Genomic DNA, 461,373 nt, shown 5'->3' with positions numbered 1-461,373 from the left:
TAGTGATGGGCAAGGCCAGTTAACCACCTTACGGACCAAAAGTATGGCGTTAGATGATAGCGCAGACGAGGAAGTGTCTGGTCGAATTATCCAAAATAGTCAGCATCATAAGATGTCTTTTGATAATCACTTGCAAGCGCTTTGATAGTAGACCTTTATGAGCCTTTGTAGGGTGCGCCCAGCGCACCAATTTCTCATTACAACCTAATCAACCATGCGCATAGTACATCTATACTCACTTTAATTTTTGAATGATATAAGGTAGATATTTAAGGTAGACGTAATGGCTAGAGAGTCAGGTAAGTCCTTATTAAACTCAATCACTCAACGCTTAGCAGCGGCAGATATCGAGCTGCAAATTCAGCAAAAACGTGTCAAAAATATTAACTTCCGCTTAAGACCTAATTTGCTAAGCGTATCTGTACCTTTAACTATTAACGTAGAGCAGATAGCGCAAGCCATCGATAAACGCGTGGACTGGGCACTCACTCATCATGAGCAAGTGCTCAAGCATTACGAGCGCAAACAACAGCTTGCCTCAATATCCAAGATAGCCTCTCAGTCAATTATGCTGTGGGGCGTAGCGCAAACCCTTACCCTAAACAATCAGCAAATGCTTGACTATTATCGTCAGCAGTTAACGCTAGTGATGCCAGATTTATTTGAGAAGTGGCAACCTATTATCAAAGCTCAAGCTGTAGAGACCCGTATTAAAAAAATGCACACCCGTTGGGGCAGTTGCAATACTCGTGCTCGGCGAATTTGGCTCTCGGTATATTTGCCCGCATATCCTATTGAGTGCACTGAATATGTTATCGTCCATGAGCTATGTCATTTGCATCATGCCAATCATAGTCGCGCTTTTTGGCAAACAGTTGAAAAAGCAATGCCAGATTATAAAAAGTGGCATGATATGCTGGCAGGTAAGACTGGTAGATTAGATTGAGAATAAAAGGTAAATCTATTACAAAAAAGGCTAACTTATGAAAAACGTTAACCAAACCAAGTTTTGGCAACAGCGCTATGAGAACGATAGTATTCAATGGGATATGGGTGAGGTTTCACCACCGCTTAAAAGATATATCGATCAGTTACCCGAGTCCGCAAAAGATCAAGCTATTTTAGTAGCAGGTGCTGGCAATGCTTATGAAGTAGGTTACTTGCATGAGCAAGGCTTTAACAATGTCACGTTAGTTGATTTTGCTGCTGCGCCAATTGCTAATTTTGCTAAGCGCTATGCTAATTTTCCTAAAGATCAGCTCATTTGTGCCGATTTTTTTGAGCTTTCTGCTGAGCAATATAGGTTTGACTGGGCACTAGAGCAAACCTTTTTTTGTGCGATAAACCCTGAGCGCCGTGACGAGTATGTAGAGCAGATGGCGCGATTATTGAAGCCAAAGGGTAAGCTAGTAGGATTGCTGTTTGATAAAGACTTTGGTAATAACCATCCGCCGTTTGGTGGTAATAGTGAGACATATCAGCAGCGTTTTCAATCGCACTTTAACATTGAGATTATGCAGCCTTGCTATAATTCGCATCCAGCAAGGCTAGGTAGTGAGCTATTTATTAAACTGCAATTGCAGTAATCTCACATTCAATATTTCGCCGAGCTATATGCTCTAAGCGCTGATAATAATCATCGGTTAAGTACAGTCTATCATGGGCTAATAATCCTTCCAAAACTGCAGTGCGTCCATTACGATAATCATCGATAGCAACGTGCGCATACTCTTGACGTACTGCTTGGGCATAACGCTCATAATCTGCCCAATCCGCACCCAAGATACTTAAATCCATATCTAACAAAAAAGCGGCATCACTATCTGAAATGTTGTCATTATTATCACCCAGTTGATGAGTAGCCGTCATTATAATTAGCGCATAGATACGCTGGTGCTGCTCAGCTGTTAGATGATTTTGCAATTGCGCTACAGCATATTTTGCGCTGTTTAGCTCATTATCTGGCTGAGTTGGGTCGTAAATAATATCGTGATAAAACAGCGCTAGGGCGACGATGTGCGGTTGTTCTAATTTATCTCGTAGGTGCGCAAACTGCTCAAATAAATGCTGAAGATGAGTCAAGTTGTGATAAGCGCGCACATACTCGCTGTAATGATTGGCGACATCCTGCCACAACGCCTGACTAATAACAGGCGTAATAGTATTGTCGATAGCTAATAAGTGCTCAGTAAAGTGCTTACTGAGACTATCCATAATCAGTGGTGGTGAAGACAAGCTTTTATTTATCTTTTTAGTTGTCATTGATCACTCTTCAGTCTTGGCTAGCAGCGCTCTCAAGCGCTTGCTTAAACACATCGCCCAGTAGATTGACATCATCAACGCGCGCGTAGTTAAGGCGAGTGACAAAGGCAATATGTCGGTGCGGCCCTGCCTCGGCAAGTGGTACAGCGATGGCATCCTGATTTTGCAAATGCAACTGACTCAATGCCATTTGCGGTACTAAAGTGGTGCCCATTTTTGCTAAGGCCATTTGAATTAAGGTATTCAAACTGGCATCAGAAAAGCTAGATTTCATCTTTTCCCGATCAAAGTGACAAACTGACAAGGTTTGATCGGTCAGACAATGCCCTTCGCCAAGGAGCATCAGATTCGCCGTTGCTAGCTCATCAGCATTAATAGTTTCAAGCTCGGCATGGACATCATCTTTAGGGAATACTGCAAAGAAGTCCTCATTCCAAAACTCAAAGCTATGCAGCCCATCAACTGCGTAGGGCAGCGCGATAATAGCTGTATCGATGTGACCATAACGTACTTGCTCTAGCAAGCGCTCCGTCTGTTGCTCGATAATGGTCATACGAAATTCGGGATAATGCTGACGTAAGGCAGGCAATACTTTGGGTAGTAGATAAGGCGCGATAGTCGGGATAATGCCCACAGTCATAGGATAGGCTAATGGCGTCTGATGGCTTTGCGCGCGTGTAGTCAGGTCATTGACCTCAGAGAATACCCGCTGAGCACGAGTTAGGATATCCTCCCCGATTGGGGTGATAAGTACTTGTTTATTGTTACGCTCGAAAATCTGCGTATCCAGTTGCTTTTCAAGCTCAGCGATACCTAAGCTCAATGCAGATTGTGAGATATTACAGTCTTCAGCTGCCCGTTTGAAGTGACGGTGTTTGGCGACGGCTAAAGCAAATTCGAGTTGGCGTAGAGTAATCATAGAAATCCTTTAATAACTGGCTTTTATTAGAATAATAGATATTTAAATCGCTAAAAAATATCACAAATAAACATAAAACAGCTGCGTTTGAATATTACTTTTCTGGTAAGTATTTAATAGTGCCATTCTATAATGAATTGGGCCGTAGACATAGCTGGTTTACGTATGTTTAGACAATGAACAATACTCAGTAAACTAGTTTACCAAGATTAATAAAACAAAACATCAGGATAAAAACTTTTAATTAGATTAATTATAGAATTCGCGTATAGTTTATCAGGTAGTCAAGAGCAATAAGACTTAAACAACAACAAATTATTAACCATTAACTATAAAGGAGCCTCACATGGCGTCTATTATCAATCAAGAAATTCCAGAGTTTTCAGCAGATGCGTATGTAAGCGGTGAGTTTAAAACCATCACCTCTGAAGACGTAAAAGGCAGCTGGGCTATTTTCCTATTTTACCCAGCTGATTTTACCTTCGTTTGCCCAACTGAGTTAGAGGACATGGCATCTCATTACGAAGAGCTAAAAGGTCTAGGCGTAGAAGTCTATTCAGTATCAACCGATACTCATTTCACCCATAAAGCGTGGCATGACTCTTCAGACGCTATCGGTAAAGTGCAATATCCGATGATCGGCGATCCTACAGGCCGTATCACTCGTGGCTTTAACGTTATGATCGAAGAAGCTGGTTTGGCTGAACGTGGCACTTTCTTAGTCGATCCAGACGGACTGATTCAAGTCGCTGAGATTCATGCTGGCGGTATCGGTCGTAGCGCAAAAGACATGCTACGCAAAGTAAAAGCGGCACAGTATGTCCGTGATAACGATGGTGAAGTATGTCCAGCAGCATGGGAAGCAGGTCAAGCAACCCTAAAGCCAAGTCTAGATCTAGTCGGTAAAATCTAAGCTATTTGATAGTTGTTAGATAGTAAGATCTAAGTACAGAAAACCCCATTAGCTTCGGCTTATGGGGTTTTTTAGTCGTTGAATTTAAGCAGTTGTAGATATGTACAGTTATCGGATTTAGACAACTATTAAGTTTTGCAATATCTTATTTGAATATGCTAAGGATGAGACTGCACTTTGTTTTTATCTATTATTTTATAAATCTCATCTTTAAGCTGTAATTTGCGCCGCTTCATTTGCTCAATTTCATCGTCACGGCTGGCGTTTTGCACTCGGTCTTTATCGAGCTGATTGATCTGCTGGTCAAGCTGCGTATGCTCTTCAAAAATAACCGCAAAATGACTGTCTTTTAATTTGAGCTCACTAATAATGTCTTTATTATCTTGCCAAGTATCTGTTTTTCTCATGTGATCATCCTTGTTATTAAGTGTTTGTAGTCCTTCGATGTTTAAGCTCTCGTGTATCGCTACAAATAGTTGTTCTAGAACAGCTTGCTAAAACATTGGGTGAAGATGCATAAATGTAGAAAGGTTACTGACTGAACCGTAATGCACCAAAGATACGTTATTATTAAGAGTTGTTATGATTTTTACCCTTTTAATAATGCAATCTATTCTCGATTGTAGCGAAATTATGATGGCGATACCACTGTCATGTCTATATTTATTATTTATAATACTAAACGCATATCAATATACGATTGGTTTTACTAAACTTAGTATTTGAGTTTCTCAGCTTGCTCGAAGGTCACAAAGACACGATAATAGAATCATCAAAAGTCATACGCCAAGTGCCAATTGCGCTAGTTGTTATTGACTTTATAATATCTAAATAGTTATTTACTTTTATAAATAGGAATTATTATGATTGACCAAAGCTTACTAGATGCCGTTAAGAGCTATAGCGAAAAGATGACTCGTCCTATTACCTTTGTATTAGGTAGTGGTGAACATAGCAAACGCGCTGAGCTCATTGATTTTTTATCGAGCATTGCTAGCACGACAGACAAGATAAATTTTGACCCTAAAGCGAATGACAATAGCTTGCCAAGCCCAATCAGCTTTGCAGTACGCAGCCATAAAGACGATATGCTCGTTGATAATGGCATCGTATTTAGTGGTATTCCTGGCGGGCATGAATTTACCTCGCTCATTTTAGCCATTTTACAAACAGGTGGTCATACGTTAAAGCTAGATGAAGGTATTCAAAAGCTAGTTAAGCGCTTTAACGAGCCATTACAGTTTCAGACTTATGTGTCTTTATCGTGCCATAGCTGTCCTGAAGTGGTGCAAGCACTAAACCAGTTCTCGCTACTCAATGAAGGCATTAGCAACGAGATGATCGATGGTGCTTTGTTTCAGGAGCAGGTGGAGGCGAACAATATTCAAGGCGTGCCTGCAGTATTCTTAAACGGTAAGCCATTCGCTAATGGCCTAATCGATACGGCTAAGCTGATTACCAAGTTACAAGAGCAATTCCCTAACTTGGTGGGCGAGGGTAGCGATGAGCAAGCGGAGCAATTAGAGCAGCAAGACGTCACTATCATTGGGGCAGGTCCAGCTGGCGTTGCCGCTGCGATTTACACCGCTCGTAAGGGTCTAAAGGTGACTATGGTCGCTGATCGTATCGGTGGTCAGGTCAAAGACACCCAAGATATTGAGAACTTAATCTCAGTACCATTAACGACGGGTACGCATCTATCAGCAGATTTTGTTAAGCATTTGCAAGAGTACAATATTACCCTTAAGCAGCACGTTACTGTAAAAGAGATAGATGAGACTGTTGATGAAAACTATAGCATTCATCTGAGTACGGGCGAGAGCTTTGAGACGCGTAGTATTATCTTAGCGACTGGGGCGCAATGGCGTAAGCTGAATGTACCGGGGGAAGAAGAAAATATCGGTAAAGGCGTGGCGTATTGTGCGCATTGCGATGGGCCATTTTTCAAAGGTAAAGAGATCTCCGTCATCGGCGGTGGTAATTCAGGCGTTGAGGCCGCGCTAGATTTGGCGGGTATCGTCAAGCACGTCACGGTACTCGAATTCGCTGATGAGCTAAAAGCGGATCAAGTGCTTATTAATAAAGCAAAAGAGAAGTCGAATATTGAGTTCATCACAGGCGCTATGACTAAAGAGATTAAAGCAACTGATGGCAAGGTAAGCTCTATCGTCTTTGAAGATCGCAAAACGGGCGCTACTCATGAGCGCGACTTAGCTGGAGTATTTGTACAGATTGGCTTGATACCGAATACTGATTTTATCAAAGGCTTTGTCGATACGAATCGCTTTGGCGAGATTGAGATTGATGAGCGCTGCCGCACTGATCGCAAAGGTATTTTCGCTTGCGGTGATGTAACGACAGTACCTTTTAAGCAGATTAATATTGCTATGGGCGAAGGATCAAAGGCAGCGCTATCAGCTTTTGAGTACTTAGTTATGCAGTAAATTCAATATCATAAAACGTTTCTAAGTTAAACTATGACCACCTTAGCTAATAATAGCTGAGGTGGTTTTTTTGTGGAGTTTCACACTATCAATTCTCATATTAAAACAGCACTTATTAAAAAAATATTATCCTGTGCGTTACAGATGTGTGTCTTTAATGCGATAATACATCCAATGAAATCATTACCGCACTATAACCAGCTATTGAATAGTGGTTTGTCAAATATGACTAAAGAATGCAAGGAAGATAGCAATGGAGTATATTCAGGAGTTTTTCTCCCTGATTGGAGATTTAACGTGGGGCTGGGCACTGGTCCCGATGCTCATTATTTTTGGCCTATTATTTACTATTGTAGGTAGGTTTGCTCAGTTTAGATATTTTAAACGCATGTTTAGAGTATTTAAGACGGATGAGGTGGGCGACGAGGGAATTTCTGCCCGTCAGGCTTTGCTAGTGTCTATCGGCGGACGTGTTGGTGGTGGTAATATCGCTGGTGTCGCCGTTGCAATCTCTCTGGGTGGTCCAGGTGCGGTGTTCTGGATGTGGGTCGTGGCCTTAATTGGCATGATGACCAGTATCGTTGAGTGTAGTTTGGCTCAGCTATATAAGCGTAAAGATACCGATGGTAACTTTCGCGGTGGTCCTGCGACCTATATCTTGCACGGTTTAGGTAAAGACTATCGCTGGCTTGCCGTCATTTATGCTGTTTCTCTATTATTATCTTTTTCTATTGGGTTTGTAGCGTTCCAAGGCAATACGGTGGCAGGTTCTGCGCTTGAAAGCTTTGGTATCGATCGTTGGATATCAGGTGTGGTGCTGGTCATTGCGGGTGGATTTATCGTTTTTGGTGGCATCCAGCGCATTGCAAAAGTCGCTGACGTGGTCATCCCTGTGATGGCGCTGATCTATATCGGTATGGCGCTTATTGTGATAGGACTGAACTTTACAGAATTGCCTTCACTCATGGTGCTGATTGTCAAAAACGCCTTTGGTATTGAGTCTGTGGTAGGCGGTGGTATTGGGGTGGCGATTGAGCAGGGCATGAAGCGCGGCTTATTCTCTAACGAGGCAGGGTTGGGTTCTGCACCTAACATTGCTGCTACCGCTTATGCGACTCACCCTGTTAGCCAAGGTATATCGCAGTCATTATCAGTATTTATCGACACGATAGTCGTATGTAGTGCCACCGCATTTATGATTTTGCTTAGTGGGGTGTATCAACCAGGCGCTGAAGTCGATGGTATTGTACTGGCTCAGCAAGCGCTTAGTAACCAGCTCGGAGATTGGTCACAGTATGTATTAACCATAGCGTTATTGTTATTTGCCCTAAGCTCTATTATGTATAACTACTACATGGGTGAAAACTCCATTAACTTTTTGGTCAAAAAGAATATCAAACAAGCGACGTTTATTTTACGAATTGTGGTTATTGGAGTATTGTTCCTCGGGGCAGTAGCACCTACGGCAACCGCTGTGTTCTTCTTCGCTGATCCGTTAATGGGTGTGCTAGCTCTAGCAAACTTACTGGCGTTGATTATGCTATTCCCACGCGCCAAGCGTTTACTTGATGACTTTGCAAGACAATTAAAAGCTGGAATTAAAGAGCCTTTATTCGATGCGCAAGAGTATGAGAAGTTAGATATTGATCTAAGCGCATGGGGTAAAGAGGCGGTAAAAGAGGCGTTAGATCAGAAGCAGTAGTCTTCATTTGATCTACGCTTTATAAATAAAAACCACTTCAGCCTATTATCATAGTTGAGGTGGTTTTTTGTGCTTAATGCTACTATTAATTTATATTATTTAGTTTAAAAAGGATTTTATAGTAACGTAAAAAATGAATCGAAAATTGATAATAAACTTATTTAAGATATGAAAATGAGTTTAAAATTTCTACTAAGCCTAATAAAGGATTACTATTTATTTTACGTTCCATGTGTGTCATGTTATAAAAAGTGCAAAAATTTTCATCTGTATTTGCTTCTTTTTTATCTCTAAAACAATAACCTATATATAGTTTTAAATCATCTATATTACTTTGTAAATAGCCGCCTTCAATATTTTTAATGTCATTAATTTCAGTCAACTCACTATATGATACTTTGTTTGTATAAATGTTCTCAATAATGTTTGGTCTAACGGTTACTATGTAAGCAACAAAAGCTATTAGTAATAAATTGATATAGTGCAAGCTATTTACCCGAAAACTTGATACCAATATTTTTACATTCAACATAACTCTTTCAGATTGTCTATAAGATATTTTATTTTCGGATAAAAGACACGCTATAAGCTCGAATAAAATCATATGATGATCAACATATTTTAATTGTTCTATTATCTCGTATGATTTAAACAAATTTCTTTGATATTCGCTCATTGAGTCACTGTTCTCAGTAATATTGAAACGAGGTAATGTTGCCTTAATATCAATAAACTTCTGTAGGTAAGTATTTGAATCAATACCTATACCATATTCTGCTTTAATGGAATGTTCCAATTGCTCTTGATTAACGGAAAGCACAAAGACTACGTTTTCAACTGAAAAGAAATGTTTAATTTTTTCTAAAATTTGAACTGCGAATTTTGGTCTACAACGATCTAACTCATCAATTATAATAATTAGCGGTTTTTCAGATTGATTTACAGCTGCTGCTATTTTAGATAAAACAATTCTATAATTCTCAAACAAGCCCTTAGTATTGTGATGTGAGAGAAACTTTTCTTCTGCAAACCTATTAAATTGTTCTGAAATATCTTCAGAAATATCGTCTGTTACTCTAGATAAGGATTCAATTTCAGCTTCGCCTACTGCATTTAAAGTTAAAGCTTTAAGACCTACCTTTCCAGTCCAAATTAATAATCGTTTACTAACTTCAACAGTTTTTTCAAAAAACTCTTCACGTCTTTCATCTTTCGCTCCTAGCTTGTTTTTGATGAAATCATCAATTTCAAATGCAATAGGAACAAAGGCGTCATCAGTGTAATCAATTTTAAATGCATCAATATAGATACATGGAAAACCTTCTGATTCAAGTTTCGTCTGCCACATATTTATAAAAGTAGTCTTACCTTCTCCCCATTGACCGTCTAAAGCAACGACTAACTCATCTTTATTAGCCACTATAATATTAGTGAGGTTATCAGCAAAATCTTCGCGATTCAGCAAATCGTTAGCAAATGGATTATCTTTATCAATAATAAACTTTGGTGGTTTAACTCGCATTAATTATATCCCTTTATTGGTTTATTAAATTTAGTATTAATAGTAAAATTTTTTAATATACAGTTTTGAGACATTACCAATTGAAGATATTATATTGTCTAAGTTAAACTATACATTATTTCTATGTATTATTATTCAAAAGAAAGCCCATCCAAATTTTGGACGGGCGCAATTAGCAGAGGTTTGTAAAAGGTTTAGCTAGTTTTTATTCCGAATCAAAGCAATAACAGGAATAGCAACCACATACATCAGAACTCCATAGACCGCAGCAGGTAACGCGATAGCGGGCAGACTCGCAGTTGTGCCCATAATAATAGGTGCAAGCGTAATCGCCGTTGTGCTATTTTGAATGCTAGTTTCTATCGAGATAGTTTTAGTATCGGACCAATTTAGCTTGAACGCTTTTGCAATCATAATACTCAAAGCAAATAAAGTGGCGATAATAAATACTAGCTCAAGCCCAATAACGCTGACTTGTGATTTTAGTAATTCCCAATTAGAAGCCACCGCTGCGAAGACAATCAACACAAAAAAGACGCTGGCAAGCCCGTTTAAAATATTACTTCTACGCACCATAAAGTCGGTGAATTTATGACGAGCTAGCATACCTAAAGTGACTGGTAGAGTGGTCAGTAAAAACATCACTATACCGATCTTTACCGCACTAATAGAGCGGGCTTGATCCTGCAAAAAGTAATCAAAGGCAAAGGTAATCAAGATAGGTAGCGTAATGACTGAGAGCAGACTGACTGTGCCCGTAAGCGCAACTGATAGTGCGACATTGCCCTTGGCATAAAAGGTAAGCATATTACTGGTGACACCGCCTGGACAAAAACTGATTAGCATAATACCGAAAGCAATAATCGGTGGTGGTGACATGACCAGTACGACGACTAAAGCCACTACAGGTACTAGGATAACTTGATTAAATAGACCGATGAAAAAGGCCTTGGGATAGGCACTAATCACTTTAAAGTCGCTACCTTTGAGTCCAGTCCCCAAGGTAAACATAATATAGGCAAGAGCTAAAGGTAATAAGCTGAGAGCGATGTTACTCATGGAACTTTCCTTGTAAAAAACAATCATAATGATAAATGAGATTGACGGTTTATCTTCCTGATGCCGCCTGCAAAACAACTAATAAGTTATCCAATAGAGCAATATTCTAATAAATTAATGTTGAATCATACCAGACCTTAGCTTATTTATAATATAAAACAGTGCACTCGATAAAGAGTAATAAAAAAAGGCCTACAAATTTATGTAGGCCTAATGATTGTTTAATAATCGTTTAATGACTGCACAATGACTGTCCTGCAGATTATTTATACTCAGTCATCAAGCAAATCCATCTTTTTAGCTGCCTCATAAATACCGGTTGAGCGCGCGCCCGTACGACAAAATATTAGAACAGGCTGCTCAGCTTGATTAAAAAAGTCAGCAAAGTCCTCGACATGCTGCTGAGTCAGACCAGTACCTGCAAAAGAGATTTCTTTATACGCAATGCCTGCCTGCTCAGCAGCGGCAGCAATATCAGCACTTAGTGGCTGATTGCTCTCTTCACCATCAGGACGATTATTGATAATGGTTTTAAAACCTTGCTCGCCGAGTGTCGCAACTTGTTCAGGCGTGATTTGCCCTTGGATATTGATATTATGTGCCATAAAATTTCCTTAATGGGTATTATTGATTGAATAAAATAGGGTGTGCTGGCTTTTTATAACAGGCCTTGCATCAATGCACTTTGATACAGTAATTTTGCACGCGCACCTGTACCACAGAACATCAAGATCGGCTTAGGAAAGGCATGATAAAACTGGGCAAATTGCTCGACAGTAACCATGCTCAAACGCTCGTCATCAAAAGGTAGATGATGATAAGCCAAATTGGCTTGTTCAGTAGCCATCGCCAAATCTTGGCTGCTTGGCTGAGTAATATGCTCATCATCAGGACGAATATTAATGATCGAGCGATAGCCTAATTCTGCAAGTTTGGCGCATTGCACAGGATAGATTTGTTTATAGATAGTGATGTTTTCAGTCATAAGTAAAGTCGGTTGCTTGAATTAAGTGATGTTATTAAAAGCTAACAATAGGTTTAGTATTACAGTGACCCATCATAACGGTATTGTATGGGGGACGGCAACAACCATTATAAGTTTAAAATAATCTAAAGATCTTTTAGCGCAATCACAGCATCAATAGTACTCAGATAAACTTGTCCTGAGAGCTCGGTGATTAAAGGCGTATTGCCGATGATATCCATAACAGGGCCTTTAATAAAGCTAAAGTGCAAATGCTTATTATCAAGGATAAGCTCCTTATTGAGCGTCATGAGCATCTCTTGAGCAGTGAGATCAATATGATTGACCGCCGCCATAATTAAGATAATCTCACGGGCATCCTCGTATTGCTTGGTCGCTCTCAAGACATGCTGGTGTACCGATTCGCTATTACCAAAGAACAGACTCTCATCAATACGCAGCATCACTAAATTATGAAAAGTAATCACATCATGACGGTTAATATTACGAAAGTGCCCAGTACCTGCTAGCTGACCGACCACCGCTACATGCGGCTGACTAGATTGTAATATAAGGCTGGCAAAGGACACCATTAGACCAATCACCAAGCCAGTATTGAGTCCAAATACTAATACGCCAACGAAGGCAGCGATAAAGCTCGCCGCATCCAAGCGATCGCGTTGCCATGCTGATTTAAAGGTAGCAACATCGATCAGTCCAACAATAGAGGCCATAATCGTCGCACCCAATATCGCATAGGGTAGTGGCGCAAGCGCAGCGCCAAAAGCGATCAATGCGGCAATCATCACCAGTACCGTGACTAAGCTGGCAAGGGGCGTCCTAGCGCCTGAGTCAGCATTGATTGCGGTACGCGAGAAGCCACCAGCGATAGCAAAGCTCTGAAACAGGCCGCCTGCGATATTTGCCAGTCCGAGTCCTGTCAGCTCACGATTGGCATCAAAGCGCTCATCGCGCACGCGAGCATAGGTGCTCGCCACTGAGCTACTTGAGACAAATACGATCAGCGCCATAAGAGAAGCAGTAGGCAAGAGGTTTAGCGCTTCACGCACATTAGGCGTATGCGGCAGAGTGAAGCTTGGTAACCCCTGCGGAATCTTGCCGATAGTAGCAACCCCAGACGTTGACCAATGGAGAGTCAAGCTCATTAGTAGCGCTGCTATAAGTAACAGAAGTGGAAACAAGCGCTCAGCCCACTTAGCAAGGCTGGCTGGTAGCCATGAGCGCCAGATCCACTGACTGGCATAGCGATTGGCTACTAACAGTATAAGAGCGCTGACGCCAATGAGTAGCGTTAGTGGATGTAGCTGCTGCGCGTACTTGATCATGCTGGACACATAGCCAACTAAGCTATTGCCCGCTACAGGAATAGCGGTAAGATATTTAAGCTGGCTGACAAAGATTAGTACTGCCGCACCACTGATAAATCCTGCTGAGACGCCGCGACTTATAAATTGCATAATCCAGCCAAGCTTGAGCCGTCCTGCAATGGTCAATAATACACCGACCATCAGCGCCAGCAAGCTCGCCATCAGCACATATTGCTCAGCACCTTGATCTGCATAGGCATGCAGAGCACTAGCGGTCATGATTGCTGTGATAGCGACGGGACCCACTGCTTGCACATTACTTGAGCCGATCCATGCATAGACGATAACAGGCACGATTGCCGCATATAGACCATAGACAGGTGGTAATCCTGCTAGTACTGCGTACCCTAGACTTTGCGGAATGACCAGTATACCTACCACTAAGCCTGCGACCACATCAGTCGGTAAAGTCGTGAGCTGGTAGTGACGCAACCAAGCAGGTATCAGACGGGTAGTGATAGAGGGCATATTTAAATAGTATCGTTTCAATTAAATATTAGTTTATAAGATCATGAGCTTGAAAGATCAATAATCTTAGCATTATTGCATCACTTTGCTTGAGCACAAAAGCGCTGATAGAGTAGCTGTAATACCGCCAAAGCATCGTCGCTTGCGATGCTGTAATAGATTTGCTTACCATCACGCCGCGTTGCCACTAGATTATCTTTACGCAAGATACCCAGCTGCTGTGAAAGGCTAGGTTGCCCAACACCAACGAGGCTTTCAAGCTCACTTACGCAGTATTCACCCTGAGTGAGCTGACATAATAGTAGTAAGCGATCAGGATGCGATAAGGACTTTAGCAGCTGGCTGGCTTGTGCTGACGCCTCCTGCATTTGTTTGGCAAGATCAATCGAAGCAAAATCAGTAGCGTCTGCGGTTGATTGCACATGATCTGATTGCGTTGAGGTGGCAGGATGGTTAGCCACTGAGGTCGAATTCATCAAAGCACACTCCTTGTAAAGTTCATAGATTATAGAGGTCACGAATCATAGAGATTGTTATTGTAAGGGAAAGAGCTATATATAAGCTATAAATAGTGAACATCAATAAGATAGCCATCAATTATATAACAAATTTTTAAAAATTATAGTTATTTACATTATATAAATTGATAAAGTGTAGTAGTGTTGTTATATTGGTATAACTAATTAAAATCAATGACCAATAATAATTTGATCAACATCAACATAGATAATGTCAGCATTCGATGACACTTTCAGATAATAGCGAGGCCGCCATGCAAGTCCACTCTTTTTTACATCAAGATACTGAGACTTATACTCATGTATTAGCAGATGTCACCCAGCAATTATGTGCAGTGATCGATCCTGTATTAGATTTTGATCCTAAGTCAGGACACACTGGCACGGCAGATATCGACTCTGTTATTGATTTTGTACGCGAGCAAGGGTGGCAGCTGGTATATATCATTGAGACCCATGCTCATGCCGATCATTTGTCGTCAGCCATGTATCTACAAGAGACTCTAGGTGGCGAGCTAGTGATGGGCAAATATATTACTGAAGTACAAAAGATATTCAAACAAATATACAACTTTGATAGCAGCTTTCGCACCGATGCCAGTCAGTTCGATATTCTGATGGATGAAGGCGATACTCTAGCGCTGGGCGACATAACTATTACTGCGATGCACGTACCTGGACACACGCCAGCTGATATGGCTTATATTGCAGCGGATAGTGACAAGACAGCGGTGTTCGTTGGTGATACGCTTTTTGCCCCAGATGTAGGTACTGCGCGTTGTGATTTCCCAGGCGGCGATGCCAAAACTTTATATCATTCTATTCAAAAGCTACTTGCTCTCAGTGACGACACCGTCATGTATTTGTGTCATGACTATCCAAGTCAAGGGCGTAAGCACTGTCCAACGACTACTGTTGCGGCGCAAAAGCTGACTAACATTCATGTCAAAGACGGTATTAATGAAGCAGAGTTTATTGAGATGCGTGAGCGCCGTGATGCCACTCTTGAGATGCCACGGCTGATCATTCCCTCAGTACAAGTCAACATCGATGCTGGACACTTACCTGCGCCTGAATCAAATGGCACTCGTTATCTAAAAATACCGATTAATGTCTTAGGGCAGTAAATAGCATCATAGATTAGGGGAATAGCCCTTAATTTTAATAGCAGTAGACACATTTTATATCTCACTTATTGAATTAATTTGAGGAATCAATTATGAAAGCTAATGTAGGCAGCACCGAAAGAACACTAAGGATCGTCGCAGGTATAATCATTATTGCTATTGGTATCTACTATAGCAGCTGGTGGGGCGTGATTGGACTAGTGCCTTTGTTTACCGGCCTATTCCGTTTTTGTCCCCTTTATACGATATTAGGTATGAATACCTGCAAGCGCTAAGCTGAGACGATAATAAAGATAGTTGCAAATCAGAAAGGGTCGGTAATATATAATGTTATCGGCCTTTTTAATTTATTAAGGTGGCAATCCTTCAGCCGTTGCCTAGCTCTAGAATAAAGGGAGAAAGTTGTGAATCCATATCAGCGTTATGTATTACCCAAAATGATTGATATCGCCTGCGGTACGAGTGCAGTGATGGCGTTGCGCGCCAAGATTATCCCGCAAGCCACAGGTGAAGTGCTAGAGATCGGCATCGGTAGCGGACTTAATTTGCCGTTTTATAACCCAGATACCGTCTCTGCTATTGTCGGAGTCGATCCAGCAGCACAAATGCAGAAGCTGGCGCGTACTCGGGCGGATGATATCGCTATTCCCGTTGAGATAATAGCCGTTGATGTGCAAGGCATTCACGCGGCGACAGATCGCTTTGATACGATTGTTATGACCTTTACGCTATGTAGTATCGCTGATCCAATAGCGGCGCTACAGGAGATGGCACGAGTGCTAAAACCCACAGGCCAATTGTTATTCTGTGAGCACGGCTTAGCACCTGATCTTACCGTTGAGCGCTGGCAACACCGATTGACACCTTTATGGAAGCCGTTAACCGGTGGTTGTCACTTAGATCGTAATATTCCAGCACTGCTGGCGGCAGGTGGCTTTGAGGTTGTAGCGTTGAGCGAGGCATATCTATCAGGGCCGCGCGCGCTTACTTATATCTATAGTGGGCAGGCGCGTCCATCGACTTAGCGTTGGGGTTTGATATATATAATTTTAGATGATATAACTTTACTATTATTTTTGTAATAAAACAGGAGTCATTTTATGAGCGACCAAGCTATGCATATCGTGTGCACTCATTGCCAAGCGACCAACCGAGTCCCTAGCGCGCGTCTAAGCGCTGCTCCTAACTGCGGTAAATGTAGCAAGCCATTATTGACCGCAAGTGCCTATGAGCTAACCGCGCAAACGGCTCATAAAGTGATTGCAAAAAATGAGGTGTTAACCGTCGTCGATTTTTGGGCGAGCTGGTGTCAGCCCTGTCTAATAATGGCGCCACAGTTTAAAACAGCAGCGAGTCAATTACCGCAAGTGGTCTTCGCCAAGCTGCAAACCGATAAATACGAGCAAGCCGCTGCGCCTTATAATATCCGCAGTCTACCGACGATGATCGCGTTCAGAGGCGGCCGTGAGATAGCGCGACAGTCAGGTGCATTATCCAGTGGGCAAATCGTGCAGTGGGTGCAGAGCTTACCGTCATGATGAAGGTATGATTGTCTGTAATCTAAATACAAGAAAGCCAATACGTTAATAGCGTATTGGCTTTTTCATTATTGGTATAAAAACGTTTTAAAACTCACTCTCAGGAATGGAGTAAGTTTGCATATTACCGTCGGATACTTTGTACAAAGTCATTGTTATTTCACTAAACCTTAAACCATCATAATCTTGATATTCTTCTATAGGAACAGATTCAGACTTTGATATGGAATTATTTTCAAGATCTTTGTAGCGAACATCATAATTGCCAGCAGTAATATTACGAAGATTAAGTCCACCACCCCCTGGAATATAGAAGTGACGTACCGCTTGAGGTTCTATACTATCCAAATAATAAAGTTTACCAAAAATGGCCTCGGTATTTCGACTATTATCAATAGTCAGTATAGATGCTCCACTGTCATTAAATTGAGGATAACCTGCTACATATCCTGCTGAAGATGGGAAGAGTTGACCGTTAGGAGCATGAGTTGTGTAGCTTGGGAGCGATGTTTTCTGTACTTCACTAGTGTCGTTATATAAATTTTCTGATGAGTAATCTGTATATTCGTCTGAATATAATGCAGCCTCGTTTAATTCGTCCTGAGCATCTTGTACCTCTTGCTGCGCATCAGATAAGTCTTCTGCTGCGTTATATGAATTAGAGTCTTCAATGTATGTTAAAAATAAATTAACTAAAATTATTGCAATTACTATATAAAATGTAATTTTGAAAGCTCTTACAAGTAAAGGCTTTATTCTTGAAGACAAAGTACTTAAGTATGCTCTCACACCACTAAATGAAATTGAATCTGGAATATTAATTACAACAGTATTGTTTTTCCGTTCAGAATTACTTGTAGCAGATTCGTTTGAACTCTGACTATAGCTTTTCTCTCTGTATGTCTGGTTAATTTTTTGCTCATAATCTAATAGTTGCTTATCATATTTATTCCGTTCAACAGGATTTGATAAAATACTATATGCTTCATTAAATTGCTGAATCATACGCTCAGCATTTGGATGAGCATTTCTATCAGGATGATATTTTTGACATAAAGATTTAAAGGCAGCTCGTATAACTTCTTGAGAGGCATTTCTAGACACCATCAAAACATCATAATAGGTATTAATGCTATTCATAAATCATCTTATTTAGTAAGTATGAATTGGATGGGAGCTGTTCTTACTCACCATAAACCTTTAGACCGTTAGCAAAGCTACAACGCTGAATGCGAGCTGATTGCACGATAGCGTCACGCTCACCATACAGTCGTGATAATTTGGCATCGCGCGCTTTATTATCGTTACTTTGACCTACGCCAAAGCTAATATTAGGGGAGATACCCCAACGACCAGCGGAGATACCGACACCGACACCCGAAGTTGATAGGGTTGAGCGCTGCTTGCTAGTACCCTCAACGTAACGCTCTACACGATTGTACTCTTGAACGAGCGACTCACAGTTATAGCCTTGATAAGTGCTCGGTGGCACGTACTGTGGCGTAAGATTACCGCTAGTGGCACAGCCTGATAGGCCAAATATGCCAGCAGCTGCTAATAGCGAAGCTGTAGTAAGGTTTTTCATAATGGCTCCATAGGGTAAAATAGTGCTAAGGTGTTGACTTTATTTAAGATATATTGTTTGTTACCTATTTTAAAATAGCAAAAATAAGCGCTTTATGATACTAAAAACGTAGAATAGTAATCAAAGATTAATCTCTAAATCAAAAAAACTTTAACTGATAATTTAAAATAATAACTTAAAACCAAAACTTAAAATAAGTTCTCAGGTTTGACATAAGCTAAAGTCACAATGCCAGCATAAGCGATGGCAGCGATAAGAATACCAACTTTGCTTTGGCTAGGCGTGGCCTGTCCATCAAAGGCCTTTACACTGGAACTGATAGCAGCTACTAACAAAATAATCTTAGCAAACACCCATTGCACAGGTGCCTGAGCACTCATCAATTGCATTAGCATCCAAGCGCCTGTGACAATAGCTAGCGCATAGAGAATATGAGTGGCGATCTTGATCGGCCGCGCCGCTTGTTTATTGGCGCTTAGCACTAAGTAGCTTTGATAAACAAACACGCCAATCAATAAAAATACCAATAGCATATGCAAATGTTTCATGAAAAATAATTCCTATAATGGCTAACGGTCGTGACTGTATTTATAAAGTAAAACCACATCTAAGTAGATGAAGATAAGAGTCTAAATATAAGGGTTTCAAAGAGCTATTTATTTTGACCTGCACATAGGGGGCTATCAGGGCTTACGCCTTGCATTTGCCATTCATCAGGGGTGTATGCATGAATCGCTAGTGCGTGGACACTGCCACCCTTAGAGGTCAATAGCTCAGCTACAGCTTCATAAACCAATTGATGCCGCGCCACAAGACGCTTACCAGTAAAGTCTGAGCTTACGATAGTGAGCTTAAAGTGGCTCTCTTTTCCCTCAAAATAACCGGCATGATCCACAGATTCGTTAATCAGCTCAAGGTGCTCAGGGTGCAGGGCTTGTAGCGCTTGATTTAAGGCGGTTGCAGTAGGCGTTATCATAGTAGTCCTCAAGCTGTAAAATATAGATGATTATAAGCGTATTATTATAACAGATACCATAGCCGTAGCCTTCGCTACAAAATAAACCATCGAGCAGAAAAATAGAGCATAAACTCCCATTTATACTCTATTACATTCATATCACTGTTAGTAATGGCTACTTTTAGCTTGTTAGCCTTTCAGATTAGTAACTAGCGACGTGACTTTTGATACAAAGGCATCACTTTAGGCATCAAAGCTTGCAGCTGAGCAATACGATTGCTACTAGTAGGGTGAGTACTCAAAAACTGCGGTGGCTCGCCTTGGCTGGCGCGTTGCATTTTTTGCCATAAGGTTATCGCCGCTTGCGGGTTGTAACCTGCACGCGCCATCAGTTCAAGACCGAGCTGATCTGCCTCAGACTCTTGGGTGCGACTGTGAGGACGACTTAGGCCTAAATCACCAGCAACGCCTGCTAATTGGGCTTGGCCTTGTGATAGACCAAATATGCTAGCCGCGACACCGATACCCGTTTGCGTCGCGTACTCACGCGATAGACGCTCACGAGAGTGCTCACGCAAGGCATGTGATATCTCATGACCCATGATAGACGCGATTTCATCATCAGTCAGGTTTAGTCGATCAATAATGCCAGAATAGAACATGATTTTGCCACCAGGCATGACAAAGGCGTTTAGCTGCTCAGACTTAATGGTGTGCACTTCCCAATTCCACTTTGCCGCGTCAGGACGATAAGTGCCGACTTGTCCAACCAAACGATTAGCAATACCTTTAAGGCGATCTAGTTGTGCCTTATTAGTGTCAAGAACACCTTTTGCACGAGCTTCTTGAATACTTTGCGCGTAGCTTTGCGCTGACATCTGCAAAACTTCCTCGCTTGAGACCAACAACAACTGTTGGCGATCAATACCTGTTGCACCACCACTAGTAGTACTAGTACAACCTGATAAGCTCAATGCTGACAGCGAGGCTGCCATAATTGTCGTAGTCAGTAATTTTTTCATAATAAGTCCTCAAAGTTTAGATAAAATGAAACAGTACAAAATAATTATTAGAGATTAGACTATATAGGTATAGTGAGTAATAAGTATAGTGACAATAAGTATAATAGCTGTGTACCCATGAAACCAATAGAGTAAAAGTAACAATACAGTATAGCCTTGTAAATGAATATCGTTGAATATTAGTAATTTTAAAGCTGTGCAACGATAGGTAAGTCAACAATGGCTACTGCGCTAAAAGTAAAGTTTTTTGATAGTTGTTAATATTCCTTAAAAGATACGCTACAACGAAAATAATTTTAAAATAATTTTTATCGGTTCAACTATAAATATCTTGCTAAATAGAGTACGAAATCAATTGATTAGCCTGATCTGAACTTAATCTAATGAGAGTGTGAAACTGTCATTTTTATTTAAAAGCAAAAAAGGGGTTGACACATTCTAAATAATTGCTAAAATAGCCAGCCTATCAAGACGGTGTTACTAATAGCATTTATTGATATATGCGGGAATAGCTCAGTGGTAGAGCATAACCTTGCCAAGGTTGGGGTCGAGAGTTCGAATCTCTTTTCCCGCTCCAAATATGGCTACAGTGTTTCAGGTACTGGGTATTTTAAATACCTAATCTATAGACACTTAGCAAAAGCCTCACATTCTTATCGGGAATGTGAGGCTTTTTTTGGTCTAGATTTTATGGCTAATAAGCATTGTTAGTCTGTTGACTGACAATGCTTATTAATCTACCTCTTTATTAGTCTACTTTTTTGTTAATTACTCGACAATCTGCAAACGTTTCGCTAAGGGTAGCGTATTCTTTTCAAAGTCATCAACCATACGGTTCAACTCTTTGATATTGTCTTTTTCCTCTTGCAAAGTATTGCCATCTTTTAGTAGCAACTGATTGTTCTTTTTCAGTGCTTGCCAAGCATAATCGACCCATTCTTGTCTTGATTTTTTGCCTTGTATATACGCATATAAGAAGATCAGTGGGAATCTACCATAAGTCAACGCGCTACCTGTCAATGGACTGACTAATGCCGTTAGCTCAGGGCTCACTAGACTTTGTTGCATCAAATAAGTATTAAGCTTGCGACACTGTTCACGTACCGACTCAATGATATCGTTGTCTTGTACTAGTATTATCGCACCTTGACTATGCAAAATAGCCAGCGACTCAAATAACCAGTTTTGCTGAAAATCATCGGGTAGCTTATTTTGCAGATCAGCAACTTGATGTATCTTATGATCACTCAATAGATCGACGACTTTTTGATAAATATCATCACGCAGTGTCACTGTGCCAATACTGCCTTTGACTTCAAATTTTATATTTTCGGCGTTGGATAGCATCATAAAACGTAGCTGATGCCACGTCTGTTCAGACTTAGCGGTTGAGATATTACGTGCGCCTTTGACCCAATAATCACGGCGAAACTGCTTGTTGTGAATGTAGTCTTTGACGCTCTGAGTAAACATAGGGTCGTCTATGCTGTTGATAAACTCGCGCTGATCTGCGGTGTAGTTGCTAGGTGCATAATCCTCCAAAAAACTTGCCGAACACGCAAAATTGGTTTTAGTCGGTGATAACCAATCAGCCATCTCAGAAAAATACATCGGCTGCCAATCACGATTGAAGTACTCATGCGCCAGATAGTTAGGGTTTTGTTTACTGATAGCATCTAAGCGCTCAGGGATAGACGGTACTTGCTGTACTAACGGCTGACACAATTTGAGCAAATCTTGGGTAAACCCGATAGAGGCTTTGACTCGCTTACCAATGCCTTGGCTACGGCTACCATGCATATGATCATGCTCAGTGAGCATATGGCGAATAGGCGAGGCAGCTGACCAGCCAGGCAAGGTATTATAACTGATATAAAGTACACCGCCAACTTTTAGCTTACGACGTATAAAATCAGTGATGATAGCGCGGTTTTCATTAGAGACCCAAGACCAAATACCGTGCAATCCAATAAAGTCAAAGTCTGGTAAGTCGTCACGACTGCAAAACTCACTGAACGACTGATCATAAAGGTGAGCGTTACTGCCTGAGACATTAGACAACTCTTGCGCAAAGCTGGCTTGAGAGGGATTAAAGTCTGTGCCGTACCATTCAATGTCTGAAGCTGCTGCATGGGCGTTGATGGATACGCCTTGACCGAAGCCAAGCTCGCAAGCGGTAGTAAATTTTGGCGCCTCTAACCCTGCCATCAAAAAGGGAATTTTGACACTGTTGGGATTAAGTTCTGCATAATATCCATAAGTATAGCCAATATCGCTAACGTAGCCTTCTGACCAGTTTGCCATGCTTGTATCCTTGTGTGCATTGAGTTCATTATTTGAGCTGCTATGAAATACTAACAGTAATTCATAAAAATTGGGAAAGGGTTTATTATTTTTTATCCCAAAACACCTAGGACAAAGTGAAAGCTGTTTCAATAATAGGTGGTCTCAGCCGTTAAATAAATTGTTAATAGACAAACGGTTGAAATCAAGGGCTGAGCATGAGACTCGATTCCAATTCGGTTAGAGCAAACCTGTTGGTAAATTAATATTTTCGCAACCTTTATTACCTATGTTAATGGTGGCGGAGTGCAAACGCTGGATCAATAAGCAATCTAGTTTCTCTACTTAATAGATTAGTAGTCAATAAAAAAGCGCAATGCCTATTCTAAAAGGAGTTGCGCTTTTTTTGTCAAAATTAAATTTGTATGCAAATTTATGATTAAGCTGTTTGCTTGTCTCTATCACTCATTAAGCTATTGACTACCCAAGCAGGGCCAATCAATAAAAACTGTAAATCTTCAAAAAATGATGGCTTTTTACCTTCAATCTTATGACCGACGAACTGCCCAATCCAAGCAACAACAAAAACAGCTGCCCAGACTTTAAAGCCTATCGGTAGTATTGCCATCACACTTAAGCAAATGAGTATAAATATACCCATCGCTAAAAATAGTGATGTTGAAAGCTGCATATAGAATAATAAGACTAAAGAACTCAGCACTAGCGTAAACCAAACGGATAGCGACATGCCCATACCTAAGATGCTGACAAAGATAGTGGGCACAGCGAGCCAGTGAATCTTTTTATTGACGAGGTTTTGGTGGCTAACCGCGTATTCAGTGAGCCACTGCTCTAAGGAGCGTTTGGACATTCTGGGTTGACGGCTACGAGACATACTAACCTCCTTGTTAGTGAAAAATGAATTGAGCTATCGTTTAGTTGTAGCACTATTTCAGTCTGCATACCATTTTATCTCATAAACCGCGCAGTCATAAGGCTCTGTTATCACGCTGTTTTCAGGGCGTCCTGCTCGCTTCGATACCATTCATACAGCCCAACGAAAGAATTGACCTGATAGACCATCGTTTGAATAGCAAAGATATAATTACCTGACATTAAGTTCACGGTCAACCATACAAAGTTAGAGATAATCCACAGCCACCAGTTAAAGGAGTAGCGTAATATCATGGCCGCCTGCGCGGTAATCGATAATATAAAAGCGATAACGTTAATCCAAAAAAACGAGATAAAACCTAAAAATAAGCTATTGTCATCTTCAACGACGCCGTAGCCATAGCTGGCGAGTAAATCATTAATCGTAGGGAATAAAGCTAGGCCTATGACCATAAAGGTAAGCGTAATCAGCCAAACCCACTTATTGGCCGATTTAGGTATCATATCGCCATCAGCGTCAGTATTCTTAGTCCAATAAAATAGCCCATAAAGGTGAGTAAAAAAGTTAAATAATGGCGCTAGCATCAAGCCGACTGAACCCGCTGTCCCCTGTACGATCACCTCACCAGCGGTCGCACCCATACCAAAGCCGTTGCCCAGTATGTTTTTACGAAACGATAGCGATACAACGCAGACTAGCCCTACAAATGACACACCCAAATAGAACCAATCAAGTCCAGTATGCTCAGTGGTCAGCCAAAACCCTGACGATAACGCTAGTACGCCTGCAATAAACCAAGCCACTATCCATTGTAGCGCCCACTTCCCTGTAATATTATCCAATAGCTGAATGCGCATTTTTTTTATTATCCTTAAAATTTCAACGGTTATCTTTTAATTATAGTTTTATGGTTTATTTACTAATTGATTTGCCATAAACGTACTCATCAATAAAAGCTACTGCCTCGAAATAACGAGCATCATAATCTGGCTTATCTATCAGATGTGGCTCAATGTTATGACGATCAAAGATATCAATGAGTCGCTGCTCAAAGCGTCCACGCGATGCCACGTCTCCTAATGAGCGCATGCCATCAGCGACCCAAGGCATATTATTATCGAGCATAATCGTATAATCTAAGCGAAACTCATTAATACAAGCACTGACGAAAGGCTGATTGCGCCCTTCATATTCCTCACAAAATGCCTGCGTGGTGACAAAGTCCGTATCGATAATCGTTATAGGCGCAGTAGCACGGGCCTTGGCCTCCCGTATAGCTTGCGCATGATTAAGAGCGATCGGCGCATAATCGCTATATTGTAGCCCAACCTCGCTACCACCCAAATCCGTCCCAACATAGAGCCGTCCCATCTCTAAGGCAAAGCTGGCCCCGTAATAGTTAGCCAGTTTATGCACTAAGGTGGTCTTGCCTGAGCTTTCACCACCGACGATAGCTACAGTCTTAGTATAGTCACCACGCGCCTCTGGATGAATAGCTGACCAATGCGCTATTGGATTGCGAGCGATAGCATAAGAGTCAAACTCTGATTGCAATGGAGTAGTGATGATCTGCATTGATAGCTGCGCGCGTACACCATCTTGTGCTAAGGGATGATTCTCTGCCATAAACAGCACTGCGTCTGTAGGCAAGCTTAGCTGCTGAGTTATCTGCTGTAATTTTGCATTGCTTGCTGCTATATCGACAGCCACCTTATCAAAGCTTTCATGTAGTGGCAGCGCCATTGTCTTTGTCGTATAAATATGGATAAAAGGCAGATCAGCACAAGCCATCTGCAACCAGCGTGCTTTATCTTGCAAAGTAATATGAAAGTCTAGATGCGGGGAAGGGTGCTTAGTGATGATAATATGCAGCTCTTTAGCTTGTCCCGCTGCCGCTAGAATACTACGCATCTGTCCTAAATGTAGCGGTTCAAAATGTCCTATCATTATGCCAGTATCGTACATACGATTTCCTATGTTCTAAGTGCGTGTTTTAAGTGCAGGTTTTGACTATAGATTTGAAGTGCAAATTTTGGTTTAAGCTTGTCTATTGTGTACTAATAATAGTTAACAATCGGCAAGATTAATAATTTATGTGCATGGTATAAAGGTTTGCGTATTTATACAGGTAGGTTATTGTAAATAGGGCTACTTTGACTGTAGATATTCGTAAAAGTTAAAAAATATACAATCACGACCACTATAAAATGTTGATTTTCAACCCTTTGTACAATTTGCGGCAATTATACTGTGGCAATAAACAGGTAACAAAGCCATTCTTGAAACATTTTGAAATAACTATTTAAAATCAGCAGCTTACAAGCGATAATGACAGGGTAGAGCAACTTTAGTTAGCATAAATTCACAAAGCATGCCTACACTATCAACAGATAATTAAGCATAAGTTGCTATACTTAGTCGTAAGTTAAGCAGAACCGATAGGAGTATAAATTTGACCAACTCTTCAAACAAGTTAGCAAAGTTACATCGCTCAAGGAACAATCGTATTTTAGCGGGGGTTATGGGTGGTATTGCAGAATACGTGGGATGGTCACCGTTTTGGGTTCGAATTTTATTTGTGGTGATATCATCGTTAAGTGCGGCAGTTCCAGGTATCTTAATTTATATCATATTGTGGTTCGTCATGCCCAAAGCAACTAGTCAATCTTATCAATAGTCGTGTCTTATAAGCAAAGTTAACGTTTTAGAAAAAAGCTTCACCAAAAACAAAAAGCCTGTTCAAACAGGATACTGTATTACACTTTTCCTCCTACCCAAATGTTTATTCATTTGGGTATTTTTTTGCTGCCTTCGTAAAAATTAGTTAGGGTAAATATAGCTAAAATAGCCATTTTTTAGTAAGGTAGACAGTTAAACCAATACTTAGCCATACAGAGCTAAATAGTTTTTAATAATGTTGATTCAAGCTTTGTCTCACTCTATTCATTCCACAGCGATTTTCCTATGACTTCCCAAGCTATAAACTCTCAAACTTTAACTTTTCAAGACTTGATCTTAACGCTACAAAATTACTGGGCTTCCAAGGGCTGCGTAGTCTTGCAGCCTTATGACATGGAGGTCGGTGCAGGTACTTTTCATACCGCAACCTTCTTGCGCTCTTTAGGTCCTGAGCGCTGGAACGCCGCTTATGTACAGCCTTCACGCCGTCCAACAGATGGGCGCTATGGTGATAACCCGAATCGCTTGCAGCACTATTATCAGTTTCAAGTGGTACTCAAGCCTAATCCGCCTAATATTCAAGAGCTATATTTGGACTCGTTGAGGGCGATCGGCATTGATCCGCTGATACATGATATACGATTTGTAGAAGATAACTGGGAGTCGCCGACGCTTGGTGCGTGGGGACTGGGTTGGGAGATTTGGCTTAACGGTATGGAAGTCACCCAGTTTACGTATTTCCAGCAAGTCGGTGGTATTGAGTGCTTCCCAGTAACGGGTGAGATTACTTATGGTCTTGAGCGCTTGGCAATGTATGTGCAAGGCGTCGATAGCGTTTATGATCTAGTCTGGGCGGATGGTGAATTTGGGCGAGTCACTTATGGCGATGTGTTTCATCAAAATGAAGTTGAGCAGTCAACCTATAACTTTGAACACGCTGATGTACCGAAGATGAGCGAGTTTTTTGACTTTTATGAGGCGCAAGCTGATAAGTTAGTGGCTGAGGGTTTACCACTGCCTGCTTATGAGATGGTGCTAAAAGCCTCACATGCCTTTAATTTATTGGACGCGCGTGGCGCGATTTCAGTTACTGAACGTCAGCGTTTTATCCTGCGAGTACGTACGCTAGCGCGCAAAGTGGCACTAGGCTATGTCGAGGCGCGCGCTAAGCTTGGCTTCCCACTAGCCGATGATGAACATCGCCAAGCCGCTTTGGATAAGTACTTGCCAAAAGCTGATGAGCAAGCTGATAAACAAAATAATGATAACAAACCTGCCAAAAACAACAACGATAAATAGGAGCATCCCATGAGTACGATTTTGTTTGAGTTGGGGTGTGAAGAGCTGCCGCCAAAAAGTCTAAAACCCCTACGTGATGCGCTACAAACCAGCGTTACGGATCAGTTAAAAAATGCTGACATTAGCTTTGAGAGCATCAGAGCCTTTGCTGCGCCGCGCCGCTTGGCACTACAAATTCAAGGCATTAGTGAAAAGCAGCCTGATCGTAGCGAGCAAAAGCGTGGACCTGCGATAAAAGCGGCATTTGACGCGGAGGGTAATCCAAGCCGCGCCGCTATTGGTTTCGCCAAGGGTTTAGGTATTGATCCAAGTGAGCTTATCACTATCAACACGGATAAAGGCGATTACGTCGGCTACGAGCAAACCATTCACGGGCAAGCGGTCACTGAGCTACTACCACAGATATTGCAAACCGCGTTGGATAATCTGCCGATTGCCAAGCGTATGCGTTCGGGCAGCTCAAGAGAGGAGTTCGTGCGTCCCGTACAGTGGGCGGTCTTGATGCAAGATGACCAGCTCGTTGAAGCGACGATTCAAGGTCAGCAAACAGGCACTCAAACGCGCGGTCATCGTTTTCATAGTCCCGATTATCACGCTATTGACCATGCCGATAATTACGAGTCGCTGCTGCAAAGCTTAAAAGTTATTGCGAATTTTGATAAGCGTAGAACGCTGATTAATAATCAAGTAAAAACTTTAGCCGATCAGGTGAATGCAAAGGCAATCGTGCCACAAGAGTTGCTCGATGAAGTGACCGCGCTAGTTGATTTCCCTATTGCATTGCGCGCAAGTTTTGAGCCGCGGTTTTTGCAAGTGCCACAAGAGGCACTAATCTCAACTATGCAAGCCGATCAAAAGTATTTTTGCTTGACCGACAAACAAGGCAAGCTGCTACCGTACTTTATATTTATAACTAATATCGAATCCAAAGACCCCAACCAAATTGTTGAAGGTAATGAGAAAGTCGTCCGTCCTCGTTTAGCTGATGCAGAGTTTTTCTTCCTGCAAGATCAAAAACAGCCTTTATTTGCATTAACTGAGAGCCTCAAGACACGAGTATTTCAAGATAAGTTAGGCACTATCTGGCAAAAGTCCGAGCGTATTGCCAAGCTAGCTGCTTTTATCGCAACCCTCATGCTAGAGCAAGGTGTGCAGATCGATATCGATGAGACCGTACGCGCAGCTATACTGTCCAAGGCTGACTTAGCAAGCTCGCTAGTCGGCGAATATCCTGAGTTGCAAGGGATTGCAGGTACTTATTATGCCCGCTTAAATAATGAGCCTGAAGCCGTTGCTGCCAGCTTGCAAGAGCAGTATCTGCCCAAGTTCAGTGGTGATGTGCTACCACAAACGCCAATTGGTATCTGTCTGGCACTGGCAGACCGTTTGGACACGCTAGTAGGTATTTTTGCTATCGACCAAGCGCCAACAGGCTCAAAAGATCCGTTTAGTTTACGTCGCTCAGCCATTGGTATTCTACGTATTTTAATCGAGAAGCAGCTGCCCATTAACTTAGTAGCGCTCGTTGAGCAGGCGATTAAGAATTACTCTAGCGCTGATAATGATGCCACTATTAAGATGGGTGATACCTTTACTCAAGTCATCACCTTTTTGAATTCACGCTATCGGGCGATGTACACTGAGCAGGGTGTCAGTGTCGATACTATTCAGGCAGTACAAGCGATTAATCCGCACATGCCGCTAGATTTTGATCAGCGTATTCGCGCGGTGCAAGCCTTTAGTGAATTGCCGCAAGCCTCTAAGCTGGCCGACTCTAATAAGCGTGTGGCTAATATTTTGGCTAAGTCCGAGGCGCAAGTGGCTGATAATATCGATGAGTCGCTATTGTCTGAGCCTGCCGAGCAACAGCTGTATCGTGCAGTGGGCCAAGCACAGGCAGCATTAGCGCCTTTACTTAAAGAGGCTGATTACACCCAAATCTTGCAAAAGCTTGCGAGTCTAGATGAGCCACTGACGCAATTCTTTGATGATGTGATGGTGAATAGTGAAGATGCTGCACTCAAAGGCAATCGCTTAGCACTGCTCAAACAAGTACGAGCATTATTCTTAACTGTGGCTGATATTAGTGAACTACAATTATAAATAATACCAAAACCAAAGAGTACGATTGACATTGTTAAACTTGCTAAGTCTACTAGATGTATTACTTGCACAAGTTTGCCGCGCCACTCTAATTTTTGGGAATGGTATAAGCTAGCTACACTCACTGACTCTGATAGCTCACATTGCAGAGCATAAAAAATGGCGCTGCTACTTATCATCAAGGCCGCGCCGTTTTTTATAGCAAATGGTTTTATTTGAGCTAATAATTGTGCTGATAGGTCAATTTACAGTAAACTTTAAGCTATGGTCATAATCGTTAACAGGTATTCAAAGGAGCATTGCCGTGTTTGCTGTTGTTATTATAATTATCATAGTCTGGATCTGCATGTGGCTCTTTTATAAAGTCATGTACCCGCGTGCGCCTAGGAGTATGATGCCGCAAAAAGGCGATGTGACAGAGCCGCGTCATTGCGACTTTTGTGGTCACAGCTTAGCCGAATATCGCGGAGTACTAGAGACCAATGCTATAGTACCTGAGTCTACTATCATTGACGCGGATACTAATGATAGGGCAGATAATACGCTGTTTTTCTGCAATTATGAGCATCAAGCCGACTTTCATGCAGGTAGGAGCTATCAGCCCTAAGCGCATTATTCACTGGAGAGCACTTTAAGCTTAGCAAATACTATTTATAATATAGACTGAGCGTCCGCTATTACTTTATTCAATAAAGCTTCGGTTTGATCAGAATCTTGCTTACGTGTGACATCCATTTTATTATTGGCATGAATCTTTTCATATAAGTTTAAGCACGCTAATACCAATAGATTTTCTTGCTTTAGATTTGGCGATTCTCGCTTGATATTGACCGTAAAGTCGTTGATATAGTAGACAGCTTCTCGTAATTCGCTCTCCTCATTGACAGGGCAGAAGACGCTATAATTGACTCCAGCGATGGCGATATCGACCTTTTTCATTGCCGCTTCAGGCTTTGCTGCTGTTTTAGAAGTGGCACTGCTATTAGCTTTGTTAGCTGTGCTTTTACTGGCTGAAGCACTAGCATCAGTAGCCGAGCTTGTAGTGGACGCTGACTTATTAGCATTATCTGTTTTTGGCTCATTAGCCTTAGTTTGATCTGATGCCACAATTTTTGTCGGCGGCATTTTTTTATCGTCAAAAGTATTATCAGTCATAAAAAATCCTACAGTGTTTTAAAATATAATGAGAATAAAGTTAATTCAGTAGTTGTTAATCTAAGCTTAACTCTCCATCTGATCGATACGAGTTAGACGCTGGAGCACCACTTGAGTACGTTCAGCTGCTAGCTGGTTTTTTTCTTGCAAGTCATGATTTTGCTGCTGTAGCTCACCATTTTGTTGAGCAAGCGACTCATTTTTCTGTTGCAAATCTTTATTTTTTTGCTGCAAATCAGCTAATTGAGTGTGCAGCTTGTCTTGCTCTTCACCTATCATATGATGAGCTTCAGCTAGGCTTTGATAGCGATTATCCAGATCATTGAGTTGTTTTTTACTGGCATCACGTTCAGCAAAGCTAGTATCAAGCTTAGCCTTTAGCGCGGATAGCTCTTTTGGATCAGTATTAGGCTTTTGTTTGAGGGTATTTAGCTCATCACTGACCAGCTGATACTGCTTTTTGATATCGAGTACCATTTTTTCTAAGACTTTTAGGTGTTCATACATAGTCAGTTTCTATCCTTAACCAGTAGGGTGTGAATGAATTTATAGTTATCCGTTTAATAATGCCATAGGTGACCGCATAATAGCTATATCAACACCGTAATTCATCAACAAACTCACAGCCCTCTATATTGCCAATAATACTTTATATAACAGATAGCTTATTTGTTATAAGTGTTTTTTGGCGACTTTTAGTAGTCACTATTGGGTAATTAATAATAATTAGGATAATTTTATGAATGATAACATTTCAGGCTGGAACACTTGGTTAACAGTCTTTGAAGAGTGGACGGATGTGAGCATCAGTGAGTTGCATGGACTGATGACAGGCCTTATGACGGCTTGTGATGCGCCAGATAGTGAAGGCTGGGCGAGAGTACTTGAGGAGCTAAGCTTTGCGCCGCTGCCAGAGCCTGCCTTGACGCTATTGACGGAAGAGGCTGAGGACACCGTATTTCAACTTAAAGATAAAGACGATGCTTATGCCTTTACGCCCTTGGTTCCTGATGATGAACATGATTTATACGAGCGCGTAATGGCACTGAAACAGTGGGCGAATGGTTTTATGACCGGCTTTGGCATTACCGATTGTCGTTTGACGGCTGAAGAGAATGAAATGCTGACTGATTTGGCAAAGATTGGCGCTATTAGACTAGAAGATGAAGAAGACTTTGAAGGTGGCGAGGAGTCCTACCTGCATATTTATGAGTTCGCGCGTATGGTTCCTGTCAGCTTTGCTACCCGCACCCGCAAACCTGTAAAAGATATCGCGTTGATTGCAGGCCTAGCCATCGATGCCAAAACGGCTAAAGAGCAGCAAGCAGAAAGTCAAGTCGCTAATGGTAAGCCAAATAATAAGCCAAAATCTATACCGCCTGTGTTAGATGTTATGAATCAGCATAATCCGTCTTAATATTGGCTATTACAGTATGGACGTAGATAATCATAAGTGGGAGTATAAAATGCTAAACGATAAGGATAAAAAGCATTTGCAGCGCTGTATTGAGCTGGCAGCCGAAGCTTTAGCAGCAGGCGATGAGCCTTTTGGTAGCGTACTGGTGGACGCTGATGGCACAGTGATGAATGAGGATCGTAATCGTGCTAATACGGTCGATGCCACTTATCATCCAGAGACTGCGGTCGCGCGCTGGGCGGCGCAAAATATGACTGCCGATGCTCGTACGCAAGCGACGGTTTATACCTCAGGTGAGCACTGTGCGATGTGCTCGGCGGCGCATGCTTGGGCAGGTCTTGGACGTATCGTCTATATCAGCTCCTCTAAGCAGTTAGGCGAGTGGATGGCGGAGATTGGCGCAACATCGAGCTCACCAATTAGTAGTTTATCTATCCAAGAAGTTGCACCTAATATACCAGTTGAAGGGCCGATTGCAGGCTTAGATGAACAAGTTAAAGCGTTGCAAATACGCGCTCAAAAGCGAAATTAGTGAGTCTAAGCACTACTTATGTTTGTTAGATTTGATAAGTTAAAAGGGACGTCCAATGGCTGTAACAACTAGTAAAATTGAAGAAAACCTATGCAATGATATGAAAAATTATCCTCAAAACAGTATCGACTGGCTGACGCGTTTGATTGGCTTTGACACCGTGAGTCGTCATTCAAATATAGCTTTGATTAAAGATGTGCAGGCTTATTGTGAGCAGTTAGGCTTAGCAGTCGATTTAACTTTTAATGCAGCGCAAGATAAAGCCAATCTATTCGTCACCGTACCAGCAGGTAAAAATGCCGATGTGGTAAATGGCGGGCTGGTGCTATCGGGTCATACCGATGTCGTACCTGTCGATGGGCAAGATTGGAGCTCTGATCCGTTTACCGCTACTATTCGTGGTGACAAGCTTTATGGGCGCGGATCATGCGACATGAAAGGCTTTATCGCTTGTGCATTAATGCTATTACCTCAAGCTGTTGAGCTGTCTAAGGCTGGTAAGTTAAAACGTCCTATTCATTTGGCTTTATCATTTGATGAAGAGGTAGGCTGCCTGGGCGCGCCACTCATCTTGGCTGATTTGGCTGCGCGTGGTATCCAGCCTGATTACTGTATCGTGGGCGAGCCAACTTTGATGACAATGGTGGTGGCGCATAAAGGCATTGCGGTATATCGTTGTCGCGTCCATGGCAAGTCTGCTCATTCATCATTGACTACTCAAGGCGTCAATGCCATAAGTTATGCTAGCAAAATGATCGGCTTTGTCGATGATTTGGCTGAGCAATTAAGCCATCGTGATGATAGCGATGCGCTGTTTGATGTGCCGTACTCGACGCTATCAGTCGGTACAATACAAGGCGGCACGGCAACTAATATTGTCCCGAATCTATGCGAGTTTACCTTTGATTATCGTAATCTGCCGCATATGACGCAAGACGATATATTGACGCCTATTCAAAGTAGAATCGCTGAGCTGAACGCACAGATGCAAGCGCGCTCGGCCGATACAGGTATTGAGCTACAGCATCTAGAGAGCGTGCCTGCCATGACTGATAATACCAATGATGAGCTGCAAAAATTGATAGCTGCATTGGTTGACGATGACAAGCGTCATAAAGTCGCTTATGCCACTGAGGGCGGGCAGTTTACTGATGCAGGTATTCCAACGATCATCTGCGGTCCAGGTAGTATTGAGCAAGCCCATAAAGCCGATGAGTATGTTGCGCTTAGTGAGCTTGAGCGCTGCGATGTTTTCCTGCAACGTTTGCTAGAGAGTTGTATAGTTGATTGATTTGTACTTTGGAATCGGTGTGTTACGCTTGAGCTAACCCACCTTACGCCAAGTATTTTAGATAGAGTTATTGCTGTGAAATACACCGTCATTATGGCGGTGTTTACTTTTTTATATTTGTAGTATTTTTAATTAATAAACTAGGGGTTCGTCGATGTCTTGGCATCTATTTGCAGTATTCTTCGCTAGCACTTTTTTTATATCGGCAACGCCAGGCCCCAATATGCTGTTGGCGTTTCAATATGGCATGAATTATGGGGTAAAACGTACTATATGGACGCTAGCAGGTCTAAGCCTTGGGCTATTTATGCTGCTTCTATCTACGCTACTAGGACTGGATGTTATCAGTCGCCAACAGCCTTGGGCTTTAGAGGTTATCAAGACAATCGGTGCGATATACCTTATTTATTTAGGGATAAGCTCATGGCGTGATAGTGGTGATAGTAGCTTGATGGAGGATGCTCGCGAAATGAGTGCAGAGGTCGCTGCGGATTATTTGGACCAAGCAAAAGATAGTGCTGTCTACAGCTCTCAGTCGCACCCTAAACCCCGTAGTTTATCCAGCGCGGCGACTAAATCTAGTCCTAGCAATATGGTTTTGTTTCGTACGGGCATTTGGGTATCACTGTCTAATCCAAAGGCTATCTTGTTCTTTGCCGCTTTTTTTCCTAAATTTATTAATTTTAGCGCGCCGCTTTGGCCGCAATATATATTGCTCACTATCGGGCTATTTTTAAGCGAAACTATTTGGCAAATTATCTATACCCTTGGCGGTAAAAAGCTGGCGGGTTGGCTCGATGTTGGCAATCGTTTAGCTTGGCTCAATAGAATGTGTGGTGTTATTTTTATGTTAATTGCAGCGGCATTATTATTCGAAGTGATTAGTCATTTTATAAGTTAATAATAAATAGTTGAACATTGATTTTATGAACATGCATAAAATTTGAGGTAGTTTTAAGTGTATAATATGAATTTAAAAATATATTATATATTTATGAGATAGTTAAAAATAAATATTGACTTTAATTTTTAAAGCGTTATTATTATTCGACAAGGTTATAGTGCTTTGCTATAACACATCTTATCTAATCTGCTAGGGTCAACCTTTGACCATTAGCCATAACTGACGGAGGAATCACTATGTCCCATTCCAATAATACGATGTTTTTAAAGATTGAATGTACTAAGCAAATGACAGCAGTAATGACTTCCAGAGGTTTGGCTACTCTTAGCTATCTATTCTAAGCACTCTCTATAAAGTTAACTGCATAGTAGACTCGCTTTACTCAATAGTAGTAAGCGCTCTCTTAAATACGGTATTGAGTATTATCGACGGCATATTTTGTTGTATCGTAATTACTCAGTCATATGAAATAGCGTCATCTCTTTAGTTATTATATTCTTTAAAACTCATCAAAATAATTCATATTTTTGTTGATGTCATTTATTTGGCTTAAATAAAGATAATGGTATTTTATTATTTAAAATTTATAAAATTAAAATTCTTATTAAATTAGGATGACAGAGTTGTGTCTTAATTTTAATAAAATTTAATTAGACGTATGATAATAAAATTAAATAAGAATTAAAAATGGAATATTATTGAATGAGTATTCAATTAGTATTAAATAAAAGCGGTAAACACGGCGTCCCTGTCAAAATTTATACCACGGATGTCGAGCAAGGCGCTTTACAGCAATTGCGCAATTTAGCGCAGCTGGAGTTTGTGCATTCCCACATCGCAGTAATGCCTGATGTGCATGTCGGCAAAGGCGCGACGGTCGGTAGCGTGATTCCGACCAAATCTGCCATTATCCCAGCAGCCGTTGGCGTCGATATTGGCTGCGGTATGAATGCAGTGCGCTTGTCATTAACGGCAAGTGATTTGCCAGATAGCTTGAAATCAGTGCGCTTGGCGGTCGAGCAGCAAGTGCCTGTTGGTTTTAATATGCATAAGCAAATTCAAGCTAAGCACTCAACGCTTGACCCACTTGCGAAACGCCTCAAGCCTATCACTGATAAGCATCCAGGTTTGCTCAAAATGCTTAGAGGTTTTGAGCGCACGTTGGCCAAGCAAATCGGCACGCTGGGCGGTGGTAATCACTTTATCGAGCTGTGCTTAGATGAGAATCAAGACGTTTGGGTCATGCTACATTCTGGTAGTCGCGGCATCGGTAATTGCATAGGGCAGTACTTTATTAATCTTGCCAAAAAAGAGCGTCAATCGCGCTTTGGTCATGTGCCTGATCGTGATCTGTCTTACTTTGCTGCAGGCTCGAACAGTTTTGACGATTACCTCGAAGCGGTCGAGTGGGCGCAAGATTACGCACTAGAAAACCGCCGCGAGATGATGCGTTTGGTCATTAAGGCTTTGCAGTCACCACAAGTAGGTTTACCTAGGTTTCAATTAACCAAAGAGGCGATTAATTGCCATCATAACTATGTCAATGAAGAGGTGCATTTTGGTGAGCAAGTCTATGTCACGCGCAAAGGCGCAATCAGCGCTTATGCAGGCGAGTTAGGGATTATCCCCGGCTCAATGGGCGCCAAGTCGTTTATCGTGCGTGGACTTGGTGATAGTGAATCGTTCTGTTCTTGCTCCCATGGGGCAGGGCGCAAGATGAGCCGAGGCAAGGCGATGCGTGCCTTTACCATCGATGAATTAAAGGCGCAAACCGATGGCGTTGAATGTCGCAAAGACAAAGGTGTCATCGATGAAATACCTAGCGCGTACAAGGATATCGACGAGGTAATGGCTAATCAGACGGACTTGATTGAAGTGGTGCATACACTAAAGCAAGTGATGTGTATCAAAGGTTAATAGCATTTCAAATTGTGTTCTGAGTTTTGTTATTCAGTTAAAGCAAAGCTCTTCACATATAAAGACTTAGGAGAAATTTATGAATTATCCATACGTGAATAAAAATGGTAAGAGAACTGATTAAAAATAGAAAATTAGGATAAAAAAATGAGCTTAGAACAAACTCTAAAACAAGCTAAACAAATTGAGCGCCAGTTAGAACAGAAAAATGATGCCGATAATAATGCAAGTCAGCAAACGTTGGGCGCTGTCAAACCACGTAATTATTTGGCGCTAGATCCGTTGTTAAGAAAAGGCGGTATTCACGAAAAAGAGGATATCGATATCGTCCGCAAAAAACGCCGTCGCGAGACTAAGCAGCGATTGCGTCAAACGGATTGGTTATCAGAGTAATGATAACTAATTTTAATATTTACCGAAAAAGCCGTTCACTATCCAATAGCGAACGGCTTTCTTTATTACCTTAAATTTCTTCTAAAGTTTTAAGCCAAAACCTCAACTAACTCGCCCTTAACCATGTGCGGACTCACAAAATCAGTCACGCGTACGCTAACGATTTTGCCTAGTAGCTCAGCCATTTTATCTTCGTCATACGGGAACATCACCGTACGCGTGTTATCAGCAGTACCGATTAAGCAATCAGGATGGCGGTTGGCGACTTGCTCAACGAGTACGCGCGTGGTGGTTCCGACCATATCGTGCGATTTTTGCAAAGTAGAATCGATGATTACCTTTTGAAATTCAGCTAAGCGCGCTTTTTTGGTCTTAAAGCTGACATCATCAGGTAATTCTGCGGCTGGCGTGCCGGGACGCTTGGAGTAAATAAAGCTATAAGAGTGATCGAAGTTTAATGCTTTTGCTAAATCAAGCGTATCCTGAAAGTCTTGATCGGTCTCACCAGGGAAGCCAATAATAAAGTCGCTCGATAAATGAATATCAGGGCGCACCGCTTTGAGTTTTTCAATTTGAGTGGTGTAGACATCGATAGTATGGTTACGTTTCATCGCCGCAAGTATCGCGTTCGATCCACTTTGTACAGGTAGATGCAAGTGTGAAACTAGCTCAGGTAATTGTGCATAAGCATCAATAATATCGTCAGTAAATTCTAGCGGATGGCTAGTGGTATAACGGATGCGTTCAACGCCATCGACATGTGACACGTAGTGCAATAGCTCAGCAAAATGACAAATACTGCCATCGTCTTTTTCGCCGCGGTAGCCATTGACGTTTTGACCTAATAGATTAATCTCACGTACGCCCTGCATGGCAAGACTATCGATCTCAGCCAATACATCATCGAGTGGACGTGATAATTCTTCACCGCGCGTATAAGGAACAACGCAGAATGAGCAATACTTTGAGCAGCCTTCCATAATAGAGACAAAGGCTTTAAACCCATCAACTTTTGGCTCAGGCAAAAAATCAAACTTTTCAATACTAGGAAAGGAGATATCGATCGTACCAATGCGATTCTTGGGTGCGATATCTTTCTGCTGATTGGACTGATCGTACAACTCTGGCAGGCGATGCAAAGTTTGCGGGCCAAAGACCATATCGACATAAGGCGCACGCTTTTGAATGTTATCGCCTTCTTGCGATGCCACGCAGCCGCCTACACCAATCACTAGATCAGGACGTTTCTCTTTAAGCTTACGCCAGCGTCCAAGCTCAGAAAACACCTTTTCCTGAGCTTTTTCGCGGATTGAGCAGGTATTCATCAAGAGCACGTCAGCTTCATCGATATTATGAGTGACCTGCATACCGTGCGAATCGCCAAGCACGTCGAGCATTTTGTCAGAATCATAGACGTTCATCTGACAGCCTTGCGTGGCGATAAAAACTTTTTTGCTGGTTGGCGCTGTCGCTGAAGCTGGTTCTGATATTTCCATGAAAGAGGGCGCTACGACTGTAGAGACAGCAGGTTTGGTGGCTGCATTATCATTGGTGCGCGGATTAAATACAGTAACACTCATAAAGAAGATCCATGATTAATAAACAAATATAGCGGCAACAGGCCATTAATGGTGACGCATTTTATCATAATTGGCTGATAAAGTGAAAAAGAAGCTTAGACTGATAGCGACAATCATGATAAATTAATTACAATAGTATCAATTGCTTATCTAACTGTTAATCTCATTAAAAGTTAAAACAATCATAACGCTTCAAAACCATTGCTTTGTTTTGACTGTTAGTAATTGTCACAACACTATCGCTATGAATAGCACGATTTATCTAAGTGTTGTCAGTCCTATCACGGTTGTGTTGCTCGCCACTGTCCTCTTTATTGATGAAAGGTAAAGGGGATAGTGGTAAGTGAAATTAATATAGTATGATAAGCGCCTGAGCAGCTTATAAATTTTATAGCGCTATCTATATTAAGTTATCTATACCGAATCATTGATCATTATATATTATAAAGAGAGTCCGTATGCCAAAGCAGCACCAGCCTAATACTTTGCAAAAAAGTGACACGTTCACTAAGCGTTTTGATAAGCGTTTTAATGCCAGTACTTTAAGAGTGAGTGCGTTGAGCTTAGCTACGGCAATGAGTGCGCTTGGGTTATCGCAAGTGGCTTGTGCGGAGCTGACATGGGGCGATAATGAGAGCTATCAAGGAGAGACTGGCTATCAGTCAGGCAATAGCTATAACCAAGACAGTAGTGTCAGCGCCTTTAATGCCGCTGCCCAAGCGGAAAATCGCGGTGATACTAGTGCGCTTTATGGTTATGAGCAGCAGATGAGCGGTGGTTTGTTTGCGATGTATCCAACATATTGGCGCATGAATTTGGATATAGGCTCTCAAAGCGCTGCTAGCGTTTCACAGTTTGTCCGTCAATACCCTAATACCGTTATGGCAGAAAAGCTAGCCGCTGACTTTGCCGAGACCAAAGCGGCTTCAGGCGATTATGCAGCGGTACGTCAAGTGGCAAACCTGATTACCAATGCTGATGCTAGTGAGCGCTGTGCGATTGCCCTCGGGTTCAATAATGGTGGCGATACTATGCGTGCTATGGCGGCCAAATCTGACGTTTGGCTCAAAACGCTTAAGCAACCTGCATTATGCGAGCAGCTAGCGAGCGAGATGAATAATAATGCGCTTATTAGCAATCAAGATCGAGCGGCACGTCTCAAGCGTATGCTACGTAAAGGAAAAACGGGCGATATTATGTCGTTGTCTTCACGTCTAGGAGTCTCAATTCCCTATTCAGCACTTAGCGAAATTCAGCTAAGTCCGACCTCGTTTTTTAGTCGTTTTGGTATGCAGCCTAATAGCCAGATGAATCAATACTTGTATTTGTACGCGATGGGGCGTTTGGCAGATAAGTCTTATCGTGAGGCTGCTATACAGCTGGACTTTGATGTTAAACAAGACAATCAGCGCGCTACGCGTTTACTAGATGATGACACACGCCGCTATGCCTATCGTATTCTTGGTGTAGAGCGCATGGGTCATAATACTGATGATGGTTTCAATAGCGAGGCGGTAGACTGGTTCCGTAATAGCTTAGATGCTGACTTTAATTTTGAAGAAGCCGAAGATTATGCAATGGCAGCGATTCGCTTTAGCCGCTGGGATGATGTGGCTGAGGCGATCGCTAAGATGGATGCTGAGACCCAAAAGGATAATCAATGGCAGTATTGGCTAGCGCGCGCTTACGAGCAATCAGGTGATAATAATAAAAAGAGCACTGCGAAGAGAATGTATCAAAACTTAGCTAAGAGTAATGAATACTACGGCTTGATGGCAAAAGACAAAGTCGGTCAGCGTTTTGATATCAGTAGCTTGGGAGGTAGTAATCTACCGAATGTCAGCGGTGCTGATCGCAATCGCGCTATGCAAGACCCCAACTTTGCTCGCGCCTTTGCCTTGTATAATGGTGATGCCAGCCGTGCCTATGCCAATCGCGAATGGAACTGGGCAGTAAAAGTTGCGCGTGATAATCGTGATGACAATTTGATTATTGCCGCCGCCTTGCAAGCTCATGATATGGGCTGGCTAGATCGTGCGGTTTATGCCGCAGATAACACTGATAGAGCGAGCAGCTTGGCGCTATCGCATCCGATGCCGCACCAATCGCAAGTAGTGCGTTATAGCCAGTCAGCCGGTATTGATCCTGCGTGGGCCTACGGCATTATGCGCCAAGAGAGCCGTTTTGTGACTAATGCCCGCTCAGGTGTTGGGGCTAGTGGCTTGATGCAGATTATGCCCGATACGGCAAAATACATCGCTCGTAAGCTTGGTGAATCCTATAGCTCAAGTAATGCTAATAGCGGTGATACCAATATTCGTTACGGCACGTGGTATATGAGCGATATCCTAGCGAAGCTTAACTATCAGCCAGTACTAGCAACAGCAGGGTACAACGCAGGTCCTAATAAAGCCAAACGCTGGCAGCCCGTTTATGGCACGCTAGATGCTGATCAATATGTTGAGTCAATCGCCTATCCTGAGACTCGTAATTATGTCAAGCATGTGATGGAAAACGCCACTGTCTATAGTAGCTTATTAGGTCGTCCTCAGCCTATCACTCAGCGTATGGGTACTATTCCAGCCGCTTTTTAACTTAGTCAGTATGATATTAAGATCTAACAAAGCCATTAGCGATTATTTGCTAATGGCTTTGTTGTGATGGGCTAAGCTTATAAAGATATTTAGTCGTTATTTGTTAGTAAGCTTACGATTTTGCTATATATAAAAAAAAGCGTTTTGTTAACATGATAATAGTAACTATGCTTATTCCAAGTATTGCTACATAAGACTATTGCCATTGTTTAATAACCTTTGACCGTTTTATTACTTATGACAAATAAATATCCAAAATTGCCGACGTTGCCAAAGTGTAGAGCAGCGCTGAGATATATAGCCACTGATCGTCAGCTGGTTAGACAAGCGTGTCTGTGCTTTACTAAAAAACCTCGATGCTTACAGCAACAGTATTCAGCATTTCATACAGCAAGTCGGGTAGTCAGTCTATTATCTATATCTGCATTTATGGCGATGCCAGCACAGGCTGCTAGCGTGGCTAAGTCGGGTCAGCGCGTTCTGATGATTGAGATGACCCCTGCGCTATGTAAGCTGCAACCGACGCGTGCGCGTATGCGTCAATGTCTAGAGGGTTATTCACTGACAGTGTCAGGTCTGAATTTGGGTTATGGCACTCGCTGTGGGCGGGGTAGTGAACCTGATTTGACGCCATTACAATTAAAAGTGGTCAATCGTATCATGCCAGATAATGCCGTGCGCAGCCAAGCATGGCAACGCTATGGCGCTTGTAGCCCGTTTAGTGCTAACAGCTATTTCCGTCAAATTGTAAGCCTTGCAGGTGATTTAAAGCTCCCTAGTGAGCTCAATACTGGTAACAGTTATACAGTGTCTAAATCTCGTTTTATCGGACAGATGACTCGCCTTAATAGTGGAATGTCATCATCAAGTATCGATTTGATTTGCCAAGATGGCAATCGTCGCCAGCCTATATTGACTGATGTACATATTTGCTATGAGGGCAGCCAGTTTAGTAGTTGTAGTCAACCCGTAAATAATTGCGGTAGCAACTTTATAATCTCAGGTGGCAAGTAGCGCTCGGTAATATATTTCACTACTTTTAATAGTTAACAATTAAAATGTAACAATATCATCTGTATTAAGCCCCATGATGTCCCTAGACGATGCAGCATTTGAGGTGCTACACTAGCTGCGATTTGCAATTGATGTTATGTAAATTAGCCCATCAAAGGGTGGTCAAGAGTTGTCATCCAAAATCATTGTGAGAAATTTTGATTTAGAGAATGGCTATTTGAAAGCGTTGCTATTTAAAAAGATATCTAATAATCAATTAGGGAGTATTTTATGAAACAGCCTATACGTGTTGCCGTGACCGGTGCCGCTGGTAATATCAGTTATGCAATGTTATTCCGTATTGCCTCAGGTGAGATGCTAGGTAAAGATCAGCCAGTTATTTTAAATTTGCTTGAAATTACCCCAGCACTTGACGCCCTAAAGGGTGTGGTTATGGAGTTACAAGACTGTGCATTCCCTTTATTGACAGATATTGTTCAGACTGATGATGCTAAAGTTGCATTTAAAGATGTCGAATATGCTTTATTAGTAGGCTCACGTCCACGTGGCCCAGGTATGGAGCGTAAAGACTTATTAGAAGCCAACGCGGCGATTTTCTCAGCACAAGGCAAAGCCTTGAATGACGTTGCAAGCCGTGATGTAAAAGTGTTAGTTGTAGGTAATCCTGCAAACACAAATGCGGTTATTGCTCAGCGTAACGCACCAGATTTAGATCCACGTAACTTTACGGCAATGACTCGTTTAGATCATAACCGCGGTATAGCGCAGTTAGCTGAAAAGACTGAAAGCACCGTTAATGATGTGAAAAAGATGATCATCTGGGGCAACCATTCATCGACTCAGTATCCTGACCTAACCGCTTGTACAGTCAACGGTAAGCCTGCGTTAGATTTAGTAGATCGTGATTGGTACGAAAACACTTATATCCCAGAAGTACAAAAACGTGGTGCGGCAATCATTAAAGCACGTGGCGCCTCATCTGCAGCTTCTGCTGCTAACGCTGCTATTGCACATGTACGTACGTGGGTAATGGGTACTGAAGGCGATGATTGGGTATCTATGGGTGTCTACTCAAACGGCGAATATGGTATCGCTAAGGGCTTGATCTACTCATTCCCTTGTACTTGTAAAGACGGTGACTGGTCTATCGTTGAAGGCGTTGATGTAACTTCTGACTTCTCAAAAGAGAAGATGGCAGCTACAGAGCAAGAGCTTAGCGAAGAGCGTGATGCTGTATCGCATTTGCTGCCATAAGCTGATTATTGTATAGCGTATGAAAAAAGCCTTACTAGTTATAGTAGGGCTTTTTTTGTGCTATAAATTATTATTACCATTGCAGTATAAAACCTGTTGTTAACACAATTAATAACGATGGATAACAGCATTTAAAAGTCAGCTTGCTACACTGAGTAAGTATTTAAGCATTGAGGTTTATTTGTAAAGATTAAAATTTAAACGATAAAGTTAATAACAACATTAAGGAGAGACACTATGTTAGGTGAGCCGAATTATAGTATTAATGATTTATTTGCGCAGCTAGGATTAGATAGCTCAGATGAAGCTATTGATAATTTTATTGAAGCAAACAAATTATCTGCGGACGAAGAATTAGTCAATGCCAAGATTTGGAGTGACAAGCAGCGTATGTTCTTGCAAGAAGAGTGGAAAAGAGATGCAGTATGGGTTGAGATCATTGATGAATTGAATGTACGTATGCATCCGACAGCATAATTGGTTTTAGATTAATTTAACTATATTGAATGCAATAAACCCATGGCCGCAAATGTCATGGGTTTTTAAGTTTAATCAGTCTTAAGATGATAATCTCAAAATTTCTAATCAAGCTGTTGTTCTCGCCAAGCTAATAGATCCGCCACATCATTATGAATACCTGATTTTAGGGCTTGCAGACCATCATAATGACGTTCACCATGTAAAAAGTGCAAAAAGCGCACTTGTAGGGTTTTGCCATAAAGATCGGCTTGCAGCTGCGGGAAATGCACTTCTAGACGCCATTCATGGGGTTTATCTACCGAAGGTCTAGTGCCAATATTAGCCGTACCAAATAAGCTATGCGCACGCAAACCTGTAATTCCCTGTTTGCCATCAACCGCTAATGAATCAAACCCATTAGCTATCACTTGACCATCATCATCAAGTGCCACGACATCGACGGCAAAAATACCATGCAGCGCAGGCTTAATGCGTGCCAAATCAATATTAGCGGTCGGAAAGTCCATAGTACGACCGATCTGATCGCCATGTACTACGGCCCCTGTGATCATATAATCACGGCCTAATAGCTGATTGGCTGCCTCTATATCACCCGCTAATAGCAAATCACGGACACGGGTTGAGCTGATTCTCTCAGCACTATTATTCTGATTGTTACTGTGACTACTATTGTCTTCAGTAACGGTATCTAGAGTAGTCACTTGTAAGCCATAATCACGCAAAAACTGACTATCACCTGTGCGGTCGTGACCAAAGCGAAAGTCATCGCCTAACACTAACGCTTGCACGTTGAGCTGTAGCGCTAATTTATCAGCAAACTCTTTAGCACTTAAGGCACGAAACTCACTATCAAAGCTGGCTACTACTAAATTTTCAATGCCATATTCTGCTAGTAGTGCCTGTTTTTCTGCTAAATTGGTCAAGCGAGCAGGCGCTTTTTGTGGTGCAAAAAACTCCCTTGGCTGTGGCTCAAATATCATCACTGCTGAGTTTATCTTTAGCTCATCAGCTAAAGCATGCACTTGCGCTAGCATCGCTTGATGTCCTAAATGCACCCCATCAAAATTACCGATAGTCAGTACACAAGGCGGCAGAATTTGTATACTGCTGTCTGTTTGCGCCGCGTTCGAGGCGCTAATTAATGGCTCAAGAAAGTAGGTATTCATAAATTGGCAGCTATGCTAAGTGTTTATATAAAAAGTATCTGAATAAAAGCGAATAATAAAATATCGATAAATTGAGTTTTTACGGCTTAGCCATTATAGAGTAAAATAGCGCCAGTAACAGCATTCAGCCGTTTATCATTAGCGACGCTTTGTTAACAGCCAGTCGTTTTTTATACTTTAATTATAATAGCCTCATGACTTATGGTTACTCTCTAATAAAATACTTAAATTACCCAACTAAAAGGATAGTTATGTCCGACACCTTTATCGACGCGGTATCGCTTAATGATCAATTTATAGTTCAGCGTGCAGGCACGGGTGACTTAGCGTCTATCTTAGCAATTTATAATCAAAGCATTGCAGGTAAGCAAGCCACTGCCAATCTAGCAGAGGTCAGCTGTGATGAGCGTGCGACTTGGTTTAGCGAGCATATCAATAATCCTAAGCGTCCTATCTATGTGGTCAGAGTAGTCAAAGTACTCAAGACTAGTGCTCATCAGCAAAACGGTGATACAGATAACACAGCCCCTATTGTCGCTTGGGGTAGCTTTAGCGATTTATATGCTCGCAGCGCTTATCATATCAGTAGCGAGATCAGTATTTACCTGCACAGCGATTATCATAGCAAAGGACTAGGTAGCTTGCTGGCGCGTTGGATGATCATACAAGCACCCAGTTTAGGTATTCGTAATATTACCGCCCTGATTTTTGCTCATAACCAGCCAAGCTTAAGGCTATTTGGCAAGCTTGGGTTTACCCAATGGGGTTATCTACCGCAAGTTTGTGATATGGATGGGTTTATCGCTGATGTGGTGATACTTGGTATCGCTGTGAACGCTAATGCTGCAACAGCTTTAGCGACTTAGCTTATTTTTAGCGGCGATCGCTTAACCTAATATTTTCCATTCTTTGCCCACTTTGCGTAGTTGATACTTTAGAGGTGCTGGCTCACTTTGACCTTTTAGCTTCAGCTCACCAGTAATGGTGGCGCGTATCTTATCGACGCTATACTGAGTATGGGTAATAGTGACACTCTCGACCGTTTGCTGAAAGGCGCTTTGGGTATTAGCAAGCTCTTGTTCAAAATTATCGATATCAACTCTGTAGTAATTGACCGCGTCTTTTACCTCACCATAATACAAAGTATCGAGCGCTTGTTTGACGGTGTCTTCTGGCGTTCCAGCCTCAGTAGGATTGGTCACTAAGCTGGGCTGCTTGGCGTTGATAAAGGTCGAGTCGATAACATTACTATCAACGGCATTGCCATTGACATCTACCGCTTCCTCTTCTACAAGCTTAGCAGGCTCAAGAGTTTGATCCTCATCAGCTAGCGTAGCATTGGGCTCACTAGCCATAGTGTTATTAGTATCGATATCATCAGTATCTACCTTGTCAATAGTAGAGTCAGTATTTATCTCATTGACATCATTATTATTACAGGCGCTCAATAATAGACTACTACTCACTAGCACAGCAGTCAGTAATTTGGGCAAATATTGCACATTTAAAATATCAGTTCTCATAATAAATCCTAAGATCTTTAGGGCGTGTTGAACATTCACAAGAAGGCACTGCTGATAGCTAAAATGGTTCTAGTCTAGGTAAAAATCGCAGGTAATGCAGATGCCTTGGCTAGATTTTTACAACGAATAGAGCGATTTTAGCATCAGCCTGCAAGGACAGGACTCTTTTTTGCCGCTTCGTCATTAAAAAGATCCGCTTAGAATGACTAAACTAAATATTTTTAATCTAGAATCGCCTAAAAAATAGTCACTGTCAGTGCCACGGTCGAATGTTCAACACGCCCTAATGTAGTAAGCTGGTTTAGCCATGCTTGAGCTGGTGCGGGCGAAATCCACTGGCAAGTAGGACGACAGCATACACCAATGCACCTACCGCGCACATGATCAGTAGCGCAACTAAGCGTTGCCACTGGGCTGAATCCGTTGGAAAGTAAGGAATCATAAAGTACAGAGCCGCGATCATTGCCAGTGTTGAGCCTATAAACTGCGCAAATAGCTTTTTCCAGTGACTACCAAAACGAAAAATATCACGTTTATGTAAGAAATAATACAGTAATCCAGAGTTTACAAAAGCGGCGCCTGTGGTAGCTAGAGCCAGACCACCATGTAACGGTATCTCAAGCCAATGGAAAATACCGATGAATATCACACTAAAAATCATATTAGCAAATACTGAAATAATACCTATTTTGACGGGTGTTCTGATATCTTGGCGCGCAAAAAAAGCAGGCGCAAAGACTTTAATCAGCATAAATCCTAAGATGCCACCTGCCATACTACGCAGCGCCAGACCACTCATTTGCGCATCACGTAAGGTAAATTCGCCGCGCATAAACAGCGCTTGCATCAGCACATCCGCTAGCATAAATAATGCAGCTGCAGCAGGCAGTCCGACAATGACAATTAACCGCGCCGCCCAATCGATCGTCCTCTTAAAGTTAGCATCGTCTTTTTGTGCTTCACTTTTGGATAGACTAGGCAAAATAACCGTGCCGATAGCCACGCCAATAAGCCCTAATGGTAGCTCGCTCATACGCTCAGCGGCATATAGCCATGACACTGAGCCACCGATCATGAGCGAGGCAAATATGGTATTCAATAGTAAGTTAATTTGAGTAACTGACACCCCAAAGATAGCAGGTAGCATCAGCTTTAGAATACGACGGACGCCTTCATGCTGAAAGTCAATCTTAGGCATGACTAATAGCTTTTGCTGCGATAGCTGTGGCAGTTGAATGAGTAGTTGCAATAGGCCTGCGATAGCAACAGCGTAGCCGAGCGCCATAATAGGGGTCTCAAACATTGGCGCAAATACTAGTGCCGCCCCGATCATACATAGGTTTAATAGTACAGGCGCAAAGGCCGGTGCTGCAAAGCGACCATAGCTTTGCAGGATACCACTAGCAAAGGCGGTCATGGAAATAAATAAAAGATAGGGAAAGGTGAGACGCAGTAGCTCAGCGGTGATAGCGAATTTATCAGGCTGATCGGCAAACCCTGGCGCAAACAAAGTCACGACCCAAGGCGCAAGTAATATAACCACAACCGTTAGCATAGATAATATCAGTAGCAGCGCGCCTGAGGTACGACTCACCAAAACCTGTACTTGTTGCAGACTGTACTTTTCTTTGTATTCTGATAATACAGGCACAAAAGCTTGGCTAAAAGCGCCCTCTGCGAACAAGCGACGCAAAAAGTTAGGAATTTTAAAGGCGACTAAAAAGGCATCCATCAGCCCTCCTGCACCGAACACGCCTAGTAAGATGATATCGCGCACTAAGCCTAAAATACGCGAGAGCATGGTCATACTACTGACCACCATCGTTGAACGGAATAATCGACTTTTTGCCATGGTAACCTATTCACTAATTTGTCTGATAACTGACGGGTGTCAAAAACTGACGGATTATAGCATTTTCATAACCTATCCATAACATAGATAAATGAATGAGCTGTACAAGCAATATAAAAATAGAGTCTAACGATCTAAGTAGTTTGAGCTAATTGAGCAACCACTCCCCGCAACCGTGCCCAGTCAAAGTGCTCCCCTGGATCGGTCTTGCGATTTGGTGCAATATCACTATGTCCGGTTAAGTGCCGGCGAGTTTTAGTGTAGGCTTTATATAGCGCGCTAATCACTGTAGCTAGCGCGTCATATTGCTGATTGGTAAAAGCCGTAAAATCTGAACCTTCAAGCTCGATACCAATGCTATAATCATTACAGTTGGGTCGCCCAAGGTAGCTTGACTTACCAGCATGCCAAGCGCGCTCATTAAAGTTGACGAATTGGGTAATAGTGCCATCACGCTCGATCAATAAATGTGCAGAAACCTCTGCCCCTCGAATAGTCTGAAAGTAAGGATGCGCATCCCAGTCGAGCTGATTGGTAAATAGGGCTTTGACATAATGCAAGCCGTGACTATCTGTGGCACCAAAGTCATCAGGTGGCAAGCTGATATTATGGATAACAATAGTATCAATAGTGACGCCATCAGGGCGAGTATTGCAATTGGGTGAAGGCAACTTGTGAGCTGAAGATAATTGACCGTCGGTGATAGTCATTAAAGCCTTAGATATAGCATTAGACATAAAACTCTCTATTCATTGATTTTTAGAAGCTTAGTTTCTAAAAGCTTGGTTTTTAGAAATAGTATATAGTTTTTAGAAACAGTATATAAATGCTCATAGCATTATTGAAGGCAACAGCGGTATAAAAAGGTTTGCAGCACAATAAAATCTGATCTTATCAAAAACCTGACCTTATTAAAAAAGAGATATTAAGTCATGTCAATAACTCAGAACAGCCCATCGACAATCAAGCTACCAAAAGCTTTTAACGACTACGCACGTTTGCCATTGGCTATAGCGGCTTTATTACTCTCTGCGCAGGCGCAAGCGTTTTTGCCAACGCCAGAATCAGTGGTGACAACTGGCGCTCTGTCAGATAAAGCACAGCCGAAAGCTGAGTTAAATCCTACCATGGCTGCTGCTAGCGCTATTACGCCAAATTCGCAAGCCATGGATCAGACCAGCAGTAAGATTTTAACCGCTAATGCGGAGCAGCTATTAAACATTTGGCGTAAGCAAGCGCAAGCAGACAATCTAGCTCAGCATACAACATGGCGACGATTATTGTATTTTATTGATGATAAAAAGGGGCTGCTTGCCAAAGATACTAATAAAAGTCTAATCGATAGTAAAGCGTTCTATCTAACAGCTAATGGACAACAAGATTCAGCAGCTGAGCTGGACGCGACTTTGATTGCCTTAGCGCAAGAGTTGACGACGCCTACCATCAATAATAATCGAGTCGCGGCGGATGATTCAGTGCTTTGTCGCTTTCCTGCGCGAGTACAGTGGCTGACGAACCATTTAACTATAGACGATACTAATTTACAAATCGACTGTCCAAAGCTCGATGCTTGGATGACGGAGCTCGCACCCCAGCAGCTGTCGGTTATGTTTGCCGCAGAGTATTTGGACAATCCGATTTCCGCCTTTGGTCATACGCTATTACGTATTGACTCACCAGCAAGTAGCAAAGATTTCACCCAAATCCATCATGCTTATGCACTTAATTATACGGTCGATGGCGATACAGCCGATAACTTTGTGCTCTACGCCATAAAAGCGACCAGTGGTAGCTATGACAGTCGGATTGAGATTGACCCGTATCCCGAAAAGCTGGCTGAGTACCTAAAAGATGACGAGCGTGATACTTGGACTTATCAATTGGCGTTGAGCGTAGATGAGGTGCAACAAATCATGCTGCATGTTTGGGAAACTAAGGATTTAAAAATACCTTATTACTTTGCTACTGATAACTGCGCCTCTGAGATATTGCGTTTGATCGATGTGGTGCGTCCTAATCAGCATCTATTAAGCAAATTGCCTTATGCGGTGATTCCTTCAGATGTGATCAACTTGCTTGAAAAAGAAGAGCTGTTAGCGAGCAGTCGTTATACACCAGCGGATAGTAGCGTACGTCAAGCTCAGCTTAATCAAGCTAATCAGGCTATCGAGCTTGCCTCCAAGCAGTTTGGTTATCAAACGATAGATAAAGATAAAATTGAAACTATAAAATCAGCGGATCTTAATAAATCTTCTAGTATGTCAGCTGATGGCAAAACATTATCGCCATTGACTATTGCACCATCTGATAATAATCCGCTGGATCGCCATTCTTTACAGCGCGCGCATATAGGTATCGGTAATAGTGGTGATAATAGTTATATCGATGTCGGACTGCGGGCAGGCTTTCACGATACCTTAGATCGCACAGCAGGGTTCGATCAGTTCTTTGATTTAGAAGGTCTTGCGGCGACGTTACGATTTTATGATACTGATAGCGATAAAGACAATCAGCCAAAAAGCGTTGAATTGCAGAACTTTACCTTGCTTCGTGGGCGCTCTTATAATCCTGTTAACTCTGCCGAGAAGGGTCAGACATGGGGCGCAACTATAGAGGCGACTCGTATCAATGATGGCTCACAGCAAGGCGGCACTGGTCATTTGGTTGCTAGTACGACGTTTGAATATGGCAAATCATGGGCATTTGGCATGCCGCGTACAGACGCGTCAGGTCTGATGACAGGCGAGATGCCGCCGCAGCTGTGTTATACGCTAGCGACAGGTGCGCTGCAAGGTGGGCGCGGTATTAATAAAGGCTATCGTTCAGGCGTAGGAGTCAATGCAGGCTGTATCTATCAGATTAACAATCGCATGCGAGCGCAGGCTGAACTGCAGCTGCCGTATTGGTATCATGGCAGCAGCGATCAGGCGGATGTGCAAGGCAGCTACTGGCAACCGATTGCCACGCTTGGACTACAATATGACATAGATAAAAAGCAAGCGCTACGCATCAATGCCAGCTACGAGTGGCAAGATCGCGTTGATGCCAATGATGATCTAAGTTTAGCCTATATGCGTTATTTCTAAACGTTGATTTGCAATAGGTGTTTAAATAGTAGTAAGCGCTAAATAATAAGAATAAGGATAATTTATGAGCACTGATATGAGCACTAATATAAGTACTGAGCAGTTATTAATTATCGGTCAAGGTGACATAGGGTTGCCTGTGACTAATAAACTGGCCGATCAAGGAATCAATGTAACAGGACTGGCTCGTAGTGAGCGTAGCCATTATGCGCTTGATGATCGTGCTAAGTTTATCCAGCTTGACGCGCTTAAGCTTAGCACGGAGCAGCTACAAGACTTTACCGCTATTGCTATCATTGTCACCCCTGATGAGTATTCAACTAGTGGATATAATGCTAGTTATTTAAGTATTTGTCAGCACTTAGCTGATCTTGTTAAGCAATTACCTAAGCTTGAGCGAGTCGTATTTATCTCGTCCACGGGCGTTTATGGTCAAGATAATGGCGAGTGGATTGATGAGAATACTGTACCTATAACCCCTGAGCGCGATGCCTCAAAAGTTATCTTGCAAGCCGAGCAAGCCCTGAAGCAAGGTTTTGGTGATAAAGCTATCATCATTCGTCCCAGTGGCATTTATGGTCGCGAGCGTTTGATGCGCTTGCGTAAGGCTCGCGAGGTCAAAAAAGACCCTATCGCTCATAGTGCTTGGAGCAATCGGGTTATGGATAGCGATCTTGTCACTATTATCACTAAAGTACTGACGATTGATGCGCTCCAGTTGCTTAAGCCGCTGTATATTGCCACGGATTATCTGCCAGTGACCACGTTTGAATTGATGACTTGGCTAAGTGCGCAAGTAGGGAAGTCTGCACCTGACATTGATACTCAAAAGACCGCGACTACGGGTAAACGCTTACACAGTAATATTCCACTAGCTTGGCTCGAATTTCCTGATTGGCAAATAGGTTATCATGACATTTTGCAGCATCAGTAGTGCGCCCCAATTAATCAAGATTTATTACTTTATATTTTATGCTCTATGGAGACGCCATGACTCAGCCATCTACTTCTGACAAACGCCTAATTAATACTCATTTAAATAGGGTAGAAGGTCAGCAAGCAGAAGATAGCCTTGAGTCAGTAAAACCAACACACTCAAAGCCGCCTGCCATTGTGCATCCTAACTTTGACCCTAAGCAGTCACCGCTTGATCCTGCACGCTCATTGACTAATATTCCAGAGCCTGCGCGGCGAGTGAATAGCCAGTTGCGCCGATTGTATGGCAGTGCAGCACGGCTACAGCAGTCTGATCCGTTACGATTATCGAAATGGTCATTGATGGCGTCTCAACCGTTTGCTGAGCATTTATCCTTGTTGAGTGCCGCAAAGCTTATCGAGCTACCTGAGAGCTTTTATCACAATAATAGTACTCAGCCGCTATTGGCTGATATTGAGCAGATGATCTTGCTTGATTTGGCTGACATTCAACGAGCGATACAACGCTATCCTACTTTGACTCGTTTTGGCTTTGTAGACTATCAGCCTAAACCTAATTCCAAATCTAAAACTAAGCTTAATGCAGACGCTAAGCTTGCCGATAAAACCTTATCGTTTAAAAGCCTACTAAAAAACTATAATCCTGATGAGCTACTCAACAGTATTTACGCTGATGACTGGCAGGTGATATTACAGCCACAAGATTTTGAAACTGGGGTGGGCAGCTTAGCCACTGATATTATGGCTTGTAGCGTGGCGGTACATGCCTTGCAGCAATGCGATACGCGCAAGTCAATTAACAAAAGTTATAGTGCTGAGCAAATCTGCCAGTACGTACGTAGCTATTTGTTAAGTCAATTAGATCACGTGCCAGCCAGTAGTCATCACTATCGGCAAATCAGAATATTTAGCGGTCATATTATTGTCGCAGCCTATCATTTAGGGTGGGAGCTACAAATAAGTAGTGAGGATAATTGCTATTTTAATATCTCCTCACGTTGTCGTTTGCTATCGCGTTATGCCAATATGCAAGACTACGCTATCAATGGTTGGTCAAGCTAGTCGCCCTCGTCTATAATAGTTAAGTCGCTTACAATAGTTATGCCATTTATATTTTATTTATCGTCCACAGGAACACCAATGCCTACTACCCAAACCTCTCAAAATGATACAACCATACAAAACGCTTCATTTTCACCGCAGCACTTTATTGAGCTGGCCTTAAACAATAAAGTATTAAAGTTCGGTGAGTTCGTACTCAAATCTGGCCGCATTAGCCCATACTTTTTTAATGCAGGCCTGCTGGCATCAGGTGAGATGCTATCATTATTAGCGAGTGGTTATGCCGCAGCGTTAGCAGAGCAGCAAGTAGCTAACAATAAAGATGAGCATAAGGAGCTGGTGATTTTTGGTGCCGCTTATAAAGGTATTCCTTTTGTCGCTGCAACCGCGCAGGCGTTATGGCTACATCATGGCATCAATGCTCAGTGGGGCTATAATCGTAAAGAGGCCAAAACCCACGGCGAAGGGGGCAATCTAGTCGGCGCTGATGTAAGCGGTAAGTCGGTTTGGATATTGGATGATGTCATCACCGCAGGGACTGCCATGCGTGAAGTATTAGATATCTTACAGCAAGCAGGCGCGACAGTAGCAGGGATTATTGTTGCTTTAGATCGTAAAGAAAAAGGTCAAGGCGAGCAGTCAGCTATTCAAGAGCTAGCGTCAAGCTTACAGATTCCGGTATTAACCTTAGTCGATATGGATGATCTGATCGGCTATTTAGCGGATGACAGCAATAGCAATGCCACTCAACTAGCAAAAATGCAGCATTATCGTCAACAATATGGCGTGTAGTTGGCAATAAAGCCTTTCACCGTATTTTATTAAATCTTCTACTTATTTATTAGATCATTTATTCACTATTACTAATTTTAGCGAGTCCGTTATGTCACAATCTGCTGCCAAGTCTTCTAAAGCTTTGAATATACTAGTTATCATGGATCCTATCGAGCGTATCAATTATAAAAAAGATACTAGTCTGGCGATGATGTGGGCGGCGCAGGACCGTGGGCATACGCTAGGCTATTGTCAGATTCATGACTTATGGCTAGATCGCGGGCAATTAAAGATAGATGCGCAGCCAGTAACCGTACAGCGTGATCCTGATAACTTTTATACGTTAAGTGAAAAAACGACTTTGCCAGTCAGCGATTACGATGTGATCTTAATGCGCAAAGATCCGCCGTTCGATATGCGCTTTGTTTACGCCACTTACATGCTCGATCATGCCAAAGCCGCTGGCGTACTGGTGGTTAATGACCCACAAGCGATACGTGACTGTAATGAGAAGCTATTTGCTACTTGGTTTAGCGAGTATATGAGTCCTACGATTGTGACTAGCAAACAGGCGCATATCCGTCAGTTTATTGCTGAACAACAAGACGTTATTGTCAAACCTCTTGATGGTATGGGCGGCACGGGTATCTTCCGCTTGACGGCTGATAGCCCAAATATTGGTGTCACTATTGAGGTGCTCACAGAGCTTGAGACTTTACCGATTATGGCACAGCGCTATCTACCTGAGATTAGTGACGGCGATAAGCGCGTATTGATTGTTGATGGAGTAGTTGTAGACTATTGCTTAGCACGGATTCCAACTAAAGGCGAAACTCGTGGTAATCTAGCCGCAGGTGGTAGCGGCGTGGCAATGTCGCTAACTGATGTTGAGCGTAAAGTCGCGCAAGTGGTCGCGCCTATCGTCAAAGAAAAGGGTCTGATGTTCGTAGGCTTAGATCTCATCGGTGGTCGTATCACTGAGATCAATGTGACTAGTCCGACGTGCGTACGTGAGATTGACGATCAGTGCGGCACTGATATTGCTGCAGATTTTATCCTTGCAGTGGAAATGCGTCAGCAGCAGCTAGGATAATGATAAGACTTGTATTAACTTGCATTAAAAAATAGTTAGTAAGCTTTAAAAACGCTATATATTTTTTAGTATTTTACTCTATACTAAGCGAGTTTTGGTAGGCGCTAGCGCATGGGTAACCAGTAGCTATTTACCCTCTTGAAGAGTCCAAAGATAAGACAGGCATAGCTTTATGAAGACAGTAAATGTATTGATGATGGCAGCGGGTACTGGTGGTCATGTGTTTCCAGCATTAGCCGTGAGCGAAGAGCTAACTCGCCGCGGGGCGGTCATTCATTGGCTGGGGACTGAGGCGGGAATGGAGAATGATTTAGTCAAGCCTACTGGTTATGCTTTTCATCCTATTGCTATGCAAGGTTTACGCGGTAAAGGTATTGGACGCCTGTTGAAAATGCCCGTGACACTAGTGTCTGCGACCATGGCCGCTGTCAAAATTATACGCAGTAATAATATTGATATTGTTGTAGGCTTTGGCGGTTATGTTAGTGCGCCTGGCGGTATTGCCGCGCGAATGACAGGTACGCCGCTGATTATTCATGAGCAAAATGCTATCGCTGGCATGAGTAATCGCTATTTAGCCAAAATCGCTGCAAAGGTTCTACAAGCCTTTGAAGATACTTTTGGTAATAGCCAAAGTAATGCAAAGCTTGAGACCGTCGGTAATCCTGTGCGTAATACGATAACAGGCGTAGCCGCGCCAGCTTTGCGTTACGATGTTAGCGATCAGTCGCCACTGCGCTTATTAGTCGTCGGCGGCTCGCTTGGTGCACAAGTGCTCAATGAAACAGTGCCAAAAGCTTTAGCGCTGATAGATAAGAGCTTTGCAGTACGTCATCAGTGCGGACGAAATAATGAGGCCGCGACTCAAGCGGCTTATGATAGCCAAGATTTAGGAGTGCATGATATTAGCGTTCAGCCGTTTATTAGTGATATGGCAGACGCTTATAATTGGGCAGATATTATCGTGTGCCGTGCTGGAGCGTTGACCGTCACTGAGATTCAAAATGTCGGTATTGCAGCTATTTTTGTCCCACTGCCTCATGCTGTTGACGATCACCAAACGGCCAATGCTCGTACTTTGACTGAACATGAAGCGGCGATACTATTGCCACAAAATGAGCTAACCCCTGAGCGCCTAAAGGATGAGCTGCTAGCGCTTGATCGCGCAACTTGCCTTGCGATGGCGCAAAAAGGTCATGCTCTTGCTAATCGTAGTGCTAGTACACAAGTAGCCGAGATTATATGGCAAGCGTTATAATCCTAGCTTTTAGTTAATTATTTAGTCATATTTTATTAAATTGATAAAGAGATTTTTATGCCAAATACCACAAAAGCCTTACCCAAACGTCTGATTGAAATTCCAGAAATGCGTCGTATTCAGCATCTGCATTTTGTTGGTATTGGTGGCTCAGGGATGTGTGGTATCGCTGAAGTAATGAACAATCAAGGCTATAAAGTCAGTGGCTCTGATATTAATCAAAGTGTTGTTACACAACGTCTTGCGCGCATCGGCATTGAGATATTTATTGGACATGATTCTATAAACATCGCTAATGCCGATGTGATCGTAGTGTCATCAGCGATTGATCGTAGTAACCCTGAGATTGAAGCGGCGCTCAAAGCTCGACTGCCCGTGGTACGCCGCGCTGATATGCTCGGTGAGCTGATGCGCTATCGTCATGGGATTGCGGTCGCAGGGGCACATGGTAAGACCACAACGACTAGCTTACTAACCATGATGATGGCTGAGGGTAAGCTTGATCCGACTTATGTGATTGGAGGTAAGCTTAATGCTTCAGGCAAAAATGCGGCATTAGGCAGTAGTCGCTATCTCGTTGCTGAAGCTGATGAGTCCGACGCGTCTTTCTTATCCTTGCATCCGATGGCAGCGATTGTGACCAATATTGATCAAGATCATATGGAAACTTATGATAATAGCTTTGATAAATTGAAAGCCGCTTATATTCAGTTTTTACAAAATATGCCTTTTTATGGCTTAGCTGTTGTTTGTGGTGATGACCCAGAGTTATATGCGATGATTGATGATATCGGTCGCCCTGTACTAACTTTTGGCCTTGAGCCTTTTAACGATGTTCAGGCGACTGACGTCGTATTTGAAGGTACTAAGACTCATTTTACAGTCTTGCGCCGTGACAATGAGCCGCTACATTTGACGCTAAATATACCTGGTATTCACAATGTCTATAACGCGCTAGCTGCGATCACTATGGCGAGCGATGAAGGTGTTGATGATGAGGCAATCAAACGCGCCTTACAAAAATTTGCAGGCGTTGGCCGTCGTTTTGAGCAGCATGGGCCGATAGCTATTGATGGTGGCGATGTGCTACTCATTGATGATTATGGCCATCATCCAAAAGAAGTCGATGCTACCATCAAAGCGGCGCGTCAGAGCTTCCCTGACAAGCGTTTAGTCATGATGTTCCAGCCGCATCGTTATAGCCGAACTCGCGACTGTTTTGACGATTTTGTTGAAGTGCTCTCAAGTGTCGATGAGCTGCTATTACTAGAGGTTTATTCAGCAGGTGAAAGTCTGATCACAGGCGCTGATACTAAATCGCTTGCGCGTAGCATTCGCCTGCGAGGTGAGGTCGAGCCTACTATTGTGGATAAAGACAATATTGCCGCAACCATGCAGCGTTTATTAAAAGCTAATGACATGCTAATTACTCAAGGGGCAGGTAATGTGGGGCAGATCGCTATTGACTTAATCGATAATGACTTATACCTTAATTAATTTCGTTTACCAATAAAAAGTACGAAAAGCGTAGGGTTAAAATTAAGTAAGATTAAAATTAAATAGAAAGGCTATTTTATGAGCGATCAAAACAATAAAGACAAGTTAGGCACTAATAGTAGCGCTATCAATGAGCTCAAAAGTGATAACTATGCGAGTAATAACCACAGCACTGATAAGCTTACAGCAGCAATAGAGAACCCAGAGCCCACCTTAGCCACTGCTGCACAAACTGAGCAGAGTGAAAGTCATACTAACCAAGCAGATTCTAAACAGTTGATGTCTATCACTGATAGCAAAGTACAAGACGCTAGTGTCTTTGGCAAAGTCGCTGTGGTATATGGTGGTAGTAGTAATGAGCGCAGTGTATCGTTAGACAGTGGCGCAGCGGTATTGCAAGCGCTACAGAATAAAGGTGTCGATGCTACTCATTTTGATCCTAAGCACCAAGACATTACCGAGCTTCGCGATTATGATCGAGTGTTCAATGTATTACACGGTCGTGGCGGTGAGGATGGCGTCCTACAAGGGATGTTGCAATGGCTAGATATTCCACAAACGGGATCTGGTATATTGGCTTCAGCATTAGGCATGGATAAAGTACGTACCAAGCAGTTATGGCAAGGCTGCGGGCTCTCAACCGCGCCTTTTGCACTACTAAGCGCTGATACAGACTGGCAGCAAGTGGTCAATATGCTCGGATTGCCTTTAATTATAAAGCCTGTGCATGAAGGCTCTAGCATCGGCATGACTAAAGTAAATCATCTTGATGAATTGCCAGCCGCTTATGCAACGGCTATTGGCTGCGGCGATGCAGTTATGGCTGAGCGCTGGATTACGGGCCGCGAATTTACCATCGCTATTATTGACGATGAAGCCTATCCTGTTATTCGCCTAGAGCCTGCCGATATCACTAACTTTTATGACTTTGAAGCCAAGTACAATCGCAATGATACTAGCTACTACATACCTTGTGGCTTGAGCGTGAGTGAGGAGCAACACTTGCAGGCTTTGAGTCTTGCAGCCTTTCGGGCAGTAGATGCCAAAGGCTGGGGCCGAGTCGATGCCATGCAGGATCAGCAGGGTAATTTTTGGTTGCTTGAGATTAATACTGTACCTGGTATGACCAGTCATAGCTTAGTACCGATGGCAGCCAAAGCTCGCGGTATGGATTTTGAGCACTTATGCTGGCATATTTTAGCGCAAACGGTCTGATCTATAATGTCTCAGGGAAGCTGCTATAAAACAGCAACATGTAAACTTGTGTAAATTCAATAGTCTTAGCGCGGCTTGAGCTATTGTTTAGCGATAAAATACGTTAACATTAAGATTGAGATTAGAAATTTATTTCATAACGATTGACTTATTTTAATAGTTAAGCATATGATATGCCAATTTTTAATATTTACCATAAAATCAAAGCCTAGCAATAGTCATGACTGATTTAGTTTTTATATTTTACTAGCTTTAATGTCAGCTGATTTCAGAATGACAGGCCTTATATTTAGGTTGTTTTAGTTAGGAATTTATAGCATCAGTTATATGTTTTAATATTGAATAATCAGAAACAAATACACACTACAGTTAAAGCAATATAGGGACGACTACTATCATGACTCAAGCTGTCAATGAATTGGGTGACTTGATGAGTGATGATCGTCTTAGCCAAGAGTCTAGATTTTCTCTACCAACATCTGCTAAGTACTTTTTTACAGCATTGGTTATCGGCTTGTTACTATTGATATTACTGATGGGTGCCAAGGCTCTACGCGATGCACCGCCAGCAGCAGTTCAGGTAAGCACTAAAGGTCTGACAGTCAGTCAAAATCAGATTTTACAGCAAGCGATGGATCAGCAGATAGTCAGTAGCTTTTTTACGACTGACCTGCAAGCTCTACGGGACATTGTCTTAGGTATGGCTTGGGTCGATCAAGTGAGTGTCACTCGTGACTGGCAACAGGGCATAGTGATTACTGCGTTACCTAAACAAGCCGTTGCTAACTTTGGCACTGAGCGTTTGGTAGATGCTAAAGGCAAGGTATTTGTTCCAGTAAATAACAAAGATCTGACGCAGCAAAGTTTTGCAAATCTGCAAGGTGAAGTGAGTCAAGCACCAGTTATTATGCAGCAGATGCAGCAGATAAATGACTGGTATGCTCCTTTGGACATGTACGTAGAAGATATTATTTTGACGCCACGTATGACTTGGCTAATACGTTTTGATAATGGTTTGCGAGTGATTGTCGATAACGAAAATACGGCGCAAAAACTGCTCAATCTCAGTCAGCTGTTAGCAAGTCAATTGAGCAGTCGTCGTGAGAACATTCAGTCAGTAGATTTGCGTTATAAGAATGGTTTTACTATCGCTTGGCATAATGTTGAGCTTAATGCAGAACCAGTGCTAGAAGCTGTAGCACCTTTGCCTTAATATTTATGCCCTAAGTTCTGGGTTTTTATACTTTTGTTTTTATATAATATCTATAATAATAGTCGCTATATAACACCCAGTTAATGACTGAATTATTAGCTTTATGGTTTGTAAATAAGTTTGCTCTATTCTAAAGGCTTTAAACGTTCGTTTTAATGATTTAATGGAGACGTCATATGGTCTCCTGTTTTATGATAATTTGTCTGGTAACATGAAAAATACTGAAAATCTAGTCGTTGTTCATTTAAGTGCCACTGCGGTCTATGTGGTGATAGGTAGTGTTGTGTCCGAAAAAGACATTCGCATTATGGGTGTTGGACAAGTCAAAAGTAATGACTTTTATCAAGGTAAGATCATACATCGTGAACGTCTGCAAAGCGCCATCAAACAAGCCATTCAAGACGCGGAAGATACTGCTAATTGTCGGGTGCACAGCGTTTGGTTAACTTTATCAACACCTGAGCTATCCAGTAAAAACAGTATAGGACAAGTCGCTGTTGAAGACGGTACAGTCGCGGCAAAAGATATGGTACAAGCTTTGTCTAATGCCAAATCCAAGGACTTACCTCCTGACTATTATTTGATGCATTGCTGTCAACAAGGCATCTATGTCGATGAGCAGGACACTATCGTTGATGATGCTATGGAGATGTTGGCTAAAGACATCACCGTTATGTATCATATGATGATGCTACCAGTGGTCAGTCGCCAAAATATTCAAAAACTACTGCAAAGCTGTGATGTTGGTGTTGATCATGTGGTTTTTGATGCCATAACCAGTGCTGAATACAGCCTCATAAATGAAGAGCGTCAGCAAGGCGTCTGCTTAATCGATATTGGCGCCAGCACAACTAGTATTTGTGTCTATAAAGAAAACAAATTAATTTTTACTCATTGCGTGCCAAGCGGTAGTCATGCGGTGACCATGGATATATCAGCAGATTTTGGTATTTCTATGATAGAGGCTGAAAAGCTAAAAAAATTACATGGTACTGTTGATGTGCCTAGTATAGATCCTAGCGTGTTCTTTCTTTATAAGACGCAGGGAGCGGCAGATGCTCTGAATGTACATACTTATAGTTTAGCGCAGATTATTGAAGCGCGTTATGTGCAAATATTTACTGAAATAGTGCGTCAGCTTCATGATGCCGATCTGCTACATTATATTGATCGCGGTTTTGTATTGACAGGTGGTGGTAGTGCTATAAAAGGCATGGTTCCTTTCGCTAAAAAGCTATTAAAGATGCCAGTAGTAATGACGAATACTCATCCTGCTATCAGCGCTTATAACCACTTTGAAAATGAAGACTCTTTCAAACAGCTGAATACGCAAGTCAACGATCGTGCTTATCAGACCGCTTTTGGTACTTTGTTATATAGTCAAAGTGAGCAGTTTCGTCATAGTGAGCAAAGTGAGCCGGAAGCGGCTGAGCAAAAACGCGTGAAGAATGCATTTCGCGGTGTTGGTCAACGCTTTAATAGTATGCTCAAAAAAATCTTGTAGACAATTAGTCTTTATTTTATTTAATATATTTACATATAGTCAGTCGATAACACGTTTTTTAGGCGTCATTACCTATCGATCATTATGCTATCTGCAACTGGAGAAACCTATTTATGTCAAAATACACCATGCCAGATGACAATCATTCGCAATCTAATGGTCAAGCTCGTTTTATCGTATTCGGGGTCGGCGGTGGCGGCGGTAATGCCGTTGAGCACATGGTACAGCAAGGTATTCAAGGAGTGACGTTTGTCTGCGCTAATACAGATAAACAAGCACTTGATCGTCTGACTGCGCCGCATAAACTACAGCTCGGTGCCAAGAGCAACCGTGGCTTAGGTGCGGGTGCTAATCCTGAAGTAGGACGTGAAGCCGCTGAGAGTGAAGAGGATGCGATTCGCAGCTTACTCGAAAGTGCGGATATGGTATTCATTACGGCAGGTATGGGTGGTGGTACTGGTACAGGTGCAGCGCCTGTTATCGCTCGTATTGCTAAAGAGATGGAAGTACCTACTGTTGCTGTAGTGACCACACCCTTTAAGTTTGAAGGCGGTAAGCGCATCAAAGCAGCTAAAGCTGGAATCGAGCAACTTACCAATTTTGTTGACTCTATTATCACTATCCCTAATGATAAGCTAATGAGTATCTACGGTAACATCTCAATGCAAGACGCTTTTAAAAAGGCAGATGATGTGTTGTTGCATGCTGTGCAAGGTATTGCTGGGACTATCGCTAGCAAAGGCGTCATTAATATTGATTTTAACGATATCCGTACAGCGATGACTGCTAAAGGCCATGCTATGATGGGTATCGGTCGCGCTAGTGGCGATGATCGTGCCCGTCAAGCGACAGAAAAAGCGATCAGATCACCGTTACTTGATGATTTGCGTTTAGAGAATGCCAAAGGCTTGATCGTTAACGTTATGTCTTCTGAATCTTTATCACTAGAAGAGTTTAGTCAAATCAGTGAGATCGTTGAGGCTATTACTGATACAGATGAAGCTGATATTTTCTATGGTTCAGTGATAGACGAAGATATGGGTGATGATATTCATGTTACTGTTATAGCAACTGGACTGACTCTGAATGAGCAATCAGGGTCTGAGACTGTACAACCAGTCCCTTCTGCCACTAGTAATCAAGCGGTTGACCCTAACTTGCATACCAGTGCTTTAAATAGTCAAAAGCAATCAAAAGTGCAGTCCTATCAAAACAATGTTGCTCGCCCAAGCTCAGAGCAAGAGAAGCGACCTACTCAAACCAATAGTATTCAAGACTATTTGAGACGCCAACAGAACAGATAAGGGCTATATTTAGGGACATCCTCTAATAATTGTTATTGAAAATATTACTTATAACTACTATTTAGTAATTTAATGACTATGAAAACTTTTAATTAACGTTATTTATTTTGAAAAAAAGTCAGCGATACAAAGCTGGCTTTTTTTTATCTTAATTATTTGTATGATGTTGAATTTAAAGTATATAAGGAACGATTCGCCTGAATCTTACGTCAAAATATAGCTTCTAATACTACTTACATAAGCTTTTTTATTATTAAAAAAATTATAACAATGAAATAAGCTCATATGATAAGTAAACAAGTCAGTAATTTTTACCTATAGCGAATTGGTGTTGGCTAGTGGTACACTAGGGCAATTGTAACAAAATATGTGAGAGTAGCCATGAATCAACGAACTATAAAAACAGCGATATCAATTACTGGTACAGGTCTGCATAGTGGCGAGTCTGTTAATTTAGAGTTTTATCCTCAGCCTGTCGATACTGGTGTAGTATTTGAGCGCTCAGACATCGAAGATAGTGTTGCTATTCCAGCTAGTGCTTTTTTGGTTCAAGACACTATGATGTCATCCAATCTAGTCTTTGGCGGTACTCGAGTAGGAACGGTTGAACATCTGCTTAGCGCGGTTGCAGGTCTAGGCGTTGATAACTTGCTCATTCGAGTATCAGCAAGCGAGATACCTATCATGGATGGTAGTGCCTCACCCTTTGTAGGGTTGTTATTACAAGCTGGATTTGTAGAGCAAGACGCGCCAAAGAAATTTTTAAGAATTATTAAACCTGTGAAGGTGAGGGTAGATGACAAGTGGGCAGAGCTTCGTCCCTATGATGGTTTTGAATTAAATTTCGAAATTGACTTTGATCATCCAGCCTTTGACAAAGATCATCAACATGCACAATTGCAGTTTTCTACCCAAAACTTCATCGAAGAGTTAAGCTCCGCACGTACCTTTGGCTTTTTAAATGATATTGAAGCTTTACGTAAGAACAATCTAGCGCTAGGCGGTAGCATGGATAACGCCATAGTTATCGATGAATCAAAAGTGCTTAACGCTGAAGGACTGCGTTTTGCTGATGAGTTCGTTCGCCATAAAATTTTAGATGCTTTGGGCGACTTATATCTTATTGGTTATCCGATAGTGGGCCGTTTCAATGCTTATAAATCAGGTCATGCTTTGAATAATTTACTCGTTCGGGAAGTGCTGTCTGATGAAAGTTGCTACGAAATTGTAACTTTTTATGACAATGTAAGCTGTCCTATCGAATATTTACCTCTGACTAATACAATGGTTAAGGGATAAGTACACGAATATACAGGATGTATCGCAACAATTACGTAATATTACATAGTAGACGGCGATAATTGTCATTTTGCTATCATTATTTCAATAATTGCTAGATTATCATCCATTCCAACCCTTAGTAAAATAAGAGCTTGAAGAAGCAAAAAGTCTGAACACCTTTATATTCATATTATGCATATAAAGGTGTTCAGACTTTTTTTTGGATAAAAGCCGCTAAAAGTTGTATTTTCAGTCAGCTTTTTTATAGTTTATTTACATAACTTTACATTGTAAGGTAGTAAGTTTTAGTCATTAATGAGTCTTAAAAGAGCGTTTTTGAGGTTTTTATCAGTGGTGACATGCTCTATTGCCTGTGCTATAGTCCGTTTTGTGTTCGGGGTCAGGGCTTTATATTCATGAGCTTTAGACGATTCCGATAAGACTGAAGAGAGTGCTTGAGAAGTCATATTTGGTTGAGATGTCTTAGCTACTATCACCTGAATTCGATTAAGGTGTTGAAAGGTCAAAGACTGCTTTGTTAACACTTCTAGATATGACTTTTGTAAATAACGGATATGGTTGGCAGCAGTAGTAGAAATCACACTCAGTGTTAGTTTCTCAGAGGTTAGACCTACTACCCAGCAGCTTTCAAGTATTTCATCAGGCAAACAGTCTATTAACAGCTCTTTTAGCTCATTAGTCGCCTTTACATAAAGACGCATGTTATCAGCAAGGGTTTGAGGTAGTGCGCTACCAGCAAAAATTTGATGATCGATAAGTTTGGCGAGCTGATTAGGTTGTTTGTTAGACATGATGAAGACTCGTTTGCTAAGCATTGCATAATCATAGAGTTGATTATTCAAGGTTTTAAGATATATCGTAAGCTATTTGTGAGATGGATAAATATGATGGTAATAATGCCATGTTCCATTGAAGATTAAAGAGCTTACTGCTTGACCTAGGATTTTATCATGTTTGTTTGATGATTATATCCTCTAAATTAATTGATGTTCGTCATGGATGATGAGCAATCTTGCATTAACAATAGGTAGTAAATTTATGAAACAAGCTTTATTGATTTTGTCAGTATTGGGAATGGGCATAGCACAGGCTAACGGTGCTGTAGAAACAACCTTTCAACCGAACAATACCTTGAGTCATACCATCACCAATAGCTCTATCTCTCAAAATTACGGTTCTGTTAAAAACATATATAGCACTAATAGTGGTGCCTATGTGTCTAGCAATGACGAGATTAGTCAAGCTATCGATAACCTTAGTGCTCACGCCAAACAAAAAGAATATCAGTTAGCCTCATTGACCAGTCGCTTATCTTATGAGCGCCAGCAAAAAATCAGTAATAGCATCCCAGATAGCAATTCAGCTCCTGCTATCGCTGCTGCTCGTGCTTCACGCGTAGCGCTCTCTAGAAGCTCTGGTTACTGTGCACGTTATGTGCGTAAAGCGCTGCAATCTGCAGGTTATGAATTCACTCCTAATCCTTCAGCTTATCAGTATGCCACTCGCGGTACGCTTAGCAATGCAGGCTTTACTAAGATCAGTAATGATATGCAACCTCAAGTAGGTGATGTTGTTGTTTACAACCGTACCTCAAGCCGTCCACATGGTCATATCCAAATATTTGATGGTACGGACTGGGTATCAGATTTCCGTCAGAAGAGCATTAGCCCGTATAGTGGTACTTATAGCTATACTACATGGCGCGATTCTCAATACGTTGATGATGCCTCAGATCGTGGTATTTATCTAGCTATGGCTGAATAATGAGCTAAGATGGTAGCACTCTAAAAACTCAGTAATGCCTTAGAATGGTATTACTGAGTTTTTTATGCTTATGCTTTAGGTTTTATTTGCAATATGCACGGTAGTTTAGACCGTAATGATAATTTTACGGCTTAAAGTTTGTCCAATAGTGTTTTTGATGAAAATCAGGTGGGGAGGCGTGCTTTGCTGCAAAGTATAAAGCGACGCTATCAAAGTAAAGAATCACGCAAGGGTGCAGCTGCTCAATACCCTTAGCAAGTAAACTTCGGGGCAATTGATCCAAATCGATAGTAAAGCTACGTTTATAGTCATAGACAGCTGTGAACATCAGTGCAGACAAAGAGTTGGGCGTCGATGTCGCCCTATGAGCTACATTAAGCGAGCTTGTGTTAAGAAAACGATTCAAGGGTAAATGAGCTATCCAATTTATACTAGCCTGCTCGTCACTATTAGCTTTATATAAGGGCACAGGCGGCATACAGTCAGGCTGACGGTAATCTGCAAATTGATATAACGCGTAGCGTCCATTGGGACTCGCATTAATCTCGATATAATGGGTGGTTTGGTCGATATCACTTGATGGGTTAGCGCCCGTTATAAAACACTCTAGACAAGTTTGCTCCCATAAGTAATCGATAAACTTGACTTGATCAGGTTGCCATTGTGGCCAGTCAAATAAACTCGCCAGACGCCTATTGGGTAATCGAATTTGATAAGTTAGCGCCAGCGTTGACGGTTGAATAAGCGATATATCAACCATGACTTGGATAAGATGCAACTGCTCTACTGAGATGCTGAGCTGTCGCGCAGCTATTGACAAGCCATCCATAGCGAGCTGTAGTTTGAAGCGTTGGCTCATGATAATTTTTCTTTCATAGCTAATACGTAGGATGATAGTCGATAAAAAAGGCCACGATATTCATTCGCAGCCTTCTTTGCTTATCTACTTATATAGTCAAACTAAAGCTACTCGGCATGGCGAGCTAAGTTTGACAGTTTTGGGTTGGCATTCGGATTTTGACGTAGTAATAATGCCATACGTCCGATAGTGTGGATCAGTTGAGCCTTAGCAGCAACCGCTAGCTCAGTACAAACCAAGTCGCGTTCGTGCTTACTTCCTGCTGGTAGTTTTACCTTTATAAGCTCATGATCGCTCAAAGCACGATCAATCTCTTCAGTGATCGCTGGCGTAACACCATTATTACCGATCATGACTATTGGTTTTAGCTCGTGACCAATACCTTTTAGGCGTTTAATAGTTGCGTTATCGAGTTGCATAAAATTCCTAAGCGTTATCAAATTAAAAATTAACAATCAGTTTGTCTAAAACATATCTGGGATTAAATCGGCAGTATTGTGCACGATTTTAATCATGAAGATGTTAAAATGATTGTCTTGAATCTATTATAAACGCTCACGCCTAATAAAGCTGTTAAATGATGCTTTAATACGATCTTAATATAGGCTTTTAAAGCTATTAGCTATCAACGAGCAGCACACAGTAAATAGCACAGCTCGCAAAAAGCTGTAAAGCTATAGAAGTACAACAGGAGCAAATGTTTTGGCCACCCGCATTGACAATAAGAAACTGACAAAAAGTAGCCGTGCTTGGATAAAAGAGCATATCGATGACCATTACGTACAAAAAGCGCAAAAAGATGGCTATCGTGCGCGCGCCGCTTATAAACTGCTTGAGATCAATGAAAAAACCAATCTTATTACTAAAGGGGCGACCGTAGTCGATCTAGGTAGTGCGCCTGGTAGCTGGTCACAAGTTGCGAGCAAATTAGTTGGTGAGAAGGGTACACTTATCGCCTCTGACATCTTAGCCATGGACGCTTTAGCTGATGTTACTTTTATTCAGGGTGACTTTCGTGAAGCTGAGGTTTTCGACCGTATTATGCGCGAGGTCGGTAACAAGCAAGTGAATGTCGTATTGTCTGATATGGCGCCTAACACCGCAGGCAATAGCGCAGTGGATCAGCCGCGGATGATTTACTTGTGTGAGTTGGCAGTGGAGTTTGCTTTGGCCACGCTACCTAGTGGTGGCGCTTTGATTATGAAAGTATTTGAAGGCGTAGGCATGCAAGAGCTACGTCAACAGATGCAAAAAGATTTTAGTAAAGTACGCAGTATAAAGCCTGCCGCTTCACGTGCGCGCTCCAAAGAGATATTCTGGATAGCAACCAAATAATTTATATTTTTAATGTTTTCAATAGGTTATGATGGGTTTTTTGTCTTATGACATCAGCGTAGGCAAGTATTTACAGTCGTTTGAAACTGCTACAATAGTTAACTGAATAATATGAGTTTATGCTTGAATAATGCGGGTTAAAACCACATAACATGGTATATTAACTTTGTTTTTATTATCTATTTTAAGCAAAGTCGTCTGATGAAACCTAATAGGTTACAGACGTCACGTGTCAAACTGACACACCAATAAGTAAGGGATGGGGAAACTAGTGAGCGACATGGTAAAAAATACCTTATTGTGGCTGGTGGTAATCGGCGTTTTGGTGCTGGTATTCAGTGGCTTCGATAAGTCAACTGAGCCTGATAGCCTTAACTACTCTGAGTTTGTGACTGCAGTGTCAGAAAACCAAGTAGCTAGCATCGAAATTGACGGTGAGCAAATCACTGGCGAGAAGAAAAACGGATCAACATTTGAGACTATTCGCCCTGCGGTAGCAGATGAACAGCTATTACCGTTATTGCGTGAAAACCAAGTCAATATCGAAGGTACAGCGCCAAAACGTCAAAGTGTATTGATGCAGCTGTTAATTGCCAGCTTTCCTATTCTATTGATTATTGGCCTGTTTCTGTTCTTTATGCGCAATATGCAAGGTGGCGCTGGCGGTAAAGGTGGCGGCCCTATGAGCTTTGGTAAGTCAAAAGCCAAGATGCTCACCGAAGATCAGATCAAAGTTAACTTTGATGACGTGGCTGGCTGTGAAGAGGCTAAAGAAGAAGTTGTCGAAGTGGTTGAGTTCTTACGTGATCCTGACAAGTTTACTAAATTAGGCGCAACTATTCCACGTGGTATCTTGATGGTAGGCCCACCAGGTACTGGTAAAACACTACTAGCTCGTGCGATCGCTGGTGAAGCTAAAGTACCGTTTTTCTCAATATCAGGTTCAGATTTTGTTGAGATGTTCGTCGGTGTTGGTGCCTCGCGTGTTCGTGATATGTTTGAGCAAGCCAAAAAAAGTGCACCTTGTATCATCTTTATCGATGAGATTGATGCCGTAGGTCGCCATCGTGGCTCAGGTATGGGCGGCGGTAATGATGAGCGCGAACAGACTTTGAACCAGTTATTGGTTGAGATGGATGGCTTTGAAGGTAACGAAGGTGTTATCGTCATTGCAGCGACTAACCGTGCTGATGTTCTTGACAAAGCCTTGCTACGTCCAGGTCGTTTTGACCGTCAGGTGCAAGTAGGTTTACCAGATATCAAAGGTCGTGAGCAGATCTTAAAAGTGCATCTGCGTAAATTGCCAAATACCACTGGTGTTGATGCCAATTCGCTCGCGCGTGGTACGCCTGGATTCACTGGCGCACAGTTGGCAAACCTAGTGAACGAAGCTGCCCTGTTTGCCGCTCGTCGTAGTAAACGTAGCGTCGATATGAATGACTTTGAAGATGCTAAAGATAAGCTATACATGGGTCCTGAGCGTAAATCTATGGTCATCCGTGAAGAGGAGCGCCGTGCTACTGCTTATCATGAAGCGGGCCATGCGCTAGTTGCGGAACTACTACCAGGTACTGATCCTGTGCACAAAGTGACTATTATGCCGCGCGGCTTTGCGCTTGGTGTCACTTGGCAGCTACCTGAGCACGATCAAACCAGTATGTATAAGTCTAAAATGCTAAGCGATCTTGCTATTTTATTTGGTGGTCGTATCGCTGAAGAAGTCTTTATCAATCAGATGTCGACTGGTGCCTCTAATGACTTTGAACGTGCCACTAAAATGGCACGAGCCATGGTCACTAAGTACGGTATGTCTGATGCGCTTGGTATCATGGTGTATGAAGATGATGACAGCTCGCAAGGTTACTTTGGTGGCGGCGGACGCTCAATCTCAGAGGCTACTCAGCAAAAGGTCGATGATGAAGTTCGTCGCATGCTTGAGGAGCAGTATGATATCGCCCGTGAGCTGATCGAAGCCAACAAAGATAAGATGCATGCGATGGTTGACGCTTTGATGAAATGGGAAACCATTGATCGTGATCAGTTGCAAGACATCTTAGCAGGTGAAGCACCACGTCCACCAAGAGTGTATCAGCATAACGAGATTAACCTCTCAAAAGATGATACTAAGACGACTGCTATACCGCCGCCATTACCTGCGATGTAGAGTATAGTTTTAACATCAACTTATTTGTAGGAAAAGCCCTTTTCATAAAGGGCTTTTTTGTGGCTGATAGTTGAGTTTACGTTTAGTAATCAAGCCAAGTTGAGAGAGCCTTAGCGCTAGTATCGCTTTACTGATATCATAAGTTGGCTTCATATTTATATAAAACTACACAGGATTGATTATGCCCTTGTTTAACCCTTTACCTGCCTATACAGTCATGAGTCGTCAGAAGGTTTTAGACTTATCACAGCCACATATTATGGGTATCTTAAATGTGACACCAGATTCTTTTTCAGACGGTGCTCAGTTCAATGGCGTGGATGAAGCACTGGCTCATTGCCAAACGATGATGGAGGCAGGGGCTAGCATTATCGATATTGGTGGTGAATCAACTCGCCCTAATGCGCAAGCTGTGATGACTGATGAGGAAATAGATCGAGTAGTGCCTGTCGTTGAGGCTATCCGTAGCCATTTTGGCAATGAGATTTGGCTATCTATCGATACTAGTAACCCATCTGTTATGCAAAGTGCTTTTGCAGCAGGCGCAGACATCTGGAACGATGTGCGCGCGCTCAAACGTGACGGTGCAGCGCTCATGGCGGCAAACCTAGATATACCCGTTATGCTGATGCATATGCGTGGTGAGCCGACGACGATGAATGATTTGGCGCACTATAAAGATGTTATCTTTGAGGTCAGTACTGAACTGAATAATCGTATTGAAGAGGTGACGGCATTAGGGGTCAAACGTGATAAGATAATTATTGATCCAGGCTTTGGTTTTGCCAAGACTTACGAACATCATTGTATTTTATTGACTCAGCTTGATCGCTTAAAAGCGCTCGGTTTTCCTATAATGTTTGGCATTTCACGCAAGCGCTTTTTGGCAGAAGTACTACACAGAAGTGGTGTTGCAACAGTGGTCGATACGCAAGCCCAAGAGCGTGATGCTGCGGGTACTGCCGCAGGACTGCTAGCATTGCAACAAGGCGCTAGTATAATTCGCACCCATAATGTCGCTATGATGCAACAGTCAACATCATTATGGCAACAGTTGGCGACTTATAATAAAGATAACCATTGAGACTAATAAAATACAGCTGTTTGACTAGCTGACTTTAATTTTTACTATATTGAGAGCGTTATTTATGACTACAACTCACCTGAAAAATCAGCAACCAAGCCAGCCAGAGCCAACCATTGAGCAGCGGCGGATTATTTATCAAGCGCGTCGTGGTCTCAAAGAGTTAGATTTTTATATTGATCCTTATGTTAAGGAGATGTACTTACACGCGATACCAGCTGAGCAATTAGTGTTTGCCGAAATGCTGACTTATGAAGACCCAGACTTGCTTGATTATTTTACCAATCAGTCTCAGCCTGAGGACAAAGCCGTATGGGAGCTGGTCAATAAGATCAAGACATGGCGTCATAGTAAGGGTTTATAGTCGTATTAATAATGGCGCTATAGTGGCTAATATTTTATTATGATGGCTTGTCTAAAATGGACTCTTAATAAAGGTTCAATGGACTATAAGGATATAGCGCTTATGACCTCTCTACGTATTGATGCTGCCGTCAAAGCTGGGAGCTATTTACGCTTATTGATTTACATTACTTTGATTGGTACGTTAATACTATTAGCTTTGTTTGCTCAACTATCCTTATGGCAGTACTTATTTGTCTTTATAGTAACAACGCTTGTGGTCAGCTATCTCGCTTTATCACGGCCGATAGTACTGCATTTAAGCCAGCCTCCGCTTAGCCAGCGCTTAAATCAAGGCTGGCAGCTGCTAATGCGTACTAGTCGCGGTGATGCCTTATGGCAAGCGGAACTTATCAGCGTACAACGTTATCAGTTATTAATACATTTGCAATTCAAAGTCGTAGAACCTCGATCAAAATTACTCTCTATCACGATATTTCGCGATCAGATGACACCTACGCAATGGCAAGCAATAAACATACTAGCTACCGTCACTCATGTACAAAGCTCATAACAAAACGCCTATCTAGAAACCTCGCAATATCTGCTATCTTAACTATGAACAGCATTCTATATTATATGAATAACATAAGGATAAAGTTATGAGTTTACTAGGAAATTTGGTAGCACAAGTCGCTCGCAGCGCTATGGATCCCAATGATGCTCAGCGCAATCCAGTCAATCAAGGTGTGAATCCACGTCGTACAGGTGGGCTTGGTGACATATTAGGGAGTGTGCTTGGCGGTGGTGGTCAAACAGGGGGCTATAACCCGCAACAATACGAACGCCAACAGGACAAAGGTTTTGGGTTAGATGACATCGTCGGGGGATTGGGCGGTATGCTGAGTGGTAATCAACGCAGCGGTATGAACGCAGGCGCAGGTGGGCTCGGTGATATCTTAGGTAGCGTATTAGGTGGTGGGCAGAAAAGCCGAGGCGGCTTCGGTGGTAAAGGAATGCTAGTAGCAGCTTTAATGCCAATGGTGCTCAGCTGGGTACAACGCAATGGCGGTTTGGGTGGGGCTTTGTCCAAAATAACCGGTATGGGTCATGAGCAGCAAGCACGCTCTTGGATGAGTAACAGCGAGCAGAACGAGAACCTCGATCCTAATGAGATTAGTCGCTTATTTGATGAGCAAGAGATTCAGCAAGTGGCGGCTCATACGGGTGCAAATGACAGCGAGGTTCGTCAAGGACTGGCTGAGCTGTTACCTGAGGTGATGAATCAGCTCACTCCTAATGGCAACTTAGATAATGAAGCTGAGGCCAATCAAGAGATTGATCAAATTATGGGTCAGTTATCTAGTCGTTTAGGCGGCTTGAAATAAGTCAAATTGTTATAAGTATATTATTTTAAAGTTTTGTCATCGAAGAGTATGTTTGACAACATACTCTTTTTTTTATATTAAAAAATCATTAGTAACAAAGTGGTTTTATATTAAATATAAAGTTAGTTTATAATTACTTCAGTATACAACTAGGCTTCATTTCAAAAAACCTAATAGACTTTAAGGTTTTTTTATATTTAAAACTACGTCAAGTGAGTGCGCTATGCCTTTTAAACCTATACCTACGGTCATTGCTATTTTAGCAGGCTTGATCATCTGGTTTGTTATTCCTGTACCTGCTGGCGTGACCCCAGAAGCTTGGCACATGTTAGCGTTATTTATAGGTACTATTGTAGCTATCATCGGCAAAGCATTACCCATTGGCGCTATTGCTATTATTGCTGTGACATTAGTAGCGCTTACAGGTGTCACTAATGAGAGTCCAAAAGTATCTATTGCTGATGCATTATCAAGCTACTCAAGTCCATTAATTTGGTTGATCGGTATTGCAGTGATGATCTCACGCGGCTTGATAAAAACAGGTCTAGGTCGTCGTATTGCATATTATTTTATTTCGATCTTTGGTAAAAAAACTATCGGTGTCGCTTATTCATTAACGGCAGCGGAGCTTATGATCGCGCCTATAACACCCTCTAATACAGCACGAGGCGGCGGGATTATTCATCCAATTATGAAGTCTATCGCTCAAAGCTTTCACTCTACGCCAGAGGAGGGTAGTCAAAAAAAGATCGGTAGCTACTTAGCTATGGTCAATTACCATGCTAATCCGATTACCTCTGGAATGTTTATCACAGCGACTGCGCCTAATCCACTAGTCGTTGATTTAGTCAATAAAGCCACTGGCGGTGATATTCAATTGTCTTGGACGACATGGGCTGTGGCAATGTTTATACCGGGTATGCTATGTCTGATATTAATGCCGATCGTTATTTATTTGATTTATCCGCCAGAGGTTAAGCAAACCCCTGATGCTAAGATTTTTGCCAAAGATAATTTAACTGAGATGGGGCATGTCAGTACGCAGGAAAAAATTATGCTCGGTGTGTTTGCTCTGATGCTTATATTATGGGCCAACATTCCTGCGCTTATCTTTGGTGAGCAATTCAGCGTTGATGCCACAACCACAGCATTTATTGGGCTATCTACTTTGATAGTGACAGGCGTATTGACTTGGGATGATATCCTTAAGGAAAAGTCGGCTTGGGATACGATTATTTGGTTTGGCGCGCTGATTATGATGGCTTCGTACTTGAATAAATTAGGGCTTATCAGCTGGTTCTCAGAGAATATCGAATCTATGATAGGGATAACAGGAGTCGGCTGGGTCGGTGCAGTGGCGATTTTAACTTTAGTTTATCTCTATATTCATTACTTTTTTGCGAGTACTACTGCTCATATCACTGCGCTATTTGCCGCCTTTTATGCCGTTGGACTAAGCTTAGGCGCGCCACCAATGTTATACGCGCTTATTCTAGCAGCAGCAGGTAATATTATGATGACCTTGACCCACTATGCAACGGGTACAGCACCTGTTATCTTTAACTCAGGTTATATTACCCTTGGCGAATGGTGGGGTGTAGGAGCGGTGATGAGTGTGGTGAACTTAGTGGTTTGGATTGGTGCGGGACTGATATGGTGGAAGTTCTTGGGCTACTATTAAGTATTTAAAATTAAAGTTTTGAGACATTATAAATACTAAAAACGCTCATCTAAATTGTCTAAAGTATAGTTGAGCGCAGCAAAGCAAACATCAGCCTTAAAACCGCGATATTGCAAAAAGCGCAACTGCTTGGCTTTCTCTTTTTGCTCAGTAGGGATGCTATCACCGTATTTTTTTATGCGCGCGGTGACGGCAAGCTTTAGCCAATCAACACCATCGACTAAGCTGTCCTCGTCATCATCAACAAACTCACTAAATTCTTCAGATTCAGTATTTGCCATATCAATAAGCTCGTCTATGTTGCTTGGCATAGGGAGCTTTTTTTTGTAAAACTCTTGTTTAATACGTCCGCGACCGCGACCCTTACGAATATTTTCGCGAATGAGCATCAAAGTTGTACGATAGTCGCTTTGATAGCCTTTTTCCTCAAATTCATCCAGCAGCGTATTGATGCTATCAGGATCTTGCTCCTTGTCGATAAGCTTTTGCTTGAGCTCAGCTCTACCATGCTCGCGTCTCGATAGATAATAAAACGCCAACCAACGCAAACGACTTTCGGCCTTTATAGCGTCAAGCTCAGCTTGCTTTTGCTCTGGAGTGCGCAGATAAGCTTTTAGAGCAGAGGGTATGTTATCGGTATTCGTATTTGTACTGATATCTTTATTAGCATCAGGTTGCTCGCTATTTTCATTAAGCTCAACAGTACCCTTTACCTCTGCTAGCATCTGTTTGATACTCTGCGATTCAGGAGGTGTATAGACGGGAGCATCAGTCGATTCAGCAATAAAAGCAGCCGCAGGATGAAAACGCTTTTTTTTCTTAGTGCCTTGTTTTGATTTGGGTTTAGACTGAGGTTTAAAATGAGAGCTAGGTTGATATGACTCAGAAGCTGAATCTGCTAAATAACCATTATCAGCATCTGTATCGTCATTCGTTTTTTCTTGAGTATTAAAATAATCGTTAGAAGGCTTATCTAAACGCTTCACCTTTTTTGATTTTATACGTTCAAATAACTCAGTTTTGCTAGGCTTGTTCTGAGATTTATTGTAGGTTTTATTGCGGGGCTTTTTTTTTGCACCAACCGCATTAGCCGAGTCGGTGTCCGACTCGGCTAGTATTTCGGCTAAGGTTTTAATCTGCATAGAAGACCTCTATACGATCTATAAGCACTTTATTATTACAAAGGTGCTTCTGATTCAGCGTTTACATCCGCCTCAATTTCTTCAGCATCTGACTTAGCATTTTCGTTAACCGTACCTAATTTTTCAGCGCGAATTTTGGCTTCAATTTCTTCAGCAATAGCAGGATTCTCTTTTAGATAAATTACCGAATTGGCCTTACCTTGACCGATTTTTTCATCGCCATAACTATACCAAGAGCCCGCTTTGCCTACGGCACCGATATCAACGCCCAAGTCGATGACTTCTGCTAAGTGATTCGTACCTTCGCCATAGGTAATCTCAAATTCTGCTTGACGAAAGGGTGGTGCCATCTTGTTTTTGATAACTTTGACTCGCGTCTGATTACCAATGATTTCATCACCGTTTTTGACTGCACCAATACGGCGAATATCCATCCGTACCGAAGCATAGAATTTTAGCGCATTACCACCAGTAGTGGTCTCAGGACTACCGAACATGACGCCAATTTTCATACGAATTTGGTTAATAAAGACCACCATGCAGTTAGAGCGCTTAGCATTACCCGTAATCTTACGTAGGGCTTGACTCATCAGACGGGCTTGTAAACCCATGTGCGAATCACCCATCTCGCCTTCGATCTCAGCACGCGGTGTGAGCGCTGCCACAGAGTCAATAACGATCATATCGACAGCACCTGAGCGCACTAGCATATCAGTAATCTCTAGGGCTTGCTCACCGTTATCGGGCTGCGAAATAAGTAGATCATCAGTATTGATACCTAGCTTACGTGCATAGACAGGGTCGAGGGCGTGTTCAGCATCGATAAAGGCACAAGTACCACCTTGTTTTTGACACTGTGCAATAGCCTGCAAAGTCATCGTCGTTTTACCAGAGCTTTCAGGGCCATAAATCTCCACAATACGACCTTTAGGCAGACCGCCGATACCTAGTGCGATATCTAAGCCTAACGACCCTGTAGAGACCACGTCAACATTATTAAGCGCTGCTGAATCATCACCTAAATGCATGATAGTGTTTTTACCAAACTGCTTTTCGATCTGACCTAGTGCGGCTTTGAGTGCTTTGGCTTTATTCTCGTCCATAATGGACTCCTTATGGTTAATATAGGTTACTAAATTATCTTAGGAGTGTAAATTTCACACAGCGCATAATGAGCTTCTGTAATAAGTAACGCTTCTTCTTTAGCTCATGGTTAAAGCTTATATTTGATAATAGGATAAGGGGTGTAGAGGATTAGGAGTAAAACAACCGTTACAAGCTAATATGAGTGGTAAATCTTACTATACAGTAAATGTGAATAGGTATAGCAGTTAAAAAGCCAATAATAGTCAGGCTTTACAACGCTGACTAACAATGAAAAATACATTTTGCCGTTGTCGTTGCCTCTTTATTAGATAAGGTAATTATAGCAAAAACCAAGCCTTCTGATGAGTCTCAGCAGATACTAAGCGACAGTAATTGTCGTATGAGATAATTATGGTGTATAAATAGTATAATATTGTCGTAATCACCATAAATTCAAACCAGTGTGCTAATAGTTTGTCAAGTTGTCCACAGCAAATAGTATGATTTTATTCTGCTGCTGTGAAACATAATTCAGACTAGTAATTATTTTAAAATAAATTAAAAATAAATTATTTATATTTAATTTATATGTAAGTATTTGATTTTTATGGAATAATAAATTGTATAAAAAATGACCAATTTTACCTAAAGCGTTAGGCTATCAACGTAGGTCGTTGTCAAGTAGTGAGTTATCCACAGGGTTATCCACAGCTTCTGGGGAGAACTTAGCAAAGCCTTATACTATCAATGTTTGCGCAGTTTGCAAAACAGTAGCTTTACTACGACAGGAGCTTTTAGCATGGGTTATTCGCTAAAAAAGCTGACTAGATAGCCAAGGTTTCACGTCATATGAATAAAAAATATTATCTCAAGAACTTAGCTTTGTACAAAAATAAAAAAGCGACTATATAGATAGTCGCTTACTCACTGCACTTTAACATTCAATTCAAGCTCTGATAATATTAGATTAATCTTTAGTATAAATCAGATCCCAAACCCCATGACCACTGTTTATACCGCGACGCTCAAACTTAGTCATCGGACGAAAGTCGGGTCGAGCAGTAAATTGACCTGTACCTGCTTGATTGGTCAAGCCTACAAAATTATCTAATACCTCGACCATCCAAAAGGCATAATGCTCCCAATCGGTTGCGGTATGGAACCAGCCGCCAGATTTGAGCGCGCGCGTGACTATTGTCATACGCTCAGGACTGACAAAACGACGCTTATAGTGACGCTTTTTTTGCCAAGGGTCAGGAAAATATAGCTGAATACGGTCGATATGGTTTTCAGGTAATTGCTTGAGCAGTTGGATGGCATCACCGTTAATAATTCTGATATTAGTTAGGTTCTGCGTGCCTGCCATGTAAGCGCATTTGCCAATGCCTGGCTCATGGACTTCCACCCCAACAAAGTTACGTGTCGGCTCAGCTGCTGCCATTTCAATCAGTGAATCGCCAAGCCCAAAACCAATCTCTAATGTCAGCGGTGCCGCGCTACCATTCGGGGTGTCAGCAAACAATACACGCAAATCGGTAATACCATCAAGGTCACCATCACCGAAGCTATTATTAACTAAATACTGCGCAAACTCTGGATCCGTTAAGGCTTGCTCAGCGTTTTTGTTCATGTGGGTGCGACGTTTCATAAAGGTGTTAACGATACGTATATGCTTATCACTAACAGCAGTTGGGTCAGCTTGAGTAGCCACAGTATTATCAGTAGCCGTAACATTACTGCTCAAAGTACCAACATTAAGGCTATCAAGGTCAGTAGAGTTAGTGGGATCAGAGTTATCAAAGTTATCAGGAATAGAAGAGTTACTCATAGAATTAAGAACGCTTAGTTGCAATAAAAGATAGATCTATTATAGGCGAAATAGTTTCTAGTGTGAATGGTTATCACACTTTTGCTTATCGGCGAGGTAACGGACGCTGAGTTGTAATACAATAGAAGGCTGACTGAGAGAGAAATAAAACAGAGCTTATCGCCATGTTATTTATCGAGACTGATTCACCGCCCCCTTTTTATCAAGAAAAACTGACGCCCGCTCGGCGTAAACAGTTGGATCAATGGTTTATCGGTCATCGCACGCAAAGCTATTATATCAAGCGCTTTGAAGAGTTCGATAAACAAGGTTATTTATCACCAAAGTGGCACTGGGCGGCATTTTTTATCACCTTTCCTTGGTTGCTGTATCGTAAGCGTTATATGGACGCTATTGTTTATAGCGTCGCTGGCTGGTCATTTATTCAGCTAAATGTCGCCATCGTTTTAGTTACCTTTGAATTTGCCGCTATGTGGGTGATTCCAGATGCTTACCAGATGCTAGTACGCATGGGTATCGCTGGCGTTATTTGGGTGTTTTGGTCGTATATGGTAGCACGCTGGACGGATGCTTATTACTATCGTATGGCGCGTCGCGAAATCGCTGATGCTATTGAGGATCATCCACGTGATGAAGCGGCACAAAAGGCGCATCTCAAGAAAGAGGGTGGGGTGAGCTTATTTGGATTGGCTTTAGGGTTTGGCTTTTTTATATTTTCGCTAGTCGTTATCAATGTACAGTTCTTGCCTATCTATGCTAAACCCAAAGAGAATGCTGTCGTATTCGATGCTTATGATAGTGGCAAAACAGCGCAGAACAAAGTGGCGATACTTTATGAGCAGACGAATCGCTGTCCTACGCAGCTACCGATAACGACTGAAAATAGACAAGTGCAAGTACGCATGGCGACTCAAGTTGATGGTATCGTAGCTTCAGACTGTGCGGTTATCGCCACCATTCAAAATGTAAAGTTTCCAATACGTTATCTTGATCAGCAAAAGTTTATTTTTTATCATAACATGGATGATAATAGCTGGTACTGCACCACATCCCTCAATGATAAACAAGCGCCTGCTTACTGTGCGGATAATTAACGCGTATCAATGATAAAATTAAAACAGTAAACAGCACTTTGAATCTAAAAATAATCTAAATTTATAAATACCTTAAAGCTATAAATAATCTGAAACTATAGATTTAAAGTGATAGCTTTAAGGTTTAGGATCAGTTGCTGCGTTGTCATTGTCATCAACAGGGATGGCTTGACCCTTTAGCGCTTCATAAAACTCGCTGAGATCTAACTTGCGTGATTTATCAATATCCTCGTCAAATAAGCTCTCAAGCTCAGCCATAGCCGATTGTGCTGAGGCAATCATACTGGCCTCATCACCGTAGATAGCTTGCTGACGCTCAATCAGATCATCATCATAATCACGGAAAGTCTGAATAGTTTCGCGGGCTTTTTCAGGTGAAATACCTAATAATTGCAGCGACTCACGTGACATATCGAGTGAAGACAAATAAGTCTCACGCCAGATATGACGCACACCAACTTCACGTAGACGGTAATAATGCTGACGATCACGCGCCCGAGCTAGAACGATTAGATCAGGATAATTACGATTTAAATATTGCGCGGTAGTGATTGAGCGCTCCAAATCATCGACTGCAATGATAAAAATACGTGCCTTATTAATACCAGCGGCGCGCAAGATTTCAGGGTTTTTTGGATCGCCATAGTAGACTTGATTACCAAATTTACGCACAAAATCAACGCGATTGGCAGAGCGCTCAATAGCGGTAAATTCGATATTATGCATACGTAGTACGCGCCCGATGATCTGTCCAACTCGCCCGAACCCTGCAATAATGACGGGATGTTCATGGTCGGGGATAGTGTCGTATTCACGGCTAGGCTTGCGCTTGTCAAAAAATGGCTCGCCAAGTTTTTCTAATAATAAAAATGCTACTGGCGTCAGCGCCATAGAAATAGTCACGATGAGGTTGAGCATATTGGCCAGCTCAGGTCGCAAGACGTTTTGAGCGGATGCTACACTAAATAATACAAAGGCAAATTCACCACCTTGGGCTAAAGTGACCCCAAGACGAATACTAGTCGGCCAGCGATTGCCAGAGAGTTTGGCAATAGCAGCAATGACCCCAAATTTAATCAGCATAAGGGCAACCGCACAGCCAATGATAAACAGCGGCTGGGCGATAATGAGTTTGACATCAGTCAGCATACCAACGGACATAAAGAATAGCCCTAATAGCAGCCCCTTAAAGGGTTCAATACTTGCCTCTAACTCGTGACGATATTCTGAGTCCGCGAGTAATACCCCTGTCAAAAACGCGCCTAATGCCATCGATAGACCGATCTGCCCCATCAAGATAGACACGCCCATAACGATAAATAGTGCAACGGCAGTCAACAACTCGGTCGCACCGCTTGAGGCCACAAACTTAAAAAACGGTCGAACAATATAACGACTGGCAATAATAAGCCCTGCAAATACGGCAAAGACTTTAGCAAAATAAATCAGATCATAGCTTTGCTCGCGCACCCCTGATAAAAACGGAATAACCGCAAGTAGCGGAATAACGGCAATATCTTGGAACAGCAAAATAGTAAAGGCTTCGCGGCCGTGAGTGCTTGATAGTTGTTGTTTTTCAGTGAGAATTTGCAGGACAAATGCAGTAGAGGAGAGCGCTAAGCCAAAGCCGACGATAAAGGCGGTATCTAGATGTAGGGAGAAAGCTTTATACAAAATAGCCATTAAGATCGCGCCAGTAACCCCAACCTGTAAGCCGCCGAGTACAAAGATAGAGCGACGCAAGGCCCACAGCCGTGAAGGTTGCAACTCAAGACCAATGATGAACAGTAGCATCACCACGCCAAATTCAGAAAAATGCAATAAACTTTCCGCATCGCCTGCAACATCAAGGGCACTTGGTCCTAGAATAAGTCCCGTAATCAAATAACCTAGCACGGTGGCAATACCGAAGCGCTTACCCAGTGGGACGAACAGCAGCGCTGCACCCAAAAATATAGTCGCTTGTAGCATTAAGTTTGGTGAGCCGGCGGCAGCGGCAGCGAACATAGTCAATCCTTAGCAATCGATAAAGCAAACGCTAAAAGCGTAATGATGATTCGATAAAATTTTATTTAAGTGCTTTTGTTTAAAGGTTTCTATCTGAGCTATTTTTTTTGGTAAATTTTCCAAATATCATTATTTGCGATCGGATTGCTATAAGCATCATTACGGCGCTTGCGCGGCGTTTGGCGACTATCGACGATCTTAAAATCGGGTAGGGCATGAACAATTAATCCTGTGCGATAAAATCGTACGCGCTCAGGCTCTAGCATCTCGCCCTTAGCATCGCGGCAGAATATATAAGCTCGCAAATCGATAAACTCGCGATGGGCCACTAATCTGGCTTCATCATCATTCTCGAATACCGCTGCCATACGCTCTAGTTCTTGGACGCTATATTCACCGCATTTATCGGTTAAAGCTGTCACTGAGCCAAAGCTCTTGGACTCTTTGGCTAAAGTTTTAGTCAAATGCAAGCGTTGGACATTAAAGATAAACTGCGGAATCTCAAGGCTGGCGGGTAGGGGTAGATGATCGGGGGGCAAGTAGGCAGCTGGATAAAAAGCCATAGCGCGTTCAAGCAGGTTCTGCCAACGCGCTTGGTATGCCTGCACCTCAGCTAGATTGCCCTCATAGATAGGCATATCGCGAATCTGTCGTAGGATATCAGGCGGAAACTGCTGCTCACGAAAGCTAGCAATATCCTCTTGTAGGGTAGACAGCAATACCTTGGCGTGTTTTTTACTCTCTTTTGAATCAAGATCGAGCGGATCAGTTAGATCAGGCGCGACAAAAGGAGCTGAGCGTCTAGACATAAGGCTACATCGTCAAATAAAGGATTCTATCGAACAAGTATATATAATTTATAGGGGTAACGAGGAATAATTTACGTGGTTATTTCTGTTGATAGGCTCTCACAAGGGTATAAGTTAACGTTATTTTAATTTATTAGAGTGAGCCATTATCAGCACATAAAATATCAATAGACTCATTAATTTGTTTTGACCGGGCTATACGATGATGACCACCTGTAAAGTAGACTACCTCCCAGCTTGCAGGCAGGTCAACGAGTACTCTTTTTGCTGTCTCAACGCTCAAAATTTCATCACTTACTTCAACCATGACTTTGGTTAGCTGTTTATTGCTAGTCAGAAAAGGTAAGTCATTAGCGTCGGGCGCTCTGTTGAATAATACAACGTTAGGATTAATACAGGGTGCAATTAACAAAATTCGCAGATTATATTTATGAGCAAAATGATTGGCAAACCAGCCCCCAAGCGAATGCCCTGCTAGTACTATCCGTGGATACTCAAGCATCTTCTGCTGGATTAACTCATCATACACTTTTAGCGCCTTTTCGAAGCCTTGGCGGTAATTGACCGTTAAGCAGTATTTAAGCTGATGCTCAATACAAGTAAACTTATTGGTCTCAGCGCTTGAGTCGAGACCGTGGAAAAATAGGAGTAAAGTTTGTCCGCTGGCTACACTGTTATTACTATCTATAGAATGCGTCATCATTTTACTCTTCTTAAATAAAGCCCTAAATTTGCAGAGATATTATCTTCTGTTGTCTATTAAACTATTATCAATGCGAATGACCTATATGACCGCCTGTATCATTCATCGGGCGCTCTGAGATATTACAAATTAGGGCATCGCTATGGCTTTGAGTTTGTGGGTGCGATAGGCTTTCAATTTGAATGGTGGCATGATTGATCCCCAACTCCTGTAAGCCCTGCTCAAGCTCGCTAATCAGTAGACTAGCCTCATGAATGTTCATCTCCCCATCGACGACTACATGACTCGAGAGCGCATTTAGACCACTAGTAATGCTCCAAACATGCAAGTCATGAATCTTGATCACCTGTGGATGAGTCACCATTTGCGCCTCGACCATCTCAATCGAGATACCTTTTGGCGTACCTTCCATTAGAATATGCACCGAGTCGCGTACTACTCGATAACCGCTGACAATTATCAAAATAGCGACAATCACTGAAGCTGCTGCATCAGCCCAGACCCAGCCAAAACCCATCATTAATAAGGCGGCAACAATAGCGGCTACTGAACCCATCAAGTCACTTAATACATGCAAATACGCACTTTGCATATTGAGATTAGTCGGTTCTTTGGTTTTTGACTCATTTGCAGCCGAGCCATGACTATTATCATGATCATGACCGTCGCCAGCACTATTGCCACGATGCATCAGCCAAGCGACTAGTATATTCACTAACATACCAATAACGGCAATGATAAGCATACCTTGAGTGGCAATCTCTGGTGGCGAGTTAAAACGTTTGATAGCCTCATAAAATATCATGACTGCAATAATGACTAACGTGGCACCATTGACGCCCGCTACCAAAATCTCAAAACGCTTATAGCCAAAAGTCTTTTGCCGAGTGGCTACTTTTTCGCCTATTTTAAACGCCATGAGCGTAGCGCCAAGTGCGATAGAGTCGCTGAGCATGTGTCCTGCATCTGATAGTAAAGCCAAGCTACCCGTCAGCCAGCCGCCGATAGCTTCAATAAACATGTAGCCAGTAATAATAACAAAGCTAATGAGTAAAGTGCGCTGATAGCCTTTAGTGCTTTGTGCTGAAGTTGAAGCGGCTAGCGTTGAGTCGTTATGGTTGTGGCTATCATGGTTATGCTCCTCATTATGAGTATGCTCAGCATGGTTGTCACTTGCATGGTTTTCGTCTGCATGATTGTGGTTTGCATGGCTAGTATTTGCACGGCTGTCATTATCTTGAGGAGAATTCATTGGAATCATTACCACAGTTATTTTTATAAGCGTTAAATGAGCTGCTTAGGTGATTATCGACTTTAAAGAATTTAGCACAGTTAAAGGAGTGACGCTGTTATCAGGCCGTAACAATAGTGTAGATAGTTTAAGTAGAGTGCGCTTACCAGCCGACAGGGTCGATATCCAAAGTCAGCTTAAGGTATTTAACACTGGGCATAGCCAATACTGGCTGCCACCATATGCTCAATACGCGGTGTAACTGATGGCGCTCTTTGGCTAACAGCAATAATTGCACATGGTAACGACTGTTCTTTTTACTCATCGGGGCGTCAATAGGACCTAGTACTGCTAGTTTATGGCCAGCAGGTAGATTGGCGATAGCGTCTTTGAGTGCTTGAGTAGTGGCGGCTAAGGTTTTACCCTCGCAGCGAATCAAGGCAGCATGGCTATAAGGCGGCAACCCCATTATTTTACGCTCCGCTAGAAGCTGGCGGGCAAAGGATAAATAGCCATCTTTGACGAGTTTTAATAATAGCTCGTTCTCAGGTTGTAAGGTCTGAATCAGTACTCGTCCTGCTTTATCACCGCGACCTGCACGACCCGCCACTTGAATCATTAACTGCGCGGTATGTTCAGGTGAGCGGAAATCTGCTGATAAAAACCCTCTATCGGCGTTAGGCAAGCAAACCAGCGTCACATTAGGAAAATGATGTCCTTTGGCGACCATTTGCGTACCGACTAGAATAGCAGGACGGCCCTCATTGATCCGCTGATAAATATTTTCCCAGCTGTCTTTACGACGCGTTGTATCACGGTCAATTTGAATAATAGGATACAGCTCTTTACTGGTTTGTGGATTAGCAAAGATAGCGTGTAAGTTCTCACTAAGACGAGTAGTGCCCATACCGCGAGCGTCTAAGTTTTGACTAGCACAATCAGGGCAGCTCGTTGGAATATAAGCTTGCCAATCACAGTGATGACACTTTAGATAGTTGCTGTTATAAGCGCTACTGTGTGAGGCACTGTTTTGTGATGAATGTTGTTGTGATGAATTATTGTAATGCACGGTCAAATGCGCGTCACAGCGCGGACAGTCGGCTTGCCAACCACAAGCATCGCAAAGTAGGACGGGTGCATAACCACGACGATTGAGAAATATAAGTACTTGATCGCCAGCTTCTAAGGTTTGCTTGATTGCACCGATGAGCACGTCAGTCAGACCTGTGTCAAAACGCGCGCCATCATCTTGCGCTTGTTGATGTGTGCTTTGCAGTCGCGCGTCAATCAGCTGCATAGTAGCCAGTTCAGCATTGCCAGGACGTGTACGCAATTGACACTCAGTAAGCTTGCCATCATCGATGAGCTTTAGATGCTCAAGGGTAGGGGTTGCCGTACCTAATACCACGGGAATACTCTCTTGAAAGCCGCGATACAAAGCCACATCAGCAGCGTGATAACGCAAACTATCTTGCTGCTTATAGGAGACGTCATGCGCTTCATCGACCACTATCAGCCCCAAATTAGCAAAAGGATAAAGCACTGCTGAGCGCGTACCAATGATGATCTGTGCGTGTCCTGTTCGACAATCCTGCCAGCCCTGCATCCGATAAGTATTACTCATCCCTGAATGCAATAAGACAATCTGTGCGGCAAAACGACTGGCAAAACGCGCTCGCGTTTGCGGGGTAAGTCCAATCTCTGGCACCAGAATAAGCACTTGCTTGCCTGCTTCTAGTACCGCTTGCATCGCTTGCAGGTAGACTTCGGTTTTGCCACTACCCGTAATACCATTGAGCAAAAACCCAGTATATTCTTCGGCCTTGTGTACTGCAATAATGGCATCAACCGCTTGGGCTTGTTCAGCATTGAGATCCAGCGGCATCTTAGCAAGGCTCACCGCTTTTGGAGCCGCTTTTGGCTCGATATAACGCTCAATAAGACCTTTTTCTTCTAGTGTCTTTAAGAATGAACGTTGCATACCTTCTAATAATAATACCTCTTCACTAGCTCCGCGCTCGCCATGCAATTTGAGCATATCAAACTGCTGCTTTTGCTTAATGGCATTAGCACGGAAATCACCATCAGCGACATGGGGCAAAATGCGCCAGTGAGTAATCAGCAGGTCCAGTGGCTTGCCTTGGCGCACCAAGCTTGGCAACATAACAGCGATGACATCACCAAGTGGATAGTGATAATAACGCGCTAGCCAATAGGCCAAATTGAGCATCTGCGAGTTGAGGATAGGCTCATCGTCTAATTGGCGGATAATAGGCTTGAGCTTGTTGCTAGGGACATCGCTGTTAGCTTCGGCTATATGCGCAATCACAATACCTATTAAGGTTTGTCGCCCAAAAGGCACTTCTACACGGCTACCAACCGCAGGTAAAATGGCCTTATCTGCTAATGGGTGATAGTCAAATACCCGATAAAGAGGTACAGGTAGGGCAACTTGTAGCAACATAAAGTGCGCTCACAGCTCATAATTAAGAGGGTAATAAAAACGACTAAGACAAGTAAGCCCAAATATTGGTTCTTGTAGAACTATTTGGGCTTACTGTATTTTCTCAAAATTTAAGAGAGATGTTTTTATCTATCAATGGTTTAAAACTTACTCTATAAACATAATAGATTCAATTTCAACCACACCACCTTTTGGTAATGCCGCGACTTGCACCGCAGCACGAGCCGGATAAGGCTCAGTCAAATTTGCGATAAACACTTCGTTCAACGCTGCAAAGTCGTTTAAGTCTGTTAAAGAGACGTTAAATTTGACTACATCATTGATCGTACCGCCAGCTGCCGTGCAGATCGCTTTGATGTTTTCAAATACTTGCTTGGCTTGTGCCTCAAAACCTTCTCTTAGTTCCATAGTATCAGGATCAAAACCTAGCTGTCCTGAGATGTAGACTGTGTTACCCACTTTTACCGCTTGTGAGTAAGTGCCTACAGCGGCAGGGGCTTTGTCGGTTTGAATGGTTTGACGACTCATAATTTATCCTTGTTATCGTTATTAGTAAATGTAGAATTAATAAATGCAAAATTCTGCAAATAATAAGCTTTGGTTAATTAAAAATTATAACTGATAAAGACGCATGATATTAGGGAATCCTAACAGGGATCGTAGCTCACGAATACCCTGCGCTAGATGACTGCGACTGCGTACTACTACTTGTAATACCGTATCTGTGCTACGTACATCAACGGTTTCAACGCCGATATTAAGCTGGCGTAAATGGTAAACCACTTCACTAATTTGCTCATCGCTTAATATAATGGATAGCTTTAGATAAGCGGAAAAGCGAATCTTGCCGCCGTATTCTTCTGACTCGGTCTGCTTAACCGCTTTATCATCACGCCAGCGCAATTGAATAACTTGATAAGGGTTGTCTTTACGAATATCATCCAACGAGAAGCATTTGTGTCGATGGGCGACTAAACCGTGGCGTGATAAATGACCGACGATAGGATCACCATAAATAGGGTGACAGCAATTAGCGAAATCAAGCTCTACACCCGCCGCATTGGCAATCAGTTGCTGCGGCTGTACCATTTGTTCATTATCGTCTTGGGCGCACATGTTAGTAATATCGTCGTTGAATAGTCGCGATACGATCAGCTGAGGTAACAGCGTTCCTGAACTAATTTGCTCAAATAGATCTTGCTTCTGACTTATACCTCGCCATTCTAATAAATTATTCCAATCGCTGACGCTTAAGTCATCGAGGCTTTTTTGATAGGTTTTAAGGGCACGATCTAAAGCCTGCTGACCATGGCGCTGTTTATCTTCATGAGATAAATCTTTAAACCAGCGTAGTATCTGTTGTCGAGCTTTATTAGTTGCTACAAATCCAAGCCACTCCGCTTTGGGTTCAGAGCTTTTATCGACTTCAATTTCAACCGTTTGACCATTAGTGACCACTGTGCCAAGCTTGGCATGCTTATGATCGATGTTAGCGCCAACGGCCACATTACCAACCATAGGTCCAACGGCATAAGCAAAATCAAGCGCGGTTGAACCTTGTGGCAGCTCATAAGCGCGGCCTTGTGGACTATAGCAAATTATCTTACTTGAATGCAGATAATCCATCAGCTCATTGATAGTTGAGACTGCTGCTGAGAAGTCAGGACTATTATCATCTAGTGAATCCTCATCAATCAGCTCTTTCATATTACGCAGTGAAGCTTGAATCACCGACTGACTAATATCAGAGGCATGCTCTGCACCAATGACCCCAAGCAGGGCAGCGCGTTGCATCTTTTTGGTCATGATAGTGACTTTGATAGAATCATTATCACGATCATAGATCAAGGTGAGCGACTGATTACCACCTGGTAGTGGCCGACGAATGTTATCTGCAATATTGTCATCTGCAATTTGGTATTTTTTAATCAAGTAATAAGCCAGTTTGTCACAGGCTTCAATGGTATCTAGCACAATCTCAAACGAGTACTGACGGAGTAACGTGTTAATCTCACCACGATTACGAAAAAACTGGCGATACATAGTGACGCGATTGTCTAATATTTTGACATGTCCTGTCAGACCTAAACTGCTCAGTACAATAATTAAATAACGATGAATAGCTTCTTTTTGAAAGTTACGTCCTAGTCCATACTGTAAAAGCTTGTCAGATAATTTGTTATACATATCTGAATCAAGGTTGCGATAGCACAGCACCTCAATATAATCAGCAATATCATTGATACCCATCAGACGAGCAAAGGGCACGTAAAAATCTAAGGTTTCCTGAGCAGTAGCTCGCTGCTTTTCGGGTCTCACTGCATCGAGCGTTGACATGTTATGCAGACGATCCGCGAGTTTTATAATTAACACGCGCGGATCATTGAGTGTTGCGGTTAGTATTTTATGAAAAGTAGCTGCTTTATTTTGCTGTTTATTATGGCTGGAGGATTTAAGCTTAGTCACCCCATCAACCAAGCGTGCCACAACTTTGCCATAGCGTTGCTCAATCTGCTCGTCACTGACCTCTGTATCTTCAACAGTATCATGCAAGATAGCCGCTATAATCGTATCGCGATCTAAGCGAAATCCTGCCAATATCTCAGCCACAGCGATAGGATGAGTGATATAAGGCTCACCAGATTTACGCTTATCCTTTATATGTGCCACATCACCAAACGCGCAAGCATCAATAATGTCACGGCGCTCATCAACGGATAAATAACCAACAGAACGTAATAAATTATACTGAGCTTCATCAACCAGATAATGACTGAGTTTAGGTAAAGTTTGGCTCATAAAATGGCTATCCTATTATAATTTTACGCCAGCATAGTTGTATGGTGTCAAAGTAAGCCTTGAATAAAGGCACTAATACGCAACCGCTTATATTGTTTAAACCACCCTCTAATTAATCGTAAATTACAGTAAATGTCAACCGCTAAGCGTATAGACGACTTAAAAACTTAAGGATAGTAAGGATATAACTATAAAAAGTATGTCACTTATCGTCCTCAAATCAAAAATGATATAGCCGTCGCAATAAACTTAAGTCGTTAAAAGCAAAATTAACCACTATAAACAGCAAAAACCACAGCGCTACACTGTGGTCTATGATGGGTTCATAAGCTTGTTTTTTAAGTCACTTACATTAAGTCACTCAAGTTAAGTCACTTAAAACCTAAAAGCTATGATCGCCCGATAACGCTAAGTCTAATGAGCTAGTAGCAAAGTTATGCTCTGGCTGGTTCAAGATATCACGAGTGATTTTACCTGCCGCAATCTCACGTAAAGCTAATACAGTAGGCTTGTCATTATCGACCTCTACCATCGGCTCGGCAATACCTTTGGCCAATTGACGGGCGCGTTTGCTGGCGACCAATACCAATTCAAAGCGGTTATCTACATTATCTAAGCAATCTTCAATCGTGACTCGTGCCATAGCAAGCTACCTCTGTTGTTTCTGTCAAAAACGCGAATAATCCGCATAGTGATAACGGAAATATAAATATAGTATAAGAAGATAATTTGTAATTATAACATTAATTTTTGGCTAAAGTATCTCATCAATTAATAGATTGAGTTTAAGTCTATTACTGGACCATAAACTTAACTATTTCAGAATATTAAGATAATCGAATTTTGATGAAAAATATAGTTACCTTTATTACTGACTCATACATTATTAACTTACAGCACTACGAAATGTCTTTACTAAATATCAATTTTTATTGTTTTAATCATCATTTCATCGATTATAAGCCCGAAAAAATGGCTTTAATTTCAATTGAGTAGATTATTTGCTACAAATCCGTCTATTAATCCATATACCTGTATATATCTACAGGTACATTTTAGAGTGCGCCTTGCTATGATGAAGTTGTGATCGAAAAATTATTTAGAAATTTTTAATAATGATCAGTTTTGATCACGATTGCTAATCTTAGCAGCTTTATGGAAGAAGCTGAGCGAAGCAATTGCCTAATACATCACTTCTTGTAAAGGCTTTTAGAATAAATACATACCGTTGTTCTTATTTATTTGCTCTTACAATTGCTCCTATTGATTTCAAATATAAAGCAATAGTAAAACTACTACAGGATGTAATACTATGAATCGCACATATAAAGTTATCTGGAACGAGGCTTCAAACTGCTTTATGGCTGTCACGGAATATGCTAAAGGCAAAAATAAGTCATCTAGTACAGCAGTCAGTTCTAATAGAAACACTATAACCGTAGGCGCCCGTATTTTGCGCTTAAGCACATTATGTATAGGATTAGCTGCGGCTAGTCTTAGTATGCAAGCGGTAGCAGTAACTTTCACTATCCCTGGAGCTAATCCAATCACTGTGGATACGGATGCAGGTCCAACTGGAGGTACGATTACAGGATTAACTAATACAACTTTTAGTACAACTACAACATATACTGGTGGGCAAGCCGCCACGCAAGAGCAGGTCAGTCTTGCAGCTGCTGATGCTAAAACAGAAGTTGTGGCAGGTACTAATGTCAATAACGTTTCCAATACGCCAGGCGGTAGTGGTCAAAATGTTTATACCGTCAATGCTAATGGTACGACTGTCTCTGCAGGTTCTGGTGATGTCGCTGTTAGTAGTAACTTGAACAATATCACTAATGTCACTGACTTTGTTGTTGATCTTAGTCCTGCTACTAAAACTACTATAGCGAATAACACATCAGGCGTCGCTACTAACGTAACTAATATCGCAGCTAACACTTCAGGCGTTGCTACTAATGCTTCGGGTATTGCTACTAACGTAACCAATATCGCAGCTAACACTTCAGGCGTTGCTACTAATGCTTCGGGTATTGCTACTAACGTGACCAATATCTCAGCTAATACTTCAGGCGTTGCTACTAATGCTTCGGGTATTGCTACTAACGTGACCAATATCTCAGCTAACACTTCAGGCGTTGCTACTAATGCTTCGGGTATTGCTACTAACGTAACTAATATCGCAGCTAACACTTCAGGCGTTGCTACTAATGCTTCAGGTATTGCTACTAACGTGACCAATATCGCAGCTAACACTTCAGGCGTTGCTACTAATGCTTCAGGTATCGCTACTAACGTGACCAATATCGCAGCTAATACTTCAGGCGTTGCTACTAACGTGACCAATATCGCAGCTAACACTTCAGGCGTTGCTACTAATGCTTCGGGTATTGCTACTAACGTGACCAATATCGCAGCTAATACTTCAGGCGTTGCCACTAATGCTTCAGGTATCGCTACTAACGTGACTAATATTGCAGCTAATACTACTAATATTGCTAAGGGCTTAGACTTTGGTGGTGATAGTGGTGCTGATGTCAATCGTCAACTAGGTGACAAGCTTACTATCACAGGTGGCGAAACCAATAGCGCGAATCTAGCTGCTGGCAATAATGTCGGTGTGGTCGCTAACGGTACTGATAATCTAACTATTAAGCTGGCAAAAGATGTTAATTTAGGTGCAAATGGTAGCCTAAAAACAGGCAACACCACCATTAATAATAGTGGATTCGTAAATGGTAATACCACTATTAACACTAATGGCCTGACCAATGGTAGTACTACGATTAATGGTACTGGTGTTACTATTGCAGGTGGGCCTAGTATGACGACAGGCGGTATCAATGCTGGTAATCAAGTCATAACGGGTGTTGCCAATGGTACTGCGCCTAATCATGCTGTTAACTTCGGTCAGTTATCTGCTTTAGGATATAAAGTTGACGAGTTAGAAGATGAGCTAAGCGGCGGTATCGCCAGTGCGATTGCCATTGCTTCAATGCCCAGCGCGATGACACCAGGTGAAGGTCGTATCACAGGTGGTACAGGTTACTATAATGGCGAGGCTGCTATCGCTATAGGGTTATCTGGTGCTACTAGCTCAGGTAAGTTTAGCTACAAAGTTGGTGGCTCTTATACGGATACAGGAGGCACAGCTATTGGCGGTGGTCTTTCTTATAAGATTTGGTAATCAGATATAAGCCTCTAGCTTATAAAAATCTGTATTCAATAACTGAATTAACCCCGTAAGTTGTTTCTAACTTATGGGGTTAGTTGTTTTAATCGTTGTGTTTTTATTCGCTATGTTGAGGATATGCTCTAGCCATCCGCCTGATTATCGAGCAAAGCGGCGATAGTACGACGATAGCGCCGCTGTTGCCGGGCCAATGTCTGTCTATCCGCTACAATAATCGCTTTTAGCTCAGCCAGCGCCACTTCAAAATTATCATTCACCACCACATAATCAGCATGTACATATTGCGCCATCTCAGTGACTGCTCCGCTCAAGCGTTGTTCTATAACCTCAACACTATCAGTCGCGCGTGTTGAGAGGCGCTGTCGTAAAGTGGCAATATTAGGCGGTAAAATAAATACCATAGTCGCCTCAGGAAATATGGTTTTAATTTGCTGTGCGCCTTGCCAGTCAATCTCCAAGATAACATCGATACCTGCGGCCAGCTGCGCCCGCACGCTTTGCTCTGAGGTGCCATAATAATTACCAAAGACTTCGGCATGCTCCAAAAATTTATTTTCATCGATAGCCGCAGTAAAGGTGTCCTTTTCGATAAAATGATAATGATGGCCATCAATTTCACCAGGACGCGGCGGGCGAGTCGTGTGTGAGACGCTAACGCTCAACTCATTAGTCGTCGCCAGTAATTGCTTTACCAATGAGGTCTTGCCAGTGCCTGAGGCGGCGGTAATAATAAATAATGAACCTATCATACAAAATGTCCTAATGATAAAAGAGTAGTCGCAGGAGCTATCGTTTTCTATTATACAGTCTGTTTGCTTTAGTAATAAAATTAGGTTAAGAAAACTGAACCGATAGTATTTTAAGGGGCAATAAAAGCAAATTATGCTAAAGTAGAGCCATTATCTTTCACGCTAAGTTTTGAGTCTAGTTTTTAAGCAATAAATATTGATCCAATCAGACTTGATCTAACAATTTTTTATCCCAATTTAATTTTTAAACCAAATTATCTAACGATAGGCTGCCTTATGCAAATTTATCTTGCCAATCCACGTGGGTTTTGTGCTGGTGTTGATCGCGCGATTGCGATCGTCAACGAAGCTTTGATGCGTTTTGAGCCGCCCATTTATGTGCGTCATGAGGTCGTACACAATAAATTTGTAGTATCAGATTTAGCCAATCGCGGTGCGGTATTCGTCGAAGAGCTTAACGAAGTTCCTGATGGCTCAATCGTGATCTTTTCAGCGCATGGCGTATCAAAAGCGGTTGAAGATGAGGCTGAGCGCCGCGACCTTACCGTATTTGATGCCACTTGTCCGCTCGTCACTAAAGTCCATATCGAAGTGGCAAGATTTGCTCAAGATGGTATGGACGCTATACTGATCGGTCACGCAGGACATCCCGAGGTTGAGGGCACCATGGGGCGATTTAACCGCAAATTCGGTGGTCAAATCCATTTGGTTGAAAACGAAAATGACGTTGATAATTTGATAGTAAAAGACGCTGAGCGCTTATCCTTTGTGACTCAAACGACGTTATCTATGGATGATACAGCAAGAGTAATCGATGCCTTGCGGGATAAGTTCCCTGCTATACAAGGCCCGCGCAAAGACGATATCTGCTATGCTACCCAAAACCGTCAAGATGCGGTAAAAGATTTAGCCGCGCGCTGCGAGGTAGTACTGGTTGTCGGCTCACCCAACTCGTCAAATTCTAATCGTTTGCGCGAACTGGCCGAGCGCATGAATTGCCAAGCCTATCTGATCGATAATGCTAGTGAAATACAGCTCGAGTGGTTCGATGGCATCCAAAGCGTTGGCGTCACTGCTGGCGCTTCTGCGCCTGAGGTGCTGATCCAAGAAGTATTGCAGCAGCTGCAAGATTGGGGCGGGCAAGTGCCTGATGAGCTAGCAGGCATAGAAGAAAATGTGACGTTTAGTTTGCCCAAAGCGCTACGTATTCCAGTGACGCAAGTCGGTAAATAACGTTTATAACATACCATCTTTTAATTAAGGGCATGTCCTCATTCGACACAATAAATATCTCACTTTTATGCTCAGCATTCAATTGAGGTATGCCCAAGTTTCTAAGAGTTAAGCGCATGGAAAAGCAAAAAAAGAAATTTGTATTAGCTGACGCGAGTCTTAGTGAGGTCAGCAAACAATTAAAAATAAACTTATTGGTTATTATCGGCTTGGTGCTTTTGTTGGGGTTAAACACGGTATATTTTAGTCAAGAAAAAAGCTTCTTTTCAGTAGCACTGATAGTAGTAATCATTGCCTTAATATATTTAATCGCTAAGAGCCGTGAGATTCTTAAAATCAAAAAGCAAGAGCTTGAAGCCCAACGAAAGCAATAGATAAATCTAGGCAGCTAAAAGGACTGTTATGAGTGCGTATTACCAGTTTATCGAACGCAAGCAACAAGAAGATGGTAGCAGTATTGCTCGCTATCATCCCACCAAACATGCTCAAGGTGCTTGGAATGAGCACGAGCAACACATGGCACCAGCGACAGGACTACTCACCGCTGAGCTGATCGAATTTGCACCCCAAGATAATATGCGCGTTGCTCGTATTAGCCTTGATATTTTGGGGCTAATACCACTCGACGATTTTATCATTACTACTCGTTGCATTCGTCCTGGTAGAACTATCGAGCTAATAGAGTCGGTAATGAGTAGTCAGGGTCGTGATTGTATTATCGCTCGAGCATGGCGACTGATGACTCAAGATACTAGTGTCATTGCAGGTCTAGAAGATGCGTCCGCCAAATATAAGCCTGATGATTTGCAAAGCTGGGATGGGATGAAGGGCTGGCCAGGCGGTTTTATTGAAACGGTACACTTGGTCTCTGATGCTGATCGCCGCGCAGGTCGCGGTATGGTCTGGATCACTAATGATGTTGACATAGTAGAAGGCATGCCAACAAGTGATGTGGTACGCCTACTGGGTATGGTAGATACTGCCAACGGAGTAGTACCAAGGCTTGGACTTGGACTCTCAACACTTGAGTGGATGTTTCCTAACACTGACTTACAGATTCATATGCACCGAGAGCCAGTAGGAAAGTGGCTGGGTATCGAAGCAGTTCAACAGTATGGAGAGGACGGTATTGGCGTCACTAGTGCTGTACTTCATGATGTTCATGGGCCGTTTGGTCGTAGCGAGCAGATTCTGACTATTCGCCCGATGCCACATTAGCTATATACGGCTATCTATATACTTATTAATTGACTGAAAATCTATGTCATCTCAAACACCGTCTTAAAAATTAAGGCGGTGTTTTTTATTTAACCGCTATTTTTGGCTGGTTTGAGCTTGAAAAATTTTCTCATGACCCTATTAGTATAAGCAGTCTAGCGATATTTAAAACTGAGGTTGTGGCATGAGTGCTAACCCACGACTTGAATGAGTTATTCTATTCTGTGAGTTAGCGCCCGCGCTACCAAGTTTTATAGTCGTTATTTTATAATAAGTTATTCAATTAAAATTAATGGAGTTTTTTATGAGTGAACCAGTTGATAAGCAAAGCATTGATGAAAAAGACGTTGGCGTCACTAGCACCGATAACAATGCTACTAAGTCAAATGCTACTGATTCAAGCCCAGAACTAAAAAAACATACGTTTGAGGCGGAAGTGGCGCAACTGCTGCACTTAGTCACGCACTCGCTATACTCTAACGCTGATATTTTTGTGCGTGAGCTAGTTTCTAACGCCTCTGATGCTTGTGATAAGTTACGTTTTGAAGCCACTAATGATGACAGTCTTTATGAAGATGATGGCGAGCTAAAAATTCGTATTGCCGTTGATGAAGCGGCTAAGACTATTACCTTTATTGACAATGGCATTGGCATGGATGAAGCTGATGCCATTGAGAATTTAGGAACTATTGCCAAATCAGGCACCAAAGCATTCTTAGATAAGCTATCTGAATCACAAAAGCAAGACGGTCAGCTCATTGGCCAATTTGGCGTAGGCTTTTATTCAGGCTTTATCGTCGCGGACACCATCAGTGTTGAGTCACGCAAAGCGGGCGATGCTGCGGATCAAGGCGTGCGCTGGATCTCTGATGGCACAGGTAGCTTTACTGTTGAGCCTATCAATAAAGACACGCGCGGCACAGCGATTACTTTGCACCTAAAAGAGGAGTACAGCGTAGTTGAAGGCAGCGAGGGCGAAGATAGCTATCTTGATCGCGCCAGAATCAAACGCTTAGTCAATAAATACTCAGACCATATCAGTCTGCCGATTCAGATGCGTAAAGAAGTCTGGCAAGAAGACGAAGTCGAAGAAGGCACTGACTCTGATGACAAGGCTACATCGCCTAATGGCGAGATGGTACTCACCGATGAGTGGGAAACGATCAATAAAGCCAGCGCTTTATGGACGCGCTCAAGCTCTGAGATTGAAGATGATGAGTATGTTGATTTTTATAAAAACATCACTTATGACATGAATGACCCACTGACTTGGACGCATAATCGTGTTGAAGGCCGCGTACAATACACTCAGCTGCTATACATCCCTAAGACGGCACCTGTTGATCTATACACGCGTGAGCAGCAGCATGGTCTTAAGCTCTATGTGAAGCGCGTCTTTATCATGGATGACGCTGAGCAGCTATTACCGATGTATCTACGCTTTGTTAAAGGCGTTATCGATTCAGCTGATTTGCCACTTAATGTCAGCCGTGAGCTATTACAAGAGTCTCGCGATGTCAAATCCATCCGTGATGGTAACGCTCGTCGTATCTTAACGATGCTAGCAAGTCTTGCCAATAGTGAAGATAGTGATAAACAGGGCAAGTTCGCGCAGTTCTATAGCGAGTTTGGTGATGTGATTAAAGAAGGTCTTGGCGAGGACATGGGCAATCAAGAGCGTATTGCCAAACTGCTTCGTTATGCGACTAGTACTGATGATAAAGTCGAGACTAGCTTTGAAGATTATAAGTCGCGCATGCAGGAAGGCCAAAAAGCCATCTACTATCTGACTGCTGATAACTTGGGAGCTGCTAAGAACAGCCCGCAATTAGAGCTATTTAAGAAAAAAGGCATCGAAGTTATTCTGATGACCAGCCGCGTTGATGAATGGGCGATGAATTTCTTAACTTCATTCGATGAGACGCCTCTACAGAATATCGCCAAAGGAGCCGTTGATTTAGGCGACTTGCAAGACGAAGCTGAAAAAGCTGAGGCTGAAAAAGCTGAAGAAACTATGAAGCCAGTCGTTGATAAGCTCAAAACCGTTTTAGGTGAGCGCGCTAAAGATGTCAAAGTCTCGACGCGCTTGGTTGATAGTCCAGCCTGCTTAGTCGTAGGCGAGGGCGAGCTGTCACCGCAGATGATTCAGATGCTCAAGCAAATGGGCCAAGAGGTGCCTGAGAGCAAGCCTACGCTCGAGGTCAACCCTGATCATCCATTGATTAAGAAGCTTGAGACCAGTGAGCATTTTAATGACTTGGCGCAAGTGATATTTGATCAAGCTCTGCTCGCTGATGGCGGTCAGCTGGACGATCCAGCTGCTTATCTTAAACGAGTTAACGAGCTATTGATGCGTTAATTAATCTTCAAGTAAGCTTGATAGAGTAATCATAAAGGAGGTCTTAAAATTAAGGCCTCTTTTTTTGTGATTTTCCTACAGCTTTTACAAATCAGTCTTATCGTCTTAACTGACAATCCGTTACAATCGCGTGAGATTAATAAAATAGACTTATTATTTAGGCTATAATACCTGCTATTGCCGTGCTATTAATGGCTCGATTGGATAGAGGTCTAAGTCTTTGTCACTTGCATCATTAAAAACTATTTCCCTTCAGCGCTTCTCGCTTAATTTCGCTGCCAATATTATCGCTGCCTTGTGGATGCTGGTAGGGTCAACCCGTGCTTTTTCTTGGGTAAAACCAACCTTTATACAGTTTGCGCTATTCGCTTCTTTAGCTCTTGGTAGCAACGTACTGTTCTCTTGGCTTGCATCCGAGAGCGGTAGTGTCTTTAATGAGCAAGGATTAGTCAGTTACCTCATCTGGCCCGCCATTATTTTACTGGCGGGTATTATTCTTGCGCGTCGGGCAGGCAATCAGGGGCTATTATTTGTACCTGTTGTCCTATGGCTGGTTGCTGATACCTTGTCAGCGCTTTTACAAAGCATAGTACAGTTTTTTGGTCATCAAGGCTGGTTACCCGAATGGAGTTATTCATTCTTACCTATGCTGTTCTTGGTGCTATTTTTATGGCAGACGCTAGCCCTGCTATGGATATTTAGTCGCCGTCTACGTATCCCTTGGTGGGAACGTATCATCGTTTTGATTGGTGCTGTGGGATTATTGACGATTTGGCAAAACAACGTCGCGGATCAGCCTATATTTAAGCAGATACCAGTACAGCCTGTACTCGCGGAGGACGCTCTATATGAGCAACCACGCCTATTGCAACAAGCGCTAAATGGTATCGATGTCAGCAAGTCTGGCGCTAGTGATTGGTATTTTATGGGCGTGGCAGGCTTCTCAGAACAAGATGTTTTTCGTTCAGAGATTAACAAAGTGCGTGAATTATTCGATGTCCGTTTTGGTACGAGTGGGCGATCCTTGTCTTTAATTAATAACACTTATAGCTGGCTCGATGAGCCTATTGCGACTAAGACTAGTATCTTGCGAGGCCTGAAAAGAATCGGTCAACAGATGAATAGCGACGAGGATGTATTGTTTCTTACTTTGTCTTCGCATGGCGATCAAGATATCGTGCAATTATCAAATCCGCCCTTAGAGATGGATAACTTAGACGCTGCTTGGCTACGCGAGGCTCTAGATGTTTCAGGTATTCGCTGGCGCGTCATCGTCGTCTCTGCTTGTTATGCTGGCTCTTTTATCGATGATTTAGCTTCGCCAACTACAGTAGTTATTACTGCGTCAGCTGCGGACAAGATGTCGTTTGGCTGTACCAATAGCGCTGAGATGACTTATTTTGGTCAAGCGTTTTTTGCCGAGAGCCTGCGTGAAAACACTAGCTTTGAAGCCGCTTTTGAGGCCGCAAAATTGCGGGTAAGCGCGCGCGAAGGCTTCATGGGTTTCGAGCCATCTGAGCCGCAAATGATAGTAGGTAGCTTGATGAAAACCGCGTTGCCAGCTTTTGAGCAAGTGCTATTTGATAAGTCGCGTCCTGCTATAGAACTGATAAATAATGGCAGTGAACTTAATGGCACTGCACTTAATATCAGTGAATTTGATGATAATGCACTTGGGGATATGGCCGTTACTATTGCTCCTGCCAATTGATATTGATATTGATAGGATTGCTGAAACCAACAAGCCCTAACAAACTGTCATACAAAACCCATAGAGACTCTGTTTTAAGTTTGTATAATAGCAACAAGTCTTGCAAGCAGGGCGCTTAGCGACAGCTGTGGTGTAGAGCATTATGAGCTGAGCCGCTATAAGCGTTAAGCCAACACTTATTAATTAACAACATGAAGGGATCTTTGATGATAAATAACTATCATGCGCACAGTTTGCCTGCTAATACTCAGCTAACTAAAGTGAGTAGCAATCGCTGCTTTGAGGGTGAGCAGTATTATTATAGTCATCAATCAGATGCTACTAAAACACCGATGAGCTTTAGTATTTACTTGCCTGATGAGGCGCTTAGTGGTAAGCGCTGTCCTGCGATTATGTATCTATCAGGTCTAACCTGTAATGCGGATAATGTCACGCACAAAGCACACTTTCAAAAAAAGTGTAGCGAGCTTGGGATGATATTTATTGCACCTGATACCTCGCCGCGTAGTGATCCAGATTCGGATTTTGAAGTTCCTAATGATGAGCGTTACTTTGTAGGTCAAGGGGCAAGCTACTATGTGGACGCAACGCGTGCGCCTTGGTCGACTCACTTTAATATGCAAAGCTATATCGTCGATGAGCTCTATGACTTGCTGCGGGCAGAGTTTGCGATCAGCAGTATAGGGATTATGGGTCACTCTATGGGCGGTCATGGTGCACTGCTATTAGGCTTTAAATTCCCTAGTAAGTTTGTCAGCGTCTCAGCGTTATCACCCGTTTGCGCTGCCAGTGAATCAGCATGGGGACAAGCCGCTTTTACAGAATACTTCGGTGAAGATAAATCATTATGGCAGGACGCTGACGCCAGCTCTACTATTGAGCAAGTTGGTCAGCAATACTCTAGTATCTTAGTGGATCAAGGTGCTAGTGATGAGTTTTTAGCGGACGGCCAGCTACAAACGCCTAAACTACAGCAAGCCTGTCAAAAAGCCAAGCAGCCACTAACACTGCGCTATCAGGCTGGTCATGATCACAGCTATTACTTTATTCAAAGCATGATGGATGATCATATCAATCATCATTGTAAAGCGGCTGATTTGGCGAGTAGCCGTCGCCCAATGAATAAGCACTAATATAAAAATAAATAATTTTAGAATAGTAACTCATCAAAAGGTTATTGCTTATGACAGAATCTAAAAACCAACACGCCAAGTCATCGCTTGCTATTATGCAGGCTGATATGGATAAAGCGCTACAAGCAAAAGATAACTTAGATACTGAGGTTAGTACTGAGGTTAGTACTGAGGTTAGTACTGAGATTGATACTGAATCTAAAGGCTCAGCCGATATATCAGAACCTGCTGCCAAAGCGGATATAAACGATCTCGATGAGTCGCAGCTATCTCGAGTGATAGAGATGGCTTGGGAGGATAGAACGACCTTTGGGGCAATAGAGCACAGCTATGGTCTCGATGAGACTGCTGTTATTAAGCTGATGCGTCAACAGCTAAAGCCGTCATCATTTAGACTATGGCGTGAGCGGGTAACCGGCCGCGATACCAAGCACCAAGCCAAGCGCAGCTTTGAAGTCGGCCGTGCTTATTGCAAGACCCAATATAAGCCGCGCTAGACTTTATACGACTTAATACTTTATACGATTTAGTCTTTAACTAATTTTCAATACCAGCTAATTGGATAATATCTATTATGATTTCTCCCGATAAAAAATATCTGATCGCGCCCTCTATTCTTTCCGCTGATTTCGCACGCTTAGGCGCAGAAGTTGAGCAAGTGTTAGCCTCTGGCGCAGATGTGATTCACTTCGATGTCATGGACAATCATTATGTGCCTAATCTTACCTTTGGTAGCATGATATGCAGTGCTCTGCGCGATTATGGTATTGATGCACCGATTGATGTACATCTAATGGTGTCGCCTGTCGATGGTATGATTGAGCAGTTTTTAGAAGCTGGCGCGAGTGTGATTACTTTTCATCCTGAGGCCAGTGGGCATATTGATCGCTCCCTACAGCTAATCAAGGACGGCGGCGCTAAATGCGGCTTGGTACTCAATCCTGCGACCCCGCTACATTATCTAGATTACGTTATGGATAAAGTCGACCAAATCTTACTGATGAGCGTTAACCCAGGCTTCGGTGGTCAGTCGTTTATTGATAGCACTTTAGATAAAGTACGTGCGGTGCGTCAACTAATAGACGCTAGTGGTCGTGATATTCGCCTTGAGGTCGATGGTGGTATTAAGGCTAGTAATATTCGCGCTATCGCCGAGGCGGGCGCTGATATGTTTGTAGCAGGCTCGGCTATCTTTAATCAAGGCGACTATACAGTAGCAATCAGTGCTATGCGTGATGAGCTTGCTCTAGCCAATAGTAACTGATAAGCCTAATGATCGGCTTGCTTTATTAGTATTTGACTCCATTTAAAGCTAACCCCATTGTTTTTTATGAGTATAAAAAAGAGGTGATTCATGGATAGCCAAAACTTGAACATTACGTCAGCTACGTCAGTCAGCGCTGATGATAATAATAATCAAGCAAGTCCGCGTAGCTTGGTGCCCAAAGGAATTACTATCGGCTTGGCTATCTTTGCCTTGATATTGAGCGTAGCAGGCTATGTGGCTCGTATTATCGCCGGTCACGACACTGCAGAAGTGTTACGTCACGCCGCAGTATTAGTACCAGGATTCGTGGTCGGTATCCCCTTACTATTTTGGCTCGGCTCGCGCCTTTTTAATAAAGTAAAAGGCGCTGACGTTGCAGGCTGGAACGCGATCAGCTTGGGATATTTGACCTCTTGTATTTCTCTCCTATGGCTGATGGGTACTTATAGTTAAGCTGTTTTTTAATTTATTTATTAATGAAGTCGTCGCTTTAGAGCTGACTGGAATTTTGCATGCAAATTGTCCCCACCAAAATCGCTAATACTATCTATCCAAAAGATTTGCCAAACGTTCTATTTACTAGTCTGATTGTGGGTTGTCTATTGTTAGGACTAGCCTCATTACGTAATGGTACTGGCCTTCAGGGCTGGCTTAACGTTATCGAAAATTGGCTGCTGATGTTAATTATTTTACCAACAGCGATCACAGTAGTCGCTTTACCTGTCAAGTATCGTGACCCCAGCTTTGAGCTGAAACTGGCATATTTTATGGGGATGTTTGTCGCACTATTATTTACGATAGGCAAATTGCGTTATTGGCGTTAAGAACTACGCTACCGGCGCTAATTTAAAATCTAATAAAGCCAATCCAATTATCTAAACTTAGACATGCTTTAGATCTTGACCCTTGAAATTTGCTCGTAAAGCGTCCATTGTAGGAGTTACACCTATTTTGACTGTGTTATTAGCAGTTGATAAAAGACGGTATAATAATAAGGAAGATATTGAATGCCATACGACATTGATAATGAGATAGAAGTCGATCACGATAGCGGTGATCAGTTTGCAAGCTTTGCTAAAGAGACCACTCTTGAATTAGTTGAAGCTGAAAATGGTACTTTGCTACTACGCGATACCGAGAAAGATGATGAGCCACTGATGACCATAGACTTCTCTGATAAGCTAAAAGATCTGCTAGGTAGTGATACGCAGTCGATAGGGCAGCATATGATTCATGCAGCCATTCAAGTCATTATGCAAAAGCAGATGAGCCAATGGCATGCTCATGTGTATGATAAAGAGCCGTCTAACTATAGTTAATAGCTGATAGTTAATAGCCAGTGAGTAGTTAGAGGGTAAATATAGTTAGCGCATAAAAAAAGGGTTTATCAATTGATAAACCCTTTTTTTATTATTCAAAACATTATATCAAAAATAACGAATTATTTGATTTTTGCTTCTTTAAACATTACGTGCTGACGAATTTTTGGATCGAATTTCTTCATTTCCATTTTGCCAGGCATAGTACGTTTGTTCTTGGTGGTAGTGTAGTAATACCCAGTACCAGCAGTTGATACTAACTTGATTTTATCTCTCATGACAGCTTTCCTTTGAATAGTGAAGCGCTCGGCTTAAACTTTTTGACCTTGTGCGCGCAAATCTGCAAGCACTTTATCAATACCTAGTTTGTCGATGATACGCATACCTTTAGTAGAGATACGTAGACGCACAAAGCGATTCTCAGACTCTACCCAAAAACGATGGTTATGAAGGTTTGGTAGGAAGCGACGGCGGGTTTTGTTGTTTGCGTGCGAAACATTATTACCAACCATAGGGCGCTTTCCAGTCACTTGGCAAACTTTAGACATGGTGAACTCCTAATCTATACGGTATAAGCTATTATACCCGTTTAGGCAAGTTGCGCATTTACGGCATGGACGCAGCAAGCAACATCTTGCTAAACAAAACTATATGAAGGTTGAGCTGATAAAACTGTCATATAAAGGCAAATAACAGAGTGACCAATTCAGAAAATTTTAAAGCCGACATTTATACCACATAATCAATAAATATTCAAATTATTTTATAAATATAGGCTGTTTTATCGGTGCTTATTATACCCTGAATTTGCACAGCGATGTTGTTCAATATTTAGCTTTAAAACTAAATATTTGTTGTAAGCACGTGTAAAAGGCAGTAAAGTTACTGTTAGAAATTTTATACAAGCTGTAATATAAAAATTGTAGCCATGGAATTGTATTTTAATTAGGAAGTACAGTTTTTTGTATAGTCATTTCAACCTATATATTTAATAAAATCTTGTCGATTTGGAGCTCCACACATGTCTTATAGCCCACTTACTTCTAAGTTGTTCAAATTCACAGCGCTGACAGTAGCGTTAGCCTTAGCAGGTTGTGGCGGTGACGGCACAGATACGGTTGCGCCTCCCTTTGATGGTGGCAATAATGGCGGTCAGACAGGTGGTGATAATGGAAATGGGCAGCAGCCTGTTGAAGCGCTGAATATTACTAGTAGTAAGTTACTTAATGTAGACGGCGATACCGTCACTACCGTAAACCTAGATGGCGCTTATTATGAAGTGATAGTGACTGATGCGAATAATAAGCCAATAGCGAATACTAAAGTTAGCTTCTCAATCGATGCACAAGGTATCGTTTTATCACAAACGACATCAGGCTCTAGTTTGACGGATAGTGAAGGCAAGGCGCGTATCTTTCTGAAGCCTAGTGCGCCAGAGGTGTCAGGAGCTTACACTATTACCGCAACAGCTACGAATGAGAGTAATACAGCGGTTAATAATTTAACTTTTTCAGTGCAAGCAACAGATGTGACCTTTAGTGCATTAACAGTAGAGAAATCGCTATTGCCATCAGGTGGGCAAACAAAAGTGTCATTCAAGGTGAGTGATACAGCGGGTAATCCTTTGAGTGGCATACTCACTAACTTAAACAGCAGTTGTGGTCAGTTGCCGACGCAAATGAGCTCAGATTCTGATGGCATGATCGAAGTAGTGTATAAAGCGATTAATAGCGATAATACGCTATGTAGTGGTAATGTTCGTATTTCAGCAAGTACAGGAAATAAAGTTCAATCTGCTAATATAACGGTTGAAGCACCTGAGGCAAACTCTATCGTGTTTACCTCAGATTCCTTTAGATTAGGCGCTCAAAATAGCGGCTCATCAGCCACAGGAATAGTAGAGTTTACGGTCTATTCAAACAATATCCCACTAGCGAATCAAGCTGTCAAATTAACTTTAAATAAAGCGCCTTTTGATTTGACATTCGGCGTATTGGGCAATAGATCTGAAAGACTAGTTACGACTGATGAGAATGGACAGGTTTCTATACAGATATATCCTGGTGTAACGCCAGGGCCAGTAGAGATCAAAGCAACTTTAGTGAGTGATCCTAATATCAATGCTTTATCAAAAGGTATCTTTATTGATAGCTCACGAGTGACGCAAGATGGATTGAGCTTGTCATTTGGTGCAAATGTGTTGGACTGGGGGGCAGATGGTGATGTAACTTCTGTCGCTGCTCGCATGGTTGACCGTAATGGCAATAAAGTACCAGATGGTACTATAGTTAGCTTTACCGCTGAAGGTGGTAAAGTATTCCCCTCTAGCTGTGGGACTGTCAATGGTGAGTGTAGTGTTGAGTTCTCTACCCAAAATCCACGTCCAGGTGACGGTCGTGTAAGCTTACTAGCTGTAGCAGAGGGTGAAAAGACCTATATCGATCAGAATGAAAACAATGCATGGGATGAAGGTATTGATACCTTAGTTCACAACATTGGTGATACTTTCCGTGATGATAATGAAAATGGTACTTTCGAGATAGGTGAATTTACTTATCCGTTAACTACCCAAGCCACTGGGCAATGTGAAAATAATATTAAACAGTTTATAAACCTTAAGTTTCCTTCTTCTAGTGATGAAGTGAAAGAAGCTTTTGAGAAAAATTTCATCAGTACCTTTGTGTCACCTAATAAGCCAATGACTTGTAATACAGAGCTATCTACTGTAGTACGTCATGAGTCAATTCAATTATTATCAAATGGTAGTAATGCACGTTTTATGCTATTACAGCCTAGCTCACAAGTTATAACTGGCGCAGATAAGATGGTTAATGTACGCATTAATAGTGGTGGATTTTATGACCTAAACCCAATGCCATCAGGCACGACGATAACTGGTTCAGTTGTTGATAAAACAAAAAGTAATCCTGTAGCTACAATTATTCCAGCTACACCTATTACTAACGGTTTTGTCATCAGTATCACTGATGCAAACTCTAATGCTACCATAAAGGTTAAAAAAGGTGATACTGAGTTTACAGTCAATACCAATGCACAAGGGAATGGCAGAACATCAGCGTTCATTGCAATACCAGATGGCGATATTAGCATCGAACAAGAGAATTTGACTTGTACTGTAGAATTCGTCGCAGGCTTTGATAAAGTTCCTGGGCTAGTCAATCCAGGCAAACCTGGTGATAATACAGGTACCGTTAATACTTATGCTCTAGATAAGTGTCAAGCGGGTGACTTTTTCAAGATATCTGCAACCTCGCCTAAGAATAGCACCACTACTCAGACTTATGTTATTCAGTAATTTTTGATCATATATAAACCAAAGAACCCTCAATGATTGAGGGTTTTTTTGTATGAGGAATCTAAATAACAAAATATAAGCAACCTAATCAGCAAATTTTTGTAAAAAGGATTAGAATATTTGGTCTACTATGCTATCAGAACATATTTAACCGATGGCTGGCTGTATTTTACATCTATATTGGGCGCACTATGTCAGACAATACTAAAAACCAAAACTCTACCTTAAATAATAATTTAGATAAAGCGATAACTACCGATACCGCTACCTTGCTAATCAAGTGCCGCGACCAAGCCGGCATTGTGCAAGCTGTCTCCGAGTTTATTCATCGCTATGGCGGTAATATTATCACTTTAGATCAGTATTCAACCGCGCATGAAGGTGGGCAATACTTTATGCGTTTAGAGTTTGCTTTGACAGGCTTGAGCGAGATTATTGATAACTTTGAGGCCAGCTTCGCTCATACCGTGGCCAAGCGCTATGACATGACTTGGCGACTGCACGATAATGCGATTAAGACTACAGTAGGTATTTTGGTGTCGAAGTTTGATCATGCCTTGCTAGACTTACTGTGGCGACATCAGCGCGGCTTGCTTGATTGCACTATTACTATGGTGATCAGCAATCACAAAGATTTGCGGCAGGCGGTGGAAAACTTCGGTATCGCTTTTCACTACGTACCAGTGACTAAAGACAGTAAAGCTGAGGCAGAGGCGCAAATTGATAAGCTAATGGCGGATAATGACTTATTGGTATTAGCACGATATATGCAAATATTATCATCAGATTTCGTTATGCGTTGGCCGATGCAAATTATTAATATTCATCATTCATTTTTGCCAGCGTTTGTAGGCGCAGATCCTTATCGACAAGCCTATGACAAAGGCGTAAAACTGATTGGTGCTACTGCGCATTATGTGACAGCAGAGCTCGATCAAGGGCCTATCATTGAGCAAGATGTGCACCGAGTGACTCACAGGCAAGGGGTGGTAGAGCTGCGAGCTATAGGTCGCGATATTGAGCGTAATGTGCTAGCACGCGCGGTGAATTGGCATGTACAAAATCGGGTAATCGTCGCTGGTAATAAAACCGTTGTTTTTAATTAGCGAATAATCCTTACTCTAATAGCTTAAACCAAAAATTCCAACACAAACTTACTACCAATAAAGCCGATTGCTAACAGTATAAAAGCATAAAAAGTCATATTAGCTGCGCGTTTGCCGCGCAGGTCACCCCGCCAATTACCTAGCAATAGCAAGCCAAACAGCAACCATGATAAGACGCTAAATACGGTCTTGTGAACAATATGCTGAGCAAATAAATCTTCTACATAGATAAAACCTATCCCCAGCGCGATACTGAGTAGTACAAAGCCGACTAAAATCATATCAAATAATAAACTCTCCATAGTCTGTAGAGAGGGGAGTTTATTAACCCAAAAGCGGTGAAAGGTATTTTGTTTGAGCTCACGGATCTGCAGGCGTAAAAACAGCGCTTGAACCGCTGCCATGAGTAGCACGCAGTAAGCGGCGAATGAGAGAATAATATGTGCTTCAAGCCCTACACTGACATCAGTCAAAGGCTGATAAGGCGCACGACCTATGTAGCCAATAATCATACCTAAAAAGGCGGTAGGTGCAGCCAAAATTCCCAAACTGACAATAGGGCGATATAATGAGAACAGCACATAAAAGAATAAGAAAAATAAACTGATAAGGCTAAATACATTGAATAGATTAAAATTCAATCCATAAAGCGTAAAGATATAAGGATATAGCAGCGTGGCATGGGCAAGCATCCCCACTAGTAAAAGACCAAGACTAGTGCGTTTATGAATCGTCTTATTGTTTGTCAGTGCCCAACTGATATAAAGAGTGACCGCGATATAAGCGATACTGGCTATCACAAATGCAAGCAACACAGGCAAGCCTCATTGATTATTTGAGCACAGCTCAATATTAGTATTAGTAGCTAATATTACATAGCCGCGCTCAAGGTGGTGCTAAAATGTTATGATTAGAATAATCGTCCAATTTATCATAAAATAGAGCTTAATTGAGAATCATCTGCATTATTATTTGTGAGAGTTGCGACTAATACTAAAAAGGTAAAAACGCTATTAAAGTTGATTTGCTAAAAAATGATAATTAAAATCAATCGTATAAAGATGCTGTTATAGCATTCACTAAATACTGCTTAAAAGCCAGTGACCAAAACACTATTTGTAAAAATTTAAAAATTCATCACCCCATGAGAGCTATTTATGTTTGATACTTTAACCGAACGTCTATCCTCAAGCCTGCGCAATATCGCAGGTACAGGCCAGCTAACCGAAGATAATATTAAAGACACCTTGCGTGAAGTACGCATGGCGCTGTTAGAAGCGGATGTGGCACTGCCTGTGACTCGTGACTTTGTCAAGCGCGTCAAAGAACAAGCATTGGGTGCAGAAGTACTTAAAGAGCTAGCACCAGGCCAAGCCTTTGTCAAAATCGTCCATGACGAGCTGACCGAGATGATGGGCAGTGCCAATCAGCAGCTTGAGATGACCGGTAAGCCACCTGTAGTCTATCTATTAGCAGGCTTGCAAGGTGCAGGTAAAACCACCACCGCTGGTAAATTGGCTAAATATCTGCAAGAGCGTCATAAAAAGAAAGTCATGCTAGTCTCAGCTGACGTTTATCGTCCAGCAGCGATACAGCAGCTTGAACAAGTAGCAGGGCAGGTCAATGCCAAATTTGTCAATTCAAGCGCTGATGAAAACCCTATCGATATCGCTCGTCGTGCCATTGAAGAAGCCAAGATTCAATATCAAGATATCTTGATCATCGATACCGCAGGTCGCCTAGCTATCGATGAGGCGATGATGGCTGAGATCAAAGCTTTGACCGCCGCTGTCAATCCTTCTGAGACGCTATTCGTCGTCGATGCGATGACGGGGCAAGATGCGGCAAATACTGCAAAGGCTTTTGATGATGCGCTACCATTAACAGGTGTTATCTTAACTAAGACGGACGGTGATGCTCGTGGTGGAGCGGCACTATCCGTCCGTGCTATTACGGGCAAGCCAATCAAATTCTTAGGTCGCGGTGAGAAGTTAGATGCGCTAGAGCTGTTCCATCCTGATCGTATCGCTCAGCGTATTCTTGGTATGGGCGACGTACTCAGCTTAGTGGAAGAAGTCGAGCAAAAAATCGACCGTGATAAAGCCGAAAAAATGGCGAAAAAGATGCAAAAGGGCGGCGACTTCGACCTTGAGGATCTACTCACTCAGTTTCAACAAATGAAGAGTATGGGCGGTATGTCAGGGTTTTTAGATAAGATGCCAGGTATGGGCGGCTCTGATATGCAAAAGGCCGTTGAAGATGCTAAGCCTGAAGAGAAAGTTAAGGAGATGGAGGCGCTGATCAATTCGATGACCCCGTTTGAGCGTAAAAACCCTGACAAGATTAATCCTAGCCGTAAGCGCCGTATTGCCGCAGGTTCAGGTCGCGAGATACAAGATGTTAATCGTTTGCTTAAGCAACATAAGCAAATGGCGAAGATGATGAAAATGATCTCCAAGCCTGAAGGCATCGGAAAAATGATGAAGTCTATGCAAGGACTAATGGGTGGCGGCGGTGCAGGTGGCGGCGGTGGTGGACCATTATTCGGTGGCGGTGGCAATGCTAAAGGGCAAGGCGGGGGCATGAAAAATGTCAACCAAGCAGACATAGCGAAGCAAATGGGACTTGATCCAAATAATATGCCAAGCGCGGAAGACATGCAAAGAGAGATGCAAGAGCTGAAAAACCAAGCGCCAAAAGGTTTTAAGAAGCGGTTTTAAAGTGATTTAGTTTTTTAGAAAAAGCTTCAAGGCTAGTAATAGTTTTGGGGCTTTTTTTGATTTTACGGAGTGTGGTCAGTTTTTGTAGGGTGCGCCCAGCGCACCGATTGTGAGTCATTACCTTATTATCGGTGTGATACAGTCCACCTTACGCGCTAGCATTTGTTGTTTAAGGTATGTTGTTCGTAGGTTGGTGTCGAGGTACGAGACCCACCTAATGAGTCAAAATGTTGAGGGTCGCATGTTCCGTCCAACTTATATACTAGAAAGATATCTCAATTAATGAAGTACGTATATCTCCCTCCCAAATGGTTTTTGCAAACAATTCTGCTTCAGTAGTAGCTATATTCTTACATAGATAATTATCCACATTTTCTACTACTAGTTTAACTTCATCATTACTTAAACTATAAAACTCAAGATAAGGGAAAAATTCAACACATTCACCATCAATAATTTTATTAAAAATATTTGGATGTGAAACTAATACAGATTTTTCTAAAAGCTCAATAAACCCTCTACCAGCGAACTCGCTGTAATTAAAAGAGATGCACTTATTGCCTTCTTTAGGACTTGTTATATAGCTTGTAGAAAACACTGACATCTTAGATACCCTTTCATTATATTTACTACATGAATAAGCCATGAAAAATAGAGAAAATAAGAAAACTTTTAGTCCTAAATGCTATTATAGCCACTATTTTATGAATGCTACTTTTTATACTTTACGAGTACACCTGAGGTCAAGATGTTTTTAGCGATGGATACCGTATTTGATCAATGCTCGATTGCTATTTTAGATAGCAATGGCACTGTCATATCAAGTCAGACTGAAACGGGCAAGCGCATGCAAACCCAGCAGATACTGCCGATGATAGATGCTGCTCTAACTGAGACTCAGCTCAAACTTACTGATATTCGAGCGCTGATATTCAATCGTGGTCCTGGCGCTTTTAGTGGTATTCGTATTAATACCGCCGTTGTGCAAGCCTTATCGGTAGCACATGACATCCCTTGTGTTGGCATATCTAGCTTACAAGCGATAGCGCAGTCTGCCTATGAGCAGTATAGTGTAGAGCAAGTTTATAGCGCACTTGATGCGCGGATGCAGCAAGTCTATTTTGGGCAATACACTTTAGTTGAAGGTATCATGCAGCCAGTCTTTGATAAGCAAAATGCTGATACCGAGCAATTGCTAGATTATGAAAGTCAAACCTCTCTTAACTTAGCTATTGCAGGCAACGGTGCAGCACTATTAGCGTTGCAAGATGCACAAGCTATTTATGAAGATATCACTCCTGATGCCGCTATCATTGGTCAGTTAGGTATCGCTCAGTTTAATGTCATAGGCGGTACAGATGCCGCATTGGCCTTGCCAAAGTATCTGCGCAATCAAGCTTGGAAAACGCTTAAAGAGCAAGGCAAGGCTTAAACGCTTATTACAAACGTACTATAGCAACATAAGACAGGCGTCAAGTCTGTTTTAACGTTTTTGGAATATTATTTCTTAGGATGAGTATTTTGGATATTATTTTATTAATTCAAGCCGTCATCATGGGTATCGTCGAAGGTATCACTGAGTTTTTGCCGATCTCAAGTACGGGCTATCTGATCTTATCGGCTGATTTGATGGGCTTTTGGACTAAAGATAAAGTCGATCTATTCGTCGTCGTCGTGCAGCTTGGCGCAATCTTAGCGGTTATCTACGACTATTGGGGTCGCTTGTGGCAGGCCTTGATGGGTCTGATCACAGGTAAGTCTGATACGATGAGTAACCCGCGCCAACTAGGCTTAAGCCTGATTGTGGCGACTATTCCAGTGATGATACTCGGCTTTACCTTCGCTGATGAGATTAAGACCTATCTGTTTAATCCTATCACTGTGGCTATTATGCTTATTATCGGTGGTTTATTGATTTTTTATGTTGAAAATCGTCCCAAGACTATCATCGCTCATGAGGCCGAAGAGGTCAGTATAAAGACCGCTTTGATGATTGGACTGTTTCAATGTCTAGCGTTAATACCAGGTACATCACGCTCAGGCGCAACTATTATTGGCGCGCTATGGCTTGGGGTCTCACGTAAAGCGTCGGCTGAATTTTCCTTCTTTTTAGGTATTCCTGTGATCGTCGGTGCAGGTTTGCTCGATTTGCTTAAGCATCATGAGGTATTGGCGAGTAGTGAGGATTGGTTAGTGCTAGGTATAGGAACGCTAGTCTCATTTATCGTCGCGCTATTGGTTATTCGCTGGCTGGTCGCTTGGGTTAGCCAACGTGACTTTAAGGTTTTTGCTTGGTTACGTATTATCACAGGTATCGTGGTACTCGTTGCGGCTTGGATATTTGGCTATCAAATGGCAGGTTAGAGATGGCTATGAGTACTTTGCAATCAGTATTATCCACGTCACAGCACTATAGATTAATCTATGTTGATGAAGCACAGCAAGGGCAAGTTGCGCAGCTGCAAGATTTAGTTATTCAGCATAATTTATCTTTGATACTAGCGCCTGAGCTCATAACAGACAGGCTCAATCAAAAACGTTTGCAACAGCTGAGCGCAGATAGCGCGCAGGCAATAGTGCTATTAGATAATAAAAATCAGTTATCACTACTCGTTGATGGCTTAAGCGTTGCACCAGAATGGGATAAGTTGCAACGCCGTGTGGTAAGTGCAGGACGTAAGTCTGAGTTGCTATTACAAGCAGCAAAAATCACTACCGATAGCCAAGTTATTGATGCGACTGCAGGCTTCGGTCATGATAGCTTGATACTGGCGAGTACAGGCGCACAAGTGACTATGCTAGAGCAACAGCCTATAATGGCGCTGTTACTGTTGGCTGAGCAACAACGGATGAGCCGCGAGCCTAATTGGCAAAAGCTCATGGCACGCTTGCATATTATCAGTACCGATGCGCTAAGTTACTTTGCTTATCTGCAAGATGTGACTGTAGATGCTAGAGATACTGCTATCAATAAGTCTGCTGACGTTATTTATTTAGATCCAATGTTTCCGATGGACAGCTATCAAAATAGTAAAACGGGTAAAGGTGCAAAGGTTAATAAGCAAATGCAAGCTTTGCATCAGCTAGCCGCACCGCCAACGGTAGAACAAGAACAACAGTTATTACAAAGTGCACAAGCGGTTATTAAAAATGGCGAGCAGCAATCAGGGCGAGTTATTATCAAACGTCCACAACAGGCACCTTTATTTGCTAATCAAGCAGCTGATGAGAGCTGGCAGAATGCCGCATTACGCTTTGATGGGTACTTTATATTATGACTACTTTATATTATGACTACTAGCGCATTGAAAATGACAGTTAAAGACAAGCTGTACGCCTATATGCAGCTGACGCGCTTTGATAAGCCTGTCGGTATTGAGCTACTACTATGGCCGACGCTGTGGGGCGTGATGCTGGCGGCGATGGGTCAAGCACAAAGTACAGGTGATACGGCAGGTTTGCCACCTTTAAAAGTCTTTATAGTATTCGCGCTTGGGGCAATACTCATGCGAGCGGCCGGTTGCGCCATTAATGACTTTGCTGATCGTAAAGTCGATAGGCATGTGACGCGCACTAAAGGTCGTCCACTTGCCGATGGTCGCTTGACGGGCCGTGAGGCAATTGCTGCCTTTTTGATATTAGTCTTGTTGAGTGCTAGTTTACTATTTTTCTTACCTGTAGCTGTATTTTACTGGTCGATTGGTGCAGTGGTACTCGCCTTTATTTATCCGTTTATGAAGCGCTATACTCATTTGCCGCAAGTGTTTTTGGCCGCAGCTTTTGGCTGGGCGATACCGATGGCTTATGTTGCGATAGCAGGTGCTCCTGATATTTGGTGCTGGCTGATATTTGCCGCCTATATGTGCTGGACTATCGCTTATGATACTCAATATGCGATGGCGGATCGGGAAGATGATTTGAAGATAGGGGTCAAATCAACCGCTATTCTTTTTGGCCAATATGACTTAATAATTATTTCGTTATTACAAACGCTGTTTTTACTAATAATGGGCATAGTGCTCTGGCATTATTTTGCGCCAACTAGCTTAGGACTGTTTCCTATCTTTGGCTTAGCACTGGTGGCGATGATGTTTGCCAAACAAAATAGCGCTTGCGTGAGTCGTCAGGCAATGGCTTGCTTCCAGGCCTTCTTAGCCAATATTTGGGTCGGACGTTACGTATTTGTCTTAATCGCTATATCTTGTCTATGGACTACTTTTAATGGGTAAATTATCTGATTCACTAAAGCGTCACTCGGCTAAAAAACCAGCAGTCGGCGAGGTACAAACTGCTTATGAAATTAAGTTAGCCGAGCATGGGCTGACTCGCGCACAAGTCATTGAAACTGAGCGCAAGCTGGCAAAATTCGCTAACACTATGGATTCGCTAGTGCGCGTGCCCTTTACTAAGCAAGGGGTAGGCGCTGATGCAGCCCTATCGACGATACCGCTGGCAGGAGACTTAGCAGGATTGGCTTTAACGAGTTATGCTTTCATTTTAGGGCGTCAGTTGGGTGTGCCAGCCAATAAAATGACCCCAGCGGTACGTCTAGCACTGATTGATATGGTGGTCGGTATCGTGCCAGGTATTGGGACTTTGCTGGATATTTTTATTCGGCCTAGCCGTAAGACGCTCGGCATTGTTCATCAGCATATTCACGAAGAATATGGGATCACTGATACTATTCATATGGATCGACCGTTTTTACATCAGTCGCTAGAAGATAAGCAGCAAAATAGTCGCTTTTGGCGCAACCCTATCGTCGCTTGGGTCTATCTGCATATTCCTGACTTTTTAGGCATGATCGTGATGATTTCACTGGTCTGGGGTTTGTGGTCGATAATCGCTTGGCTAGTTAGATTATTTAGTTAATCGTTTGATATTGATTGGAAATAGAAGATCTTATAGTAGCTATAACTAAAAAGGCGACAGTGATAAGTTCACTGTCGCCTTTTTAGTTATAAAACCTCTAATTCACGAAATGCTCTATATCTGGGTAATCACTTCAGCTTCGACACTAACCGCCTCAAAACTAGTTAACTGACCATTTTGCATCAAGTCTATATTGCCACCGCCGCCATGACTGATCAGCTCGATAGTGCCATCCTTTGAGCGATAAGTTGGATTATTGCCTTGACCCTCAGGCGCACTCAAAGTTATATTTGGTTTGTTTGACAAGCTAATAATAGCATTGAGCACACCAGTCGCTGAGGTCTCAAACACCACTGACATCGTCGCTCCTGATTCGCTACGATACTGTACGTCAGTAATCTGCGTGCCTTTAATCGCCTGCTCTGGACTGGGCGTAGCGGTGTTGGCATCAGTATTAACATTAGGCGTCATGCCTGCTGCACCGATGTTATTCTCAAGCTCGGCAAGATCAATCTCTGTCTCTGCTTCTATACTGTCGTTTGTTATAGTTTCAGTGGTGCTTTCAACATCAGTTGTTACGGGTGCGGTTTGCACAGCGACCTCAGCTGATGGCTCAGGCTCTTTTTGACAAGCGCTTAGCAAAACAATACCGCTTAGACTTATAATAATGGCAAGCGATAAGCGGGAGTTGGATTTGAATAGTTGAGTATTATTAGTTGTCATAAAATATTCTTTATTAGAAGTGATTTATATATTTTAAATACAGATTTTAGATTATGAGTAAAAATATTCTCATGTTTTTAAGCTAACGGTGTCTGCAATCTCGTACGTTGTGGCAATAATCTGGCGAGCATAGCAGTAGATATAGGCGCAAAATTGCCCAGCATCATATCGGTTAAGACCTCTGCACAGATAGGGGCGTAGGCATAGCCCTTTGCACCCATAGCGGTTAGCGTCCAAACACGACTGTTTGTTGCCACTTGTCCTAATATAGGATGGTAATCAGGGGTTTGGGTACGGACACCGGCGCGCGCCTGCCAGCCACTAGTATCTTCTGAGATGACCGCTGCCAGTTCAGGAATAGCGGCAATCAACTTATTGCGGCTGACTTGGTGCTCATTATCTTTGATAGCAGTGCTGATGTCATTGCGCACAAAGCTTGCCCCTAATAATAATTGCGGCTGACCCTCATTAACATTATTAAGCTGAGCATCACCAGCTTGTGCGGTAAAAGGCGCACAGTAACCACTGTACTTAAGGGGTAGTTTTGGTAGTTTTTGCCATTGAGCTACGGTCGGCGTAAACCAAGATAATTGCCCGCGTATCTTACGGCAATCAAAAATACGCTCGTCTATATAATGACTCTCAAAAGCGGCACAAATCACTACGTTATCCGCCTCGATAGTTATGCTTTGCTCATTACCATTACTTAAACCCTCAACCCAGACTTTTGATGCAGTCTCGCGAATGGCAGAGACTGCTAATTGCTGAAAATTAATTAACGGATGCCTAAGTACGATCTCTTTTAATGCCTGTGGATTGACTAAGCCCGACTGCGGTAGATAGAGATTATCAGCTAAATCTTGCTCGGTAAGATTGGTAGCGTCTTGCGCTTGAGCAATGCTCAGCGTAGTTGCCAAATCATCAGGGTAGTCTGCAATTTGCTCGACGTTGACATTAGCTTTTATCAGCAAATCAAGTGCGCCTGTGGGTTTTAATATGGGTGCGATATTGGCGTAAGCGGCATCATCTTTTAATAGGCAGTCATTGAACTGACGATAAAGGCGGCAGCTATATAAATAGCCGATAGTATGCAGGTGCTCATCGACATGATGAATAGGGGTCATCTTTGGTGCGAGTAGGGCACGTGGATTGCCTGATGCACCTGCCAACGGTGCTGTTTTATCGAGTAAAGTGACTTTAATACCACGATTAGCAAGCGACCATGCCGTCATCAGCCCTGAAACGCCAGCGCCAATAACGATGCTGTGTTCGAGATTTTTTATTGCAGCAGATAAAGGGTTACTTAATGGCAAATTCTCTATCAACATAGCGTCTTGCACGACTGCTGTTAGCATCTCGTTTTTACGGCCAAAGCCTTTAATCTTTTTGATGGTAAAGCCCGCGCTTTGCAAACCACGTTTGACCACGCCTGCACAGCTATAAGTGGCTGCGCTTGAGCCTAGTCCTGATAAGCGCTGCATCTGTGCAAAGATAGACTGCGCCCACAGCGACTCATTGCAAGAAGGGGCAAAACCATCTAAAACCCATGCATCGATTTTTGCACTACTTTGATTAGTGCTGTTTTGACCAGCTATGTCAGTTGCTAATTTAGCTAAGCTCTCGCTTGCGTCGCCGAGCCAAATATCGACAGTAACATTATCTGTGATAAAGTTAATCCGATGCGCGCCTGCGATAAGAGTAGGATAGTTGGCTAGTAGCTGCTCAATTAAATCCCTAAGCTCAGGTGCGCGTGTCGCCCATAATCCTAAGATTTGAGTTAAGTCCGTAAGCGCTATCGGGTGCATTTCAGTAGTAATAAAATGCAAGCGAGCCGTTGCCAGATGCGGATTGGTATTACGCAGTTGTCGCCATAGCTGCCAAACAGCGAGCAAATTAAGCCCCGTACCAAAGCCCAGCTCGCTGATAGTAAAGCTCTGCTGCGCTTTTAGCTGTGCTAAGCGTTCAGGTAGATTATTGCCATCAATAAACACATAGCGTGACTCAGCTAAACCATCCGCATGAGAAAAATAGACATCGCCAAACTCACGCGATACGGGCACACTATTACCGCTATCATCGATTTGCCAGTCGATAATAGCGGGCATAATACGCTTATGATCGTCAGCTATATTGTTTTGATCTTGCCGCTCACGACGGTTAGGTTTAGACATAAAAACTCATAGCACTTAGCTTAGGTTTTGAGACGTTTAGGTTTTGAGGCGGACAGCTACCAACGCTCGCGGCGTACAAATACCAGCCACGAGACAAATATACCGACCAATAAGCTAATTAATACCGTAAAAGCGCCATATAAAAATAGCTGTCCTTGACTCTCATAAACTAAGACATTGACTTGAGTTTGCAAGTCATTGGCTTGGCGCTGCAACTGTGCATTTTGGGTCAGCAGTTTTTGATTGGCCGCTGATAGCGCTTCATTAGAGGGTTTTAATTGTGCCGCTAAAGTATTATCGATAGTATCTATCGCACCTGTAGCTTGAGCTGTATTGTCACGAATCACCACAGGTGATGTTGGAGTCAAGGACTCATCCACAGGTAGCAGTGGCAATGCCTGCGCTGAGATAGTCACCAGTAACAGTAGGCTGGATAAAATGCTTGTAGCAGTGATTGTAATAATACTTTTACAATTTTGGATAACAAGGAATAACAGCTGACTCACGATGATGCGCCTTCGTCTGTAGCTTTAGGTAGCACATGAATAAAGGGCTTGATATCAACATGGCTGTACACCCCATCGCGCAGGTACGGCTCATCTGCTGCCCATGCTTGCGCAGCCTCTAAAGAGTCAAAGTCAGCGATGACAATACTGCCTGACATCTCAGCTTCGCCGTGCGTAATAGGCGTTGGACCTGCAAGTAGTAAGCGCTGTTCACTATCAAGAGCTTGCAGGCGTGCGACATGCTCAGCACGAGTTAGCTTACGTTGCGCGCTACTATGAGCGACGTCATGACCAATAATGGCAAATGATGGCATTTTTATTCCTTAGTATTGAAGGTATAAGTAATAAAACTCTAAATGATAAGCGCGACTGTTTATTTAGCCGTTTTATCGGTTAACGCAGGATTAAGGTGTTTTTTTAGTACTATAAACTGAGCAACCACAAACACTAGCATAATCGGAATCCAGCCATAGGTTTTGAAGTTGATCCATGCCTCATCGGACATCGTAAATGCGGTAATATAATGCAGTATACCCATCATGGCAAAAAATAACGCCCATGCGACCGTCAGCTTTTTCCAGCCGCTCATGGTCAGATTAAAGACATCTTTCATCGCTAAGCGCATCAAAGGCTTATTGATCGCGGCGCTTATCAATAAAGTCAGCGCAAAAACACCATTGATAATAGGGGACTTCCAGCGCAAATAGATATCATCGCGCAACAGCAAGGTTCCGCCACAAAAAACAATAGTCAATAACAGTACCACCCACTGCTGTTTATCTAATTTGCCCTTTTGCCGAGCAAAGTGAATAGCATAAACAATAATTGTGGCAATGAGCAACGCACCAGCGGCAGCCAAAATACCGTTTTGACGCGCCACAATAAAGAATGCAATCAAGGGAATGAAGTCTAATAAGGCTTTCATATCAGCTAAAATATCCTACAAAAACGTATGCGGTAGTTTACACTGCAACGAGGCTAAAAAAAAGCAAACAGCGGCTATAATCATTATCTATTATAATAACGTAACGCATGTAAATACAGTAATACGAGCGCTGGTATGCACATAAGCATTCCTAGCGACACTATATACCTTGAAGAACCCTAATAAATCCTGAAATAACTATCACTACATAAGGCCAAACCCATGAAAATCGATCTGCATTGTCATAGTACGCGCTCTGATGGCACTTTTTCGCCGACAGAAGTCGTCAACCGCGCACATAGCGCTGGCGTGACGGTACTTGCTTTAACGGATCATGATACCTTGCTGGGCATCGATGAAGCAAGAATTGCGGCCAAATCTCATAATATGCAACTGATTAATGGCGTCGAAATCAGCTGTGAGCATACGTTGAGCGGCGGTTATGGCAAAAACAAATCCACTACTAAGATCATCCATGTGCTAGGACTTGATTTTACAGATCGGGCGCGTATGCATGAGACCTTACAGCACTTACAAGACAGCCGAGCGACGCGCGGTCAACGCATTGCCGAAAAGCTGAGTGAGCTGTTAGCTATCGACTATGATGAGCTTTGGCAACAGATACTCACTAAGGCTGGCAACAATCCGCAAGCAGTAGGGCGGGCACATATCGGTCAAGTACTGTTTGAGCGCGGAGAAGTCAAAACCGTACAAAAAGCCTTTGATAAGTATTTGGCAGATAACAAGGCGGCTTATGTCGCTATCGATGCCTTGAGTATGGCGGATGCCATTGAGCTTATCCATGCTTGCGGCGGTAGAGCAGTATTAGCACATGCCACCCGCTATCAGCTATCGGCAACTCGGGTACGTAAGCTCATTGAGGAGTTTGCTGCGCTCGGCGGTGATGGTTGCGAGCTGCCCGCAGATAGTGAGCCGACCAGCACACGTAGAATGGTTGATCGCAGTATCGCTGAGCATGGTTTAGCAGTATCAACGGGTAGTGACTTTCATGGTAGCACTATGCCGTGGCGTCGTATTGGTGACGTACCAACTATAAGCTCAGAGCAACAAGGTATTTGGCAGTCTTTTACGCCATAAACTATTGACTACTTCTTCGTTAGAATAAATGAACATTAAATATACTATTGCTAATTCCTATATAAATCGGCACACTTTATCTGTAAAGTACAGTAACACTTCCTTAAGAAAACAAATACAGTAGCGCTTATATGACCACCCCAACCTATCAGCTCGGCTATAAAAAGCTCTCAAAAATAATTTTTGAGTGGCACGCTGCGGATAAGGCGTCACTACTAGCTTTGTTTATCACTATAGAAGTGACGGCACACTGGCTATGGTGTCTGTTAGCTTGGATACGTCAGGATGCGATTGATGATTATGTCTATATACATCTTTTGTATCCCCTATGGATAGGAGTTACTGTCGCGGCTTTGTTTTTTTGGTGGATGATAGGGAAGTTAGCCCGTATCAAAGATAATAAGAAAGACTTGTATAAGTGGCAAATTATCTTAATTGTCCCTTATACGATCTACTTAACCGTCGTCATAGTAATGATGGGCTATAGTAGCTTGTTCGCAGGCGTGTCATTGGTCGGTGGTGCAGTGCTTAGCATGATGTTAATTAAACGCCAGTACGTTTGGTATATGTTTTTGACACAAATTGCACTGGTTTTGTTGGCTATTATTTCGCCTTATTCTGGTATTCTTTTGCCTAATCTGCGCCAACTGACTATTACCTATCCGATGCTCGATACTTTTAGCTATCTAAGCTATAACGAAATCATGGTTATCGAAAATGCTATTGCCGCCTCCTTGTACAAGAATGAAGCATTAGGTTGGGAGGGCTTTAATCAGATACAACGCTCCTCTACCTTTTTTTGGCGTTTGACCCACATATATTTGGCGCTTCCTAAAGCTATTTTTATTGTCTACGCCTTTCGCATGCTGCTCCTCATCTTAGACGATAGTAAAAGAGAAATCGTAAAGCATGCCACTCAAGATGAGCTGACTACTCTATATAATCGTCGATATAGTCTGACGCAAATGCAGCAAACACTAGATGCATTGCCTGATAATCAGGACTATAGTGTTATTTTGCTTGATTTAGATTTTTTTAAAGACATTAATGATAATTATGGTCATCAAGTAGGGGATCAAGTATTACGCGAAGTGGCGTCAATACTAAAGAATACATTAGATTTAGACAGCGTCAGCCGTTATGGTGGTGAAGAATTTTTGATTATACTGCCTGATACGACTCATAAAGAAGCGATGGCTATCGCTGAGACGCTACGAGGTAATATTAGTAGTCATGTGGTACAAACCTGTAATAAGCCAAGTTTTCAAGTCACCGCCAGTCTAGGGTTATATACGTTTAGCGCGGCAGAACGAGATCGTATTAAGCAAGAATTTGCAGAGGCGACAACGCAGGTAACCCCTCAAAATCGTCGTACAGTACCGTTATTTAGGTTGAGAAGTACCAAAACAGTGCAGGCGACAGAGGCACAACTTTTACCGGATCGCGTTTGTCAATGCCTCATCAACCTAGCTGATGAAGCTCTCTATGTAGCCAAAGCACGCAATCGCAATCAGGTCGTAAGCGCTAATGAGCTGATTGACGTACAGGCTATGACGCGGCCGAGTTATCAGGTTTAAGCGGTCTTTATAATCGTTTTAAGCGCTCTGTAAGTTCTGTACTAGACTTGCCAATACGCTAGTGGCAAAGCTCCCCGTGGTTAGGGTGAAATCTAACACCAAAGTCTGCTCATCCATCCAGCGCCATGTTAATGCTTCTATCGGCAAACGTAGCGCTCGCCTTTGCGCTTTAATTTCACGTTGCTCCAGACCTGTTGCCAGTTGTAATAATAAAACACTGTGCTGAACGGTATCGTTTTCGATGTCAGCCGCTGCGCTGGTCACCTTATCGTTACTTGTACCCCACATCACTGCGGTTGGATGGATATCGCCACTAGCAAGGCGCGCGCGTAATGTATCGTCCAGCTGCTCAGCGGCAAATATAGATCCTGATCCATCAAGATTGAACACTTCTCCTGCCAGTCCAGTATTCCAGCTACCATCACGCACTCGCGCTGCAAGTATCTCATTAAATATTAGGCTACGAGCAGCGGAGAGCTCCATTGAGTTTTGCTCGCGCGGTGCACGTTTGCGTTTGCTCTTCTTTGACTGCGGTCGGTTCTCTGGTACTGGACGTGCAAACAAAGACAATGCTTCTCTAATATTATTGCCATTCCATCCAAAACGCTGTGGGCCAAAATAATTGGGTACGCCCGTGGTACTTATATTGGTTAAATGCTGCTCTACAGATGACTTATCGTCACTTGCCAATTCAATATCACGCAAGGTGATGATAAATTGATTGGCCCTATGCGTACCACGATTGAGCTTTTTATTATGCCAGTGTTGGGCGAGGATAATGACCGACTCGTTGTCGCTAATATCTGTCGGCACAAACTCAGACTCTGGCAATTGCTTTTTTGGTATCCGCAGGCTAAACCACTGCGTCGTCAGCGCCTGACGATCTTTGAGCCCTGAGTAACCCACATCACGTAGCGGGATATCCGCCCATTCTGACAACAACTTGGCCAAATAAGCCGTATTGATGCCAGACTTTTGAATATGCAACCATAGATGCTCGCCTTCGCCCGTAAAGTCCAGCTCAAGTATTTCATTGACTACAAAGTCCTCAGGGACTGCTTTATAAGTCGCCTGTCTAAGAGGTGGCATAGTAGGCTGTGGCAACTTTGAGGTATCAGTGATAGCCGCAAAATCAATCTCGTTATTGTCAAAAGAGGGCGCGCTGGTCATAGTCATAAAGAAGTCATTTAATAGAGGGTAGGAGTTGGTATAAAGTCGATTTTAAATATTGCTGTTTTAAAAGATGTTGTGTTGAGGGCTCATTTATTAAAAGTTATTATTCAAAAAGTCATAATTTAAAGAGTAGTGCTTTTATAGTTACGATTATAGCCAAAAAACGAGGTGTTACGTTTTGCAACGCGCTAGATATACAATAAAACATCGCAAGCGCCTTGCTCTTGCTATTATCAATAAGACCATACTTTTAAAAATACTTATATGTGAATACAGCGTCAAAAGCGTAACTTAATAATCTGTGATTAAGTACGCCCTAAATAACCGCTAATATTTGACAAAAGCCAGCCTTGAATTCATCAGCTAGCAATCGCAACGTTAAGGATAACTCATGACTGATCAGACCATTCATACTATTACTATCGATAAAGTCGACATTATGGACGGCGGAATGAAGTCGTATAAACAAGACGACGATAGTATCATTTTAATTACCCGTGATGACAATACCTTTCATGCCTTTGATGGTAAATGTCCTCATGCAGGTGCAGATTTGGGTACAGGACTACGTTGTGGCAACCGCGTCGTCTGTCCTTGGCATCACGCCACTTTTGATAGTACAGATGGATCGCTTTTGGAGCCAATAGCGACCCACGGACTGACTCAGTATGAGCTGACGGATAACGGCGATAGCCTGACGGTCAATACCGCAGTGACTCTTAATAAAGCCGTTGAAAATAATAAACTCAGTGATACTCATACTCTGATCGTCGGCGGTGGCGGTGCAGGCTTTATGACGGCACATCAGTTGCGCAATAGCGGCTATGGTGGACAGATTACCTTGATTACTAAAGAGCGCAGTGCGCCTTATAATAGACCGCTGTTATCTAAGGCATTCTTAGCAGGGAATATGCCAGAAGAAAAACTCCTACTTGGCGGCGCAGATTGGGCACAGAAAAATAACATTGAGGTGCGCTTAAATCAAACCGTCAGCGCAGTGTTACCAAACGAGCGCACTGTCGTTATTAATGATACAAACGATACAAGCCAAAATATAAGCGCTGATTACTTAGTCGTGGCGACGGGCAGCGAGCCTATCGTGCCACCTATCAAAGGTGCTGAATCTGATGGCGTTTATACGTTACGCAGTATGGAGGATGCCAAAGCCATCAAAGCGGCCAGTCACGATAAGAATATAGTGATCGTCGGTACTGGTTTTATTGGTATGGAGGTCGCCTCAGCGCTGTCGCAAGCAGGCACGCCTACTTCTATTACTGTGATTGGTCAGACCAATCGGGTTATGGAAAACATCGTCTCAGAGACAGTCAGCAATGCCCTGATCAAGCTACATGAGGATAATGGCATTACTTTTATTTTAGGTGACACGGTCAATACTATTACTAATGATAATAAACAAGTCAGTGGTGTTACCTTAGCAGACGGCACGCAATTAGACGCTGATATGGTTGTTTTAGGCACAGGCGTATCACCACGGACTGAGCTTCTCGCTGAGGTCAACGATCCTGATGGCGTGCAAGTTGATAGTCACTTACAACTGCGTAATGGCGTCTATGCCTTAGGCGATATCGCCAAAGCTGACGGTCAATTGGGACGCCTGCGTATCGAGCACTGGCGTGTGGCCATGCAACACGGTTTAGTCACTGCCGCTGCAATACTGCAAGACGATAGCGTTGAGTCATTAGAGTCGCGCATACCTTTCTTTTGGACGATGCAATACGGCAAAAGCTTGCGTTATTCAGGTCATGCGACAACCCCTGATCATAATATATTGTTCGGTAAGCCTGATGCGCTCAACTATATCGAATATTATTTTGATGATGAAGGCGAAGACAGTCGTGCTACAGCAGCCAGCACTTTAGGCCGTGATCAAGAACTGGTTGCCTTTAGTGAGCTGCTACGTCGCGGGATTGCACCAACAAGGGCACAGATCAATGCAGGATTTGATATTATTGCTCAAGCTCAAGCGTTATCGCGCTAAACTAAATTTATTAGAATAATGTAGAAAGTTAAGATAGAGCAAGCTACTATAAAGGCTGCCAAAATTTTTGGTGGCCTTTTTATTGTTTTTATAATAAAGAAGATAATAATATGAATAATGATAATGTGTTTTTACGACAAGCCAAAGCGGATGATATTGACGCACTCGAACAGTTATTAAACCTCTGCTATCGGCAGACGGAAGGTTGGACCAATGAAGCAGATTTGGTCGGTGGCATTCGTATCACTCAAGCCGAGCTGGCAAGCGTCATCGATAATCCAAAACACTACCTATTCGTTTATCCAAAAACCACGAACGGTGCTCGCGATGGTATCGAGACTGGTAAGCTATTGGGTTGTATTGCGGTCGATATAAAAGTCGATGCCAACTTAAATAGAGATGATCAAACTAAAAGCGACTATTACAATAAAGCCTATATCGGCATGTTTGCAGTACATCCAGAGCTGCAGGGGCAGGGCGTTGGTAATATAATTTTAGAGGCCGCTGAGACTTTTGCAGCAAGGCACTTGCAATCAAGCACACAGTCGTACGATGAAAAACCTGCTCGTCTTACCATGTCTATTTTAAGCCATCGACCTGAGTTATTGGCTTACTATCAGCGCCGTGGCTATCAGTTGAATGGCAATAAAATGCCGTTTCCAGATGATGGTAATAATGGTGAGCCAAAGCGTCAAGATTTGCAGTTATTAGAGTTAGAGAAAGTATCAGCCAAATTAGAATAAATGTATCCTTTATTAACTAGCCATTATCTATTAACTAACGATTCCTACCCCAAAAATGCCCAAAGGTTAGGAAAAACCCTATACTTAATAATAAAAACGCTACCACCAGTAAGCGTTTAAACCACTTAAGCGCAGGCAAGCGCGTAGCATTTTCGTTGGCTGTTAGATAAGCGAATAGGCACATGAGGCTGGCGACCAAAGTCATAATACCTAGGCCAATGGGTAGAATGAATAAATATATTTGCCATATTGCCATTTTTTGTCTCTTAACCAACCGTATGACTAGCATCATAACAGTATCGCTATTCTACTGTCTGTAGCCGCTATTATTTTTCACGAAGCATTGTTTTTCATTACGCATAGTACTGGGCGCTTATAGTAATGAACAAATATTAATTAGTTGAGCTGACTTTTGCTAATCAATTAGGTATAGTTCGAACCATTGTTTATGAAATACACTTATTACTCGTTGAGGTTATTATGAGAAATTTGAAAAAGCTAGGGTTTTTGCTAGTGTTAACGCCGTTAGTTGCTGCTTGCTCTAATGGTCCATCTGAGAGTGACGTTGAAGGTCTTATTCAAGGCCAATACGATCAAGCTAATAGCATGATGGACGATGTAATGGCGCAAGCGGGAAATGCTGAGATGGTGAAGGCAATGAGCGGCATGATACCTAAACTGGACAAAGTGGAAAATGTCAGCTGTGACGTGGCTGAGGGCGATAATACGTATCTATGCAGCGCTGATGTGACTCAAACTATCGATGGCAATAGTCGCACTGATAAGGGTAATTTTAAAGTCAAAGATAGTGATGGTAAGTGGGTCTTGACGCTGTAATTCTTTAAAAACTTAGTATTTTTAACGAAAGAGCATAAGCACTTTATAGTGCTTTTTTTATAGGCAATAGTATTAGTTTATAAAATAATAAGATTTTGAATATAAAAGTTTGTATCTTTTGATTGATTAGATTATATTTCAGTCTTCACGTCAAGTATTAGCTTTGAGTAGACTGTTGTTTTTATTAATTCATCAGCACTTACCAAAAACTTTAACATTAAATGAATTATGGAAGAAATATATGCTAAAGAAGTTCGTTTTTTTAACTGCTATATCAGTTTTGTTTGCAGGTTGTGCTTCTGTTCCTACAGAACAAGCTCAGGTAACGAGCGCAATCAAACAGTATAATACGCCTTCTGCCAACAATGCAGGCTTATACATTTATCGAAAGGCTACTGTAGTAGGCGGCGCATTAAAAAAAGATGTATGGGTGGATGATAAATGTATTGGTGAAACCGCACGAGGAACTTTCTTTTATGAAGAAGTTATAGGCAACGCTGAACACAAAGTCTCAACTGAATCTGAATTCTCTCCTAATGACTTGATCGTGCAGACGCAAGCAGGGCAAAATTATTTTATCAAACAATATATTAAGCCAGGTGTATTTGTTGGTGGTGCGGGTTTAAAATTGGTTCCTGAAGCAGAAGGGAAGCAAGATATCAGTGACTTAAAATTAGGAGTTAAAGGTAAGTGTAGTAAATAGTTACTAGATGATTCTATTACTAGCTTCTAAACAATTAAAAAGACGTTAACTTTTGAGTTATCGCCTTTTTAATCGTTATCAAACTAATGGTTCAGCTTGTAGGTTAACTGTTGTAAGCTTTAATCAACATATAAGCTAGTGTTAACCACAGTCTATCCAGCGAGTAGCGCCAATAAGCTAGTGCCTAACGCATTGTCACAAACTCTTCTGAACCCGTCGGATGAATAGCAACCGTATTATCAAAGTCCGCCTTCGTCGCGCCCATCTTTATAGCCACGGCAAAGCCTTGAATCATCTCGTCAACGCCAAAGCCAATACCGTGCAAGCCAATCACCCTTTCATCTTCACCTAAACACACTAGCTTCATCGTGCATTTTTGTCGATGCTGAGTGACCGCACTAAACATATCAGTAAAGCTCGAGCTATAGCATTTGATAGCCTCTTTACCAAATTGACTGACAGCATCAATCTCAGATAAGCCAATCGTGCCAATAGGCGGATGAGTAAAGATAACCGTTGGGATCAACTCATAACTTAGATGCTCGTCAGTTTTGCCGTTAAATAAGCGCTCCGACAACCTGCGACCTGCCGCAATAGCTACTGGGGTCAAATCAACACTATTCTCAATAATATCACCGACCGCATAGATGCCATCGACATTAGTGTTTTGAAACTTATCGACTTTGATTTTATCGTCATCAGTCGTCGCAACGCCTGTCACTTGCAGATTGATATTATCGATAGAGGGCGCACGACCTATCGCCCAAATTAAGCAGTCTACGGTGTCGACATGATCTTCGTTATCATCGTTGATAGATAAGCTCAGGCTATCATCAGCGTTTTTATTGACCTCGCTTATTGAGCTATTGGTATGCAAATGAATACCCGCTTGCTCCATTTCTATCAATAAGGTTTCGACAATCGTATGGTCAAAGGTGCGTAGTGGCGAGTGTTTGCGCACATACAGATGCACTTCAGAGCCAAGACTATTGAGTACGCCTGCGATCTCAACCGCGATATAGCCTGCGCCTACGATAGCCACTCGTTTTGGCAGATGATTTAATTTAAAAAACCCATCCGAGTCAATACCGTGCTCCGCGCCTTTGATATTGGGCTTGATAGGATGACCACCCGTAGCGATTAAGATATGGTCAGCGGTAATATGTTCGCCATTGACCTCGACGGTATTGGTATCGACAAACTTGGCAAAGCCTTTTATAACTTCGACGCCGTTTTTGGCAAGATTATTATCGTAAGCGCGGTGAATATTCTCGATATATTGCTGGCGACTTTGTACTAGCTTTTGAAAGTCAAAACCTTTTAGCTCAATATCAAAACCGTAGTCTGGCGCGAACTTATGAATGGTTTCGGCGACATGAGCGCCATACCACATCACCTTTTTGGGTACGCAGCCCCAGTTGACGCAAGTCCCGCCTAGTTGCTCCGCTTCGATAATCGCGCATTTTTTTCCGAAGCTGGCCGCACGGTTAATCGAGCCAATACCGCCGCTACCGCCGCCAATGGCGATGTAATCATAATGTTTGGTCATTAAGAGATCCCTGTATTTAATTATTATTGCTGTGATGGTTGATGTGCTGTTGTAATGAATGTTGTGGCTAATCTGAGATGCTATTTATCGTTAAAGTAAGGTGAGGCGTTTCAGTGTGCTCAGTGTTAGGATAGAGGTAGCACACTTTTAAACAATGGCACGACGTCTATAAAATAACAGTCCAGGAATAGACAAGCCTAGCACCAGTCCTGAGGTGACAAATAACGCCTCAAATAAATAGACCATCATTTGGCTAAATAATTCGTCGGAAAAGCCAAAATAGCCAATCTGTACCATACTGACCATTGCCTTATAAGCGGCAATACCGGGCATCATACAAATGACACTTGGCGAGATGAGGGCTTTGGGCGGTAGGGTATATTTTTTAGAAAAATACACGCCCAAAAAGCTGGCAAGCATTGCACCAAAGAAGCTGGCAACCACCAGATGAACATGCTGGTACACTAGCGCTGTTTTTAATCCAAATCCAAAAGCAGTCATCAATAAACAAGGCAAAATATACCTTTTAGGGACGTTGAACATCAGTGTCCAACCGAGGGTAATGATGCAAGATAGAATAATAGTTTCAATGAACCACATCTCAAAATCCCCAGTGCTGTATTCTTAGTAGCACTAGCGCCATAACAATACCAACGCAAGCAGATAAGGTCAACATATAGGTGTAAACAGCGCGTCCAATGCCGATGTTGACATAGCCTTTTAAGATATCAGAAAAAGAATTAATCAAAGGAAAGCTGGGTACTAATAGTAAAACGCTAGAGGCGACTGCAATATCAGCATTATTACCCACATCGAAATAATAAGTGGTCGCGCCAATTAAAGAGGCGATAAATGCCGTCGCAATAACGGCGATAAAAGCATTAAAATGATGCCTAGATAAATAAATACGGGTTAGCATCGCTACCATACCAGCTGTAAAGGTCACAGCAGTAATCGACCAACTACCGCCATTGAGATACGCAAACGCAGCACAAGAAGCCCCAACAAATATACTAACTAGCCACGCTGGATATACGGTCTTGTCCAACTCATCAAAGGCTAGTGTCGTCAGTTCAGTTAATCTACCGTTGAGCGCATCGTTATCTATAGCGGCTTCCGTTTTATTGACTATTTGCTGAATCTGTACCAGTAGATTGACATGAATACTTTGATTGACCGTATCTCGCGTAGTGGTGATACAGCGCTCATTATAAATAGTCGTCAAGGTTAGCGCATTAAAGTTAAGCGAACACTCTACACTGTTCACACCTAGGGCGATCCCTAAGCGTTTGGACAAGTCAACTACCACCGCAGACTCAGCACCATATTGCATCAGTAGTAATCCGCAGCGCACGCATAGTCGAGTAATGCGCTGTTGCTGTATATAGCTAATAGAGTTCATTTTCACATTAGGCATGTTAGCTATCAAATTTATAGATAGTAAGAAGGGTTACAAGCTCAAGATAGCACAACTTAAGAGGCTTTTTTAAAGGATAAACCTATAAATGTCATAGGTAAAACAGAACGTCGCTCATTTGAATGGATAATAACTGAAAGATGAAAGTTTATCTTAGTCATCAATCACAGCTAAGAGGCTTAACGTTGTGCGTCATTGATATGAGGTAGGCGAGTGCCGAAGGTAGGAGTAGGGAGTTTTTAGGTTGGTGTCGAGATATGAGATTTGATCAATAGATGTAGGAGCTAATCCCGCTTTTCGCTCCTATCTGCTCATTGATACGAGGCGAAGGCTACGGTTTGTCCTGTCTCTTGCTCCGCGTAGCCAAGCCAAAACCTAGTCCTCGCAACTCGTCTAATTGAGCAGGATAACCGCTACAATCGAGGCTAAAATGCGTTTCAAGGCGACCTTTATAACTTAATCGCAAAATTATTAGTAAGTTGGTGTTGAGGAACGAGACTCAACAAGATGATTTTGCGTAATATAATTTGTTAGTTTTGCTTAGTCAACTTAACCTAATAGCTTGATTTTTTTACATTTGAAGAAGTATGATAAATTAAGTTATTTACATTACGATGAGGATTTTATGATGGCTAGAGATGCTATAAAAGAAATAATGGAGTTAAAATCAAGAAATGAGTTTGCGGACAGTCATCAGGTTTATTTAAGACTTTACTCATTACAAGAGTTACTGAAAAATAATTCTAATAAAGGTCATTTAAGTGAAGAAGTTTTCAAATATATACCTATAGCTCTGGTTGCCTGTATGGAAGGGCTTTTTCGCTCTCTATATGCAGAGATTATAGATTATGGAGAACCTTACTCGAATAATGTCGAAAAATTCAATAACTCAAATAAAAAATTTGACTATAATATAGTTAATGCTATTCAGAGTAGAAAATTAACAATTGGTGAGTTCATTTCGCACACACTATCTTGCAATAATATAAGTGATATTGATAATAATATCTCAATATTGTTAGGAATAAAATTCCTACATGAACTAAATAATTTTGAAACTCAAAGTGTTTTTGATGAACAGAGACTAATCAATAGTAGTTTTAAAAATAATGCTAATGAAATTCTAAAGAGTGTTGTTACTGTATTTGAATTAAGACATATATTTTGTCATGAGTTTGGGACAAAGGTAGAAATTAATGAAGATTTTATTCAGGAACTATTTTCGAACACTAAAATATTTTTGGAAAATACTACTGATTTCATTCAGTCTAAATTATATCCAGATGCCCCAGAAACACAAACTGACATGAACATTCATGCACACAATGAGTTCGATAAAATTGATATAAAGCTTGAAAGTTATATCAGTAAGTTAAGAAATAAAGATTTTACTGACATGCTAGATTTTGATAAAGGTTTATTTAAGGAGTCTATACTTAAATGGAAAAAATATCGCGAAAGCGAGGCGAATTATAAGTCTAGCGTAGTTGAAGGTGGTTCTATGCAACCTATGATTTACTCTATGAGTATGCATACTACTACACTACGGAAAATTAAAGAACTAGAAGAAGATTATCCAGAGTTATTATAGCAAAACCAAAATATCCTAGTCTTTAATTCAATGGAATGAAAAAATATATGATCGATATCAGATTGAGGCGTCTTCAATGAATTACGATTTTGGGTGTCGCAAGCTCCACGCCAACCTATGGATTGGGTATGAGTTGTAGAGTTGTTTTGTAGGTTGGTGTCGAAGTATGAGACCCAACGAGTTATTCCGCTTAATATTAGATTGTTGAATTCTCTGCATTAACACAACCTACGGGCTAGATCCATAAGTAAGGTTAATGGTAGAAAAGGAACTTACGTCTTGATGGTCATATTCTTGGTATTGCTAAGCATTCTACCATCAATGATTTATCTTAAGTTAAGATTTTAAAGGTTGCAAGCTCCACTCAACTTACGACTACAGGCTAAAATCCAGCATACTTAGCTATTAAAGTAGCTAAAATTGCCGCTGCTGTAGCTTTTGATATATCCCAAGAGTCAGTGCCAGCTCTCCTCAGCATATCTATATACCAGTTTTCCGTATTTTCACCCCAAGATTTTTCATTTATTTCGTCAACTGCTTTGTCTTTGTTTATTGCATTTACCAATGCTTGAACGTCTTCAGATGGTATTTTATCGATGTTGATTCTCATATCATTAGATACCTGTGACAGAGTATCACCGATATGAATATTTGCATTGTCTTGAACTATGATTTTGAACTGTTCATTACTAAACTCTTTAACCGATTTATCTATTGTGTCAGTTAAATCAATATCATCTGGAAATTCATTAGAAATAGTCAGGCAATATTCTAAAAGCTTCGAACGGATTTGCGTTAAGATGTCTTTACCATTACTAGCTTTAGCTTCAATTCTTTCAACATAATAACCATTAAGTGCATCAGAGAAAATAGCACAAGCTTCAGTAGGAATAGAAAATGAAAGATTATCCATGTTAGCCCAATCCTTAATTGAACTGACACTTTCATCAACCTTCCTTATAGTCAATCTATTAATTTGTTGATCAGATAAATTTGATAAGGGAAGACGATAGTCGAAATGGCGATGATAACCATTTGATATATCTCCGAAAAGGACTAAATTCATTATACGATAGGTGGGTAAATTAACATCAGATGGATAACCTCTTAGTTCGTAATTTACCCATTTTTTAAACTCTTCGTTTTTCAACTTATGAGCTAGAATTTGAGCTTTGATCAGGCACATGTCCAATTCAGCATTATGATCAGCTAATATCTCAATAAGTTCGTTTAATATTTTCAAATCCCATCCTATATCTTGGTATTCAAGATTGTAAGTTCTTGAGTCGATGATGTGTGTAATATTCTACTATTGACTATATTTAGTTTAATCCATTTTTAGGAAATTTATATAACCTATGATATTTTATTTGTAGTAAGGTTTCTAATAAATGTTTAATTATAACAATAGATATTTTTAAAAGAAAAATTTAAAATTAGCTACATAGACTTAGAATCCTTCAACAAAAAAAGGCTACCCCCAAAAGGATAGCCTCAATACAGCAATTAAATTAAGAATAAACCTAACTCGCCTCTGACATAGCCTGCTCAAGCATTGGCTTTAAGAACTCACCTGTAAACGAGCCTTTAACCTCAGCGACTTCCTCAGGCGTACCTTCCGCGATAATCATACCGCCCCCTTTACCGCCTTCAGGACCAAGATCAATCACCCAATCCGCCGTTTTGATAACGTCTAAATTATGCTCAATGACCACGATAGTATTACCTTTGTCACGTAGCGCATGCAGGATATTTAGCAATTTATTGATATCATGGAAATGCAAACCCGTCGTTGGCTCATCCAAGATATATAGCGTTTGTCCAGTATCACGCTTGGCAAGCTCACGCGCTAGTTTGACTCGTTGCGCCTCACCACCTGATAGCGTTGGCGCAGACTGACCAAGACGAATATAACTTAGACCGACATCCATTAGCGCTTGCAGGCGACGATAAATCGCGGGTATCGCTGAGAAGAACTCAACGGCATCTTCCACGGTCATATCTAACACATCAGCGATAGTTTTGCCTTTATAGTGAATCTCTAGGGTCTCGCGGTTGTAGCGCTTGCCCTCACAAGTATCACACGGCACATACATATCAGGTAAGAAATGCATTTCTACTTTGATCAGACCATCACCTTGGCAAGTCTCACAGCGACCGCCTTTAACGTTGAAGCTAAAGCGACCCGGCTTATAACCACGGGCACGGGCTTCTTGAGTTTGCGCGAACATCTCACGTACTGGCGTAAATACTCCGGTATAAGTCGCAGGGTTTGAGCGCGGTGTACGGCCAATCGGGCTTTGATCGATATCGACCATCTTATCCAAATGCTCAAGACCGCTGATGCTCTCGTGCTTATCTGCGATAAGCGTTGAGGCATTATTCAACTGGGTAGCGGCAAGTGGCATTAAGGTACGGTTAATCAAAGTCGATTTACCTGAACCTGATACTCCAGTGATACAAGTCATAATGCCAACAGGTAGCGTCAAATCAACATCTTTTAAGTTATTGCCCGTTGCGCCTTTGAGCTCGATAGTCATAGGTACTTTTTTAGGTTTGGCTTTGCCTTTACTTTCGACGTCTATCGTTTTGGCCTTATGACGAATTTTGGGTATCTCAATACGCTTTTTACCCGACATATATTGTCCAGTAAGCGATTCCTTATTGGCCATAATATCTTTGACCGTACCCTGCGCGATGATATGTCCACCATGCACACCGGCACCAATACCGATATCGATAACGTGATCGGCTTGACGAATGGCGTCTTCATCATGCTCAACGACGAGCACCGTATTACCTAAATCACGCAAGCGAGTCAAAGTTTTAAGCAAGCGATCATTATCGCGCTGATGCAGACCGATTGACGGCTCATCAAGCACGTACATCACGCCCATTAAACCGGCGCCAATTTGGCTGGCTAAGCGAATACGCTGGGCTTCACCACCTGATAAAGTCTCCGCAGAGCGGGCAAGTGATAGATAATCAAGACCGACGCTCACTAGGAAGTTTAAGCGCTCATTGATCTCTTTAAAGATTTTCTCCGCGACTTCGCCTTTATGACCGCCGATTTTAAGCGTTTTATAGTAGTCCGCTGCATCGCCAATAGATAACTTGACGATTTCAGCGATGGTCTGATCATCAACACGCACATTGCGCGATATCTCATTTAGACGTGCGCCATCACAGACGTTACAAGTGGTATCGGCTAGGTATTTGGCCAGCTCATCACGGACTAGATTGCTTTGGGTCTTAGCATAACGACGCTCAAGATAAGGCAAGACCCCTTCAAACGGTATGGTTTTATTGGTTTTGCGCCCGCGCTCATCGGTAAAGTTAAAAGTTAGTTTCTCTTTACCTGAGCCTTGCATAATCAGATCTTGCTGCTCTTTTGAAAGCGTTTGCCAAGGCGCGTCCATATCGATTTTGAAATGCTTGCAGACGGTAGAGAGCAGACCGAAGTAATAAGCATGACGCTTATCCCAACCGTTTATCGCACCTTGATTCAATGATTTTTCATGATGGGTAATCAGCTTTTCAGCGGCGAAGTATTGACGCTTACCAAGGCCATCACAGCTTGGACAGGCACCATACGGATTGTTAAAGCTAAACATGCGTGGCTCAAGCTCGGATACCGCCCGATCGCAGACGGGGCAGGAGTGCTTAGCTGACATCACTTGATTGTCGCTGCCATCTTCTTTTGGGTTACCATCCATAAAGTGTAGGGTCACTAGCCCTTGACCTAAACGTAGCGCAGTCTCAAGACTCTCCGCCACACGGTTGCCCAAGTCATCACGGACTTTAAAGCGATCGACTACGACCTCGATAGTATGCTTTTTCTTTTTATCAAGCGTCGGTAGCTCATCGGTATCATAGACATCACCATCGACACGCACGCGGACAAAGCCCTGACCAATCAGCTGCTCAAGCAATACGGTATGCTCACCTTTACGCTCACGTATCACAGGCGCTAGGATCATCAGCTTAGTATCAGCAGGTAGCGACATGACTTGATCGACCATTTCAGTCACTGACTGGGCGACCATAGGCTCATTATGCTCAGGGCAAAACGGCGTACCGATACGCGCATATAATAGACGCAGATAATCGTAGATTTCGGTAATCGTACCAACCGTTGAGCGTGGATTATGGTTGGTTGATTTTTGCTCGATGGCGATAGCAGGTGACAAACCCTCGATACTATCGACTTCAGGCTTTTCCATCTGCGATAAAAACTGACGCGCATAAGCCGACAAGCTCTCGACATAGCGACGTTGTCCTTCGGCATAAAGCGTATCAAATGCCAATGATGATTTACCAGAGCCTGATAGACCAGTAATGACCACGAATTTATCACGTGGAATGTCTAGATCAATATTTTTTAGGTTATGAGTACGAGCGCCGCGTATTGCGATATGATCATGTGCCATCGGTAATTGATTTCCTATTAGCTAAATATAAGTTAAAACCAACTTAGCCGTTGGTTAAAAATGCAGTTAAATTTTAAATACAATCATTTAAGTAAAACAGTAGGCAGTTCTTAATATGAATTAAACATCAGAATTTTTTTCAAAAAGATAAGTTTTTATTACGCTGCTTAGCAAAAACAGTTTACGAATAATAATGCTAAAAGGTTATTAGAATATTGGTTTAATAATTTAAGCACTATATGCACCGGAAATTTTAGAATTTATTAAATTCTTGTTTCAATAAATTCTTGCTCCGATAGAAAAAATAGAAACAGTAAGTCAATAAAAAATGTTAAAGCCATATAGCGGGTAACGACTTACTTTATTGTTATCATTGACAAATTATTCAAGGTATAAGCACAGATTGACTGCACTTAGTAACAAATTTGTTAAGTGCTCAAAACTAGCTTGGCATCAGTCGATAGAATAGAGTAAACCAATCAGCTTGAAACGGCGCGCCATAGCAAGCACATAGGTAGAGGGCGTATAGACAGCAAGCACAAACCTGCGAGCAGATAAAAGTGTCGGCAACGCTAAGGTGAATGTTTTATACTAAGGGTTTTATGCTAAGGAGCTTAATTGGTACGCTAAGTAATGCTGCGTGTCAGCCGTTAAGTAATAAGAGCTAGGCGATAAAGGTCAAATGATAAGTCAGTAGTAATAGAGCTGTGAGGCAAGTATGAATAGCGTAGAAAAACGGGCAATTGCAGGGGTTGGTGGTATCTTCGCGCTACGGATGATTGGCCTGTTTATGATTGTGCCAGTGTTTTCTGTCTATGGCGATAATTATGCGCATGCCACGCCTTTTTTGATTGGCTTAGCCGTCGGTATTTATGGACTTGGGCAGGCGATATTTCAGATTCCGATGAGCCTTGCCGCCGATAAATTCCCGCGTAAGCCTATTATTATGCTCGGGCTAGTATTGTTTGCACTCGGCGGTATTATTGCGGCCAACGCGACCGATATCTATGAAGTGATTATCGGTCGGGCGCTGGCAGGTGCTGGTGCTGTTTCTGCGGTATTGATGGCGCTACTAGCCGATGTCACCCGCGAGGAGATGCGCACCAAAGCCATGGCTACGATGGGCTTGACTATCGCCACCTCTATTATGCTAGCGTTTGCTTTTGGACCGTTATTAGTCGGCTCACTAGGCATATCAGGACTGTTTTGGTTGACGGCAGGTTTTGCTGTTTTGGCTATGGTGCTGTTATTGATCGTGCCATCACCGATGCGGGTGCTCAAACATAATTTGGATAATAAGTCTATCGGTGAGCAGCTCGCTACTGTCCTCAAAATCGGTGATCTCAATCGTTTGCATTTTGGTATTTTTGCCCTGCATCTGACCATGACGGCAATATTTGTTATTTTGCCGCATCAGCTTAGCGAGGTAATGGGCCTATCTGTACGTCAACAAGGCTTAGTTTATTTGCCGCTATTATTCATTGGCTTTGCGGTCGCGATACCTTTTATTATCATTGCCGAAAAGAAGCGCATGATGCGTCAAGTGTTCCTAGGAGCGATTGCTCTGATGACGGTAGCGCTAGTAGTATTAGCGTTAGGTAGCCAAGTCGGCGTTGGTATTATCTTAGGGTTACTGTTATATTTTATGGGCTTTAATTTGCTTGAGGCGACTATTCCGTCATGGATATCTAAGCGCGCACCAGTCGCGAATAAAGCGACGGCGATGGGACTCAATTCATCGAGTCAGTTCTTTGGCGCTTTTATTGGTGGGGCGATGGGCGGTTTGTTACTCACTCAATCCAACTTGCTAGCTTGGGGCATATTAGCGGCGGTTATGGCGATAGCTTTGCTACTGATTATTCCTATCGCTGATCCGCCGTATCTCTCTAGTACTACTGTGACTATCCCAAAAAACATTGACATTCAGGACTGGTCACAGCAGATGATGGCGGTCAACGGTGTTGATGAGTTAGTCGTCATGGCAAAAGAGCAAGTCGCTTATTTAAAGTTAGATAAAACTAAGCTTACGGATACTTCACGGCAGGCGCTATTGGACTTGGCGCAAAGCCCGTTAGATATTTAACCTTTATCAGGCATCTAAAAAGGAATCAAGATGAGTAAATTGATAACTAAGTTTGGGATTGGCGCTGGATTATCAATAACATTATTAATGACAGGCTGCGCCACGCAAAATATTCAGACTTATAAAGAGGTTAAGCCCGCCCTTGATATGCATGAGTTTTTCTCAGGGCAGATTGACGGCTATGGTATGTTTCAAGGTCGTAGCGGCGAGGTCAAAAGACGCTTTACCGTGGATATTGATGCCACACATGAAGGCGATGATGTGATCGTATTAGACGAGAAGTTTGCGTGGGCAGATGGCACTAAGTCGCAACGTATCTGGCGGCTGACCGAACAAGCCAATGGTCAATGGACAGGCACAGCGGGTGATGTGATCGGTGAAGCCAATGGCGAAGTGGTTGGCAATGCTTTTCACTGGCAATACGTACTAGATTTACCGGTTGACGACAAAACTTATCAAGTCAACTTTGATGACTGGATGTATCTCATTAGCGATGACGTTATGCTCAATCGCGCAGTAATGAGTAAGTTTGGGGTTGAGCTGGGTAGCGTAACGCTAAGCATGCAGCGTAAAAACGATAAAACTATCAACAATAAATAAAACTATTAATAAAAAGTTATCAGTAAAGAGATTTTACTTTTTTATTCCATTATAATCGGATAAAGATATATATAGGTTTTAAGCGTCATAGATTGTCGTGTATCGCCTGCCTTTACTGGATATTAGCGTAAAAACCCTATAATATAAAACTGTGGTTTTTACAGTAATTCTTAATGCCTTGGTCAATATTTTGACAAGTTATTGAACTTAAATAGAATTATCTGTCAAATCAAATTATTTATCATAAGAGGACAACATCATGCGTGGAGTTAATAAAGTTATCATCATTGGTAATCTCGGTGCAGATCCTGAGGTTCGTCAATTCAGTAATGGCGGTAGCGTCACCAATATCTCTGTCGCGACCTCCGAGCAGTGGACAGACAAGCAAAGCGGTGAGAAAAAAGAATCAACCGAATGGCATCGTATTGCACTCTATAATCGCTTAGGTGAAATCGCCGCTCAATATCTACGTAAAGGCAGTAAAGTATATATTGAAGGCAGTTTGCAAACGCGCAAGTATCAAGCTCCTGACGGTAGTGACCGTTATGCTACTGATATCAAAGCCTATCAGATGCAAATGTTAGACGGTGCTAGTGGTGGCCAAGGCGATGGTGGTCAAGGCGGCTATGGCAACAATCAAGGTGGCCAACAGAGTTACGGTAATCAGGGTAATAATAACAACAACCAAGGCGGTGGCTACAATAATCAAGGCGGCCAAGGTGGTCAGGGCGGTTTTAATAATCAAGGCGCTAACAATCAGGGCTCAGGTAACCAATTTAACCAGCCCAATCAGTCTAACAATGCGCCAAGTGTTGCCAACAAATCAGCGATGCCTGATGGCCCTGTTGATGATGACATTCCTTTTTAGGATGTAAAATAATAAGACGTAAGAAAGTAAGTGTAAAATAATAGTGTCGATTGAAGCTAAAAAAAGAGTCTGTATTTACAGGCTCTTTTTTACTTTATTAGTTAAATGAAATTATGTTAAATGATTATATTTAGAAAAACTATTCATACTCTAAATATAATATATTTAAGATTATTTTGTATTTCTCAATAAAAATAGGAATATTAATTAAGAGTTGTTATCGATTAAATTTTTGTTTATATTGTAATCGTTTTATATTTCAATTTTAATTATAGAGGTAACCATGTCCAATAATAATGCCATTAACTTAGATGGTCTCAATGTAGATGAACTACGTGCCATTACTGAGAATGCGCAGCAGCTAATCAGTCAAAAACAACATCAACGCTTGCACGATGCTTATGTACAATTCGAAAAAATTGCTAAAGACAGCGATAGTAGCATTGATGAAATCTTAAAGGCAGGTGAGAGTCTAGAGAAAAAACGTAGTATAAAATATCGTAATACTGACAACAGCCAAGAGACTTGGACAGGTCGTGGTCGCAAGCCGACGTGGTTAGTAGAGGCTTTGAGTGCTGGTAAAAACCTTGAAGACTTTGCTATATAGTTTTTCTGCTACCTACTGTTTATAGACCTTTGAGCTTGTTACCTTAAAGGGTTGGATAGCTATTTAAGCCAGTATCTTTTATCGCCTATCATGCGCCTAAAAGATACTGGCTTTTTTTGCTGTCATCTTTAGGTCATTGTTTGTTATGATAATGACGTTTCAACCTTTCCATGAGAGTGAGTGATCAGTGTCGCAAGCTTCTATATCGTCTAATAAGCGTCCGCGTAAGCTCTGGTGGCTCATAGGACTGCTGGTATTTGCACTATTTGCGCTGTTGCAGATGCCAGCATCGTGGGTGTTGCAAAAGGTAGCGCCACAGTCGCCTTATGTACAGCATGTCTCTGGTAACTTATGGCAAGGCGCGGCTATTTGGCAGGTGCCTGTGTCAAAAGTGTCAAAAGCGCCGCTGACAGGGGCTTTGAGTTGGCATTGGCAGCCTTGGCAATTATTGTTAGGTAAGCTTGGCGCTGATGTCGATATCAGTAGTGGTCAAACACAGCTTGACGGTCAGCTCAAAGTATCTCGCAGCTCATGGCAAGTGGCGGATATGACTGGCAAGATTGCACCCGATACCCTAAGACAAGTGGTTGACTGGCAGCTGCCTAGTACTCCTATTCAGGTCAATAGTGTCTCGCTACAACGCCAGTCGGCTAAGGGCGAGCGCGCTGCTGGCTTTAAAGCCGCCGAGGGGCAGCTCACTTGGGTTGGCGGGGAGGTCGGCTACCCTAGCGCAGGAAAAGTGTTTTATATCACTATGCCTGCACTACGTGCTGAGCTGAGCACTGAACAAAAAAACAGTAATAATCTGCTGCATATTAATTTGCTAGATAATCAAGACAAACGCTTGGGCGATCTCTATATCGATGGCGATAACATGCTCGATGTCAGCTTGACCCAGCGCTTACTTGAGAATATGCCAGAGTATAAAGGTCAAGCGCCACAAGATACACCTGTAGTTAGCGTACGTCAGCCCTTATTATCAGGGCTTGGGGGCGCTAATTGAGCCTAGTCATGAATCGCCTCAAGCCGCTATTAGATATCCTCAATCGATTTTCAGGCTGGCTACTGCTATTGGCGCTGGGCTGGCTATGCTGGAGTGCTGCACGCTTATTATGGCTAGTATTGGCGCCGCCACTTGCACCAGCCTTACCCGTACTACCTTTGCAGAATCTCACAGGATCGGTGACGGACAATAGCAGTCTGTTTGCGATCTTTGCTGAGCCTGATCCAGTAGCGCAGTCAGTGCAACCGCCGCCGAATGTGATCTTAAAGGGCGTATTATTAGCCGATCCTGAAAGCTCGTCTTCAGCGTTATTAGATGTCAACGGCATGGTCAAAAACTATCGTATCGGTGATAGCTTACAAGAGACAGGTTACACCTTGGTTGCCGTAGATTGGAATGCTGTGGTTATTGCTGACGGTGCAGCTAAGCAGTCTGTTATCAGTATGGCAGATGCTATGCCGCTTGATCAAAGAGGTATGGCTACCAACGCTATTGGCAATCAGCGCCTACCTGATAACAATAATAACGGGCTTGCCTCAGGACTGCCACAACCTTTAGATATTCCTAACCTTGGTAATATCGATGCCAACAATAATAGTGATGCCAATAACAGCGATGTCAATAATAGCAACGATACCAATTCGGCAATCGACAAGGCGGTAAATGAGCTGCAAGAGAATCCTGCAGGCTACTTGAGTCGTATGGGTGTGATGGCATCAGGTGAAGGCTATCAAGTGACCGCCGCGATGCCTTCAGGTCTGCGCAATCGCTTAGGGCTTGAGCCAGGAGATCGCGTGATGTCTGTTAATGGTCAAAGTGTCGGTAACAATCCAGGACAAGACGCTAATGTGCTACAGCAAGTGCAAAAGTCTGGTGAGGCGCAGATAGAAGTTAAGCGCGGTGAGCAAGTGATCACTATTCGCCAGCAGTTTTAAAATTAATAGTTCAAAAGTTTTTTAAAGATAATTGCTTATAAGTATTATTCTAAACTCTTTAGCCTATAACCCGCTCTAATATTAAAGTGAGTAACCATCAGCATGGTAAGTTTATCTAAATTTTTAGTAGCGCCTTTGTGTCGTTCTCTACAGAGTTTGCTGTATGTGTGCCGACCTTTGTGTCTAGCGCTGCCATTATGGGCGGCGATGTGTGGGCTGGCTACTGCTGAAAGCTGGAAAGTGAACTTGCAAGATGCGGACATAAAAGCCTTTATTAATGAAGTGGCGACTATCACCGAGCAGAATTTTGTACTTGATCCACGTATCAATGGCAATGTAACTGTGATATCCAACCGTGCACTTTCTCGCGATGAGATTTATCAGCTGTTCTTAAGTGTGATGCAAGTCAATGGTATTGCAGCGATTGATTCGGGGACGACTATTAAGCTAGTCCCTGATAACGTCGCCAAGCAGACTGGGGTAGCTGTGGATCTGCGCGGCACGACAGTTGGTGAGGCTTTAGCGACACGGGTGATTTATTTGACCAATACTCAGGCCGCAGAAGTGCTCGGAGTCATTAGACCTCTGATGCCGCAGTCAGCCCATGCCGCTGCTGTGCCTGGGGTTAATGCGCTGGTGTTATCTGATCGGGCGGATAGCCTGAACCAATTGACGGCTCTGATCCGCGATTTGGACAGTAATGTCAATGATAGCTTACGCGTGATACCGCTACGCCATGTCGATGCTGAGCGCATGATGGATCTGATCAGTGCGCTAGTTAGTAGTGCAGGTGGCGCTGGGGCAGGCAGCGATCAGCTCAAGGTTATCGCTGATACCTCAAGTGATAGACTGCTGGTCAAAGGCAGTCCTGAGATGATCGCCAAAGTGCAAGAGATGGTCAATCAGCTCGATACTACGCCCACACGGCGACTGAGTGGATTACGAGTGTTTCGTCTCAAGTACGCCAGCGCCAATCATATTGCAGATATGCTGCGTGGCTTATTGGCCAATCAGTCCATTAACAGCTCAGGCGCAACGTCTACATTAGAGTCCGCCTCACTGACAGACGCTAGCACCACTGGGGCAACGCTCAATACTGAGGCTGCACAAACCGTTAGCAATAACAATACTGCAGTTGGCACAGGCGCTGCTAATACCAGTACTGGTGGTCGCCCCTTTAGTATTATCGCTGATGAAACCCAAAATGCCGTTATTGTAAACGCTGCGCCTGAGCTGATGTTTGAGATTGAAGATGCAGTCAGTCAGCTTGATAATCGCCGCGCGCAAGTCCTGATCCAAGCGGCTATCGTCGAAGTATCAGGTGATGATGCGACGCAGTTAGGGGTGCAGTGGGCGTTAGGTAATGCCAATAGTGGCTATGGGGTCGTGAACTTCAATAATGTTGGCGCTAGTGCTACGACGCTTGCGGCAGCGGCCTTGTCGGGCGGTGCAGGTATTAGCGCCGCTGCAGGCTCTATTGCAGGAGCACTGCTAGGGATAGGCAGTAGCAGTAAAGACAGCAGTGGCAATACGCAGTTTTATGGTGCGATATTACAAGCCTTAGACTCCTCGACCAGTGCTAATCTGTTGTCTATGCCCTCGATTTTGACCTTAGATAATGAAAAAGCCAGCATCTTAGTGGGTCAAAACGTCCCTTTTGTGACGGGCTCTTTTACCACTAGCGGCAATAATTCTAATAATCCTTTTCAGACCATTGAGCGCCAAGATATCGGTATCAATCTCAATGTTATCCCGCATATCGGTGACAACGGTACGGTGCGCTTAGAGGTATCACAAGAGGTATCCTCAGTCGTGCCAGGCAGTGTCGGTAATTCAAGCGGTTTAATCACCAATAAGAGCTTAATTAATACTACTATCCTAGCTGATGACCAACAGACCATTGCGCTTGGTGGCTTGATGCGTGAAAACAGTACCACCAATCAACAAAAAGTACCTGGTCTGAGTAACGTCCCTATCATCGGACGTCTGTTTCGCTCTGATAGCGATAATACGCAAAAGAGCAATCTGATTATATTTTTACAGCCGACTATTTTACGCGATGGTGGGGCGGTGGCTAGTGTGACCGAACGCAAATTTAACCAAATGCGTGTATTGCAGTTGGTCATAGATAAAAACGGTACGATCAAGCAGCTACCTCTAAGCGGTACTGAGGGCTGGAATGGCGATATCAGTCAAGATTATGAGCTGATGAATCTGAATCCGCTGATACCCAAACGCGATCAAACGCCTAAACCTGCCACGACCAGTCAAGGCTTTACGAGAGTAGATAGTCCAAGTACGGGCATTACGACTTTCCCATTAAATCCTTAAGTATTGATTGAATGGCTTCTAGCAGTAGCCTTTAATATATAAAGCCATTCAACGAGTAATCAAAGATTTAATTAACTTCTCGTAGCGTAGGCTGCAACTTTAGCCCAGAAAGCAGATATATAGAGTCATAACATTTTTTGTATAAAAGGTCTTGAATTTAGCTGTGAGTAAAGTATAAATATAGTCAGCTTGTTTTAAAAAGGAAACAGCAAAACCATGGCTAACCAACATGAGAGTAGAAAAGATAGTAAAATGAATAGTAAAAAAAAGTGGCTAGCTTTGACGGCAGTTGGCGTTGCTTTATTGTTAATTCCAAGGCGCAGTAGTCGTAAAGCCAGTGGTGATCAAAGTAAGCAGGTTAACAGCAAAGTCGAAAATCCTAATCAGTAAATGTTTAAAAGTTGTCTTTATCAATGTATTTAGCTAGTCTAAAACTGCACAATATTCTATAATTGTAATACCTTACTATTGAAAACTTCGGTATTAAAACTTTTACGATAACTTTTATGGCAGCTCAAGATTATGAAAGCTCAAGCAAACGTGCCAAAACTCAAGGCAAATTGGTTAGCATTGAGTATACTAATAGCGGCTACGGGTGGCTTACTAAGTTGTGAGCAGCAGCCAAAGTCTATGTTTGAGCAACAAGCTGAGATCAAATCTAACAATGAGCTAGCTACTGATATCGATGACAAAATCACCGTTGCACCTGTAAATACACAAGGTACAGAACCTATCGCTGATAGCAGTTTGAATAATGATTTAGAGAATCAACAAGTCACCGCTATTAAAACTAATAAACAACAAGCTATCGCGCGCCAGCCTAATTGTGATGCTAACGAAAAGATCTGCCAGTATTTTGAGCTAAATGTACTGGAATTCATACCTAAGCAGCCGTGGCTTACAAGCATTATGTGGAAGACCATCGCGCAAGTACTAGCACCAGAAGCGCCGCTGGCAAGTCAAGATCAAATTGCTAAAAATACGATTTTGAGGTTACTTAAACAAGTCGAATATGGTGATAATGAGACCGATACGCTACCCATTTATGAGCGCATTGATACAGAATTAGTGCTACATCCATTCCATAGTAATACTAACGATCAGGGCGTTCTTGCAACGATCGCAACGGGCTATCTCTCAGTGCGTTCGACCGAAGAGCGTGATAGTAGTGCTCAGCGTCTAAGCTACGTGATGCTGGATGTCGAAAAAAAGCTACAGCTGACTATCGAAGATGTATTATTACCTGAGGTCAATAAAAATCAGCTCCTAACGAGCTTGCAAAAGGCAAAAAAGAATTGGCTAATTAGCCAAGGCGTCGCAAAAAATCAACTTGATGACAGGCCGCTGCAATTGTCCAAGCAGTGGTATTTAGATGATCAGGGTTTACATATGGTTTATCAGTCAGGAGAGCTGATCAACGCGCACACTACTGCCGTAGATCTCATAGTGCCTTATGATTTGTTAGAAGGGCTGATTAAGCCTTATTATATAGTACAAGAGGATTAGTAGTACAAGGAGCTTAGCATCGTGCAAAAAGAGCAGCTTAAGCCTGTACTCAACTTGTAAGCCCTCACGCTAAATGTCTATCAGTCGCCGCTTGTCATTTGATACAATAGCAACCAGATTAATAATAATCCTAATCAATACAAGAAACTATTAGTGTCTGTCATGCAATCTATTATGCCAAAATCTCCTTTAAAGGGTTTAACTCTATCGAATAGCTATCATTTAATTGATACGCATACTCATTTTGATGCGCCTGTATTTGATAGCGATAGAGGTATGCAAGCGGCGCAAGCTTATGCTAATGGCGTGCAGCATTTAGTATTAGTCGGATATTTATATCAGCACTTTGATCGACTGTATAGTACTTATAACTTCCTTAATCAACATGACCCTGAGTCTACTAAAACCTTTATTCATGAAGAGTCTAAAGCAATATGCTATCCACAAGCGCATATTGCTCTTGGGCTGCATCCGTTCTATATTGAGCAGCATACCGACGCACACTTGCAGAAAATGGCGCAGATGCTGGATCAATCGCGACCTCTAGCTATCGGTGAGATTGGCTTAGATACCTTTACGGACACCATGAAAACCCCTGAAAACGTTGCTAAGCAGCAGCGATTTTTTCGAGCGCAACTTGATATGTCAGTGACCCATCGACTGCCTGTGATGCTCCATATCCGTAAAGCTCATGCAGAGGCGCTGGCGATATTAAAAGCTCATGACTATGACGCACATAAACTCGGTGGTATCGCCCATAGTTTTAGTGGTGGCGAGCAAGAGGCCAAGGCCTTTGTAAAACTAGGCTTTAAGCTTGGGGTTACAGGACAAGTGAGTAACCCCAATGCCAAAAAGCTACGGCGAGCTATTCAAGCGGTGGTCAGTGAATATGGTATAGGCTGCCTGGTAGTTGAGACGGACTGTCCTGATATGACACCTATGCAATGCCAAGTTGGCGCTGATACTGTCGCTAATAGTGACACTCAGGACTCTATAACCGCGCCGTCTTCAGCTGCTTCTTTGTCACAGTTGCAAAGCTCAGATGACGAATGGCAAAGGCCGGATAATCATCATAGAAATGTACCTGCTAACCTGCCTTGGGTATTGAGTGCGTTGAGCGAATTATTAGCAGTAGATCCTGCCAAGTTAGCCGAGCAGTTATTGCAAAACAGTTGTGAGGCGCTACAAACCAATTGGGGCTACTAGCACTATATTTTATTAATCAACAAGACATGCATTTATTATGAGTCAAAATCAGTCTCCAAAAATAACGATCGATGAGGATACCCAGCAGTATCAGCGCCGCTTTAAAGGCACACAAACCTTATATGGTGATAGTGCTTTTGATGCTTTTGCCTCTGCTCATATCTATGTGATTGGCGTTGGCGGTGTTGGCTCTTGGGTAGCTGAAGCGCTCGCGCGTACCGCGGTAGGTCAGGTGACGCTGATGGATATGGATGTGCTAGTCGCCTCTAACGTCAATAGACAACTGCCCGCGCTTGATAGCAGTTTTGGTCAAAGCAAAATTTCGGCTATGGGTCAGCGAATGCATGAGATTAACCCAAAAATACAGCTCGAACTAATAGATGACTTTTTGACTCCTGAAAATGTGGCGGATCTACTACCCAGTCGCTATACTGCTAAACAAGCAGCGCTTGAGGGACAAGCTATTATCGTTTTGGACTGTGTTGACGATATGAGTGCTAAGCTGGCTATCGCATTGCACTGCCGCTTCAATAAGCTCAAGCTTATCTGTGCAGGCGGAGCGGGTGGCAAAACAGATCCACGACAGATTACAGTGAGTGATCTAAAAGAATGTTATCAGGATCCTTTGCTGGCAAGACTGCGCTATAAGCTGCGTTTTGAAAAAGGCATCAATAAAGCACTAAAAGAGAAGTTCGGTATTAAATGTGTTTACTCAACTCAGCCGCCAAAGGTCAATAAAGCGGGTCAAGCGGGTGGCTTACATTGTGGCGGTTACGGCTCAGCAGTTACAGTCACCTCAGTTGTGGCGATGATTATGGTTAGTGAAGCACTAGATATGTTAACTAAGTTTTCAAAAGACCATAACTCAATTTATTCATTAAATTGAGTTATGGTCTTTTGAACATTCGACCGTGGCACTGACAGGGTCGTTATTACACTAATTGAGGGAGATAGTTTTGTCTACTTTACAGTACCCATCAGCAGTAGATGAAAAATACCGCATTGCAAAATTGCACGAATATGAAGTGCTCAATAATGACCATGAGCCTGCTTTTGCAAGGCTCACTGATTTGGTAAAACTATTTTTTGACTTTCCAATAGTTACCATTACCTTTATGGATGAAGACACGCAATACTTAAGAGCTGTCCATGGCTTAGGGAGTGTCTGTACGACAACTCGTGAAGTGGCTATTTGCAACTATACGGTGTTATCTGACAAAGTGTTTATTGTCCCTGATCTAACCGCAGATGAGCGCTTTGCAAGCAACCCGTTAGTGACAGAGGCGCCTTTCTTTCGCTTTTATGCCGGCGCACCAATTATCATACGTGATGGTAATACCACGTATCGTTTAGGCTCGTTATGTGTCATTGACACTGAACCCAATTTCGATTTTGATGATAAAAAAGCCGAGCAATTAGCACAATTTGCAGAGATAGTAGCAGACACTTTACGTCTGCAAAAAAAGCAGCATCAAGCCAAACAAGACAATCAAATGAAGTCAGATTTTTTGTCTAATATGAGTCATGAGATTCGCACTCCTATGAATGGCATCATAGGCATGGTTGAGATGCTCAATGATACTAAACTCAATGATGAGCAAAAAAGCTACGTGGATAATATAGACATATCCACTGAGCACTTATTGTCGGTAATCAATGGTATTTTGGATTTATCAAAAGTCGAATCAGGCAAAATGACTATTGAAGCAGTACCTATAAATTTGGCGACAGTGTGTCATGATGTTATTAATTTATTCGCCATGAAAGCCCGTCAGTGTGGTTTAACGCTGGATTTCCATTATACCGAAGAGCTATCGCCTTACATGCTCGGAGACCCCGTACGTCTCAGGCAAATTTTGGCAAATTTGGTCAGTAATGCAGTCAAGTTCACACGCAGGGGCGGGCGCATTAGTATCAATGTCACGCATGCCAGACTAGCTCATGGTCAGATACCCGCTCATAGTACCCGTATTAACAAAGATAAAACGAGCACCCAGAATCCTGCAAAATTAATGACTCATTACAATTTTGGTGAGATGAAAACAGTTGAGCAAAGCGCTGATGCTGCTGGCGACTATAGCGTAGATTCCAAAGAGATGACATTATGTATTGAGGTGATTGATAATGGAGTCGGTATCAAGCCTAAGTCATTGGGTGTCATATTTGATGCTTATAATCAAGCGGATAAATCGACCCATCGGCTCTATGGTGGTACAGGTTTAGGCTTGTCAATATGCAAATCTTTAGTGAATCTGATGGGCGGTCATATCTCGGTCAGTAGTGAGTTTGGGATAGGGACTACCTTTCAGGTCTTACTGCCATTACCGACCCTTGAGCAGCAAGAGTACAACGCATGGCAGCAGTCAAATGGTGGTATGCTCAAGTCAGTCTCAGAGCTGGTTGGACATATTCTACTCGTTGAGGATGATAATGTTAATGCACTAATAGCCAAAAAGGCCCTTGTTGATAGCGGTCATACCGTTACCCATGTCACGGATGGTCAGCAAGCGCTTGAAACCTTTGCCGCTGACCCACAGCACTATGAAATTATATTGATGGATCACTTTATGCCGATTATGGATGGGGTACAAGCGACCCTCAGACTACGTGAGCTATATGATGCGGATACCTTGCCTCCAATTATCGCCCTCACTGCCAATGCAATGGACGGTGAGCGCAAAAAGTACTTACAAGTAGGTATGCAAGATTATTGTACCAAACCTTTTAAGAAGGATCAGCTCAACGCTTTGGTTCAGTATTGGCTGATGCATAGACAGGCATTGAGAAAAAGATCATAATTATTTTAATGGTATTAGCTGTCATTCAATATCAAATGGACGATACCTTAGATGAGCTATAGTTCGGTATTATAAGTAATGAAAAAGGCGCATCGATTAGAGAATCGATGCGCCTTTTTCATTACTGCTTAGAACACTGTAGTCATTTTAAATTTTGGTAACTAGGGTCTGTTGAAGCACTATTATATTAACTGACAGTCATATCAACTGACACGAGTTTGATAGTCGCTGGTACGCGTATCAACACGGACGACTTCGCCTTGCTGGACAAATAAAGGGACTCGTACTACCGCACCAGTCTCTAAGATAGCAGGCTTACCGCCGCCGCCTGAAGTATCACCGCGAACACCAGGATCTGTTTCGGTGATGGTCAATTCAACAAAGTTTGGCGGAGTGATAGATAAAGGGACGCCATTAAATAAGGTAATAGTGCACAGATCGTTACCGTTCTCTTTTAACCATTGTGTTGAGTCGCCCATCGCAGTCTTATCTGCTTGTAATTGCTCAAAGCTCTCAGGATGCATAAAGTGCCAAAATTCACCATCGTTATACAGATAGTTCATTTCAGTATCGATGACATCAGCGGCCTCCAAGCTATCACCTGACTTGAAGGTCTGCTCTAACATTTTACCACTACGTAAGTTACGTAGCTTAACGCGATTAAAGGCTTGGCCTTTACCAGGTTTGACAAACTCGTTTTCCGTAATGGCACAAGGGTTGCCATCGAGCATGACTTTTAGACCGGCTTTAAATTCATTGGTAGAAAAACTTGCCACAAAATACTCCTAATGATTGTTTTTAACAATTGTTTCTAATATAAGGCCTGAGCAGTTTGACAGGTATGTTTTGATAGTAAGCTGAGATTACGTATAATGTTGATTTTTAAGCAGACATACTAGAGTGTTATGATAAACCATTTAATCACACAAAAAAACTGGCAAACACAATTATCCGAGGCGGTAAGCTCAATTGATGAGCTATTGGCTATATTGCAGCTTGAGTCGCTGCGCGCGCAAGTATATGTGCCGACTCATTTCAAACTGCGTGTCCCTCGTGCATTTGTTGCCAAAATGAGCGTTGGCGATGCCAATGATCCCCTGCTTAAACAAGTACTACCAGACCAGCGTGAGCAACAAGCAGTGACGGGCTACGTTACTGATCCACTAGGTGAGAGTGATCATAACCCAAGCCGTGGGTTATTACACAAGTATCAGTCGCGCGTACTATTAACGATAACAGGTGCCTGCGCTATCCATTGTCGCTATTGTTTTCGTCAACATTTTGACTATAATGCAAATATGCCAAATTCTGGCACACAAGTTGCAACTAAAGCTTATATTAGCACTCATCCCGAGATTGATGAGGTTATCTTAAGTGGTGGCGATCCGCTAAGCGTCTCCAACAGGCGTCTATTTGCATGGCTTGATGCGCTTGAGGCTATCCCGCAGCTTACCACTATTAGGTTGCATACCCGATTGCCTATTGTGATACCTGAGCGTTTGGATAACGAATTATTAGATAGATTGGCGCAAAGTCGCTGTCGCATCGTTATGGTCGTGCACTGTAATCATGCCAATGAGATTGATACCTTGACGGCTCAAGCGCTGCAACGGGCTAATAATGCAGGTATCACCATGCTCAATCAGACGGTATTGTTAAAAGATATCAATGATAGTGTTGAGCTGCAAGTTGCGCTTAGTCAGCGTTTATTCAGTGCAGGCGTGCTGCCTTATTATCTGCATGTACTTGATAAAGTAGATGGCGGCGCACATTTTGATTTGAGCGAACAGTTGGCGATTGAGCTATATTGGGCATTGTTAAAGCAATTACCTGGCTATTTGGTCCCCAAGTTAGTCAGAGAGCTGACGAGTAGACCGTTTAAGGTGCCGATTGACATTTACAAAGTCTCTTAAATATCTCACTATAACCACCTAGATCCTCTATAACGATCTATTAATATCAAACACTAGTTGTGTTATATTGGCGCAAGCTTTTTTGAAGTAACGATAGCTAAGTCAATAACTGTTTACAGCCGTCATAATATATTTGCATTTAGGAGCCCTTGTGATAACTCTATCGACCTTCCAAAAGCACCTAGCTAATAAAGAGCCTTTACCACAAGATGGTTTTAGATATCTAGAGGGGCAACAGCAACAGCAGCAGCTATTACAATGGACTGCAAGCTTGCCTGCTCAGAGCGAAAAAGTACAAGCTCGGCAGATTGAGAGCATACTAACAGAGCTTACTTTACCAGGTTTGAATGACAAGCTGTGCTTAGAGCTTATGAGTATAATGAGCAGTGCTACCGATCGTCTGATTACCTCACTACGTAAGCACTATATATATGAGATGGGCGCACTTAATCACGAGCAGATAAGCTATTTTGAGCAAGTTAAGTCTCTATATTATTTGACGGTTTTGGTCTACGACGGCATTGTTGAACGCGAAGGCCAAGCGTTGGATTTTCAACACTTTAGTCAGATGGATGGTAGCTGGCGCAGGCTTTTGCCAACGAGTAAAGCGCCACCTTTACTATTAGCTCAAGCGGTTTATTCGTCATTAGTTGCTTATCAAAAGTTATTGTTTGAGACCGCCTATTTGTCGCAAGAGCCACCCCAGCATATTTGGTCACAGATGAATAAGCTTTTTGGTCAGTCGCATCATTACGAAATAGCCTATATTGACTTGAGCAACAAAGTGGTGACGCGGCAGGCCAAAAGTATCCATCAGCTTTATAAGCAGATGTGTCTGCACAGCCTACTAAATGCACGCGCTATGCGTCGATCCAGTATCTTATTGGTTCAGCGCCTGCTCCCTGATTGGGCAGAATATATTGACACCAGTATAGGACCAAAAACCAATACTCGCGTGTTCGTAGATCTCAATAGCGACAGGCCTCCTAATTATTTGACCGCCAGCTCTACTATTGATCCTTTTGATGGGCAGCATGCTTGCTTATTCCTTGATTTAGAGCCATTAGCGGATTATTTGAATCTACGTATAGCTGATCTGAAACACAGTGATAATGACGCTATTGAATACCGCCTAACTAATAATGTTTTATTGACTATTAATTACCGTTATATCGAGCGCAAAAATACGATGCCGTCCAAAATTAGTCCCAAGCAGCAAGCGACTATTCTCACAGGCTTTAATAATATTCACTATCACGTGGCAAAACAGCGAGATTTACTCGATATCATAGGTCAACAAGATCTACCTGCTAAGTATTTACCAAAAGCAGCTGCTAAAGCTAATAGCGTCACAGGCATTAGCGTTGAAACCTTTGATAGTACCGATGTCATGTCACAATATCGATTACTACAGCTATCCAAACAGATAGCAAATAACAAAGATGAGCGCTATTCATTACAAATTATGAGCTTGTTTTTGCTCTGCCGACCAAAGGTTGAAACTAAGCTTAAATGGTCTATCGGTGTTGCCCGTTGGTTAATAAGAGATGAGGTGATGACTGAGATGGAGTGGCAGGTGCTCGGGCACCAGCTCAATCCTTGTGGACTACGCTTGGCAAACCCTAAAAGTAAGAATTTAAGGTTTGTATCAGGCTTTATTGTAGCGGATGACAATGATTTGCAAACAGGCAACAGCTTATTAGTGCCTGCTTATCACTTTCAAGAGCAAGATCGAGTCATAGTTCGTATGAATGATGAACAGCAATCAGTGCGTCTGCAGCGCTGTCTGCTCAGTACCGAAGAGTTTAGCCAGTACGAATTTGTCATGTTATAGCTCAATTTTTAGTAGCATTTGGGTGTTAGTGTTTGAGTGTGATAAAAAAAGCTATCCGATACCTTGACTCTGATTGTGACAAAAGTAGCAGTTAGATAATTAAAACTAATGTAAAAAAGGCATATTATGCGCCCTGACACTACTCTAAACTTATTAGTAATAGACGATGACCAGCTCTACGCTGAACGTTTGGTAAAGCTGCTATCGGCTTACTACGATAAAGTCAATTTGGGTTTCTTGGATGATAAAGAAGAGTTGCTCAGAACCTTGCGTCAGCAGTGGGATGTATTGGTCTTTGGTAAGGCTTATGATTTAATATTCACCGATGTGGTCGGTATCGTACAAGAGCGTAGCATTGATCTGCCTATGATTTGCCTGATGAGTAATGATACCGCAGACACAGGTCGCAACGATGATGGTCTTCCAGCGGTTATCGATAGTACGATGATCAAGGCACTGATGCCAGATAAAGAGGGGCCTGTGATCATGGCTATTCTCTTGCAACATGATAACTTAAGGACCCGCCGACAGTTCAAAAAACTACGTGATGTGCTCTCTGAGGCCGAACAGCGTGCTAATATTTTGATCAAAAACTCAAAAAGCGCTGTCGCTTATATTGACCAAGGTATTCATATATTTGCTAATGACTCTTATCTAAGGCTCTTTGGCTTTAAGTCTATAGATGACATTATGGGGATGCCTGTTATTGATTTGATTAGCAGCGTAGACAACGTCAAAGCCTTTAAGCATTTCTTACGACAGTTCGATAAAGGAAACCGCAAACAAGTTGAGTTTAATTTTGAGAGTCGGCGTACTGATGACAGTACTTTTCAAGCTAAATTACAGCTGGCGACCGCAACCTTAAATGGAGATCCTGTTACTCAGATTATTATCCAGCAAAACGACAATAGTGCTAATGAGATTGCGCAGCGTTTAGCAGTAGCGCAGCGTCAAGATAGTCTGACAGGTCTCAGCAACCGTCGTGGGTTTGAAGAGCGTTTTGAGCTATTGTATCAACAAGCTTTGCAAGGCCAACATAACGCAGGGCTGTTATATATTCAGCTTGATAATATTGGTAAGATAAGCAGTAGCTTAGGGCTGCAAGGTATTGATACTACGATCGAAAAAGTGGCTAGAAATTTAGAGGATCTAGTGACTACCGATTGTGTCAGCCGCTTCAATGACACCTCATTTACGGTGCTAGTAGAGAGTACTGACTTACAACAGCTAACAGACTTGGCTGAAAAGATTCGCGTCAGCATTAGCGAGATGCTAATAGAAGTCGGTCAGAGAACGACGACGACCACAGCCAGCATCGGTGCAGTTATTATCGAACAAAACGCTCCTAATACGCAGGTGCTCCTTGAGCGCGCACTTGAGGCGATCAATCGGGTCAGAATTCAGACGGTGAACCAAGGCAACGCTTATCATCTGTATGACCCAAGAGAGCATGCTAGTAGTGATGATAATGCATTGGCTGAAACCTTAATCAACGCCATTGAACATGACCGCTTTAAGCTACTCTTCCAGCCTATATATGACATCAGTAATGATAGTAGTGACTTTTTTGAAGTATATTTACGACTACCATTGGCCGATGCTGACAATACTATATTGAGATTTAATCAGTTTGCAGGCGTTGCCAAAAATAATAATCTTCTTGAAAAAATAGATCGCTGGGTGTTGATTAATGCTTGTAAGCAAGTTAATGAGCTACGCAAAACTCACCCGCAAGCCCGTATATTAGTGCAGTTGACTAGTGCCTCTTTAGTCGATAAAAAACTGCCGAACGTTGCCAGTCAGTTAATCAAAGCAGTAGGCGGCGCACCTGGCGCACTCACCTTACAGTTCAATGAGCAAGACATATCCAACCATTTAACCGTAGCAAAGAGTCAGTTTACCGCATTGAGTGAAACGACTTGTCAATTAGGCATTCATAATTTTGGTACTTCTGCCAAATCTTTTGATATTGTTGAATTTGTGCGACCAAATATGACTCGGTTGGCACGCAATTATGTAGAAGGTATTGATAATAGTGATAATCTAGAAACTATCAAATCCTTTATTGCAAAAACGAATGAGCTGGATATTGATGTGCTGATGCCTTTTATTGAGGATGCTGCTACAATGTCAGTGGCTTGGAGTGTAGGCGCACGCTATCTACAAGGCTATTACTTAGAAGAGCCAAGCGATAGCATGAATGTGGTTTAAAGCATAAGCTGGTATAGCACAGTTTCTAAGTGTATTTTTTAAGTACAGCTAGCCTATTGATAAGCGATTTGATGCTGCTTAAGCCATACTTTTAAAAACTGTGCTTTTGAGAATTATACTTTCAAAACTCTATTTTTGAGTAGCTCTTGACGACAATTTTCTAATATTTAAGTTGATATAATTATTCCTAAAATCTCTGCTACTCTTACGAAGATAGTAACTATATTGAGTTTAAGCACTATTGCTTTCGTCTCTCTCAATGGTTGCTCGCGTAGTACGCCGCCTGATTATCGTCCAGAGGCTACATTGCCTGTCTATGAGGCGGGTGACGCTAAACGTGGTCAGTTAATTTATGAAGAAGCCTGCGCTCAGTGCCATCAGCTCACTCCAGGGCTCAATAAAAAAGGTCCACAGCTGATGAATATCTATGGTGCTAAATCGGCACAGTTGGCTGACTTTGACTATAGCGATGGCTTAAAAGCCGCAGGGTGGGAATGGACTGCCGAAAAGCTTGACCCTTATATCGAAGATAATGAAAAGGTGATAACCGACTCAAAAATGCTTGCCGACCCTATGCCCGATGCCAGCGAGCGTGCTGATGTCATCGCTTATCTATCTACCTTGCGCGCGCCTGTACCCGTTCTCGATGAAGAGGGGTTTCCTATTAATGATGCCGATGCATCTAAGCCATCAGTAGCAACGGATAAAGATGAGCAAAGTAAGCCGTTGCGTGATGAGGCGCTTGAAATACCAGCAGGCGCTGAAAATAAGCCGGCAGCAGATTTTCAATAGCGGTATTTTTTAGTAGTAATATTGATAGTAGCTATAGTTTTAGCAATTTTATTTTTGCTAATTGGACATATGAACACCAATAGTAGTATTCTATTTATCAAGATTGTCAATCTACGGCCTGTCCTCCATTGCATGAGGACAGGCCTTAGTCTTTTATCATAAATACTTTGGTAGTTACCTATGCGTCAAAGCTCGTCCTACGACTCGTCTACTAGACCTTTTAATACTTCTCAGCCACACTCAATGACTCAGCCCAACCAAAACCCTATCGATTATTCAACCAATCAGCGGCAAGTAGCTCAGCTACTAGCGCAGCTCAATCAAATAGTGCTCGATAAATCATCAGTGACCAAGCTGGCACTTAGCTGTATGTTAGCTGGTGGGCACTTATTGTTGCAAGATTTGCCAGGTATGGGTAAGACCACGCTAGCGCAAGGGCTGGCCCAGCTATTAGGGTTGAGCTTTAACAGAGTGCAGTTCACTAATGACATGCTGCCTGCTGATATTTTGGGTATGAGTATCTATAATCAAAGCACGCTCAGCTTTGAATTTCGGCGCGGGCCTATCTTTACTCAGCTATTACTCGCTGATGAGATCAATCGCTCTAGTCCTAAGACCCAAAGCGCCTTGCTGGAGGCGATGGAGGAGCGGCAAGTGACTCAAGATGGTCAAAGCTACCCGTTGCCGAAGCCGTTCTTTGTCATTGCGACCCAAAACCCCATGCAACAAGCAGGGGTCTATCCTTTGCCTGAATCGCAGCTGGATAGGTTTTTGATGTGTTTATCGCTAGGCTATCCATCGCCTGCCGCCGAACGTATGTTGCTACAAGGTCAAGATCGGCGAGCACTGATGGCGCAGTTAGATGCCATCTTGGATACCAAAGCGGTGCTATTGGCCCAGCAAGGCGTGCAGCAAGTGTATGTCGCCGAAGTCGTGCTTGATTATCTACAGCAGCTAGTGGCGCAAACCCGTATTAGTCAAGAGTATCATGGCCTGTCACCGCGTGGTGTGCTGTCATTGCAGCGTGCTGCTCAAGCTTATGCCTATGTGTCAGGACATACGGAGGTGACGCCTGAAGATATCCAAGCGGTCTTTGCGGCAGTAGTCGATCATAGACTAGGACAGCGTTTTGTAGCGGCAGCCAATAGTCAATCTCAAGGCCTTCAGACCCTTGCTCAGCGTATCTTGACAGAAGTAAAAGTGCTCGGTTAAAGTTTTGATACCGTAATAATAGGCCCGTTATGAGCATTCTACCAAAACCTTTGAATCAAGCGCTAACGACAACGATGTCGCGATGGTTCGCCAAGCGCGCGCCCAAAAGTGATAGTGCGACCCTTCATTTGCGTAACGTCTATATATTTTTTAGTCGTGAGGGCTTGTTGTTTGCCGTGCTATTAGCTATTACTTTTATTGCTGGTATCAATTATGGTAATAATCTGGTGCTGGGTCTGTGCTTTTACCTGATTAGTGTTTGGCTGATTAGCTTTCATGTGACTTTTGCTCATGTATCAGGTCTAAAGGTACAGCTGATCGATGTCACTATGGCAGAAGTTGGCAAGCCTGTATGGGTCACTCTAAAAGTGCTTAATACGAGTCGGCAGCCTAGGCGACAGCTTCTGTTCTGTTTTGATCAAGATAGTGAATTAGGTACTAAGCTAAGTACTGGGCAAAAGCATAAAAAAGCGACTACTAGTGATAGAAGTGAACACGCTGATTCTGGTAAAAACCCGCAACAATCAGTGCTGTTATCACGCCTGCAAGATGAGCAAATTATCCGTCTGCCTATCAAAACTCGAGTTCGTGGTCAGCTTGAGCTACCGCGTCTACAAGTCAAAACGGTCTATCCTTTAGGTATTATGCGCGCTTGGTCATACGTTTATTTTGCACGAATGGCTTGGGTTTATCCAAAACCGTTACCTTTTGACTGGCAAACTCAATACAGTCAAACTAATAGTGAGGATCTGCCATTAGGCGGGCAATACACTCAAGGGCAAGATGATTTTGATCGCCTTGATAGCTATATCGAAGGTGAGTCATTAGCCCGAGTGTCTTGGGCGCATGTGGCACGTGGGCAGGGTATGCTGACCAAGCACTTTGGCGATCCTATCGGCCACGAGCAGCTCTTAGCTTATAGTGATATGCCAGCGGCGACTCACGAGCAAAAGCTAGCTCAATTGGCTTATGGTGCATTAACGCTTGGACAGCTCAACGTGCCCTTTAAGATGCAACTGGCTGATGATCAGATCTTTAAAACCGCTACGCTAGGTCAAGGTGAAGTATTTGCACAGGCTTGCTTGTTGAGGTTGGCAAAAACGCCATGACTAACTCTAAACGCACTTCTAAAAGCCTCGCCAAAAATATTAAAGATCCAATAGCAAAATCTGACGCTATAGCAAATCCTACTTTTGAGCAATTAGCATCCGGCAAGCATACTAATGCTAATCTCGATGCTATCCATTCTACTGTGACTATTATCAAACCTGATAAGTCAAACAGCTATCTAAATACCGAGCTGAGCACCGACAAGCGCTGGTATAAAAAACTATTGGCTCTACCAGCGTATTATTGGGTGCTCATTACTCAAGTTGCGGTCATCTTGCCCCATGCCGCGCATCTGCCCCTATGGCTGATCGGCTTTGCGCTTATCAGTATTATCGCCCAGATGCCTGCTATAAAAGCCAAATTCAAGCGATCCGTGCAGCGTAAGCGCTTTTATCAAGGCATGCAAATGCTTGGCTTCCTATTAGGACTGCTAGGTCTATGGCTGACTTACAATACTGCTTTTGGCCTCGATATGGGTGTGGCTTTTTTGGTGCTATGTCTGGTCAGTAAGCTGTGGGAGCTGTATAAACGACGTGATGCTTATGTGGTACTTAATCTATCGTTATTTGTGCTGGCAGCACTGTTTTTGATGGATCAAGGTCTGCTAACGACCCTTGAAGTTATCATAGGCGTACTGGCGATCTTGCTGGCTTTTATTGCCCTCAATGATGATAGCAATAGGGTCGGTGATGGTCGCGTGCGTACTCTGGGCGTATTGGCTATTGGCGCTTTACCGCTACTAGTCGTGCTGTTCTTATTCTTTCCGCGTCTGCCGCCATTATGGTCGGTACAGCTGTCAGGGCAAAGCGCGATGACGGGCGTCTCCGATAGTATGTCACCTGGCGACTTTGCCAATTTGGGTCAATCCACTGAGCTGGCTTTTCGAGTTGAATTTGATAATGCGCGCCCCGCTCAAAGCGATCTTTATTGGCGCGGCTTAGTATTTAGTGATTTTGACGGAGTGACGTGGCGGCGCAATTCTCTTAAACAACAGCAGCAATGGCAATGGGAGACCAATCGTCAAAGCCCGCAGTGGCTGATAGATGCCCTAGCTACCGCTGAGGACAAAGACAAGCTTGCACCAAGCACTTATCAGGTGATTTTGGAACCAACACAGCAGCGCTGGTTATTCGGCCTTGATTATCCATTTGCGCAGCGTCAACAGATTAGTATTACTTCAGACTTTACCTTACTAAAAGATCAGCCCGTCACTCAGCAGCTGCGTTATAACGTTCTGCGTTACGCGCCTATGCGCATTGGTCCTACGCTTAACGATGCAGATAGAGCTATCAATTTGGCTATACCTGCGCAGGGCAATCCTAAAGCTCGCGCGCTGGCTCAGCAATTATTTGAGGATTCAGGTTCAGATCCGCAGCGTTACATGGCGGCTATTGAGCGCTGGATTAATCAAACAGAGTTTCGCTATACCTTATCCCCGCCAAAACTCAATCAAAACCGTATCGATGAGTTTTTATTCGATACCAAAGCAGGGTTTTGTGAGCACTATTCGTCAAGCTTTACTTTTATGCTACGAGCGGCTGGTATCCCTGCAAGAGTAGTCGCAGGCTATCAGGGCGGCGAGCTGAGCAATGGCGGTAATGTGTGGGAGGTGCGGCAAATGGACGCCCATGCATGGACTGAGGTGTGGCTTGAGGGTCAAGGCTGGGTACGTATCGATCCGACAGCCTTTGTTGCACCTGAACGCGTCGAGCAGGGTATGGATGCGATAACGCAAGACCAAGGTGCGGCTATGTTCGGGCAAGGCGCTGGCGCGCAGATCAGCTATCAGCAGTACCAGATGCTACAAACGCTGCGCCGTTTATCTGATCAGGCCAGCTACTACTGGCAAAAGGACATCGTCGGCTACGATCAGGACAAGCAAGCAGGATCACTGCTGAAATGGTTTAATATCAGCTCGATAAAGCAGCAATTGCTTTGGCTCGCTAGCACGGCAATTTTAGTAGTGTCACTGTTAGTCCTGATGATTTGGCAGCGTCGTCGCCAGCGCTGGCATCCTGTCGATTTAGTGCTTATCAAACTGTCTAAGCGCATAGCTCGACAGGATCAAGCACTAAGTCATCATGATAGCGAAGGGCAGCTGGCATGGCTTGAGCGACTGGCAATCGCCTCTAGAACAGCTGATAATAGCTCTGAGAGACAGCAAGAGGTCGAGCAGTCTATTGATAGTATCAAATACTATTATCGCCAGCTGCGTTATGGGCGCTTGAGTGCAGTTGATAAAAAAGATGTAGAGTATCAGCAGACCTTTAAAAGATTGAAAGACGAAGTAACGGGGTTCTCATTGCCCTCATAGTTCTCATTTTTTACCGGCTATTAATAGGTGTAATAGGATACCGCGACACTGATGATAAACATTACTAGTGCTTGGCCAGCACCATCCCCAGCTGCCGGACGTAGCATGATGCTAAATGACAGCTTTATGTTAGATGACAGCTTTACGCTGGCTGATGATAACGCTATTGAGCTGCATGATATATCATTAGCAACTTCAAGCGAAGGATTCAATATTCTAAGCTTTGAGGGTGCAGATCAAATCATTAGCCTAGCTGATCTTATCCAACCTGATATCATCGACATTAGCGGTATAGGTGCAAATACCTTGAATGTCGCTGCTAAAGATGTGGACTCTGCTATCTATGTCAGAGGGGATAATGATGATACGGTCAACCTAGAAGGTGACGATTGGTCTACTGTAGGACAAACTACCTCAGGCGCTGATGTATATGATGTATGGCAGTCCATCAATGATACCTCGACGCAGATCTATATTGATACTACTGTGAATGTTATCTAATATCGTCTAATACTGTTTCTAATCTAGTAAAAGCGCCTTCATTATTGGAGGCGTTTTTTTTGTGAGATTTATTAGAGGTGTTAAAAATATAGAAGCTGAGCAACTAAGTAGCCAAGTAGATAAGTAGCTAACTAACACTGGAAACTATAACTTTATAGTAAGTAACTTTGATATCTTGAATCGAGCACACATCCTAAAAAGCATTAAAAAGCATCATATAAAAATAGGCAACGTCGTTTTATCGATCACTTTTCTAACTGATAAATGGGTGTGTATGTCTTTGACGCTAGTCAGCTTATGTAGTTTACGAGTAAACTCTTCATAACCGTTAAGGTCTGGGCTTACCACTTCCAACAAATAATCGTAAGAGCCCGAAACAACATGTCCATTAATCACCTCATCCATCTCAGATAACGCTTGTTCGAACGCGGTAATCGATTCTTCCTGATGATTGCTCAGGCTGACTTCCACAAAAAAGCTCATCGTAATACCAGCTTTAGCTTTGTTTACGTTCGCTTGGTAGCCCTCTATATAAAACTCATCTTCTAAACGTTTCAAGCGTCTGGCACAAGGTGACGCTGACAATCCTATACGCTCGGCTAATTCAGCCGTTGATAAACGTCCTTCTTTCTGAAGTATTTCCAAAATATGACGGTCGATTTTATCCATAAATTACCTCTTTAGCACTTTCAGCTAAAATTTCACAGTTATTTGCTATTATCCATCAATTAACTGTGAAATTGCAATCAATAAATAGAGATAAAGGCGTGGCTTTTGATTGATAATTGGCTTTTAAATATAAGCATAAGCAATCAATATGAATACAGCATTTCAGCCCTCATCACGCAAAAAACCCTTGTTCATAATGTCGCCACTAATGAAAGGCTATGTGGCTATGATTATTGTGTTATTTATCTGGTCAGGCTTTGCCTTGACTGTGCGGGCTGTTGGGGCGTCGTCGTTAAGTATTGCTGATGTCATGCTCATTCGATTTAGCGTGCCCCTGCTTTTATTAACGCCGTGGGTATTGTCTAGCTTACATGAAATCAAAAATATTAAATGGTCTGATATCACGTTTATTATGCTTGGCGGTGTTCCTTTTCTCTTGTTAGCCACTTTTGGCGCGAGCACTGCTCCTGCAGCTTACGTTGGTACTATTTTGACAGGGACGCCAGTATTTTTTGCCGCAATCTTGTCTTTTGTTCTTTTTCGCCAACGGATCTCGCTAAGTAAATTTTTGGCATTTCTTCTTATTCTGTTTGGCATAGCCACTATGATTGTCGGGAATGCAAGGTCAATACCTGACAGTCTTCTATATGGTGCAGCCTTTTTACTGATAGCGAGTCTGGTTTGGGCGGGTTACACTTTAGGCTTAAAGAGTACGAAATTGAGTCCAATAGCTGTTGCTATCGTGCTTTCTTATACTTCATTTTTTGTGACATTGGTGATGGTACTATCTGGTGTTCTGAAGACAAATTTAGGGGTTGTTTCTTTTGACGAGGCTCTACCCTTTATCTTAGTACAAGGGGTTGGCGTTGGCGTTATCTCAACCATTGGATTTTCTTATGCGGTCAATAAACTTGGTTCTATTCGCTCTTTGTTGCTCGGCTCCCTGTCTCCCGGATTAACTGCCTTACTCGCAGCATTGATACTTCATGAAGCCTTATCAATCGCAATGATATGCGGCATAGCGTTGAGCACAATTGGCGTCATTTTATCTAATCGAGTGAAGTAAGTTAAAACCCGTTCTCTTTAAAAATGAGAATAAAATCGAGGTAAAAAGTCACCGAACCAAGCTCTACAAAATATACCTGTTAGTATGGCATTAGCCCACGCATTTACATTCCCAAATTCAATAGACAGAGCTGCGCCATGATTTTTGTGAACCTCTCATTCATACGTAGACGTATCTAAAGAGTTCATTAAAGCAGTCACCACTAAATTGTTTACATTTTTGAGTGAAAAAACCACCTCGTCATAATCTGAAGGTAGCTCCGCAATGGGCACCTTCACAAAACCATCCTTTCTTATTGTGCTTTCGCTCCATGCAAATCCTACTCCTAAGTTTTGGTAAACCGCATCGTAAACACTTTCTTGAGTATTAACGATATATGTAGGGGTTATCTCTAAATTAATTTTTGCTAGTACTTCATTTATGAGTTTTTGAGTGGTGGAGCCGTGCGTGCGGAATATAACGGTTTCCGATGCCAGTTCAGTTAAGCTTATAGACTCTCTTGATGCAAAAGGGTGGTTCGGTGAGCATAAGGCAACAAGCCTTTGGGTAGCACATTTCTTAAACTGTAACCTGTCATCTTTTGGCACATTTGCAAGAATGCCAACATCTACTTGACCGTTAACGACTCTACTGAACGTTTCATAGAAATTACCAAAATAGATTTCAGTCTGTAGCTTGGGATAGCGCTTACTAAACTGCCTGATAATTTCAGTTCCCGGTAATGGGCTGCATAGAGCTACCTTTAATATAGCTGATTCAAAAATCTTACTTCTGTGAATTAGCTGCTCTAGATCCTCTTCAACTGCTCGTATTTTACTCGTCAACGATCCAAGCTCTAAGCAGTAATCTGTTGGCACAAGATGCCTGCCACGCTGCATAAATAGCTTAAACCCAAGGTTGTTTTCAAGCGTAGATAGGGCTTGGCTAATGGCGGATTGAGACACCCCCAAACGTTTAGCTGCTTGCGTGTAATTACCTTCCTCAAGCACAGAGTTTAAGATGTTTAGCTGATTATAGGTATAGGGTTTTTTCATCATATGATCACCATCTTTCGTATCGGTTTCAGAGATTGTCAGGCTTATCCCTGGGGAGTACGAGAAGTTATACACGACAAATAAGACTGAATGATTAAATATATAAGCTAACCTTATATATGACACTAAACTGTCATATTCATCTCTTATAGTAGTCACATGTAAACGATTAAAGCATTGAGCAATTTACCTAAGTGTATTTGTTTGAGCTATAACTCACTGCTAATAGCAGAATATAAGTTTGGGCTGAAAATTATGTTAGAACTAAGAAATGTGACTAAAAAGTATGATGGCAAAGTTATTTTTGAGGACATCTCCTTAAAGGTAAATAAGGGTGAGATTGTTTCAATATTGGGCCCATCTGGCTGTGGGAAAACCACGTTACTGCATATTATTTTAGGTCTAACCGATATTAGTTCTGGTCGACTTGCCTATGATAATGAAGACATCACACGTGTGCCTATGAAGCACAGAGGTTTCAATATTGTATTCCAAGACTATGCTTTGTTTCCTAACTTGAATGTAAAGCAGAATATTGAATATGGGCTACGTAATAGACCTAACGTCAGCACACAAGCGGAGGTTGATGAGCTGGTGGACCTTTTGGAGATTAAGCCGCATTTGAACAAGCGAATCAGCCAGCTCTCTGGTGGGCAAAAGCAGCGTGTTGCATTAGCACGTACTTTAGTGATGAAGCCTAAGATTTTATTATTAGATGAGCCTTTATCTGCCTTAGACGGGGTTATTAAAGAGACCATTAAGGCACGTATTCGCGAGATTGCAGAGCGTTATGAGCTAACCACTTTGATTGTGACACATGACCCTGAAGAAGCGATGACACTCTCTGATCGCATTTTGTTGTTATCAGACGGCAAAGTAGCTCAATATGCTAAACCATCAGAAATCATCAAAAACCCTGCCAATGATTTTGTTAAGAGCTTTATCTTAAATCAGTTAAACATCAAACGTCGTAATATCTTGAGCCTATTTGAAGCGGACAATGCGCCAACTGACCCCTTAGAAAAATACACTCAAATGAGACCTGTGCTAGATGGTAGCTCAGTCACTGAAGATATCAATGCCATAATCCAGCGCACAGCTGCTAAGTCAATTAAAGACACCTCCAAGGGTTAACAAAGGTTAATCGCACTAGGCCAACGCTGGTCTCTCAAAACTTACTTATTTCGCGCGTAGGTCATTATGAAACTTAATAACTCACCGCTAATGAAAGCTTCGTGGCTTTTCATTGGTGCGCTATTTCTCGTCTTTATGTTTGTGCCTTTGGGCAAAATGTTGATGCTGTCATTTGATGTGGCTGATGGGTTAGGTCTAAGCCATTATGTCGATATCCTCAGCAGTAATGACTTTAGACAAGTGATGCTAAATAGTTTTTTTGTCGCCATTGTTAGTGCGATGAGTGCCACCTTTTTGGCATTTATCCTTGCCTATACGGTGCACTGGACTAACTTGCCAAAGGGTTTTAAACAAACCATTAAGCTTGCATCACTGTTCCCTATGCTATTGCCAACAGTGACTTATGGATTTGCCATTATTTACACCTTTGGTAAGCAAGGTCTACTCACTAAGCTGATTGGCTTTCAGTTGTTTGAAGACATATATGGTTTCTATGGCATGTGGCTTGGCTATACTATTTATACCTTGCCAATAGCCTTTTTACTGCTTAACAATACCTTCCAATATTTGGATAAGAAGTTCGTAATCGTATCAGAATTGATGGGCGATTCACGCTTACGCCAGATAGATATGACGGTCATTCGCCCCTTAATTGGTACGTTTGCAGCTGCTATTATTCAATGTTTCTTTTTAGCCTTTACTGATTTTGGTATTCCAGCCTCTATTGGTGGTCAGTACAAGGTTATCGCCACTGAGCTTTATACCCAAATACTGGGTGCATCTCCATCGTTTGAGAAGGGCTCTGTGGTTGCCTTATTTATGCTAATCCCCTCTGTCTTGAGCATTCTACTGCTTTGGTATGTGGCTCGATTTAATGTCAGGTATGACTCAGTAGAGCATTTTGACTTGCCCACCTCTAAAGTCAAAGACAGGATTCTGGGTGTGTTGTCCAGTGGCATTTTGATTTCACTGTTGTTCGTATTTGCTGTGATCTTCATCATTCCATGGATTAAGACATGGCCTTACGAGATGGCGTTTAGTACAGACACCTTCACTAAGGTGATTGAGTCCTCGAACCTAATGCGAGTGTATAAAAACTCACTTATTGTCGCGACACTAACAGCTATTTTTGGCACCATTATTACCTATGTTGCCGCGTTGATATACGAGCGCTCAGGATTATTCAAGATAGGAAAGCTGACGATCGAAAGCTCAGCCTTAGTGACCAACACAGTGCCAGGTATGGTTATTGGTATTGCTTATCTAATGGTTTTCTCAGGCTCATCTATATCTAACACCATCTTTATTATTGTGATTAGTAATATCATTCATTACTTCTCAACACCTTATCTCATGAGCAAAAATGCACTATCAAAAATGAACTTAGGCTGGGAGACTACTGCCTCTTTACTTGGAGACTCATGGCTACAGTCTTTACGCCGAATTGTTGTACCCAACTCAATATTTACACTTATCGAAGTGGCCTCGTACTTCTTTATCAGTGCGATGGTCAGCATCAGTGCAGTGATATTTATTTCAGGTGCAAAGACGATGGTGCTGACTACAAAAATTGTTGAATTACAGCACTTCGCCCGCTTTGATGAGATCTTTATCTTGTCGCTGATGGTGCTACTCACAAATATCACGGCATTAATGTTCTTCGCAGTGGCGCGATACCTTTATACCAGAAGCATCAACGGCACAACAAAAATAAAAGTGAAAAAAACCACAGTGACGACGGTCGCTTAGATATTTCAACACAGTTTAGGCGTTGATGTTACGAGAACTAATTTAACCTTTAATCACTCAAATAATCAGGGAAAACAATGAATTTATTTAAAACGATAATAACGGGATTAACTTGTGGAGTTTTAGTAGCAGGTTGTGGGTCGTCAAGCTCGGGAGATACGGCTGGCGAGGAGGTGATTATTTATAGTAATGCTGATGAAGAGGCAGTCGAGGTTATTCAAGAGGTGCTTGATGAGGCAGGCTTTGAAGGTCAATACATATTTCAATCATTCGGAACAGGTGAGCTGGGTGGACGACTATTAGCAGAAGGAAAAAATATTGAAGCTGATATGGTGACAATGAGCTCGTTTTATATCGAAAGTGCTCAAGCAAAGAACCCAATGTTTAAAGCGTTAGCATTTACGGCAAACCCGCAGATTGCGACGCCTAATTACTATGCACCGATCCTCAGCTTTACGGGTGCCCTCTTACTCAATACCAAAGAGATGGCAGCCAATAATCTCCCCATACCTACCAGTGCCAAAGACTTAGCAAATCCTATTTATAAAAATCAAATTTCTATGGTTGATCCCAATGGCTCATCAACCGGTTGGTTGTTTGTACAGGATATTGCTGCTGAATATGGCACCGATGCTGAAGGTCAACAAATCATGACTGCTATTCGTGAAAATGCAGGACCTAATTTAGAGCTATCTGGCTCTGGTCCTCTTAAAAAGGTAATGGCAGGTGAGGTGCCTATCGGTTTCGGACTACGTCATCAGGCAGTCGCTAATAAAGCAAAAGGTTTACCAATTGATTTTGTGGATCCCAGTGAAGGTAATTACACATTGACTGAATCGGTTGCTGTTATTGATAAAGGAGAGAAAACCAACCCTAAAGCAATGAAAATGGCTGAATTAATTGTCACTAAAGCTCGCCCAGGTTTATTAGAGGTTTATCCAAATATTGTGTATGACGGTGAGACAGTAGCTGCTGAGAATCAGATTGATAATTCTAAGACCTATCCAGAGCCATTAACTGCTGAGCTGTTAGATAAGCACCGTGCTTTTTTCCATGGTGAGTAATTTTAGTTCAATCAAAATAATGCTCATTCATGCTTAGCTATATTAGTTCATAGGTTAAGCAAGTAGAGGGCTAATTAATAAAAATGTATGGGAAGAGCAGATATGACAATGAGCAAAATACTTTCTGATAAAAAATACGATGTCGTCGTCGTAGGTGGGGGCATCGTTGGGCTGGCAAGCGCCTACGCCGCCGTTAAAAAGGGGCTGAGTGTTGCAGTTGTAGAACGCCAGTCTCAGAACAAAGATGCTTCTGTGCGTAATTTTGGATTTGTGACCGTTAGTGGTCAGCGTCGAGGTGAGCATTGGCAACGCGCCATGCACTCGCGTAATATTTGGGCCGAAATTGCGCCAAAAGCAGGTATTCAGGTAGAGCATACCGGTCTGCATATGTTAATGCAGCGACCTGAAGCGGTAGATGTTGCACAAGCTTTTTTAAAGACGGAAATGGGTGAGAAGTGCCGACTACTGACACAGTCTGAAATTGATAAATCCGCGCCTTATCTAAACAAGGGGGAAGGAGTCTTATATAGTCCACATGAGCTCAGAGTAGAATCTAATACTGCAATCGCTAAGCTGGCTCACTGGCTACAAGAGGCGCAGAGTGTGGATTTTTACAACCATACTACGGTGACTTCGGTGGAATTACCGAAAGTGCATACCAGCCGTGGTGTGCTTAACGCTGAGCACTGTGTGGTCTGCCCAGGAGCTGATTTTACTGGCTTATATCCAGAAGCGCTCGCTAAGACCAAAGCTAAAATATGCACGCTAAATATGATGCGAGTCATGCCCAAAAAAGCATTTAAATTAAATGCTGCTGTCATGTCAGATTTGAGCTTTGCCCGTTACGATGGATTTGCTCAGTTACCTGAAGCTAAGGTACTAAAGAGCTTACTTGACGATATTCAAAGTGTAGAGCGTCAAGCAGGCGTTCACCTAATTGTGGTTCAGTCTGAAGATGGTTCACTAATCCTTGGCGATAGTCATGATTATAGTGATAGAGAGCTGCCGTTTAGAGACACTCGAATTGATGAGTTAATCATTAATGAGTTTAAGCAGGTTATGGATATTGGTGAGATAGATATTACTCAGCACTGGTTGGGTGTATATCCAAGTGCAGATGACGTGGTATTTAAGACATCACCTGAAAAAGGTGTGGTGGTCGGTGCAGTCACCAGTGGTACAGGGGCATCAACAGGTTTCGCATTTGGCGAAGAGTTAATTGAATTGGTATTGGAATCAAAGTAATGAATACAGTAAAGAATAATGTAACAAGCAGCAGCTCACATAGTGATAGTTTAAATAGTATTGAAAATAAATTTTTTGATATTAGGCTCTGTGTGTTTGATATGGCTGGCACAACAGTAGATGAAGGTAACTTGGTCTATAAGACCGTATGTAATGCTATCAATGAAGCACTGATGCGCGCTGGCAAGTCAGATAAGCAAGTGAGTCTTGAGTTGTGTTTGGAATATGGTGCAGGGAAAGAAAAACGCAACGCCATCCGTGATATTTTGGACATGCTAGATTTATCTGATGCTGATATTGAATCGTTAACGGATACGGCATTTGCAGCCTTTAAAGTCAATCTTGCAACTGCTTATAGCAAGGAGACCTTATCTGAGTTTGAAGGCATGTCAGCGTTGTTCGAGCAGTTAAAGGCGAGCGGTCGTAATGTAGTATTAAATACAGGATATGATGCTAAGACTGCTAATAAAATTTTGACTATCTTAGGGTGGTCTGTGGGGGATCAAGTAGATGCCCTAATAACAGCAGATGATGTAAACAATGGGCGCCCAGCTCCTGATATGATTACTCTTGCGATGAAACAGTTCAATGTTGATAACGCACAGCAGGTGTTAAAAGCGGGAGATAGTGGTATCGATATTGAGGAAGGTAAGAATGCAGGATGTGGGCTGGTTTTAGGTGTGCTATCTGGTGCACAAAACGAGCAGCAGCTAGTGAAATATTCACCTGATGCGATTTTAGATAAGCTGACTGATTTAAAGGCGCTTATTTAACTCAAAGCTAGATCTAAGCTTCAATATACAAAACAGGATGGTAGAGCCATAAAAGTCATGACTTTTATGGCTTTTTTAACTTGGAGGGATTGTTCCAGATTCTGTGTAATTGTTGTTTAGATTAAAGGCTTACTATAGTTAATCTTATATAAAATCGATACAATCCTATTAACAACCACATTTAATGAAATAAACGATGACCTATTCAATCGACTTTCGCAAACAAGTGTTACGAAGCATTAAAGACGGGATGACGATTCGAGAAGCCGCTAACTTTTATCAGCTTAGTACAAGCTCTATTCACAGCTGGCAGCAGAGCTTAACTCCTAAAACAGCCAGAAATAAAGCACCGACTAAAATATCAAATGAAGCCTTATTGAAAGATGTTGAGCAGCATCCAGACGATTATATGTACGAGCGAGCACAGCGTTTAGGTTGTAGCAAGTCAGGTATAGAAGCCGCATTAAAACGCCTTAGCATCAGTCAAAAAAAAGACACTAGACCACCCGAAATCTTGTCCAATAAAAAGAGCTGAGTATCACAGTAGGCTTGATAGCTTTAAGCAGCAAGGCTATCCCATTATTTATATGGATGAAAGCGGCTTTGAGGCTGAAACCATCAGACCTTGCGGCTATGCACCGATAGGTAAACCTTGCATTGATCGCTACAACTGGCAAGCAAAAAAGCGTACGAATGTCATTGGTGCTCTGTATGAAAAGATGCTGTTTGCGCTTGATTACTTTGAGCAGAATATCAATGGGAATATATTTTACAACTGGTGCAAGTTCACGCTTATTCCAAGTCTTAAGAGCAAGTGCGTGATTGTCATGGATAACGCTAGGTTCCATAAAAATAAACGCATTCAAAAGTTACTCAATAGATAGGGTTATCGCATTATATGGCTGCCACCCTACAGTCCTGATTTAAACCCTATCGAGAAAAAGTGGGCACAGGCAAAATTTCTGCGTCAAGGCTGGATAGAGAATAATCTACCTAAACTACTTCATAATATGGGCTGTATCGATTTTATAAAGACTTAACTATATACGTGGTAACTTTAGAGATCGTCAAAACACCCGAGATCGAGGATGAGTTATTGAATAATGAACAAGTGCGTTCTTCAGTAGCGCGAAATTTAGGGGTAGAAAAGTGCGGTATGCCAATTGCTACTGGTCAGATTAATTGGCGATTACGACTAAGTGTTCTACAGACACCGCACTACGAGATATCAATTTCCGTAGAAATACAGTAGCTGTTATTCGATTTGTTATTTCATAGAGATTAACTAAACGTATAGCATGTAGGTTTTAGAAAAGCGATAATGTGGCTTGTAGAGGTTTTGTAGCTTCTGTTTGGCTAAATTACTAAGACTCAGTATAGCTGTTAAGTTTATTCAATAACTCCGATAGCCGTCACCTCGTCACGGTCTACCTAAACCTGATGAGTACTAACCACCACCTTGCTGTTCTCAAGCGCTACTTGATATGTATTGAGTTTGACACTCTCATCATCCAAGCAGTACCCAGTAACTAAATTAAAGCGCTGCTTGTAAATGGGCGAGGCGACATAAAGCACTTCTTCAGTGCCTCCGATATCATCTACGATAGTAGTGCCACCAATCAAACCGCGAGAGAGTACATTGGCTTGACTAAAGGGATCGAAATTATCAAGGGCAAATAGGTGATTATGCTTGGTGCGAAAAATAGCGATTTGCTTACCATCTATTAGCGCGCAAACGCCAGTTTCATGGAGAATGTCTTGCAGTTGGCAAACGGTGTGCTGAGTCATGGGGTGTCCTTAGTATTTAACGAGTAGCAAATAAAACTTCAAACACAGCTATCTATAAAAGGGGTTAGCGCTGTGTTTGAAGAAAGCAGTAAAGTATTTATGCCAACTCAGTCACTTGGATTTTGGCTTTTTCAGCGTCCGTCGCTGGGCGAATCTGATTGCGCTCGCTGACAAAGATGACGTTATCATCGCCTTGCTCACTGTTCACAAAATGACGGAAGCGTTTAAGCTTTTCGCTATCAGTAATAGTGGCTTTCCACTCACAGACATAGTTATCGACCAGCAGCTGCATTTGTGCCTCAAGCTCATCTGCGATACCTAAGGTGTCGTCAATAATGACCGCTTGTAGATACTCAAGTCCACCATCCAAGCTCTCACGCCACTTTGAGGTACGCTGTAGCTTATCGGCGGTTTTGATATAGAACATAATAATACGGTCGATATACTTGACCATCGTTTCAGTATCAAGGTCGGTTGCGAACAGCTCGCCATGGCGCGGAGTAATGCCGCCGTTACCACCGACGAATAAGTTCCAGCCATTCTCGGTTGCGATCATGCCAAAGTCCTTACTTTGCGCCTCAGCACACTCGCGCATGCATCCTGATACGCCCATCTTGATCTTATGCGGTGAGCGTACGCCTTTGTAGCGATCCTCTAATCTAATCGCCAGACCCATACTGTCATCCACTCCGTATCGACACCAGTCGTTACCCACACAAGACTTGACCGTACGCAGCGACTTGCCGTAGGCATGACCTGTCTCAAAACCAGCGTCTACCAGTTGCGTCCAGATATCGGGCAGTTGCTCCATACGCGCCCCAAATAAATCGACTCGTTGACCGCCAGTGATCTTGGTGTATAGATTGAATTCTTTAGCGACTTGTCCTAGTACGATGAGCTTGTCTGCGGTGATCTCGCCACCCGGTACACGAGGTACGACCGAATAAGTACCATCCTTTTGAATATTGCCTAGATAGTAATCATTACTGTCTTGTAGCGGTGTCAGCTCAGGTTTGAGCACGTAGTCATTCCAGCACGATGACAGGATAGAGGCGACGGTCGGTTTGCAAATCTCACAACCATGACCACTACCATGTTCGGTGAGTAGCGCATCAAAGGTTCTGATACCGTGCACGCGAATCAAGCTATAAAGTTCTTGACGAGAGTAGGCAAAATGCTCGCACAAATTGTTATTGACCTCAAAGCCCAATGTAGTCAGCTGATAGCTTAAGGTGTCCTTGACCATGGGCGCACAGCCGCCACAGCCAGTACCTGCGCTTGTCACCGCTTTTACATCAGCAATAGAGTAGGCGCCATTTTCGACTGCGGCGCAGATAGTGCCTTTGGTGACGTTATAGCAAGAGCAAATCATGGCGGTATCTGGTAGATTATCGATGCCCATGACGGGCTTTTCGACATTAGGTAAGATTAGACTCTCAGGATGCGCAGGCAAGTCAATATCATTGAGATACAGCTGTAATAAGTTATTGTAGTCTTCGGTATCGCCGACCAGTACCGCACCAAGCAAGCGCTTGTTATCAGATGTCGTTACTAACTTCTTGTAGATACCTTCGGCAGGATTCTGATACAGATAACTCAGTCCACCCTCAGTCGTACCGTGGGCATCACCGATACTACCGACGTCTACGCCCATGAGCTTGAGCTTGGTACTCATATCAGCACCAGCAAATATTTGCTCGCTATCACCTGCAATTTGCGCCGCGCAAATGCTCGCCATACTATAGCCTGGCGCAACCAAACCAAATACCTTGTTGTCCCATACCGCACACTCGCCAATGGCGTAGACGTGATCAGCGTTAGTACGGCAGTGCTCATCGATCAAAATCCCGCCACGACTGCCCATCTCAATACCGCACTCAGGATTGCTTTTGATAATGCCATCTTGCGGTCGAATACCGGCACTGAACACAATCATATCGGTGTCGAGCGACGTATTATCCGCAAACTGCATGGTCAAATAGCACTCCTCATCGCTCGCGCCATTTGGATTGGATATAATCTCTTTGGTGTTTTTACCTGTCAAGACAGTAACGCCCAGTGCCTCTATTTTGCGTTTTAAGATCTCACCGCCAGCCACATCAAGCTGAACACCCATGAGTTGCGGCGCAAATTCGACCACATAAGTCTCAAGCCCTAGGGTCACGAGTGCTTTTGCCGCCTCAAGTCCCAGCAGACCACCACCGACCACCACGCCTTTTTTTACCTTAGGTAATTCGGCAATACCCAAAATCTCATCCAAATCAGCAATGGTGCGATATACGTGACAGTGCGGATGCTCGCGACCAGGAATCGGCGGCACAAAGGGGTAGGAGCCTGTTGCCAAAACCAGCTCGCTATAGTGAATCTGCTCGCCTGCTTCTGTGGTGATGGATTGAGTCGTCGAATCGATATCTATAATGCGCTGATTAAGATGCAAGTTCACCTTTGAGGATTCGTAAACGTTGAGATCGACAAGGTTGAGCTTACTGGCATCTTTGTGCTCAAAATAGCTGGATAGATAAACGCGATCATAAGCAGGGCGATCCTCTTCAGCGAAAACATGAATCTCAAACTGCTCATGGAGCCCTTGCTCAATGGCGCGCTCAACGAAATGATGTCCGACCATACCATTGCCAATTACTACTAAGTTGCCTTTGCTACTTGTATTCATTGTAGTGCTACTCATGCGTCTGTCCTTTTAAAAGGGGGATTGACTGAATGCTCTGTATAAACACGGGATTTGCTTACACTCGATAATGACTATGCTCAATATGGCTCAACATAGCTCAAGATGTTTTAGGAGCTTTTATTGGCGACATCACCCAAAAAAGCATTCAGATACCTACTGTTAATAAGACTTCAATAATCGTGCCAAGCACAAATGTAAGTTGCCATATCTATAGGGTTTTTACTGACAGAAGTGCAGGGTTGCATCAGACCTTATAAAGGTATTGGACACACAGGAGCACAATTATCAAAGATGACTAATCGTAGAGCGATAAGCAGATGTTTTATTTTTAAGTCAAGTTTGATTGCACCAAATTAGATGCACCGCGCACCAAATTAGTGTTCATTGCAATTATTAATGCACAGTGAAAGCTCTAACAAGGTCGGGTCAGTACTATCAATATTTATATAGTATTAGCTATTCATCACAACGGTTGTGCCTTATAGAACAACGTGTAACTACTATATTAGTAGGCTAATATTCACTTTTTTATAGGTTTATATAAAGACAACTGGCATAGCCATTGCACCGCGTTTAGGGTCTAAACCGATAAGTTCTTTAAACTTAACTTGTTACCTTTATTTAAAAATAATCCCAAAGTTAGCCCTTTAAGGAAGCTACCTATGTCATCATCAAGCCCCGCTACCCCTACCAAAGATAAGCTGAATGTCTTATCGTTTGCGGGTAAAAATAAAATCCTTCACTTAGGTTGGATGGCATTTTTTCTCACCTTTTTTGTATGGTTCAACCATGCGCCGTTCCTATCAGCGATTGGCGAGACCCTTAATCTAACCAAAGATCAAGTCAAAACCTTACTCATTCTAAACGTCGCACTGACCATTCCGGCTCGCGTCATCATCGGGATGCTCACTGACCGCTTCGGTCCGCGCATTGTTTATACCGCAATCTTGTCGATTGGTGCGATTCCCTGTTTTACCTTTGCGTTCGCTCAAGATTACAACACTTTAGCCTTATCCCGTTTCTTATTAGGCTTTGTAGGTGCAGGCTTCGTGGTCGGTATTCGCTTGATGAGTGATTGGTTTCCGACCAATGAGCTAGGGACTGCCGAGGGTATTTATGGCGGCTGGGGCAACTTCGGTTCAGCAGCAGCGGCACTATTACTACCTACCGTCGCTATCATTGCAGCAGCTATATTCGGTGGTGATGAAGGCTGGCGTTATGCGACAGCGATGTCGGGTGTCGTAATGGCGCTTTATAGTATTATTTTTTATAGAATGGCACGTAACACCCCTAAAGGCGCAACTTACTTTAAGCCTAAGAAGTCTGGCGCGATGATGGTGACCTCATCAGGGGATTTTTGGCTGATGATGGCATTCAAATTGCCAATGTACTTGGCGTTGGCACTGTTAGCATGGAAATTATCGCCATCAGGTGTCAGCTTGATTAGCCAATCGAGTGTTACGTTGGTCTACATTGGCCTAGCGCTCTTGTATGTCTACGAGTTCGTTAGCAGCTACCGCTTTAATAAAGAGGTGTTTACCACGCCTGTGCCTGAAGCGCATCGTTATGATTTCAAGCAAGTCGGTATTTTGAATATTTTATACTTTGCTACTTTTGGCTCAGAGCTTGCGGTTGTCTCTATGTTGCCACTGTTTTATCAAGAGACCTTTAGTTTATCGATTGTCATGGCAGGTGTATTGGCATCTAGCTATGCCTTTATGAATCTAATGTCACGTCCTGGTGGCGGCTGGTTAAGTGATAAATTCGGTCGTAAAATTACTTTGTTAATTCTAACGGCAGGTCTAGCCGTCGGTTATGTATTAATGGGCTTTCTTGATTCAACATGGCCATTAGCTTTAGCATTATTAATTACTATGTTTTGCTCGTTTTTTGTCCAAGCAGGCGAAGGTGCGGTCTTTGCTGTGATTCCATTGATTAAGCGCAGTATGACGGGACAGTTTGCAGGTATGACAGGGGCATATGGTAACGTCGGTTCCGTCGTTTATCTTACGGTGCTGAGTCTCGTCTCTTATCAAGTGTTTTTCTTTGTCATTGCCGCAACAGCAGTTGTTGGGTTCTTTGCTTTATTTTTACTCAAAGAGCCAGAAGGCGTCATTATCGAAGAGATGCCAGATGGCACGTTTGCTGAGATTCAAGTGAGTCATAAATAACGCCAAAGAACTAAAAAACCAAATAGGAATGACTTTGAATACTACTCAAAAAGCCAGTCAAAAAGCCAGTCAAAGTGCTAATGAGCAAGACACTCATAATAATCAGCCAGACGATTGCACTGTGAGTGCTCAAATAAGCACTGATGCTGAATCTAGCACTGAGTCTGGCGGTCAGTCATTCTTACTTTCATCACCAAAATTGTCATCTACAACATCCAATCACTCTAAGGCAGATCATGCCTTGTGGTGGCTTGATTTTTGTACGATGAAAGGGCGTAAAGCACAAAACCAAGATAGTCTTTTGATAACCACTTGTTTGCCGTATCATTTTTTAGATAAAACATTAGATAGCACGAACGAGTCCAACTATTTTGAAGCGATAACAACACCTCCTGCGCCCTTGCTAGTGCTTATGGCAGATGGGGTAAGCGCTTGTCAGTTTCCAAAGCAAGCCAGTCAACTGGTTATTAATACCGTCGCTGACAAGATCACGTTAGCCTTGTCAAAATTGGCCCGAATACAATATGAGTCGCCAGAGCGCTCTGATACTGACAATCAAAAACAGAAACAGACCCAAATCAATAACAAGAATCATCAAGCTTTAATAACGGGCTTTGACGACGATCAAATCGCTAGTCTCATCAAGATCGCGGTCAATAAGGCTAATGATACCCTGTGCATCCCGCAAGCCTATCAGCGCGTACCGCCTCTGTTGTCCACGCTATCAGGGTTGCTATGTATTGGCGATCGTATTCATCTGTTTCATACGGGGGATTCACGTATTTACCGTATCGGGATAGATAGTTTGACGGTACTGAGTGAAGATCATCGTATCCATCGCGGTCAAGACAAAGGAGCGCTTTCTGCGGCGATTGGGGCAGATACGCAATTGGATCTGCAGCAGTCGGTGTTTACGCTACATCAAGACGAATCTTTAGCCATTATGACTGATGGCGTGTATGAGCATATCGATGCCACCGAGCTACAGTTTGAGCTGTGTGCCGCAGCTACCAGCATGTTTGAATCAGTCGCTGCCGAGCATAAGTTACCCATTGGGTTTAACGCCAGTCAGACTATCTGCGAACATGCTTTTGCTGAGGGTAGTCATGACAACTTGAGCATGATGATGCTTAGCATGGATGCAGCGCCACGCCAATCTAGTCAAGCACGTGCTTTGGGTAGCTCAGATCATTTGGATAGCCCAGACCAAAGTAATAGCGATAGCGATATGCCTCGTTATCGGCTACCGACAGGCTTAGAAGTCGGTGATAGTATCGACGGGTTTACGGTGATGACTATTATCGCGCGTACGGCTCGCAGTGATGTGTATTTGGTACAAGATGAGCACAAAAACGACTTTGTTTTAAAGTCGCCTAGCCTTGATACTATCGATGATGGTCATTATTTGCGTGATTTCTTGAAAGAGCGCAAGATTGGCCTTAGTCTCTCAAAACATCGACGCGCAGGCGAGTCCGCTTTTAATCAAGCCGATCCTAATCGGTTACACGCGGCAGCCCCAAACGGTAGCAGCCCCCAAAGTCAAAGTATAGGTTCTGGACTCAGTGCATCAGGACTGCTGCGTTACTATCCTGTACCTGCCAGCACCACCTATTTGTATCATCTAACGGAATATATTGAGGGCGAGAGCTTACGCGATTTTATTGAACGTAATGCGCCGTGTGATGTCTGGCAAACCTATGATCTACTCACCAAGATCGGTATGGCGGTGCGCGTGATGCACCGCCATTACCTGCTGCATCAAGACATCAAACCTGAAAACGTGCTCTTAACCCAAGCAGGCGCGGTCAAGCTGATTGACTTTGGCTCGGCAAGCTCATCCATTCTAAAAGACAGTACGCGCCCGCCTAATGGCGACTTGCACTACGCTGCACCAGAGTATTACACCGATGCACCAAAAGGTGTGCATTCAGATCTTTTTTCAATCGCGGTGATCGGCTATGAGCTGCTGACAGGACAGCTACCATTTGGCACGCAAGATCTGATGAATCCGCAGCACGCTCTAGTGATGCCCGCCCAGCCGCTACGCCAAAATAATATACCCGCTATCAGTCAGCAGGCACTTATGCGGGCGCTACACTCCAATACCAATGCGCGTTATCAAGCCATCGGTGAGTTCTTACAAGACTTCAACCCTGATAATAGGGCAAACAGTCGTGACCCTGAACCGCTTATTCAGCGCAATCCATTACTGGTATGGCATAGCATTTGCTTTATACAGTTTGTCGTCATTGTCTTATTGTTGTGGGCTTATCTGGCATAAGTGCCTACGCTCAAAACATACATTATCAATGACAGATCACTATTTATTTTACGCTGCACCACGCGGCTAAGGATACTCTCTATGTCGCTTCATAAATCAAACACAGGCGCACCATACGATAGTCATTTAACAGACACTTGTGTCTCTCAAACAGCTGATAATGACAGCCCTAATGATAACGCTGGTATTGTCATCATTGGGGCTGGTATGGCAGGCAGCCGTTTTGCTATTGAGCTGGCACGGGCGCAGCAGCTAAATGATGCTGACGCCCATCCAACAATTACCTTGATTAGTAAAGAGAGCCACGTGGGCTACAACCGCATTATGTTATCGCCTGTACTGGCAGGAGATACCGCGTTTGATGATACTTATTTATATGACCAATCAGACTACGAGCAGTTGGGTATTAGGGTGCTGGCTGGGGTTAGCGTGGATACGATAGATACCAATCAGCAGTGTATTGAGCTTGATAACGGGCAGACGCTACACTATACCAAAGTAGTGATCGCTACAGGATCAACGGCTCGCGTGATACCGTTTCCCAATCATAAGGCTAAAGGGGTACATGTCTTTCGAGATTCTATGGATGTCAGCACATTGACTGAATACGCTCGTCAAGGCAAAACGGGACTCGTGATTGGCGGCGGGGTATTAGGACTGGAGGCGGCGTGTGCTCTAGCAGGACAAGGGGCGAGCATGACGGTCATTCATGTGGACGCTTACGTACTCAACACCCAGCTGGATCTACCTGCCGCAGAGTTGCTACAAGCTGAGCTGAGTCGCCGCAACGTTGGGCTTGAGGTGTCTGCCAATACCGAAGCGATTGTCATCAATGAGACCGGCGAGGTGTGCGGATTATCTCTAAAAGACGGGCGCACCTTAGCTGCTGATTTTATTGTCATGGCAGTCGGCGTGATGCCTAATACGGCGCTAGCCAAAGACAGCGGTCTTGAGGTTAATCGCGGTATTATCGTTGACAACTGTATGCATACCAGTTGCCCGCATGTCTATGCAATCGGCGAGTGTGTGGAGCTTGATGGCGAGCTGTTTGGGATGGTCGCGCCCGTCAATCAGCAAGTCGATACACTCGTGACCGTGCTAAGAGATACCGTCATACCAGATCCTGCTATTGTATCGAATGCACCCTCACAAGAGCACTGGCAACCCTTCGTCAGCAAACCTTTATCATTAAAATTAAAAGTATCTGGCGTGGCAGCATTCTCAGCGGGTGAAATCGCCTTTGACGATAGCACGGCTGAGCACATCGATACTTTGGTTTATCGTCAGCCTGCCCTCAACCACTATCACTGTCTCTACCTAAGAGATAATAAGATCGTCGGCGCAGTGCTATACGGTGACGTCAATGAAGGTAGCTTCTATAGTCAGCTAATTATGGATAATGTCGATATCACTCCTATAAAAGATAACTTGCTTTTTGGCGCGGCTTATTGCGATTTGGAAAACTTAAATTTAAGCACTACGCAAAAGAGTACGACAAGTGATGATAAAAACAATAGCAAAGTATGTGATCTAGTAGAGGAAGCCTCATGAATGATACCCTCATCGAAAAACCCCTAGAAATCCTTAAAGATACTCAAAATATGACAAGCCAAGTTATTGCGACACAGGACATAAGCGCGACTCAGACGAATCCGCTAGAGGCTTTGAATGAAAATTTAGCAACGACTATTCGCACCACATGTCCTTATTGCGGTGTTGGTTGCGGAGTCTTAGCTCGTGTCGATACAACGGGTCATATCAGTGTAACAGGCGATCCTGAGCATCCTGCCAACTTTGGTAAACTGTGCTCAAAAGGTAGTGCGCTCGCGCAAACCTTGGGCGCCGCGCGCCGATTGACCCAGCCTTACTATCAAAACAAGCTAGCAGCTATAGAGCAGCAGCAGCCGATGCTAATAGAGCCATTAGAGATACCTTCTGACAATAGCGCTGTAGAGGTGTCAGCTACCAAACCGCGCATTACAAATACCGACTGGGATACTGTGTTAGGAGATATCGCTCATCGCCTGAACGACACCATCGACAAACACGGCCCAGATAGCATCATGCTGTATGTTTCAGGGCAGCTATTGACCGAAGACTACTATGTGGCCAATAAATTCGTTAAAGGCTTTATTGGGAATAATAATATCGATTCCAACTCTCGACTGTGTATGTCATCAGCGGTGGCAGGGCACAAACGGGCATTTGGCGCAGACTTAGTACCGGGCAATTATGAGGATTTGGAGGCTTGTGACTTATTGGTGCTCGTCGGCTCAAACATGGCGTGGTGTCATCCTATTTTGTTTGGACGCTTTTTAGCCGCCAAAAAAGCCGATCCTAATAAAAAGCTCATCGTCATTGACCCGCGCCGTACCGACTCCTGTGAATTTGCCGATTTGCACTTGCCGATTGCTGCTGGCACGGACACCCATTTATACAATGGTCTATTGCATTATCTAGCGCAGCAAGGGTGCCAAGATGACGAATACGTCGAACAAAGCTTAGGTATAGCTGACGCTTTGAGCGCGGCTAACCCATGGAGTATTGATAAGGTGGCGAGCGCTTGCCAAGTGCCTGCCGAGAGTATTCGCCAGTTTTATGATTCGGTTGCGACTACTGATAAAACAGTGACCGCCTTTAGTATGGGCGTGAATCAATCCAAAAGTGGCACTGATAAAGTCAACGCTATCATCAATACGCATCTATTCACTGGTCGCGTGGGTAAAGTCGGCGCCAGTCCGTTTTCGCTCACAGGTCAGCCTAATGCCATGGGCGGACGAGAAGTTGGGGCGCTTGCGAATTTATTGGCGGCGCACTTAGACTTGGATAATGCCGATCATCGGCAACTGGTCGCTGACTTTTGGCAGTCGCCTCAGGCTATCACTCCAAAAGTTGGTGTCAAAGCTTGTGATGCTGCGGATGCGATCTTGGATGGTCGTATCAAAGCCATTTGGATCATGGCGACCAATCCTGTGGTCAGCTTGCCAGAGGCGGATAAGTTCCGAAAAGCGCTCGCGCACTGCGATTTGGTCATAGTGTCTGACTGCTCAGTGGACAGTGATACGGTGCACTGCGCAGATATCGTCTTGCCCGCGCAAGGATGGGGCGAAAAATCTGGTACCGTCACCAACTCTGAGCGACGTATCTCTCGTCAGCGCCCTTTGATGCCTGCGACAGGGGTTGCAAAACCTGACTGGTGGATACTGTCACAAGTCGCCACACGCATGGGGTTTTCAGGGTTTAACTATCAAGATCCTAGCGAGATATTCAATGAGCATGTGGCATTGACAGCTTATCGCAATGACGGCTATCAAGAACAAGGTACAAGCGCTACTGTATCTACTAATAATCAACCTCGTTTTCTTAACCTTGCGAACGATTTGACCGCATTTACTACCGATATAAAAGAGAGTAATCAACCTAGTCATACAGCCCCGATGGGTGCGCTGAGCGTTAAGGACTATGATGAGTTGCTGCCCTTTCAATGGGGTGGCACGCGTATCTCGATGATTAATACCGCAGATGATTCAACCGATAATTCCTCTGAACAAACTAACTCTTGCACTAAAGCTCAACTGATAGCGATTACGCCCGCTGATGATGCCAGTCTACCTAATTTGCATCAGCTTAGAGAGCCGCGCAACCAGCGCTATAAAGAGGATTATAATAGTGTAAATCAGCAACCGCTCAATCAGCCTGCTATTGATTTACGCCTCATCACTGGCAGACTACGTGATCAGTGGCATACGATGACGCGTACTGGCCTTGCCCCGCAGCTCAATCAACACCAATCCGTACCAACCGTCACCATACATCCTGATGATGCACAGCGATTAAATTTATCGAATGATGATTTTGTACAGCTCTACCGCAAGTATGACAATAGCGTGCCAGCTACTAACAATGCCAATAACGATGCGACTGCTGCGACTGATAAGGCATCTTTTGCTAATGAGGCAGCAACCAGTCAAGTGCTGGTACAAGTGTCGATTAGTGATGCGATGCGCGCGGGCGATGCCTTTATGCCGATGCACTGGAGCAATGCTTTTGCCAGCTTTGCTCGTATGGGTACACTGGTACCAACCGTAGTGGACCCGCATTCAGGACAGCCTGAGCTCAAAAACTCCGCCATTAGTATCATCCCAGTGCCGATGCAAGCTTTTGGCAAGATTTTGGTGCATCCTGACTGGCAAGACGCCGTTATAGTGCAGCTACGTACTATTTTGGCTAGTTTTGATGCCCAATTTAATCAGCCTTTATCAAGTCAGCCTCCCGCACTCACTTGGAATCTAAGCCATCAAACCAACAGCGTGTTGTTTCATATTGCAAGCCCGATGGCTCAGAGTAGCGACATACTATGCGACCCCGAATTTTGGCAGCAGTTTGTAGCGTCTATGCAAATGCCTTCTAACTCATTATCAAAATCATCACTTAATCCATCATCAAACGCACTGCCACAAGCAGGGATCAACACCGCATTTACGATTGATAAATCGCACAATCAATTGCGCTTTATTGTGACTCAATCGGACTACAGTACAGCAGTAGATCAGTCTGCCACAGACAGCATGGCGACTGAGGTTGATCCGTCTGAGCAACTCATGATGGCTGTGTATCTAGCACCAATACCACAGTCATTGCCTAGCGTCCATTGGCTTGATAGCTGTTTTGCTGATACTACTCAGATACCGAAAGAGCAGCGCTATAAATGGCTATTAGCAGGGCGTCCTGCCAGCGGTTATATCGATCCCGGTAAGCTAGTCTGCTCGTGTATGGCGGTTGGAGAGAATATCATTATTAATGCGATTACCAAACATGATTGCACGAGTGCTGTAGCGGTTGGCAAACAGTGCCGAGCAGGTACCAATTGCGGCTCTTGTGTCGGTCAGATTAATGAATTGATTGCGCAACACGCGCCGCTTGCAGAGACTTAAACAAGTACATGGCACATCGCTTGCAGCTTATAGCGAGCTATCATTCAAAGGTAGTCACCGCTTAAACGACTTGTATCGAATCGTCTAACGGATAAATGTCTACTTTTCTATATTTATGCTGTTTTTAGGAGCTATCGCCATGACCCATTCCTCTGAATTTATGCCAAGCCATACCACTTATGATTTAACGAATCAAAGTTGTGCGCAAAATGCCAAGTCATCCGATAGACGCAGCCGCACAAGTACAGGCATAGTCTATTTGGTAGGTGCAGGCGCAGGTGATCCTGAGCTATTGACGCTCAAAGCATTGCGAGTGATGCAGCGTGCTGATGTCGTGCTCTATGACAGCTTAGTATCGCAAGATATCCTGGATATGTGCGCGATAACAGCCGAAAAAATATTCGTCGGTAAACGCCGTGCCAATCATGCGCTGCCGCAAGAGAACATCAATGAGCTCCTCGTAAAACATGCGCAGGCAGGCAAAACAGTGGTCAGACTAAAGGGCGGTGATCCTTTTATCTTTGGGCGCGGCGGCGAAGAGCTTCAAGAAGTCGTGCGTCATGGTATCTACTTTGAGTCAATCCCTGGGGTGACCGCAGCGAGTGCAGCGTCTAATCGAGCAGGTATTCCCTTGACGCATCGCGATCATGCGCAGTCCGTCAAGTTTGTGACCGCTTGCAAAAAGCTTGGCGCGCCCAACGATGACTATGCCGAACTGCTCGATACCACGCAGACAGTTGTGTTCTATATGGGATTACATCGATTGGAGGAGATGACACAAGGGCTTATAGAGGCAGGACGCGCTAGTGATACGCCATTTGCGGTTATCAGTCATGCCAGCTTACCCACACAGCAAGTGCTCATCGGCACACTTGATAGTATTGCTGATCAGCAAGCGACTGCGAACCTACCAACACCTGCATTACTGATTATGGGCGATGTGGTCAGCTTGCATAGCGAATTTGCAGATTATAACCTTGGGGGGTTGGGTAAAAAGGTGTTTTCTAATGTTGAAAAATCGATGACGACTAAAGGAGTGGTATCCGGTTTTGAAAGTGCTGTTTTATAGAATACCTATTATAAAACTTATGATGTATAGATAAACGGTGTTTCATTTTACGAAGTAAAATTGAGAGAAAAGCATGACATTAACATTAACTGTTGGTATTTTACTCTTTAACGAAGAGAGCATCACAAACTCTGTGTAACTGCCATTTAGATTAAATGCTTACTAATACGGTCATCAAACATAGCCATAAAACGATTAAGAGCAGCCGTCTAGTTACGAACCGGCTTTGACCACTTTCTGAAGGCCTATTGGGTTGATAGATAGACCACCTTGAATGCTGCTTGATCAAATGAGAATATTTTACGCTTTTCTGGCTTTTCATGCTTGGAGTAGCCTGACCCTTGCTGTCAATCCCGTAGAATCAAACTTGGGAGATTTTAGTTACGCAGCTTGACGATAATGATCAAACCACACCTGTCTTGGCGATTTATAGCCCAAGCCCTTTTGAATCCTAGTCTGGTTGTAATATAGCTCGATATATCTAATGATATCGGTAATGGCAGCAAATCTGGTCTCATAGTCTTAATGATATACCAGCTCATTCTTCAACACGCCCCAAAAGCTTTTTATTGGTGCATTGCCATAGCAATTACCTTTGCCACTCATTGAGCCTGTAAACAGATGCTGTTTAATGATCTTGTGGTAGGCATGGCTACATACTGACTGCCTCTATCAGAATGCACAATTAGCCCTTGGCTTGGACGTCTGTTCTTGATGGCCATGTTCAATGCCTTACAGACTAAATCTGCGGTCATGCGCTTATTTGTGGCGTAGCCAACCAGCTCTTTAGTATATAAGTCCTTGACCCCTGCTAAATACAGCCAGCCTTCATGGATCCAGATATAGGTGATGTCACTGACCCAAGACTCATTAGGACGCTTAGCATCAAACTGCTGATCCAACACGTTTGGATAAACCATTTTATTATGGTTTGAGTCCGTAGTGACTTTAAAGCGTTTGTGGCGACGACATTTGATATCATACTCTTCTTTGATGCGTCGAACCATGTACAAGCTAATGTCATGGCCTTGCTCAGTCAGCTTTGCATGCAGTCGCTCGTAACCGTAGTGCTCTTTAGTTTCACTGTGAGTAGCTCTGACAAGTAGTTCACAATAGTTACGATATATCTGCTGGTCGCTGATGTCACGACCCAGCCAGTCATAGTAGCTAGAACGCTCAATCCTTAATACACGGCACATAGAGACGATACTAAAGACCTGTCTATTAGTTTTTATAAAGGCGTACTTCGCTAACTGTTTTTCGCAAAGTACGCCGTCGCCTTTTTTAGGATCTCTCGTTCCTCTTCGGCTACTTTAAGCTGTCGTTTGAGCTGCTTTATTTCCTGAAGAGCCGTCATAAGATCAGGATCATATTGAGCTGTTCCTGCAAGTTTGCCTTGATTGGCTTTATTATTCCAATTAGATAAGGTCTGCATGGCGATGCCAAGCTGCTTTGCAGTCGCTGAAATATTGCCATTATTATCTGATATCTTTTTGACAGCTTCGGCTTTGAATTCTTCACTATAGGTTCTAATTTTCTTGACCATGATAAACTCCGATTAATACGCTTAGTTTAACAAGTTTATCTCTACGGTTTCTTCAGCATAGCTCAACCTTATCAAGCAAGGTTTAAATATAATTGATGGTTATAGCAAGAATCCTGATGGACAATGTCAAGAAGACAGCTTCTTTGCTTATCCAGTTGACAAAAATACTAGCTTAAGTTTGTATCATCTTTTAAAAAAGAATGCTGTGGTTTGTATTATCCCAGACGGTCTGCCTGAGCTTTTATTTAACCCAGACTTTGTTTAAAAAACATAAAGTTAGAGTAGATGTCGAAAGTGCTATTCTGAAAGAAAGGAAAAATAGTGAGAAGGCACAATTTAGGTACATACATTTTCTGATGACGTCTTCTGAGAATGCGAAAGTAGAAGGTTTTAATCGATATATAGTCTCTATTTCCGCTACAGCACATGTGTTACGGACAAAAAAGCCTCCTATTTTTCGAGAATTGTATTTAAGAATTTCAAAAAAACAAGTATTAAAATAAATTTAAGAGGCCGTCATTAAGGTGGTTGGGTTATGTGAGCCAATACAAGATTTTATCAAAGTATGTACGTAGCTGGCATTATATTTATATCAAATTTATAGAGGTTTAATACAAGATCAAAAATGGTGACAGCTAACATCACTTATTATAGATTTCTTAACTGCTCGATTAACCAACGATGTATACCACTGTCGCTGGTACGTGGATGCCATGCCGCGATGACTTTAAAAGTGGGCGGTAATGCTTCAACCTCAAGCTCTTTGACTTTGCTGTTCGGCAATAGCCGCGAAGGATAAAACGCAATCATATCGGTCGTGTGCAAAATATCTGGTACGGCTGAAAAGCTAGGCACCGACATCACAATATTGCGTTTAAGGCCTCTTGTAGCAAACCATTGATCATGAGAGCCGCGTAAATTAGCACGCGAGGGTGACACGACCAGCTGCGCGTGTGCGGCCACTTGCGCCAGTGTTAATGCCTCTGTTGCAAAGGTATTTTCACAGCCCGTAATGCATGAATGCTGCTCTTCAAACAGAGTGACATACGATAAGTTATCTGGGATGAATTCGGGAAAGGTAATCAATAAATCAAGCTCGCCTGCTGCAATCAGCTGATTGATATTGTCTGAGGCAAAATCACGGACGATCAGCTTCAGATCTGGCGCGTCGCGTCGCGTAATATTAAACAATTGCGGTAATAGTGCCTGCGTCGCATAGTCAGTCGCACTAATCGTAAAGATGCCCTTGTAGGTTTGCGGCATAAAGACCTCTGGCTCTAACAAATCCTCCAACTCTTTTAAGATATGGTCAAGAGGTTGCTGCATCGATAGCGCCTTTGGCGTTGCCACCATGCTATTCCCTTGACGAATAAACAAGCGATCATCAAACACCTCACGTAACTTACGCAGCTGCTCACTGATGGCTTGTTGGGTTAGTCCCATTTTGCGTGCGACTTGCGAGAGGTTTTTTAGATCAAGCAGGGCTTGTAATACTCTAAGTTGCTTAATATCGAGCCGATTCATTCCATTCATCATGCATACCATTAATAGTTGTATCTTAAACAATAAGTGGTTGTTTCTAATTGTACCCTCAAAACGCTATGCTGACTAATATTGCTTACCCAATCATTAGATTGGTCATTAAGCATCAAAACAGGCTCAATACATTCAATAATAAGCCATCAGCTGCTTTAAAAGAGACATTTATGACACAGACCATTCTCAACACAAATAAATTATTTTCTTCTGTCGAACTTGGGCCTTACACGCTAAAAAACCGTATCGTGATGCCACCGTTGACACGCTCTCGTAGCACGCAACCTGACAATATTCCTAATGACTTGATGGCAGGCTATTATGCACAGCGCGCGTCAGCTGGATTTATGGTGACTGAGGGCACACAAATTGAGCCAAGAGGCCAAGGTTACGCTTGGACACCTGGTATCCATTCACCAGCTCAAGTTGAAGGTTGGAAAAAAGTCACGCAAGCAGTACATGACAAAGGCGGTATTATTTTTGCTCAGCTTTGGCACGTGGGCCGTGTGTCGCACACCAGCTTGCAGCCTAACGGTGCTCAGCCGGTAGGGCCGTCTGATATTACTGCTGATAACGTCAAAGTATTTATTGAAACGGGTCCAGGCGAAGGTGCTTTGGCTGATCCAAGTGCGCCGCGTGCACTCAGTACCGATGAAGTTGGTGAGCTGGTAAACATGTATGCGGCAGCTGCGCGCAATGCATTGGAGGCGGGTTTTGATGGGGTAGAGCTGCATTGTGCCAATGGCTATTTAGTCAATCAGTTTATCTCTGAGCATACCAATCAGCGTGATGACCAATATGGTGGGTCATTGACCAATCGTCTGCGCTTCTTAAAAGAGATCGTCGCGGCTGTCAGTGATGTGGTCGGTGCTGATCGTTTGGGCGTGCGTTTTGCGCCACTATTTGCCAGTACCACTGAGACACGTGTGTATTTGGGCTTGGTAGAGTCAGATCCCCATCATACGTATGTCGAAGCAGTCAAATTGCTTGAACAAGCGGGCATTGCCTACTTGTCTATTGCTGAAGCCGATTGGGATAATGCGCCTGATTTACCAGACACTTTTTATCAAGCGGTCAGAGAAGAGTTTTCAGGCCGTATTATTTATGCTGGCAAGTATACGATACAAAAAGCCGTGAACATTTTAGAAAAAGGCTACGGTGATTTATTCGCGTTTGGTCGCCCATTTATTGCCAATCCCGATCTGCCAGAGCGTATTGCCAATAATTGGCCATTGAATGAGGCAGACCCTGCCACTATGTATGGTGGTACGGATATTGGCTACAGTGATTATCCTTACTATCAAGAATAGCGAAGCAGCTGAGCAGTAAACAAAAATAAGGCCGTTAATACTAATGGCCTTATTTTTGTTTATGAATTTGGGACTGGTTGGATATTCACACATAGTCAATCATCAAGCCGCGATTGTTGCTTTTGTCGCGTACAGATTTTTTTATCAATAGGTAGTAGGCAATGAATCAGAATACTAAAGAAAGACTGATACGTATATTGGTAGGGTATGTTGGACTTTACCCAACGCTCCTAATCGTATTGACATTATTGAAACCTATGACTCAGGGTTTGAGCCTGCCAGTGGTGGTATTAATCGAAACCATCATACTTGTGCCCTTGACACAGCTGGTGTCATTTCCGCTAGCAGGTAAGCTGATTGATATGCTAAGAAAAGACAAGTAAAGTGATCTATGCTGTCAAATCCGTAGAAACCCTATGAGCACCTTCAATTAGAGCAACATTATCAGATAAAGAAGCCAATATAGGCTTCTTCGAATATTCAGGAATTCACGATGAAAAATATTTTGATTATTGGGTTAGTGGCTACTGTCCTAGCAGGCTGTAGCTCATTTGAGCGCGACACTATGTCTGTGACGCAAGTAAAGCCCGTGACGAAAGTAAAAAGCGCTGCTGCGACAGTGGGACAGATAGAAAACGTTGTCGGTTTACCTATTCGTTCAGGTAACGTCATGGCTACTAGCGATGGTCGAGTATTTTCTACCGTACATCCGAACGACGGTGAGCAGGGCGTGCAGTTATTTAAAGTGACTGGCGCCAACAGTTATCAGCCTTGGCCTTCAAATAAATTTCAATCACCTAAAGGTCAATATAGCGAAGCGACCATTGATACGCCACTAGGTATCACCAAAGACAATCAAGGTGGGTTATGGATTGTCGATATGGGTCAGCACATCGGTAAAACTCGTGTTTGGGGCTTTGATATCAAAACCGGTGCATTGATTAGTAAAATCGAGATACCCACAGACATCGCACCAAAAAACAGCTTTGTACAAGACTTAGTGGTCGATAGAAAAAATGGATGGATTTATTTAGCCGATATCCCCAATCCAGCCATTATTGCTATTAATATGAACACCAATGAAATGCGTCGTTTTGGCAACCACGTCGCTTTACAACCGGAAGCTGACGCAAAAATGGTGATTAATGGCGTGGATATCATGCTAGGTGGTCAGCCGACAAACAATGGTATCAATCCAATTACGATGTCAGCTGATAATAATACGATTTATTTTGGCGCGATGAATGGTAAATCTTGGTACAGCTTAGATGCTACCTTGTTCAGAGCGAAAGCCAGTGATGAGCAGATTGGTAAGAGCATTATCCGTGTTGGTGACAAGCCTGTATCTGATGGTGCTACTACAGACAGTCACGGGAACCACTACTTTACCAACTTAAATGACAATGGCGTAGATGTGCTTGATAATAAAGGCCAGCTAACCTCGTTAGTGCGAGACAGTCGATTTGATTGGCCTGACAACGTGTCTTTAGATAGCAATGGCTGGTTATACGTTGTGGCAAACCAATTACATAAAACACCGCCGTTCACTGGCACTGTCGATCAAGGCCAACCACCTTATCATATCTATAGAGTGTGGGTAGGGAAGCACTAATCTAAAAAAAGTTACCTTGTTTAAAACAAATCATTTATTTTAATTTTACAATATAACTCAGAGCTGATTGAATAATGATGATAAATGGTTTATAACAGACAAAAAAAGCCCCAGTCGTTAGACTGGGGCTTTCTAAATATTTGGTAGGCATAAGCAGATTCGAACTGCTGACCTCTACCATGTCAAGGTAGCGCTCTAACCAACTGAGCTATACGCCTATTTAGGTTGAGCATTTTAGCAAGTTTTGACGACTTTGCAAGCGTTTATTTATGAAAAGCCAAATTATTATTATAAGGTTGTGATTTTGAAGTGAGATTTTATTGTTAATTAACAATTGGTGTTATTCTACTGTCCGTATCAAGTACATATTTTCATGGATTGTGCTTTTAGTACTGTACTGTGGTTTTGCAATTTTTATTTGTGTTAAAATGCCCGTCGAATGGCTCATTCAACCTAGGGTCTGTCATCATTTAAGACAATCAACACGCCCAACTGACGACAGTTTTTATCCTCATTTTTTAATGGCGATACACCCTAATAGCTATACGGTAAAAAGCAATATAAATACACTAGCAACACTGTGTCGCTTTCAAAGTGTTTTAGCTATGTATTCTAGCTATCTATAAAATTATTTCTACAAAACCAGCTATACAAGGTATTTTGAATATGGAACAAACACAAAACGCTATCGAACAAAGACCTGTATTCATGCCCAGAGTTAACAGTGATAATCTGGTAAAAACTGACATGGTTCGATTTGAGCGACATGTAGGATTTGCCAGTCGTCAGAAGAAAAAATCTATTAATGACTTGCATCAAGTGATTCGTAAGAAGTATGGCTTTAGTAATGTCTTAGAGCTCTCTAGCAAATCAGGTAATAAGTTGAGCTTTTCACTCAGTCCGTTGAGTTTACAGCTAACGAATGAGTACAATGAGCATAGTGGTCAGCACTGTAGTGTCGAAAACGCCTTTCAAAGCAGTATGGTTTTTGAATACGGTGGCCCTTTTACCGATCTTTTGACAGTAGCCCCAAGACAAGCCAAAAAAGATGAGCGCTTGACAACGTCAGGTGAATTAATCGGCTATAATTATTTCGGTATGGAGTGGAGCGTAGAGCCATTAACTACCTTTTACGACTGGCTATATGTCAATGCTCTAAAACAAAACCCTATGCTTGCTGAGCAGGTTATGCAGTATCAAGCCTTTACTAATATTGAGTTTAATCCCAAAAAGTCCATTCATTGCTCAGCCTATGCACTAGCTATGTTTGTAGCGCTGAGTAAACGCGAATTGCTCGATGGTGTCGAAGACCCCATGACGTTTTTTAACTTATATCATGAGTTTAAAGTCAGTAATACGGAGTCACTGTTAGAAGAAGGTTGGATCTAGTCGGTATAAAGTTTTTGATAGCAATAAAGTGCTTTTTGGCCGGGTAAAGATGAAATTATGCAAATTACACTTGTAAAAAAATGTGTTTGCCTGTATGTTAAATAACAACTTCAACGATGTTGCCTTTAATTGGTTACTAAATATCTAGGCTTCAGTATCTACGCTTCAGTACCTAAACTTTTTCAACCCAAACTCCTTCGTTGAACAGTCCCAAAACATTCGTATCATTCGTACAAACCGTTACCGCAAGACACACCATAAAAAGAAAGCAGTAAGCAGCCTAGTGATAAGTCACCTGCAACTTCTTTTTTTGACATGGTTAATTTTTAAAATCTATAAAATACTTAAATCTGCACAACACAAAAAATTGTATGAGTCAGGAAGACTCTTGCATTTATTTTGCCCTGATACTCTATATATGCAATTTTTGTGTACCTTCTATATACACTAACAAGGATGTGACTCATGTCGTTACAGAACCCTATTTTTATTCCTGGTCCTACCAACATACCAGAAAGACTTCGTCATGCGATGAACGTGCCAACTCAAGATCATCGCGCTCCTGATTTTTCCCAAACGTTTTTACCCGTGCTGGCTGATGCTAAAAAGGTATTTGAAACCGAAGATGGTGAAGTACTTTTATTTACCTCTAGTGGCACAGGTGGCTGGGAAGCAGCTATCAGCAATACTTTGTCACCAGGTGATAAAGTCCTTATCGCCCGTTATGGTATGTTCTCGCATCGCTGGATTGATATGTGCCAGCGTCATGGTCTAGATGTACAAGTTATCGAATGTGCTTGGGGCGAAGGTGCTCCTGCCGATCAGTTTCAAGCTATTTTAGCAGCCGATACCAATCACGAAATCAAAGCACTGATGGTCACTCATAATGAAACCGCGACTGGTGTTCTAAGTGATATTGGCGCGGTTCGCACCGCCATGAATAGTAGTGATCATCCAGCATTGTTATTCGTTGATGGTGTCAGCTCAATCGCGTCTGTACCTTTTAAAATGGATGAGTGGGGCGTTGATATTGCAGTAGCAGGCTCACAAAAGGGCTTTATGCTAGCCACAGGTATGGCCGTATTAGCGATTAGCCCAAAAGCACTAGCGGCTATGGATCAAGCAAAACTACCGCGTACTTATTTTGACTTCCGTGACATGCTAAAAGCCAATGCGAATGGTGGCTTTCCTTATACCCCACCACTGAATCTAATCTATGGCATGAGAGCCAGTCTTGATATGCTGTTTGAAGAAGGCCTTGAGAATGTCTACGCACGTCATTATCGTTTAGCCGAAGGTGTGCGCCAAGCAGTTAGCGCATGGGGCTTTAAGCTTGCGGCAAAATCACCTGAATTATATTCTCAAACGGTAAGCGCGATCTATGTTCCAGAAGGCTTTAACAGTAATGAGCTGACCGATCACGCCTTTAACAAGTACGGCATCTCTTTTGGAGTCGGCTTAGGTGAGATGGCAGGTAAAGCATTTAGAATAGGCCATTTAGGATCACTTACTGAGGTAATGGTGTTATCAGGACTTGCTACGCTTGAGATGGCAATGGCTGACTTGGATTATCCAATCACCCTAGGTCAAGGCGTTGCTGCTGCCCAAGAGTATTACCGCAATAACTAATTATCAAAATAACTAATTATCGCAATAACTAACTAGCGCAATAACCGAATGGCGAATAGATAGTAGAAAGACAAATAAAAAATAGACAAGGAGTTTTTTATGATTACTAATGAAGATGGTTTAACAATTCCAACCCTTGACGATATGCTTGAGGCGCATGAGCGCATTAAGCCATACATTCATCGTACTCCTGTTTTGACCTCATCGTTTTTGAACGAGCTGGCTGGCTGTGAGATGTTCTTTAAGTGCGAAAACTTTCAAAAAGCAGGCGCTTTTAAAGTTCGTGGTGCTTCAAACGCCGTATTTGGCTTGAGTGATGAAGAAGCCAAAAATGGTGTCTGTACGCATAGCTCAGGTAACCATGCACTGTCTTTATCTTATGCGGCAGGTCAGCGCGGTGTACCTTGTAATGTGGTCATGCCTTATAGCGCACCTGAAGCCAAAAAAGCGGCAGTCCGTGGTTACGGCGGTATTATCACTGAATGCCAGCCATCAACGACTTCACGTGAAGAAGTGTTTGCTAAGATTCAAGAAGAAACTGGCGGTGATTTTGTCCATCCGTACAATGACCCACGCGTTATCGCAGGACAAGCGACTTGCTCACGTGAGTTTTTGGAGCAAATGGAAGAGCGCGGCGTAACACCTGATATGGTTGTTGCCCCAATCGGTGGCGGCGGAATGATTTCAGGTACTTGCTTGACCTTGTCGAACTTAGCCCCTGATGTCAAAATCTATGCCGCTGAGCCTGTCAATGCTGATGATGCAGCGCGCTCATTTAAAGCCGGTCATATTATCGCTGATGATGCGCCAGACACTATCGCTGATGGTCTAAAAGTACCCTTAAAAGATTTAACTTGGCACTTTGTTAGCAACTATGTCACTGATATTCTGACCGCGACCGAAGAAGAAATCGTGGCAGCGATGAAACTGACTTGGACGCATATGAAAATTGTCATTGAGCCAAGTTGTGCTGTACCGCTTGCTGTTATCTTAAAGAACAAAGACGTGTTTGCAGGTAAAAAGGTTGGGGTCATTATCACAGGTGGTAACGTAGATCTTGATAAACTGCCTTGGAACTAATCTTAAGCCATTAAGTATTAGCAGCTAAGAAACAATAGCAACTGAGCAACAATTGCAACTTAGCAACAATAATTAGGTATTGATGCTAAGTATGATCTTTAAATACTTGGCGCAACAAAACTGGGCATTGATTAAGCGTAAGTTATGCGCAAGTTAATGACCCTTTTATAGTCAGATACAATTAATCAAAATAAATGGAGCATGAGAATGATTACTGAAGAATTAGAAGTTGGTTTTAACGTCCCTGCTGAAGTTGGTATGGATGAAGCTGATATTCAAACCCCTTGCTTGATCTTGGATCTTGACGCCCTTGAGCGTAACGTCAAAAAAATGGGCGACTATGCTAAAGACCATGGTATGCGTCATCGTAGCCACGGTAAAATGCATAAGTCAGTTGACGTACAAAAACTGCAAGAAGAAATGGGCGGCGCTATCGGCGTATGCTGTCAGAAAGTATCAGAGGCGGAAGTGTTTGCACGCGGTGGTATCAAAGATATCTTAGTATCAAACCAAGTACGTGAGCCTGCTAAGCTCAAGCGTTTAGCTAACTTACCTAAACTAGGTGCAAAAGTCACCGTTTGTGTCGATGATATCGATAGCGCTGCCGAGTTATCAGCTGCGGCAACCGAAGCGGGTACTGAGCTTAATTGCTATATCGAAATCGATTGTGGCGCGGGTCGTTGTGGTGTAACAACGACTGAAGCAGTTGTAGAGATTGCCAAAGCTATTGATGCTGCTGAAAACATCCATTTCACTGGTATTCAAGCCTACCAAGGTGCGATGCAGCACATGGACAGCTATAGTGATCGTAAAGCTAAAACTCAAATCGCTATCGATCAAGTACAAGAAGCTATCGATGCGCTAACTGAGATTGGTCTAAAGCCAGAATTCGTTTCAGGTGGTGGTACAGGTAGTTACTACTTCGAAAGTAATTCAGGTGTTTTCAACGAATTACAGTGTGGTTCTTACGCGTTTATGGATGCTGACTATGGTCGTATCTTAGATGAAGACGGCAATCGTATTGATGCTGGTGAGTGGGAAAACGCTTTGTTCATCCTGACTTCTGTGATGAGCCATGCAAAACCTGACAAAGCTATCGTTGATGCAGGTCTAAAAGCACAATCAGTAGATAGTGGCCTACCATTCATCTACGGTCGTGATGACGTTGAATATGTTAAGTGCTCAGATGAGCATGGCGTAGTAAGCGATCCTGATGCTGTGCTAAAAATTAACGAAAAACTAAAACTAGTACCAGGTCATTGTGATCCTACTTGTAACATCCATGACTTCTACATTGGCGTACGTAACGGCAAAGTTGAGTCTGTATGGCCAGTATCTGCACGTGGTCGCGCATACTAATTAGTGCAAAGCTAGAACTACTAGCCATTCGTTTAATTTTATCCGTTTAGTTTAACAGGGGCTGTTGTAGCTTTAGCCTACAGCGGCCCCTAATTTTATAAAAAATATTTAAAATTTTTTAAGAATTTGATAAACATCAATAATAAAAGGAATTTATGATGAGTACAGCTAATAACGATGTTAATAACAACGATGCCAATAACGAAGGCTTAATCATTGTCTCAGAAGAGGCCTGTAAATCAGTCATTGATCGCCCTTCAGCATTTATTGCGGTTGAAAACGTATTTGCTTCAATGGCAAGCGGAGATGCTTATAACTTCCCTGTTATTCGTGAAGCTATCGGCTATGCTGATGCGCTTTATGGCTTCAAGTCAGGCTTTGATAAAAAAGGTAAGTCATTAGGTCTAAAGTCAGGTGGCTACTGGCCAGGCAATGCAGCCAAAGGCTTAACGAACCATCAATCCACTATTTTTCTATTCAATCCTGATAATGGTAAATTACGTGCGCTCGTCGGCGGCAACTATCTAACTGCGGTTCGTACTGCCGCGGCATCATCGGTATCAATCGCCCACCTAGCGCGCAAAGACAGCAAAGTATTAGGTATGGTTGGTGCAGGTCATCAGTCTACTTTTCAATTACGTGCGGCTCTTGAGCAACGCAGTTTTGAAAAGGTAGTCGCTTGGAATAAAGATGCTGATCAACTTGGCAACTTAAAAGCCGTTGCTGATGAGGCTGGTATCCCGTTTGAGTCAGTTGATCGTGAGCAGTTGTGTGCCGAGGCTGATGTCATCATCACGATTACCTCAGCGTTTGAGCCATTATTGATGAAAGATTGGATCAAACCAGGTACGCATATCGCTTGCATGGGTACGGATACGGTCGGTAAGCAAGAAGTAGATGCTGATCTGATGGCAGTTGCGACCGTATTTACTGATGAAATTGCACAGTCTATTAGCTTAGGTGAAACCCAGCACGCGATCAAAGCGGGCACGATCAAAGAGTCTGACATCACGCCAATCGGTGCGGTCATCAATGGCGACCATGCGGGTCGTAGCAATGATGATGAGATTACCTTATTTGATGGTACGGGCGTTGGCTTGCAAGATTTAGCCGTTGCCTCTGCTGCTGCCAAACTTGCGGTTGAAAAAGGCGAAGCTCAGCACATCTCGCTATAGTTGTTAGTTTAATTATTAAAAATTTGAAGCAGCCAAATAATTCGTTATTTGGCTGCTTTTTTATATTTATTAATCAATACGCTCTCTAAATGCTAAATAAGCCTTAGTAATAGCAGCGGCATTTTCTATTTGCGGATAATGCCCTAGCATTGGCATTGTCGTAATATTGGCATTAGGAATCAGCTTGCGATAACGGTCAATCATGTGCTGACCTGAGATCGGGTCTTTCGCGCCAGCGATTAGCTTGATCGGTATCAAGCTATCAGTAATAGCACCTACCCAGCGCTCGCGATGCTCTTTACGCTGTGGAATATAATTGATTAATTTGTGCATTACCCTCAAGCCATTATTGTAGCTAAGCAGCTGCCATAACGTATCGATAGTCTCAGGTGTTGGCTGAGTATTAGGACCGAATATTTTTTGCAAATTAGTGGCAAATTTCTGCTTGGTGATGAGCTTTGAGATCAAAAAACCTAATGGCGAGAGTAATAGTTTTTGAACGAGTATCGGCTTATGAGTTTCAGGAAATAGACCACCATTTAAAAAGCAGACACTGGCGATGTGCTTCTTATTAATATCGCTATCATAAACTTGCCTTGCTAGTAGCTCTTGCGCGACGGTATCGCCATAATCATGCGCCAAAATATGATAGCTATCGATATTAAGTCCATCTAGTACAGTCTCAAAAAGATCGGCTTGCTCGCTGAGCAGATAGTTTGCATTTTTAGGTTTATCCGACAAGCCAAAACCTAGCATATCAAGTGTGATCACATAGTAGTGCTGTGTCAGCTCATCCCACATGCCCTCCCAATCCCAACTAGCACTAGGATAACCGTGAATCAATACTAAGGCTGGCGCGTTTTTGTCTCCTCCATACCGAGTAAAAATCTGCTGTCCATTAATAAACTGATATTGTCCCTGATTCTGCCAATCACTTAAAGGTATCATCACTGAATTCCCATCATCTACTTATTCTTTTATTCTTCAAACGAAGAGTCAGTTCGGCGTAGTTTTCTTAACAGAGCAGGCCAAGCAATATCACCGCCAGCGCCTTTGGTTACCTGTGCCGATGCCGCTTGAATACCTGCTAATATCTGCGCGGGTATTTGGGTTAAAGTAGCGCCGCCACTTTGCGCTTTAATTTGCACCTCGCAAGCTTTTTGCATGATGTACATAAACAAAAAGGCATCGGCGACGCTGCTAGCACAAGTCAACAAGCCGTGATTGCGTAGTATCATAAAGTTAGCATCGCCAAGATCCGCCACCAATCGCACTTTTTCCTCAGGGTTTAAGGCGATGCCTTCATAGTCATGATAAGCCAAATTAGATAGTGGAAATAACGACTGCTGCGAGATAGGTAGCAAACCTTGCTCTTGCGCTGATACCGCGACGCCATCGCCAGTGTGCAAATGTAGTACGCAGTGGGCATCGTGACGTGCGCCATGTACAGCGCTATGGATGGTAAATCCTGCTGGATTGATATCGTAATCAGATGGCGATATTTTTTCGCCCGCTTGATTGACTTTGACGAGATTTGAGGCGGTGATTTCTTCAAATAATAAGCCGTAAGGATTAATCAAAAATGCATCTTCGGTGTCTGGCACACGGGCGGATATATGAGTGAAAACTAGATCATCCCAGCCATACATCGCAATCAGTCGATAACAAGCGGCGAGATCGACGCGCATTTTCCATTCAGCCTCAGTGACGTTTTCTCTAACATTTGATACTGACTCATTTTGCATAATGTCATCCTTGACGGTTTTAGCTGCTGTGTATAAAGTTTTATAGATGCTTATATGGATCATTATAAGCGATTAATTTTACTAAACTTTATAAAAATTAAGCACTGCTGTCAATGCTACAAGCATCAGCTACATAATTCTCAATAAAGCAAACTTAACAAAGTGTTTCAACATGCCTTAGTCAGTTCGAAATAAAATCGATACGTCATTATCGCCGTGCTACTGGTATAAGTTTTTTGGCGTGCTGTGTCTACGCGGCGTCGAGCCTGCGTAAATTATATATCAGTAGCACTATATCGGTTTCAAAGTGAAGAGGCTATAACCATTATAAAAACAACTCTATTAACAAGTTTTTACTGGTTATCTGCACCGTGCTTTTAGTATGATTTAGATGTAGCTACTTTGCAAACTCAGAGTCCATAGCAATTCATTAATGAGGTCTATTATGCGCAAGATTCCTATTTATTCCCACCCAGCCGCTGGTTGGCCCGCGCTAATTGCCTCAACTCGTAAGCTGATGGATTATAAAGCTTTTACTCGTGGTAGTTTAAGTGTATTCAGTAGTAACCAGCCTAATGGTGGCTTTGATTGTCCAGGCTGTGCTTGGCCTGATCATAAGACTCATAAGACGCTAGATGTCTGTGAGACGGGAATAAAAGTGCTGGCAAGCGAGACAATGTCGACCAAAGCCGATGCGGAGTTTTTCGCTAGACATACCGTGACTGAGCTACAAGGTTGGAATGGTTATGAGCTTGAGCATAGCGGGCGTTTATCGGAGCCGATGCGTTATGACGCTGCGCAAGATAAATATTTACCAATCGCTTGGTTGGATGCTTATAAAATTATCGCTGAACAGTTAAATGCGCTTAATTCTCCTGATGAGGCGCTATTTTATACCTCAGGTCGCGTGACCAATGAACCCGCCTTTTTATATCAATTATTTGTGCGCTGCTTTGGTACTAATAACCTGCCAGATTGCTCAAATATGTGTCATGAGCCAACCTCAGTGATGTTAGGTCGTCAATTAGGCGTTGGTAAAGCGACGGTAATGCTAGAGGATTTTGAGCAAGCCAAACTGATTATGATGTTTGGGCAAAATCCTGCGACGAATCATCCGCGTATGCTGGAGATGCTCGCTCATGCACACAAGCAAGGCTGCAAAATTATCTCGATCAATCCGATGCGTGAGCAAGGGCTAAGCGCTTTTAGAAACCCCCAAAAGCCTACGCATATGGCAATGGGTCAGAGCGATGATCTAGTCGATAATGTGATTCAAATTCAAATCGGTGGTGATACAGCGCTATTGACAGGTATTGCCAAATGGCTGACTAAGAATAATAAAATCGATAACGACTTTATAGAGCAGCATACTTCTGGTTATACAGAGCTTGATTATTGGTTACGCCAACAATCTTGGAGCGACGTTGAGCGTGGCTCTGGAATTAGCAAAGATGAGATTGTCAGCATTGCGAAGTTAGTTGCCAACAGTCCAAAGACCATTTGCACTTGGGGTATGGGAATCACTCAACACGTGCAAGGCGATGACAATGTGGCGATGATTACCAATTTATTACTGCTAATGGGCATGGTCGGCGTTGATGGTGGCGGCGCATCACCAATACGCGGACACTCTAATGTGCAAGGTGATCGGACGATGGGTGTGCATGAGCGGCCTGGGCAAAAGCTGCTCGATAGCTTAGAGAAAGTATTCAAGCGTCCTATGCCACAAGAGGACGGTTTCGATGTGGTAGCTGGCGCGAAAGCATTGATAGACGGTGAGCTAAAAGCCTTTGTCAGTATGGGTGGCAATTATGCCGTAGCCGCGCCTAATATGAGCGCTATCCAACAAGCGTTGACGACTACTCAGCTTAACGTATTTGTTGGCACTAAGCTCAACGGTACTATGCTATATCCTGGGGCGAACAATTTGATTCTACCTTGTATTAGCCGTACTGAGAGCATTATGACCAAAAAGGGTGAGCAGTTTGCAACGACCGAGGATTCAATGTGTCAAGTATCGCGCTCGCAGGGCAGTCTTAAACCGATTAGCGACATGATAAAATCCGAGGTGCAAATCATCGCTGATATGGCAACTCATGTATTAGGCGCGGATGACCCAATTGATTGGCAGGCCATGAGTGAGGATTTTGATATTATTCGTGATTACGTCGCTGAAGCTATTGAAGGCTTTGAAAGCTTTAATAAGCGTGTCCGCGAGGCTGATCGAGGTTTTCATCTATATCATCCCGCGCGCCATCGGGTTTGGAATACAGATAGTGGCAAGGCGCAGTTTGAAGTACCACAATATCCGATCACTTTTGTAGCGGCACAAATGACCGAGGCAAATGCCGATCTACAATTGGGCAATGTCGATTACGATGATAACAATAGTGCTATTGAAGCTCATCAACAAGTATGGCAATTGACTAGTGTACGTAGTCACGATCAGTTTAATACTATGATTTTTGGCTACAAGGATCGCTACCGTCAAACAGATCGCCGTGATGTGCTATTTATGCATCCTGATGAGATCCAGCGTATAGGTTGGAGAAAAGGCGATAGAGTTACGGTATCGCGTCAAGACAGTCATGGTCAGATACGTACCCTTGGGCCTTTAGTGTTAACAGAGATGGATATCGCGGCTAACGCGGTGGCGACCTACTATCCTGAGTGCAATGATTTATTCGACTTAGATACCCATGCGCCAGACTCGCATATCCCTGCCTATAAGTCATCAACGGTTATTTTGGAGCGCGCCAAGCCCGTTAAAGTAAAAGATAAGAGCGCTAAAGAAGTCGATAGTGAGGTCAGCCCGCAAGCTGCTTTTGCTTAGTACAAAGTGATTTTTTTATAATGATTTCAGGGTGGGTTGGCTTAAGGTTAACCCACCTATTTTATTTAATATCGATTGCGACACTCAAATAATATCTAAAAGTATAAAGGTTGATAAAGTGACTAAACCAATTGAATCGACTCCACTTGCACGCATTCATCCTACTCTAAGACACTATTGTCCAACAGCTACTTTATTAAATGATGAAAACTCAATTATTAAAGATTCAAATCTTGAAAACTTTAACGTCGAAAATTCAAACGTAGAAAATTTGATTATTGAAGATAAGCCCGCCAGTCTAGCGGTAGAAGCTGCGGTTGCTATCGTGATTAATGGCATTCACTACGCAGTATTGATGGCAAGTCCACATCAGCTAGAGTATTTAGCTATCGGCTTTTTATATAGTGAAGGGCTTATCGAGCACAGCTTTGAGCTATTGGATTGGGAGGTGATGCAGTTAAGCGATGAAGCAAAACTGAACGCTTTTACTCAAGATAACGCTATAAATAGTAAAAATGATAATGACGATCATTCTGAACTTAATAGTTTTGAGCATCTACTAGATTACGACACTTATGTTATTGAGCTGACCTTGAGCCAACGCTGTCATCAACGTATTCAAGCACAAAAGCGTATGCTGGCAGGGCGTACAGGTTGTGGAATGTGTGGTATTACAGGAATCACCCAAGCATTACCTGATTTAAGTTTTTATTTACAACATAATCAAAAGAATATCGATATAAGTCAACCTAGTCTTGATGAGCTACTAGCTATACGCGCACAAATCGATGCAACTCAACATACCCATAAATTAACAGGCGCGGTTCATGCTGCAGCGACCATGCAGGGTAATACGTTGCATTTATTTGAGGACGTTGGGCGTCATAATGCGCTGGATAAGCTTATTGGCTGGCAGTTACGTCACAAGGCAGAAGTTCACTGCGTAGTTATGACTTCACGATTATCTATTGAGCTAGTACAGAAATCTATTCGTATGCGCCTGCCATGGCTAGTGGGCATGTCAGCCCCGACAAGTACTGCGGTAAGAGTAGCTGAACGCTATGGTTTAGGGCTGGGTGGATTTTTACGGGATAATAGAGTGACTTTTTATACGGAGTATTAAATAATTATCATTCATATTCTAGTCAAAAAACTCCACTCTAAGCACTACAAAGCTAAAACAAAACCTATTTGCCTAATAAGTCATAATAAATTGCATTATTACTGACGCAGTTAATCATGTCTGATAATTTTAATTAATGACCAAGCTTAATAGCTATGCTTAGTAATAACAGAACTAAAAACTATTAACTTTTATGGATAGCCCTTATCACCTGCCAGCGAGAAGCCAGCATGCTTACTTTGAATATTAATAAACAAGAGCATCACTTTGATGACCTTGATCCTCGAACGACGATCCTTGATCTATGTCGTCAACACTTACAGATTACCGGTCCCAAAAAGGGCTGCGACCATGGTCAATGCGGCGCTTGTACTATTTTGATCAATGGTGAGCGTGTGAATTCATGTCTGACGCTAGCGATTATGCACGATGGTGACGAGATTACGACGATTGAGGGCATCGGTATGCCTGAGTCGTTATCTGAGTTGCAACAAGCCTTTATTGATCATGATGCCTTTCAATGCGGCTATTGTACGCCAGGACAGATCTGCTCAGCGACGGCTTTAATAGATGAGATTCAGCAAAATTGGCCAAGCTATGTGAGCACTGATCTGCAAAATCCAGATGGACTGCTAGTACAAGAAATCGCTGAGCGTATGAGTGGTAATATCTGCCGCTGTTCTGCTTATCCTAATATCATAAAAGCTATTCATCAAGTACTGTCAAATCAAGCTTCAGATAAGTCTGTAGCTGCAAAGAACGGCACTTCTATCACAGGTATTTGGTCACCGCCACCCAGTGAAACTCAGTTAAGCAAATCATCAACTTCTCAGTCAATAGATAAGCAAACCAATGCTAGCCTGCAAGGAGAACGCTCATGAAACGCTTTGAATATATTCGCGCCCTTGAGCCGCAGCAAGCGGTTATGTTTGCAACTCCTAAAGAGGCCTCATTTATCGCAGGCGGTACCAACCTCTTAGATTTAATGAAGCTTGAGATTGAAACGCCAACCAAATTAGTTGACGTGACCCGTTTAGAGCTTGCGCAAGTAGAGATGACGGACGATGGCGGATTGCGAATCGGTACGCTCGTTACCAATAGTGATCTGGCCGCTCATCCTGAGATCATCGCCAATTATCCTGTGTTATCGCGTACTATTTTGGCAGGGGCGACCGGTCAGCTGCGTAATAAAGCCACGACAGGCGGTAACTTCTTACAGCGTACGCGTTGCTACTATTTTTATCAGACTGATAGCGCTTGTAATAAGCGTAATCCAGGTTCTGGTTGTCCCGCTATCAGTGGTGAGAATCGCACTTTGGCAATATTAGGCACGAGCGACGCGTGTATCGCTCAGCACCCCTCTGATATGGCAGTAGCGATGCGCCTGTTAGACGCTACTATTGAAACTATAAAAGCAGATGGCTCAACTCGTAAAATTAATGTCAAAGATTTTTATCGCTTGCCAAAAGACACCCCACATATCGAAACGGTACTAGAGTCAGGTGAGCTAATCACCCATGTGGTACTGCCAGCACCGATCAGAGGCATGCATACTTATGACAAAGTACGTGATCGCGCCTCATACGCTTTTGCCTTGTTATCTTGTGCAGCTATCATAGATGTTGATGATAGCGGTAATTTGGACACGGTTCGCTTAGCATTTGGCGGCATTGGTACTCAGCCGTGGCGCAACGAAGCAGTCGAAGCGTTATTAATAGGTACTGACGGTAATGATGGGGTCATCAAACAGGCGGCAGATTTATTATTAAAAGAGGCTAAAGGTAGTGGTCAAAATGACTTCAAGATACCGCTAACACGCCGTTTATTTAAACAAGTTATTCAGCGCGCACTAGCAAGCCGTTTACTATCGAATGAGGGAGCATAATCATGTCATTATTGGACTCAGTACTTCCAGCAGAATCGACCAAAAAAATGACCATGGATAAGCCTGTCGAAACCCTATTTGACAAAACGGCAAGCAAATTGGTTGGCAAGCCTATTAATCGCGTTGATGGCTCATTGAAAGTCAGCGGTCAAGCCCCTTATTCAGCAGAGATTCACCTAGAGAACCAAGTCTATGGCGTCTTGGTTGGAGCAACTATTACTAAGGGTAAAGTAGATAATATCGACAATAGCTCTGTAGATAATATTCCTGGCATTATCAAAGTTATAACCGATCCAGAGCATTTCTTACGCAATCCGCAGCAAGGCGGCGCAACCAAAGCACCCGCTCAAGGTGTAAGTGAAGTGTTCTATCATGGTCAGCCTATAGCTGTCGTGATTGCCGAAACTTTTGAGGCCGCAACAGAAGGCGCAAAAGCACTTAAAGTCACTTACCAAGATCAGACTGATAAAGCCGCTGTCGATTTTACCAAAGAGCTATCTAATGCTCATGAGGTTGATGAAAAAAAAGGCTCAGACAAAAATTCTGTACTGGGTGATCCTGAGCAAGGACTTATTGATTCTGCGGTGACTGTTGATCGCTTTTATCATACGCCTAGCCAAAATAGTGCCGCTATGGAGCCTCATACGACATTGGCGCATTGGGAGGGCGATAAGCTGGTTTTGTATACGGCTAATCAGATGCTTGCCTCTTGCAAGCAGCAAGTTATGGATGCCTTGGATTTAAAGAAAGATCAGGTACAGCTCATTGCCTATTACGTGGGTGGCGGTTTTGGTAGTAAGCTTGGTATTGCGCCAGAGTCTATTGCCGCAGCAATTGCCGCAAAAGAGCTGGGTCGCCCAGTGCTAATTACGATGACGCGTCCGCAAGTGATGGAGGCGACAATCAGACGCTCGAATACCCGTCAGCGCATCGCTATTGGCGCTGACCAAAGTGGTGTTATCAATACCATGATTCACGATACGGTGACTAGTAATTTGCCAGAAGAGGCATTTTTTGAGCCAACTGCCTTATCTACCCAGTATTTATATCGTGGTGAAAACCGCCGTGTAAATTACAAACAAGTAGATATGAACCAAGTATTGTCAGGCTCTATGCGCGCCCCAGGCGAAGCCGTTGGTATGATTGCGGTTGAATGTGCGATGGACGAGCTGGCCTCGCAGTTGGATATTGATCCCATTGAGCTGCGCCGCCGTAACGAACCTGAAAAAGATCCTAGCCAAGATATTCCGTTCTCATCGCGCAAGCTCATTGCTTGTATGGAACAGGGCGCTGAGCAGTTCGGTTGGGAGCAACGTAATAGCAAACCTGCCAGCCAGTTAGAGGGCGATTGGTGGATAGGTACAGGCATGGCGGCATCTGCTCGTGGCAACCAGTTACAGCCTTCTGAAGCTCGCGCCACACTAGAGATAGATAGCTCAAAAACGCTTGGTGTAAAAGCTATTATCGAAACCGATATGACTGACATCGGCACTGGCTCTTATACGGTATTCTCTCAAGTTGCCGCGGATCTGTTAGGGCTACCTATTGACCATATTGAAATGAAGTTGGGCGATAGTGATCTACCAGCGGCGTCAGGTTCAGGCGGTAGTTGGGGTGCTGCTAGTGCCGGCAGTGGTGTCTATCTAGCCTGTCAGCAATTGCGAGAGATTATTGCAGGTAAGGTTGGTCTTCATCCTGATACCATTCAGTTAGACGATGGGCAAATCAAGCAAGTAGGTGAGCATGATCCTAGCATAACAGAAGTTGCTCTTGATGCGGCGCTTGAAATGGGTAAAGAAAAAGCTGCAGAATTAGTTGAAAAAGTATCTGGTTTGGCAGATAAGGTCTCTGGTTTGACAGAAAAAGCAACGGGACTAGCAGATCAAATCGCTGAAAAAACAGGTCTACCGATTTCCAAAGCTGAAACGGAAGCATATGATTTTAGTAATTCTCAGTCTTATGCGTTAGCAGATATTATCGCTAAGTACGACGATCAAAAGCTCAGTGCTAAAGGTCAGATCAAACCAGGTAAAAATGGTAAAAAATATCGTCAGTCGTCATATGGTGCTAACTTCGCTGAAGTTGCCGTACATAAAGTTACTGGGGAGATTCGTCTTAAACGTATGACGGGAGCCTTTGCAGCAGGGCGTATCTTAAACCATAAAACAGCTACCTCGCAGTGCTATGGCGGTATGATATTTGGTATTGGTTCTGCCTTGATGGAAGAGATCATTCATGACAAGCGCGATGGTCGCCTGTGTAATCATGACCTTGCTGAATATCATGTTCCTGTCAATGCAGATGTCCCGCAGCTCGATGTTATTCTGGTAGAAGAAGATGATCCGTATACTAACCCGATGCACATTAAAGGTATTGGTGAAACGGCGATCTCTGGTGCTGCTGCGGCAATTGCTAATGCTGTCTATAATGCGGTTGGGGTACGGGTTTATGACTTCCCGATTACGCTTGATAAATTGCTAGCTGAGATGCCAGAGTAATTTTCCATAGAAGTTATTATATTAAAGAAACCCGCTTAAGTAGCGGGTTTTCACAACTTGAGTATTTATAATACAAATAAAGTAAGAGGCGTTATGAATCAAATCGCTGACATTCTTAAGCTGGCAGGCGAGGCCGCTCAACAAAACGTTGATGCTGTATTGGCGACAGTGGTGCGTACTGAAGGTTCAGCGTATCGGCGTGCTGGCGCGATGATGCTGATTTGCGCGGATGGACGTTCGGTTGGTATGATTAGTGGGGGCTGCCTTGAGCCGCACATCATCAAACGCGCCTTTTGGCTCACTCGCAATGGCGCTAATGTCCAAGTTTATCAAACGGGCGATGAGCAAAGAGATGATGACAGTGATAGTAATACTGCTGATGGGTTAGAAATTGAATCAGAAGATGAGCTAAATTTTGGCTTGGGTTGCAATGGCAAAGTACATGTTTTATTTGAACGTTTAACGTCAGCAAATCCTTTGCTAAATTTAATTACTCAAGTCCGTCAAAACGGGCAACCTACCACTATAGCGACTTTGATCAAATCTGAACCTTTAGGTTTGCAAAATATATTTTCAGTCGGCGCAAGAATTAGTTTAGGAACTTATAATAAAGCTGGACAAGTTAGGTTTATTGGCTCAGAGCAATATATTTCAAATTCTCCTATACTTATAAATACAGTCAAAGAGCTATCTAAACATAAACTTAAGAAACGAAATACCGATTACGTTATTTTGAATAGCGATTTAGAAAGCCGCTATTTAGAAGGCAGTCATTTAGAAAGTAACCATGAAAATATCGATAGCCAAGAAAAAGTACCAAGCGAATGGTTATTACAATGCATTGAACCGCAAAAGCGTCTGCTAATCTGTGGGGCTGGTAATGACGTGATGCCATTAGTGGTTATGGCAAAATTGCAAGACTGGCAGGTGACCGTGATAGACAGTCGTGCGCAATATGCGACGAGTATGCGTTTTCCACAGGCAGATGTTGTGCAATGCGTGTCTTTAGAAGATAGCAAAACTTTGCTTGAGCTTAGTGATAATGCTGCGATAGCGCTAATGTCACATAGCTTAAGCCAAGACCGTGCACGACTTAACGTACTATTAGAGCATGCAGACCATTATCAATACCTTGGACAACTAGGGCCACGCTATCGTACTGAGCGTTTAATTAATGAGGTTAGCAATAGTAAGTCTAATCCTGATTGTTTAACAGCAGGTATTAAAAAGTTGCACTATCCTATTGGTTTAAAATTAGGCGGTGATGGTCCAGAAGCTTTAGCATTAAGTATTATGGCGCAAGTAAGCGCGGTGATGAATGAGCAAGTACAGCCAGTACCTTCTATTAATAATAAATCCAATTTGCAATTATTAGCTAAAGAAAATTTTACTCACCATTATACAAATGACTATGCTCATGACTAACACTCATGCGGTTATTATCTTAGCCAGTGGACTTAGTCAGCGTTTAGGACACTCCAAGCAGCTGCTTAGTAAAGACAATAAGCCCTTAATTCATTATATGCTTAAATTGGGTTTAGACACGCAACCACAAACTGTCGTTGTCGTTATTCCTGAACATAATCAAGCGATTGCGGATGCAGTAAGTCAGTTGGTTGCTGCGAATTCGAACGTGACTATTGTATTTAATCAAACCCCTGAGATGGGTATGGCGCATAGTTTATCTTTAGCTATTGACGCTTTAAATAGTTCTAATATTGATTCGTCTGTTAAACGAGTGGTAATTATGGGTATTGACCAGTTTCTTTTAGACGAGCGTCACTTAAATGAGTTATTGATAGAGCAGCATTTCGTTGTTGCTAGCCGCTATGCGCAATTAAATAGAGATTTTACTATTGATAATTCCAAACTGAATATCGTCGGTTTGCCTATCACTATTGACTACGAATTATTAAAACAATGGCAGTCAGCGCTCACAGGTGATAAAGGGTTACGGCATTTAATCAGAGGATTAAAAACTGAGCAAATCAGTACTGTTATTAACCAGCAACTCAGTTATGATATTGATACACCTGAACAGCTCACCTATGCCAAACAGCAGGAGTGGTTGGATAGTTAGTCTAAGTCAAACAAAGTATCAAGCTATAAGAAAAATATATCCATAACGAGAGTTTAAATTTATGATTACGATGGAAGCGCTACAGTTAGCAATTAGAGAACGGATTAATACTTATAATGAAAGTGATGCGCCGCTCGTGAGTCGAGAACTGAGCACTATCTCATTGTTAAACAGTCTCAATCAGATATTAGCGGTAGAGGTTACTTCACCTTTTAATGTGCCTAGACAAAATATCTCGGCGATGGATGGTTATAGTATTGCTACAGGTAGTAAGCTTGATAAAGATAGCATTATCGAAATAGTAGGGGAGTCGCAAGCAGGTAATCCTTATGATCAAGAATTAGCAAAAAATCTGCAAGCAGGGCAAGGGGTGCGTATCTTTACGGGCGCAGTCGTGCCTAGTAGCTGTGATACCGTTATCATGCAAGAAAATACTGATTTCGCCGAAATACGTGACAGCATTGATAAGTCTCAGCCTTATGATATTACCTTAACCCAAGCTTGTAGGTCTGATGATAATATTCGTGAGCAAGGCGAAGAGGTTGAGTCAGGAGAAATCGTACTGCAACGAGGCAAGCGCTTAAATCCTAGTGATATCAGCTTATTAGCAAATTTAGGAGTGGATAAGGTCAGCGTATTTAAGCCGTTGATCGTAGGTATATTGGCGACTGGAGATGAATTGGTCGCGCTTGGGCGTGAGCTTGAGCATTTAGCACAAATATATAACTCTAATACCCCAACGCTAAAGACTTTGCTCGCCAATCTACCTATTACTATTCAAGATTACGGCATTATTGCCGATAATTTAGAGGACACGACTACAGCGGTAACTAAGGCTATGCAGGAGTGCGATGTGCTTATCTCGACTGCTGGCGTATCTGTTGGGGATTATGACTTTTTGACTACGGTCATTGAGCAGCTAGGGCAAATCAGTCACTATAAAGTGGCGATGAAACCTGGCAAGCCATTTGTCTTTGGTGAGTTGTTTGGCGAATCGAGTAAAGATATTGATAAGCCCGTATTATATTTTGGTCTGCCAGGTAATCCTTTATCTACCATTGTCGGAGCATTACAGTTCGTGATACCAGCGCTATGGCAGATGTCAGGAGCGCTTTTATCAGAGCAACCAATCACCCTAAATCTAAAAGCTACTTTAACCAATGACGTCAAAAAGTCAGTCGGTCGTAAAGACTTTCAGCGTGGGTTTTTGACGCAGACGTCTGAAGGCTATCAGGTTGAATGCTTTACCAGCCAGCAATCACATAGAATCAAGCAGCTTAGCCGCGCTAATTGCTTTGTCGTAATAGATAAGGACAACGGTAATGTAGCCTCTGGCAGCATCGTTGATGTTCAACCTTTTTCTTGGCTGTATATTTAGCAAATCTAGGGTTGAGGCGTGCTATAGTTTGTTATACTCAATATGCATTAGATGATGAGTAGACTATACTTTTAGACAATTAGCAAAATACTAATAAGCAAAGTATGACAGGAAGTAATGAGTAGCTGAAGACAATGATGTAATATCAGCTAAAAGATAGTGGCGGTAACCCTATATGATTTATCATAATTCAATAGCAGCAGGTGTTCAGCTGCATTCTCCAACGACAACGCCAGATCGTAGCGATCCTACCCTAAGCGCATTAAGCTCAACAGCACCTACGATGTCATCTACGGACCATGTGCGGCCGCTTACTGATGGCTTCGCTCGGCAGTTGACTTATCTACGCTTATCTATCACCGATTTCTGTAATTTTCGCTGTGAGTATTGCCTGCCCAATGGCTACCAAGGCAAGCGCCCTGACGATGAATTAAGCGTACCTGAGATTACTACTTTGATACGAGGTTTTGCACAAGTCGGTACCGAAAAGGTACGTATCACAGGTGGTGAGCCTTCTATCCGCCGTGATGTGGTCGATATTATCGATACGATTAAAAGCACAACGGGTATCAAGACAGTTGCGATGACTAGTAACGGTTACAAGCTAGGTAAACATCTAGCCAATTGGCAAGCGGCAGGGCTGAACCAGCTTAATATCAGTATGGATAGCTTTGATGCCGCGACTTTTCATAAAATGACAGGTTTTAATACTTTGCCCGCGCTCATTACTGATATGGATAAGCTGTTAGAAACCACCGATATCAAGCTAAAAATAAACAGTATCTTAATGGCAGAAACGGCTTTTGAGAATTTAGTCACAGCGATGGACTATGTCAAACAGCGTCCAGTGACTTATCGATTTATAGAGTTTATGCAGACTAGTGATAATAGCGATTTGTTTTTTGCCCAGCATGCACAATCTGAATTAATTACTGATTACCTGCTTGAGCATGGCTGGCAGCCGCATGCGCGAGGTAGCGCTGATGGCCCTGCGATTGAATACAGCCATCCCGATTATCTAGGACGCATCGGCATGATTGCGCCTTATGCTGCGCATTTTTGTGACAATTGTAATCGCTTGCGAGTTAGTAGTCAGGGCAAAGTTCATCTCTGCCTATTCGATGAGGGCAACTACGATATTCGTCCATTTCTACAAAATAATGATGTACCAGGTCTAGTCAATACGCTACACAGCTTTATGCCAATTAAACCTGAACACCATCATTTGCACGAGTCCAACAGCGGCATTATGCATAACTTATCGATTATCGGTGGTTAGTAAACGTCTCATTTTGAATTACAACTAGTTATAAATTATAGAGAATTATTAGGAAAAATTATGTCTAAGCCTGCTGCCCAATTTACTCCGCTTAATATTGCAATTTTAACAGTTTCTGATAGTCGTACTTTGGAGCAAGATACTTCAGGGCAATATTTAGTGGATAGCTTAACTGAAGCGGGTCATAACTTAGCTGATCGCCAACTCATTACCGATGATATTTATCAGATTCGCGCGGTTATCAGTGGCTGGATTGCTAACCCTGACGTCCATGCGGTTATTACCACGGGCGGCACGGGCTTCTTTATTCGCGATAGTATGCCTGAGGCGGTTAGCGTATTATTTGATAAGTCTATCGATGGCTTTGGTGAGATGTTCCGTTTGATCTCAAAAGATGATATCGGTATGTCAACGGTTCAGTCGCGGGCGATTGCTGGTATGGCAAATGGCACGGGTATTTTCTGTCTTCCTGGCTCTACAGGCGCGTGTCGTACAGGGTGGAACGATATTTTAAAAGAGCAGTTCGATAGCCGTACGCGTCCTTGTAATTTTGTAGCGCACTTTATGCGTGCTAATCCTAGCCATAATTAATACCAAGTTCAAAAAACACGATTAACGGTGTCAAACTCTTTTAGCCTACAGTGAGTAGTAATTATGCTCGTTTTCCTTGTTATTCGAGTTTTCATGAAAGGTATAATCGGTGAGCAATAATTTAGATAGTTCAGACAGCTTAAGTAAATTGGCAGGCGTAGTCATATTAGCGGGTGGGGCGTCTCAGCGTATGGGGTCGCCGAAAGCTTTACTAACTTTGCCTACCGGTGAGCGATTGCTGGATTACCATGTGCGCCAAGCGGCTCAGCTTAACGTACCTATTATGATTGCGGATAATGGTCGTGAGTTTGCAGTCGATGTTAAGTTATTAGCAAGTAATCCAGAGTTGTCGATTACTCAGATTGATGATTATCAATCTATATCTATTGTAGATAACGATAAAGCTGAGGCGACGCAAGGGCCACTTGTAGCGATTGAATCTGCATTACAAAATTTGAATAATGCACGCGATGCTAATTTAGAGCATAAGCAGTTATGGCTGATGGTCATTAGTTGCGATAGTTTAATCAACGCGAATGAGCTTTGGCAGCAATTAAGTCCCTATATTGATAATAACAATATAGATAAGTCGATAGTCTGTTTAACAGATCAAGACCATTTATATCCGCTACTAGGACTTTATCGCTTAAGTATTGAGCCTGCTCTGCGTGCTTATATTGATAGTGGCGAGCGCAAGGTAATGAGCTTTATTAAGCCCATTGCTCAAACCGTTCCAGTGTTAGAAAACCAGCAGTTATTGACTAATTTTAATACGCCTACAGACTTTAAGCGTGCCTGTAGCGCTTTATACGATTTATAAATTTTATCGCTAATAAGAAAGTGAGAGCTCTTTTTGAAACATAATAATGAAACCAGCTTAGCTGATTCCAAGCTACCGCATAAGCTATCGCATTTAGACAGCGATGGCGATATTCATATGGTCGATGTCAGTAGTAAGACCGCCAGCACTCGTGAGGCTAATGCGCAAGGGCAAGTCAGCTTTCCCAGTGGTATTTATCAGCAGATTAAAGCCGCTGATGGTATGACGAAAAAGGGCAGTATCACCCAAACGGCACATATCGCTGGGATTATGGCAGCCAAGCGTACTCATGATTTGATCCCGCTTTGTCATCCACTGCCGTTAGATAAGATTGGTTTAAGCTTTGACTATGATGATAATTTGCACGCTATTACGGTCAATGCCAGTGTTAAAGTGACTCATAAAACGGGCGTCGAAATGGAAGCGCTAACCGCAGTAAGCGTCGCTTGTTTGACTATCTATGATATGACTAAAGCGATCTCTCACGATATTACTATAGATAATATCCGCCTGATTACTAAGACGGGTGGTAAGTCTGATTATCAACATGGTTAAGATTTATAAAGTATCTGGTTTAAAGGTTGTACAGAAGGGAAAATAAAATGAGCGTTATAGAAAAAGACCAAACAGCAGATAGTACCAAAACGATTAACGTCCTCTACTTTGCCAGCTTAGCAGATGAAGCCAACTGTCATGAAGAAAAAGTCAATGTGCAGCAGTCAACATCGTTAACGGAGCTATACGCGCAACTAAATCAAAAATATAATTTTAGTCGTGAGCAGTCGGAGCTAAAAGTCGCGGTAAATGACTATTTTGCTAAGTGGTCAGATACTATTGATGATGGCGACAGCGTGGTTTTTATTACGCCAGTAGCAGGGGGTTAAATGACAGATTCTATAAAAGACGATAAGCAAAATGTTCATAGTCAGTCAATGACTACTAAGCGGAGCGTTGATGATATCTATGAACTAGCTGAGCGCGATGGTTTTGCGCTATTAGATATCGCCATTGATGAAGATAGACTCAAAGCCATGCTAGACAGTGATAGCTGCGGCGCGTTTGTCAGCTTTGAAGGTCGGGTGCGCAATCATAATAATGCCACGAGCGTTGAGCGTCTGACTTATTACGGCTATGAAGATTTAGCGATTAATCAGGGTCGACTGATAATAGAAGAAGCCAAGCGTAAGTTTGAGATTACTCATGCTATTGCTCTTCATCGTATTGGCGAGCTAGAGATTGGCGATATAGCGGTATGGATTGGCGTGGTATCAGCCCATCGATATCCAGCCTTTGATGCCTGTCGCTGGATACTTGATACCATTAAGGCGGATATACCTGTATGGAAGCAAGAGTATTACGACAATGAGCCTTCGAAATGGCTGAGTAACAATGGCTGAGTAACAACGGTTAATGATTGAGTTATAACTCGTGAGTTGCCACCCACGCTACAGGTTTACTATCGTTACTTATATTTAACTTGATGAATAATCTGAAACAGCTTAGCAAGAATAGCTGTAGGGTGCGCCCAGCGCACCGATTGTTATAGCTAAATTTTGAACTTTAAATAAATGTAGAGATAGATTATCACGGCTAAGCATGAATAGTTTTGAGACTATTTTTGCTTAGTCGTTTTAGCATTGATTTTCAAAAAGTGCGGTTTTTGAGAAAAAAATTATAAAAATAACCAATGATAGTAAAATTTAGGAGCAAGGCTTTGAGTATTAAAATAGCATCAATCTTTGCTGCATCTACTTGCTTAGTCTTTACGTTAGCATCGTGTAGCACCCAAGATACTTCTAAAGATGAAGCTGCTGCTAATGAAACGACCAGCCAGCCTGAGAAAATACGCATCGCTGCTGCTGCGAATCTATCTGATGTATTACCTAAAATAGTAGAAGCTTATAACGCTGAGAATAACTTAACAGCACAAGATATTGAGCTGACCTTTGCTTCATCGGGTAAGCTATATGCACATATGATCGCAGGTGCGCCTTATGATATTTATCTTTCGGCGAATCAAGATTTCCCCGCTAGATGGGTTAGCGAGAGAGTAGAAGATGCTGCTCAAACTAAACCTTTTACTTATACGCAAGGGCAGCTGGCTTTTTACAGCACTACTAATAATGTTCATAAGTCTGTTGACACTCTAAATGAGACTACACTCACCGCGTTATTAGCAGAGCAGTCAGAGGCGAAGATAACGATTGCCAACCCTGATCTTGCGCCTTATGGTGCTTCTGCAAGAGCCTATCTACAAACGCAAAATATTTATGACTTGCTAAACACTCAAAAGCGAATTATCCAGGCAGAAAACATCGGTCAAGCTTTTCAATACGCTAATACAGGCAGCGTCGATTATGGCTTTGTCGCGCAGTCTCAAGTTACAGCTATTAAAGCCACGCCCGAGCAATTTTATACCCTACCAGTAGAGTCTTATCCTGCTATTTTGCAAGATGGTATCGTACTTAGTGATGCGGCACTGGCAACTGACTTTACCCGTTATTTATTATCACCTGCTGGACAACAGTACTTTGCGGATGCAGGATATTTGGCAGTTAAGTAAAGGCTAGCTTTTAAGATATAATCATCTTGAAGTTAAATAGAACCTAAAATGTCGCTAGGATAATTTTTTGATTGGTTGTCTGTAAGTGGGATAGAAACTGTGCAAAATCTATACTAGAAGCGCCATATCTTTGCATAAATATATTACCTTATATACCGTATTGGTTTTATAGCGCCAAAATCCAGTATGATAAAGTAGCCCTGAATAATTAGTAGTGACCCTATGATAGATCAAACTCTTATCTCAGCGATGTTGACGCCATTTTGGGTCAGTCTTAAGCTTGCTGGCGTCACCACTTTGTTACTATTATTATTCGCCACGCCGTTAGCTTATTGGCTAGCCAAGCCGAGCCGAGGATGGCTAGTAGGACGCCTTAAGATTATATTGATGGGCATTATCGCAATGCCTTTAGTGTTACCGCCAACGGTTATCGGTTTTTATTTATTGCTATTATTAAGTCCAAATTTCGGTATGGGCAAATGGCTAAGCGAGCATAATATTAGCGCGCTAGTCTTTACCTTTGAGGGTTTGGTGGTCGGCTCTATTATTTATTCCCTACCGTTTTATATTCAGCCAGTCTATGCGCAGTTCTTACGTATTCCCAAAAGCGTGATGGAGGTTGCCAGCCTATTAGAACCCAATCGTTTACGCCGCTTTATGACTATAGCGCTACCACAAGCTCGCGTTGGTATTGTGCTTGGCAGCTTGATTAGCTTTGCCCATACTATTGGCGAGTTTGGCGTGGTACTGATGATCGGTGGCAGTATCGCTGGCGAGACCAAAGTGGTATCCATCGCTATCTATGAGCAAGTAGAAGCGCTCAATTATGAAGCTGCGCATACGATGTCCCTGATTTTAATTATCATGGGCATGGTTATGGTGAGTTTGATCGCCAGTAGCGTTAACAAGCTCAATCAGCGCTCTTAAAGCGTTTAAGTAAGGATAAGGATAATGGATTTCGTTGCCATTGATGTCGAGACCGCTAATAATAATGTTGGCTCTATCTGCCAGATAGGGCTAGCTAAATATGCTAATGGCAAGCTTATCGATAGTTACTGCACGCTTGTTAATCCACAAGCTGACTTTGACGCGCTTAATATCGGTATCCATGGCATCACTGCTGAGCAAGTAGCGGATGCGCCCTTTATTATTGAAGTATTCGATGAGATATTGGCCTTCGTGGCTGACACTATAGTAGTGAGCTATACCTTGTTTGATCAACGGGCGCTAAAAGAATGTCTTACTCGTTATCATTTGCCGAATCCTAATTGGCCTTGGGTCGATGCTACAGTACTGGTGCGTCGAACATTTAGCCAGTTTGCCTATAAAGGCTATAATCTGGCTAATGTCTGTAATCTACTCAACTATCAGTTCGAGCATCATGATGCGCTAGCGGATGCTAAAGCTTGCGGATATGTCGTCATCACTATTTTGCGCGAGAATAGCGACTCTATAAAAGACTATGTCAATGTTAGCCAATCTAAACGCAGTTACAACAGGCGTGGGCGCTCTAGAGCGAATATCAAGCAAAGTTCAGCCAATACTGCTAGTCAAGTTAACTATGTCAATAACAGCTATCCTACAGTCAATGCGATGCAAGGCAATACCTCTGGACGCTATGCAGGTCTTAATATTTGTTTTACAGGCAGCTTAGGTATCAGTCGCGAGGAAATCATAGAGTTGGCTGCCAAACAAGGCTTTACGGTAAAAGCAGGCGCTTCTAAAAAGCTTAATTATCTAGTGGTCGGTAGCCAAGATGAATCGTCCAATGATTCAGTAGAGCTAAAGGATAGTGAGAAAAGTAGTAAACAGCGCAAAGTAGAGGCGCTAATTAATGAGGGTATCGAAATTCAAATCCTTGCAGAGCGAGAATTTCTACAGTTAATTGAGAAGGATTGATATGGATTGGGTCAGTATCTTTATTCATGACACCACATGGGCGTTTGCTCTTGAGATATTTATCCGTGTAGTTGTCATGTTTAGCATGATTATTATATTTCTGCGTTTTACGGGTAAACGCGGTGTCCGTCAACTCTCCATCTTTGAATTGACCATCATTTTATCGCTTGGCTCTATTGCAGGCGATCCGATGTTTACCGAAGACTTACCGATTATTCAAGCGGTTATTATCATGAGCACGGTGATTGCACTTTATCGATTGTGCACTTGGATCATGATGAAGTATCAGCCCTTTGAAGATCTATTAGAGGGCAGATCAATATATATCGTCGAGGACGGGCAGCTGGTACTCGATAAAATCAAAAAAGGTAAAATGTCGCACGATGAGTTCTTTGCAGAGATGCGCCAGCAAGGGGTAGAGCATTTAGGACAAGTGCGTACAGGATTGCTAGAGACCGATGGCAAGCTAAGCATTTTGCTTTATACCGATGAGCAAGTGCGCTACGGTCTACCGCTATTTCCTAAGCGGTATCAGCCAGTCGAGCAAGTAGAGACAACCGTTTGTTATGCCTGTATGGATTGTGGTTACGTGACTCATTTATCAGAGGCCGACTACTTGTGCCCACGCTGTGAGGATAACGGTAGAGACTGGGCGCTAGCTATGAATGTTACGGTAGTGAATTAATTTTTTTATTTAAATAAGATAGCCAAAGCGACTATGATCATAATTTACGGTATCAAAGAGCAACTAAATCCTATCAAACGCCAGTTATCTAAGGTGATTCATGGTTGTATGCAGTCTATATTAGGTCTGCCTGAAGATAAGCGCGCGCAGCGTTTTATACCCTTAGATACTGAGGACTTCTATTATCCTGCCGATAGAAGCGCGGCCTATACTGTGATTGAGATAAATATGATGGAGGGGCGCACTATTGAGACCAAAAAGGTATTGATTAAAGCGCTCTTTGCACAAATCGAAGCGCAGCTGAATATTGCGTCGATAGATATTGAAATTACTATAAAAGAGCAGCCTGCGCACTGTTGGGGTTTTCGAGGTATGACGGGCGATGAAGTCCAAGATTTAAAGTATAAAGTGAATGTGTAAGTTAAATTTGATTGAGTGATTATGAAAATACATACAATACAAACCCCACGCCTTTATCTGCGTCAATGGCAGGCCAGCGACTTTGCGATATTCGCTCAGATTAATGCCGATCCTGAGGTGATGCGCTATTTTCCTAAAGTATTATCACCTAAATTAAGCGATACGATCGCGAATAAATGCCAACAGCTCATAAAAGATAAAGGTTGGGGCTTTTGGGCAGTAAGTCTTAAAGAGTGCGCAAGCGAAGCTGACCGCTTTATAGGTTTTGTTGGTCTTAATCACACTCACGCTGACCTACCATTCGCACCCAGTATTGAGATTGCTTGGCGATTGCATAAAGACTATTGGGGTCAAGGCTATGCTACTGAGGCGGCACAAACCGCGTTACAGTTTGCTTTTGAGACGCTACAACTAAACGAAGTCGTAGCTTTTACCTCAGTGATTAATGAGCCCTCACAAAAGGTTATGCAGCGCCTAGGTATGATAGATACGCAAGACAACTTTTGTCATCCCATGCTTGAGGCCAATCATAGGCTCGCTGAGCATGTTTTATATAAAATAACGCGGGAGCAGTGGCAGTTTGCTTAAGTAGCTAATCAAGGATGCCCAATCTTGATACTTATACCACTACTTATGCCGCTTAAGCTCTAGCTATTCTAATTAGTTGTCATGCCGAAAAATAACTTTATTAACATAAGCTATTGACTTTTTTGAGCGGCAAGGTAGATTAAATACCATAAGTTAAGCATTTAGCCGTTCTTGCGTAAAATTATGCACATTAGACATTATTGGTGTAATATTGTTCGCGGCTCCTATTTCTAGCAGACCCTAATATCTAACTGAACATGACCTATCGGTTGTTTAGAGTATTAGTATTCAATCCCGCCAGTTTTTATGTACCTATTATATTGCATCACTAAAAAACTAATTTTGCCTCAATATTATTGTATATTGTGATGGTCCGTTGCGTGGACGTATGCGAATAAAATCCCACGCTCTTTTAATCCCACGTTTTATAGTTAAGGAAAATATATGAGTATAAGTCAAGCCATCGAAAAGCTCGAAGCCCATTATTCCCATCAGTATGAATTTATTCAAGCGGTAAAAGAAGTTGCCCTTACTATCCAACCCTTATACGACGCTCATCCTGAATACGAAGAGTTCAAAGTATTTGAGCGTTTGGTTGAACCTGATCGTATTTTTAACTTCCGTATTAACTGGGAAAATGATAAAGGCGAAGTGCAGGTTAACCGTGGCTGGCGCGTACAGTTTTGTAATGCATTAGGGCCTTATAAAGGCGGTCTGAGATTTCACCCCACTGTCAACCAATCGGTCTTAAAATTCTTAGGCTTTGAGCAAATATTCAAAAACGCTTTAACGGGTTTGCCAATTGGTGGCGGTAAAGGTGGCTCTGATTTTGACCCTAAAGGTAAGTCAGATTCTGAGGTTCGCCGCTTTTGTTACGCCTTTATGCGTGAACTCTATCATTACATCAATAAAGACATGGATGTACCCGCGGGCGATATTGGGGTTGGCGGTCGCGAAGTCAGCTATATGTTTGCCATGTATAAGAATCTAACTCGCGAGTCCACTGGTGTTATCACAGGTAAAGGCGTTGGGTTTGGTGGTAGTTTGATGCGTACCGAAGCCACAGGTTACGGCGCGGTTTACTTTTTAGAGAACATGCTAAAAGCGCAAGACGAAGCTATTGAAGGCAAAACCGTGCTAGTCTCAGGCGCTGGTAATGTCTCACTACATGCTGCTGAAAAGTGCATTGCATTAGGTGCTAAAGTAATTACCGTATCTGACTCGCAAGGTACTTTGCATGATAAAAACGGCTTTGATAAACCGAAACTCGACTGGCTAAAAACACAAAAAGCTGCGAATAAGCCCTTGGCCGATTATGTGACTAAGTTTGGCAGCGGTAAATGGCTAGCGGGTCAAAAGCCTTGGCAGTTTAAAGCGGATATCGCTATTCCTTCAGCGACTCAGAACGAAGTGAACGAAGAGGAAGCTAAGCAGTTAGTCGATAACGGCGTCAAATATATCGTTGAAGGGGCTAATATGCCTTTAACTGCTGATGCTGTCGATTATGTGCGTGATTATCGCGTACATTATGCGCCAGGTAAGGCGGCTAATGCAGGCGGCGTTGCCGTATCAGCGCTTGAGATGTCACAGAACTCAGTGCGTCAATATAAGACTTTTGAGCAAGTAGACGAGCGTCTAAAAGTCATTATGAAAGATATTCATGATAGTGCCGCGGGTGCTTCAGAGCAGTATGGTCAAACAGATAATGGCTATATCGATTATATGGCTGGGGCTAATATGGTGGGCTTTAAGCGCGTCGCTGACGCTCTAGTGGCGTTTGGTATCCTAAACTAATCGCTTTATTTGAAAGCTAAGTCACTAAAACCGCGTTTATCATTATTGATAAGCGCGGTTTTTTTGTGTCAAAAAATGACTGTATTAAGGCTAAGTTTTTTTTCATGGATTTTTTTATAAAAATTTAGGACGTGCTATTATTTAAAGCAATTAACGTTATAAGAAATAATTAAGGAGGTTTTATGCGTATCACTGCTAATTTCGATTCAGGTAATATTGACGTTATCAGTTTGAATGATAAAAAGAGTATTGAATTGGCTATTCGTCCCGATGTTGGTGGCGAGTTTTTTCAGTGGTTTAACTTTCGACTGACAGGTCAAGTTGGTGAGCAATGCGTGCTTAATATTGTTAATGCAGGGGAGGCAGCGTACGCCAAAGGGTGGGACGATTACCAAGCGGTTGCGTCATTCGATCGTCAGCATTGGTTTCGACTGCCAACCTCTTATAAAAATGGCATATTAACCATAGTGGCGAATATGGAATGTGAGACTATTCAAATTGCTTATTTTGCTCCTTACAGCTATGAGCGCCATCAAGATCTGTTGGCAGCAGTACAAACGCATCCTTTAGTGAGCTTAGAGCATTTAGGTGAAACCCTTGATAAGCGCGATTTAAATTTGGTCAAAATTGGCGATGGTGATGTCAGTAAACGCAACATTTGGATCACAGCGCGTCAGCACCCAGGGGAGACGATGGCTGAATGGTTAGTCGAGGGTTTGATGCATAGCTTGCTCGATAGTGATAACGCCACTGGCAAGCTACTACTAGAGAAAGCTAACTTTTATATCGTACCTAATATGAACCCTGACGGTAGTGTGCGCGGTCACTTGCGGACTAACGCGGCTGGCACTAATCTTAATCGTGAATGGTCAAATCCAAGCTTAGAAAAAAGCCCCGAGGTGTTCCACGTAATTGATAAAATGCAGAAAACTGGGGTAGACTTGTTTTATGATGTGCATGGTGATGAAACACTACCTTTCGTCTTCCTTGCTGGCTCTGAAGGTACACCAAGTTATAACGACCGCCTCGAACATCTACGTAATAGGTTCTCAGAAGTATTAAAGTTAGCCAGTGCCGATTTTCAGTCTGAGGTTGGTTATAAGGTTAATGCGCAAGGCAAAGCAAATATGACTCTCGCCACCAACTGGGTTGCCGAACGTTTTGATTGCCTCGCCAATACTCTAGAAATGCCTTTTAAAGATAATGATAACTTGCCCGATTTGGAAATGGGTTGGTCTCCAGAGCGCTGTATTCAGTTAGGTGAGGCATCGTTAATTGCTATGTTAGCAGTTGTTGATGACTTGCGTTAGTTATTCGTTTAGCGTTCATAGCGGTTTATAGAAATGTTATCTGCGCCATTGACCCTTAATCATAGTACCAATAATAGGGTTTAAGCCGATCAGGTAGCTCAAGTCGGCAGGGCGAGTGATATCCCATAATGCCAAATCAGCATCACAGCCGACTTCTATACGGCCTTTATTGGATAACGCCAGTGCTTTTGCAGCGTGAGTAGTCGTGCCAGCAAGTACCTCTTCTGGCGTCATAAAAAATAGCGTACTACCCATATTCATTGCTAACAATAATGAGGTGAGTGGTGAGGTACCCGGATTACAGTCGGTAGAAATTGCCATAGCTACTTTATGCTTACGTAAGCTATCAATGGGTGGCAGCTTGGTATCACGCAAAGTATAAAACGCCCCTGGCAATAGTACCGCTACGGTGTCGCTGGCGGCCATTTTTTCGATATCGACTTCTGCTAAGTGCTCCAAGTGATCGCTTGATAGTCCTTGATATTCAGCGACTAAAGCACTGCCACCTATATCAGATAATTGCTCAGAGTGCAGCTTGACAGGTAAATCTAATGAGCGTGCAACCTCAAACACACGCTTAATCTGCTCAGTACTGAAAGCAATATTTTCACAGAAACCATCTACTGCATCGACCAAACCTTCACTATGTAAAATCGGCAGCCATTGGCAAACTTGCTCAATATAGTCATCCATCCGACCTTTATACTCAGGCGGCAGGGCATGCGCAGCTAGGTAAGTCTTACGTACTTCGATGTTATACTTTTCGCCGAGCTGGCGTGCAACCGTTAGCATTTTGCGCTCAGTATCCAAATCTAAGCCATAACCAGATTTAATTTCGACACTGGTTATACCTTCTTTAAGTAGTGCCAAAAGTCGCTTTTCACTTTGCGCAAATAGCTCATCGATACTAGCTTCGCGGGTGGCGCTAACGGTCGAGACAATACCGCCGCCTTGTGCTGCGATATCTTGATAACTGGCACCATGCAAACGCGCTTCAAACTCATTACTGCGATTACCAGCATAAACCAGATGCGTATGACAATCGATGAGTCCAGGCGTTACCCAGTTGCCATCGACATCTTTGATTTGATCGTTTTTATAATGAGCAAGGTGTGTCTTTATTTCTTCATGAGTGCCAATCCATGCAATTTTGCCATCTTGAATACCAATAGCCGCATTTTCTAGCTGTCCATAAGGTGTACTTTTAGTTTGATTATTGCTTTGGTTGTCGTTTTGATTGTCGCTATAGATATCAAAGCCGTATTGTTTGGAGAATGTGGCGAGATTAGCATTGATAATCACGTTATCAAACGAGGTCATAGTGGCGCTATCGATAGGTGTCTGTACGGTAGAGGTAGTCATAATAGGCTCCTGCTAGGCGCTGGGTATTTGTAAACCAGCTATAAGGTGAATAAATGCTGCTCAATGATGGTTGCTAATAGTCGAGCGGCGACTTTGCAGCTGCGTTGGTCAGTATCATAAGTGGGGTTGATTTCGGCGATGTCGGCCATTTTTACTTTGCCTGATGCCATGATAATCTTGACCGCACGCTCAACGAATGCCAAGTTAATACCATAGGCGGCTGGCGCACTGACACCAGGCACCACGCTTGAGGGCAAGCAATCCATATCAATAGTTAAGTAGACCACATCAACTTGGTCGATAAAGGTCTCAATTTGATCTGCAATTTTTTTCCATTTTTTATTGGTGCAGTCTTCATCACTAATAATATGTACGCCTAACTGCTCAGCGCGGTCGAAGAGAGCAGCAGTGTTGGAAAACCGACTAACGCCGATACAGCAGTAATGAAACGCTTGCTCATGATCCGTGAGATGTTCTGCGATTTGACGAAATGGTGTACCAGATGTTGCGACATCAGACTGACGAATATCAAGATGAGCATCAAAGTTAATAATACCAATGCTAGGTGTAGATTTGCTAGGTGTGGATGTCTCATGGGTTGTGGCGTCTATCTGCTGTAACGCTTGCCACAGTCCCAAAAAACTACCAAAGGCAATCGCATGACCGCCGCCTAAACCGATAGGCAGACCGCCTCGCTTAATAATATCACTGACGACATCCGCGTAGGTTTTCTGGGCTTGCTCAAGAACTTGCGCGGCAAAACTATCGCTATCGTGACAATGAATATCACCTGCATCACCAAGCAAGGTTGGCATCTCACTATCAAAGCGCTGTTGCAGCTCAGCGATAATGGGCAATGCCGCAAATGCGCTACGAATCAAAGGCGGCGCTGCTCTGGCACCCACGCGTCCTTGATTGCGACGCACACCTTGATCACAGGCGAAACCAACCAGCCCAATGCGCTGCCCTTTATTATCAAGAGTAGCAAACGCATAAGGTTGTGCTAGTTGATACCAATAGCGGGCACGAGCAGTCTCAAACGGCTCTGCGCGTCCTGTCCATCGGGTCATATCAGCATGGCTGTGGTTTACGGAAGTCGTTATCATCGTTTATCTCTCTACTCTTCATCAACGAGCTATTTAGACAGATACCAATCGCTACGCAATGACTGCCAATGCTCAGTAAGGATGCCATTTAATACCAGCTGTTTGGCGGCTTCAATATCAGGTGCTAGGTAGCGATCTTTATCATAAAAAGTCACGTGCTCGCGTAGCTTCTGATGCGCTGTTTGTAACGGCTCTGAGGTATCTAGTCCGCGATGGAAGTCGATACCTTGACCTGCAGATAATAGCTCAATACCGATAATCGTTGCGGTATTATGCGCCATCTCATAGAGACGTCGTGCGCAATAAGTCGCCATTGACACATGATCTTCTTGATTGGCAGAAGTCGGGATACTATCGACACTACCAGGATGGGCGATAGATTTATTCTCGGAGGCGAGTGCGGCTGCCGTCACATGGGCAATCATAAAGCCTGAGTTTAACCCAGCATTGTCAACTAAAAATGGCGGCAAGCCACCTGACAAGGTTGCATCAATGAGTAAAGCCACACGGCGCTCAGACATAGAGCCAATCTCAGCAATCGCCAAGGCTAAAATGTCTGCGGCAAAGGCGACTGGCTCAGCATGGAAGTTACCGCCTGATATAGCAACAGGACCATCTTCATTGTTAAAAATCAGCGGGTTATCAGTGACCGCATTGGCTTCTATTAATAAAGTTTGACCGGCTTGATTGATGATATCAAGACACGCGCCCATCACTTGCGGCTGGCAACGTAAGCAATAAGGATCTTGTACTCTATCGTCTTGCTCACCATCATGCGAGGCGCGAATGGCACTGCCTTTGATCAGCTGACGATGTGCTTTGGCGATTTCGATTTGACCATGATGACCACGAACGTCATGAATACGCGCATCAAATGGCGAGTCTGAGCCTTTAGCGGCATCAATAGACATGGAGCCGACGATAGTTGCCGTCTCAAGCAAATCGCGCGCTAGGAAATATCCGCGTAGTGCCAGTGCCGTTGACACCTGAGTACCGTTAATGAGTGCAAGGCCTTCTTTAGCCGCAAGGGTAATTGGCTCAAGACCATGCTGAGCTAGCGCGTCAGCCGCAGGTACACTTTGACCATTAACATAGACATCGCCTTCACCCATTATAGCGAGTGTCATATGTGATAGCGGTGCTAAATCGCCTGATGCGCCGACAGAGCCTTTCACTGGAATGTGTGGCGTAATTTGATTATTAATCAAGGCCAATAGGCTATCGACTACCTCGCGACGTACACCAGACACACCTTGCGATAAGCTAGCCACTTTCATGACCATGATTAATCGTACCACGCCGTCTGGTAGCGCCTCACCAGTACCAACAGAATGCGACACAATCAAATTGCGCTGAAGTAGCTCAAGCTGATCATCGCTGATACGAGTTTTTGCTAACAAGCCAAAGCCGGTATTGATACCATACGCACTTTTGTCGCGACGAATAATCGTTTGTACATCTTCGTGTGAGGCATCTATTGCTTCATAAGCACTATCGGGTAGCGTCAATATGACAGGTCGCTCATAAATATCGCGCAGCATCTCGAAGCTAAGTTGGCGAGGGTTTAGAACAAGTTTCTTAATAGTAGTCATGATGGTATTCCTAATGTCATATGTTATAGAGTTATTTATTCTTATAAAATAGAAATCGCTTAAGCTATTTAATCATTGGTAAGTTTAAGCCGTATTCTTTCGCTGTTTTAATCGCCAGCTCATAGCCTGCATCCGCATGACGCATCACGCCTGAGCCACAATCATTGACTAGTACTCGCGCTAAACGTTTGGCTGCGCTATCTGTGCCATCAGCGACAATGACCATGCCAGAGTGCTGCGAGTAACCCATGCCCACGCCGCCGCCATGATGCAATGAGACCCAAGTCGCGCCGCCTGCGACATTGAGCATGCCGTTTAATAGTGCCCAGTCAGAGACAGCGTCTGTGCCATCTTTCATGCTTTCAGTTTCGCGATTAGGGCTGGCAACAGAGCCTGTATCTAAATGGTCACGGCCGATAACGATTGGGCCTTTGAGTTCGCCGTTCTTAACCATCTCATTAAAGGCAAGTCCTGCTTTGTCGCGCTCGCCTAAACCTAACCAGCAGATACGCGCTGGCAAGCCTTGAAACTGAATGCGTTCTTTCGCCATGTCTAGCCAGCGATGAATATGCTGATTTTCTGGGAACAGCTCTTTGATCTTTTGATCGGTCTTATAGATATCTTCTGGATCACCAGACAACGCTACCCAGCGGAAAGGCCCTTTACCTTGGCAAAATAGCGGACGAATATAAGCAGGCACAAAGCCTGGGAAATTAAAGGCGTCTTTAACTCCTTCATCAAAGGCAACTTGACGAATATTATTACCATAATCGGTCGTTGGAATCCCCATTTCTTGTAGGTCTAGCATTGCTTGTACATGTACGGCACAAGACGCCGCCGCATCTTTGGTTAAGGCAGCGTGTTGATCTGGATTTTCTTGTGCTGCTTTCCACTCGTCAACGGTCCAGCCACTTGGTAGATAGCCATTGATTAAGTCGTGAGCGGAGGTTTGGTCAGTGACTAAGTCAGGCTTTATCTCTCCTGCATTGGCGCGCTTGACCATCTCAGGCAAGATATCTGCCGCATTACCAAGTAGCGCGATTGAGACGGCTTCGCCTGCATCGGTATGCTTTTTAATCAGCTCATAAGCATGATCAAGGTCGTCTGCTTGCACATCGACGTAACCCGTACGCAAACGGAAATCAATACTGGATTGTTGGCATTCGATATTTAGAGACGTCGCACCAGCAAAGGTCGCGGCTAATGGTTGCGCGCCGCCCATACCACCAAGACCAGCGGTCAAAATCCAACGTCCTGCCCAGCTGCCATCATAATGCTGACGACCTGCTTCGACAAAGGTCTCGTAAGTGCCTTGGACGATGCCTTGGGTGCCGATATAGATCCAGCTCCCCGCAGTCATCTGCCCATACATCATTAAGTCTTTGCGATCTAGCTCATTGAAGTGCTCCCACGTGGCCCAGCGCGGCACAAGGTTGGAGTTGGCAATCAATACGCGCGGGGCATTTTCGTGAGTCTGAAAGACGCCAACCGGCTTGCCTGATTGCACTAATAATGTCTCGTCATCTTCTAATTCTTTAAGCGATTCTAAAATTTGATCGTAGCTTTCCCAGTTGCGGGCAGCGCGTCCGATACCACCATACACAACTAAGCTTTTTGGGTTTTCAGCGACATCAGGATGTAGATTGTTTTGCAGCATACGATAAGGCGCTTCGGTCAGCCAGCTTTTGCAATTTAAGGTGCTGCCAGTAGGGGCGGCTATATCGCGACTTTCATCACGGCGAGTCATTTTACTAATCGGGGTTGTTTTAGAATCAGTCATCATCATTCCTTATGATTGTATCGATACCATTATTTATTTGAGCCAATTTTTAAATAATAATTAATTTGTATATACAAATTATCAAAGATAGTTTTTTCATGCAAGGTTTTTTTGAATTATTTGTTGTGTTGTGACATCAACAAAACTGTTTTGTGAATACGCATGATATTATGGCGATACTTTTATGATTGACGCTGACGGTTAAAAGATAAGCATGACAAAGATGAAGAGCGCTATGAAAAAGAAAACGCCTGCATATCAACGTATTAAAAATGCGATATTGGATAATATACATAGCGGTAAATGGCAAGCTGGTAATGCGATTTCTACAGAAATGGCATTGGCTGAAGAGTTTGGGGTGTCAAGGATGACGGTGAACCGCGCTTTAAAAGAGTTGAGCGAGGAGCGTGTATTAGAGCGTCGGCAAGGGTCGGGAACCTTTGTGGCACAGCAGCAGTTCAATCATACTTTTGTCGAAGTACGCAATATCGCTCAAGACTTAAAGTCAGCCAATCGTGACTACCAAGCACAAGTCGTGAGTAAGCGCAGTATTACTGCTAGCATGCTGGACGGTGAGCTACGCCGTAAGTTTGATATCGATGTGTCTGATGCTAATGCGCTTGATGCCAATGCACTTGACATCAATATAGTTGATGCCAAGGCGTCAACCATGCCACTAGCTACGGATAACGGTGAGGATAGCGATGAAGCGCCAATATTATATGAAGTAAAGATTATTCACTTTGCTGATGGTCAGCCGATGCAATTCGAAGAGCGTTGGGTCGATGCGGTAAAAGTACCAGAGTTTATTGAGCAAGACTTTAGTGTGGTAAATACCAGTGACTATTTGATTGCAAAGAGCCCACTAGAGCGCGGTAGCTATACTATCCGAGCTTTAGCCGCTTCAGAAGAGGTTGCTCAGGCATTACAAATCTCACTACACGCCCCGACACTCGTACTATGCCGTCAGACCTATTCAGCAGGTCAAGTCGTGACTTTTGTCAAAATGTGGCATGCAGGGGATCGCTATCAGTTCTCTGGCGAATTATAACGCCCTGCTACGTAATCACTATTTTTGTACGTTTATTCTTTTTAATGTGCGATAGTATATGAGTTATTTGCTATTAGAGCTGCCAGCTAATAAGTTCAAAATTTACTGTAAAGAATCTTGTAGAATAAAGTGTTATATAAAAACAGCATTGAAAAATACGCTCGCTATCCTCAAATCGAGCACCCAGACTCAAACATTATGACATTATGACATTATGACATTATGACATTATGACATTGTGACATTATGACATTGTGATGAGGTTACTCATATCGTTTATGGGCAGCATCCGTCTATAGGCAACACTATATGCAGGCAGAACTGCCCTCTACAATTTGCAATTTTTAGAATTATAAAAGTTACAAAAATTATAAGTTATAATTATCACACCATTTACTTACTTGTATAAGGACATCCTATGAAACGTCGTGCTTTGTTAACTTTCGCTGTCAGTGCGCTATTATTAAGTGCTTGTGGTCAGTCTAATACTACTGATTCAACAGCTGCTGACACGGCTAATGGTGAATCAGATCTACTACAACGTATTAATAATGGCGGTACTATCAATGTCGGTACTGAAGGTACTTACCCGCCGTTCACTTATCATGATGTCAGCGGTAAGCTTACTGGCTATGATGTTGAGGTCACGCGTGCCGTCGCTGACAAGTTGGGCGTTACGGTTGAGTTTAAAGAAACTCAGTGGGATGCGATGCTGGCGGGACTCGACTCCGAGCGTTTTGATATGGTGGCCAATCAAGTCAGTCTGACCACACCTGAGCGTAAAGCTAAATATGATAAAGCTAGTGCTTACAGCTGGTCAGGTGCAGTCGTGCTAGCGCCAACCGACGATAACCGTTATAGCTCGTGGGAAGGTTTAAAAGGTCTGCGCACTGCTCAATCACTATCGAGTAACTATGGCGAGCTTGCTGAGCGCTATGAGGCTGAAATCGTACCAGTCGATGGTATGGCACAAGCGGTGCAGCTGGTTAAGCAAGATCGAGCTGACTTTACGATGAATGACAATCTAGCGGTACTCGATTATCTCAAAAACTTTCCAGATAGTGGTCTTGAGATCAAATTAGTAGCGCCAGCCAGTGAAAAGCGTGGTTCAGGATTGGTGTTATTGAAGGGCGATGATGCGGTGGTGGCAAAATTAGATGAAGCAATGGCAGCTTTACAAGCGGATGGCACTTTAACCAAAATCAGCCAAGAGTTCTTCGGCGCTGATATAAGTAAGCAAGAGTAATGCTAGCATCTATCCTCTCAATGCTCGCTGATTTACTGTCATTACTGCCCTTTATGACACCAGATCGGGCGCAGATTGTCATTAGCTCATTTTGGCCCATGCTTAAAGGCGGTATCTACTATTCGATACCGCTGGCGCTGATATCGTTTGCGATAGGCATGGCTATTGCGCTAAGTGTGGCACTTATTCGTATTGTGCCGCGCGCAGGCTGGCTGCATAGGATTGCTTATCGTCTAGCGCGTATTTATGTGTCTGCTATTCGCGGTACACCAATGCTGGTACAGCTATTTATTATCTTTTATGGTCTGCCAAGTGTCGGGGTCAAGCTTGATCCTTTCCCTTCGGCGATTATTGCTTTTTCGCTTAACATTGGGGCTTACGCTTCAGAGACGGTACGTGCCTCTATTTTATCCATCCCAAAAGGGCAATGGGAAGCTGGTTCGACGGTTGGCTTAACGTACTTACAGACCTTTCGTCATGTAATCTTGCCGCAAGCACTGCGCGTATCTGTACCGCCGTTATCGAATACTTTCATTAGTTTGGTTAAAGATACTTCATTAGCGTCGTTAGTGCTGGTCACCGAGCTGTTTAAACAAGCGCAAATCATTACCGCGCGTAACTATGAATTTATGCTGGTGTATACCGAGGCGGCCTTTATATATTGGGGTATTTGTTTAGTATTGACCTCTATCCAAGGTCGACTCGAAACACGCCTTGATCGTTACGTCGCTAAGTAATCGTTAATACGAAACTTTATATTTTTGAAGTAATAGCACAGCCAGCATAGTAGGAGCGGTCATGATTCAAGTCACTAATATTCACAAAGCCTTTGGTAATAATCAAGTGCTCAAAGGCATCGATTTGACCATTCATAAAGGTAAGGTGGTGGTGATATTAGGGCCATCAGGATCGGGCAAAACCACCTTTTTGCGTTGTATCAATGCCCTTGAGATTCCCGATCAAGGGGTAATTGCTTTTGATGATGGTAGCTTAAGCGTAGATTTTGGTACTAAGCCTAATAAAAAAGCTTTGCTCGCCTTGCAGCGTAAGTCGGGGATGGTGTTTCAGTCTTATAATTTATTTCCGCATAAGACCGCCTTGCAAAACTTGATGCTTGGTCCGACAGTCGTGCAAGGTACTAGTAAAGCTGATGCGCAAAGTCAAGCTCTAGCATTGCTGGATAAGGTTGGGCTATCCGATAAAGCAGATCTTTATCCGTTTCAGCTATCTGGTGGTCAGCAGCAGCGCGTTGGTATTGCGCGGGCGCTCGCTATTGAGCCGTCATTATTGTTATTCGATGAGCCAACCTCTGCACTCGATCCAGAGCTAGTACAAGATGTACTTGAGACGATGAAGCGGCTAGCATCAGAGGGCTGGACAATGGTGGTGGTCACTCACGAGATTAAGTTTGCCCGCGATGTCGCCGATCATGTGGTATTGATCGAAGACGGTCACGTGGTTGAGGAGGGCAGCGCTGAGCAGATGTTTGAGATATCGGTTCATCCGCGAACTCAGGCTTTTTTACAGCGGATTGAGTCCTGATATTTTAATAAAAATGCTTTCAATCAATCCATAAGAAGTAATCATTCAGTCGATTGTCATTTTTTTGGATGAAGCAGACCTCCTCCGCTTGGTTTCTGGGCAGATGGTCGACATCCGCACCGCAAATTTCAGAGCGTTTTTTGAGCCATTGGCGTTGCTCATTTTTTAACACAGTCGCTTGACCTTGACCATAAAGTCGTCCAACTTCATAGAGAGTCGTTTGATAGCTGTCATTCAAAGCTTTGTCTGAGGCCTTGTATAAGCGATCGATTCTTTTAGATTGTGAAACTAGCGGCAGATAACTGGCATTTTCTTGGTAAGACAGAGTAGCGGTGTCCGTCGTCCAGTTGCCATTTACGGTTATCTTCTGTTTCGAGGTATCTATAAAACCGTTAAAATCCTCGCCCTCAAAGTTATAGCCTTGAAAGCCGCAAGGCGTGACGCCGTCTTTACAAATACTATGCTTGGTTTTGGCAGGATAGAGGTCGATAGTATTCTGCTTTTTGCTTAGCCTCTTGCCATACTCGCTTATTTGCAAAAGCTGCCCTAAATTTGGGGCTACTAGCAGCATATTCTCACAAGTGACATAACCTTCACCGCATCCTCTATAAAGGTTTAAGCGTTGTCCTTGCACATCCATGCCTAGTATAAAATTGGCTTGTATAGGAGCAATGGCTACAGCAAATGGTGACAGTATTAGCAGAGGTAGGATGGTAATTGAGCGCTTAAGTAAAACGCTTAACTTAAGTTTTGAGCCGTGCATAACCATTCTCCAGTGTGACTTCTGAATTATAAAACAAATTTTACTCCAATTTTACTCTTTTTCTTCTTTGCAGCCAGCGCGGTACGCGAGTAGAAGTACCATTGAGGAGCGCATTAAGTAGTGCTGCGAGTAAAATGAGTAATACACCTAAATACTGAATAGCAGATAGCGACTGGCTTAATAGCAAGATAGCTAAAGCAATAGCGGTCAACGGTTCAAAGATAGTGAACACTGAGGCGCGAGAGGCAGGTAGTTTCTCTAAGGCTTTCATATACAGCGCAAAGGGTACGACTGTACCGATGAGCGCTAATCCTAAAGCATAGCCCCAAGTCAGTACCGGTAAGCTCAGTAACTTAGTATAAGTATGATAAGTTTGAGGTAGTAACAACAGCACACCAGCGCTGATAATAATCGAGGTAAAAAACACTAAAGGTGCAGAGTGTGCGTAGTGCATCGCACGCTTACCAAGCACGCCATATAAAGAATAACAAACGCCAGCTAATAACCCCAAAGCTACGCCCCAATTGAGCTTGGCTTCGTCGCCGAGCATCGTCAAACCGACACCGAATACCGCTACCAATGCCAATAGGGCAGACTGGCGAGTGATCGATTCATCAAGAAAAATGGCTGAAAATAATAAGCTAAAGACTGGCGCGGTATATAGCAGAGCAACGGCGGCACCTGCACCGACATAAATGACGGCAAAGAAGTAACATAGCGACATACCGAGCACACCAATGAGAGATTGTAGTGCTAATCCGCCCCACTGTTTTGGGCTTAGTTTGCGCAGATAGAACCATAATTTTGGGAGCATTACTAGGATTAATAAAGCAGCGGTAACGATACGCAAAATAGTAATTTGCCAACCACTAAATCCTGCTTGATTAAGATAAGTAGAAAATATACCAAGGGTTCCCCAGCAGATCGCAGCGGTAATGATTTGCATAGTCCCTATCCAAGACTGCTTTGCTGATATCAAGCTATTATTGTCTATCATACGACTCTCATCTGAATAGCGGGTTTCAATAACAAAATGAGTGCTACTGCACTTATCTAAATAACGGCGGATTATAGAGTTTTAACTAATAAAAGACAACTCGAACAAAGTTGTTTATCATGTTTAGGCTGAGCGATTCAATATGGGCTTAACGCTTTTTGATGAGGTCATAGCTAGAAATTGAGAGCATAAAAAAGCCAGCTAATCTATATTAGCTGGCTTTAACATTAATGAATACCTTCTAAACAGCATTAGCCTTTGCTCTTTCTGACTTAGCTTGCTCAGCTGAGACATCAATGCAAACTTCCCAATCGTCAATCTCGAACTCATGGCAGTTATTACCATCACCATTGATGCGATCAACTACTAAAAAGTCACAATCAGCGTTTAGTGCCAGTAACGGATGATGCCAAACGTTCGCATCATACTGCACGCCTTGATGCGAATAGGCATAGAACACTTTTAAATCAGCCGCTGATTTAGGCGGTTCGCCAGCTTTGGCTACAACAACTAGATAGTCTGTTGAGTTCATAGAAAAAAAGGCTTGCGAGCCAAACGGATGGTATTCCATAACGGATAGCGTAATAGGGCAATCGCGTCTTTTAGTACGAAAAATACTAAAACCAACTTCACCGCCATCATTTTGAACTTTTGAGATAGCATCATGACGACAAGCGTAGCCACGATTGATATCCCAGCTGTTTTCAGGACATTTTTCTTCATCATTATAAGGCTCAATGACTGAGCCATACGGCGCGAATGCCGCTTTAGTTAGAGGTTGAGCAATTATTGTCGTTTTCATAATGTTGCCTTACTTATTTTCAGTATTAGCTACTTTACTACCGATGCATATACGGCTTAAACCGTTATCAAAAAGGCAGTAAAATCGCTAAGATAAAAGAGGGTTAACGTTACATCCAGCTGACTGTGTTATCCGCTGTGGCTGGATGGTTTTCATACCAATGCTTGGCGATTTCATCGCGACGGCATACCCAAACGTCGGGCTTACTGGTGATATATTTCAAAAATTGTTTAAGCGCAGTGATACGACCGGCACGACCAATAATACGGCAATGCAAACCGATAGTTAGCATTTTTGGCTGGTTTTTACCGTCTTTATCGCCCTCTTCATATAGAGTGTCGAAGCTATCTTTTAGGTATTGGTAAAAAGGTTCAGCGTTAGTAAAGCCAGGGCTTGAAGAAAAACGCATGTCATTAGTCTCTAACGTATACGGTATCACCAAATGCGGTTTACGAGTGATAACCTCACCGTCTTGTACTTTGACGTCTAACCAATACGGTAGCTCATCACCATAAGAGTCTGAGTCATACATATAGCCGCCTTGTTCAGCAACTAGCTCGCGTGTGTTAGGGCTATCGCGCCCCGTGTACCATCCTAATGGCTGCTTGCCTAACATCTGCTCAAATATTTCAGTCGCTCGGCGCACGTGCTCACGTTCAGTCTCACGGTACATGTATTGATAAGTGATCCAGCGCAGACTGTGGCTAGCCACTTCATGACCATCCTCTAATACGCGCTCAATGATATGCGGCGTTTTCTCAGCTGCCGCGGCACAAGTAAAAGTAGTAATCGGCAAGCCATACTCTTTGAACACATCAAGTACACGCCATACACCAACACGGCTACCGTATTCAAATGCCGACTCGATAGACTGATGGCGGTTGGTAAACTCTGGCGTACCTAGTACATCTGATAAAAACCGTTCTGATTGACCATCACCATGAATCACACTGTTTTCGGCGCCTTCTTCGATATTCAATACAAACTGTACCGCAATCTTTGCACCACCTGGCCATTTAGGATCAGGCGGATTTTCGCCATAGCCTTTTAGGTCGCGAGGATAAGCGTCTTGATCAAAATCGCTGGTGATTTTTTGGCTCATGGTCAATATTCCTTTATATGAAGAGCAGTCATTATGCTCAGGACTCGGTAGTTTTTTGCAGGCTTAGATTGGTAAGAGGTTAGGGTCTGTTGAACATTCGATCATGGCACTGACAGTGACTATTTTTTAGTCGATTCTAGATTAAAAATATCTAGTTTAGTCATTCTAAGCGGATCTTTTTAATGACGAAGCGACAAAAAAGAGTCCTGTCCTTGCAGGCTGATGCTAAAATTGCTCTATTCGTTGTAAAAATCTAGCCAAGGCATCTGCATTGCCTGCGATTTTTACCTAGACTAGAACCATTTTAGCTATCAGCAGTGCTCATTTATGAATGCTCAACAGACCCTAACTCTAATAAGCAATTAATTATTTAGACTTGCGTATAAATGGTAAGCATCATAGTAGACGCTTAGCTTTCATCTAGCAATTACAGAGGTTACTTGAAGATAATGAGGTGGCAAAGAGGTGCCGAATAATCTTTGAATGTTGCTCAAGCGTGTTAAACACTCATAAGCAGATACAAAATGCAGTTATGGCTTTTACTTTAAGGGCATCTGACCATTTGGTCAAGTAAATTATCAGCTTGTATTGATAAAAGTAAAAATAAAGAGAATATTATATCATTTATCCTAATATTCTCTCTATTTTAGCTATTTTGTCAGCTGATTGGGTTCAACTGTGAACTGCCGCATCAATACCCAGTAAACAATACCGCCAATAGCTGCACCTAGTAAAAAGCCATAGCCTTCAAATTTGGCAAATACAGGTATTAATACGGTAGCGACAGAGAATAGTGCACCGATTGCAAAAGCAATTAGCCCACGAATATTCCAACCTTTCGTATAGTAATAAGCGCCATCTGGACGGTCTGAGAATAGATCATTCATATCAATGTGTTGGCGTCTGATAACATAGTAATCAATGACCAAAATTCCAAAGAACGGTGCGATAATAGCCCCAACCGTATTCACAAAACCGACAATGCCAATCTGACTAATAAAAGACAACCAAAGCGCCCCTACAAAAAATGCAATCACAGCGGTGATCAAACCACCACGACGAAAGTTAATATGCTTTGGAAACAAGTTTGCTAAATCATAAGCGGGTGGAATGAAGTTGGCAACCATGTTAATACCAACTGTAGCGGCAAAAAACGTTAAAGCGGCAATAATAGTCAAAGGTAGTGAGTCAACACGTTCAACAATATCTGATGGATTAGTCAACGCCTCACCGAACAACACTAAAGTTCCTGCGGTAATGATTAAAGCAATGAAAGAGAAAAATAGCATATTGATGGGTAGACCAATCAAATTGCCCTTACGCATATCACGCTCGCTACATAAAAAGCGTGAAAAATCACCAAAGTTAATCACCACAGCGGCAAAGTAGGCCACCATAGTCCCAACAATAGCGGTAAAGGCTTGAAGAGATGTTCCCGCGTAGTCGCTACCGCCAGTAAAGATAGAGTTGATCGCTGGTATCAGCTCTGAGCCTGATTGATACCAAATCATGCCCATTAATACGACCATCACCACATAGACTAGTGGACCTGCCCAGTTCAAAAAGTGCTTGATAGGCTCTATACCTGCCCAGAACAGCATAATCTGAAAAACCCAGACGATGACAAAGGCCAACCATGCCGTACCGTTTAAGCCTAAAAAAGTGCTATCTGAGCTACCCATAAATACCGCTAGTAAGATGGCAACGGCGGTTGAAGCAAAATAGGTCTGCACCCCGTACCAAAAAATACCGATAATCGCTCGTAGTACAGCGGGCAAGTTAGCGCCATTGACTCCCATACTGGCTCGTATCAGTACAGGAAAGGGCACGCCATATTTTACGCTGGGTTTTCCTGTCAAATTCACCATGAGCATGACAATAAAGCCTGCGCAGATAATAGCAGCCATCACCCACCAACCGCTCAAGCCATAACTCAAAAACAAGGAGGCAGCAAGGGTATAGCCAAACAAGCTTTGAATATCATTAGACCAGACATTAAATATAGAGAACCAGCCCCAGTTACGCTGCTCAGGCTGCAAAGGGGCTAAGTCTTCGTTATAGAGCCTTGAGTTCTTACGTTCTGGATTGAAAGTTTTACAGTCGTAGAGTTGACCATCATATTGTTTATTAAGCTGATTTCCTTGCTTGTTGACACTAGACATCCCTTTCTCCTTGTGAAGTGAAATCAACTAAAACCAATATTATTAACACTTCACATAGTATATTGTTAACAATTATATATATTGATTGTTAACACTTTAAGGGTGTATCAGTTATTGGTCAAGAGAATTATTCACTTATTTCAATAAAAATGGGCAGAAATGACCTATCAAAACGCAAAATAATGAATAATATTTGAGATTAAGACAAATATGTGTCTAGTTGGCCAGTATAAGAGGGAGATAAAATGAAGGTAAATAGAATCAAAACCAGCTTATTTACCCATAAAAATAGCCAGTCATGGACTGGCTATTTTATAGATATAAGAGTTATTAGAATTTAAATGTCAAGATTCAATATTATAGCCCTGAAGCATAAGCGACGATCTGTGAGCGCTCTTCATCAGTCAGCTGAGTGATGTTACCTAACGGCATATAACCCGTCTGTACTGCAGTTACAATTTTAGCTTTCCAAGTTTTCATGTCTTCAGGCGTTTGGATAATAATACCCGCTGGTGGCGCATTGAATCCTGCTTGTGTGGGTTGTGCCATATGGCAAACGCTACATTTTGCCTGTACAACACCTATCACCGCATCATCAGCTGAGGCAGCTACAGGAACAGCCGCAGCGCCTGCAATTGGAGCCGCTCCAGCGACGACAGCTTCACCAGTAGGTGGCGCAATATCTGCTACTGGCTGAGCCGCCGCTACGGGTGGAACAGGTAGCGGCTCAATCGGTGCAGGACGCATCCAAATAATGAGCAATACAGTCGCTATTGCTGGAATAATTAGGTATTTTGGTTGATGATGACCCAAATGCTTTTGGTTAAAGTAATGACGAGCGGTTGCAGTGATGATACCGACGAATACCAGTACTAACCAACCATGCGTATGTGAATACATCATTGGATAGTGGTTACTAATCATAGTAAAGATTAGCGGTAGGGTGAAGTAGTTATTCATTAATGAGCGGTTTCTAGCCATTAATGCTAATTCTGCTACTTCTGGACCTGGCTTTTCACCTTTACGAACGCAATCTACTAGTGCACGCTGAGCGGGCATAATTCCGAAGAATACGTTACCGGCCATGATCGTACCCAAAATGGCACCAACGTGAATGAATGAGGCGCGATCACTAAATAACTGATATGAAATATAAGTGGCAATAATCATCAGTACAAAGATAGTGATACTAAAAACCATCTTATTTTTGCCGATACGGCTACGGACAACCCCTTCATAAATAGCGTAGGTGACAAGTAAGAATAAAATACTTGTAGCAATAGCACCGATATTACTACCAAAATCAACCTTACTTGGATCAATTAAGTAAGCCGTTGCATTGGCGTAGTAAACGATAGCCATCATCGCCGCACCAGTCAGCCATGTCGTATAAGCTTCCCATTTGAACCAATGCAAAGTCTTTGGCATCTCTTCAGGGTCAAGCTTATACTTAGCGATTTCATAAAAACCACCACCATGTACTGCCCATAAGTCACCTGAAATACCTTTTTTGGCCTTCCATTCGGGTGGCTTCTGCAGACTCATATCTAGCCATACAAAGTAAAATGAGGCACCAATCCATGCCACCCCAGCGATAACGTGAAACCAGCGGAAAAATAATGCTAACCAATCGAGAAGATATGCGCCCATGTGGCAGTGTCCTTTTTTGTTGCTATGTCTTGGTAACTTGTAACGATTATTGCTTACATGCTCGGTGTTACAAGCGCTTCCTTGCCTTTTTATATCTGTACTAATCTATGGCTGTTGCCGCTTACTTAAGCCTTGAGCATCTAACTACTCAAGGCTTTTTAATTATGAGCCGCGATAAGTACCATAGCCGTGCGCGCTAAGTAATAGCGGGATATGATAATGACCGTCATCGCTCACCACAAAATCAATGATAACTTGTGGATAAAAAGCTTTTAGCTTTTGCGTGTCAAAATAAGATTGCGTATCGAAAGTTATGGTATAACGACCAGCGCTTAGATTCTGCTCGCTGCTATCAACAGCTGAGTCAAACTGCCAGCCATCTGGCGTTACGCGACCATCGTCGTTAGTGGTACCATTCGCTAGTAAAGTGGCCCCACCACCGTCTTTGATGCGATGCAGAGTTAGGTCGATATCAGCCGCAGGCTTACCAAGATGAGTGTCTAAAATATGTGAGGATAGAGTAGCTGACATAATATTTCCTTTATTTATAATAATTAGATTTATTTGAATACAAGCAATCAATGCTTAGTTATAAAGTGCCGCTTAAGCTTGGCCAAATAGCTTTTGAATACGTAAGCGAGTGATTTTGTTTTGCTCAGCTGAAGCATTAGCCAGCTCAGTGTCACGATCATTTGGTAGACGAGCCATCAATAGGTCTAGCATTTGCTGAGCGCTTTTGCCCGTCGCAAAAACAATAAAGATAAAGCCAAACTTATCAAGATAGTCTTGATTACCTTGCGCAAGGTCCTCTAAGACTTGATCATCCGCTTCGCTAGCTCCTGATTGCTCGTGAGCGGCACTGTCTTGCGTATTGCGGTACTTCTCTTTGAGCGTAGCAACATTACCGATTTGCGGATGACCATCAAAAGCTTCTATTAAATTGGCCTCACTGGTTTGTGCTTTGTTCCACGCCTCATTACTAGCGCTTAACATAGCATCAATATCGCTAAAAGGGCGCTCAGCAGCTAAACTGCTCGCCCAAGCACTGCTAGTACAGCAAGTCAGCAGCGTTGCAGTAGACTCTGCATTGTCTAACTGATTGAATTGCGCTAAGGTTAAGCTCATAGTGACATCCTTTTCTTATCATTTATAATTTATAAAATTAGCATTTGCTAATTGATGACAGTTTAAACCGAAAAATCATCTATTAAAGTGATATTAATCAAATCATATTTGGTCTAATATTGTCTATTGTGCTAAAACCTGACTATTTGGTCAACTATTTTATACAAAAAACTTCCATTTGTCGCGGTATATGCCAAAAAAAGTTATATTTATTTTCTATATTAGAGATAATGCCGTATATTCTTAGTAAAAATCCTGAAATAATCTAGGTTACGACTGTTATGACTCAAAATAATCACCTCAAAGATTCAGATGCAACAGAGACATCCCTTCATCGAAGTCAGCACAGTATACGCGCCCATAATCAGGCCATTATCTTACATGCTGCTGAAGAAGAGTTCGTCCTGCAAAGCTATCGCGGTGCTACCATGCAAGGTATCGCTGATCGAGCAGGGCTACCCAAAGCCAATATTCACTATTACTTTAAGAATAAGCGCAATCTTTACAAAGTAGTATTACGCGCCATCATTGAAGAATGGAATGATGGCCTAGTCACTATGACGGTCGATAGTGATCCCAAGACAGTCATAGAGAAGTTTGTACGTACTAAGTTACATCAAGCTTTTGCCCATCCCAATCGTCATAAGCTATTTGCTATTGAGGTCATCGGCGGTGCACCGCACTTACATGACTTTATGTCAACAACGATGAGAGATTGGGCACTTGACAAGACGCAAGTGATGACGTCATGGTACAGCCAAGGCAAGATTGGTATTGCTGATCCCCTACAGTTACTAATACTGATCTGGGCCACTACCCAACGTTATGCTGAATTCGAAACTGAAATCGTGGGCTTAATGCAAAAAGAAGCTTACGATAAAGAAGATGAAGCACGAGCCGCTGACTTTTTGGTGCCGTTTATCTTGCGCGGTTGTGGTATTGAATAAAACAGTCCCTATCAAAGAGATAAAGGCGAAAACTACGATAAGTTAGCTCAGATAGGTTGATAAGCTTATAAAAGTTTAAGCAAATATACTTATTTTGTATGTTGATCTATAAAACCAATGCATCAGTTATGTATTTCATATAACTAAAAAATATTTTATCTCGTTTTGACAATTGCAAGCCTTTTAGTCGTTATACACCAATCTAGATAAGCTTAGGGCGCAGTAAAGATATATTTACTGCGCCCTATTCACACTATTATTTTAAAGCAAAGGTTCTAAATTAAGATACCTTTTGTCTAGGTGGTTTAAGACCATCTTCTAAATGCTGCTCTTCAGTATCATACTCAACACCATAATTCTTCGGCAAAATCGTATCAAGAACAATAGCGATGACACCTGACATCGTAATTGCTGAACCAAAGATATTACGGAACATCTGTGGCATTTGTGCGAACACATCAGGCACAAAAGCGACGCCCAAACCAAGACCCAAAGAGGTGGCAATGATCAGAATATTACGATGAGTAAAGTTAACCGTTGATAAAATACGAATACCAGCAGTAGCTACTGTAGCAAACATGAGTAGCGTAACTCCGCCAACGACAGGCTTTGGTAGCTGAGTGAAGATAGCACCAAGAATGGGGAACAGACCCATAAAGAACAAGATACCACCAACATAGAAGCCAACATAACGACTGGCAATACCCGTCATCTGAATGACACCGTTATTCTGACTAAAAGTAGTAACAGGGAAGCTGTTAAATATACCCGCAATGGCAGAGTTTACACCATCGGCTAACACCCCACCTTTAATGCGTTTCTCATAGAGTGGGCCTTTGATAGGCTCGCCTGAGATCATGGATGTTGCCGTTAGATCACCTGCAGTCTCAATACTGGTAATGATATACATAAAGGCAATAGGAATAAAAGCTTGCCAATCAAAAGCAAAACCAAATTTAAATGGCACAGGTACTGTTAATAATGGCGCTTGTGATACTAATGAAAAGTCAATGCGACCCATAAATGCGGCGACAACTAAGCCTAATATTAGACCAATAAAAATAGCGCTAGAACGAATCACTTTATTAGGGACGATACTAATAAGCACGACACTAATTAATACCCCACCGCCTAGCAATAAATTCGGTATGCTACCAAAATCTTCGGCACCAACACCGCCTGCTAAATCAGTAAGACCAACTTTAGTTAGCGATAGACCAATGGTGACGATAACGCAACCGGTAACGATAGGACTCATCAAGGATTTAAGCCTAGTGATGAACTGACTCAAGAATATCTCGACAAAAGCGGCTAAAAAGGTGACGCCAAAGATAACTGAGAGAATCTCCTCTGGACTACCGCCGCGGTTTTTTACGACAAAACCTGCGGCTAATACCGCAGCTAAGAAACCAAAACTGGTTCCTTGCAGTGCCATAAGCCCTGAACCTATAGGACCAATTGTACGGGTTTGGATAAAAGTAGCAACACCAGATACCATCAGCGCCATACTAATAAGGTAGGGAATATGTTCCCCTAAACCTAAAGCACCACCGATGATTAATGAGGGTGTGATAACGCCAACAAAAGCAGCTAAAACGTGCTGAACAGCACCTAAGAAAGCTTTCATTGGCGCTGGACGGTCATGTAGACCATACAGCAGATCAGGATTACCTTTGACTTCACTCATAATTGCTTCCTTTTAAAGTAACTTTGCAGTCCTATCTTTGCTGGCTATCTGAATGTAGAGCCAGTAAAGAATCACACTTGTCCTTGTGCTAATTAATAAAATAAACCAACTGTCACTGGCTAATTTTATTGATCAATACGTATATAAAAGCTGACCATTTGGTCAGTTATCTCTAGGGTATAGCGAAAAGGTAAGTGATTGCAATGTTTTTTTTCTCAAAATGCAATTATTTTACAAAAGTAAAGATATAAAACGTTGCTTATAGTAATAGTAATGAGAGGTTTATAAAAATCTGGTCATACAAAGTTTTTCTTCTGAAAAATAGTGATAAAAAGTCAAAAGTTAAATAAAAACGAGAGTTTTGAATGAAATGACAGACCCTAGGGCGTGTCCTCAATTTGAAAATAGTGATAAAAATGCTGCTATTTATAGAGCGAAATTGCAGCAGAGCTAGGATAATAGCGCTATTAATATCGAGATATTGATGAGCTATTTGACACATCCCTGCCAACATTTAGCCTTTTTAGCTCATTTAGTCCTATACGTTCAGATTATAGATATGACCTAGATAAAAAGACCAAAATATTCTTTAGCAGTGTTGCTTAATTATACTTAGTTAGTTATCATGACGTTCTTTATGTAAATAGTAATAATTATCATTAACATTATTGTTAATATTTAAGAGTCCTATTGTCGATAAGTATTACTGATAGGGAGCTATATTTAAATAATATTAATGTTGATACCTATTGTGATTGTCAATAAATACTATCAGTGAGTTAATTATGAATGTAAAAGTTAATCGTTTAAGCGTATTATCCATGGCTATAGCGGCAGCGCTCGTCTCACAAGCGGCCAGTGCCAATGAAGCCAATACTATGCCTAACACTACTCTGCAGACCATCACAGTAACAGCCAATACTTCGGTACGTGATAAAGTGCAAGAGGACTCTGTGTACATAGATGACTATACACCAGCGGCACAAGCCGATCACTTGAGTGATTTTTTGGATGTCATACCCGGTGTCACAGTAGGGGGCACCTCAACAATCAATCAACGAGTACGAGTACGCGGCCTTGATGATACCAATCTAAAAGTGACGATCGATGGCGCACGTCAAGAGGGCGCTCTGTTTTATCACATGGGCGATGTGACGATTGACCCAGATTTGCTAAAACAAGCAGAAGTCTCAGTAGGTAATAATTCCGTCACGCTTGGCAACGATGCTTTGGGCGGCGCTGTGGCTTTTGAAACAGTAGATGCGGCAGACTTACTTAAGCCAGGCCAAAAAGTAGGGGCTAAATTAAAAGCAGGTTATGCCAGCAATAACGATGAGCTACTAACCGCAGTCACTATCTATGGCGCGCCGACTGATAACATCGATCTATTGGCTTATTATAGTAAGCGAGATGCCAATTCTGGCGAAGATGGTAGCGGCCGTGAGCTTTTTGAAGATAGTGAAGGCGAGAATATTTTATTAAAAGCGGGCGCTTACATTGGCAATGATCACCACGTAGGCGCAAGCTTTAGCCGTACAGACAAAGAAGGTGTCTTTCCGTTTCGTCCTGACTTTCCAAGCTTAACCGATGATCCTATACCGCAAAAGGTAAGCCGTGATACTTATTCGCTTGATCACAGCTATAATCCTGCAAGTCAACTGATTGATATCGACACCAACCTCTACCAGACAGAGACGCAAATATTACGTGACTCTGATAATGTAGGGCGCTATGAGTTTGATGCAACGGTAAAAACGACAGGCGGTAAAATTCAGAATACTAGCTTGATTGACAGTAGCGTTATTGAAGGTATTAAAGGCACTCATAAGCTCATCACAGGGGTTGAGCACTATAAAAAAGAATCCGATTTATCCAGAGACTTTGAAAAAAGAGGGGGTGATGAAGCAACTAATACTTCTGTATACGTCGAGGATCAATGGAATATAGGCAAACTCACCTTAACTCCTGGCGTACGCTATGATCGTTATAAATCACCAGAATTTATCTCGGGCGGTCAGACGTATGACAATGTCGTTGGCGCACTAGCGGCCAGTTACGAGATTGCCCCTAGTACGCAAGTATTTGCCAGCTATACGCAACTATTCAATGGTCCTGACTTAGGGCAGGCCGTCTTCAATAGCAATGGTGCTGGTATTTATGTCAATGATGATCTAAAGCCAGAAGAAGGCTCTAATGCTGAGGTCGGTATTGCAACAACGCTACGCGGGTTGACAGTAGCTGATGACGCACTACAATTGAGTGCCAAATACTTCATAACTGATATCGAAAACTATCAGCAATTTGTCAGAACCGGCGATCGTGCTGGTCGCTATGGTCTTAACTGTACGACTGGTGAGCGCGGCGCGTCTGGTAACTTGCAAGACTGTCAAGGTATGATCAATAGCGATGAAGACTATGAGATCAAGGGCGTTGAGCTGGCGGCTGACTATAGTACTGCTAACTTTGGCATGGGACTGAGCTATTCACGCGCGCGTAGCGAGGGCGACCAAACCGGTGATAGTATTCCCTCAGTGAGTGGCGGTAGTGCCGACTCAGGTGATCGCTATATGGTGAACTTAAATTATAAGCCAAGCGATATCGTAGGTTTAGGATGGCGCAGTACTTATGTCGCATCCATTACCGATAATCAGGGAGATACCAAGCCAAACTATGATGTGCATGATGTGTATATGAACTATGCACCGCGTCAGCTTGATAATGTCACCGCAACGCTTGGGGTGTATAACCTATTTGATGAAACTTATGCTAGCCATTCCTCTCGTCTTAATACGACAGCGGATGCCTCTACTGACTTTGAGGCTGGTCGTAATATTAAGGCATCTCTGAGCTATCAATTTTAAGCAAACGCCATCCTGAAATTTCATACTAGCTTTTCTAATAAGAAGGGCTGGTATTTTTTCGTAAAAATTACTATAAATAGAGTCATCCATGACATTTAGTCCTCGTAAAGCCTGCCTTTTGATACATCGTTATACTGGACTTGTAATAGCAGGCTTCTTAATAATCGCGGGTATCACAGGGTCGTTATTAGCATTTTACGATGATCTCGATGAGCGATTTAATCATAAATTGGCTTATATTAAAGCTGTAGATACACCTCAATTACCCATAGCGATGCTTCACGACCGTGTCATTAGCGCTTATCCTGATTATAAGTTCTCCTCTATGCCAACCTCAATTGAGCCTGCACGCTCAGCGGTATTTGCAGTTGATAGAGCGTATGGCAAACAGGTGAGTGCTCAAGTAACAGCGCCATTTCATGAGGTCTATGTCGATCCCTACACAGGCGCTATCATCGGCACTCGTGATAGAGAACAGTGGGCATGGCGCAATACCATGTATAAGGTATTTTGGCTACACCGTGATCTATTACTTGGTGATATCGGTAAGCTAATTTTAGGTATCGTTTCATTGGTATGGACGATCAATTGTTTTATTGGCTTTTATTTAACTTTGCCAAGAAAAGTCAAAAACACTCAAGCCAAGCAAAAAAAACCTAATAAAAAACGCAGCTCATGGCTTAAGCGCTGGCGACCCGCGTGGAAAATCCGTACTAAGACCAATACCTTTAAGCTCAATTATGACCTACATCATGCTTTTGGGTTATGGCTTTGGGTCATACTGTTCATCATTGCGTGGTCGAGTGTCGGCTTTAATTTAAAAGAGGTTTATCAGCCTACGATGCGAGTAGTTGTAGGACTTGAAACAAGAGAAGGTCGGCCAAAAGCATCTACATCTGAGCCGAATAAAGAGACGCTTAACCAGAAAAATACAGCCGCAGTGGTTGATAAAGCGAACAGTATCGAATACTTAACTGCGCAGGCTAATATCGTTGCTCAACAGAAGAGTGTAAAGGTACAGCAGTTGTTAGGCATTCGCTGGGTTGAGGATGACGGCCAGTGGCAAATGCGTTTTAAAACTGACAAAGATATTGGTAAAAAGGGCGGTGCGTCTTCCATAACCGTTGATGCCGCCACTGGTAAAGTTGAAAGAGTGAATTTCGGTTATCAGAATTCATCATTTGGTAGCAAAACCGATCAGTGGCTATCGACATTACATATGGGGCACATTGGTCAAGGGGCGGGTCATCTGCTATATCAGGTGTTCTTAGTATTGGTTGGTTTGGCAGTGGCAATATTGTCAGTTACTGGCGTCTATTTGTGGTGGAGAGGACGCCAAAATGCCATACAAAATCTAAGTAAAGGTAAACCAGTTGAAAGGCACTAAAGAGCCTATGTTTTAAGCGGATTCTTTATAGCTAGGTCAGCACACCAAAGTACAGTAAGACTAGGATAAATTTTTGTAGCTTCATATCAGCGTAGGCGCAGCATGCAAGAAACCTTGTACTTATCTCCTTTATTAACACAGTGTCTGTATTTTATTTGATATCGACGATACAACAAACAAATATGCTTATATCAATATAAGGATCTAAAAATGACTAAACCTAGCCCAAGAATATTAGAAGTTGAAAATATCACTGACATTACGCCCAATATGCGCCGCATTACGCTGGGAGGAGAAGGCATAAAAGATTTTCCAGCAGAGCAAGAAAGCGCCTACATCAAACTTATATTCACGCAAGATACAGGCCAAAAACCTATCATGCGCACCTATACTATTATCCAGCAGCGTGATCATGAGATAGATGTCGATTTTGTATTACACGGTCTTAATCATCAAGGCGCTGAAGGGCCAGCATCCGAGTGGGCAAAAACGACTAAAATTGGTGACAGTATTATGATCGGTGGTCCAGGTCCCAAAAAATACATTAATTCCGAAGCAGATTGGTTTTTGTTAGCAGGTGATATGACCGCACTACCAGCCATCACGGTCAATTTGGCACAGCTGCCAGCCGATGCCGTTGGTTATGCAGTCATAGAGGTATTAAGCGCAGACGATATCCAGTCTCTGAAAAAACCAAAGAATATCGAGATTGAATGGGTCGTTAATGCGCAGGCAAGTGACTGTCATTATCCACTACTTGAGCGTGTTAAAGCGCTTAGCTGGTTAGACGGTACACCTGCAGTGTGGGCAGCGTGCGAATTTAATGGTATGCGCGCACTACGCCAATACTTTAAGCAAAAAGACGTCAGTAAAACTCATTTATATATCTCAAGCTACTGGAAATTGGATAATAGCGAAGATGAACATAAAGTCATCAAGCGTCAGGATGCAGAAGAGAGCTTATAGCTCTACATTAAACCGCATCTACAATCACTGGACGACCTTGATGATTAAGTACGGTCACATCGACGTTATAGAGATCCTTCATAGTCTGTCGGGTGATGACCTCAACAGGATGACCAATAGCTTGTACTTGACCCTCTTTCATAGTGACCACAGTATCGGCAAATTGTGCGGCTTGATTGATATCGTGCAAGACAATGACGACGGTTTTTTGTTGACTATGACTCAACTCCCGTAATTCACGCATCAAGCGCCCCGAATGATACATGTCAAGGTTATTTAACGGCTCATCTAGCAGTAAATAGGGCGTATCTTGGCAGACAATCATCGCAATAAGCACCCGTTGCCGTTGCCCACCCGATAAGGCAGATAAAAAACGATCGGCTAAAGGTCGTAGCTCAAAGCGCTCGATAATCTCATCGACTTTTTGCTGATCTTTTGCAGTAGGTTGTCCTTGATGGTATGGATAGCGCCCAAACATCAGTAGCTCATGAACGCACAATCGCCCTTGTACTTGGTTGTCTTGACTAAGCATTGCGACTGTTTTAGATAGCGTCCGTGCATCGCACTGAATGATATCCTGCTCTTCATTAGCTACAGTAAAGCTTACTTGTCCGCTTTGCAATGGTTGCAGGCGCGCCATGACTGAGAACAAAGTCGATTTTCCCGCACCATTAGGGCCGATTAAGGCGATTACTTGTGAGGAGGGCAATGATAACTCAATATCATGCAGGATTTTTTGCTTGCCAATGTAATGCGATACGCCTGTTATTTTTATCATATTTTTTACTTTTCTTTGACTCTCTATGAGCTGAATTTTGATAACTTAATATGCTTACTATCTTGAGCGACGTTGACTCATAAATATCAAGGCTAAAAAGACTAATCCGCCCGCCAGCTCAATGACTACTGATAATACGCCCGCCATACCGAGTACTTGCTCAAAAAGCGTTTGGCCAAGTACTAAACAAATCATGGCGATTAGACTGACTAATATGAGCCGTTGACTGTGATACATATTACTGGCAAGTCGATTGGTCAAGGCGCAAACTAATAAGCCAAAAAAAGTCACTGGACCGACCAGTGCGGTAGCGGTGGCGACCAATACCGCGATGACGGTTAATAGCCCAAATGCTAAGCGTTGATAATGAATACCTAAATTAACGGCCTGCGCTTTACCCAGCATCAATACATCGCATTGATAGCGCCAGCGCCAGACGAATACAGCGCTAATAGCACAAATCGCTAGACTAATACCGAGCAGCTGCGGATTCACCGTATTAAATTGGGCGTAGCTCGCTGATTGTACAACGACGAAATCATCAGGATTAATCAGCCGTGCAATTAATGCCGATAAGCTGCGAAATAACACCCCAAAAATAACCCCTACTAATATCAGCCGTGTTAAATCCTGACTGCTTTTGGAAAACAGCACTTTAAATAGCAGCAACGATGCGCCAAACATCAACACAATCTCAAGCGAAAATTTGGCAACTGGATCCAGACTGGTAAAGCTAATCGCCCCTAAAAAGAAAACCAATAAGCTTTGCAGTAGCACATAAAGCGAGTCAAAGCCCAGTAGGGACGGCGTCAAAATAGGATTATGGGTTAAGGTTTGAAAGAGTAGTGTAGAGACGCCAATGGCATAGCCGACAACCATCAAGGCCAATAGCTTTTTACCACGCAAAGGTAGCGCAAAATCCCAATAACCATGCACATTGATCGTCAAAAACAGTATTGCTGAGATAAGCAAAATAACCGTAGCAATCAAGCAGGGGTGGGCTACTAGCGTTAATCGTAAGCGTGAGAGCTTGCCAAGCCATGAATGATCATTATGACTAGTATTGGTGTTCGAGCTTTCAATATGTGAGCTTTCAACAGTAGACGGCAAAGGCATACGCTAATCTTTTAAAAGAGAATGGCAAGTAGGATAACGCTCATCTAAACAATATAGATCGCTTAGGTCTCAGCAGGCGCACGTAATAACAGCCATAAAAATATGACCGTACCGACCACGCCAAATACGGTCGCTACTGGTACCTCAAATGGATAACGAATAGAGCGCCCGATAATATCGCAAATCAATACCGCAGAAGCACCTAGCAAGGCAACGGCAGGTAAGCTGCGCCTGAGCTTATCACCCATAATACGGCTGACGATATTCGGCACGACCAAACCAATAAAGGGTATTACCCCAACCGTGACTACTACAACGGCACTCATCATGGCGACCATACCGACGCCAATCCAAGTCACTTGACGCTTACTGATACCTAAGTTCAAAGCGATATTATCTCCTAAACCTATAATAGTCAGTTTATCGGCAATAATATAAGCAATGACACACAATCCGCCTGTCAACCATAACAGCTCATAACGTCCTGCCAACACGCTAGAGAAGTCGCCAAATTGCCAAACACTGAGCATTTGCAAGGTTTCAGTTTGATAGGCAATAAAGGTCGTAATAGCATCAATAATCCCACCAAATACGATACCAATTAGCGGAATCATCAAAAAGTCAGTCGGCGGAATACGGTGAATCAGCAGCATAAATAGCATCATGCCAAATACCGCTGTGATGGTTGCTACACTCATTTTTACAATTAATGCGCTGGCAGGAAAGAATAGACTGACGACTAATAAGCCAAGCGCGGCGCTTTGAGTGGCACCAACCATCGACGGCTCGACGAAGCGGTTTTTGAGCACCACTTGAATAATCATCCCAGCAACTGCCATAGCAATACCGGTCAAAATAATGGCAATCGTCCGTGGTATGCGACTGACGAACAGCAGCGAGCTATCTGAATTTGCACTGTGAGTGATAAAGCTATGAAAAATCCCTGACCAAGAAAAGTCTGCCACACCAATCGATAGACTGAGCAATACCAAAAACCCCATGATGATAAGGCTTATAGTATTGATCAACCAAGGCGCTATCTTAATGTGGCGTGGTTCAGTGGTTAAATGCCCCATTATCTGCTGCCATCTTGATGGCGTAGAAGATATGGAGGTATCACTGTTAGCGTTATCTCTGCTAGTGTCGTGATTAGTAGCATGATTAGAAAATAAGGACATAATGGCTACTAATTTGTGGCTGGCGTAAAGGATAGCTGTTGTAAGCTATTATTTTGCGTTGCTAAATGCGGTTTTAATCGCTGTTAAATCCTGCATCCACTGATAATAACCACCGAATGCTAAGTAAGAATCTGGACTTAGATACACCACTTGATTCTTTTTCCATGCTGTTGTTTGTGCAACCAACGGATTGTCCAAGACAGCTTTTGCACCAGCGCTGTCCTCACCAATAGCCGCACTACGATCAATCACAAATAGCCAATCAGGATTGGTTTTTTGCAGATATTCAAAAGATACTGGCTGACCATGACGACCATCTTCGATTTTATTATCTACCATAGGCACGCCAAGTACGCTATGGATAAAGCCAAAACGCGACTTATCACCATAGGCTGATAATTTATTGCCATTAACCATGACGACTAAACCATTGCCCTTATTAGTAGTGACTGTTTTTGTCTCGTCAATAAGACCGTCGATATCTTGCTGTAGCTTTAACGCCTCATCACTTTTGCCAAATAGTGCGCCCAAATCATGTAGGCGCTGTTTGCTTGACTCATAGATATTGGTAGTATCAATACTCATATCCAGCGTCGGGGCGATGCTAGAGAGTGCACTGTATTTTTCTGCCATCCGCGAGCCAACTAAGATAGCTTGCGGCTGCATAGCGTTTAGGGCTTCAAGATCTGGTTCAAACACCGTGCCCACCTCTTTGGGATCGGGCTGGTTTTTTGAGTGCAAATTATCTAAATGCAGACCGCTTGGCATACCATCAACAGCCACATCAAGCGCTGCCAAATCCTGCATCAAGGTCATGTCATACACCACTAGCGGTGAGGGGTTAATTGGCAAGCTCACATCCCCTTTTACCGTATCAATATCAATAGTGGTAACAGAAACCGCATCATTGTTTGCAATATTTGAAGATACGTCAGCGCTATTATTTTCTTTTTTTGTATCGTCTTGAGTGTCGTCGGATGATGAGCAGCCTGTCACACTCACGCTAGCAAGTACTAATACGGTAAGCGTAGTCAATAAAGAGCGTCTAAACAAAGGCGCTATACAAGGGTTCGAGACAGAGCTTGATGAGAGGGTAGTATTAGACATAAGAACTCAGTAGTTAGCAGGGGTTAGATCGTCTATTAATAAGTCGACTGAACAACAGAAAAGTGGTTTTATTAATATCGATTTTGCAAATAGTGTTTGAGTAAAATCAAAGCAATCATGATAAATGAATTGAGACTCATTATCAATAATAATGATAATGATTTTTATTAACGCTAAGGCGAGTCGCTATTAGTTTATAAATTATTATTGATAATAGTTATCGTTTGCATTATTATCATCTTACTTTATTTTCGATGAATCATTAGGGTATTATGAGTTTGACAGATTTTAATACGCCGCCAGTTAAGTTGATAATGCTCGCTGTTAGCCTAGTCGTCGGACTACATGTGCTGGCAGCAGTGGCTTTGGTGGCGATAAAACCGCCTGCGCCTACCATTGAGTTGCCCATAGTGACACCACCTATCGAAATACAGCTATTACCGCCACCACCTGTCGAAATTGAAGAAGTCGTCGTTAAAGAGATAAAAGAAGAGCCAGTCAAAAAAGTTAAGATTCAACCGAAAGCTAAGCCTGTTGCTGCTGCTAAACCAAAAATAGTCGAAAAACATAAGGCTAAGCCTGTCGATAAACTTAAGCCCACTGTCAATAAGACAGTCAAGCAAGAACCTACTATCACAGAGTTATCTAGCTTGCCAACCGATACTAATCCAACCAAAGAAGACTTAGCTGAGCGAGCAAGAATACTGAATGAAGCTCGTGAATCTAAAGAGAGAGAATCTAAAGAGAGAGAATCTAAAGAGAGAGAATCTAAAGAAAGAGAAGCTAAAGAAAGAGAAGCTAAAGAAAGAGAAGCTAAAGAGAGAGAAGCTAAAGAGAGAGAAGCTAAAGAGAGAGAAGCTAAAGAGAGAGAAGCTAAAGAGAGAGAAGCTAAAGAGAGAGAAGCTAAAGAAAGAGAAGCTGCAGCGCAACCTGTTAGTTATGGCAATATAGGTAAATCAAGTTGGTCAAGAGAACCTAAATTTACTTCTATTAAAAACAAAGATTATGGTTTCCAAGGGTTTGAAGCTTCAATCAGTGTGAGTATGTCGGTTGACTCTAATGGCAATATAGGGAATATAAGAAAATCTAAGTCTTCAGGTAACAATGAATTTGACAGAGATTTTATAAGAGCATTATCAAAAGCTAAGCTTCATCCAGCTACGAGAGGTAACAATCCTACAAAAAGCACAGCCACTTTCACATTTCGTATGAACTTGTAATAACGGACATAACGAAAATTGTAAAAACAGCGCTTTATATCAATTTGAGCTCATCAATTCGAAAGCTTCATAAATCTTAAAAGTTATTTAAACGTTATAAGGAGTCCCAAATGGACTTTATGCACTACTGGCAAATTAGCGACTTAGTCACTAAGAGCTTATTTTTCTTATTACTAGGATTATCGCTCATCTCTTGGGTGACAGGTATCGTACGGGTGATTCAAAGTCGTAAGCTGGCAACTATTATAGCCGATGACTTAACCCAGCAGATTGCAGTCAAGCGTGCTGAACTTATTGATTCGGATGCTGCCACGCGTCGCTTGGTCACTGAGCAAGCACTACTTAAGCACATCAGTCGCTATCGTTATATGAGCGAGCGCGGACTGCCTATCTTAGGGACGACAGCTGCTATTGCGCCTTTTATTGGGCTATTTGGGACGGTGTGGGGTATCTTCCATGCGCTGCATAATATTGGCACTAGTGGTCAAGCGGGTTTAGGGCAAGTAGCAGGCCCTATCGGTGAAGCGCTTATCATGACAGGGCTTGGCATAGCGGTCGCCATTCCAGCCGTAGTGTTTTATAACCTTGCGGTACGCGTCAATCGCCGTGTTATGTACTTTGCCAATGATAAAGCGCATGATTTGCTCGCCGAGTCCGTTAATCTAAAAGCTATAGCGACTACACCTATACAAAACGGACATACCGATGCGCTCATAAAATCTGCGCCTACGCAAACGAGTAAAGCGGATAGTCAGTATCGTAATGTCTCAAGCTCACAGCTCTAAAGCATAGCGGTTTTGCGATTGTTAGTTTTATAGGCACGATAGCAAACTCATTGATTAAATATATAAACCAAGCGTATCAATAAAGTAGTGAGAAGGTTATGGCATTTCAGCTAGGGGATAATGACGCTCAAGGGCTAAACGAGATGAATCTCATCCCGCTTATCGACGTTATGTTGGTATTGATGATTATCTTTTTATTGACGGCAACGGTATTGAACCCAACCGTACCATTAGACTTGCCTAAGACCAGTGCCGCAGTGAATGAGCAGCCACCAGAGGCTATTCAAATTAGCATCGATAAGGACGCTGGGATATTTTGGGATAGCGAGGCTATTAGTATGGATGAGCTTCAGACGCGTTTGCAACAAGAGGCCAGTACGGGAAAAGATCCAGCAATTCAGCTACGAGCGGATAAGGACAGTAAATACGATAGTGTCGCGCAAGTATTAGCAGCGGCGAGTACCGCAGGATTGACTAAGATTGCGTTTGTGAATGACTAAAAGTTATTTGATGATTAATTAATGAACGTCTAGAGATTTACTTATAAAAGCAAACCACCGATATAAACCAGTAGCCCAATCCCTAAAAAAATAACTAAGATAATAAGAAAAATAAATAAAATAATGGCTTTTTTCTCCAACCTTGCAAAAGTAATTTTGTAAGGTTTTCTTTTATTGATAGCTGACATCATCGATTTATAAAAATGCACTTACCAGCCATGATTGTAAGGACCATAGCCAAATGGTGTATACCCATAGCGACCATAACCTAAACGGCCACCATATCCAAAAGGATAGGGCGAGCGCAGATAATCCAAATCGCGCTGACGGATATAATAATAGCGACCTTGAGAGTAGGCTTCTTCTAGTTTTTCAATACCTTCGAGTGGACAAACAGGCTGCCAGTCGTAACCTTCGCGCCCTGCTTTATAGGCGTTGAGCTCCGTACAGTAACTTTTAAGACCGACTTGACGACCTTGCTCCCACAGCATACGATTTGGGGTTGCACCGACTACGCTAGCACAGTCATTGGCGTGATTGCCAAAATAAGCGCCAGAACGTCCCTGCAAGCCATCTGCATAACCAATATCTTGCCAATTACTAACTTGACACTGCTGAGGGGTTAGGCTTTGAGTAGTAGCACAACCAGATAGCGCCAACATCGCCGTACCTATAGCTACTAAGCCAAGACTTTGCTTGTTGATAGTGGTTACGTTTAAAAAATAAGACATAATAAACCTGCGCAAGTCTAAAATTATGGTTTATCATAGCATTTTTTGGCAGAACTACTTTTGGCATCTTGTTATTATTGAGATGATTATTCTATTTAAGCAATTGATATAACAGTAGAAATACTGAGTTGATAATGTAGAGCGTTTTAGCTAGATAGTCATCATTTAAGAGTCAAAGTTTTGCTCATGCTTGATTTTTTCTGGTTTGTACTCATTAAAGACAGCGTGCGCGCAACTAAAATCGTCGTCATCTATAAACTTTAATATCGTTAACAAGGTTGGTTGTCATGGGAATGTGGATCGCTATTGCTATCGTCCTTTTTGTATTAGGGAGTATGATGGCGCTCAAACCCAGCGGTATCGATCAGCGTTTGGACAAGTTGCGCATGACAGCGCGGCGCTTGCAGCTCAATCCTAAGCTTGTGGCCTGCCCTGATTGGGTACGTGGTCGCGATAATGAATATGGGCGCGGGATGATGGGTCAATATGGGGTAGTGTTCGATAACATGCAGCTGCCACAGACCCGTTATCAAGTCATAGAAGGTGAATGGCGACCAAACACCGAAAATAATGTTACTGCTAATAGTACAGTCCTAAAAAGCCCGTTAGCTAAAAGCACTGCTATAAAGGCTAATTTCAACCTAGACAAAATACCTTTGGCATTACCTGCGACGATCGAGCCGTTTGTGAAAGCACTATCAATCAAGGCCAATAGTATTGTGATCTACTGGGACGATATCGCTTACGTGCGTCCTATCACTAACCCAAGCTATAAAGCAGCGGCGATTGAAGCTGACTTATTGGTACTAAAGACTCAGCTGGAGCAATGGGCGCTACAAGTGCAAAAGCTACCCAGCAAGGATATAAATAGTACAATTTTAGCGAATACTTCATCCTAAAAGATAAGCCAGTCAATAAAGACTTTTAGGTGCTAAATCAGTCAGCTTATTGTCTTGAGATCTGTATCAAATAAATAGCTTATCGTTGAATCAAGTTATTTACAGTTGACAGTTTAATGCCTAGCAGTGTAACGTCTTGATAAGTTTATCGCTGTTTTAGAGTTACTTGACCGTCATTTATCAAGCTTTAAGAGATAATTAAAGCGCGGTTACGGTGGTTAATACTGTTATCAACAACCACTACTATTTATAACAGACTATTTGATAACAGACTATTTTCTATAATAAAACCATTAGCTGTTAAGCTCTACCTCCTTTTACCTCCTATATTATGGTGTCGTCAAATATGGCAAAAACCACAACAAAAAAAACAGCCTCTGCTAAAAAACCTGCTGTTAAAAAAACAGTTGCTAAACAAACAGCCGTTAAGAAAGCACCTGCCAAGACCGCTGCCAAAACCACTGCCAAAAGCAATAAAAGCAGATCTTTGGTGATCGTTGAATCACCAGCAAAGGCTAAGACTATCAATAAATATTTGGGCGATGATTATATTGTACGCTCAAGTATCGGTCATATTCGCGATTTGCCGGTTGGCGCAAGCAAAGGCGCTAAAAAAGCCACCGCCAATAAAGATGAGACGCTATCAAAAGAAGAAAAAGCTCAACAAGCACTAGTACGGCGAATGGGTGTCGATCCTGAGCACGATTGGGCGGCTGTCTATGAAGTATTGCCTAATAAGACTAAGGTCATTAAAGAGCTAAAGGCATTGGCCAAAGACGCTGACAAAATCTATCTAGCAACGGATATGGATCGCGAAGGGGAAGCAATCGCTTGGCATCTAAAAGAAGTCATTGGTGGGGCGGATAGTAAATACGAGCGCGTGGTCTTTAACGAGATTACCAAAAACGCCATTCAAAATGCTTTTAAGCAACCCTCCAAGCTCGATATCGATCGCGTCAACGCCCAACAAGCCAGACGATTCTTGGATCGAGTGGTTGGTTTTATGGTATCGCCAATTCTTTGGCAAAAGGTCGCTCGTGGTCTATCCGCAGGTCGCGTACAGTCGGTTGCGATGCGGCTAGTCGTTGAGCGTGAGCATGAGATTCGTGCCTTTATACCAGAGGAATACTGGCAGATTCATGCTGATACGCACATCGATGACGGCAAAAAAACGACTAAAAAAGCGGATGATGAGACTCGTGAAGATAACATTCGTCTAGAGGCAAATAAGCAAAACGATAAGACGCTCAAACTAGTCAATAAAGAACAGACTGATAAAGTTTTAGAAGTACTCAAAGCCAATGACTTTATCGTCAAAGAGCGCGAAGAAAAACCGACTCAATCGCGTCCTAGTGCTCCCTTTATCACCTCGACATTGCAACAGGCAGCGAGTACGCGTTTAGGGTTTTCAGTCAAAAAAACCATGATCTTAGCGCAGCGTTTGTATGAAGCGGGGCATATTACTTATATGCGTACCGATTCGACCTTTTTATCAGGGGATGCCTTGGCGTCTGCCCGTGGTTTTATTGAGGATAGTTACGGCGCAAAATACGTACCAGAAAAGCCAAACTTCTATGGTAATAAGCAAGGCGCACAAGAGGCGCATGAAGCGGTTCGACCCTCTAATGTTAATATGAAATCAACTCAGCTCAAAGGCGTGGAGCGCGATGCTATCCGCCTTTATGAGCTGATATGGCGTCAGTTTGTCGCCTGTCAGATGACGCCTGCTAAATATCTCTCTGTGAATCTGCTAGTGACAGCGGGCAACGTCGAATTAAAAGCGCGCGGTCGTACCATGGTTTTTGATGGGTTTACACGGGTATTATCACCTGCTAAGACCGACGATACGCTACTGCCTGATGTCAAAAAAGGCGATAAGCTCAATCTTGACAAGCTTGATCCGAGTCAACACTTTACCAAGCCAGCAGCGCGCTTTACTGAGGCAAGCTTAGTCAAAGAGCTTGAGAAAAAAGGTATCGGTCGTCCCTCGACTTATGCTTCTATCATCTCAACGATTCAAGATCGTGGTTATGTCAAGCTTGAGAATAAGCGTTTATTCGCTGAAAAAATGGGCGATATCGTTACAGACAGACTGACGGCAAGCTTTCCTGATCTAATGGATTATACCTTTACCGCTGCGCTTGAGGACAAGCTCGATCATGTCGCTGAAGGTGACACTAATTGGAAAGACGTACTCGATAACTTCTATGGCGACTTTAAAAAGAAAGTCGAGCACGCCAAAGACGCTGATGGCATGCGCCCTAATGATCCAACCGATGTGCCTGATGTGCACTGTGATCTGTGCGCGCGTCCGATGCAATTGCGGACGGGTTCAACAGGCGTCTTCTTAGGTTGTACAGGTTATAATCTACCGCCAAAGGAGCGCTGTAAAGGCACCAAAAACCTAATGCCAGTAGAAGCTTTTGCCAATCTTGATGATAGCGATACTGATGATGAAGCCGCTGAAGTCAGAGATTTAATGGAGAAAAAACGTTGCCCAAAATGCGCAACTGCTATGAATGGCTATATCGTCGATGGTGGTCTAAAGCTACATATCTGCGGTAACAATCCAGATTGTGATGGCTATGTGCTAGAAGAAGGTAAATTTGAAGTACCAGGTTCTGACTCTCCAACCATCGACTGTAATAAGTGTGATGGACAAATGGAGCTAAAGACCGGTCGTTTCGGTCCTTATTTTGCTTGCCAGAAGTGTGATAATACTCGTAAAGTATTGAAGACAGGTGAAGCAGCACCACCGCGTATGGATCCTATTCACTTGCCTGAGCTAAAGTCACTCAAGCATGATGATTATTTTATCTTACGTGAAGGCGCGGCTGGTATGTTCCTAGCAGCATCGAAGTTTCCAAAGGTACGCGAGACTCGTCCGCCAAAGCTGGCTGAGCTGCGAGAGATCAAAGATAAAATGGAAGATAAGTTCCAGTATCTGTTTGAGGGTCCAGATGAAGATCCTGAGGGTAATCCAACTATCCTACGCTGGTCACGTAAGAAAAAAGAGCAATATATCGGCTCTGAAAAAAATGGCAAAGCGTCACGTTGGGGTGTGTACTGGCGTAAAGGCGAGTGGATCGAAGAATAGATAGCTCTGTATTTATGTTCAGTTATCTATCAACATAGTTATTTATCAGCATAATAAAAACCTCTTAGCTAGCTAAGAGGTTTTTATTTATTTGTGATTGAACTAACTTTTATTAAATCAGTTTTAGTAAATTAATTCGCTACGATGATACCACAACCGATACGGTCGCCTGCTGCTCCTGCAGGCTGGCTGACATAGTCATCAGCACCTGAATGGACGATAAAGGCCAAGCGATTAACACTGTATTTGCCTACTTTTTCGACCGATATCTGCTTATTGACGTAGTTAATAGGAGCAACACCATTTTCATCGGCAGTCACGTTTGGTAAATCACCTGCATGACCTTTTAAGTCATCTGGGTTTGAGTGTGGGTAGTTGTCAGGGTTAAAGTGGTCACCAGCGTCTTCGCCCATATTGCCACAGCTACCTGTCTCGTGAATATGTAGAGCGACAGTCTCACCAGCTTGCAAACCCATTAACTTACCATAGACTTGCACGCCATTATCAACAGGACGTAAATACACTTGCCCCATCTCTTTATCTTCACCATCAGTAGTCATAATAGCTGACTTGAGTACAGGCTGGCTCAACGGATTACCCGTATTTAGCTGGCCCTGGACGGTTTGACAACCGCTCATGGCTAAGGCTGAACCACATAGTAGGGCACTTGCTATCGTTAACTTGTTCATATTATCTCCATTAGTAATTATATTTATAAGCCATTTATAACTGACTTTAATTTTTGATTCGCCATAAGTATAACTAAGGATGAGACTTATATATTTATCAAATGCGCAACAAAGGGTTAATATATGTAAATTAATTATTACCATAGAGATAGAGTAGCTTTATAGATATATGACGGTAAGACTATGACAGAATAATATCAAAAAATCCGCCCATCAGATTGATGAGCGGATTTTTTGATGACTAAGATAGAATTATCAACAGTTCAATTAACTATGTAGCGCCTTTTTAGACGTCGTATCTACCACAGCTTTAGCAGGTTTGAGTGATGTTGGCATGCTGACTAATGCCGCTTTTAGCACCTCATCAATGGTCGCCACTGGCTGAATGGTCAGACCTGCTTTGACGTTATCAGGAATATCAGCCAAATCGCGCTCGTTAGTCGCTGGAATTAAGACATGCTTGATGCCACCGCGATGGGCAGCTAGTAGCTTCTCTTTTAGACCGCCAATACGTAGGATCTTACCGCGTAGGGTAATCTCGCCCGTCATCGCAATATCAGGACGAATAGCAATACCTGTAATTGCTGATACTAGCGCAGTGGTCAGTGCGCCACCTGCTGATGGGCCGTCTTTTGGCGTCGCACCCTCCGGCATATGCACATGGATATCAGTAGTTTTAAAGGTTTCGTAATCGATACCTAAGCTATCACCACGCGCACGAACCACGCTCATAGCGGCACGAATGGACTCTTTCATCACATCGCCAAGTGAGCCTGTAAAGGTAAGTTCACCTTTGCCTTTCATAGCGACCGCTTCAATCGTTAATAGCTCACCACCGACTTGCGTCCAAGCCAGACCAGTAACTCGACCGACTTCAGGGTCTTTTTCAGCGAGACCGAAGTCATATTGATGCACGCCTAGATAGTCATCGATATTGCTATCGTCAACGACTACTAGTTGACGCTCATCCTTTTTCGGAGCGCGTGCACCATGACTCTCAACCGAACCGCGAACCACTTTACGACAGATTTTATTGACTTCACGCTCGAGGTTACGCACGCCTGCTTCACGCGTATAGCGTTGAACGATGCTATGCAATGCCGCTTCTACAATCTCAATCTCACCTTCTTTTAGACCGTTTTGCTTAATTGCTTTCGGTACTAAGTATTTTTGCGCGATATTGACTTTTTCTGCTTCGGTATAGCCTGGCAAGCGGATAACTTCCATTCGATCAAGCAGTGCTGCTGGAATATCCATGCTGTTAGCGGTACAGATAAACATCACTTGCGATAGGTCTAAATCCATATCGAGATAATGATCGTTAAACTTATCATTCTGTGACGGATCAAGCACTTCAAGCAAGGCTGATGCTGGATCACCACGGAAGTCTTGCGCCATTTTGTCCACTTCATCGAGTAAGAATAGCGGGTTTTTGACTTCTACTTTTGCTAATGACTGCACGATTTTGCCTGGCATCGCACCGATATAAGTACGGCGATGACCGCGAATTTCCGCTTCATCACGTACGCCACCAAGCGCCATACGTACGAACTTACGACCAGTCGCTCGGGCGATAGATTCACCTAATGAGGTTTTACCAACGCCTGGAGGGCCGACTAAACATAGGATTGGGCCACGTAGCTTTTTGACGCGCGACTGTACCGCGAGATATTCTAAGATGCGATCTTTGACATCTTGTAGACCGTAATGATCTTCATCTAAGACGTTTTTAGCTTTGTCTAAATTGATAGAAACTTTAGTCGTGACATTCCATGGCGTATCTAAAATCCATTCGATATAGTTACGTACAACTGATGATTCACTTGACGCAGGTGGCATCATTTTGAGCTTTTTAAACTCTTGCTCAGCCTTTTTGCGCACATCTTCTGGCAAGTCAGCTTCATCTAAACGCTTTTCAAGCTCTCCTACATCATCGTCACCATCGAATGCGCCGTCGTTCATATCGGACAGCTCATTCTTGATCGCTTTCATCTTTTCATTTAAGAAGTACTCACGCTGATTGTCTTCCATCTGCTGACGTACCGCATCTTGAATATCTTGTTCGATATTTTGCTCAGCGCTTTGTTTGACTAAGTACTCGGTCAACGTATTGATATGGGTCTTGATATCGTCATTTTCTAAAAACGACTGTTTAATTTCTAGATCCATCGATACCCGAGTCGAGATAAAATACACCAGCTCAAGCAAATCATCGATGCGCTTAGCAACGCGCGTCAGCTCACGAGCGTTACGTAAACGGGCCTCAGCATAACTTTCAAACAGGCTGGTTAAGGCCTTAATCGTGTTTTTCTGCTGACTTTCATCCATTGGCACAGCAACATCAGCCTGCTCAAAAGTCGCCATCAAGATATCATCATGGGCTTCTATACTATCGACGCGCGCGCGGTATTGACCTTCAATCAATACTTTGATGCAATTGTCATCACTATCATGTGGCATCGTACTGACGATGCGACAAACTGTACCGTATTGATATAAGTTATCTTGATCTATATCTTCGGTTAATGAGTCTTTTTGCGCGACAACGAGCACTTTATCGCCATAGTTCGCTTGCGCCAATTCAACGGCTTTTACCGAAGGCTCGCGGCCTACAAATAAAGCAATCTGCATATGAGGGTAAACAACAACATCACGTAGAGCCAGCAAGGGTAAGTGGTTATCTACTTGGCTAGTGACAGTCTCGTCTTGCTCATGGCTTTGAGTATTGTCTTGAGCATTGGCTTCAGTGTTATCTGGAGCATCGGCTTGTGTGTCTGTTTCAGACGTCGATACATTAACATCAATGTCGATGTTGTCTTTATCAATATTATAGTCAGTCATTTATTTTATTTCCTTGTTAACCAGACTTGTTAAGTCAAGTTGGGTTCATGTTTAGATAAATGGTGACCGTGAGAAAAATTGCAAGGCTTAGATTTTGAGTACCAATAAAAAGCATGCATTAAACAATAGAGATTATAAATGGCAGAGGAGTGATAAAGGCTTGCTAATGACCAGCCTAGGTTTTGCCTGAGTTTTGCTTGGGTCTTGGATAGGCTTTGGGTAAAAAATCAGGTAAACTTGCGCCCGTTATAATTAAGCCGCCAAAAGTAGCGGTAACGATAGCGGTAATAAAGTAAGGGTGAGAGAATGATGATTAATGCTGTATTAGTAGCTGTAGTGATTATGCTCGGACTATCATTGGCTAGAGTGCATGTGGTGCTGAGCTTGCTGATTGGGGCGATGGCAGGCGGCTTGCTGGCAGGTCTTGGGGTGACTGATACCCTAAATGCCTTTCAAGAAGGTATCCGTAATGGGGCGCAAATTGCTCTGTCATACGCGCTACTTGGAGCTTTTGCGGTTGCGATTGCTCATTCAGGCTTGCCGCAATCTTTAGCAGGCGCAGTGATCAAGCGTATTGATGCAGGTGGCACTAGCGGAATGATTAAATACACGCTATTTGCAGCGCTAGTGGTGATGAGCTGCTTTAGTCAGAATTTAATCCCAATACATATCGCCTTTATTCCGCTATTAGTGCCGCCGTTATTGTTAGCCTTTAATCGGATGCAAATTGATAGACGCCTGATTGCTTGTCTGATTACCTTTGGCCTTGTCACCACTTATATGTTTATTCCTTACGGTTTTGGAGATATTTATCTCAATCAAATTATGCTAAAAAACGTCGGTGAATCAGGGATTGATATCAGTGATATTTCAGTGACCAAAGCCATGGCAATACCAGCCTTAGGTATGTTCGTTGGTTTATTAGTTGCAGTTTTTATCAGCTATCGCAAGCCACGCCAATATAAACAGCTCGCAATCGACAAAGAAGCACATGATGAGGCCGTTGATAAAGATGATTTAAGCAAAACCGCTACCAGCGCCCAAACTCAAAGCAAGCTAAAAACGCTGATAGCCCTTGCAGCGATTGTCACCGCGTTTGTAGTGCAGCTCTATACTGACTCATTATTGCTCGGCTCGATGTTTGGCTTTGGCATCTTTATGGCAACGGGCGTGGTCAAATGGCGTGAGGCTGATACCGTCTTTAATGATGGTATTAAGCTGATGGCGATGATTGGCTTTATTATGATTACCGCCCAAGGCTTTGCAGAAGTTATGAAAGCGACTGAGCAGATTCAGCCGCTCGTTGATGGCGCGACCAATTTATTTGCAGGTAATAAAGCGATTGCGGCTCTGGTGATGTTATCACTGGGTCTTATTGTGACGATGGGTATTGGCTCGTCATTCTCGACCATTCCTATTCTAGCCGCTATTTATGTACCGCTGTGTATTTCACTAGGATTCTCACCACTGGCAACGGTTGCTATTATCGGGACCGCTGGCGCATTAGGAGATGCAGGATCGCCAGCATCAGATTCGACCCTTGGCCCAACGTCTGGTCTAAACGTCGATGGGCAACATGATCATATCAAGGACAGCGTCGTGCCAACCTTTTTACACTATAATATTCCGCTACTCGCGTTTGGTTGGATTGCGGCGATGGTGTTGTAGGTTACGTTTTATAGAACGATATTCCATAAAAAAGCTACCAAATAGGTAGCTTCTTTATTTTAAATTGATAGTTTTATACTAAAGCTTTTTGTACCGCTTTTGCCAAAAACCCAGAGCGAGTCTCGTGATGCTGCTCAGCATAACTATCAACACGCTTTAATAAGTATTCAGGCCAACTGACATTAAAGCGTACTTGCTTAGTTGAAAACTTGCTTTCATCAATACTTACAATAGCCCAGGCCAAAGTATCTTGAAAATCTGCTTTCATTCTTAATGTTTCTATATCACTAGTATGAAACTCAAAACTCATACCTTTATCTACCATATATTCGATATGATCATAGATTAAGGACTGCGCTTCTTGTACGGTGTCATCGATGGTATCTCCTAAAGGGAAACAGCCGTCAACATCTGGAACAATAGCTGCATAGTTGTCCATGCCTTCGTCTTTGAATATAGCGATGGGATAATTTAACATACAACCCCCTATGAATATGAGCTTATTAATAAATTTAAATATAATAGAGAATGTTTTTATGAAGAGTAAAAAACAACCTCTATTAAAAGGTTGGAGTTGCTTAAAGTTTCAAACCAGAAATACGTCTTGCTTGAGCCAATTGATGTCGAGACACATCTTTTTCAGGGTGACTTATTGAAATAATGCTATCAACGCTTTCCTTTCTCAAAATATGATGACTTCCTTTAACTCTATCAACTATCCAACCATCCTCTTTAAGCAACTTGATTAATTCACCACTTTTCATGGATTCTCCTCAAGGATACTAATTGGACATGTGTATTATTACACACAAAAATAGTTATTACTATACTTTTGTGTGTATAAGTGTGTATTTAAAACAAGGAAGATCATTAATCTTCAAAATCCGCAATCTCACCACTCAAGCTATGCAAAAACTCATCACTCTGCGTAAGCAGTCTAGTTAAGCGCGCTTCGTTAATAATAGTCGCCAGCTCATCAGAGTCAAACGCTTGCTCTTGACTATAATAAAGATGCTCACGTTCTTGATCGTTATTTTCTAACGCTTGCAAATACTCCGTAACACCGTCCGCGCTAGACTTATTGTCATTATTCTTCTTAAAATCGTCTTTCATCAAAACCACCGTATGCCATTAGGGGTAATCAAGCCATCAAGCGGTACATCCCAAGGTTGACGCACTAACTGCTCAACCAATTGAAAATCATAGCACCAGCCAACTTTTAATGGCCTTGACGCGCCAGATCGATAGCTTTTACCAAGCGTCGTATCATAAAATCCGCCGCCCATTCCCATGCGATTACCTTGCTTATCTACTGCGGTTAACGGACAGACAATCACATCCAATTCCCGCGCCCATAATAACTGACGACTATGATTTTGTTTCATGCCTAAGCTATGAATACGGGTCGGTACGTTTATCAGTTTCGTATGATAAATTGGTACAAATCTTAGATGCTTATCGTCATTGCACTTTTTATTACGGCCAAGTGAGCCAACTACGGGCAAATAGGGCTGATAGTTTAAGCGCAAACACCAATCCAATAGTGGTTGTGTTGGCAGCTCTCCGAAGCCGTCATAATAGAGCCCAATTCGTGCATTGGTAGCCAAACGCTGTTGCAATTTGAGCAGATGCAAACTAGCATCGCGGGCAAGTCTTTGGCGCTGATTGCTAGTCAACTGTCGACGCTGACGGGTAAAGTAACGTCTTGGAGGATTGCTAACGGGTTTTATTGACTCAGCAATACTGGTATTAGAGCTATCATTATCAGTGATACTGGTTATCATATTTTCAGTAACATTTATAGCACTACTGATTTTTTGCGCGGGCTGCTTACTTGCTAAGTCCTGCCTTGCATGCGTTACAGCTGTTTTGACTGCTGCTGATATTTGATTGTTGGACATCTGTAGTCCTTATGGCAAATGAGAAATTTATCATAACTCATGCTATCATAATGACGCATTACCTCCTATTTTCCTTATGTGCAGCGTCTGTTGCACTTTTTACGGATACCGCATCCGTTAACGAACCAGCAAAGAGGGTAGTTATGTCGACACAGAATCAGGCAACTCGTACTGAAAAAGATACTATGGGCAACGTAGAAGTGCCCGCTGATGCTTATTGGGGCGCGCAAACACAGCGCAGTCGTGAGAACTTCAAGATTGGCGGCGAGACCTTACCACGCCCAATGATTGAGGCGATGGCGCTAGTCAAAAAAGCCGCTGCTATCACTAATGCTAGCCTTGAGCGTATCGATGGCGATAAGCGCGATTTAATCGTGCAAGCGGCTGACGAAGTGATTAACGGCGGTCTTACGGATCAATTTCCGTTAGTCGTTTGGCAAACAGGTTCTGGCACCCAGTCGAACATGAACATGAACGAAGTACTAGCCAATCGTGCTAACGAGATTGCAGGTAATGAGCGCGGTAGTTATACGCCGATTCATCCTAATGATCATGTCAACCATGCGCAGTCGACCAATGACAGCTTCCCAACCGCTATTCGCGTTGCCGCTGCCCGTCAGATCAATAGCTTATTGATTCCAGCTATCAAAGCTCTGCGCGATACTTTGGACGCCAAAGCTAAAGAGTTTGATAGTATTGTGAAGATTGGTCGTACGCATTTACAAGATGCTACGCCACTAACATTAGGCCAAGAGTTCAGTGGTTATGTCAGCCAATTGGATCATTCATTAGTGCGTATCGATCAAGCATTGGAAGGCTTATATGAGTTGCCACTAGGCGGTACAGCGGTTGGTACTGGTCTAAACGCCCATCCTGATTATGCAGTAACTGCTGCTGAGCAATTAGCGACTTTGACTGGCTTGCCATTCGTAACCTCACCGAACAAATTTGAAGCACTAGCGGCTCGTGATGCAGAAGTATTCGCGTCAGGCGCACTAAAAACGCTAGCAGCCAGCTTAAACAAAATCGCTAACGATGTACGTTGGTTGGCATCAGGCCCTCGTTGTGGTCTAGGCGAATTGACGATTCCTGAGAACGAGCCAGGCTCTTCTATCATGCCGGGTAAAGTAAACCCAACTCAGTCAGAAGCATTGACGATGGTTGTGGCGCAAGTCATGGGTAATGATGTCACTATTAGTATGGCAGGTGCGTCAGGTAATTTTGAGCTAAATGTCTATAAGCCAGTTATTGCCTTCAACTTATTACAATCTATCAAGCTATTGGGTGATTCGTGCAACAGCTTTAATGAAAACTGTGCTGTTGGTATCGAGCCAGTAAAAGACAAAATCGATGACTTCTTGCACAACTCATTGATGCTAGTGACTGCATTGAACCGTCATGTTGGTTATGAAAATGCGGCAAAGATTGCCAAGACGGCTTATAAAGAAAATAAAACTTTGAAGCAAGTCGCGGTTGAGCTAGAGCTGTTAACTGAAGCGCAGTTCGATGAGTGGGTGACACCAGCAGATATGGTGCATCCTTCTTAATTTAGCGTCTGTTTTTGATTTAATAAAAAGACCTTGTTATGTTATATGGCAAGGTCTTTTTTTATGTACGAGCGGCAACATCTCGTTTTTGCTTATATTTATCGTAGTTCAGGCTTTAATATTTTTCAAAGCTTAAAAATGCTGAATTTGTAGGTTGGGCAGAGCTTGTGATCCTAACTATTTAAGGTAGAAATTTATGACGAGGTGTTGGGCCTTTTTCCTCGACACCTACCTACGAACTAATTTTTTTAAAATAAAATATAAATGCTAATATTATAAAACCGTAATCATTTACATTAAATAAGGGTACAACGTGATTAAGACTGAACATATAGACATTCAATGCCCTCAATGTGGGCATAATGAATTTAAGCTTCCAGAGAATTTAAAAGATAGTGATTTCGTTAAATGTAATAACTGTCACTTTGAAGTCATGTTAGCTGATTTGAAAGAAGTAGGTTTTGAGCAAGCGAAAGAAGTAGCTATGCCTGAGATGAAAATAGAAGCTGAAAAAATATTCAAAAACTTATTTAAAGGCTTAAAATGAGCAAGTTTGAAGTACTAAGCATTATTATTTCTATACTAGCAGTAGGAATCTCGACTATTTCCTTAGTTCGTACAAGAAAGTTAGCAAAGGAACAGTTAGAGCTTGAAAGGATCACAGCTGAGCTATCGAGGCTTCAAATAGAAAGTATAGCTGAGGAAAAAACAAATAAGACTAAGCCTAAGTTTAATGTGAGCCTTACGAAAATGGGTAAGTCTTATAATTTTTATATATCTAATACAGGACAGGGTAGTGCATACAATGTTAATTTTGAGTTGATTGATTGCGAAGATAGTCCTTTATTCAATTCTGAATTAATAGATATGTTCCCTTATCAAGAAATGAGACCAGGTTCAAGAATTAAGCTTTTAGCATCCCTACATTTCAATAGCCCTAGCAAGTATCAATCTAAGTTGAGTTGGGAGGATGAAAATGGTAATAAAAACGAAGAGATATTTTGGACTTCTTTGTAGAACATATAAATAAGATAACGTAGGGTGCTTTTTAAGTACCATTTTTTAAAATACTTTTTAGCATTGCTCTAGAAAGCACCATGCAATCCGCCAAACTACGCACAGCAAAAAGCTGGGCTAAAAGCCCAGCCTACGCTAAATATCAAAACCTATCTTTTAAAGGCAAACCCTAGAACTTATAAAGCAAACCAAGCGTAGACGTTGCCTCAACACGCGAGTTAACCATCGGGCTATCATATTGCTCATTCGCTAGATAGCTGACGCTTTGATTGGCAAATCCTGCCCATTTATCACTAAAGTCATAATTAGCACTGACATTGACATAAGGGTTCAAGCTACTATTAGACTCATAAGCGGCAATACCAGTACGGGCTGACTCCTCAGGAGTGACGCCATAATAGTATTCATTATAGTCAGCGTCCTGATACTCAAAGCCTATGCTTGGATAAACGGTTAGCTTATTCTTGGTAATGCGTGCCAGATAGGTTAAGCGGGCAGTATTACCACCACTACGATCTAAGACATCAGTGGCTACTTGCAAGCGAAATCCGCCGACAGGGGTGCGGCGCTGATAGCTCAAGCCTGCCGCAGCTGATATTTTACGCTCATCCAAACCTTGTAATGCACCATTGGCATCCTCAGGATCGAACGAATTACCAGCGAGTTGCACCGTTGCGGCCAACTGGTTAGTGCCGTCATTGATCAGATAAGCACCCGCAGTCGCACCACGTGCATATACTTTATTATTATCATAAAACACCCCTGGCAAGACACGAATCTCGTTCTCATCAGTATCATAAGCAGTATTAGCGTACAGCACGTTAACACCGACGCTAAGCTCGGCATCTTGATCGCGCGGCAAGTTTTTAAATAGGGCTGCGTTTGCTATGCCAGCAGTGCCTAGTAGAGTAACAGCGGTCAGCGTGGTGATCACAGTGCGAGTATTGATAGCGGATGACACAGATGATTTAAACATAGTCGGGTCTCGTAAGCAGGTAAGTAAAGTTAGGCAAAGCAATAGGTTATTGAGCGGCCAGTACTTGTAATATTTGATTGTGAATAGTTAGCCACCAGCCAGTAAAGCCGATAGCGACTATTAATATAACTAGCCAAGGCAGTAGTTGCCAAACGACAGTAGGTTTAGGTGTGGCTATATCTTTATTAATAATAATATTCTGAGTGTGTTTGATCGGCTCGCTAGAAGTATTATCAAGAGTATCAAAGTCAGTAACAGTCGCATATCTATTATCGAACTGAGATTTTATAGCCGTACTATCATAATTTTCAGAACTATAACCGTCATAGCTCTCATACGAGTTTACAGGGTTATGCGTGTCAGTATCGGTATAATTAATGTTTTCATAAGGATTGCTTTCATCAAAATTACTTTCATCAAGATTATGGGCACTGTCAAAGTTGGGTTTGGCTTGATAGTCAACATACTCAGTATGATAAGGCGCGCTAGAGGGCGTAGAGCTACGCATAGCCATTAAGCGCTGACGATAAGCTAGCGCAAAACCTGAGGCAATGAGCAAGCCAGTGATAGCCCCGCCGATATGTCCGGCGTTATCGATACCGGGCACGGCAAAGCCATAAACTAAGTTAATCCCCATAATAAATATGAGGCTTTTTAGATTGAGCACCATACCATTGACAGAGATTTTGAATAGTGCTGCGATGAGTAACGCAGCCCCAATGCCCATAATACCGCCAGACGCGCCAGCCGATAATCCTGGCTGTCCTGTGCCATCTAATATACCCAGCCACGTCATCTGATTATTCAGTAAATTACCACCGATGACCGCTAGTAAGAATAGCGCCAAAAATTTAACCGACCCAAACATCGGCTCGGCAACTTGTCCAAAAAAGTACATGGCAAAACCATTAAACAATAAATGCATCAAACCAATATGCAAAAAGCCACTACTGATCAAGCGCCAAGGCTCATTAACCATCGTTAAAGGCAGTGCGTTTGCGCCCCAATGTAGCAGCTGCTCAGTAGTAGGATTGTTAGCATCGACACCTGTCAATACTTGCATAATATACAGACCAATAAAGCTGGCTAGCAATAGCGTTGAAACAGGCGCGGTCTTGAATAATTGGCTAATGGTCATAAGGCAGCTAAGTTATAAAACATGAAGTAGAGTATAAAGGGTATCTCTTATTTTAAAAAGCATACTCCTACTTAAAAGTCAGGTTTAACAAAGCATTAATATAACGAGCTATTAGCACTGGCTATCAGCGCTTACCAAGGGGGTGGCGCTATAAAAGGCGCTGCAGTCTTGAGATGCTCAAACGAGCCTTTGACTAAGATATCTTGAGTGACATCATTAATATCAGTATGACCACAAAACGCCATAGTTGTGTCGCACTCTTTATAGATTAGCTCCAGTGCTCGGCGTACGCCATCCTCGCCATAAGCACCAAGCCCATATAGGAATGCTCGGCCAATCATCGTGCCATTTGCTCCTAATGAGATAGCTTTTAGCACATCTTGCCCTGAGCGAATACCGCTATCGAGCCAAATCTCAATTTGGCTATTCTCCGCGCGCACTGCTTGTACGATATCGCTGAGCGCGGCAATAGAGGAGGGCGCACCATCGAGCTGACGGCCACCATGATTGGAGACCACCAGCGCATCGGCACCACTACGCGCGGCTAATATCGCATCCTCTGGCTCCATAATGCCTTTTATAATCAGCTTGCCGCCCCACATATCTTTGATACGGGAGACATCATCCCAGCTCAGCGCGGGATCGAACTGCTCAGCTGTCCATGCTGATAGTGATGAGAGGTCTTCAACATTTTTGGCATGACCAACGATATTACCAAAGGTGCGTCTTTTGGTACCGAGCATATTCATGCACCACTGCGGCTTAGTCATTAGATTGAGGATATTAGCCAAGGTTGGTTTTGGCGGCGCGGATAGACCGTTTTTGATATCTTTGTGACGCTGACCGAGCACCTGCAAGTCAGCGGTTAAGATCAGCGCTGAGCAATTGGCTTGTTTTGCACGACGAATCAAATTGGCGATAAAATCCTGATCGCGCATCATATACAGCTGAAACCAAAATGGCGCACTGGTGTTCTCAGCGACATCTTCAATTGAGCAGATACTCATGGTCGAGAGTGAGAACGGCACACCGAACTTTTCAGCCGCGCGTGCGGCATGAATCTCGCCATCCGCCCACATCATCCCCGTGAAGCCCGTTGGTGCAATGGCGACTGGCATAGAAACTTGCTCATCGATCATCGTAGTCGCCAGCGAGCGATTCTCCATATTAACTAGCACACGCTGGCGCAGCTTGATACGATCAAAGTCAGTCTCGTTATTACGGTAAGTGGTCTGAGTCCATGAGCCTGAGTCGACATAATCATAGAACATACGCGGTACTTTGCGCTCGGCTACTCGTCGCAAGTCTTCAATTTCAGTTATTTTTGTTAAGTCTGTCATGGGATTTATCCTTATTTCTTATCACTGGCGGTCGCTATTATATAATGACCGCTATAAATTCAATATAATATCTTAGCGAAAATACAGTAATTATACCCCACTCTCAACTTCGAAAGTGATTGAAAAAAGAAGAGCACCTCACTAATCTATTGTTTTCGACCAAGAATACAATGGAGTTGTGAGATGCCCATAGACGAATTTATCATCAATATCTATTTAATGGTAGAGCAATATTACAAAATAGTCGTCATCAAACCCTTGCGAAGTGCAGGTTACGCGCCAAAGCTAAGTGATCCTGAGGTTATTTGCATGGAGATGGTCGGTGAATTTTTACACCTTGATCAAGACAAACAAATTTGGCAATACTTTACCCAGCATTGGCAAGACTGGTTTCCAGCCATCGGCTCATACCCTAACTTCGCAAAGCACTGCGCCAATCTGTGGCAAGTCAAACAGCAGATACAAGATAAAGTCAGTCAAATTGAAGGCCGTGACAACATTCATTTTATGGATGGCTTTCCGATACCCGTCTGTCATTATGGACGCGCTTATCGGCATAAGAATTATCAAGACTTAGCAGCTTTTAGCTACTGTGCCGCTAAGCAAGAGAGGTACTATGGCTTTGAAGGCCATTTGCTTGTTAACTTATCGGGCATGATTAAAGGCTTTACCTTTGCTCCTGCCAATGTTGATGAAAGAGCGGTTGCCCCAGAAATCACCACTCATATTCATGGGCTACTTGGCGCTGATAAAGGGTATATCAGCCCTAGTCTGACATCGTACTACGATGCTCAAGGCGTGGATTTACAAACGCCACTCAGAGCCAACATGAAAGAGGATAGACCCAAACCTGTGGTAAGGCGGCTAATGAAAGCCCGCCGTATCGTTGAAACAGTCATTGGTCAGCTATCAGAACGATTTAATATACAAAGGGTACGAGCAAGAGATTTATGGCATTTGTCTCATCGATTGATTCGTAAGATTCTTTCACACAATCTGTGCTTTGTACTCAACAAAAAACTTGGTAATCCGCCTCTTCAGTTTGATTTGCTTATTTCAAGTTGAGAGTGGGGTTAATTATTATAGTAACTATTAAAGTAATGAAGATACAAAGCTGGCGCTATCAGAAGTTCTCTAACAGCGCCAGCTTTAGCCTCAACGGTTACTTTACGAGTTGTGACTTGTGAATGATAAGCTACGAGCTTTGAACATTGGCTTTTTTACTGCTGATCGACATAAGCCCAAAGAAGGCAATCGGCCAAACAACGGCCAATATCCACCATACTAATCCACCAAAAATAATGCCCATACCGATCAAACCTGCCTGAATGACATAGTAGATCATCGCCACTAAGGTTTTGCGGATGACATAACCCTCCTTATCCATTAAACCCACTACCGCACAAGCGGCAACTACGTTATGCACAGAAATCATATTACCAGCGGCTCCGCCTACCGCTTGTAGTGCGACTACTTGTGCTGCAAGATTAGTATCGAAACCAATTTGACTAGCTGTTGACCACTGAAAGTAAGAGAACATCATATTACTGACGGTATTAGAACCTGCAATGAACGCACCCATTGCGCCAATCCATGGAGACACAATTGGCCATCCATTTTGAAAGGCACCAGCAGCGCTCTCAGCCAATAATATAGGCATAGCAGGTAGCGAATTCACAACGTCAGCAGCTGAGCCAGAGTTGATGAATACTTGCACCATAGGTACCGAAAATAGCAAAGCTGGTGCAGCAGCTACCATCGTTTTTGCCGAGTTACTCCAACTACGTTTTACCGCTTGACCATTCATTTTAAATAACAAAATACATATTAAAGAGGCAATAATAAGAATAGTACCTGGAGAGTAGGCAAGTTGTATTTTACTAGATATGGTCGTACCAAACAAATTGGTAAACTCTACAGTAGTCAAGCTACCTGTCAAAAATGCTTTAAGCGGTGCAATGACTCGCGTGATGATCAATAAGCCAATAACGATAAGATAAGGAGAAAACGCTCTAACTAAAGAAAATCTTGGTGCAATAGAGTCATCAAACTTTTCTTCAGGTAACGAGCCGAGCCAGTCTTTATCCCATTTAGCGCGTGGCGCAAAATCGAAAGTGTTTTTAGGCATTAAAAAGCCACGCTTTGCTGCAGGAAGCACAATCATAAGACCAATAAAACCGCCAACCAATGACGGGAATTCAGGACCTAGATACTTGGCCACTAAAAAATAAGGAATGGTAAAGCTGAGACCAGCAAATATAGCGAAAGGCCATACTTTGAGCCCTTCAACGAAAGAACGATTTGTACCAAAGAATCGGGTCAAAAACCCACTTAAAAGTAACGGAATTAAAAAACCTACTAACGCATGTATCAGGCCGATATTACCTGTAATTTGCAGTAGATAATTCTCAGGCGAGAGTGGCGCAATCGCTTGTGCTATATCTTGCTTATCATTAATACCAGTCCAAACACCTAGTAATACCGGCGTCCCAACAGCACCAAATGATACGGGTGTCGATTGAATAATTAATACAGCCATAACTGACGCCATCGCTGGGAAACCTAAAGCGAGCAACAACGGTGCACCGATAGCAGAAGGCGTACCAAATCCTGATGAGCCTTCTACCATCGAGCAGAATAACCAAGCCACAATAATGACTTGAATGCGCCTATCAGGTGAGATGTCCATAAAGCCTTTACGGATAGCGACAATAGCGCCACCCTCCTTTAAAGTATTCAGCAATAAAATTGCGGCGAATACAATAAACAACAGCGTGAGGGCAACGATGACACCGTTTACAGTAGCAGCGGCTACTTGAGCACCGCTGGCTTGCCAAACAAACAATGCTAGAAGCGCGGTCACTAGATAGGCAACGCCCATAGATATTTTGGCTGGTAGACGCATGATCACCAGTAAAACTAGAACCACAATAATTGGCGCTAAGGCCAGAAGGGTATACATCATCAACATCCTTGTTAAAGATAATTAGAATTATGGTTTGAGCATTATCAAAACATATATTTATTCATTTTTTGAAACAAAAAAATCTATAGCTTATTAAAGTAAATAATAGTTACTACAGAGAACGATACCCATTTAGAAGATCAAATGAGTTCTTTTACTTTTGTACTTAATATTCCTATTCAATGTAGCAAAATTTATTTATAAATCCTAGAAAAATATAAGATATTAGTAAACGATTTTTTAGTATATTGATAAAATAAATAATAGGCATTCAGCTAAAGAATACAAATTAAATATTCTAAAAGCTATGCCAGTACTATATTTGAAGGATATTAATAGCTGATTTTTACTTAATAAGAGTTTTTTACCAGTATCCCGTTAACCGAATATAAGTTTACTTATATGAGTTTATCTACATATCTAACTTTTAGCTCATAATTATCACAACTGATCCCTATTTAATGTTATGACATATCTAATAATTCAATCCAGTGCTTAACGGGGATTGTAGATCGGCTTTCTAAGTGAAGCTGGCAACCAATATTTGCAGTGACGATCTGATCAGGATTGCCCACGGTAAGGTCGGTCAATTTATTAGACAGCAGTTTCTGACTCAATTCAGGTTGCAGGATAGAGTAAGTACCCGCTGAACCGCAGCATAAGTGTCCGTTTTGTGTGCGAGAAAGCTCAATACCCGCTTGTTGCAATATCTGCTCGACATGACCGCCTAACTGTTGGGCATGTTGTAAAGAGCAGGGGCAATGAACCGCTGTCTTATGTCCTAATTTTTTTAATCCTAATTTGCCCAAATCTTCTTTAATCAATATCTCACTTAAATCGTAAGTCAAGTCACTGACCCGCTTGGCTTTAGCTGCATAATGAGGGTCATGACTTAGTTTTTCACCGTATTCTTTGACCATAGAGCCACATCCTGAAGCATTAATGACAATGGCCTCAATGCCTGATTCAATATCTGGCCACCAGGCGTCGATATTTCGCCGCATAAAGCCCAGTCCTTCTTCGTGAGCTGTCATGTGATAGCTGACAGCACCACAGCATCCAGCTTTAGGAGCGGAAAACAAGCTAATGCCAAGTTTATCCAATACGCGAGTGGCTGCAATGTTGGTATTAGGGGTCGCTGAAGGTTGCGCGCAGCCCTCTAATACCAGCATACGGCGTAAGTGTGACTGTGGCTGCGGCGCAGGCATAGAAAGCTTAACTTGCTTGACAGGAACTTTAGCTTTTAAGTCGCGTGGTAAAAACGTGCGAAACAGCTGCCCTAGTCGTAGCAGAAATCCAAATCGATTTGAGTAAGGAAGTATTTGTCTAAGTAGCCAGCGCGTTAGTTTTTGATCAGCAGGCCTTGCTACTTCAGTCTCCATAATATCGCGGCCAATTTCGGCTAAGCGACCATATTTTACGCCAGAAGGGCAAGTGGTCTCGCAGCTACGACAAGTCAGACAACGGTCTAAATGCCGTTGCGTTTTTTCACTAACTGAGCCAGTTTCAAGCATCTGCTTTATTAGATAAATACGACCGCGAGGCCCATCACGTTCATCACCTAATTCTTGATAAGTGGGGCATGTAGCATTACAAAAGCCGCAGTGGACACAGCTACGCAAAATAGCATCTGCTTCTTGGATATCTTGATGATCTAAATATTTAACATTGATTTTGGTTCGCATCATGCGCTCCTTTTTATTAAGCTCACATCCAGCTATACAAGCGACCAGGATTAAAAACTTCATTGGCATCAAAAGCAAGCTTAAGTCTTTTGTGAAGCTGGCGTAGCGCTGCCGGCTGATTATGAAACACTTCCTGCACTCTATTGCCACCACGGTAACAGCTCACTTGACCGCCCATACGCTCAGCAATGCTCTCAAGCTCCTCTGTAGAAAAGTCGCCACGAAGCCAGCGCTGAGCACCGCCCCAGTCGATAAGCCAGTTTTCATTGGGCAGACTATGGTCGGCATTACTATTGACTGAGAATCGCCACAAGGGTTCTGAACCCAAAAAGTAATCCAATTGCTGTTCACGAAGCTTAAGCCAAAAGTCATTGTTGTCTGCTAAGACCTCTCCTTCTTGTAAGGTCTTCCCTTGCCATTGATCAACGGCACTGTCGACAGCGCTTTGTGCGCCTGCTAAGCGTAGATAAAGATGATTATCAAGCCAGCAAGCACCTGTTAATGGCTTGGATTGAGCAGAGAGACGATTCATAGTTTCAATAGCTTGAGCGGCAGGCATTGGTTGCTTGATAGTCGCAGTAGCAGCAGGTCTAGGCATGACTTTGAGACTGACTTCAGTGATAATACCTAGCGTGCCCATAGCACCCGCTTGCATCCTTGAGACATCATAACCTGCGACGTTTTTCATGACTTGACCGCCAAAGCGTAGCTCCTCTGCACGCCCATTGATCAAACGCACGCCCAGCACATGATCTCTGATTGAACCACTCCAAGGTCGCGCAGGTCCTGATAAGTGACAGGCCAAAGTACCGCCTAAGGTGGCTTGGTTGTCAAACAATGGCGGCTCAAACGCTAAACATTGATTATGCTCTGCTAGTGCTTTGTGAATATCAATTAATGGCGTTCCAGCTCGAGCTGTAAGCACCAATTCGACGGGCTCATAGCTGGTAATACCACGATGTTCGCTCAGATTGATAGGCTCGCCCGTAGGAGTGCGACCCATAAAAGCTTTACTACCACCGCCGATAATTTGTAGCTTAGTGCCGTCTTTATTGGCTTGTTTTACTCGCTCAATTAGCATCTGACTGATGTCTGTCATGCCAGATCTCCTTTTAACTGGTTTTCCGATTCAAATTTTATATCATCAAGACTTCGGTACTCCTGACAGCGTTTGAGTATCGGAATGCCTTTACCGGGGTTTAGGGTGCCAATAGGATCAAAAGCGTGTTTGATGGCATGAAACTGTGTCAGCTCTTGATCGGTGAATTGAACAGCCATTTGACGAATCTTTTCGACACCGACACCATGCTCGCCTGTGATACAACCGCCGACTGCTACGCAAAGCTCTAAAATTTTACTACCAAATTCTTCGGTCTTTTCAAGCTCGCCTGGTACATTGGCATCAAATAAAATAAGCGGATGTAGATTGCCGTCACCAGCATGGAATACGTTCGCAACTTTTAGACCATAGTGTTCAGAGAGTTTTTGCATTTCGGTCAAGACATAAGCCAGTTGACCTCGTGGAATAGTGCCATCCATACAGTAATAATCGGGGGAGATGCGACCTACCGCTGGAAACGCCGACTTGCGACCTTTCCACAATAGCGCGCGTTCTGCTTCGCTTTGCGAGACGCGCGTAGAAGTTGCCCCAAGCTCAATAAACAGCTGCTCAACCTCTGCAATCTGCTCTTGAACCTCAGCTTCGCTACCATCTAGTTCACAGAGCAACACGGCTTGGGCATCTATTGGATAGCCAGCATGAGCAAACGCTTCGGCTGCGATAATGGCAGGGCTATCCATCATCTCAAGCCCTGCGGGTATGATGCCTTTGGCAATGACAGCACCAACGGCATCCCCTGCTGCTTGAACATCGCTAAAGGCTGCCATAATAACTTGTGCCTTTTCAGGACTCGGCAGTAGCTTAACAGTGACCTCAGTAATGACGCCAAGTAGACCTTCAGAGCCCGTAATGAGAGCCATTAGATCAAACCCGTTACTGTCAAGTCCTTCACTACCGATGCTGATCAGATCGCCCTCAACCGTCACCATTTCAACTTTGAGTAAATTGTGAGTGGTTAAACCATATTTTAGACAATGAACACCACCTGAGTTTTCAGCGACGTTACCACCGATTGAGCAGGCAATTTGTGAGGAGGGATCGGGACCGTAATAAAGACCATAAAAGCTCGCGGCTTCACTGATGGCAAGGTTACGAACGCCAGGTTGCAGACGAGCACTACGAGCAAGCGGATCGATATTAAGAATGTGCTTAAACCTTGACATGACCAGTAACACACCATCAGGATTAGGCATTGCCCCTGCACAAAGGCCTGTGCCTGCGCCGCGCGCCACTACTGGAATCTGATAGCGATAGCAAATCTGCATCACTTTACAAACTTGTTCAACAGTTTCGGGTATGGCTACGATAAAGGGCATATCACAATATACTGATAAGCCATCACACTCAAAAGGCTTTTGGGTTTCTTGATCATCAATGACATATTCAGATTCAATAAATTCACGGAACATCTGAACTAGCGTTGCTCTATCTATTTTTGAGTTGTGCTCCAATTTAGCTCTCCTTTTTTCTCACTGAACTGATATTAGTCATTTTGTTAACAAGATACCAGTCATTATGTTAACAAATAGGTAAATGATAGGATATAACAAAGATCAAAGATTTAGCAACAATCATGTATATCAATAATCAATAAAATGAAATGTAACCTTTTGTGTGAGTAAGAAGTTAGACTTAATATTTATCTTAAGTAAGACAGAATGATTTAAACAAAAGAGAAAAAAATCGAAAAATTATAATAGTTGCTGCAAATCCAATACTGAAAAAGGATAATCTAAACGCTGAGTTTGAGTTAATAGTACAGGAATATTAGTGGCAAATAGCATCATCAAATCTTCATCGAACTCAATAATATCAATGGTCTGATAAGAGAGAGGTTGCACTGCTTGCAAGCGCGCCATTATCTGTGCGGCGATATCACACAAATGACAGCCAGAGGTACCCAATAACCACCACTGCTCATGATGCTGAGCTAAGTTAGGTATAGCAGCAATAATGTCAGCTCGCAGGACTCGAATATTATTAGCAAGGTCAAGGTTTTTCATAGTAGTGACTTATATTAAAAGTAGTTTTACTGTATAAAAAATCAGCTTTATATCATAAACAAATCAGGTAAATAATAACAGCAGCCGTGACAGCGATAGCGAGATTGGGTAATATATCCTACTACTTAGCACCATTCATCAATCGGACACCTGATACATGACAAGTTTTGGCGGATTCATCAAACGGCTATTATGGGCAGTCCTTACACTGATAGTGGCTTTTCATGTATTAGTAGCAGGACTACTATTATTATGGAAGTCTCAACCTATCAATAATAGTATGTTTATGCTCACTCATAGGCTGACCGGTGGCGATGTCACCCAGACTTGGGTTGAGTACGATCAGATTGCCAAGTCAGCCAAACAAGCCGCTATCGTCAGTGAAGACTCAACCTTTAGTCAGCATGGTGGTTTTGATTTTGATGGTATAAAAGCGGCGCAAAAAAAGAATGAAGCAACGGGTAAGATGTCAGCTGGCGGCTCAACGATTACTCAACAGTTGGCTAAGAATCTATTTTTAACCTCGCATCGCTCTTATGTGCGCAAAGGTGAAGAGGCCGTTATCACTCTTATGATAGAAACGTTTTGGGATAAGCCACGTATCTTGACCGCTTATCTTAACGTGGCTGAATTTGGCAATGGCATTTACGGTGTTGAAGCCGCTGCCCAGCACTATTTTGACAAATCAGCCAATGATCTCAACCGTGATGAGTCAGCGCTGCTTATTGCCTCTTTGACTAATCCAAAATATTATCAAGATAATCGTAATGACAAGCGCTTGCGTAACAAGCAACGCATTATTAAAAAACGCCTAAAAAATGCCGCTTTGCCATAAGTGGCTTGGCCGGCTAATTGGTTAATGGTAGCGTTTGGGAATACAGTCAAAAATACAATAATTACCTCAATCAACTGACTCAACAAACCTTAATTAAGAGGAGCTTAGGTCATGACCCAAAGTAATGATGCTGATAAAACAATAAAAACGAATCCAAGTGTTGACGATACATCAGTTGCTCACGCAAAATTAGCGACTAGCACAAGTCAAAACCCAGCCGCCCCTGAAACCAAACCTATAAAGAGTACACCCGTGTCAACAGCAACTAACTCCTCGAATACCACAAAAAATAATATCACCCAAATTAACTGGCATCGCTTCGATGATGGCAGTTATTCATCAAGCAGCTATATCAATCGTGACTTGTCTCTTTTACAGTTTCATATGCGGGTCTTATCCCAAGCCGCTAGTCCGTTACATCCGCTGCTTGAGCGCTTGTTCTTCTTAATAATTTTCTCATCTAATTTGGATGAGTTTTTTGAGATTCGTGTCGCAGGCTTGATGCAAAAGCTTAATCTAGGTGATGCGCCTCATAGTCCCCATGGTATGCGCCCAAGCGAGACTTTGAACGAAATCTCAACGATTGCGCACCAAGCGATTGAAGAACAGTATCGTATCTTGAACGAAGATATACTGCCAGCATTGGCTAAGCAAGATATCCGCTACCTAAAGCGCGATGAGCTAAATGCCAAGCAGTCTGCTTGGATGAAGCGTTATTTTATCGAGCAAGTCTCACCCGTGCTGACACCGATCAGTATTGATCCTGCGCACCCTTTTCCTCGTCTAGTCAATAAAAGCTTAAACTTTATCGCAAGCTTAGAGGGCAAAGATGCCTTTGGTCGCGATATTAATTTGGCAATCGTGCCAGCCCCGCGTAGCTTGCCCCGCGTCATTCGCCTGCCAGATGAGTTGACGGGCGGTAAAGAGCATCATGTTATGCTCTCAGCGGTGATCCATGAGCATATCGGTGATCTATTCCCTGGGATGAATGTTACGGGCTGTCATCAGTTCAGACTGACTCGTAATGCTGATCTTGACTTAGCGGATGATGTGGATGATATCGCCAAGGCGCTTGAGGGTGAGCTTGAAAACCGTCGCTTTGGTGATAAAGTTCGACTTGAGGTGACAACGGACTGTCCAACGCCTATCAGTGATTATCTGCTGAATCAGTTTGAGCTGCATGACAATCAGCTGTACCGCGTCAATGGTCCTGTCAACTTAACGCGACTGCTTTTTGACTTCAATATTCCAAACTTACGCTATCAGCCTTTTACTCAAATACTGCCTAAGCCCTTTCGCCGTGAGTTTGATAAATTAGATCGCAGCACTAGTATGTTTGGCGCGATGCGTAAAGGCGATGTCCTAGTTCATCATCCTTTTTATTCATTCTCGCCTGTGGTTAATTTGCTTTGGCAAGCTGCCAATGATCCCAAAGTATTAGCCATCAAGCAGACTTTATATCGCTCTGGTACGAACTCTGAGATCGTCCAAGCGCTCGCCGCAGCCGCGCGTAACGGTAAAGAGGTGACCGCAGTTATTGAGCTGCGAGCCCGTTTTGATGAGGCTTCAAATATTGCAGTAGCCAACTTTTTGCAAGAAGCAGGGGCAGTAGTGGTTTATGGCATCGTTGGCTATAAGACTCACGCTAAGCTGATTCTTATCGTCCGTCGTGAAGATGACAAGATTCGCCGTTATGTGCATTTAGGCACAGGTAACTATCATGCAGCCAATGCCAAAGTCTATACTGATTATGGATTGTTCACCGCTGACCCTAATATCTCAGAGGATGTGCATAATATATTTCAAGAGCTGACGGGTATGGGTAAGCCTGCTAACTTGAAACAGTTGCTTCATGCCCCTTTTACCTTGCATGATCAGCTTATTCAGTTTATCGATGACGAAATCACTTATGCCAAAGCGGGCAAGCGGGCACATATTATTATCAAAGCCAATGCCTTGACAGAGCGTCGTCTGATCGACAAGCTCTACGATGCCTCACAAGCTGGGGTAAAGATTGAACTAATATTGCGCTCTATGTGTTGTTTGCGTCCGCAAGTAGCAGGCCTGTCTGAGAATATTACGGTACGCTCTATCGTTGGTCGCTTTTTGGAGCATACGCGAGTTTATTATTTCCATAATAATGGTAATGAGCGTATGTACTGTGCTAGTGCCGACTGGATGGATCGCAATCTATTTCACCGAGTAGAGGTCGCCTTTCCTATAAAAGATAAAAAAATATTTAAGCAAATTTTTGAAGATGGGCTGCAAAACTATCTACAAGACAATGTGCAAGCATGGACCTTGGATAGCGCAGGGAATTGGCAGCAGTTGCAACCAAAAGCCGATGAAACGCCTCACATCGCTCAAGACTATTTACTTAAAACTATTAACAGAGTAGGTGAGTCCTAGTACCTCGTTTACAAGCCAATACTTAAAAAGTAGCATAAGATTAGATAGATAACAGCCAGCTAAGCATAGATATATTCTGTGCTTAGTTTTTTTTGTCAAAAATAACCAGTTACAAACGTTGGTTTTAGCTCACATATATACACACATTGAAACCGCAGCACACTAGTATGCTTATCTTGCAATTATCTATACTTAGTGAAACAGCGATGATTGACATCGACCTAAATTATGTCCCTCAACTATGTGTAGGAGACCTTATGAGTAGCTCAAACAATAACCAAGACGTCAAATCAGAGATCAATGAAGCTATCAAAAAAGTAGATGCTAAACAGATCGATAAAAACTTACAGCAGGATAAAGCAGCGAACCAACCAGAAGACTTGACTGATGCAGAAAAGACTCCTTTTATAGATGAGCAACAACGTACTGATAAGTAGGCTTACTACTTATAAATAATGACAAATATAAACCGATATGATTATGAGAGGGATGACCCATGACAGTTAATTCTAATATAACCAGTAGTAGTGAAAAAGTTATTGTAGATAACGAGCAGCCTAATGATGAAGCGGTAGTACCAGTAAATAATCCTATTCCCAATACGCCAGAAAACCCAAAAGACAGCTATGAAGGTCGTAAGCACGATCCTGAAATTGACGGTCCTCAGCAGGCTTCCCAAGAGACTGACGAAGTATATGCTGACCCTCGTAAAAGTGAGGATTTACCAGCAGGTGGCAAAAATGTCGCTGATCTTAACGCTCATGATTTGAGCCAAGATGGTAATAAAATATAAAAAGAGCGTTATGTTCTTAACTGTTTTAACTGCTCGTCCACTAAATATTTGTAGCTTATTAAGGATAATAAAATGGAAACCAAAGATCCTGCATTAACCAAAACGCCAATCAGTAGTCATGACACCATAGCAGAGATTATTACTGATACTACCTCTGAACATCATGACCATACTCACAAATCTGCTGCTCATGCGGAAGAAGAAAGAAAGGGCACGCAAACGCTGCAAGAGACAGTAATAGGCTCAAGCTTGATTGATGATTTTAAAAACTTAGATGATCCTATTGATGCTAGTATGGCTAACAGAAGCACTCAAAGACAGATAGCTGGTGAGAGCGTTGTTCATGAAGATCCATTAGAGAAGACAGTTGTAGATGAAGAGCTGGCCCAGCGAGATGTCATTAATCATAACGAGGCGGTCAAGAAGCCTATGCCTGCTTATAATCATGATGAACTAGAATCTGAAACCTCTGTTACCAACTATACAGATACTTTTGAAGATGAAGTGCTAGATACCAAGCATGTTAATGATGGCGACAACCCAGCACGTCAGCCTGATCGTCGCGATCAACAAGGCAGTACAGCGTTTGATGAAGGCATTAATGATGAGACAGTCGGTAGCGAAGCACCTAAAAGCGAAGGTATCAATAATATGAATCGCTACGCCAGTGTCGATAATGCGCAAACCCGTATTTTGAATCCTGATCAAAAAGATTAATATGTACTTGCTATCAGTAGCAACGGCTCTAAGATTATGACTAACAAATTTTTGTAAGGATAAGCTATGACTACCCCTGATGACCAAGATAAAGAGTTAAATACGACAGATGAGAGCTATAAGTTAAGGGATGCTAATGATAACAAAGGTATTGTCCCAGATGATGCCCTACAGAAAGTCAACCCAGCAGCGGCCGAACGTGTTACCGAAGATCATGATCCGCATAATATTGCTAAGCATAATAAGCAGTATGATACCGACGCGACCCGTGACAAATAACGCAGCGTAAGTAACGAATTGCAATTGGTTTGTGATTGATACAAAGAAGCAATGAGTGGAGCTTTTATCGGTTTTTACTCATTGCTTTTTTTATGCCGTCAAAGACTAAAGTTGACGCGTTTTAAGCTGGCGTGCCACTATGGAAACGTAACTCATCATCAGGACTCGATATCAGCTCACTTTCTACTTCTCTAAATAAGGCCACACGCTCATCGATATTGTCTTCAGATAAAGACTGAGCTAGTGCCAGATAGTCCTTGAAATGACGACTCTCAGACTTTAATAAATACCGGTAATATTTTTCTAAGCGCGCGTCATCTATGACCTCAGCTAAGGCAGCAAAACGCTCACAAGAGCGAGCCTCAATAAATGCCCCTATTATTAATACATCTACCATTGCCGCAGGCTCAAAGGTGCGTTTATGTTTGAGCATACCTTTGGCATAGCGTCCCGCACTCAAATACTGCCACTCCTGCCCGCGATCCGCCATAATCCCTAGCACTTGCTCATAGTGCAGCATCTCTTCACGCACCAATTGCGCAAGCTTGCACTGTAAGTCATAGGCAAACTCGTAACGAAACATAAGGTTCATTGCGGTACCTGCTGCCTTTTTTTCACAATTTGCATGATCTTGAATGATCAGTGGTAAGTTAGCTAGGGCTTGCTCTACCCAAGACTGGCTAGTACGGCACCCCAAAAACGCATAAATATCAGACAGATCTACTTTTAGCGGTGTGCGCAGTTGAGTAATGTCAACGCTATCGTCAAAAGATTTATCAGGAGCTTTATTTATAGATATTTTATCGACAGACGTTTTATCGATGGATGTCTTAGCAATGGACTGTAATTGCAGATCATCAGTTAACATTTTTGCGGCTGTAACGTGGTTCTGAGTCATAATTTGGCCAAGCTTTATTAACAAGGTAAAGGTGATTTATATTAATTATATCAGCCTTGACTAAGGTCTGTTAGTTTTTCAAAGTATAAGTGAAGTGCAGATAACAGCAAACCGTAATGATTACTTACAGTTTATCTAGACGCCCAAGTCACTTGCTCATTGATCTGCTACTATAGAATCAAAGGTATACGCACTCTCAATTATAAAATTTATAAAACTTCACTATTTATCTAGTGAATACCTATTTATTGTTTATTTCTTTATTTGATAGTAGGATGCATTTTGCTTTTGTGCAATATTGTCTTACTATTGATAATCGTTTCATTACTACTTAATTGTTGTTACCAATAATTGCTCTTAATAATGGTAAGTTTGTACCGTTAGCGCTATAAATTACTATTAATACTTCTCATGTATAGATAAGGACACCACTATGAGCCAGACTTCTCAAAACAATCGTATCCAAAAGGGTATTCTTGCAATCGATCAACAACTGTATGACTTTATCGAAAACGAGGTACTTCCAAAAGTTGGTATGGATTCAGAAAGCTATTGGTCAGGTTTTGAGAAGATCGTCAAGGAGTTCACCCCACGTAACAAAGCATTATTAGCGACGCGTGACGAGATGCAGGAGCAGATTGATCAATGGCATCTGGACAACCCTACTGAAAACGGCAAAATTGATTTTGAGGCGTACAAGCAGTTTTTGCAAGATATTGGTTATTTGCTACCTGAGGGCGAGGCTTTCCAAGTCTCAACTGAAAACGTCGATGACGAAATTGCACATATTGCAGGTCCGCAGTTAGTCGTACCTGTCCGCAACGCTCGCTACGCCTTAAATGCAACCAATGCGCGTTGGGGAAGTCTGTACGATGCACTGTATGGTACTAATGTGATTGGCAGTGAAAACGGTCAAGAAGCTAAAGGCGGTTACAATCCGACTCGCGGTTCAGCAGTAGTCGCTTACGCTAAGCAGTTTTTAGACGAGCACTTCGCGTTAGCGTCAGGCTCATACAACGACGTTACAGGCTTTAAAGTAGTAGAAGGTAAGCTTGAGGTTATCCAAGGTGATAATCACATTGAATTAGCAGATCCTAGTAAATTTGCAGGTTACGTTGGTGAAGCGAGTCAGCCAACTGGCATATTGCTGAAAAATAATAACTTGCATGCCGAGATTCAAATAGATAGTAATAGCCCAATTGGCAAAGACGATGCTGCTGGTATCAAAGACGTCCTACTCGAATCAGCCATTACTGCCATTCAAGATTGCGAAGACTCTATCGCAGCAGTCGACGCCGAGGAGAAAGTTGAAGTTTATCGCAACTGGTTTGGTCTTATGAATGGTGACTTGCAAGAAACCTTTGAAAAAGGTGGCAAGACTCGTACGCGTAAGCAAAACCCAGATCGTACTTATACTGCTCCAGATGGTAGTGAGTTGATTCTTCCTGGTCGTTCACTATTACTCATCCGTAATGTCGGTCATTTGATGCAGAATCCAGCTATCTTAGTCGACTTGGGTAATGGCTCTGAGGAGATATTTGAAGGCATGATGGATGCTCTAGTAACGCCGTTATTGAGCCTCAATGACCTCAAAGGTAAGAGTGCGCTATCAAATTCACGTAAAGGCTCTATGTATATCGTCAAGCCAAAAATGCATGGTCCTGATGAAGTCAAAATGGCTAATGATTTGTTCAATGCATCAGAGGACTTATTAGGTCTTGAGCGCAATACTATCAAAATTGGCATTATGGATGAAGAACGTCGCATGACGGTCAACCTAAAAGAAGCCATTCGCCAAGCTAAAGATCGCGTCATTTTCATTAATACAGGCTTTTTGGACCGTACTGGTGATGAGATGCACACGAGCATGAATGCAGGGGCATTTGTTCGTAAAGGAGATATGAAGTCACAAGCATGGCAACCCGCTTATGAGCAGTGGAACGTCGATGTTGGTTTAGAAGTCGGTCTACAAGGTCGAGCTCAAATTGGTAAAGGTATGTGGGCAAAACCAGATGAAATGCAGGAAATGATGGATACTAAAGCTGCGCATCCTCAAGCTGGTGCTAGTACTGCTTGGGTACCCTCACCAACAGGGGCAACGCTACACGCCATGCACTACCATCAAGTGAACGTAAAAGATGTCCAAGACAAGCTCAAGTCTCGTAGTCGCGCCAATGTCGATGATATTTTGACGATTCCCTTGACGACAGACGGTAACTGGAGCGATGAAGAGAAGCAACAAGAGGTTGAGAACAATGCACAAGGTATCTTAGGGTATGTTGTGCGTTGGGTCAATCAAGGCGTTGGTTGTTCAAAAGTGCCAGATATCAATGATGTTGGCTTAATGGAGGATCGCGCCACTTTGCGTATCTCAAGTCAGCATATAGCCAACTGGCTGCATCATAATATTGTCAGCGAAGAGCAGGTTATGGAAGTCATGAAGCGTATGGCAAAAGTTGTCGATGGTCAAAATGCTGATGATCCTGAATATCAGCCTATGGCACCAGATTTTGAGAGCTCTATCGCTTTCAAAGCGGCTTGCGACTTAGTATTCAAAGGTCGTACACAGCCAAGCGGCTATACCGAGCCACTGCTACACCATGCTCGTCGTGAGCTCAAAGGTAGTCTGTAAATAAGACAACCTATGAATTAGGTCATCTATTTATGGCAAAAATCTGTAGATAATGCTAATAACTAGTTTGTATTACTAAATTAGTTGTTTAGATAAACTGCATCTCTATCTTTTTAATAAGGTAGAGATGTTTTTGTGGATGGCGATTTTTGTTGACAGTAATACTAGCAGTGACTCTGAGCTATTTATGATAATAAATACCAAAAAATATATTGCAAATTATGTCAAAGTTGTTATGCTTGTAGCTGAAGTATGAGTTTGGTAACGGATGTTACGCAATAGAATGATTAATGCCAAATTTTACATATTGATTACATTAGCTTAAATGTTTCTGATTCAGTTTATGTAAAGGTTAGTTTTTTCATCTTACCGTAATAAACCTCTGCCATACTTGTTTCTGACTAATCTCGGTAGCCAGTTACACATTATATCTTTGAGGATTTGTGACGATACCATTGTGAGTAACAGCTAATAATAGCGCGCTCATTACTAAAATTGTGAAGTGGAGATATACCCATGAAAAAACTACTTTTAGCTACAGCCATTGCTGCTCTATCTGTATCTGCAGCTAATGCCGCACCGACTATTTATGGTAAAGCATTCGTTGGTATGGACTATGTTAATGTAGATGATGAAATTAGTGCTATTAACAAAGATGAAGATTCAGTACAAATTAACTCATATTCTTCACGCTTAGGCTTTAAAGGTGCTGAAGCTATTACTGCTAATACTGATGTTATCTATCAGTATGAAGTAGGTATCAATATTGATGGTAACAATGGTGCTGATGATGATGCTAATATCGCTTTCAAAAGCCGTGATACTTATCTAGGTTTCAAAAACGATAGCTATGGTGAATTCCGCTTCGGTCGTAACACTTCAGTTGTTGATTATGTAAACAACGTTATCACTTCTGGTAGTGGTTTTTGGGATAACTTAGGTTCTAACCAGCTTGAAGAAAATGAGAACGGTATCAACATGACTGACAGCGGTCGTCGTGATAACTCAGTGGTTTGGAAAGCGCCTAAGTACAATGGCCTACCATTAGATGTTGCGCTTATGTATAAAGCTAATGAGTCATTAGATGACCTTCCTGGCGACACTGATGCAGGTTTTGCGGCAGCAGCGATGTTTGACGCTGGTGCTGGTATCACTTTTGGTGTTGCTTATGATAACGACGTTAACTTAGACGGTGATCTTATCCGTGGTACTGCTACTGTCGATATGAGCAAATACATCGCTTATCCTGTGACTGTAGGTGGTCTCTATCAAGTTGCTGACTTCGATGACAGCAACAAAATGGGTGGTAGAGGCGACGAGAAAGAAAAGGGCTTTGTTGTTAGTGCGAAAATGGGCCTAAACAACTTTGCTAAGCCAGCTGCTGTTTATGTTCAATACAACAATACCTCTGACGTACGTGGCTTTGATGGCGCTGATTCAGATCAGATCGTTGTCGGTGGTGAGTATCAGTTCAGAAGCAATATGATTGCTCATGCCTATGTTGGTCAAAACTCAGCTGATAATGTTGTTGGTGAAGATTATGACTTGTTCGCAGCAGGTGGTGGTCTAGAATATAAATTCTAATTTAGAATTTAGTATTTAACATTCATCATAAAAACTCACCTCTCAAGGTGAGTTTTTTTGTATAAGCCTTATATAATAATTCAATATCTAGTACTAAATTTATAATGCGCTTATGCTATAAGCAATAGCTAGTGTTAGTTTTAGTGTCTTTTAACACCAACACTATATTAGGGAGACTATCTATGAAAAAATTATTTTTGGCCTCAGCCATTGCAGCATCATCTATAGCTACTGTGCAAGCAGCACCAACAATATATGGCAAAGCTTTCGTTACTATTGATTATGTCGATATTGATTTAGATTATGATAATAATGTCGCTAATAGTCGTACAGACTCTAGCAGCGACTCTGTTCAGATCAACTCAACAATATCACGTATCGGCTTTAGAGGATCTGAAGCAGTAACGATCAATACTGATGTGATCTATCAGTTAGAGTACGGCATCGCTGTTGATGGTAATGAAAGTAATGAGCCAGCTTTTACAAGTCGAGACACCTATCTAGGTCTACTCAATAAAAAGTATGGTGAGTTTCGTTTTGGCCGTAACTATTCCGTTACTGACTATGTCAATAATGTCAGCGTCAATGAAGGCTACTGGGATAATATCGGTGCCAGCGGCGTTAATGAAGATGATTCGATCACCAATGCTTTGACCCTTACAGATGGTGATCGTATTAATAATTCGATTGTCTGGATTGCTCCCAAATATGAGAGCTTGCCATTAGAGCTAGCCCTGCAATACGGTGCTGATGAGAGCTTTGATAATGATAAGAGTAGCGGGTTTGGCGCCTCAATGTTGTTTGATGCAGACTTAGGCGTGACGGTAGGTATCGCTTATGATCAAGACATGAGTATTGATGGTGATATATTGCGTGGTAGCGGAACTGTCAATCTTGATGCTTATACTAGCTATCCTGTTACTTTGGGCGTTTTATACCAACAGGCTGACTACCAAGGTCTTGATAAAGAAAAGGGATTAGCAGTAAGTGCGCAGATGAATTTGGATAATTTCAATCATCCAACCGTTGCTTACGTGCAGTATGACACTACTAAAAATATTGGCGGTATGACAGATTTTGATTCAGATCAGCTGGTAGTAGGTGCTAAATACGCTTACAAAGACAATATCATTGCTCATGGTTACGCAGGCTATAACTCAGCTGACCTTAATGGTACTGATGCTGATGTCATGGCTATCGGTGGCGGGTTAGAATACTTGTTTTAGTATTATGCTCATCAAAGGTTAAGTCAAAAACTCATCCTTCGAGGTGAGTTTTTGACTTATTGATTTATAATGAGTCTACAGCTAAGCTGGGCATAGATTATTGACAAGTTTATTACCGTTATCAGTGACTAAACCTGAACTATTTAGCCCAGTTTGAGTTTTGCTCTATATTTTATGGCGTATTTTTAGTAAAATCCTTCTTTACCAATTACTGACAGAGTGCTATGACCAAGTTTATATTTGTGACCGGTGGGGTAGTGTCCTCGCTAGGAAAAGGTATTACCGCAGCCTCCTTAGCTGCCATATTAGAAGCGCGTGGCGTCAATGTCACAATGACCAAAATGGATCCATATATTAACGTCGATCCAGGCACCATGAGTCCTTTTCAGCATGGTGAAGTGTTTGTGACGGCCGATGGTGCTGAGACCGATTTGGACTTGGGTTATTACGAGCGTTTTTTACGTCACTCTAAGATGAGTAAAAGCAATAACTTTACCAGTGGCCGTATTTATCAAAACGTCTTGAACAAAGAGCGTCGTGGTGAGTATTTAGGCGGTACCGTACAAGTTATCCCACATATTACGGATGAGATTAAAAGCAAAATTTTAGCCAGTGGTGAGGGCTATGATGTGGCCATTATCGAGATTGGCGGTACGGTTGGTGATATTGAATCCTTACCATTTATGGAGGCAGTGCGTCAGATGCAAGTAGAGCTTGGCCGTAATAAAGCCATGCTGATGCATTTAACGCTAGTTCCTTATATTGCCAGTGCTGGCGAGACTAAAACTAAGCCGACTCAGCATTCTGTCAAAGAGCTGCGCTCTATTGGCTTGCAACCTGATATCTTAATCTGTCGCTCTGAGCATAAAATCTCATTAGATAACCGTCGTAAGATTTCACTATTTACTAATGTCGAAGAGCGCGCAGTCATCATGTGTGAGGATGCCAAGAGCATTTATCAAATTCCACGCACTCTCTACGAGCAAGACTTAGACGATTTGATTTGTGAGCGCTTTGGTCTTGATTTGCCAGAGGCGGATTTGAGCGATTGGGATAAAGTCGTTGATGCTCAGCTTAACCCTGAATCGACGGTTACGGTCGCTATGGTCGGTAAGTACGTTGAGTTGCCTGACGCTTATAAGTCTATCAACGAAGCATTATTGCATGCGGGTATCACTCATAAAGCGGATGTCACTATCGATTATATCGATGCTGAGCATTTAGAGGATGATGACAGCTTGTTAGCGCGATTGCAGCAAGCCGATGCGATCTTAGTACCAGGCGGCTTTGGTGAGCGCGGTACGCTAGGTAAGATTAAAGCGATTACTTATGCTCGCGAGAATAATGTTCCGTATCTAGGTATCTGCCTAGGGATGCAATTGGCTGTTATTGAATATGCGCGTAATGTGCTTAACATCAATGCCAACTCCTCTGAGTTTGATCGTAAGACCGCTGAGCCTATTATTGGCCTGATTACTGAGTGGTTAGATGAGCGCGGCGAGTTGCAGATACGTTCTGATGATTCAGACCTTGGTGGTACGATGCGTCTTGGCGCTCAGCAAGCAGAATTAGTGGCTGGTAGTAAGCTGAGCCAAATCTACGGCGCAACCAATATCACTGAGCGTCATCGCCATCGTTATGAGATGAATAATCGTTATATCGAGCCATTAGAGCAAGCGGGTATGACTATCTCTGGCTATTCTGCCAAGCAGCATCTGGTTGAGTCCGTTGAGATCGCCGAGCATCCTTGGTTTATCGGGGTGCAGTTCCACCCAGAATTCACTAGCTCACCACGTGGTGGTCATCCGTTATTTAACAGCTTTGTAAAAGCGGCTAAAAATTATAGCGCTGCTAAGTAAAGCTTAAGTAAAGCTAAGTAACGTAAAAAAGACTGATCTACGGATCGGTCTTTTTTACGTTATGGTTTATCGTAAAGTTACGTCTACCCCCTTTTTTTAATCATGCTATCCGTTACAATAGCTATAGGCATTAAATAAGCTACACTGACTAATAACAATAAACAGGATCACTTTTATGGATAATTTATTAACCGCACAATCACATATTCAGCTTAGTACTCCTAGTGGCGATAGTGCTATCACTATTGGTAACGATCAGCCCTTTGTGTTATTTGGCGGGATGAACGTTCTGGAGTCTAAGGAGCTGGCTTTTGAGATTGCTGAACAGTATATCGATATCTGTGAGCGCCTACAGATCGACTATGTGTTCAAAGCCAGTTTTGATAAAGCCAATCGTTCAAGCCTGACCTCATTTCGTGGCCCTGGGTTGGATAAAGGCATTGATTGGCTGGGTCAAATCAAAGAAAAATACGGCGTGCCAATTATTACCGATGTCCATGAGCCCTATCAAGCACAGCCTGTTGCTGAAGTTGCTGATATCATTCAACTGCCTGCGTTCTTATCCCGTCAGACAGATTTGGTAGAGGCGATGGCCAAAACAGGCGCGATTATTAACATCAAAAAAGCACAGTTTTTAGCGCCGCACGAGATGCGCCATATTATGAATAAGTGCCTTGAAGCAGGCAATGACAAGCTTATCTTGTGCGAGCGCGGAAGTAGCTTTGGTTATAATAATCTAGTGGTCGATATGCTGGGCTTTGATACTATGAAGCAGATGGATGTACCTGTATTCTTTGATGTGACGCATAGTCTGCAGCAGCCAGGTGGACGTAGCGATAGCGCTGGAGGTCGTCGTGAGCAGATTACTACCCTTGCGCGCGCTGGTATGGCAACGGGGCTTGCAGGGCTGTTTTTAGAGGCGCATCCGAGTCCTGAGACTGCAAAGTGTGATGGTCCCTGTGCGCTACGTATGAGCCAGTTAGAGCCGTTTTTAAAGCAATTAAAGCAACTTGATGAGCTAGTAAAAGGCTTTGAGGTTTTAGATACGCAATAATTTAAATAGCTAAGAACTTAAATAGCTAAGAACTTATATACTTGCTAACTTAGAGATTTATCAGGTAATCATAAAAGGATAGGATCATGGCGATTAAAGTGGCTCAAGTTAGTATCGAAAATATCGATGATGCTGAAGGTTTAGATAGCGTGATGGTCGCTCTCAAAAATATTACTGGCGTTAAAGCGATTGATCTTGACGCTGCTACTAATATCGCGCTAATTCGCTATGACGATACCGATACGAGTATTCACGCTTTTACCGCCGCGATTAGCATGGTGGATTATGTTACCCAGCCGTTTCCTATCGATGCGCCACAAAACCCACGCTATGATTAATGCATATAATCATTAGGGCGCGTTATACATTCACAGAGACAATATCTGATAAAACGAACCTCTTAAAAAACGAGAAAACTTAGACTTTTAACTATTGACTAAACCAATGATCATAAGGAGCCCACAATGGCCAATCAAACACAAATTATTAATATCGAAGGCATGACCTGTGGTGGCTGTGTTGCCAGTGTACATACCGCGACAGCTGATATCGATGGATTAGATAATATCAGTATTGAGCTTGCAAATAATCAAGCGACCGTCACTTTTGATGACAGTAAAACCAGCGCTGAAAAAATTGCTGCCGCTATTGATGAGGCAGGCTTTGATGCTAGCGTTGCTAATACTTAATATAAATTGTTGATTTGTCAAATCAATAAGATAAAACCAGCTGTCATGGCTGGTTTTTTAGCAGATAAATTTTAGTAAATACTTGTCTCTTGAATTAATGTCAATGACAGCCATCTAAGATATATATTAATATATTCTTTTATATAATAAATAACGAGTTTCACCTATGACTACTTCTAATCGTGCAACCGATCATTCTTATGATGTTGAAACTGGTATTGAGCAGCAGGATCAGCTGTCGCCGCAGCGCGCGCATCTGCAACTGGCAATTGATGGTATGTCATGTCAAGCCTGTGCCTCGCGAATAGAGAAAGTGTTGAATAAAAAGCCCTCTATCTATGAAGTGAGCGTCAACTTTGCAGGTGAGACTGCCAATGTTGATTATGATCCAAATCAGGCCAGTCCAGAGCAAATCAAGGAGTGGGTCGATAAGACTGGCTTTGTCGCTAATTTGCAGGCAGGGGATAGTCTATTTGCTCAAACGGATGAAGATACAGCAACTAAGTGGCCTTGGCGCTTGATTGGACTTTGGATCTGTCTGCTACCGTTTTTAGTCGGTATGGCAGGCATGCTAACGGGTTTTGGCATGGCATGGATGCCACCAGTTTGGATACAGTTTGTACTCGCGACTATTGTACAGTTTGGTCTAGCACTACCGTTTTATAGTAGTGCGTGGGCGTCTATCAAAGGTGGCCTTGCTAATATGGACGTATTGGTGGTCATGGGTACCGTGACCATTTGGGCTTATTCGACTTATATCTGGCTCACTCATGGTGATAGTAGTGCAGACGCTATGATGCAAGGCATGGCTAACCATGGCCCTGAGGTTTATTTTGAAGCAGGGGTTATGGTCATAGCCTTTGTGCGTACGGGTAAGTATCTAGAAGAGCGCACCAAAAAGCATAGCCTGAACAGTATCGATTTATTATTATCGTTGACCCCAGATGAAGTCGAGCAGCAGCAACCTAACGGTGAGTTTATTAACGTTGCGCTACAACAGGTACAGATAGACGATATTTTGCGTGCCAAGCAAGGCAGTCGGGTCGCAACCGATGGTATAGTTATCGAGGGTAGTGGCTGGTCTGATGAGAGTCACTTAACAGGTGAGTCCGTACCACTCAAAAAAGTAGCGGGTGATACTTTATTGGCAGGAGCTCTGGTGGAAAACGGTAGTCTATTATATCGCGTCGCTGCTAAGGGTAGTGATACCAAGCTTGGTGATATGGTACAAGCGCTGAGCGATGCTCAAGGCTCAAAAGCCAAGCTGGCGCGTTTGGCTGATAAAGTCACTGCTATTTTTGTACCTGTGGTCGTCGCTATTGCACTATTAACCTTCGGCATCACTTGGTGGTTGACTGGCATGGTCGATACCGCTTTGATGCACGCAGTTTCAGTATTAGTTATTGCCTGTCCTTGCGCCTTAGGTCTGGCTACACCAGCGGCAATTATGGCGGGTATGGGCGTGGCGGCGCGTCACGGGGTTTGGTTTAAAGACGCGCAAAGTCTGGAGGCGGCAGGCGATATCGATACGGTAGTACTAGACAAGACAGGAACGCTAACCATCGGTAAACCGACTATCGTAGATCAAGTCATGGTCGATAAATCTCTAGCCGCTAATGACGTACTACAAATCGCCGCCAGTGTTGAGGCACATGCTAGCCATCCGTTAGCTACGGCACTAATTAATGCCGCTCATGAGCACGGATTGCCTTTACTGAATGTCACTGATATCAGTGTGATCAAAGGCGCAGGCATTCAAGCTACTATTGAAGGCCTTGGCGTGGTAAAAGTCGGTACCGCTGAATTTGCCAATTTAAATTTACCTAAAATGATGCCAAAAGTATGGCAAATTGCTAGCACGGTAGCAGTCAGTATCAATGATGAGCCGTTGGGTGCATTTGCTCTAGCGGACGATCTAAAAAGCGATACTCCGCAGGCGATCAGTGCTCTACAAGCAGCAGGTACTACTGTAATCTTAATGAGTGGCGATAAGCAGTCGGTCGTTGATCATGTTGCGGCTCAATTAAACATCGAAGCCGCTTATGGCAGAATGAGTCCCCGAGATAAAGCCAGTGCCATCGCCAAGCTGCAGACTGCAGGACACAAAGTGGCGATGGCAGGAGATGGGGTTAATGACGCACCAGCTATGGCAACCGCTGATGCCAGCTTTGCGATGTTTGAAGGAACGGATGTAGCACAGCACAGTGCCTCAGCACGTCTGATGGGTGAGTCGCTGATGCATATCGATGCGGCTCAAAAAATTGCGCAAGCCACGGTACGCAATATCAAACAAAACTTGTTCTTCGCCTTTATTTATAACTGTTTGGGCATACCATTAGCAGCCTTTGGCTTTTTAAACCCGATGATAGCCGCCGCTGCTATGGCGCTGAGCTCTATTTCTGTATTGATGAACGCCCTGCGTCTAACGCGATTTAAAACAGATGTGGAATTAAATAATACGGTATCTGATCCTGTAATAGAAAAGTAAGGCTTAGCAAAAGTGTCATAGTTGATAGTCATTCTTAAGCAAAATTATGCTATGATGCCAAGCACTATAGCTCGTTTTTTATACCCGCTAGCATCGATACTTTTGATGTCAGTAATAGCTACTATAAAAGGGTAAAGCTATAAGCTTATTTTATAATCATTTTAGTTTTAATCTTCCTCTTTTTATCCCACAAACTTGGCATGACCAAAGGAATTAATCCACATTATGTATGCTGAAGAAACTAACAACGTCACCGCAATTAAAGACATTCGTGCTCGTGAGATTCTAGATTCGCGCGGTAATCCAACCATCGAAGCTGACGTCATCTTAGCGGATGGCACATTAGGCCGCGCCGCTGCGCCAAGTGGTGCTTCAACAGGCTCGCGTGAAGCCTTAGAGCTACGCGATGGCGACCAAGCTCGCTACATGGGCAAAGGGGTCAAAAAAGCCGTTGCTAATGTCAACAGTCAGATCCGTAGCGCGCTCATGGATAGAGATGTGACTGAGCAGCAGCAAATTGATGACGCTATGATCAAGCTCGATGGCACAGATAATAAAGATAGTTTAGGTGCTAATGCGATGCTAGCGGTTTCACTAGCGACTGCTAAAGCGGCTGCAAAATCGCAAAACCTGCCGCTGCATCAGTATATTGCTAATCTGCGCAATCAGACGTCACTGACGATGCCTGTACCGATGATGAATATCTTAAACGGTGGCGAGCATGCGGATAACACGGTTGATATCCAAGAGTTTATGATTGAGCCTGTTGGCTTTACTAGCTTTTCAGAGGCGTTACGTGCGGGTACTGAGATTTTCCATAGTCTAAAGTCAGTACTCAAATCACAAGGATTAAGTGTCTCTGTTGGTGATGAAGGTGGCTTTGCACCCAACCTGCGTAGCAACGAAGAAGCGATTACGGTTATCATGCAAGCCATTGAGCAAGTCGGTTACAAAGCTGGCAAGGATATTCATTTAGCCCTTGATTGCGCTGCTAGTGAGTTTTATAAAGACGGCAAATATATCTTAGCGGGCGAGGGCAATAAGAGCTTTGATAGTCAAGGCTTCTCTGACTATCTTGTTGGCCTTGCTCGTCAATATCCTATCATCTCTATCGAAGATGGTCTTGATGAGTCAGATTGGGACGGCTGGAAGTATTTGACTGAGCAAATCGGTGATAAAGTGCAGCTCGTCGGTGATGACTTATTTGTGACCAATCCTGCTATCTTGCAAGAAGGCATAGACAAGCATATTGCTAATGCTATTTTGATTAAATTCAATCAAATCGGTACGTTGTCAGAGACCTTGGATGCTATCTATTTAGCCAAAAATAACGGCTATGCGACTATTATCTCGCACCGCTCAGGTGAGACGGAAGATAGTACTATCGCTGATTTGGCTGTCGGTACTGCCGCTGGACAAATCAAGACAGGCTCATTATGCCGCTCAGATCGTGTCGCCAAGTACAATCAGCTACTGCGTATCGAGCAACAAGTGCGCGCCAGCTATCGCGGTGCGGATGAATTTATCGGTCTGCGTGGTTAACGGACAAGGGAAGATTTGGCATAAGAAATTATCAAATACAAGGTAGTTTCTTATCGCTTACCCCATCATACTTATCCTATAAATCTATACTCTAAAAACTATTTCGGTTGATATTTTACGCTTATGAAGTATTTTAGCCAGTTTATGTTACTTGCCTTAGCGGTTGCCGCACTATTAGGACTGCAATATCAGTACTGGCTAGGTGGCAATGGTCACTTTGAGCATAGTGAGCTGTTAACTCAGATTGAGGATCAGCAGCGAGCTAATGACAATCAAGTCGCTGCCAATGACTTGCTACGTACCGATGTCCATGATCTCAAAAATGGCTTGGAGGCAGTAGAGGAGCATGCTCGTCTAGATTTAGGGCTTATTAAGCCTAATGAGACTTTTGTGCAAATATCTACTTCACCTACAGTAGTCAGTAGTCAGTAGTCATTCTAAGCCAACCGTATTTTTATCGGTGTAAGAGTGCTGAAATTATCTTAATAAGGCTATATTATTAATAATAAATCTGTTCCCAAAGTACACAGTATGATTGTCGCAGCAGGTCGTGGCAGCCGCTTTGGTGCATCTAAACCCAAGCAATATGTGCATATTTGTGGACAGACTTTATTACAGCTCAGTGTGGCAAGGTTGGCAACGAGTACTTATATCGATCACTGTTTATTAGTGATTGCTGCTGATGATACTAGGGCACAGACGTTAGCGTTTGCTATGCCTGTGTCTTTCACTCAAGGTGGCGCTGAGCGTTGGCAGTCAGTGCATTTGGGAGTTGACGCTATTATCGAGCAAGGCGCTGGTGATGATGATCTGATTCTGATTCATGATGCTGCGCGTCCCAGCGTTCCAACGAGAGATATTGAGCGAGTTATAGTAGCAGCTATGAGTGAGCCTTATGGCGCTATATTAGCAGTGCCAGCTGCAGATACGCTTAAGCAATCGCAAAAAATTGATAACCCTCTTTTAAGTAATCATCTCTTAAACAATCATTTTTTAACATCAACAAATCGATCTATTTCAGATCATTCTAAAAACGATAGCTACTATACTCAAGCCACTATCGATCGTAGTTGTATATGGCAAGCACAGACACCACAGGTATTTCGATTAGGCCAATTGCGAGAAGTATTATCGCAAGTCGCTAAACACAATTTTAATATTACCGATGAGGCTAGTGCTTTTGAACAGCTCAACCTTCCTATTCGACTGATATCTGGCAGTCGACAAAACATCAAGCTTACCTTTCCTGATGATGCGCTCTTGATCACTGCTATTATTAATATGCAAGTCAATTACTAGCTTGTCTAAAAGCTAGTATCTTTTTTTCTCTGTTTTATCTCCCTATTATTACTATTTTATTGCCATAATATTGCTGAAATACAAATATAGGCATAAATATCAGTTGGTTACAATGTATTCTGCTATTTATAACTATTTGTTTGCAATGTCTAACAATATACCCTATTCTGTAACCAAGTTAATACAATTAACTATAACAATAAATACTGATAATTTATAAAGCCATCATTAGATCTTACTAATCTTGTCTCTATATTATTTCCAATATCATTGGCATAGGTCATTGAATATTTTAAGGAGAGGCAAATGTTATCAGCTACTACTCCGACGATCTTAGAAACCTCAGATCTTTATCAATTGGTGTATATAAGTCGCATTACCTCAATAGGCTTATCAGGTGCGAGTACGCTTAATGATATCGCCAAGGCTGCTATAAAAAATAATACAGCCGATGACGTAACAGGAATACTTTGCTACGGCAATGGATACTTTTTTCAGTGTATTGAAGGCTCAGAGCAGGCGTTAACGAATCTCAAAAACCGTATATTGATGGATGATCGCCATAAAGATATGCAGACTCTAGGCTTTTCGGCAATTTCTAAAAGACGATTTACAGGGTGGTCGCTACGTTCAATGACGCTTGAGCGCTGGATGCTTAGCGACTCTAAGATAAAAGCACTCATGCCCTTTAAGCCTTATGAGTGGGCCAGCAATCAATGGCATCAATTTTTGGATGTCTTACAAGACTACTATGAAGAGCAAAAAATGAGTGGTGATAGCGGTGATAATGATAGTCAGCCCATAAAGTACAATGCTTTGGGTTTAACTTTGAGTAAGGTAGTTGGCGAGCATCAAGCTTTTTTCTTGATTCAAACTGTATTAGGGTCGCTTATAATACTAACCTTGTTATGGTTTATGTTGTCAGATAAGTTCTAAATCGTTGAGAATGGATATATTGTAATATTTAAAGTTGAAAAATAAAAATCCAGCATTACGCTGGATTTTTATTGCTTATTAATTTTAATTAATCAGTAACTCTTAATATTTGGTAGTAAAGCGATTTATCTAGTTGCAAAAAAAACTCTGCAAAATCAGTTAGACTTTGCAGAGTTTTAAAATATTACCATTGAAACCAATAATACTTTTATATGTGGCGTCCCCAGGGGGATTCGAACCCCCGTTACCGCCGTGAAAGGGCGGTGTCCTAGGCCTCTAGACGATGGGGACTAGGAGCTATTTACTCTATAAATAAAGTAGTAGCGCTTCAGCTGCTTTCACCATTTATGCTGAAGAGGTGCACATTCTAATAGCGTCTGTGTTTACTGTCAAGCTTTTTTCTACGTTTTTTTAGCAATAAATACCTTTTTTTCAAGGCCCGGCGTGGATGTAAGTTTTTACTCTTTAAATGATGGCGAATCCATAGCGAAGTGCACGCACTGATGGTTATAGCAAGAAGCATATAACCAATAATAGTACCCCATAACATATGTTGTGGTTCTAGTTCCATTAGAGAAGCCCTCGTAGTAATCTACAACAATTATAATAAACGACTTCATTTTATTATAAGTAATATTCAGCTAATTGCTGTTTATGAGTTGTTGTCCTCTGTCACTACTGCTTCAGCTTCTTCAACGACCATCGCATTAGGCAGCATCGGATAGTTATTTAGAATATGACAAAATAATTCAGCTGTTTTTTGCGTATCATAAAGCGCTGAGTGTGCATCATTACCATCAAATTCGAGCCCAGCAGCCTTACAAGCGCGTGCCAATACAGTTTGGCCAAAAGCTAACGCAGATAAAGTGACGGTATCAAATACTGAGAACTGGTGAAAAGGGTTAAGGTTTTTGCTATTGGTTCGTACTACTGCGGCATTTAAAAATGCCAAATCAAAATGAGCATTATGACCTATCAGCACACATTGACGACATTCTTCAGATTTTCGAACTTCTTTCAAGCCTTTAAAGATGCGTCGTAGTGCGGCCTTCTCGTCTTCGGCAATCGCTTTACGCATAGGATTATTAGGATCAATACCTGTGAATGCCAAAGCTCGCGGTTCAAGATTAGCGCCTTCAAAAGGTTCGATATGAGCATTTTGCGCCTCTCCTGGATAAAACACCCCTTGCTCATTGAGTAGGATAGGAATACAGGCAATCTCTAGCAGTGCATCAGTGTGTGCATTAAAACCAGCGGTTTCTACATCAACCACGACTGGCAAAAATTTACGAAAGCGCTGTTTCAAAGACATAGGTGTATCAGCTTCTGCTTTGGTAGGATCCGTTTGCTCGTTGTCAACTGACACCTTGTCGGAGCCTACTTCAGCAGGTTTAATAGTATCGTTTTGGGTACTCATAGACAGTTAAATCACTTTGTCGGTAATAATAAATCAAAATTTTAAAGGTCAAAATTTTAAAGCTTAATAGTATACTAAAGCTTGATAGCACATCAAAGATCAAGAGTATAAAGACTGTCGATATGTCAGTCATACTATCAAGTCCAGTCGTCCTATCAAATTTAGTTAAGCCAAGCTTGGCTAAAGTTAAACTCAACTAAAACGTTTAGGCTTTAATCGACCAAGGTAGCGTTTCACCAGCCATCAACGGAGTAAGTGTTGAGCCATCAAAATACGGATAAGAGGTGGGTATTTGCATAGGTGATTTAAGTAAAGTTACGGTATCAGTATTCAGAGGCAATCCATAGAACTGTGCACCAAAGCGACTGGTAAAGCCTTCAAGCTTGTCAATTTTGCCAACACTATCAAAGGCAGTAGCGTATAAAGCTAGCGCTGTCGGTGAGCTATAACAGCCAGCACAGCCACAGGCCGTTTCTTTCTTATCTGTCGGATGCGGTGCTGAGTCTGTGCCCAAAAAGAACTTTGGACTGCCACTAGTTGCGACATCTAATAGCACTTTTTGATGCGACTCTCGCTTTAGAATAGGCAGGCAATATAGATGCGGTTTAATGCCTCCTAACAGCATATGATTACGATTGAGCATCATGTGCTGCGGAGTAATAGTTGCGGCAATGTTATTACCTTGTGCTAAAACAAAGTCAGCGGCATCGCTAGTAGTAATATGCTCTAAAACGATTTTTAATGCAGGGAATTTAGCTATAATTTGCACTAACACTTCATCTAAAAAACGCTTTTCACGATCGAAAATATCGACATGATCCTGTGTCACTTCACCATGCAATAATAAGGGCAATTGATACTTTTCCATAGCGCCGAATACATCAGCCAGCGCATTAATATTAGTCACGCCATCAGCTGAGTTGGTTGTGGCACCAGCAGGGTAGAGTTTGACCGCTTGAACGATGCCTGATTTTACGGCCTCTTCGATATCTTGCGCACTAGTATGATCGGTCATATACAAGGTCATACGCGGATCAAAAGTCGCCTTGCGCTCAGCTGGGATATCACAAGCTTGTAAATGCTGCATAATGCGCGTTCGATAAGCCTGTGCGTCAGTAGTCGTTTTGACAGGTGGTACTAAATTTGGCATACAAATAACCCGATTAAAACTAGTAGCTGCATGAGCAACCGTAGTCGCTAATGCTTGATCATCTCGCAGATGAATGTGCCAATCATCGGGCTGAATAATAGTAAGCTGAGCAATAGAATCAGTCATAAGCGTTATAGCACTCTATAGGGTTAGATTGAGAAAAAGACAGATAAGTAAGAGTAATTAATAAATAAAGGGCAACTAAACAGCGGCAATAAGAAGAAGATATGCTCTAATCAAAGCATTTATTTTGTTGCTATAATAACAGATTTGGTTGCCTGACTAAATATGATGTACACTAACTAGGCAAAATCTATTTTTACTATCTATTCTGCTCTATATTCCTATCTTATTTTTTAAAACCAAAACCCTAACTATCAACTAGGAGCTATTCATGGCACAACTGGATAAAAATAATATCAATAAAATTGTTCTAGCCTATTCAGGCGGACTTGATACTTCAATCATCGCTAAATGGCTGACTGAGACTTATGATGCTGAAGTCATTACCTTTACCGCTGATCTTGGTCAAGGCGAAGAAGTTGAGCCTGCCCGTGCCAAAGCAGAAGCTATGGGTATCAAAAATATTTATATCGAAGATCTGCGTGAAGAGTTTGCTCGTGATTATGTGTTCCCAATGTTTCGTGCCAATGCCATTTATGAAGGTGAGTACTTATTAGGTACTTCCATCGCGCGCCCACTTATCGCCAAACGCTTAGTTGAGATTGCCGCTGAGCATAATGCCGATGCGATCAGTCATGGTGCAACAGGTAAAGGCAACGATCAGGTTCGTTTTGAGCTAGGCGCTGTCGCTTTGTCGCCTGATGTAGTGACTATCGCCCCTTGGCGTGAATGGGATCTGTCGAGTCGTGAAAGCCTAATGCAGTATGCCGAAGAGCATAATATCGCTATCGACTATGCCGGTAATAAGACCAAATCGCCTTACTCTATGGATGCCAATCTACTGCATATCTCTTATGAGGGCGGCATCTTAGAAGATCCGTATATGGAGGCTGAAGATGATATGTGGCGCTGGTCAGTCAGCCCAGAAGAAGCGCCAGATACACCGCAATATATGGATCTTGAGTATAAAAAAGGGGATATCGTCGCTATCGATGGTGAAGCACTTAAGCCGTACGAGATTATGATTAAGCTTAATGAAATTGGTGGCAACCATGGTATCGGTCGTTTAGATATCGTCGAAAACCGTTATGTGGGTATGAAGTCACGCGGCTGTTATGAGACGCCAGCAGGCACGATTATGCTAAAAGCGCATCGCGGTATTGAATCACTGACCCTAGATCGCGAAGCGGCACATCTAAAAGATGAGCTGATGCCACGCTATGCTAAGATTATCTATAACGGCTATTGGTTCAGTCCTGAGCGTCTTATGTTGCAGGCGCTAATCGATAAGTCGCAAGAGTATGTCAATGGCACGGTACGCGTGAAGTTATATAAAGGTAGTGTCAGCGTAGTCGGTCGTAAGTCAGATGACTCACTGTTTGACGAAAAAATTGCCACTTTTGAAGATGATGCGGGCGCTTATGATCAAAAAGACGCTGAAGGCTTTATCCGCCTAAACGGACTACGTTTGGCTATCGAAGCCAGTCGTGGACGTGACTTATCTAAATAGTCAGCTATGAAAGTAGTTAAACATAATTATTTTAGACAATAAAAAACAGAGGCGCTAAGTCTCTGTTTTTTATTGTCTAAATTTCTTTATATAAAAATCATTATACTTAGTACACTTTAATAGCTAGCTTCAATCAGCAACTCTTGCGCCGTTATTATTATCAATACTATCATCAACTTTTACAGTCGCCATATCTTGTTGCTGGCGCTCATTAGAGTGATTATGCTCATACACCGCATCTGACGCTGTCAGTACGCCATCAGACTGCTGCTGTTGATACTTGAGCATAGCTAGACCGCCAAGAACACCGATCACTAGAATAATAATAAGAATGACAGGGTTTTTCCATAGTGGTACTGATTTGTCATGTTTGATAGGCTGCTCGCGAGTCGTGACTTGCGTATCGTCGTTGTCATCGCTACTGACACCGAGCAGTCCTATACTAACTAAAGGTGCGATAGGCGCTGTAGCAGGCTCCGAGGTAATACGCAAACGATTGCGACTCAAGTATATATCAGCTATCTTTGCCAACTGTAGTAACCAGCGTTGGTGCGGTAAGACAATATTTGCCATCGGTTCAAACACTAGCATATCATTATGACGACCCTGTTGAACATTTTCAGGTGCACGTCCAATAGCCTTTATATACTTGGGAGTGGCTTGATGCGTACCCTGAACAGGTGCTGTCTGTACCGCCTGAAATTGAGTCAATGTGTACCAATAATCATCAATAGAGGCTATCGATAAAAACTGCGGCTGCAATTCAAACCATTTAGCCAGCTCATCACTATCAAGTTGGCTATAATCGGCTAAGACTGCAAGCTCACGCAACACTAGAATAGACAAAGAGGTCAGTAGTGTCTTTACCTGCATCGGTCTGGCCGAAATTTGCTCTGCTATATAGTGACAAGCTTTCATTACGGTTGCGGCATCACCGAAAATAGCATCAGTGACATCATTGCGATGGTATAAGCTGGCACTGATAGTAGCAAAGTTCATCGCATTGTACTGACGTAGCTCTTTGACTGAGCCACGAGTAAATAGCTTTTTATGGACTACCGAGGCCTGATTGCGTTGCTCGTAAGCGAGTAAAGCGGTGATGATAGCTTGTAGACTAGCAGATAGCCCTAAGCGCGTTTGTGGTAGCGATAACTGAGTGGCATCCGCCAGTAGTGAAACAGTAGGCTGCAAGTCTTGAGATAAAAAATCATACATCGACACGCGTTTTGGTGAAACAGTAGTCATAATTTGCTAGCATTAAAGAATATAGCTCTTATCTTACGGTGCCTGTGCATTTGATACAATCTTTTAAGGATAGATATTTTTACCAACTGTTAAAGATTCTAATAAAAATACATTTAAATACAATGAGATATCGATAAAATAACCTTTAACGACTGACTAAAGAAATAACGGGTTGGGTGTCATGAAAGACTTTGATAAACACATTATCATTAATATTGCTAAACAAAGCTTAAGCTTATATAAGCATGATGTTAAAATTTGCCAATATGGGGTATCAACAGCAAAAAACGGTATCGGCAGTCAGCAAGATAGTGGTTGTACGCCGTTAGGTCGGCATATTATTGCACAAAAAATTGGCGGCCACGAGCCTATAAATGCCGTGTTTGTCGGGCGTGTGCCTACTGGTGAGATACACAGCGCTGAATTTGGTGCTGATTATCCTGAGCGCGACTGGATATTAACTCGCATTCTATGGCTACAAGGCTTAGAAGAAGGCATCAATAAAGGCAGCAATGATAAAGGTGGCTGTGATACTTATCAGCGCTATATCTATATTCATGGTACACCTGATAATGAGTCTATGGATTTACCACTCTCACATGGTTGTGTGCGCATGCGTAATCAAGATATTGTTGAGCTATACGATAAAATAGAGGAAGGAGTGGCTGTCACTATAATCGCCAGCTAATCTAACTCTTATATCAAAAATATAGCTGCAAATTATATAGTCAATCTAATATAAAAAATACAGCGGAACTGATATTAATTTTGCGCAGCCTCTGTCAGCGTAGACACAGCAAGCAAGAAAAATTTATATCAGTTCCGCTTCAATAAATAATGTATCTCTTTTATTTTGAATTAGTCATAGTTGAAAAATATAGCGACAAGATATAGTTACAAGGCTATTGATAAAACGAACTCAACATTAACGATGTATTGTTAAGCTGGTTGTTATAATATTATCGAATATAAGACATTTATAAGTATCACATTTATAAAATGTACACTTATAAAGAGTGCGAAAAAAATCTAACAGCGAAAATTCTAACCAAAACTATAAAGAGAAATGCAATGTCCAAAGCTACACTTGAAACGCTACAACAAGCCTTTAATGAGCGTCGCTCTATCTATGCCTTGGGTAATGAGTTACCTACAGCTCCACAAGCTATCGTCAATATGGCCGAGCGTGTACTATTACATACACCATCATCTTTTAATTCCCAGTCGTCACGATTAGTGGTTTTGTTTGGTGATCAGCACCAACAGCTTTGGGATATTACTGAGCTTAAGTTACGCGATGAAGTGGGCGATGGCGATTTTACTAGCTCTAAACAAAAGATGGATGGCTTTCGTGCAGCGGCAGGCACCGTATTATTCTATGAAGATAAGAAAGTTATCAAAGCCATGCAAGATAAGTTTGCGCTATATGCCGATAGGTTTCCGATTTGGGCCGAGCAAACCTCAGCGATGCATCAATATGCATTGTGGACAGAGCTACGGACTTTAGAAGTTGGCGCTAGTTTGCAACATTATAATCCGTTAATCAATGAGGCTATTGCCAAAGCTTTTTCGATCGATGACGATTGGGATTTGATTGCACAAATGCCGTTTGGCAATATCTTAGAGCCTGCTGGCGAGAAGACGTATCAACCGCTTAACGAGCGTATGAAGGTGCTTGGGCTTGAGTCAAAATAAAGCCAATCACTAGTAGCTAATCGATTTGAGACTAAAAGACAGCTTCATATATTCATAAGTATATAAGCTGTCTTTTTTATGCAAAGTTTATAGCGAAGTAGCTGAACGACTAAGCCTTAATTACCAAAATATAGTAACGTCATTCACTTTAGCCAAGCGTTTTTGGCAGCGTTGTAAGTCACTTTTTGTTAAAGCGGCAAACCAGCCAGCCCCATATAGCGCATTCGTATCCGTTAATGATTTCTTTTGATAACGTTGTTGGTACTGCTGATGGTCATTATACTGCCCTAAGGCTCGTTGTGCTTTGACTAGCTGTTCAATTAAACGTCGGCTTTTCTTACTGCTGTTTTTCTTATCGCTGTATAGTGGGGCTGCAAACTCACTGATATAACGTAAGTCTTTGAGATGCTGGCGCACTTTATGATGTGCTTTATGTTGTAAGGTATCGTGCAAGGCCTTTTGATCTGTAAGCTTAACTCTTTTATCAGCTTCATTATCAGCATCATCAATGTTGACATCACCAGACAATTCATCACTAGCGAGCTTATTAGGCATGGCGTCAGGGTTTTTAAGATCAGCAAGCTTTTGCTCAGCTTTGAGTAGCTTGATATGTTTTTTAGAAAGTAGTTTTGGCAGTATATCGATGGCTAGCATTTTTGCTTGCGGCTCATTGCTAGCGTCACTCATAGTAAACTCAATCAGCTCAAGTAGAGTCAACTGAAAGTCATTAGCCCGTACTGCATTGGTCGGGGTAACTTTCAAACGGGTAAGCTCTGTGCTCCAGTCGACTTTAGGTGCCCCTTGCTGCTGCAACTTACATTCAACATCTGAGGCTAGATAGGCAAGCGCGCGGTAGTCACCAAGCAAGCGCTCCGTTTGTTTGAGGATCGGCTGCCAGTCAGGGTTAATCGCATCTGAGAATTTTTTGAGGACGTTAAGCGCAGTACGTAGACGACGAATACCGATACGTAACTGTAGAACATGGTCGTTGTCCGTACTACCTGCGACGATAGCACTGCTATTAGGGAGTATTTGTAATAGACAGTTATGCACAGTGGCACGGATGAATTCAGCCATGCTACTGTCAGGGTTGACATTGAGTTGAGCAAGATTGGCGCTTACTGCTGGGCTGTAGTCTTGCTGTTTAATGAGCAAGCCACCGCGCTCAGCTTTAGTCACGGTAGATAGACATAACTTATAGCGTTTGCACCACACTTTAGCGGTCGCAAATAAAAACTCAAGCTCACCTGAGACTAGCTCAAATTCGATCTCATGAATAGGGTAGCGTAGGGTTGCATCGATACCATGAATGATCTCGCCACAGTCGTAAGCAACCTCAATGGTATTATTAGTTTCTTCATTTTGACTGCTTTCTTTATCTTCTAATAGACGCGAAACACGCTGTACATCGGTCACATATTGCCGAGTTAGATTTTTGGCTAGTTTTTTTAGCTTAAAGTCAGCCAATGCAGGGGCAATGGCTGTCTCTTTATAAACCGATAAATCAGGAAACAGCTTACCTTCATCAAGCATAGTTTGCACTTGCTCACTATCCAGTATCACATTGTGCTCTAAACGTGCTGCGATACCGTCACCACCCGCTTTGATAGTTTGTACCCATTGCTCACCTTCTTGACGAATACGTAAGCCAATGCCCGCCTTTGCCAGCGTTTGCTTAGGGGTGTCGTAATAATGAGCAGCTAACTGAGTGGTTTGAGAGGACTTAACTTTTGCCTGACGCATCAGACCTTTTAGTCGTGACTCTGGTATCAAAAACTTTAATTCAATCTCTTGCACAGTAAGCTCCTTTATTATAATAAAAGTGATAATACTACTATCGTATGAGAGGCCACTGTGAATAACAAGTAAAACTTCTACAGGTTCATAAGCGAATCACTTGCTAAACGATGTACTTTTATTTAGGAGTCTTTATAATTAGACTAATATATTAAAAAGAGTAACGAGCATGAATAATGAGATACTTAAAGCTGAGCATGACTTATTTAAAAAAAGTCATTTGCAGACATCGTTAACTATTGCGGTGTTAGGGTCTATATTATTAATCAGTGGTTGTAGTGACTCCTCAGAATACGCTAGTGAGGATATGAGTAACGCTGTAGAGACTGAGCAGTCGGTTGACGAGTCATTAGAGTCAGACGTTGCTAACTCACCTATCAAACTAAAGGTCGAAAACCAAGCAGGCGATAGCGAGCAGACTCTCGGGAGTCAAGTCTCAGATATTCAAATTAAAGGTAAAGAGCTGCTAATAACCGCTAATGCTAACTTCAAAGTCGAAGATGTAGTCAAAAGTACTAACGCTATTGAGAGCTTAACCCGTCAGCAGGGCGGTTACGTAGCGCTAAGCCAAACCACTAATATTGAGAATGGCAGCCGTACCTTTATTAAAGGCGATCAGAACGTTACTTTGACCACTTACTATCGTCAAGCGACTATGACTGTACGTATTCCTCGCGAAAAAGTCAGCAGCTTTTTAAAGCAAGTTCAGCAGCAAGTGGCCTTTTTAAATGAGCAATCATTTAGCGCGCAGGATGTAACGCTAGATATTTACCGTGAGCAGCTGGCAGCTAAACTCAATAGCGATATGGCGGCTGATCTAGCACAAGAGCGCCTCAATAGTAAAAATGACAAAGATCAAAATAGTAATGTCGATACGATTGCCGCAACTTATGCCGCGCGTCAACAACAAGAATATGCCCAGCTTGAAAAGATGGATATCGCAGATAAGGTAAAATATAGCACGATAGACTTAACCTTTAGCCAGCCCAATAGCAGCTATAAAGAAACCACCCAAAATCTGGATGTAATCATCGATGCTGAGCGTCCAAGCTTTGGCGCGCAAGTTGGTGAGTCCTTTAGAGAAGGCTGGAATATGCTCAGGGCAGTAGCTCTTGGCATTATACAGCTGTGGTGGTTGGTCGTACTATTCGGTGTTTTCTATCTTATTTATAGACTTATCAAAGCGCTGTACCATAAGCTTTTTAAAAATAGACCGCCTATGAGCGCTGCCAAACGTAAAGAATGGTTTGGCAAGGATGAAAAAGATAAAGATGGCGATATAAAATAACTACTAGCGTGAGTAAGCGTAGGATGCATTTTATGCACCATTAGGTTGATCATCACCTTGATAGTGGTGCGTAGGGCGCACCCTAAGCCTATGATCATATTTCAGCCCACAAAAAAACCGCCCTACATTACGCAGGGCGGTTTTTCAATATTTAAAAGCGATTAATAAATCAGTTAAAGGCTTGAGCCTATTTGAACTGATCCATAGTGTTTTTGCCACCACCAGCTTTTAGAGCATTGTCACCTGAGAAGATCTCTTTATGATCATCACCGATGTCAGAACCTGCCATGGCTTGGTGCTTAACACAAGCGATGCCTTCACGGATCTCTTTACGTTGTACACCAGCAGCATAAGCAAGCATACCGTCTTCACCGAAGTAACCTTTTGCAAGATTATGTACTTCTAGAGCCGCAGTGTGATACGTAGGTAGCGTGATTAAGTGATGGAAAACACCAGCTTCGCGCGCTGCATCTTTTTGGAAGTTTTTAGCCGCTTCATCAGCTGCTTTATCCAAATCAGTACCGTCGTAATCTGCGCTCATTAAGTCATCTTTGTTGTAGCTAGAGATGTCTTTACCAGATTTTTCCCACTCAGCGATAACTTGCTTACGGAAGTTCAACGTCCAGTTGAATGATGGGCTGTTGTTATAAACCAGCTTCGCTTTTGGCTGTTGCTCTTTGATGCGATCAACCATCATTTTGATATGCTCAACGTTTGGCGTTGGGGTTTCGATCCAAAGTAGATCAGCACCGTTTTCTAGAGCGGTTACACAGTCAAGGACAACACGGTCGATGTTAGTCTCTTCACGGAAGCTATATAGGCCGTTAGCTAAACGCTTAGGACGAACCAACTTACCGTTATGCTTAAGTAAGCTATCGTTCTCATTAGCTTGGTCAAGAGTGATCTCTTCCATTTCGATGAAGTCGATGTATTTGGAAGCTAGATCGCCTGGCTCATTTGATACTGGGATTTTTTGCGTTAATGATGCGCCTTCAGAATCAGTACGGGCAACGATAACACCGTTTTCAACGCCTAGCTCTAAGAATGCATAACGAAGCGCATTGATTTTTGAGATGAAGTCTTCATGCGGTACTGTTACTTTACCGGCTTGGTGACCACATTGCTTGGCATCAGATACTTGGTTTTCGATCTGTAGGGCACAAGCACCTGCTTCGATCATCTTTTTGGCTAGCAAATAAGTCGCTTCTTCGTTACCGAAACCGGCATCGATATCAGCGATGATTGGTACAACATGTGATTCAAAGTTTTCGATTTTGTCTTCGATAGCTTTGGTATCTTGGCCCGCTTCTTCAGCAGCGTTTAGCTCACGGAAGTAATCGTTTAATACTTTAGCATCTGCTTGACGTAAGAAAGTGTAGATTTCTTCTACTAGTTTCGGTACTGATGTTTTTTCGTGCATTGATTGATCAGGTAATGGACCAAACTCTGAACGTAGCGCTGCAACCATCCAACCTGACAGGTAGATGTATTTTTTAGAGGTAGTATTGAAGTATTTTTTGTTAGCATACATGGTCTGTTGAGCGATAAAACCATGCCAAGCACCTAAAGACTGAGTGTACTGAGACGTATCGTTGTCATACTCTGCCATGTCTTGACGCATGATGTCAGCGGTGTATTTTGCGATATCTAAACCAGTCTTAAAACGGTTTTGCACCATCATACGGGCGGCATCATTTTCACTGATGTTGTTCCAGTTTCCATGTTGTTTCTTTAGATTACGTACTAATTCTAACGCAGATGTATAATTAGACATCCAAACTCTCCTTGGTGGGTGTAAAAAGACTAACGAAAAACTATCGTTGTAAATGCTGTTGTAACTGTCGTCGTAGAGACAGGCACTATTTAGTTTATTACTTATCGCTGTTGGCTAAGTTTTACTGGGTATTGCTAGGCTTTCATTGTTGCATTATCGAGTAAGTATCAAAAATTTGATACAGATAAATAAGGGTAGCAACGGCGATGGTAATAGTGATATCGAAACTCAGAATAAATTTAAATAATGTTCTAAGTATGTGGTGCAGTTGGAGCTAAAAATTTTTGAGCTAAAACAAAAGATATTTGCTCATCATAATTCTTAGGCTTAATACCCTAAACAAAGTTGAGCAAAAATACAAGCGTTTTAAGCAATCAAATGTAGAAAAAGTAGTTTAGAGCGCTTATTGCTTAGTGATTGCCTAGTAACTGTACTTAGAGCCTATCAGTGCTGCCAGTTATCATAAAAATCACAATACATTGATAAACGAACAAAAATATGACAAGTATTGAGCCAATAACATTTTAGCTATTTCAGAGGTTATCAGTAGTAGGTGTCACTACTTACTCGTCAGAGATGCTACAATAAGAGCTGTCGTGTTGTCAGTCAAAATGGCTGAGTGACGATTCTAATGTTGGTTTAATTTTGACTCATTTGCTGTTGCTTATTTATAAGACTCACTATAACCACTCAATTGAGATTTATCTAGTTTATGATAATTATCTTGAGTATTTATTTTATCTATAGTTGATAGATATCAAAGACTTACCACTAATAATGCAACTTATAATGAGCTTTATTTATTTGAATACCTTTTTATATGACCTATTTAGTAGTTGTAAAGCAGTTAGCAACTATAGTAGCTCTAGTAATAAATTACATCACCAAACCTTTAAATGGCAGTTATTTTAAGGCAAAGAGACATACGTATGAATTTGCAGCGCGTTGATTTAAATTTATTGGTACATCTAGATGTATTGCTCAGAGAAAAAAACGTGACCCGTGCCGCAGAGCAATTGGGCATCACTCAACCAGCGATGAGTAATATTTTACGTCGCTTGCGAAAGTTGTTCAATGACCCTTTGCTAGTACGCTCGTCAGAGGGTATGACACCAACGGAACGTGCGCTTGAGCTACAGCCGCGTATTCGTGAGATATTAGCTGATCTGACGCAAGTGCTTGAGCCGCGTACCGAATTTCGTCCTTATAGTACCTCGCGCGTATTTCGGATTATGACTTCTGATTATGCCGAGGCAACACTGGTACCTAAGTTAGTCAAGGCACTGCGCTCTGAGGCACCCAATGTAATATTAGATTTTTTGACCCCATCAGACGTCTCTTATCGTGATATGGAGCAGGGGCGAGTCGATCTAGCTATCAACCGTTTTAATGAAATACCGCAAAGCTTCCATCAAGTACTAGTGTGGCGTGATACTTTTAGCTGTTTATTATCTGCTGATAACTCTTATGCCAGTCGTTTTAATTTGAAGAATTATCTAAAAAGCCAGCATGTTTGGGTATCAAAGACAGGTATGGGTGTCGGCTTTGGGGTCAATCCCGAAAAGTCAGGCGGACTTGGCTCAATTGATCAAGCCTTGCAACGCTTAGGGCAAAAGCGTCAGATTAGCGTATTTACTCGTCACTATCAGATGCCTGCAATGCTCGCGGCTAATAAAGACTTGATTGCAACTTTGCCGACGCGTGTGGCACGTATGCAAGCGACTAATGACAGTATTATCATGAGAGAGCCGCCATTTTTTATACCTGAGTTTGAGCTGACTATGGCGTGGTCTCCATTATTGCAACATCATCCTGCGCATAGATGGTTAAGACAACTTATCATGCATGTCGCACGTCAAGTCGTTGCTGATGAAGAAAATAAAGAAGAAGACATACCAGTCATTAATCAGATTTTTTGAGTATTCTAAAAATGTATGAGACCAGCCTTAGTGCTGGTTTTTTTTGACTTTAAAACCTAACTAATAAGTAATATTAGTTAGGTAATCTTTATTATCGGGTCACATTGTTAACATCTTCCACACATTTTATAATATCTTGTAAAAGTGTAAGGACAATGTTTTGTTATGATTACTTAGTTAAATAAAAACGCAGATCATATATCGCTTTTGATAAGCAGTGTTCGATAACTGCACAAATGCATGTGAATAATGAAATTAATTTAAAATAACACTAATTCAAAACAATATTAGGATAATAACCATGGCAGATATTACTACTGTAAACCCAGCAACAGGCGAAGACATCAAAGAATATAACTATATGAGTAATGATGAGGTCAATAAGATCGTTGACGCTTCTCATGAAGCATTTTTGCAGTGGCGCACTACCAGCCATGAAGAGCGTGCGAAGGTTCTTAACTCTATTGGCGAGACTTTGATGAAGTACAAAGAGGAGCTATCTCGTCTTATGACTGAGGAGCGCGGTAAACTTTACAGTCAGAGTTTACAAGAAATTGATTTGTGTAAAGCGATTTGTGATTACACTGCAGAGAAAGGTGTGGCCGCGCTTGCTGATGATGAACGTGACATCGAAGGCTTGAAAAAAGGTATTGTTACCTATCAGCCCATTGGCGTCATCTATGGTATGCAGCCTTGGAACTTCCCAGCTTATCAAGTGTTCCGCTATACGATTGCCAATCTAATGGCAGGTAACAGCGTTCTGCTTAAGCACGCAGCAAACGTGACTGGTTCTGGCTTATTAATTGAAAAAATATTCCATGAGTCTGACTTACCGAATGATTTGTTCCGTACTATTCTAATTGATCACGACCAGTCAGAAAAATTAATTGGTAATGATAAAGTACGCGGCGTGACGCTTACTGGTAGTGATGGTGCAGGTAGTATCGTCGGTCAGCAAGCAGCAAAAGCAATCAAAAAAGCAGTCCTAGAGTTAGGCTCAAACGATGCCTTTATCGTGTTAGAAGATGCTGACTTAGAGCTTGCAGTACAAACTTGTACGCTAGCGCGTCTGATCAATAATGGCGAGACTTGTGTGGCTGCAAAGCGCTTTATCGTTGTTGACAGCTTATATGATGAGTTCCGTAAGCGTATCGTTGAAGAGTTTGCAAGTAAAAAAGCAGGTGACCCAATGGATAACAGCTCTGATCTTGGTCCACTAGCGCGTAAAGATCTGCAAGAAAAACTGCATGAGCAAGTGGAAGAGAGCGTAAGTAAAGGCGCTACTATATCAGTTGGTGGTAAATTACCAGAAGGTAAAGGAAGCTTTTATCCAGCGACTATTCTAGAGAATGTTGAAAAAGGTCAACCAGCCTATGATGATGAGCTGTTTGGTCCAGTAGCATCTCTAATACGTGCCAAAGATCAAGATGATGCTATGCGTATTGCTAACGACAGCCGTTATGGATTGGGCGGTGCTATCTTCTCTAAAGATGAAGACAAAGCCATCCGTCTAGCTAATGAGCAGTTTGATACAGGTATGGTCTATATCAATGGTTATGGCCTCGCAAATCCAGCATTACCTTTTGGTGGTGTGAAAAACTCGGGTCATGGTCGCGAGCATGGTGGTTTCGGTATTAAAGAGTTCGTAAACATAAAAGGTGTACACGTTCATAATAGTTAAGAACACGTACAGATTTTAAAGTTAAAACGCTTTAAATATTGAATACCGAAAAGCCCAGTCATTCATAAATTGAGTGACTGGGCTTTTTTGTAGTCGATAGTTTTAAATGGTTACTACTTTTCTTTGCTCTTTGACATTACTTTAACTGTTTAAATATAGCTTCCAAGGTAGTGTTGGCATACAGGTGTATTGCTGATTAGATAATTGCTCGTTGTGCAACGGCAATACACCTTTAGCTAACAACAAAATGGTCCAAGGCAGTAGCTGATGTTCAAGCTTTTGCACACGCGTTTGCAGGCTATTAGCAGTATCTTTTTGAAGAACTTCTAGCAGGGCTTGGGTGAGGACAGCGCCCGCGTCGAGATCAGCGGTGACAACATGAATACTACAGCCGTGCTGACGCTCACCTGCTTGTATAACACGCTGATGAGTATCCAAGCCCTTATAAACAGGCAATAGGGAAGGGTGTAGATTAATCATCGGCGCAATACTGCTATTGATAAAATCAGCACTTAACACGCGCATAAACCCAGCCAAAAGAATCAAATCGGGCTGCCACTCATCAAGCTGCGTGCTGGCGTGACGCTCAAAAGTTTTAATCGTCATGCGCTTGCCACTATCGGTATGGGATAAAACAGCAACGGGAATATCCGCCCTTTGAGCACGGGTGATAGCAAAGGCATCATCACGATTACTAATGACGCCGACTATCTCAATCGGTAGCGCACCTGCTTGCATCGCATCTATCAGAACTTGTAGATTACTGCCATTACCTGAAACCAAAACGGCAACGCGTAACGGCTTGTTATGAATTTTTGTATGGCTGTCTGACATTAACGGTACACCACAGCATCCGCTTCGCGACTAACCATTTCACCTAATTTCCATGCTTTTTCGCCAGCATCATTCAAGGTTTGGATAGCAGCTTCTGCTTTATCTTTTGGTACGACGATAACAAAGCCGACGCCACAGTTAAAGGTGCGGTACATCTCACTTTGCTCAATATTGCCTTGGGTTTGTAACCACGTGAATAGCTCTGAGAACTGCCAGCTGTTGGTATCAATGCTAGCGGCTAAATTATCCGGTAATACCCGTGGCAAGTTATCCGTCAAGCCACCACCTGTAATATGTGACATGGCGTGCAGGGCAGAACTACCAAGGGTATCCTGCAAGGCTTTAATGGCTTTTACGTAGATGCGAGTTGGTGCCATTAGCGCGTCTTGGATAGGCTGGCCATCTAGCTTCTCAGTGCTAGTCGTTACATCGATACCGCTAACTTCGATGACTTTACGTACTAATGAGTAGCCATTAGAGTGCGCGCCGCTTGAGGCAAGAGCGATCAATACGTCGCCTTCTGTTACGTTTTCGCCTGTGATGACTTCCGCCTCTTCAACGACACCGACGCAGAACCCTGCAAGATCATAATCATCGTCTTGGTACATACCTGGCATCTCAGCAGTCTCACCACCGATAAGCGCACAGTTAGATAGCTTACAGCCCTCGCCGATACCCGTGACAACAGTCGCTGCCACATCCACATCCAGCTTACCAGTTGCGTAATAATCTAAAAAGAACAATGGCTCAGCGCCGCAGACTAGTAAATCGTTAACACACATAGCGACCAGATCAATACCGATTGTATCGTGACGGTTCAGCTGTAGTGCCAGCTTGAGCTTAGTACCTACGCCATCCGTGCCAGAGACTAGAAGGGGAGAAGTGTAGCCAGTAGGGATACGACATAGAGCGCCAAAGCCGCCAAGTCCACCGACAACCTCAGGACGGCTAGTAGCTTTTGCTACCGACTTAATACGCTGAACTAATGCGTCGCCTGCATCGATATCGACACCAGCATCTTTGTAGCTTAAAGAGGGCTTATCACTCATGGTCATCTCACCGTTAAATAATGAATTGGATTGCATAGGGAGTTAGTAGGGTCTGTTGAACATTCATAAATAGTCGCTGTCAGTGCCATGATCGAATGTTCAACAGACCCTAATGGATAGTTCCATAATAGTGGGCGCATTATAACCAATAACGGCACTCAATAATAGCAAGCAAAGCAAGGTCATTATCTGCATGATTGTCAGTGATATAGCCGCTCACTCACAGTGACGATATAGATTAGAGAAATGAATAATCACTAAAACACAAAAAAAGACTGCTTTTTTTATTTACTCTGCGATAATGAAGAATTTACACTGCACAAAATCTATATCGTATTTAGATATTCAGCGTTTTTGTTATTCCAATTATTGTCATGCAAATATCAGCGCAAACTTAGGATTACCTTTAATGATTACTCAAACTATAGATCCTTTTTTTAGACGGTTGTTTATCGTCATAGCTGTTGTTATAGCTTTGGTGCTATTGAACATGATGCTACCTGTAATCGTGCCTTTTGTTTTTGCTTTTGTATTGGCTTACTTGTTTAATCCTTTAGTAAAAAAGCTATCAAGATATGTTAGGCGCTGGATCGCAATTATTATCGTTTATGCCACTATCACCTTAGGGATGGCATTATTATTATGGTGGCTGGTGCCAACCTTGTGGTATCAATTGCAAGCGGCTTGGGATTATTTACCAAAAACATTTATTTGGTATAATGAGGTCGGGCGCGAATGGCTGGCTAATAATACGCGCATTAAGATGCCCGAGCTGGAGATTAAGGGGTTGTCTGAGACCTTAGTTGGATACATGCAAACGCATTATCAGTTCTCAGATGCCAGTAACTGGATGAACCAAGTATTAGCCTCAAGCATGAATTTTGTTAATAATGCAGGCCTGATAGTACTCGTGCCTATTCTGACCTTTTATTTTTTATTTAACTGGGATAAGCGTCTACTTAGTTGGAAAATGGCGATACCTGCTGCTTATAGTAAGAAGGTTATTGCTGTAGCACAAGAGTGCGATCGGGCTTTGATGGAGTTCGTCAAAGGGCAGCTGCTGGTTATGGTGCTTTTAGGGGTTATTTATGCGGTTCAGTTGCAGCTGATCGGTCTTGAGCTTGGACTGATTATTGGCATGGGCGCGGGTATTGCTAGTTTTGTCCCTTATTTGGGTTTTGGTCTAGGGTTTATTGCCTCAATTATCGCAGGCTTGTTCCAATTTGGCTTGGATTGGTTTCATTTATCTTTGATAGCTGGGGCATTTTTGGTGGGTCAGGCGGCCGAAGGGTATGTGCTACAGCCCCTGCTATTAGGTGATAAAATCGGTCTATCGCCACTTTGGGTTATATTTGCCGTATTAGCGGGAGCAAGTTTGCTAGGTTTTGTCGGGATGCTTATTGCCTTACCCGTATCAGCGGTACTCAATGTATTATTCCGTCACTTGTATGCTTATTATCGGACTACCGACTTTTATAGAGGTCGCAAACAGCTAGAGCTGTTCGAGAAAAAATAGCGGTAGCTTGTTTAGAGCTTTAGACGATGTATAACAAGTAAAGCAAATGCAGGATAAATAAAGCGCACTCTACAACAAGCTAAAAGAGTGGTTATGGTTCATTATGTTCTTTGATAGTATTTTTTTATTTATAGCCACTTAAGCTCTGCTAACCGTAAAGGACTTGTCAGTCATTTTGCAAATATGGTATATATAGGCGTAGTGGCTGATGTTTTGACTATTGATAGACATAAAATCCACTCTTTATCAACAGACCCTAATATCTAGCATTTTATATTTGATTGCACTGTGCAACCTAAGTTGACGATTCATGGCAAAAGTACAGCTAAGTCTCAATCTGGATATTAAACATGATGCAAGTCTCAGTGACTTTTCAGGTCCTGGTTGGATGTCGATTATTGATGCCGTTCGGCAGTTACATGTCGGCCTGATCGGTCAGCTGTATCTGTTCGGCAGTCCTGCTACTGGCAAGTCGCATCTGTTATCCGCTATTTGTGAGTCTTTTATTGAAATGGACAAGACAGCGATCTGTTTATCTTTAGATGAGCTGATACATGCTGATGTCGATGTTCTATCCTCTCTTGAGAACTTTGATCTGATAGCTATCGATGATCTAGAAGTGCTTGAGCACAGTAGCCAATGGCAAGAGGCTCTATTTCATTTAATAAATCGCAGCCGTGAAGGGCAGCGTCAGCTGCTATTCGCCGCTAATATGCCTGCCAGTAGCTTGCCCTTTAAACTCACAGATCTGCTGACTAGATTAGCGCAAGCACCTGCCTTTAAAGTGCCAAACGGTCACAATTTAGCGGATCGTCAAGCACTTATGCAGTCTATCTTGCGTCGGCGTGGTTGGCAGTTTGATGAGCGTATATTGAGTTACCTGCTCAATGAAGGTCCGCATCGTATCGGTGCGATGATGGAAGTGCTAAATTATATTCAGCCGATGTTCTCAAACTTAGGTCGAAGTAATATCTCCAAAGCAGTGATCAGTGATGCACTATTGACTATTGATGAGCAGACTTTAGCCGCTGAACTCGCTGATATCTCTATAGAAACACAAGTTGATAACGACGCTGCCAATCAGGATCAACATACTATGCCGTTTGATTTTTAGAATAAGAATTTACTGCTTGCTATACAGCAAATTAGTCTATGCTAACAATACCTATATTGAACTATATCGAAACCTTTTACTATTGATAGGATATCTTATGACCCTCTTTACCTCTAAGCTAAAAAAACTCACTACTGCCGCACTATTAATGAGCGTAGGATCAGTCTCTGTGTTATCGCATGCAGAGGTAACGCTATTGGTAGATGACAATATCAAAGTCACCGCTATTAATGGTCAAGAGCTTAAGCAAAGCATATTTCAGCCGCTAACCAAACAATTTACTTTGCAACCTGGGCAGCATGTGCTAACCGCAAAATACGATCGTCTTTACAATTTGCCGCGTGATGAACACGACTATTTGCGCTCAGGTAATATCAGTGTGGCCGCAGACTTAACGGATAATCAGACCTATCGTTTGACTATGCCGGGTCAGCCAGAAGATTATGACGCGGCGAAAGAATATGCCCAGCAGCCGACACTGGCAGTACAACAAAATAATACGGTTATCGCAAGCCAACAAAGTGTCGCTGGCAATGATGGCAGTATATTCTCAGGATTAGGCAAAGCAATTGGTGGCGTATTCGGCGGTAGCGGTGATGCTCAATTACAGAATCAACAAGCTATTGCTGCTTTAGGTCAGCCTACAGCTAACAGTCAGGCTATTGCTCAAGTCAATGCGAGACCTGCTGTCGTTACCTCTAACGCTTATAGTGCAATCCCTGTAAAAAATGTGAGTCAAGCTACTGCTACTCAATCTACCGCAACTTTAGATCAGTTTATGCAGTTATGGCTACAAGCAACCCCAGCTGAGCGTGAAAAAATGCGTCAGTGGGCTGAAAAGTAATATAGACAAACAACTTAAAATTAAGTATTTAAGTTTAAGCAAAGACACAAAAAAAGCACTCAATATAGAGTGCTTTTTTATGGTTCTAATTAAAAAACGTATTAGCCTAAAAATGCATTGTACATCCAAACTAGTTTTTCTTGCTCTTGTACATAGGCGTCAACAAGATCTGCAGATCCTTGATCGTCAGCTTCCGCTGCGACTGCCGATACTTGACGCTGCTCAGCAATAAGCGTTTGCAAACCTGAAACTACACCTCTGACACAGGTGTTTCCATCTTTGACATTTTTGTCCTCTTCAATACTAGTATGCTGGGCAAAGTCACTGTAAGCGTGTAGAGGCGTGCCACCTAAAGTTAAAATACGTTCTGCGATCTCGTCAATCTGTATTTGTAAGGCGGTATAGAGTTCTTCGAACTGCGGATGTAGCGTAAAAAAATGCTCGCCTTTCACGTTCCAATGGTAGCCACGAACGTTGATATAATACATATGATAGCTCGATAGCAAGCCATTGAGCTTGGCGATGATAGTGCTTACATCTGCTTTTTCTAGACCGATCTGATTAGTATTGTTGTCAGTAGTGCTCATAAGAATGTCCTTTTATTATTTGATAGAAAGTTATTGGATAAATATGCCAGCTCAACGCTTAATCAATATCAATTTATAAGATAAGTCGTTTATGCCTTTGATGGTTACTATAGTAGCAAGTCCTCTGCTATAAGTTAAGTTAATCAAATCAAAATCTATGTTGTGTTTTATAAAACTAATAAAAAAGCCCCTTATGATTTAGACATAATGAGCTTCTTTAGGGTCTGTTGAACATTCACAAATGAGCACTGCTGATAGCTAAAACTGTTCTAGTCTAAGTGAAAATAGCAGGTAATGGTTAGCAGAGCTTAAGCAGGTGGCTGCAAGCTTTCAGGATTCAACCCGCGAATAGGTACGACCTCTTGTAGATGCTGGCGAATAGTATCTATCGGGAACTTTTGCGCTTGCAAACGCTTAGGAATAATTTGGCTGCCTTGTTGACCTTTTACCTCAAACATCATAAAGATATAGTCGTCCGTCTCATCCCAGCTTTTTACCGCATTCCACGGGATAACCGCTTGTTGAGTTTGGCCTGCACGCATCTGCATGCCGCGCATCTGTGGGTTAGCGATTAGATCAGGCTGATTAACGGGCATTGCCATCACTAAGCCATGCTTTTGTACACCAAGCTTCATTTGGCGCATCTCGTCAGGCATCTCCTGCTCAGCAACTTGCTTCTCAAATTGCTTTTTGACATACCACTTAAAACCCAGCGTACGCACTATCAAATATACCACGACGGCAACTAGCATTAACCAAAATATGATCGTCGAATAACCAGTAACAAATACTAATCCTACAACAGCTAAGACCGCGACTATCGCCATGATAATCCATTCTTTGGTCTTTAAACTTTTAAGTCCAAAGCTGGGGCTGGCGTTAGTAAATAGCTCATACTGGGCTTGTTGAAACTCAGCCTCAGATAAATTTAGAGCGACAGGTTGCAAGGTATAAGGGTACAAGGCCATAAAAAGTGCTCAAATATTGGAATAAAATATGATGGTGACAGTGAAACAATACACTGCCTATAATTGACGTCTGCTTATCTTACCGAAAAGCATCTATAAAAGAAACATATAAGCCTACTTGAGGCTTTTAATAAAAGTAATAAATAGGTAATGAGGCGCTATAAACTAGAAAACCTGCGCTAAATATAGTCAAATCTACTTGGTCTTGGTATCATAGCAGCAGTTTTAGACAGCTCTCTTGCCGTTTGATTATCCACATTTAGTGTTACAGGCCATTATTATGATCGATTCAAAACGCTTACGCGGTGATTTACTTGACTTACAGCAGCAGTTAGCTACACGCGGCTATACATTAGATATGGAATTTTGGCAGACTATCGAGACTGAGCGTAAATCCTTGCAGATGCAAACCGAAGCGCTACAATCGCGTCGTAATGCTGGGGCGAAAGAAGTTGGCGCACTCAAAAAATCAGGTGGCGATGCCAGCGAGCTTATGAGCGAGATGCAAGGCATCAGTAGCGAGATCAAAGTTGCTGAAGATAATTTGCGTAGCTTACAGGAGCGTATCAATACGGCAGCGATGCAAATTCCTAACATTCCTGCAAGCGACGTACCAGTAGGCGAGTCAGAGGATGACAATGTAGAAGTACGTCAATGGGGCACACCGCGTCAGTTTGATTTTGATATACAAGATCATACCTTTATTGGTGAGACTTTAGGTATGCTCGATTTTGAGGCGGCTATCAAACTAACAGGCAGTCGATTCAATGTACTCAAAGGTCAGCTGGCGCAAATGCACCGCGCCTTGATTCAATTTATGCTCAATACGCATACGATCAAGTACGGCTATACCGAGACTTATGTACCTTATATTGTTAATAGTGAGAGCCTAAGAGGCACAGGCCAGCTACCAAAATTTGAAGACGATCTGTTCAAATTGACCAATCATACTAATAATGAAGATACTGACTTTTATCTTATTCCAACCGCTGAAGTACCGATGACCAATCTAGTACGCGGTGAGCGTTTAGATATCAGCGAATTGCCCTTGAAGTTTACCGCGCATACGCCTTGCTTTCGTAGTGAAGCAGGCTCACACGGTCGCGATACGCGTGGTCTGATTCGCCAGCATCAGTTTGAGAAAGTCGAGATGGTCAATATTGCAACCGCCGATCAATCAGATGACTTGCTTGAGGCGATGACAGGGCAAGCAGAGTACATTTTGCAGCAGCTTAATTTGCCATATCGTACGGTGATGTTATGCACAGGTGATATGGGCTTTAGCGCACAAAAAACCTACGATATCGAAGTCTGGCTGCCAAGCCAAGATACCTATCGTGAGATCTCTAGCTGCTCAAACTGTGGCGACTTTCAAGCGCGACGTATGGGTACGCGAGTCAAAGATGGTAAACAAACTAGCCTTGCGCATACCTTAAATGGCTCGGGACTAGCGGTCGGACGTACGCTACTAGCTATCATGGAAAACTATCAAAACGCGGACGGCAGTATTACTATTCCAGAAGTTCTACGTCCATATATGGGTGGTGTGGATACTATTTCGGCTTAGAACGTCCTAGCCTCAAAAGCGTCAAGATTTAAAAGTAGCAGTATTCAAGGGTATTTATCATGAAGAAGTTTTCTATCATAACTGAGCATTCAGAAACACCAAACCCTGAGTGGTTGTCTATAGAATATCAAATCGTCGACTTGGTAGCTAAAGATAGAGATTTTATGGTTTTGATGAATGCTGACAATGAACAAGATTACATGCAAACTTGCTTTAATCAGGCAACTGACCAAACTGAAGGGTCGTATTGCTTAGAAGTACGAATTCCTATGGATAATAGCTTTAGGCATTATCAAGCTTTTACCGATGATGCGTTTAAAGTTATTGATGAATTTTCCCGATTTTATAAAAGTAAGCCGCTAGATACTAGCTGGTATAGAGATATAACCGCTGAGTTTAACGGTTAAAGATTTAATTTTTAAAAACACTTACTCTAATATTAGGACACGCTATGCCAACCCCAATTAATGAACGCAAACTTGCCAACGCTATTCGCGTTTTATCGTTTGATGCGGTACAAAAAGCCAATTCTGGACATCCAGGCGCGCCGATGGGTATGGCGGATATTGCCGAGGTATTATGGCGTAAGTTTTTGCAGCATAACCCTGCTGATCCAAGCTGGCATAACCGCGACCGCTTTGTCTTATCCAACGGTCATGGCTCAATGTTGATTTACTCACTATTGCATTTGACAGGTTATGACGTTAGCGTTGATGACCTAAAAGGCTTTCGTCAGCTGCACTCAAAAACACCAGGCCATCCAGAGCTAGGTTATACCCCAGGTATCGAAACGACTACTGGACCACTAGGTCAAGGTATTGCTAATGCGGTAGGCTTTGCTATTGCAGAGAAGACCCTGGCTGCTCAGTTTAACCGTGACGGTCATAATATTGTTGATCATCATACCTATGCGTTCTTGGGTGATGGTTGCTTAATGGAAGGTATCAGCCATGAAGTTTGCTCATTAGCAGGTACGCTTAAGCTTGGAAAATTAGTCTTCTATTATGATGATAATGGTATCTCAATCGATGGTAATGTCGAGGGTTGGTTCACGGATGACACCCAAGCACGTTTTGAAGCCTATGGCTGGCAAGTCATCAAAGTCGATGGTCATGATACGGATGCGATTACCGAAGCCACTAATGCAGCGATTGCAGAGACGACTCGCCCAAGCCTCATCATCTGCAAAACCACTATCGGTGCAGGTAGCCCAAATAAGCAAGGCTTAGCCTCTAGCCATGGGGCGCCATTGGGTGATGATGAAATCGCCCTAACTCGTGACGCACTATCATGGAAACATGGCCCATTTGATTTAGATGATGAGATCTACGAAGCGTGGGATGCCAAGCCAAAAGGCGATGTGCTACAAAAGAACTGGCAAGCAGACTTTGAGAATTATAAAAAGGCCTATCCTGAGCTGGCGGCAGAATTATTACGTCGCTTAGAGGGCGAGCTACCAGCAGACTTTAATGCCCAAGCGCAAGCTTATATTCAGCAAACTCAAGAGCAAGGCGGTGATGTTGCCAGCCGTAAAGCCAGTCAAAATGCCATCAATACCTTGCAGCCATTACTACCAGAACTCATGGGAGGTTCAGCGGATCTTGCAGGCTCAAACCTTACGCTATTTAAAGGCGCCAAAGGCATCGAGACTGATAGCGACGGCAACTATATCTATTATGGCGTGCGCGAGTTTGGCATGACAGCTATTGCTAATGGCATTGCCTTGCATGGCGGTTTTATCCCTTATGTTGCAACGTTCCTGATGTTTATGGAATACGCGCGTAACGCGGTACGTATGGGCGCATTGATGAAGCAGCGTATCATCCACGTCTATACGCATGACTCTATCGGTCTAGGTGAAGATGGCCCAACGCATCAGCCAGTTGAGCAATTAACTAGCTTACGTACTACGCCGAACCTACGCACATGGCGTCCGTGTGATGCGACTGAATCAGCGACGGCTTGGGTCGAAGCGATTAAGTCTGCACACAATCCGTCAGCGTTAATCTTTAGCCGTCAAAGCTTGCCGCATCAAGCCCGCGATAGCGAGCAAGTCGCTAATATTACCAAAGGTGGTTATGTCCTAGCTAAAGAGCAAGGCGAGCTGTCAGCTATTATCATTGCGACAGGTTCAGAAGTTGGTTTAGCCATGCAAGCGTATGAGACGCTAAGCAATAATGGAGTAGGCGTACGAGTAGTGTCTATGCCTTGTGCCGAGATATTTGTAGAGCAAGAGAGCGATTATCGCGAGTCAGTATTGCCCGCCAATATTCGTGCTCGTGTCGCTGTCGAAGCGGCGCACGTAGACTACTGGTATAAGTTCGTTGGTCTTGATGGCAAGGTTATCGGTATGACCACTTACGGTGAGTCGGCTCCAGCTGAGGATTTGTATAAAGAGTTTGGTATTACGGCTGATGCTGTGGTTGAGGCTGTGCAGAGTTTGGTTTAATCTGATTTGTAGCCTGCGGCTTTAGCCCAGCATTTAGCTATGATTTGTAGTTGAGTTAATCACATTGCACGGAGAAGAGCTGTTAGATTATTCTAGTGGCTCTTTTTTTGTTTGATCCTGGAGCTAATCCTGCTTTCCGCTCATATCTGCTTCGTCAATAGCGTGCGGACTATCGTGTCTGGACGCGTTCCATCATCCGAGCGACCACCTCCAGCCACAGTCCGCAACGCCATTGTCATCAGCAGGATAACCGCTGCAATCAGGGCTAAAATGCGCCACAAGGCGACTATTGTATGGTAAATTATGAATTAGCACTATAGTCGTTGTGGATTTTTAATTAGCATCTTTGAGTTCGAATATTGTAAGGAAAGTAATGCAAAGGTTTATTCAGATTGTATCGGAAAGTACAGAGTCGCATATTGAAAATTTCAATAGAATTGAAAAGCTAATGTATGATGAACTTCAAACATCAGGTTCAACTAGATTAGTAATAAATCTACAAAAGATGCAATGGGAAAGAGCCATATTTGCTATTGGAATATTTTCATTATTCGAGGCAGTAGTTCAAAATCAATTAGAAATTGAGAAAGGTTCGGCTTTTAAAGAGTTGAAAGAAAAGCTTAAAAGAAATGATAAAACAGAATTACTTATAAAGTTTGAAGAATTTTACTATGCTATCAACGTATTAAAGCATGGGAAGGGTTCATCTTACACAAAACTTTTAGAAAAGCAGAGTAGTCTACCATTCGAGATTACACCTGCTGGTTCAGTATTCAGAAATGAAGGTGATGTCTCTGAAATTGAAACTTTAATTTATGTTGATGATGAATTCTTAAAAAGCTGTTTAGCAGTTATCTGCCAGTGTTATGATGAGTTGTTTAGAATATAGTAATATTTTTTACTTTATTGGACTAATGATTTCATTATTACCAGACACTATTCTACGTTATAGGTTTATTCTGTTAGTACTTCTACATGGCAAAAACGTAAAAAGTAATTATTTAGGATTATAAAATATGGATTGGACTGTAGGAGCAGCTTGGGTACAAGCTATTGGAAGCATCATAGCAATTTGTATTGCAATTTGGGTTCCTTTTAAGTTGGCTAGAAACTCGCAAGATAAAGAAGCAATTGAAAAGGATAATATTTCAAGAGTTATACAAGTGTCTTTACTCCCTGACCTGTATAGATTACGCTCATCGACTAATGATTTTATTGAGTTTCAATCAGGAGAAAAATCATTTCTTGGCGTTGAGAGGGAGCATACAGATTTTGATGATGACTTCTTCAGCTTAATTTATGAGTTTAACAATATTTTAAAAGTGACATCACGAAGTGGTGTGATACAAGAACAACTAACAGAGCTTATATTTATAGTTTTTCAAACTAATGAATTTTTAGCAGAAAATACTAGGTTACAACGGGATGGTTATCATGCTGCTTGGCGTAACCACAAAGATTTATTCATTGAAAAAGCAGAAAAAATTAATAAATCTTCAGATAAAGTTATTAAAAGTATTGAATCTTTATATGGTACTCATTTTATAGATTAAACTTATCAAATAAGCTAACCCTGTAGGAGGTAACCCGTGCGCCATTTACAAACTCAATCGGTGGGTTACGCCTTGTCGTAATTCTCTGCGAGAATTTGACAAGTCTAACGCCACCCTACGGCAAACATCTTACTCAATTTTAAAATCTCTAATATTGATAATGGCGATGTTTACAGAGAGCAGTGCGCAAAATAAAGAGAAAACACTATGATTAAAAACGGTATGCGTCCTATCCATTCAGGCGAAGTATTACGAGAGGATTATCTTAAGCCGCTTAAAATGAGCGCTAATGCTTTGGCTAATAGTCTCGGCGTCACTGCTGCTCGCATTAACGAGATTATTCGTGAAAAGCGTGGAGTCACCGCTGATACAGCCTTGCGTTTAGCGAAGTATTTTGGAGGTAGTGCACAGTTTTGGCTTAATTTGCAGTCCACCTATGAGCTACGCTTGATTGAGACTAATGATTTGCAATTCTTAGATGATATTGAGCCTATTTAATATGATTGCCTTACAGGCTATTTTGAATAAATTTATATATGAGTTGAGAGCATCCCTATGATACCAAATGAGATAATCGAATATATAATGCAAAACTTTGGTGGCGTAAAGCCAAAAACTAGTTGGGGTGAGACGTCGCTGTTTTATAACCCTGATAACATACTGCCGAATGGCGTGTATTTTTGCACGATTAAAGAGCAGGACGGTGATAATGATAGCGCCTCAAATCTTAATCGAGAGAGTGTATTTCGATTAAGTTTAGGTGTTGGTAAAGAAGTTTATATTGAAGTTTTTGGTGCAACGCCTAAACGTCCAGCCAAAGGTGAAACAGTTGATATCGAGCAAGACTTTAGCCAATTGAATTTATTAATGCCGCATCCTATTTATGCTTGGATGGGTTGGATATGTATTAATAGCCCTACGAATGACTCGTTCGCTAAGATGACTAAATATATTGAATTGAGTTATAACAGAGCAGTAAAGAGCTATTTGAAGAATAAAAAAGTCATTGAGCACAATCAGCGCACCAGAATTTAAACTTAAACATCATACTCGTGCGCACAATGGACTTCGGTATGTGTTTTTGCCAAGGATGAGCGAGGAAGTAACAAAGCACTGCTCTAATCGAGCACAAGACGTAGGCTTTTGCCGAGGGTGAGGGAAGATTAAGCAGAGTACTACTCTGTCCGAGTGCAAGGCTAAAGCTGTGCTTGAGTTAGGTGGGCATAAACCATTAAAAATCAATAGCCTATGCCCCGCATATTTCGCGACTATTAAAGAACGCCTATCTAGAGGCTCATCTTGTTATCTTTTGAATCATTCAAAATTTATAGTAAATAGAGTTTACTAGTTTGCTAATCTAAAGACGCTTTAAGATGTGTACGGCTTTTGTACTAGTACATTGCTTAGCTAGGAATATTGACTTAACATCAAGTATCTAAATATCCTATAAACCTAATTAAGGAGAGCTGTTATGTCAAATGAATCAGTTGATAACAAAGCAAAAGATGATATTACTGTGAGTAAAAAGGTGCAAAAAAAGCTAAGCAAACTGAATATAAAGCGTCAAAAAGAGCAAGATAAGATAGACAAGGTGCGTCAAAAAGAGTTAGATAAAGTCGATAAGCAGCGTCAAAAAGAGCAAGATAAAGTAGATAAGAAGATTCAGGGTATGGTTGATGATATCAATCAAAAAGCGCTAAAAAAGCAAGAAAAAATGGATACTAAGATTCAAAAAAGAAGAAATAAAGTAGATACCGCTGGTATCGCACAAGATCAACCGTGGCAGTACTAAGAACATCAAAGAGCTATTGTTTTAACATTAATAGTCTCTGGCTCATGCTTTTTTAGATAGCTGATTGCTTCTATAAAGAAAGTCTTAAAATATATTGATCTGCCCAACTGAGAAATCTAGCTTCTAAGTTGGGGTTTTCTTGTCGCTTAATTAATTAGCTGCAACCAAATTGCCCGATATCTCCAGCGGGATCATCGTGCCCACTATACTTGGAAAGGCCGTTACCCCATAAGTATATCTATTGATAGTGCCCGTTGCCTTAAATTTGATAATAGGCTGCCGCGTGGTAGGATCCATCTCGACGTTATTCAATTTAACTTTTACCGTTAACGGTTTGGTTTGACCTAGTACTGTAAAATTGCCTGTGACGTTGGCTTCTTTAGCATTAATCATGCTGACTTTGTTAGAGACAAAAGTCATCGTCGGATACTGCGCACTATTGAGCAGCTCTTTACGGCGTAAGAATGAGTTACGTAGGTTGCCGCCCGCATCAATGCTATTGGTATTTACCGTAAAATTAATCGTGGTATTAGTAGGGTTTTTGACATCATAATGGATAGAGCCATCCATCTTATGAAACTGACCTTCAACGGTGCCATTACCGAGATAGGCTACTTTAAAATCCACGTTAGTTTTGGGTACATCTAGTTGCCATTTTTGCGGTGTTGCAGCTGATGCCAGCATTGGTAATGACAGTAGCAGACTAGCGCTTAGGGTGGTTTTGAGTAAAGTAGTGGTAAAGCTATTCATAGTTATAATCCAAAAAGCAGTTCTAAAATGAGTATAAATTAAAAAGTAGTTCACAAGGGGACAAAGTTCCGCTATATTTTGCCACATATAAAGATTCGGTAGCATACCTCGTTTATCGTTTTACCTTGTACATTTAAAGTTTTATTACCTACATATCTCAGAGATAAAATCAATGTCCATGATGTCCAGTTTTAAGGGGTTTTTAGGCGAGAGTGTCATCAATATTGCCACTTGGCTCAAGCTTGAAAAAGAGAGTTATCATCGCTTAAATAACATCACTCTGCCTTTAGATAATGGCGGTAGTACGCAAATTGATCATGTTATCGTCTCAAAATATGGTATTTTTGTCATTGAGACCAAGAACTATAAAGGCTGGATATATGGCAATGAAAAGCAAAGCCAATGGACGCAAGCTTTCCCGAATGGCAGTAAGTATAAATTTCAAAATCCGTTACGGCAGAATTATCTACATATTAAGACGCTAGCAGAGCTATTAGCATTAGAGACAAACTATTTTCATTCTATGATTGCCTTTATTGGCGAGTGCGAGCTTAAGACCCGCGATGAGCTACCAGCACACGTATTAAAAGGCGGTATAGTCAGTTATATCAAGAGCAAGCAAGATGAGATATTAACGCTTGAAGAAGTCACGTCAATTGTTGAGCAAATAGAAACTAAGCGCTTTACTAAGTCATGGCGTACGAATCGTGCGCATAAAGCCTACTTAAAAGACAAGCATGCGCCTAAAGCTAACAAGCCAGATAGCAAACCTGACAATAAAGTGATTTTAAATCAAGAACAAAAACCTGCTGAACCAGATAAACAAGCAAAAATAAAAGCGCCCGCGAAACAGTATGAGCAGTGGTCAGGCCAAGTGAAGCAAGACGATGTATTGTCGATGCCGTTTACCAGCAAAAATGCTGTTTTTATGACACCGTTTGAGGTTTTAGATTCTGAGAGTAGTGAGATTAAAATCAAAATCAGTGAGCCTGCTAAAGCAAGTTCTCCTATAGATAGATCTACTAGCTCTAAAAAAGTCGATGACATAGCCAGTATTACGTCAGAGCCTAGTTGTCCTAAATGCCATAGCGAAATGATACAACGTATCGCCAAAAAAGGTGCACGGCAAGGGCAAACGTTTTACGGTTGCAGCCAGTTTCCCAAATGCCGTGGCGTTGTGAACAGCGTATCTTGAAGTAAAAGAGGCTTGCCATATTATGACAAACCTTTTTTATTTTAGAGCTGAATTAACTAAAAAGAACTAAGCCAATTCTGTTTGATCAACAGCTTGATTGCTCGCAAACTCAGCCTTGATAATATCCGCCAACTTTTCAGCAATCATAATCGTCGGTGCGTTAGTATTGGCGCTGATTAACGTTGGCATAATGGATGCGTCGATCACTCGTAACCCTTTTACGCCTCTTACCTTAAGCTCCAAATCAACCACCGATTGCTTATCAGGCCCCATACGGCAAGTGCCGACAGGATGATAAATCGTATCTGATCTATTGCGGATGAAGCCGAGCATACCGTCTTTTTCTAGATAAGGCGCTGGATAGTCTTCAGTTATGTAATCCGCCATTGGCGTCTCTGCCATGATAGCGCGAGTACGTTCAGCGCCTGCGATCATGTTCTCGACATCTTTAGGATGTGATAGATAGTTTGGATCTATTAATACAGCTGCTGCAGGATCATTTGATGCCAGCTTAACCGTGCCGCGACTCTCAGGACGTAGATAGCATGAGTGAACGGAGACGGCATAGCCGAGCTTTAGATCACGACCATGATTCATGACGCGCGCAATAGCAAAGTGTAGCTGGGTATTAGGCCACTCTTTGGGCGCGTCCCCTACGCTAAAAAATGCGCCACCCTCAGCATAATTTGTCGATAATATACCTGTCCCATCCTTTCGCCATTGACGCATAGCTTTAAAAAAGTTAAAGCCAGCGACGGCGCCAACCCCGAATACATCGGTGGTATTGACCTCATAATCGAACACCACATCTAAGTGATCTTGCAAGTTCTCACCGACCTCTGGCGCATCGACGATGACTTCAATATCTAAGTCTTGCAGCTGATCTTTAGGGCCAATGCCGGAGAGCATCAAGACTTTAGGAGAGCCAAACGCACCGCCACAAAGAATTACTTCGTGACGGGCTATAACGGTTTGTTTAACGCCATGTCTTTCATAAATGACGCCAGTGGCTTTTTTATTATCAGAGCCGTTATCATCATTGTTGTCGTTATCAAAAATAACTTTATTGGCTTGTGCGTGAGTGATAATGGTTAAGTTTGGACGCTCTTCTACTGGATGCAAATAAGCCGCAGCAGCTGAGCAACGCTGACCTTGTTTTTCACCATGAAAATGGGTGACTTGATACAAGCCTACGCCATCTTGTTTAGTACCGTTGAAGTCCGCATTATGATCAAGTCCGTTAGCGATACCAGCCTCTACAAAAGCTTTGGAGATATCACGAGGGCTGAGCAAATCACTAACGTTTAACGGGCCACTATCGCCATGCAAATCATCGCCGCCGCGTACATTATTTTCAGACTTAATAAAGTAGGGTAGCACGTCATCAAAGCCCCAACCTGTACAGCCTTGGTCGACCCAGAGATCATAATCAAGTGGACTGCCGCGAGTATAGACCATAGCATTAATGGCAGAAGAGCCGCCTAGGCACTGACCACGCGGTTGAAAGCCACGTCGATCGTTGAGATGAGTTTGTGGCTCAGTATGAAAGCACCAGTTATTTAATTTAATTGGCTTGCCAGGGACGAGCAGAATTAGCCCAGCGGGCACACGAACGGCTAAATCCTTACCATCGCCGCCATACTCTAATAAACAGACAGTGATATCTGGGTTTTCTGTAAGGCGGCTGGCAAGCACACAGCCCGCTGAACCACCGCCAACGATGACATAATCAAAATCCATTTTGTATTCCTTATAGCATCTATGCTTGTTATATTTAGCGAACAATTCGTTAATATACTTATATCATTAAAATACTTAATGAGGCAAAACATTGTTACATATTGCAAAGTGATATATTTATTGTAGTCCGCAAAATCATAGCGCGCAAACCTCGGAACGCACAATAAATCGTTTACCCTCGGGTATCTCCAAAGAAAAACTAGCGCCGCGCCCATTGACTACATCTATAGTTAAATCAGTATGCTGCCAAAGCTTGTGTTGCGCTTTGCCCATATAAAAGGGACAGCCTGCCAGCTCACCAATAAGCACATCTTGACCGCCTACTTTGAACTCGCCGAGCGGATAACACATCGGCGAGCTACCATCACAGCAGCCGCCCGATTGATGGAACATTAGGTCACCGTGCTTGGACTTTAATAACTCGATTAACTCAACGCAAGTTGCTGTCGCTTCAAGTTTCATGTTGTGCTCCTTGTCTTTTAAAGCTGATTTTTTAAATTGTACTACGAAAATACAAAAGGCCGTATCGCTCTCAGTCATACTATTAATAGCATGGCACTGAAAACAATACGACCTATTTTTGAGAGTTAAATAATTAGCGATGACATTGCTGACTTAACGTCAGAACATCACTTGCTGATCACTACATCGTATAGTCAATCACAATACGTCCCTCGATCTTACCATCGCGCATACGTTCAAAGATATCGTTGATATTTTCGAGTGGCTCAGCGGCAACGGTCGCTTTTACTTTGCCTTTGGCAGCCATATCTAACGACTCTTGCAAGTCAAGGCGTGTACCCACGATAGAGCCGCGAATGGTGATGCCGTTTAATACCGTATCAAAGATAGAGACAGGGAAGTCGCCCGTAGGTAGACCGTTACAGACCAAAGTACCGCCGCGTCGTAACATACTAAGCGCTTGCTCAAACGCTTTAGAGGAAACGGCTGTCACTAGCACTCCATGAGCGCCGCCTATCTCTTTTTGTAGATACTCACCAGGATCAGTGTTTTTGGCATTGACGATGACTGTTGCACCGAGCTTTTTGGCAAACTCAAGCTTCTCATCATCAATATCAACAGCGGCAACGTTTAAGCCCATAGCAACGGCATACTGTACAGCCATGTGACCGAGGCCACCGATACCTGAGATGACAACCCAGTCGCCAGCTTTGGTTTCGGTCATTTTGAGACCTTTGTACACAGTGACGCCTGCACATAAGACAGGTGCAATCTCTACCGAGTCCACGCCTTCGGGGATGATACCGACGTAGTCAGCATTAGCCAAAACATACTCTGCAAAGCTACCATTAACCGAGTAACCAGCGTTCTTTTGACGTAAGCACAAAGTTTCCCAGCCGCCTAGACAATGGGTACAGTGACCACAGGCAGAGTATAGCCAAGGGACACCGACGCGATCACCTTCTTTAACATGATGAACATTATCACCGACGGCAGTGATGAGTCCGACGCCTTCGTGTCCTGGAATGAATGGCGGGCTAGGCTTGACCGGCCAATCTCCTTCGATAGCATGCAAGTCGGTATGGCAGACGCCTGATGCTTGCATTTTAACGACGATCTCGCCGGCACCTGGAGTTGGAATGTCCACTTCTTCTATTTGTAAGGGCTGTCCAAATTCATGTAGGACGGCTGCTTTCATTTTATTACTCATACTATTCTTCCTTATTTTATTGTTTACATTTTTAATGTTTTACAAACGTCTTGGATACACCTTATCAATCAATGATAAGGTGCTTTAAGAATAGATTTAGAAAAATCCCATAGCTTTTGGATCATAAGAGACCAGCATGTTTTTGGTTTGTTGATAATGATTGAGCATCATTAGATGATTCTCACGACCGATACCAGACTGCTTATAACCACCGAATGCAGAATGAGCAGGGTAGAGATGATAACAATTGGTCCATACGCGACCCGCTTGAATACCACGGCCAAAACGATAAGCCTTGTGTACACTTCGAGTCCAAACACCAGCGCCTAGACCATATAGCGTATCATTAGCAATACTCATCGCCTCATCATCATCTTTAAAGGTCGTCACAGCAAGTACGGGCCCAAAGATCTCTTCTTGGAACACGCGCATATCATTAGTGCCCTCAAAGATAGTCGGCTGTACATAATAGCCCTCTGCAATACTACCCTCATGCTTGGCACGTTCACCACCGACTAACACTTTAGCGCCTTCTTTTTTACCGATATCCAAGTAAGATAGGATTTTCTCTAGCTGATCGGAGCTGGCTTGTGCGCCAATCATAGTATCGGTATCTAGTGGATTACCCATTTTGATCGCTTTGACACGTTCGACACAACGCTCAATGAACTTGTCATAGATGCTCTCATGCACAAGGGCACGAGATGGACAAGTACAGATCTCGCCACTGTTAAGCGCAAACATCACGAGGCCTTCGATAGCTTTGTCTAAGAACTCATCATCTTCATCCATAACGTCGGCGAAGAAGATGTTCGGACTCTTACCACCGAGCTCTAAAGTCACGGGAATGATGTTTTCACTGGCGTACTGCATGATAAGACGACCTGTGGTGGTCTCACCTGTAAAGGCTACTTTGTTGATGCGTGGATTAGAGGCTAGCGGTTTGCCGGCTTCAACACCGAAACCATTGACGACGTTAAGCACCCCTTTAGGAAGGATATCCGCCGCACCAATGATATCGAGCATAAACAGAATAGAGGCAGGCGTTTGTTCAGCAGGCTTTAGGACGATACAGTTACCTGCAGCAAGCGCTGGGGCCAATTTCCATACGGCCATTAAGATGGGGAAGTTCCAAGGAATGATCTGACCGACGACGCCGAGGGGTTCATGAAAGTGATAGGCGACGGTATCGTTATCGATTTGACTCAGCGTGCCTTCTTGCGCACGAATGGCACCAGCGAAATAACGGAAATGATCAATAGCTAAGGGAATATCGGCGGCCAGTGTCTCGCGTACGGGCTTACCGTTCTCGTAGCACTCAGCAATAGCGATGGCTTCTAGATTGGCTTCCATACTATCAGCGATCTTGAGCAAAATATTAGAGCGCTCTGTCACGCTGGTTTTACCCCAAGCGTCTTTAGCAGCGTGAGCGGCATCCAATGCCTTTTCGATATCCGCTTCTTTAGAGCGTGCCACTTGACAGATAACTTTGCCATCGATAGGGCTAGTATTATCAAAGTACTCACCATCGACGGGCGCGGTCCACTCGCCATTGATAAAGTTGTCGTATTTTTCTTTAAAGTGAACGCTGCTGTCGTTGGTATTAGGATACGGATATAACATAAACTATTCCTTGTCGGATTATTATTTAAGCACTTTTTATCATAGACTTACTTTTGCTATTGGTATTTTTGTCATAAGCAGGTTTTACTAAAAACAGTAATGACTTATAACTTAACTAACTTAGCCAGCCAATCTTCCTGATCTGATGACTGTTCTATCGTACTGAACTTTTGACTAGACTTATAGTTAATTTTTATTATGTTTTTATTACTCTTCTATAACTGATAGTTTGCAAAGCTTAACGGTTTAAAAGGTTTGCAATCTGCAAGTAGCTGTTATAATTGTTGCCAATATTTTAGGGTATGACACTTAATAGTGCTAATACCTGCTCATTCAAAAATCTATAAATTGGTCTAAGTTTATGCGTCAATCTTCTGCTCTTGATATTTTGCAAACGGGTCAAAATGTATTTTTGACGGGCTCTGCAGGTTCTGGTAAGACTTATACCCTTAATCAATATATCAACTACTTGCGTGCACGTCGGGTGCCTGTTGCAGTGACGGCGAGTACGGGTATAGCCGCCACGCATATGAATGGTACAACGATTCATAGCTGGTCAGGCATCGGTATCAAAGATGAGCTATCTGAGCGTGATTTGACCAATTTGTCACGCAAGCAGTTTTTGGCAGATAGACTCAAAGATACCGCTGTACTAATCATTGATGAGATATCGATGTTGCATGCCAAACAGCTCAATATAGTCAACCAAGTTCTCAAACATGTCCGTAAGAGCGATAAAGCCTTTGGCGGTATTCAAGTCGTCGTCGCAGGAGACTTTTTTCAGCTACCCCCAATTGGTAGCAGAGGCGAGAGCAATCGCGATAAGTTTGCTTTTATGAGCGAGGCGTGGCTAGATGCTGAGTTTCATATTTGCTATTTGAGCGAGCAGCATCGGCAGGTCAGTGCAGCAGCAGAGGGCGGTCTTGATCTGGATGATATCTTAAACCAAATTCGTCGGCAAGATGTCAGCTTTGAGGCTATCGCAGCGCTTGAGGCGACTTACGATCAAGATGTCGATATCAAGCGAACAAGGCTCTATACCCATAACTTGAACGTCAATAAAATCAATGATAAAGAGCTTGCTGAACTAAATGGCGAGATGAAGCGCTTTGATGCAACCTCCATTGGTGAAGATAAGCTGGTCGATACGCTCAAGAAAACCGTACGCACGCAAGATGAGCTAATTCTAAAGGTCGGTGCAAAGGTAATGTTCATCAAGAACAACACTGAGCTCAATGTGTCAAACGGTACGATGGGTGAGCTGATTGGCTTTGCCACGGTAAAAGTCGATGATAGTGCTAGTAAAGTAAAAGCTAAGAGCGATGCCAAAGCAGATATGAGTGATGATGAAACCATCGCTCTTGAAAATGAAGCTGGCGATGATGATAAAGTTATCGGAGCTAAAGATAAAGCTAAGTCAAAAGAAAAAGCCAAAGTTGAGGACAAAAAGCCATCCGCGCAAAAGATGCCCGTAGTGCGCCTGAATTCAGGCCGTGAAGTCATTGCCGAACCAGAAGAATGGATCATTGAGGATGAAACGGGCGATGTGCTGGCAAGCTACAGCCAAGTGCCATTATGTCTAGCTTGGGCGATTACAATTCATAAGTCGCAAGGCATGACTTTGGACGCCGCTGAAATTGATCTATCACGTACCTTTGAGCTGGGACAAGGCTATGTCGCGCTATCAAGGCTTAAATCGCTGGCAGGTCTGCAACTATTAGGTATGAATACTATGAGCTTGCAGTTAGATCCACTCGCGCGCGGTGCTGATAAACGTTTCTTAGCGCTATCAGAAGAAGCCGACGCCAACTATGCAATGCTTGACGAAAAAAGCATGCAGCAAGCACATGAAAAATTTGTGACTAAGTCAGGCGGCACTAATAGTAAAACTATTATTGACGCCTATGCGACTCTACAGAAAAAACGCCGTGAGCAGCAGCAAGTGTTGCAAGATAAAAAGCAGGTAAAAGGCAATCAAGTCGCTGATAAATCAGAAGCTACCCTGCTGGTTACGCGCCAGCTGCTAGAAGAAAGTCTGTCGATTGCCGAGATTGCCCAGACGCGCGAGCTTGCACAATCGACGATTATGCGCCATATTAGTGAGCTCAAACATCTAGACCCAAGCCTTGCCTGCGATCACCTGCGACCTGAGGATGAAATTATGACAGCGGTTGGCACCGCTTATGTGGCTATCAAAGTCGCTAATAATCCCAACGACTTCAATGACGATGGCAGTGCTAAGCTGCGACCCATCTATGACTATCTCAAACAAAACGTCGATTATAATACGATTCGTTTAGCGCTGATTTTTATTAGTCCTTAATTTATTTGCTTTAGCTATTCGTTTTATTATTTCACCTTTCGCTAAATCTTGTTTTCTTACTACAGTGATATCTTAGTTATGTCTGATTTTGCCAATGCCACTTATCGCCCTGTAAATCGCGACTTTGATAACTCAATCTTCCATAATACAAGTGATGATGTTCAGCCTCTGCGCATCGCTATCAATGGATTTGGACGCATAGGTCGTAATGTATTACGAGCGCTACTTGAACGTTTTGAGGTGCTTGGACGGGGGGTACATGTCGTTGCGATCAATGACTTAGCACCTGCTGAAACCTTACTACATTTATTAAAATTCGATAGCACTCACGGGCGTTTGAGCCAGTTAGGCGTTAGTGCCCATATTGTGCAAGATGGTATCACCGATCAGCAGCAAAAATCTTCTGCCAGTGCCAAATCTGATATTCAGCTGTGCTTGACTAAAAAAGACAAAATATATTGTATTCGCCTGTTATCTCGAGAGAGCCCCAAAGATCTACCTTGGGAGGATTTAAATGTCGATGTAGTGCTTGAATGTACAGGACATTTTCGCTCTTATGGCCAAGCAAGCTTACATATTGCCGCAGGAGCCAAACAGGTTATCATAGGAGCTGCACCCTTCGATGATGTTGACGCTTGTATTGTCATGGGCGTCAATAGCGATGAGCTAACTTGTGAGCTACCGATTATCTCTGGTGTCTCTTGTACTACTCAAGCGCTAGTGCCACTGATAGATAGCTTGGATAAAGCCTTTGGGGTAGAGTCGGCGATGATGACTGAGATTCATGCCGTCACTGCGGATCAAACGGTACTCGATCAAGCGCATCGTGATCTAAGACGCGCCCGAGCTTCTGGTTATAATATTATCCCGACGACTTCTAGCAGCATTGCTGCCACTGAGCGTGTACTGCCTAATATGACAGGTAAAATCAATGGTCACTCTATTCGAGTACCCACTATCGATGTGGCCGCTATCGATGTGACTTTTGTATTTAACACACCTGACATTAGTATTGAGGCCATGCGTGAAGTGCTGCAATCTGCCAGTAAAGGCTATTTGGACACTATTATGGCTTATACCGATGAGCCGCTGGTCTCAAGTGACTTTATTCATCAAACGGAGTCACTTATCATCGATGGTCAACAATTGATGCAAGTTGGTAATCAGTATAAAGTGTTTGCTTGGTACGACAATGAATGGGGCTATGCCAATCGTTTATTAGATATGTGTCTACACTTATCTGTTAACCAACAGGCTACTAAATAGGCAGTCTTCGGATCACTAAAAATCCAAAATAGTGTCTTTGCAAAATAATTTAATTTTTTTTCGTTAAGTACTTGCATTCTTATTTAAGATCGCTATAATGATGCACAAATGGAGACGTGGCAGAGTGGTTGAATGCACCGGTCTTGAAAACCGACAAGGGTTTGTAGCCCTTCGAGAGTTCGAATCTCTCCGTCTCCTCCAAATTTAAGTGCTACTAAGTACTGATAAAAAGCCCCAATCATAATTGATTGGGGCTTTTTTATGCGCGATGTTTTGATGATAACTCTAGCTAATTATTATTATTAAGTGAAAAATAATCCTAAATATTATTTGAGATCAGTAGTATAGCTTAATGTAGTTATCTTTTGAACACTAATACAACAAAAAAATACTAGACATAAATATCTGTTAAGGCGGATATTAGCTTCATGCTACCTGATTTATTTTTTTGTAGGCCAACAAGAGGATAATGCAATGAAAAAACTAGCGTTGTATATAGTAGTGGGAGCTGCCCTTTTAGGCTGTGGCGGTGATGATTCTGATTCTAACTCAAGTTCTAATCCTAACCCTAATCCTGATCCGAATACTAGTGTCAAGTTAATGCCAGGTTTTTATACAGGTACTACAGATGAAGGTGAAGTGCTAGAGGGCTTAGTTGATGATGATAGCAGGATGTGGTTCACCTATGCAGAGATTGCAGATGCTGAAGAAGAAGTAATAGGCTTTCTCACTACTAATGGCCCACTATTGCTCAATAATAGCAACTTTTCGGTAGCAGCTAGAAATTACCCATATGATAACCGCGGCTCTCAAGAGACTACTATTAATGGTACTTATAAATCAAATGTCATTACAGGAACAATTCTTGAAGTGGCTTCGAACTCAATAAAATATAAGTTAAATTTCAACACGGCATCTTTTAAAAAACATACGTTGAATCTTATTGATAGTAAAACATTTACAGGTCCTCTATATGTGACGAGTGGTACAGGCGCAGCTGAAGCAACGATTAAATTCACTACAGATGGTAATTTCACTGGTGAGGATAGCAAAGGCTGCAAAATATCAGGTAAATTTACTCCAGCTGTTTCAGAACGATACTATACGACCAGTGTAACGTTTAACCAAATAAAATGTGTCGCTGCTGGAGAGACACTCACTGGAGTATCAATATTAGATGACGGTAATACTGATCTATTGATTCTCGGTACTAATGGTAGCGGAGGTAGAGGCATGTATTTTGGTAGCTAGTATTAATAGACTGTAGATATTATTCGACCCTTGTATTAAAAAGCCCTAGTTTAAAATAACTAGGGCTTTTTAATGTGAGACACTTTATATATCAATTTCAAACAATGACTATAACTCACTTCACCAGCTTCTCAGCAAACTCTATCTTTTGACCATCCGTTAATGTCAACGTGCCTTTAAGAATTTCAACCGACACATTTTGTGAGTTTTTGATCGCTCGCATAACGTTGATATCTTCGATACTACTCTCGATGATTAACTTGCCAGACTGTTCAGGGACGATAGGGTTGTCAAACTGGGTCAAAGGCACATTGAATCGCTTACCCTTAGTTAGCTTGGCATCTTTCATCATTAGATCACCCTTAAAGCTCTCAATAGGGACAGTGCCATGATTAGATAATATAAACTGCATTTTCACTTGATTTAGACTATCGCTATCGCTGGTTTTGACAGGTAGTAGGGCGACAGGATAAGTCTGCGCATTGATAGTGCCTTTTTGCTGGTTAGCCACTACAGGACTTTTCTCGCCCGTTGGATTATTAGGGTGCAGGCGTTCATACTCGCGCTGCTGTATCAAAGCTTGCTTGATTGTCGTGCGCGGCATCGCGCCTGACTCATAAGCGTCGCTCAGCTTCATACGTAGCATATAACGACTCAGCAAGCTTCTATCAGCCTCAGGCAGCTGCTCAAAAGTATCACCAAGCTTTTTTTGCCATTGATTTGAGTCGGTAGGAATGGTTTGCTCAACAGGGTCGTCTTGCGGCATAGAGCAGCCACTGATAATAGCTGTCGTACCTAAAGCAAAAGCTAAAAGTAATGTCGCACTCAAACGCTGTCTTAATACAACCATTGTTGCTCTCCCTTATCATCTATACAAAATATATAAAAACTATATCAGATTAGGGTCTGTTGAACATTCATAAATGAGCACTGCTGATAGCTAAAATTGGTCTAGTCTAAGTAAAAATCGCAGGTAATGCAGATGCCTTGGCTAGATTTTTACAACGAATAGGGCAATTTTAGTATCAGCCTTCACTACAAAAACAGGGACAGGACTCTTTTTTGCCGATTCGTCATTAAAAAGATCCGCTTAGAATGACTAAACTAGATATTTTTAATCTAGAATCGCCTAAAAAATAGTCTCTGTCAGTGCCAAAATCGAATGTTCAACAGACCCTATCTATTTGTCGAAATAATAATCTTTAATATACCGTGTTTGCGCAAGTTAACCATCATTAATATTGTGTTAAATTTTGCAAGATAATAGTTTTTAGCAGCTGATGTTACTAAAAAGTTGATGAGTCAGCCAACAGCTAAAAGAAGAACGAGAGAAAATGAGGCCAATAAAAAGGCTAAGCGCTATTAAGCAAACTTAGCCTACAAAAATATCAGTCATAAGTAGTTACTGGACTTATAAGCAGCTAAGCAGCTAAGCAGCTACTATATTAGTTATCTTGTAGCTCAGATAGTGGATGACTAATACTGTTATTATGGGTCTTGATAATAGCCTCATCGATGATACGTTGGCTGACACCGCGCTTACGTAGCGTCTCGATAAACAGCTCATCATGCGCGAGTGTATAATCCTGATGATCACGATCAAGACCTTGACGGATATATAGACGAATTAGACCTTGAATACGCTTAAACCCTAGCTCTGATGACGTAGCGTTCAATAGCTCAATCATTTCCTCAGACAGACGGATACTAATAGGGCGGGTGACCTTTTGTGGGTGATCAGAGAATTTATTTTTTATACGAGTAGGTATCATAACAAACCATTAATTTAGTGGATAAGATAAACTGCGTGATTGATAACTGTGTCTACTCTTACATATCTGACACCTTGCCATGATAGCATTATCCAACGCTTATCTGTAGTGCAATAAGAAATACAGTGGCAGTTGTTCTGCACATAACTCAATAGCCAAAAAATTATTTAACGCCCACAAAAAAGCCCTTATCAAATACTGATAAAGGCCTTTTTGATGACTACAATATGGCTCCTCAACCTGGGCTCGAACCAGGGACACACGGATTAACAGTCCGACGCTCTACCAACTGAGCTATTGAGGAATAGATGGTTATAACTAAAGATTTGCTTAAAATATGAGCTAGTCCGCGTTATGTGAGGCACATTTTAGCCAAGTCGCTTGAGCCTGTCAACCTTAATACTCTATTAATTACCAATATAAGCTAAATTTTTAAATTTATCGATAAAGGGTTCATATTTACCAAGGTTTTGAGACCTATAGCTTACTCATAACGCATCCTAGCCGCCATAAAAAAACCCTCATCAAAGTGATGAGGGTCTTGGCATATGCCATAATCGAATCAAAGATGATTCAATGCAGCTAATTAATAACTGACTAAATTTGGCTCCTCAACCTGGGCTCGAACCAGGGACACACGGATTAACAGTCCGACGCTCTACCAACTGAGCTATTGAGGAATAGTAAATTATAAAAGTGACTTTATAAAACAATGATATAAAAAGCACTTTATAATTAGCCCGGCAATTACTCTTACGAGTTGTTGCTAAGTGGGGCGTATTCTAGCAAAGATAAAAAATAGGTCAAGCCCTTTTTGCTGTTTTTAGCAAATTTATGATGATAAATTTTTGTTTTTAGTTAAATTCGCTCATTTATGCTCTTTTTTTGCCCTGATATAAAAAACCGCCCTGAGGACGGTACAAGCAAAGCACTGCTTTGCCCGTCCGCAAGACAAGAGCTATGCTCGCAGTTGAACGTCTTTTTTATGACTACTATTTGCGGTTTATGATGAGCAGCTCAAGTTATTCAGCTACATCTAATTCTGCAACTGCGCTTTCAATACGCTGTAAGGCATCCTTTAGCGTGGCTTCATCAGTAGCGTAGGAGATACGCATAAAGCCGCCAAGACCGAATGCATCGCCAGGCACTACAGCAACGCCAACTTTTTCAAGTAGCCATTCTGAGAACTCAGTACAAGACGATAGGCCAGCAGCTTTTATCAGCGGTTTGATATTAGGATAGACATAGAACGCACCGTCTGGACGCAAGCAGGTGATGCCTTTGATAGCATTTAGGCCATTTACCACTAAGTCACAACGTTTCTCAAACGCCTCAATCATAGGATCAAGGACGCTTTGATCGCCATTGATAGCGGCTTCTGCTGCTACTTGGCTGATAGAAGTTGGGCATGAGGTCGACTGTCCTTGCACCTTTTTCATCGCGCCAATCAGTTTGGCAGGGCCACCCGCATAACCGATACGCCAGCCTGTCATCGCATAGGCTTTTGAGACCCCATTTAGGATGATAGCGCGCTCTTTGAGTTCAGGCGCGGCATTTAAGATGTTGTAAAACTTCTCGCCTGTCCAGCGAATGTGCTCGTACATGTCATCAGAGGCAACATAAACTTGCGGATACTTTTTGAGTACCTCAGCTAGCGCTTTTAGCTCATCTAAGCTATAGATCATACCCGTTGGGTTAGAAGGACTGTTAAGCACGAGCATCTTGGTTTTTTCAGTGATCGCTGCTTCTAACTGCTCAGGGGTGATCTTAAAATCTTGATCTTCAGGGCATTTTACGATGACAGGCTTGCCTTCGGCAATAATGACCATGTCAGGATAGCTGACCCAGTATGGTGCTGGAATTATAACTTCATCGCCAGCATTGATAAACGCTTGGCATAAGTTGAAAAATGACTGCTTACCGCCTACCGATACTAAGATCTCATTTGGCTCATAGCTGATATCATTATCGTTTTTAAATTTGTCGATAATGGCTTTTTTGAGCCCTGGAGTACCATCGACCGCCGTGTATTTGGTAAAACCACTGTTGATGGCGTCGATTGCCGCTTGCTTTACATACTGCGGCGTATCAAAATCAGGCTCGCCCGCGCCTAGACCGATAATGTCCTTGCCTGCTGCTTTTAGCTCTGCGGCTTTATTAGAGATCGTTAGGGTTGGTGATGGTTTGATACTATTAACGCGGTCAGATAGTTGCAGTTCGCTCATGTGAAATCCTTTATAAACGAGTTAGATAAGTTGGGATAGTTCAGGTACGGCTTGCATAGCGGTAGCTATTTGAAGAGGACCGTAAAAGCTATAGTAAGCTTAGCTATTTGCTAAGAATAGATCGAATTTATAATCGAGGCGATATCTCAGTTAAGCATTTTATAGTTTTAGGTCGCCATATTGTAGCATGTAGATATTGCGCTGTCTTAAGCCGCTATACATAGGAAATAACTATAATTTAGCCTGTCCCTCTATATTAATAAAGTCAGTTTTGCTTAGGACATTTTAAGACTCAATCTAAAATATGACTTTTATCGCCACAGTATAGCTACGATTCGCTTGCGAAGTTAGTACAATATCGTCACCTTAAAATGAGAATAGTTGGTTATGATAAATTATATCAAAACAAACTTTAAATTATAATTTAAGGATATTTAGTATGACTAATTCAAATAAAGCTGATTTCAATAAAAAGCTGCACATTGTCATCACTGGCGCGACCTCGGGCATTGGTAAGCAGCTCGCCCAAGATTATTTATCTGCAGATCATCATATTTATGCGGTCGGTCGTGACGATGAAGCGTTAAAAGAGCTAAAAGCGTTAGGTGCAACACCGATTGATTTGGACCTGATGGATCGTGACAAAGTGATTGAGGCTTTTGCCAAGATTGAGCATATTGATTTGGCGATATGCGGTGCGGGTGCTTGTGAGTATTTGGATATGCCAAACTTCGATAGCGAAGTATTTATGAAGGTTATGTCAATAAATATGGGTACATTATCACATGCCATTGAAGGCGTATTACCGAAGCTGATTGCCTCAAAAGGTCGCCTAGTCGGTATCGGTTCGGCCTCAGCCTATGTGCCGTTTGCGCGTGCTGAGGCTTATGGTAGCTCAAAGGCGGCGATTCATTATCTAATGAAAACCTTGCAGATCAGTTTAGCACCGCATGATGTCGCGGTCAGCTTAGTTGTGCCAGGGTTCGTTGAGACGCCGATGACTAAGCAAAATGATTTCCCAATGCCGTTTTTGCAGACCCCTGAACAGGCCAGTCGTGCTATACGTCATGGGATTGAAAATGGTGATGAAGTCATTGAATTTCCCAAAAAGCTTACCCTGCCGCTAAAAACGTTAGGCACGCTGCCTGATATGGTCTGGCAGCAGGTGAGCCAAAAGCTGAATAAAAAATAACATCAAACTCAAAAAGTACGATTAACCTTCTTGAACTTGCTAAGTCTACTAAATGTAGTACTTGCACAAGTTTGCCGCATCACTGTTACGTTGCTTTTTGAAAATGGTATAAGTTTAAAATCGCAATTCTAAATTACAAAATCATTCTTAGAATAATAAAGGAAAGCTTTAATGGCATTTATCCGTCGTAAATCAGCAGCTAAATCTGCTAAGTCCAATGATTCAAACCAGCCTGATAATATAGCGACGGCTAGCGCTGATGCCAATTTGCATCGTACCAGTGATACGGTAGCTCGCAAACGTGTTGCTATCGTTGGTTCAGGGGTGTCAGGACTAACTTGCGCGCATTATCTCGCTAAGCTGCATGAGGTGACGATGTTTGAGGCTAACGATTATATCGGTGGTCATGTCAATACGATCGATGTCACCTTGCAACAGGGCAAAAAGTCAAAAGCTAAGTTTGTAGAGAATAGCGCCATCGACACGGGTTTTATTGTCTTTAATGAGCGCACTTATCCTAACTTCTTTCGTCTGCTACATGAGCTACAAGTACCGTTTCAAGCAACGGATATGAGTTTTTCAGTAAAGAACACCGCGCGAAATTTTGAATATAACGGTCATACGATTAATACTCTGTTATCGCAGCGTAAAAATGTAATGAATCCTAAATTCTGGCGCTTTTTAAAAGATATCTTGCAGTTCAATAAGCACATACAACAACTGCGTAAAGACTTTGATGCAGCGCGTGCAGCAGGGCAGGACATCAGCCAGTATACAGAGCAGACGCTAGGCGGTTATTTAGATAGTAAGCGCTACGGTAAGCTATTTACCGATAACTACCTGTTGCCTATGGTCTCGGCTATTTGGTCAACGAGCTTGGAGGAGGTGCAGGACTTTCCGTTAGTATTCTTCGCCCAGTTCTTTGATAATCATGGCTTATTGGATGTGGTCAACCGTCCGCAGTGGTTTACTATAAAAGGCGGCTCTAAACAGTACGTCAATAAGTTGATCCCACGCTTTATCAAAGCGGGTGGCACAGTACGGATTAATACACCTGTACAGTCGATTATCCGTCAAAACGATAAAGTAATTGTCAATATAAGCACTGATAGCGAAGCACAGCAATTAGAATTCGATGAAGTTATCTTCGCTTGTCATGCGGATACTGCGCTACGCTTGTTAAAAGATGCCAGCAGTACAGAGTCAGAAGTATTGAGCCATTTTCGTTTTACACCTAATACGGCAGTATTACACACTGATACCAGCATATTGCCTAAGAAGTCATTAGCATGGGCCAGTTGGAACTACTTGATAGACGAGCAAGCAAATAAAGACAACACAGGGCAAGAGCAAACAGACAAAGATAAAATTGCAAAACCCATGCTCACTTATCATATGAATATCTTACAGCGTTTGACCAAACAGCATAATTATTTGGTTACCTTAAATACTGATATTGATGAGGCTCAAGTGATTAAGCGTATTGATTATAGTCATCCTGTCTTTGATAAGCCAATGATCGCTGCGCAAAAGCAATGGTCACAAATATCAGGCGGTAGCTTGCACACGCATTTTTGTGGTGCGTATTGGTTTAATGGCTTTCATGAAGACGGTGTGCGTAGCGGGCTGCGGGTTTGTCAGGCACTAGGAAGCACAGTCACTATCGAAGATGAAGTAGACGTCAGCCATCTGCCTGATGCTGATAGTGCTCATACGCCATTTCGCTATCGTGATCTACCCGTAAAAGCGGACAGATCCAATCGTAAACTCGATAAGCGCCAAGTTATAACGGCTAGCACCAATCAAGAGCTAAATGACTATGTGAAAGTCTTACAGCCTACTGCCGATAAATATATTGCGCAAAAAAAGCAAGGGCTGTTATCAAGATTTAGCTTAAGGAAGTCTGCACAATAAAACGGCTACTACTTTGAAGTTTTCATTAATCTTTAAAATAGATTTTGTAGGGTGTACTCCATCGCACCGATAATGCCGCTATCACCAATCGTCGGTGCATAGAATGCACCCTACGCCTAATTTAGTTTTTATAAATTGTTATAAGAGATCTTTATGCCTGCTGATTCATCTGATATCGCCTTGCTTGACCAGTCACCTAATAACTCACTAAATAGTTTAGAAGCTGTGCCTCATCAACTGTTTCACGGGACGACATGGCACAGTCGTTTGTTGCCTAGCGTGCACAAGTTTGCTTATCCGTATCGTTATTGGGGTGTCAATATTACGGCTCTAGCTGCTGGACAAGCGTTGCCAGAGGTCGCTTTATCGATAGAGGGGTCAGTAAAACCTAAAAAATCCTTCAAGTCTAAATTGTTAAATAGCTGTACGTTGAACCATAAGTTATTACAAAAGCTGCCTTTATTTTCAGCGCAGCATAAGGCTGTGCAACAGTTTTGCGCTAGTGATTATTTGCAAGCACCTGACAAAGACGATAGTAAGCATAAGGAGAATGGTGACAAAAGTAGCAATAGTAGTAAGTCTAAAGCTAAATCATTCAAATCTAGCTCATTACCGTTAGCCAACGAGCAGTTACTAGGGCGCTTAAATGAGGCATTTATTACGCAAACAGACAGTGCACCAACGGGCGATATAATAGGGATGCTGGTTTGTCGTAACGCAGGAATGTATTTTAGCCCCGTAAACTTTTATTTAGGCTTTGATAATGAGCAGAATCCCAGTCATCTATTGGCTGAGGTGTCGAATACCCCTTGGGATAAGCGCCATTATTATGGTTTTTTGTTAGATGGTGCAAATAGCGAGTTTTGTTACGATAAAAACTTTCATGTGTCACCTTTTAATCCTGTCGATCAGTTATATCGCTGGCAGGTTAAGGTGAATCGGCAGCAAGATAGTTTACTGCAAGATTGCCTGAATGTACGCATTGCTATCGATATTAGTGATGCGCGCGGTGAAGTGCTCAAAACTGGCATCAAGATGACAGGTGTGCCGATGACTGCCAACACGATACGTCAAAGCTTAAGAGCAAACCCACTCATGAACCTAACCTCATTAACGCGTATTTATTGGCATGCTTTTAATCTTTACGCTATCAAAAAAGTACCCTACGTGGGTTATGATGAAAAGCTGGTAGATAGTAAACAAAATCAAAAATCTTAAATATGCTTTTTAGTAAAGTATAACGATAGATGTTATTTGTTAGTAGTACTTACAGTCTTTACATTTCTAATAATAAAAATTAAACAGTTATCAGGTATGCTTTTGACTCGTTTTTAGTTCGTTCAGAATAATAAACCCGTAACTCAAGCTCATAGAAATGAGACATATTTTAATAATTTATAGAAATTGCCACTTATTTTTATCTATTATAATTTTATTGATTACTTTGTTTTATCATTAATTTTTCATGTCATCTTTGACATACAATAGTTGTGCCACTCATGCTTTTAGCCTATTAAGACTTAGACAGGATCATAGTCATATGCCAGCACGTCCAACCGATCGTAAGCCTAGCTCGAAACTTGCCAAGTTGAATGCTCGCTTGAGTAAAACTATTAATAGTAGTGCTGTATTAGCCCCTGTCAGCCTTAGTATTAATCACTTGGCTCGAAAAGCGATATTTCAAGCACTAAAGCATCTGCAATTTGGCCGCTTAACACTCATTGAAGATTTCGATGAAGCGATGCCTAATACACAGACCTTTGGTAATAAAGCTGGTATTGATAGTGGAAATCCTGTTGATAGCTATAATAAGGGCAGCTCAGCAGTAGGTCGACATTCGCTGCAAGTCACCTTAACTATTCATGATATCAGTGTCTATCGTCAGCTGTTGTTTGGCGGTTCAATTGCCCTTGCTGATAGCTATATCAATGGCGAGTGGGATACGGATGACTTGACGGGGCTTATCCGTATGGCCGCGCGTAACCTTGCCGTGCTTAATAAACTTGAGAACCGTTTTGCAGGGGTTAGCAAAGCGTTCGAGAAGGCCAAGCATCAACTGCGCAATAATGATCAGACCAATGCAAAATCTAATATCTTGGCGCATTACGATTTGGGCAATGCGATGTACGAGCGGTTTTTAGACGCCACTATGATGTATTCATCTGCCGTCTATTTAACGCCAGAGACTGCGCTTAGGGATGCCCAGCAGCATAAGTTGGGGCTAATATGTCAGCGCCTGCAACTGACAGCGGACGATCATGTGATCGAAATAGGTACAGGCTGGGGCGGTTTTGCGATTTATGCGGCTCAGCATTACGGCTGTCAAGTAACTACGACTACTATCTCAGATGCTCAGTATCAAGAGGCACAGCGACGGGTTAATGCTGCAGGGCTAGAAGATAAAATCACTTTACTCAAGCAAGATTATCGTGAGCTGACGGGACATTATGACAAGCTGGTGAGCATTGAGATGATTGAGGCGGTCGGTCATGAGTATCTGCCGACGTTCTTTGCCAAATGTAATGATCTGCTGAAGCCTACAGGACTAATGGTACTACAAGCTATTACCTTTAATGATCAAAATTATCAAGAGTATCTAGGCTCTGTTGACTTTATTCAGACCCACATTTTCCCTGGTGGTTGCCTGCTATCTAATCAAGAGCTGAATACTCAGTTCACTGAGCAGACCGATATGGTCATCAAGCAATTGCATGATTATGGCTTTGATTATGCTTATACCTTACGCGATTGGCGCGAGGCCTTTATGGCGCAGCGTATAGAGATTCAAGCGCTTGGCTATGATGATGCCTTTATCCGCCTATGGGAGTTTTACTTTTGCTATTGTGAAGGTGGGTTTTTGGAGCGTACCATCGGTGTAGTTCAGGTCACAGCAGTTAAGCCAGATAATATAGACACCCTACATTTTTCAGATTTGCCAGCTGCTGATATATCAGATAAGCCTATTGATAATGTCATTAACAAGCGTAGTGCACCTAGCAGTGCTGCTGCATTTGGCTAAGGATGACATGCTTAGAGTCAATGGCTAAACGGCTTTACAATTAAGTCACCTAAAGCCATAACGATTACTAAGCATAAATTCGTCGTATTGAAGTACAGTTAAAACATTAATAAGACAGTCTAGGCACAGAGATAGTTGGAACCTGTGTTTAGTCATTATAAAAGGATATTGTTATGGGCTATACGTTTGTTTATCTTGTTGCCGTTGCTATGTTTTTAGGCGTCGACTTCGTCTGGCTGTCGACGATGAAAGGGGCTTTTTATGAAGAGCGTATAGGTCATCTTTTAGCGGATGAACCTAACATGATGGCTGCTGCCGTGTTCTATATGTTTTATATCTTAGCGCTATGTATTATCGTTCTCTATCCACAGATAAAAGCACAGGCTTCAATCGGGCATATTTTTCTATTGGGCGGTTTACTAGGCCTAATGGCCTATGGTACTTACGACTTTACTAATTTGGCGTTATATAAAGGCTTTACCCTTGATACTGCTTTGGTAGACTTTACTTGGGGTGGCATCTTAACAGGTACAGTTAGTGCTGGCACGGCTTGGTTAGCATACCGTTTCCGCTGGTTGCAGAAGCCTACTTCAGCTTAAGTGTTTTAGCTATAAATAAGAGCGGTTTAACTTAGGTTAAGCCGTTTTTTATGGCAGTTTCATTTGCGCAATATGGCGTCCTACTGTATAAATAATACTCAAAACAAGCTACTCTAGGTCTAGAGCTATAATTTGGCTAAGCATAGTCAAAATATAGCTAAAACAGGTAAGGAACATTATGTCACAAGCTAACACTTCAACCAGTGCCAAAAAAGCGCCACTCAATCATGAACTCTATATGTCAGTACTAATGACGCCTGATATGGCTAACTTCATTGGTAATGTCCATGGTGGTGATTTACTCAAAATGCTCGATCAGGTCGCATATGCTTGCGCTAGTCGTTATAGCGGTAGTTATGTCGTCACATTATCAGTCGATCAAGTCATGTTCCGCGAGCCTATCTATGTGGGTGAGCTGGTGACCTTTGCCGCTAGTGTCAATTATGTCGGCAGAACCTCGATGGAGGTGGGTATTCGTGTTGAGTCAGAAGATGTACGCGCACGGACCATTCGCCATACCAATAGCTGTTATTTTACGATGGTCGCAATCGACGATAATGGCAAGCCAACACCTATTCCGCCACTTGAAATAAAGAACCCTATGCAGCAATGCCGTTTTGATGCTGCTCTAGATCGTAAAAAGATGCATATGGAAGGATCAGCTCGTACTAGCTGTGAGATATCGACTATGGTTGGTGAATTGGTCAATGACCACGAAAAAAATACTGACAAAGACAGCATCTAAGTCTTTTATGATTGCAAACGCTCACTCGATAATTATTGATTAACTGGAATGTTACTAGTGTTTTGAATGCATTATTTTAGGCTAAGTTATTTTTGCCTATTTTATTGAGTCAAGTACGACTCTAAAGCCATCCGTCGCTAATCCGCACTTGCATACTAAACCTACCACATCAGTCTAATAGCGCTCGTAGAGTCAAGCTCGACAAAGCTCTGATAATCCTAGTCCTGATAATAAGAAAAAACATAGCTTTGATAATGTCAAAATTATAGTGTTAAAGCATTGATCGATGGTTTTATTTAATTAGCTAAGATATCAACCTTATAATAATGCGAGTAGGATATGAATTTTCATTTTAAAACTACATCATCAGTCGCTGTCATATCGATTGCAATGACACTAGCTCTAACTCAAGCCCATGCTGAATTAGTCATTAGCGAGCCAAATCAGAACTTTAGTAGCGCATTGCAAAATACTAGCTCACAAAGTCAAGTTTACCATACGCAATTTATTAACAGTCAATTGCCATCAGAGACATCTATCATCAAGCTGATGCAAGTGCTGCATATCGATGAGCAAATAACCGCTATTATCAACGGTCAGCAAGCCGCTATTGACGTGATTACTGCTCAAACCAATAATGCTAACAAGCAGAGCGCAGGTGATAAGTTAAATAAGCGTCAACGTGAGCTACAGACCAAAATCCAACAAATTTTAGGACAGTATGGAGAAATAATTACAGGGGGCGTTGATGAGGCAACTGACGTTGAGACAATGACTCAGGCTTACATTAGCGCGGCAAAAACGTACTATACTCAGGCAGAGGTCGATGCACAGATTGCATTTTATGATACACCGATAGGGCAAAGTATTTTGGATAAGCAGCCGCAAGTCACTGCTGCGTTTTTGCAGCAGTCGCTACCTAAAGATATGGATTTGAAAAAGACTAAAGAGCAGTTGAATGAGTTGATACCACAAATGAAGCAAATTATTAAAGATATATTATAAGATACAGGAGTGATTTTTTTATTTTTTGTATTTAAAGCTGATAGATAAAAATTAGTAATTAATAAATCTTTTGGAACTATAAGTTAGGCGAAAATATGAAATCTCTACTGAAAAACACTATGTTTGCTATGTCTTTGAGTATAAGCGCAATGATAGCGGTGCCAACCTTATCTGCACAAGCTGCTGTACCGACTGACAGCTCATTAATGCAACTCATCAAAGTAACAAAGACACTCGAGATGATGAATGATATGACTAGCAGTAGCGCGATGACTGAACAAGTCATGCAAGGTATGCTAGCGGCATTACCAAACAAAGAGCTAAATAAAAACGAGCAACAACAGTACGATGCTATTATAAGCAAATATAGCAAAGAGATATCTAGTAGCATGAATGTGCAAAGCTATAACCAGCAAATTATCGACCTTTATGTAGAGTCTGCAAAACAACACTTTAATCAGCAAGAAGTTGATGCGCAAGTCACTTTTTATAGCAGTGAAATAGGCCAGAGTATTATTGATAAACAGCCGGCTATGATGGCAGACTATATGAAGAAAATTACTTCACAAGTTATGCCTATTATGATGCAAGCGAGCATAGAAAAAATGCAGAGCATCATACCGCGTATGCAAGCAGATATTGAAGATCTAATGAGTGAAAAATAATAATGCTATAATGATTAATAGGTTTTAATCAATTATTTAAGCTTAACAAATGGATTAAGAAATAACAGATATAAAAAAAGTCACCCATTAAGGTGACTTTTTTATTTTTTACTCTGAGCTGTTATTACTAAACTTGGCTTATTTCTTTGGCGCGTTGGCACCGATGAACCAAGCATCTTTATCAACAATACGACTGGCTTCTGTGAATAAGTCAGCAGTATCTTCATCGCCAGCATCACCTGCCGCATCAATAGCTTCACGTAATTTGACAGCTACTTTTTTATAGCGGTTGGTTATTTCGCGAACATGATCATCAACTTCAGTGATATTGGTTGGATAGTCATCCAAAACAGAATCTTTAGCCACACGACGAGCTAAACCATTTGGCATACCGCCTAAAATGACGATACGCTCTGCGATAGCATCAGATACTTCGCGAATACGCTCAGCTGTGTCATCTAATAACTGATGTACACCGATGAAACCACTACCTTGCAAATTCCAATGGCACTGTTTGCCGTCTAGAGTTAAATCAATGACGTTAGCTAAATTAGCATTTAACAAATCGATCATTTTCTCAGCGGTTGCATCATCTATTCCACTTGCGTAACGTTCTCTCATATTATGCTCCGTTATTTATTAGAATTTAATTTTAGAATAATTATCTTGTTCTATTTCGTATCTATATTTCATAGGTCATACTCAATTTCAGTACCTATAATAGCAGCTTGTGTGAATGAGTAAACCCTAACGATTAGTCTTTGTTAGGTGGTCATGTAATAGCTTTGTTAATCGTGAAAAGCTTTGTAAATAGAGATAAGAGATTAATAGAATAATGCGCATAACTATTATTCAGGCGTCGTAATGCCTTTTTGCGCAAATTTATCAAATAATTGCTGCTGGGTTAAATTCTCGGTGTCATTAGCAAACTCATAATACTCTGGCTTTTTATCAATAAATATCTGACTCTCAAATTTTAAATTAGGTTGATCTTGGAATAGGCCTAATGAGAGCACGTAAGTCTCAGAGCCAAGCTGATGATAATAAAGGTTAGTGCCACAAGTATGACAAAACGCGCGCTCTGCCCAGTCTGATGAAGGGTAAACGGTCATAGACGCCTCACCTGCAATATCAGGTTTGCTATGACTATGTATAGCCATTAATGGACCGCTGCCCCAACGCCTGCACATACCGCAATGACAAGCTTCAAAAGTATTAATATCTTCTAGTTCAATCGTCACATTACCGCACAGACAATGACCTTTCATAATGCACTCCTTCAATGATTATTATTAACTACTTGCTTTGGACTATACCTAAGTTTTTGTAGATTTATTGCATGTTTTTGCAAGCGTTTGGTGATGATATTGACCTTTAAAAATCGCCCATTAACCCCATATTGTTATAAGCTTCAATGATAAAAGCTTCACTATATTTATCCTATTAAAAACGTCAGGAAGAAACTGCTTATGCGTATGCCCGAACCGCGTTCATCGCGTCAGTTAAATCAGTTGGCCACTCAGCTGCAAGGCGAAGCTGAAATCGTTGGTGTTAATGCGTCAGGTACGCAAATATCGAGTCGCGCTTTTGAGATGGTGACTGACTTTGAGCCTGCAGGCGATCAGCCGCAGGCTATAGAAAAGCTCGTAAAGGGTATTGATGCTGGAATGAAAGAGCAGCTTTTATTGGGAGTTACCGGCTCTGGTAAGACTTTTACCATGGCAAAGGTTATCTCTGAATGTCAGCGTCCAACTATTATTATGGCGCATAATAAAACGTTAGCCGCTCAGCTTTATGGTGAATTTAAAGCATTCTTTCCGAATAACGCGGTTGAGTATTTTGTCAGTTATTACGACTACTATCAGCCTGAAGCTTATGTGGCTGCCAGTGATACGTTTATTGAAAAAGACAGCGCAATTAACGATCATATCGATCAGATGCGTCTATCAGCTACGCGTGCGCTGCTTGAGCGTCGCGATGCGATTATCGTCGCCTCGGTATCTTGTATTTATGGTCTAGGCGATCCTGAGAGCTATCTAAAAATGCTGCTGCATATCGTAGTGGGTGATATGGTCGATCGTACCGCGATGATTAAGCGTTTGGTTGAGATGCAATATACCCGTAACGAGCTGGACTTTGGCCGTGGTACTTATCGTTTGCGCGGTGAGATATTGGATATCTATCCTGCAGAGTCTGAGCAGCTAGCGGTGCGCGTACATTTATTTGACAATGAAGTCGAGAAGATTTCTTGGTTTGATCCCTTAACGGGCAAGACGGTTCGCGGTGTGCCGCGCATTACGATTTATCCCAAGTCGCATTATGTGACCCCGCGCAATAAGCTAGATGCTGCGAGCAAAACGATTCGCGCAGAGCTGGAGCCGCGCTTAGAGTATTTCCGTGAGAATAATAAACTGATTGAAGCGCAGCGCCTTAAAGAACGTACGCAATATGATTTAGAGATGATTCAACAGCTTGGTTATTGCAATGGTATTGAAAACTACTCACAGCATCTATCAGGTCGTCCAGCAGGGGAAGCGCCACCAACGTTGTTTGATTATATTCCAGATGATGCTTTGCTGTTCCTCGATGAGTCGCATGTGACGGTATCGCAAGTGGGCGCGATGTATAAAGGCGATAGATCTCGTAAAGAAAACTTAGTTAATTACGGTTTTCGTTTGCCAAGTGCGATGGACAATCGCCCGATGAAGTTTGAAGAGTGGGAACGTATTAAGCCGACGACTATCTTTGTCAGTGCGACCCCTGCTGCTTATGAGCTGGAGCATAGCGAGCAAGTGGTCGAGCAGCTCGTACGTCCTACGGGTCTGATTGACCCTGAGATTGAAATCCGTCCAGTTCTAACGCAGGTCGATGATGTGTTATCCGAGATTACTAAGCGCAGTGCCAAAGATGAGCGAGTATTGATTACCACTTTGACCAAGCGTATGTCAGAGGATTTGACCAGCTATCTTAAAGAATACGATGTCAAAGTTGCCTATCTACATTCGGATATTGATACCGTTGAGCGCATGCAAATTATCCATGAATTGCGTACAGGCGTGCATGATGTGCTGGTCGGCATTAACTTGCTGCGTGAAGGGTTGGATATGCCTGAGGTGTCGCTAGTGGCGATATTTGATGCTGATAAAGAAGGCTTCTTACGCTCAGAGCGCGCCCTTATTCAGACTATCGGTCGTGCCGCGCGTCACTTAAATGGTAAAGCCATCCTCTATGCTGATCGTATTACTAACAGTATGCAGCGCGCGATTGAGGAAACTGATCGCCGCCGTGAAAAGCAAGTTGCCTTTAACCTTGAGCATAATATTACGCCAAGAGGCGCGCGTCGAAACGTCACGGATAAGATAGATACGGGTGAAGATCTGGATGCTAATGATAATCAAGCGATTCCCGTTAAGAGTAATCTGCCTAACGTCGATATCAGTATCTTGCGTAGTCCTGATCTATTGGCAAAAGAGATCAATCGCCTTGAGAAGCTAATGAAGCAATTCTCTCGTGATCTGAAGTTTGAGGATGCGGCGAAGACTCGTGATAAAGTGCTTGAGTTGAAAGCGCATCTGCTTTAGGGGTTTTAATCGGGGCGCACCTTGTGCCTAAACCTGTGTTTATTCATCTACACTGAAAAAATAGATGATGTTTTCTTGTATGCATCTATTTAAGGGTTTGGTGACGAAAAAAGAAGCTTCATCAGACTTTAATATTTTTCCTACAGTGCCACCGCCCTCTATTATATCTCCAATTTGAAAGGCTTTACCATCTATAGTTAACTCATGATTATTTAAATCGAAGGTTGTAGTGCCATGTTCAAATATCGGGTTCATTATATAAGTACCATTATAAGCCAGTAGACAGCCATCTTGATACAATAATGTTGCAGATGTTGCAGAAGCTGTTATAGGTGTTTGAGGATCTTGAGGAGGATAGCTAAAAAATAAACCAGCTCCTAGTTCAGCTTCGCTATAAGCACTAGGTACACTTGTGGTTTGGCAGCCTGTAGTCAATAATGTTGAAGCAAATAACACCAGTACAACGTATATTGTTTTAGTCATTGATCAATATCCTTTTACTAAATCTTAATATGGAGTAGTTAATAATTGAGCACCCGTATAATGAACAAACCTTAGAGGTGAGTACATTAGAGCAGCATTGCCGCTATTGCTTAGTACGCATGCACTTGCTATTCCATATGGCACAGAGCCATAAACTGGTCCCCCACTATCTCCTACTAGACAATTCAGTCCCTTACTTTCAATCCTAACAAAAGTACTGCCACAAGGTAAAGATGATGCGCATCCTTTATTGGCGCCACCAGATGCCGAATTATTAACATTCGCATAGGCAACATCTATTACATTGCCACAAGAAGTCCCCGTTGTCCGACCGTAATGACATAAATATGTGCCAACTTGGGCGCTTCTATAGGGATAAGCTTCTTCTGTATAGCTACTGATATCTGGATAATAGTATGGCAATGCTTTTACTGTTTTATCATTTGTCTCAAAAAATGCAAGATCATGATATTTACCAGAATCAGGATTTTTATCGTATCCTGTCAAGGTTAGCTGGTATATCTCATTATTTCGACCAACATAACGTGATTTTGTGCCAAGTTCCTTATTAAGCGTTCCACAATGGGCAGCTGCGATGACGCCAGCTACACCATTCTTTGTAGCTGGAAAGCCAGCTGTACACATAGGCTTGTTCGGATAAGAAGAGCTAACTGGTGATGTCTCTAAGAATCCCCCACCAATAAGACTTGTTGTTTTGACAGGACCATCATCGAATACTATCTCTGTTTCCATTCCTGATAATTTACTTAATTGCTGGTTGTTCAACCAGGACTGCTTTTTTGATTCATCAGGTTCATACACATAAATAGATATTATATCTTTTCTTGGGTTATAACCTAAACCTTGTATACCTTCGATACTCCTCATTAATCTTGAACTTTGATTCTGCAAAATGTTTTCAATTGATTTGAAGTTTCTAGGAGAATTAGCAACGACATCTATAGGTAGCTTATATTTTGCTGAAAGTTGATTAGACAAGGCTAGAATATCTTTTTCTAATCGTCCTTTCTTAGAGGTGCGAACTACAAGTTTGAATTCATTACCCTCGTTATCGAAATATATTCCTGCAATGTCATCTCCAAACTTTTCTTTTATCAGGCCGATAATTTCTTCTTGATCGGCCATGATTTTTAATCTGTAAGTTGCCTCCTGTATCGTAACATTATAGCTTTTAGAGTATTCAACAGCAGCCTTCTCAATAAAAGCATCATTTGCATTAACATTGAATGAAAAAGTAGAAAATGCGAGAAGTAACAAGATAGATTATTTATACATATTTTCCTTCCACTCATTTGGTTATTTGATTCTAAATCTAATAATACACAAATAATGTTCTAAAACTAAATTATTTTCTTACCATTTGTTCAAATTAAATGATTACATGAAATTTAAGATAGATTATAAATTTAAAATAATAAGGAACTTTTACTGAGATTTTTAAGTTCAAAAGTGTCCATATAGAGATGCTTAGTCGAATTTTAAATGAGCTATTTTTAAGGGTTTACTAGCTTAGATAAAATTTATCCCTTACCAACCATAAACGCACTTTTACACATTTCATCTTAAAAATTTATGTCCTTTCTTATACGATAAATAAGTATTAATTGGAGCTACTATAGCTTATCAGATTATGAATTTTAAACCATAAGGATATAATTATAATGGATGTCGCATCGTTATTTAAAAAAGGCGTAGAAAAACAATTATTGGATGTCGATGACTATATTTTTAAGCCTGAACGTATAGATATGGCGGTCGATAATGGAGACCTCAGCTGTGTGCTAAACAGTGATGGTAGTGTCAATATTTTTTATACCAAAGAAGGTATTACCGATGTGAGAGCTGCTGCTCGTAAGCACCCTTTTACCGCTTTTGATACTGAGCTGCATCACGGTATTTATGATGACGTTATTGAAGACATCGTCGATAGCGTGAATGACATTATTAGTAGTCATTCAAAATACTTCCGTATCAATAAAACATTACCGATGGCCGCAGCTCTAGGTAGCAATAACGTCATTACAGACGCCGATAAATACTAAATTTTTTAATAATTATTTCTGATGTAATGCTACTTTTATATAAAAAACCCCAGTACGTTATTTAAATAGCGTACTGGGGTTTTATTTGCTATCTAACTTTTTATTTTAATAGCTATTTAGTAAAACTGGCATAGCAAGTCTGTAATGATTTTGCCACGACGCGAGTGACTAGTTGGGTGCGATAGCTTGAGTCTATAGCCGCATTACCTAACTCCACGATAGTCACTTGCTGCGGCGCTTGCTCGCTTACACAGCCGCAAACATTAGTCTTTACCGCTTCTTGCTGTGCCTCAGTCATAGCAACGCTAGCGACGCGCCATGCGGTTTGCTTTTCAATCTGACTGCGGCATTGGTTATCAATAGCCGCTTTAAAAACATTCATACCGATCTCGTTAGCCGTACCAATAGCCGTGCCAGCGTTAGTATTGGCTCCTCCAGAAGTGGCGCAGCCCGTTAGAGCAAGTGTGGCAAGCATAGCGGTTGAAACGAGTAGTTTTTTCATAATTCTTTCCTGTTAATTGGATCAGTGAAATCGGATATTGACTCTAAAGCTTATAACACTAAACATTTTAATGTACTAGCAAAATTTGTGCTTATGATACATTTTATGGGTATAAATTGTCTATTGTATAGTGGCATAGATATTTAGATTATATCAACTCACTAATGCATATCCTAGACTATAAAGCAGCAGGAATAATGCTAATTTATTAATATCTAAACAGCTCAGCCAGCCAGAGTACTAACTCTTTAGCAGGCGCGTCAATCAAATATTGTGGGTAGCTAAGATAAGTTATTACACAGTCATTCAAATCAGTTAGCATATGCAATAGTAGTCCCAAACCTATTATATGATAAGGTTTTTTGAAGAACAGCAAGCCTACATAGACTAGCATCGCATAATAGGTGTGCAATGGATGAAAGTTAATGCTACAGCGATTGGGCGAGAATATAGGAGTGGCTAGCAAGTGATCCAAATCTACTAACATAGTCGCTAACAGTATCAGGTACACACGTTTATAGTCACTACGGAAAAACACATAGGCAATAATCAAAGGCATGCCGAAATGCAAAAAGTAATGCATAAGTGTCTGAGTCATAATATTTTCAATTTAAGGTTCTGCTGTAACCAAAATAAAACCAGCTAAGACAAATAGTCCTAGCTGGTTTTTTATCTAAAGTCATTGCTAAATTTTATACATTTTTGCCATGATCTCTTTGTTGAATCTCTTTGGCTAATTTATAGCACTCCTCAACATGATCGGTGGCAATCTTTTTAAAGATCATATAACCCATAGTCGCTGCGACTAGCTGACCACCAAGTGGAATAAATTTCGTTACTTGCTTGGCAGCGATACGACCACCAAAGCCTTGTACGGTCTTTTTAACGATACCGCGAGTCGCCATTAAGCCTGCAAAATCAACGGTACGATTTTTTAGCTCTTTCCAATGCACTTCACGCGATCCTAAATCTACAGCGCCTTGACGATCTTTGAGTAATCCGAAGCGCTCACTAATATCAGGAAGTAATTGGGTCAACATGCCTGCATCAACCGCAACATCAAAGAAGGGCACTGGTACAACGGCAACACCAGCAGAGTATTTAGCACGTTTTTTGACTAGAGCGATACATTCTTTTTTGACTTGTTCAAGATCTAGACTTGGATCTATAGTGTTCGGTAGTTTTTCAGCAGCTGGAGTGGTCTTCATTAATTTTTCCTTTATAAGTGATTTAATAATGACGTTATTTTAATAGGGTCATTGACTATTATTCATTCTAGGGATTTATGGGCATCATGCAATCATAGCTTTGTATCAAGATATAGGAGATTTGGCTATCTATGCACCGTTTTTGTAAACTATGTTTTTTATAAGTGCTATTAATCGCTGGCTGTCTTTTACCGACTGCTATTTTGAAACGTGTTACAACAGGATTCAATGAACACAGTCGCTATAAATTAGTATTGTGGCGCATTGCCAAAGTCAGTAGAATAGCTTCATGCTAAATTTAACCTCTAGATATACAGGCACTCGCATCGACGAGCTGCCCACCGCGCTACAACCCCTTGCTACTCACTCATTTACCCTTGCTCGCCTGTATGCTGGGCGTGGTATCTTGCAACCTGATGAGTTAGAAACAAGCCTATCAGGTCTACTATCTGCCCAGAAGCTACATGGTGTTGAGACCGCAGTAGCCTTATTAGATGTCGCTATTGATGAGGGTCAGCGGATCTTAATCGTAGGCGACTTCGATTGTGATGGGGCGACCAGCACCGCGCTGATGATGCGTGCCTTGAGCGCTATGGGCGCGACGGTTGATTACTTAGTGCCTGATCGCTTTAAGTACGGCTATGGCCTCACTCCTGAGATTGTTGAGCTGGGTATTGACACTTATCAGCCGCAGATGATCGTCACGGTAGATAACGGTATCTCAAGTACCGAGGGTGTCGCACGGGCGCAAGCGGATGGCATCACCGTTATTATCACCGATCATCATCTAACGACTAAACCTGTACCCCCTGCTGAGGCGGTGGTAAACCCCAATCAGCTTGATTGCACCTTTAGTAGTAAAGCATTGGTTGGGGTAGGCGTGGCGTTTTATGTATTAGGCCGTTTGGCCAAACTGCGCCGAGAAGCGGACAAGTCTACGGTACAAGTCAGCCGTTATTTGGACTTAGTCGCGCTGGGTACGATTGCGGATGTAGGCGTACTCGATAAGAATAATCGCATACTCGTGCATCACGGCCTAGCTGCTATTCGTCAAGGGCGTTGCTGTATAGGAATATTGGCGCTACTAGAGCAAGCGGGACGTGATCCCAAGCAATTGCATGCGCAAGATTTTGGTTTTGTATTAGGGCCACGTATTAATGCCGCAGGGCGCATGGATAATATGCGCGTCGGTATTGAATGCCTGCTTACCGATGATTGGGGCACCGCTCAGCGTCTCGCGCACGAGCTGGAGCTACTTAATCGTGATCGACGTAAGGTTGAAGGTGAGATGCGTAGTCAAGCGGATAGTATCGTTGACGCTTTAGCTGCTGACAGTAGGGTTCATAGTCAGTCTAATGATGAGCAAGATGATTTGTTAAACGGTAACTTTGATAGCATTATTGTTGAACAAGCTGACCAAGAGGTACCCGATACTAGCGCAAGTGATAAGCGTAGTATTGTGCTGTATCAAGACAACTGGCATCAAGGCGTTATTGGTATTGTCGCTGGTCGTTTAAAAGAGTCGCACTATCGACCGAGTATCGTTTTTGCACCTGCTAATGTCGAGCGTACTGGCGCTAACGATGCAATTAAAGGGTCAGCGCGTTCTATCGCAGGCGTGCATATTCGTGATGCTATTGAGCAAGTTGCTGAGCAGCATCCAAATTTAATCAGTCACTTTGGCGGTCATGCGATGGCAGCAGGCTTGACCTTAAAGCGTAGCAACTTTGAGGGCTTTGTTAGCGCCTTTAATGAGGTCATGAGCACCCTTGATAATGAGGTATTTGCTGAGCAAAAATATACCGATGGGCAACTGCAAGCGCAGGACTTTAGCTTAGGGTTTGCCGATGGTCTAGCGGATGCTAGTGTTTGGGGTCATGGCTTTGCGCCACCGATATTTGACGGGGTGTTCGAAGTGCTCAGCTTTAAAGTACTCAAAGACAAGCATCTGAAATTATCGCTGCACTATCCTGATGTGCAATATCCTATCGATGCTATCTATTTCAATTACGATAGCAAAGCTTGGGATTATCGAGCCGAGCAAGTACATATATTATTTGAGCTGGATATCAATGAGTGGAATGGAAAACAAAACTTACAGCTGATGGTGAAGGATTTAGCGGTTATTGCTGACTAACCCTGCTGATAAGCTTAAGTAGAATATGTTATAAAAAGCGTCACCTCTTAAAGAAGTGGCGCTTTTTTAATACTTCCATGAAATCTTTGGGAACTGCCAATCATAACGAATGGCTAGCATCCTTATGATAAAAATAGTCGCCATAGTAGAGATATCTGTTACCCATTCAGTCACGCCTAAGTTATATAAGGCAAAATATAAAATACCGCCAGCTAATGCGGCACTGATATAAATCTCTTGTTGCAGCACTAGCGGAATCTCATTGCAAATCATATCGCGAATGATACCCCCTACAATGATGGTAATTACACCAAGCAGCAGCGCTACTGGAACGGTAGCACCCATACTATCGGCAACTTTAATACCTATCAAAGTAAAAGCAGAGAGACCTATCGTATCAGTGAGCTTGAGAAACGTATCGACGCGTTTTAGATTAGCATGAAAGAATATTTGCGTTATCAAAGAGGCTATAGTGATAACCAGCAAGTAACTCATATCCACCATCCAAAACAGAGGATGCCGATCTAAGATGACATCGCGCACAGTACCACCGCCAATAGCGGTTACAATAGACACTAGCAGACAACCAAAAACATCAAAGTTTTTATGCTTAGCTAGTATGGTACCTGAAACACTACAAGCCACAATACCTATCATATCGAATAAATATAATAAGGAGCGCGGATCAAAGGTGGTAATCAATATAGGGTCTAATGCGATAGTCGGCATAGAGCAGTCTCTCTGAGATTTTGTTATTATTGAACGCTATACCACTGCATGATAATGCTTAGACAATCTATGTCTACACACTGCTAACGATGTATTAGAATAATGACTAGGGCGTTTTGAATCATTAAAGCGCCCTTTTTTTGATCGACATTTTTTAAACAACATTAGGCACGTTCTAAAGGCTATAAATTATGCTTTTTTATCAAGCCAATATCTGGAAAGTGCCAATCATAACGCACTGCCAGCATACGTATCACAAAGATGGTTAGCATGGTTGTTGACTCCGTAACCCAAGAGGTGATGACCATACCTTCCATAATAAAATAAACGATACCGCCGATAATAGCTGCGGTGACATAAATCTCACGCTGCAATACCAGCGGAATCTCATTACAGAGCATATCGCGAATCACAGTACCAAACAAAATATTGAGTACCCCAAGCAAAATACAAACAGGAATATTCGCGCCCATCTCTTGCGCCACCTGAATACCAATTAAGGTAAAGATCGCTAGCGCTAATCCGTCAAACAGCTTCAGTAAACCATCGACGTGACGCGCTTTTGGATTACAAAACATCTGAAAGCCCACCGAAGTAATAGTGATAATCAACAGATAATTCATATTCACCATCCAAAATAGGGGATAGCGATCGAGAATGATATCACGCGCGGTAGGGCCACTAATAGCGGCAATCATCGCCACTAATATACAGCCGAATACATCGAATTTTTTGAATTTAGCTAAGATAGTTCCCGAGACGCTACAGGCAAAAATACCAAACATCTCAAGCCAAAACATAAATGAGGTGGGCTCAAAGCGAGTCACAAACTCAGGAGTAAGAGCGAGCGGGATTTCAGCAAGTTTATCGACAGCTGGAGCAATAGTAGCGGAAGCAGAGGTTAAAGTGGTGCTGATTGGGGCAGATAATATATCAAAAGATTTACCAAATAAAGTGATGCAGCAAGCGTTGAGCCAGGCATAAAGATTGACACTGATAATACTGATCATAAGCGTTCACGTAGAAAACCCACAAGGACAATTGAGCTGATGTCAGTTGACCAAGCGGATGGAGGGAAGATGCCAATCAAAGCGCAGTGCAAGTATCCGCACCGCAAAGATGACGCCAAGCATAATAAATTCGTTCAAGCTGGAGTTGATACCGTAATGCGCTAATAATAGGTAGGTCACTGATCCTGCGATACTAGCAGAGATATAGATCTCACGTTGCAACAGTAGTGGTAACTCATTACAGATAATATCGCGCAAGAGGCCACCCAAAATAGCAGTCCATACACCCATCATAATCGCAATAACAGGCGATAAGTCTTGATTGAGCGCAATCTTAAAGCCAATAACGCTAAAAGCGGCCAGACCAATCGCATCGAATAGATTGAGCATATTATCGATTTTAGGAGAAAGATGAAAGAATATTTGTACGACAAGTGAGCTAATGGTGATCACCAACACATAATTGAGATCGGTCATCCAAAATAGCGGATGACGATCCAGCGCCATATCGCGTAGTGTGCCGCCACCAATAGCGTTGACCATAGCCACTAAGATGCAACCTGCGATATCAAAACCTTTATGCTGCGCCAGCAAGGTGCCGGCAACTGCACAAGCAATAATACCAATCATATCTAGTAAATATAGCAAAATATCAGGAAAAATTAAATTATTGGTCATAATGATTTTCTGGTAGCTTTTTGCGTAGATGAGGGGTGTTGAATCAATAGTTAACAATCTAAATGAGCTAATGCAAATCAGCCGTCTTTAGCAAATAATATTAGTCCTATGATAATCAGGGCAATACCTAGTAGTCCCATCGCTGATGGTAAGGCATTGTTCAGCAATAACATCCCACCGATCAGCGCAAATATCACTTCACTGGCTTGGGTCGAGTCTACGCCAGCGACTTCGCTCGACGTCACAGCACGTTCGCGAGCATATAAGAAGATACTGGTGGCGCCAACCCCTGCTAATAATGCTACCAGCAAGGTATTAAATAGTTGCGCGCTATCAGGTAGTTTTGGGTGCACTATAATGCCTAAAACGAGCCAAAATGGCAAACTACCAAGGGTCATCAACCACACTTTATTAAAAGCGTTTTGTAATAGGTCGGTGTCGATAGCAGGAATACGGCTAATCAGCTTTTGTAATGGCGATTGAGTTGGTATAGCAGCGTGAATAGCGTTGTTACGAGGCGTGATACTTGAATTATTCAAATGATCATCACCAAAATCCTGATTAACAGAGTTTTCATGAGCTTTGTGGCGTTCGGCATTTTGCATACGCGTATTATAGGACACTTGCCAAACCAGCTGATTGCCAATCGGGTAGCAAAAAGCAGCCAGCAATGCAGGCAGGGCACCAAAGAGGAGCATATCTGTCATCGATACCGTAGCAGCTATATCTACGGCCTCAGCAGCGTGCAGACCTTCACTAACGTTAACTAGTAATACGCCTAAGAATACCAAGAAGGCATAGATAATAAACTTTTTATCAAAGCGTTGACCAAAGGCTAATAGCACAAGCAAGCTGGTAACCACAGTGAACATAAAAGTTGCCGCAACCACCCAGCCTGCGACATGATCAGCGGCGTAGCAAATACCCGTATAGAACACACCAAAACCGATACTGCCCGTAATACACCAAAACTTCCAGTGTGCAAAAAAGATAGTGGTTAGCGCTCTAATACGTCCAAAACCGTGTTGCATCGTAATAATGACAGTGAGCATCAACCACATAAACAAGTAACGCAAACTGGCTGACCAAAACCAATGACCACCAGCCGAACTCATAGCTTCATTTAGGATAAAGGTAGAACTAAACAGCGCTCCTGCTAATAAACCTAATAAGATCAGTTTGATCATTACTGCACCCTTGCGCTTGTAGCTTTGAAGTATTTTTGATTTTTAATTATTTAGGGTCTGTTTGATCATTCGACCGTGGCACTGACAGAGACTATTTTTTTAGGCGCTTCGCAGATAAAAATTGTAAGTTTAGTCATTCTAAGCGTCTATTTTTAGCAATGAAGCGGCAAAAAAGAGTCCTGTCCCACTCGAGCACAGCTCTCGTCTTGCGAACGGGCAAAGCAGTGCTTTGCTCGATCCGTTCTCAGGGCTGATGCTAAAATCGCTCTATTCGTTGTAACCGTCTAACTAAAATCAGCTAGCTAAGGCATCTGCATTACCTGCAATTTTTACTTAGACTAGAACCATTTTAGCTATCAGCAGTGCCCTCTTGTGAATGTTCAACAGACCCTATTCTAAGCCAAGTAAAACGGTTGCAGATTAGCGCTCTTAATCTGATATTTCGCCTTTATAACATGAAAGCAGCGTCCTCGTCTAAAAAAAAGGTACTTAGAATAATCTAAGTACCTTTTGATAATCAGCTATGACTTATCTTAATTTGAACTACGCCAAACGTAATAACTCATTAACTGATGTCTTAGCACGGGTTTGCGCATCGACTTTTTTGACGATGATAGCAGCATATAAACTATGTGTGCCATCTTCTGAAGGTAAGCTACCAGGCACTACTACTGAGCCTGCTGGCACGCGACCACGATGAATCTCGCCCGTCTCACGGTCGTAAATTTTGGTTGATTGACCAATGTAGACGCCCATAGAGATGACCGCGCCTTCTTCAACGATCACACCTTCAACGATCTCAGAGCGCGCGCCGATGAAGCAATTGTCCTCAATAATAGTAGGGTTGGCTTGTAAGGGTTCTAATACACCACCGATGCCGACACCGCCTGATAGATGGACGTTTTTACCGATTTGCGCACATGAGCCAACCGTCGCCCAAGTATCTACCATCGCGCCTTGATCGACATACGCACCGATATTGACATAAGACGGCATTAGTACTGCGCCTGCTGCGATGTAAGAGCCTTTGCGGGCGACTGCTGGCGGTACGACGCGCACGCCAGCTTCTTTGAACTGTGCTTCAGTCCAGTCAGCAAACTTAGTCGGTACTTTGTCATAGAACTGTACGTGGTCACCAGCGGCTTGAACATAATTGTCATTTAGGCGAAATGATAATAAAACCGCTTTTTTGGCCCATTGATTGACAACCCATTCGCCATCTTTCTTTTCAGCGACTCGCAAGCTACCGTTATCTAGCTGCTCAAGCACTTGCTCGATAGCACTACGTACATCCTGTGGCATGGTAGTTGGACTATACTCGTTGCGGTTTTCAAAAGCTTGTTCGATGGTCTGTTGTAATGACATAAAAATCCTTGAAAAGTTATTAAGTAAAATTTTGACTAAATGCAGGCTTATTGTCGCTAATTTAGCCGTCTTTAGCAAATTGCGTCATAGAATAAGGGCTTACTCTGAGTGACTTACTTCGTCTAACCAGTTTAAAATATCTTGATAAACGATAGTTTTTTCTTGCTCATGTAAGGGCTCATGACGCATATTAGGATACAGCTGACTGCTCACTTTGCTAAAGCCTTGATTTTGTAAGCGCTTAACCACAGCACGTATACCGCGAGCCATATTACCGATAGGATCGTTTTTACCGCTGACAAATAGCAGTGGAAAGTCTTGGTTAAAGGTAGTTGCCCAACCTTTATTCAGCCCTGATTGCATCAATGAAAATAAAGTCAAAAAGCCATTATTAGTAAATTCAAAACCCGTAAGGGGATCGGCCTCGTACGCGGCGATATTAGCTTCGTTTTTGCTTAACCAAGCGAAAGATGATGATGAGCTGCGATCTAGTAGTTTACTATTGAGTAGCTTATTCATCGTCTCAGCAAATAGCGTATTAGGCTTTTTGGGAGCGGCCTTTGCCAGTATTTTATTGACAGGTAATATGAGCTTGATGAGAGGGTTAGTATCCGCTGTGCCCATAAGGATCGCCCCTGAAAAGTCATGGGAATGGTGCTTGAGCACCGTACGCACGATAAACGAACCCATTGAATGACCCATAATAAAATGTGGCACATCAGGGTGACGCGACTTGATGCTATCCGCCATGATGATAGCGTCTTTTAATAACGACTGCATCGGATGCTCATGACCGAAAAACCCCAGCTCATCTTCTGACTTGACGGTCTGCCCGTGACCTAGCTGGTCATAGGTAACAACAGCGATACCATTGTCTGCTAAAAACTGGGCAAATTCAGTATAGCGACCACTATGCTCTGCCATACCATGCACGATAAGCAGTGTTGCTTTTACTTTGCTATCTTTTGTAGTATCCGCGGGCTTAGCAGCGGGCTCAAAAAAGGTATGATGCAGATAATGACTGTTATCTGAGGAGGTGATTTGCTCGGTTGTACTCATAAAAGATTCCTAAAATCTTGCAATCAATAAAATTTAAAAAGAGTTATAGTTACGTCTCTATAGATAGGACTATAAACCATCTTTCAAACGATTATAGCTGTTTTTATCTATTCTATCGTATTAGCGCTGATAAATCGTTTTACCTTCTTTAATGGTCTGCATCACTTTGACGTCTTTTAGCTTACTTGGCTCAATCGTTAATGGATTGGCGTCCAAAATAACCAAGTCAGCGAGTTTACCTACGGTTAAAGACCCTTTGCAGTCACTATCGCAATCAGGCACTGGTGCTAGATACGGCTGACTAAAGTAGGCGGTCTTACCTTGCGGTGAGCCGTCAGCGATAATCTTAGTCCCTTGTACTTTGAAGCCGTTTTGATAGTTTTTCCAGACAAAGTCATTATCGGCTAAATTCTCATCTAAGTCGCTAACGCCAGCTAGGGATACTAAGTCAATTTTGAGCTTGCCTGCATCTGCTTGTGATTAAAAGAACTTAATGGCATCACGGGTGGTCGAGCCATCTTGCGCAGTGGTAACCCCATTCTCAGCGTAGTAGTCTTGCGTTCGATCAAAAAACTCGGCTTGTTTGGGTGCTAGCACTTCTAGCAAATTGCGCACGAAGGGATACATCGCGGTTTCTTGTACTAGGCCATTAGGTTCATTTGAGCCTTTGACTCGGGCAATATTGCCACCTTCTGGTGCTTTACTCTCGGCTGTGATGTCCATTTCGGCTAAGCCTTTGGAGTTTGCCACGCCCATATGACCGCTGGTATGTTGCAGATAGACAGGATTGTCAGGCAGTACGCTATCGATCTCATTCTTGGTCGGATGACGATCTTCCGCTAATTGCGTCTCATCGTAACCCCAACCGAATATCCATTCGCCATCTGCGATATTGTTATCTTTTTTATAAGCCTTTAATGCCGCGAGAATCTTGTCGATGCTATCGATTTTGCAGACAGGTGGCGGATTGAGGTCAGCTTGTCCTACCGTATTGGACACCATGCCAAAATGGCTGTGCGGATCGATAAAGCCTGGCAATAAGGTTTGATCTTTGAGATCGACTTGCGCGGCATTAGCGTATTTCGATTGCGCCTCATCTAGGCTACCAACGTAAGCAATTTTGCCACCTTTAGTCACTACCGTTTCAACCATTTGCGGCTTATCACCTTCCATAGTAATGATATCGCCATTGTAATAAACGACGGCTGATGAGTCTGAACCCTCTGTAGGTTCGCTTAATGCCGTAATTTTGGGAGTCTCTGCTGTCGTATCAGCGATCTGGCTGCACCCGACTATAGCGAGCAGTGCCACGCTCAAAAAGGTGGGTTTAAATAAGTTTTTTGCTACTGATTGATTTGCTAAAAAGCTTACAGATTCATCCTTGAGACGGTTGTCAAGTAACCAAATTATCAAACACGCCCTAGCATCGTACAATAGACTGACCCAAAATTATATTAACTTATGGTTTAATCTTAACCGATTATATTTTTCAACAGAATTGAACCACTCTTTTAAACGAATAAAAGCATTATTTATGAAAAACTCACCATCACCGAAGCCACCATCACAAAAGTCGCTACCACGAAAACTATTACTAGTAGGAGCAGGTCACGCTCATATCGGTTTGCTACGTCAGCTTATTGATGCCAAGAATCGCTTAAATAGCCTGAACAATTTACAGATAACCTTAGTCACTGAGCAGCCACAAACGATTTATTCAGGCATGTTGCCTGGGTGGATGGCGGGTCATTATAGTCTTGCCGATATCAGTATTGATGCTAAGTCACTATGTAAAAGGGCTGGCGTGCGCTTTATTCAGCAAAAATTAGCTAAAGTAGAGGCTGATTCGTCTTCACTGAGCACGACTAAAAACAATACCTTTGATTATGACTTGTTATCCCTAAATACCGGTGCCGATACGGATATACGCTGGCTGAATAATGATCAAGAGCAAGCTGATATCTCTAAAAAAGTTATCCCTATTCGTCCAATCTATCCATTCGTTGAGCGTTGGCAGCAGATTATTGCAGACGCTAAGGGTTCCGATCAGTATCATTTGGCAATCGTTGGGGCAGGCGCGGCAGCAGTGGAGCTGGTATTAGCGGCGCAATATAGGTTGCAACAAATCAATGGCATTAACAATAACAATAACAACTATCAAGCCTATTTAGTTTGTGGTGATCATTTATTACCGAGCTTTAATGAGCGTTTTCGACAAAAAGTTATCGGTCAGCTTGAGCGCCACAACGTCAAAATCATTTATTCTAAAGCAAAAGGCTATAGCGAGGGTCAGCTATATACGAATACCGATGCCTTGTCTATGAATGCGGTGATAGCAGCTACTGGTGTGACAGGTTCGGCTTGGACGGATTATACCGATCTGCAAACGGTAGATGATGGTTTTATTGCAGTAAATGAGACGCAGCAAAGCGTCTCTCATTCTAATGTATTTGCCGTTGGTGATGTAGCCACTCGTGTCGATCAAGATATGGCACACTCAGGAGTACATGCGGTATTCGGTGGTGCTGTCGAGGCTGATAACTTATTAGCGTATTTGGCAGATAAGCCCTTAAAGAGATATAAACCCAAAAATCGTACGCTTTATTTATTATCTTGCGGTGATAAATATGCGATTGGTAGTTGGGGTAAATACAGCACTCAGGGGCGCTGGGTTTGGACTCTTAAACGACACATTGATAAGCGTTTTGTTAAGTCAGCTAATCGGTAAATATATTCATCTAGATAGAAAAAGTAACGTTTTTAATCATAAATATTTATAATCAATACTGTATTATTGATTAGATAAACTATATAGAGCAAGATTTTATAAGTAATAAGCAAGCTAAATGAAAAAGTAAATGAACGAATGAATGAAAGGATTCTAAATTATTATGAAATCTACTATTGAGCTGCTTGAATTCACCGACTTTCCTGCTATCAAACGACGCGCGTTGACGACGCTGCAAGTCAATATGGGCTATTTATGTAATATGTCCTGTGTTCATTGTCATGTGGCTGCTAGCCCGTACCGTACTGAGATGATGTCACGCGAGCTGGTTGAGCTAATACCACAAGTTCTGCAAGCACAAAATATTGATACGTTAGATCTAACGGGCGGCGCGCCTGAGATGCATGATGATTTTAAATATTTAGTCAAATCTGCACGCGATATGGGTGTCACCGTCATTGACCGCTGTAATCTTACTATCCTTATGGAAGAAGGTTATGAAGATATGGCGCAGTTTTTGGCAGACAATCAAGTCGAAGTAGTCGCCTCTCTACCTTGCTATTCGCTAGAGAACGTCGATAAGCAGCGCGGTAAAGGCGCGTTTGATGACAGTATTTTAGGATTGCATAAGCTTAATGCCCTAGGTTATGGAAAGGGTTACGGCAGAGAAGGCTCCGGTTTGACGTTAAATCTAGTTTATAACCCGCAAGGCGCGACACTACCGCCTGATCAGCAGCAGCTAGAGGCCGATTATAAGCGCGAATTAAAAGAGCACTTCGATATTGAGTTTAATCAATTGTTTGCGCTAACCAATATGCCGATTCAACGCTTTGGCGCGGTATTGCTCGCCAAGAATGAATTTCATCCTTATATGGATTTGCTAAAGGACAATTATGTCGCTGCCAATCTAAAAGACGTGATGTGCCGCGAGACTATTAGCGTTAATTGGCTCGGGGAGCTATTCGATTGCGACTTTAATCAGCAGTTAGAGATTGCCGTACCGAATAAATCACGCCGACAGTTAAGCGATTTATTAACTCAAAATCCGCGTGGTGATGAGATTGCTATTGGTGACCACTGTTACGGCTGCACCGCAGGGCAAGGTAGTAGCTGTGGCGGCGCTCTCGATGAAGTTGAGGCACAAGCGCAAGTTTAAAAAATAGCATTTAATCTATTTAAATGAGTTCACAAAATTTTAATTATGTTTTTTATAAAGGACAACGCATGAAAAAGGTACTCATTGTCCTAGTGGTCGTTTTGGTCGTTGCTGGATTTTTCTTATTTGGCTTTAACGATTTATTAACCTTGGAAGGTATTCAAGCACGTCTAGGGCAGTTCTACGAGTGGCGCAATGAATCTCCACTATTGGTAGGTGGACTATTTTTCTTAGCATATGTACTTATTGCTGCGTTTTCATTACCTGGTGCCGCATTAATGACTTTGCTCGCAGGCGCTTTGTTTGGGCTATGGTGGGGTCTGCTGCTAGCCTCATTTGCCTCTAGTGTTGGCGCGTTATTTGCCTTTCTTGCAGCGCGGTACCTGTTGCGAGAAAGCTTCCAAAGCAAGTTTGCCAGTAAGCTAGATAGCATCAATGCGGGTATCGAAAAAGACGGCGGCTTCTATTTATTTACCTTACGCTTGCTACCGTTATTTCCATTTTTCTTAGTCAATATCTTGATGGGTCTCACTAATATCAAGACTTGGACTTACTACTGGGTGAGTCAGATCGGCATGCTGGCAGGTACTTTTGTTTATGTCAATGCTGGGGTACAGCTGGCGCAGATTGAGAGTCTTGGCGATATTATTTCACCGACATTGCTTGCCTCATTTGCGCTACTAGCTGTCTTCCCGTTAATCGCCAAAAAAGCACTCAACTGGTATAAAGCGCGTCAAGTCTATAAAGGCTGGAGCAAGCCCAAATCTTTTGATCGCAATATGGTCGTGATAGGCGCAGGTGCAGCAGGTTTAGTCTCCTCTTATATCGCGGCTACGGTTAAGGCCAAAGTCACACTAGTTGAAGCGCATAAAATGGGCGGTGATTGTCTGAATTATGGCTGTGTGCCCAGTAAATCACTAATCAAAAGCGCTAAAGTGGCCAATAGCATGCGCCATGGTGAAAAGTACGGTCTGCAAAATGTAGAAGCTGAGTATGATTTTAAATCAGTTATGGCACGTATTCATAAAATCATTGCCACTATAGAACCCAATGACAGTGTCGAGCGCTATACCGATCTTGGCGTTGATGTCATCAAAGGTTATGCGACGATTATCGATCCGTGGACGATAGAAATCGCTAGTAATGATGCTAATGACACAAACAGCACTCAACGTGTAAGCACTCGTAGTATCGTTATTGCGGCAGGTAGTAAGCCGTTTATTCCACCTATTGAAGGCTTAGAAAATATCGACTATTTAACCAGTGATAACTTATGGGAAAAGCTCAGTCATCAGTCAAGTCCACCTAAACGCTTAGTGATTGTCGGTGGTGGCCCTATCGGCTGTGAGTTGTCGCAAGCTTTTGCGCGCTTAGGTTCGCAGGTGACACAGGTACAGCGTGGCGAGCAACTGCTCAATAAAGAAGACCTAGAGGTAGCAGAGTACGCCAAGGCTTGCCTAGAAGCTGATGGGGTACGAGTACTACTTGAGCATGATGCAGTGCGTTGCGAACGTGTCAGTACTGATATTGAGGCTGACGGACAGAGCAGTAACCGCTTAACGCTTAAACACAACGGTATTGAGTCTGCTATCGAGTTTGATGAGATAATTATAGCAGTGGGTCGGCAGTCGCGGCTGACCGGCTATGGACTGGATAATCTGGGCATCGATGCCGAAAAGACCATCGTCACCAATGATTACCTTGAGACCAAATTTCCTAATATTTTAGCGGCAGGCGATGTGGCAGGCCCTTATCAGTTTACTCATGTCGCCGCGCATCAAGCTTGGTACGCGGCAGTTAATGCGCTGTTTGGCACGTTTAAAAAGTTCAAAGCGGACTATCGGGTAATTCCTTGGGTCACTTTTATTGATCCCGAAGTCGCGCGCGTTGGCCTGAATGAGATCGATGCCAATAAGAAAAATATCAAATATGAAGTCACGCGCTACGATATCAGCGATCTGGATCGTGCGATTACTGAAAGCCAAGCGACAGGTTGGGTCAAAGTATTAACGGTACCCAATAAAGATAAAATATTAGGCGTGACTATCGTCGGTAATCACGCTGGCGAGTTACTTGCCGAATACGTCCTCGCTATGAAGCATAACCTTGGACTCAACAAAGTCCTTGGCACTATTCATACCTATCCTACTATGAGTGAAGCTAATAAATACGTGGCAGGAGAGTGGAAACGCAATCATGCACCCGAAAAGCTTTTAACTTGGGTAGAAAAATTCCATAAATTTAAACGGAGTTAAGATTATGTCAATATCGAATAGATCAACCCAACGTTTTGCTAAGCGCTCAATTAAAGGCTTACTAGTACAGCCTGTCATTGCAGCCGCTATCTTGTTATCCAGCACGGCTGCCTTTGCCGACTTTAACCACAGTAGCTGGGATAGTTTACTTAATAAAAATGTCACGATGACTAACGGCGGTAAGGCTTCTGTAGTCAATTACGCTGGCATGAAAGCGGATCAAGCCAAGCTCGATAGCTATATGGCCGCCACTAGTAAAGTCAGTCAGTCTGAGTTCAATAAATGGAGCAAGGATGAGCAACTGGCATTTTTGATCAATGTCTATAACGCAGGTACCGTTGAGCTGGTCTTAACTAAATACCCAGGTATCAAATCGATCAAGGATATCGGCGGCGTATTTGGCTCACCTTGGAAACAGAACTTCATTTCATTATTAGGTAAAACGCGCTCGCTTGATGATATCGAGCATAATCTCATTCGTGGCTCTAAGCGCTATAACGAACCTCGTATTCACTTTGCCGTCAACTGCGCTAGCATCGGTTGCCCAGCGTTATTAGATGATGCCTTTACAGCTAGTAAGCTCGATAAGCAGCTAGAGCAAGTCACTAGTAAGTTCCTAGCCGATAGCAGTCGTAACCGTCTAAAGGGCAGTACCCTTGAGGTATCGCCAATATTCAAATGGTATAAAGAGGACTTTGAAACCAATTGGCGCGGTACTAAAGACTTAGAAGGTTTTTTAGGTCGTTATAGCTCATCACTAGGTCTTAATAAGTCTCAAACGGCTGACTTAAAGAGCGGTAAGACCAAAATTAGCTATACTAATTATGATTGGAACTTAAATAAAAAATAATGGTAATAAAAAATAGAGGCAATGTCGCTAAATATGAACACCGTTTCTATCATCACTCCCATACTCAACGAGGCAGACAATCTGCCTTTTTTGTTTGCAAATATTAGCAGTCTAAATCCAGCGCCACAGCAAATAATAATGGTCGATGGTGGCTCAACTGATCGCTCAATTACAGTCGCTAAAGTGTTGATAAATGATTTTCTTAGCAGTGAGAAATCGAATATAAGATGGCAAATTATTGAGTCACCCTCTGGACGTGCAGTACAAATGAATGCAGGCGCCGCGCAAGCGACTGGCGATATATTGTTGTTCCTGCATGCGGATACTCAGTTACCTATGACTGCTATCAATGATATTTCATTAGCAATGAAAAGAGCTGATAATAATTGTGAGTGGGGGCGTTTTAATGTGCGGCTAGACAGTCGCAACCCGATGCTCTGGTTAGTGGGTGCTATGATGAATGGTCGCTCAAGACTGACAAGTATCGCTACAGGCGATCAAGCTATTTTTATAAGCAAAGCGCTGTTTGAACAATTAGGTGGTTTCCCTAAACAGCCGTTAATGGAAGATATTGAGCTATGCAAAAGCTTAAAAGGTATCGCTAAACCTGTTTGCCTAACAAGTAAAGTCATTACTTCGGCAAGGCGTTGGCAGCAACATGGCACATGGCAGACAATACTGCTAATGTGGCAGCTACGCTTTGATTACTGGCGCGGAGAGTCGGCTGAGAGTATTAAGCAGCGGTATTATAAATAAAAGAACCTGAACCTATCATGAATCAAAAACCACAAACTTGCATTATCATCTTTGCCAAATTCCCAGCACAAGGCATGGCAAAGACCCGTTTGCAACCAGCATTAGGTATTGATGGTGCGGCATGTATGGCACGGCAACTATTGTTGCACAGTGTTGAGCAAGCGCTAGCCACTGGATATACGGTTGAGATGTGTGTTAGTCCAGCCCCAACGGATCTTTGTTGGAAGGAGCTGGATTTGCCAAAGTCATTATTATGGTCAGCGCAAGCACAAGGCGACTTAGGTCTGCGTATGTTAACCGCCAGTCAGAATGCATTAACCAATTTCGATAAAGTCCTATTAACGGGTAGCGACTGCCCTGATCTAACTGCCCAAAGAATGCAAAGTGCTGCCCAGCAATTAGAGCAATATGATATATCTATGATTCCAGCTTTCGATGGGGGTTATGTATTACTTGGATTACAGCAAGCTAATGCGCACCTGTTTTCAAATATGACATGGAGCGTGAGCGATGTTGCAGCCGTGACCAAACAGCGCATAAAAGATTTGAGCTGGTCGCTAGCGTTGTTAGAGCCATTAGCAGATATAGATGAGCCTGATGACTTGCAGTATTTACCAACAGGCTGGCTAGCAGACTATACGTTGGTTAATTGAATGCTAAGCTAAAGATGTTTTTGTTCATACCCTTACCATATTTAAAGGAAAACGATTATGCAGGACGTGGTACAAGATTATTATGGCAAGCAACTACAAAGTACCGCTGATCTAAAGACGTCGGCTTGTTGCGATATCAGTAACATGCCAAGCTGGCTAAAACCACTACTTGCCAATATTCATGATGACGTACTCAGTCGTTACTATGGCTGTGGGTTAGTGTGTCCAGCGTTATTAGAAGGCTGTCGTATTTTGGATTTAGGCAGTGGCTCAGGCCGTGATGTCTATGCGCTAGCGCAATTAGTCGGTAGCACAGGTCATGTTGTCGGTATCGATATGACAGATGAGCAACTAGCCATTGCACGTGAGCATCAAGAGTATCATGCCAATAAATTTGGCTATGATAATGTCACCTTTATAAAAGGTTATCTTGAAACTTTGGATGAGCTAAACCTAGCAGATAACAGTTTTGATATTATCGTCTCTAATTGTGTGATTAACTTATCAACGGATAAAGCGGCGGTGATGGCGAGCGTGCAGCGTCTGCTAAAGCCAGGTGGCGAGTTTTATTTCTCAGACGTCTATGCGGATCGTCGTATTCCGCAGCATTTGATTAACGATCCTGTGCTATATGGAGAGTGCCTAAGTGGGGCATTATACTGGAAGGACTTTGAGCGTTTAGCACGCGATGCGCAATTTCTAGATCCAAGGCTGGTTGAAGACCGTCCTCTAGAGATTACTGATCCTACATTATCGGCTAAACTGGGTAACATTCAGTTTTTCTCTGCGACCTATCGTCTATTTAAAAGTGCAGAGCTTGAGGATGCTTGTGAGGATTATGGGCAAGCAGTGATTTATAAAGGCACCATTGAGCAGCTACCACAACGCTTTGACTTGGATAAGCATCATAGTATAGAGACAGGCCGTGTATTCCCCGTTTGCGCTAATACCTATCAGATGATAAAAGAATCAAGATTTGCACCTCATTTTGAATTTATCGGTGATAAAAGTCAGCATTTTGGTATTTTCAAAAACTGTGGTGAGCCAATACCGTTTGGTCAGCAGGGAGCTGGCCAACAAACCAATCAGCAAACAAGCATAACGCCAATAGTTAACGAATCTAGTAATGCAGGCGGTTGTTGTTAAGACTAATGAAGTACGATAGCAAAAAGCCAGCAAAGTATAAGCTGGCTCTTTTTATGCACAGATCATTTCGAAATTAAGGTAACAATGCTTCAAGCTTTGTTTTGACATCGCTACTCATTGCGTCAATAGGGGTAACTAATGCTTGTGCTAACGCATTATGGGCGATTGATTTTGGCTGCTCATCGGCAATTAAGGCGACCGCTTGCTTAATCACTTGCTGCGCGTTATTAGCATTTTTCTTCAGATTTCGGATGGCATAATCCGCGCTGACATCTTCTTCGGTTGGATGCCAACTATCAAAGTCCGTCACCAAAGCTAATGTGGCATAAGCGATGCTAGCTTCACGAGCGAGTTTGGCTTCTGGCATATTGGTCATGCCAATAATATCGGCATTCATTTGACGATACCAATTTGACTCCGCACGAGTTGAGAATTGCGGCCCTTCAATACAGACGTAAGTCGCCTTATCATGACATTGTCCTTCGCTAATATTGGCTTGGCTATAAGCACGGGTCAATATATCGGCGAGAGCAGGGCATACAGGATCAGCCATCGATACGTGGGCGACAGCGCCTTTGCCAAAAAAGCTACTAGCGCGTTGTTTGGTCATATCAATCATTTGATCAGGTACGACCATATCTAACGGCTTAAGCTCCTCTTGCAATGAGCCCACCGCAGATACTGAGAGTATATAGCGTACGCCTAACGTTTTTAGCGCATAAATATTAGCACGATAAGGCACTGTTGATGGGGTCAATCTATGCTCATGACCGTGACGAGTCAAAAAAGCGATGGTTACGCCATTAAGCTCACCCAATACGATGCCATCAGAGGGCTTGCCATAAGGCGTGGCTATACTGATGCTACGCTTATTGGTTAAGTCCTGCATTTGATACAGACCACTACCGCCAATGATGGCGATGTCGGCAGAGTGCTGCGCTGAGTCTTGATTGTGGTCTTGGTTTTCGGGGGTAGTCATAAGGTTTTCCATTTGAAGAGCATAAAATTTTGATTGTCAATGATAACAGCTAGCGCGCCATATTTCTTAGCCATAACGTAGTTTTAATTTTCAATGTTGATCCAAATTACAATGCTATTTATTCATTGATAATATTGCTATAGTATTGCAGTGTGCACTTTAATCTGTTTTATTATCATACAGAGCCAATATTACTCAAGGATGAATTCAATGTTCCAGACAACGCTTACTCACCTCAAATCCCCATTACTACTATCAGTCATGCTAGGGGTTACTTTAGGGCTTAGTGCTTGCTCATCGCCCAGTTCAGAAACGGATGCTACGGCAGTAGATGCTGCAGTGTCTGCTGATACGCTTGAAACTAAATTCGTTACTATAGCGACGGGTGGCGCATCGGGTCCCTATAATATTATTGGTACCTCATTGGCAGAGATATATGCCCAAACATTTGGGGTTAATTCTAAAACGCAGACGACGGGTGCATCAGTAGAAAATGTCAATCTATTGACGCAAGGTAAAGTCGATATGGTACTGGCGCTAAGTGATGTGGTTACTGATGCTGTCAATGGTGAAAACAACTTTGATACTCCTATCAACAATATTCAACAAATCGCTGTACTGTATCCAAACGTGGTTCAACTGGTATCAACCCAAAGCTCTGGTATCAAGAATATCGAAGATTTGAGAGGGAAGCGTATTGCCGTTGGTGACCAAGGCTCTGGTACTGAGGTCAATGCTCGCACGCTACTAGAAGGCTTTGGTTTGACTTATGATGATGTTACAGTGGATTATCTAGGATTCGCTGATGCCGCTGACGCTATGAAAGCGGGTAAAATTGAAGCAGCATTTTTTAGTAGTGGGTTACCTAATTCGTCGCTACTAGAATTAGAGCAAGGCTTGGATCTGCAGCTAGTCACCATTAATCAAGACAAATTAAATGAAATTATTGCAACAAAACCATATTTCAAAAGCTTTGAGATTCCAGCAGGTACTTACGGTAATGAAACCGCTATTCCAACTGCCGCTATCATGAATGCTTTATTAATACGTTCTGATATTTCTGAAGATGATGGTTATAAATTAACCAAAGCCTTATTTGAGAATTTAGAAGGTTTAAAAACTGCGCATCAAGCGGCTAATGATATCAGCTTAGCAACAGCCCAAGATGGTATGGTTGCCCCTATACATCCTGGTGCTCAAAGATATTATGATGAGCAAGCGGCTAAGTAAACACTGGATATCATCTTCTAAATGCTTAAATGGTTAATTGGCGCAGCAGTATTTGTTGCGCTAGGTCTATTCATGATATGGGTATTCACAGCAAAGCAATGGGTCACTGAGATCAGCATTGGAGAATCTGAGAGATTTAGAGACTCTGATAGTGCTGAAGCAGTGGTTTGTTATTTCATCGAACCTGACTTTCAATTACGCTGGATTCACTCTGTAGAAAAACAATGGTGGGAGGAGCAGTATAGTCGTCAGCGTGATGAGCTACTGCTAACTAATACTTATTTCCAAGCATTTGGAGCAGGTACACCTTCAACTGAGGCGCTCTCATCAATACAAAAATCAGGATATATAGGCTATCAGATTAATGAAAGCCTACCCAATTTGAACTGGGTGGTCTCAAGATTAACTCAGGGTGAACTAAATTATGCAGACCATCGATTATTGATTCATCAATGGGTGCCTGACTATTCTGAGGTGAAGATTACACCCAAAGCCTATAATCTAATGGACAGACTAAACAGGAAATTTTGTCATGACCTCTCAAGTGACGGCTAATAATGGCAAGTCTTCTGTACTCAATGAAGACGCGCGCTTAACTGATGTATCTACCACTCCCAATACTGCTAGTAATAGCAGTGATGATGTTGATCCTAATGTCACTCAAGCTATATTAGAAAAGTATGATAGAGAATCTATTACTCGTCATATTACTCATGGACCTGTAAAGTATTTTATCGCACTTATCTGCATTCTATATTCGTTGTTTCATTTATATATAACTTTCAATCCTATGCCAGCATTGCTACAACGCTCCGTTCACGTCGGTGTTGGATTTGCTTTGATCTTTCTAATTTTCCCTGCTAATAAAACCAGCAGCCGCAAAAAAGTCGCTTGGTATGACTGGATTTGGTTTGTACTGTCTTTATCTGGTATGACTTATCTTATTTATGAATACCAAGACATCGTGACTTCGCGCGGTGGTATCGCCAATCAAGCCGATGTTATATTCTCTATTATCACTGTGATTTGTGTACTCGAAGGCAGCCGACGTATTACAGGTTGGATTTTGCCGATATTGGCGTCTATATTTTTGTTATATCCATTCATTAGTCATATGGCCTTTATGCCGAATCGCCTACTTACAAGACCTTATGATTTTGGCGATATTTTCGGTCAGCTCTTTTTAAAAACCGAAGGTTTATATTCTGTCGCGATTGGTGCGTCCGTTACTTTCATTTTTCTATTTATTCTATTTGGTGCATTTTTAGCGCGTTCTGGTATGGGACAGTTATTCAATGACTTAGCTTTAGCGCTGGCAGGCGATAAAAAGGGCGGCCCAGCTAAAGTCGCGGTCATATCAAGTGGCTTTATGGGCAGTATTAATGGCTCAGCTTTATCGAACGTCGTAAGTACTGGCGCTTTTACTATTCCGCTAATGAAAAAGGTTGGCTATCATAAAGATTTCGCTGGTGCTGTGGAAGCTAGTGCATCAGTCGGTGGACAAATTTTGCCGCCTATTATGGGTGCTAGCGCTTTTATCATGGCGGAGACTACAGGCTTACCTTATAGTACCATTGCATTAGCCGCGTTATTACCAGCAATACTCTATTATTTGGGCGTGATTGCCCAAGTACATTTTCGGGCAGGGCGTCGCGACCTAAAAGGTATCGCTAAAGAAAACCTACCGCAAGTAAAAGAAGTATTAAAAGCGCGTGGACATATGCTACTGCCTATCGTATTTCTGATTTATCTTTTGATCCAAAACGTACCAGTAGGGTATGCAGCAGCTTATACTATTGGCTTTACAGTAGTGATAAGTATGCTACGTAAAGAGACCCGAATGGGGATTAACGATATCCTAGGCGCTTTAGAAGATGGCGCGCGTCAGTCACTGGCAGTAATGGCAGCTTGTGCGGTAGTTGGTATTATCATTGGTGTGGTCAGTTTGACCAGCTTTGGTACAGTAATGACTTCATCGATTGTGACGCTTGGCGCAGGGTCGCTATTTCTTACCTTGATATTGACTATGCTAGCATCAATGGTGTTAGGAATGGGCTTGCCTTCTATCCCTGCCTATATTATTACTGCGACTATGGCTGCGCCAGCACTGGCAGGATTTGACATTCCTATTCTATCCGCGCACATGTTTGTGTTTTATTTTGGTATCTTTGCCAATATTACTCCGCCAGTGTGTCTAGCGGCATTCGCTGGTGCTGGTATTTCAGGTGGTGATCCGATGAAGACGGGATTCTTATCACTAAAACTAGCTCTAGCAGGATTTATTATACCGTTTATGTTTATCTATAGCCCTGCGATGCTGATGATCGATCCTACAGGACTTGCAGTCACAGTCAAAGAGTTTCCGCTACCTCCCATTATCGATATTATCACCGTCGTTTTGACATCGATTGCTGGTGTATTGGCGCTTAGTGCAGCGTTAGAAGGCTATTTTAAAAGTGAGATGAGTCCAATGATACGTGGTATTTTGGCCGTTGGTGCCTTGTTATTGATTTACCCTGGCTTAACGACTGGATTAGCAGGTGGGGCAATCGTTATCGCCATTGCTGTGCTAAATATTAAAAACAGTGGCGAGCCCACGCCAACAGTAAGCATTTAAAATATAGTTTTGAATAAAAAAGAGGTCTATTAAGACCTCTTTTTTTAGGTTTTTAGCTATTATTACTAGCGCTTAGCTCTTTTATAAATACCCTTAGCCAGTGCTTTAGCCATCATCGTCTGACTTTGCAAAAAGCCCTTATACTTGGGCAAATCATCATCGATATCTTCGACACGGCGATTATAAAATAGATGCATACTAGGCTTGGGTAGGGCAGCTACATCAGGATAATTAGTTGTCGGTATTAAGATAAGGTTACCAGATACCGCCATCTCTATGCTTGGTTTGTTACAGCGAGTGCAAAGGCCACGTTTGATGTTTGGTGGCAGCTTCCAGCGACGAAACTTAGTTCTAATTAGATTCAAATCATCGACATCAGATTTAAGTAAAACGGTCACATCATTAAAATCTTCGCCTGTAAACTCTTGGCAAATAGTACAGTGACAGATAAAGCGGGCAACAGGCTTATTTTTAATATTGTAAGTGTTGCTATAACAGGAGCACGAGCCTTGTTGCGGAGTAAACTTATTGCTCATTGACCAATCCTTAATATAAAAGTAATCATAATTTATTAGTTGAAAATATAGCATCATCTCAGCTTCCTTGTGTAGCAATCTCATGACGACAGTACTCAAAAGCTTAGCGGTAATTTTAGTGACTGTATCTTAACTAGCCTATATTGCTTGCCCGAAAGTCTTAACTTGCTGCAAAGTAATAATGCTCAAAGATCAACGACCTACTCAAAATACCAAATGTAGACACTACACAATATAGTTGTCCTCTTAAGTCGTTATTTGCTTGAAGTCTTTTGTGAGTATAAATTTATAAAACTTGCTAGCCATTAGCTTGGAAAGCTGTATTATTAATAGACTAAGTACTTATATGATGATTGAAGTTTAGCGAATAAGGGTATATAAAATGACAGGGATTGAGTTTTATAGCAATGGTCATATTATTAGCGAAGTCAACAGCATGCGCGATAAGCTTGGCAACTTGGCGAAACAGTATGCAGCTACGTCAGCGATGATCGTCACCGACGCTGGTATCAAGCAGTTGGGCTATGTTGATATCGCGCAGCAGTCGCTACAACAAGCTGGCATCAAGGTGATTGTTTTCGATAATGTGATTGCAGATCCACCCGTTGATATGGTTAACGAAGCTATAAGTTCGGCAAGATATCATCAATGCGACTTAATTATCGGTCTAGGGGGCGGCAGCTCCATCGATACTGCCAAAATTGTTGCTTTACATGCCAATGCTTTTGACTCAATTAGCGATATTTTAGATGCCGATTTGAGTGAGTTCAAAAAGGTACCTCTGTTTGCCATTCCTACTACCGCTGGTACTGGTGCAGAGTCTACCTTTGTCTCAGTAATTACTGCTATAGATGGCAGTAAAAAAGCTATTTATACGCCCAAAATCCTACCTGATGTCGCAATCTTAGACGCCACCTTGACCTTGAAGCTACCTCGTCATATCACAGCGGCTACCGCTTTAGATGCAATGGTACATTGTATCGAAGCTTATACCAGCCGTACCAAAAAGAATCCTATATCTGATACGCTTGCTATTAAAGGCCTACAATTGCTATGGAATAACTTTGAGCAAGTGCTTAACCACGGCGATGATATCAGAGCTCGTACCGATATGTTATTAGGTTCGACCCTTGCCGGTATCGCCTTTGTCAATTCGTCTGTTGCGGCCGTACATGGTCTCTCGTACCCGCTTAGTATCACCTTTCATATTCCACACGGTCATGGTAATGCCTTAGTTATGTGCCCTGTATTTGCTTTTAATTTGCCAGAAGCAGCGCCACTTTATGCCGAGCTGGCTCGCGCAGTTATGCCTGTGCAAACAAACGATATATCCGATTTAGCCGCTGCGAATCAGCTTATTGATCAATTAAAATACTTTTTACAAATGAGCGGTCTCAAATATCGTCTTAGTGAGTTGGATATCTTTGAGGATGATATTCCCGCTTTAGCAGATATCGTCATCAACACTTATATGCGTCTCATCGAAACTAACCCTAAAGATATAGATTTGGAACAAGTTAACGCTATTTATAAGGAGATAATGTAAGGTTTTTCGCCATAAAGACGGTTTAGATGACGTTATTGTTGGTGTTTATCATAACAAGGAAGTTAAACAGTCACTTAAGGATAGTCGCTATGCAAAATGCTCAATCAGAATATAAACTCGACGTTGTAGTCGATGGTTTTCATTATTTAGAAGGGCCGCGCTGGCATGAAGGCGCTTTGTGGTTCGTTGATTTTTATACTCAAGGCGTTTATCGAGTAAACGATGACGGTGCCGCAGAAGAAATCGTTCGCATTGATGAGCAGCCATCTGGATTAGGCTGGTTACCTGATGGACGTATGCTAGTAGTATCAATGAGAGACCGTAAAGTAATGCGCTTAGAGAATGATGGTGAGTTGGTAGTGCATGCTGACATCTCTGAGCACTGTGGCGGTCATGCTAACGATATGGTTGTCGCTCCCAATGGCAATGCTTATGTCGGTAATTTTGGCTTTGACTTAATGGGCGGTGCTGGTTATGAAGCTGCTGGTCTAGTACTCGTTAAGCCAGACGGTAGCTCACAGGTGGTTGCAGAGGGCTTAGCGTTTGCCAACGGGATGGTGATCTCTGCTGATGAAAAGACTTTAATCGTCAATGAGCTATTTGGTAATAAAATCTCTCAATTCGATATATTAGAAGATGGCACGCTAGGTGAAAGACGCGATTTTGCTAACTATGGAGAGCTTGGCGCTGAGCCTGATCTTGGCGTGCGTATTGGCAATGCCAAAATTTTACCTGATGGACTAGCATTAGATAGTGAAGGAGCGGTTTGGATTGCTAATACCCTCAATCAGCAAGCCCTGAGAATAGCGGAGGGTGGCGAAATCTTAGAGACTGTCAATACCGAATCCGAGGGTGTATTTGCAGTGGCTCTTGGCGGGCCTGATGGTAAAACACTATATATGTGCGCTGCACCTGATTGGGATGAAGCTTCACGTAAGGCTGAAACCAAAGCTCGCATGCTCTCTACCCAAGTAAAAGTAGCTCATGCGGGTACGCCTTAGATTTAAGGAGTCTTGAGAGAAAAAGAATAAAGCACTATAAAATAGTCCTCCTTTGATGACTTGAGAGGGGGTTATTTTGTGTATAGGCTACTAACTATCGGTTCTTAATCATTCTGGACAATTGGACTTGTTGCATAAATAAAAAATTAAGACGTCAGTAAAAAGACCATATAAAAAGAGGTCATAGTTGACCTCTTATTTATTACAAATATTTTACTTTACTAACAACCCAATTTACCTTCAGCCTCAAGCGCTTTTTTGCTGCGAATCGGTGCTGGGCAATCTTCGCCATAGTACTGACGATCGGCAAAGTAGCTAGAGCGCACCATAGGCCCTGCCCAAATATTAAAGAAGCCAATCTTTTTACCGTAGTCCATATAACGCTGGAACTCATCAGGATGCACGTAACGATCAACAGGCGCATGGTTTTTGCTAGGTTGCAAGTACTGACCAACGGTAATCATATCGACATTGTGCGCTTTTAAATCATCAAGTAGTTTATAAATCTCTTCTTCGGTCTCACCCAAACCAACCATGAAGCCGCATTTGGTGGCGATATCAGGACGACGCTCTTTATATAACTTAAGCAGATCTAAGGAATGCTGATAATCAGAGCCTGGACGGAAGGCTTTATACAGACGCGGCACAGTTTCGATATTATGGTTAAACACATCGGGCGCGGTCTCTGTTAGCAAATCAAGCGCGATGTCCATACGCCCGCGGAAATCAGGCACTAAGATTTCAATTAAGCAATTCGGACTTAGCGCACGCGACTCGTTTAGCACTTCAACGAAATGATTAGCACCACCATCTTTTAGATCATCACGATCAACAGAGGTAATAACGGCATACTTAAGCTCAAGACCTAAAATAGTTTCAGCAGTATGGCGCGGTTCATCTTTATCCAGCTCATTAGGGCGACCATGACCGACGTCACAGAACGGACAACGACGAGTACAAATATCACCCATAATCATAAAGGTCGCCGTACCATCAGAGAAGCACTGCGCTAGATTAGGGCAGGCAGCCTCTTCACAGACAGTATAGAGCTTTTGCTCACGCAGTTTGGCTTTGATACGTGCCACCTCAGCAGGAGAGGATAGCTTGACCCGAATCCAGTCTGGCTTTTTCTTCGCCTCGACGGTCGGGATGACTTTAATTGGGATACGCGCAACCTTATCGTAGCCACGTAACTTTTCGCCTTGAATGGCTTTTTTGGGTTTGGCTTTGGCAGCAGGAACATGCGTTTGTACGGCTAGTGAACTCATAGGCTTATCCTAAATCCTTATAATCTAAACCTTTATAATATAGGGGTTTTATTGACTGTTTTTAAAAAATAAGAAAGGGTTTTTGATAGATTGATTATAACAAAAATTACATCATTTTTCAGCATTCTTGCTAAAGCTATTATCGATTAACGTTTTACTATTTGTTTATATCAATATCCATCTCATTGAGCACCTCTATAGCGGCGCGGAATGCTTCTTGAGTGGCAGGGGCACCGCAGTAGGGCAGACTGTGCATCAATACCTCTCTGATCTCAGCGACACTAGCGCCATTATTAATAGCACCGCGAATGTGTCCTTTGAGCTCAGTAGGGCTTTTTTGCGCAATCAAAAAACTAATAGTAATCAGCGAGCGGTACTTGCGCGGTAATATCGACTCATCCTGCCAAGTGCTACCCCAAGCGTGTTCTATAATCCAATCTTGCAAGGGCTGGGTGAATGGTGTTGCTGCATCAAGAGAGCGCTGTACATGGGCGGCTCCCATAACGTCAGTACGAACCTTTAATCCATTTTCATAGTTTTCATTATGGCTTAGATTATTACTCTCTTTTATCGACTTGTTTTCCATGAGATTATCCTTGAGTTTATAATTAGGCGTGTCAAAAAGTAGTCTTACTAAAAATAGTATAAAAAACGATATAACCATCAGATGTAACGAGATAAATCTTAAATGATAAAGAGTATAGCAGTCGTTCTGTCTTTATTTAAGCGCTCATCGTCAGCTGGTTAGGGTGTTAAGCACTATTATTAAAGGTGTAGTAATCACATTATTTATGACACTATTTTTCTAATAAATGTTCAATATGGCCTTTAATATAAGCTAACTATAGATTGGTCATTAACATTTTGGGCGTTTTGAGCTATATTAGCAGGCATAATATCCCCTTTAGCGTATCGACGCAGGCGGTCATTCCGACTACCCACGTGTTGCGCTAGTAATTCATTGACGAGGATGACTATTGTGTTAGAAGCTTATCGTAAACATGTCGCAGAACGTGCCGAGCTAGGAATTGTACCCCTTCCCCTTAACGAGCATCAAGTAGCTGATTTAGTTGAACTCCTAAAAAACCCACCAGCGGGCGAAGATGAGTTCTTAATGAACTTGCTTGAAAATCGTATTCCAGCAGGTGTTGATCAAGCGGCTTATGTCAAAGCTGCATTTTTGGCCGCTATCGTGAAAGGCGAGGCGACATCATCACTTATTAATAAGAAAAAAGCGGTACAAATTTTAGGTACGATGCAGGGTGGCTACAACGTACAGCCATTAGTTGCCGCTTTAGATGACCAAGAGGTTGCACAAGAGGCTGCTGAGGCACTAAAGAAAACCTTGCTAGTATTTGATGCGTTCAATGATGTGACTGAAAAATCTGAAGCGGGCAATACTATCGCTAAAGAAGTTGTCCAATCTTGGGCAGATGCTGAATGGTTCACTAATCGCGCGGCAGTACCTGAGAAGTCAACGTATACGACGTTTAAAGTCACCGGCGAGACCAATACTGATGATTTATCTCCTGCGCAAGATGCGTGGAGCCGTCCTGATATTCCATTACATGCCTTAGCTATGCACAAAAACTCTCGTGATGGCATTGTCGCTGATGACGAGGGTGTGGTCGGCTCAATGAAGCAGATTGAAACTCTAAAAGAAAAAGGCTTTCCATTAGCTTATGTCGGTGATGTGGTTGGTACAGGCTCTAGCCGTAAATCTGCGACTAACTCAGTACTATGGTTAATGGGTGAAGATATCCCTAACGTGCCAAACAAACGTGGTGGCGGTCTAGTACTGGGTAATAATATTGCTCCTATCTTCTTTAACACCATGGAAGATTCAGGCGCACTACCTATTGAGAAAATCAACGTTGATAACCTAAACATGGGTGATGTGTTCGATATCTATCCGTATGAAGGCAAAATCACTACCCATGACTCTGAGGAAGTATTATCAACCTTTAAGCTAAACTCGCCGACGCTACTCGACGAAGTTCGTGCTGGTGGCCGTATTCCATTGATCGTTGGTCGCGGTTTGACCAATCGTGCTCGCGAATATATGGGTCTTGAGCATTCTGATGTCTTTGCCAAGCCAGAAGAGCCAGTAGATACGGGCAAAGGCTATACACTTGCACAAAAAATGGTCGGTAAAGCTTGTGGCCTACCAGGTGTACGCCCAGGCATGTACTGTGAACCAAAAATGACCACAGTCGGCTCGCAAGATACTACTGGCCCTATGACCCGTGATGAGCTAAAAGACTTAGCGTGTTTAGGTTTCCAAGCGGATCTAGTATTACAGTCTTTCTGTCATACGGCCGCTTATCCAAAGCCAGTCGACGTCGAGACTCAGCATACATTGCCTGATTTTATAATGAACCGTGGCGGTGTCAGCTTACGTCCAGGCGATGGTATTATTCATTCATGGTTGAACCGTATGTTACTTCCAGATACCGTAGGTACTGGTGGTGATTCACATACTCGTTTCCCAATGGGTATCTCATTCCCAGCAGGTTCTGGTCTAGTAGCGTTCGCAGCAGCAACAGGTGTTATGCCACTTGATATGCCTGAGTCTGTCCGTGTGCGTTTCGTAGGTGAGCGTCAGCCTGGTATCACGCTACGTGATTTGGTCCATGCTATTCCTTATCAAGCGATCAAAGATGGCTTATTGACTGTCGATAAAAAAGGCAAAATCAACGAGTTCAACGGTCGTATCCTTGAAATTGAAGGTCTAGAAGACTTAACGCTAGAGCAAGCGTTTGAGTTATCAGACGCCTCAGCCGAGCGTAGTGCTGCTGGTTGTACGATTACCTTGTCTGAAGAGTCTCTGACTGAGTATCTAAACTCTAACGTGACTTTGTTGAAATGGATGATCTCTGAAGGCTATGGCGATGCGCGTACTATTAGTCGTCGTGTAGAGCAGATGCAAGAGTGGCTGGCTAATCCAAGCCTAATGCGTGCTGACGAAGATGCTGAATACACTATTGATATGACTATCGATATGAGCACGATCAAAGAGCCGATTCTGTGCTGCCCGAATGATCCAGACGATGCTAAAACCTTAGCAGATGTCGCAGGCGATACGATTGATGAAGTATTCATCGGTTCTTGTATGACTAACATCGGTCACTTCCGCGCTGCAGGCAAACTACTGCAAGACGTGCCAGCAGGTAGCCTCAAGACTCGTCTATGGATTGCGCCACCGACTAAGATGGATGCGCGTCAGTTGATGGAAGAAGGCTATTACAATATTTATGCACAAGCAGGCGCTCGTACTGAGATGCCAGGTTGTTCATTATGCATGGGTAACCAAGCACGTATCGCTCCTAAGTCTACTGCCGTATCTACCTCTACGCGTAACTTCCCGAACCGTTTAGGTCAAGGCGCTAACGTCTATCTAGCGTCTGCTGAAGTCGCTGCAGTTGCAGCAGTATTAGGCAAACTGCCAACGAACGAAGAGTATCAGCAGTACGCTGGTATGCTCAACAGTATGGGCGATGAAGTGTATAAATACATGAACTTCGACCGTATGGAAGAGTATACAGAAGAGGCTGATAAAATTAGCGTTGCTCAGTTGACCTAATCATTTAATTTAACATCTAGCTTTTTTAAATAAACCCCGTGTCGTCATGATGCGGGGTTTTTTCATAAGAATTAGAAAGTATGAATAAACATTTGCAAACTTTTATTGAGTGTTTATAATTGAGGATTTAAATCTAATAGTAGCAATTAATAGTATATTTTGAGCACTACGATCTAATTAGCGTACCATTAGCTTTACCAGCCAATGACAAAATACAGATATATAGGTTAGAATTTTTATAGAGGATATTTGTGTGAGTTGCATAAAATTTGAAAAATATTGTCGGTTAAGAGAGGCGCAAGAAAAAGCGTCTGAGCTTAAGAGTGATGAAATAATTGTAAAGTTTAACGAGACTAAAGAAATTAGCAATGGCTTTCAAAATCCTACTAAATATATTAATGAATATCATTACAATTTTTGGTCTCATAAGAAATTTAATATACCTACACATTTAGTTATTTGTAAATGGGCGTTTATATTTATGTCAATATGTTCAATTATATTCTCGCTATATAGTTTGAATGTATTTAGTAAGGATGCATATCTATGGCGTTATGGGTTAGGAGTCATTATATTTTTCGTGTTCGCATTTATAGCAGCTTATAATATATTGTATATTCAAAGTATTGTTAATGAACAAATAATTAATATGTATAGTAAAAACCTGAAAGACAAAGATTTTGGAATTAAAGTTTCTAGTATGAAGGGTTGTGATAAATTTAATCATATAATTAAGATGAAAAGTAAGTCACATGTTAAAAAGGTTCAGAAAGATTGGATATCTAACAACTTTAATGAAATTAATAAGATTGAATTCGCAAAATTCGTTTCATTTTGGCAAAAGTTAAAACGCGATAATTCCATTGAAGACAAAAAAAGAATTAGAGATTTTTTTCATAATTCTAGCAATAACTATCATACTTATATTATCGCTTTATTTTCTCTATGTGGGGTTATTATCGTTGCCACAGGTGATGCAACAATATTTTATGAATTATTTACTATGGCAGGTTTAAAATATTATTTGCTACTTTTTTTATTAGGATTTGAAATAAGTTTTATAGTTAGTATTACTAGTTTGATGGCTGATGGAATAATAAATAATTATGATGATTTCATTAACGACATTTTAAAGTCAGACGATAGTCCAAGTGATTTAAGAGTGAAGCGTTTTGTTAACGTACTTCTGAATTATGATCAATAAACCTTATGCACAAGTCATTGCTGGCTTTTAGTATTTTAGTAGCCAAATTTTATTCTGATATTATAAAATTTAACGCTCATTTTATCGCTCATAAAAGTGAGCGATAAAACGAGCGATAAAGTTCTTGGCTACCTACCCACATATACAGGCTTACGTTTCTCCATAAACGCGCTAATACCTTCCTTAAAGTCATCCGTTTTGGCAAGCATCGTCTGCTGATTGACTTCCATATCGAGTGCTTCATTCAGTCCCATATAGGCATGAGTGTTAATCATATGTTTCATTGATGCCAATGCTTTGCCGGGCAGGTTACTCAAACGAGTTGCTAGCGCTAACACCGTTGCATCTAACTCGTCACTACTGACCACGTTATTAACTAAGTTTAAACGTGCCATATCTTCCGCTTTGAGCTTATCACCGAGCATGACCATTTCTGTCGTTTTGGCGACACCGATTAATTGAGTTAATAAATAAATACCACCTGCATCAGGTACTAGACCGATATTCACGAATGCCTGTACGAATTTGGCGTTATCAGCGGCGATACGGAAGTCACAAGTGAGTGCTAAGTTCATACCAGCACCTGCGACCGCACCTTCTAACTTGGCGATAATTGGCTTATGAATAGCGCGTAGCTTTAGGCTAATTTGACCAACTTCGCCGACCATAAAGTTGAGTTTGTCAGATAAGGCGTCACCTTCCATACCGTTCTCAAGCATCTCACCAATATGACCGCCACTGGAGAAACTGCCGCCTGCGCCTTGCAAGACAATCACACGGACTTGGCTATCGTAATCCGCTTTATTGAGTGCATTCATCATGGCGTCTTTTAGAGTAGTGCTAAAGGCATTTAAAGTCTTAGGATCGTTCATAGTGATAGTAGCGATATGATCTTTCATTTGATAATCGACAGTAGGCTGCGGCATACAATGTATCCTTGTTTAAGTGATTATAATAACTGGTGTCATGCTGATGATTGGTGCTAACAACTATAGCAGTTTGGCATTATTATAAAAGTGGATTCTATGAACCTCTAGGGTATCAATATAAATCCTAGAACTCAGATCCTAAAACTTGGTATTCAAAAATTTTGCTATCAAATGGATAGTTTCTAACTTATGCTAAAAGCTTGATGCAAGTATAAGCACTCAACTTATTAATCCATTATTTTATCTACAATGTATAACAACAAGGAAGTCATCATGCCCAATATTCAGCTAAATAACACCACTATATATTACGAAGACAGTGCGCCAAGCGATACTACTAAGCCCATCATATTATTCGCCCATGGCTTGCTGTGGAGTACCAAAATCTATGATAAGCAAGTCGCGCATTTTGCTAAGGATTATCGTTGTATCGCTTTTGATTTTCGCGGGCAAGGGCAGTCTCAGATTACCAAAGGCGGCTATGATATGGATACCTTAGCCGATGATGCCATTGGATTACTTGAGGCGCTAGATATTGATAGCTGTCATTACGTAGGTCTGTCGATGGGTGGTTTTGTCGGGCAACGTGTCGCTATAAAACGACCAGAGTTATTGAATTCGCTTACTCTAATAGATACCTCAGCTGATGCCGAAGACCCTACTAATATTCCAAATTATAAGAAACTAGTGACGGCTATCAAGTGGCTGGGCATGAAAAGGGTGAGCAAAAAGGTGATGCCTATTATGTTTGGTAGTACCTTTTTGGCAGATAAAGCCCGTAAGGTCGATAACAAAGAATGGCTGTCTCTGTTAAATAGCAACCGTAAAGAGGGGGTCGTCAAAGCGACTATGGGCGTTATAGAGCGTGATGGTATTTATGATCGGCTCGGTGAAATTACCACGCCAACTTTAGTCATTGTAGGTGATGAAGATGTCGCCACCCCTTATGCCAAGGCTGAACGTATGCATTTTGCGATCAAAGGATCAAAGATGGCAGTGATTAAAGGCTCAGGTCATACCTCAACCGTTGAAGAGCCTGAACAAGTGAATACGGTAATGAGTAAATTCTTGAACAGCTGTGTTTAATTATTTATGCTAATAAGTTGAATCTAAGCAAATAAAAAGCCGCTCTCAAATATTTGAGAGCGGCTTTTTATCTGAAATCTATGAGCTCAAAGCAGTGGTTTATAGTCACTGTTACCATCATTGATCGTGCCGAATACTTGAGCTCGATTGATGACTTCATCCGCCCATGCACGATGAGTGGCAGGCTCTAGCATAGTATTATTATACTTAAATACGGCTTTGGCCTCACTATGTAGTATTGCTTGCGCTTCATCAAGCATGCTAGTCGGCACACAGTAAGCTTGCTGAACTAAAGCGATTTGACTCGGATGAATGACGGTTTTGCCAACGAGCCCTAAGCTGACATCACGGTTTAACTCCTGCATAAAGAGCATTGGCTGATCCAAATACTCAAACACAGGTGCACTCAAATAAAAGCCATGGGGCACAAAGCAGCCAAGTAACTGATAAGCCAGCGTACCGATAGGGGTATCATAAATGATATTGTTTTTAGGGCGACGTAGACGCAATGCGGCAAATAAGTCATTGCCACCGATGCGTAGCGCAAAAACAGGCTGACTAAAGGCTTCTTTAAAACCAATAGCCAGCTCTTGATTATGATGCGGGTTGAATAGCGCGGCGGTCTCAAGCGTTGGCATCAACAACTGCTCAGCACTCAAGTTCTGACAAGCCATACGCCAATTCGATAAACTATACATATCAACTTTAGGTAGTACAAAACCATCAAGTAGCTCGATATGTCTAAAATCAGCGAGCTTTTGTAGCATCATAGGGTTTCGCGCGCGCACAAATACTAGAGGTCGCGTCGGCTGATTGTTTTGCTGCTGTAGATGAGTGGCATCTTGTCTTGAGGGTTCATTAATACTATGCACATGCAATGCCCAGTTATCGAGCAAGATTTGCAGGCGAGTAAGCGCCAGCTCAACATCACTATGACTCACCGAATCCTCTAAGCAGATGATAATGCTATTGATCGTTGGCAGCTTATCGCGCTTGATGACCTGCCAGATATCTTGGCGAGTAGCAGGCATATATAGGCTGGCACCCAATTGATAAGGATGATGGGCGTGTGGCTTAATCATCGCATGACGCTCAGTGATAAGCGTAGCGTAAGACTGAGTAGAGTTATAAAGGTTGGATTCGTTGTCTGTCATATCATCCATAATCAGTGTGATAAATAGTAAGGTAAAGTTAGCATAAAAGCCGAATTTTAAATATGAGCCGTACGTTGTTTGATAATAGTAATGGCTTGATAAGGCAGTATTTTATCACCTAATACCGTAATTTCAATATTACGCTGGGCACATAAATGACGTAACAGTCTGGTGTCAGGATGATCGGCAGAGGCTAACAATACTTGCTCAGGATCACGGCGTAATATCGCTCTTGTTGCCTCTGCAATAGTTGGCTTGATACGATTGCGATTGGTTATCTTATATTGATCAGCCAAAGTATCAATTAAATCAGCCGTTTGGTAACGTGGATGCTCAAATCTCGCTAGTAATCGAGTGGTCATAGCCAATGACTGCCTTAGCGTATCGATAGTATCAATAAATGCTAAGCTATTATCACTCTCTACTAAGTTGTCATAAAACACGCTGCGATGTAGACCTGATTCAGGATCAGTATAAAGACTGCGCGAGATCAATCCTGATACGGTGCTATTTAATAATCCTGATGGTATCAGCCAATCATCTGTACTGGCAGCAAGCCAAGCCATGCCAGCAGGATCAGCAAGGGTCAATAGGGGAATGATGTCCGTGCCCTGATGAAAAAAGTTATTATAATTGGCATGAGTAGAGTCGTTGAACGGCTCAAGGCTACGCGCTAACTCCTGATAAATAGCTCCTTTGCCTGTCCAACCATCAACGAATACGATTGGACTATCTGGATACTTGTCTAAAATAAGCTGTAACGCGATACTATCGAGGCCGCGGTCACGAATAATGCTAATGCCATAATGCTGACTTGGCAGATGATAAGTGCGGTTAGCATCTTTTAGGGCGCGTTGTAATAATACCCCAACGGGCAATCCTGCACGGACTAAACTGACTAATATTAGAGGATGCTCGCTATTAACTTTATCATTAAAAATGTGATGTAGCGTAAAAGCTAAATTTGCAATGTCAGTGGCAGTACGTGGCGCTCCTTGATCCAATGCTTGCTTATAAAGCTGATCGTGCATGGCGCTTGGCGCTTGCTCCAAGGTCAACATATCTGAATAATGGCGCTGACCGCTTTGAATCAAGGCTTCTTTTTCACTCACAGGAACATCAGCGACTGTCGTTTTATCGACGATGTCTAGCAGTACAGTGACATCGGATGGCAGATAGCTGCCTGAACCAAAGCTTTCGATAGGCGGCAAATTAGAATGTGTCATAGAAGGCTCTGTGATCAGTAGGGCTAAAGTTAGAGATGCTAAAATTATTTATAAGTATTAAAAATTATTTAAAGCTGAATGTAACTGACCATGATTGGGCATGCCATACCAGTCCAATAATTGTAGAAATGGCAAATCTGCTAAGCTATCACCAAAGCCAAAACTGGGTCGCGTATTGTCTAAACGATGCTCTAGTAAGAATTGTACCGCATGGCGCTTATGAATAGCATGCGGCAGAATCGCTAAATTATTAGCATTTACATGCACATAAAAATGCTGATCAAAATCACGTATTAACGAGGGTAATTTATTAGCAAGCTCAATCAGCGCTTGATGATCTTTTTGCGCGTGCTTAATTGCTAAATAAATCGTTAATTCGTGCTCGCTAGAGCCATTATTATTGCTATTACCACCATTAAAAGTATCTTTATGTGGCGTAAATACTAGCTGACTAGTATCGTTTTTACTATGACTAGCAAACAGTTCGCTAAGCTGATTGAGTTTGTCCTGTAATGGCTCAAGCTCATTATAAATATGCTGTTGCCAAGCGTCCAGTCGCGCGCCATTTGGCATTAGAACAATCGCGCCATGGGTCAGTACTTGCCAGCTGCTAAAGGGTAGTTTTACACGTTTAATTTCGCTAGTATCACGAGCGGTTACCACTATCAATTCAGTGCTGACGAGTAACCAATTAAAAAAGTTAGCTTGGCGAGTAGTCATAAAGCTAAGCGGTTCATCTTTTTTATTAACCGTCGCGCAAACTAAACTCTCAGAATCGTTAGCTACTAAATCCCAAGCGTCAATCTTACGCTGGGTCTGAAACAGCGTATCATCCAAATCCATTAGCGCGTAGGGTTTGATAATGTTTGGGTTTGGCTGGAAGAATGGGATAGTCATATATCAGCACCCACCACCAATACATTATCCAAATCCTGCCACATCGCATCAACACTATCTGCTGGCGTTTCTACACAAAGTACAATCAAGTCCCAATCCTTTGGCTCGACGTTATAGACAAAGTTAGTCATACCCAGCCCATAATTATCGGTAAAGCTCATCATAGTCGTAATCGCACCGCCAAGCGCAATCGGCGAGCGAGTAAGCGCACTAAATTTGATATCATGTTCTACATGGTTTGCGCGCGTGTTTTGCTCTAACCATTCTGCTAATAAAAACGGTAACCAGACAAATTCGTTACAGCCTAATACTAAAATTCTCTTCGGTAGCTGATCTTCTTCAAAAAGTGTTTGCTCAAAAGCGACCTGATTATTAAAGCCTGCAAAAGCTTTTTTAAACCGCTTTAAATAACTCTCAAAGCCATCAGTGCTATCCAAAGTCGGAAAGCGACCCCAATTGCCAGTTGGTAAAATAGGCTGCGAGCCAGCTGCTGTAGTATCAACCGATGGCATAGTAATGGGTTCAGGATTGGGTGCATCTGTCCACTGCCAAGCACCTGATAGTAGATGATGACGATAAAAGTCGATATTCGGCAAACGTGAAGCAATCTTATCAGAAACAGTATCATCTAATCCTGTTTGCTCTAATGACCAATCGACTAAAGTGGTCAGATGCACTTGCTCTAATTGCGTCAGTCCTGCATCGCGTAAGGCAGTGACTACGTTGATACAAGTATTGCCTGTTGAGGCCTCATCATCGACCATGATGACCGTTTTACTAGCGAGCAATTGCGCTTGGGTCACTTTATCAGAGCTTTGATAAATCAAATGCTGGCTGGCATGGCTGTGGTCTTCGCTAAAGGTGGTAAGCAGTGTTTCAGTATTATTCCCATCGCTAGTTTCATCGTGCTGGGCGTGACGGGTAGAGTTTAGTAATAGTGCATTGGGATAGCGCGTTTGCAGGGCTTGGTGCACACCAGCGGATAGTCCTACAGCAGTCTCTGCCATACCAATCACTAAAATTGGCTCAGATAAATTATCAGGTACTAAACTGGCTAGATCGGTAAAAGCACGACGCATAGTACTAGGAGCCACTGGAATATGGCGGCCTAATACTTTTGAGACGAATAAAAATGCGCGTTTAGGATTAATGCGTTGAGCGAAACCGAGTAGGTCCTCTAACTCATAAGCACTATCATTACCAGCCACATTATTGGTTTGATAGGTTAAATCAAGCGTACCCCGTGGTAGGGTAATGGTTGTAATTTTTTGCTTATCTGACATCTTATTCCTCAGTGAAACTTTGACTATTTTATAGTTTTAAAATTTGCTTAACCTTCACAGCCGACTAGCCACAGCGCACTGCGACTTTGTTTACTGAGCTGTGGCGTTGATAATAATGCACTCATTTTCAATAAACTTGTTTTATTAGTGGATGCATTATCCAGACTGATACCAGCGCTGGCTAATAGCGCTGATAATAACTGAAATTTTACTGCATAGTTGAGGTTTTGCGCGTGCTCATGGACAAAGCTGGACGTCACCATACCGACTACTTCGCCCGTTGGCAATAGCAGTGGACTGCCACTAGAGCCAGGCTGAATCGGCGCGGTAAACTGTATATAACGAATATCATCGCCAGAGCCAGTCAAGCCTGAGATACAGCCTTGAGTCACTTGCAGTTGACTACTAAGTCCAGACAGCGGAAAGCCTAATGTCGTAATCGTCTCGCCCAAGATATCACTACAGCGCTGTGCTAATGGAAGGTAGTGAGGAAGTGGCTCATTGACTCGAATGATCGCCGAGTCGCTGCCGATATCAGCGAGTACCACTTGCGCCTCGCGATCGGGCTGACCCTGCTGACGAATACCGATTAGATTGGCTGATTCGATGACATGATAGCAAGTTAATAAATGATAGTCATCAATGGCAAATGCCGTACCCGTCCACGTTTCACCCGTTTGAACTTGTCTTGGTGGACGCACATCATTATTACTGGCAGTCTGGTTTTGCTGGCGCTGAGCATCTTGAATGAGCTCATGAACATTGGGCGGCCTAATATCGAGACTCACTTGTACACGCTGCTCTAAACTATTGAGCCCTTGAGTAGAGGCCTCACCTAAGGCACGGCATTTATACTGACCGTTGCGTTGGTAGATCTCCAGTACGATAGCGGCTTTTACATGGCGCTCGGTGGTAGCAAAGTCGTACGTGATAGCGCCATCATTTAAGCGCAAATTGACTTTGTTTAGCTCAACGGCTGGCAAGTTAAGCGTTGGCTCATGATAAGCATAAGCGATGAGCTGTAAAAAGCTGACGTTTTGGTTGTTAAATAAGTCTTGTAAGTTAAGTTGCCACGCGCTTGGCGTATCAGTACTATCCAACTTCGCCCAGTCTTTTGGCTCATGCAAATAAGCAGGACTACAAGCCGCTTTGCGACTGGCATCTAAAGGTAGCCACAACAGTCCCAGCTGCTGACCAAACTTAAGATTATCGGGCGTAGTAAAAGCGACTGAGCACTGCGCTTGCTCAATAACGGTATTAGCGCCTAATACTAAAGTATTCTGTACTGTCATTGCGCGCCTCGAATCAAAATATACTGCATAATTATACTATTATCGATATCTTATGGAGCGGTTATCGATATTTTGTAGAGTCTTTGTCGTTATTATAGACCGATAACATTGGCTTATTCTAATGCTTTTCTTTATGGGCTTGGCATAAGACTTCTGAACACTATTTTATTCATTGCCATTCATACTAAGCTGTTAGATAATCAAAAATCAATGAGTACAAATGTTAAGTTTCGTTTAAGCTCCTATCGCCAATCTCAAGCTAATTTTATTAAATTAGCATTTTTTGAGTAGATCATATGACAGCTCAATTTGAAGCGGATACCGTCTCTGTACGCACCCAATACTTTCGCGTCATCTTAATGGGGATTAGCGCGTTCGTTATTAATACCACAGAGTTTGTTCCTGTAGCATTACTCAGTGATATTGCCAAAGATTTTTCTATTACTACCGCCGAAACAGGATGGATGTTGACTCTGTATGCGTGGGTAGTCGCGGCAATGTCATTGCCCTTGATGTTATTGACTAGCAGACTTGAGCGTAAGCGCTTACTACTGGCGCTGTTTATAGTATTTATCGCCAGCCACGCGTTATCGGTGTTTGCCTGGAGCTTTCAGGTCTTGCTTATTAGTCGGGTAGGTATCGCTTTTTCTCATGCGATATTTTGGGCAATCACTGCCGCTATAACCTTGCGCGTAGCACCTGAAGGTAAAAGGGCTTTAGCACTGAGCATATTAGCGACAGGTACGTCACTAGCGCTAGTATTAGGTGTGCCCATTGGGCGGATACTAGGTCAATGGTTTGGTTGGCGTACCACCTTTGCAGGTATCGGTATTATTGCTTTTATCGTGTTTGTTTTACAGGCAAAGCTACTGCCAAACTTGCCTAGTATGTTTGATGGGTCGTTTAAAAAGCTTCCAGAACTATTAAAAAACCCCTTGTTGGTGTGTTTATATCTATTTTGCTTCGTCGTATTTACCGCTGATTATGCCGCTTACTCTTATATCGAACCCTTTATGAATCGGGTCGGATCGCTTAGCGAAAACTCAGTCACTTTTATACTACTATTATTCGGCTGTGCAGGGCTTATCGGCAGCTATATCTTTAGTCGTTGGAGCGATACATCCACTGTAATAATGATGTTAGTCTCTACAATACTGATATTGGTATCTATGCTGCTGATGCTATGGACGGTGACGTCAATTTGGTGGTTCAGTATCATTACCGTGATTTGGGGCACTGCTATGCTACTACTGATGCTCACCATTCAATCAAAAGTCATTGAGATTGATATCAATGCGCAGGATATGGTGATGGCGATGTTCTCTGCTGTTATCAATTTAGGCATAGGCATGGGAGCTTTGCTCGGTGGCTATGCGGTTACTTATATCTCAATTTCAAGCGTCGGTTTCGTCGGTGCAGCTATTGCCTTTGTCGCGCTGTTGTTAATGATTTATATGATAAAACGCTTTGATGAGTTGAATTGAAAGTTAAGATATGGAAAAAGCTTTAATGAGGGCAGACAGATGGATAATATAGCTTTGCTTGAGTTATAGGTCAGAAAGCTATACTTTAAGTAGAAATTAAAAACTTAAGATTTGTATGCAGTTTTTAGAGCTCTAATAGATAACCTTTACGATGGGGTAAATTAATAACGATAGCTTCAACGATATCAATAGAAGCTATGCTTTACGTTTAAGCATGTTTTTTACGTAGCTAAGTTCTATATCGCTAGGCAGTATAATTCTTTCTGGTTGAAAAGAATTAGGCATTTTATTGATATTAAAATAATTTATTTCATTTATTTTTTGTTCTGTGGTTAGATCTACAAATTTATTTATATAATCTATATTGTTGCTAAAGATTAAAGATTTTCTTGGACTGATATTTACATTTGTTAAATAACTGCCATTATAGTTACCCATTTTTCTAACAGGCACTGTTGACGTAACAAACCTATCTCGCTCTATATTTATTTCTAAACAATGTAAGTTTTTTTTCATTAATATGGATTGAAAGCTTGGAAACAACTCATTATCATCTATTAAACGGCTAATTTTCATATACATATTGTATAAACTAGTCTTAAAAACGTTATTTTCTTCTGGCAAAGGTTTTTTAACTTTAAGGTTGAGTTCGTGAATAGCTATGCATAGGAATACATAATGTTCATTATTTATCAAATCCTCAAAACCATCTTCTATTTTTGTCAACTCTACTTTGTTTTTAATTTCTTCATAGCCACTTGATATTGATTTTAAAGATTGTGGATTTCTAGCATCAAGAAGAACTAGAAACTTGAAAAAGTTACTTTTGGTACGAGAAGATAAATCTTTCCAACTTTTATTTCTAACTTTTATTACATCATTGTCTAAAAGATTGTCTATAAAAGGAGAAAGAAATTGAGACTCTATCTCATCACCATCAAACATATATAAATTGTTTTCAAGAGCAGTTTTCCTAGTTGGGCTTTTAAAAGTCTTATCTTCTTTTATAATGTAACAACTAAGCATTCCATTGGTAAGCCAAGGCTTTAAAAAAAACTGTGGTACATAATGATGTTTTTTGGGTGGGTTCATGAATTTATTTACCTTAGCTAAAAATGATAGAACATCAACTTAATTATTAATAATATAAATCATATTAACGGTATTCGTAAAATAAAACGTTTATCTTCATATTTTATGGCTATATAAATAAACCTCTGTATTCTGTGAAAGCACTCTATAAAGCATTTCCCTTGCAATGAGCTAGGATTAGTAAGTGTCTGGGAGATCATTACCCGAAGCGCAAGACGAAAAGCTGTACTTAGAGTAAATTAACATGCAGTTTTTAGACGGTTCTCACAAGTCACCTGTGCGGTGAATAAGCATGCCCAAATTGCGTTATTTACACTGGACGATTTCTAGATCACTTGTTCATAACCAGTTAATTTTATTAATTATTTTTGATCGATTAAAAAATTGTTTTGGGTATAACTTAGGTATTAGAGGTTAACACAGTTTAAATTTCACTCAACTATTTCTCCCTCTATCTTTACACTAGTCATCACTGAGCGTACCTGACAGGGTGTAATTTGCTCAATAATGTCTTCTAGTCTGGGCTTAGCCGTTAAGCCTAACCAATAGCCAAACGCTATTTGCGTTAAGTCAACTCCGCTATGAGTGGTATAACTGATTCCACCAGCAGGCCGACTGTTTATCTCCAGCACACAGTGCTGACCGTCATCATTTTGTTTAGTCTGCACACTGACGATTCCATCACAGCCAAAGGCTTTTATTAAGGGAATGACTACCGCCATGACCGACTCATCATAGCCGATATGCTGAATTTTTCCAGTCTTATAGCGAGTGACAGCGGCAAGTACCTCGCCATATTCACAGACCACATCTATAGAATACTCACGTCCTGATAAATAAGGCATCAGTAGCATCGGAATCGGGCGCTCTTTGATGATCTGACTATTATCGTAAGCTTCAATAAACTGCGCCGTGTTGATCTTTTTCTCTTCTGTAAAATACAGGTGCTCAAAGCTATCGTAGTGCTCACTAGTCTCTTTACCTGTATCAAGTCGCCAAAACCCTTGGGCAAAAATACCCGTGACAGGCTTGACACATAGCGGCTGATGATCGTGCTTGGCAAGTAAGGTTTTGAGCTCGGCAGTATTATCAAAGCGCCATGCGGTTGCCACTGGAATATCATGCGTAAGGCAACGCTGCATAAAAGCAAATTTGTCTTCAATTGAAGCCAGTGCCTCTACGCTAGTTGCACCAGTTAATAGCCGAATACCGGCCACAGTGAACTGCTCTCTATGTACTTCATAGTCGATACCATTACGACCAGTCAATAATACTTTGACATTATCTTTTTGAGCATTTTCTAGTACAAACTGCCAGCGTGGTCCGATAGGCTCAGCTATCACGTCTTCACTACCATCATTGCTAACATAAGGCTCTAAATAGACCTCGTCAGCATATTCAAAAATCTCAGCACGATTATGTCGATGTGAAGCGATAATAGAAAAAGGCGTTGCAGCGTCAGCTTTTAGGCTTTGTAAGCTGGCAAGCATATCGCGCTGGCTGGACTGACCTTCGGCGAGCCATGCAGCAACTGGTTTTTCTTGTATATCGCTATTACTAATAGTATCCATAATATTCTCAAAACACCCTAAATATAAGTCATCGTCATTATATACAACTGCGGCAAAATATAAATGTTTATAGACTGTTAAGATTAAAAGCTCGTTTTTGGATGTAGATTTGGTAGGCAGTTATAAAGCTTAGAAGTCGCTATAAAAGTAGCTCTTTATCCATGCTACTATATGACAATAGTGAAACAGGCATCAATAGACCCGCATTAATTATTATAAATTTAAGGACAAATACTATGAGTCAAACCCTAATCGCTGGCGCCAATGCGCCACTGCCAACCGATAATATCAGCATTCGTATATTAAGCCAAAACGCTATCGACTGCGCAGCCTATCGCTTAACCACTGATGGCAAAGTGCGCGGCGATGGCGATATGATTTTTTATGGTCAAAAGAGTAGTGACGATAATAGTGTTAGCTTTCGTGGTCATGACAGCGATGGATTTTTTGATATTAATTTATCGAGCCAGCCTGCTGCTATCGATAAAATTGCCTTAGCGTTTTCAAGTGATCAAACCTTGTCGCAGCTTGGCGATGTCGATATTCAAGTATTGCAGGGCAGTCAAGTGCTATTGACCTGTCAGCTAAGTAGCAGTGGACGCGATGAAAAAGCTATTATCTTAGCCGAATGTTATCGTCGTCAGGGCAGTTGGAAGTTCCGTTTTATCGCCCAAGGTTTTGCAGGCGGGCTGAAGCCTTTGTCTGAGCACTTTGGTGTTGAGATTGCCGATGAAGCACCCACGCCACCAGTTAACAATCATTCGATTAATACGCAAAAGCCCCAGCCGATTAATACTACAAGAGCAGGCAGTGCAAATCAGACAAGTACACCGCCACCGATTCCTACTACTAATTCTTCGACAACTGCTACACCCTCAAATATTAATCTTAGCAAAATAACTTTAACCAAAAACCAAACCAGTATCAACCTGACCAAACGTGATGATTTTGGCAAGATATCGGTTAACTTAAACTGGAATCAGCGTCCTAATGTAGACAAAGCCGCACCGAAAAAAGGCTTGCTAGGCGATTTATTTAAGTCACATGGTGCTAGCGGTATTGATCTTGATGTGGGCGCAATGATACACCTGAAAAATGGCGAAAAAACCTTGATTCAAGCCTTGGGAAATCGCTTTGGTAGCCTGCAGACTGCGCCTTTTGTTTGCTTGCGAGCTGATGATAGAACAGGTCAAGTCAGTGGCGGTGAGTGGCTCGATATTAACGGTCAGCAATGGGCACAGATTGAAGAAGTATTTATCTTTGCCTTTATCTACGAGGGCGCACCGAACTGGGCGCAGACTGATGGGGTAGTGACCGTCCATGTCCCAGAGCAGCCACCTATTGAGACGCGCTTGACCGAAGGCGCTGGAAATCTACCAATGTGTGCGATTGCACGTTTAGTCAATCAACAAGGCAGTATCAACGTTGAGCGCATCAACCAATACTTTAAAGGGCATCAAGAGATGGATAAAGCCTTTAATTGGGGCTTTAGCTGGAAGCGTGGCCGTAAGTAGAAGTCCTAGCGGTATTTTTCATACCCGTTAGAAATTGCGATTAGTTATTAGTTTTACGATAGTGACTGAATTAACCTACAGTGCCAAAAATAGTTATTTGCTACGGAGATAAGAGAATTTAATGTGGGAAATATTGTCACAGATGTTATCTCGGATGACTCTTATCGTCACTATTGCATTCTTGATAACTAGACTATCAATATTTAGAAAGATGATTTACCACCGAGTTGGTTTAATAGATCTGCTCTTTTTGACCTTGATATTCGGTATATTTGGGGTGATTGGTAATTATACTGCATTGGTTGTAGAGCCAGGCAACCATACGGTCATATCCAATTTATGGAATCCTACTCTTGAGTCTAATAATGCAGTAGCAGACACAAGAAACATTGGCATCATTATTGGTGGATTTTTTGCAGGTCCTATAGTAGGCATAGGAGCGTCCTTAATTGCAGGCGCACATCGTTTATTTATGGGTGGCTTTATTAGTGGTCCTGTTTTTTGGGTATCTATTTTTGGCGGAGCTCTTTCAGGATGGTGTGGCTACAAATGGCGCGGAATTGGTCGAGTCAAGCCTAAATACATGTTTTTTACCAGCATCATTATTTTAACCATTCAAATCTTGGCTATTCCCATTTTAACTGCCGATAGTAATGCTGCTCTCAAATTAATTAGTTTTACAGGCCCACCTATTATAATTGTTAATAGTATAGGAATATGGATTTGTGCACTGATATTTTATAATGTGGTAGAAGAAGAGGATAAAACGAGAGCAAGTCAAACCGTCAAAACCTTTTCCATTGCTGACCAAACCTTTTCTTTATTTCGAGCAGGTCTTGATGAAAAATCCGCTAAAGAAAGTACAGAAATCATCAGAAAATTAACTGCCGTAGAGCATGTTGCTATTACAAGAGGGTTACGTGAACTAGCTTATACGGGAGGCGCAACCAATAAAAAAAGAGATAGTAATGAGGATTTAATTTCACGTAAGCGGGTTCTGGCAACCGGTAAATCAGTACTGAATGAATCAAAGTCGAAAGCTTTTTTTTCTAATAAGTCTAATAGCAAAGCTTCTGTAGTCGTACCATTTTGTGTTTACGAAAAAATAATCGGTACTATTACCTTTTATTATGCAAGCTCAAGTCATATCAGTGCTGTTGAAAAAGAACTCATCGAAGGTTTGGGTAAACTCTTTTCAAATCAATTGGAGCTTGGTGAGATTGAACGTCATAATCAGCTGCTACAAAATTCAAAAATAGAAGCCTTACAAGCGCAAATTCAACCTCACTTTTTATTCAATGCTCTCAATACAATTGTCGCTTTATGTAGAATAGATCCTATGCTAGCGCGAGACTTGCTATTGCATTTATCAACTTATCTGCGAAATAATTTGACTGGAATCGCAGATTTCCTAGTTCCAGTCGCTAAGGAAATGGAAAATGTTCAAGCTTATTTGGCCATTGAACAAGCTCGTTTCCCAGATAGGTTTGAGGTGCATATAGCCATAGAGCCCAATTTAACTGAACAGCTGATTCCTCCCTTCATCGTTCAACCTTTAGTTGAGAACGCAATAAAGTATGGCGGATTTAAAAAAGCAATCGCTAAAGGCGTTATTTGCATTAAGATTAAGAAAGTATCAGAAAATTTAATATCGATTAAGGTTTCTGATAATGGCGTTGGCATCGCATCAAATCGTATAGTAGATCTGGGCGAACGTGTAGTGGAGTCGTCCAAAGATGGAACTGGCACCGCATTATTTAATATAAAAGAACGACTGACCGCTTTGTACAGTCAAGATGTGAGTTTTAAGATAGACAGTCACTGTGACAAAGGAACTTGTGTCTCAATTATATTACCAGCTAAAACCTAGGAAGAGATACTAATGAATGTTTATGTGGTTGAAGATGAAGTATTGGCCAGACAAGAACTAATTTATCTCTTAAAGGATACAGGGGTAGTCAATGTGATTGGTGAAGCAGAAGATATACAGCAAGCACTATGGGATATTAATGAGAAGCAACCTGATGCGGTGTTTTTGGATATAGAACTTGAAAATGGTAACGGTCTTAATCTTGCCAAGCAGTTTAATAATATGAAAAAGCCACCGATGATTGTTTTTGTGACTGCTTATAGCGAGTATGCGTTACATGCTTTTGAGCTTGATGCTATAGATTATATTGTTAAGCCTATTGATAAAGTTAGGCTTCTAAAAGCGGTAGATAAGTTAGTGAATTTAAATAGCAAACTTGATTCAGAAAATATTGTGGAATCCGCGCCATTGTTAAGTAAAGAGAAAAAATACAGTATTACTGTCAAAGAAGACGATAGAATTATCGTTATCAATACCAAAGATATTTTGTATATAGGTACTGAAGATAGACAAGCCTATATTCAGACTTTGGATAAAAAGTATTTAACAGATGAGCTACTTTACAAACTAATGGATAAACTTGGTGATAGATTTGTTCAAGTGCATAGAGGCTATATCGTTAACGTTAAACAAATAGCAGTCTTAGAGCCTTGGTTCAATCGGACTTATTTAATCGTATTAAAAGATGGCTCTAAAATATCAGTAAGTCGTTCGTACGTTAAGACAATTAAACAAGTGCTTGGCTTATGATATTTGATTATAAAAAGGGGCAGATATAATAAATATCTACCCCTTTTATTATTGATAATGTGATTTAATTATCGTTTATGACCAACCTATCATTTGTGCGACGATTAGCGAGCCAATAGCAATCATAGCCCAAACTCCGAAAAGTGGTAAGAAAAAGCGCATCCATTTTTGATAAGGAACGCCCGCGATAACTAGTGCTGCCATAAAATAGCCGCTAGTAGGGAAAAGAACGTGAGTAAAGCCATCGCCAAGCTGATAGGCTAGAACGGCAGTCTGTCGGGTTACTCCAACGAGATCAGCAAGTGGCGCCATAATAGGCATGGTAACGAGAGCTTGTCCACTACCAGAGGAGATTACGAAATTAATTGCAGTTTGGACAAAGTACATGCCAACTGCTGCCAGCTCAGGAGGTAAATCTCCAACTAAAGTCCCCAAAGAATGTACAAGAGTGTCCATGACGTTGCCATCTTCTAATACCACAGCAACTGCACGAGCTAAGCCGACGATAAAAGCGCCCATCAATACATCTTTAAAGCCTTGATTAAAGCCCTCACATATCTCAGTAAGTTTAAGACCAGCAATCATTCCAACTACGATGCCCATGATCACAAACAGCCCAGACATCTCTATCATGAACCAGCCCTGCTTAAGTACACCGTATACTAATACTGCAAAGAAAATAAGCGTTGCATATGCAGCAAGCTTTTGACGAGATGTCATAACAAGAGCAGTACCACCCGCAATTTGATTAAACTCTATTCTTTTTTCACTGTCTTCTTCATACACATAACTCTTGGATGGATCCTGCTTAATTTTCTTGGCGTATCTTATGATAAAGAAAACAACCGCAGTTACTGCCAAAACGAATACGATTGAACGTAAACCCATTCCTGAGAACACTGGTAATCCAGATAGCTTCTGTCCAAGTCCTGTATTGATTGGGTTGAGTACACCAGCGCTAAAGCCGGCACCGGTTCCACACAATGCAATTGCAGCGGCTGTTACTGAGTCATATCCTAACGCAATAATTAACGGCATAATAACCGGAATATATACCAGCGATAATTCTGGTGTACCAATTAATGTGGCAATAAAAGCAAATGTCGTAGTCAATACTGCTATTAACAGTAAACCATTATTAGCAAATTTGCGTGCTAATTTATCAACAATAACTTCAATAATTCCAGTCCTTCTAAGGACCATAAACATACCACCGATAATGAATGTGAAAAATACAACTTCACCAGCATCAATAAGACCTCTAGGCACAGCAGTTAGAAATTCGGTGATGCCAACCGGAGTCTGCTCTATAAGATGGTAAGACGTGGCATCAATGGTAGTCCTACCTTCTGGTCCAAGAACACGATCGTATTTACCAGAGGGTACAAAGTGCGTAAGAATAGCTGCAATAGCACTAAATACAAATAAGATGACATAAATGTGTGGCATCTCAAATTTTTTCTTTGGCTTACTCACTAGTTCTACATTATCAGTATTACTCTTTGACATGCCTTTTGCTCCAAATAATCCGTTTTAGAGAATGTAATTAATATGTTAAATAGAAACAAAACTGTAATATAGAAATGGCTGATAATGTTCTTGAATATACCAGATGCGCTTATAGACGACGAGTTGTACATTATTGGCAACGAGTTAACCAACTCGGTGCGATTTAAAAGCATCAAGAGATGGATAAAGCCTTTGATTGGGGCTTTAGGTGAAAGCGAGGACGTAAGTAGATCGTTTTATATAAAATTATTGCAGGACGGGATAGCCTTTTTAGAGTGTGCCATGCGTACCAAAAGCTAGATTGTGATAAGTAATCGGTGCGCGGAGCGCACCCTACACCCACTTTAGTTTTTTATGAAAGAGATAAGTATTTTAAGACTAGGGTTTATGTTTTTCAAAAGAAAAAGCCCAGCTATTTAAATAGCTGGGCTTTTTTATTTTATAGAGTTATGGTATCGGCTTAATTAAGCATGCGGAGCAATAGCAGGCATCAAGTCATGAAAAGTGCGACCAGAGGCGGTTTCGCCAATAGCATGCATTTTCCATTCATTATTATGACGATATACTTTTGCCATAATCATCGCGGTGTGTGTCCCTTGCGAGGAGAGGTTATAACGTGCCACTTCACTGTTATTATTGGCATTAACGATACGGCAAAAGGCATTTTCAACAGTTTCAAAAGTTTGACCCGTAAAGCTATTAACTGTAAAGACTAGCGACACTACATTGGCAGAGACTTTTGAGAGATCAACATTGATGACTTCGTCATCACCGTCGCCTGCGCCAGTACGGTTATCACCCGTATGTACAATGCTACCGTCTTTTGATTTTAATTGGCTAAACCAGATAGCATCAACCGCCTGCTTATTGCTATCAAACATAATGCAAGAGGCATCTAGATCGATAGAATCATCGCTACCGCCACCACCGCCAAAGAGCTTACCTAAAAAACCGCCACTTTTTTGTGCTTGTGGATTTTGAGCAACATCCCAGCCTAGACCTAACTTGACCTGAGTGAGTGTACCGCCTGCTTCTTTACTCAGGGATATTTTTTGTCCCTTTTGTAGACTAACTGCCATGTTATATTCCTTTTATGAGTTATAAATAATGAAAGCTTTAAAATATTTTTGCTAGGTTTAGAGTTGCAGTGAGTACTTACGGCCAATAACTATAAATAGCTAATAATTATAAAATGTTATCTAAAAAGCCACCGCCGCCACCGCGACCTCCTGAGCTTGTTCCGAGGATACTTTGTAGCCAGCCTTGATAGCTATCACGATTACGTGAGCAGATAATCACTTTGCCGTTACCCGAGAAGTTCAATACCATACCTTCGCCGCTGGTGACAGAGTTTATAATATTACCCATAAAGCCTTTTTTCTTGCTAGTTGATACCGATAACTTATATTCAAGGTTGGAATCCCAGCACACCACATGACCGTTATCGATAACCACATCTTTACCTGGCGTAACTTCAATCTCAAACAGTGAGCCAAATCCTGACACCACTACTTGACCAGTGCCCTGAGTTTGCATAACCATAAAGCCGCCCGTATCACCAAATACCGCACCACCAAGATTACGTTGAATCTTGGCCTTGATATCGACACCTGTTTGCGCTGCAACAAAGGCGCCGTCGCTTAGAGTATATTGCTGAGCGCCAACGTCCAGTATCTGCATATCACCATCGAGAGTAGGGGCCAGCAAGCAATCGCCTTCGCCACCCGTCGCCTCAATCTGCTGCTGAAATAACGATTCATCATTGGCAAAACGGCGCATGAGCGACTGCATAAGTCCGCCTTGCAATTTACCTTTGAGCTCAAGGTTTGACTCCATCATCACCATCGCATTGGCTTCGCAATATATCGAATCGCCCTTTTGCAAATTACAATGCAAAAAAGGTTCAATTGTACCGATTAAGCTAAAAGTCGCTGCCATAGTGAATAGATCCTCATGATACTATCGTTTAATAATTGAGATGCTCTTATAAAGTGAGATACTTCTATAAATTAAGTAGTCATTAATTTTAAAGCTATCAGGTGCGTCAATAACTCACACGTGATAGCTTTATAGGTATTAACCAATAGGCTTAGATTTCAGTTATTACCTTTATGTAGTCTAGTAAGACTTATACATTGACACCGTATGATGCTGCTAATGGACCCAATCCACCACTAAAGCCTTGACCAACGGCACGGAATTTCCAATCACCACTATGACGATATAGCTCACCAAAGATCATAGCCGTCTCTGTACTACCATCTTCTGATAGGTCATAACGGGCAATCTCAGAACCACCATTATCATTGACGATACGAATGTATGCTTCACCTACTTGACCGAAGTTCTGATTACGACCTTGACCTTCATAAATAATGGCACAAAGCGCGACTTTATTCACATCAGCTGGAATGCTTGCTAGATTGACTTTGATAGCTTCATCATCGCCGTCACCTTCGCCAGTACGGTTATCACCTGTGTGCTCAACAGCACCATTATCTGACTTTAAGTTATTAAAGAAAATAAAGTCTTGATCATTACGCACTTTACCGCCTTCATTAACCAAAAAGCCAATCGCATCTAAATCAAACTCTTGACCGTCGGTCGCACGTGGATCCCAGCCAAGACCAACAGTAATGTTAGTCAGACCTGGTGCTTCTTTTGATAAGTTTACGTTGCCGCCTTTCGATAAGCTAATAGCCATAAAATTGTCCTTTGATTTATTAGATAAGTTTATTGTTCGATTAAGTCAATTGGGATTTTAAAAACTCAAGCATTTGAGCTGTTAAATATATAAAATATTTGCTCAAGTTATTCATTCGTAACACTGACCATAACCTAAGCCCTATATATCTTCAAGCTTTACTATACTAAGCGTGTGCAGACTAAGCAAGTCGTATTTTGTGTGTCTATATTACACTCACTATTACACTTGGATCTTAGTTGTAACGTAAATGATTTGAACGCTTTCGTCATAATCATGTTAGCCATTATCAACATTTTGCTTTATAATATGCGCGCTCAGGTTCCCTCAACCCTGATTTAAAAAAAGGACTCTTCTATGAGCATCAGTACTATCTTAACTACTCCAATTCAATCCATTCGCTACAGCCGTGCTTTATTCTGGCTAGTAGGCCTGCACATTTTTGTCATTGCTATTAGTAATTATCTAGTACAGATACCCGTGAGCTTATTTGGCTTTATTACTACGTGGGGCTCTGTTACCTTTCCCTTTATCTTTTTGATTACGGATTTGACCGTACGTATATTTGGTCAGCAATTAGCAAGACGAATTATTCTCTTTGCTATGTTGCCTGCTTTGATAATCTCTTATTATTTCTCAGTAGTGTTTGCTAATGGGGTATTCGTCGGTCATGAGCAGCTACTAGATTTTAATTTATTTGTCTTTCGTATTGTCTTAGCTAGCTTTAGTGCTTATGTCATTGGGCAGCTGTTAGACATTCGAGTCTTTAATAAGTTGCGCCAGTTTAAAACTTGGTGGATTGCGCCTCTAGCATCGACGCTTATTGGTAACTTAATCGATAGTCTTTGTTTTTTTGCCATCGCCTTTTACAAAAGTCCAGACCCTTTTATGGCGGCCAATTGGATCGAGATCGGCTCTATAGATTATCTATTTAAGATGATCATGGGCATACTTATCTTTTTACCCTTGTACGGTGTGATATTAGCGAAGTTGCAAAAGATGCTGGCGGGGAAGTAGAGCTTGATTGAATGAAGCTTACGATATTCAGGTTAATCTCAGCATAATATGCAGGAATTAGCTAAATTAATTACCGCATAAAAACAGGCCATAACAACTAATTGCTATGGCCTGCTTATCTAACTATTTCAAACTAACGAACTAGTCTAACTGCCGAGTTTTTAGCTCAGGATTGTTCGCCTCGTTTAGTGCTTCCATCTTACGATGTTTAAGCGAAGCTAACAGCGCCCAGCCTATAAAGGCGATACCGATAAGACCTGTGATCAGCTCCGGTACATGGAACTTAACCGATAGCAGCATAATAACCGCTAATGCGCCGATAGCATAGTGCGCACCGTGCTCAAGATAGATAAACTCATCGAGCGTGCCTTTGTCGACCAAAAAGATCGTCATCGAACGCACGAACATCGCACCGATAGCTAGACCTAGCATAATGACGATAACATCGTTAGTGATAGCAAAGGCACCGATAACGCCATCAAAACTAAACGACGCATCGAGTACTTCTAAGTATAAGAAGCCGATAATACCACCGCGCATGATAGCACTAGTGGTCTGACCAGTAGTATTACCGTGCTCGTCCAGCTCTTCTTCCAAGTCACCTTCGAGCAACCCTGATATCACCTGCACGCCAAGATAGACCAAAATACCCCAAATACCTGCGATCAACACCGCACCAGCTTGGGTCTCATTGGCAAATGAGACAGCAACCATCAGCACGATAAGCGCGACAAATACACTCATCGCATCGACTTGACCGAATTTAGCCAAGCGGCTCTCAAGCCAATCAAACCAATGGACTTCTTTATCATCAAAGACAAAGTTCAAGAATACAAGCAGTAAGAAAATACCGCCAAACGCTGATATCTCAGCGTGATGCTCAAGTAATCTTGCTGAGTATTCTGCTGGATTGTTTAGCGCAAGGGTGATGACTTCCATCATACCCAGATCAGCGGTGACCGCGACGATGACAATAGGGAACACCAGACGCATACCGAATACGGCGATTAAAATACCGATGGTTAAGAATATCATCTTCCAAAAGGCATCCCAGCGCTTCAATACCGAAGCGTTGACTACCGCGTTATCGAACGATAATGATATCTCCATTACTGCCAAAATAGCAGTAATCGATAGCGTAGATAACATCCCGCTTATGCCACTGTGAGAGTATCCCCACCATGCGGCTACTGCTAAAGCGATAGCAGTGAAGATAAAATCTAAATAAAAATGTCTCATGACATATCCTGTCTAATAGCACAAAGTAAGCTGGCTTTGAAAAAGTATTGAATAATAAAAATTTGCTTTGTATACCATTTATAAAAACAACAAGAAGATAAAGCATTGTAGGAAAATTTACTACTAATAACTTCATGTCCAATAAATAAGCACTTGATTATTAACCCTCCTATTATAGGGATTAACGCTCAAAATTAAAGGGCTTAAACCTATATGATAAGCTTAAACCCTTTATGAAATTCACTAAAATGAAATTCACTAAAAAATATTAGATATCAACGCCATACTGTTGACACATCGCTTGCAAGCCACCTGAATAGCCTTGACCTACTGCACGAAATTTCCACTCATTATTATGGCGATAGACTTCACCAAAGACCATAGCAGTCTCTACAGAATAGTCCTCTGCTAAGTCGAAGCGTACCACTTCAGTACCTGTCTCTTCGTTCACTACACGAATAAACGCATTGGCAACTTGTCCAAAGTTTTGACTACGCGCAGCAGCATCATGAATAGTCACTGTAACGACGATTTTGTCGACATCGGCTGGTACTTGAGTCAAATTAACTTTTACGAGCTCGTCATCGCCATCACCTTCGCCAGTACGGTTGTCACCTGTATGCTCGACTGCGCCATTGTCTGATTTTAATTGATTATAGAAGATAAAATCATGGTCGCCGCGCACTTTGCCCGCAGTGCTTAATAAAAACACACTAGCATCAAGATCAAATTCAGCACCAGAGGTTGCACGCTCATCCCAACCTAACCCTATCAATAGCTTAGTTAGATTTGGGTCGGTTTTGGTTAGCGATAAATTACCGCCTTTATTTAATGATAAAGCCATAGGACTATCCTTTTTATTAGAATTAAATTATTTTAGAATTAACTAACATAATATTATGTAATAGCGCTCTATCATAACAACAATAAATGACCCAATCAAAGCCGATAAGGTCATTATTGTACCCGTTTATGTTGTTTTAATATAAATGACCCTTCTAATAATAAAGTCAGATCATCTTATAATCGTCTTAGCAATAACTTGCTTTAGCGATGACGAATCTCAAAGCTCTGATGGATCGGTTTTTTGATATTAAAGTCAAAGCCTATGGTTTGGTGCGTAACATCAGTGATATCGTAGCGCTCAGTTAACTGCTCATCCAATTCAAAGCGAGTAAAGTTGTTAGAGAAATACAATACGCCGTCAGCCGTCAAGCGATTCATAGCGCGGTTGATTAGAGCAGCATGGTCACGCTGCACATCAAAGGTGCCTTGAAACTTTTTGGAGTTTGAAAAGGTCGGTGGATCGATAAAGATAATATCGAATTGTTCAGTATTATCTTTAATCCATTCAAATATATCAGCGGCTACAAATTGATAGTTATTGCGACTGACATCAAGACCGTTCAGTACAAAGTTCTGCTTACCCCAATCTAGATAATTCTGTGACAAGTCAACACTAGTGACTTTTTTAGCACCCGCTAAAGCCGCATGAACGCTTGCGGTACAAGTATAAGCAAATAAATTCAGCACTGATTTGTTGCGGCTATTGGCTTTGATACGTGCGCGCATATTACGGTGATCGATAAACAACCCCGTATCTAAGTAGTCAGTAAAATTGACATAAAAGTAAGCGTCATCCTCACGAGCGATATAAAATTTACCTTTTTTCTCGGTATTGCCTTGCTTGCTGTATTGATCATTACCCGACTGACGGGCACGAGTCTTGATAAACACTTGCTCGCGGTTAATATCTAATACTTCACGGATACCCATTAGCGCTAGATTAAAGCGTTTTTTGGCGGTCTCAGGTGGAATGGTTTTAGGCGGCGCGTATTCTTGTACATGCACGTAGTCACCATACAAGTCGATGGCGACCTTAAAGTCCGGTAGATCAGCGTCATAGACACGAATATTACTGACCTTTTCTTTGGCAGCTTGTTTGCGGAGTTTACCTAAGTTCTTTTGCAAACGATTGATAAAGTCTAAGCCTTCTTCAACCTCAATCTCACGCTTTTCAAAGCGGCTCATCAGAGAGCCAACTTGCCCAGCGATAAGCTGACCATAGCGGAAATAAACGGTAATGGCACCGTTGTGACAGCGCAAAGTCTTAGGCTCACTAATAGGTAAGATGTCGACTTGCTCAACGTTAGCGGCAAGGATACCTATCATCGGATCAACACCACTACCTGCGAAACTATCTTGTAAGATCAGTCCTAATGCTTGATAAAGTGGACGAATATAATCTTCATCGCCTAAGCGCTCACCATAAGGCGGGTTAGTAATGACTAGCGGATTGCTCAATCTGCCATCTTTAACCATCGGCTGCAAAGTAGCTTTGAGCTGATCAAGGGCGCGAGTCTCTAGATCTATTAGCGGCAACAAGTCTTGCAGGCCTGCGGCTATTAGGTTCTTTTGGGTCGCTAATATAGCACCGCTATCAGCATCAAAGCCTAGAATAAGCGGTAGGGTATCAGGCTGCTCAATAGCGATAGCTAAGCCCTCTCGGAATCGGGTCTGTGCCTCATCAATCATCGCTGTCCACAGCGTGTCATCATGATGCTGCCACTGATAAAAACCAAACTGGTTGGCGGCTTTATCGATACCGACCGCATAATCGCAATGCATGAGCAGGGCTTCGATGATAAAAGTACCCGAGCCACACATCGGATCGATCAGTGCATTGTAGTAGGGTGCATCATTAGAGGCGTTTTGGAGATGCCAGCCAGCACTATAAAGCAGGGCGGCTGCCAAGTTTTCTTTGAGTGGTGCATCCGTCATCGCTACACGATAACCACGGCGATGCAGGCTAGTACCAGACAAGTCTAAATATAGCTCAGCTTGCTTATCATTAACCGTCGCAAAAATAGCAAAGTCTGGATTCTTACTATCGACGTTTGGGCGGCTGTCATAAACCTCATTAAAGGTATCGGCAATCGCGTCTTTAATACGTAGCATAGCAAACTGCTGACTGACGGCGACACGTTTATCGACAGACAAGCGAATCGCAAAGGTTTGCTCAAGATTAAACTGCTCAGTCCAACTGATCGACTTTGCCAAACCATATAGCTGCTCTGCGACATCATATTCGTTATTGATGTTTTTGCGTTTAATTAGCATCAGTACCCGTGAGGCGACCCGCGACCAAAGACAAATCGTATATAGATCTTTTAGGGTTCCTACAACCGTTAAGCGACCAGTACTCTTGATTTCGCTAGGGATACCAAAGCTGGTCAGCTCAGTCTGTAGCGGTATCTCAAGCCCATCAGCACAAGTGATAACAAGATTAATCGATAGGTCTGCTGCTAAAGAGGGTGCTACAGAGACAGGCGTGGTTGATGCGGTCATACGGATACCTATAAGGCTGAATAAATAAAGCAGATTTGAGCAGGAATGTTAACCCGCGATTTTACCATAATTTTAGAGATTCAGGTCTAAAGCTCAAAGGTTTAAAACAGTAAAATTACTTGAGTTATAAAAGCACTGATTATAAAAGCACTTATATTGTCATCAAGACGCCCTAGTATAATTATCTTTATTGACAAAAATTATCAATAAAAAGCAGTATTAAGTAATAAAACTTAATACTGCTTTTTATATGCTCTATACTGAATGAATGAAAACCCTAATCACATTGATTGTTGCAGATGATCATCCAATATTTTTGGAAGGTCTTATTATGCTGTTTGATAAACTGGCTTGGGTTGATTTATTAGCAAGTGCAACGAATGGCGATGAGGCGTTTGATATTATTAACAGCTATCAGCCTGATATTGCTCTTATGGACTTATCTATGTCTGGTGCGAGCATTGAGCAGATTATTGACACCGTTAAGACGCAAAACTATCCTACTCAATTGATTGCGTTAACTATGTTGAAAGATGGCTACAAAGCGCAGCAGTTGCTATCTCTTGGGCTATCAGGCTATGTACTAAAAGACAATGCATTTGAAGATTTATTAATTGCTATTGAAAAGGTTAGTATCGGCGAAATTTTTGTATCGCCCTTATTACTTGACGAAATACAAACCCAAGAAACGGTAGCAATAGCACCTCATCTAACGGATCGCGAAGTTGAGGTTTTGATCTGCGCGGTTGATGGTAATAGTAATAAACAAATTGCTTATCAACTAGGTATTACTCAGCGTACGGTATGTTTTCATATGAGGAACTGTTTTATAAAGCTAGAGGCAACCAATCGCACTCAAGCCATTGTAAAAGCGGTGAGTTATGGTTTGGTTAATATCAATTAGTACTATATAGCTATGAGTTACCATCAAAAGCTAACGGTTTATTTTATAGAGATTTTAAAGCTAATCTTTTGTTTTTATAAGGTAGTATTATTTTAATTGTTGTACTTTCGCCTTTAATAGAAGTCAGCTGCAAGTTACCATTAATTAGAGCAACGCGCTCGTGCAAACTAATCAAACCAAAACCTTGATGGGTTGAAGATAAAGGCAGCTCATTAGGATTAAAGCCGACACCATTGTCCGTTATGATTAAATGAATTTGATGTTTATAAACAGCCAATTGCACATGAAGTAGATTCGCTTTACCATGCTTTATAGCGTTGTGTAGTGCCTCTTGAATGATGCGAAATAGCTGTTTTTCTATAGCTTTATCAAAACCTGTTTTGCTTATAGTGAGTTCAATCTCTACTGGATACAAACGCATCAAGTGCCGAGTTTCCTGTAATACCGCTTCATCGAAACGATATCGCTCTAGTAGCATAGGGTGCAATCCCTCCATTATTTCGCGCGTTGACAAAATCGCGGCATTGATCTCTTCTTTAATAAAACTCATAGATAGTTTGGTTTCACCTTGGTCATACGATAGCAGCTGTAGCTTGGCTGCTGATAAATGTTGACCTAAGTCATCATGTAAGTCGCGGGCGATATCTTTTTTATGATTTTCAATCGTTATTAACAGACGCTGTGAGAGCTTTTTGTAGTTATTGCTCATCTGACTAATACGTTGAAAGTAAGAGAACAGTAGAGCATAACGAAATACTAAAGTACCTATAATAATATTGCGATGCTCATAAAAGTCATAAGGTAACCACTGAGTACGAATTGAGGCAATATAAATACTCAGACCGATCAGCTGTAATACCGCGCCACTACTACGCTGTCTGATACCATTAATTACTGAGATTAAGCAGTAAAGATAAACGATAGCCACAAGTGCTGTCCATAGTAACCAACTGATCTCTTTTATAATGACAGCAACATTGGGAGTAACTATAAACGCGACCAGTAATAGCCAGCATGTCACTAGTATATAAACCTTACGATCAGATACGTTTTGGTACATAGCTCGAAAATACAAGGCACTGGTAAGAGGGACAATCAACATAAAAAATATAGAAAATAGTCTAAGACCGTTAGGCCGTTCTCCTAACATAAAGCAATAATCTAACAGTAATGAGCCACACATCATGGTTGCGCTACTGATAAGTAACCACCAAAACTCTCGAAAATGATGAATAGAGGTACGAAATAAAAAGATAATAATAAATAGATCAATTAGTCCTAAAGTCACTAATATCGTATCAAAACGAGTATTACTAATGAGTTGTTGATTGTATATATCATGAACGACATCAGGTATACCGATAGCTATCGTATCGCCACCAATACCAACACCACCTGGGAACATCGCGCCCCAAGCTTCGCCAATGCCGAGGTTGACTTTGACAGCTAAGATATTGTCTTGAGGTTTGAGTAGGTTTGATGGAATCTGATATTTTCGGGCAACGTTCTGAGGATTAGGAGTGACAAAATCCCAAGGGGTCAGAATCTTGCCTGTCGCGCCTATTGGCTGCCCATTAAGCCAAGTCTCATCACCATAACGAATGTTCTCAAAATACAAGAGCCAGTCATCGCTCACGCTGTACTGCCAATCAAAGCTAACTTTGTACCAGCCATAGATACCATTATTGGCATTGGTTGCGAGTAATTGTGAAGGTTCAACCGCTTGCCAGTCGCTGGCAGGAATCGCGTTGTAATCAAGGCTAATATCATCGGTCTGATAAAACTGCCAATCTGCATCTATGGCGATAAGCTCGTCGCTTGACCAAGCGATTGAGCTTAAAGCTACTGAGCTCAAAACAATAAACCATATAAAGCAGATCAGCTGTTTAATCATATGGATTACCCTTTTATCTGAGTGAGCATTGTCTCAAAAATACGTTTATCTACTGGTTTTTCAATTTAGTCATCTCTTAATTTCTTATTTTCTTGAGCTGTAGGATCATCTGAGGTGTTTTTAGTGGTAGCTATAGCTAATGATTGAGCTTTTAGTATATCTACTCGTTGCCGACTAATAACTCTTCGTTCTTCTAAAATTGCAGGTGGAGGAATGAGCTTTTGTTTTACAGAGAAATCTGGAAAGTATGCCTTACCAGCACCACCGCCAACATCTGCATAAGCAACAGAAACAACTAGCGGAGCAATAGTTAGGCTAATAAATAAAATTTTTAAATTTTTCATGATGATAGCGTCCTTTATATTAATTATTTTGATGAACTACTTTTGACCTATGAATTCAGCATAACAATTATTCAACGACAATGTACCTGTAAATATCTACAGGTACATTGTCGATATGACTTTTATAAAAGAATAATCGAGCTAACAAAACGTCTTTTCACTTATATTAGTGAGCTAAAAATTAATGCATAGACGTAAAAAACCCGTCATCTAATGACAGGTTTTTTGGTTTTTAAAAGTAACGTCTCTAAGGTTTTATGGGTTTTTCTTGTCTTATCGAATGCTCTTGAAGCATGGTCAAACTAATTCTAAATATTTTTAGAGTCTATCTTCTTTTCATTGGTACAGCCTTCATTGGTATAGATCTAGGCTCTGACTGGATACGAGCAAGCTCTTTTTTACCATCACTGATGACAAAGCTGCCTGATGAACCTGCAGATTTATTGCCTACTTGCCAATTAACCCAATAATCAGAGGATTCACACTTTTTCGGAAAGAATTTATTATTACCATTAAAGTAGGTGCCTACTTGCACACGATACCAATGATTTGGCTTCATTGAATAGTTAGATGAAGTATTACCATGACTTATTGGATTAGTAATATGATACGTAGTAAAAAACTCTTCAATTTGAGTTCCCCAACCTCCTGAAGTTGGAACTGGTGAGCCAAGAGCGCCAGGTGCCTTATCGTAAATACGCCATGTAGATATCAGCGCATTGATCGGTGGTTGCATGCTATTGACGTAGTTTAGGTAGTTTTGATTTTGATTATTAAATTGCGAGGTTGCTGAAAAATTCAGTCGATAATTACTGTTTGATCCGCCACCTGGCTGGAAAACAGGAGTTAACTGGCGAGCGATAGATTGCTCATTGATAGGCGGGCAGCAATTATCCACGGGTACTGGAAGTACCACATCTTCAAAATCAATAATAACGGGTCCTACTTGACCAATAACTTCACCAGGCTTAACTGGCCCTAGTCCATAGTTACAACCTTTAACTTTAACAAAGGCTTCATCAAAATTCATTTGATTATCCATTTTGATGACCAATGAATAGGTACTACCTGCCACCACTGGGCTAGTGTAGGATACTCGTGTCCAAGGATCTGTAGCAGAGGTACCACCTGGCAGATTGACAAGATTTGACTGACCAACGACTGATCCATTGGTACCTGTTCCGTTGCGTAAGGTGACAGAAGCTGTGCCACCTTGATTGGCTCTGGTAGAGAAATAACCACCAAAAGTCGCTTCTCCATTACAGGTGGCTGTAAAGGTTTGATAGAAGTCATTATTTCCATTATAAATATCAAGATAGTGTCTGATGGTTCCCGATACTGCCGCTGATGCATCTTTACGAGGGCCTTGTCCTGTAGAGTTAACCCCTTGATTGGTTCTGATGACGTTAGAACCATTACCTGAGCCTAGCACCCAAGGAGCAATCGAGTGATCTAAATGGTTACCAAACCCACTGGTAGGCGGATTTAGCTCAAAGTCTCCATTGACTAGCTCATTAGCAAATGCGCCTGTCGTAAGCATTAAACCTACGCCAATAGCACTTATGGCTTGAATAAGTTTTAACTTAGTTTTCATGAATAGAACTCCCTTTCAGTAATCAATGAACGTTGATTAGACCTATTGCTTACTGTTTCAGCATAACAAGGATTCAGCAAAAATGTACCTGTAGATATCTACAGGTACAGGAGATAGGAGTTGATTTTATGAGGAGCTAGGTTTGTTTTAATATGATTAAACTAAGCGGGTTCTAAAAGAAGTGCTACGTATTTACATCACTGATCAGTTTTAGTCGCTGTGGCTGAGGTCAGCTCATCATTAGGTAGCATTTGAGTAGTCGTAGCAAACGGCTTTGTGGGAATAGGATAGTCAACGTCTTTAGGCATCAGCAAACGCATATGGGGGTAAGGGGTTGAGATGTTAGCCTTATCAAAGGCAAGCTTAATCGCCTCTTGCAGGTTTTCTTTAATCTTAGGTATACGCGCGACTGAGGCGGGCTTGACCCAAAAACGCACAATAAAAAACACCCCATACTCCCCAATCTCAGCGACAGTAGCCGAGGTTTCAGGACGACTTAAAATGACCTCAGTATCCTCTAATATCTGCAAAATCTCTTTACGCGCTGTATCAATGTCATCTTCAAATGCAATACGCATACGAATATCAAAGCGGATGAAGTTTTTTGAAGTAATATTAGTGACTTCAGAGGAGGCCACATTAGAGTTGGGAATAATGACGGTGATGTTATCTCGAGTGAGTACATGGGTAGTACGTAGGGCGATAACGACCACTCGGCCCTCATTGCCATTGATATTCACCCAGTCGCCTACTTGAAACGACTGCTCAAGCAAGATAGTAATGCCTGCAATAAAGTTAGCTAGTGTCGACTGCGCAGCAAAACCAACGGCTAAACCTGCGATACCTAAACCTGCGACTAAAGAGACAATATCAAAGCCAAACTGCGCCATAACGCTGGCAAGCCCCAGCACTAATAACAGCACTGATAATATATTTTTGAGCAGCTGTTCGATAGAGGCGTTTAGACCATAGTGCTGCAATACTTTGTGAATGATCTGTCCTGATGAGGCCCATAATACGTAGTAGATACCCGCCCAAATACAGGCTTTAGCCGTCGCCTTTACAGTGGCTGGCTCAAAATTAATCTGACTCATAACGGCAATCAAGCTGGCAACTACCCAAACATAGCGCAGTATAGAACGAACAATTTTCGCGCGACGTTCATTCAAATGTAAGCGGGAGCTATTGTGTTTTAAAAAATATATCGCCAACCAATAAAAAAATCCTATTACCCCGAGCAGGATTAGGATTTTGATACCCGTGCTGGTTAGCTCTGCTGCATAAGCTGACCAATCTAAGGTATCTTCATCTATCGAACCGCCAATCGCCAAATAAAGACTGGTATATAAATCATGAATGATTTCCTGAAAAAAATCAGTAACAGTAGCGATTGCCATTTTATCATCCATGCTTGTTTTAGAAGGGGCCTATTTTAGAAGAGGCCTGTTTCAAAATAGACTTAGCATAGAAGTTTAACTGAGGCGCTGGTTAAAAGCCATCTTCTTGAGTATCAAGAGACTGAAAAGGTATGTCCATTTTATGTTGCACATCGCGTAGTGCCGTTCGCAATCCCTCCAGTATAGTAGGATGATAAAAAGGCGTATCAAGCAGCTGCTTTACACAAATATCATTAGTAATAGCAGTCGCTAATATATGACCAATGTACTCAGCAGCAGGACCTACCATACTAGCCCCGAGTATCTTATCCGTCTCTTTACAGGCATAAATATGCAGTAAACCACAGTTGACACTCATGATACGGCTGCGTCCTTGATTATCGAAACTTACTTTACCAATGACGTACTCAAGATCAGGATCATCCTCGATTTCTTGCTGCGACATACCGACATTAATGATTTGTGGTGAGGTAAATATAATAGAGAAAGGGGTAGCTGGTGGACGAATATAAACCTCGTCATCTTGCTCACAGACGCGACTACCGGCACTATAACCCTCATCACTAGCGACGTGTAATAGAGGGATATGGGCATTAGCATCACCGACGATATAGACATCAAGATCACCAATCTGACCCGTATCTATTTTCAGATTTTTGGGACGGTTTTTATCATCAAGCTCAACACCAAGGTTTTCAACGCCTAATTGATCGATATTATTGCGGCGTCCAGTAGCCACTAACACCTGATTACCTTCCCAGCGCACCTGATTACCGTCTTTATCTGTATAGTCAATGAAGGCAACTAAGCTGTCATCAGCAAAAACTGTACCTACTTCTGTTATTTCACTATCAAGGTGCATCTTCAAATCTGCACTTAAGCAATCGATAGCCTTTGCATTAATGTCTTTATCTTTGAGTCCACCGACGCGGTTTACGCGATTGAATACCGTGACGGCAACCCCTAAACGAGTAAAAGCTTGTGCCATCTCTAAGCCTATCGCGCCCGTCCCGACAACCGCCATCGACTCAGGTAGATCAGACATATCGAATATGGTATCTGAGGTGAAAAGGGTATCGCCTAACTTTTTATCCCAGCCATCAGGGATAAAAGGGGAGCTGCCTGTAGCTATAATGATTCTATCCGCTTGAATCAGCTCGTCATTGACCTCGATTAAACCTTGCTTATTAATATGGGCGTGACCGGCTATCTTTTTATCATCAGGCCAACTATCGACTTGTTTATGGATGTAGCTCTCAAAATGACTACGTTCGGCTTGTACTCGAGCCATGACTTGCTTGCCATTTATCGTCACCTCGCTATGAATACCGAATTGCTCTGAGTACTTAGCGTCATGCGCGCGATCAGCCGCCGCGATTAATAGTTTGCTAGGCATGCAGCCTACGGTCACACAGGTGGTCGTCCAAAACCCTTCGTTAATAATAACGATGCTTTTGGTGGTTTTACTCGCTTGACGAAAGGCGTTTTGACCTGCTGTACCTGCACCAATTACCGCGACATCTACGCTACGGGTTATTTTTTGGATTGAGGACTGCTCAGAGGATAGGTCGGTATCAGCGCTATTTTTAGATTTACTCATAGTTATTATTCTCGCATTAGAAGTATTTAGTGCACATTAGTAATCATCATTATGAGCTAGTATACAGTTAGTCATTGTATTGCCAGTCACCGTAAAATATCATCAGTGCTGTTTATTTGATGAGCATATGCATAAGTAGAGTAAATCAAGATGAATAGACATGCAGCAAGATAAACGTAGTGAGCTGTTGCAAAAATGTTTAGCGCATCAATGCTAAATCAAAAGCAGTCAAAACCCTTCACCAAAGGTTAAGGAGTCAGGGTCGTCAGCAAACGCTCAGCGTAGTCTTTGGCACGCAGATTACGTTGGGCATGAGTCAGTTTGCCTTCTTTATCAAATACGAATGCTGAGCGTACTAAACCGATAGTGGTTTTGCCATACATGTTTTTTTCTTTAATCACCTCAAAATACTGGCAAAGCTGTTCATTGGTATCGCTAATTAAAGGAATCTGTAAATCGTACTTTTCGATAAATTTTTTGTGTGACTCTACGCTATCACGAGAGACGCCAATGATATCGTATTCAAGATCATCAAAAGCATTTAGGTACTGAGTAAAATCATTCGCTTGGGTGGTGCAGCCAGGAGTGTTATCTTTGGGATAAAAGTAAAGGATTAAACCCTTCTTTTTATGAGAAACCAGCTCGCTTAAGCTTATGTCATCTTGGATAAAATGCCCATCGAGCTTGCGAACCAAAGATACTGGAAATGTAGGTAACGCGATGACTTCTGTGGTGGGCTTGGCCATAGTAAATTCCTTTTATAATGAATCGATTAAGTGCTGTTTGTTTTTTTGTTCAAATGGTAGCTTGGTTAGTCTTACACTTTGCGTCTTCATTGGCAACTAGTAGCAAAAAAAAGACTGACAATAATAGCCAGTCTTTGTATTTTAACGTTGAATTGGTATCTATCTTAAGCCACTTTTTGCGGCTTTTTCAGATCAAGTCCTACAGTACATTGCTGCAATTCTTGTTGCATGCTTTTGACATAAGGTAGGGTTGATGGGTTTTTGTTGCTTGCAGCATAGCTTTCTACTTCCCACATCTGACCGATAGTCATTTTGCTACGCACACCGATCGTACAATTGCAAAGTTTAGAGGCTGTATTTTTATCAGCAACTTTGTATTTGACGGCGCCATCAATACAAGTATTTATATTTTCTTGCTTAATATCGACAGCATTAGCTTGTGGTATAACAAATAGGCCGACAGCGACTAGAGGTATCATTTGCAACAGCTTCATATCTTTTCTCTCATCAATAATAACTAAAAATTTTGTATAGACACTAAAATGATCGCTCCTACCATAACAATTTTAATCGGCAAAAAATACTCTGCCTGTGCTGTGATGATGCAATCGAATGTTACCGCTATGTTTATGGCGTCAGATTATTGATAGCGAGTCGGGTCAGTGATACCCGCTTGTACAAAGCCTTGACGGCGCAAAGTACAGCTGTCGCATATACCACAAGCCAAGCCATAGCTATCCGCACTATAGCAAGAGATGGTTTGAGCGTAATCGACACCTAAGCTTAAACCAAGCTCGATAGTTTTTGCCTTAGACAACTGCTGTAAAGGGGTTTGAATGGCTAAATGCTGACCCATTACTCCAGCTTTGGTTGCTAGATTAGCCAGCTGCTCAAACGCTTTGATGTATTCAGGGCGACAATCAGGATAGCCTGAATAATCAACGGAGCTGACCCCAATGACTATATGACGAGCATCAGTAACCTCTGCAACTGCTAGAGCATAAGATAAAAAGATAGTATTACGTGCAGGGACATAAGTATTAGGAATAGCGTCGTTATCGCTTAGCTCATCATCTTTAGTAGAGAATTTATCTGCATTACCATCAGGAATGATCATACTAGGATCGGTGAGTGAGGAGCCGCCAAGCTGCGCAATATCGATATCAATAATACGGTGGTCAACGCCTGCACTTTGAGCAATGCTTTTGGCAGCTATCAGCTCACTATTATGGCGCTGACCATAATCGAAGCTTACCGCAGTTACAGCAGCATAGCGCTTTTTGGCCCAATACAGACAAGTAACTGAATCTAAGCCACCTGATAATAGTACAACGGCGTTTTCATTAATAGGCATAATAACCAAACCATTTATAACTTTTATTTTAAAGGGGACAGTTAGCTTTGTTTTTCAAATACAGGCAGTGGATCAAAACTTACCTCAGCGCGAGGTAGCTTAGCAACATCACGCATGCGCCAATCATCTTGCCCATCATGGCTAACTTGCAAATAGTACTTAGCCTTTAGAGGATCGATATCAGGTGCTTGAGCACTATATTCATTACCGCTTTTATGCTGCAATATAACATCACGATCTTTTTTGATATCAGTAGCATGGGAGATGGATAAAGCCAATTCATCAGGATATGTCAGAGGAGTACCGTTGAGCAGTTTACCCGATTGCAGGCTTTGCTCAGGATAATTAAGGTAAAAAGTAATATCACCATTATCAGCAAACTGCATCTGACCATGCAGATCCAAATCATAAGTGAGCTTATCGCGTGAGACATCATGATATAAAGTCTTACCATCCATATACCAGTCATCACGCACTACGCTATCGCGAATCTGATAAGAGTAATAAACAAAATAAATACACGCCACAACGACAAAAGCAGGTAGTCCAATTACGAAGATAATAACCATGTAATTCTTGTACCAAGGCTGGCTGTCTTGATGCTTAAAATCTGGTGCTGAAGTAGACATAAAGTACCTATTAATAAAAGATAGATAATAAATAATAAAAGATAGATAATAAAATATAGACTTGATATAAGCTTTTATACTGATTATCTACAAAACTAAAGCAAATAGACGCAGTTAATGATGAGATATTAACTACGCACTTGTAAAGATCATTTATTGACCTTGGGTAGTAAAGACATTATCTTTACTAACGGTATACTGACCATCTTCACTAACGACATTGAGAGTAACAGGCGTTTGTCCCTTATCAATGATAGCTGGGTCGCCATAGATACTAACTGACATATCAAAGCTCTCACCTGGTGCTAAAGGCACATCATTAAAACGCAGCTGTAAGCTCAATCCATCTTGCGGCGCTAGAGTAATTTTATAAGTATGCTCATCTTGAGTCTTATTAGTTAGCTTGACCACATAACTGTTTTCAATCATACCTTGCGCATTAGTAGAGGACAGCTGGTTACGATCTCGGCGAATATCAATCTCTAATGGTACGCGATCGGTCAAAGCATAAACGAGACCACCACACAACACTAGCAATAGCGCTAAATAAGCAAATAGACGTTTACTAAACACGCGCGTATCTTCTTTTTCAGCCAATTGACGCTCAGTAGTATAGCGAATGAGTCCGCGTGGATAGCCAACTTTGTCCATAATCTCATTACAAGCATCAATACAAGCAGCACACTGAATACAACCCACCTGTAAGCCATCACGAATGTCAATACCAGTAGGGCAGACCTGTACACACATCTGGCACTCAATACAGTCACCTAAATCTTCAGGATTCGTACCTTTTTTGCGCGCACCGCGTGGCTCACCGCGCTCATAATCATAAGAGACAATTAATGTGTCTTTATCGAACATGACGCTTTGAAAACGACCATAAGGGCAAATCTGAATACACATCTGCTCACGCATGTAGCCTGCATTAGCATAAGTGGCAAAGGTGAAGATAAACATAGATACCCATACCCATGTTGGCCAGTCAGGAAAAGGGATAATCCCAATCATTTGCCAACTGCCATACAAAGACTCAGTACCAGATACATAGCTGACAAAAGTCGCCGCAGTGATAACAGATAAAGCAAACCAAATAAAATAGATCAAACCACGTTTAAAGGCTTTGCTGGCACTCATCGGCGACTTATCAAACTTTATGCGCTTATTACGATCACCGATCACCCACTTTTCGACATACTGATACAGATGTGTCCAAATCGTTTGCGGACAAGCATAACCGCACCAAACCCGCCCTGCATAAACAGTCACCATAAACAGCGTAAACGCAGCAATGAGCGCAAAAGCGGCGATGAAATAAAAGTCTTGGGTCAAAAAGGTCATGCCAAAGATATAATAATGTTGAGAGGGCACATCGAACCAAATGGCCTGCCTGCCATCATAGCGTAACCAAGGCAACAGTAAAAAAAGTGCCAAGAAAAAATACATGCTGACGACGCGGATATTTTGATAAAAGCCTGTAACGAATCGAGGATGAATTCGATGCTTAGTAGCATCAAGATCAATTTGCTGTACAGGTATTTTATTAGATGATGGTGCTGACATAAACTTGCCTCTTTAGAAAAAGAATAAGTCTGCTGGCATGAGTAACGAATCTCTAATACAAGGTATAGATGTATGAGCGTGTGCTGTTATCAGTGTCAGTAAATAGTTGAGACAGAATGCGCTATTTTTAGGTTTATAAAGTAAAAATAATTGCGCTAAATAAAATTCAATTAATCAATAAGTATTTTAACATTTTCCCTACTATAGATGGGGAGATATTACAATAATTCAATTATTACTCTCATATATATTATGCTCAAAGCCAGACAGTATCTATGTCCAGAACCACATGCCTGATTTTGATCTCTTTGAGATAATAAAAAAGGAGAGCTGCATTAACAGCTCTCCTTTTAATGATTCTACAGTTGTATAATACTATTCAATAGATAAAACTATGAGCTTAGTTAGCGCTTGCAGCCTCAATATTAGCAACTGGCGCTTTTGCGCTAGCAGTAATGTTTGATGCAGCAGCTGTAACAGGCTTCGGGTTTTTATCCGATAAAGAGTAAACATAAGCGACTACTAGCATGATACGTTCATTACCTAGTTTAGTTTCCCACTGAGGCATAACCCCTGCACGACCATAGCGTAGCGTATCACGAACCGTTTCTCGCTCACCACCATATAACCAAGTACTATCAGTTAAATTTGGTGCACCTGCTGAGATCATACCTTTGCCATTTTTGTCGTGACATAAAGCACAATTTTGTTGAAAAATAGCACTGCCCTGAGCCACTAGAGTCTTATCAAGCTCACCGTTGGCTTTATCACCATTATTAGGTGATAATGATAAAACATATTCAGATGCTGCGCGAACGCCTTCTTCACCGATCTGATCACGCCATGCAGGCATCCCACCGATCCGACCTTTATGTAGAGTTGTCAGTAAGTTAGTAGCCTCACCACCATATAACCAATCATTATCCGTTAAATTAGGATATCCTATCGCACCTTTGGCGTTTGAGCCATGACAAACCGCACAGTTCTGTAAGAATAAACGGCTACCAACTTTTAGGGCTTCTGGACTTTCGGCCAGTTTTTCGATAGCAGGAGCCAGTGCTGCAATCTTCTCATCAATCTGAGTTTGCAGATCAGCAGGTGGCGATTCACTACGACGTAGAGTCGTCTGTAGCTCATCCAATTGACCGAGCGTTTTAGCAGCGCTTGCAGCATCAGCCTTGACTAATATGCTCTTTTCAAAGTTGGCCGTAAATACTTTATCGTTCGCTTCGAGCTCACTAAATAACTCATTGCGTGAAGTCCATGGCACTTCATCACCATCGACCTCTACCGTCGCAATACCGTCCCACGATCCTGGAAACATGGCTGGGAAAAATACCCAATAAGCAACGCCCCAAACGATTGAGCCAAAAAATATTACTAGCCACCATTTCGGTAAAGGCTTGTCATATTCTCGAATACCGTCATATTCATGGCCAGTAGTACCGTCTTCTTCTACCTCTGGCTTATATTTTAATACCATCAGCAAAATACCAAGGATGAAAAGCCAACACCCAAAACTTATGATGGTAATCCAAGAACTCCAAAAAAATGTCATTTTTTATCCTTATTGCGCGGCTTATCAGATAAGTTATCAATCATCTCATCATCAAGCGCAAGCTGTGCATCTTCTTCGAAGCGTTTTTTGTTTTTTGGGGAATACGCCCACCATGCAACACCTATAAAGGCAATAAAAGCAGAAACGGTTGCAATCGTTTGTAATTCACCAATACCCATTAGCGCTGTCCTTCCATCGCTGTACCTAGCTGCTGTAGATAGGCAACCAAAGCGTCAAGCTCAGTTGCACCAAGAACGGCATCAGGAGCACCGTCAATGTCTTCCTCAGTATAGGGAACACCAAAACGATCACGAAATAAACGCATTTTATCTTGTACGTTAGTACCGTTGATCTCATTTTCTGCAAGCCATGGGAATCCAGGCATAACAGACTCAGGTACTAATGAGCGTGGATTGATTAGATGCTGTTTTTGCCAATCCTCAGAATAACGTCCACCTACACGTGCCAAATCTGGACCAGTACGTTTAGATCCCCATAAAAAAGGGTGATCCCACGTTGATTCAGCGGCGCGCGAATAAGGGCCATAACGTTCGACTTCTGCGCGTAATGGTCGTACCATCTGCGTATGGCAAACGTGACAACCTTCACGGATATAGACATCACGACCTTCAAACTCAAGCGCTGTCCATGGCTCCATGGCGGGAAGAGGAGCGTTTACCCCACCTTCTTCAGGTCCTTTGTTATCATAAATCAGTGGTACGATCTCAACCAAGGTTGCAAAGCTAATTGCGATTACGATACCGATGACCAACAAGCCTGTATTTTTTTCAATAATCTCATGCGGTGTACCAGCCATGATCGCTCCTTATACGTTAGCAGTTCGTGGTTCATCAACACTAGGCTCATGATCCGTTGGATCAGCGATATCTACAGGCTTACCCTCTGGCATTTTGAGTGTGCGATAAACGTTATAAGCCATAACAAACATACCTGATACATATAATAGACCACCAAAAGCACGTCCAATATACGGGAAATGTGAGAACTCAACGGTATCAACAAAACTATATACCAAAGTACCATCAGGATTAGTCGCCAGCCACATCATGCCTTGACCGATACCTGAGATCCACATAGAAACAATGTAGAAAATAGTACCAGCTGTAGCTAACCAAAAATGGGTAGTAATTAAGCTAATAGAATACATCTTAGGCTTATTATAGATACGTGGTAATAATACGTATAACGAGCCGATAGTTATCATACCAACCCAGCCAAGCGCCCCTGAGTGTACGTGACCTACTGTCCAGTCGGTATTGTGCGATAACGCATTAACCGTCTTAATAGACATCATTGGTCCTTCAAAGGTAGACATTGCGTAGAATGATAAAGCCACAATCATAAAGCGAATAATCGGATCAGTACGAAGCTTATCCCAGCTACCAGACAAGGTCAGTACGCCATTAATCATACCACCCCAAGAAGGTGCAAATAGAATAATAGAGAACACCATTGCTAATGACTGCGTCCAATCAGGAAGTGCTGAATAATGCAAATGGTGACCACCAGCCCACATATATGAAGCAATCAATGCCCAAAAATGCACAATAGACAAGCGGTAAGAATAGATCGGACGACCAATCTGTACTGGAACGAAGTAATACATCATCCCTAAGAAAGCGGCAGTCAGATAAAAACCTACTGCGTTATGCCCGTACCACCACTGCACCATGGCATCAGTTGCACCGCCAAACAGTGAGTAAGACTTAAACGCGCCAACAGGAATCGCCATACTGTTTACAATATGCAGCAACGCAATGGTAATAATAAAGGCTGCAAAGAACCAGTTAGCCACATAGATATGCGAAGTCTTACGCTTGATAAGTGTACCGAAGAATACGATGGCATAAGAGATCCATACCAAAGCAATCAAAATATCGATAGGCCATTCAAGCTCAGCGTATTCTTTAGTTGAAGTTAAACCTAATGGCAAGGTAATGACAGCTGCTACGATAACCGCTTGCCAGCCCCAAAAGGTAAACCAAGCAAGATAAGGGGCAAATAGCCGAGTCTTACAGGTACGTTGAACAATGTAATAAGAGGTTGCGAATAGAGCAGAGCCACCAAATGCAAAAATAACCGCATTAGTATGCAGTGGTCTTAAACGACTAAATGTCAGCCATGGAATGTCAAAGTTAAGTGCTGGCCATGCCAATTGTGAGGCAAGGAACACACCAAGACTCATGCCGACGATGCCCCAGACGACAGCCATGATAGTAAAAAATCTAACAATAGTGATTTCATACTCACGGTCAACAGGGGCGACTGCTGTGTTATTTAAACTCATTGGATGATTCCTTTACAGCCTGAATGATCAACAGTGATAACCAAAAATTTACATAAGGTATTTACATAAGCGCTTTTCGATAGAATTTATAACAAACGCTCTATAGCGACAAATGCACAGTATAAAATAATGCCAAATATCATTATCGTAACCTTATTAGCTATCAAACTAGGACTATAGCTAGCAAATAGTGGGATTATTAATAAGGTTAGGATAATAAGAAAATGCCGTCTCTGAGAATCAAAACAAGTTGATAAGGTGCGTTAATCTTTATAAAACTAACACTATATAATCTGATGATAGAATTGTTAGTTAAAAGATAAGCTAGCGGCGGCTGACAAAAAAATTAAAACAAAATACTATAAAAAATAGTTACGTAATGTTTAGTTAAAACTTATGATTCTGTTTAAGGTATTGTAACGCAATTATAATTAAATATCATCAAGCTCATGCGCGAAAATACAAACTCTTTGGTAAATATTTTAACTGATAGCTTTTAATAATTGACTGTCATTGATCTAGAATTATGCATATCAATAGATTCGAATAGCTTATCTAAAGCGTGTTGCAAGATTATAGGAAGCTATAATAACAAAATAAATCAATATATCAATATGAATCGTAAGGAATTAGAATTTCTCACTACAAGTAGGTGCTATTTTGTGACTAGTTTACGAAGATAGTCTTAATTAAATGAAGAGGTTTTGTTACAATTTAGTCTATATTGCAATATATGGTCTTTACTTCTGCTGATTCCAAGCCATAATACTTATAGATGACTGAGGCTTTTGGTGTTTTATCTACAAACCTTAATCATGACGTTTACTATTTTATTATGTTCATTATTTTATTATGAGGGGATTTGAGTATGGCCATTTTTTTGACAGATGCATGGTTTGCACAAGCGGAACAATTTGGCAATGAAGCAGGTGAGCTCAACTTGCCACCAGCGCTAGCGAATATGGTAATTAACCTAAAGGTTGCTGATGAAGGTCAAGATATCGAAGCCAATTTTGCTGATGGTTTGTTGCATAAAGGCTTAAATGACAAAGCCACGACGACATTATTATTAGATCGTAGCACCCTACAGTCTATCATTACTGATTTTGATATGAACGAAGTTATGGGCGCCTTTATGAGTGGTAAAATTCGTGTTGAAGGTGATATGTCACAGTTGATGGCATTGCAAACCGCACGTCCTAGCACTGAGCAAAAAGAGCTATTTAAGCGTATTAAAGCGGGTACAACGCTGGCTTAGTGAGCTATTATTTAGCTTAGATAATATCAAGATAAGCAAAAGCCCTTAACTCAGTTAAGGGCTTTTTTGTAGGTGATAGCGATATAAACTATTAAGGTTATGTCGGCTGATTTATATCAGCAGATTCATATCAACTGGCTTGCGGTTGAGTTTGTATCTGGATTTTAGTGTTACTGCTATTTTGGTTTTCTTTATAGATAGCGGCTTGCAACCAGATATTAGCTTGTATGTAATTGAGCACTTTAATAGCTTTTGTCTGTGCATTACTAGGTGCAGCAATACGTACAACGAAAGGATCAGAGTCTTGCTCACGCAGAATAACCACATCAAACAAAATAACATTCGTACCATTAAACATCGTTTCTTGCTTACCTAATACTTGTCCTTGGCACCAAGCCTCATCCTCTTGACCTAAAGTATCACCAAATAAATAAGCGCACATATGACCTAAGTTGATTTCTACTGGCTCCATTTGCTCTTTAGTTGTTGGCTGCCATTTGGCGATTTGCTCCTGGATATCAGTGGGTACTTGACCGTTATTAGCGGCTACAATATCGTTAAAGGCTCGATGATAGCGAATGGCTTCAGCATCCTCAACCATGATGACTTCATCTTGCTCACTGATGCTAATCTCATGCGCCCAAGCACTAAAATTGACAAAGTAGGATTGACCTTGCTGATAAAGATGACGGTTAGCAGTATGAAGTTGATCAAAAGCATAAATAATGCTGCCATCCGCAGTTCGCAGGCGCAGTACTGCATCATGAGTATTGTCATTGACAATCATACGTTCAATCTTACAATTGAGACCATAAGGCCCGTCAACACAGGGATAAGCATTGATGAAGCGCTCAGGCTTGCCATCTTTCATCGCCAATACTTGATTGATATGACAGGGCTGATCCTCAGAGAGTAACAGGCAACTATCTTGCGCGGTAACGTTATCATTAAGGCCTTTGGGCATTGTGGCTTTGGTGATCATCTGCTGTAACCATTCAGGTACATCTTGGCTCATATCATCAGTTAAGATACGCCAGTGATCAGCGTGACCTGCCGTTTGGGCATTGGTTAAAGTGATTTTGGTTGGAGCCTGTAGAATTTTATAATGATAATTGGTAGTCATGAAAATACTCAAAATTAAGTCAGCGGTATCGTCTGGATGCAAAACGCTCAACAAACAATACTGGTGGGTTAATGACAATTCGCCTTTGCGTATAATATATAGGTATAGTGACCAGCAATAGCAAGTCCTGCATAAAAAATAATAACAAAGCTGGTTACCCTTTTAAAAATTAGTCATGGTTTTTAGAAGGTAATAGCATATTCAATAGTACATTTTGACTAAATTGTGTCAAACTATCTCCTTTTTTGCCATTATCGATGAGAGTTAGCTCTCAGCTAACAATGATAAAAAGGTAAAAACAACAGTATTAGTCATCAGTCTGTCTAAAACCATATCTAAGAGTCAAATAGAGCTTAATGGCTTTATATTGATAATCTTAGATAAGATAAAGAGTTTAACTATGTTTCGTCCTTTAGCCCTGTTTATTGGTTTACGTTATACTCGAGCCGAGCGCAGTAACCGTTTTATCTCCTTTATATCTTTAATCTCAATGATCGGCCTAACCCTTGGGGTTGCGGTTTTAATCACAGTATTGTCAGTGATGAATGGCTTTGATCGTGAGCTTAAAACCCGTATTTTGGGTATGGTGCCGCAAGCGACGGTTATCTCAACTGAGGTTGTCGGTGATTGGCAGCAGCTAGCGGATGAGATCAAAAAAGATCCAGAAGTCGTAGCGGTTGCGCCTTTTATTCAACTGCAAGGTATGCTGACATCCAACGGTCAAGTCGCTGGTATTATGGTTACCGGCGTCGATCCTGAATACGAAAAAAATGTCTCAATCATCAACAATCATATGACTGAGGGTAGCATTGATACCTTAAAGAGTGGCGACTTTAGCATCGTGTTAGGTGAAGAGATGGTCCAGTCGCTCGGTCTTCGTATCGGTGACAAAGTGACGTTGGTATTACCAGAAGCATCACCGTCACCCGCAGGCGTTATCCCGCGCTTTAAGCGTTTTACTTTGACGGGTGTATTTAGCATTAGTCCAGAGGTCGATAGTCTAATGGCCTTTATCCCGATGGGTGATGCTGCTAAATTATTACGCCTACCTGAAGGCGCACAAGGTATCCGTCTCAAGCTAGATGATATTTTTACTGCGCCAATAGCGGCGCAAAAAGCAGCAGCTATAGCACCCGATCAGCTTTATCCTAATGATTGGACACAAACTCATGGCAATCTATTTGGTGCGATACAAATGGAGAAAGCGATGGTTGGCCTGCTCCTTTTCTTAATTATTTTAGTGGCGGCATTTAACATTGTTTCAAGCTTAGTGATGCTAGTCACGGATAAAAAAGCTGATATCGCTATCCTAAAGACCTTTGGTGCCTCTCCGCGCTTGATCACTCACATATTTATGGTGCAAGGCGTGGTTATCGGCTTCATCGGTACCATTGCAGGGACTATTCTAGGTATTATCTTTGCTCTAACGGTCAGTGATATCTTGGGCTTTATTAACCAAACTTTTGGTTTGAATCTATTTGATGCCTACTTTATTAATTATCTACCTTCACAGCTGCGTTTAACTGATGTGATCTTGATTACGGGCGCTTCATTCGTACTAAGCTTTTTGGCGACCATTTATCCAGCACGCAGGGCCGCTAAGATTCAACCCGCGCAAACGCTACGTTACGAGTAAGTAGTGGGTAAGTAGCGAGTGAGTAGATAGTTCAATAATAAGTCCACGAGTAGTATCAATAAAAGGGAAACGTGATGTCTGCTATTTTGACAGCGACTAATATTAGTAAGATATACGATGAGGGTGCGGTGCGCACTCAAGTATTGACAGGTCTAGATTTATCAATAAATCCTGGCGAGCGTGTTGCTATTGTCGGTACTAGCGGATCAGGCAAGAGTACTCTGTTGCATTTACTTGGTGGACTCGATACACCAACAAGCGGTGAAGTCTGGCTACATGGCAAATGTCTCAATCATATGAATGAGACTGAACGCGGTGCAATGCGTAATCAGCATTTAGGCTTTATTTATCAGTTCCATCATCTATTAGCTGAGTTTACAGCGATAGAAAACGTAGCGATGCCACTGCTTATGCGCCCAAAAGTGTCGACCACTGAGGCACGTGCGCAGGCGGTCGAGATTCTAGAAAACGTAGGATTAGGTCATCGCTTGCAGCACAGGCCAGGTGAGTTATCAGGTGGTGAGCGTCAGCGGGTGGCGATTGCACGCGCTTTGGTGACAAAACCCTCGCTTATATTAGCGGACGAGCCTACGGGTAATTTGGATTATGATAATGCCCAAAGTGTATTTGGGATGTTATCTGAGCTGCAAAGCACGATGCAGACAGCATTACTCATGGTCACTCACGATCGTAGTCTAGCCGCTTTGGCCGATCGTCAGCTATTACTACGTAATGGTCATTGGGAAGAGTATTAGGTTTGATTAGTAGTTTTTAATTTGATTAATGCCAAATGTTTTCTGTAGATAAAACCAGCCTCTTAGGAATAGTAATTTATATTCCTAAGAGGCTGGTTTTTATTGATCTAACTTACGCTTTTTGGCTAGATTTTGTGGCCGTTTTTGCCAGCTAACCACTGTCTTATATCGCCAGATAGCCTTAAATGCTAAGCCGCAAATCACACTACTGACAATAGCTAATAGCGTCAGCCCCAAGCAAAAAGCGCCGAGCGATACCACACCTTTATAAGTGACAAAAGGGTTGGCGCCACCTGCTATAATCCATAAGCTAAAGTCAGTAATCATCCGCCCAATCAGCCTCAGGCTGATCATCGGCACATCTAGAATCTTTGCCCCTATACAATAACCTGCATAAAATATAGGCAGGGTAGTAAGTGGATTGGTAATCCAAGTCAGTCCAAGTGCCATTGGCACGTTAGCTCGGAAAATCAACGCACCTATCAAGGCCAGTAACATCTGTCCTGGCAAAGGGAAAAAAGCGCTGAGTACCCCAATATAGACGGCTTTATTCAAGCTGTGACGATTGAACTGCCATAATCTGGCATCTTTTAAATGCGGGGCAAAAAATTTTAGGCTACGACTCTCAAGAATCTTTTCAGGCGTGGGCAGCAGATTTTTAAGCTGTTTTTTGGGCACAGTCTTGCCTTTAATTATTGTCCATAGTGCACTACTCTAAGTAGATCATGTCTAAAATGATTTAAAAAAGATAGTCGAAATGAATAGGGTATACAAAAAAATAGAGGTACTGTAAGGTTTATTCGTGGCAACAATCTTAATCAGTATAGGGTAATATAAATACAATTGCTATGACTACAGCTTATGTCAAGGGGGCCGCTAGTGTACTGGTTACTGAGCATCCTTATTCTGGTGCTGATGATGGCGACACTAGCTGTTACAGGCGACTCAGTATTGCCCATGAGTCCATTCTCTGAGGCGTCGGCTTACTTTACTATTTGGCCTTTTTTAATCGTTATTGCGATGATTTTACTATTCATCAGTCAATGGTGCAAATGGCGTATAGTTTCTAGTGACAAGATAAATGTACAAGCTGTCGATCAATTAACTGGCAAAAAGCAATCCATCTTAACTAAAACATCTTCTCAAAATCCAGCACTCATAAAGTCACTGTCTCGTATTCTGTGTTATCCACTAATGGCTTTGCTGGCATTACTACTCGTTGTCGGTAGCGGCTTGCAAGTTCTGCACAGCCATAGCCAAGCAGAAGATACAAAAGTGACTAATGCTATGCGAGTACAAGCGCTAGTCACAATCGAGGGCATAAGCGATAGTGTTTACGACCCAGCTAATAACAGTGGCTATCGACAGGTTGCAACCGTTAGCTATATAGCGCCCCTAATAGCTGAACTTAGTGCGCAGGATTTGAACCGTCTAACACTTGAGCAAGTGCTGGCTAGAAGTAGCGATGATAGTAATAGCAGTCAAAATAGCAATAGCCAAAACAATATCGCATCACTGTCAAAACATCGTATTTTACTCAGCGCTTATCCCAAAAAATCTACTGACTTTAGCAACTTTGACTCCCTCAATACTCTACAACCAGGCGATCAAGTACTAATGAGTATGAGCCTAGCACCGCTTGCCAGCTCGCAAGACGCTATCAATAATCCAACAGGCTTTGATAGTTATCGCTGGCTACGGGCTCGGCATATCGATGGGGCCGCCACTATACTAAGTGTTGGTAAGCCATTTGGTAATAGTGTTGACGAAAGCAACACAGTGCTTAAAAACTTATCCTCTGCAGACTCTTATCTTAAGCGTATTCGCACGCGTATTGATCAAGGACGCTGGCAATTACGACAGACATTTTATCAAGACTGGTCATCATTTACGCCTGATCAGCAGCAAGCTCGTGCGGTCACTCTAAGCTTATTGACTGGTGATCGAAGCCTAATTAATCGCGAAACTAAAGACTTATATCAGCTGGCAGGCATCTCGCATCTGCTGGCTATTTCGGGTACTCATGTTTTATTTTTAGCGATTATCATGGCGGCGCTAGCGGTATTAATTTTTGATAAATATTTTCCAACCTTATATCGTTATGTACCACGCTGGCAATTGCGTTGGGTAGTGATGATCAGCGCCGCTTTTGTTTATGCACTATTTACAGGCTTTGATGTACCCGCCGCCCGTACTGCATGGATGCTCTTAGCTATTGGTGCTATGCGTCTGACTCTATTACCTGTGAGTACTATGCGGGTATTGCTAGCGCTTGCAGTAATAATGGCATGGATTGATCCTTACGTGCTATGGCAAGCGGGCTATTGGTTATCTTTTGTCGCAGTAGCGCTAATCCTAAAGTATGACGCTAGTCTTAACGATAAAGATAGTCAGGGTCATATGCAATCTGACCTTAAAGCTAGGCAACCGCAGGGTTTGATAGATAGTAATTTTGCTAAAGCTTACGTCAGTTTTAAGCGCTTATTTAAGCTGCAATGTTGGTTATTTATAGCGTTATTGCCGATTACCTTAATGCTATTTGGCAAAGCTTCATTATGGGGCTTAGTCATTAATCTGTTCGCTATTGGGCTGTTTGGCTGGGTTATCGTCCCACTCAATCTACTGGCAGGGCTGTGTTATCTGATAGCGCCTAGTATTGCCACAAGTCTGTGGGCGCTGGTGATTAGCTTAGTTAGTAGCTTACATGAGCTGATAATTTGGCTTACCAGTATGCCAGCGCTGAGTAAAGCTTGGCTCTATACCCCAGTCAATAGCGCTATATTAATAATGGCAGGACTAGTGCTGATACCTTGGCTGCTACCACGCGGACTGCTCAGTCGTTGGCTGGCATTACCACCGCTTAGCTTGCTAATAATGACCGTCTACGCCAATCAACAAGCAATAACCTTTACGCCGACGTTATATGTGTTACCGACCAACGATAGTTATATAAGCGCTGCTGTTATGCAATATCCTGTCGACACCGTTTCTAATGATAATAAAGCAAAGCCACAAAGTATCAGTTGGCTAATTTTAGCCGATCACAGACCTAAAGACACGCGTACTATGGCAAGTACACTAAGCGCAGATAAGCTTGCCGCTATATTGGAGCAGCAATTAGGCACACTAACGATCAAACGCTTAGAGGGTATAGTCGTGCAAACGGACGCTACATTGTTGGCTGAAACCGCTATGCAATTAAGCCAACATCTACCTACTAAGCACTATTGGCAAGCAGGTAAAATTCATGTTGCAAATGGTTTGAATAATGACGAAAAGCCCTCGATTAGCATGCAGGAGTGCATAGCAGATAAAACTTGGCAGTCAGGAGATAGTAAATTAAAAATACAAGCGCTAACGGGTTGGAGCACTATAGATGATGCTAGTGTTTGGGATTGTAGCTTAGCTATAAAAAGTGACCAGCCTATTCTTATTTTACAATACAACGCGGCTGATCCTTTGCAGTCACCTGTACTAATAAGTCAGCACTTAACGGACGCTAGTGTGTCAAATACCGATAACATTGATAGCCGAACAGATGCTAGTCCATTAGCAAATCCACAAGCTATAACGAATCAATCGCGTCTAGTGCTAGATGCATCCACTCATCAGCGGCTTTGGCAATTATGGTCACTATTATGTACAGTAGATACATCATTAGTTAGCGCAAGCGGTGCGATAAATAGCACTGACAATATTAGCAATACAATGCAGACAACGTGGCTGGCGCATAGTGGCTCAAACGTACCTAAGACTGTATTAATAGCTCAGCAAGTCCAGCAAGTATTGAGCTACGATAATAAAACGCTAGAGACAGCATTTGCGCTCGATGATAATGCTGGTAGCAATGCTAACAATCAGGAGCAAACCATAGAATAAAAATGATGATAAATTTGCACAATAAAGCTACTTTAGATTTTTTTAGTTTTGTTATGCTGGCGCTATTGAACCTTAAGGTAAATAGCACCATAACTAACCAGCTGCATAAAAATAGTAGTAAAATTTTAACGGTTATTTTGGCAGCTCTTTAAATCTAGCCAGCTAATACTCTTATATTTGCAGCGTTTTATATTGTCTCTAACCTAGGAAGTTATATGCCCAATTGGCCACCAGATCCCAATAAACGTTCTGATAATGTCAATCAGCCCGCACCAATGCAGCAACAGCCAACGGGACAAGAATGGCGTCTTATTGAAAACACTTTACTTGCCAGTGTCCAAGAGCAGCGTCGAGCTCGGCGCTGGGGTATCTTCTTTAAGCTCCTAACCTTTGGTTATATTCTATTGGTGTTTTTGACGATTGGTCGTGGCTGTAGTAGCGACGATTCCTCTGCTATTGAAGGCGTCAGTACCAGCCAGCCGCATTTAGCCGTTGTTGAGCTACAAGGCACCATCAGTACTAATGATTTGGCTAATGCTTATGATGTTAATAAAGCTTTGACTCGTGCTTTTGAGAACACCAATTCCAAAGCAGTAGCGCTCGATATTAATTCGCCTGGCGGCTCGCCTGTACAGTCCGATGAGATTTGGCAGACGATGATGGATCTGCGTCAAGAATATCCTGATAAAAAGCTCTACGCAGTGATCGGTGATATTGGCGCATCAGGCGCTTATTATATCGCCTCAGCAGCGGATGAGATCTATGTCAATCCTTCAAGCTTAGTGGGTTCCATTGGCGTAATTATGCCAAGCTATAATATTGAAGGACTTATGGATAAGGTTGGCGTCGAAGATCGCACGATTACCGCAGGCGAGTATAAAGATATCTTAAGCTTGACTCGTCCCTTGACAGATTATGAGGCGCAACATGTCGAAAATGTGTTGGCCAATACTCATAAGCACTTTATCGATGCGGTAAAAGAAGGCCGTGGTGATCGTCTCAAAAATGCCGAAGAGAATAAACTATTTTCAGGCTTATTTTGGACAGGTGAGCAGTCTATCGCGCTAGGCTTAGCGGATAAGACGGGCAGTATCAGCACTTTAGAGAAGCAATTAGAGCTTGATAATGTTGTCAACTATACGCCTGCAGATCCGTTCCAGCTATTTATGGATCGCTTTGCTATTAAGATGGGCGCAGGAGTAGGCTCTAGCATTAATTTTGATATTCTACCTAAAGAGGATTCTAACGCGCAGATGCGTTAGTATTCATAACAATGAGGCTGGGCTATAAATTATGGCTCAGCTTTTTATTATCTAGCGGACAGCCCCCAATAAAGTTCAATGAGAATAAATTATGAGTGCTATCGATGCGCAGAGCTTTGCCGCGCTACCTAAATCTAAACTGACCAATAAGCCTGTACTACATTTTGCTCATGCCAACGGTATACCAAGCGCAGTTTATGAGCCATTATTTATAGGTTTAACGGATTTTTTCACTATCGAATATATTGCGATGTTGGGCAATCATCCTGATTATCCCGTTGATAATCATTGGCGTAGCTTAACTCAGCAAGTTATCGATAGTGTGCAAGCGGCTTGCGACAAGCATGGTGTTGAGCAGTTGGTTGCTGTGGGTCATTCACTCGGCGGCATGTGTACGCTACAGGCGTTATATCGTGCGCCCAAGTACTTTAGCCAAGCCGTATTGTTAGATCCGCCGTGGCTGTATGGCAAGACAAGTTTGCTATGGCATTTGGCCAAAACCACGGATAGACTACCCCTGATGAATCATCGGCTCATGGATAAACTCTCGCCAGCGGGTATCTCTAAGCATCGCCGTGATGTGTGGGATAGTCGGGCAGACGCTTACCAGAGTTTACGCGGCAAAGGCTTTTTTAAGCATTTTGATGAGTGCAGCTTTGTAGGTTATATCGAGCATGGTTTGGATGAGCGTGCCGATGGTAAAGTGGCATTAGCTATTCCGAAGTCTAGCGAAGTTGCGGTATTTCGTACTAATCCATCGCTGTACTGGCTCACTCCAAACCGAGCGCCAAAGCCACCTGTGACTTTGATCATAGGCGAGGAGAGTATCTTTTTAAAACGTCGCTTTCCACAACAAATAAAGTCTCGCTTAGGGATAGACTATCAAACTCACAAGGGCGGCCATATGTTCCCGTTGGAGCATCCAGAATCCGTAACTAAGCAAGTGTTAGCGCTTATCGCACAGCAAGTATAGAATTAGAGTAATTCGTTTTTACTACTACTTATGTGCCGCTTCTTTGATAAAAATGACTAATAATAAGAACCTCTTACTAATTAAGTAATCTTTTGAATGAGCTTGCTATGCCAAATACCTTAAAAAACAGCCCCGGGCCAAACGCTTTAAACAAGCAAGCAATCCCCGAGCCCTTATTCTCACGCTTTGGGGTAGTGGCCCTTATTATAGGCATAGTGATTGCATTTTTTGCTAGTCAACTCGTCGGTATTTATTTAGCAGGTAAGTTAGTACTAGCGAATAGTAAAAGCTTAACCATTGGCGATATATTTTATATAGGCAGTAGTGATGGCACGATAGTTAGCTTATCTATCATAGTCAGCTTGCTCATTCTATCACTGCTAAGTGTAGCGATTATTAGCATAAAAGGCGGCAATAGCCGTCACTATTTAGCGCTTAAACCGTTCTCGCTAGCACTGGGCATAGCCATGTTTGGGGTGTTGTTACTATTTATGATCGCCAGTCAAGCGTTGACATATTGGCTGAATAAAGCGCCATCAGATTTTGTTGAGCCGTTATATCAGTCGGTAAGCTCAGTATGGCTATTAGTATTTGCAATAGTCATAGTTGCACCTATTTATGAAGAGCTAATCTTTCGCGGGTTGTTATGGCGTGCTATTAGCGAGCAGTTTGCAGGGCAGGTATTAGAGCAATCATCGACGTCGCCTAAAAAGCAGTTAATAAAGTTTTGGGGCGCTATTATTGCAAGCATAGTGACTAGTCTGATTTTTGCGATGATTCATTTGCAGTATGGTCTTTATGAGATTAGTACCATTGTCGTACTGGCTCTAGTGTTTTGTTATGCTCGCTACAAGTCAGGCTCGTTATTATTGCCAATACTCTTGCATATCATCAATAATGGTGCGGCAATGTGGCTGTATTTATCTGATAAGCTCTGATTTTACATATTAGGGCGTGTTTGATGCCCTTTAAAATAGCCTAAGCATCAGGATTGAGCAGCAGTACCTCATTGGCAGCTTTTTCGATATCGGCAATGGTCAAACTTGGCTTACCACTGAGCGCTTGACGCCATTTGCGCGCGCCACTGAGTCCTTGAAATAGTCCTAGGTAGTGCCTTGCCATAGTCGATAGCGGCTCACCTTTAGCGACTTGACTCTGCAAATGCGGATACAGTTGCGCCAAAATCTCTGAGCGCTTAGGTATCGGCTGATTCCATAAGCTGTTGGCCTCTGCTAGCAGATAAGGATTATGATAAAACGCACGACCAATCATCACGCCATCTATATATTGCAGATGCGTCTTTATATCTTCAACAGTTTCGATACCGCCGTTGATCTCAATGGTTAACTCAGGGAAATCCTGCTTAAGGCGATAAACGTCGTCGTAACGCAGGGGCGGGATTTCACGATTTTGTTTTGGGCTCAGTCCTTGTAGCCAAGCCGTACGCGCATGGACAATAAAGCGCGTGCACCCGCTATCGGCGACTGTTTGGACAAACTGCGCCATAAACTCGTAGCTGTCAAAGTCATCGATACCGATCCGATGCTTAACTGTCACTGGAATATCGACTGCCGCTTGCATATGCTGGACTAGCTCAGCTACTGTATTTGGCTCAGCCATAAGGCAAGCACCGATCTTATTGTGCTGGACGCGATCTGATGGGCAGCCGACGTTTATATTGACTTCATCATAGCCATATTGCTGGGCAAACTGTGCACACTGCGTCATCTCTGTGGTGTCCGCGCCGCCTAACTGTAAGACAAGAGGATGCTCCTCTTTGGCAAAACGCAAGTGCCGCGCGCGATTGCCATATAGCAGCGCACCCGTACTAATCATTTCGGTATACAAATAGACATGCGGATTAAATAGCCGAGCAAAATAACGATAGTCTGTCGTTGTCCAGTCGATCATAGGTGCGACCGACAGGCGCTTATTGCTCATATCTATTTTCATCATTATTGTCCTTATCTATGCTTCAATAATTTTATATTTTTATAATTAAAAGATGTTGTTAATAGTTTTTTACTGATAAATTCTATGTAAGAGACAATTATTGCTGTAAAACCGCATTTATGCGCTTGAACTCAGGCAAACGATAAAAGTACAGCCCCATTATTACGCCGATTAAACCAACAAAGGCAATATAAAGCGCTGGTGAGAAGCTCACAAAAACCGTAGCGTAGGTAAGTCCAAAGGGAACTAAAGCGCCAACAATCCCATACATAACGTTGTAAGAAAATGCAAAACCTGTCAGACGTACATCGGTTGGAAATAGCTGTAACAATACAGCAGGGATCATGCCTATTATGCCCGCACAAAATCCTAATAAGGCATACATAATCAAAATATAATCGCCACTTGCTTGCAGATGATAATAAAAAGCAAACATTTGCGCGATTAGTAATAGACAACCGATCACTAAGATTTTACCGAAGTTCTCGTAATTAGATATAAATCCATAAAAGACACAGCCAAAAAGCAGAAAAATTATACCGAGACTATGGGAAAAATCGAATAGATCGTTATTTAAGCTAAAGCGTAGCTCAATCAAACCGGGCAACATTAAGACGATAACGGTAATAACACTAGAGATCACTAAGGTGAGCATTAGGCCTATAAAGATAGAGTGTTTACAATGCTTAAAGAGTAGAGTAAGTGGTTTTGCCACGTAACCTTGCGGTGTTGATCGTTGCATCTCTATAAAAAACGGTGACTCTTTGATAAAACGCCATGCCAATAAGGGCAGACAGCTCAAAACTGTGGCAACTATAAAGGGAATACGCCAGCCATAGTTAATAAGCTGATCTGGCGTCATAGAGCTAGTAAACCATGCAAAAAAAGCGTTACACAACAGCACACCAATAAAAAAACTGGCTGAAACGTAGCTACAACCAATAGATAAATACTGTCTTGGCACATGCTCAGCAACGAAAATCCAAGTGACCGGAACAAAGATACCAAAAGCCATACCTTGTATCAGACGCAATATAATAAATAAAACGGGTGCTATAAAGCCCCATTGAGCATAAGTTGGCAGACAGCTGATCGCAAGCATAGTAGCCGCAGTAATCAATAAACTAAATAACAATACGGGTTTACGGCCCTTAATATCACCATAACGACCGAAGATTACTCCGCCTAAAGGCCGAGCCAAATAGCCTACGACAAAAAGACCTAAACCTTGCAGCTTAGTAATACGAGGATCAACATTAGCAGGAAAAAAGGTCAATGAAATAAAGTCTGCCATGTATAAATAAATCAAAAAATCAAAAAATACTATAGCGCTACTAAAACAGATGAATAACATCATGTTTCTATCCTTTGAGGACATCAGCGCATATTCAGAACGAGAGGGCATTAGGTCACGTATCCATATATTGAATGATAATACCCTCACTATTATAAAATAATGAGGGCGTTTATTCCAAAAAATTATGATGCAAAGTAAGTTATGATTTTAAGGTATGTTAAACTTTTAAGGTCTTAATATTTAAAATTAAGTTAGCCTCAAAATTTAAGCTCAAAGAAGCCAATCAATAGGTAGCCAAGACATGATAGTTAGCCAAGCGTGATCGGCGATATCCACTTTAGGCTCAGCGCCATAGATAACCGGTTTGCCATCTACTATCGTGTGCCATTGTAGCTCGCCGCCCTCTAATATCTTGACCTCATAGGCTTGGTTTAGCAGATCGTCATCAAGCGCTTCGTGCAGTTGTCGTGCCAGCTCATCATCATTAATGATCACGCCCATTTCGGTGTTGATATTAGCAGAGCGCGGGTCTACATTATAGGAGCCAATAAAGACTTGATGGTCGTCAATAGCAAAGGTTTTGGCATGTAAACTGGTTGATGACTGGCTACGGGCGCGCCACAGCTTATTCTCACGCTTCTCTTCACTGGCAGTGGACTTGAGCTCATATATTTTTATGCCAGCGCGCAGCATCTTAGGTCGCCACTGGCTGTAGCCTGAATGCACAGCGGTAACATCAGTGGCATCGAATGAATTGGTTAAAATCTTAATCTTGATACCAGATTCAGCCAATTGTACTAAAGTATTTACTCCGTCTTTGGTTGGCACAAAGTAGGAAGAAATAATAGTCAGCTGCTTTGAGGGACGACCTAGAAGCGTGCGTAGCTGCGCAACTAAATTAGTATCAGCAGATACACTTTTGGTCAATTTGCCGACATCGTCACTCAAGAACTGCATATCTGTCCAGCGAAAAGGGATACGCTTATTAATAATATCGGTATCAATAGAGGAGTCCTCAATGGCAGATCGATACATCGATAAACTACTGCGAGGTTGACTCTTATCATCCTCTAGCTGATCTAAATTGCTCAAAAAGTCGCTACTTGCGTCTTTATCAAGATTCACCAAAGTCTGGACATCAAAAGATATAGGCGATGACCAATAATCTATAAAGCTATTATCAATATCCGCGACCACTTTGCCTATTAGCAGAACATCAAGATCAGCAAACTGACTGCTTTGATCGTTACTCAAATACTCATTGCCGATATTACGGCCGCCAATAATAGTGATTTGCTTATCAAAAGTCATACTTTTATTGTGCATGCGTCGGTTGATACGTGGCAAGCCTGTAACAAAGTTTAGCGCTTGAAATTTGCGATGCATAAGTGGGTTGATAATACGCACAGCGATATTAGGGTGACTGGCAAAACGCAAGAGATGCTGATCAAATGTGGCGGTATTATTAAAATCGTCTAATAAAAGACGGACAATAACCCCACGTTCAGCAGCTTCCCAAAGATCTTTTAATAATAGCTGACCTGCCTGATCGTTATGCCAAATATAATATTGCACATCGATATTACGGTTGGCCATCCCTGTTAGGATGCTACGCGCCGCAAAAGCATTAGCCCCTGTGACAATAGGATGGTAGCCAGATAGATCAGGATGAATCTGGTTTTGTGCACTGATAGCGGTTACCAAATCGGTATTGTCGCTCGAGCTTAGCCCATTGCTTGGCTGCTGTGGTTGGCTGGTCTGATACAACGCATTGACTCGCGCAGATAATGCTTTACTATCTGGCAAGTGCGGCTGTTTTGGCAAAATTTGGCAGCCACTCAAGCTTAAAGATATACCAAGTACCAGACTCAGTGATAGTTTGTTTGGTACTTTACTTGGTACTGTGTTTGATATGATGGACGTCAACATAGTGGGTCTACCTTGATGAGCTTAACGGGTTATAACTTATTATCGTTATTGTAGATGGATATCATTACTCACGTTATATAGCGCTTATAATAACACCGCTGATAGGGTAGATGACAATGCCCGCAAGCTTAACAGGTGCAGCAAGGTATGCCTATAATAAATACGTTAATTTTTTACTATAGCCAGTATATAATCAAGCTATTTGACTAGAGGATGTCGTGCCCAAATAGCTAAGATCTAAGCTTTTATTCCAATATGGCTTTTAGTGGGACTGCAAATAGTGGGACTATCAAATTCAGCTGTGTTAGTCACAGTGCCATGATATGATAAACCTTGTTTTTGCTGCTCATTTTTAGCTCATTTAGTCTGCTACGGTCAAATTAAAGATACGCCTTAGTCAACATCGACTAAGAGTATGACCTATAACTATTAAATATCGAGTGACCTCTGTAAAATAACAATCCTAACCTATAAATGGCATTTCTTATAACCGCACTGGAACATTTATGAGTCAATCAACACCGAAACACACGCCTAACACAGCCCAACAAGATACGACCCAACAAGATAATGCCAGCCACTTAGATCCAAATTGGCGCTCTGATGCGCTAGATTTGAGCTTAGACTACGGTATGCAAACCATCGCGGTACGTGCAGGCCAGCATCGTACTGATGAGGGCGAACATTCAGAGGCGATATTTACCACCAGCTCCTATGTTTATACCTCAGCCAGTGATGCTGCCGCACACTTTGATGGCACTAAGACGGGTAATGTCTACTCACGTCATACTAATCCTAGCGTGCGCACCTTTGAGCGTCGCCTTGCTGCGCTTGAGAATGGCGAGCGCGCGGTCGCAACGGCCTCTGGTATGGGTGCGATCTTAACGATGTGCTTGGCTTATCTTAAATCTGGTGATCATCTACTCGCGGCAAATCAACTATTTGGCTCGTCCATTGGTCTATTCAACAATTACATGGCTAAGTTTGGCGTTGAAGTCAGTTACGTTGATTGCTTCGATAATGACGCTTGGGAGCAAGCCGTTCAGCCTAATACTAAGCTGATCTATTGCGAAAGTCCGAGTAATCCGTTAGCACAAATCTGTGATATTAGATTTTTGAGTAAGCTATGCAAAGCCAATGATATTCTGTTAGTCGTCGATAACTGCTTTGGTTCGCCTGCTATTCAGCGTCCGCTTGATTTGGGCGCGGATGTGGTGATTCATTCGGCAACTAAATACTTAGATGGTCAGGGCCGAGTGCTTGGCGGCGCATTGGTCGGTAGCGATGCGCTGATGCAAGAGGCCTTTACCGTAGTACGCTCAGGCGGTATCAGCATGAGTCCATTTAACGCTTGGGTATTTACTAAAGGTTTAGAGACTCTCAAGTTGCGCATGCAAGCGCACTGCGCTAATGCCAATCAAGTGGCACAGTTTTTGGATAATCACCCTAAGGTGACGACTGTGCATTTCTCAGGTTTGCCAAGTCATCCTGCGCACGAGTTGGCAAAATCTCAACATCACATGAAAGACGGCTTTGGGGCGATTATGGGCTTTGAAGTTGTCGCAACTGATAACCTCGATGCCAAAGCCTCAGCATGGCATGTTATCGACTCAACCAATATGATCTCTATCACTAACAACTTAGGCGATGCCAAAACCACGATCACTCACCCAGCCACAACGACGCACTTTCGCCTGACGCCTAAAGATCGTGCTGATGCTGGCGTTAGAGACGGCCTGATTCGTTTATCTGTTGGGCTTGAGGATATTGAAGATATCATCAAGGATCTAGCACGCGGTTTGGACAGTTTGTAAAGATAACGTTATAATCACATCATAGTAATAGTGGTTTAAATAATTGTGCTTTAAAACAGTAGAGTCAAACCCTATATATCACTGACAAATAATTTTTATTATCTCATCACATAAGAGGCCATTATGAATATCCAAGCATTAATGCAACAAGCACAGACCATGCAAAAGAAAGTTGAAGCGAACGTTGAGACTGCTAAAAAAGAGCTGGCTAATAAAGAAGTACACGCCGAAGCGGGTAGCGGTCTAGTAAAAGTCACTATGACAGGTCGTCATGTGGTTAAGCGCTTAACTATTGATCCAAGCTTGCTCGAAGATGAGCCTGATATGATTGAAGATCTTATCGCCGCTGCTATCAATGATGCGGTGCGTCAAGCCGATGAGCTATATGAGCAAACTATGGCTGGCGCGACAACAGGTATGGGTCTGCCACCAGGTATGCAAGGGATGTTCTAAGCACTGGTCTTAATTTTTACAGCAAGTATATTAGTGCTAAGCGCTTGAAAATACTGACAGTTTAAGTTGCTATTGAGCCGTAATGGGGTTGTTATCGTGACGATACGACCCCATTTTTATAGCTGGTATTTAAGATTTTATCGACTGTGAATAACAGTTGTTTTATATATTATTCTATATAAAGACAGCCAAACAAAGGAAGGTGCTTTGCTTACTCCAAAATTTGATCAGTTAGTTAAACAGCTACGAGTATTACCAGGTGTCGGACAGAAAAGCGCTCAACGTATGGCGCTACATCTATTGACTAAAAAACGCCCACAAGGTATGGCGCTCGCCCAAGCGCTTGACGAGGCAATGCGCGATATCGTTGAATGTCAGCGCTGTCATAGCTTTAGCGATGATAATATCTGCCCGCTATGTCAAGATCCAAGGCGCGATGATAACCTACTGTGTGTGGTCGAGACCGCCGCTGACGTGATGGCGATTGAGCAAACCGCGGGCTTCCGTGGTCGTTATTTTGTACTCGGTGGACATCTATCACCTATCGATGGTATCAGCGCTGATGACTTAAATATTGATCAACTGGTATGGCGGGTCAAGCAAGAGCCTGTTGAGGAGGTTATTTTAGCTACGGGAACTACGGTTGAAGGGCAGACTACCGCGCATTTTATTAGTGAAGCGGTGAGTCGTCATGTAACTAAAGTCACGCGTCTAGCGCAAGGAGTGCCGATGGGCGGTGAGCTGGAATATTTAGATAGTATGACGCTAGGACAGGCTTTGCAAAATCGCTCTTTTTTATAGGCTGTAGAATTTGATTTATAGCAATTTATAAAATGCATCAAATTGAATAATATTGTCATTTAAATATCGTTATAGGTTGGGTTTTAACCTAGCTTTTTTGTTTGTATTATTCGATATAATTTAGTCAATTATTACTCACATCAAACTTAGTTTTCAAGATTTGTTGGTTCATAGAATGCACCCTACGGTTATCGATGAAGCAGTGTGTGTTTAAACATTCACAAATAACTATCTGTGAATGTTTAATGCGCTTTATTGTTGTTATAATCAAAGCCCTGTATTTTGAACCAATCAACTTTAAACTAATAAAAGCAGGTATCTGCCCGTGTCAGACTCTCTAACCGCTATAGTTCCACAAGACGATCCTACTATTGCTAA

Annotated in this window: 404 protein-coding genes, 6 tRNA genes and 2 pseudogenes (2 of these 412 only partly in view); 239 read left to right on the top strand and 173 right to left on the bottom strand. The window is 42.3% G+C overall.

Annotated elements, in window-relative coordinates; translation table 11 throughout:
- The 3 genes from Q9G97_RS10965 to Q9G97_RS10955 form a co-directional block, all read left to right on the top strand.
- A protein-coding gene (locus Q9G97_RS10965; RefSeq protein ID WP_305898845.1) for a DUF1513 domain-containing protein crosses the window boundary here: on the top strand, positions 1–145 show its end. The gene continues 1,418 nt to the left of window position 1, outside the view; 145 of the gene's 1,563 nt are visible here — the last part of the coding sequence; the start codon falls outside the window, past its left edge; the stop codon is at positions 143–145.
- Between the two features lie 138 nt (positions 146–283).
- Entirely contained in the window at positions 284–946 is a 663-nt protein-coding gene (locus Q9G97_RS10960; protein WP_305898844.1) for a M48 family metallopeptidase, read from the top strand.
- Between the two features lie 37 nt (positions 947–983).
- A complete protein-coding gene (locus Q9G97_RS10955; protein WP_305898843.1) occupies positions 984–1,586 on the top strand; it encodes a methyltransferase domain-containing protein in 603 nt (200 codons plus the stop codon).
- On the opposite strand, the gene Q9G97_RS10950 is transcribed toward Q9G97_RS10955, so the two are convergent.
- Positions 1,567–2,262, bottom strand: a complete 696-nt coding sequence (locus Q9G97_RS10950; RefSeq protein WP_305898842.1) for a hypothetical protein — start codon at positions 2,260–2,262, stop codon at positions 1,567–1,569. The two genes, Q9G97_RS10955 and Q9G97_RS10950, sit on opposite strands and share 20 nt — an antisense overlap.
- A gap of 10 nt (positions 2,263–2,272) precedes the next feature.
- The gene (locus Q9G97_RS10945) at positions 2,273–3,181 is read right to left on the bottom strand and encodes a hydrogen peroxide-inducible genes activator (RefSeq protein WP_305898841.1); all 909 of its coding nucleotides are present in this window, start codon (positions 3,179–3,181) and stop codon (positions 2,273–2,275) included.
- A gap of 346 nt (positions 3,182–3,527) precedes the next feature.
- Here Q9G97_RS10945 and ahpC point away from each other — a divergent pair, with 346 nt between their 5' ends.
- Positions 3,528–4,094 (top strand): alkyl hydroperoxide reductase subunit C, encoded by a 567-nt coding sequence (gene ahpC / locus Q9G97_RS10940; RefSeq protein ID WP_201570077.1) that lies wholly within the window; start codon positions 3,528–3,530, stop codon positions 4,092–4,094.
- Positions 4,095–4,252: 158 nt separating this feature from the next.
- Here ahpC and Q9G97_RS10935 read toward each other — a convergent pair whose 3' ends face one another.
- Positions 4,253–4,501: a YdcH family protein gene (locus tag Q9G97_RS10935; RefSeq protein ID WP_201570076.1), complete on the bottom strand. Its 249-nt coding sequence runs from the start codon at positions 4,499–4,501 to the stop codon at positions 4,253–4,255.
- A gap of 456 nt (positions 4,502–4,957) precedes the next feature.
- Between Q9G97_RS10935 and ahpF the strand changes: the two genes are divergently transcribed.
- Together ahpF and Q9G97_RS10925 are read left to right on the top strand one after the other, a co-directional pair.
- Positions 4,958–6,538, top strand: coding sequence for an alkyl hydroperoxide reductase subunit F (gene ahpF, locus Q9G97_RS10930; protein ID WP_305898840.1), 1,581 nt, complete (start codon positions 4,958–4,960; stop codon positions 6,536–6,538).
- A 253-nt stretch (positions 6,539–6,791) separates the two neighbouring features.
- Positions 6,792–8,240, top strand: coding sequence for a sodium:alanine symporter family protein (locus tag Q9G97_RS10925; RefSeq protein WP_305898839.1), 1,449 nt, complete (start codon positions 6,792–6,794; stop codon positions 8,238–8,240).
- A 157-nt stretch (positions 8,241–8,397) separates the two neighbouring features.
- Here the strand turns inward: Q9G97_RS10925 and Q9G97_RS10920 are convergent, their stop codons facing one another.
- The 6 genes from Q9G97_RS10920 to Q9G97_RS10895 form a co-directional block, all read right to left on the bottom strand.
- Positions 8,398–9,762 (bottom strand): P-loop NTPase fold protein, encoded by a 1,365-nt coding sequence (locus tag Q9G97_RS10920; RefSeq protein WP_305898838.1) that lies wholly within the window; start codon positions 9,760–9,762, stop codon positions 8,398–8,400.
- Positions 9,763–9,960: 198 nt separating this feature from the next.
- Positions 9,961–10,821, bottom strand: a complete 861-nt coding sequence (locus Q9G97_RS10915; protein ID WP_305898837.1) for a bile acid:sodium symporter family protein — start codon at positions 10,819–10,821, stop codon at positions 9,961–9,963.
- Between the two features lie 272 nt (positions 10,822–11,093).
- A complete protein-coding gene (locus tag Q9G97_RS10910) occupies positions 11,094–11,426 on the bottom strand; it encodes a TIGR01244 family sulfur transferase (protein ID WP_201570068.1) in 333 nt (110 codons plus the stop codon).
- Positions 11,427–11,479: 53 nt separating this feature from the next.
- The gene (locus Q9G97_RS10905) at positions 11,480–11,806 is read right to left on the bottom strand and encodes a beta-lactamase hydrolase domain-containing protein (protein ID WP_201570067.1); all 327 of its coding nucleotides are present in this window, start codon (positions 11,804–11,806) and stop codon (positions 11,480–11,482) included.
- Positions 11,807–11,931: 125 nt separating this feature from the next.
- Positions 11,932–13,641 carry a SulP family inorganic anion transporter gene (locus Q9G97_RS10900; protein WP_305898836.1) on the bottom strand — a complete coding sequence of 570 codons (1,710 nt, stop codon included), beginning with the start codon at positions 13,639–13,641 and terminating at the stop codon, positions 11,932–11,934.
- A gap of 80 nt (positions 13,642–13,721) precedes the next feature.
- The gene (locus Q9G97_RS10895; RefSeq protein WP_305900330.1) at positions 13,722–14,009 is read right to left on the bottom strand and encodes a helix-turn-helix transcriptional regulator; all 288 of its coding nucleotides are present in this window, start codon (positions 14,007–14,009) and stop codon (positions 13,722–13,724) included.
- Between the two features lie 404 nt (positions 14,010–14,413).
- Here Q9G97_RS10895 and Q9G97_RS10890 point away from each other — a divergent pair, with 404 nt between their 5' ends.
- The 4 genes from Q9G97_RS10890 to Q9G97_RS10875 all read left to right on the top strand — a co-directional run bounded on the left by Q9G97_RS10890 (position 14,414) and on the right by Q9G97_RS10875 (position 16,824).
- A complete protein-coding gene (locus tag Q9G97_RS10890) occupies positions 14,414–15,286 on the top strand; it encodes an MBL fold metallo-hydrolase (protein WP_305900329.1) in 873 nt (290 codons plus the stop codon).
- Positions 15,287–15,378: 92 nt separating this feature from the next.
- Entirely contained in the window at positions 15,379–15,561 is a 183-nt protein-coding gene (locus Q9G97_RS10885) for a DUF2892 domain-containing protein (RefSeq protein ID WP_201570064.1), read from the top strand.
- A 129-nt stretch (positions 15,562–15,690) separates the two neighbouring features.
- Entirely contained in the window at positions 15,691–16,311 is a 621-nt protein-coding gene (locus Q9G97_RS10880; RefSeq protein ID WP_305898835.1) for a class I SAM-dependent methyltransferase, read from the top strand.
- A 75-nt stretch (positions 16,312–16,386) separates the two neighbouring features.
- Positions 16,387–16,824, top strand: a complete 438-nt coding sequence (locus Q9G97_RS10875) for a thioredoxin domain-containing protein (RefSeq protein ID WP_305898834.1) — start codon at positions 16,387–16,389, stop codon at positions 16,822–16,824.
- 87 nt (positions 16,825–16,911) lie between these two features.
- On the opposite strand, the gene Q9G97_RS10870 is transcribed toward Q9G97_RS10875, so the two are convergent.
- The 5 genes from Q9G97_RS10870 to Q9G97_RS10850 all read right to left on the bottom strand — a co-directional run bounded on the left by Q9G97_RS10870 (position 16,912) and on the right by Q9G97_RS10850 (position 20,389).
- A complete protein-coding gene (locus Q9G97_RS10870; protein ID WP_305898833.1) occupies positions 16,912–17,964 on the bottom strand; it encodes a J domain-containing protein in 1,053 nt (350 codons plus the stop codon).
- A 43-nt stretch (positions 17,965–18,007) separates the two neighbouring features.
- Positions 18,008–18,409, bottom strand: a complete 402-nt coding sequence (locus Q9G97_RS10865) for a hypothetical protein (RefSeq protein ID WP_201570059.1) — start codon at positions 18,407–18,409, stop codon at positions 18,008–18,010.
- Between the two features lie 188 nt (positions 18,410–18,597).
- On the bottom strand, positions 18,598–18,957 hold the full coding sequence (locus Q9G97_RS10860; protein ID WP_305898832.1) for a SirB2 family protein: 360 nt from the start codon (positions 18,955–18,957) through the stop codon (positions 18,598–18,600).
- 104 nt (positions 18,958–19,061) lie between these two features.
- On the bottom strand, positions 19,062–19,385 hold the full coding sequence (locus Q9G97_RS10855) for a BolA family transcriptional regulator (protein ID WP_201570057.1): 324 nt from the start codon (positions 19,383–19,385) through the stop codon (positions 19,062–19,064).
- 191 nt (positions 19,386–19,576) lie between these two features.
- Positions 19,577–20,389, bottom strand: a complete 813-nt coding sequence (locus tag Q9G97_RS10850) for a M48 family metallopeptidase (protein ID WP_305898831.1) — start codon at positions 20,387–20,389, stop codon at positions 19,577–19,579.
- A gap of 502 nt (positions 20,390–20,891) precedes the next feature.
- Between Q9G97_RS10850 and Q9G97_RS10845 the strand changes: the two genes are divergently transcribed.
- Positions 20,892–20,966 (top strand) — tRNA-Gly (locus Q9G97_RS10845).
- Positions 20,967–21,157: 191 nt separating this feature from the next.
- On the opposite strand, the gene Q9G97_RS10840 is transcribed toward Q9G97_RS10845, so the two are convergent.
- The 4 genes from Q9G97_RS10840 to nadR all read right to left on the bottom strand — a co-directional run bounded on the left by Q9G97_RS10840 (position 21,158) and on the right by nadR (position 25,532).
- The gene (locus Q9G97_RS10840; RefSeq protein WP_305898830.1) at positions 21,158–22,693 is read right to left on the bottom strand and encodes a class I SAM-dependent methyltransferase; all 1,536 of its coding nucleotides are present in this window, start codon (positions 22,691–22,693) and stop codon (positions 21,158–21,160) included.
- Between the two features lie 418 nt (positions 22,694–23,111).
- Positions 23,112–23,567 (bottom strand): DUF962 domain-containing protein, encoded by a 456-nt coding sequence (locus Q9G97_RS10835; RefSeq protein WP_305898829.1) that lies wholly within the window; start codon positions 23,565–23,567, stop codon positions 23,112–23,114.
- A 110-nt stretch (positions 23,568–23,677) separates the two neighbouring features.
- On the bottom strand, positions 23,678–24,424 hold the full coding sequence (gene pnuC, locus Q9G97_RS10830) for a nicotinamide riboside transporter PnuC (protein ID WP_201570049.1): 747 nt from the start codon (positions 24,422–24,424) through the stop codon (positions 23,678–23,680).
- A 55-nt stretch (positions 24,425–24,479) separates the two neighbouring features.
- A complete protein-coding gene (gene nadR / locus Q9G97_RS10825) occupies positions 24,480–25,532 on the bottom strand; it encodes a multifunctional transcriptional regulator/nicotinamide-nucleotide adenylyltransferase/ribosylnicotinamide kinase NadR (protein WP_305898828.1) in 1,053 nt (350 codons plus the stop codon).
- Positions 25,533–26,088: 556 nt separating this feature from the next.
- Between nadR and Q9G97_RS10820 the strand changes: the two genes are divergently transcribed.
- The 4 genes from Q9G97_RS10820 (at position 26,089) to Q9G97_RS10805 (ending at position 30,255) form a co-directional block, all read left to right on the top strand.
- Positions 26,089–26,244 carry a PspC domain-containing protein gene (locus Q9G97_RS10820; protein WP_305900328.1) on the top strand — a complete coding sequence of 52 codons (156 nt, stop codon included), beginning with the start codon at positions 26,089–26,091 and terminating at the stop codon, positions 26,242–26,244.
- Between the two features lie 287 nt (positions 26,245–26,531).
- On the top strand, positions 26,532–27,545 hold the full coding sequence (gene glyQ / locus Q9G97_RS10815; RefSeq protein ID WP_305898827.1) for a glycine--tRNA ligase subunit alpha: 1,014 nt from the start codon (positions 26,532–26,534) through the stop codon (positions 27,543–27,545).
- A gap of 9 nt (positions 27,546–27,554) precedes the next feature.
- Positions 27,555–29,648 carry a glycine--tRNA ligase subunit beta gene (gene glyS, locus Q9G97_RS10810; protein ID WP_305898826.1) on the top strand — a complete coding sequence of 698 codons (2,094 nt, stop codon included), beginning with the start codon at positions 27,555–27,557 and terminating at the stop codon, positions 29,646–29,648.
- A 346-nt stretch (positions 29,649–29,994) separates the two neighbouring features.
- Complete coding sequence (locus Q9G97_RS10805) at positions 29,995–30,255, top strand: hypothetical protein (RefSeq protein WP_305898825.1); 261 nt, start codon at positions 29,995–29,997, stop codon at positions 30,253–30,255.
- 44 nt (positions 30,256–30,299) lie between these two features.
- Here Q9G97_RS10805 and Q9G97_RS10800 read toward each other — a convergent pair whose 3' ends face one another.
- The gene (locus Q9G97_RS10800) at positions 30,300–30,803 is read right to left on the bottom strand and encodes a cell division protein ZapA (RefSeq protein ID WP_305898824.1); all 504 of its coding nucleotides are present in this window, start codon (positions 30,801–30,803) and stop codon (positions 30,300–30,302) included.
- 66 nt (positions 30,804–30,869) lie between these two features.
- Positions 30,870–31,310 carry a hypothetical protein gene (locus tag Q9G97_RS10795; RefSeq protein ID WP_305898823.1) on the bottom strand — a complete coding sequence of 147 codons (441 nt, stop codon included), beginning with the start codon at positions 31,308–31,310 and terminating at the stop codon, positions 30,870–30,872.
- Positions 31,311–31,542: 232 nt separating this feature from the next.
- On the opposite strand from Q9G97_RS10795, the gene Q9G97_RS10790 reads away from it, so the two are divergent.
- The 6 genes from Q9G97_RS10790 (at position 31,543) to Q9G97_RS10765 (ending at position 37,257) form a co-directional block, all read left to right on the top strand.
- Positions 31,543–32,220, top strand: coding sequence for a UPF0149 family protein (locus tag Q9G97_RS10790; protein WP_305898822.1), 678 nt, complete (start codon positions 31,543–31,545; stop codon positions 32,218–32,220).
- A gap of 49 nt (positions 32,221–32,269) precedes the next feature.
- Positions 32,270–32,752 (top strand): nucleoside deaminase, encoded by a 483-nt coding sequence (locus Q9G97_RS10785; protein ID WP_305898821.1) that lies wholly within the window; start codon positions 32,270–32,272, stop codon positions 32,750–32,752.
- Between the two features lie 55 nt (positions 32,753–32,807).
- Positions 32,808–34,043: an acetylornithine deacetylase gene (argE, locus tag Q9G97_RS10780; protein ID WP_305898820.1), complete on the top strand. Its 1,236-nt coding sequence runs from the start codon at positions 32,808–32,810 to the stop codon at positions 34,041–34,043.
- A 154-nt stretch (positions 34,044–34,197) separates the two neighbouring features.
- Positions 34,198–34,944, top strand: a complete 747-nt coding sequence (locus Q9G97_RS10775) for a LysE family translocator (RefSeq protein ID WP_305898819.1) — start codon at positions 34,198–34,200, stop codon at positions 34,942–34,944.
- Between the two features lie 705 nt (positions 34,945–35,649).
- On the top strand, positions 35,650–36,864 hold the full coding sequence (locus tag Q9G97_RS10770) for an RtcB family protein (protein WP_305898818.1): 1,215 nt from the start codon (positions 35,650–35,652) through the stop codon (positions 36,862–36,864).
- 147 nt (positions 36,865–37,011) lie between these two features.
- On the top strand, positions 37,012–37,257 hold the full coding sequence (locus Q9G97_RS10765; protein WP_305898817.1) for a hypothetical protein: 246 nt from the start codon (positions 37,012–37,014) through the stop codon (positions 37,255–37,257).
- Between the two features lie 89 nt (positions 37,258–37,346).
- Here the strand turns inward: Q9G97_RS10765 and miaB are convergent, their stop codons facing one another.
- On the bottom strand, positions 37,347–38,837 hold the full coding sequence (gene miaB / locus Q9G97_RS10760) for a tRNA (N6-isopentenyl adenosine(37)-C2)-methylthiotransferase MiaB (protein WP_371747883.1): 1,491 nt from the start codon (positions 38,835–38,837) through the stop codon (positions 37,347–37,349).
- A 575-nt stretch (positions 38,838–39,412) separates the two neighbouring features.
- On the opposite strand from miaB, the gene Q9G97_RS10755 reads away from it, so the two are divergent.
- The 4 genes from Q9G97_RS10755 to Q9G97_RS10740 all read left to right on the top strand — a co-directional run bounded on the left by Q9G97_RS10755 (position 39,413) and on the right by Q9G97_RS10740 (position 44,176).
- The gene (locus Q9G97_RS10755) at positions 39,413–41,431 is read left to right on the top strand and encodes a transglycosylase SLT domain-containing protein (RefSeq protein ID WP_371747943.1); all 2,019 of its coding nucleotides are present in this window, start codon (positions 39,413–39,415) and stop codon (positions 41,429–41,431) included.
- 237 nt (positions 41,432–41,668) lie between these two features.
- The gene (locus tag Q9G97_RS10750; protein ID WP_305898815.1) at positions 41,669–42,445 is read left to right on the top strand and encodes a hypothetical protein; all 777 of its coding nucleotides are present in this window, start codon (positions 41,669–41,671) and stop codon (positions 42,443–42,445) included.
- Between the two features lie 270 nt (positions 42,446–42,715).
- Positions 42,716–43,699 (top strand): malate dehydrogenase, encoded by a 984-nt coding sequence (locus tag Q9G97_RS10745; protein WP_305898814.1) that lies wholly within the window; start codon positions 42,716–42,718, stop codon positions 43,697–43,699.
- A gap of 237 nt (positions 43,700–43,936) precedes the next feature.
- Positions 43,937–44,176 carry a DUF2789 family protein gene (locus tag Q9G97_RS10740; protein ID WP_201570022.1) on the top strand — a complete coding sequence of 80 codons (240 nt, stop codon included), beginning with the start codon at positions 43,937–43,939 and terminating at the stop codon, positions 44,174–44,176.
- Between the two features lie 104 nt (positions 44,177–44,280).
- Here Q9G97_RS10740 and ribF read toward each other — a convergent pair whose 3' ends face one another.
- A complete protein-coding gene (gene ribF, locus Q9G97_RS10735) occupies positions 44,281–45,345 on the bottom strand; it encodes a riboflavin biosynthesis protein RibF (protein WP_305898813.1) in 1,065 nt (354 codons plus the stop codon).
- A 251-nt stretch (positions 45,346–45,596) separates the two neighbouring features.
- Here ribF and Q9G97_RS10730 point away from each other — a divergent pair, with 251 nt between their 5' ends.
- The gene (locus Q9G97_RS10730; protein WP_305898812.1) at positions 45,597–46,211 is read left to right on the top strand and encodes a GNAT family N-acetyltransferase; all 615 of its coding nucleotides are present in this window, start codon (positions 45,597–45,599) and stop codon (positions 46,209–46,211) included.
- A 21-nt stretch (positions 46,212–46,232) separates the two neighbouring features.
- Here Q9G97_RS10730 and Q9G97_RS10725 read toward each other — a convergent pair whose 3' ends face one another.
- The 3 genes from Q9G97_RS10725 to ampD form a co-directional block, all read right to left on the bottom strand.
- A complete protein-coding gene (locus tag Q9G97_RS10725; protein WP_305898811.1) occupies positions 46,233–46,868 on the bottom strand; it encodes a hypothetical protein in 636 nt (211 codons plus the stop codon).
- A gap of 301 nt (positions 46,869–47,169) precedes the next feature.
- On the bottom strand, positions 47,170–48,720 hold the full coding sequence (gene murJ, locus Q9G97_RS10720) for a murein biosynthesis integral membrane protein MurJ (RefSeq protein WP_305898810.1): 1,551 nt from the start codon (positions 48,718–48,720) through the stop codon (positions 47,170–47,172).
- A 134-nt stretch (positions 48,721–48,854) separates the two neighbouring features.
- On the bottom strand, positions 48,855–49,457 hold the full coding sequence (ampD, locus tag Q9G97_RS10715) for a 1,6-anhydro-N-acetylmuramyl-L-alanine amidase AmpD (RefSeq protein ID WP_305898809.1): 603 nt from the start codon (positions 49,455–49,457) through the stop codon (positions 48,855–48,857).
- Between the two features lie 195 nt (positions 49,458–49,652).
- Between ampD and Q9G97_RS10710 the strand changes: the two genes are divergently transcribed.
- From Q9G97_RS10710 to lpxC, 12 genes are all read left to right on the top strand, one after another.
- On the top strand, positions 49,653–51,806 hold the full coding sequence (locus Q9G97_RS10710) for a DUF4105 domain-containing protein (RefSeq protein ID WP_305898808.1): 2,154 nt from the start codon (positions 49,653–49,655) through the stop codon (positions 51,804–51,806).
- Positions 51,807–51,870: 64 nt separating this feature from the next.
- A complete protein-coding gene (locus tag Q9G97_RS10705; RefSeq protein WP_305898807.1) occupies positions 51,871–52,740 on the top strand; it encodes an SDR family oxidoreductase in 870 nt (289 codons plus the stop codon).
- A 56-nt stretch (positions 52,741–52,796) separates the two neighbouring features.
- Positions 52,797–53,804 (top strand): hypothetical protein, encoded by a 1,008-nt coding sequence (locus Q9G97_RS10700; RefSeq protein ID WP_305898806.1) that lies wholly within the window; start codon positions 52,797–52,799, stop codon positions 53,802–53,804.
- A gap of 78 nt (positions 53,805–53,882) precedes the next feature.
- Positions 53,883–54,596 (top strand): orotate phosphoribosyltransferase, encoded by a 714-nt coding sequence (gene pyrE, locus Q9G97_RS10695; protein WP_305898805.1) that lies wholly within the window; start codon positions 53,883–53,885, stop codon positions 54,594–54,596.
- Positions 54,597–54,687: 91 nt separating this feature from the next.
- Complete coding sequence (gene gshB, locus Q9G97_RS10690; RefSeq protein ID WP_305898804.1) at positions 54,688–55,671, top strand: glutathione synthase; 984 nt, start codon at positions 54,688–54,690, stop codon at positions 55,669–55,671.
- A 172-nt stretch (positions 55,672–55,843) separates the two neighbouring features.
- Positions 55,844–56,929: an undecaprenyldiphospho-muramoylpentapeptide beta-N-acetylglucosaminyltransferase gene (gene murG / locus Q9G97_RS10685; protein ID WP_201570008.1), complete on the top strand. Its 1,086-nt coding sequence runs from the start codon at positions 55,844–55,846 to the stop codon at positions 56,927–56,929.
- Positions 56,930–56,986: 57 nt separating this feature from the next.
- The gene (gene murC, locus Q9G97_RS10680; protein ID WP_201570006.1) at positions 56,987–58,426 is read left to right on the top strand and encodes a UDP-N-acetylmuramate--L-alanine ligase; all 1,440 of its coding nucleotides are present in this window, start codon (positions 56,987–56,989) and stop codon (positions 58,424–58,426) included.
- 279 nt (positions 58,427–58,705) lie between these two features.
- The gene (locus Q9G97_RS10675; protein WP_201573573.1) at positions 58,706–59,641 is read left to right on the top strand and encodes a D-alanine--D-alanine ligase; all 936 of its coding nucleotides are present in this window, start codon (positions 58,706–58,708) and stop codon (positions 59,639–59,641) included.
- Positions 59,642–60,038: 397 nt separating this feature from the next.
- Positions 60,039–60,854: a cell division protein FtsQ/DivIB gene (locus Q9G97_RS10670; RefSeq protein ID WP_305898803.1), complete on the top strand. Its 816-nt coding sequence runs from the start codon at positions 60,039–60,041 to the stop codon at positions 60,852–60,854.
- A 211-nt stretch (positions 60,855–61,065) separates the two neighbouring features.
- Positions 61,066–62,358 carry a cell division protein FtsA gene (gene ftsA, locus Q9G97_RS10665; protein WP_305898802.1) on the top strand — a complete coding sequence of 431 codons (1,293 nt, stop codon included), beginning with the start codon at positions 61,066–61,068 and terminating at the stop codon, positions 62,356–62,358.
- A gap of 113 nt (positions 62,359–62,471) precedes the next feature.
- Positions 62,472–63,662, top strand: coding sequence for a cell division protein FtsZ (ftsZ, locus tag Q9G97_RS10660; RefSeq protein WP_305898801.1), 1,191 nt, complete (start codon positions 62,472–62,474; stop codon positions 63,660–63,662).
- 381 nt (positions 63,663–64,043) lie between these two features.
- Positions 64,044–64,961: a UDP-3-O-acyl-N-acetylglucosamine deacetylase gene (gene lpxC / locus Q9G97_RS10655; RefSeq protein ID WP_201570001.1), complete on the top strand. Its 918-nt coding sequence runs from the start codon at positions 64,044–64,046 to the stop codon at positions 64,959–64,961.
- A 287-nt stretch (positions 64,962–65,248) separates the two neighbouring features.
- Here the strand turns inward: lpxC and Q9G97_RS10650 are convergent, their stop codons facing one another.
- A complete protein-coding gene (locus Q9G97_RS10650; RefSeq protein ID WP_305898800.1) occupies positions 65,249–65,755 on the bottom strand; it encodes a DciA family protein in 507 nt (168 codons plus the stop codon).
- A gap of 247 nt (positions 65,756–66,002) precedes the next feature.
- Between Q9G97_RS10650 and Q9G97_RS10645 the strand changes: the two genes are divergently transcribed.
- Positions 66,003–66,728: a CHAP domain-containing protein gene (locus tag Q9G97_RS10645; protein WP_305898799.1), complete on the top strand. Its 726-nt coding sequence runs from the start codon at positions 66,003–66,005 to the stop codon at positions 66,726–66,728.
- 124 nt (positions 66,729–66,852) lie between these two features.
- On the opposite strand, the gene Q9G97_RS10640 is transcribed toward Q9G97_RS10645, so the two are convergent.
- Both Q9G97_RS10640 and Q9G97_RS10635 read right to left on the bottom strand, forming a co-directional pair.
- Positions 66,853–67,587, bottom strand: a complete 735-nt coding sequence (locus tag Q9G97_RS10640) for a hypothetical protein (RefSeq protein WP_305898798.1) — start codon at positions 67,585–67,587, stop codon at positions 66,853–66,855.
- A 107-nt stretch (positions 67,588–67,694) separates the two neighbouring features.
- Complete coding sequence (locus Q9G97_RS10635; protein WP_201569997.1) at positions 67,695–68,006, bottom strand: YhbY family RNA-binding protein; 312 nt, start codon at positions 68,004–68,006, stop codon at positions 67,695–67,697.
- A gap of 283 nt (positions 68,007–68,289) precedes the next feature.
- On the opposite strand from Q9G97_RS10635, the gene Q9G97_RS10630 reads away from it, so the two are divergent.
- From Q9G97_RS10630 to Q9G97_RS10600, 7 genes are all read left to right on the top strand, one after another.
- Entirely contained in the window at positions 68,290–68,922 is a 633-nt protein-coding gene (locus Q9G97_RS10630; protein WP_305898797.1) for an RlmE family RNA methyltransferase, read from the top strand.
- A 271-nt stretch (positions 68,923–69,193) separates the two neighbouring features.
- Positions 69,194–71,086, top strand: coding sequence for an ATP-dependent zinc metalloprotease FtsH (gene ftsH, locus Q9G97_RS10625; RefSeq protein WP_305898796.1), 1,893 nt, complete (start codon positions 69,194–69,196; stop codon positions 71,084–71,086).
- A 181-nt stretch (positions 71,087–71,267) separates the two neighbouring features.
- Entirely contained in the window at positions 71,268–72,170 is a 903-nt protein-coding gene (folP, locus tag Q9G97_RS10620) for a dihydropteroate synthase (protein ID WP_305898795.1), read from the top strand.
- A 64-nt stretch (positions 72,171–72,234) separates the two neighbouring features.
- Complete coding sequence (locus Q9G97_RS10615) at positions 72,235–72,534, top strand: succinate dehydrogenase assembly factor 2 (RefSeq protein WP_305898794.1); 300 nt, start codon at positions 72,235–72,237, stop codon at positions 72,532–72,534.
- A gap of 102 nt (positions 72,535–72,636) precedes the next feature.
- Positions 72,637–73,086 (top strand): hypothetical protein, encoded by a 450-nt coding sequence (locus tag Q9G97_RS10610; protein WP_305898793.1) that lies wholly within the window; start codon positions 72,637–72,639, stop codon positions 73,084–73,086.
- An 88-nt stretch (positions 73,087–73,174) separates the two neighbouring features.
- Positions 73,175–73,900: a YidB family protein gene (locus Q9G97_RS10605; RefSeq protein WP_305898792.1), complete on the top strand. Its 726-nt coding sequence runs from the start codon at positions 73,175–73,177 to the stop codon at positions 73,898–73,900.
- A 223-nt stretch (positions 73,901–74,123) separates the two neighbouring features.
- Entirely contained in the window at positions 74,124–75,581 is a 1,458-nt protein-coding gene (locus Q9G97_RS10600) for an anion permease (protein ID WP_305898791.1), read from the top strand.
- A gap of 35 nt (positions 75,582–75,616) precedes the next feature.
- Here Q9G97_RS10600 and Q9G97_RS10595 read toward each other — a convergent pair whose 3' ends face one another.
- From Q9G97_RS10595 to trmB, 3 genes are all read right to left on the bottom strand, one after another.
- Positions 75,617–76,723 (bottom strand): regulatory protein RecX, encoded by a 1,107-nt coding sequence (locus Q9G97_RS10595; protein WP_305898790.1) that lies wholly within the window; start codon positions 76,721–76,723, stop codon positions 75,617–75,619.
- 35 nt (positions 76,724–76,758) lie between these two features.
- On the bottom strand, positions 76,759–77,826 hold the full coding sequence (gene recA / locus Q9G97_RS10590; protein ID WP_305898789.1) for a recombinase RecA: 1,068 nt from the start codon (positions 77,824–77,826) through the stop codon (positions 76,759–76,761).
- A 950-nt stretch (positions 77,827–78,776) separates the two neighbouring features.
- Entirely contained in the window at positions 78,777–79,637 is an 861-nt protein-coding gene (gene trmB / locus Q9G97_RS10585; RefSeq protein ID WP_305898788.1) for a tRNA (guanosine(46)-N7)-methyltransferase TrmB, read from the bottom strand.
- A gap of 164 nt (positions 79,638–79,801) precedes the next feature.
- On the opposite strand from trmB, the gene Q9G97_RS10580 reads away from it, so the two are divergent.
- Positions 79,802–80,731: a DUF2628 domain-containing protein gene (locus tag Q9G97_RS10580; RefSeq protein ID WP_305898787.1), complete on the top strand. Its 930-nt coding sequence runs from the start codon at positions 79,802–79,804 to the stop codon at positions 80,729–80,731.
- A 117-nt stretch (positions 80,732–80,848) separates the two neighbouring features.
- Here the strand turns inward: Q9G97_RS10580 and Q9G97_RS10575 are convergent, their stop codons facing one another.
- The 8 genes from Q9G97_RS10575 to rpoZ form a co-directional block, all read right to left on the bottom strand.
- Positions 80,849–82,738 carry a monovalent cation:proton antiporter-2 (CPA2) family protein gene (locus tag Q9G97_RS10575; RefSeq protein WP_305898786.1) on the bottom strand — a complete coding sequence of 630 codons (1,890 nt, stop codon included), beginning with the start codon at positions 82,736–82,738 and terminating at the stop codon, positions 80,849–80,851.
- A 98-nt stretch (positions 82,739–82,836) separates the two neighbouring features.
- Positions 82,837–83,547 carry a hypothetical protein gene (locus Q9G97_RS10570; protein ID WP_305898785.1) on the bottom strand — a complete coding sequence of 237 codons (711 nt, stop codon included), beginning with the start codon at positions 83,545–83,547 and terminating at the stop codon, positions 82,837–82,839.
- Positions 83,548–83,680: 133 nt separating this feature from the next.
- Positions 83,681–84,250, bottom strand: coding sequence for a YqiA/YcfP family alpha/beta fold hydrolase (locus Q9G97_RS10565; protein WP_305898784.1), 570 nt, complete (start codon positions 84,248–84,250; stop codon positions 83,681–83,683).
- A 67-nt stretch (positions 84,251–84,317) separates the two neighbouring features.
- Positions 84,318–85,502, bottom strand: coding sequence for a cation diffusion facilitator family transporter (locus tag Q9G97_RS10560; protein WP_201569979.1), 1,185 nt, complete (start codon positions 85,500–85,502; stop codon positions 84,318–84,320).
- A 142-nt stretch (positions 85,503–85,644) separates the two neighbouring features.
- Entirely contained in the window at positions 85,645–87,945 is a 2,301-nt protein-coding gene (locus Q9G97_RS10555; protein WP_305898783.1) for a primosomal protein N', read from the bottom strand.
- A 147-nt stretch (positions 87,946–88,092) separates the two neighbouring features.
- Positions 88,093–88,473: a Rid family detoxifying hydrolase gene (locus tag Q9G97_RS10550; protein ID WP_201569977.1), complete on the bottom strand. Its 381-nt coding sequence runs from the start codon at positions 88,471–88,473 to the stop codon at positions 88,093–88,095.
- Positions 88,474–88,557: 84 nt separating this feature from the next.
- The gene (locus Q9G97_RS10545) at positions 88,558–90,744 is read right to left on the bottom strand and encodes a bifunctional (p)ppGpp synthetase/guanosine-3',5'-bis(diphosphate) 3'-pyrophosphohydrolase (RefSeq protein WP_305898782.1); all 2,187 of its coding nucleotides are present in this window, start codon (positions 90,742–90,744) and stop codon (positions 88,558–88,560) included.
- A gap of 382 nt (positions 90,745–91,126) precedes the next feature.
- Positions 91,127–91,387 (bottom strand): DNA-directed RNA polymerase subunit omega, encoded by a 261-nt coding sequence (gene rpoZ / locus Q9G97_RS10540; RefSeq protein ID WP_305898781.1) that lies wholly within the window; start codon positions 91,385–91,387, stop codon positions 91,127–91,129.
- A gap of 669 nt (positions 91,388–92,056) precedes the next feature.
- On the opposite strand from rpoZ, the gene Q9G97_RS10535 reads away from it, so the two are divergent.
- Positions 92,057–93,931 carry an ESPR-type extended signal peptide-containing protein gene (locus Q9G97_RS10535; RefSeq protein ID WP_305898780.1) on the top strand — a complete coding sequence of 625 codons (1,875 nt, stop codon included), beginning with the start codon at positions 92,057–92,059 and terminating at the stop codon, positions 93,929–93,931.
- Positions 93,932–94,059: 128 nt separating this feature from the next.
- Here Q9G97_RS10535 and gmk read toward each other — a convergent pair whose 3' ends face one another.
- A complete protein-coding gene (gmk, locus tag Q9G97_RS10530; RefSeq protein ID WP_305898779.1) occupies positions 94,060–94,686 on the bottom strand; it encodes a guanylate kinase in 627 nt (208 codons plus the stop codon).
- Between the two features lie 276 nt (positions 94,687–94,962).
- On the opposite strand from gmk, the gene ispH reads away from it, so the two are divergent.
- The 11 genes from ispH to Q9G97_RS10475 all read left to right on the top strand — a co-directional run bounded on the left by ispH (position 94,963) and on the right by Q9G97_RS10475 (position 104,926).
- A complete protein-coding gene (ispH, locus tag Q9G97_RS10525; protein ID WP_305898778.1) occupies positions 94,963–95,919 on the top strand; it encodes a 4-hydroxy-3-methylbut-2-enyl diphosphate reductase in 957 nt (318 codons plus the stop codon).
- Between the two features lie 116 nt (positions 95,920–96,035).
- Positions 96,036–96,293 carry a hypothetical protein gene (locus Q9G97_RS10520; RefSeq protein WP_305898777.1) on the top strand — a complete coding sequence of 86 codons (258 nt, stop codon included), beginning with the start codon at positions 96,036–96,038 and terminating at the stop codon, positions 96,291–96,293.
- A 28-nt stretch (positions 96,294–96,321) separates the two neighbouring features.
- Positions 96,322–97,137, top strand: coding sequence for a thioesterase family protein (locus tag Q9G97_RS10515; RefSeq protein WP_305898776.1), 816 nt, complete (start codon positions 96,322–96,324; stop codon positions 97,135–97,137).
- Positions 97,138–97,441: 304 nt separating this feature from the next.
- Positions 97,442–99,496, top strand: coding sequence for a molecular chaperone HtpG (htpG, locus tag Q9G97_RS10510; protein ID WP_305898775.1), 2,055 nt, complete (start codon positions 97,442–97,444; stop codon positions 99,494–99,496).
- Positions 99,497–99,716: 220 nt separating this feature from the next.
- The gene (locus Q9G97_RS10505; RefSeq protein ID WP_305898774.1) at positions 99,717–101,207 is read left to right on the top strand and encodes a C13 family peptidase; all 1,491 of its coding nucleotides are present in this window, start codon (positions 99,717–99,719) and stop codon (positions 101,205–101,207) included.
- Between the two features lie 206 nt (positions 101,208–101,413).
- Positions 101,414–102,340, top strand: a complete 927-nt coding sequence (gene fghA, locus Q9G97_RS10500; protein WP_371747881.1) for an S-formylglutathione hydrolase — start codon at positions 101,414–101,416, stop codon at positions 102,338–102,340.
- A gap of 284 nt (positions 102,341–102,624) precedes the next feature.
- Positions 102,625–102,837, top strand: a complete 213-nt coding sequence (locus tag Q9G97_RS13585; RefSeq protein WP_371747942.1) for a TIGR03643 family protein — start codon at positions 102,625–102,627, stop codon at positions 102,835–102,837.
- A 77-nt stretch (positions 102,838–102,914) separates the two neighbouring features.
- Positions 102,915–103,604 carry a ribulose-phosphate 3-epimerase gene (gene rpe, locus Q9G97_RS10490; RefSeq protein WP_305898772.1) on the top strand — a complete coding sequence of 230 codons (690 nt, stop codon included), beginning with the start codon at positions 102,915–102,917 and terminating at the stop codon, positions 103,602–103,604.
- A 90-nt stretch (positions 103,605–103,694) separates the two neighbouring features.
- Positions 103,695–104,060: a hypothetical protein gene (locus Q9G97_RS10485; RefSeq protein ID WP_305898771.1), complete on the top strand. Its 366-nt coding sequence runs from the start codon at positions 103,695–103,697 to the stop codon at positions 104,058–104,060.
- A gap of 59 nt (positions 104,061–104,119) precedes the next feature.
- The gene (locus tag Q9G97_RS10480; RefSeq protein ID WP_201569963.1) at positions 104,120–104,431 is read left to right on the top strand and encodes a hypothetical protein; all 312 of its coding nucleotides are present in this window, start codon (positions 104,120–104,122) and stop codon (positions 104,429–104,431) included.
- 183 nt (positions 104,432–104,614) lie between these two features.
- Positions 104,615–104,926 (top strand): hypothetical protein, encoded by a 312-nt coding sequence (locus Q9G97_RS10475; RefSeq protein WP_305898770.1) that lies wholly within the window; start codon positions 104,615–104,617, stop codon positions 104,924–104,926.
- A gap of 122 nt (positions 104,927–105,048) precedes the next feature.
- On the opposite strand, the gene rpmG is transcribed toward Q9G97_RS10475, so the two are convergent.
- Both rpmG and rpmB read right to left on the bottom strand, forming a co-directional pair.
- A complete protein-coding gene (gene rpmG, locus Q9G97_RS10470; RefSeq protein WP_045444249.1) occupies positions 105,049–105,204 on the bottom strand; it encodes a 50S ribosomal protein L33 in 156 nt (51 codons plus the stop codon).
- A gap of 33 nt (positions 105,205–105,237) precedes the next feature.
- Positions 105,238–105,474 (bottom strand): 50S ribosomal protein L28, encoded by a 237-nt coding sequence (rpmB, locus tag Q9G97_RS10465; RefSeq protein WP_201569959.1) that lies wholly within the window; start codon positions 105,472–105,474, stop codon positions 105,238–105,240.
- A 473-nt stretch (positions 105,475–105,947) separates the two neighbouring features.
- Here rpmB and Q9G97_RS10460 point away from each other — a divergent pair, with 473 nt between their 5' ends.
- Positions 105,948–108,242 carry an Ig-like domain-containing protein gene (locus Q9G97_RS10460; RefSeq protein ID WP_305898769.1) on the top strand — a complete coding sequence of 765 codons (2,295 nt, stop codon included), beginning with the start codon at positions 105,948–105,950 and terminating at the stop codon, positions 108,240–108,242.
- Positions 108,243–108,433: 191 nt separating this feature from the next.
- Positions 108,434–109,348, top strand: a complete 915-nt coding sequence (gene purU, locus Q9G97_RS10455; protein ID WP_305898768.1) for a formyltetrahydrofolate deformylase — start codon at positions 108,434–108,436, stop codon at positions 109,346–109,348.
- Between the two features lie 23 nt (positions 109,349–109,371).
- On the opposite strand, the gene Q9G97_RS10450 is transcribed toward purU, so the two are convergent.
- Positions 109,372–110,163: an inner membrane protein YpjD gene (locus Q9G97_RS10450; RefSeq protein ID WP_201569957.1), complete on the bottom strand. Its 792-nt coding sequence runs from the start codon at positions 110,161–110,163 to the stop codon at positions 109,372–109,374.
- Positions 110,164–110,505: 342 nt separating this feature from the next.
- On the opposite strand from Q9G97_RS10450, the gene ffh reads away from it, so the two are divergent.
- Complete coding sequence (gene ffh, locus Q9G97_RS10445) at positions 110,506–112,068, top strand: signal recognition particle protein (RefSeq protein ID WP_305898767.1); 1,563 nt, start codon at positions 110,506–110,508, stop codon at positions 112,066–112,068.
- Positions 112,069–112,330: 262 nt separating this feature from the next.
- On the opposite strand, the gene Q9G97_RS10440 is transcribed toward ffh, so the two are convergent.
- Positions 112,331–112,672 carry a hypothetical protein gene (locus Q9G97_RS10440; protein ID WP_305898766.1) on the bottom strand — a complete coding sequence of 114 codons (342 nt, stop codon included), beginning with the start codon at positions 112,670–112,672 and terminating at the stop codon, positions 112,331–112,333.
- A gap of 144 nt (positions 112,673–112,816) precedes the next feature.
- On the opposite strand from Q9G97_RS10440, the gene tsaB reads away from it, so the two are divergent.
- The 5 genes from tsaB to Q9G97_RS10415 all read left to right on the top strand — a co-directional run bounded on the left by tsaB (position 112,817) and on the right by Q9G97_RS10415 (position 116,940).
- A complete protein-coding gene (tsaB, locus tag Q9G97_RS10435; RefSeq protein ID WP_305898765.1) occupies positions 112,817–113,500 on the top strand; it encodes a tRNA (adenosine(37)-N6)-threonylcarbamoyltransferase complex dimerization subunit type 1 TsaB in 684 nt (227 codons plus the stop codon).
- An 89-nt stretch (positions 113,501–113,589) separates the two neighbouring features.
- Positions 113,590–114,432 carry an undecaprenyl-diphosphate phosphatase gene (locus tag Q9G97_RS10430; RefSeq protein WP_305898764.1) on the top strand — a complete coding sequence of 281 codons (843 nt, stop codon included), beginning with the start codon at positions 113,590–113,592 and terminating at the stop codon, positions 114,430–114,432.
- An 8-nt stretch (positions 114,433–114,440) separates the two neighbouring features.
- On the top strand, positions 114,441–115,346 hold the full coding sequence (locus Q9G97_RS10425) for a class I SAM-dependent methyltransferase (protein ID WP_305898763.1): 906 nt from the start codon (positions 114,441–114,443) through the stop codon (positions 115,344–115,346).
- Positions 115,347–115,379: 33 nt separating this feature from the next.
- On the top strand, positions 115,380–116,297 hold the full coding sequence (gene ubiA / locus Q9G97_RS10420; RefSeq protein ID WP_305900325.1) for a 4-hydroxybenzoate octaprenyltransferase: 918 nt from the start codon (positions 115,380–115,382) through the stop codon (positions 116,295–116,297).
- Positions 116,290–116,940: a DUF4112 domain-containing protein gene (locus Q9G97_RS10415; protein ID WP_305898762.1), complete on the top strand. Its 651-nt coding sequence runs from the start codon at positions 116,290–116,292 to the stop codon at positions 116,938–116,940. Before ubiA ends, Q9G97_RS10415 begins: the two co-directional genes overlap by 8 nt.
- A 114-nt stretch (positions 116,941–117,054) precedes the next feature.
- On the opposite strand, the gene Q9G97_RS10410 is transcribed toward Q9G97_RS10415, so the two are convergent.
- The 5 genes from Q9G97_RS10410 to ispZ form a co-directional block, all read right to left on the bottom strand.
- Positions 117,055–117,663, bottom strand: a complete 609-nt coding sequence (locus tag Q9G97_RS10410) for a hypothetical protein (protein WP_305898761.1) — start codon at positions 117,661–117,663, stop codon at positions 117,055–117,057.
- 77 nt (positions 117,664–117,740) lie between these two features.
- Positions 117,741–119,834, bottom strand: a complete 2,094-nt coding sequence (mnmC, locus tag Q9G97_RS10405; protein ID WP_305898760.1) for an FAD-dependent 5-carboxymethylaminomethyl-2-thiouridine(34) oxidoreductase MnmC — start codon at positions 119,832–119,834, stop codon at positions 117,741–117,743.
- A 56-nt stretch (positions 119,835–119,890) separates the two neighbouring features.
- Positions 119,891–120,340, bottom strand: a complete 450-nt coding sequence (locus tag Q9G97_RS10400) for a hypothetical protein (RefSeq protein ID WP_305898759.1) — start codon at positions 120,338–120,340, stop codon at positions 119,891–119,893.
- A complete protein-coding gene (locus Q9G97_RS10395) occupies positions 120,337–120,654 on the bottom strand; it encodes a YciI family protein (protein ID WP_201569943.1) in 318 nt (105 codons plus the stop codon). Before Q9G97_RS10395 ends, Q9G97_RS10400 begins: the two co-directional genes overlap by 4 nt.
- 59 nt (positions 120,655–120,713) lie before the next feature.
- Positions 120,714–121,265, bottom strand: a complete 552-nt coding sequence (ispZ, locus tag Q9G97_RS10390) for a septation protein IspZ (RefSeq protein WP_305898758.1) — start codon at positions 121,263–121,265, stop codon at positions 120,714–120,716.
- A gap of 222 nt (positions 121,266–121,487) precedes the next feature.
- On the opposite strand from ispZ, the gene Q9G97_RS10385 reads away from it, so the two are divergent.
- Both Q9G97_RS10385 and Q9G97_RS10380 read left to right on the top strand, forming a co-directional pair.
- Entirely contained in the window at positions 121,488–122,363 is an 876-nt protein-coding gene (locus tag Q9G97_RS10385; protein ID WP_305898757.1) for a PHP domain-containing protein, read from the top strand.
- A gap of 131 nt (positions 122,364–122,494) precedes the next feature.
- Complete coding sequence (locus Q9G97_RS10380) at positions 122,495–123,940, top strand: diguanylate cyclase (RefSeq protein ID WP_305898756.1); 1,446 nt, start codon at positions 122,495–122,497, stop codon at positions 123,938–123,940.
- Between the two features lie 18 nt (positions 123,941–123,958).
- Here Q9G97_RS10380 and truD read toward each other — a convergent pair whose 3' ends face one another.
- Complete coding sequence (truD, locus tag Q9G97_RS10375; protein WP_371747878.1) at positions 123,959–125,116, bottom strand: tRNA pseudouridine(13) synthase TruD; 1,158 nt, start codon at positions 125,114–125,116, stop codon at positions 123,959–123,961.
- A gap of 388 nt (positions 125,117–125,504) precedes the next feature.
- On the opposite strand from truD, the gene Q9G97_RS10370 reads away from it, so the two are divergent.
- Both Q9G97_RS10370 and Q9G97_RS10365 read left to right on the top strand, forming a co-directional pair.
- Positions 125,505–127,112: an FAD-dependent oxidoreductase gene (locus tag Q9G97_RS10370; RefSeq protein ID WP_305898755.1), complete on the top strand. Its 1,608-nt coding sequence runs from the start codon at positions 125,505–125,507 to the stop codon at positions 127,110–127,112.
- A gap of 110 nt (positions 127,113–127,222) precedes the next feature.
- Positions 127,223–127,855, top strand: coding sequence for a GNAT family N-acetyltransferase (locus tag Q9G97_RS10365; protein WP_305898754.1), 633 nt, complete (start codon positions 127,223–127,225; stop codon positions 127,853–127,855).
- Positions 127,856–127,889: 34 nt separating this feature from the next.
- Here Q9G97_RS10365 and Q9G97_RS10360 read toward each other — a convergent pair whose 3' ends face one another.
- On the bottom strand, positions 127,890–128,111 hold the full coding sequence (locus Q9G97_RS10360) for a hypothetical protein (RefSeq protein ID WP_305898753.1): 222 nt from the start codon (positions 128,109–128,111) through the stop codon (positions 127,890–127,892).
- Between the two features lie 224 nt (positions 128,112–128,335).
- Between Q9G97_RS10360 and Q9G97_RS10355 the strand changes: the two genes are divergently transcribed.
- Positions 128,336–128,692 (top strand): hypothetical protein, encoded by a 357-nt coding sequence (locus Q9G97_RS10355; protein WP_305898752.1) that lies wholly within the window; start codon positions 128,336–128,338, stop codon positions 128,690–128,692.
- 241 nt (positions 128,693–128,933) lie between these two features.
- Positions 128,934–129,395 carry a DUF2846 domain-containing protein gene (locus Q9G97_RS10350; RefSeq protein WP_305898751.1) on the top strand — a complete coding sequence of 154 codons (462 nt, stop codon included), beginning with the start codon at positions 128,934–128,936 and terminating at the stop codon, positions 129,393–129,395.
- 184 nt (positions 129,396–129,579) lie between these two features.
- On the opposite strand, the gene gorA is transcribed toward Q9G97_RS10350, so the two are convergent.
- The 3 genes from gorA to Q9G97_RS10335 all read right to left on the bottom strand — a co-directional run bounded on the left by gorA (position 129,580) and on the right by Q9G97_RS10335 (position 132,346).
- Positions 129,580–130,944: a glutathione-disulfide reductase gene (gene gorA / locus Q9G97_RS10345; RefSeq protein ID WP_305898750.1), complete on the bottom strand. Its 1,365-nt coding sequence runs from the start codon at positions 130,942–130,944 to the stop codon at positions 129,580–129,582.
- Between the two features lie 147 nt (positions 130,945–131,091).
- Entirely contained in the window at positions 131,092–131,544 is a 453-nt protein-coding gene (locus tag Q9G97_RS10340) for a threonine/serine exporter family protein (RefSeq protein ID WP_305898749.1), read from the bottom strand.
- 1 nt (position 131,545) lies between these two features.
- The gene (locus tag Q9G97_RS10335) at positions 131,546–132,346 is read right to left on the bottom strand and encodes a threonine/serine exporter ThrE family protein (RefSeq protein ID WP_305900323.1); all 801 of its coding nucleotides are present in this window, start codon (positions 132,344–132,346) and stop codon (positions 131,546–131,548) included.
- Between the two features lie 643 nt (positions 132,347–132,989).
- Between Q9G97_RS10335 and Q9G97_RS10330 the strand changes: the two genes are divergently transcribed.
- Positions 132,990–133,952: a lysozyme inhibitor LprI family protein gene (locus Q9G97_RS10330; protein WP_305898748.1), complete on the top strand. Its 963-nt coding sequence runs from the start codon at positions 132,990–132,992 to the stop codon at positions 133,950–133,952.
- Positions 133,953–134,334: 382 nt separating this feature from the next.
- Here Q9G97_RS10330 and Q9G97_RS10325 read toward each other — a convergent pair whose 3' ends face one another.
- Both Q9G97_RS10325 and uvrA read right to left on the bottom strand, forming a co-directional pair.
- Entirely contained in the window at positions 134,335–135,195 is an 861-nt protein-coding gene (locus tag Q9G97_RS10325) for a hypothetical protein (RefSeq protein ID WP_305898747.1), read from the bottom strand.
- Between the two features lie 280 nt (positions 135,196–135,475).
- Positions 135,476–138,382 carry an excinuclease ABC subunit UvrA gene (uvrA, locus tag Q9G97_RS10320; RefSeq protein WP_305898746.1) on the bottom strand — a complete coding sequence of 969 codons (2,907 nt, stop codon included), beginning with the start codon at positions 138,380–138,382 and terminating at the stop codon, positions 135,476–135,478.
- 718 nt (positions 138,383–139,100) lie between these two features.
- Here uvrA and Q9G97_RS10315 point away from each other — a divergent pair.
- The 12 genes from Q9G97_RS10315 to Q9G97_RS10260 all read left to right on the top strand — a co-directional run bounded on the left by Q9G97_RS10315 (position 139,101) and on the right by Q9G97_RS10260 (position 152,319).
- Positions 139,101–140,465: an MFS transporter gene (locus tag Q9G97_RS10315; protein ID WP_305898745.1), complete on the top strand. Its 1,365-nt coding sequence runs from the start codon at positions 139,101–139,103 to the stop codon at positions 140,463–140,465.
- A 30-nt stretch (positions 140,466–140,495) separates the two neighbouring features.
- Positions 140,496–141,065, top strand: a complete 570-nt coding sequence (locus Q9G97_RS10310) for a DUF3833 domain-containing protein (protein ID WP_305898744.1) — start codon at positions 140,496–140,498, stop codon at positions 141,063–141,065.
- A gap of 259 nt (positions 141,066–141,324) precedes the next feature.
- Positions 141,325–141,933, top strand: a complete 609-nt coding sequence (ssb, locus tag Q9G97_RS10305) for a single-stranded DNA-binding protein (protein WP_305898743.1) — start codon at positions 141,325–141,327, stop codon at positions 141,931–141,933.
- 283 nt (positions 141,934–142,216) lie between these two features.
- On the top strand, positions 142,217–142,540 hold the full coding sequence (locus Q9G97_RS10300; protein ID WP_201569915.1) for an H-NS family nucleoid-associated regulatory protein: 324 nt from the start codon (positions 142,217–142,219) through the stop codon (positions 142,538–142,540).
- Positions 142,541–142,727: 187 nt separating this feature from the next.
- Positions 142,728–143,543: a type II secretion system protein N gene (gene gspN, locus Q9G97_RS10295; RefSeq protein ID WP_305898742.1), complete on the top strand. Its 816-nt coding sequence runs from the start codon at positions 142,728–142,730 to the stop codon at positions 143,541–143,543.
- An 8-nt stretch (positions 143,544–143,551) separates the two neighbouring features.
- Positions 143,552–144,478, top strand: a complete 927-nt coding sequence (locus Q9G97_RS10290; RefSeq protein ID WP_305898741.1) for a type II secretion system protein N — start codon at positions 143,552–143,554, stop codon at positions 144,476–144,478.
- A 102-nt stretch (positions 144,479–144,580) separates the two neighbouring features.
- Positions 144,581–146,809 (top strand): type II secretion system secretin GspD, encoded by a 2,229-nt coding sequence (gspD, locus tag Q9G97_RS10285; protein WP_371747876.1) that lies wholly within the window; start codon positions 144,581–144,583, stop codon positions 146,807–146,809.
- 216 nt (positions 146,810–147,025) lie between these two features.
- Positions 147,026–147,199 carry a hypothetical protein gene (locus Q9G97_RS10280; RefSeq protein ID WP_305898739.1) on the top strand — a complete coding sequence of 58 codons (174 nt, stop codon included), beginning with the start codon at positions 147,026–147,028 and terminating at the stop codon, positions 147,197–147,199.
- Positions 147,200–147,331: 132 nt separating this feature from the next.
- Positions 147,332–148,315 carry a hypothetical protein gene (locus tag Q9G97_RS10275; protein WP_305898738.1) on the top strand — a complete coding sequence of 328 codons (984 nt, stop codon included), beginning with the start codon at positions 147,332–147,334 and terminating at the stop codon, positions 148,313–148,315.
- Positions 148,316–148,489: 174 nt separating this feature from the next.
- Complete coding sequence (locus tag Q9G97_RS10270; protein WP_305898737.1) at positions 148,490–149,521, top strand: TatD family hydrolase; 1,032 nt, start codon at positions 148,490–148,492, stop codon at positions 149,519–149,521.
- A 37-nt stretch (positions 149,522–149,558) separates the two neighbouring features.
- On the top strand, positions 149,559–150,407 hold the full coding sequence (locus Q9G97_RS10265; RefSeq protein ID WP_305898736.1) for a tRNA threonylcarbamoyladenosine dehydratase: 849 nt from the start codon (positions 149,559–149,561) through the stop codon (positions 150,405–150,407).
- A gap of 70 nt (positions 150,408–150,477) precedes the next feature.
- The gene (locus Q9G97_RS10260) at positions 150,478–152,319 is read left to right on the top strand and encodes a GAF domain-containing hybrid sensor histidine kinase/response regulator (protein WP_305898735.1); all 1,842 of its coding nucleotides are present in this window, start codon (positions 150,478–150,480) and stop codon (positions 152,317–152,319) included.
- A gap of 203 nt (positions 152,320–152,522) precedes the next feature.
- On the opposite strand, the gene efp is transcribed toward Q9G97_RS10260, so the two are convergent.
- Positions 152,523–153,095, bottom strand: a complete 573-nt coding sequence (gene efp / locus Q9G97_RS10255; protein WP_201569907.1) for an elongation factor P — start codon at positions 153,093–153,095, stop codon at positions 152,523–152,525.
- Between the two features lie 129 nt (positions 153,096–153,224).
- On the opposite strand from efp, the gene epmB reads away from it, so the two are divergent.
- From epmB to Q9G97_RS10215, 8 genes are all read left to right on the top strand, one after another.
- Positions 153,225–154,232 (top strand): EF-P beta-lysylation protein EpmB, encoded by a 1,008-nt coding sequence (gene epmB / locus Q9G97_RS10250; RefSeq protein ID WP_305898734.1) that lies wholly within the window; start codon positions 153,225–153,227, stop codon positions 154,230–154,232.
- Positions 154,233–154,383: 151 nt separating this feature from the next.
- The gene (locus Q9G97_RS10245) at positions 154,384–156,066 is read left to right on the top strand and encodes a hypothetical protein (RefSeq protein ID WP_305898733.1); all 1,683 of its coding nucleotides are present in this window, start codon (positions 154,384–154,386) and stop codon (positions 156,064–156,066) included.
- 126 nt (positions 156,067–156,192) lie between these two features.
- Positions 156,193–158,277: an EAL domain-containing protein gene (locus Q9G97_RS10240; RefSeq protein WP_305898732.1), complete on the top strand. Its 2,085-nt coding sequence runs from the start codon at positions 156,193–156,195 to the stop codon at positions 158,275–158,277.
- A 225-nt stretch (positions 158,278–158,502) separates the two neighbouring features.
- The gene (locus tag Q9G97_RS10235) at positions 158,503–159,069 is read left to right on the top strand and encodes a cytochrome c family protein (protein WP_305898731.1); all 567 of its coding nucleotides are present in this window, start codon (positions 158,503–158,505) and stop codon (positions 159,067–159,069) included.
- A 243-nt stretch (positions 159,070–159,312) separates the two neighbouring features.
- Complete coding sequence (locus Q9G97_RS10230; RefSeq protein WP_305900322.1) at positions 159,313–160,281, top strand: MoxR family ATPase; 969 nt, start codon at positions 159,313–159,315, stop codon at positions 160,279–160,281.
- 29 nt (positions 160,282–160,310) lie between these two features.
- Positions 160,311–161,390 carry a hypothetical protein gene (locus tag Q9G97_RS10225; protein ID WP_305898730.1) on the top strand — a complete coding sequence of 360 codons (1,080 nt, stop codon included), beginning with the start codon at positions 160,311–160,313 and terminating at the stop codon, positions 161,388–161,390.
- Complete coding sequence (locus Q9G97_RS10220; RefSeq protein WP_305898729.1) at positions 161,387–163,705, top strand: DUF3488 and transglutaminase-like domain-containing protein; 2,319 nt, start codon at positions 161,387–161,389, stop codon at positions 163,703–163,705. The genes Q9G97_RS10225 and Q9G97_RS10220 overlap by 4 nt, the downstream gene beginning before the upstream one ends.
- A 51-nt stretch (positions 163,706–163,756) precedes the next feature.
- Entirely contained in the window at positions 163,757–164,206 is a 450-nt protein-coding gene (locus Q9G97_RS10215; RefSeq protein ID WP_305898728.1) for a hypothetical protein, read from the top strand.
- 213 nt (positions 164,207–164,419) lie between these two features.
- Here the strand turns inward: Q9G97_RS10215 and Q9G97_RS10210 are convergent, their stop codons facing one another.
- A complete protein-coding gene (locus tag Q9G97_RS10210; protein ID WP_201569897.1) occupies positions 164,420–164,875 on the bottom strand; it encodes an Lrp/AsnC family transcriptional regulator in 456 nt (151 codons plus the stop codon).
- A 148-nt stretch (positions 164,876–165,023) separates the two neighbouring features.
- Here Q9G97_RS10210 and Q9G97_RS10205 point away from each other — a divergent pair, with 148 nt between their 5' ends.
- The gene (locus tag Q9G97_RS10205; protein ID WP_305898727.1) at positions 165,024–165,941 is read left to right on the top strand and encodes a DMT family transporter; all 918 of its coding nucleotides are present in this window, start codon (positions 165,024–165,026) and stop codon (positions 165,939–165,941) included.
- A gap of 155 nt (positions 165,942–166,096) precedes the next feature.
- Here the strand turns inward: Q9G97_RS10205 and Q9G97_RS10200 are convergent, their stop codons facing one another.
- Complete coding sequence (locus Q9G97_RS10200; protein WP_305898726.1) at positions 166,097–166,978, bottom strand: LysR family transcriptional regulator; 882 nt, start codon at positions 166,976–166,978, stop codon at positions 166,097–166,099.
- Between the two features lie 252 nt (positions 166,979–167,230).
- On the opposite strand from Q9G97_RS10200, the gene Q9G97_RS10195 reads away from it, so the two are divergent.
- The 8 genes and pseudogenes from Q9G97_RS10195 (at position 167,231) to Q9G97_RS13580 (ending at position 174,192) form a co-directional block, all read left to right on the top strand.
- On the top strand, positions 167,231–168,109 hold the full coding sequence (locus Q9G97_RS10195) for an ABC transporter ATP-binding protein (protein ID WP_305898725.1): 879 nt from the start codon (positions 167,231–167,233) through the stop codon (positions 168,107–168,109).
- A 66-nt stretch (positions 168,110–168,175) separates the two neighbouring features.
- Complete coding sequence (locus Q9G97_RS10190) at positions 168,176–169,858, top strand: iron ABC transporter permease (protein ID WP_305898724.1); 1,683 nt, start codon at positions 168,176–168,178, stop codon at positions 169,856–169,858.
- Positions 169,859–169,935: 77 nt separating this feature from the next.
- Complete coding sequence (locus Q9G97_RS10185; RefSeq protein WP_305898723.1) at positions 169,936–170,922, top strand: ABC transporter substrate-binding protein; 987 nt, start codon at positions 169,936–169,938, stop codon at positions 170,920–170,922.
- A gap of 102 nt (positions 170,923–171,024) precedes the next feature.
- Positions 171,025–172,167 (top strand): TIGR03364 family FAD-dependent oxidoreductase, encoded by a 1,143-nt coding sequence (locus Q9G97_RS10180; RefSeq protein WP_305898722.1) that lies wholly within the window; start codon positions 171,025–171,027, stop codon positions 172,165–172,167.
- A 101-nt stretch (positions 172,168–172,268) separates the two neighbouring features.
- Positions 172,269–172,940, top strand: coding sequence for an HAD family hydrolase (locus Q9G97_RS10175; protein ID WP_305900321.1), 672 nt, complete (start codon positions 172,269–172,271; stop codon positions 172,938–172,940).
- 196 nt (positions 172,941–173,136) lie between these two features.
- Complete coding sequence (locus tag Q9G97_RS10170) at positions 173,137–173,475, top strand: IS630 transposase-related protein (RefSeq protein ID WP_305898721.1); 339 nt, start codon at positions 173,137–173,139, stop codon at positions 173,473–173,475.
- Between the two features lie 52 nt (positions 173,476–173,527).
- Positions 173,528–173,980, top strand: a pseudogene (locus tag Q9G97_RS10165) (transposase).
- An 8-nt stretch (positions 173,981–173,988) separates the two neighbouring features.
- The gene (locus Q9G97_RS13580) at positions 173,989–174,192 is read left to right on the top strand and encodes a DUF4172 domain-containing protein (protein WP_371747875.1); all 204 of its coding nucleotides are present in this window, start codon (positions 173,989–173,991) and stop codon (positions 174,190–174,192) included.
- 179 nt (positions 174,193–174,371) lie between these two features.
- Here the strand turns inward: Q9G97_RS13580 and nirD are convergent, their stop codons facing one another.
- Both nirD and nirB read right to left on the bottom strand, forming a co-directional pair.
- The gene (gene nirD, locus Q9G97_RS10160; RefSeq protein ID WP_305898720.1) at positions 174,372–174,728 is read right to left on the bottom strand and encodes a nitrite reductase small subunit NirD; all 357 of its coding nucleotides are present in this window, start codon (positions 174,726–174,728) and stop codon (positions 174,372–174,374) included.
- A 97-nt stretch (positions 174,729–174,825) separates the two neighbouring features.
- Entirely contained in the window at positions 174,826–177,414 is a 2,589-nt protein-coding gene (gene nirB, locus Q9G97_RS10155) for a nitrite reductase large subunit NirB (RefSeq protein ID WP_305898719.1), read from the bottom strand.
- Positions 177,415–178,079: 665 nt separating this feature from the next.
- On the opposite strand from nirB, the gene Q9G97_RS10150 reads away from it, so the two are divergent.
- From Q9G97_RS10150 to cobA, 5 genes are all read left to right on the top strand, one after another.
- Positions 178,080–179,588, top strand: a complete 1,509-nt coding sequence (locus Q9G97_RS10150; protein WP_305898718.1) for a NarK family nitrate/nitrite MFS transporter — start codon at positions 178,080–178,082, stop codon at positions 179,586–179,588.
- A 265-nt stretch (positions 179,589–179,853) separates the two neighbouring features.
- Positions 179,854–181,869 carry a bifunctional protein-serine/threonine kinase/phosphatase gene (locus tag Q9G97_RS10145; RefSeq protein WP_305900320.1) on the top strand — a complete coding sequence of 672 codons (2,016 nt, stop codon included), beginning with the start codon at positions 179,854–179,856 and terminating at the stop codon, positions 181,867–181,869.
- Between the two features lie 81 nt (positions 181,870–181,950).
- Positions 181,951–183,420 (top strand): NAD(P)/FAD-dependent oxidoreductase, encoded by a 1,470-nt coding sequence (locus Q9G97_RS10140; RefSeq protein ID WP_305898717.1) that lies wholly within the window; start codon positions 181,951–181,953, stop codon positions 183,418–183,420.
- Positions 183,417–186,803 (top strand): nitrate reductase, encoded by a 3,387-nt coding sequence (locus tag Q9G97_RS10135; protein ID WP_305898716.1) that lies wholly within the window; start codon positions 183,417–183,419, stop codon positions 186,801–186,803. The genes Q9G97_RS10140 and Q9G97_RS10135 overlap by 4 nt, the downstream gene beginning before the upstream one ends.
- Positions 186,804–186,942: 139 nt before the next feature.
- Positions 186,943–187,872, top strand: coding sequence for a uroporphyrinogen-III C-methyltransferase (gene cobA, locus Q9G97_RS10130; RefSeq protein WP_305898715.1), 930 nt, complete (start codon positions 186,943–186,945; stop codon positions 187,870–187,872).
- Positions 187,873–188,253: 381 nt separating this feature from the next.
- On the opposite strand, the pseudogene Q9G97_RS10125 reads toward cobA, so the two are convergent.
- A pseudogene (locus Q9G97_RS10125) lies at positions 188,254–189,418 on the bottom strand (IS3 family transposase).
- A 648-nt stretch (positions 189,419–190,066) separates the two neighbouring features.
- A complete protein-coding gene (locus tag Q9G97_RS10120) occupies positions 190,067–190,951 on the bottom strand; it encodes a LysR family transcriptional regulator (RefSeq protein WP_305898714.1) in 885 nt (294 codons plus the stop codon).
- Between the two features lie 173 nt (positions 190,952–191,124).
- On the opposite strand from Q9G97_RS10120, the gene Q9G97_RS10115 reads away from it, so the two are divergent.
- The 3 genes from Q9G97_RS10115 to Q9G97_RS10105 all read left to right on the top strand — a co-directional run bounded on the left by Q9G97_RS10115 (position 191,125) and on the right by Q9G97_RS10105 (position 193,876).
- Positions 191,125–192,264 (top strand): alkene reductase, encoded by a 1,140-nt coding sequence (locus tag Q9G97_RS10115; RefSeq protein WP_305898713.1) that lies wholly within the window; start codon positions 191,125–191,127, stop codon positions 192,262–192,264.
- Between the two features lie 161 nt (positions 192,265–192,425).
- Positions 192,426–192,647 carry a hypothetical protein gene (locus tag Q9G97_RS10110; RefSeq protein WP_305898712.1) on the top strand — a complete coding sequence of 74 codons (222 nt, stop codon included), beginning with the start codon at positions 192,426–192,428 and terminating at the stop codon, positions 192,645–192,647.
- Between the two features lie 110 nt (positions 192,648–192,757).
- Positions 192,758–193,876, top strand: coding sequence for an L-dopachrome tautomerase-related protein (locus Q9G97_RS10105; RefSeq protein WP_305898711.1), 1,119 nt, complete (start codon positions 192,758–192,760; stop codon positions 193,874–193,876).
- A 141-nt stretch (positions 193,877–194,017) separates the two neighbouring features.
- Here the strand turns inward: Q9G97_RS10105 and Q9G97_RS10100 are convergent.
- Positions 194,018–194,094 (bottom strand) — tRNA-Val (locus Q9G97_RS10100).
- A 448-nt stretch (positions 194,095–194,542) separates the two neighbouring features.
- On the opposite strand from Q9G97_RS10100, the gene Q9G97_RS10095 reads away from it, so the two are divergent.
- From Q9G97_RS10095 to bhcD, 5 genes are all read left to right on the top strand, one after another.
- Positions 194,543–195,265, top strand: coding sequence for a hypothetical protein (locus tag Q9G97_RS10095; RefSeq protein WP_305898710.1), 723 nt, complete (start codon positions 194,543–194,545; stop codon positions 195,263–195,265).
- A 465-nt stretch (positions 195,266–195,730) separates the two neighbouring features.
- Entirely contained in the window at positions 195,731–196,894 is a 1,164-nt protein-coding gene (bhcA, locus tag Q9G97_RS10090; RefSeq protein WP_305898709.1) for an L-aspartate--glyoxylate aminotransferase BhcA, read from the top strand.
- Positions 196,895–196,993: 99 nt separating this feature from the next.
- Positions 196,994–197,974: a beta-hydroxyaspartate dehydratase BhcB gene (gene bhcB, locus Q9G97_RS10085; protein ID WP_305898708.1), complete on the top strand. Its 981-nt coding sequence runs from the start codon at positions 196,994–196,996 to the stop codon at positions 197,972–197,974.
- 207 nt (positions 197,975–198,181) lie between these two features.
- The gene (bhcC, locus tag Q9G97_RS10080) at positions 198,182–199,333 is read left to right on the top strand and encodes a 3-hydroxy-D-aspartate aldolase BhcC (RefSeq protein ID WP_305898707.1); all 1,152 of its coding nucleotides are present in this window, start codon (positions 198,182–198,184) and stop codon (positions 199,331–199,333) included.
- 158 nt (positions 199,334–199,491) lie between these two features.
- On the top strand, positions 199,492–200,508 hold the full coding sequence (gene bhcD, locus Q9G97_RS10075) for an iminosuccinate reductase BhcD (protein WP_305898706.1): 1,017 nt from the start codon (positions 199,492–199,494) through the stop codon (positions 200,506–200,508).
- A gap of 69 nt (positions 200,509–200,577) precedes the next feature.
- On the opposite strand, the gene Q9G97_RS10070 is transcribed toward bhcD, so the two are convergent.
- Entirely contained in the window at positions 200,578–201,456 is an 879-nt protein-coding gene (locus Q9G97_RS10070) for an alpha/beta fold hydrolase (RefSeq protein WP_305898705.1), read from the bottom strand.
- Between the two features lie 29 nt (positions 201,457–201,485).
- Positions 201,486–202,253 (bottom strand): class II aldolase/adducin family protein, encoded by a 768-nt coding sequence (locus Q9G97_RS10065; protein WP_305898704.1) that lies wholly within the window; start codon positions 202,251–202,253, stop codon positions 201,486–201,488.
- Positions 202,254–202,698: 445 nt separating this feature from the next.
- Between Q9G97_RS10065 and Q9G97_RS10060 the strand changes: the two genes are divergently transcribed.
- From Q9G97_RS10060 to Q9G97_RS09955, 22 genes are all read left to right on the top strand, one after another.
- Positions 202,699–205,086 carry an FdhF/YdeP family oxidoreductase gene (locus tag Q9G97_RS10060; protein ID WP_305898703.1) on the top strand — a complete coding sequence of 796 codons (2,388 nt, stop codon included), beginning with the start codon at positions 202,699–202,701 and terminating at the stop codon, positions 205,084–205,086.
- 118 nt (positions 205,087–205,204) lie between these two features.
- Positions 205,205–206,209 carry a formate dehydrogenase accessory sulfurtransferase FdhD gene (locus Q9G97_RS10055; RefSeq protein ID WP_305898702.1) on the top strand — a complete coding sequence of 335 codons (1,005 nt, stop codon included), beginning with the start codon at positions 205,205–205,207 and terminating at the stop codon, positions 206,207–206,209.
- A gap of 230 nt (positions 206,210–206,439) precedes the next feature.
- Positions 206,440–207,090, top strand: coding sequence for a 2Fe-2S iron-sulfur cluster-binding protein (locus Q9G97_RS10050; RefSeq protein ID WP_305898701.1), 651 nt, complete (start codon positions 206,440–206,442; stop codon positions 207,088–207,090).
- The gene (locus Q9G97_RS10045; protein WP_305898700.1) at positions 207,087–208,094 is read left to right on the top strand and encodes a xanthine dehydrogenase family protein subunit M; all 1,008 of its coding nucleotides are present in this window, start codon (positions 207,087–207,089) and stop codon (positions 208,092–208,094) included. Before Q9G97_RS10050 ends, Q9G97_RS10045 begins: the two co-directional genes overlap by 4 nt.
- 2 nt (positions 208,095–208,096) lie before the next feature.
- A complete protein-coding gene (locus Q9G97_RS10040) occupies positions 208,097–210,592 on the top strand; it encodes a xanthine dehydrogenase family protein molybdopterin-binding subunit (RefSeq protein ID WP_305898699.1) in 2,496 nt (831 codons plus the stop codon).
- 93 nt (positions 210,593–210,685) lie between these two features.
- Positions 210,686–212,017, top strand: a complete 1,332-nt coding sequence (locus tag Q9G97_RS10035; protein ID WP_305898698.1) for an XdhC family protein — start codon at positions 210,686–210,688, stop codon at positions 212,015–212,017.
- Complete coding sequence (locus Q9G97_RS10030; RefSeq protein WP_305898697.1) at positions 212,010–212,672, top strand: nucleotidyltransferase family protein; 663 nt, start codon at positions 212,010–212,012, stop codon at positions 212,670–212,672. The genes Q9G97_RS10035 and Q9G97_RS10030 overlap by 8 nt, the downstream gene beginning before the upstream one ends.
- Before the next feature lie 61 nt (positions 212,673–212,733).
- The gene (locus Q9G97_RS10025; RefSeq protein WP_305898696.1) at positions 212,734–214,050 is read left to right on the top strand and encodes a molybdopterin molybdotransferase MoeA; all 1,317 of its coding nucleotides are present in this window, start codon (positions 212,734–212,736) and stop codon (positions 214,048–214,050) included.
- A gap of 175 nt (positions 214,051–214,225) precedes the next feature.
- Positions 214,226–215,329 carry a GTP 3',8-cyclase MoaA gene (gene moaA / locus Q9G97_RS10020; protein ID WP_305898695.1) on the top strand — a complete coding sequence of 368 codons (1,104 nt, stop codon included), beginning with the start codon at positions 214,226–214,228 and terminating at the stop codon, positions 215,327–215,329.
- Between the two features lie 60 nt (positions 215,330–215,389).
- The gene (moaB, locus tag Q9G97_RS10015; RefSeq protein WP_305898694.1) at positions 215,390–215,920 is read left to right on the top strand and encodes a molybdenum cofactor biosynthesis protein B; all 531 of its coding nucleotides are present in this window, start codon (positions 215,390–215,392) and stop codon (positions 215,918–215,920) included.
- A 109-nt stretch (positions 215,921–216,029) separates the two neighbouring features.
- Positions 216,030–216,740, top strand: coding sequence for a molybdenum cofactor guanylyltransferase (locus tag Q9G97_RS10010; RefSeq protein WP_305898693.1), 711 nt, complete (start codon positions 216,030–216,032; stop codon positions 216,738–216,740).
- A gap of 117 nt (positions 216,741–216,857) precedes the next feature.
- Positions 216,858–217,295, top strand: coding sequence for a cyclic pyranopterin monophosphate synthase MoaC (moaC, locus tag Q9G97_RS10005; RefSeq protein ID WP_201573555.1), 438 nt, complete (start codon positions 216,858–216,860; stop codon positions 217,293–217,295).
- 47 nt (positions 217,296–217,342) lie between these two features.
- Positions 217,343–217,624 (top strand): MoaD/ThiS family protein, encoded by a 282-nt coding sequence (locus tag Q9G97_RS10000; RefSeq protein WP_305898692.1) that lies wholly within the window; start codon positions 217,343–217,345, stop codon positions 217,622–217,624.
- Positions 217,625–218,137 carry a molybdenum cofactor biosynthesis protein MoaE gene (locus Q9G97_RS09995; RefSeq protein ID WP_371747874.1) on the top strand — a complete coding sequence of 171 codons (513 nt, stop codon included), beginning with the start codon at positions 217,625–217,627 and terminating at the stop codon, positions 218,135–218,137. It begins immediately after the preceding gene.
- Positions 218,138–218,454: 317 nt separating this feature from the next.
- Complete coding sequence (gene modA / locus Q9G97_RS09990; RefSeq protein WP_305898691.1) at positions 218,455–219,303, top strand: molybdate ABC transporter substrate-binding protein; 849 nt, start codon at positions 218,455–218,457, stop codon at positions 219,301–219,303.
- 222 nt (positions 219,304–219,525) lie between these two features.
- Positions 219,526–220,230: a molybdate ABC transporter permease subunit gene (modB, locus tag Q9G97_RS09985; protein ID WP_201569854.1), complete on the top strand. Its 705-nt coding sequence runs from the start codon at positions 219,526–219,528 to the stop codon at positions 220,228–220,230.
- 24 nt (positions 220,231–220,254) lie between these two features.
- Positions 220,255–221,202: an exonuclease domain-containing protein gene (locus tag Q9G97_RS09980; RefSeq protein ID WP_305898690.1), complete on the top strand. Its 948-nt coding sequence runs from the start codon at positions 220,255–220,257 to the stop codon at positions 221,200–221,202.
- 1 nt (position 221,203) lies between these two features.
- The gene (locus tag Q9G97_RS09975; RefSeq protein WP_305898689.1) at positions 221,204–221,887 is read left to right on the top strand and encodes a DUF421 domain-containing protein; all 684 of its coding nucleotides are present in this window, start codon (positions 221,204–221,206) and stop codon (positions 221,885–221,887) included.
- A gap of 33 nt (positions 221,888–221,920) precedes the next feature.
- A complete protein-coding gene (locus tag Q9G97_RS09970) occupies positions 221,921–222,307 on the top strand; it encodes a tautomerase family protein (RefSeq protein WP_305898688.1) in 387 nt (128 codons plus the stop codon).
- A gap of 21 nt (positions 222,308–222,328) precedes the next feature.
- Positions 222,329–222,895 (top strand): GNAT family N-acetyltransferase, encoded by a 567-nt coding sequence (locus Q9G97_RS09965; protein ID WP_305898687.1) that lies wholly within the window; start codon positions 222,329–222,331, stop codon positions 222,893–222,895.
- Positions 222,896–223,339: 444 nt separating this feature from the next.
- Entirely contained in the window at positions 223,340–224,689 is a 1,350-nt protein-coding gene (gene gdhA / locus Q9G97_RS09960) for an NADP-specific glutamate dehydrogenase (RefSeq protein WP_305898686.1), read from the top strand.
- A gap of 182 nt (positions 224,690–224,871) precedes the next feature.
- Entirely contained in the window at positions 224,872–225,999 is a 1,128-nt protein-coding gene (locus tag Q9G97_RS09955) for a M14-type cytosolic carboxypeptidase (RefSeq protein ID WP_305898685.1), read from the top strand.
- Between the two features lie 36 nt (positions 226,000–226,035).
- On the opposite strand, the gene hutI is transcribed toward Q9G97_RS09955, so the two are convergent.
- From hutI to hutU, 4 genes are all read right to left on the bottom strand, one after another.
- Entirely contained in the window at positions 226,036–227,361 is a 1,326-nt protein-coding gene (hutI, locus tag Q9G97_RS09950; protein WP_305898684.1) for an imidazolonepropionase, read from the bottom strand.
- 38 nt (positions 227,362–227,399) lie between these two features.
- A complete protein-coding gene (hutG, locus tag Q9G97_RS09945; RefSeq protein WP_305898683.1) occupies positions 227,400–228,467 on the bottom strand; it encodes a formimidoylglutamase in 1,068 nt (355 codons plus the stop codon).
- 29 nt (positions 228,468–228,496) lie between these two features.
- Entirely contained in the window at positions 228,497–230,059 is a 1,563-nt protein-coding gene (hutH, locus tag Q9G97_RS09940) for a histidine ammonia-lyase (protein WP_305898682.1), read from the bottom strand.
- Positions 230,060–230,123: 64 nt separating this feature from the next.
- On the bottom strand, positions 230,124–231,806 hold the full coding sequence (gene hutU / locus Q9G97_RS09935; RefSeq protein ID WP_305900318.1) for a urocanate hydratase: 1,683 nt from the start codon (positions 231,804–231,806) through the stop codon (positions 230,124–230,126).
- A gap of 256 nt (positions 231,807–232,062) precedes the next feature.
- Between hutU and Q9G97_RS09930 the strand changes: the two genes are divergently transcribed.
- The 4 genes from Q9G97_RS09930 (at position 232,063) to Q9G97_RS09915 (ending at position 235,678) form a co-directional block, all read left to right on the top strand.
- Entirely contained in the window at positions 232,063–232,890 is an 828-nt protein-coding gene (locus Q9G97_RS09930) for a UTRA domain-containing protein (RefSeq protein ID WP_371747941.1), read from the top strand.
- A 418-nt stretch (positions 232,891–233,308) separates the two neighbouring features.
- Positions 233,309–234,136 (top strand): amino acid ABC transporter substrate-binding protein, encoded by an 828-nt coding sequence (locus Q9G97_RS09925; protein ID WP_305898680.1) that lies wholly within the window; start codon positions 233,309–233,311, stop codon positions 234,134–234,136.
- 53 nt (positions 234,137–234,189) lie between these two features.
- Positions 234,190–234,873: an amino acid ABC transporter permease gene (locus tag Q9G97_RS09920; protein WP_371747940.1), complete on the top strand. Its 684-nt coding sequence runs from the start codon at positions 234,190–234,192 to the stop codon at positions 234,871–234,873.
- Positions 234,874–234,934: 61 nt separating this feature from the next.
- A complete protein-coding gene (locus Q9G97_RS09915) occupies positions 234,935–235,678 on the top strand; it encodes an amino acid ABC transporter ATP-binding protein (RefSeq protein ID WP_305898678.1) in 744 nt (247 codons plus the stop codon).
- Positions 235,679–235,697: 19 nt separating this feature from the next.
- On the opposite strand, the gene Q9G97_RS09910 is transcribed toward Q9G97_RS09915, so the two are convergent.
- The 8 genes from Q9G97_RS09910 to uraD all read right to left on the bottom strand — a co-directional run bounded on the left by Q9G97_RS09910 (position 235,698) and on the right by uraD (position 244,279).
- Positions 235,698–236,441, bottom strand: a complete 744-nt coding sequence (locus Q9G97_RS09910; RefSeq protein ID WP_305898677.1) for a lysozyme inhibitor LprI family protein — start codon at positions 236,439–236,441, stop codon at positions 235,698–235,700.
- Positions 236,442–236,481: 40 nt separating this feature from the next.
- Complete coding sequence (locus Q9G97_RS09905) at positions 236,482–237,438, bottom strand: DMT family transporter (RefSeq protein WP_305898676.1); 957 nt, start codon at positions 237,436–237,438, stop codon at positions 236,482–236,484.
- Between the two features lie 241 nt (positions 237,439–237,679).
- Entirely contained in the window at positions 237,680–238,240 is a 561-nt protein-coding gene (locus tag Q9G97_RS09900; protein ID WP_305898675.1) for an ureidoglycolate lyase, read from the bottom strand.
- Positions 238,241–238,349: 109 nt separating this feature from the next.
- Positions 238,350–239,342 (bottom strand): allantoinase PuuE, encoded by a 993-nt coding sequence (gene puuE, locus Q9G97_RS09895; RefSeq protein ID WP_305898674.1) that lies wholly within the window; start codon positions 239,340–239,342, stop codon positions 238,350–238,352.
- A gap of 650 nt (positions 239,343–239,992) precedes the next feature.
- Complete coding sequence (locus Q9G97_RS09890; RefSeq protein WP_305898673.1) at positions 239,993–241,504, bottom strand: NCS1 family nucleobase:cation symporter-1; 1,512 nt, start codon at positions 241,502–241,504, stop codon at positions 239,993–239,995.
- 357 nt (positions 241,505–241,861) lie between these two features.
- Positions 241,862–243,154, bottom strand: coding sequence for a urate hydroxylase PuuD (locus Q9G97_RS09885; protein WP_305898672.1), 1,293 nt, complete (start codon positions 243,152–243,154; stop codon positions 241,862–241,864).
- Positions 243,155–243,316: 162 nt separating this feature from the next.
- Positions 243,317–243,685, bottom strand: coding sequence for a hydroxyisourate hydrolase (gene uraH / locus Q9G97_RS09880; RefSeq protein ID WP_305898671.1), 369 nt, complete (start codon positions 243,683–243,685; stop codon positions 243,317–243,319).
- Positions 243,686–243,757: 72 nt separating this feature from the next.
- Positions 243,758–244,279 carry a 2-oxo-4-hydroxy-4-carboxy-5-ureidoimidazoline decarboxylase gene (gene uraD, locus Q9G97_RS09875; RefSeq protein ID WP_305898670.1) on the bottom strand — a complete coding sequence of 174 codons (522 nt, stop codon included), beginning with the start codon at positions 244,277–244,279 and terminating at the stop codon, positions 243,758–243,760.
- A gap of 281 nt (positions 244,280–244,560) precedes the next feature.
- On the opposite strand from uraD, the gene Q9G97_RS09870 reads away from it, so the two are divergent.
- Positions 244,561–245,226 (top strand): TetR/AcrR family transcriptional regulator, encoded by a 666-nt coding sequence (locus Q9G97_RS09870; RefSeq protein WP_201569822.1) that lies wholly within the window; start codon positions 244,561–244,563, stop codon positions 245,224–245,226.
- Positions 245,227–245,506: 280 nt separating this feature from the next.
- Here Q9G97_RS09870 and Q9G97_RS09865 read toward each other — a convergent pair whose 3' ends face one another.
- The gene (locus Q9G97_RS09865) at positions 245,507–246,913 is read right to left on the bottom strand and encodes a uracil-xanthine permease family protein (protein ID WP_201569821.1); all 1,407 of its coding nucleotides are present in this window, start codon (positions 246,911–246,913) and stop codon (positions 245,507–245,509) included.
- A 785-nt stretch (positions 246,914–247,698) separates the two neighbouring features.
- On the opposite strand from Q9G97_RS09865, the gene Q9G97_RS09860 reads away from it, so the two are divergent.
- From Q9G97_RS09860 to Q9G97_RS09850, 3 genes are all read left to right on the top strand, one after another.
- Positions 247,699–249,774, top strand: a complete 2,076-nt coding sequence (locus tag Q9G97_RS09860; protein WP_305898669.1) for a TonB-dependent receptor domain-containing protein — start codon at positions 247,699–247,701, stop codon at positions 249,772–249,774.
- Between the two features lie 88 nt (positions 249,775–249,862).
- Positions 249,863–251,161 carry a PepSY domain-containing protein gene (locus tag Q9G97_RS09855; protein WP_305898668.1) on the top strand — a complete coding sequence of 433 codons (1,299 nt, stop codon included), beginning with the start codon at positions 249,863–249,865 and terminating at the stop codon, positions 251,159–251,161.
- Between the two features lie 210 nt (positions 251,162–251,371).
- Entirely contained in the window at positions 251,372–252,127 is a 756-nt protein-coding gene (locus tag Q9G97_RS09850; protein WP_305898667.1) for a siderophore-interacting protein, read from the top strand.
- A gap of 7 nt (positions 252,128–252,134) precedes the next feature.
- On the opposite strand, the gene Q9G97_RS09845 is transcribed toward Q9G97_RS09850, so the two are convergent.
- From Q9G97_RS09845 to Q9G97_RS09825, 5 genes are all read right to left on the bottom strand, one after another.
- Complete coding sequence (locus tag Q9G97_RS09845; protein ID WP_305898666.1) at positions 252,135–252,905, bottom strand: ATP-binding cassette domain-containing protein; 771 nt, start codon at positions 252,903–252,905, stop codon at positions 252,135–252,137.
- Positions 252,906–252,962: 57 nt separating this feature from the next.
- Positions 252,963–254,021 carry an iron chelate uptake ABC transporter family permease subunit gene (locus tag Q9G97_RS09840; protein WP_305898665.1) on the bottom strand — a complete coding sequence of 353 codons (1,059 nt, stop codon included), beginning with the start codon at positions 254,019–254,021 and terminating at the stop codon, positions 252,963–252,965.
- Between the two features lie 62 nt (positions 254,022–254,083).
- Positions 254,084–255,199: an ABC transporter permease gene (locus Q9G97_RS09835; protein ID WP_305898664.1), complete on the bottom strand. Its 1,116-nt coding sequence runs from the start codon at positions 255,197–255,199 to the stop codon at positions 254,084–254,086.
- A gap of 48 nt (positions 255,200–255,247) precedes the next feature.
- The gene (locus Q9G97_RS09830; RefSeq protein ID WP_305898663.1) at positions 255,248–256,306 is read right to left on the bottom strand and encodes a siderophore ABC transporter substrate-binding protein; all 1,059 of its coding nucleotides are present in this window, start codon (positions 256,304–256,306) and stop codon (positions 255,248–255,250) included.
- Between the two features lie 262 nt (positions 256,307–256,568).
- Positions 256,569–256,715 carry a hypothetical protein gene (locus Q9G97_RS09825; RefSeq protein WP_305898662.1) on the bottom strand — a complete coding sequence of 49 codons (147 nt, stop codon included), beginning with the start codon at positions 256,713–256,715 and terminating at the stop codon, positions 256,569–256,571.
- Between the two features lies 1 nt (position 256,716).
- On the opposite strand from Q9G97_RS09825, the gene Q9G97_RS09820 reads away from it, so the two are divergent.
- From Q9G97_RS09820 to Q9G97_RS09810, 3 genes are all read left to right on the top strand, one after another.
- Positions 256,717–257,526 carry a TonB family protein gene (locus tag Q9G97_RS09820; RefSeq protein ID WP_305898661.1) on the top strand — a complete coding sequence of 270 codons (810 nt, stop codon included), beginning with the start codon at positions 256,717–256,719 and terminating at the stop codon, positions 257,524–257,526.
- 110 nt (positions 257,527–257,636) lie between these two features.
- On the top strand, positions 257,637–258,311 hold the full coding sequence (locus Q9G97_RS09815; protein ID WP_305898660.1) for a MotA/TolQ/ExbB proton channel family protein: 675 nt from the start codon (positions 257,637–257,639) through the stop codon (positions 258,309–258,311).
- 98 nt (positions 258,312–258,409) lie between these two features.
- Complete coding sequence (locus Q9G97_RS09810; RefSeq protein ID WP_305898659.1) at positions 258,410–258,811, top strand: biopolymer transporter ExbD; 402 nt, start codon at positions 258,410–258,412, stop codon at positions 258,809–258,811.
- Positions 258,812–259,020: 209 nt separating this feature from the next.
- Here the strand turns inward: Q9G97_RS09810 and Q9G97_RS09805 are convergent, their stop codons facing one another.
- Positions 259,021–259,542, bottom strand: a complete 522-nt coding sequence (locus Q9G97_RS09805; RefSeq protein WP_201569802.1) for a DUF2799 domain-containing protein — start codon at positions 259,540–259,542, stop codon at positions 259,021–259,023.
- 287 nt (positions 259,543–259,829) lie between these two features.
- Here Q9G97_RS09805 and Q9G97_RS09800 point away from each other — a divergent pair, with 287 nt between their 5' ends.
- On the top strand, positions 259,830–260,441 hold the full coding sequence (locus Q9G97_RS09800) for a hypothetical protein (RefSeq protein ID WP_305898658.1): 612 nt from the start codon (positions 259,830–259,832) through the stop codon (positions 260,439–260,441).
- 346 nt (positions 260,442–260,787) lie between these two features.
- Positions 260,788–263,538 (top strand): type I DNA topoisomerase, encoded by a 2,751-nt coding sequence (topA, locus tag Q9G97_RS09795; protein ID WP_305898657.1) that lies wholly within the window; start codon positions 260,788–260,790, stop codon positions 263,536–263,538.
- 131 nt (positions 263,539–263,669) lie between these two features.
- Here the strand turns inward: topA and Q9G97_RS09790 are convergent, their stop codons facing one another.
- Positions 263,670–264,227: a superoxide dismutase family protein gene (locus Q9G97_RS09790; protein ID WP_305898656.1), complete on the bottom strand. Its 558-nt coding sequence runs from the start codon at positions 264,225–264,227 to the stop codon at positions 263,670–263,672.
- 267 nt (positions 264,228–264,494) lie between these two features.
- On the bottom strand, positions 264,495–267,068 hold the full coding sequence (lon, locus tag Q9G97_RS09785; protein WP_305898655.1) for an endopeptidase La: 2,574 nt from the start codon (positions 267,066–267,068) through the stop codon (positions 264,495–264,497).
- A 306-nt stretch (positions 267,069–267,374) separates the two neighbouring features.
- Between lon and Q9G97_RS09780 the strand changes: the two genes are divergently transcribed.
- Entirely contained in the window at positions 267,375–268,736 is a 1,362-nt protein-coding gene (locus Q9G97_RS09780) for a Na+/H+ antiporter family protein (RefSeq protein ID WP_305898654.1), read from the top strand.
- A 73-nt stretch (positions 268,737–268,809) separates the two neighbouring features.
- Here the strand turns inward: Q9G97_RS09780 and Q9G97_RS09775 are convergent, their stop codons facing one another.
- The 4 genes from Q9G97_RS09775 to Q9G97_RS09760 form a co-directional block, all read right to left on the bottom strand.
- Positions 268,810–269,214, bottom strand: coding sequence for a type II toxin-antitoxin system HicB family antitoxin (locus tag Q9G97_RS09775; protein ID WP_305898653.1), 405 nt, complete (start codon positions 269,212–269,214; stop codon positions 268,810–268,812).
- Between the two features lie 100 nt (positions 269,215–269,314).
- The gene (locus tag Q9G97_RS09770) at positions 269,315–269,500 is read right to left on the bottom strand and encodes a type II toxin-antitoxin system HicA family toxin (RefSeq protein WP_305898652.1); all 186 of its coding nucleotides are present in this window, start codon (positions 269,498–269,500) and stop codon (positions 269,315–269,317) included.
- Between the two features lie 106 nt (positions 269,501–269,606).
- Complete coding sequence (locus Q9G97_RS09765; protein ID WP_305898651.1) at positions 269,607–269,849, bottom strand: hypothetical protein; 243 nt, start codon at positions 269,847–269,849, stop codon at positions 269,607–269,609.
- Positions 269,849–270,637: a 5-formyltetrahydrofolate cyclo-ligase gene (locus Q9G97_RS09760; protein WP_305898650.1), complete on the bottom strand. Its 789-nt coding sequence runs from the start codon at positions 270,635–270,637 to the stop codon at positions 269,849–269,851. Before Q9G97_RS09760 ends, Q9G97_RS09765 begins: the two co-directional genes overlap by 1 nt.
- 143 nt (positions 270,638–270,780) lie before the next feature.
- Here Q9G97_RS09760 and fumC point away from each other — a divergent pair, with 143 nt between their 5' ends.
- From fumC to Q9G97_RS09745, 3 genes are all read left to right on the top strand, one after another.
- On the top strand, positions 270,781–272,184 hold the full coding sequence (fumC, locus tag Q9G97_RS09755; RefSeq protein WP_305898649.1) for a class II fumarate hydratase: 1,404 nt from the start codon (positions 270,781–270,783) through the stop codon (positions 272,182–272,184).
- A 313-nt stretch (positions 272,185–272,497) separates the two neighbouring features.
- Entirely contained in the window at positions 272,498–272,731 is a 234-nt protein-coding gene (locus tag Q9G97_RS09750; RefSeq protein WP_305898648.1) for a hypothetical protein, read from the top strand.
- The gene (locus tag Q9G97_RS09745) at positions 272,728–273,201 is read left to right on the top strand and encodes a hypothetical protein (protein ID WP_305898647.1); all 474 of its coding nucleotides are present in this window, start codon (positions 272,728–272,730) and stop codon (positions 273,199–273,201) included. Before Q9G97_RS09750 ends, Q9G97_RS09745 begins: the two co-directional genes overlap by 4 nt.
- Positions 273,202–273,370: 169 nt before the next feature.
- Here the strand turns inward: Q9G97_RS09745 and Q9G97_RS09740 are convergent, their stop codons facing one another.
- From Q9G97_RS09740 to Q9G97_RS09730, 3 genes are all read right to left on the bottom strand, one after another.
- Positions 273,371–274,177, bottom strand: a complete 807-nt coding sequence (locus Q9G97_RS09740) for a MipA/OmpV family protein (protein WP_305898646.1) — start codon at positions 274,175–274,177, stop codon at positions 273,371–273,373.
- 46 nt (positions 274,178–274,223) lie between these two features.
- Entirely contained in the window at positions 274,224–275,315 is a 1,092-nt protein-coding gene (locus tag Q9G97_RS09735; protein ID WP_305898645.1) for a rhomboid family intramembrane serine protease, read from the bottom strand.
- Positions 275,316–275,446: 131 nt separating this feature from the next.
- Positions 275,447–276,655, bottom strand: coding sequence for an alpha-hydroxy acid oxidase (locus tag Q9G97_RS09730; RefSeq protein WP_305898644.1), 1,209 nt, complete (start codon positions 276,653–276,655; stop codon positions 275,447–275,449).
- Between the two features lie 183 nt (positions 276,656–276,838).
- Between Q9G97_RS09730 and Q9G97_RS09725 the strand changes: the two genes are divergently transcribed.
- Positions 276,839–277,720: an IS982 family transposase gene (locus Q9G97_RS09725; protein ID WP_305898643.1), complete on the top strand. Its 882-nt coding sequence runs from the start codon at positions 276,839–276,841 to the stop codon at positions 277,718–277,720.
- Between the two features lie 130 nt (positions 277,721–277,850).
- Here Q9G97_RS09725 and Q9G97_RS09720 read toward each other — a convergent pair whose 3' ends face one another.
- The 5 genes from Q9G97_RS09720 to Q9G97_RS09700 form a co-directional block, all read right to left on the bottom strand.
- On the bottom strand, positions 277,851–279,617 hold the full coding sequence (locus Q9G97_RS09720) for an L-lactate permease (RefSeq protein ID WP_305900317.1): 1,767 nt from the start codon (positions 279,615–279,617) through the stop codon (positions 277,851–277,853).
- A gap of 467 nt (positions 279,618–280,084) precedes the next feature.
- Complete coding sequence (gene glcF, locus Q9G97_RS09715; RefSeq protein ID WP_305898642.1) at positions 280,085–281,308, bottom strand: glycolate oxidase subunit GlcF; 1,224 nt, start codon at positions 281,306–281,308, stop codon at positions 280,085–280,087.
- 19 nt (positions 281,309–281,327) lie between these two features.
- Positions 281,328–282,404, bottom strand: coding sequence for a glycolate oxidase subunit GlcE (gene glcE, locus Q9G97_RS09710; protein ID WP_305898641.1), 1,077 nt, complete (start codon positions 282,402–282,404; stop codon positions 281,328–281,330).
- Positions 282,401–283,876, bottom strand: coding sequence for an FAD-linked oxidase C-terminal domain-containing protein (locus Q9G97_RS09705; RefSeq protein WP_305898640.1), 1,476 nt, complete (start codon positions 283,874–283,876; stop codon positions 282,401–282,403). The genes glcE and Q9G97_RS09705 overlap by 4 nt, the downstream gene beginning before the upstream one ends.
- Before the next feature lie 240 nt (positions 283,877–284,116).
- Entirely contained in the window at positions 284,117–284,428 is a 312-nt protein-coding gene (locus Q9G97_RS09700) for a glutaredoxin family protein (protein WP_305898639.1), read from the bottom strand.
- A gap of 157 nt (positions 284,429–284,585) precedes the next feature.
- Between Q9G97_RS09700 and mtgA the strand changes: the two genes are divergently transcribed.
- The 6 genes from mtgA to Q9G97_RS09670 all read left to right on the top strand — a co-directional run bounded on the left by mtgA (position 284,586) and on the right by Q9G97_RS09670 (position 289,461).
- Positions 284,586–285,263: a monofunctional biosynthetic peptidoglycan transglycosylase gene (gene mtgA / locus Q9G97_RS09695; protein WP_305898638.1), complete on the top strand. Its 678-nt coding sequence runs from the start codon at positions 284,586–284,588 to the stop codon at positions 285,261–285,263.
- 111 nt (positions 285,264–285,374) lie between these two features.
- Positions 285,375–287,672 (top strand): polyphosphate kinase 1, encoded by a 2,298-nt coding sequence (gene ppk1, locus Q9G97_RS09690; protein ID WP_305898637.1) that lies wholly within the window; start codon positions 285,375–285,377, stop codon positions 287,670–287,672.
- 257 nt (positions 287,673–287,929) lie between these two features.
- On the top strand, positions 287,930–288,109 hold the full coding sequence (locus tag Q9G97_RS09685) for a hypothetical protein (protein WP_305898636.1): 180 nt from the start codon (positions 287,930–287,932) through the stop codon (positions 288,107–288,109).
- 59 nt (positions 288,110–288,168) lie between these two features.
- The gene (locus tag Q9G97_RS09680; RefSeq protein ID WP_201569781.1) at positions 288,169–288,465 is read left to right on the top strand and encodes a hypothetical protein; all 297 of its coding nucleotides are present in this window, start codon (positions 288,169–288,171) and stop codon (positions 288,463–288,465) included.
- A 72-nt stretch (positions 288,466–288,537) separates the two neighbouring features.
- Positions 288,538–289,182 (top strand): hypothetical protein, encoded by a 645-nt coding sequence (locus Q9G97_RS09675; RefSeq protein ID WP_227680240.1) that lies wholly within the window; start codon positions 288,538–288,540, stop codon positions 289,180–289,182.
- Positions 289,183–289,248: 66 nt separating this feature from the next.
- The gene (locus tag Q9G97_RS09670) at positions 289,249–289,461 is read left to right on the top strand and encodes a hypothetical protein (RefSeq protein WP_305898635.1); all 213 of its coding nucleotides are present in this window, start codon (positions 289,249–289,251) and stop codon (positions 289,459–289,461) included.
- A 121-nt stretch (positions 289,462–289,582) separates the two neighbouring features.
- Here Q9G97_RS09670 and Q9G97_RS09665 read toward each other — a convergent pair whose 3' ends face one another.
- The gene (locus Q9G97_RS09665) at positions 289,583–290,359 is read right to left on the bottom strand and encodes a tRNA-(ms[2]io[6]A)-hydroxylase (RefSeq protein ID WP_305898634.1); all 777 of its coding nucleotides are present in this window, start codon (positions 290,357–290,359) and stop codon (positions 289,583–289,585) included.
- 433 nt (positions 290,360–290,792) lie between these two features.
- Here Q9G97_RS09665 and Q9G97_RS09660 point away from each other — a divergent pair, with 433 nt between their 5' ends.
- The 12 genes from Q9G97_RS09660 to Q9G97_RS09605 all read left to right on the top strand — a co-directional run bounded on the left by Q9G97_RS09660 (position 290,793) and on the right by Q9G97_RS09605 (position 305,668).
- Positions 290,793–292,991, top strand: coding sequence for a malate synthase G (locus tag Q9G97_RS09660; RefSeq protein ID WP_305898633.1), 2,199 nt, complete (start codon positions 290,793–290,795; stop codon positions 292,989–292,991).
- A 516-nt stretch (positions 292,992–293,507) separates the two neighbouring features.
- The gene (locus Q9G97_RS09655; protein WP_305898632.1) at positions 293,508–294,575 is read left to right on the top strand and encodes a porin; all 1,068 of its coding nucleotides are present in this window, start codon (positions 293,508–293,510) and stop codon (positions 294,573–294,575) included.
- 182 nt (positions 294,576–294,757) lie between these two features.
- Positions 294,758–295,801, top strand: coding sequence for a porin (locus Q9G97_RS09650; protein ID WP_305898631.1), 1,044 nt, complete (start codon positions 294,758–294,760; stop codon positions 295,799–295,801).
- 224 nt (positions 295,802–296,025) lie between these two features.
- Positions 296,026–297,660: a CTP synthase gene (locus Q9G97_RS09645; RefSeq protein ID WP_305898630.1), complete on the top strand. Its 1,635-nt coding sequence runs from the start codon at positions 296,026–296,028 to the stop codon at positions 297,658–297,660.
- A gap of 175 nt (positions 297,661–297,835) precedes the next feature.
- Positions 297,836–298,714: a 3-deoxy-8-phosphooctulonate synthase gene (gene kdsA, locus Q9G97_RS09640; protein WP_305898629.1), complete on the top strand. Its 879-nt coding sequence runs from the start codon at positions 297,836–297,838 to the stop codon at positions 298,712–298,714.
- Between the two features lie 86 nt (positions 298,715–298,800).
- Positions 298,801–299,052 carry a hypothetical protein gene (locus Q9G97_RS09635; RefSeq protein WP_201569773.1) on the top strand — a complete coding sequence of 84 codons (252 nt, stop codon included), beginning with the start codon at positions 298,801–298,803 and terminating at the stop codon, positions 299,050–299,052.
- A gap of 126 nt (positions 299,053–299,178) precedes the next feature.
- Positions 299,179–299,403: a heavy-metal-associated domain-containing protein gene (locus tag Q9G97_RS09630; RefSeq protein ID WP_201569772.1), complete on the top strand. Its 225-nt coding sequence runs from the start codon at positions 299,179–299,181 to the stop codon at positions 299,401–299,403.
- A gap of 166 nt (positions 299,404–299,569) precedes the next feature.
- Complete coding sequence (locus tag Q9G97_RS09625) at positions 299,570–301,891, top strand: cation-translocating P-type ATPase (protein WP_305898628.1); 2,322 nt, start codon at positions 299,570–299,572, stop codon at positions 301,889–301,891.
- Positions 301,892–302,116: 225 nt separating this feature from the next.
- Positions 302,117–303,433, top strand: coding sequence for a phosphopyruvate hydratase (eno, locus tag Q9G97_RS09620; RefSeq protein ID WP_305898627.1), 1,317 nt, complete (start codon positions 302,117–302,119; stop codon positions 303,431–303,433).
- A gap of 123 nt (positions 303,434–303,556) precedes the next feature.
- Positions 303,557–303,865, top strand: coding sequence for a septum formation initiator family protein (locus Q9G97_RS09615; RefSeq protein WP_201569766.1), 309 nt, complete (start codon positions 303,557–303,559; stop codon positions 303,863–303,865).
- A gap of 99 nt (positions 303,866–303,964) precedes the next feature.
- Positions 303,965–304,732, top strand: coding sequence for a 2-C-methyl-D-erythritol 4-phosphate cytidylyltransferase (locus Q9G97_RS09610; protein WP_305898626.1), 768 nt, complete (start codon positions 303,965–303,967; stop codon positions 304,730–304,732).
- A gap of 306 nt (positions 304,733–305,038) precedes the next feature.
- Positions 305,039–305,668 carry a BLUF domain-containing protein gene (locus tag Q9G97_RS09605; RefSeq protein WP_305898625.1) on the top strand — a complete coding sequence of 210 codons (630 nt, stop codon included), beginning with the start codon at positions 305,039–305,041 and terminating at the stop codon, positions 305,666–305,668.
- A gap of 215 nt (positions 305,669–305,883) precedes the next feature.
- On the opposite strand, the gene Q9G97_RS09600 is transcribed toward Q9G97_RS09605, so the two are convergent.
- From Q9G97_RS09600 to pyrC, 3 genes are all read right to left on the bottom strand, one after another.
- Positions 305,884–305,959, bottom strand: a tRNA-Glu gene (locus tag Q9G97_RS09600).
- A 361-nt stretch (positions 305,960–306,320) separates the two neighbouring features.
- Positions 306,321–307,085 carry a ribonuclease T gene (gene rnt / locus Q9G97_RS09595; protein WP_371747873.1) on the bottom strand — a complete coding sequence of 255 codons (765 nt, stop codon included), beginning with the start codon at positions 307,083–307,085 and terminating at the stop codon, positions 306,321–306,323.
- 205 nt (positions 307,086–307,290) lie between these two features.
- Positions 307,291–308,361: a dihydroorotase gene (pyrC, locus tag Q9G97_RS09590; RefSeq protein WP_201569759.1), complete on the bottom strand. Its 1,071-nt coding sequence runs from the start codon at positions 308,359–308,361 to the stop codon at positions 307,291–307,293.
- 268 nt (positions 308,362–308,629) lie between these two features.
- Here pyrC and Q9G97_RS09585 point away from each other — a divergent pair, with 268 nt between their 5' ends.
- Entirely contained in the window at positions 308,630–309,868 is a 1,239-nt protein-coding gene (locus Q9G97_RS09585; protein ID WP_201569757.1) for an argininosuccinate synthase, read from the top strand.
- A gap of 129 nt (positions 309,869–309,997) precedes the next feature.
- On the opposite strand, the gene Q9G97_RS09580 is transcribed toward Q9G97_RS09585, so the two are convergent.
- Positions 309,998–311,113: a hypothetical protein gene (locus tag Q9G97_RS09580; protein ID WP_305898624.1), complete on the bottom strand. Its 1,116-nt coding sequence runs from the start codon at positions 311,111–311,113 to the stop codon at positions 309,998–310,000.
- A 181-nt stretch (positions 311,114–311,294) separates the two neighbouring features.
- Between Q9G97_RS09580 and Q9G97_RS09575 the strand changes: the two genes are divergently transcribed.
- Positions 311,295–311,801, top strand: coding sequence for a L,D-transpeptidase (locus Q9G97_RS09575; protein WP_305898623.1), 507 nt, complete (start codon positions 311,295–311,297; stop codon positions 311,799–311,801).
- A gap of 383 nt (positions 311,802–312,184) precedes the next feature.
- A complete protein-coding gene (locus Q9G97_RS09570; RefSeq protein ID WP_305898622.1) occupies positions 312,185–312,808 on the top strand; it encodes a nitroreductase family protein in 624 nt (207 codons plus the stop codon).
- Between the two features lie 120 nt (positions 312,809–312,928).
- Here Q9G97_RS09570 and Q9G97_RS09565 read toward each other — a convergent pair whose 3' ends face one another.
- A complete protein-coding gene (locus Q9G97_RS09565) occupies positions 312,929–314,605 on the bottom strand; it encodes a CYTH and CHAD domain-containing protein (protein ID WP_305898621.1) in 1,677 nt (558 codons plus the stop codon).
- Between the two features lie 169 nt (positions 314,606–314,774).
- On the opposite strand from Q9G97_RS09565, the gene Q9G97_RS09560 reads away from it, so the two are divergent.
- The gene (locus Q9G97_RS09560) at positions 314,775–315,893 is read left to right on the top strand and encodes a DUF4349 domain-containing protein (protein WP_305898620.1); all 1,119 of its coding nucleotides are present in this window, start codon (positions 314,775–314,777) and stop codon (positions 315,891–315,893) included.
- Positions 315,894–316,080: 187 nt separating this feature from the next.
- Here the strand turns inward: Q9G97_RS09560 and Q9G97_RS09555 are convergent, their stop codons facing one another.
- Positions 316,081–317,667, bottom strand: a complete 1,587-nt coding sequence (locus tag Q9G97_RS09555) for an isocitrate lyase (RefSeq protein ID WP_201569751.1) — start codon at positions 317,665–317,667, stop codon at positions 316,081–316,083.
- A 929-nt stretch (positions 317,668–318,596) separates the two neighbouring features.
- On the opposite strand from Q9G97_RS09555, the gene Q9G97_RS09550 reads away from it, so the two are divergent.
- Positions 318,597–319,586 carry a LysR family transcriptional regulator gene (locus Q9G97_RS09550; RefSeq protein WP_201569750.1) on the top strand — a complete coding sequence of 330 codons (990 nt, stop codon included), beginning with the start codon at positions 318,597–318,599 and terminating at the stop codon, positions 319,584–319,586.
- Positions 319,587–319,887: 301 nt separating this feature from the next.
- The gene (locus tag Q9G97_RS09545; RefSeq protein WP_305898619.1) at positions 319,888–321,267 is read left to right on the top strand and encodes an NAD-dependent succinate-semialdehyde dehydrogenase; all 1,380 of its coding nucleotides are present in this window, start codon (positions 319,888–319,890) and stop codon (positions 321,265–321,267) included.
- Between the two features lie 141 nt (positions 321,268–321,408).
- Here the strand turns inward: Q9G97_RS09545 and purN are convergent, their stop codons facing one another.
- Together purN and purM are read right to left on the bottom strand one after the other, a co-directional pair.
- Entirely contained in the window at positions 321,409–322,101 is a 693-nt protein-coding gene (gene purN / locus Q9G97_RS09540; RefSeq protein WP_305898618.1) for a phosphoribosylglycinamide formyltransferase, read from the bottom strand.
- Positions 322,101–323,150 (bottom strand): phosphoribosylformylglycinamidine cyclo-ligase, encoded by a 1,050-nt coding sequence (gene purM / locus Q9G97_RS09535; RefSeq protein ID WP_305900315.1) that lies wholly within the window; start codon positions 323,148–323,150, stop codon positions 322,101–322,103. Before purM ends, purN begins: the two co-directional genes overlap by 1 nt.
- A 409-nt stretch (positions 323,151–323,559) precedes the next feature.
- Between purM and Q9G97_RS09530 the strand changes: the two genes are divergently transcribed.
- The 3 genes from Q9G97_RS09530 (at position 323,560) to Q9G97_RS09520 (ending at position 326,624) form a co-directional block, all read left to right on the top strand.
- The gene (locus tag Q9G97_RS09530) at positions 323,560–324,666 is read left to right on the top strand and encodes an AI-2E family transporter (RefSeq protein ID WP_305898617.1); all 1,107 of its coding nucleotides are present in this window, start codon (positions 323,560–323,562) and stop codon (positions 324,664–324,666) included.
- 310 nt (positions 324,667–324,976) lie between these two features.
- The gene (gene hda / locus Q9G97_RS09525) at positions 324,977–325,780 is read left to right on the top strand and encodes a DnaA regulatory inactivator Hda (RefSeq protein WP_305898616.1); all 804 of its coding nucleotides are present in this window, start codon (positions 324,977–324,979) and stop codon (positions 325,778–325,780) included.
- Positions 325,781–325,877: 97 nt separating this feature from the next.
- Positions 325,878–326,624 carry a DUF2057 family protein gene (locus Q9G97_RS09520; RefSeq protein ID WP_305898615.1) on the top strand — a complete coding sequence of 249 codons (747 nt, stop codon included), beginning with the start codon at positions 325,878–325,880 and terminating at the stop codon, positions 326,622–326,624.
- Between the two features lie 101 nt (positions 326,625–326,725).
- On the opposite strand, the gene Q9G97_RS09515 is transcribed toward Q9G97_RS09520, so the two are convergent.
- Positions 326,726–327,211 carry a Dps family protein gene (locus Q9G97_RS09515; protein ID WP_305898614.1) on the bottom strand — a complete coding sequence of 162 codons (486 nt, stop codon included), beginning with the start codon at positions 327,209–327,211 and terminating at the stop codon, positions 326,726–326,728.
- Positions 327,212–327,519: 308 nt separating this feature from the next.
- A complete protein-coding gene (locus Q9G97_RS09510; RefSeq protein WP_305898613.1) occupies positions 327,520–328,179 on the bottom strand; it encodes a YcxB family protein in 660 nt (219 codons plus the stop codon).
- Between the two features lie 280 nt (positions 328,180–328,459).
- Here Q9G97_RS09510 and serS point away from each other — a divergent pair, with 280 nt between their 5' ends.
- From serS to Q9G97_RS09470, 8 genes are all read left to right on the top strand, one after another.
- Complete coding sequence (gene serS, locus Q9G97_RS09505; RefSeq protein ID WP_305898612.1) at positions 328,460–329,746, top strand: serine--tRNA ligase; 1,287 nt, start codon at positions 328,460–328,462, stop codon at positions 329,744–329,746.
- Between the two features lie 59 nt (positions 329,747–329,805).
- Complete coding sequence (locus Q9G97_RS09500) at positions 329,806–330,153, top strand: hypothetical protein (RefSeq protein ID WP_305898611.1); 348 nt, start codon at positions 329,806–329,808, stop codon at positions 330,151–330,153.
- A 44-nt stretch (positions 330,154–330,197) separates the two neighbouring features.
- Positions 330,198–332,195 (top strand): transketolase, encoded by a 1,998-nt coding sequence (gene tkt, locus Q9G97_RS09495; protein ID WP_305898610.1) that lies wholly within the window; start codon positions 330,198–330,200, stop codon positions 332,193–332,195.
- A gap of 373 nt (positions 332,196–332,568) precedes the next feature.
- Positions 332,569–333,084: a hypothetical protein gene (locus Q9G97_RS09490; protein ID WP_305898609.1), complete on the top strand. Its 516-nt coding sequence runs from the start codon at positions 332,569–332,571 to the stop codon at positions 333,082–333,084.
- A gap of 127 nt (positions 333,085–333,211) precedes the next feature.
- On the top strand, positions 333,212–333,748 hold the full coding sequence (locus tag Q9G97_RS09485) for a hypothetical protein (protein ID WP_305898608.1): 537 nt from the start codon (positions 333,212–333,214) through the stop codon (positions 333,746–333,748).
- A 207-nt stretch (positions 333,749–333,955) separates the two neighbouring features.
- Entirely contained in the window at positions 333,956–334,246 is a 291-nt protein-coding gene (locus Q9G97_RS09480) for a HigA family addiction module antitoxin (protein WP_305898607.1), read from the top strand.
- A gap of 87 nt (positions 334,247–334,333) precedes the next feature.
- Positions 334,334–334,783, top strand: coding sequence for a DUF6194 family protein (locus Q9G97_RS09475; protein WP_305898606.1), 450 nt, complete (start codon positions 334,334–334,336; stop codon positions 334,781–334,783).
- Between the two features lie 436 nt (positions 334,784–335,219).
- A complete protein-coding gene (locus Q9G97_RS09470) occupies positions 335,220–335,540 on the top strand; it encodes a hypothetical protein (protein ID WP_305898605.1) in 321 nt (106 codons plus the stop codon).
- 150 nt (positions 335,541–335,690) lie between these two features.
- On the opposite strand, the gene Q9G97_RS09465 is transcribed toward Q9G97_RS09470, so the two are convergent.
- Positions 335,691–336,290, bottom strand: a complete 600-nt coding sequence (locus Q9G97_RS09465; protein WP_305898604.1) for a YceI family protein — start codon at positions 336,288–336,290, stop codon at positions 335,691–335,693.
- A gap of 172 nt (positions 336,291–336,462) precedes the next feature.
- On the opposite strand from Q9G97_RS09465, the gene Q9G97_RS09460 reads away from it, so the two are divergent.
- A complete protein-coding gene (locus Q9G97_RS09460; protein WP_305898603.1) occupies positions 336,463–337,485 on the top strand; it encodes an NERD domain-containing protein in 1,023 nt (340 codons plus the stop codon).
- Positions 337,486–337,551: 66 nt separating this feature from the next.
- Here the strand turns inward: Q9G97_RS09460 and Q9G97_RS09455 are convergent, their stop codons facing one another.
- The 4 genes from Q9G97_RS09455 to Q9G97_RS09440 all read right to left on the bottom strand — a co-directional run bounded on the left by Q9G97_RS09455 (position 337,552) and on the right by Q9G97_RS09440 (position 342,520).
- Positions 337,552–339,225 (bottom strand): GMC family oxidoreductase, encoded by a 1,674-nt coding sequence (locus tag Q9G97_RS09455; protein ID WP_305898602.1) that lies wholly within the window; start codon positions 339,223–339,225, stop codon positions 337,552–337,554.
- Positions 339,226–339,360: 135 nt separating this feature from the next.
- On the bottom strand, positions 339,361–339,687 hold the full coding sequence (locus Q9G97_RS09450) for a DUF779 domain-containing protein (RefSeq protein ID WP_305898601.1): 327 nt from the start codon (positions 339,685–339,687) through the stop codon (positions 339,361–339,363).
- A 181-nt stretch (positions 339,688–339,868) separates the two neighbouring features.
- Positions 339,869–340,897: an alcohol dehydrogenase AdhP gene (adhP, locus tag Q9G97_RS09445; protein WP_305898600.1), complete on the bottom strand. Its 1,029-nt coding sequence runs from the start codon at positions 340,895–340,897 to the stop codon at positions 339,869–339,871.
- A gap of 96 nt (positions 340,898–340,993) precedes the next feature.
- Positions 340,994–342,520 (bottom strand): aldehyde dehydrogenase family protein, encoded by a 1,527-nt coding sequence (locus Q9G97_RS09440; RefSeq protein ID WP_305898599.1) that lies wholly within the window; start codon positions 342,518–342,520, stop codon positions 340,994–340,996.
- A gap of 361 nt (positions 342,521–342,881) precedes the next feature.
- On the opposite strand from Q9G97_RS09440, the gene Q9G97_RS09435 reads away from it, so the two are divergent.
- From Q9G97_RS09435 to Q9G97_RS09420, 4 genes are all read left to right on the top strand, one after another.
- The gene (locus tag Q9G97_RS09435) at positions 342,882–344,843 is read left to right on the top strand and encodes an AAA family ATPase (protein WP_201569725.1); all 1,962 of its coding nucleotides are present in this window, start codon (positions 342,882–342,884) and stop codon (positions 344,841–344,843) included.
- A 78-nt stretch (positions 344,844–344,921) separates the two neighbouring features.
- Positions 344,922–346,109, top strand: coding sequence for a type I glyceraldehyde-3-phosphate dehydrogenase (locus Q9G97_RS09430; protein WP_305898598.1), 1,188 nt, complete (start codon positions 344,922–344,924; stop codon positions 346,107–346,109).
- Positions 346,110–346,219: 110 nt separating this feature from the next.
- Positions 346,220–346,310, top strand: a tRNA-Ser gene (locus Q9G97_RS09425).
- 273 nt (positions 346,311–346,583) lie between these two features.
- On the top strand, positions 346,584–347,360 hold the full coding sequence (locus tag Q9G97_RS09420; protein ID WP_305898597.1) for a hypothetical protein: 777 nt from the start codon (positions 346,584–346,586) through the stop codon (positions 347,358–347,360).
- Between the two features lie 115 nt (positions 347,361–347,475).
- Here the strand turns inward: Q9G97_RS09420 and Q9G97_RS09415 are convergent, their stop codons facing one another.
- The 5 genes from Q9G97_RS09415 to Q9G97_RS09395 form a co-directional block, all read right to left on the bottom strand.
- Positions 347,476–348,210: a hypothetical protein gene (locus Q9G97_RS09415; RefSeq protein WP_305898596.1), complete on the bottom strand. Its 735-nt coding sequence runs from the start codon at positions 348,208–348,210 to the stop codon at positions 347,476–347,478.
- A gap of 595 nt (positions 348,211–348,805) precedes the next feature.
- A complete protein-coding gene (locus Q9G97_RS09410) occupies positions 348,806–349,132 on the bottom strand; it encodes a CopG family transcriptional regulator (RefSeq protein WP_201569721.1) in 327 nt (108 codons plus the stop codon).
- Between the two features lie 228 nt (positions 349,133–349,360).
- Positions 349,361–349,436: transfer RNA gene (locus tag Q9G97_RS09405), tRNA-Asn, on the bottom strand.
- A 300-nt stretch (positions 349,437–349,736) separates the two neighbouring features.
- A tRNA-Asn gene (locus tag Q9G97_RS09400) sits at positions 349,737–349,812 on the bottom strand.
- Positions 349,813–350,154: 342 nt separating this feature from the next.
- Positions 350,155–351,357, bottom strand: coding sequence for a pyridoxal phosphate-dependent aminotransferase (locus Q9G97_RS09395; RefSeq protein WP_305898595.1), 1,203 nt, complete (start codon positions 351,355–351,357; stop codon positions 350,155–350,157).
- A 439-nt stretch (positions 351,358–351,796) separates the two neighbouring features.
- On the opposite strand from Q9G97_RS09395, the gene Q9G97_RS09390 reads away from it, so the two are divergent.
- From Q9G97_RS09390 to Q9G97_RS09355, 8 genes are all read left to right on the top strand, one after another.
- A complete protein-coding gene (locus Q9G97_RS09390; protein ID WP_305898594.1) occupies positions 351,797–352,549 on the top strand; it encodes an SDR family NAD(P)-dependent oxidoreductase in 753 nt (250 codons plus the stop codon).
- Positions 352,550–352,720: 171 nt separating this feature from the next.
- Entirely contained in the window at positions 352,721–354,463 is a 1,743-nt protein-coding gene (locus Q9G97_RS09385; protein ID WP_305898593.1) for an NAD(P)/FAD-dependent oxidoreductase, read from the top strand.
- Positions 354,464–354,616: 153 nt separating this feature from the next.
- Positions 354,617–355,681: a DUF1365 domain-containing protein gene (locus tag Q9G97_RS09380; RefSeq protein WP_305898592.1), complete on the top strand. Its 1,065-nt coding sequence runs from the start codon at positions 354,617–354,619 to the stop codon at positions 355,679–355,681.
- Positions 355,682–356,003: 322 nt separating this feature from the next.
- Entirely contained in the window at positions 356,004–357,482 is a 1,479-nt protein-coding gene (locus tag Q9G97_RS09375; protein ID WP_305898591.1) for a cyclopropane-fatty-acyl-phospholipid synthase family protein, read from the top strand.
- Between the two features lie 173 nt (positions 357,483–357,655).
- Entirely contained in the window at positions 357,656–358,081 is a 426-nt protein-coding gene (locus tag Q9G97_RS09370; protein ID WP_305898590.1) for a DUF2177 family protein, read from the top strand.
- 178 nt (positions 358,082–358,259) lie between these two features.
- The gene (locus Q9G97_RS09365) at positions 358,260–358,826 is read left to right on the top strand and encodes an acyl-CoA thioesterase (RefSeq protein WP_201569714.1); all 567 of its coding nucleotides are present in this window, start codon (positions 358,260–358,262) and stop codon (positions 358,824–358,826) included.
- A gap of 339 nt (positions 358,827–359,165) precedes the next feature.
- Positions 359,166–359,831: a DUF2059 domain-containing protein gene (locus Q9G97_RS09360; protein ID WP_305898589.1), complete on the top strand. Its 666-nt coding sequence runs from the start codon at positions 359,166–359,168 to the stop codon at positions 359,829–359,831.
- Positions 359,832–359,926: 95 nt separating this feature from the next.
- Entirely contained in the window at positions 359,927–360,496 is a 570-nt protein-coding gene (locus tag Q9G97_RS09355) for a DUF2059 domain-containing protein (RefSeq protein WP_305898588.1), read from the top strand.
- A 138-nt stretch (positions 360,497–360,634) separates the two neighbouring features.
- Here Q9G97_RS09355 and dps read toward each other — a convergent pair whose 3' ends face one another.
- Both dps and Q9G97_RS09345 read right to left on the bottom strand, forming a co-directional pair.
- On the bottom strand, positions 360,635–361,117 hold the full coding sequence (dps, locus tag Q9G97_RS09350) for a DNA starvation/stationary phase protection protein Dps (protein ID WP_305898587.1): 483 nt from the start codon (positions 361,115–361,117) through the stop codon (positions 360,635–360,637).
- 227 nt (positions 361,118–361,344) lie between these two features.
- The gene (locus Q9G97_RS09345) at positions 361,345–361,764 is read right to left on the bottom strand and encodes a GFA family protein (protein WP_305898586.1); all 420 of its coding nucleotides are present in this window, start codon (positions 361,762–361,764) and stop codon (positions 361,345–361,347) included.
- A gap of 201 nt (positions 361,765–361,965) precedes the next feature.
- Between Q9G97_RS09345 and uvrB the strand changes: the two genes are divergently transcribed.
- Positions 361,966–364,077: an excinuclease ABC subunit UvrB gene (uvrB, locus tag Q9G97_RS09340; RefSeq protein WP_305898585.1), complete on the top strand. Its 2,112-nt coding sequence runs from the start codon at positions 361,966–361,968 to the stop codon at positions 364,075–364,077.
- 39 nt (positions 364,078–364,116) lie between these two features.
- On the opposite strand, the gene Q9G97_RS09335 is transcribed toward uvrB, so the two are convergent.
- Together Q9G97_RS09335 and Q9G97_RS09330 are read right to left on the bottom strand one after the other, a co-directional pair.
- Complete coding sequence (locus Q9G97_RS09335; RefSeq protein ID WP_305898584.1) at positions 364,117–364,560, bottom strand: hypothetical protein; 444 nt, start codon at positions 364,558–364,560, stop codon at positions 364,117–364,119.
- A 24-nt stretch (positions 364,561–364,584) separates the two neighbouring features.
- Complete coding sequence (locus Q9G97_RS09330; RefSeq protein ID WP_305898583.1) at positions 364,585–365,706, bottom strand: hypothetical protein; 1,122 nt, start codon at positions 365,704–365,706, stop codon at positions 364,585–364,587.
- A gap of 536 nt (positions 365,707–366,242) precedes the next feature.
- Between Q9G97_RS09330 and Q9G97_RS09325 the strand changes: the two genes are divergently transcribed.
- Positions 366,243–366,623, top strand: a complete 381-nt coding sequence (locus Q9G97_RS09325) for a hypothetical protein (RefSeq protein ID WP_371747870.1) — start codon at positions 366,243–366,245, stop codon at positions 366,621–366,623.
- 112 nt (positions 366,624–366,735) lie between these two features.
- Here the strand turns inward: Q9G97_RS09325 and Q9G97_RS09320 are convergent, their stop codons facing one another.
- From Q9G97_RS09320 to Q9G97_RS09310, 3 genes are all read right to left on the bottom strand, one after another.
- On the bottom strand, positions 366,736–367,125 hold the full coding sequence (locus Q9G97_RS09320; protein ID WP_305898582.1) for a hypothetical protein: 390 nt from the start codon (positions 367,123–367,125) through the stop codon (positions 366,736–366,738).
- Between the two features lie 208 nt (positions 367,126–367,333).
- A complete protein-coding gene (locus Q9G97_RS09315) occupies positions 367,334–367,723 on the bottom strand; it encodes a DUF6122 family protein (RefSeq protein WP_305898581.1) in 390 nt (129 codons plus the stop codon).
- 94 nt (positions 367,724–367,817) lie between these two features.
- Positions 367,818–368,333, bottom strand: coding sequence for a hypothetical protein (locus tag Q9G97_RS09310; RefSeq protein WP_305898580.1), 516 nt, complete (start codon positions 368,331–368,333; stop codon positions 367,818–367,820).
- Positions 368,334–368,622: 289 nt separating this feature from the next.
- Between Q9G97_RS09310 and recJ the strand changes: the two genes are divergently transcribed.
- Complete coding sequence (gene recJ / locus Q9G97_RS09305; protein WP_305898579.1) at positions 368,623–370,470, top strand: single-stranded-DNA-specific exonuclease RecJ; 1,848 nt, start codon at positions 368,623–368,625, stop codon at positions 370,468–370,470.
- Between the two features lie 66 nt (positions 370,471–370,536).
- Here the strand turns inward: recJ and Q9G97_RS09300 are convergent, their stop codons facing one another.
- The 8 genes from Q9G97_RS09300 to Q9G97_RS09265 form a co-directional block, all read right to left on the bottom strand.
- Positions 370,537–371,199: a trimeric intracellular cation channel family protein gene (locus Q9G97_RS09300; RefSeq protein ID WP_201569702.1), complete on the bottom strand. Its 663-nt coding sequence runs from the start codon at positions 371,197–371,199 to the stop codon at positions 370,537–370,539.
- A 182-nt stretch (positions 371,200–371,381) separates the two neighbouring features.
- Positions 371,382–372,209, bottom strand: coding sequence for a trimeric intracellular cation channel family protein (locus tag Q9G97_RS09295; RefSeq protein WP_305898578.1), 828 nt, complete (start codon positions 372,207–372,209; stop codon positions 371,382–371,384).
- 42 nt (positions 372,210–372,251) lie between these two features.
- On the bottom strand, positions 372,252–372,887 hold the full coding sequence (locus tag Q9G97_RS09290) for a trimeric intracellular cation channel family protein (RefSeq protein WP_201569701.1): 636 nt from the start codon (positions 372,885–372,887) through the stop codon (positions 372,252–372,254).
- Positions 372,888–372,964: 77 nt separating this feature from the next.
- Positions 372,965–374,074, bottom strand: coding sequence for a multidrug resistance efflux transporter family protein (locus tag Q9G97_RS09285; RefSeq protein WP_305898577.1), 1,110 nt, complete (start codon positions 374,072–374,074; stop codon positions 372,965–372,967).
- A gap of 543 nt (positions 374,075–374,617) precedes the next feature.
- Positions 374,618–375,439: a 2,3,4,5-tetrahydropyridine-2,6-dicarboxylate N-succinyltransferase gene (gene dapD / locus Q9G97_RS09280; protein WP_201569699.1), complete on the bottom strand. Its 822-nt coding sequence runs from the start codon at positions 375,437–375,439 to the stop codon at positions 374,618–374,620.
- A 99-nt stretch (positions 375,440–375,538) separates the two neighbouring features.
- Positions 375,539–376,498, bottom strand: a complete 960-nt coding sequence (locus Q9G97_RS09275) for a lysophospholipase (RefSeq protein WP_305898576.1) — start codon at positions 376,496–376,498, stop codon at positions 375,539–375,541.
- Between the two features lie 120 nt (positions 376,499–376,618).
- Positions 376,619–376,780, bottom strand: a complete 162-nt coding sequence (locus Q9G97_RS09270; protein WP_305898575.1) for an amidohydrolase family protein — start codon at positions 376,778–376,780, stop codon at positions 376,619–376,621.
- A gap of 198 nt (positions 376,781–376,978) precedes the next feature.
- The gene (locus Q9G97_RS09265) at positions 376,979–377,911 is read right to left on the bottom strand and encodes an amidohydrolase (protein WP_305898574.1); all 933 of its coding nucleotides are present in this window, start codon (positions 377,909–377,911) and stop codon (positions 376,979–376,981) included.
- 121 nt (positions 377,912–378,032) lie between these two features.
- Between Q9G97_RS09265 and Q9G97_RS09260 the strand changes: the two genes are divergently transcribed.
- The 7 genes from Q9G97_RS09260 (at position 378,033) to Q9G97_RS09230 (ending at position 386,042) form a co-directional block, all read left to right on the top strand.
- Entirely contained in the window at positions 378,033–379,226 is a 1,194-nt protein-coding gene (locus tag Q9G97_RS09260; protein WP_305898573.1) for an FAD-dependent oxidoreductase, read from the top strand.
- 163 nt (positions 379,227–379,389) lie between these two features.
- Positions 379,390–380,382, top strand: coding sequence for an arsenosugar biosynthesis radical SAM (seleno)protein ArsS (gene arsS / locus Q9G97_RS09255; protein ID WP_305898572.1), 993 nt, complete (start codon positions 379,390–379,392; stop codon positions 380,380–380,382).
- 68 nt (positions 380,383–380,450) lie between these two features.
- Positions 380,451–382,637: an FAD-dependent oxidoreductase gene (locus Q9G97_RS09250; protein ID WP_305898571.1), complete on the top strand. Its 2,187-nt coding sequence runs from the start codon at positions 380,451–380,453 to the stop codon at positions 382,635–382,637.
- A gap of 4 nt (positions 382,638–382,641) precedes the next feature.
- Positions 382,642–383,487 (top strand): DUF547 domain-containing protein, encoded by an 846-nt coding sequence (locus Q9G97_RS09245; protein ID WP_305898570.1) that lies wholly within the window; start codon positions 382,642–382,644, stop codon positions 383,485–383,487.
- Positions 383,488–383,520: 33 nt separating this feature from the next.
- Positions 383,521–384,243, top strand: coding sequence for a TIGR04283 family arsenosugar biosynthesis glycosyltransferase (locus Q9G97_RS09240; protein ID WP_305898569.1), 723 nt, complete (start codon positions 383,521–383,523; stop codon positions 384,241–384,243).
- A gap of 17 nt (positions 384,244–384,260) precedes the next feature.
- The gene (locus Q9G97_RS09235) at positions 384,261–384,896 is read left to right on the top strand and encodes a TIGR04282 family arsenosugar biosynthesis glycosyltransferase (RefSeq protein ID WP_305898568.1); all 636 of its coding nucleotides are present in this window, start codon (positions 384,261–384,263) and stop codon (positions 384,894–384,896) included.
- A 57-nt stretch (positions 384,897–384,953) separates the two neighbouring features.
- On the top strand, positions 384,954–386,042 hold the full coding sequence (locus Q9G97_RS09230) for a methyltransferase domain-containing protein (protein WP_305898567.1): 1,089 nt from the start codon (positions 384,954–384,956) through the stop codon (positions 386,040–386,042).
- A 73-nt stretch (positions 386,043–386,115) separates the two neighbouring features.
- Here the strand turns inward: Q9G97_RS09230 and mtnP are convergent, their stop codons facing one another.
- Positions 386,116–387,021, bottom strand: coding sequence for an S-methyl-5'-thioadenosine phosphorylase (gene mtnP / locus Q9G97_RS09225; protein ID WP_305898566.1), 906 nt, complete (start codon positions 387,019–387,021; stop codon positions 386,116–386,118).
- A 210-nt stretch (positions 387,022–387,231) separates the two neighbouring features.
- On the opposite strand from mtnP, the gene Q9G97_RS09220 reads away from it, so the two are divergent.
- From Q9G97_RS09220 to Q9G97_RS09210, 3 genes are read left to right on the top strand one after another with little or no spacing between them, the layout of a single operon-like run.
- Positions 387,232–388,251 (top strand): TAXI family TRAP transporter solute-binding subunit, encoded by a 1,020-nt coding sequence (locus Q9G97_RS09220; protein WP_305898565.1) that lies wholly within the window; start codon positions 387,232–387,234, stop codon positions 388,249–388,251.
- A gap of 21 nt (positions 388,252–388,272) precedes the next feature.
- The gene (locus Q9G97_RS09215) at positions 388,273–388,806 is read left to right on the top strand and encodes a DUF1850 domain-containing protein (RefSeq protein WP_305898564.1); all 534 of its coding nucleotides are present in this window, start codon (positions 388,273–388,275) and stop codon (positions 388,804–388,806) included.
- Positions 388,784–390,868, top strand: a complete 2,085-nt coding sequence (locus tag Q9G97_RS09210) for a TRAP transporter permease (protein WP_305898563.1) — start codon at positions 388,784–388,786, stop codon at positions 390,866–390,868. The genes Q9G97_RS09215 and Q9G97_RS09210 overlap by 23 nt, the downstream gene beginning before the upstream one ends.
- A gap of 65 nt (positions 390,869–390,933) precedes the next feature.
- Here the strand turns inward: Q9G97_RS09210 and Q9G97_RS09205 are convergent, their stop codons facing one another.
- Positions 390,934–391,404: a GFA family protein gene (locus Q9G97_RS09205; protein WP_201569684.1), complete on the bottom strand. Its 471-nt coding sequence runs from the start codon at positions 391,402–391,404 to the stop codon at positions 390,934–390,936.
- Positions 391,405–391,786: 382 nt separating this feature from the next.
- On the opposite strand from Q9G97_RS09205, the gene Q9G97_RS09200 reads away from it, so the two are divergent.
- Both Q9G97_RS09200 and Q9G97_RS09195 read left to right on the top strand, forming a co-directional pair.
- On the top strand, positions 391,787–392,950 hold the full coding sequence (locus Q9G97_RS09200; protein ID WP_305898562.1) for an iron-containing alcohol dehydrogenase: 1,164 nt from the start codon (positions 391,787–391,789) through the stop codon (positions 392,948–392,950).
- A gap of 89 nt (positions 392,951–393,039) precedes the next feature.
- A complete protein-coding gene (locus Q9G97_RS09195) occupies positions 393,040–393,951 on the top strand; it encodes an SMP-30/gluconolactonase/LRE family protein (RefSeq protein WP_305898561.1) in 912 nt (303 codons plus the stop codon).
- A 221-nt stretch (positions 393,952–394,172) separates the two neighbouring features.
- On the opposite strand, the gene lipA is transcribed toward Q9G97_RS09195, so the two are convergent.
- Positions 394,173–395,219, bottom strand: a complete 1,047-nt coding sequence (gene lipA, locus Q9G97_RS09190) for a lipoyl synthase (protein WP_305898560.1) — start codon at positions 395,217–395,219, stop codon at positions 394,173–394,175.
- Between the two features lie 157 nt (positions 395,220–395,376).
- Entirely contained in the window at positions 395,377–395,805 is a 429-nt protein-coding gene (locus Q9G97_RS09185) for a carboxymuconolactone decarboxylase family protein (protein WP_305898559.1), read from the bottom strand.
- A gap of 393 nt (positions 395,806–396,198) precedes the next feature.
- On the opposite strand from Q9G97_RS09185, the gene acnB reads away from it, so the two are divergent.
- Positions 396,199–398,802, top strand: coding sequence for a bifunctional aconitate hydratase 2/2-methylisocitrate dehydratase (acnB, locus tag Q9G97_RS09180; protein WP_305898558.1), 2,604 nt, complete (start codon positions 396,199–396,201; stop codon positions 398,800–398,802).
- 253 nt (positions 398,803–399,055) lie between these two features.
- A complete protein-coding gene (locus Q9G97_RS09175) occupies positions 399,056–400,006 on the top strand; it encodes a hypothetical protein (RefSeq protein ID WP_305898557.1) in 951 nt (316 codons plus the stop codon).
- A gap of 128 nt (positions 400,007–400,134) precedes the next feature.
- Here Q9G97_RS09175 and Q9G97_RS09170 read toward each other — a convergent pair whose 3' ends face one another.
- Positions 400,135–400,932 carry an enoyl-CoA hydratase/isomerase family protein gene (locus Q9G97_RS09170; protein ID WP_305898556.1) on the bottom strand — a complete coding sequence of 266 codons (798 nt, stop codon included), beginning with the start codon at positions 400,930–400,932 and terminating at the stop codon, positions 400,135–400,137.
- 276 nt (positions 400,933–401,208) lie between these two features.
- Here Q9G97_RS09170 and Q9G97_RS09165 point away from each other — a divergent pair, with 276 nt between their 5' ends.
- Positions 401,209–402,021, top strand: a complete 813-nt coding sequence (locus Q9G97_RS09165) for an alpha/beta fold hydrolase (protein WP_305898555.1) — start codon at positions 401,209–401,211, stop codon at positions 402,019–402,021.
- Between the two features lie 86 nt (positions 402,022–402,107).
- On the opposite strand, the gene Q9G97_RS09160 is transcribed toward Q9G97_RS09165, so the two are convergent.
- Genes Q9G97_RS09160 through Q9G97_RS09140 form a run of 5 tightly spaced genes read right to left on the bottom strand, consistent with a single transcriptional unit; the run spans position 402,108 to position 407,873 of the window.
- Positions 402,108–403,175 (bottom strand): HpcH/HpaI aldolase/citrate lyase family protein, encoded by a 1,068-nt coding sequence (locus tag Q9G97_RS09160; protein WP_305898554.1) that lies wholly within the window; start codon positions 403,173–403,175, stop codon positions 402,108–402,110.
- A 56-nt stretch (positions 403,176–403,231) separates the two neighbouring features.
- Positions 403,232–404,401 (bottom strand): cysteine protease StiP family protein, encoded by a 1,170-nt coding sequence (locus tag Q9G97_RS09155; RefSeq protein WP_305898553.1) that lies wholly within the window; start codon positions 404,399–404,401, stop codon positions 403,232–403,234.
- A 57-nt stretch (positions 404,402–404,458) separates the two neighbouring features.
- Positions 404,459–405,298: an HAD hydrolase family protein gene (locus tag Q9G97_RS09150; protein WP_305898552.1), complete on the bottom strand. Its 840-nt coding sequence runs from the start codon at positions 405,296–405,298 to the stop codon at positions 404,459–404,461.
- Complete coding sequence (locus tag Q9G97_RS09145; RefSeq protein ID WP_305898551.1) at positions 405,295–406,581, bottom strand: phosphoribosyltransferase domain-containing protein; 1,287 nt, start codon at positions 406,579–406,581, stop codon at positions 405,295–405,297. Before Q9G97_RS09145 ends, Q9G97_RS09150 begins: the two co-directional genes overlap by 4 nt.
- 47 nt (positions 406,582–406,628) lie before the next feature.
- The gene (locus Q9G97_RS09140; protein WP_305898550.1) at positions 406,629–407,873 is read right to left on the bottom strand and encodes a serine protease; all 1,245 of its coding nucleotides are present in this window, start codon (positions 407,871–407,873) and stop codon (positions 406,629–406,631) included.
- Between the two features lie 296 nt (positions 407,874–408,169).
- On the opposite strand from Q9G97_RS09140, the gene Q9G97_RS09135 reads away from it, so the two are divergent.
- Complete coding sequence (locus tag Q9G97_RS09135; RefSeq protein WP_305898549.1) at positions 408,170–409,357, top strand: sugar transporter; 1,188 nt, start codon at positions 408,170–408,172, stop codon at positions 409,355–409,357.
- A gap of 195 nt (positions 409,358–409,552) precedes the next feature.
- Here the strand turns inward: Q9G97_RS09135 and Q9G97_RS09130 are convergent, their stop codons facing one another.
- Both Q9G97_RS09130 and Q9G97_RS09125 read right to left on the bottom strand, forming a co-directional pair.
- Complete coding sequence (locus tag Q9G97_RS09130) at positions 409,553–410,449, bottom strand: DUF4238 domain-containing protein (protein WP_305898548.1); 897 nt, start codon at positions 410,447–410,449, stop codon at positions 409,553–409,555.
- Between the two features lie 431 nt (positions 410,450–410,880).
- Positions 410,881–412,020 carry an ATP-grasp domain-containing protein gene (locus Q9G97_RS09125; protein WP_305898547.1) on the bottom strand — a complete coding sequence of 380 codons (1,140 nt, stop codon included), beginning with the start codon at positions 412,018–412,020 and terminating at the stop codon, positions 410,881–410,883.
- A 236-nt stretch (positions 412,021–412,256) separates the two neighbouring features.
- On the opposite strand from Q9G97_RS09125, the gene Q9G97_RS09120 reads away from it, so the two are divergent.
- The 3 genes from Q9G97_RS09120 to Q9G97_RS09110 all read left to right on the top strand — a co-directional run bounded on the left by Q9G97_RS09120 (position 412,257) and on the right by Q9G97_RS09110 (position 416,154).
- Positions 412,257–413,534 carry a TerD family protein gene (locus Q9G97_RS09120; protein ID WP_305898546.1) on the top strand — a complete coding sequence of 426 codons (1,278 nt, stop codon included), beginning with the start codon at positions 412,257–412,259 and terminating at the stop codon, positions 413,532–413,534.
- Positions 413,535–413,655: 121 nt separating this feature from the next.
- The gene (locus Q9G97_RS09115) at positions 413,656–415,404 is read left to right on the top strand and encodes a LytS/YhcK type 5TM receptor domain-containing protein (protein WP_305898545.1); all 1,749 of its coding nucleotides are present in this window, start codon (positions 413,656–413,658) and stop codon (positions 415,402–415,404) included.
- A 12-nt stretch (positions 415,405–415,416) separates the two neighbouring features.
- The gene (locus Q9G97_RS09110) at positions 415,417–416,154 is read left to right on the top strand and encodes a LytTR family DNA-binding domain-containing protein (RefSeq protein WP_305898544.1); all 738 of its coding nucleotides are present in this window, start codon (positions 415,417–415,419) and stop codon (positions 416,152–416,154) included.
- Between the two features lie 75 nt (positions 416,155–416,229).
- On the opposite strand, the gene Q9G97_RS09105 is transcribed toward Q9G97_RS09110, so the two are convergent.
- The 4 genes from Q9G97_RS09105 to Q9G97_RS09090 all read right to left on the bottom strand — a co-directional run bounded on the left by Q9G97_RS09105 (position 416,230) and on the right by Q9G97_RS09090 (position 420,367).
- Complete coding sequence (locus tag Q9G97_RS09105) at positions 416,230–417,663, bottom strand: YfcC family protein (RefSeq protein WP_305898543.1); 1,434 nt, start codon at positions 417,661–417,663, stop codon at positions 416,230–416,232.
- 464 nt (positions 417,664–418,127) lie between these two features.
- The gene (locus Q9G97_RS09100) at positions 418,128–418,742 is read right to left on the bottom strand and encodes a TerD family protein (protein WP_305898542.1); all 615 of its coding nucleotides are present in this window, start codon (positions 418,740–418,742) and stop codon (positions 418,128–418,130) included.
- A gap of 106 nt (positions 418,743–418,848) precedes the next feature.
- Positions 418,849–419,601 carry a TIGR00266 family protein gene (locus tag Q9G97_RS09095; protein ID WP_305898541.1) on the bottom strand — a complete coding sequence of 251 codons (753 nt, stop codon included), beginning with the start codon at positions 419,599–419,601 and terminating at the stop codon, positions 418,849–418,851.
- A 190-nt stretch (positions 419,602–419,791) separates the two neighbouring features.
- Positions 419,792–420,367, bottom strand: a complete 576-nt coding sequence (locus Q9G97_RS09090; RefSeq protein ID WP_201569644.1) for a TerD family protein — start codon at positions 420,365–420,367, stop codon at positions 419,792–419,794.
- Between the two features lie 357 nt (positions 420,368–420,724).
- On the opposite strand from Q9G97_RS09090, the gene Q9G97_RS09085 reads away from it, so the two are divergent.
- Complete coding sequence (locus tag Q9G97_RS09085; RefSeq protein WP_305898540.1) at positions 420,725–421,384, top strand: 7-cyano-7-deazaguanine/7-aminomethyl-7-deazaguanine transporter; 660 nt, start codon at positions 420,725–420,727, stop codon at positions 421,382–421,384.
- A gap of 141 nt (positions 421,385–421,525) precedes the next feature.
- On the opposite strand, the gene Q9G97_RS09080 is transcribed toward Q9G97_RS09085, so the two are convergent.
- The 3 genes from Q9G97_RS09080 to rlmKL form a co-directional block, all read right to left on the bottom strand.
- Positions 421,526–422,623: a DUF475 domain-containing protein gene (locus Q9G97_RS09080; protein WP_201569640.1), complete on the bottom strand. Its 1,098-nt coding sequence runs from the start codon at positions 422,621–422,623 to the stop codon at positions 421,526–421,528.
- Positions 422,624–422,891: 268 nt separating this feature from the next.
- The gene (locus Q9G97_RS09075) at positions 422,892–423,467 is read right to left on the bottom strand and encodes a TerD family protein (protein WP_201569638.1); all 576 of its coding nucleotides are present in this window, start codon (positions 423,465–423,467) and stop codon (positions 422,892–422,894) included.
- A 203-nt stretch (positions 423,468–423,670) separates the two neighbouring features.
- Positions 423,671–425,971 carry a bifunctional 23S rRNA (guanine(2069)-N(7))-methyltransferase RlmK/23S rRNA (guanine(2445)-N(2))-methyltransferase RlmL gene (gene rlmKL, locus Q9G97_RS09070; protein ID WP_305898539.1) on the bottom strand — a complete coding sequence of 767 codons (2,301 nt, stop codon included), beginning with the start codon at positions 425,969–425,971 and terminating at the stop codon, positions 423,671–423,673.
- A gap of 268 nt (positions 425,972–426,239) precedes the next feature.
- On the opposite strand from rlmKL, the gene Q9G97_RS09065 reads away from it, so the two are divergent.
- Positions 426,240–426,875 (top strand): LuxR C-terminal-related transcriptional regulator, encoded by a 636-nt coding sequence (locus Q9G97_RS09065; RefSeq protein WP_305898538.1) that lies wholly within the window; start codon positions 426,240–426,242, stop codon positions 426,873–426,875.
- Between the two features lie 43 nt (positions 426,876–426,918).
- Here Q9G97_RS09065 and Q9G97_RS09060 read toward each other — a convergent pair whose 3' ends face one another.
- The 14 genes from Q9G97_RS09060 to ccoN all read right to left on the bottom strand — a co-directional run bounded on the left by Q9G97_RS09060 (position 426,919) and on the right by ccoN (position 441,862).
- A complete protein-coding gene (locus Q9G97_RS09060; RefSeq protein WP_305898537.1) occupies positions 426,919–428,730 on the bottom strand; it encodes a sensor histidine kinase in 1,812 nt (603 codons plus the stop codon).
- Positions 428,731–428,834: 104 nt separating this feature from the next.
- Positions 428,835–429,113 carry a hypothetical protein gene (locus tag Q9G97_RS09055; RefSeq protein WP_305898536.1) on the bottom strand — a complete coding sequence of 93 codons (279 nt, stop codon included), beginning with the start codon at positions 429,111–429,113 and terminating at the stop codon, positions 428,835–428,837.
- Positions 429,114–429,438: 325 nt separating this feature from the next.
- Complete coding sequence (locus tag Q9G97_RS09050) at positions 429,439–430,707, bottom strand: hypothetical protein (protein ID WP_305898535.1); 1,269 nt, start codon at positions 430,705–430,707, stop codon at positions 429,439–429,441.
- A gap of 197 nt (positions 430,708–430,904) precedes the next feature.
- Entirely contained in the window at positions 430,905–432,104 is a 1,200-nt protein-coding gene (locus Q9G97_RS09045; RefSeq protein WP_305898534.1) for a mechanosensitive ion channel family protein, read from the bottom strand.
- Between the two features lie 91 nt (positions 432,105–432,195).
- On the bottom strand, positions 432,196–433,704 hold the full coding sequence (locus Q9G97_RS09040) for a dihydrolipoyl dehydrogenase (protein WP_305898533.1): 1,509 nt from the start codon (positions 433,702–433,704) through the stop codon (positions 432,196–432,198).
- Positions 433,705–433,952: 248 nt separating this feature from the next.
- Positions 433,953–434,450 (bottom strand): peroxiredoxin, encoded by a 498-nt coding sequence (locus Q9G97_RS09035; protein WP_201569622.1) that lies wholly within the window; start codon positions 434,448–434,450, stop codon positions 433,953–433,955.
- 164 nt (positions 434,451–434,614) lie between these two features.
- Positions 434,615–434,944: a hypothetical protein gene (locus Q9G97_RS09030; RefSeq protein ID WP_305898532.1), complete on the bottom strand. Its 330-nt coding sequence runs from the start codon at positions 434,942–434,944 to the stop codon at positions 434,615–434,617.
- 146 nt (positions 434,945–435,090) lie between these two features.
- Positions 435,091–435,804, bottom strand: coding sequence for a 7-cyano-7-deazaguanine synthase QueC (queC, locus tag Q9G97_RS09025; protein ID WP_305898531.1), 714 nt, complete (start codon positions 435,802–435,804; stop codon positions 435,091–435,093).
- A gap of 41 nt (positions 435,805–435,845) precedes the next feature.
- On the bottom strand, positions 435,846–436,433 hold the full coding sequence (locus Q9G97_RS09020; protein WP_305898530.1) for a FixH family protein: 588 nt from the start codon (positions 436,431–436,433) through the stop codon (positions 435,846–435,848).
- A gap of 153 nt (positions 436,434–436,586) precedes the next feature.
- Complete coding sequence (gene ccoG, locus Q9G97_RS09015; protein WP_305898529.1) at positions 436,587–437,996, bottom strand: cytochrome c oxidase accessory protein CcoG; 1,410 nt, start codon at positions 437,994–437,996, stop codon at positions 436,587–436,589.
- Between the two features lie 400 nt (positions 437,997–438,396).
- Positions 438,397–439,554, bottom strand: a complete 1,158-nt coding sequence (locus tag Q9G97_RS09010) for a c-type cytochrome (RefSeq protein ID WP_305898528.1) — start codon at positions 439,552–439,554, stop codon at positions 438,397–438,399.
- Positions 439,551–439,733 carry a cbb3-type cytochrome c oxidase subunit 3 gene (locus Q9G97_RS09005; RefSeq protein WP_305898527.1) on the bottom strand — a complete coding sequence of 61 codons (183 nt, stop codon included), beginning with the start codon at positions 439,731–439,733 and terminating at the stop codon, positions 439,551–439,553. The genes Q9G97_RS09010 and Q9G97_RS09005 overlap by 4 nt, the downstream gene beginning before the upstream one ends.
- Positions 439,733–440,371, bottom strand: coding sequence for a cytochrome-c oxidase, cbb3-type subunit II (gene ccoO / locus Q9G97_RS09000; protein ID WP_201569610.1), 639 nt, complete (start codon positions 440,369–440,371; stop codon positions 439,733–439,735). Before ccoO ends, Q9G97_RS09005 begins: the two co-directional genes overlap by 1 nt.
- 9 nt (positions 440,372–440,380) lie before the next feature.
- Positions 440,381–441,862, bottom strand: coding sequence for a cytochrome-c oxidase, cbb3-type subunit I (gene ccoN, locus Q9G97_RS08995; RefSeq protein ID WP_305898526.1), 1,482 nt, complete (start codon positions 441,860–441,862; stop codon positions 440,381–440,383).
- Between the two features lie 868 nt (positions 441,863–442,730).
- Here ccoN and Q9G97_RS08990 point away from each other — a divergent pair.
- Positions 442,731–443,120, top strand: a complete 390-nt coding sequence (locus Q9G97_RS08990) for an SCP2 sterol-binding domain-containing protein (protein WP_305898525.1) — start codon at positions 442,731–442,733, stop codon at positions 443,118–443,120.
- A gap of 130 nt (positions 443,121–443,250) precedes the next feature.
- On the opposite strand, the gene Q9G97_RS08985 is transcribed toward Q9G97_RS08990, so the two are convergent.
- Positions 443,251–444,243: a hypothetical protein gene (locus Q9G97_RS08985; RefSeq protein ID WP_305898524.1), complete on the bottom strand. Its 993-nt coding sequence runs from the start codon at positions 444,241–444,243 to the stop codon at positions 443,251–443,253.
- A 400-nt stretch (positions 444,244–444,643) separates the two neighbouring features.
- Here Q9G97_RS08985 and Q9G97_RS08980 point away from each other — a divergent pair, with 400 nt between their 5' ends.
- Positions 444,644–445,879 carry a lipoprotein-releasing ABC transporter permease subunit gene (locus tag Q9G97_RS08980; protein ID WP_305898523.1) on the top strand — a complete coding sequence of 412 codons (1,236 nt, stop codon included), beginning with the start codon at positions 444,644–444,646 and terminating at the stop codon, positions 445,877–445,879.
- A 74-nt stretch (positions 445,880–445,953) separates the two neighbouring features.
- Positions 445,954–446,634 (top strand): lipoprotein-releasing ABC transporter ATP-binding protein LolD, encoded by a 681-nt coding sequence (gene lolD, locus Q9G97_RS08975; RefSeq protein WP_201569600.1) that lies wholly within the window; start codon positions 445,954–445,956, stop codon positions 446,632–446,634.
- A 99-nt stretch (positions 446,635–446,733) separates the two neighbouring features.
- Here the strand turns inward: lolD and Q9G97_RS08970 are convergent, their stop codons facing one another.
- Entirely contained in the window at positions 446,734–447,312 is a 579-nt protein-coding gene (locus Q9G97_RS08970; RefSeq protein WP_227680232.1) for a DUF2062 domain-containing protein, read from the bottom strand.
- A 201-nt stretch (positions 447,313–447,513) separates the two neighbouring features.
- Between Q9G97_RS08970 and Q9G97_RS08965 the strand changes: the two genes are divergently transcribed.
- The 4 genes from Q9G97_RS08965 to Q9G97_RS08950 all read left to right on the top strand — a co-directional run bounded on the left by Q9G97_RS08965 (position 447,514) and on the right by Q9G97_RS08950 (position 453,686).
- Positions 447,514–450,513: a ComEC/Rec2 family competence protein gene (locus tag Q9G97_RS08965; protein WP_305898522.1), complete on the top strand. Its 3,000-nt coding sequence runs from the start codon at positions 447,514–447,516 to the stop codon at positions 450,511–450,513.
- A gap of 215 nt (positions 450,514–450,728) precedes the next feature.
- Entirely contained in the window at positions 450,729–451,775 is a 1,047-nt protein-coding gene (gene sppA, locus Q9G97_RS08960) for a signal peptide peptidase SppA (RefSeq protein ID WP_305898521.1), read from the top strand.
- Positions 451,776–451,866: 91 nt separating this feature from the next.
- Entirely contained in the window at positions 451,867–452,748 is an 882-nt protein-coding gene (locus Q9G97_RS08955; RefSeq protein ID WP_305898520.1) for an alpha/beta fold hydrolase, read from the top strand.
- 107 nt (positions 452,749–452,855) lie between these two features.
- Positions 452,856–453,686, top strand: coding sequence for a CPBP family intramembrane glutamic endopeptidase (locus Q9G97_RS08950; protein ID WP_305898519.1), 831 nt, complete (start codon positions 452,856–452,858; stop codon positions 453,684–453,686).
- 40 nt (positions 453,687–453,726) lie between these two features.
- Here the strand turns inward: Q9G97_RS08950 and dusA are convergent, their stop codons facing one another.
- The 3 genes from dusA to Q9G97_RS08935 all read right to left on the bottom strand — a co-directional run bounded on the left by dusA (position 453,727) and on the right by Q9G97_RS08935 (position 457,927).
- Entirely contained in the window at positions 453,727–454,701 is a 975-nt protein-coding gene (dusA, locus tag Q9G97_RS08945) for a tRNA dihydrouridine(20/20a) synthase DusA (RefSeq protein ID WP_305900313.1), read from the bottom strand.
- A gap of 97 nt (positions 454,702–454,798) precedes the next feature.
- Entirely contained in the window at positions 454,799–456,058 is a 1,260-nt protein-coding gene (locus Q9G97_RS08940; RefSeq protein WP_305898518.1) for an MFS transporter, read from the bottom strand.
- A 210-nt stretch (positions 456,059–456,268) separates the two neighbouring features.
- Positions 456,269–457,927, bottom strand: a complete 1,659-nt coding sequence (locus Q9G97_RS08935; RefSeq protein ID WP_305898517.1) for a phospholipase D family protein — start codon at positions 457,925–457,927, stop codon at positions 456,269–456,271.
- Positions 457,928–458,559: 632 nt separating this feature from the next.
- Between Q9G97_RS08935 and Q9G97_RS08930 the strand changes: the two genes are divergently transcribed.
- From Q9G97_RS08930 to Q9G97_RS08915, 4 genes are all read left to right on the top strand, one after another.
- Complete coding sequence (locus tag Q9G97_RS08930) at positions 458,560–459,741, top strand: O-succinylhomoserine sulfhydrylase (protein WP_305900312.1); 1,182 nt, start codon at positions 458,560–458,562, stop codon at positions 459,739–459,741.
- A gap of 123 nt (positions 459,742–459,864) precedes the next feature.
- The gene (locus Q9G97_RS08925; protein WP_305898516.1) at positions 459,865–460,194 is read left to right on the top strand and encodes a YbaB/EbfC family nucleoid-associated protein; all 330 of its coding nucleotides are present in this window, start codon (positions 459,865–459,867) and stop codon (positions 460,192–460,194) included.
- Positions 460,195–460,401: 207 nt separating this feature from the next.
- Positions 460,402–460,995 (top strand): recombination mediator RecR, encoded by a 594-nt coding sequence (recR, locus tag Q9G97_RS08920; protein WP_305898515.1) that lies wholly within the window; start codon positions 460,402–460,404, stop codon positions 460,993–460,995.
- A gap of 325 nt (positions 460,996–461,320) precedes the next feature.
- Positions 461,321–461,373, top strand: partial view of an HRDC domain-containing protein gene (locus tag Q9G97_RS08915; protein WP_305898514.1) — the 5' end (the start) only. 1,252 nt of this gene lie beyond the right edge of the window; the window shows 53 of its 1,305 coding nt (coding positions 1–53); its start codon is at positions 461,321–461,323; the stop codon falls past the right edge of the window.

The organism is Psychrobacter sp. M13, from assembly GCF_030718935.1.
Classification (GTDB): Bacteria; Pseudomonadota; Gammaproteobacteria; order Pseudomonadales; family Moraxellaceae; genus Psychrobacter; species Psychrobacter immobilis_G.
Note: the sequence above shows the minus strand (reverse complement) of the source record. Positions and strands in the feature narration are given on the sequence as shown.

What these genes read in the sequence shown, in the direction of transcription:
- Q9G97_RS09510 (WP_305898613.1), bottom strand. Translation starts at nt 328,179, where the DNA reads ATGGCCTTGTACCCTTATACCTTGCAACCTGTCGCTCTAAATTTATCT.
- Q9G97_RS10485 (WP_305898771.1), top strand. Translation starts at nt 103,695, where the DNA reads ATGGATAGCCAAAACTTGAACATTACGTCAGCTACGTCAGTCAGCGCT.
- miaB (WP_371747883.1), bottom strand. Translation starts at nt 38,837, where the DNA reads ATGAGTGTTACTGTATTTAATCCGCGCACCAATGATAATGCAGCCACC.
- Q9G97_RS09840 (WP_305898665.1), bottom strand. Translation starts at nt 254,021, where the DNA reads ATGCCTTTGCCGTCTACTGTTGAAAGCTCACATATTGAAAGCTCGAAC.
- Q9G97_RS09995 (WP_371747874.1), top strand. Translation starts at nt 217,625, where the DNA reads ATGACAGATTCTATAAAAGACGATAAGCAAAATGTTCATAGTCAGTCA.
- Q9G97_RS10240 (WP_305898732.1), top strand. Translation starts at nt 156,193, where the DNA reads ATGCGCCCTGACACTACTCTAAACTTATTAGTAATAGACGATGACCAG.
- Q9G97_RS09040 (WP_305898533.1), bottom strand. Translation starts at nt 433,704, where the DNA reads ATGAGTAAATCTAAAAATAGCGCTGATACCGACCTATCCTCTGAGCAG.
- glcE (WP_305898641.1), bottom strand. Translation starts at nt 282,404, where the DNA reads ATGACAGACATCAGTCAGATGCTAATTGAGCGAGTAAAACAAGCCAAT.
- argE (WP_305898820.1), top strand. Translation starts at nt 32,808, where the DNA reads ATGGCTGTAACAACTAGTAAAATTGAAGAAAACCTATGCAATGATATG.
- Q9G97_RS08990 (WP_305898525.1), top strand. Translation starts at nt 442,731, where the DNA reads ATGGCCATTTTTTTGACAGATGCATGGTTTGCACAAGCGGAACAATTT.
- mtgA (WP_305898638.1), top strand. Translation starts at nt 284,586, where the DNA reads ATGACAAGTTTTGGCGGATTCATCAAACGGCTATTATGGGCAGTCCTT.
- Q9G97_RS09865 (WP_201569821.1), bottom strand. Translation starts at nt 246,913, where the DNA reads ATGAGTGAAGTCAAAGGTAATCCTGATCTGCTGTATGGTCTACATGAC.
- Q9G97_RS10555 (WP_305898783.1), bottom strand. Translation starts at nt 87,945, where the DNA reads ATGTTGCTACAAGTTGCCCTACCTGTACCTCTTTATCGGGTATTTGAC.
- Q9G97_RS10180 (WP_305898722.1), top strand. Translation starts at nt 171,025, where the DNA reads ATGACAATGAGCAAAATACTTTCTGATAAAAAATACGATGTCGTCGTC.
- Q9G97_RS10790 (WP_305898822.1), top strand. Translation starts at nt 31,543, where the DNA reads ATGAATGATAACATTTCAGGCTGGAACACTTGGTTAACAGTCTTTGAA.
- Q9G97_RS09885 (WP_305898672.1), bottom strand. Translation starts at nt 243,154, where the DNA reads ATGGGCGCATATCTTCTCGATTGGTTAGCATTATTTTTCCGCTGGTTT.
- Q9G97_RS09735 (WP_305898645.1), bottom strand. Translation starts at nt 275,315, where the DNA reads ATGACCATTAGCCAATTATTCAAGACCGCGCCTGTTTCAACGCTATTG.
- rpmG (WP_045444249.1), bottom strand. Translation starts at nt 105,204, where the DNA reads ATGAGAGATAAAATCAAGTTAGTATCAACTGCTGGTACTGGGTATTAC.
- Q9G97_RS10275 (WP_305898738.1), top strand. Translation starts at nt 147,332, where the DNA reads ATGAAAGCTCAAGCAAACGTGCCAAAACTCAAGGCAAATTGGTTAGCA.
- Q9G97_RS10340 (WP_305898749.1), bottom strand. Translation starts at nt 131,544, where the DNA reads ATGTGGTTCATTGAAACTATTATTCTATCTTGCATCATTACCCTCGGT.
- Q9G97_RS09370 (WP_305898590.1), top strand. Translation starts at nt 357,656, where the DNA reads ATGGGCTATACGTTTGTTTATCTTGTTGCCGTTGCTATGTTTTTAGGC.
- Q9G97_RS09030 (WP_305898532.1), bottom strand. Translation starts at nt 434,944, where the DNA reads ATGAAGCTGTTGCAAATGATACCTCTAGTCGCTGTCGGCCTATTTGTT.
- modB (WP_201569854.1), top strand. Translation starts at nt 219,526, where the DNA reads ATGATAGATCAAACTCTTATCTCAGCGATGTTGACGCCATTTTGGGTC.
- Q9G97_RS09155 (WP_305898553.1), bottom strand. Translation starts at nt 404,401, where the DNA reads ATGACACATTCTAATTTGCCGCCTATCGAAAGCTTTGGTTCAGGCAGC.
- Q9G97_RS09790 (WP_305898656.1), bottom strand. Translation starts at nt 264,227, where the DNA reads ATGAACAAGTTAACGATAGCAAGTGCCCTACTATGTGGTTCAGCCTTA.
- htpG (WP_305898775.1), top strand. Translation starts at nt 97,442, where the DNA reads ATGAGTGAACCAGTTGATAAGCAAAGCATTGATGAAAAAGACGTTGGC.
- Q9G97_RS10560 (WP_201569979.1), bottom strand. Translation starts at nt 85,502, where the DNA reads ATGAATTCTCCTCAAGATAATGACAGCCGTGCAAATACTAGCCATGCA.
- ccoG (WP_305898529.1), bottom strand. Translation starts at nt 437,996, where the DNA reads ATGTCAGCACCATCATCTAATAAAATACCTGTACAGCAAATTGATCTT.
- Q9G97_RS09815 (WP_305898660.1), top strand. Translation starts at nt 257,637, where the DNA reads ATGGACTTTATGCACTACTGGCAAATTAGCGACTTAGTCACTAAGAGC.
- Q9G97_RS09855 (WP_305898668.1), top strand. Translation starts at nt 249,863, where the DNA reads ATGACATTTAGTCCTCGTAAAGCCTGCCTTTTGATACATCGTTATACT.
- Q9G97_RS10600 (WP_305898791.1), top strand. Translation starts at nt 74,124, where the DNA reads ATGCCTTTTAAACCTATACCTACGGTCATTGCTATTTTAGCAGGCTTG.
- Q9G97_RS09205 (WP_201569684.1), bottom strand. Translation starts at nt 391,404, where the DNA reads ATGAGCAATAAGTTTACTCCGCAACAAGGCTCGTGCTCCTGTTATAGC.
- hda (WP_305898616.1), top strand. Translation starts at nt 324,977, where the DNA reads ATGGCAAAAGTACAGCTAAGTCTCAATCTGGATATTAAACATGATGCA.
- Q9G97_RS10575 (WP_305898786.1), bottom strand. Translation starts at nt 82,738, where the DNA reads ATGTTCGCTGCCGCTGCCGCCGGCTCACCAAACTTAATGCTACAAGCG.
- Q9G97_RS09290 (WP_201569701.1), bottom strand. Translation starts at nt 372,887, where the DNA reads ATGACCAATAATTTAATTTTTCCTGATATTTTGCTATATTTACTAGAT.
- Q9G97_RS08980 (WP_305898523.1), top strand. Translation starts at nt 444,644, where the DNA reads ATGTTTCGTCCTTTAGCCCTGTTTATTGGTTTACGTTATACTCGAGCC.
- Q9G97_RS09160 (WP_305898554.1), bottom strand. Translation starts at nt 403,175, where the DNA reads ATGACAGACAACGAATCCAACCTTTATAACTCTACTCAGTCTTACGCT.
- hutU (WP_305900318.1), bottom strand. Translation starts at nt 231,806, where the DNA reads ATGACTCGCCGTGATGAAAGTCGCGATATAGCCGCCCCTACTGGCAGC.
- Q9G97_RS09760 (WP_305898650.1), bottom strand. Translation starts at nt 270,637, where the DNA reads ATGTCCAACAATCAAATATCAGCAGCAGTCAAAACAGCTGTAACGCAT.
- Q9G97_RS10095 (WP_305898710.1), top strand. Translation starts at nt 194,543, where the DNA reads ATGGAACAAACACAAAACGCTATCGAACAAAGACCTGTATTCATGCCC.
- Q9G97_RS10520 (WP_305898777.1), top strand. Translation starts at nt 96,036, where the DNA reads ATGGAAAAGCAAAAAAAGAAATTTGTATTAGCTGACGCGAGTCTTAGT.
- Q9G97_RS10925 (WP_305898839.1), top strand. Translation starts at nt 6,792, where the DNA reads ATGGAGTATATTCAGGAGTTTTTCTCCCTGATTGGAGATTTAACGTGG.
- Q9G97_RS09980 (WP_305898690.1), top strand. Translation starts at nt 220,255, where the DNA reads ATGGATTTCGTTGCCATTGATGTCGAGACCGCTAATAATAATGTTGGC.
- Q9G97_RS09120 (WP_305898546.1), top strand. Translation starts at nt 412,257, where the DNA reads ATGAGTCAAACCCTAATCGCTGGCGCCAATGCGCCACTGCCAACCGAT.
- Q9G97_RS09905 (WP_305898676.1), bottom strand. Translation starts at nt 237,438, where the DNA reads ATGATAGACAATAATAGCTTGATATCAGCAAAGCAGTCTTGGATAGGG.
- Q9G97_RS09770 (WP_305898652.1), bottom strand. Translation starts at nt 269,500, where the DNA reads ATGAAAAGTGGTGAATTAATCAAGTTGCTTAAAGAGGATGGTTGGATA.
- Q9G97_RS10960 (WP_305898844.1), top strand. Translation starts at nt 284, where the DNA reads ATGGCTAGAGAGTCAGGTAAGTCCTTATTAAACTCAATCACTCAACGC.
- Q9G97_RS10710 (WP_305898808.1), top strand. Translation starts at nt 49,653, where the DNA reads ATGTCAATAACTCAGAACAGCCCATCGACAATCAAGCTACCAAAAGCT.
- Q9G97_RS09080 (WP_201569640.1), bottom strand. Translation starts at nt 422,623, where the DNA reads ATGAGACATTTTTATTTAGATTTTATCTTCACTGCTATCGCTTTAGCA.
- epmB (WP_305898734.1), top strand. Translation starts at nt 153,225, where the DNA reads ATGATAAACCATTTAATCACACAAAAAAACTGGCAAACACAATTATCC.
- hutG (WP_305898683.1), bottom strand. Translation starts at nt 228,467, where the DNA reads ATGATAACGACTTCCGTAAACCACAGCCATGCTGATATGACCCGATGG.
- Q9G97_RS09765 (WP_305898651.1), bottom strand. Translation starts at nt 269,849, where the DNA reads ATGAAAGACGATTTTAAGAAGAATAATGACAATAAGTCTAGCGCGGAC.
- Q9G97_RS09295 (WP_305898578.1), bottom strand. Translation starts at nt 372,209, where the DNA reads ATGATCAGTATTATCAGTGTCAATCTTTATGCCTGGCTCAACGCTTGC.
- moaC (WP_201573555.1), top strand. Translation starts at nt 216,858, where the DNA reads ATGGTCGATGTCAGTAGTAAGACCGCCAGCACTCGTGAGGCTAATGCG.
- Q9G97_RS09245 (WP_305898570.1), top strand. Translation starts at nt 382,642, where the DNA reads ATGTCAATATCGAATAGATCAACCCAACGTTTTGCTAAGCGCTCAATT.
- Q9G97_RS10920 (WP_305898838.1), bottom strand. Translation starts at nt 9,762, where the DNA reads ATGCGAGTTAAACCACCAAAGTTTATTATTGATAAAGATAATCCATTT.
- dapD (WP_201569699.1), bottom strand. Translation starts at nt 375,439, where the DNA reads ATGTCATTACAACAGACCATCGAACAAGCTTTTGAAAACCGCAACGAG.
- Q9G97_RS10550 (WP_201569977.1), bottom strand. Translation starts at nt 88,473, where the DNA reads ATGAGTCGTCAAACCATTCAAACCGACAAAGCCCCTGCCGCTGTAGGC.
- Q9G97_RS09010 (WP_305898528.1), bottom strand. Translation starts at nt 439,554, where the DNA reads ATGACATTTTTTTGGAGTTCTTGGATTACCATCATAAGTTTTGGGTGT.
- Q9G97_RS09090 (WP_201569644.1), bottom strand. Translation starts at nt 420,367, where the DNA reads ATGGCTATTAGCTTATCGAAAGGCGGCAACGTAAACTTATCAAAAGAA.
- Q9G97_RS10290 (WP_305898741.1), top strand. Translation starts at nt 143,552, where the DNA reads ATGAATCGCCTCAAGCCGCTATTAGATATCCTCAATCGATTTTCAGGC.
- topA (WP_305898657.1), top strand. Translation starts at nt 260,788, where the DNA reads ATGGCAAAAACCACAACAAAAAAAACAGCCTCTGCTAAAAAACCTGCT.
- Q9G97_RS09115 (WP_305898545.1), top strand. Translation starts at nt 413,656, where the DNA reads ATGTGGGAAATATTGTCACAGATGTTATCTCGGATGACTCTTATCGTC.
- gdhA (WP_305898686.1), top strand. Translation starts at nt 223,340, where the DNA reads ATGAGTATAAGTCAAGCCATCGAAAAGCTCGAAGCCCATTATTCCCAT.
- uraH (WP_305898671.1), bottom strand. Translation starts at nt 243,685, where the DNA reads ATGTCAGCTACTCTATCCTCACATATTTTAGACACTCATCTTGGTAAG.
- Q9G97_RS09780 (WP_305898654.1), top strand. Translation starts at nt 267,375, where the DNA reads ATGATGATTAATGCTGTATTAGTAGCTGTAGTGATTATGCTCGGACTA.
- Q9G97_RS09005 (WP_305898527.1), bottom strand. Translation starts at nt 439,733, where the DNA reads ATGGGTATTGGTGAATTACAAACGATTGCAACCGTTTCTGCTTTTATT.
- Q9G97_RS09075 (WP_201569638.1), bottom strand. Translation starts at nt 423,467, where the DNA reads ATGGCTTTATCATTAAATAAAGGCGGTAATTTATCGCTAACCAAAACC.
- Q9G97_RS09435 (WP_201569725.1), top strand. Translation starts at nt 342,882, where the DNA reads ATGCGTCAATCTTCTGCTCTTGATATTTTGCAAACGGGTCAAAATGTA.
- recJ (WP_305898579.1), top strand. Translation starts at nt 368,623, where the DNA reads ATGCTAAATTTAACCTCTAGATATACAGGCACTCGCATCGACGAGCTG.
- Q9G97_RS10220 (WP_305898729.1), top strand. Translation starts at nt 161,387, where the DNA reads ATGACTAACTCTAAACGCACTTCTAAAAGCCTCGCCAAAAATATTAAA.
- Q9G97_RS10855 (WP_201570057.1), bottom strand. Translation starts at nt 19,385, where the DNA reads ATGATAACGCCTACTGCAACCGCCTTAAATCAAGCGCTACAAGCCCTG.
- Q9G97_RS10565 (WP_305898784.1), bottom strand. Translation starts at nt 84,250, where the DNA reads ATGATGACGCATTCTATAGATAGTAATAACAGTGTAGCCAGCGGACAA.
- Q9G97_RS09165 (WP_305898555.1), top strand. Translation starts at nt 401,209, where the DNA reads ATGCCCAATATTCAGCTAAATAACACCACTATATATTACGAAGACAGT.
- Q9G97_RS10895 (WP_305900330.1), bottom strand. Translation starts at nt 14,009, where the DNA reads ATGCAGGAGGCGTCAGCACAAGCCAGCCAGCTGCTAAAGTCCTTATCG.
- Q9G97_RS09625 (WP_305898628.1), top strand. Translation starts at nt 299,570, where the DNA reads ATGACTACTTCTAATCGTGCAACCGATCATTCTTATGATGTTGAAACT.
- Q9G97_RS10775 (WP_305898819.1), top strand. Translation starts at nt 34,198, where the DNA reads ATGTCTTGGCATCTATTTGCAGTATTCTTCGCTAGCACTTTTTTTATA.
- Q9G97_RS10035 (WP_305898698.1), top strand. Translation starts at nt 210,686, where the DNA reads ATGAATCAAATCGCTGACATTCTTAAGCTGGCAGGCGAGGCCGCTCAA.
- sppA (WP_305898521.1), top strand. Translation starts at nt 450,729, where the DNA reads ATGCCCAATTGGCCACCAGATCCCAATAAACGTTCTGATAATGTCAAT.
- nadR (WP_305898828.1), bottom strand. Translation starts at nt 25,532, where the DNA reads ATGTACGATACTGGCATAATGATAGGACATTTTGAACCGCTACATTTA.
- Q9G97_RS10050 (WP_305898701.1), top strand. Translation starts at nt 206,440, where the DNA reads ATGCTTACTTTGAATATTAATAAACAAGAGCATCACTTTGATGACCTT.
- Q9G97_RS09100 (WP_305898542.1), bottom strand. Translation starts at nt 418,742, where the DNA reads ATGGCAGTTAGTCTACAAAAGGGACAAAAAATATCCCTGAGTAAAGAA.
- Q9G97_RS09700 (WP_305898639.1), bottom strand. Translation starts at nt 284,428, where the DNA reads ATGAAAAACCTTGACCTTGCTAATAATATTCGAGTCCTGCGAGCTGAC.
- Q9G97_RS10515 (WP_305898776.1), top strand. Translation starts at nt 96,322, where the DNA reads ATGAGTGCGTATTACCAGTTTATCGAACGCAAGCAACAAGAAGATGGT.
- bhcD (WP_305898706.1), top strand. Translation starts at nt 199,492, where the DNA reads ATGAGTACAGCTAATAACGATGTTAATAACAACGATGCCAATAACGAA.
- Q9G97_RS09385 (WP_305898593.1), top strand. Translation starts at nt 352,721, where the DNA reads ATGGCATTTATCCGTCGTAAATCAGCAGCTAAATCTGCTAAGTCCAAT.
- Q9G97_RS09215 (WP_305898564.1), top strand. Translation starts at nt 388,273, where the DNA reads ATGCTTAAATGGTTAATTGGCGCAGCAGTATTTGTTGCGCTAGGTCTA.
- Q9G97_RS10120 (WP_305898714.1), bottom strand. Translation starts at nt 190,951, where the DNA reads ATGAATGGAATGAATCGGCTCGATATTAAGCAACTTAGAGTATTACAA.
- Q9G97_RS09835 (WP_305898664.1), bottom strand. Translation starts at nt 255,199, where the DNA reads ATGTCCTTATTTTCTAATCATGCTACTAATCACGACACTAGCAGAGAT.
- Q9G97_RS10875 (WP_305898834.1), top strand. Translation starts at nt 16,387, where the DNA reads ATGAGCGACCAAGCTATGCATATCGTGTGCACTCATTGCCAAGCGACC.
- Q9G97_RS09240 (WP_305898569.1), top strand. Translation starts at nt 383,521, where the DNA reads ATGAACACCGTTTCTATCATCACTCCCATACTCAACGAGGCAGACAAT.
- Q9G97_RS10060 (WP_305898703.1), top strand. Translation starts at nt 202,699, where the DNA reads ATGCGCAAGATTCCTATTTATTCCCACCCAGCCGCTGGTTGGCCCGCG.
- Q9G97_RS10425 (WP_305898763.1), top strand. Translation starts at nt 114,441, where the DNA reads ATGAGTACTTTGCAATCAGTATTATCCACGTCACAGCACTATAGATTA.
- Q9G97_RS09670 (WP_305898635.1), top strand. Translation starts at nt 289,249, where the DNA reads ATGACTACCCCTGATGACCAAGATAAAGAGTTAAATACGACAGATGAG.
- Q9G97_RS10300 (WP_201569915.1), top strand. Translation starts at nt 142,217, where the DNA reads ATGTCCAATAATAATGCCATTAACTTAGATGGTCTCAATGTAGATGAA.
- Q9G97_RS09050 (WP_305898535.1), bottom strand. Translation starts at nt 430,707, where the DNA reads ATGAAAACTAAGTTAAAACTTATTCAAGCCATAAGTGCTATTGGCGTA.
- ccoN (WP_305898526.1), bottom strand. Translation starts at nt 441,862, where the DNA reads ATGAGTTTAAATAACACAGCAGTCGCCCCTGTTGACCGTGAGTATGAA.
- moaA (WP_305898695.1), top strand. Translation starts at nt 214,226, where the DNA reads ATGATTTATCATAATTCAATAGCAGCAGGTGTTCAGCTGCATTCTCCA.
- Q9G97_RS10840 (WP_305898830.1), bottom strand. Translation starts at nt 22,693, where the DNA reads ATGGCAAACTGGTCAGAAGGCTACGTTAGCGATATTGGCTATACTTAT.
- pyrC (WP_201569759.1), bottom strand. Translation starts at nt 308,361, where the DNA reads ATGACTGATTCTATTGCTCAGCTTACTATTATTCAGCCCGATGATTGG.
- Q9G97_RS09915 (WP_305898678.1), top strand. Translation starts at nt 234,935, where the DNA reads ATGATTCAAGTCACTAATATTCACAAAGCCTTTGGTAATAATCAAGTG.
- Q9G97_RS09745 (WP_305898647.1), top strand. Translation starts at nt 272,728, where the DNA reads ATGAGCAAGTTTGAAGTACTAAGCATTATTATTTCTATACTAGCAGTA.
- Q9G97_RS10315 (WP_305898745.1), top strand. Translation starts at nt 139,101, where the DNA reads ATGAATAGCGTAGAAAAACGGGCAATTGCAGGGGTTGGTGGTATCTTC.
- nirB (WP_305898719.1), bottom strand. Translation starts at nt 177,414, where the DNA reads ATGAGTAGCACTACAATGAATACAAGTAGCAAAGGCAACTTAGTAGTA.
- Q9G97_RS09660 (WP_305898633.1), top strand. Translation starts at nt 290,793, where the DNA reads ATGAGCCAGACTTCTCAAAACAATCGTATCCAAAAGGGTATTCTTGCA.
- Q9G97_RS10335 (WP_305900323.1), bottom strand. Translation starts at nt 132,346, where the DNA reads ATGAACTCTATTAGCTATATACAGCAACAGCGCATTACTCGACTATGC.
- Q9G97_RS09330 (WP_305898583.1), bottom strand. Translation starts at nt 365,706, where the DNA reads ATGGCCGATCAAGAAGAAATTATCGGCCTGATAAAAGAAAAGTTTGGA.
- rpe (WP_305898772.1), top strand. Translation starts at nt 102,915, where the DNA reads ATGATTTCTCCCGATAAAAAATATCTGATCGCGCCCTCTATTCTTTCC.
- cobA (WP_305898715.1), top strand. Translation starts at nt 186,943, where the DNA reads ATGACCCATTCCTCTGAATTTATGCCAAGCCATACCACTTATGATTTA.
- Q9G97_RS09685 (WP_305898636.1), top strand. Translation starts at nt 287,930, where the DNA reads ATGAGTAGCTCAAACAATAACCAAGACGTCAAATCAGAGATCAATGAA.
- Q9G97_RS09065 (WP_305898538.1), top strand. Translation starts at nt 426,240, where the DNA reads ATGAAAACCCTAATCACATTGATTGTTGCAGATGATCATCCAATATTT.
- Q9G97_RS10645 (WP_305898799.1), top strand. Translation starts at nt 66,003, where the DNA reads ATGAAACAAGCTTTATTGATTTTGTCAGTATTGGGAATGGGCATAGCA.
- Q9G97_RS09220 (WP_305898565.1), top strand. Translation starts at nt 387,232, where the DNA reads ATGTTCCAGACAACGCTTACTCACCTCAAATCCCCATTACTACTATCA.
- Q9G97_RS10860 (WP_305898832.1), bottom strand. Translation starts at nt 18,957, where the DNA reads ATGAAACATTTGCATATGCTATTGGTATTTTTATTGATTGGCGTGTTT.
- Q9G97_RS09655 (WP_305898632.1), top strand. Translation starts at nt 293,508, where the DNA reads ATGAAAAAACTACTTTTAGCTACAGCCATTGCTGCTCTATCTGTATCT.
- Q9G97_RS09925 (WP_305898680.1), top strand. Translation starts at nt 233,309, where the DNA reads ATGAAACGTCGTGCTTTGTTAACTTTCGCTGTCAGTGCGCTATTATTA.
- ssb (WP_305898743.1), top strand. Translation starts at nt 141,325, where the DNA reads ATGCGTGGAGTTAATAAAGTTATCATCATTGGTAATCTCGGTGCAGAT.
- Q9G97_RS09720 (WP_305900317.1), bottom strand. Translation starts at nt 279,617, where the DNA reads ATGTATACCCTTCTGGCCTTAGCGCCAATTATTGTGGTTCTAGTTTTA.
- Q9G97_RS09420 (WP_305898597.1), top strand. Translation starts at nt 346,584, where the DNA reads ATGAAAAAACTAGCGTTGTATATAGTAGTGGGAGCTGCCCTTTTAGGC.
- Q9G97_RS10955 (WP_305898843.1), top strand. Translation starts at nt 984, where the DNA reads ATGAAAAACGTTAACCAAACCAAGTTTTGGCAACAGCGCTATGAGAAC.
- recA (WP_305898789.1), bottom strand. Translation starts at nt 77,826, where the DNA reads ATGGACGAGAATAAAGCCAAAGCACTCAAAGCCGCACTAGGTCAGATC.
- Q9G97_RS09035 (WP_201569622.1), bottom strand. Translation starts at nt 434,450, where the DNA reads ATGGCCAAGCCCACCACAGAAGTCATCGCGTTACCTACATTTCCAGTA.
- Q9G97_RS09320 (WP_305898582.1), bottom strand. Translation starts at nt 367,125, where the DNA reads ATGAAAAAACTACTCGTTTCAACCGCTATGCTTGCCACACTTGCTCTA.
- Q9G97_RS10070 (WP_305898705.1), bottom strand. Translation starts at nt 201,456, where the DNA reads ATGATACCTTTAAGTGATTGGCAGAATCAGGGACAATATCAGTTTATT.
- Q9G97_RS10065 (WP_305898704.1), bottom strand. Translation starts at nt 202,253, where the DNA reads ATGCAAAATGAGTCAGTATCAAATGTTAGAGAAAACGTCACTGAGGCT.
- serS (WP_305898612.1), top strand. Translation starts at nt 328,460, where the DNA reads ATGATCGATTCAAAACGCTTACGCGGTGATTTACTTGACTTACAGCAG.
- purU (WP_305898768.1), top strand. Translation starts at nt 108,434, where the DNA reads ATGTCAGACAATACTAAAAACCAAAACTCTACCTTAAATAATAATTTA.
- Q9G97_RS10350 (WP_305898751.1), top strand. Translation starts at nt 128,934, where the DNA reads ATGCTAAAGAAGTTCGTTTTTTTAACTGCTATATCAGTTTTGTTTGCA.
- Q9G97_RS10030 (WP_305898697.1), top strand. Translation starts at nt 212,010, where the DNA reads ATGACTAACACTCATGCGGTTATTATCTTAGCCAGTGGACTTAGTCAG.
- ispZ (WP_305898758.1), bottom strand. Translation starts at nt 121,265, where the DNA reads ATGAAAGCCTTATTAGACTTCATTCCCTTGATTGCATTCTTTATTGTG.
- Q9G97_RS09805 (WP_201569802.1), bottom strand. Translation starts at nt 259,542, where the DNA reads ATGTCTTATTTTTTAAACGTAACCACTATCAACAAGCAAAGTCTTGGC.
- Q9G97_RS10770 (WP_305898818.1), top strand. Translation starts at nt 35,650, where the DNA reads ATGAGTATTCAATTAGTATTAAATAAAAGCGGTAAACACGGCGTCCCT.
- Q9G97_RS09195 (WP_305898561.1), top strand. Translation starts at nt 393,040, where the DNA reads ATGCAAAATGCTCAATCAGAATATAAACTCGACGTTGTAGTCGATGGT.
- Q9G97_RS09870 (WP_201569822.1), top strand. Translation starts at nt 244,561, where the DNA reads ATGACTCAAAATAATCACCTCAAAGATTCAGATGCAACAGAGACATCC.
- fumC (WP_305898649.1), top strand. Translation starts at nt 270,781, where the DNA reads ATGTCGACACAGAATCAGGCAACTCGTACTGAAAAAGATACTATGGGC.
- Q9G97_RS09520 (WP_305898615.1), top strand. Translation starts at nt 325,878, where the DNA reads ATGACCCTCTTTACCTCTAAGCTAAAAAAACTCACTACTGCCGCACTA.
- Q9G97_RS09185 (WP_305898559.1), bottom strand. Translation starts at nt 395,805, where the DNA reads ATGGAAAACAAGTCGATAAAAGAGAGTAATAATCTAAGCCATAATGAA.
- Q9G97_RS10440 (WP_305898766.1), bottom strand. Translation starts at nt 112,672, where the DNA reads ATGTCAGTGTTTTCTACAAGCTATATAACAAGTCCTAAAGAAGGCAAT.
- Q9G97_RS09930 (WP_371747941.1), top strand. Translation starts at nt 232,063, where the DNA reads ATGAAGAGCGCTATGAAAAAGAAAACGCCTGCATATCAACGTATTAAA.
- Q9G97_RS10595 (WP_305898790.1), bottom strand. Translation starts at nt 76,723, where the DNA reads ATGCAGATTAAAACCTTAGCCGAAATACTAGCCGAGTCGGACACCGAC.
- Q9G97_RS10670 (WP_305898803.1), top strand. Translation starts at nt 60,039, where the DNA reads ATGACTCAAGCTGTCAATGAATTGGGTGACTTGATGAGTGATGATCGT.
- Q9G97_RS09135 (WP_305898549.1), top strand. Translation starts at nt 408,170, where the DNA reads ATGACAGCTCAATTTGAAGCGGATACCGTCTCTGTACGCACCCAATAC.
- Q9G97_RS09285 (WP_305898577.1), bottom strand. Translation starts at nt 374,074, where the DNA reads ATGATCAAACTGATCTTATTAGGTTTATTAGCAGGAGCGCTGTTTAGT.
- kdsA (WP_305898629.1), top strand. Translation starts at nt 297,836, where the DNA reads ATGGATAATTTATTAACCGCACAATCACATATTCAGCTTAGTACTCCT.
- Q9G97_RS09235 (WP_305898568.1), top strand. Translation starts at nt 384,261, where the DNA reads ATGAATCAAAAACCACAAACTTGCATTATCATCTTTGCCAAATTCCCA.
- Q9G97_RS09920 (WP_371747940.1), top strand. Translation starts at nt 234,190, where the DNA reads ATGACACCAGATCGGGCGCAGATTGTCATTAGCTCATTTTGGCCCATG.
- Q9G97_RS10535 (WP_305898780.1), top strand. Translation starts at nt 92,057, where the DNA reads ATGAATCGCACATATAAAGTTATCTGGAACGAGGCTTCAAACTGCTTT.
- Q9G97_RS10115 (WP_305898713.1), top strand. Translation starts at nt 191,125, where the DNA reads ATGACACAGACCATTCTCAACACAAATAAATTATTTTCTTCTGTCGAA.
- Q9G97_RS09130 (WP_305898548.1), bottom strand. Translation starts at nt 410,449, where the DNA reads ATGAACCCACCCAAAAAACATCATTATGTACCACAGTTTTTTTTAAAG.
- Q9G97_RS10910 (WP_201570068.1), bottom strand. Translation starts at nt 11,426, where the DNA reads ATGGCACATAATATCAATATCCAAGGGCAAATCACGCCTGAACAAGTT.
- Q9G97_RS10800 (WP_305898824.1), bottom strand. Translation starts at nt 30,803, where the DNA reads ATGACTGATAATACTTTTGACGATAAAAAAATGCCGCCGACAAAAATT.
- ffh (WP_305898767.1), top strand. Translation starts at nt 110,506, where the DNA reads ATGTTTGATACTTTAACCGAACGTCTATCCTCAAGCCTGCGCAATATC.
- Q9G97_RS09635 (WP_201569773.1), top strand. Translation starts at nt 298,801, where the DNA reads ATGGCGATTAAAGTGGCTCAAGTTAGTATCGAAAATATCGATGATGCT.
- Q9G97_RS10795 (WP_305898823.1), bottom strand. Translation starts at nt 31,310, where the DNA reads ATGTATGAACACCTAAAAGTCTTAGAAAAAATGGTACTCGATATCAAA.
- Q9G97_RS09975 (WP_305898689.1), top strand. Translation starts at nt 221,204, where the DNA reads ATGGATTGGGTCAGTATCTTTATTCATGACACCACATGGGCGTTTGCT.
- Q9G97_RS09355 (WP_305898588.1), top strand. Translation starts at nt 359,927, where the DNA reads ATGAAATCTCTACTGAAAAACACTATGTTTGCTATGTCTTTGAGTATA.
- Q9G97_RS09360 (WP_305898589.1), top strand. Translation starts at nt 359,166, where the DNA reads ATGAATTTTCATTTTAAAACTACATCATCAGTCGCTGTCATATCGATT.
- gmk (WP_305898779.1), bottom strand. Translation starts at nt 94,686, where the DNA reads ATGATAGGTTCATTATTTATTATTACCGCCGCCTCAGGCACTGGCAAG.
- Q9G97_RS09145 (WP_305898551.1), bottom strand. Translation starts at nt 406,581, where the DNA reads ATGTCAGATAAGCAAAAAATTACAACCATTACCCTACCACGGGGTACG.
- Q9G97_RS10270 (WP_305898737.1), top strand. Translation starts at nt 148,490, where the DNA reads ATGCCAAAATCTCCTTTAAAGGGTTTAACTCTATCGAATAGCTATCAT.
- Q9G97_RS09545 (WP_305898619.1), top strand. Translation starts at nt 319,888, where the DNA reads ATGGCAGATATTACTACTGTAAACCCAGCAACAGGCGAAGACATCAAA.
- Q9G97_RS10865 (WP_201570059.1), bottom strand. Translation starts at nt 18,409, where the DNA reads ATGAAAAACCTTACTACAGCTTCGCTATTAGCAGCTGCTGGCATATTT.
- pyrE (WP_305898805.1), top strand. Translation starts at nt 53,883, where the DNA reads ATGCCTACTACCCAAACCTCTCAAAATGATACAACCATACAAAACGCT.
- Q9G97_RS09610 (WP_305898626.1), top strand. Translation starts at nt 303,965, where the DNA reads ATGATTGTCGCAGCAGGTCGTGGCAGCCGCTTTGGTGCATCTAAACCC.
- Q9G97_RS09345 (WP_305898586.1), bottom strand. Translation starts at nt 361,764, where the DNA reads ATGAAAGGTCATTGTCTGTGCGGTAATGTGACGATTGAACTAGAAGAT.
- hutI (WP_305898684.1), bottom strand. Translation starts at nt 227,361, where the DNA reads ATGACTACCTCTACCGTACAGACACCTATCGATAGCGCCACTATGACC.
- Q9G97_RS10570 (WP_305898785.1), bottom strand. Translation starts at nt 83,547, where the DNA reads ATGTCTAGACGCTCAGCTCCTTTTGTCGCGCCTGATCTAACTGATCCG.
- Q9G97_RS09730 (WP_305898644.1), bottom strand. Translation starts at nt 276,655, where the DNA reads ATGACAGACTTAACAAAAATAACTGAAATTGAAGACTTGCGACGAGTA.
- Q9G97_RS10205 (WP_305898727.1), top strand. Translation starts at nt 165,024, where the DNA reads ATGAATACAGCATTTCAGCCCTCATCACGCAAAAAACCCTTGTTCATA.
- Q9G97_RS09095 (WP_305898541.1), bottom strand. Translation starts at nt 419,601, where the DNA reads ATGGCAGCGACTTTTAGCTTAATCGGTACAATTGAACCTTTTTTGCAT.
- bhcA (WP_305898709.1), top strand. Translation starts at nt 195,731, where the DNA reads ATGTCGTTACAGAACCCTATTTTTATTCCTGGTCCTACCAACATACCA.
- ampD (WP_305898809.1), bottom strand. Translation starts at nt 49,457, where the DNA reads ATGTCTAATGCTATATCTAAGGCTTTAATGACTATCACCGACGGTCAA.
- Q9G97_RS10785 (WP_305898821.1), top strand. Translation starts at nt 32,270, where the DNA reads ATGCTAAACGATAAGGATAAAAAGCATTTGCAGCGCTGTATTGAGCTG.
- uvrA (WP_305898746.1), bottom strand. Translation starts at nt 138,382, where the DNA reads ATGGCACATGATCATATCGCAATACGCGGCGCTCGTACTCATAACCTA.
- Q9G97_RS10805 (WP_305898825.1), top strand. Translation starts at nt 29,995, where the DNA reads ATGTGGCTCTTTTATAAAGTCATGTACCCGCGTGCGCCTAGGAGTATG.
- Q9G97_RS09375 (WP_305898591.1), top strand. Translation starts at nt 356,004, where the DNA reads ATGCCAGCACGTCCAACCGATCGTAAGCCTAGCTCGAAACTTGCCAAG.
- Q9G97_RS09650 (WP_305898631.1), top strand. Translation starts at nt 294,758, where the DNA reads ATGAAAAAATTATTTTTGGCCTCAGCCATTGCAGCATCATCTATAGCT.
- Q9G97_RS10890 (WP_305900329.1), top strand. Translation starts at nt 14,414, where the DNA reads ATGCAAGTCCACTCTTTTTTACATCAAGATACTGAGACTTATACTCAT.
- ftsZ (WP_305898801.1), top strand. Translation starts at nt 62,472, where the DNA reads ATGTCAAAATACACCATGCCAGATGACAATCATTCGCAATCTAATGGT.
- Q9G97_RS10675 (WP_201573573.1), top strand. Translation starts at nt 58,706, where the DNA reads ATGTCTATCACTGATAGCAAAGTACAAGACGCTAGTGTCTTTGGCAAA.
- Q9G97_RS09775 (WP_305898653.1), bottom strand. Translation starts at nt 269,214, where the DNA reads ATGTTAAATTATCCCATCGCTATATTCAAAGACGAAGGCATGGACAAC.
- Q9G97_RS09515 (WP_305898614.1), bottom strand. Translation starts at nt 327,211, where the DNA reads ATGAGCACTACTGACAACAATACTAATCAGATCGGTCTAGAAAAAGCA.
- uvrB (WP_305898585.1), top strand. Translation starts at nt 361,966, where the DNA reads ATGCGTATGCCCGAACCGCGTTCATCGCGTCAGTTAAATCAGTTGGCC.
- truD (WP_371747878.1), bottom strand. Translation starts at nt 125,116, where the DNA reads ATGACTATGACCAGCGCGCCCTCTTTTGACAATAACGAGATTGATTTT.
- Q9G97_RS10195 (WP_305898725.1), top strand. Translation starts at nt 167,231, where the DNA reads ATGTTAGAACTAAGAAATGTGACTAAAAAGTATGATGGCAAAGTTATT.
- Q9G97_RS09570 (WP_305898622.1), top strand. Translation starts at nt 312,185, where the DNA reads ATGTCCAAAGCTACACTTGAAACGCTACAACAAGCCTTTAATGAGCGT.
- rpoZ (WP_305898781.1), bottom strand. Translation starts at nt 91,387, where the DNA reads ATGGCACGAGTCACGATTGAAGATTGCTTAGATAATGTAGATAACCGC.
- purM (WP_305900315.1), bottom strand. Translation starts at nt 323,150, where the DNA reads ATGAGTGATAAGCCCTCTTTAAGCTACAAAGATGCTGGTGTCGATATC.
- Q9G97_RS10745 (WP_305898814.1), top strand. Translation starts at nt 42,716, where the DNA reads ATGAAACAGCCTATACGTGTTGCCGTGACCGGTGCCGCTGGTAATATC.
- Q9G97_RS09580 (WP_305898624.1), bottom strand. Translation starts at nt 311,113, where the DNA reads ATGACTACTGTTTCACCAAAACGCGTGTCGATGTATGATTTTTTATCT.
- Q9G97_RS09365 (WP_201569714.1), top strand. Translation starts at nt 358,260, where the DNA reads ATGTCACAAGCTAACACTTCAACCAGTGCCAAAAAAGCGCCACTCAAT.
- Q9G97_RS10145 (WP_305900320.1), top strand. Translation starts at nt 179,854, where the DNA reads ATGAAAGGGCGTAAAGCACAAAACCAAGATAGTCTTTTGATAACCACT.
- Q9G97_RS09260 (WP_305898573.1), top strand. Translation starts at nt 378,033, where the DNA reads ATGAAAAACTCACCATCACCGAAGCCACCATCACAAAAGTCGCTACCA.
- bhcC (WP_305898707.1), top strand. Translation starts at nt 198,182, where the DNA reads ATGATTACTGAAGAATTAGAAGTTGGTTTTAACGTCCCTGCTGAAGTT.
- folP (WP_305898795.1), top strand. Translation starts at nt 71,268, where the DNA reads ATGCCCTTGTTTAACCCTTTACCTGCCTATACAGTCATGAGTCGTCAG.
- Q9G97_RS10640 (WP_305898798.1), bottom strand. Translation starts at nt 67,587, where the DNA reads ATGAGCCAACGCTTCAAACTACAGCTCGCTATGGATGGCTTGTCAATA.
- Q9G97_RS10480 (WP_201569963.1), top strand. Translation starts at nt 104,120, where the DNA reads ATGCAAATTGTCCCCACCAAAATCGCTAATACTATCTATCCAAAAGAT.
- Q9G97_RS10635 (WP_201569997.1), bottom strand. Translation starts at nt 68,006, where the DNA reads ATGCAACTCGATAACGCAACTATTAAACGCCTAAAAGGTATTGGTCAC.
- tkt (WP_305898610.1), top strand. Translation starts at nt 330,198, where the DNA reads ATGCCAACCCCAATTAATGAACGCAAACTTGCCAACGCTATTCGCGTT.
- murJ (WP_305898810.1), bottom strand. Translation starts at nt 48,720, where the DNA reads ATGGCAAAAAGTCGATTATTCCGTTCAACGATGGTGGTCAGTAGTATG.
- Q9G97_RS10475 (WP_305898770.1), top strand. Translation starts at nt 104,615, where the DNA reads ATGCCATACGACATTGATAATGAGATAGAAGTCGATCACGATAGCGGT.
- Q9G97_RS10460 (WP_305898769.1), top strand. Translation starts at nt 105,948, where the DNA reads ATGTCTTATAGCCCACTTACTTCTAAGTTGTTCAAATTCACAGCGCTG.
- ahpC (WP_201570077.1), top strand. Translation starts at nt 3,528, where the DNA reads ATGGCGTCTATTATCAATCAAGAAATTCCAGAGTTTTCAGCAGATGCG.
- Q9G97_RS10140 (WP_305898717.1), top strand. Translation starts at nt 181,951, where the DNA reads ATGTCGCTTCATAAATCAAACACAGGCGCACCATACGATAGTCATTTA.
- Q9G97_RS10650 (WP_305898800.1), bottom strand. Translation starts at nt 65,755, where the DNA reads ATGTCTAACAAACAACCTAATCAGCTCGCCAAACTTATCGATCATCAA.
- Q9G97_RS10950 (WP_305898842.1), bottom strand. Translation starts at nt 2,262, where the DNA reads ATGACAACTAAAAAGATAAATAAAAGCTTGTCTTCACCACCACTGATT.
- Q9G97_RS10395 (WP_201569943.1), bottom strand. Translation starts at nt 120,654, where the DNA reads ATGCCATCATTTGCCATTATTGGTCATGACGTCGCTCATAGTAGCGCG.
- ftsA (WP_305898802.1), top strand. Translation starts at nt 61,066, where the DNA reads ATGAAAAATACTGAAAATCTAGTCGTTGTTCATTTAAGTGCCACTGCG.
- Q9G97_RS10360 (WP_305898753.1), bottom strand. Translation starts at nt 128,111, where the DNA reads ATGGCAATATGGCAAATATATTTATTCATTCTACCCATTGGCCTAGGT.
- Q9G97_RS10415 (WP_305898762.1), top strand. Translation starts at nt 116,290, where the DNA reads ATGGGTAAATTATCTGATTCACTAAAGCGTCACTCGGCTAAAAAACCA.
- tsaB (WP_305898765.1), top strand. Translation starts at nt 112,817, where the DNA reads ATGTTTTTAGCGATGGATACCGTATTTGATCAATGCTCGATTGCTATT.
- Q9G97_RS09440 (WP_305898599.1), bottom strand. Translation starts at nt 342,520, where the DNA reads ATGTTATATCCGTATCCTAATACCAACGACAGCAGCGTTCACTTTAAA.
- hutH (WP_305898682.1), bottom strand. Translation starts at nt 230,059, where the DNA reads ATGACTACTATTAAGAAACTTGTTCTAAACCCTCGCCAACTTAGCTTC.
- Q9G97_RS09550 (WP_201569750.1), top strand. Translation starts at nt 318,597, where the DNA reads ATGAATTTGCAGCGCGTTGATTTAAATTTATTGGTACATCTAGATGTA.
- Q9G97_RS09645 (WP_305898630.1), top strand. Translation starts at nt 296,026, where the DNA reads ATGACCAAGTTTATATTTGTGACCGGTGGGGTAGTGTCCTCGCTAGGA.
- fghA (WP_371747881.1), top strand. Translation starts at nt 101,414, where the DNA reads ATGATAAATAACTATCATGCGCACAGTTTGCCTGCTAATACTCAGCTA.
- rnt (WP_371747873.1), bottom strand. Translation starts at nt 307,085, where the DNA reads ATGAGTACCCAAAACGATACTATTAAACCTGCTGAAGTAGGCTCCGAC.
- Q9G97_RS10765 (WP_305898817.1), top strand. Translation starts at nt 37,012, where the DNA reads ATGAGCTTAGAACAAACTCTAAAACAAGCTAAACAAATTGAGCGCCAG.
- Q9G97_RS10725 (WP_305898811.1), bottom strand. Translation starts at nt 46,868, where the DNA reads ATGAGAACTGATATTTTAAATGTGCAATATTTGCCCAAATTACTGACT.
- Q9G97_RS09585 (WP_201569757.1), top strand. Translation starts at nt 308,630, where the DNA reads ATGGCACAACTGGATAAAAATAATATCAATAAAATTGTTCTAGCCTAT.
- Q9G97_RS09380 (WP_305898592.1), top strand. Translation starts at nt 354,617, where the DNA reads ATGCCTGCTGATTCATCTGATATCGCCTTGCTTGACCAGTCACCTAAT.
- Q9G97_RS09465 (WP_305898604.1), bottom strand. Translation starts at nt 336,290, where the DNA reads ATGAATAGCTTTACCACTACTTTACTCAAAACCACCCTAAGCGCTAGT.
- Q9G97_RS09315 (WP_305898581.1), bottom strand. Translation starts at nt 367,723, where the DNA reads ATGACTCAGACACTTATGCATTACTTTTTGCATTTCGGCATGCCTTTG.
- Q9G97_RS09335 (WP_305898584.1), bottom strand. Translation starts at nt 364,560, where the DNA reads ATGACTAAAACAATATACGTTGTACTGGTGTTATTTGCTTCAACATTA.
- Q9G97_RS09125 (WP_305898547.1), bottom strand. Translation starts at nt 412,020, where the DNA reads ATGGATACTATTAGTAATAGCGATATACAAGAAAAACCAGTTGCTGCA.
- queC (WP_305898531.1), bottom strand. Translation starts at nt 435,804, where the DNA reads ATGCCTATTAATGAAAACGCCGTTGTACTATTATCAGGTGGCTTAGAT.
- Q9G97_RS09300 (WP_201569702.1), bottom strand. Translation starts at nt 371,199, where the DNA reads ATGCCGACTATCGCATTAGACCCTATATTGATTACCACCTTTGATCCG.
- Q9G97_RS09325 (WP_371747870.1), top strand. Translation starts at nt 366,243, where the DNA reads ATGGATGTCGCATCGTTATTTAAAAAAGGCGTAGAAAAACAATTATTG.
- gspD (WP_371747876.1), top strand. Translation starts at nt 144,581, where the DNA reads ATGGTAAGTTTATCTAAATTTTTAGTAGCGCCTTTGTGTCGTTCTCTA.
- ubiA (WP_305900325.1), top strand. Translation starts at nt 115,380, where the DNA reads ATGACAGTTAAAGACAAGCTGTACGCCTATATGCAGCTGACGCGCTTT.
- Q9G97_RS09230 (WP_305898567.1), top strand. Translation starts at nt 384,954, where the DNA reads ATGCAGGACGTGGTACAAGATTATTATGGCAAGCAACTACAAAGTACC.
- Q9G97_RS10820 (WP_305900328.1), top strand. Translation starts at nt 26,089, where the DNA reads ATGGGTGGTATTGCAGAATACGTGGGATGGTCACCGTTTTGGGTTCGA.
- Q9G97_RS09740 (WP_305898646.1), bottom strand. Translation starts at nt 274,177, where the DNA reads ATGTTTAAATCATCTGTGTCATCCGCTATCAATACTCGCACTGTGATC.
- nirD (WP_305898720.1), bottom strand. Translation starts at nt 174,728, where the DNA reads ATGACTCAGCACACCGTTTGCCAACTGCAAGACATTCTCCATGAAACT.
- Q9G97_RS10230 (WP_305900322.1), top strand. Translation starts at nt 159,313, where the DNA reads ATGACTCAGCCCAACCAAAACCCTATCGATTATTCAACCAATCAGCGG.
- Q9G97_RS10330 (WP_305898748.1), top strand. Translation starts at nt 132,990, where the DNA reads ATGGCTAGAGATGCTATAAAAGAAATAATGGAGTTAAAATCAAGAAAT.
- Q9G97_RS09200 (WP_305898562.1), top strand. Translation starts at nt 391,787, where the DNA reads ATGACAGGGATTGAGTTTTATAGCAATGGTCATATTATTAGCGAAGTC.
- gorA (WP_305898750.1), bottom strand. Translation starts at nt 130,944, where the DNA reads ATGACCAAACATTATGATTACATCGCCATTGGCGGCGGTAGCGGCGGT.
- Q9G97_RS09390 (WP_305898594.1), top strand. Translation starts at nt 351,797, where the DNA reads ATGACTAATTCAAATAAAGCTGATTTCAATAAAAAGCTGCACATTGTC.
- Q9G97_RS09725 (WP_305898643.1), top strand. Translation starts at nt 276,839, where the DNA reads ATGCCCATAGACGAATTTATCATCAATATCTATTTAATGGTAGAGCAA.
- Q9G97_RS09150 (WP_305898552.1), bottom strand. Translation starts at nt 405,298, where the DNA reads ATGACTATCCCATTCTTCCAGCCAAACCCAAACATTATCAAACCCTAC.
- Q9G97_RS10580 (WP_305898787.1), top strand. Translation starts at nt 79,802, where the DNA reads ATGTTATTTATCGAGACTGATTCACCGCCCCCTTTTTATCAAGAAAAA.
- Q9G97_RS09910 (WP_305898677.1), bottom strand. Translation starts at nt 236,441, where the DNA reads ATGCACGGCTCAAAACTTAAGTTAAGCGTTTTACTTAAGCGCTCAATT.
- Q9G97_RS10310 (WP_305898744.1), top strand. Translation starts at nt 140,496, where the DNA reads ATGAGTAAATTGATAACTAAGTTTGGGATTGGCGCTGGATTATCAATA.
- Q9G97_RS09845 (WP_305898666.1), bottom strand. Translation starts at nt 252,905, where the DNA reads ATGATAAAAATAACAGGCGTATCGCATTACATTGGCAAGCAAAAAATC.
- Q9G97_RS09140 (WP_305898550.1), bottom strand. Translation starts at nt 407,873, where the DNA reads ATGACAGTACAGAATACTTTAGTATTAGGCGCTAATACCGTTATTGAG.
- Q9G97_RS10915 (WP_305898837.1), bottom strand. Translation starts at nt 10,821, where the DNA reads ATGAGTAACATCGCTCTCAGCTTATTACCTTTAGCTCTTGCCTATATT.
- Q9G97_RS10225 (WP_305898730.1), top strand. Translation starts at nt 160,311, where the DNA reads ATGAGCATTCTACCAAAACCTTTGAATCAAGCGCTAACGACAACGATG.
- Q9G97_RS10365 (WP_305898754.1), top strand. Translation starts at nt 127,223, where the DNA reads ATGAATAATGATAATGTGTTTTTACGACAAGCCAAAGCGGATGATATT.
- Q9G97_RS10700 (WP_305898806.1), top strand. Translation starts at nt 52,797, where the DNA reads ATGACTCAGCCATCTACTTCTGACAAACGCCTAATTAATACTCATTTA.
- Q9G97_RS09170 (WP_305898556.1), bottom strand. Translation starts at nt 400,932, where the DNA reads ATGCCGCAGCCTACTGTCGATTATCAAATGAAAGATCATATCGCTACT.
- Q9G97_RS09475 (WP_305898606.1), top strand. Translation starts at nt 334,334, where the DNA reads ATGCAAAACTTTGGTGGCGTAAAGCCAAAAACTAGTTGGGGTGAGACG.
- Q9G97_RS09455 (WP_305898602.1), bottom strand. Translation starts at nt 339,225, where the DNA reads ATGGATTTTGATTATGTCATCGTTGGCGGTGGTTCAGCGGGCTGTGTG.
- Q9G97_RS09965 (WP_305898687.1), top strand. Translation starts at nt 222,329, where the DNA reads ATGAAAATACATACAATACAAACCCCACGCCTTTATCTGCGTCAATGG.
- Q9G97_RS09955 (WP_305898685.1), top strand. Translation starts at nt 224,872, where the DNA reads ATGCGTATCACTGCTAATTTCGATTCAGGTAATATTGACGTTATCAGT.
- Q9G97_RS10380 (WP_305898756.1), top strand. Translation starts at nt 122,495, where the DNA reads ATGACCACCCCAACCTATCAGCTCGGCTATAAAAAGCTCTCAAAAATA.
- Q9G97_RS09490 (WP_305898609.1), top strand. Translation starts at nt 332,569, where the DNA reads ATGCAAAGGTTTATTCAGATTGTATCGGAAAGTACAGAGTCGCATATT.
- Q9G97_RS09470 (WP_305898605.1), top strand. Translation starts at nt 335,220, where the DNA reads ATGTCAAATGAATCAGTTGATAACAAAGCAAAAGATGATATTACTGTG.
- Q9G97_RS09020 (WP_305898530.1), bottom strand. Translation starts at nt 436,433, where the DNA reads ATGTCTACTTCAGCACCAGATTTTAAGCATCAAGACAGCCAGCCTTGG.
- Q9G97_RS10370 (WP_305898755.1), top strand. Translation starts at nt 125,505, where the DNA reads ATGACTGATCAGACCATTCATACTATTACTATCGATAAAGTCGACATT.
- Q9G97_RS10705 (WP_305898807.1), top strand. Translation starts at nt 51,871, where the DNA reads ATGAGCACTGATATGAGCACTAATATAAGTACTGAGCAGTTATTAATT.
- Q9G97_RS10185 (WP_305898723.1), top strand. Translation starts at nt 169,936, where the DNA reads ATGAATTTATTTAAAACGATAATAACGGGATTAACTTGTGGAGTTTTA.
- Q9G97_RS10945 (WP_305898841.1), bottom strand. Translation starts at nt 3,181, where the DNA reads ATGATTACTCTACGCCAACTCGAATTTGCTTTAGCCGTCGCCAAACAC.
- murC (WP_201570006.1), top strand. Translation starts at nt 56,987, where the DNA reads ATGCCAAATACCACAAAAGCCTTACCCAAACGTCTGATTGAAATTCCA.
- Q9G97_RS09860 (WP_305898669.1), top strand. Translation starts at nt 247,699, where the DNA reads ATGAATGTAAAAGTTAATCGTTTAAGCGTATTATCCATGGCTATAGCG.
- Q9G97_RS09110 (WP_305898544.1), top strand. Translation starts at nt 415,417, where the DNA reads ATGAATGTTTATGTGGTTGAAGATGAAGTATTGGCCAGACAAGAACTA.
- Q9G97_RS09800 (WP_305898658.1), top strand. Translation starts at nt 259,830, where the DNA reads ATGGGAATGTGGATCGCTATTGCTATCGTCCTTTTTGTATTAGGGAGT.
- Q9G97_RS09415 (WP_305898596.1), bottom strand. Translation starts at nt 348,210, where the DNA reads ATGGTTGTATTAAGACAGCGTTTGAGTGCGACATTACTTTTAGCTTTT.
- Q9G97_RS10040 (WP_305898699.1), top strand. Translation starts at nt 208,097, where the DNA reads ATGTCATTATTGGACTCAGTACTTCCAGCAGAATCGACCAAAAAAATG.
- Q9G97_RS10280 (WP_305898739.1), top strand. Translation starts at nt 147,026, where the DNA reads ATGGCTAACCAACATGAGAGTAGAAAAGATAGTAAAATGAATAGTAAA.
- Q9G97_RS10135 (WP_305898716.1), top strand. Translation starts at nt 183,417, where the DNA reads ATGAATGATACCCTCATCGAAAAACCCCTAGAAATCCTTAAAGATACT.
- glyS (WP_305898826.1), top strand. Translation starts at nt 27,555, where the DNA reads ATGAGTACGATTTTGTTTGAGTTGGGGTGTGAAGAGCTGCCGCCAAAA.
- Q9G97_RS08925 (WP_305898516.1), top strand. Translation starts at nt 459,865, where the DNA reads ATGAATATCCAAGCATTAATGCAACAAGCACAGACCATGCAAAAGAAA.
- Q9G97_RS10870 (WP_305898833.1), bottom strand. Translation starts at nt 17,964, where the DNA reads ATGAATAGCATTAATACCTATTATGATGTTTTGATGGTGTCTAGAAAT.
- Q9G97_RS08935 (WP_305898517.1), bottom strand. Translation starts at nt 457,927, where the DNA reads ATGTTGACGTCCATCATATCAAACACAGTACCAAGTAAAGTACCAAAC.
- eno (WP_305898627.1), top strand. Translation starts at nt 302,117, where the DNA reads ATGTATGCTGAAGAAACTAACAACGTCACCGCAATTAAAGACATTCGT.
- Q9G97_RS10755 (WP_371747943.1), top strand. Translation starts at nt 39,413, where the DNA reads ATGAGTGCGCTTGGGTTATCGCAAGTGGCTTGTGCGGAGCTGACATGG.
- Q9G97_RS09970 (WP_305898688.1), top strand. Translation starts at nt 221,921, where the DNA reads ATGATCATAATTTACGGTATCAAAGAGCAACTAAATCCTATCAAACGC.
- puuE (WP_305898674.1), bottom strand. Translation starts at nt 239,342, where the DNA reads ATGAGCCAAAAAATCACCAGCGATTTTGATCAAGACGCTTATCCTCGC.
- Q9G97_RS10170 (WP_305898721.1), top strand. Translation starts at nt 173,137, where the DNA reads ATGACCTATTCAATCGACTTTCGCAAACAAGTGTTACGAAGCATTAAA.
- Q9G97_RS09675 (WP_227680240.1), top strand. Translation starts at nt 288,538, where the DNA reads ATGGAAACCAAAGATCCTGCATTAACCAAAACGCCAATCAGTAGTCAT.
- Q9G97_RS10210 (WP_201569897.1), bottom strand. Translation starts at nt 164,875, where the DNA reads ATGGATAAAATCGACCGTCATATTTTGGAAATACTTCAGAAAGAAGGA.
- Q9G97_RS09045 (WP_305898534.1), bottom strand. Translation starts at nt 432,104, where the DNA reads ATGGCAATCGCTACTGTTACTGATTTTTTTCAGGAAATCATTCATGAT.
- ccoO (WP_201569610.1), bottom strand. Translation starts at nt 440,371, where the DNA reads ATGGCTGGTACACCGCATGAGATTATTGAAAAAAATACAGGCTTGTTG.
- moaB (WP_305898694.1), top strand. Translation starts at nt 215,390, where the DNA reads ATGTCTAAGCCTGCTGCCCAATTTACTCCGCTTAATATTGCAATTTTA.
- Q9G97_RS08940 (WP_305898518.1), bottom strand. Translation starts at nt 456,058, where the DNA reads ATGATGTTATTCATCTGTTTTAGTAGCGCTATAGTATTTTTTGATTTT.
- Q9G97_RS09890 (WP_305898673.1), bottom strand. Translation starts at nt 241,504, where the DNA reads ATGTCTAGTGTCAACAAGCAAGGAAATCAGCTTAATAAACAATATGAT.
- lolD (WP_201569600.1), top strand. Translation starts at nt 445,954, where the DNA reads ATGTCTGCTATTTTGACAGCGACTAATATTAGTAAGATATACGATGAG.
- mnmC (WP_305898760.1), bottom strand. Translation starts at nt 119,834, where the DNA reads ATGTCTAAACCTAACCGTCGTGAGCGGCAAGATCAAAACAATATAGCT.
- Q9G97_RS09480 (WP_305898607.1), top strand. Translation starts at nt 333,956, where the DNA reads ATGATTAAAAACGGTATGCGTCCTATCCATTCAGGCGAAGTATTACGA.
- Q9G97_RS10265 (WP_305898736.1), top strand. Translation starts at nt 149,559, where the DNA reads ATGAGTCAAAATCAGTCTCCAAAAATAACGATCGATGAGGATACCCAG.
- Q9G97_RS10615 (WP_305898794.1), top strand. Translation starts at nt 72,235, where the DNA reads ATGACTACAACTCACCTGAAAAATCAGCAACCAAGCCAGCCAGAGCCA.
- purN (WP_305898618.1), bottom strand. Translation starts at nt 322,101, where the DNA reads ATGTCAGACAGCCATACAAAAATTCATAACAAGCCGTTACGCGTTGCC.
- Q9G97_RS10605 (WP_305898792.1), top strand. Translation starts at nt 73,175, where the DNA reads ATGAGTTTACTAGGAAATTTGGTAGCACAAGTCGCTCGCAGCGCTATG.
- murG (WP_201570008.1), top strand. Translation starts at nt 55,844, where the DNA reads ATGAAGACAGTAAATGTATTGATGATGGCAGCGGGTACTGGTGGTCAT.
- lpxC (WP_201570001.1), top strand. Translation starts at nt 64,044, where the DNA reads ATGAATCAACGAACTATAAAAACAGCGATATCAATTACTGGTACAGGT.
- Q9G97_RS09810 (WP_305898659.1), top strand. Translation starts at nt 258,410, where the DNA reads ATGGCATTTCAGCTAGGGGATAATGACGCTCAAGGGCTAAACGAGATG.
- ahpF (WP_305898840.1), top strand. Translation starts at nt 4,958, where the DNA reads ATGATTGACCAAAGCTTACTAGATGCCGTTAAGAGCTATAGCGAAAAG.
- Q9G97_RS09900 (WP_305898675.1), bottom strand. Translation starts at nt 238,240, where the DNA reads ATGAAAACGACAATAATTGCTCAACCTCTAACTAAAGCGGCATTCGCG.
- Q9G97_RS10545 (WP_305898782.1), bottom strand. Translation starts at nt 90,744, where the DNA reads ATGAGCCAAACTTTACCTAAACTCAGTCATTATCTGGTTGATGAAGCT.
- adhP (WP_305898600.1), bottom strand. Translation starts at nt 340,897, where the DNA reads ATGAGTAATAAAATGAAAGCAGCCGTCCTACATGAATTTGGACAGCCC.
- Q9G97_RS09500 (WP_305898611.1), top strand. Translation starts at nt 329,806, where the DNA reads ATGAAGAAGTTTTCTATCATAACTGAGCATTCAGAAACACCAAACCCT.
- Q9G97_RS09485 (WP_305898608.1), top strand. Translation starts at nt 333,212, where the DNA reads ATGGATTGGACTGTAGGAGCAGCTTGGGTACAAGCTATTGGAAGCATC.
- Q9G97_RS10110 (WP_305898712.1), top strand. Translation starts at nt 192,426, where the DNA reads ATGAATCAGAATACTAAAGAAAGACTGATACGTATATTGGTAGGGTAT.
- uraD (WP_305898670.1), bottom strand. Translation starts at nt 244,279, where the DNA reads ATGAGCTTAACCTTAGCGCAATTCAATCAGTTAGACAATGCAGAGTCT.
- Q9G97_RS09630 (WP_201569772.1), top strand. Translation starts at nt 299,179, where the DNA reads ATGGCCAATCAAACACAAATTATTAATATCGAAGGCATGACCTGTGGT.
- Q9G97_RS10730 (WP_305898812.1), top strand. Translation starts at nt 45,597, where the DNA reads ATGTCCGACACCTTTATCGACGCGGTATCGCTTAATGATCAATTTATA.
- Q9G97_RS13585 (WP_371747942.1), top strand. Translation starts at nt 102,625, where the DNA reads ATGGCTTGGGAGGATAGAACGACCTTTGGGGCAATAGAGCACAGCTAT.
- dusA (WP_305900313.1), bottom strand. Translation starts at nt 454,701, where the DNA reads ATGAAAATAGATATGAGCAATAAGCGCCTGTCGGTCGCACCTATGATC.
- Q9G97_RS10000 (WP_305898692.1), top strand. Translation starts at nt 217,343, where the DNA reads ATGAGCGTTATAGAAAAAGACCAAACAGCAGATAGTACCAAAACGATT.
- arsS (WP_305898572.1), top strand. Translation starts at nt 379,390, where the DNA reads ATGAAATCTACTATTGAGCTGCTTGAATTCACCGACTTTCCTGCTATC.
- mtnP (WP_305898566.1), bottom strand. Translation starts at nt 387,021, where the DNA reads ATGACTACCCCCGAAAACCAAGACCACAATCAAGACTCAGCGCAGCAC.
- rlmKL (WP_305898539.1), bottom strand. Translation starts at nt 425,971, where the DNA reads ATGACCGCATCAACCACGCCTGTCTCTGTAGCACCCTCTTTAGCAGCA.
- Q9G97_RS10410 (WP_305898761.1), bottom strand. Translation starts at nt 117,663, where the DNA reads ATGACAACTAATAATACTCAACTATTCAAATCCAACTCCCGCTTATCG.
- Q9G97_RS10175 (WP_305900321.1), top strand. Translation starts at nt 172,269, where the DNA reads ATGGCTGGCACAACAGTAGATGAAGGTAACTTGGTCTATAAGACCGTA.
- Q9G97_RS10150 (WP_305898718.1), top strand. Translation starts at nt 178,080, where the DNA reads ATGTCATCATCAAGCCCCGCTACCCCTACCAAAGATAAGCTGAATGTC.
- ppk1 (WP_305898637.1), top strand. Translation starts at nt 285,375, where the DNA reads ATGACCCAAAGTAATGATGCTGATAAAACAATAAAAACGAATCCAAGT.
- Q9G97_RS10200 (WP_305898726.1), bottom strand. Translation starts at nt 166,978, where the DNA reads ATGATGAAAAAACCCTATACCTATAATCAGCTAAACATCTTAAACTCT.
- Q9G97_RS09105 (WP_305898543.1), bottom strand. Translation starts at nt 417,663, where the DNA reads ATGTCAAAGAGTAATACTGATAATGTAGAACTAGTGAGTAAGCCAAAG.
- Q9G97_RS10045 (WP_305898700.1), top strand. Translation starts at nt 207,087, where the DNA reads ATGAAACGCTTTGAATATATTCGCGCCCTTGAGCCGCAGCAAGCGGTT.
- Q9G97_RS10740 (WP_201570022.1), top strand. Translation starts at nt 43,937, where the DNA reads ATGTTAGGTGAGCCGAATTATAGTATTAATGATTTATTTGCGCAGCTA.
- Q9G97_RS09395 (WP_305898595.1), bottom strand. Translation starts at nt 351,357, where the DNA reads ATGAGCGAACTGCAACTATCTGACCGCGTTAATAGTATCAAACCATCA.
- Q9G97_RS09250 (WP_305898571.1), top strand. Translation starts at nt 380,451, where the DNA reads ATGAAAAAGGTACTCATTGTCCTAGTGGTCGTTTTGGTCGTTGCTGGA.
- lon (WP_305898655.1), bottom strand. Translation starts at nt 267,068, where the DNA reads ATGACTGACTATAATATTGATAAAGACAACATCGACATTGATGTTAAT.
- Q9G97_RS09575 (WP_305898623.1), top strand. Translation starts at nt 311,295, where the DNA reads ATGAAAGACTTTGATAAACACATTATCATTAATATTGCTAAACAAAGC.
- Q9G97_RS10835 (WP_305898829.1), bottom strand. Translation starts at nt 23,567, where the DNA reads ATGTCTCGTAGCCGTCAACCCAGAATGTCCAAACGCTCCTTAGAGCAG.
- Q9G97_RS09530 (WP_305898617.1), top strand. Translation starts at nt 323,560, where the DNA reads ATGATTACTCAAACTATAGATCCTTTTTTTAGACGGTTGTTTATCGTC.
- bhcB (WP_305898708.1), top strand. Translation starts at nt 196,994, where the DNA reads ATGATTACTAATGAAGATGGTTTAACAATTCCAACCCTTGACGATATG.
- Q9G97_RS09615 (WP_201569766.1), top strand. Translation starts at nt 303,557, where the DNA reads ATGAAGTATTTTAGCCAGTTTATGTTACTTGCCTTAGCGGTTGCCGCA.
- Q9G97_RS10215 (WP_305898728.1), top strand. Translation starts at nt 163,757, where the DNA reads ATGATAAACATTACTAGTGCTTGGCCAGCACCATCCCCAGCTGCCGGA.
- Q9G97_RS10750 (WP_305898815.1), top strand. Translation starts at nt 41,669, where the DNA reads ATGACAAATAAATATCCAAAATTGCCGACGTTGCCAAAGTGTAGAGCA.
- Q9G97_RS09850 (WP_305898667.1), top strand. Translation starts at nt 251,372, where the DNA reads ATGACTAAACCTAGCCCAAGAATATTAGAAGTTGAAAATATCACTGAC.
- Q9G97_RS10900 (WP_305898836.1), bottom strand. Translation starts at nt 13,641, where the DNA reads ATGCCCTCTATCACTACCCGTCTGATACCTGCTTGGTTGCGTCACTAC.
- ispH (WP_305898778.1), top strand. Translation starts at nt 94,963, where the DNA reads ATGCAAATTTATCTTGCCAATCCACGTGGGTTTTGTGCTGGTGTTGAT.
- Q9G97_RS10610 (WP_305898793.1), top strand. Translation starts at nt 72,637, where the DNA reads ATGACCTCTCTACGTATTGATGCTGCCGTCAAAGCTGGGAGCTATTTA.
- Q9G97_RS09210 (WP_305898563.1), top strand. Translation starts at nt 388,784, where the DNA reads ATGACCTCTCAAGTGACGGCTAATAATGGCAAGTCTTCTGTACTCAAT.
- Q9G97_RS10105 (WP_305898711.1), top strand. Translation starts at nt 192,758, where the DNA reads ATGAAAAATATTTTGATTATTGGGTTAGTGGCTACTGTCCTAGCAGGC.
- Q9G97_RS09825 (WP_305898662.1), bottom strand. Translation starts at nt 256,715, where the DNA reads ATGGGCAACTCAATGGTAGGCGCAGGCGGTTTTATCGCCACCAAAGCC.
- Q9G97_RS09680 (WP_201569781.1), top strand. Translation starts at nt 288,169, where the DNA reads ATGACAGTTAATTCTAATATAACCAGTAGTAGTGAAAAAGTTATTGTA.
- Q9G97_RS09460 (WP_305898603.1), top strand. Translation starts at nt 336,463, where the DNA reads ATGTCCATGATGTCCAGTTTTAAGGGGTTTTTAGGCGAGAGTGTCATC.
- Q9G97_RS10905 (WP_201570067.1), bottom strand. Translation starts at nt 11,806, where the DNA reads ATGACTGAAAACATCACTATCTATAAACAAATCTATCCTGTGCAATGC.
- Q9G97_RS10190 (WP_305898724.1), top strand. Translation starts at nt 168,176, where the DNA reads ATGAAACTTAATAACTCACCGCTAATGAAAGCTTCGTGGCTTTTCATT.
- Q9G97_RS09055 (WP_305898536.1), bottom strand. Translation starts at nt 429,113, where the DNA reads ATGAAAAATTTAAAAATTTTATTTATTAGCCTAACTATTGCTCCGCTA.
- lipA (WP_305898560.1), bottom strand. Translation starts at nt 395,219, where the DNA reads ATGAGTTCACTAGCCGTACAAACGCATGTTCCTGCTGCCAAAGCCAAA.
- Q9G97_RS10850 (WP_305898831.1), bottom strand. Translation starts at nt 20,389, where the DNA reads ATGAAAAAATTACTGACTACGACAATTATGGCAGCCTCGCTGTCAGCA.
- Q9G97_RS09275 (WP_305898576.1), bottom strand. Translation starts at nt 376,498, where the DNA reads ATGAGTACAACCGAGCAAATCACCTCCTCAGATAACAGTCATTATCTG.
- Q9G97_RS10355 (WP_305898752.1), top strand. Translation starts at nt 128,336, where the DNA reads ATGAGAAATTTGAAAAAGCTAGGGTTTTTGCTAGTGTTAACGCCGTTA.
- Q9G97_RS09560 (WP_305898620.1), top strand. Translation starts at nt 314,775, where the DNA reads ATGAATAATGAGATACTTAAAGCTGAGCATGACTTATTTAAAAAAAGT.
- gshB (WP_305898804.1), top strand. Translation starts at nt 54,688, where the DNA reads ATGTCACAATCTGCTGCCAAGTCTTCTAAAGCTTTGAATATACTAGTT.
- Q9G97_RS08985 (WP_305898524.1), bottom strand. Translation starts at nt 444,243, where the DNA reads ATGACTACCAATTATCATTATAAAATTCTACAGGCTCCAACCAAAATC.
- Q9G97_RS09410 (WP_201569721.1), bottom strand. Translation starts at nt 349,132, where the DNA reads ATGATACCTACTCGTATAAAAAATAAATTCTCTGATCACCCACAAAAG.
- Q9G97_RS08930 (WP_305900312.1), top strand. Translation starts at nt 458,560, where the DNA reads ATGCAAACCATCGCGGTACGTGCAGGCCAGCATCGTACTGATGAGGGC.
- Q9G97_RS10935 (WP_201570076.1), bottom strand. Translation starts at nt 4,501, where the DNA reads ATGAGAAAAACAGATACTTGGCAAGATAATAAAGACATTATTAGTGAG.
- Q9G97_RS09430 (WP_305898598.1), top strand. Translation starts at nt 344,922, where the DNA reads ATGTCTGATTTTGCCAATGCCACTTATCGCCCTGTAAATCGCGACTTT.
- glyQ (WP_305898827.1), top strand. Translation starts at nt 26,532, where the DNA reads ATGACTTCCCAAGCTATAAACTCTCAAACTTTAACTTTTCAAGACTTG.
- Q9G97_RS10025 (WP_305898696.1), top strand. Translation starts at nt 212,734, where the DNA reads ATGATTACGATGGAAGCGCTACAGTTAGCAATTAGAGAACGGATTAAT.
- Q9G97_RS09450 (WP_305898601.1), bottom strand. Translation starts at nt 339,687, where the DNA reads ATGAAACTTGAAGCGACAGCAACTTGCGTTGAGTTAATCGAGTTATTA.
- glcF (WP_305898642.1), bottom strand. Translation starts at nt 281,308, where the DNA reads ATGATGCGAACCAAAATCAATGTTAAATATTTAGATCATCAAGATATC.
- Q9G97_RS09665 (WP_305898634.1), bottom strand. Translation starts at nt 290,359, where the DNA reads ATGACTCAGAACCACGTTACAGCCGCAAAAATGTTAACTGATGATCTG.
- Q9G97_RS09555 (WP_201569751.1), bottom strand. Translation starts at nt 317,667, where the DNA reads ATGTCTAATTATACATCTGCGTTAGAATTAGTACGTAATCTAAAGAAA.
- trmB (WP_305898788.1), bottom strand. Translation starts at nt 79,637, where the DNA reads ATGAGTAACTCTTCTATTCCTGATAACTTTGATAACTCTGATCCCACT.
- Q9G97_RS08950 (WP_305898519.1), top strand. Translation starts at nt 452,856, where the DNA reads ATGCCAAATACCTTAAAAAACAGCCCCGGGCCAAACGCTTTAAACAAG.
- Q9G97_RS09605 (WP_305898625.1), top strand. Translation starts at nt 305,039, where the DNA reads ATGTTATCAGCTACTACTCCGACGATCTTAGAAACCTCAGATCTTTAT.
- Q9G97_RS09830 (WP_305898663.1), bottom strand. Translation starts at nt 256,306, where the DNA reads ATGTCTAATACTACCCTCTCATCAAGCTCTGTCTCGAACCCTTGTATA.
- pnuC (WP_201570049.1), bottom strand. Translation starts at nt 24,424, where the DNA reads ATGCGCATTCAGCTATTGGATAATATTACAGGGAAGTGGGCGCTACAA.
- Q9G97_RS10885 (WP_201570064.1), top strand. Translation starts at nt 15,379, where the DNA reads ATGAAAGCTAATGTAGGCAGCACCGAAAGAACACTAAGGATCGTCGCA.
- Q9G97_RS10385 (WP_305898757.1), top strand. Translation starts at nt 121,488, where the DNA reads ATGAAAATCGATCTGCATTGTCATAGTACGCGCTCTGATGGCACTTTT.
- Q9G97_RS09310 (WP_305898580.1), bottom strand. Translation starts at nt 368,333, where the DNA reads ATGAAGACCACTCCAGCTGCTGAAAAACTACCGAACACTATAGATCCA.
- Q9G97_RS09085 (WP_305898540.1), top strand. Translation starts at nt 420,725, where the DNA reads ATGAGCATCAGTACTATCTTAACTACTCCAATTCAATCCATTCGCTAC.
- rpmB (WP_201569959.1), bottom strand. Translation starts at nt 105,474, where the DNA reads ATGTCTAAAGTTTGCCAAGTGACTGGAAAGCGCCCTATGGTTGGTAAT.
- dps (WP_305898587.1), bottom strand. Translation starts at nt 361,117, where the DNA reads ATGAGAGAACGTTACGCAAGTGGAATAGATGATGCAACCGCTGAGAAA.
- ribF (WP_305898813.1), bottom strand. Translation starts at nt 45,345, where the DNA reads ATGAATACCTACTTTCTTGAGCCATTAATTAGCGCCTCGAACGCGGCG.
- Q9G97_RS08955 (WP_305898520.1), top strand. Translation starts at nt 451,867, where the DNA reads ATGAGTGCTATCGATGCGCAGAGCTTTGCCGCGCTACCTAAATCTAAA.